Origin of the sequence: Nitrospirillum guaranorum, assembly GCF_034653275.1 — a bacterium.
In the GTDB taxonomy this organism is placed as follows: Bacteria; Pseudomonadota; Alphaproteobacteria; order Azospirillales; family Azospirillaceae; genus Nitrospirillum.
The window spans coordinates 403565-864937 of sequence record NZ_JAYEES010000001.1 but is presented as its reverse complement, the minus strand read 5'-3'; the positions used below and the strand labels follow the sequence as shown (position 1 = coordinate 864937).

General features: G+C 67.0%; 386 protein-coding genes and 6 pseudogenes (1 of these 392 running past the window's edge). 220 read left to right on the top strand and 172 right to left on the bottom strand.

What is annotated here, in order from left to right; all coding sequences use genetic code 11:
* The first annotated feature begins 114 nt into the window (after window positions 1–114).
* The 3 genes from UAJ10_RS03470 to spt all read left to right on the top strand — a co-directional run bounded on the left by UAJ10_RS03470 (window position 115) and on the right by spt (window position 3032).
* Window positions 115–1242, top strand: coding sequence for an inositol-3-phosphate synthase (locus tag UAJ10_RS03470; protein WP_322913976.1), 1128 nt, complete (start codon window positions 115–117; stop codon window positions 1240–1242).
* Window positions 1243–1388: 146 nt separating this feature from the next.
* Complete coding sequence (locus tag UAJ10_RS03465; RefSeq protein ID WP_322913975.1) at window positions 1389–1640, top strand: acyl carrier protein; 252 nt, start codon at window positions 1389–1391, stop codon at window positions 1638–1640.
* 3 nt (window positions 1641–1643) lie between these two features.
* Window positions 1644–3032 carry a serine palmitoyltransferase gene (gene spt, locus UAJ10_RS03460; protein WP_416235337.1) on the top strand — a complete coding sequence of 463 codons (1389 nt, stop codon included), beginning with the start codon at window positions 1644–1646 and terminating at the stop codon, window positions 3030–3032.
* Between the two features lie 181 nt (window positions 3033–3213).
* On the opposite strand, the gene leuD is transcribed toward spt, so the two are convergent.
* Window positions 3214–3834, bottom strand: coding sequence for a 3-isopropylmalate dehydratase small subunit (leuD, locus tag UAJ10_RS03455; RefSeq protein ID WP_322913974.1), 621 nt, complete (start codon window positions 3832–3834; stop codon window positions 3214–3216).
* Window positions 3835–3839: 5 nt separating this feature from the next.
* A complete protein-coding gene (locus tag UAJ10_RS03450) occupies window positions 3840–5243 on the bottom strand; it encodes a 3-isopropylmalate dehydratase large subunit (RefSeq protein WP_322913973.1) in 1404 nt (467 codons plus the stop codon).
* Window positions 5244–5381: 138 nt separating this feature from the next.
* On the opposite strand from UAJ10_RS03450, the gene UAJ10_RS03445 reads away from it, so the two are divergent.
* A complete protein-coding gene (locus UAJ10_RS03445; protein ID WP_322913972.1) occupies window positions 5382–6176 on the top strand; it encodes a GntR family transcriptional regulator in 795 nt (264 codons plus the stop codon).
* Window positions 6177–6215: 39 nt separating this feature from the next.
* On the opposite strand, the gene UAJ10_RS03440 is transcribed toward UAJ10_RS03445, so the two are convergent.
* Complete coding sequence (locus UAJ10_RS03440) at window positions 6216–7406, bottom strand: CaiB/BaiF CoA transferase family protein (protein ID WP_322913971.1); 1191 nt, start codon at window positions 7404–7406, stop codon at window positions 6216–6218.
* A 104-nt stretch (window positions 7407–7510) separates the two neighbouring features.
* Between UAJ10_RS03440 and UAJ10_RS03435 the strand changes: the two genes are divergently transcribed.
* The 4 genes from UAJ10_RS03435 to UAJ10_RS03420 are packed head-to-tail and all read left to right on the top strand — an operon-like array spanning window position 7511 to window position 11008.
* Window positions 7511–8449: a hydroxymethylglutaryl-CoA lyase gene (locus UAJ10_RS03435; protein ID WP_322913970.1), complete on the top strand. Its 939-nt coding sequence runs from the start codon at window positions 7511–7513 to the stop codon at window positions 8447–8449.
* A 13-nt stretch (window positions 8450–8462) separates the two neighbouring features.
* Window positions 8463–9146 carry an isochorismatase family protein gene (locus UAJ10_RS03430; protein ID WP_322913969.1) on the top strand — a complete coding sequence of 228 codons (684 nt, stop codon included), beginning with the start codon at window positions 8463–8465 and terminating at the stop codon, window positions 9144–9146.
* Window positions 9146–10084: a polysaccharide deacetylase family protein gene (locus UAJ10_RS03425; protein WP_322913968.1), complete on the top strand. Its 939-nt coding sequence runs from the start codon at window positions 9146–9148 to the stop codon at window positions 10082–10084. The genes UAJ10_RS03430 and UAJ10_RS03425 overlap by 1 nt, the downstream gene beginning before the upstream one ends.
* Before the next feature lie 6 nt (window positions 10085–10090).
* Window positions 10091–11008, top strand: a complete 918-nt coding sequence (locus tag UAJ10_RS03420; RefSeq protein WP_322913967.1) for a polysaccharide deacetylase family protein — start codon at window positions 10091–10093, stop codon at window positions 11006–11008.
* Window positions 11009–11143: 135 nt separating this feature from the next.
* Here UAJ10_RS03420 and UAJ10_RS03415 read toward each other — a convergent pair whose 3' ends face one another.
* The 6 genes from UAJ10_RS03415 to UAJ10_RS03390 all read right to left on the bottom strand — a co-directional run bounded on the left by UAJ10_RS03415 (window position 11144) and on the right by UAJ10_RS03390 (window position 17905).
* Window positions 11144–13384 carry a TonB-dependent receptor gene (locus tag UAJ10_RS03415; RefSeq protein ID WP_322913966.1) on the bottom strand — a complete coding sequence of 747 codons (2241 nt, stop codon included), beginning with the start codon at window positions 13382–13384 and terminating at the stop codon, window positions 11144–11146.
* Window positions 13385–13469: 85 nt separating this feature from the next.
* Window positions 13470–14294, bottom strand: coding sequence for a cupin domain-containing protein (locus UAJ10_RS03410; RefSeq protein WP_322913965.1), 825 nt, complete (start codon window positions 14292–14294; stop codon window positions 13470–13472).
* 25 nt (window positions 14295–14319) lie between these two features.
* A complete protein-coding gene (locus tag UAJ10_RS03405; RefSeq protein WP_322913964.1) occupies window positions 14320–14625 on the bottom strand; it encodes a hypothetical protein in 306 nt (101 codons plus the stop codon).
* Entirely contained in the window at window positions 14622–15671 is a 1050-nt protein-coding gene (locus UAJ10_RS03400; RefSeq protein WP_322913963.1) for a class I SAM-dependent methyltransferase, read from the bottom strand. The genes UAJ10_RS03405 and UAJ10_RS03400 overlap by 4 nt, the downstream gene beginning before the upstream one ends.
* A 46-nt stretch (window positions 15672–15717) precedes the next feature.
* Window positions 15718–16605, bottom strand: coding sequence for a hypothetical protein (locus tag UAJ10_RS03395; protein WP_322913962.1), 888 nt, complete (start codon window positions 16603–16605; stop codon window positions 15718–15720).
* A complete protein-coding gene (locus UAJ10_RS03390; protein WP_322913961.1) occupies window positions 16598–17905 on the bottom strand; it encodes an MFS transporter in 1308 nt (435 codons plus the stop codon). The genes UAJ10_RS03395 and UAJ10_RS03390 overlap by 8 nt, the downstream gene beginning before the upstream one ends.
* A gap of 197 nt (window positions 17906–18102) precedes the next feature.
* On the opposite strand from UAJ10_RS03390, the gene UAJ10_RS03385 reads away from it, so the two are divergent.
* The 3 genes from UAJ10_RS03385 to trxB all read left to right on the top strand — a co-directional run bounded on the left by UAJ10_RS03385 (window position 18103) and on the right by trxB (window position 21816).
* Window positions 18103–19044, top strand: a complete 942-nt coding sequence (locus tag UAJ10_RS03385) for a LysR substrate-binding domain-containing protein (RefSeq protein WP_322913960.1) — start codon at window positions 18103–18105, stop codon at window positions 19042–19044.
* A 373-nt stretch (window positions 19045–19417) separates the two neighbouring features.
* Window positions 19418–20758 carry a thioredoxin family protein gene (locus UAJ10_RS03380; RefSeq protein WP_322913959.1) on the top strand — a complete coding sequence of 447 codons (1341 nt, stop codon included), beginning with the start codon at window positions 19418–19420 and terminating at the stop codon, window positions 20756–20758.
* Between the two features lie 98 nt (window positions 20759–20856).
* A complete protein-coding gene (gene trxB, locus UAJ10_RS03375; RefSeq protein ID WP_322913958.1) occupies window positions 20857–21816 on the top strand; it encodes a thioredoxin-disulfide reductase in 960 nt (319 codons plus the stop codon).
* A gap of 223 nt (window positions 21817–22039) precedes the next feature.
* Here the strand turns inward: trxB and UAJ10_RS03370 are convergent, their stop codons facing one another.
* The 10 genes and pseudogenes from UAJ10_RS03370 to UAJ10_RS03330 form a co-directional block, all read right to left on the bottom strand.
* Window positions 22040–22852, bottom strand: a complete 813-nt coding sequence (locus UAJ10_RS03370) for a hypothetical protein (RefSeq protein WP_322913957.1) — start codon at window positions 22850–22852, stop codon at window positions 22040–22042.
* 35 nt (window positions 22853–22887) lie between these two features.
* Window positions 22888–23211, bottom strand: coding sequence for a thioredoxin (trxA, locus tag UAJ10_RS03365; protein ID WP_322913956.1), 324 nt, complete (start codon window positions 23209–23211; stop codon window positions 22888–22890).
* A gap of 15 nt (window positions 23212–23226) precedes the next feature.
* Window positions 23227–23931, bottom strand: a complete 705-nt coding sequence (locus UAJ10_RS03360) for a metallopeptidase TldD-related protein (protein ID WP_322913955.1) — start codon at window positions 23929–23931, stop codon at window positions 23227–23229.
* Complete coding sequence (locus tag UAJ10_RS03355; protein WP_322913954.1) at window positions 23931–24677, bottom strand: TldD/PmbA family protein; 747 nt, start codon at window positions 24675–24677, stop codon at window positions 23931–23933. Before UAJ10_RS03355 ends, UAJ10_RS03360 begins: the two co-directional genes overlap by 1 nt.
* A complete protein-coding gene (locus tag UAJ10_RS29825; protein ID WP_416235345.1) occupies window positions 24674–25522 on the bottom strand; it encodes a TldD/PmbA family protein in 849 nt (282 codons plus the stop codon). Before UAJ10_RS29825 ends, UAJ10_RS03355 begins: the two co-directional genes overlap by 4 nt.
* 237 nt (window positions 25523–25759) lie before the next feature.
* A pseudogene (locus UAJ10_RS29820) lies at window positions 25760–26032 on the bottom strand (PmbA/TldA family metallopeptidase); the annotation flags it as partial.
* Window positions 26029–27801, bottom strand: coding sequence for an ABC transporter ATP-binding protein/permease (locus tag UAJ10_RS03345; protein WP_322913952.1), 1773 nt, complete (start codon window positions 27799–27801; stop codon window positions 26029–26031). The gene UAJ10_RS03345 and the pseudogene UAJ10_RS29820, both read right to left, overlap by 4 nt.
* Window positions 27802–27827: 26 nt before the next feature.
* Window positions 27828–30098 carry a TonB-dependent siderophore receptor gene (locus tag UAJ10_RS03340; RefSeq protein WP_322913951.1) on the bottom strand — a complete coding sequence of 757 codons (2271 nt, stop codon included), beginning with the start codon at window positions 30096–30098 and terminating at the stop codon, window positions 27828–27830.
* A gap of 260 nt (window positions 30099–30358) precedes the next feature.
* Complete coding sequence (locus tag UAJ10_RS03335; RefSeq protein ID WP_322913950.1) at window positions 30359–31282, bottom strand: LysR family transcriptional regulator; 924 nt, start codon at window positions 31280–31282, stop codon at window positions 30359–30361.
* 566 nt (window positions 31283–31848) lie between these two features.
* Window positions 31849–32841, bottom strand: coding sequence for a LacI family DNA-binding transcriptional regulator (locus tag UAJ10_RS03330; protein ID WP_322913949.1), 993 nt, complete (start codon window positions 32839–32841; stop codon window positions 31849–31851).
* Between the two features lie 163 nt (window positions 32842–33004).
* On the opposite strand from UAJ10_RS03330, the gene ptsP reads away from it, so the two are divergent.
* The 4 genes from ptsP (at window position 33005) to UAJ10_RS03310 (ending at window position 39687) form a co-directional block, all read left to right on the top strand.
* Window positions 33005–35536, top strand: a complete 2532-nt coding sequence (ptsP, locus tag UAJ10_RS03325) for a phosphoenolpyruvate--protein phosphotransferase (protein ID WP_322913948.1) — start codon at window positions 33005–33007, stop codon at window positions 35534–35536.
* Window positions 35533–36513, top strand: a complete 981-nt coding sequence (gene pfkB, locus UAJ10_RS03320; RefSeq protein ID WP_322913947.1) for a 1-phosphofructokinase — start codon at window positions 35533–35535, stop codon at window positions 36511–36513. The genes ptsP and pfkB overlap by 4 nt, the downstream gene beginning before the upstream one ends.
* Before the next feature lie 44 nt (window positions 36514–36557).
* A complete protein-coding gene (locus UAJ10_RS03315) occupies window positions 36558–38291 on the top strand; it encodes a fructose-specific PTS transporter subunit EIIC (RefSeq protein ID WP_322913946.1) in 1734 nt (577 codons plus the stop codon).
* Window positions 38292–38442: 151 nt separating this feature from the next.
* Window positions 38443–39687 carry a carbohydrate porin gene (locus tag UAJ10_RS03310; protein WP_322913945.1) on the top strand — a complete coding sequence of 415 codons (1245 nt, stop codon included), beginning with the start codon at window positions 38443–38445 and terminating at the stop codon, window positions 39685–39687.
* A 123-nt stretch (window positions 39688–39810) separates the two neighbouring features.
* On the opposite strand, the gene UAJ10_RS03305 is transcribed toward UAJ10_RS03310, so the two are convergent.
* The 3 genes from UAJ10_RS03305 to UAJ10_RS03295 all read right to left on the bottom strand — a co-directional run bounded on the left by UAJ10_RS03305 (window position 39811) and on the right by UAJ10_RS03295 (window position 43824).
* Entirely contained in the window at window positions 39811–41259 is a 1449-nt protein-coding gene (locus tag UAJ10_RS03305; protein WP_322913944.1) for a carbohydrate porin, read from the bottom strand.
* An 84-nt stretch (window positions 41260–41343) separates the two neighbouring features.
* The gene (locus tag UAJ10_RS03300) at window positions 41344–42741 is read right to left on the bottom strand and encodes an MFS transporter (protein ID WP_322913943.1); all 1398 of its coding nucleotides are present in this window, start codon (window positions 42739–42741) and stop codon (window positions 41344–41346) included.
* Between the two features lie 120 nt (window positions 42742–42861).
* Window positions 42862–43824, bottom strand: a complete 963-nt coding sequence (locus tag UAJ10_RS03295; RefSeq protein ID WP_322913942.1) for a dihydrodipicolinate synthase family protein — start codon at window positions 43822–43824, stop codon at window positions 42862–42864.
* A 175-nt stretch (window positions 43825–43999) separates the two neighbouring features.
* On the opposite strand from UAJ10_RS03295, the gene UAJ10_RS03290 reads away from it, so the two are divergent.
* Complete coding sequence (locus tag UAJ10_RS03290; RefSeq protein ID WP_322913941.1) at window positions 44000–45040, top strand: LacI family DNA-binding transcriptional regulator; 1041 nt, start codon at window positions 44000–44002, stop codon at window positions 45038–45040.
* Window positions 45041–45117: 77 nt separating this feature from the next.
* Here the strand turns inward: UAJ10_RS03290 and UAJ10_RS29815 are convergent.
* Window positions 45118–45357: pseudogene (locus UAJ10_RS29815) on the bottom strand (transposase); the annotation flags it as partial.
* Between the two features lie 506 nt (window positions 45358–45863).
* Here UAJ10_RS29815 and UAJ10_RS03280 point away from each other — a divergent pair.
* Genes UAJ10_RS03280 through UAJ10_RS03260 form a run of 5 tightly spaced genes read left to right on the top strand, consistent with a single transcriptional unit; the run spans window position 45864 to window position 50569 of the window.
* A complete protein-coding gene (locus UAJ10_RS03280) occupies window positions 45864–46754 on the top strand; it encodes a TauD/TfdA dioxygenase family protein (protein WP_322913940.1) in 891 nt (296 codons plus the stop codon).
* Window positions 46741–47679 carry an ABC transporter substrate-binding protein gene (locus UAJ10_RS03275; RefSeq protein ID WP_322913939.1) on the top strand — a complete coding sequence of 313 codons (939 nt, stop codon included), beginning with the start codon at window positions 46741–46743 and terminating at the stop codon, window positions 47677–47679. Before UAJ10_RS03280 ends, UAJ10_RS03275 begins: the two co-directional genes overlap by 14 nt.
* 29 nt (window positions 47680–47708) lie before the next feature.
* Entirely contained in the window at window positions 47709–48593 is an 885-nt protein-coding gene (locus tag UAJ10_RS03270) for an NADPH-dependent oxidoreductase (RefSeq protein WP_322913938.1), read from the top strand.
* The gene (locus UAJ10_RS03265) at window positions 48590–50215 is read left to right on the top strand and encodes an FAD-binding protein (protein ID WP_322913937.1); all 1626 of its coding nucleotides are present in this window, start codon (window positions 48590–48592) and stop codon (window positions 50213–50215) included. The genes UAJ10_RS03270 and UAJ10_RS03265 overlap by 4 nt, the downstream gene beginning before the upstream one ends.
* 15 nt (window positions 50216–50230) lie before the next feature.
* On the top strand, window positions 50231–50569 hold the full coding sequence (locus UAJ10_RS03260; protein WP_322913936.1) for a ferredoxin family protein: 339 nt from the start codon (window positions 50231–50233) through the stop codon (window positions 50567–50569).
* A gap of 130 nt (window positions 50570–50699) precedes the next feature.
* Here UAJ10_RS03260 and UAJ10_RS03255 read toward each other — a convergent pair whose 3' ends face one another.
* Window positions 50700–53144, bottom strand: a complete 2445-nt coding sequence (locus UAJ10_RS03255; protein ID WP_322913935.1) for a TonB-dependent receptor plug domain-containing protein — start codon at window positions 53142–53144, stop codon at window positions 50700–50702.
* A 352-nt stretch (window positions 53145–53496) separates the two neighbouring features.
* On the opposite strand from UAJ10_RS03255, the gene UAJ10_RS03250 reads away from it, so the two are divergent.
* The 6 genes from UAJ10_RS03250 to UAJ10_RS03225 all read left to right on the top strand — a co-directional run bounded on the left by UAJ10_RS03250 (window position 53497) and on the right by UAJ10_RS03225 (window position 61999).
* Complete coding sequence (locus UAJ10_RS03250) at window positions 53497–55098, top strand: flavin monoamine oxidase family protein (protein WP_322913934.1); 1602 nt, start codon at window positions 53497–53499, stop codon at window positions 55096–55098.
* Window positions 55099–55122: 24 nt separating this feature from the next.
* Window positions 55123–55647, top strand: a complete 525-nt coding sequence (locus tag UAJ10_RS03245) for a RidA family protein (protein ID WP_322913933.1) — start codon at window positions 55123–55125, stop codon at window positions 55645–55647.
* Window positions 55648–56232: 585 nt separating this feature from the next.
* Window positions 56233–58239, top strand: coding sequence for a PAS domain-containing sensor histidine kinase (locus tag UAJ10_RS03240; RefSeq protein WP_322914493.1), 2007 nt, complete (start codon window positions 56233–56235; stop codon window positions 58237–58239).
* A 292-nt stretch (window positions 58240–58531) separates the two neighbouring features.
* Complete coding sequence (locus tag UAJ10_RS03235; RefSeq protein ID WP_322913932.1) at window positions 58532–59362, top strand: alpha/beta fold hydrolase; 831 nt, start codon at window positions 58532–58534, stop codon at window positions 59360–59362.
* A 30-nt stretch (window positions 59363–59392) separates the two neighbouring features.
* Window positions 59393–60115 (top strand): hypothetical protein, encoded by a 723-nt coding sequence (locus tag UAJ10_RS03230; protein ID WP_322913931.1) that lies wholly within the window; start codon window positions 59393–59395, stop codon window positions 60113–60115.
* Window positions 60116–60328: 213 nt separating this feature from the next.
* Entirely contained in the window at window positions 60329–61999 is a 1671-nt protein-coding gene (locus tag UAJ10_RS03225) for an ATP-binding protein (protein WP_322913930.1), read from the top strand.
* A 64-nt stretch (window positions 62000–62063) separates the two neighbouring features.
* Here UAJ10_RS03225 and UAJ10_RS03220 read toward each other — a convergent pair whose 3' ends face one another.
* On the bottom strand, window positions 62064–62693 hold the full coding sequence (locus tag UAJ10_RS03220; protein WP_322913929.1) for a response regulator transcription factor: 630 nt from the start codon (window positions 62691–62693) through the stop codon (window positions 62064–62066).
* Between the two features lie 614 nt (window positions 62694–63307).
* On the opposite strand from UAJ10_RS03220, the gene UAJ10_RS03215 reads away from it, so the two are divergent.
* Genes UAJ10_RS03215 through UAJ10_RS03205 form a run of 3 tightly spaced genes read left to right on the top strand, consistent with a single transcriptional unit; the run spans window position 63308 to window position 66479 of the window.
* A complete protein-coding gene (locus UAJ10_RS03215; RefSeq protein ID WP_322913928.1) occupies window positions 63308–64327 on the top strand; it encodes a zinc-binding alcohol dehydrogenase family protein in 1020 nt (339 codons plus the stop codon).
* 12 nt (window positions 64328–64339) lie between these two features.
* On the top strand, window positions 64340–64651 hold the full coding sequence (locus UAJ10_RS03210) for a putative quinol monooxygenase (RefSeq protein WP_322913927.1): 312 nt from the start codon (window positions 64340–64342) through the stop codon (window positions 64649–64651).
* Window positions 64652–64691: 40 nt separating this feature from the next.
* Window positions 64692–66479: a PAS domain-containing sensor histidine kinase gene (locus UAJ10_RS03205; protein ID WP_322913926.1), complete on the top strand. Its 1788-nt coding sequence runs from the start codon at window positions 64692–64694 to the stop codon at window positions 66477–66479.
* Window positions 66480–66489: 10 nt separating this feature from the next.
* On the opposite strand, the gene UAJ10_RS03200 is transcribed toward UAJ10_RS03205, so the two are convergent.
* A complete protein-coding gene (locus UAJ10_RS03200) occupies window positions 66490–66861 on the bottom strand; it encodes a response regulator transcription factor (protein WP_322913925.1) in 372 nt (123 codons plus the stop codon).
* A gap of 171 nt (window positions 66862–67032) precedes the next feature.
* Window positions 67033–67683 carry an AraC family transcriptional regulator gene (locus UAJ10_RS03195; protein WP_322913924.1) on the bottom strand — a complete coding sequence of 217 codons (651 nt, stop codon included), beginning with the start codon at window positions 67681–67683 and terminating at the stop codon, window positions 67033–67035.
* Window positions 67684–67949: 266 nt separating this feature from the next.
* Here UAJ10_RS03195 and UAJ10_RS03190 point away from each other — a divergent pair, with 266 nt between their 5' ends.
* Entirely contained in the window at window positions 67950–69227 is a 1278-nt protein-coding gene (locus UAJ10_RS03190) for a sensor histidine kinase (RefSeq protein ID WP_322913923.1), read from the top strand.
* 24 nt (window positions 69228–69251) lie between these two features.
* On the opposite strand, the gene UAJ10_RS03185 is transcribed toward UAJ10_RS03190, so the two are convergent.
* The gene (locus tag UAJ10_RS03185; RefSeq protein ID WP_322913922.1) at window positions 69252–69890 is read right to left on the bottom strand and encodes a response regulator transcription factor; all 639 of its coding nucleotides are present in this window, start codon (window positions 69888–69890) and stop codon (window positions 69252–69254) included.
* Window positions 69891–70170: 280 nt separating this feature from the next.
* Here UAJ10_RS03185 and UAJ10_RS03180 point away from each other — a divergent pair, with 280 nt between their 5' ends.
* The 5 genes from UAJ10_RS03180 (at window position 70171) to mgtA (ending at window position 74770) form a co-directional block, all read left to right on the top strand.
* The gene (locus UAJ10_RS03180; protein ID WP_322913921.1) at window positions 70171–71127 is read left to right on the top strand and encodes a GlxA family transcriptional regulator; all 957 of its coding nucleotides are present in this window, start codon (window positions 70171–70173) and stop codon (window positions 71125–71127) included.
* 266 nt (window positions 71128–71393) lie between these two features.
* Entirely contained in the window at window positions 71394–71687 is a 294-nt protein-coding gene (locus tag UAJ10_RS03175; RefSeq protein ID WP_322913920.1) for a hypothetical protein, read from the top strand.
* Window positions 71684–71959: a BON domain-containing protein gene (locus UAJ10_RS03170; RefSeq protein ID WP_322913919.1), complete on the top strand. Its 276-nt coding sequence runs from the start codon at window positions 71684–71686 to the stop codon at window positions 71957–71959. Before UAJ10_RS03175 ends, UAJ10_RS03170 begins: the two co-directional genes overlap by 4 nt.
* The gene (locus UAJ10_RS29810) at window positions 71916–72032 is read left to right on the top strand and encodes a BON domain-containing protein (protein ID WP_416235336.1); all 117 of its coding nucleotides are present in this window, start codon (window positions 71916–71918) and stop codon (window positions 72030–72032) included. The genes UAJ10_RS03170 and UAJ10_RS29810 overlap by 44 nt, the downstream gene beginning before the upstream one ends.
* Window positions 72033–72202: 170 nt before the next feature.
* Window positions 72203–74770 carry a magnesium-translocating P-type ATPase gene (mgtA, locus tag UAJ10_RS03165; RefSeq protein ID WP_322913918.1) on the top strand — a complete coding sequence of 856 codons (2568 nt, stop codon included), beginning with the start codon at window positions 72203–72205 and terminating at the stop codon, window positions 74768–74770.
* Between the two features lie 25 nt (window positions 74771–74795).
* Here the strand turns inward: mgtA and UAJ10_RS03160 are convergent, their stop codons facing one another.
* Both UAJ10_RS03160 and UAJ10_RS03155 read right to left on the bottom strand, forming a co-directional pair.
* Entirely contained in the window at window positions 74796–75821 is a 1026-nt protein-coding gene (locus tag UAJ10_RS03160) for an adenosine deaminase (protein WP_322913917.1), read from the bottom strand.
* Between the two features lie 44 nt (window positions 75822–75865).
* On the bottom strand, window positions 75866–78118 hold the full coding sequence (locus UAJ10_RS03155; protein ID WP_322913916.1) for a TonB-dependent receptor: 2253 nt from the start codon (window positions 78116–78118) through the stop codon (window positions 75866–75868).
* Between the two features lie 340 nt (window positions 78119–78458).
* Here UAJ10_RS03155 and UAJ10_RS03150 point away from each other — a divergent pair, with 340 nt between their 5' ends.
* The 11 genes from UAJ10_RS03150 to UAJ10_RS03100 all read left to right on the top strand — a co-directional run bounded on the left by UAJ10_RS03150 (window position 78459) and on the right by UAJ10_RS03100 (window position 92061).
* A complete protein-coding gene (locus UAJ10_RS03150; protein ID WP_322913915.1) occupies window positions 78459–79466 on the top strand; it encodes a LacI family DNA-binding transcriptional regulator in 1008 nt (335 codons plus the stop codon).
* A gap of 194 nt (window positions 79467–79660) precedes the next feature.
* Window positions 79661–82174 (top strand): TonB-dependent receptor domain-containing protein, encoded by a 2514-nt coding sequence (locus UAJ10_RS03145; RefSeq protein ID WP_322913914.1) that lies wholly within the window; start codon window positions 79661–79663, stop codon window positions 82172–82174.
* Window positions 82175–82243: 69 nt separating this feature from the next.
* Complete coding sequence (locus UAJ10_RS03140) at window positions 82244–83329, top strand: alkaline phosphatase D family protein (protein WP_322913913.1); 1086 nt, start codon at window positions 82244–82246, stop codon at window positions 83327–83329.
* A 34-nt stretch (window positions 83330–83363) separates the two neighbouring features.
* The gene (locus UAJ10_RS03135; RefSeq protein WP_322913912.1) at window positions 83364–84275 is read left to right on the top strand and encodes a nucleoside hydrolase; all 912 of its coding nucleotides are present in this window, start codon (window positions 83364–83366) and stop codon (window positions 84273–84275) included.
* Window positions 84272–85342: a BMP family ABC transporter substrate-binding protein gene (locus UAJ10_RS03130; protein ID WP_322913911.1), complete on the top strand. Its 1071-nt coding sequence runs from the start codon at window positions 84272–84274 to the stop codon at window positions 85340–85342. The genes UAJ10_RS03135 and UAJ10_RS03130 overlap by 4 nt, the downstream gene beginning before the upstream one ends.
* The gene (locus UAJ10_RS03125) at window positions 85339–86907 is read left to right on the top strand and encodes an ABC transporter ATP-binding protein (RefSeq protein WP_322913910.1); all 1569 of its coding nucleotides are present in this window, start codon (window positions 85339–85341) and stop codon (window positions 86905–86907) included. The genes UAJ10_RS03130 and UAJ10_RS03125 overlap by 4 nt, the downstream gene beginning before the upstream one ends.
* Window positions 86891–87979 carry an ABC transporter permease gene (locus tag UAJ10_RS03120; protein ID WP_322913909.1) on the top strand — a complete coding sequence of 363 codons (1089 nt, stop codon included), beginning with the start codon at window positions 86891–86893 and terminating at the stop codon, window positions 87977–87979. Before UAJ10_RS03125 ends, UAJ10_RS03120 begins: the two co-directional genes overlap by 17 nt.
* The gene (locus UAJ10_RS03115; RefSeq protein ID WP_322913908.1) at window positions 87976–88977 is read left to right on the top strand and encodes an ABC transporter permease; all 1002 of its coding nucleotides are present in this window, start codon (window positions 87976–87978) and stop codon (window positions 88975–88977) included. The genes UAJ10_RS03120 and UAJ10_RS03115 overlap by 4 nt, the downstream gene beginning before the upstream one ends.
* Before the next feature lie 14 nt (window positions 88978–88991).
* Window positions 88992–90053 carry an ADP-ribosylglycohydrolase family protein gene (locus UAJ10_RS03110; RefSeq protein WP_322913907.1) on the top strand — a complete coding sequence of 354 codons (1062 nt, stop codon included), beginning with the start codon at window positions 88992–88994 and terminating at the stop codon, window positions 90051–90053.
* Window positions 90050–91096 carry an SIS domain-containing protein gene (locus UAJ10_RS03105; RefSeq protein WP_322913906.1) on the top strand — a complete coding sequence of 349 codons (1047 nt, stop codon included), beginning with the start codon at window positions 90050–90052 and terminating at the stop codon, window positions 91094–91096. The genes UAJ10_RS03110 and UAJ10_RS03105 overlap by 4 nt, the downstream gene beginning before the upstream one ends.
* On the top strand, window positions 91093–92061 hold the full coding sequence (locus tag UAJ10_RS03100; RefSeq protein ID WP_322913905.1) for a carbohydrate kinase family protein: 969 nt from the start codon (window positions 91093–91095) through the stop codon (window positions 92059–92061). The genes UAJ10_RS03105 and UAJ10_RS03100 overlap by 4 nt, the downstream gene beginning before the upstream one ends.
* Window positions 92062–92108: 47 nt before the next feature.
* Here UAJ10_RS03100 and UAJ10_RS03095 read toward each other — a convergent pair whose 3' ends face one another.
* Window positions 92109–92732 carry a TetR/AcrR family transcriptional regulator gene (locus tag UAJ10_RS03095; RefSeq protein WP_322913904.1) on the bottom strand — a complete coding sequence of 208 codons (624 nt, stop codon included), beginning with the start codon at window positions 92730–92732 and terminating at the stop codon, window positions 92109–92111.
* Window positions 92733–92827: 95 nt separating this feature from the next.
* Here UAJ10_RS03095 and UAJ10_RS03090 point away from each other — a divergent pair, with 95 nt between their 5' ends.
* Entirely contained in the window at window positions 92828–93568 is a 741-nt protein-coding gene (locus UAJ10_RS03090; RefSeq protein WP_322913903.1) for an SDR family NAD(P)-dependent oxidoreductase, read from the top strand.
* Entirely contained in the window at window positions 93565–94854 is a 1290-nt protein-coding gene (locus tag UAJ10_RS03085; RefSeq protein ID WP_322913902.1) for an MFS transporter, read from the top strand. Before UAJ10_RS03090 ends, UAJ10_RS03085 begins: the two co-directional genes overlap by 4 nt.
* 104 nt (window positions 94855–94958) lie before the next feature.
* Here the strand turns inward: UAJ10_RS03085 and UAJ10_RS03080 are convergent, their stop codons facing one another.
* The 4 genes from UAJ10_RS03080 to UAJ10_RS03065 all read right to left on the bottom strand — a co-directional run bounded on the left by UAJ10_RS03080 (window position 94959) and on the right by UAJ10_RS03065 (window position 99527).
* On the bottom strand, window positions 94959–96485 hold the full coding sequence (locus UAJ10_RS03080; protein WP_322913901.1) for a GMC family oxidoreductase: 1527 nt from the start codon (window positions 96483–96485) through the stop codon (window positions 94959–94961).
* Window positions 96486–96534: 49 nt separating this feature from the next.
* Window positions 96535–97470, bottom strand: coding sequence for an alpha/beta hydrolase (locus tag UAJ10_RS03075; protein WP_322913900.1), 936 nt, complete (start codon window positions 97468–97470; stop codon window positions 96535–96537).
* A gap of 65 nt (window positions 97471–97535) precedes the next feature.
* A complete protein-coding gene (locus UAJ10_RS03070) occupies window positions 97536–98414 on the bottom strand; it encodes a pirin family protein (RefSeq protein WP_322913899.1) in 879 nt (292 codons plus the stop codon).
* Between the two features lie 201 nt (window positions 98415–98615).
* On the bottom strand, window positions 98616–99527 hold the full coding sequence (locus tag UAJ10_RS03065) for a LysR substrate-binding domain-containing protein (protein WP_322913898.1): 912 nt from the start codon (window positions 99525–99527) through the stop codon (window positions 98616–98618).
* Window positions 99528–99681: 154 nt separating this feature from the next.
* Here UAJ10_RS03065 and UAJ10_RS03060 point away from each other — a divergent pair, with 154 nt between their 5' ends.
* Window positions 99682–100299, top strand: coding sequence for an isochorismatase family protein (locus UAJ10_RS03060; protein ID WP_322913897.1), 618 nt, complete (start codon window positions 99682–99684; stop codon window positions 100297–100299).
* Between the two features lie 88 nt (window positions 100300–100387).
* Here UAJ10_RS03060 and UAJ10_RS03055 read toward each other — a convergent pair whose 3' ends face one another.
* Window positions 100388–102121, bottom strand: coding sequence for a chemotaxis protein (locus UAJ10_RS03055; RefSeq protein ID WP_322913896.1), 1734 nt, complete (start codon window positions 102119–102121; stop codon window positions 100388–100390).
* Window positions 102122–102621: 500 nt separating this feature from the next.
* Here UAJ10_RS03055 and UAJ10_RS03050 point away from each other — a divergent pair, with 500 nt between their 5' ends.
* From UAJ10_RS03050 to UAJ10_RS03010, 9 genes are read left to right on the top strand one after another with little or no spacing between them, the layout of a single operon-like run.
* Entirely contained in the window at window positions 102622–102987 is a 366-nt protein-coding gene (locus UAJ10_RS03050) for an STAS domain-containing protein (protein WP_322913895.1), read from the top strand.
* On the top strand, window positions 102987–103355 hold the full coding sequence (locus UAJ10_RS03045; RefSeq protein ID WP_322913894.1) for a response regulator: 369 nt from the start codon (window positions 102987–102989) through the stop codon (window positions 103353–103355). The genes UAJ10_RS03050 and UAJ10_RS03045 overlap by 1 nt, the downstream gene beginning before the upstream one ends.
* Entirely contained in the window at window positions 103352–105490 is a 2139-nt protein-coding gene (locus UAJ10_RS03040) for a chemotaxis protein CheA (protein ID WP_322913893.1), read from the top strand. The genes UAJ10_RS03045 and UAJ10_RS03040 overlap by 4 nt, the downstream gene beginning before the upstream one ends.
* 15 nt (window positions 105491–105505) lie before the next feature.
* Window positions 105506–106006: a chemotaxis protein CheW gene (locus UAJ10_RS03035; protein ID WP_322913892.1), complete on the top strand. Its 501-nt coding sequence runs from the start codon at window positions 105506–105508 to the stop codon at window positions 106004–106006.
* Window positions 106007–106020: 14 nt separating this feature from the next.
* Window positions 106021–107754, top strand: coding sequence for a methyl-accepting chemotaxis protein (locus UAJ10_RS03030; RefSeq protein WP_322913891.1), 1734 nt, complete (start codon window positions 106021–106023; stop codon window positions 107752–107754).
* Window positions 107755–107769: 15 nt separating this feature from the next.
* Entirely contained in the window at window positions 107770–108312 is a 543-nt protein-coding gene (locus UAJ10_RS03025; protein WP_322913890.1) for a chemotaxis protein CheW, read from the top strand.
* A gap of 29 nt (window positions 108313–108341) precedes the next feature.
* Window positions 108342–110297 carry a HAMP domain-containing methyl-accepting chemotaxis protein gene (locus UAJ10_RS03020; protein ID WP_322913889.1) on the top strand — a complete coding sequence of 652 codons (1956 nt, stop codon included), beginning with the start codon at window positions 108342–108344 and terminating at the stop codon, window positions 110295–110297.
* Complete coding sequence (locus UAJ10_RS03015; protein WP_322913888.1) at window positions 110298–111182, top strand: CheR family methyltransferase; 885 nt, start codon at window positions 110298–110300, stop codon at window positions 111180–111182. It begins immediately after the preceding gene.
* Between the two features lie 6 nt (window positions 111183–111188).
* The gene (locus UAJ10_RS03010; protein ID WP_322913887.1) at window positions 111189–112274 is read left to right on the top strand and encodes a protein-glutamate methylesterase/protein-glutamine glutaminase; all 1086 of its coding nucleotides are present in this window, start codon (window positions 111189–111191) and stop codon (window positions 112272–112274) included.
* A gap of 42 nt (window positions 112275–112316) precedes the next feature.
* Here UAJ10_RS03010 and UAJ10_RS03005 read toward each other — a convergent pair whose 3' ends face one another.
* From UAJ10_RS03005 to UAJ10_RS02975, 7 genes are read right to left on the bottom strand one after another with little or no spacing between them, the layout of a single operon-like run.
* Window positions 112317–113420: an amidohydrolase family protein gene (locus UAJ10_RS03005; RefSeq protein ID WP_322913886.1), complete on the bottom strand. Its 1104-nt coding sequence runs from the start codon at window positions 113418–113420 to the stop codon at window positions 112317–112319.
* 11 nt (window positions 113421–113431) lie between these two features.
* A complete protein-coding gene (locus tag UAJ10_RS03000; protein ID WP_322913885.1) occupies window positions 113432–114769 on the bottom strand; it encodes an outer membrane beta-barrel protein in 1338 nt (445 codons plus the stop codon).
* 10 nt (window positions 114770–114779) lie between these two features.
* Window positions 114780–116453: a TonB-dependent receptor plug domain-containing protein gene (locus UAJ10_RS02995; RefSeq protein ID WP_322913884.1), complete on the bottom strand. Its 1674-nt coding sequence runs from the start codon at window positions 116451–116453 to the stop codon at window positions 114780–114782.
* 41 nt (window positions 116454–116494) lie between these two features.
* Entirely contained in the window at window positions 116495–117457 is a 963-nt protein-coding gene (locus UAJ10_RS02990) for a BadF/BadG/BcrA/BcrD ATPase family protein (protein ID WP_322913883.1), read from the bottom strand.
* A complete protein-coding gene (locus UAJ10_RS02985; RefSeq protein WP_322913882.1) occupies window positions 117457–118614 on the bottom strand; it encodes an SIS domain-containing protein in 1158 nt (385 codons plus the stop codon). The genes UAJ10_RS02990 and UAJ10_RS02985 overlap by 1 nt, the downstream gene beginning before the upstream one ends.
* Window positions 118614–119900, bottom strand: a complete 1287-nt coding sequence (locus UAJ10_RS02980) for a D-tagatose-bisphosphate aldolase, class II, non-catalytic subunit (protein ID WP_322913881.1) — start codon at window positions 119898–119900, stop codon at window positions 118614–118616. The genes UAJ10_RS02985 and UAJ10_RS02980 overlap by 1 nt, the downstream gene beginning before the upstream one ends.
* Window positions 119897–120790, bottom strand: coding sequence for a DMT family transporter (locus UAJ10_RS02975; RefSeq protein WP_322914492.1), 894 nt, complete (start codon window positions 120788–120790; stop codon window positions 119897–119899). The genes UAJ10_RS02980 and UAJ10_RS02975 overlap by 4 nt, the downstream gene beginning before the upstream one ends.
* 200 nt (window positions 120791–120990) lie before the next feature.
* Here UAJ10_RS02975 and agaR point away from each other — a divergent pair, with 200 nt between their 5' ends.
* Window positions 120991–121782, top strand: coding sequence for a transcriptional repressor AgaR (gene agaR / locus UAJ10_RS02970; protein WP_322913880.1), 792 nt, complete (start codon window positions 120991–120993; stop codon window positions 121780–121782).
* Between the two features lie 111 nt (window positions 121783–121893).
* Window positions 121894–123972: a glycoside hydrolase family 36 protein gene (locus UAJ10_RS02965; protein ID WP_322913879.1), complete on the top strand. Its 2079-nt coding sequence runs from the start codon at window positions 121894–121896 to the stop codon at window positions 123970–123972.
* An 89-nt stretch (window positions 123973–124061) separates the two neighbouring features.
* On the opposite strand, the gene UAJ10_RS02960 is transcribed toward UAJ10_RS02965, so the two are convergent.
* Entirely contained in the window at window positions 124062–124931 is an 870-nt protein-coding gene (locus UAJ10_RS02960; RefSeq protein ID WP_322913878.1) for an SDR family oxidoreductase, read from the bottom strand.
* Between the two features lie 266 nt (window positions 124932–125197).
* Between UAJ10_RS02960 and UAJ10_RS02955 the strand changes: the two genes are divergently transcribed.
* The 16 genes from UAJ10_RS02955 (at window position 125198) to UAJ10_RS02880 (ending at window position 141832) form a co-directional block, all read left to right on the top strand.
* The gene (locus UAJ10_RS02955) at window positions 125198–125389 is read left to right on the top strand and encodes a hypothetical protein (RefSeq protein ID WP_322913877.1); all 192 of its coding nucleotides are present in this window, start codon (window positions 125198–125200) and stop codon (window positions 125387–125389) included.
* A 131-nt stretch (window positions 125390–125520) separates the two neighbouring features.
* Window positions 125521–126258, top strand: a complete 738-nt coding sequence (locus UAJ10_RS02950; protein WP_322913876.1) for a response regulator transcription factor — start codon at window positions 125521–125523, stop codon at window positions 126256–126258.
* Window positions 126259–126278: 20 nt separating this feature from the next.
* Window positions 126279–127406, top strand: coding sequence for a hypothetical protein (locus UAJ10_RS02945; protein WP_322913875.1), 1128 nt, complete (start codon window positions 126279–126281; stop codon window positions 127404–127406).
* Window positions 127406–127867 (top strand): hypothetical protein, encoded by a 462-nt coding sequence (locus UAJ10_RS02940; RefSeq protein WP_322913874.1) that lies wholly within the window; start codon window positions 127406–127408, stop codon window positions 127865–127867. The genes UAJ10_RS02945 and UAJ10_RS02940 overlap by 1 nt, the downstream gene beginning before the upstream one ends.
* Window positions 127864–129672, top strand: coding sequence for a sensor histidine kinase (locus UAJ10_RS02935; RefSeq protein WP_322913873.1), 1809 nt, complete (start codon window positions 127864–127866; stop codon window positions 129670–129672). Before UAJ10_RS02940 ends, UAJ10_RS02935 begins: the two co-directional genes overlap by 4 nt.
* A 117-nt stretch (window positions 129673–129789) precedes the next feature.
* On the top strand, window positions 129790–130446 hold the full coding sequence (locus UAJ10_RS02930; RefSeq protein ID WP_322913872.1) for a thermostable hemolysin: 657 nt from the start codon (window positions 129790–129792) through the stop codon (window positions 130444–130446).
* Window positions 130439–131947 (top strand): AMP-binding protein, encoded by a 1509-nt coding sequence (locus UAJ10_RS02925; protein ID WP_322913871.1) that lies wholly within the window; start codon window positions 130439–130441, stop codon window positions 131945–131947. The genes UAJ10_RS02930 and UAJ10_RS02925 overlap by 8 nt, the downstream gene beginning before the upstream one ends.
* Before the next feature lie 12 nt (window positions 131948–131959).
* On the top strand, window positions 131960–132658 hold the full coding sequence (locus tag UAJ10_RS02920) for a TenA family transcriptional regulator (RefSeq protein ID WP_322913870.1): 699 nt from the start codon (window positions 131960–131962) through the stop codon (window positions 132656–132658).
* Window positions 132648–133529 (top strand): SDR family NAD(P)-dependent oxidoreductase, encoded by an 882-nt coding sequence (locus UAJ10_RS02915; RefSeq protein WP_322913869.1) that lies wholly within the window; start codon window positions 132648–132650, stop codon window positions 133527–133529. The genes UAJ10_RS02920 and UAJ10_RS02915 overlap by 11 nt, the downstream gene beginning before the upstream one ends.
* A gap of 15 nt (window positions 133530–133544) precedes the next feature.
* Entirely contained in the window at window positions 133545–134282 is a 738-nt protein-coding gene (locus UAJ10_RS02910) for a tetratricopeptide repeat protein (RefSeq protein WP_322913868.1), read from the top strand.
* The gene (locus UAJ10_RS02905) at window positions 134282–134980 is read left to right on the top strand and encodes a class I SAM-dependent methyltransferase (protein ID WP_322913867.1); all 699 of its coding nucleotides are present in this window, start codon (window positions 134282–134284) and stop codon (window positions 134978–134980) included. Before UAJ10_RS02910 ends, UAJ10_RS02905 begins: the two co-directional genes overlap by 1 nt.
* Before the next feature lie 279 nt (window positions 134981–135259).
* Window positions 135260–136417 carry a porin gene (locus tag UAJ10_RS02900; RefSeq protein WP_322913866.1) on the top strand — a complete coding sequence of 386 codons (1158 nt, stop codon included), beginning with the start codon at window positions 135260–135262 and terminating at the stop codon, window positions 136415–136417.
* A gap of 277 nt (window positions 136418–136694) precedes the next feature.
* Window positions 136695–140150: a hybrid sensor histidine kinase/response regulator gene (locus UAJ10_RS02895; protein WP_322913865.1), complete on the top strand. Its 3456-nt coding sequence runs from the start codon at window positions 136695–136697 to the stop codon at window positions 140148–140150.
* Entirely contained in the window at window positions 140143–141093 is a 951-nt protein-coding gene (locus UAJ10_RS02890; protein ID WP_322913864.1) for a response regulator transcription factor, read from the top strand. The genes UAJ10_RS02895 and UAJ10_RS02890 overlap by 8 nt, the downstream gene beginning before the upstream one ends.
* Before the next feature lie 71 nt (window positions 141094–141164).
* On the top strand, window positions 141165–141416 hold the full coding sequence (locus UAJ10_RS02885) for a FitA-like ribbon-helix-helix domain-containing protein (RefSeq protein WP_322913863.1): 252 nt from the start codon (window positions 141165–141167) through the stop codon (window positions 141414–141416).
* The gene (locus tag UAJ10_RS02880) at window positions 141413–141832 is read left to right on the top strand and encodes a type II toxin-antitoxin system VapC family toxin (protein ID WP_322913862.1); all 420 of its coding nucleotides are present in this window, start codon (window positions 141413–141415) and stop codon (window positions 141830–141832) included. Before UAJ10_RS02885 ends, UAJ10_RS02880 begins: the two co-directional genes overlap by 4 nt.
* 7 nt (window positions 141833–141839) lie before the next feature.
* On the opposite strand, the gene urtE is transcribed toward UAJ10_RS02880, so the two are convergent.
* From urtE to UAJ10_RS02850, 6 genes are all read right to left on the bottom strand, one after another.
* Window positions 141840–142568, bottom strand: coding sequence for an urea ABC transporter ATP-binding subunit UrtE (gene urtE, locus UAJ10_RS02875; protein ID WP_322913861.1), 729 nt, complete (start codon window positions 142566–142568; stop codon window positions 141840–141842).
* Entirely contained in the window at window positions 142561–143370 is an 810-nt protein-coding gene (urtD, locus tag UAJ10_RS02870; RefSeq protein WP_322913860.1) for an urea ABC transporter ATP-binding protein UrtD, read from the bottom strand. Before urtD ends, urtE begins: the two co-directional genes overlap by 8 nt.
* Window positions 143367–144509 carry an urea ABC transporter permease subunit UrtC gene (urtC, locus tag UAJ10_RS02865; RefSeq protein ID WP_322913859.1) on the bottom strand — a complete coding sequence of 381 codons (1143 nt, stop codon included), beginning with the start codon at window positions 144507–144509 and terminating at the stop codon, window positions 143367–143369. Before urtC ends, urtD begins: the two co-directional genes overlap by 4 nt.
* A gap of 7 nt (window positions 144510–144516) precedes the next feature.
* Complete coding sequence (gene urtB, locus UAJ10_RS02860) at window positions 144517–145425, bottom strand: urea ABC transporter permease subunit UrtB (RefSeq protein ID WP_322913858.1); 909 nt, start codon at window positions 145423–145425, stop codon at window positions 144517–144519.
* A gap of 173 nt (window positions 145426–145598) precedes the next feature.
* Complete coding sequence (urtA, locus tag UAJ10_RS02855) at window positions 145599–146804, bottom strand: urea ABC transporter substrate-binding protein (RefSeq protein WP_322913857.1); 1206 nt, start codon at window positions 146802–146804, stop codon at window positions 145599–145601.
* A gap of 163 nt (window positions 146805–146967) precedes the next feature.
* Window positions 146968–147456 carry a MarR family winged helix-turn-helix transcriptional regulator gene (locus tag UAJ10_RS02850; RefSeq protein WP_322913856.1) on the bottom strand — a complete coding sequence of 163 codons (489 nt, stop codon included), beginning with the start codon at window positions 147454–147456 and terminating at the stop codon, window positions 146968–146970.
* Between the two features lie 120 nt (window positions 147457–147576).
* On the opposite strand from UAJ10_RS02850, the gene UAJ10_RS02845 reads away from it, so the two are divergent.
* The 6 genes from UAJ10_RS02845 (at window position 147577) to UAJ10_RS02820 (ending at window position 155392) form a co-directional block, all read left to right on the top strand.
* Entirely contained in the window at window positions 147577–148404 is an 828-nt protein-coding gene (locus UAJ10_RS02845; RefSeq protein ID WP_322913855.1) for a hypothetical protein, read from the top strand.
* Window positions 148401–149069 (top strand): S41 family peptidase, encoded by a 669-nt coding sequence (locus UAJ10_RS02840; RefSeq protein WP_322913854.1) that lies wholly within the window; start codon window positions 148401–148403, stop codon window positions 149067–149069. Before UAJ10_RS02845 ends, UAJ10_RS02840 begins: the two co-directional genes overlap by 4 nt.
* 168 nt (window positions 149070–149237) lie before the next feature.
* A complete protein-coding gene (locus UAJ10_RS02835) occupies window positions 149238–149591 on the top strand; it encodes a hypothetical protein (RefSeq protein WP_322913853.1) in 354 nt (117 codons plus the stop codon).
* A gap of 112 nt (window positions 149592–149703) precedes the next feature.
* Window positions 149704–150978: a TolC family protein gene (locus tag UAJ10_RS02830; protein ID WP_322913852.1), complete on the top strand. Its 1275-nt coding sequence runs from the start codon at window positions 149704–149706 to the stop codon at window positions 150976–150978.
* Window positions 150975–152279, top strand: coding sequence for an efflux RND transporter periplasmic adaptor subunit (locus UAJ10_RS02825; RefSeq protein WP_322913851.1), 1305 nt, complete (start codon window positions 150975–150977; stop codon window positions 152277–152279). The genes UAJ10_RS02830 and UAJ10_RS02825 overlap by 4 nt, the downstream gene beginning before the upstream one ends.
* Window positions 152276–155392: an efflux RND transporter permease subunit gene (locus tag UAJ10_RS02820; RefSeq protein ID WP_322913850.1), complete on the top strand. Its 3117-nt coding sequence runs from the start codon at window positions 152276–152278 to the stop codon at window positions 155390–155392. The genes UAJ10_RS02825 and UAJ10_RS02820 overlap by 4 nt, the downstream gene beginning before the upstream one ends.
* A 74-nt stretch (window positions 155393–155466) precedes the next feature.
* Here UAJ10_RS02820 and UAJ10_RS02815 read toward each other — a convergent pair whose 3' ends face one another.
* The 7 genes from UAJ10_RS02815 to UAJ10_RS02785 form a co-directional block, all read right to left on the bottom strand.
* Window positions 155467–156858 carry an MFS transporter gene (locus UAJ10_RS02815; protein ID WP_322913849.1) on the bottom strand — a complete coding sequence of 464 codons (1392 nt, stop codon included), beginning with the start codon at window positions 156856–156858 and terminating at the stop codon, window positions 155467–155469.
* A gap of 45 nt (window positions 156859–156903) precedes the next feature.
* Complete coding sequence (locus UAJ10_RS02810; protein ID WP_322913848.1) at window positions 156904–158448, bottom strand: bifunctional 3-(3-hydroxy-phenyl)propionate/3-hydroxycinnamic acid hydroxylase; 1545 nt, start codon at window positions 158446–158448, stop codon at window positions 156904–156906.
* Entirely contained in the window at window positions 158435–159313 is an 879-nt protein-coding gene (locus tag UAJ10_RS02805) for a fumarylacetoacetate hydrolase family protein (RefSeq protein ID WP_322913847.1), read from the bottom strand. Before UAJ10_RS02805 ends, UAJ10_RS02810 begins: the two co-directional genes overlap by 14 nt.
* A gap of 32 nt (window positions 159314–159345) precedes the next feature.
* Window positions 159346–160263 carry a VOC family protein gene (locus UAJ10_RS02800; protein WP_322913846.1) on the bottom strand — a complete coding sequence of 306 codons (918 nt, stop codon included), beginning with the start codon at window positions 160261–160263 and terminating at the stop codon, window positions 159346–159348.
* Between the two features lie 32 nt (window positions 160264–160295).
* Window positions 160296–160718 (bottom strand): GlcG/HbpS family heme-binding protein, encoded by a 423-nt coding sequence (locus tag UAJ10_RS02795; RefSeq protein WP_322913845.1) that lies wholly within the window; start codon window positions 160716–160718, stop codon window positions 160296–160298.
* A gap of 19 nt (window positions 160719–160737) precedes the next feature.
* Window positions 160738–162711 (bottom strand): glycoside hydrolase family 3 protein, encoded by a 1974-nt coding sequence (locus tag UAJ10_RS02790; RefSeq protein ID WP_322913844.1) that lies wholly within the window; start codon window positions 162709–162711, stop codon window positions 160738–160740.
* Window positions 162712–162814: 103 nt separating this feature from the next.
* Complete coding sequence (locus UAJ10_RS02785; RefSeq protein ID WP_322913843.1) at window positions 162815–165160, bottom strand: TonB-dependent receptor; 2346 nt, start codon at window positions 165158–165160, stop codon at window positions 162815–162817.
* Between the two features lie 232 nt (window positions 165161–165392).
* On the opposite strand from UAJ10_RS02785, the gene UAJ10_RS02780 reads away from it, so the two are divergent.
* Entirely contained in the window at window positions 165393–166310 is a 918-nt protein-coding gene (locus UAJ10_RS02780; protein WP_322913842.1) for a LysR family transcriptional regulator, read from the top strand.
* Window positions 166311–166345: 35 nt separating this feature from the next.
* Here the strand turns inward: UAJ10_RS02780 and UAJ10_RS02775 are convergent, their stop codons facing one another.
* The 3 genes from UAJ10_RS02775 to madL are packed head-to-tail and all read right to left on the bottom strand — an operon-like array spanning window position 166346 to window position 168247.
* Window positions 166346–167038: a GntR family transcriptional regulator gene (locus tag UAJ10_RS02775; RefSeq protein ID WP_322913841.1), complete on the bottom strand. Its 693-nt coding sequence runs from the start codon at window positions 167036–167038 to the stop codon at window positions 166346–166348.
* A gap of 6 nt (window positions 167039–167044) precedes the next feature.
* On the bottom strand, window positions 167045–167809 hold the full coding sequence (madM, locus tag UAJ10_RS02770; RefSeq protein WP_322913840.1) for a malonate transporter subunit MadM: 765 nt from the start codon (window positions 167807–167809) through the stop codon (window positions 167045–167047).
* Window positions 167810–167821: 12 nt separating this feature from the next.
* Entirely contained in the window at window positions 167822–168247 is a 426-nt protein-coding gene (gene madL, locus UAJ10_RS02765) for a malonate transporter subunit MadL (protein WP_322913839.1), read from the bottom strand.
* A 170-nt stretch (window positions 168248–168417) separates the two neighbouring features.
* Here madL and mdcA point away from each other — a divergent pair, with 170 nt between their 5' ends.
* The 9 genes from mdcA (at window position 168418) to UAJ10_RS02720 (ending at window position 176633) form a co-directional block, all read left to right on the top strand.
* Window positions 168418–170064, top strand: coding sequence for a malonate decarboxylase subunit alpha (gene mdcA, locus UAJ10_RS02760; RefSeq protein ID WP_322913838.1), 1647 nt, complete (start codon window positions 168418–168420; stop codon window positions 170062–170064).
* Between the two features lie 11 nt (window positions 170065–170075).
* The gene (gene mdcC, locus UAJ10_RS02755) at window positions 170076–170390 is read left to right on the top strand and encodes a malonate decarboxylase acyl carrier protein (protein WP_322913837.1); all 315 of its coding nucleotides are present in this window, start codon (window positions 170076–170078) and stop codon (window positions 170388–170390) included.
* Window positions 170387–171298, top strand: a complete 912-nt coding sequence (locus tag UAJ10_RS02750; protein WP_322913836.1) for a biotin-independent malonate decarboxylase subunit beta — start codon at window positions 170387–170389, stop codon at window positions 171296–171298. Before mdcC ends, UAJ10_RS02750 begins: the two co-directional genes overlap by 4 nt.
* Window positions 171285–172007 carry a biotin-independent malonate decarboxylase subunit gamma gene (locus tag UAJ10_RS02745; RefSeq protein WP_322913835.1) on the top strand — a complete coding sequence of 241 codons (723 nt, stop codon included), beginning with the start codon at window positions 171285–171287 and terminating at the stop codon, window positions 172005–172007. The genes UAJ10_RS02750 and UAJ10_RS02745 overlap by 14 nt, the downstream gene beginning before the upstream one ends.
* Window positions 172000–172626, top strand: coding sequence for a malonate decarboxylase holo-[acyl-carrier-protein] synthase (mdcG, locus tag UAJ10_RS02740; RefSeq protein WP_322913834.1), 627 nt, complete (start codon window positions 172000–172002; stop codon window positions 172624–172626). Before UAJ10_RS02745 ends, mdcG begins: the two co-directional genes overlap by 8 nt.
* The gene (gene mdcB, locus UAJ10_RS02735) at window positions 172623–173492 is read left to right on the top strand and encodes a triphosphoribosyl-dephospho-CoA synthase MdcB (protein WP_322913833.1); all 870 of its coding nucleotides are present in this window, start codon (window positions 172623–172625) and stop codon (window positions 173490–173492) included. Before mdcG ends, mdcB begins: the two co-directional genes overlap by 4 nt.
* A complete protein-coding gene (locus UAJ10_RS02730) occupies window positions 173489–174439 on the top strand; it encodes an acyltransferase domain-containing protein (protein ID WP_322913832.1) in 951 nt (316 codons plus the stop codon). The genes mdcB and UAJ10_RS02730 overlap by 4 nt, the downstream gene beginning before the upstream one ends.
* Before the next feature lie 69 nt (window positions 174440–174508).
* Window positions 174509–175105, top strand: a complete 597-nt coding sequence (locus UAJ10_RS02725; RefSeq protein WP_322913831.1) for a nitroreductase family protein — start codon at window positions 174509–174511, stop codon at window positions 175103–175105.
* A 262-nt stretch (window positions 175106–175367) separates the two neighbouring features.
* On the top strand, window positions 175368–176633 hold the full coding sequence (locus UAJ10_RS02720) for an MFS transporter (RefSeq protein WP_322913830.1): 1266 nt from the start codon (window positions 175368–175370) through the stop codon (window positions 176631–176633).
* A 68-nt stretch (window positions 176634–176701) separates the two neighbouring features.
* On the opposite strand, the gene wrbA is transcribed toward UAJ10_RS02720, so the two are convergent.
* Window positions 176702–177304 carry an NAD(P)H:quinone oxidoreductase gene (gene wrbA / locus UAJ10_RS02715; RefSeq protein ID WP_322913829.1) on the bottom strand — a complete coding sequence of 201 codons (603 nt, stop codon included), beginning with the start codon at window positions 177302–177304 and terminating at the stop codon, window positions 176702–176704.
* 215 nt (window positions 177305–177519) lie between these two features.
* Between wrbA and UAJ10_RS02710 the strand changes: the two genes are divergently transcribed.
* The gene (locus tag UAJ10_RS02710) at window positions 177520–178377 is read left to right on the top strand and encodes a TauD/TfdA dioxygenase family protein (protein WP_322913828.1); all 858 of its coding nucleotides are present in this window, start codon (window positions 177520–177522) and stop codon (window positions 178375–178377) included.
* A gap of 171 nt (window positions 178378–178548) precedes the next feature.
* Window positions 178549–179427 (top strand): oxidoreductase, encoded by an 879-nt coding sequence (locus UAJ10_RS02705; RefSeq protein WP_322913827.1) that lies wholly within the window; start codon window positions 178549–178551, stop codon window positions 179425–179427.
* 74 nt (window positions 179428–179501) lie between these two features.
* Here UAJ10_RS02705 and UAJ10_RS02700 read toward each other — a convergent pair whose 3' ends face one another.
* The 8 genes from UAJ10_RS02700 to UAJ10_RS02665 all read right to left on the bottom strand — a co-directional run bounded on the left by UAJ10_RS02700 (window position 179502) and on the right by UAJ10_RS02665 (window position 188926).
* Window positions 179502–180230 (bottom strand): cysteine hydrolase family protein, encoded by a 729-nt coding sequence (locus UAJ10_RS02700; RefSeq protein WP_322913826.1) that lies wholly within the window; start codon window positions 180228–180230, stop codon window positions 179502–179504.
* Window positions 180230–181060 (bottom strand): TauD/TfdA dioxygenase family protein, encoded by an 831-nt coding sequence (locus tag UAJ10_RS02695; RefSeq protein WP_322913825.1) that lies wholly within the window; start codon window positions 181058–181060, stop codon window positions 180230–180232. Before UAJ10_RS02695 ends, UAJ10_RS02700 begins: the two co-directional genes overlap by 1 nt.
* A gap of 4 nt (window positions 181061–181064) precedes the next feature.
* A complete protein-coding gene (locus UAJ10_RS02690; protein ID WP_322913824.1) occupies window positions 181065–182189 on the bottom strand; it encodes an LLM class flavin-dependent oxidoreductase in 1125 nt (374 codons plus the stop codon).
* Between the two features lie 18 nt (window positions 182190–182207).
* Window positions 182208–184511 (bottom strand): TonB-dependent receptor, encoded by a 2304-nt coding sequence (locus UAJ10_RS02685; RefSeq protein WP_322913823.1) that lies wholly within the window; start codon window positions 184509–184511, stop codon window positions 182208–182210.
* 252 nt (window positions 184512–184763) lie between these two features.
* Complete coding sequence (locus tag UAJ10_RS02680; RefSeq protein ID WP_322914491.1) at window positions 184764–185348, bottom strand: MFS transporter; 585 nt, start codon at window positions 185346–185348, stop codon at window positions 184764–184766.
* 8 nt (window positions 185349–185356) lie between these two features.
* A complete protein-coding gene (locus UAJ10_RS02675) occupies window positions 185357–186043 on the bottom strand; it encodes an MFS transporter (protein WP_322913822.1) in 687 nt (228 codons plus the stop codon).
* A 187-nt stretch (window positions 186044–186230) separates the two neighbouring features.
* Window positions 186231–187628 carry an amidohydrolase family protein gene (locus UAJ10_RS02670; protein WP_322913821.1) on the bottom strand — a complete coding sequence of 466 codons (1398 nt, stop codon included), beginning with the start codon at window positions 187626–187628 and terminating at the stop codon, window positions 186231–186233.
* Window positions 187625–188926, bottom strand: a complete 1302-nt coding sequence (locus UAJ10_RS02665) for a zinc-binding metallopeptidase family protein (protein ID WP_322913820.1) — start codon at window positions 188924–188926, stop codon at window positions 187625–187627. Before UAJ10_RS02665 ends, UAJ10_RS02670 begins: the two co-directional genes overlap by 4 nt.
* A gap of 276 nt (window positions 188927–189202) precedes the next feature.
* Between UAJ10_RS02665 and UAJ10_RS02660 the strand changes: the two genes are divergently transcribed.
* The 4 genes from UAJ10_RS02660 to UAJ10_RS02645 all read left to right on the top strand — a co-directional run bounded on the left by UAJ10_RS02660 (window position 189203) and on the right by UAJ10_RS02645 (window position 193492).
* Entirely contained in the window at window positions 189203–190282 is a 1080-nt protein-coding gene (locus tag UAJ10_RS02660) for an acetamidase/formamidase family protein (RefSeq protein WP_322913819.1), read from the top strand.
* 103 nt (window positions 190283–190385) lie between these two features.
* Complete coding sequence (locus tag UAJ10_RS02655) at window positions 190386–191573, top strand: aromatic ring-hydroxylating oxygenase subunit alpha (protein WP_322913818.1); 1188 nt, start codon at window positions 190386–190388, stop codon at window positions 191571–191573.
* Between the two features lie 148 nt (window positions 191574–191721).
* On the top strand, window positions 191722–192513 hold the full coding sequence (ygiD, locus tag UAJ10_RS02650; protein WP_322913817.1) for a 4,5-DOPA-extradiol-dioxygenase: 792 nt from the start codon (window positions 191722–191724) through the stop codon (window positions 192511–192513).
* 10 nt (window positions 192514–192523) lie between these two features.
* Window positions 192524–193492 carry a PDR/VanB family oxidoreductase gene (locus UAJ10_RS02645; RefSeq protein WP_322913816.1) on the top strand — a complete coding sequence of 323 codons (969 nt, stop codon included), beginning with the start codon at window positions 192524–192526 and terminating at the stop codon, window positions 193490–193492.
* Between the two features lie 98 nt (window positions 193493–193590).
* On the opposite strand, the gene UAJ10_RS02640 is transcribed toward UAJ10_RS02645, so the two are convergent.
* On the bottom strand, window positions 193591–194616 hold the full coding sequence (locus UAJ10_RS02640) for an AraC family transcriptional regulator (RefSeq protein ID WP_322913815.1): 1026 nt from the start codon (window positions 194614–194616) through the stop codon (window positions 193591–193593).
* Window positions 194617–194741: 125 nt separating this feature from the next.
* Window positions 194742–195698, bottom strand: a complete 957-nt coding sequence (locus UAJ10_RS02635; protein WP_322913814.1) for a helix-turn-helix domain-containing protein — start codon at window positions 195696–195698, stop codon at window positions 194742–194744.
* Window positions 195699–195969: 271 nt separating this feature from the next.
* Here UAJ10_RS02635 and UAJ10_RS02630 point away from each other — a divergent pair, with 271 nt between their 5' ends.
* From UAJ10_RS02630 to UAJ10_RS02610, 5 genes are all read left to right on the top strand, one after another.
* On the top strand, window positions 195970–197175 hold the full coding sequence (locus UAJ10_RS02630; RefSeq protein ID WP_322913813.1) for a 4-hydroxybenzoate 3-monooxygenase: 1206 nt from the start codon (window positions 195970–195972) through the stop codon (window positions 197173–197175).
* Window positions 197176–197262: 87 nt separating this feature from the next.
* Window positions 197263–197766, top strand: a complete 504-nt coding sequence (locus tag UAJ10_RS02625; RefSeq protein ID WP_322913812.1) for a MarR family winged helix-turn-helix transcriptional regulator — start codon at window positions 197263–197265, stop codon at window positions 197764–197766.
* A gap of 31 nt (window positions 197767–197797) precedes the next feature.
* Window positions 197798–198514 (top strand): DUF899 family protein, encoded by a 717-nt coding sequence (locus UAJ10_RS02620; protein ID WP_322913811.1) that lies wholly within the window; start codon window positions 197798–197800, stop codon window positions 198512–198514.
* 268 nt (window positions 198515–198782) lie between these two features.
* On the top strand, window positions 198783–199541 hold the full coding sequence (locus tag UAJ10_RS02615) for a pentapeptide repeat-containing protein (RefSeq protein ID WP_322913810.1): 759 nt from the start codon (window positions 198783–198785) through the stop codon (window positions 199539–199541).
* A gap of 16 nt (window positions 199542–199557) precedes the next feature.
* Window positions 199558–199965: a GFA family protein gene (locus UAJ10_RS02610; RefSeq protein WP_322913809.1), complete on the top strand. Its 408-nt coding sequence runs from the start codon at window positions 199558–199560 to the stop codon at window positions 199963–199965.
* A gap of 58 nt (window positions 199966–200023) precedes the next feature.
* Here the strand turns inward: UAJ10_RS02610 and pcaG are convergent, their stop codons facing one another.
* Entirely contained in the window at window positions 200024–200626 is a 603-nt protein-coding gene (gene pcaG / locus UAJ10_RS02605) for a protocatechuate 3,4-dioxygenase subunit alpha (protein WP_322913808.1), read from the bottom strand.
* A gap of 3 nt (window positions 200627–200629) precedes the next feature.
* A complete protein-coding gene (pcaH, locus tag UAJ10_RS02600; protein WP_322913807.1) occupies window positions 200630–201376 on the bottom strand; it encodes a protocatechuate 3,4-dioxygenase subunit beta in 747 nt (248 codons plus the stop codon).
* Window positions 201377–201532: 156 nt separating this feature from the next.
* Between pcaH and UAJ10_RS02595 the strand changes: the two genes are divergently transcribed.
* Window positions 201533–202465 carry a LysR family transcriptional regulator gene (locus tag UAJ10_RS02595; protein ID WP_322913806.1) on the top strand — a complete coding sequence of 311 codons (933 nt, stop codon included), beginning with the start codon at window positions 201533–201535 and terminating at the stop codon, window positions 202463–202465.
* Here the strand turns inward: UAJ10_RS02595 and pcaC are convergent.
* The 3 genes from pcaC to UAJ10_RS02580 all read right to left on the bottom strand — a co-directional run bounded on the left by pcaC (window position 202462) and on the right by UAJ10_RS02580 (window position 205070).
* The gene (gene pcaC / locus UAJ10_RS02590; protein ID WP_322913805.1) at window positions 202462–202851 is read right to left on the bottom strand and encodes a 4-carboxymuconolactone decarboxylase; all 390 of its coding nucleotides are present in this window, start codon (window positions 202849–202851) and stop codon (window positions 202462–202464) included. The two genes, UAJ10_RS02595 and pcaC, sit on opposite strands and share 4 nt — an antisense overlap.
* A 12-nt stretch (window positions 202852–202863) precedes the next feature.
* Window positions 202864–203643 carry a 3-oxoadipate enol-lactonase gene (gene pcaD, locus UAJ10_RS02585; RefSeq protein ID WP_322913804.1) on the bottom strand — a complete coding sequence of 260 codons (780 nt, stop codon included), beginning with the start codon at window positions 203641–203643 and terminating at the stop codon, window positions 202864–202866.
* 80 nt (window positions 203644–203723) lie between these two features.
* Window positions 203724–205070, bottom strand: a complete 1347-nt coding sequence (locus tag UAJ10_RS02580) for a 3-carboxy-cis,cis-muconate cycloisomerase (RefSeq protein WP_322913803.1) — start codon at window positions 205068–205070, stop codon at window positions 203724–203726.
* Between the two features lie 453 nt (window positions 205071–205523).
* Between UAJ10_RS02580 and UAJ10_RS02575 the strand changes: the two genes are divergently transcribed.
* A complete protein-coding gene (locus UAJ10_RS02575) occupies window positions 205524–206402 on the top strand; it encodes a rhamnan synthesis F family protein (RefSeq protein ID WP_322913802.1) in 879 nt (292 codons plus the stop codon).
* 137 nt (window positions 206403–206539) lie between these two features.
* Window positions 206540–207601 (top strand): rhamnan synthesis F family protein, encoded by a 1062-nt coding sequence (locus tag UAJ10_RS02570; RefSeq protein ID WP_322913801.1) that lies wholly within the window; start codon window positions 206540–206542, stop codon window positions 207599–207601.
* A gap of 65 nt (window positions 207602–207666) precedes the next feature.
* Here UAJ10_RS02570 and UAJ10_RS02565 read toward each other — a convergent pair whose 3' ends face one another.
* The 4 genes from UAJ10_RS02565 to UAJ10_RS02550 all read right to left on the bottom strand — a co-directional run bounded on the left by UAJ10_RS02565 (window position 207667) and on the right by UAJ10_RS02550 (window position 214346).
* The gene (locus UAJ10_RS02565; protein WP_322913800.1) at window positions 207667–209334 is read right to left on the bottom strand and encodes a tetratricopeptide repeat protein; all 1668 of its coding nucleotides are present in this window, start codon (window positions 209332–209334) and stop codon (window positions 207667–207669) included.
* A gap of 52 nt (window positions 209335–209386) precedes the next feature.
* Window positions 209387–210754, bottom strand: a complete 1368-nt coding sequence (locus UAJ10_RS02560; protein WP_322913799.1) for an HlyD family type I secretion periplasmic adaptor subunit — start codon at window positions 210752–210754, stop codon at window positions 209387–209389.
* The gene (locus UAJ10_RS02555; RefSeq protein ID WP_322913798.1) at window positions 210714–212918 is read right to left on the bottom strand and encodes a peptidase domain-containing ABC transporter; all 2205 of its coding nucleotides are present in this window, start codon (window positions 212916–212918) and stop codon (window positions 210714–210716) included. Before UAJ10_RS02555 ends, UAJ10_RS02560 begins: the two co-directional genes overlap by 41 nt.
* A 189-nt stretch (window positions 212919–213107) precedes the next feature.
* On the bottom strand, window positions 213108–214346 hold the full coding sequence (locus tag UAJ10_RS02550) for a glycosyltransferase (protein ID WP_322913797.1): 1239 nt from the start codon (window positions 214344–214346) through the stop codon (window positions 213108–213110).
* Window positions 214347–214732: 386 nt separating this feature from the next.
* Between UAJ10_RS02550 and UAJ10_RS02545 the strand changes: the two genes are divergently transcribed.
* Window positions 214733–218494 carry a class I SAM-dependent methyltransferase gene (locus UAJ10_RS02545; protein ID WP_322913796.1) on the top strand — a complete coding sequence of 1254 codons (3762 nt, stop codon included), beginning with the start codon at window positions 214733–214735 and terminating at the stop codon, window positions 218492–218494.
* Window positions 218495–218687: 193 nt separating this feature from the next.
* On the opposite strand, the gene UAJ10_RS02540 is transcribed toward UAJ10_RS02545, so the two are convergent.
* Window positions 218688–219734 carry a zinc-binding alcohol dehydrogenase family protein gene (locus UAJ10_RS02540; RefSeq protein WP_322913795.1) on the bottom strand — a complete coding sequence of 349 codons (1047 nt, stop codon included), beginning with the start codon at window positions 219732–219734 and terminating at the stop codon, window positions 218688–218690.
* 142 nt (window positions 219735–219876) lie between these two features.
* Between UAJ10_RS02540 and UAJ10_RS02535 the strand changes: the two genes are divergently transcribed.
* Window positions 219877–220740, top strand: coding sequence for a LysR family transcriptional regulator (locus UAJ10_RS02535; RefSeq protein ID WP_322913794.1), 864 nt, complete (start codon window positions 219877–219879; stop codon window positions 220738–220740).
* Between the two features lie 3 nt (window positions 220741–220743).
* On the opposite strand, the gene UAJ10_RS02530 is transcribed toward UAJ10_RS02535, so the two are convergent.
* Window positions 220744–221265, bottom strand: a complete 522-nt coding sequence (locus UAJ10_RS02530) for a MarR family winged helix-turn-helix transcriptional regulator (protein ID WP_416235335.1) — start codon at window positions 221263–221265, stop codon at window positions 220744–220746.
* A gap of 238 nt (window positions 221266–221503) precedes the next feature.
* Between UAJ10_RS02530 and UAJ10_RS02525 the strand changes: the two genes are divergently transcribed.
* Window positions 221504–221926, top strand: a complete 423-nt coding sequence (locus UAJ10_RS02525; protein WP_463667859.1) for an organic hydroperoxide resistance protein — start codon at window positions 221504–221506, stop codon at window positions 221924–221926.
* A 102-nt stretch (window positions 221927–222028) separates the two neighbouring features.
* Here the strand turns inward: UAJ10_RS02525 and UAJ10_RS02520 are convergent, their stop codons facing one another.
* Complete coding sequence (locus tag UAJ10_RS02520; protein ID WP_322913792.1) at window positions 222029–223069, bottom strand: Gfo/Idh/MocA family oxidoreductase; 1041 nt, start codon at window positions 223067–223069, stop codon at window positions 222029–222031.
* Window positions 223070–223390: 321 nt separating this feature from the next.
* Here UAJ10_RS02520 and UAJ10_RS02515 point away from each other — a divergent pair, with 321 nt between their 5' ends.
* From UAJ10_RS02515 to UAJ10_RS02505, 3 genes are all read left to right on the top strand, one after another.
* On the top strand, window positions 223391–223747 hold the full coding sequence (locus UAJ10_RS02515; RefSeq protein ID WP_322913791.1) for a DUF4870 family protein: 357 nt from the start codon (window positions 223391–223393) through the stop codon (window positions 223745–223747).
* Between the two features lie 315 nt (window positions 223748–224062).
* Window positions 224063–226126, top strand: a complete 2064-nt coding sequence (locus tag UAJ10_RS02510) for a hybrid sensor histidine kinase/response regulator (RefSeq protein WP_322913790.1) — start codon at window positions 224063–224065, stop codon at window positions 226124–226126.
* Window positions 226116–227180, top strand: coding sequence for an HD domain-containing phosphohydrolase (locus UAJ10_RS02505; RefSeq protein ID WP_322913789.1), 1065 nt, complete (start codon window positions 226116–226118; stop codon window positions 227178–227180). Before UAJ10_RS02510 ends, UAJ10_RS02505 begins: the two co-directional genes overlap by 11 nt.
* Window positions 227181–227253: 73 nt before the next feature.
* Here the strand turns inward: UAJ10_RS02505 and UAJ10_RS02500 are convergent, their stop codons facing one another.
* Both UAJ10_RS02500 and UAJ10_RS02495 read right to left on the bottom strand, forming a co-directional pair.
* Window positions 227254–228807: a hypothetical protein gene (locus UAJ10_RS02500; protein WP_322913788.1), complete on the bottom strand. Its 1554-nt coding sequence runs from the start codon at window positions 228805–228807 to the stop codon at window positions 227254–227256.
* Window positions 228808–229058: 251 nt separating this feature from the next.
* The gene (locus tag UAJ10_RS02495) at window positions 229059–230684 is read right to left on the bottom strand and encodes a fumarate hydratase (protein WP_322913787.1); all 1626 of its coding nucleotides are present in this window, start codon (window positions 230682–230684) and stop codon (window positions 229059–229061) included.
* Window positions 230685–230959: 275 nt separating this feature from the next.
* On the opposite strand from UAJ10_RS02495, the gene UAJ10_RS02490 reads away from it, so the two are divergent.
* From UAJ10_RS02490 to UAJ10_RS02480, 3 genes are all read left to right on the top strand, one after another.
* Complete coding sequence (locus UAJ10_RS02490) at window positions 230960–232675, top strand: thiamine pyrophosphate-dependent enzyme (protein WP_322913786.1); 1716 nt, start codon at window positions 230960–230962, stop codon at window positions 232673–232675.
* Window positions 232676–232957: 282 nt separating this feature from the next.
* On the top strand, window positions 232958–237310 hold the full coding sequence (locus tag UAJ10_RS02485; RefSeq protein ID WP_322913785.1) for a beta strand repeat-containing protein: 4353 nt from the start codon (window positions 232958–232960) through the stop codon (window positions 237308–237310).
* 132 nt (window positions 237311–237442) lie between these two features.
* Window positions 237443–238447, top strand: coding sequence for a hypothetical protein (locus UAJ10_RS02480; protein ID WP_322913784.1), 1005 nt, complete (start codon window positions 237443–237445; stop codon window positions 238445–238447).
* A 110-nt stretch (window positions 238448–238557) separates the two neighbouring features.
* On the opposite strand, the gene UAJ10_RS02475 is transcribed toward UAJ10_RS02480, so the two are convergent.
* Window positions 238558–239283: a hemerythrin domain-containing protein gene (locus UAJ10_RS02475; RefSeq protein ID WP_322913783.1), complete on the bottom strand. Its 726-nt coding sequence runs from the start codon at window positions 239281–239283 to the stop codon at window positions 238558–238560.
* Between the two features lie 221 nt (window positions 239284–239504).
* Here UAJ10_RS02475 and UAJ10_RS02470 point away from each other — a divergent pair, with 221 nt between their 5' ends.
* Entirely contained in the window at window positions 239505–241346 is a 1842-nt protein-coding gene (locus UAJ10_RS02470; protein WP_322913782.1) for a M13 family metallopeptidase, read from the top strand.
* Window positions 241343–241576 carry a M13-type metalloendopeptidase gene (locus UAJ10_RS02465; protein ID WP_322913781.1) on the top strand — a complete coding sequence of 78 codons (234 nt, stop codon included), beginning with the start codon at window positions 241343–241345 and terminating at the stop codon, window positions 241574–241576. Before UAJ10_RS02470 ends, UAJ10_RS02465 begins: the two co-directional genes overlap by 4 nt.
* Window positions 241577–241611: 35 nt before the next feature.
* On the opposite strand, the gene arsC is transcribed toward UAJ10_RS02465, so the two are convergent.
* From arsC to arsH, 3 genes are read right to left on the bottom strand one after another with little or no spacing between them, the layout of a single operon-like run.
* A complete protein-coding gene (gene arsC, locus UAJ10_RS29995; RefSeq protein ID WP_463667856.1) occupies window positions 241612–242442 on the bottom strand; it encodes an arsenate reductase (glutaredoxin) in 831 nt (276 codons plus the stop codon).
* The gene (locus UAJ10_RS02450; RefSeq protein WP_322913780.1) at window positions 242439–242786 is read right to left on the bottom strand and encodes an ArsR/SmtB family transcription factor; all 348 of its coding nucleotides are present in this window, start codon (window positions 242784–242786) and stop codon (window positions 242439–242441) included. The genes arsC and UAJ10_RS02450 overlap by 4 nt, the downstream gene beginning before the upstream one ends.
* 4 nt (window positions 242787–242790) lie before the next feature.
* The gene (gene arsH / locus UAJ10_RS02445) at window positions 242791–243540 is read right to left on the bottom strand and encodes an arsenical resistance protein ArsH (protein WP_322913779.1); all 750 of its coding nucleotides are present in this window, start codon (window positions 243538–243540) and stop codon (window positions 242791–242793) included.
* Between the two features lie 272 nt (window positions 243541–243812).
* Here arsH and UAJ10_RS02440 point away from each other — a divergent pair, with 272 nt between their 5' ends.
* The 10 genes from UAJ10_RS02440 (at window position 243813) to UAJ10_RS02395 (ending at window position 254035) form a co-directional block, all read left to right on the top strand.
* A complete protein-coding gene (locus UAJ10_RS02440; RefSeq protein WP_322913778.1) occupies window positions 243813–246026 on the top strand; it encodes a TonB-dependent receptor in 2214 nt (737 codons plus the stop codon).
* 34 nt (window positions 246027–246060) lie between these two features.
* Complete coding sequence (locus UAJ10_RS02435) at window positions 246061–246741, top strand: Fe2+-dependent dioxygenase (protein ID WP_322913777.1); 681 nt, start codon at window positions 246061–246063, stop codon at window positions 246739–246741.
* A gap of 4 nt (window positions 246742–246745) precedes the next feature.
* On the top strand, window positions 246746–247984 hold the full coding sequence (locus tag UAJ10_RS02430) for a PepSY-associated TM helix domain-containing protein (protein WP_322913776.1): 1239 nt from the start codon (window positions 246746–246748) through the stop codon (window positions 247982–247984).
* Window positions 247985–248052: 68 nt separating this feature from the next.
* Window positions 248053–248898, top strand: a complete 846-nt coding sequence (gene exbB, locus UAJ10_RS02425) for a tonB-system energizer ExbB (RefSeq protein ID WP_322913775.1) — start codon at window positions 248053–248055, stop codon at window positions 248896–248898.
* A gap of 3 nt (window positions 248899–248901) precedes the next feature.
* Window positions 248902–249327, top strand: a complete 426-nt coding sequence (gene exbD, locus UAJ10_RS02420) for a TonB system transport protein ExbD (RefSeq protein WP_322913774.1) — start codon at window positions 248902–248904, stop codon at window positions 249325–249327.
* 19 nt (window positions 249328–249346) lie between these two features.
* Window positions 249347–250057: an energy transducer TonB gene (locus UAJ10_RS02415; RefSeq protein ID WP_322913773.1), complete on the top strand. Its 711-nt coding sequence runs from the start codon at window positions 249347–249349 to the stop codon at window positions 250055–250057.
* Between the two features lie 130 nt (window positions 250058–250187).
* Complete coding sequence (locus UAJ10_RS02410) at window positions 250188–250964, top strand: FCD domain-containing protein (RefSeq protein ID WP_322913772.1); 777 nt, start codon at window positions 250188–250190, stop codon at window positions 250962–250964.
* Between the two features lie 157 nt (window positions 250965–251121).
* Window positions 251122–252513, top strand: a complete 1392-nt coding sequence (locus UAJ10_RS02405) for a hypothetical protein (protein ID WP_322913771.1) — start codon at window positions 251122–251124, stop codon at window positions 252511–252513.
* Window positions 252514–252609: 96 nt separating this feature from the next.
* A complete protein-coding gene (locus tag UAJ10_RS02400; RefSeq protein ID WP_322913770.1) occupies window positions 252610–253380 on the top strand; it encodes a hypothetical protein in 771 nt (256 codons plus the stop codon).
* Window positions 253381–253456: 76 nt separating this feature from the next.
* Window positions 253457–254035, top strand: a complete 579-nt coding sequence (locus UAJ10_RS02395) for a histidine phosphatase family protein (protein ID WP_322913769.1) — start codon at window positions 253457–253459, stop codon at window positions 254033–254035.
* A gap of 85 nt (window positions 254036–254120) precedes the next feature.
* On the opposite strand, the gene UAJ10_RS02390 is transcribed toward UAJ10_RS02395, so the two are convergent.
* The gene (locus UAJ10_RS02390; protein WP_322913768.1) at window positions 254121–255770 is read right to left on the bottom strand and encodes a lactate permease LctP family transporter; all 1650 of its coding nucleotides are present in this window, start codon (window positions 255768–255770) and stop codon (window positions 254121–254123) included.
* A 571-nt stretch (window positions 255771–256341) separates the two neighbouring features.
* On the opposite strand from UAJ10_RS02390, the gene UAJ10_RS02385 reads away from it, so the two are divergent.
* The 7 genes from UAJ10_RS02385 to UAJ10_RS02355 all read left to right on the top strand — a co-directional run bounded on the left by UAJ10_RS02385 (window position 256342) and on the right by UAJ10_RS02355 (window position 267341).
* The gene (locus UAJ10_RS02385; RefSeq protein WP_322914488.1) at window positions 256342–257106 is read left to right on the top strand and encodes a (Fe-S)-binding protein; all 765 of its coding nucleotides are present in this window, start codon (window positions 256342–256344) and stop codon (window positions 257104–257106) included.
* A complete protein-coding gene (locus tag UAJ10_RS02380; RefSeq protein WP_322913767.1) occupies window positions 257096–258577 on the top strand; it encodes a LutB/LldF family L-lactate oxidation iron-sulfur protein in 1482 nt (493 codons plus the stop codon). The genes UAJ10_RS02385 and UAJ10_RS02380 overlap by 11 nt, the downstream gene beginning before the upstream one ends.
* Window positions 258574–259224 (top strand): LutC/YkgG family protein, encoded by a 651-nt coding sequence (locus UAJ10_RS02375; protein WP_322913766.1) that lies wholly within the window; start codon window positions 258574–258576, stop codon window positions 259222–259224. Before UAJ10_RS02380 ends, UAJ10_RS02375 begins: the two co-directional genes overlap by 4 nt.
* 6 nt (window positions 259225–259230) lie before the next feature.
* Window positions 259231–262071, top strand: a complete 2841-nt coding sequence (locus tag UAJ10_RS02370; protein ID WP_322913765.1) for an FAD-binding and (Fe-S)-binding domain-containing protein — start codon at window positions 259231–259233, stop codon at window positions 262069–262071.
* Between the two features lie 161 nt (window positions 262072–262232).
* On the top strand, window positions 262233–264440 hold the full coding sequence (locus UAJ10_RS02365) for a malate synthase G (protein ID WP_322913764.1): 2208 nt from the start codon (window positions 262233–262235) through the stop codon (window positions 264438–264440).
* Window positions 264441–264707: 267 nt separating this feature from the next.
* Complete coding sequence (locus UAJ10_RS02360; RefSeq protein ID WP_322913763.1) at window positions 264708–266402, top strand: AIPR family protein; 1695 nt, start codon at window positions 264708–264710, stop codon at window positions 266400–266402.
* 297 nt (window positions 266403–266699) lie between these two features.
* Window positions 266700–267341 carry a GNAT family N-acetyltransferase gene (locus tag UAJ10_RS02355; RefSeq protein ID WP_322913762.1) on the top strand — a complete coding sequence of 214 codons (642 nt, stop codon included), beginning with the start codon at window positions 266700–266702 and terminating at the stop codon, window positions 267339–267341.
* A gap of 3 nt (window positions 267342–267344) precedes the next feature.
* Here UAJ10_RS02355 and UAJ10_RS02350 read toward each other — a convergent pair whose 3' ends face one another.
* On the bottom strand, window positions 267345–267653 hold the full coding sequence (locus UAJ10_RS02350) for a hypothetical protein (protein ID WP_322913761.1): 309 nt from the start codon (window positions 267651–267653) through the stop codon (window positions 267345–267347).
* A 416-nt stretch (window positions 267654–268069) separates the two neighbouring features.
* Between UAJ10_RS02350 and UAJ10_RS02345 the strand changes: the two genes are divergently transcribed.
* From UAJ10_RS02345 to UAJ10_RS02325, 5 genes are read left to right on the top strand one after another with little or no spacing between them, the layout of a single operon-like run.
* Window positions 268070–270280 (top strand): TonB-dependent receptor, encoded by a 2211-nt coding sequence (locus UAJ10_RS02345; RefSeq protein ID WP_322913760.1) that lies wholly within the window; start codon window positions 268070–268072, stop codon window positions 270278–270280.
* Window positions 270281–270309: 29 nt separating this feature from the next.
* Entirely contained in the window at window positions 270310–271707 is a 1398-nt protein-coding gene (locus UAJ10_RS02340) for a tetratricopeptide repeat protein (RefSeq protein ID WP_322913759.1), read from the top strand.
* A gap of 4 nt (window positions 271708–271711) precedes the next feature.
* Window positions 271712–274279: an ABC transporter substrate-binding protein gene (locus UAJ10_RS02335; protein WP_322913758.1), complete on the top strand. Its 2568-nt coding sequence runs from the start codon at window positions 271712–271714 to the stop codon at window positions 274277–274279.
* Complete coding sequence (locus tag UAJ10_RS02330) at window positions 274276–275124, top strand: ABC transporter permease (RefSeq protein ID WP_322913757.1); 849 nt, start codon at window positions 274276–274278, stop codon at window positions 275122–275124. The genes UAJ10_RS02335 and UAJ10_RS02330 overlap by 4 nt, the downstream gene beginning before the upstream one ends.
* A gap of 3 nt (window positions 275125–275127) precedes the next feature.
* On the top strand, window positions 275128–276729 hold the full coding sequence (locus tag UAJ10_RS02325; protein WP_322913756.1) for an ABC transporter ATP-binding protein: 1602 nt from the start codon (window positions 275128–275130) through the stop codon (window positions 276727–276729).
* 25 nt (window positions 276730–276754) lie between these two features.
* On the opposite strand, the pseudogene UAJ10_RS02320 reads toward UAJ10_RS02325, so the two are convergent.
* Window positions 276755–277768, bottom strand: a pseudogene (locus UAJ10_RS02320) (P1 family peptidase); the annotation flags it as partial.
* A 112-nt stretch (window positions 277769–277880) separates the two neighbouring features.
* Here UAJ10_RS02320 and UAJ10_RS02315 point away from each other — a divergent pair.
* Window positions 277881–278747 carry an alpha/beta fold hydrolase gene (locus tag UAJ10_RS02315; protein WP_322913755.1) on the top strand — a complete coding sequence of 289 codons (867 nt, stop codon included), beginning with the start codon at window positions 277881–277883 and terminating at the stop codon, window positions 278745–278747.
* A 63-nt stretch (window positions 278748–278810) separates the two neighbouring features.
* Here UAJ10_RS02315 and UAJ10_RS02310 read toward each other — a convergent pair whose 3' ends face one another.
* From UAJ10_RS02310 to UAJ10_RS02285, 6 genes and pseudogenes are all read right to left on the bottom strand, one after another.
* Window positions 278811–279287, bottom strand: a complete 477-nt coding sequence (locus UAJ10_RS02310) for a YybH family protein (protein ID WP_322913754.1) — start codon at window positions 279285–279287, stop codon at window positions 278811–278813.
* A 69-nt stretch (window positions 279288–279356) separates the two neighbouring features.
* Complete coding sequence (locus tag UAJ10_RS02305) at window positions 279357–280130, bottom strand: winged helix-turn-helix domain-containing protein (protein WP_322913753.1); 774 nt, start codon at window positions 280128–280130, stop codon at window positions 279357–279359.
* A gap of 39 nt (window positions 280131–280169) precedes the next feature.
* The gene (locus UAJ10_RS02300; protein ID WP_322914487.1) at window positions 280170–281819 is read right to left on the bottom strand and encodes an FtsX-like permease family protein; all 1650 of its coding nucleotides are present in this window, start codon (window positions 281817–281819) and stop codon (window positions 280170–280172) included.
* Window positions 281702–282583, bottom strand: a complete 882-nt coding sequence (locus UAJ10_RS02295; RefSeq protein ID WP_322913752.1) for an ABC transporter permease — start codon at window positions 282581–282583, stop codon at window positions 281702–281704. The genes UAJ10_RS02300 and UAJ10_RS02295 overlap by 118 nt, the downstream gene beginning before the upstream one ends.
* Before the next feature lie 13 nt (window positions 282584–282596).
* On the bottom strand, window positions 282597–284996 hold the full coding sequence (locus UAJ10_RS02290) for an ABC transporter permease (protein ID WP_322913751.1): 2400 nt from the start codon (window positions 284994–284996) through the stop codon (window positions 282597–282599).
* A gap of 545 nt (window positions 284997–285541) precedes the next feature.
* Window positions 285542–286190: pseudogene (locus UAJ10_RS02285) on the bottom strand (transposase family protein); the annotation flags it as partial.
* Between UAJ10_RS02285 and UAJ10_RS02280 the strand changes: the two are divergent.
* The 5 genes and pseudogenes from UAJ10_RS02280 to UAJ10_RS02260 form a co-directional block, all read left to right on the top strand.
* Window positions 286188–286472: pseudogene (locus UAJ10_RS02280) on the top strand (transposase); the annotation flags it as partial. The pseudogenes UAJ10_RS02285 and UAJ10_RS02280 overlap by 3 nt on opposite strands.
* A 1619-nt stretch (window positions 286473–288091) precedes the next feature.
* Window positions 288092–288688 carry a hypothetical protein gene (locus UAJ10_RS02275; RefSeq protein WP_322913750.1) on the top strand — a complete coding sequence of 199 codons (597 nt, stop codon included), beginning with the start codon at window positions 288092–288094 and terminating at the stop codon, window positions 288686–288688.
* Between the two features lie 151 nt (window positions 288689–288839).
* Window positions 288840–289817, top strand: coding sequence for a hypothetical protein (locus UAJ10_RS02270; protein WP_322913749.1), 978 nt, complete (start codon window positions 288840–288842; stop codon window positions 289815–289817).
* Window positions 289818–289836: 19 nt separating this feature from the next.
* Window positions 289837–291081 (top strand): HlyD family efflux transporter periplasmic adaptor subunit, encoded by a 1245-nt coding sequence (locus UAJ10_RS02265; RefSeq protein WP_322913748.1) that lies wholly within the window; start codon window positions 289837–289839, stop codon window positions 291079–291081.
* A 10-nt stretch (window positions 291082–291091) separates the two neighbouring features.
* The gene (locus tag UAJ10_RS02260) at window positions 291092–293233 is read left to right on the top strand and encodes a peptidase domain-containing ABC transporter (protein ID WP_322913747.1); all 2142 of its coding nucleotides are present in this window, start codon (window positions 291092–291094) and stop codon (window positions 293231–293233) included.
* Window positions 293234–293333: 100 nt separating this feature from the next.
* Here the strand turns inward: UAJ10_RS02260 and UAJ10_RS02255 are convergent, their stop codons facing one another.
* A complete protein-coding gene (locus tag UAJ10_RS02255; protein ID WP_322913746.1) occupies window positions 293334–293489 on the bottom strand; it encodes a hypothetical protein in 156 nt (51 codons plus the stop codon).
* 283 nt (window positions 293490–293772) lie between these two features.
* Here UAJ10_RS02255 and UAJ10_RS02250 point away from each other — a divergent pair, with 283 nt between their 5' ends.
* Window positions 293773–293997 (top strand): hypothetical protein, encoded by a 225-nt coding sequence (locus tag UAJ10_RS02250; protein WP_322913745.1) that lies wholly within the window; start codon window positions 293773–293775, stop codon window positions 293995–293997.
* 174 nt (window positions 293998–294171) lie between these two features.
* Here UAJ10_RS02250 and UAJ10_RS02245 read toward each other — a convergent pair whose 3' ends face one another.
* Both UAJ10_RS02245 and UAJ10_RS02240 read right to left on the bottom strand, forming a co-directional pair.
* Complete coding sequence (locus UAJ10_RS02245; RefSeq protein ID WP_322913744.1) at window positions 294172–294615, bottom strand: Ros/MucR family transcriptional regulator; 444 nt, start codon at window positions 294613–294615, stop codon at window positions 294172–294174.
* 589 nt (window positions 294616–295204) lie between these two features.
* A pseudogene (locus UAJ10_RS02240) lies at window positions 295205–295477 on the bottom strand (transposase); the annotation flags it as partial.
* A gap of 451 nt (window positions 295478–295928) precedes the next feature.
* Here UAJ10_RS02240 and UAJ10_RS02235 point away from each other — a divergent pair.
* The gene (locus UAJ10_RS02235) at window positions 295929–296444 is read left to right on the top strand and encodes a hypothetical protein (RefSeq protein WP_322913743.1); all 516 of its coding nucleotides are present in this window, start codon (window positions 295929–295931) and stop codon (window positions 296442–296444) included.
* A 44-nt stretch (window positions 296445–296488) separates the two neighbouring features.
* Window positions 296489–297139 carry a hypothetical protein gene (locus UAJ10_RS02230; protein WP_322913742.1) on the top strand — a complete coding sequence of 217 codons (651 nt, stop codon included), beginning with the start codon at window positions 296489–296491 and terminating at the stop codon, window positions 297137–297139.
* 441 nt (window positions 297140–297580) lie between these two features.
* Here UAJ10_RS02230 and UAJ10_RS02225 read toward each other — a convergent pair whose 3' ends face one another.
* The 7 genes from UAJ10_RS02225 to UAJ10_RS02195 all read right to left on the bottom strand — a co-directional run bounded on the left by UAJ10_RS02225 (window position 297581) and on the right by UAJ10_RS02195 (window position 304055).
* Window positions 297581–297892: a hypothetical protein gene (locus UAJ10_RS02225; RefSeq protein ID WP_322913741.1), complete on the bottom strand. Its 312-nt coding sequence runs from the start codon at window positions 297890–297892 to the stop codon at window positions 297581–297583.
* Window positions 297893–298257: 365 nt separating this feature from the next.
* On the bottom strand, window positions 298258–298512 hold the full coding sequence (locus UAJ10_RS02220; protein WP_322913740.1) for a hypothetical protein: 255 nt from the start codon (window positions 298510–298512) through the stop codon (window positions 298258–298260).
* A 75-nt stretch (window positions 298513–298587) separates the two neighbouring features.
* The gene (locus UAJ10_RS02215; RefSeq protein WP_322913739.1) at window positions 298588–299052 is read right to left on the bottom strand and encodes a Ros/MucR family transcriptional regulator; all 465 of its coding nucleotides are present in this window, start codon (window positions 299050–299052) and stop codon (window positions 298588–298590) included.
* 329 nt (window positions 299053–299381) lie between these two features.
* Entirely contained in the window at window positions 299382–300269 is an 888-nt protein-coding gene (locus tag UAJ10_RS02210) for an SIR2 family protein (RefSeq protein WP_322913738.1), read from the bottom strand.
* Window positions 300266–300937 (bottom strand): hypothetical protein, encoded by a 672-nt coding sequence (locus tag UAJ10_RS02205; protein ID WP_322913737.1) that lies wholly within the window; start codon window positions 300935–300937, stop codon window positions 300266–300268. Before UAJ10_RS02205 ends, UAJ10_RS02210 begins: the two co-directional genes overlap by 4 nt.
* Window positions 300937–302886, bottom strand: coding sequence for a hypothetical protein (locus UAJ10_RS02200; protein ID WP_322913736.1), 1950 nt, complete (start codon window positions 302884–302886; stop codon window positions 300937–300939). Before UAJ10_RS02200 ends, UAJ10_RS02205 begins: the two co-directional genes overlap by 1 nt.
* A 380-nt stretch (window positions 302887–303266) precedes the next feature.
* Entirely contained in the window at window positions 303267–304055 is a 789-nt protein-coding gene (locus UAJ10_RS02195) for a S1/P1 nuclease (protein WP_322913735.1), read from the bottom strand.
* Between the two features lie 181 nt (window positions 304056–304236).
* Here UAJ10_RS02195 and UAJ10_RS02190 point away from each other — a divergent pair, with 181 nt between their 5' ends.
* From UAJ10_RS02190 to UAJ10_RS02155, 8 genes are all read left to right on the top strand, one after another.
* Window positions 304237–304686 carry a hypothetical protein gene (locus UAJ10_RS02190; RefSeq protein ID WP_322913734.1) on the top strand — a complete coding sequence of 150 codons (450 nt, stop codon included), beginning with the start codon at window positions 304237–304239 and terminating at the stop codon, window positions 304684–304686.
* 31 nt (window positions 304687–304717) lie between these two features.
* Window positions 304718–304921, top strand: a complete 204-nt coding sequence (locus tag UAJ10_RS02185; protein ID WP_322913733.1) for a hypothetical protein — start codon at window positions 304718–304720, stop codon at window positions 304919–304921.
* Window positions 304912–305691: a hypothetical protein gene (locus UAJ10_RS02180; protein WP_322913732.1), complete on the top strand. Its 780-nt coding sequence runs from the start codon at window positions 304912–304914 to the stop codon at window positions 305689–305691. Before UAJ10_RS02185 ends, UAJ10_RS02180 begins: the two co-directional genes overlap by 10 nt.
* 59 nt (window positions 305692–305750) lie before the next feature.
* Window positions 305751–307568, top strand: a complete 1818-nt coding sequence (locus tag UAJ10_RS02175; RefSeq protein ID WP_322913731.1) for an amidohydrolase family protein — start codon at window positions 305751–305753, stop codon at window positions 307566–307568.
* Between the two features lie 80 nt (window positions 307569–307648).
* The gene (locus tag UAJ10_RS02170; RefSeq protein ID WP_322913730.1) at window positions 307649–307945 is read left to right on the top strand and encodes a hypothetical protein; all 297 of its coding nucleotides are present in this window, start codon (window positions 307649–307651) and stop codon (window positions 307943–307945) included.
* 29 nt (window positions 307946–307974) lie between these two features.
* Window positions 307975–308574, top strand: a complete 600-nt coding sequence (locus UAJ10_RS02165; protein ID WP_322913729.1) for a hypothetical protein — start codon at window positions 307975–307977, stop codon at window positions 308572–308574.
* Between the two features lie 46 nt (window positions 308575–308620).
* Entirely contained in the window at window positions 308621–308968 is a 348-nt protein-coding gene (locus UAJ10_RS02160) for a hypothetical protein (protein ID WP_322913728.1), read from the top strand.
* A gap of 204 nt (window positions 308969–309172) precedes the next feature.
* Window positions 309173–310897: a pentapeptide repeat-containing protein gene (locus UAJ10_RS02155; protein ID WP_322913727.1), complete on the top strand. Its 1725-nt coding sequence runs from the start codon at window positions 309173–309175 to the stop codon at window positions 310895–310897.
* A gap of 421 nt (window positions 310898–311318) precedes the next feature.
* On the opposite strand, the gene UAJ10_RS02150 is transcribed toward UAJ10_RS02155, so the two are convergent.
* Window positions 311319–311654 carry a helix-turn-helix domain-containing protein gene (locus UAJ10_RS02150; RefSeq protein WP_322913726.1) on the bottom strand — a complete coding sequence of 112 codons (336 nt, stop codon included), beginning with the start codon at window positions 311652–311654 and terminating at the stop codon, window positions 311319–311321.
* Between the two features lie 113 nt (window positions 311655–311767).
* Here UAJ10_RS02150 and UAJ10_RS02145 point away from each other — a divergent pair, with 113 nt between their 5' ends.
* The 7 genes from UAJ10_RS02145 to UAJ10_RS02115 all read left to right on the top strand — a co-directional run bounded on the left by UAJ10_RS02145 (window position 311768) and on the right by UAJ10_RS02115 (window position 321657).
* Window positions 311768–312145, top strand: coding sequence for a hypothetical protein (locus UAJ10_RS02145; RefSeq protein WP_322913725.1), 378 nt, complete (start codon window positions 311768–311770; stop codon window positions 312143–312145).
* A gap of 85 nt (window positions 312146–312230) precedes the next feature.
* On the top strand, window positions 312231–312656 hold the full coding sequence (locus tag UAJ10_RS02140) for a hypothetical protein (protein WP_322913724.1): 426 nt from the start codon (window positions 312231–312233) through the stop codon (window positions 312654–312656).
* A gap of 726 nt (window positions 312657–313382) precedes the next feature.
* A complete protein-coding gene (locus UAJ10_RS02135) occupies window positions 313383–315521 on the top strand; it encodes an AAA family ATPase (protein ID WP_322913723.1) in 2139 nt (712 codons plus the stop codon).
* Window positions 315522–315810: 289 nt separating this feature from the next.
* Window positions 315811–316605 carry a TnsA endonuclease N-terminal domain-containing protein gene (locus tag UAJ10_RS02130; RefSeq protein ID WP_322913722.1) on the top strand — a complete coding sequence of 265 codons (795 nt, stop codon included), beginning with the start codon at window positions 315811–315813 and terminating at the stop codon, window positions 316603–316605.
* Between the two features lie 35 nt (window positions 316606–316640).
* Window positions 316641–318824 (top strand): Mu transposase C-terminal domain-containing protein, encoded by a 2184-nt coding sequence (locus tag UAJ10_RS02125; RefSeq protein WP_322913721.1) that lies wholly within the window; start codon window positions 316641–316643, stop codon window positions 318822–318824.
* Window positions 318821–319840: an ATP-binding protein gene (locus UAJ10_RS02120; protein ID WP_322913720.1), complete on the top strand. Its 1020-nt coding sequence runs from the start codon at window positions 318821–318823 to the stop codon at window positions 319838–319840. Before UAJ10_RS02125 ends, UAJ10_RS02120 begins: the two co-directional genes overlap by 4 nt.
* The gene (locus UAJ10_RS02115; RefSeq protein ID WP_322913719.1) at window positions 319837–321657 is read left to right on the top strand and encodes a TniQ family protein; all 1821 of its coding nucleotides are present in this window, start codon (window positions 319837–319839) and stop codon (window positions 321655–321657) included. Before UAJ10_RS02120 ends, UAJ10_RS02115 begins: the two co-directional genes overlap by 4 nt.
* A 178-nt stretch (window positions 321658–321835) precedes the next feature.
* Here the strand turns inward: UAJ10_RS02115 and UAJ10_RS02110 are convergent, their stop codons facing one another.
* The 4 genes from UAJ10_RS02110 to UAJ10_RS02095 all read right to left on the bottom strand — a co-directional run bounded on the left by UAJ10_RS02110 (window position 321836) and on the right by UAJ10_RS02095 (window position 325061).
* Window positions 321836–322984 carry an acyltransferase family protein gene (locus UAJ10_RS02110; RefSeq protein ID WP_322913718.1) on the bottom strand — a complete coding sequence of 383 codons (1149 nt, stop codon included), beginning with the start codon at window positions 322982–322984 and terminating at the stop codon, window positions 321836–321838.
* A 66-nt stretch (window positions 322985–323050) separates the two neighbouring features.
* Window positions 323051–324139 (bottom strand): LacI family DNA-binding transcriptional regulator, encoded by a 1089-nt coding sequence (locus UAJ10_RS02105; protein ID WP_322913717.1) that lies wholly within the window; start codon window positions 324137–324139, stop codon window positions 323051–323053.
* Between the two features lie 121 nt (window positions 324140–324260).
* The gene (locus UAJ10_RS02100; RefSeq protein ID WP_322913716.1) at window positions 324261–324734 is read right to left on the bottom strand and encodes a DUF1203 domain-containing protein; all 474 of its coding nucleotides are present in this window, start codon (window positions 324732–324734) and stop codon (window positions 324261–324263) included.
* A 90-nt stretch (window positions 324735–324824) separates the two neighbouring features.
* Complete coding sequence (locus UAJ10_RS02095; protein ID WP_322913715.1) at window positions 324825–325061, bottom strand: hypothetical protein; 237 nt, start codon at window positions 325059–325061, stop codon at window positions 324825–324827.
* A gap of 182 nt (window positions 325062–325243) precedes the next feature.
* Here UAJ10_RS02095 and UAJ10_RS02090 point away from each other — a divergent pair, with 182 nt between their 5' ends.
* From UAJ10_RS02090 to UAJ10_RS02075, 4 genes are all read left to right on the top strand, one after another.
* Complete coding sequence (locus tag UAJ10_RS02090; RefSeq protein ID WP_322913714.1) at window positions 325244–326182, top strand: LysR substrate-binding domain-containing protein; 939 nt, start codon at window positions 325244–325246, stop codon at window positions 326180–326182.
* A 98-nt stretch (window positions 326183–326280) separates the two neighbouring features.
* The gene (locus UAJ10_RS02085; RefSeq protein WP_322913713.1) at window positions 326281–327111 is read left to right on the top strand and encodes a class I SAM-dependent methyltransferase; all 831 of its coding nucleotides are present in this window, start codon (window positions 326281–326283) and stop codon (window positions 327109–327111) included.
* Between the two features lie 354 nt (window positions 327112–327465).
* Entirely contained in the window at window positions 327466–330492 is a 3027-nt protein-coding gene (locus UAJ10_RS02080; RefSeq protein WP_322913712.1) for a TonB-dependent receptor domain-containing protein, read from the top strand.
* 124 nt (window positions 330493–330616) lie between these two features.
* Window positions 330617–331126 (top strand): hypothetical protein, encoded by a 510-nt coding sequence (locus UAJ10_RS02075; protein WP_322913711.1) that lies wholly within the window; start codon window positions 330617–330619, stop codon window positions 331124–331126.
* Window positions 331127–331190: 64 nt separating this feature from the next.
* Here UAJ10_RS02075 and UAJ10_RS02070 read toward each other — a convergent pair whose 3' ends face one another.
* Window positions 331191–332780 (bottom strand): S10 family peptidase, encoded by a 1590-nt coding sequence (locus UAJ10_RS02070; protein ID WP_322913710.1) that lies wholly within the window; start codon window positions 332778–332780, stop codon window positions 331191–331193.
* Between the two features lie 349 nt (window positions 332781–333129).
* Between UAJ10_RS02070 and UAJ10_RS02065 the strand changes: the two genes are divergently transcribed.
* Together UAJ10_RS02065 and UAJ10_RS02060 are read left to right on the top strand one after the other, a co-directional pair.
* A complete protein-coding gene (locus UAJ10_RS02065) occupies window positions 333130–334005 on the top strand; it encodes a MipA/OmpV family protein (RefSeq protein ID WP_322913709.1) in 876 nt (291 codons plus the stop codon).
* Window positions 334006–334140: 135 nt separating this feature from the next.
* On the top strand, window positions 334141–336486 hold the full coding sequence (locus UAJ10_RS02060; protein ID WP_322913708.1) for a S8 family serine peptidase: 2346 nt from the start codon (window positions 334141–334143) through the stop codon (window positions 336484–336486).
* Between the two features lie 129 nt (window positions 336487–336615).
* Here the strand turns inward: UAJ10_RS02060 and UAJ10_RS02055 are convergent, their stop codons facing one another.
* Both UAJ10_RS02055 and UAJ10_RS02050 read right to left on the bottom strand, forming a co-directional pair.
* Window positions 336616–336954: a P-II family nitrogen regulator gene (locus UAJ10_RS02055; RefSeq protein ID WP_004271938.1), complete on the bottom strand. Its 339-nt coding sequence runs from the start codon at window positions 336952–336954 to the stop codon at window positions 336616–336618.
* A gap of 154 nt (window positions 336955–337108) precedes the next feature.
* The gene (locus tag UAJ10_RS02050) at window positions 337109–338488 is read right to left on the bottom strand and encodes an ammonium transporter (RefSeq protein ID WP_416235344.1); all 1380 of its coding nucleotides are present in this window, start codon (window positions 338486–338488) and stop codon (window positions 337109–337111) included.
* Window positions 338489–339196: 708 nt separating this feature from the next.
* On the opposite strand from UAJ10_RS02050, the gene UAJ10_RS02045 reads away from it, so the two are divergent.
* Both UAJ10_RS02045 and UAJ10_RS02040 read left to right on the top strand, forming a co-directional pair.
* Window positions 339197–340549 carry a porin gene (locus tag UAJ10_RS02045; protein ID WP_322913706.1) on the top strand — a complete coding sequence of 451 codons (1353 nt, stop codon included), beginning with the start codon at window positions 339197–339199 and terminating at the stop codon, window positions 340547–340549.
* Window positions 340550–340859: 310 nt separating this feature from the next.
* Entirely contained in the window at window positions 340860–342089 is a 1230-nt protein-coding gene (locus tag UAJ10_RS02040; RefSeq protein ID WP_322913704.1) for a PAS domain-containing sensor histidine kinase, read from the top strand.
* 10 nt (window positions 342090–342099) lie between these two features.
* Here the strand turns inward: UAJ10_RS02040 and UAJ10_RS02035 are convergent, their stop codons facing one another.
* The 3 genes from UAJ10_RS02035 to UAJ10_RS02025 form a co-directional block, all read right to left on the bottom strand.
* Window positions 342100–344985 (bottom strand): response regulator, encoded by a 2886-nt coding sequence (locus UAJ10_RS02035; protein ID WP_322913702.1) that lies wholly within the window; start codon window positions 344983–344985, stop codon window positions 342100–342102.
* Window positions 344969–345361, bottom strand: coding sequence for a response regulator transcription factor (locus UAJ10_RS02030; protein WP_322913701.1), 393 nt, complete (start codon window positions 345359–345361; stop codon window positions 344969–344971). Before UAJ10_RS02030 ends, UAJ10_RS02035 begins: the two co-directional genes overlap by 17 nt.
* Window positions 345362–345576: 215 nt before the next feature.
* Entirely contained in the window at window positions 345577–346305 is a 729-nt protein-coding gene (locus UAJ10_RS02025) for a response regulator transcription factor (RefSeq protein WP_322913699.1), read from the bottom strand.
* A 281-nt stretch (window positions 346306–346586) separates the two neighbouring features.
* Here UAJ10_RS02025 and UAJ10_RS02020 point away from each other — a divergent pair, with 281 nt between their 5' ends.
* Together UAJ10_RS02020 and UAJ10_RS02015 are read left to right on the top strand one after the other, a co-directional pair.
* Window positions 346587–348914: a S9 family peptidase gene (locus UAJ10_RS02020; RefSeq protein ID WP_322913697.1), complete on the top strand. Its 2328-nt coding sequence runs from the start codon at window positions 346587–346589 to the stop codon at window positions 348912–348914.
* A gap of 70 nt (window positions 348915–348984) precedes the next feature.
* Complete coding sequence (locus UAJ10_RS02015) at window positions 348985–349215, top strand: hypothetical protein (RefSeq protein ID WP_322913695.1); 231 nt, start codon at window positions 348985–348987, stop codon at window positions 349213–349215.
* A 104-nt stretch (window positions 349216–349319) separates the two neighbouring features.
* Here UAJ10_RS02015 and UAJ10_RS02010 read toward each other — a convergent pair whose 3' ends face one another.
* From UAJ10_RS02010 to UAJ10_RS29800, 9 genes are all read right to left on the bottom strand, one after another.
* The gene (locus tag UAJ10_RS02010) at window positions 349320–349520 is read right to left on the bottom strand and encodes a (2Fe-2S)-binding protein (protein ID WP_322913694.1); all 201 of its coding nucleotides are present in this window, start codon (window positions 349518–349520) and stop codon (window positions 349320–349322) included.
* A gap of 188 nt (window positions 349521–349708) precedes the next feature.
* Window positions 349709–351664, bottom strand: coding sequence for a DEAD/DEAH box helicase (locus UAJ10_RS02005; RefSeq protein ID WP_322913692.1), 1956 nt, complete (start codon window positions 351662–351664; stop codon window positions 349709–349711).
* A 125-nt stretch (window positions 351665–351789) separates the two neighbouring features.
* Window positions 351790–352641 carry a HamA C-terminal domain-containing protein gene (locus UAJ10_RS02000; protein ID WP_322913691.1) on the bottom strand — a complete coding sequence of 284 codons (852 nt, stop codon included), beginning with the start codon at window positions 352639–352641 and terminating at the stop codon, window positions 351790–351792.
* Between the two features lie 150 nt (window positions 352642–352791).
* The gene (locus tag UAJ10_RS01995; protein WP_322913690.1) at window positions 352792–353736 is read right to left on the bottom strand and encodes a hypothetical protein; all 945 of its coding nucleotides are present in this window, start codon (window positions 353734–353736) and stop codon (window positions 352792–352794) included.
* Between the two features lie 66 nt (window positions 353737–353802).
* Entirely contained in the window at window positions 353803–355323 is a 1521-nt protein-coding gene (locus tag UAJ10_RS01990; protein ID WP_322913688.1) for a carbohydrate porin, read from the bottom strand.
* A 10-nt stretch (window positions 355324–355333) separates the two neighbouring features.
* The gene (locus UAJ10_RS01985; protein ID WP_322913686.1) at window positions 355334–355897 is read right to left on the bottom strand and encodes a hypothetical protein; all 564 of its coding nucleotides are present in this window, start codon (window positions 355895–355897) and stop codon (window positions 355334–355336) included.
* Between the two features lie 201 nt (window positions 355898–356098).
* Window positions 356099–356575: a bacterioferritin gene (gene bfr / locus UAJ10_RS01980; protein WP_004271553.1), complete on the bottom strand. Its 477-nt coding sequence runs from the start codon at window positions 356573–356575 to the stop codon at window positions 356099–356101.
* Window positions 356576–356619: 44 nt separating this feature from the next.
* Window positions 356620–357201, bottom strand: a complete 582-nt coding sequence (locus UAJ10_RS29805; protein ID WP_416235334.1) for a KUP/HAK/KT family potassium transporter — start codon at window positions 357199–357201, stop codon at window positions 356620–356622.
* 2 nt (window positions 357202–357203) lie between these two features.
* Complete coding sequence (locus UAJ10_RS29800; protein WP_416235333.1) at window positions 357204–358514, bottom strand: potassium transporter Kup; 1311 nt, start codon at window positions 358512–358514, stop codon at window positions 357204–357206.
* A gap of 300 nt (window positions 358515–358814) precedes the next feature.
* On the opposite strand from UAJ10_RS29800, the gene UAJ10_RS01970 reads away from it, so the two are divergent.
* Together UAJ10_RS01970 and UAJ10_RS01965 are read left to right on the top strand one after the other, a co-directional pair.
* Window positions 358815–359756 (top strand): ion channel, encoded by a 942-nt coding sequence (locus UAJ10_RS01970; RefSeq protein WP_322913684.1) that lies wholly within the window; start codon window positions 358815–358817, stop codon window positions 359754–359756.
* Between the two features lie 106 nt (window positions 359757–359862).
* Complete coding sequence (locus UAJ10_RS01965) at window positions 359863–361056, top strand: GGDEF domain-containing protein (RefSeq protein ID WP_322913682.1); 1194 nt, start codon at window positions 359863–359865, stop codon at window positions 361054–361056.
* 76 nt (window positions 361057–361132) lie between these two features.
* Here UAJ10_RS01965 and UAJ10_RS01960 read toward each other — a convergent pair whose 3' ends face one another.
* The gene (locus UAJ10_RS01960) at window positions 361133–362806 is read right to left on the bottom strand and encodes an alkaline phosphatase family protein (RefSeq protein WP_322913680.1); all 1674 of its coding nucleotides are present in this window, start codon (window positions 362804–362806) and stop codon (window positions 361133–361135) included.
* Between the two features lie 220 nt (window positions 362807–363026).
* Between UAJ10_RS01960 and UAJ10_RS01955 the strand changes: the two genes are divergently transcribed.
* Entirely contained in the window at window positions 363027–363911 is an 885-nt protein-coding gene (locus UAJ10_RS01955) for an ABC transporter ATP-binding protein (RefSeq protein ID WP_322913679.1), read from the top strand.
* Entirely contained in the window at window positions 363874–365343 is a 1470-nt protein-coding gene (locus UAJ10_RS01950; protein WP_322913677.1) for a hypothetical protein, read from the top strand. Before UAJ10_RS01955 ends, UAJ10_RS01950 begins: the two co-directional genes overlap by 38 nt.
* Before the next feature lie 217 nt (window positions 365344–365560).
* On the opposite strand, the gene UAJ10_RS01945 is transcribed toward UAJ10_RS01950, so the two are convergent.
* Window positions 365561–366904 (bottom strand): MFS transporter, encoded by a 1344-nt coding sequence (locus UAJ10_RS01945; protein ID WP_322913675.1) that lies wholly within the window; start codon window positions 366902–366904, stop codon window positions 365561–365563.
* A gap of 410 nt (window positions 366905–367314) precedes the next feature.
* On the opposite strand from UAJ10_RS01945, the gene UAJ10_RS01940 reads away from it, so the two are divergent.
* Entirely contained in the window at window positions 367315–367482 is a 168-nt protein-coding gene (locus tag UAJ10_RS01940; protein ID WP_081486311.1) for a YdcH family protein, read from the top strand.
* 210 nt (window positions 367483–367692) lie between these two features.
* On the opposite strand, the gene UAJ10_RS01935 is transcribed toward UAJ10_RS01940, so the two are convergent.
* Genes UAJ10_RS01935 through UAJ10_RS01925 form a run of 3 tightly spaced genes read right to left on the bottom strand, consistent with a single transcriptional unit; the run spans window position 367693 to window position 371571 of the window.
* Window positions 367693–369234, bottom strand: coding sequence for a malonate--CoA ligase (locus tag UAJ10_RS01935; RefSeq protein WP_322914486.1), 1542 nt, complete (start codon window positions 369232–369234; stop codon window positions 367693–367695).
* 48 nt (window positions 369235–369282) lie between these two features.
* Window positions 369283–370800, bottom strand: coding sequence for a malonyl-CoA decarboxylase (locus UAJ10_RS01930; RefSeq protein ID WP_322913673.1), 1518 nt, complete (start codon window positions 370798–370800; stop codon window positions 369283–369285).
* Window positions 370801–370851: 51 nt separating this feature from the next.
* Window positions 370852–371571 carry a GntR family transcriptional regulator gene (locus tag UAJ10_RS01925; protein ID WP_322913672.1) on the bottom strand — a complete coding sequence of 240 codons (720 nt, stop codon included), beginning with the start codon at window positions 371569–371571 and terminating at the stop codon, window positions 370852–370854.
* A gap of 385 nt (window positions 371572–371956) precedes the next feature.
* Between UAJ10_RS01925 and dctP the strand changes: the two genes are divergently transcribed.
* The 3 genes from dctP to UAJ10_RS01910 are packed head-to-tail and all read left to right on the top strand — an operon-like array spanning window position 371957 to window position 374989.
* Window positions 371957–373063 carry a TRAP transporter substrate-binding protein DctP gene (dctP, locus tag UAJ10_RS01920; protein WP_322913670.1) on the top strand — a complete coding sequence of 369 codons (1107 nt, stop codon included), beginning with the start codon at window positions 371957–371959 and terminating at the stop codon, window positions 373061–373063.
* Window positions 373060–373656 carry a TRAP transporter small permease gene (locus tag UAJ10_RS01915; RefSeq protein ID WP_322913668.1) on the top strand — a complete coding sequence of 199 codons (597 nt, stop codon included), beginning with the start codon at window positions 373060–373062 and terminating at the stop codon, window positions 373654–373656. Before dctP ends, UAJ10_RS01915 begins: the two co-directional genes overlap by 4 nt.
* Window positions 373643–374989, top strand: a complete 1347-nt coding sequence (locus tag UAJ10_RS01910) for a TRAP transporter large permease (protein WP_322913667.1) — start codon at window positions 373643–373645, stop codon at window positions 374987–374989. Before UAJ10_RS01915 ends, UAJ10_RS01910 begins: the two co-directional genes overlap by 14 nt.
* A gap of 137 nt (window positions 374990–375126) precedes the next feature.
* On the opposite strand, the gene UAJ10_RS01905 is transcribed toward UAJ10_RS01910, so the two are convergent.
* Together UAJ10_RS01905 and UAJ10_RS01900 are read right to left on the bottom strand one after the other, a co-directional pair.
* Window positions 375127–376623, bottom strand: coding sequence for a methyl-accepting chemotaxis protein (locus tag UAJ10_RS01905; RefSeq protein WP_322913666.1), 1497 nt, complete (start codon window positions 376621–376623; stop codon window positions 375127–375129).
* Between the two features lie 117 nt (window positions 376624–376740).
* Window positions 376741–377088: a ribbon-helix-helix domain-containing protein gene (locus tag UAJ10_RS01900; protein WP_050898184.1), complete on the bottom strand. Its 348-nt coding sequence runs from the start codon at window positions 377086–377088 to the stop codon at window positions 376741–376743.
* Between the two features lie 196 nt (window positions 377089–377284).
* Here UAJ10_RS01900 and UAJ10_RS01895 point away from each other — a divergent pair, with 196 nt between their 5' ends.
* Complete coding sequence (locus tag UAJ10_RS01895; RefSeq protein ID WP_322913665.1) at window positions 377285–378073, top strand: helix-turn-helix transcriptional regulator; 789 nt, start codon at window positions 377285–377287, stop codon at window positions 378071–378073.
* A gap of 84 nt (window positions 378074–378157) precedes the next feature.
* On the opposite strand, the gene rfbA is transcribed toward UAJ10_RS01895, so the two are convergent.
* Genes rfbA through rfbB form a run of 3 tightly spaced genes read right to left on the bottom strand, consistent with a single transcriptional unit; the run spans window position 378158 to window position 381075 of the window.
* Complete coding sequence (gene rfbA, locus UAJ10_RS01890) at window positions 378158–379042, bottom strand: glucose-1-phosphate thymidylyltransferase RfbA (protein ID WP_322913663.1); 885 nt, start codon at window positions 379040–379042, stop codon at window positions 378158–378160.
* Window positions 379043–379100: 58 nt separating this feature from the next.
* Entirely contained in the window at window positions 379101–379994 is an 894-nt protein-coding gene (rfbD, locus tag UAJ10_RS01885) for a dTDP-4-dehydrorhamnose reductase (protein ID WP_322913662.1), read from the bottom strand.
* Window positions 379995–380004: 10 nt separating this feature from the next.
* A complete protein-coding gene (gene rfbB, locus UAJ10_RS01880) occupies window positions 380005–381075 on the bottom strand; it encodes a dTDP-glucose 4,6-dehydratase (RefSeq protein WP_322913660.1) in 1071 nt (356 codons plus the stop codon).
* Window positions 381076–381482: 407 nt separating this feature from the next.
* On the opposite strand from rfbB, the gene UAJ10_RS01875 reads away from it, so the two are divergent.
* Window positions 381483–381713 carry a hypothetical protein gene (locus UAJ10_RS01875; protein ID WP_145612381.1) on the top strand — a complete coding sequence of 77 codons (231 nt, stop codon included), beginning with the start codon at window positions 381483–381485 and terminating at the stop codon, window positions 381711–381713.
* A 95-nt stretch (window positions 381714–381808) separates the two neighbouring features.
* Here UAJ10_RS01875 and UAJ10_RS01870 read toward each other — a convergent pair whose 3' ends face one another.
* Entirely contained in the window at window positions 381809–382966 is a 1158-nt protein-coding gene (locus tag UAJ10_RS01870; protein ID WP_322913659.1) for a YyaL domain-containing protein, read from the bottom strand.
* Between the two features lie 347 nt (window positions 382967–383313).
* Between UAJ10_RS01870 and UAJ10_RS01865 the strand changes: the two genes are divergently transcribed.
* Complete coding sequence (locus UAJ10_RS01865) at window positions 383314–383619, top strand: hypothetical protein (protein WP_145612383.1); 306 nt, start codon at window positions 383314–383316, stop codon at window positions 383617–383619.
* Between the two features lie 106 nt (window positions 383620–383725).
* Here UAJ10_RS01865 and UAJ10_RS01860 read toward each other — a convergent pair whose 3' ends face one another.
* The 3 genes from UAJ10_RS01860 to UAJ10_RS01850 form a co-directional block, all read right to left on the bottom strand.
* Window positions 383726–385033 carry an MFS transporter gene (locus UAJ10_RS01860; RefSeq protein ID WP_322913657.1) on the bottom strand — a complete coding sequence of 436 codons (1308 nt, stop codon included), beginning with the start codon at window positions 385031–385033 and terminating at the stop codon, window positions 383726–383728.
* Window positions 385034–385047: 14 nt separating this feature from the next.
* Window positions 385048–386484 (bottom strand): M20/M25/M40 family metallo-hydrolase, encoded by a 1437-nt coding sequence (locus UAJ10_RS01855; RefSeq protein ID WP_322913655.1) that lies wholly within the window; start codon window positions 386482–386484, stop codon window positions 385048–385050.
* Window positions 386485–386617: 133 nt separating this feature from the next.
* Window positions 386618–387973: an amidase gene (locus tag UAJ10_RS01850; protein WP_322913653.1), complete on the bottom strand. Its 1356-nt coding sequence runs from the start codon at window positions 387971–387973 to the stop codon at window positions 386618–386620.
* 225 nt (window positions 387974–388198) lie between these two features.
* Here UAJ10_RS01850 and UAJ10_RS01845 point away from each other — a divergent pair, with 225 nt between their 5' ends.
* The 10 genes from UAJ10_RS01845 (at window position 388199) to UAJ10_RS01800 (ending at window position 398900) form a co-directional block, all read left to right on the top strand.
* On the top strand, window positions 388199–388471 hold the full coding sequence (locus UAJ10_RS01845) for a BufA1 family periplasmic bufferin-type metallophore (RefSeq protein WP_322913652.1): 273 nt from the start codon (window positions 388199–388201) through the stop codon (window positions 388469–388471).
* 33 nt (window positions 388472–388504) lie between these two features.
* The gene (gene bufB, locus UAJ10_RS01840; RefSeq protein WP_322913651.1) at window positions 388505–389353 is read left to right on the top strand and encodes an MNIO family bufferin maturase; all 849 of its coding nucleotides are present in this window, start codon (window positions 388505–388507) and stop codon (window positions 389351–389353) included.
* Window positions 389337–390074, top strand: coding sequence for a DNA-binding domain-containing protein (locus UAJ10_RS01835; RefSeq protein WP_322913649.1), 738 nt, complete (start codon window positions 389337–389339; stop codon window positions 390072–390074). Before bufB (UAJ10_RS01840) ends, UAJ10_RS01835 begins: the two co-directional genes overlap by 17 nt.
* Window positions 390071–390568, top strand: coding sequence for a DoxX family protein (locus UAJ10_RS01830; RefSeq protein ID WP_322913647.1), 498 nt, complete (start codon window positions 390071–390073; stop codon window positions 390566–390568). The genes UAJ10_RS01835 and UAJ10_RS01830 overlap by 4 nt, the downstream gene beginning before the upstream one ends.
* A 74-nt stretch (window positions 390569–390642) precedes the next feature.
* Window positions 390643–391167: a hypothetical protein gene (locus UAJ10_RS01825; RefSeq protein WP_322913646.1), complete on the top strand. Its 525-nt coding sequence runs from the start codon at window positions 390643–390645 to the stop codon at window positions 391165–391167.
* Complete coding sequence (locus UAJ10_RS01820) at window positions 391125–391691, top strand: hypothetical protein (RefSeq protein WP_322913645.1); 567 nt, start codon at window positions 391125–391127, stop codon at window positions 391689–391691. The genes UAJ10_RS01825 and UAJ10_RS01820 overlap by 43 nt, the downstream gene beginning before the upstream one ends.
* A gap of 109 nt (window positions 391692–391800) precedes the next feature.
* Window positions 391801–392697 (top strand): LysR family transcriptional regulator, encoded by an 897-nt coding sequence (locus UAJ10_RS01815; protein ID WP_322913643.1) that lies wholly within the window; start codon window positions 391801–391803, stop codon window positions 392695–392697.
* Window positions 392698–392786: 89 nt separating this feature from the next.
* Window positions 392787–395579, top strand: coding sequence for a DUF5695 domain-containing protein (locus UAJ10_RS01810; protein ID WP_322913641.1), 2793 nt, complete (start codon window positions 392787–392789; stop codon window positions 395577–395579).
* Between the two features lie 81 nt (window positions 395580–395660).
* Window positions 395661–395969 (top strand): hypothetical protein, encoded by a 309-nt coding sequence (locus UAJ10_RS01805; RefSeq protein WP_322913639.1) that lies wholly within the window; start codon window positions 395661–395663, stop codon window positions 395967–395969.
* A 117-nt stretch (window positions 395970–396086) separates the two neighbouring features.
* A complete protein-coding gene (locus tag UAJ10_RS01800) occupies window positions 396087–398900 on the top strand; it encodes a rhomboid family intramembrane serine protease (RefSeq protein WP_322913637.1) in 2814 nt (937 codons plus the stop codon).
* A 16-nt stretch (window positions 398901–398916) separates the two neighbouring features.
* On the opposite strand, the gene UAJ10_RS01795 is transcribed toward UAJ10_RS01800, so the two are convergent.
* Together UAJ10_RS01795 and UAJ10_RS01790 are read right to left on the bottom strand one after the other, a co-directional pair.
* Entirely contained in the window at window positions 398917–399264 is a 348-nt protein-coding gene (locus UAJ10_RS01795; RefSeq protein ID WP_322913635.1) for an ArsR/SmtB family transcription factor, read from the bottom strand.
* A 59-nt stretch (window positions 399265–399323) separates the two neighbouring features.
* The gene (locus tag UAJ10_RS01790; protein ID WP_322913633.1) at window positions 399324–400502 is read right to left on the bottom strand and encodes an NADH:flavin oxidoreductase; all 1179 of its coding nucleotides are present in this window, start codon (window positions 400500–400502) and stop codon (window positions 399324–399326) included.
* A 277-nt stretch (window positions 400503–400779) separates the two neighbouring features.
* Here UAJ10_RS01790 and UAJ10_RS01785 point away from each other — a divergent pair, with 277 nt between their 5' ends.
* Window positions 400780–401454 carry a class I SAM-dependent methyltransferase gene (locus UAJ10_RS01785; RefSeq protein WP_322913632.1) on the top strand — a complete coding sequence of 225 codons (675 nt, stop codon included), beginning with the start codon at window positions 400780–400782 and terminating at the stop codon, window positions 401452–401454.
* 97 nt (window positions 401455–401551) lie between these two features.
* On the top strand, window positions 401552–402733 hold the full coding sequence (nhaA, locus tag UAJ10_RS01780) for a Na+/H+ antiporter NhaA (protein ID WP_322913630.1): 1182 nt from the start codon (window positions 401552–401554) through the stop codon (window positions 402731–402733).
* Here the strand turns inward: nhaA and UAJ10_RS01775 are convergent.
* Genes UAJ10_RS01775 through UAJ10_RS01765 form a run of 3 tightly spaced genes read right to left on the bottom strand, consistent with a single transcriptional unit; the run spans window position 402730 to window position 404724 of the window.
* Complete coding sequence (locus UAJ10_RS01775) at window positions 402730–403479, bottom strand: DNA-binding domain-containing protein (protein ID WP_322913628.1); 750 nt, start codon at window positions 403477–403479, stop codon at window positions 402730–402732. The two genes, nhaA and UAJ10_RS01775, sit on opposite strands and share 4 nt — an antisense overlap.
* Complete coding sequence (gene bufB / locus UAJ10_RS01770; RefSeq protein ID WP_322913627.1) at window positions 403472–404374, bottom strand: MNIO family bufferin maturase; 903 nt, start codon at window positions 404372–404374, stop codon at window positions 403472–403474. Before bufB (UAJ10_RS01770) ends, UAJ10_RS01775 begins: the two co-directional genes overlap by 8 nt.
* A gap of 32 nt (window positions 404375–404406) precedes the next feature.
* Window positions 404407–404724 (bottom strand): BufA1 family periplasmic bufferin-type metallophore, encoded by a 318-nt coding sequence (locus UAJ10_RS01765; RefSeq protein WP_322913625.1) that lies wholly within the window; start codon window positions 404722–404724, stop codon window positions 404407–404409.
* A 304-nt stretch (window positions 404725–405028) separates the two neighbouring features.
* On the opposite strand from UAJ10_RS01765, the gene UAJ10_RS01760 reads away from it, so the two are divergent.
* The 5 genes from UAJ10_RS01760 (at window position 405029) to UAJ10_RS01740 (ending at window position 408748) form a co-directional block, all read left to right on the top strand.
* Window positions 405029–405640, top strand: coding sequence for a YceI family protein (locus UAJ10_RS01760; protein WP_322913623.1), 612 nt, complete (start codon window positions 405029–405031; stop codon window positions 405638–405640).
* 46 nt (window positions 405641–405686) lie between these two features.
* Window positions 405687–406259, top strand: coding sequence for a cytochrome b (locus UAJ10_RS01755; protein WP_322913621.1), 573 nt, complete (start codon window positions 405687–405689; stop codon window positions 406257–406259).
* Window positions 406260–406295: 36 nt separating this feature from the next.
* Complete coding sequence (locus UAJ10_RS01750) at window positions 406296–406859, top strand: YceI family protein (protein WP_322913620.1); 564 nt, start codon at window positions 406296–406298, stop codon at window positions 406857–406859.
* 164 nt (window positions 406860–407023) lie between these two features.
* Window positions 407024–407608, top strand: a complete 585-nt coding sequence (locus UAJ10_RS01745; protein WP_322913619.1) for a YceI family protein — start codon at window positions 407024–407026, stop codon at window positions 407606–407608.
* Between the two features lie 153 nt (window positions 407609–407761).
* Entirely contained in the window at window positions 407762–408748 is a 987-nt protein-coding gene (locus tag UAJ10_RS01740) for a CBS domain-containing protein (protein WP_322913618.1), read from the top strand.
* 83 nt (window positions 408749–408831) lie between these two features.
* Here UAJ10_RS01740 and ilvD read toward each other — a convergent pair whose 3' ends face one another.
* Window positions 408832–410676 (bottom strand): dihydroxy-acid dehydratase, encoded by a 1845-nt coding sequence (ilvD, locus tag UAJ10_RS01735; protein WP_322913616.1) that lies wholly within the window; start codon window positions 410674–410676, stop codon window positions 408832–408834.
* A 256-nt stretch (window positions 410677–410932) separates the two neighbouring features.
* Between ilvD and UAJ10_RS01730 the strand changes: the two genes are divergently transcribed.
* Window positions 410933–411262, top strand: a complete 330-nt coding sequence (locus tag UAJ10_RS01730) for a hypothetical protein (protein WP_322913614.1) — start codon at window positions 410933–410935, stop codon at window positions 411260–411262.
* A gap of 36 nt (window positions 411263–411298) precedes the next feature.
* A complete protein-coding gene (locus UAJ10_RS01725; protein ID WP_322913613.1) occupies window positions 411299–412750 on the top strand; it encodes a methyl-accepting chemotaxis protein in 1452 nt (483 codons plus the stop codon).
* A 92-nt stretch (window positions 412751–412842) separates the two neighbouring features.
* Here the strand turns inward: UAJ10_RS01725 and UAJ10_RS01720 are convergent, their stop codons facing one another.
* Window positions 412843–414513: an MDR family MFS transporter gene (locus tag UAJ10_RS01720; RefSeq protein WP_322913611.1), complete on the bottom strand. Its 1671-nt coding sequence runs from the start codon at window positions 414511–414513 to the stop codon at window positions 412843–412845.
* A 32-nt stretch (window positions 414514–414545) separates the two neighbouring features.
* The gene (locus tag UAJ10_RS01715) at window positions 414546–415664 is read right to left on the bottom strand and encodes an HlyD family secretion protein (protein WP_322913610.1); all 1119 of its coding nucleotides are present in this window, start codon (window positions 415662–415664) and stop codon (window positions 414546–414548) included.
* Between the two features lie 298 nt (window positions 415665–415962).
* Between UAJ10_RS01715 and UAJ10_RS01710 the strand changes: the two genes are divergently transcribed.
* Window positions 415963–416565, top strand: coding sequence for a TetR/AcrR family transcriptional regulator (locus tag UAJ10_RS01710; RefSeq protein ID WP_322913608.1), 603 nt, complete (start codon window positions 415963–415965; stop codon window positions 416563–416565).
* 60 nt (window positions 416566–416625) lie between these two features.
* Here the strand turns inward: UAJ10_RS01710 and UAJ10_RS01705 are convergent, their stop codons facing one another.
* Window positions 416626–417423, bottom strand: a complete 798-nt coding sequence (locus UAJ10_RS01705; RefSeq protein WP_322913607.1) for a hypothetical protein — start codon at window positions 417421–417423, stop codon at window positions 416626–416628.
* A gap of 488 nt (window positions 417424–417911) precedes the next feature.
* On the opposite strand from UAJ10_RS01705, the gene hpnA reads away from it, so the two are divergent.
* From hpnA to UAJ10_RS01670, 7 genes are all read left to right on the top strand, one after another.
* On the top strand, window positions 417912–418913 hold the full coding sequence (gene hpnA, locus UAJ10_RS01700) for a hopanoid-associated sugar epimerase (protein ID WP_322913605.1): 1002 nt from the start codon (window positions 417912–417914) through the stop codon (window positions 418911–418913).
* On the top strand, window positions 418910–420205 hold the full coding sequence (locus UAJ10_RS01695) for a glycosyltransferase (RefSeq protein ID WP_322913604.1): 1296 nt from the start codon (window positions 418910–418912) through the stop codon (window positions 420203–420205). Before hpnA ends, UAJ10_RS01695 begins: the two co-directional genes overlap by 4 nt.
* Entirely contained in the window at window positions 420202–421080 is an 879-nt protein-coding gene (hpnC, locus tag UAJ10_RS01690; RefSeq protein ID WP_322913602.1) for a squalene synthase HpnC, read from the top strand. The genes UAJ10_RS01695 and hpnC overlap by 4 nt, the downstream gene beginning before the upstream one ends.
* A complete protein-coding gene (gene hpnD, locus UAJ10_RS01685; protein ID WP_322913600.1) occupies window positions 421077–421958 on the top strand; it encodes a presqualene diphosphate synthase HpnD in 882 nt (293 codons plus the stop codon). Before hpnC ends, hpnD begins: the two co-directional genes overlap by 4 nt.
* Complete coding sequence (hpnE, locus tag UAJ10_RS01680; protein ID WP_322913598.1) at window positions 421958–423247, top strand: hydroxysqualene dehydroxylase HpnE; 1290 nt, start codon at window positions 421958–421960, stop codon at window positions 423245–423247. Before hpnD ends, hpnE begins: the two co-directional genes overlap by 1 nt.
* A gap of 127 nt (window positions 423248–423374) precedes the next feature.
* Window positions 423375–425366 carry a squalene--hopene cyclase gene (gene shc, locus UAJ10_RS01675; protein WP_322913597.1) on the top strand — a complete coding sequence of 664 codons (1992 nt, stop codon included), beginning with the start codon at window positions 423375–423377 and terminating at the stop codon, window positions 425364–425366.
* A gap of 264 nt (window positions 425367–425630) precedes the next feature.
* Entirely contained in the window at window positions 425631–426335 is a 705-nt protein-coding gene (locus UAJ10_RS01670) for a phosphorylase family protein (protein WP_322913596.1), read from the top strand.
* Here UAJ10_RS01670 and hpnH read toward each other — a convergent pair.
* Window positions 426270–427406, bottom strand: coding sequence for an adenosyl-hopene transferase HpnH (gene hpnH / locus UAJ10_RS01665; protein WP_040850176.1), 1137 nt, complete (start codon window positions 427404–427406; stop codon window positions 426270–426272). The two genes, UAJ10_RS01670 and hpnH, sit on opposite strands and share 66 nt — an antisense overlap.
* Before the next feature lie 104 nt (window positions 427407–427510).
* Window positions 427511–428431 carry a 4-hydroxy-3-methylbut-2-enyl diphosphate reductase gene (gene ispH, locus UAJ10_RS01660; protein WP_322913594.1) on the bottom strand — a complete coding sequence of 307 codons (921 nt, stop codon included), beginning with the start codon at window positions 428429–428431 and terminating at the stop codon, window positions 427511–427513.
* A 709-nt stretch (window positions 428432–429140) separates the two neighbouring features.
* On the opposite strand from ispH, the gene UAJ10_RS01655 reads away from it, so the two are divergent.
* The 4 genes from UAJ10_RS01655 to UAJ10_RS01640 all read left to right on the top strand — a co-directional run bounded on the left by UAJ10_RS01655 (window position 429141) and on the right by UAJ10_RS01640 (window position 434501).
* Window positions 429141–429554 carry a copper resistance CopC family protein gene (locus UAJ10_RS01655; protein WP_322913592.1) on the top strand — a complete coding sequence of 138 codons (414 nt, stop codon included), beginning with the start codon at window positions 429141–429143 and terminating at the stop codon, window positions 429552–429554.
* Between the two features lie 16 nt (window positions 429555–429570).
* Window positions 429571–431229, top strand: coding sequence for a CopD family protein (locus UAJ10_RS01650; RefSeq protein ID WP_322913591.1), 1659 nt, complete (start codon window positions 429571–429573; stop codon window positions 431227–431229).
* Between the two features lie 83 nt (window positions 431230–431312).
* Entirely contained in the window at window positions 431313–433931 is a 2619-nt protein-coding gene (locus UAJ10_RS01645) for an MMPL family transporter (RefSeq protein WP_322913590.1), read from the top strand.
* Between the two features lie 96 nt (window positions 433932–434027).
* Window positions 434028–434501, top strand: a complete 474-nt coding sequence (locus UAJ10_RS01640; RefSeq protein ID WP_322913589.1) for a VOC family protein — start codon at window positions 434028–434030, stop codon at window positions 434499–434501.
* A gap of 12 nt (window positions 434502–434513) precedes the next feature.
* Here the strand turns inward: UAJ10_RS01640 and UAJ10_RS01635 are convergent, their stop codons facing one another.
* From UAJ10_RS01635 to hpnI, 8 genes are all read right to left on the bottom strand, one after another.
* Entirely contained in the window at window positions 434514–435779 is a 1266-nt protein-coding gene (locus UAJ10_RS01635) for an acyltransferase family protein (RefSeq protein WP_322913588.1), read from the bottom strand.
* A gap of 163 nt (window positions 435780–435942) precedes the next feature.
* Complete coding sequence (locus tag UAJ10_RS01630) at window positions 435943–437532, bottom strand: inorganic phosphate transporter (RefSeq protein WP_322913587.1); 1590 nt, start codon at window positions 437530–437532, stop codon at window positions 435943–435945.
* Between the two features lie 192 nt (window positions 437533–437724).
* A complete protein-coding gene (locus UAJ10_RS01625) occupies window positions 437725–438369 on the bottom strand; it encodes an HAD family hydrolase (RefSeq protein ID WP_322913585.1) in 645 nt (214 codons plus the stop codon).
* 31 nt (window positions 438370–438400) lie between these two features.
* Entirely contained in the window at window positions 438401–440008 is a 1608-nt protein-coding gene (locus UAJ10_RS01620; protein WP_322913583.1) for an inorganic phosphate transporter, read from the bottom strand.
* A 90-nt stretch (window positions 440009–440098) separates the two neighbouring features.
* Window positions 440099–441058 (bottom strand): lysylphosphatidylglycerol synthase domain-containing protein, encoded by a 960-nt coding sequence (locus UAJ10_RS01615; protein WP_322913582.1) that lies wholly within the window; start codon window positions 441056–441058, stop codon window positions 440099–440101.
* 11 nt (window positions 441059–441069) lie between these two features.
* The gene (gene hpnK, locus UAJ10_RS01610; protein WP_322913581.1) at window positions 441070–441966 is read right to left on the bottom strand and encodes a hopanoid biosynthesis-associated protein HpnK; all 897 of its coding nucleotides are present in this window, start codon (window positions 441964–441966) and stop codon (window positions 441070–441072) included.
* Between the two features lie 96 nt (window positions 441967–442062).
* On the bottom strand, window positions 442063–443487 hold the full coding sequence (gene hpnJ / locus UAJ10_RS01605) for a hopanoid biosynthesis associated radical SAM protein HpnJ (RefSeq protein WP_416235332.1): 1425 nt from the start codon (window positions 443485–443487) through the stop codon (window positions 442063–442065).
* The gene (gene hpnI, locus UAJ10_RS01600) at window positions 443487–444692 is read right to left on the bottom strand and encodes a bacteriohopanetetrol glucosamine biosynthesis glycosyltransferase HpnI (protein WP_322913579.1); all 1206 of its coding nucleotides are present in this window, start codon (window positions 444690–444692) and stop codon (window positions 443487–443489) included. The genes hpnJ and hpnI overlap by 1 nt, the downstream gene beginning before the upstream one ends.
* A 390-nt stretch (window positions 444693–445082) precedes the next feature.
* On the opposite strand from hpnI, the gene UAJ10_RS01595 reads away from it, so the two are divergent.
* On the top strand, window positions 445083–445838 hold the full coding sequence (locus UAJ10_RS01595) for an MlaA family lipoprotein (protein WP_322913578.1): 756 nt from the start codon (window positions 445083–445085) through the stop codon (window positions 445836–445838).
* 103 nt (window positions 445839–445941) lie between these two features.
* Here the strand turns inward: UAJ10_RS01595 and UAJ10_RS01590 are convergent, their stop codons facing one another.
* The 4 genes from UAJ10_RS01590 to UAJ10_RS01575 all read right to left on the bottom strand — a co-directional run bounded on the left by UAJ10_RS01590 (window position 445942) and on the right by UAJ10_RS01575 (window position 449957).
* Entirely contained in the window at window positions 445942–446601 is a 660-nt protein-coding gene (locus UAJ10_RS01590; protein ID WP_322913576.1) for an ABC transporter substrate-binding protein, read from the bottom strand.
* Window positions 446598–448508: a 1-deoxy-D-xylulose-5-phosphate synthase gene (gene dxs / locus UAJ10_RS01585; RefSeq protein ID WP_322913574.1), complete on the bottom strand. Its 1911-nt coding sequence runs from the start codon at window positions 448506–448508 to the stop codon at window positions 446598–446600. Before dxs ends, UAJ10_RS01590 begins: the two co-directional genes overlap by 4 nt.
* A 78-nt stretch (window positions 448509–448586) precedes the next feature.
* Window positions 448587–449453 (bottom strand): polyprenyl synthetase family protein, encoded by an 867-nt coding sequence (locus UAJ10_RS01580; protein WP_145748313.1) that lies wholly within the window; start codon window positions 449451–449453, stop codon window positions 448587–448589.
* A gap of 231 nt (window positions 449454–449684) precedes the next feature.
* Window positions 449685–449957 carry a hypothetical protein gene (locus UAJ10_RS01575; RefSeq protein WP_145616631.1) on the bottom strand — a complete coding sequence of 91 codons (273 nt, stop codon included), beginning with the start codon at window positions 449955–449957 and terminating at the stop codon, window positions 449685–449687.
* A gap of 362 nt (window positions 449958–450319) precedes the next feature.
* Between UAJ10_RS01575 and UAJ10_RS01570 the strand changes: the two genes are divergently transcribed.
* Window positions 450320–451045, top strand: a complete 726-nt coding sequence (locus UAJ10_RS01570) for a response regulator transcription factor (protein ID WP_322913572.1) — start codon at window positions 450320–450322, stop codon at window positions 451043–451045.
* A gap of 14 nt (window positions 451046–451059) precedes the next feature.
* A complete protein-coding gene (locus UAJ10_RS01565; protein WP_322913571.1) occupies window positions 451060–453201 on the top strand; it encodes a sensor histidine kinase in 2142 nt (713 codons plus the stop codon).
* A gap of 30 nt (window positions 453202–453231) precedes the next feature.
* Here UAJ10_RS01565 and UAJ10_RS01560 read toward each other — a convergent pair whose 3' ends face one another.
* The 3 genes from UAJ10_RS01560 to UAJ10_RS01550 form a co-directional block, all read right to left on the bottom strand.
* Window positions 453232–453558 (bottom strand): EthD family reductase, encoded by a 327-nt coding sequence (locus tag UAJ10_RS01560; RefSeq protein WP_040847536.1) that lies wholly within the window; start codon window positions 453556–453558, stop codon window positions 453232–453234.
* 140 nt (window positions 453559–453698) lie between these two features.
* Window positions 453699–455819, bottom strand: a complete 2121-nt coding sequence (locus UAJ10_RS01555; protein ID WP_322913569.1) for a putative bifunctional diguanylate cyclase/phosphodiesterase — start codon at window positions 455817–455819, stop codon at window positions 453699–453701.
* 146 nt (window positions 455820–455965) lie between these two features.
* Complete coding sequence (locus tag UAJ10_RS01550) at window positions 455966–457666, bottom strand: GGDEF domain-containing protein (protein WP_322913567.1); 1701 nt, start codon at window positions 457664–457666, stop codon at window positions 455966–455968.
* A 454-nt stretch (window positions 457667–458120) separates the two neighbouring features.
* Here UAJ10_RS01550 and UAJ10_RS01545 point away from each other — a divergent pair, with 454 nt between their 5' ends.
* Window positions 458121–458903 carry a 3-hydroxybutyrate dehydrogenase gene (locus UAJ10_RS01545; RefSeq protein WP_322913565.1) on the top strand — a complete coding sequence of 261 codons (783 nt, stop codon included), beginning with the start codon at window positions 458121–458123 and terminating at the stop codon, window positions 458901–458903.
* A gap of 178 nt (window positions 458904–459081) precedes the next feature.
* Here UAJ10_RS01545 and UAJ10_RS01540 read toward each other — a convergent pair whose 3' ends face one another.
* The 4 genes in view from UAJ10_RS01540 to fdhD are tightly spaced (at most 40 nt apart) and all read right to left on the bottom strand, a layout consistent with a single transcriptional unit that may run on beyond the window.
* On the bottom strand, window positions 459082–459642 hold the full coding sequence (locus tag UAJ10_RS01540) for an MFS transporter small subunit (protein ID WP_322914485.1): 561 nt from the start codon (window positions 459640–459642) through the stop codon (window positions 459082–459084).
* Window positions 459564–460796, bottom strand: a complete 1233-nt coding sequence (locus tag UAJ10_RS01535; RefSeq protein ID WP_322913563.1) for an OFA family MFS transporter — start codon at window positions 460794–460796, stop codon at window positions 459564–459566. Before UAJ10_RS01535 ends, UAJ10_RS01540 begins: the two co-directional genes overlap by 79 nt.
* 40 nt (window positions 460797–460836) lie before the next feature.
* Window positions 460837–461052 carry a formate dehydrogenase subunit delta gene (locus UAJ10_RS01530; protein ID WP_322913561.1) on the bottom strand — a complete coding sequence of 72 codons (216 nt, stop codon included), beginning with the start codon at window positions 461050–461052 and terminating at the stop codon, window positions 460837–460839.
* Window positions 461042–461373, bottom strand: partial view of a formate dehydrogenase accessory sulfurtransferase FdhD gene (gene fdhD / locus UAJ10_RS01525; RefSeq protein WP_322913559.1) — the end only. Its footprint extends 544 nt past the window's final position; the window shows 332 of its 876 coding nt (coding positions 545–876); the start codon falls outside the window, past its right edge; the stop codon is at window positions 461042–461044. Before fdhD ends, UAJ10_RS01530 begins: the two co-directional genes overlap by 11 nt.

The following is a 461373-nucleotide window of genomic DNA, read 5'->3' as shown; positions in this document are numbered from 1 at the left end:
GGTGTGTCGGCCATCATTTCCGTCACAAAAGTGTGAGGGTGCTCACATCCTTTTGGCGCGCCTTGCCCGAGTTTCGACTACTATTTTGCAGATTTCCAACTCACAGGTTACGTCATGCAGAGGGCCAAAATCCGTATTGCCATCGCGGGCATCGGAAACTGTGCGAGCGCGCTGATCCAGGGCATCCATTACTACACCCCTGAGCGCTGCCGCGACGGCGTGGTCGGCCTGATGCATCGTGAGATCGGCGGCTTCCTGCCCTGCGACATCGCGGTCGTCGCCGCGTTCGACGTGGACGCGCGCAAGGTGGGCACCGACGTCCATCGCGCCATCTTCGCCAAGCCCAACTGCACCAAGGTTTTCCAGGCGGACATTCCCGACAGCGGCGTGACCGTCAAGATGGGCCAGGTGCTGGACGGCATCTCCGACCACATGGCGGACTATTCGGAAGACCGCACCTTCGTGCGCGCCGACGCGGCCGAGCTGAGCAAGGACGAGATCGTCGCCGAGCTGAAGCGCACCGGCGCCGAGGTCCTGCTGAACTACATGCCCGTGGGCTCCGAGCAGGCCGCCCGCTTCTACGCCGAATGCGCGCTGGAGGCCGGCGTCGCCTTCATCAACAACATGCCGGTGTTCATCGCCAGCGACAAAGCCTTCGCCGACCGCTTCAAGGCCCGCAACCTGCCCATCATCGGCGACGACATCAAATCCCAGCTGGGCGCCACCATCACCCACCGCGTGCTGACCGACCTGTTCGCCAAGCGCGGCGTGAAGCTGCGCCGCACCTACCAGCTCAACACCGGCGGCAACACCGACTTCCTCAACATGAAGAACCAGCACCGCCTGGTCTCCAAGAAGAAGTCGAAGACCGAGGCCGTGCAGGCCGTCGCCCACACGCGCATCGAGGACGACAACATCCACGTCGGACCCAGCGACTACGTGCCCTGGCAGAACGACAACAAGCTGTGCTTCATCCGCATGGAGGGCCACCTGTTCGGCGACGTCCCCATGGATATCGAGCTGCGCCTGTCCGTCGAGGACTCGCCCAATTCCGCCGGCGTCGTCATCGACATGATCCGCTGCTGCAAGCTGGCCCTGGACAACGGCATCGGCGGCATCCTGGAAGGGCCCAGCGCCTATTTCTGCAAGCACCCCCCGGTCCAGTACACCGACGACGACGCCTACCAGATGACCGAGACCTTCATCCGCAGCACCACCCTGAAGCTCGCCGTCGCCAAATGAAGTGCCTCATCGTCGCTGCCGGGTGAGCAGCCTGGCGGCGGCGAACGGTGTCTCCCCCCGCCCCCGTGCCGCGACCATTGATCCTGATCACGGGCCGCCGTCGCCCATGCGATAGAGTCCCCCCTTAACGTTTCCGATGCCAAGATATGCAGAACTCAGAAGAGCAGATTCGGTCGCTTGTATTCGACGCCCTCCGCGCCTCGCTGGAGCGGCCCGTCGAATTATCGGATGATACGAACATCACCGAAGGCCTCGGTCTGGATTCGGTTGCGGTCATGGATTTCGTGATGGAGATCGAGGACGCGCTCGACATCTCCATCCCGCTGGACCGGATCGCCGAGGTGAAGACCATCGGTGATCTTATCGCTACGGCACGTGATCTTAAGGGCAACCGCTGACCCATGGCCCTCTTCGACAAGTACGCGCCGCTGATGGGGCAGTTCGAGAGCCTGGAATCCACCGGCTACAACCCCTTCAACGTCAGCTTCGACCGGGTGCTCTCACCCACGGAGGGGATGATCGCCGGACGGCGCATCCTGCTGCTGGGCACCAACAACTACCTGGGGCTGACCTACGACCCCGCCGTGATCGACGCCGCCGTCGCCGCGACCCACAGCCTGGGCGCCGGCACCACAGGCTCGCGCGTCGCCAACGGCAGCTACGGCGGCCACCGGCAGCTGGAACGCCACCTGGCCGACTTCTACGGCCGGCGCCACTGCATGGTGTTCTCCACCGGCTACCAGGCCAACCTGGGCATCCTCTCCGCCCTGGCCGGCAAGGACGACCACCTGATCCTGGACGCCGACAGCCACGCCAGCATCTATGACGGCTCCCGCCTGGGCCACGCCCAGGTCACCCGCTTCCGCCACAACGACCCCGACGACCTGGACAACCGCCTGCGCCGCCTGGCCGACACCCCCGGCGACAAGGTCATCGTCGTCGAGGGCATCTATTCCATGCTGGGCGACACCGCCCCCCTGCGCGAGTTCGTCGAGGTCAAGCGCAAGTGGGGCGCCTACCTGGTGGTGGACGAGGCCCATTCCCTGGGCGTCCTGGGACGCACCGGGCGCGGCCTGGCCGAGGCGGCCGGTGTCGAGGATGAGGTCGATTTCGTCGTCGGCACCTTCTCCAAAAGCCTGGGCGGCATCGGCGGCTTCTGCGTCAGCGACATGGACGGCTTCGACATCCTGCGCGTCGCCAGCCGCCCCTACATGTTTACCGCCTCCCTGCCCCCGGCCGTCGTGGCCGCGGTGACGGAGGCCCTGAACCAGCTGCGCCACCGACCGGCGCTGCGCCAGCAGCTGATGGACAACGCCCGCCGCTTCCACGCCGGCCTCGGCGACCTGGGCTTCCATGTCGGGCCCGAGGCCAGCCCCGTCGTCTCCGCCATCATGCCCGATCCCAAAACCGCCTTCGCCTTCTGGACACGCCTGCTGGAGGCCGGCCTCTACACCAACGTCAGCCTGCCACCCGCCACGCCCAAGGGCCTCGCCCTGCTCCGCTCCAGCGTCAGCGCCACCCACAGCCGCAGCCAGATCGACCACGCCCTCTCCCTGTTCGCAGAAACTGGACGCCAACTGGGCCTCATACCGGCAGAGCCGGCCATCCCCACCTGGGTCAAACACCCCACGGCGAACCTCGCCGGTGCCGAGCCGCAGGATGCCCTCGCCATCGGTTTTCGCAGCCAGCTGCTGGCGCGGCTGGCGGCCCCCAGCAAGGCGATGGCGAAGTATTATTCCGCCTTCCGTCGCCAGTCCCCTGGCCGCGCCCGCATCGTGGGCGATAAATAGGGCGTGCCCGAAACGCCGGTCGGCACGGCGCCATCTGATTTTATCGAAATCAGCGGGATCACCTGATCGCGCCGATGACGCCCACCTGCCCGTCATCGCGAGCCGGCGGCGCTGATCCAGATGACGTTTGACGATTGCGGACGCACCCGCGATCCGCTGGGTTGGGCGCCGAACGAGTCCCTTAGAGATAAACCCAAGGGCGGCAATCCTTGTCCATCTGGCGCTTCCCCTGGATTTCCGCCTGGCGCAGCAGCGTCAGGTCGATGGCGTCCAGGCCGTGCAACAACATTTCCCGCGCTTCGGGCTCGATGGTGAAGGAATGGGTACCGCCGTCCGGCGCCGTCACCATCTGGTGCTCCAGGTCCACCGTCACCAATTGGGCCGGCGGCATCTCGGCCACCGCCACCGCGATCCAGGCGACCGCATCCTGCGGCAGTTCCACCGGCACGATGCCGTTGCGCACGCAGTTGCCGCGGAAGATCGGATTGAAGGACGGGGCCAGGATGGCGCGGAAGCCATATTCCGCCAGCGCCCAGACGGCGTGTTCCCGGCTGGATCCGCAGCCGAAATTCTCCCCGCCCAGCAAGATGGCGGCCCCCCGATAGCGGGGATCGTTCAGCACGAAGTCCGGGTTGGGATCCCGGCCACCCACCGTGCGGTACCGCCATCCGGCGAACAGGCCGTCGGCCAGCCCCTTTTTGGAAACGGATGTCATTTCCCGGGACGGGATGATGGCGTCGGTGTCGATGTTGGCGCGAACCAAGGGCAGGGCCACGGCGGTCAGCACGGTGAATGGTTGCATGGGGATCAAGCCTCCAGCAGGCGGGGGTCGGCCAGGCGGCCGGCGATGGCGGACGCCGCCACCGTCTCGGGTGAGGCCAGGTGGGAGCGGGTTTGCGGCCCTTGCCTGCTTTCGAAATTGCGGTTGGTGGAGGTGACCACGCGCTGGCGATGGCCGAAGCTCTCGCCACCGGCGAAGAAGCACATGGAACATCCGGCCTCACGCCATTCGAAGCCGGAAGCCAGGAAGACGCGGTCCAGCCCCTCGGCCTCGGCCTGCGCCTTCACTTGGCTGGATCCCGGGACACAGATGGCCCGCACCCCCGCCGCGACCTTGCGGCCGCGCAGCACGGCGGCCGCCCGCCGCAAATCCTCCATCCGGCTGTTGGTGCACGATCCAATGAAGGCGGCGTCGATGGGTAGGCCGGCCAGCGGCGTTCCCGGCGTCAGCGCCATGTAGGCCAGGGCGCGTTCATAGGTTTCACGGGTGTCGTGTCCGGCCACATCCTGGAAATCCGGCACCCGGTCGCCCAAGGGCACCGCATGCTGCGGGCTGGTTCCCCAGGTGACCATGGGCGCCACGGCGCCGGCGTCGACATCGATGCCGCGGTCGAACACCGCCCCGTCATCGCTGTACAGCTGGCGCCAGGCCGCCACCGCCCGGTCCCATATGGTGCCCTTGGGGGCGTAGGGGCGATCCTGGAGATAGTCGAAGACAACATCGTCCGGCGCGATGATGGCGGTGAAGGCGGCGAATTCCGTGGCCAGGTTGCACAGGGTCAGCCGGCCTTCGACGCTCAACGCCCGCACCGCCTCCCCCGCGTATTCCACGACATGGCCCTTGGCGCCGCCGGCACCATGGCGGGCCAGGATGTGCAGCGCCAGATCCTTGGGCGTGACACCGGCGCCCAGGCGGCCGTTGACCGTCACCCGCATGGTGCGCGGCCGGCGCACCCGCAGGGTGCCCGTTGCCAGCGCGTGCTCCGCCTCCGTCGAGCCGATGCCCCAGGCCAGCGCGCCCAATGCCCCCTGGCTGCAGGTGTGGCTGTCCGGGCAGACCAGGGTCACCCCAGGCAGGACGATGCCCTGTTCGGGCGAGATGACATGGACGATGCCCTGGCGCGGGTCGCCCAGGTCGAACAGGGTGATGCCCGCCCCGTGCGCGGCCGCCCGGGTGGCGGTGATGAAGGCGGTGCCGGTCGGCATGATGGTGCGGTCGCCCCGGCCCGGCAGCGTGTCCACCACATGGTCCATGGTGGCGAACACCTGGGAGGGCGCCATGACCGGCCGCCCCGCCGCCGCCAAGCTTTCCAACGCGACACCGCCAGTGCGCTCGTGCAACAGCACGCGGTCGATCAGCAGCAGTCCGGTACCGCCCCCCAGGTCGGCTACCTGATGTTCCGCCCAGATTTTCTCAAAGATTGTCCGCATGCCGCCGGTATCCCGCCTGTCAGCGCCCGTTTAATTGTTATAATTCTATAACAAATTGATCAGGGGCGCCAGACGGTAAAAAGCCGCTATAAACCAGACGGCGGCGCAAATGGGTAAATAGGCGGAGGAACGGCGGCTGTGGCCGAAACCGGAGAGAACGAGACCAGGGGCGTGGTGGGGCGGCGGGGGGCGGTTCCGCTGTACCATCAGTTGTTCCTCACCCTGCGGGACGAGATCACCAGCGGCCAGCGCGCCTATGGCAGCGCCGTGCCCACGGAACAGGAACTGGCCCATCTGCATGGCGTGTCCCGTATCACCGCCCGCCGCTGCCTGGAGGAACTGGCGAACAGCGGCCTGGTGGAACGGCGGCGGCGCACCGGCACGCGGGTCATCTTCCAGACGCCAGTCCGCCCGCTGGAAGCCAACATTGACCAGGCGGTGGATTCACTGGTGGCCTTCGGCAAGAATACCCAGGTTCGCGTGGTGGACATTGGCGAGGAACCGGCCGCCGCGTCCATCGCCCAACGCTTCGGCGTGCCGGTGGGCACCGCGTTGGTCCGGGCCGTGCGCGTCCGTTCGATGGATGCGCTGCCCCTGGGCGAGGTGGTCAGCTATGTACCGGCCCGCCTGGGCCCGCTGATCACCCGTGAGAACCTGACCACCACGCCCATGCTGGCCCTGCTGCGGGGGGCGGGCGTCAGCATCGGCCACGCCCGCCAGACCATCAGCGCCATATCGGCCGACGCCGCCTTGACCGCCACCCTGGAGGTGGAGGCGCGGGCGCCTCTGTTGCGTATCGAGCGGTTGGTCCGCGACGCCGCCGGGATGCCCATCCTGTTGACCGTAGCCCACTACCGGGCGGACCGCTACCATATCACCCTGGACCTGGGGGCGGGGGACGCCGGCAGCCTGGGCGCCAGCGTCCGGCCTTGAATGCCTTCCCGGGGCGCCGTCCCCGGGGCGCCGTCGTGGTCAGCCCACCAGCCCCCGCGCGCGCCAGTCGCGCACCTCTTCCGGGGTGTAGCCCAGGTGGGCCAGGATGTCGTCCGCATCCTCGCCCACGTCGGGGATGTCATGGTGTAGCCCAGGGCGGCGCCCATCGAATTCCAGCGGCAGGGCCGGCAGCCTGGTGGCGGTGCCGCCGGGGATGGTGAGGTCCAACAGGCCGCCCCCGGCATTCAGGTGCGCGTCATCGAACAACTCGTCCGGCCGGGTGATGGGGGCGAAGGGCAGGCCCACGCCTTCCAGCGCTTCCACAAGGGTCGCCCTGTCCTGGCCCGCGAACAAGGCCCGCACCCGGGGCAGGATGACGTCACGCGCCAGCACCCGGTCGTTGTTGCGCGTGTAGGCCGGGTTGTCGCCCAGGTCCTCCAGCCCGAAGGCGGCGCAGAAGGCCTGCCACTGCGCGTCGCTGACCACGCCGACGAACAGTTGTTCCCCTTCTCGCTTGGTTTCAAACACGTCGTAGACGGCCCAGGCGGACAGGCGCACCGGCATGGGCTGCGCCGCCTTCCCCGTCACCGCCTGCTGCGCCATGTGCTGGCCCACCAGGAAGGCCGTGGTCTCGTACAGGGAGCATTTGACGGCCCCGCCCCGCCCGGTCTGCTGCCGCCGCAGCAGGGCGGCCAGGATTCCGATTACGCCGAACATGCCGCCGGTGATGTCCACCACCGACGATCCCGCGCGCAACGGCCGGCCCGGCGGCCCCGTCATGTAGGCCAGCCCGCCCATCATCTGCGTCACCTCATCCAGGGCGGTGCGGTGCTCATAAGGACCGGCGAGGAAACCCTTGGCGGAGCAATAGACCAGACCCGGGTTGCTCTGCGCCAGGGCGTCCGGCCCCAGGCCCAGCCGCTCCAGCGTGCCGGGGCGGAAGTTTTCCACCAGCACGTCGGCACCGTCCACCAGGCGCCGGGCGATGGTCAGGCCCTCGGAACTCTTCAAATCCAGACAAATGCTGCGCTTGTTGCGGTTGAACATCGGGAAATAGCCGGCGCCGGAGCCCAACAGCCGGCGCGTCTGGTCCCCGCCCATGGGTTCAACCTTGATCACCGTGGCGCCCAGGTCGCCCAGGATCACCCCCACCGACGGCCCCATGACCATATGCGTGAACTCAACCACCGTGACGCCGGCCAACGGCAGCGCGTCCCTGTCCATATCCATTCTTGTCTCCCGCCACATCGGCTTCGGGCTCGACAGGCCCGCTTTAATTGTTATAGAGTTATAACAATAAAACAAGCAGGCTGATGAAGCCGGGAGCTAAGAGCATGGCAGCTGGGAACGTCCTGATCAGCGAGGTGGGGCCGCGCGACGGCCTGCAAAGCATCACCGCCATCATGCCGTTGGCGGCCAAGAAGGCCTGGATCACGGCGGAGGCCGCGGCCGGCGTGCGGGAGATCGAGGTGGGCAGCTTCGTGCCGGCCAAGCTGTTGCCGCAGTTGGCCGACACGGCCGACGTGGTGGCACACGCCAAGACCATCCCCGGCCTGGTGGTGGCGGTGCTGGTGCCCAACGCGCGCGGGGCGGAGGCCGCCATCCAGGCCGGCGCCGACAAGCTGACCCTGCCCCTGTCGGTGTCGGAGACGCACAGCCTGCGCAACCTGCGCCGCACCCACGCCCAGGTGATCGAGGAGGCGAAGGCCATCGCCGCCATGATCGCCGCCCTGCCCCCGGACCGGCGTCCGCATTTCGAGGGCAGCCTGTCCACCGCCTTCGGCTGCACCCTGGAAGGCCCCATCCCCGACAGTCAGATCGCACGACTGGCGGAGGAACTGATGGCCGCCGGCTGTGATGAGGTCGGGCTGTCGGACACCACCGGCTATGCCGATCCGGCCGGCGTGCGCCGCCTGATCAAGCTGGTGCGCGACACCGTCGGCGCGGGCGCCCTGACCGGCATCCACCTGCACAACACGCGCGGCCTGGGCCTGGCCAACGCCCTGGCGGCGCTGGACGCCGGGCTGACCACGCTGGACAGCTCGCTGGGCGGCCTGGGCGGCTGTCCGTTCGCGCCCGGCGCCTCCGGCAACATCGTCACCGAGGACCTGGCTTTCATGCTGGAAGCCATGGGCGTGCGCACGGGCATCGACCTGGACGCCCTGTTCGCCGTGCGGACCATCCTGGCGGAGGCGTTGCCAGGCGAGCCGCTGTACGGCTTCGTTACCGCCGCCGGCCTGCCGCTGGGGTTCACACCCACCGTTCATCACTAAGGGGAGACGTCGCATGACCATCGTCGGCACGCGCATGATCCGGGACGACCGGACGGCCCGCCAGATTTTCGAGGACGTGATGGCCAATCCGGCCCGGGCCAAGTTCGGCTTCGGCGAGAAACTGGCCATCGTCAACGTGGATTTTCAGAACGCCTACACCCGCATCGATGAGTTCAAGACGGCTTATGAGACCGATCCCCGGCAGATCGAGCATGTGAACCGCATCTCCGCCCTGGCGCGGGCCAAGGGCATGCCGGTCATCTGGACCCATGTGGCCTATGCCGAGGATGCCGGCGACGCCGGCGTCTGGGGCACCCGGACCAACACGCCGGACAGCCTGCAGAACATCAAGCACGGCAGCCGACGGCACGCTTTCGACGACCGTTGCGAAATCGATACGACCGTCGACGCAGTCTACACCAAGCGCATGCCGTCGGCCTTCTTCGAAACGCCGCTGGCCAGCTATCTGGTGTGGCACAAGGTGGACACGGTCATCGTCACCGGCGGCTCCACCTCCGGCTGCGTGCGGGCGACGGCCGTGGATTCCCTCAGCCGCGGCTATCGCACCATCGTTCCCATCGAGACCTGCGCCGACAAGCACGAGAGCTATCATTTCGCCAACCTGACGGACCTGCAGCTGAAATACGCCGATGTGGAACCGGTGCAGACCGTGATTGACTGGCTGGAGGCGCGGTGATGGACAAGACGTCGCTTAATGATCCGGGGCTTAATGATCCGGGGCTATACGACTTCCGCCCCTACCGCGACCGCCACCCCATCCGCTGGCCGGGGGACAAGCCCGTCGCCGTCTGGATCTCGCCCAACCTGGAATTCTACGAGATCGACCCGCCGGCCAATCCCTTCCGCAAGAGCTGGACCAAGCCCCACCCCGACGTGGTCGGCTACAGCCACCGTGACTACGCCAACCGCGTCGGCCACTGGCGCATGGCGGAGGTCATGGAGCGCCACGGCTTCAAGGGCACGGTGTCGCTGTCGGTGGCGCTGTGCCAGCACCACCCCGAGGTGGTGGAGAATGCCAGCGCCCTGGGCTGGGAATTCTTCAGCCACGGCATCTACAACACCCGTTACACCTACGGCATGGATGAGGCCCAGGAACGGGCGATCATGGAAGACAGCATCCGCACGGTGCGGGAGGCCACGGGCCAGCGCATCCGGGGCTGGCTGGCCCCCGCCCTGACCCACACCACCCGCACCATGGACCTGCTGGCGGAGATGGGCTTCACCTACACCTGCGACCTGTACCACGACGACCAGCCGGGGCCGGTGCACGTGGCGCGGGGGCGCCTGGTTTCCATGCCCTACAGCCTGGAGGTCAACGACCACTATGGCTTCGCCGTCTACAACATGAGCCCCCGGGAATACGCCGACACCCTGATCCGCCAGTACGAGCGCCTGGCGCGCGAGGGCGAGGCGTCGGGCACGGTGATGTGCATCCCCCTGCACAGCTATCTGATCGGTCAGCCGCACCGCATCGGTCCGTTCGAAGAGGTGCTGCGCCACATCGCCGCCGACGGCCGCGCCTGGATCACCCGGGCCGGCGACATCGCCCAGCATTTCCTGGCCCATGATTACGACGCGGTGGCGGCCGAAACCGCCCGCCCGGCAGCGGAGTGAGCGCCCATGTCCCTGGACTCTTCCTATCTTGAGTATCCCCGCCGCCACCGGGGGATGGACCATGACCTCTACCCCTGGTCCAACCTGTTCGACCGCCCAGCCGTCAGCTGGCCGGGGGGCAAGGGTGTCGCCGTCTGCGTCGTGGTCAGCCTGGAATGGTTCCCCCTGACGCCGGCGGACAAACCCTTCCGGGCGCCGGGGCATATGCAGACCCCCTTCCCCGATTATCGCCACTACACCTCCCGCGACTACGGCACCCGGATCGGCTTTTACCGGCTGCTGGACGCCTTCGCCGCGGTGGGGACCAAGGTCTCGGTCGCCGTCAACGCCGCCATCGCCCAGCGCTATCCCGCCATCATCCGGGACATCCTGGCCGCCGGGCATGAGATCATCGCCCATTCCACCGATATGAACGGCACCATCGCCGCCGGCCTGGAGGAGGAGGCGGAGCGCGCCCTGGTCGGCACGTCGCTGGACGTGCTGGAACAGGCGACCGGCACGCGGCCGGCGGGCTGGCTGTCCATCGCCCGCTCGCAGTCCTGGAACACCCCCCGCCTGCTGGCCGAGGCCGGCGTGCGCTACATGTGCGACTGGGTGAACGACGACCTGCCCTACGCCATGCAAACCCCGGCCGGCGACATCATGAACCTGCCGCTGAGCCACGAGCTGTCCGACCGGCAGATCGTGAACGTGCTGCAGCAGTCGGCCGACAGCTACGTGCGGCAGATCCAGGATGCCTACGCCTGGCTGGACCAGGAATCCCGCACCCACGGCGGGCGCCTGCTGCCGCTGCAGGTGACACCCTACATCCTGGGCCTGCCCTACCGCATCGACGCCTTCGATGGCCTGCTGCGCTGGCTGAAGGACCAGGACAACGCCTGGTTCGCCACCGGGTCGGAGGTGGTCGGCGCCGTGGCGCGCTGACCCCTTCCCGCCCATGACAAAACCCCGCGCGGGACGCCATCCCGCGCGGGGTTTTCCTTTGGTCGCCAATGGCACGCCCAAAAAAGAAGCGGCCCCACCGAAGCGGGGCCGCGCAAAGCGTCAAGGTCCAGGTGATCAGAACTTGTAATGCGCCCGCACGTCCCAGGTCATGGGCGGGTTCAGGTAGATGGAGGTCGCCGACAGGAAGGAGACCTTGTAGGTCCGGTCCGTGCAGTTCTTGCAGCCGACCGACAGGGTGAGGTTCGGCACCTTCGCCGGCTCGTAGGCCAGGTTCAGGTTCCACAGCACCTGCGGATCGGTCCAGGCGCCGTCCGTGCTGTCGCTGTTGCCGGCGTTGCCGATGGCGTAGCCGTTGTTGTAGTCGAAGCCGACGGTGGGCCGGAAGATGCCGGCCTCGGTGTCGATCTGGTAGGTCGCCGTCACCAGGCCGGTGAAGTCCGGCGCACGCACCGGACGGGCGATGCGGCCCTTGAAATCGACGAAGCCCCGGTTGCAGTTGTTGGAGATGCCGGAGCTGTTGTTGGACGCCAGCGCCGCCTGGCAGGCCGCCATCTGCGCCTGGACATCGCTGGAGATGTCGATGTAGCGGGCGTGCTGCACACCGATGGAGCCGCTGAAGGTCAGGCCCCGGATCGGCACCCACTCCGCCTCCAGCTCACCGCCATAGTTGCGCAGGCCGGCCGGGTTGGTGGTGGTGAAGATGCGCTGGCCGTTGACGGTGTAGGCGGCGGAGATCTGCACGTCCTCCGCCTCGCTGTAGAAGGCGGTGGCGTTCAGGCGCAGCGTGTGGTCCAGGAAGTCGCCGCGCATGCCCACCTCCTCCGACCACACCTTTTCCGGCTTGAAGGCCAGGAACAGGTTGTTGGCCAGGGCGCGGCCGTTCCAGCCGCCGGACTTCTCGCCCCGCGTGGCCGAGGCGTAGACCATGAGGCTGGGATCGATCTGGTAGGACAGGGCGAACCGCGGCGTCACGAACTCGTTTTCCAGGTTGGTCGGGATACCCGCTGCCTCGATCAGGGCGGTGCTAAACAGCGGCCCCTTGCCCCCGGCGTTGGTCGCGACCTTCAGCTGCTTCTCCTCCTTCGACAGGCGGACACCGACGGTGGCGGTCAGCGCGTCGGTCAGCTTGTAGTCGCCCTGGGCGTAGGTGGCGTAGGAGTCCAGGGTGTTCTTGATGGTGCGGTCACCGCTGACCGTGAAGGTGGACGCGGTGCCAACGCCCGTGCCCAGATCCGTCCAGTTGTTCTCATGCAGGTAATAGAAGCCGACGGTATAGTTCAGGCGATTGTCCAGCGCCTGGCCGTTGGCCTTGAACTCCTGCGACCACTGTTGATGCAGGCTGTAGTTCAGGATGGGGGACACGCCGGTGGCGATGGGATTGGGCGCCGCCGGGTTGGAGTCGATGAAATAGCGCTGGGTGGTCTGGCGAAAACCGGTGATGGAGTTCAGCGTCAGGTCGTCCAGTTCCCAGGCGGCGTTGGAACTCAACGACCAGCTCTTGGTGGAGTTGCCGACCTCGTTGTTGGCCTTGGTGCCGGTGAAGTATTTGGCCAGCGCGCCCTGGGTGATGCCGATGGTCGCGATGCGGTCGCCCGTCGCCGGATCGACGCGATTGATCAGGTTGGCCTCGTTCTCATCGACATAATCTCCCGTCAGGTCGATGGTCACCCGGTCCGTCGGCAGCAGGCGGACGGCGCCCCGCACGCCGTAGGAGTCCGTGCCGTTCAGCTTGTCGCCAGTGTTGACCTGCCGGACATAGCCGTCGCTGCGGTCACGGTACATGCTGACCTTGGTCAGCACCTTGTCCGACAGGGGCGCGTCCATGCTGGCCCGGATGTCGGTCTCACCGAAGCGGCCGGCGCCGGCCTCCAGGTAGCCGCCGGCGGTGGCCGAGGGCTTCTTCATGATGACGTTGATGGCGCCGCCGGTGGTGTTGCGGCCGAACAGCGTGCCTTGGGGACCGCGCAGAACCTCGATGCGCTCCACATCGAACAGGCCGAAGTTGTTGGCGTTCTGGCGCGAGATGTAGACGTCGTCGACATAGGTGCCCACCGGCACGTCCTGGGTGGCGATGGATTCCGTGTTGCCGATGCCGCGGATGTAATAGGTGTTGGAACTGCCCAGGCCGACGTTGTTGTTGCCGATCAGGTTGGGAATGTGCTGGATCAGGTCGATGGTGTCGCGGATCTGCCGGTCCTGCAGATCCGCCGCCCCCAGCGACGACACGGCCAGCGGCACGTCCTGAAGGTTCTGCTGACGGCGCTGGGCCGTCACGATGATCTCTTCAAGCTGGCTGGCGTCGTTCGCCTGCTGGGCCAAGGCCGGCATCGCCGCCAAGGTACTCAGCAAGGCCAAAACTGAAATTCCCCGAATTTTGCCCGTCATCGTGAATGCTCCCGTTCTTTTGATTGAGGGTGAGGGGCGTTTTTTCGCCTTGGCCTCACCAGGCCGTTGGGTTGGCCGGCATTTCGCCGCGATAGGCCTCCATGTCCGGAGGCAACACCGGGTCGTAGGCCGGCCACCAGTGGAAGGGCCGTTCCGCCTGGACATAGTTCGTCGTCAGCGGACCGCCCTTGGTGCGGAAGAAGTAAAGGTTGCCTGTCAGGGTGCCGTAGGGGCCGTGCGGCGCCTCCGGCGGCCGCCAGAAATAGGCGCCGGGCCGCATGACGCCCCGGTTGCCGTGCACCTCGCCGCTCAGCAGGTACATCTCCTCAACGGTGGGGTGGACCTCCGACCGCTCGGCCCAGCGCACCGGCAGCGTGCCCAGCAACCAGGAGACATCGCCCGTGACCGGATCCTTGTAGAGCATCTTGCGCCCCGCCCCCGGCGGGAACTCGGGATGAAAGTTGCCGGTGTAAGGCACATGGTAGCCGTCCAGGTGCACCACCAGGCGGGCGGGGTCGTAGCCGGTGACCGGCGCCGCCTGGTCGGGCGCCGCCGACAGGAAGGTCAGGACCACGGCGCCACCGGGGCTGGCCAGGGCGCCACGCTCATACCCCGCCGGCAGGTGGGCATAGGCGAGGTGGCCGTACTCCTGGCCGGCCATCATCAGCGTGCCGTCCAGGACCAGGAATTCCTCATCCACCACCAGCTGGGCGGCGGGCGCGGTGAAGCCGGCGGGATAGCGGACCAGCATGCTGACCGCGCCGGTGGCATCGTCATGGCTCAGGATCTTGGCCTCGACGCCGTCGCGCAGGCCCCACAGGGAATGGGGCTGCCAGGGAATGTATTGGGCTTGAATGAATTCGATCCAGGAACGCGCCAAGATACAGGCTCCTAACTTCAATAAATCAACGGGGGGCCGGGACTTCGCCCCGCAGCGGTGCTTTCGGGTCGTCGCTTTCGTTCAGGACCCGCATCAGTTTGCGCATCGCCCCCTCAAGCTCGGCCCGCGACCGGGTCAGCACGGCGGCATCCTCGGCCAGGGAGTCCACCTGCCCCGGAGCGATGACACCCACCCGGGCCAGCGCCGTTTCCAGGGCCACGCGCCGCGTGCGCTCGATGTGCAGTTGCGACGCCAGTTCGAACACCAGGCCGGTCAAGCGCTCCACATCGGGCGCCATGGGCGGCAAGGGGGGGTAGCTGCGATCGGTCATTGCGGCTTCTCCGCTTCCAGGACGGCCCAGGGAAAATGCCATTCGGCGCGGCTGGGCCAGGACAGGTCCGGCAGGCGGCCACTCCCGCGCTCATCGAAGGCCACCCAGCGGGCGTTCACCAGCCCGGCGGCGGCGGCCATGGCCGGCAGGTCGGCGGCGATCATGGGCGGCAGGAAGGGCTCGTTGTTGCGGGCGCCGTGCTCCACCATCGCCAGGTCGCGCAGGCCGTCGCCGGTGCGCTGGAAGTCCAGGAAACGCAGCACGCCGCCGGGGGCCAGCAGGCGCGCGGCCTCGGTGAAGATGGCGGGCAGCACGTCGTCCGGCACCTCATGCACGAACATGGTGGAGGTGACGAGGTCGGCGCTGCCAGTTTCCAGGCCCGTGGCGACGGCATCGGCCTGACGGAAACGGACGGCCAGCTTGCGTTCGCTGGCCCGCCGCGCCGCCAGTTCCACGCAGGGCCGCCCCAATTCCACGCCGATGACCTCGGCCTCCGGATAGGCCTGCTTCAGGGACCAGGTGGATTTGCCGAAGCCGCAGCCCAAATCGATCATGCGGCGGTAGGGACGCTTCGGCAGCGCCGTTTCCACGAACAGGCGGTGGAAAGCGTAGTCGTCGTTCTCACCCAGCATCACCAGCCGGGCCCCCATTTCGTAAATCCGGCCGGCCAGGTCGTGCGACCACACCCCGCCCGGCTGCAAATGGATGTCCCAGTCGGTGTACCAGTCCGGCAGCACCAGGTTGGGGTCCACCTCCACCGTCGCCGGCCCGTCGGGCGCCGGCTTCAACGCCCCTTCTCGGACCACCGCGTCCGACACCGCCCGCCACAGCATCTTCTGCGACCCGCGTTCCAGCCATGAGAACCACGGGTAGGTCGGCAGTCCGTGCACCAGCGGCGCCAGGCTTTCGGGATCGTTCACCAGCGCCGGGGACGGTGCCGCCGCGTCAAAGTCGGCCCGCAGGCGGGGATAGACCGTTCCGGCCCAATGCCGCCGCAGGCTCAGCACAAAATCCAGAGCAGCCCGGTCCTCAATGGCCAAAGCCATGATACTGCCTCCACATTTATTGGTTATTTGCTTGTGGCCGGGCCGGTCACGGCGGACCGACCAATTCTATCCATTCGCCGGCGGCACCCCGGAAACAGGTGCTGGCGCCGCCACCGGGCAACAACGCCACGTGGGTCGGCCGATCACCGAAGGCGCGCGCGTCGTCGATACTGAAACTGACCATCGCCATGCCGGGCGGCAGTTCCCCCGCCGCCGTCGCCCGCGGGCGGGTGACGGTGGGATACGCGTCCAGCTCGACCAGGGTGCCCGAGGGCAGTTTGACCAGGCCGTGGGCATGCTCCATCTCAGGCGGCAGGCCGTTGGCCCAGGAAATCACCTGCACCCGCGTCGATACCGGTGGGTCGATGGTATTGGCGAACCCGGCGTAGGTGGCGAACATCGCCGCCAGATCCGGGCCGCCGGCCACGACGATGAAGACGCGGCCGACGAAGGCGGCGGCCCGCGCCAGGTCCAAGCCGCTGCCCGGCCCCACCTGGGTCAGGTACAGGCATTCCCCCGCCGGCCCCAGGACCTGCATGGCCCGGATCATGGGGAAGCGCTGCAAGCTTTTGGGAGGCCCGATGATCTGGAAAGGCGATCCCTCCAGCTGGACGGCCAGCGCGTCCACATCCTGAACCACGATCTCCGTGGCGTTCCATCCGTGGGTGGTCAGCGCCCGCCAACCGGCCGCCGTCGGGCTTTCCACGAAGCGCAGCCAGACTGGCGTGCCGCAGGCCGGGGCCAGCGTCAGGTACCGCCGCCCCGCCATGGCCGGCGCCCCCCAGGCCGCCGCCGCGTCCGCCGGCAAGGCCCCCTCGGCCACCGGCTGGTAGCCCAGGAAGGTGCCGTATACCGCCCGGATCACCGCCAGGTCGGGCACCACATGGGTGACGGCCCGGATGGTGCCCAGCAGGGGAGCCGCACCGTCAGTCATGATCTCCCCCTTTCGCGATCATCTTCTCCACCGCCACCACACCGGCGCGGTAGGCGGGCATGCCCAGGGTCAGGACGGTCAGGGCCGTCATGCCGATCACCAGGGCCTCGATGCTCATGGCCCAGCCCAGCCGCGACGGATCGCCGAACAGATCCGTCATCCATCCCACCGGAGGCGGGCCGATCAGCTGGCCGGAAACGCTGATCACCAGGTAATAGACGGCGGTGGCCTGGGATTTGATCTGCCCGGGGGCGATCAGGGTCAGGGACGCCGGGCCGGCGGCGGCGGCCATGGCCTGGCCGACGAAGGCGAAGAACAGGGCGCCGATGGCCAACGGCGCCGACGGCATCAGGGGATACGCCGCGAAGCCCGGCACCGCGATCAACAGCCCCACCAGCAGGGCCCGCAATGTCGCGTCCTTGCGGCCCAGGCGGATCCAGCGGTTGGTCAACCAGATGCCCAGCCCCGTGCCCAGCGGACCGCCGGTCAGGAACAGGATGCCGGTGGCGATGCCCATGTCCCGCACGTTCCAGCCGAAACTGCGCTGGAACAGGCTGGCGTTCCAGAAGGTCAGCGACCCCATGGTGACGCAGGCGGCCGAGCCGACGAACAGCACCCCGAAAGTGCGCCACCGCTTCAGGATGAAGCGCAGCGCCTGGGAGATGGACGCCTGCCCGCCTTGCAGGCCGCTGTCCGCATCCACGACCCGGTCCTGGCGCGCAGGCTCGGCGAAGGTGAACATCAGCAGAGCCAGCGTCAGGCCGGGCAGGCCGACGATCAGGAAACTGAGCTGCCAGGGGTGCAGCTGGCCCAGCAGGGGCACGGCCATCACCGGCAGGCCAGCGATGGCGTGGACCAGGGGACCGCCCAGCAGGAAGGCGACGCCCGCCCCCAGGAAGGTGCCCGACATGAAGACGCTGAGCGCCCGGGCCCGCCGCTGGCGGGGGAACCGGTCGCTGACCAGCGATACGGCGCAGGGGGCGATCGCGGCCTCCCCCAGCCCCACGCCCAGGCGGGCGGCGAACAGGGCCGGGAATCCCCGGGCGAGGCTGGCGGCGGCCGTCATGCAGCACCAGATGGTGATGCCGGCGGCCAGGATGCCGCGCCGGCTGAACCGGTCCGCCATCCAGCCCATGGGCAAACCCATGAGCACATAGAAAACCCCAAACGCCGGCCCCAGCAACAAGCCGACCTGAAAATCGGTCAACCCCAGGTCGGCCTTGATCGGGGTGATCAGCAAGCTGGGCAGGAAGCGGTCGATGTAGGAGACAACCTGCGCCAATGTGAGCAGGATTACCATGTACCAACCCGATCGGAGCACGGCCCCCAACTTGCCAATGCGGGACCCAACTGCCTTTCCCGTTATGAAAGCACTGTTCATTCCCCGTGCTCCCCATTCGTTAGTCCTAAGGTTAAGGAAATGTCCCATGATGACAAACGATATGATCTGACCCTATATGTGAATAGTTTTCACAATATAATGCCTAGGATCGGCCCATGCAGACGCTGCCGTCCATCCAGACCCTGCGGGCGCTGGATTCCGCCGCCACCCACGGCAGCTATTCCGCCGCGGCGGATGAGCTGGGGCTGACGCACGGCGCCATCAGCCACCGCATCCGTGAGTTGGAGGAACGGCTGGGCATCCCGTTGTTCCGGCGCATCGGCCGTGGCATGGCGCCGACCCGCGAAGCCGTCACCATCATCGCCCATGTGCGTCAGGCCCTGGCCATCCTGGAACGCGCCTTTCCGGATCGTCGCCACCTGGACGGCGGCCGGCTGGTCGTCAGCATCCATCCGGCCCTGGCCACCCGTTGGCTGCTGCCCCGGCTGCGCGGCTTCACCCAGATCATGCCGCAGGCGTCGGTAGAGATCCGCTCCACCGCCGATCTGGAGGAGTTTCTGGTGCCGGGCATCGATCTGGCCATCCGCTATGGCGCAGGCGACTGGCCCAATTCCGTCAGCCAGCGCCTGGGGGGCGAAGTGCTGTTCCCGGTCTGCTCCCCCGAGTATCGCGACCGCCTGGGCCTGGAGACGCCGGAGGACCTGGCGCGCTGCACCATCCTGCGCCACGGCTGGCAAAGCTGGTCCGCCTGGCTGCGTGCGGCCGGCTTGCGCCTGCAAGAACCCACAGCGGGGCTGACCTTGTCCGACAGTTCCATGCTGATCGAGGTGGCCAGCAGCGGCCAGGGCGTGGCGCTGGCCGGCAGCCTGATGGTGCAGGAGGAAATCAGCCGGGGCCGCCTGGTGCGCCTGTTCGACATCCAGGCCGAGGACATCTACGGCTATTACCTGGTATGGCAGGCCGGCACGGCCCTAAGCGCCAGCGCCCTCGCCTTCCGGTCCTGGGTCACCGACTGCTTCAACGATACCCAGGCGGAGATCGCGGCCCCCGCCATGGCCGGCGCCATCCACCAACCGATGCCGGCCCAAAGGCCATAACGGAACCTTAGGCGTGTGGTGACCCACTCCCCGACTTTCCTCCGGTGATGAGTGGAGTCTCACCAATTGACGCCCCTTATAGGCAATGACGGCAATCAGGTCAGGGGCATGCCCCCGACCTGATTGCGGCGCCGTCCGCAAAGCCATCTGGATGGGCGCCGCCCCCAGACTGGAGTTCCGCCAATGCGCCAAGTTTTAAGTCATTATAAAAGCCAACAGTTTAATTGTGTGCCTTATCTGGAAAAATATTCACTTATATGGACATTAAAATAACTTATGCCCACCAGAATTTATTGCTATCTTTCAAAATACACTTGTCGCATTTCTGATTCTTCGATAAATCTTACCCACCTCCCATCTTGAATTTTCCTCCATGGACGTACCCACGCCGGAAGACATTTCCCGGCTTGATTTTCGACGAACCAAATCCGGACCCACGGAGGGTATTTTGGCCCTTGCGCAAATCGACGAGCACGGCCTCCAACAGGCCGTGCTTGCCAACAAGAAGCCGTTACTGGTTGATTTTTGGGCGGACTGGTGCGCGCCCTGCCACGCGTTCACGCCAACGCTTGAACGCCTGGCGCAGGCCTACGATAAATCAATCACGGTCGCGCAACTGGACGTCGATGCCAACAAATCCCTGAAGGATCGCCTGTCGGTCCGTGCCATTCCGGCGCTGGTGCTATTCAAGGACGGCGCGGAAGTCGCACGCCTGGTGGGTGTCCAACCTTATGGCAAGCTGGTCGCCTGGCTGGATGCCCATGGCGTGGCACCGCCCGATGGTCACGCTCGGCCGGTTCGGGCGGAGACGGAATGGAGCGCCTTCCACGGCGACGCCGAGTTGAGGCGCTTTTTCTCCGATCGTGTGCTGGCCCACGCCAAGGCTGGTGAAATCACCGCCGCCCGCATGTCCTACTGGGGACCCAAGGGGGGCACGATCTACCCGGCCTTCATGCGACAGGTGAGGCCATCCGTTTTTGAGCACGCCACGGGCCTGCCGATTTCCCTGGGCCTGGCCATGGAATTCGCCGGGGTCGCCACCGCCGAACAGGTGGGGCGGGTATTCGATGCCCTCCCACCCGGTGCCGACTTGGCCGATGTCGCCCCGCGCCTGATGCTGGCGTGGCTGGGTGATCCGGACAACCTGACCCCGGCCTATCTCGACGATGCCCGTCTCGACACGATCCGCATGGATTGGGCGCGGCATCTGCGGGCGGCGTTGGCGGGGGAAACGGTGGCGCCCGCCGCATGGGCTGAACTACGACAGCGGGCGACGGAACTTCGCAAGGAGATGTCATGGGACCGCCCCGTGCCCCGGCATGTTTCAGAGATGCTGGCTGGCCTCTCCCCACCGCCGCAACCGGACGACGGAGGTGAATGGGCGAGAGCCCTCCTGCTTCTGGGCAAATACACGGTGTCGACCCGACTTGAGTTCGAGGCGGGCTACACCCACTACCATTTTTCCCTGGAAGAGGTCCGGCATCAGTTCTGTGTGAAGGTTGCCAATGGGCGGCCCCCAAGCCCCGAGGTCAACGCCGAAATTCACCGTCAATGGGAAACCCAACATGCGGATCTGGAGAAGATGATCCTGGAAATGCATGAGTTTATGCGAGACCGCCAGCCTGCGGAAGTCGACCGCCTGACCCGGATGCTTGTCGCGGCCATCGAAAGCTCTCTTTCCTTTGCCAACGCGGAAAGAAACACCCAAGCCTAGCGCTGGACAGCCACATCGCCTCCGTAGCCGCGAGCCCAAGAACGACGCGCTTCTCAAGCGCTGCGCGCCTAGCGGCCTAACTCGAGAAAGAACGACGGATGTCTTCGCACCACACCAGCCGGATGCTGATCCTGGGTTCGGGCCCTGCCGGCCTGTCGGCCGCCATCTATGGCGCCCGCGCGGGATTGTCTCCGATCATCATCGAAGGCATGCAGCCTGGCGGCCAGTTGACCATCACGACGGACGTTGAAAACTATCCCGGGTTTCGCTCCGCCATCCAGGGGCCGTGGCTGATGGAACAGATGCGGGCACAGGCGGCGCATGCGGGCGCCCGGTTGATGGCCGGCCACATCGAGCGCGTCGATCTTTCGCGGAGACCTTTCCGCCTTTTTGGCGATGACGGCGAAATCTACGAAGGCGATACGCTGGTTATCGCCACGGGCGCCCAGGCCCGCTGGCTGGGCATACCCAGCGAAAGCGCCCTGCAAGGCCGTGGGGTTTCCGCATGCGCCACGTGCGACGGCTTCTTCTATCGAGGGAAGAAAGTCGTTGTGATCGGGGGCGGCAACACCGCGGTGGAGGAAGCGCTCTATCTTACCAACCACAGCCCGGATGTGACCCTTATCCACCGCCGGGACAGCCTGCGGGCGGAGAAAATCCTGCAGGAGCGCCTGTTCGCCCACCCGCGCGTCAAGGTTCTTTGGAACACCGCCGTCGATCGCTTCGTCGCCGACAGCACCTCCAACACCCTGATCGGTATCGACACCGTGGACACCCTCACGGGCATGCGCGGCCATCTCGCGACCGATGGCGCCTTCGTCGCCATTGGCCACACCCCGGCCACGACGCTGTTTCAGGACATGCTGCCCCTGGATGAGGGCTACCTCGTGGTCGAGAAGGGAACGACCCGCACGGCCGTCCCCGGGGTTTTCGCTGCGGGGGATGTCACGGACAAAATCTACCGGCAGGCCATCACAGCCGCCGGCATGGGATGCATGGCCGCGCTGGATGCCGAACGGTTCCTGGCGATGGCCGAGTTCAGCCGCACCGCTTCCTGAACGGGGCCCTGCCCCCCGCCCCCGGCGCGCAAGCACGGGGGCGGCCTCCATGGTCTTGCCCGCAGCGGGGGCCACCTGGACTGTGGCGTTCGATCGGATGCCACCATGCCTTGCGCGGATACGCCTTGACCTCCCGCGGCGGGGCGACAGGAAAAACCGGCTGAGGATCCAATCCTGCCAGCCGGTTCCCGTGACACGCGATGCCCTGGCGCTATCTGCCGTCCTATCGGACCTGGTCCGTGGCGGCGCCGCCCGCGAATAGCATCGTCAGATATTTGATAGCCGTCCCCCAACGCACGGGAATGTCCGTGTTCACCCGGGCCAGACGGGCCTCGAACCGGCGCGCCAAGGCCGGCTCACGCGCCTGGAAAAGGACGGGGTATGCCGGCGTTTCCCCCGCCGTGCGCGCCGGGGCCTGTTCCTGCCAAATCTCGCTGAGTACCTTGTCCTTGCGGGCCTCATCCGCGTCCGACCATTCCGGATCCGGCACCAGCTCGCTCAGGAGTCCCCAATTCCTGAACATCTGAACCAGCAGGCTGGGCGAGTCACGCAACGGCCAGGCCGCCGCTTCCCAAACACCATACTGCAATTTACGCCGATCGCCCGGCTGGGGATGCTCCTCTGACAGGGTGACCAGCTCCTTGCGGATGCCGGCCCAGTCGGCGCGCGGAACCGCCTCGCCGGCCAGAAGCCTTTGGTGGAGTTTCGACAGACGGCCCGTGATGTCCGATGGATCGATGTCGTCCCGCGGCGGAACCAGCATCATCAGCAGGAAGCCATACAGCGCCGGGGTCAGATCCGCCCCAGGCTCGATGGCCTCCACCAAATTCCGCCAGTCCCCGATGTCGTTCTCGCTGGCCGCGAAGATCGGCATGACGTCCAGCAACAGCACCAAGGACGGGGGCAGGCCGTAGGACTCCGAAAACTTCTCAACCTCGATGGACATCAGAGCGGTAAGGGGCTTGGCATTCCGCCGGCCGGTGACATGCCCCTCACGGATCAGCCCGTCGATTGTGTCGACCAGCGTCTGCTTCAAATCCGGACGACCGTGGAAGGCGGGAGTGTTCACCGTCATAACTTCTGCTCGATGATGGCGGTCAGCTGCGTGCGGGAGAGGGTGCCGACCCGGCGATGGACCTCTTCCCCGCCCTTGAACAGGATCAGCACGGGGATGGTCTGCACACCGAAGCGGGCGGCCACGTCCGGCTCCGCCTCGATATCCACCTTGTAGACATCCATCTCGCCATCGAAATCGCTGGCGACCTCGTCAAGTACCGGTGCGAGGGCGCGGCAGGGCCCACACCACGGCGCCCAGAAATCCACCAGAACAGGGGTCGTCGCCCCCAATACCTTCGAGTCAAATTCCACAGAATTGACGCTTGCCGCTTTCTTCATTTCGATTCCTCCAGACTATAAACTGCCACTTACGACCATTTCATCGATCCGCAGGGTCGGCTGCCCCACGCTGACGCTTACCGTTTGGCCGGCTTTGCCACAGGTGGCGATGCCCTCATCCAGGGCCCAGTCATGGCCGACGGCACGGATATGGCGCAGCGCCTCATGCCCAACGCCCACCAGCGTCACCCCCTTCACCGGGGCGGTGATCTTGCCATCCTCGATGAGGTAGGCCTCGACGGCCGTGAAGTTGAAACGCCCGCTGGTGATGTCCACCTGGCCGCCGCCCATCCGGGGGGCGTAGATGCCGCGCGTCACCGAGGCGACGATGTCGTTCGGATCCTCCTGGCCAGCCAGCAGGAAGGTGTTCGTCATCCGCGGCATGGGCAGATGAGCGTGGGACTGGCGCCGCGCGTTCCCCGTCGGCGTCATGTTCATGAGGCTGGCGTTCAGGCGATCCTGCATCAGCCCCGTCAATCTTCCATTCTCGATCAGGGCGGTGCTCTGCCCGGGTGTGCCTTCGTCATCGATGCCCACGCTGCCCAGGCGGCCGGGCAACGACCCGTCATCCAGGACCGTCACCGTCTCGGGCGCGATACGCTCCCCCATGCGGCCGGCGAAGGCGGACAGGCCCTTGCGGTGATGATCGCCCTCGAGGCCGTGGCCGACCGCCTCATGGAACAGCACACCGGCGTAACCCGGGCCCAACACGACGGGCATCACCCCCCGGGCGCAGGCCGGGCATCCAGGTTGACGGTCGCGATGCGCACCGCCTGGGACACGATCGACGCCACCGCCTCGTCCGTCAGGCCCTCCAGCCCGTACCGCCCACCGACGCCGGCACTTCCTTGGGCACGCGTCCCGGCGCGCTCCAGCACCACATGGATGAACAGCCGGGTCACGGGACGCGCGTCGGCAACCAGCCGCCCGTCGGTATTGGCGATCAGCACCACGCGATGCGACGATGACAGGGAGGCGTTGACCTGGCGGACGGCGGGATGCGCCGCCCGGGCGATCATATCCACCTTCTCCAGCAGTTGGACCCAGGGCAACAGGTCGGCGGACGCCAAGGGGTCCTTCCGGGTGTACAGACCATGGTCCGCCAGCTGCGGGACAAGCGATACCGAGGGGGCCGACGCCAACCCGCCCCCCAGACGGGTCAGCGCCCGGACCGTCTGGTGGGCGGATCTGATGGCTTCCGGCCGCAGGTCACTGGTATGCGCGAAGGAAACCCGGTCGCCACAGACGGCGCGGGAGCCGAGCCCCTGGCCGATGGAAAAGCTGCCCGCCGAAACCTTGCCGTTATCCAGCCGCCACTCCCGCGACTTGGTGCTTTCGAAAAACATGTCGGCGAAGTCGGCACCCGCCGCCAACTGCTCCAGCGCGCGCGACAGTTCGACCTCATCCAACTGATTGGAATGGAGGATCAGACGCCGCGCCCAATCCATGTGTGGCGGATTGTTCATGCCCGTCCTCCGATATGCATGGCGTCAACCAAAATGGACCCGGTGCGAAAGGCGCCGAACCGTTCGACGTCGTCGCCGACATGGGTGATTCCCCGCAGCATCGCGCGCATGTCCCCGGTCAAGGTGATGCCGGCGACGGGAAAGCGCTGGATGCCATTCTCGATCCAGTATCCCTCGACCGCGCGGCTCCAATGGCCCGCTGCCGGGTCTGTCCGTCCGCCGGTGATGGCGGTGACCAGCAAGCCCGTGCCGAGACGCCGCTGCATCGCCTCGGCATCGCCTCCGGGATGGCGGCTGGAAAGGGTCAGGTTATAGGGGCCGTTGGCGTTGCCCGTCGTGCGCATGCCCAGGCGCCGGGCATTCAAGCTGTTCAGGAAATAACCGTTGACCACACCGGCCTCGAGAACCAGCCGGCGGCTGCCGGCGACGCCTTCCGCGTCGTAGGCGCCGCTGGCCAGCCCCCAAGGCTCGAACGGATCTTCGATCAGGTCGAGGTGGTCCGCTGCGACCAATTCCCCAAGCGCACCGGCCAGGAAGCTGGCGCGCCTGTACTGGGCGGGCCCCATCAGCGCGCCGACCACATCCTCCATCACCGCTTGCGCGGTACGCGGATTGAACAGGACCGGCCCAGTCACGGATGGCACCGGCCGCGCTCCTAACTGCCCGGCGGCCCCCCGCAGGGCGTGCTCGGCCAACCATGCCGCCCCTCGGAGGTCATCTTGCCGGCGGGCCATGGACTGGGCGTAGTCCCGCGCCATGGCGCCATCCCGCATCGCCGTCACGGAGCACCAGCGCGCCCGGCTGGAACCAAGGTTCGCGCGACAGAAGCCGGATGAGGTGAGCATCACCGACAAGGTCTCAGAACAACTGAGCCCCACTTCCGATGTCCGCACTTCCGTCCCAGCCGGCCTTTCAACGGCTTGCAACGCGCGCGCTATGTCCAAGGCCTCGTCGGCCATCGCCGCCGCGTCGTCGCTAACCGGCTCGAACACCGGGGGGTGGGGAACGTCGTGGGCGAGATCCGCGGCATCCGCCAGGCCATTATCAGCGTCTGGCTGCGCCCATTGCATGATGCTGACCGCCTCTTGGACCAGGCGCTCGATGGCCCCGGCATCCAAGGTGGTCGCCGAGGCGGACCCGACCCTGCCTTCCTTGAAAACCGTCAGGGTGAGGGAGCGATGGCCGCTCCGCAGGGCCGTCTCCAACCGCCCGTCCCGCAAGCCGAGCTGAAGCCCACCGCCGGAGGACGCATGGGCGCTCGCTTCCTTGGCGCCTGAGCGCAGAGCCAGCTCCACCGCCTGCTGGCTGGCGGCGCGCAGGCCCGCTTCGCCGTCGCTGATGTAGGCGCTTATCATATGACTTCCTCTTCCGGGGCCAGCGTGGACTGCGTCGCCCCGTCCGCCGCCAACCTCAAGCAATGGGAGTGGAACGGCTTCAGGCGCTCATCATGGACGACGCTGATCAAGGTGATGGACGGCAGCCGCTCAAGCAGGATGGTGTAGAAGTGCAGCGCGTTCGCCATGTCCAAGGCGCTGGTGGCCTCATCGAGGACGAGACGATCCGGCCGGTACAGCAGGATGCGGACCAAGGCCAAGCGCTGCTGTTCCCCGGGGGAGAGTTGATCCGCCCAGGAACGGGATTCATGCAGACGCTGGGAATGCTTTTCCAATCCGACGAGTTGGAGCAACGAGACGATATGATCGTCCTCGTACCGCTCCGGCGATCCGGGAAAGCAGATCGCGTGCTTCAGGGTTCCGATCGGCAGATAGAGGCGCTGCGGCACGAACATCGTCAGGCCCTGGGATGGTACCCGGACCACGCCGACACCATCCGGCCACAGGCCGGCGACGGCCCTCATGGTCGAGCTTTTACCGATCCCCGAGGGTCCCATCACAACCCAGCGCTGACCCGGCAAGATCGTCCAATCCCCGATGGTCAAGGATGCGTTGTGGTAGAAATCCAGCCGAAGATCCTGGGCGGAGAGGGTGCCACCATCATCCCTTATAACTTCAATACCGGCGCCTCTTTTCAGCTCCAGCGCCTGATCGAAGGCCCAGATACGATTGACGTTGGCGATTTGCTGAGCAAATGACTGGAAGGCTTGTTGGAAGAACGAGAGGGACGAGGTCATGTGGCTGAAAGCATCCTTGGCGGCCATCACCCCGCCAAATGTCAACGCCCCGGCGAAATACTTGGGAATGGCCAAAAACAACGGCAGCACTTGGCCAATGTTGCCAAAGGCATGCTGGGTCGCGTTGATGCCCATCTGCGCCAGGATCAGCCGATGATAATTCTTCTTAATATGATCGAACGCTTCCCGCAGGGACTTCTGTTCAGTCGACGCGGCATTTAGGAAGGCGATTTGCTCCGCATTACGACGAATGTAGATCAAACCGAACCTGAAATCGGCCTCCAGTTGCTGCTGACGCATGGTGCGGGAAATCAGGGGCCGGCCAACCCAGATGACAGCCCCGGTGGACAGCGCCGTGTACAGCAGGGAATACCAGAGCATATCCCCGGGGATGGAGATGTGGTGGCCCGCGATGAAAAGCCGGATCGGGGCCGCTGTATTCCAAAGCACGTAGCCGAAGCTTATACTGGATGTAACGCAGCCAAAAAAGCCGATTACTATAGTCAACACGCTCGCAGTAAAGTCCTTTATATCTTCCGCTATTCGTTGATCTGGATTGTCAATCAATCCAGCCCTTTCCAAGGAGTAAAACCCGTTGCCCGCCAGCCACCGCGACACGTATTCCGTCGTCAGGAATGTTCGCCATCTCATGGCGAACATGCCGTTGACGTACAAGGTGAGGACGATGGCCAGCGCCCAACAGCCATTGATTAGAAAGAACTTGAGCACCAACGGGAAAAACAAATCCGCCTGTTTATTTTGAACAACATCATAAAAACTATGCTGCCAATCATTCGACATGACGGCGGTATAGATAACAATGGACTGGCTCGCCAAAAGGAAAGCGACGCCGAGCCAGGCAAACAGCCAGTCTGAGGATAGCCAGTACGACGTCAACAGCTTGAAGAAATGACGTAGCCGCACCCCTGCGCCGACGGTTGGGAGCCCGGCCTGTGGCCGGGCTCCCTGCACTGTATCGTTCGACATGCTCATTCAGGCGACACTCGATCTCAGCGAATTTAGAAGAATTTGTAGGACAAGGTGGCGCGCCAGGTGCGCGGCTCCAGGATGGGGATGTAGCTGTCGGCAACGGAGACGCCATAGTTGCGGCGATCAAAGAGGTTCTTGACCCCCACATTGAGCTGCCAGGACTTGTAGGCGCCAATGACATTGACATCGAATTGATTAGTGCTCGGAACCTGCTCTGTCCCTTTTGTGTTCACATAAGAACTGGAGTTTCCGTAAAGACCACCCGATGCGGTCACCGTCATGTCCTCATCAATATGGTAGGCATATGAGGTGTACAGGCTGTACTTCACGCGCGGCTGACCGGCCACATAGGCGCCCAACTTGGCGTTCAGCTGATCAAACTTGCTGTAGGTGAAGGTGGAAACGACCGTCCAGCCGGGCAGGATCGTGCCGCGCAAATCGAGGTCGACGCCTTTGCTTTCCTGGCCAGGGGCGGCGAGATAAAAGCCGGGGTGGGCCGGGTCGGCAATCACCACGTTGCTCTGCTGGAGGCGGAACACCGACGCCACAAACTCCAGCCTCTGTTCCATCATGGACAGTTTCACGCCGCCTTCAAGATTCTTGGTATCCATGTCAGGCAGGCGGTTCTTTTGATAATCCAAAGAAAAGTTTGGATTGAAGCCAAGCGCGTAGTTACCGAACAACGACAAATTGTCGGTGATCTCATACACCGCGCCGTAACTGGGCACCGCCGACGAGGCAGACGTTTGGCTGGTCGATGGGCGTGGCCCATAAATATGGCTGGTAGTGTCGTACCAATTTTGGCGCACCCCGCCGATGAAGTGTACCGGCCCCCAGGTCATGATGTCCTGAAAGTAAAACGCCTTTTCGTTATACTCCAGGGTGTAGGACATCTCGTTGATGGACGGGAGCGGTTTGACAACACCGGTTGTCAGGCTGAAGGGGAACATGCTGCCCTTCGACGAGTCCAGCGCATCGTCGTGCGTCTGAACATAGCTATAGCCGATGTTGATATTGTGGTTGATGACGGATGTGTCGAACTTCAGCCTGGCATAGTTGTCCAGGGACCACGTCGTGTTGCGCTGCTCTTGAGGGTTATTGGATACGAGCAGGTTCGTGGGCGACAGCACGACAAAAGGCGCGTAGAACCCAAAACTCAGGTCCTGTTCCTGATATTGCCCGCGACTGACGAGAGTCAGCCAATCGGTGGCTTTATGCTCAACCGAATAGCCGACTTCCTTGTCATCCGCCTTGAAACCGGCGTCGGCGGGGCCGATGGGCTGTGTCCTCACCGGGACGATCTGCCCCTTGTACATATAGGTATAGGGATTGACGCCTGTGGACTGGTCGTAGATCTGGGCGTTCAGGATCGCGTCGGTCTTCTCATCCTTGTACCGCAGGCTGGGGGCGATGAGGTAATTCTGGTCCCCCCGGTAATTCTGCCAATTGTGGTCGGCATCGGCACCGGACAGGATGAGACGACCACTGATCCTATCGTCGTCGCTCAGCGCGTCGGAGGCGTCGATCGTGCCCCTCCGCCCCTGAAAGCTGCCATATTCCAGCGAGGCGTTCAGCAAGGGATCCGCCGTCGGCTTCTTGGTCACCAGGTTGATGGTGCCGCCAAGGCTGGAGGAACCGTTCAACAGGGTGTCCGGACCCTTCAGCACCTCGATGCGCTCCAACCCCGCCACAGGCTGCGACGCCCCCGCGATGGAACTGCTTCCCACGGAGGAGGCAAGTCCGTTCGTCAGGCCGGTGGACGCGAAGCCACGGACGCTATAGGTGTTGCCGCCCTGGACGGTGGCCAGGTTGGGGATGACACCGCCGGCGTCCCGAAGCGCATCCTCCACGCTTAGCGCCTGCTGGTCCTCCATCAGCTTGCTGGAAATGACCGTCGTGTTGCGCGCCTGCTCACGCAGGGAGGCGCCGCTGCGGCTGGAGGTTGACGCGTCACGGACCAGCAGGCTGGTCTCCGCCTCATCGCGGTGCGCCATGACCACGATATAGCTGATGATGGTGGGAACGCCCTTTACATCGATAAGCACCAGCCGCGTCCCCGCGATGGCGGCCTCGATGGCGCTGTCGGCGTTCTTTCCACCGGTCACGGCGACCGATGTCAGGCCGCGCACCGCGTCCGGGTCGTAGTCGACCTTCTGGCCCGACTGCCGGCCGATTTCGTCCAGCGCCCGCTCCATCGGCATGGACGGCACGTTGATCTGCATATCCCCCGCAATTGCCGGCGCCGCCGCGACGAAGGTCGCAACGGCCGAGACACCGGCCAACCAGTCCCAGCCCTTCATTCCCCTGCTCCTGTTCTGCCAGCCGCCATCGTTGCCGGAACCGCGAAGGATTCCTGACTACCGTGTTATGCATGCTGAATATTATTTTCCTTATGTCACCAACCCATTAAGGAATGGTGCACATTTGCCCGTTCTTAATTTCCAGATTGCGCGCCGATCACACCAAATTATGAAATGATCGAGCATCGCTTCATCTGAAGCTGTGCTTTAGATTGGAAAAATACGGGCCGCCTGGCAAATCGGTTTTGCCAATTCCTATATCAGCCCAGTTTATGGAGGGGGAAGCTTACCGCCTCGTCATGTATGAGGGACGTCAGCCATCGCATGAACGGCTCCGCCTCGCGGTGGGCATGCCATTGCATGCTGATGGAGATATATTCCGCCTTGAAGGGGGTGGTCACCACCTTCAGGGGCAGCATGGAGGCGAATTGCTGCGCGAATCTTCCAATGGTCGTCACGATCAGGTCGGTCCCAATGACCGCGATGGGAAGCATGGCATATCGGGCCGTCCTGACAGAGACATGACGGCGGTCCAGATAGTCGAATGCCTCGCTGCCGGGCGGTGATGGGATTTCCATCTCACTCAGCAGCGCCGCATGCTTGCCATTCAAATACGCTTCCAGGCCTATTTCGTGACCAGTGAACGAACTTTCACTCCAGACCATGCAAGACAGGGATTCATAGAACAGATGAATCTTGGGTAACTGGCTCGATTCCAAGTGCTGGGGAACGATCACCAGATCCACGTTCCTCTCCAACAACACGTCCGCTTGCACATAGTCGAAGGGCACGAAATGGATGTCCACGCCCGGCGCCTCTTGCTGGATGCGTCGAATGACATTCGGCAAGAAAGTGATTTCCACCATGTCCGGCGCGGCTATGCGCACCGTTCTCTGGTCCGCCCTTGGATCGAAGCTCAGCGTCGTGCCGAACACGTTCTCAGCCTCGCGCAGCAAATGCCGCACCCGGGGGCGAAGCGCTTGGGCCAGCGCCGTCACCTGCCTCTGGCCATTGTTGTATACGACCAGCTCGTCACCAAAATGATCGCGCAGCTTTTTAAGGGCGAGGCTCATCGCCGGTTGGCTGACGTGCAGACGGGCGGCCGCCTCCGTTATGGAGGCCGTGTTCAAAATGGCATCGAGGGCATAGAACTGGTTGAGGTTGCTTCTTTTCAGTGAATCCATTTCCTCAGCCTAAATATATTCCATGCCATTATTGGAACTGTCCTGAGATCCGGCCCGCGCTCCGCGAAGGACCTTCCCGGGGTGAAACAGGAGACGCTTACCAAGCTGGCCGCATGGAAACCCGCCCCCCTACCCCAACCGCTTCCAGGGGACGGGTGACACTTTGACGGCAGGGCGCGATCGTGGTGGTCGCCGTCGGCAAACGACGCATTACCGGCCATGTATTGACAACAACTTCGTGGCACCGCCCTCCCCTCTTCAGGTTCATCGACATTCCCTGTCCGCGTGTCGCCAAAGGTCCTGGGTCACCCGTGCCGAGACTTGCATAACAACGACCATATGGCGAGGGCGTTAACGCTTCATTTGCCGCCCAGATCCCCGGGCGGTTCTTACTGACCCGCAGGGGCGCCTCTTGTCATCTATCGATGCCGGCCCGGCATTGCCCCGGTGAGCTTCCCCCAAATAAATGGACACCGGGTTATGCGGCCTTTTTCTCGGCCTGATCCGGGGTGATGTATCCGAGGGTGGGGCGGACGCGTTGGCGATTATGAGGCCGGCGCCCTTCATCACGCGCGCGGCAGGGCAGCCGTCGAGCCCCGGGCGACGCAACGGCCGGACAGCACCACTTTGCGCGTTGGGGCATCCGGCGTCTTCAGGCGCTGGAACAACAGGGCCATGGCCTCACGGCCTATGGTTTCGACCGGCTGCTCGATGACCGTCAGGCCCGGTTCAACCAGTTCCGTCCAGGGTTCGTTGTCGAAACCCGCCACAGCGATGTCCTGGGGGATGCGCAGCCCCAGGGTGCGGGCCGCCTTCACCACGCCGGTGAGGAACAGCCCATTGCTGACCAGCAGGGCCTGGGGCCGGTCGGGTTGGCGCAGCCAGGCGGCGGCGGCGTTTTCGGCAGCCTCCACCGACGGCGGCGCGAAGCGCGCCTCCCCCGTCAAGCCCCGGACGGTCATGGCCGCCAGGTAACCGTCCCGCCGTTCGACGCCGGTGGTGCTGGTGGCGCCGAACAGGCCGCCGATGCGGTTGTATCCCCGTGACACCAGATGATCGACCAGGGTGGCGCTGGCCTCGCGATTGTCCAACAACACGGTGTCAAACTGCCCACCTGGCCCCGCGCGGTCGATCAGCACTATGGGGAAATCCAGGGCATCGGCCTGCAACCGATCGACGGTGGCGCGGGTCGGGGCGAAAATCAGCCCCGTCACCCGTTCTTCCTGCATCAGGGTCAGGTAGAGCGCCTCGCGCGCCGGGTCCTCATCGGTGTTGCACAGGATGACCCGCATGCCGGCGCGGTAGGCCGCGTCCTCCACCGCCCGGCCGACGGCGGTGAAGAAGGGGTTGCGGATGTCGGCGACGATCAAGCCGATGGTCTGGGTGCGTTGCGAGCGCAGCCGCCGCGCCGACAGGTTGGGTTTGTAACCGGTGGCGCGCACCGCCGCCTGCACCTGTTCCCGCACCTCGGCGCTGACCGGCCCCTCCCCCAAGGCACGGGACACGGTGGAAACCGAGACACCGGCAACCCGGGCGACGTCCTTGATGTTGACCGTCATGTTCGCAATCGTTTCCAGTTATTTTGCCCCAGTCTAAAGCCTTCCAACGCGCGTTCAAAGGGAATATGGCGCATAGGCTTACAGACGCCCTGGGGATTCCCTTTGACAATTTTTGTGGAAACGTTACCACTAAGCACAAGAATGAAATCGGGAGGTTCCGAGAATGCCCTTCGCCGTTGAGAGCGACCTGCTGCCCCGCGAGTTGATCCGCCTCGGCGCGCGTCCGGCTGGAAAGCGTGACGCCATTGGCGAGGCGGCACAGATGCTGGTCGCCGCGGGTTGCGTCGATCCCGCCTACGAGCAAAGCATGGTCCGCCGGGAAGAGGTGGCCAACACCTTCCTGGGCCAGGGCGTCGCCATTCCCCACGGCCTGGGGGAGGATCGCCACCTGGTCCGCCGCAACGGCCTGGCCATCCTGCAGGTCCCTGACGGCGTGGAGTGGAATGCCGGCCAGCGCGCGCGCCTCGTGGTCGCCATTGCCGCCCAGTCCGACGCGCACATCACCATCCTGCGCCGCCTGACCCGCTTGATCCAGGACGGCGACCGGTTGGACCGTCTGTTGGTGACCACCGACGCTGGCGAGATCGCGGCCGCCCTGGGCCACGAAACGCCCCCGGCCGGGCGCGCGGACGAAGGCGGGGCCGGCGCGCCGGTGGGCGACCTGGGGCCCGGTTTCGACTGGACGGTGGATTATCCCAGCGGCCAGCACGCCCGGCCGGCCGCCCACTGGGTGGACACCGCCCGCCGCTTCGCCGCCCAGGTCCGTGTCCGCCACGGCGACCAGCCGGCGGACGCCAAGAACCTGATCGCCCTGCTGCAACTGGGCCTGCGTGCCGGTGACACGGTGGTGGTGTCCGCCGCCGGCACTGATGCCGCAGGGGCGCTGGGGGCCATGCGCCAGGCCATGTCCGGCCTGAGCGCCCAGGAAAAGATGGACGCGGCCCTGGCGGCCAGCCGCGCCCGCCAGACGCCCCGCACCGGCTGGACGCCCCCGGCGCCGCTGACCGCCATCGGCGGCGTGCCGGCGGCGCCAGGATTGGCCATCGGCCCCCTGCATGTGCTGAAGGCGGCGGACCCGATGGTGCCGGACAATCCCGTCGCCCTGGCGGAGGGGGGCAGCCTGCTGCAGGAGGCGTTGAGCCGCACGCGTCAACAACTCAAGGCGCTGGCCGACGACACCGCCCGCCGGCTGGGCGCGGCCGATGCCGGCATCTTCAAGGCCCAGGCGGAGTTGTTGAACGATACCGACCTGATCACCCTGGCCTGCCAGTTGATGGTGGACGGTCATGGCGTGGCCTGGGCCTGGAACCAGACGGTGGATCGCATGGCCGGCCGGTTGGCCGCGCTGGGCAATCCCGTCCTGGCCGCCCGTGCCGCCGATCTGCGCGACGTGGGTCGCCGGGTCCTGGGGCATATAGACCCTTCCTTGCGCGCCAACTCGCTGCTCGATCTGCCCGACACACCCTGCGTTCTGGTGGCGCCGGACCTGTCCCCGTCGGACACGGCCGGCCTGGACCCGGCCCGCGTGGTGGGCCTGGCCACGGCCTCGGGCGGCCCCACCTCACACACCGCCATCCTGGCCCGCACGCTGGGTCTGCCGGCCGTGGTGGGGGGCGGCGGCGCCCTGCTGGAACTGGCGGACGGCACCAGCGCCATCCTGGATGGCCAGTCGGGACAATTGTACTTGGAACCGAGCGACGCCGACCTGGAATCCGCCCGGCAATGGCTGGCGGTCAAGGCGGAGGCCCGCGCCCGTGAAGCGGAGGCCCGCGCCCTGTCCGCGCGCACCCGCGACGGCCACACCGTGTCCATCGGGGCGAACATCAACCTGCCCGACCAGGCGGCCTTCGCCCTGTCGCAGGGGGCGGAGGGTGTCGGCCTGATGCGTACCGAGTTCCTGTTCCTGGAAAGGGGGGAAACCCCCAGCGAGGACGAACAGTTCGAGATTTACCGCGCCATGGCCGAGGCCCTGGGCAACCGGCCGCTGATCGTCCGCGCCCTGGATATCGGCGGCGACAAGCAGGTGGCCCATCTGAACCTGCCGCATGAGGAAAACCCCTTTCTGGGCGTGCGCGGGGCCCGGCTGCTGCTGCGCCGGCCCGACCTGCTGGAGCCGCAGTTGCGCGCCCTGTACCGCGCGGCGCGCGCGGGCGCCAGCCTGTCCATCATGTTCCCCATGATCACCACGGCGGCCGAGATCATCGCGCTGCGCGCGGTCAGCGAGCGCATCCAGGCCGAGGTCGAGGCGCCGGCGGTGCCGCTGGGCATCATGATCGAGGTGCCCGCCGCGGCCCTTCAGGCCGAGAGCCTGGCCCGCCATGCCGACTTCTTTTCCGTCGGCACCAACGATCTGACCCAGTACACCCTGGCCATCGATCGCCAGAACCCGCGGTTGGCCGCCGAGGCGGACAGCCTGCACCCCGCCGTGCTGCGTCTGATTCAAGCCACCGTGGCGGGGGCGGCCAAGCAGGATCGCTGGGTTGGCGTCTGCGGCGGCATCGCCGGCGACCCCTTCGGCGCCGCCTTGCTGACCGGCCTGGGCGTGCAGGAACTGTCGATGACCCCGCGTGAGGTGTCGGCGGTGAAAGCGCGCCTGCGCGACAGCGAGTTGACGGCGCTACGCGCGCTGGCGGCCCGGGCCTTGGCTTGCGAGGCCGCTGAGGACGTGCGGGCGCTGGAAGGAGGCATGGCATGAGCATTGATCTTCATACCGTCACCCTGAACCCGGCCATCGACGAGACCGTCACCCTGGACGGCTTGCGGCCAGGCCATGTGCACCGGGCCGTCGCCGTGCGCCACAATGCCGGCGGCAAGGGCGTGAACGTGGCCTCCTGCCTGGCCGACTGGGGCCTGCATGTCGCCGCCACCGGCGTGCTGGGCATCGACAACACCGCCCCGTTCGAGGCGCTGTTCGCCGCCAAGGGCATCCTTGACCGCTTCTTGCGCGTGCCCGGCGAAACCCGCACCAACATCAAGCTGCTGGATCGCCACGACGGCGGCACCACGGACATCAACCTGCCGGGCCTGGTGGCGGTCCCGGAAACGGTGGGGCGGATCCAAACCTATCTGGAGGAATCCGTCGGCCCCGGCACCCTGGTGGTGCTGGCCGGCAGCCTGCCCGATGGATTGCCCCCCGACACCTATGCCCACATGGTGGCCGGCCTGGCCCGTACCGGCGCCCGCGTGGTGCTGGACAGCAGCGGGGAGCCGTTGGCACGGGCCCTGGCCGCCGACGTCCTGCCCCACTGCGTTAAGCCCAACCGACATGAGCTGGAGGGCTGGGCCGGCCGGCCGTTGGCGCCCCCCGACGTGCTGGCGGCGGCGCGGCACCTGCGAGAGCATGGCATCCCCCTGGTGGTGGTGTCGTTGGGCGCCGGCGGCGCCCTGTTCGTGGATGCCGGCACCGCCCTGCACGCCCAGGCCCCCGAGGTGCGGGGCAGCAGCACCGTGGGCGCCGGTGACGCCATGGTGGCCGGGCTGGCGGCCGGCCTGCATGCCGGCCTGGGGCTGGAGGGCCTTGCCCGCCTGGCGACCGGGTTCGCCGTGGCCAAGTTGGGACGCCCCGGCCCCCACCTTCCGGGGGCGGAGATCGTCCGGGCCCTGGCCGGCCAGGTCACGCTGACGCCCGCTGATGATTGGGCCTCAACCACCGCGGCGCATGCGCCGCATTGAAGAATGAAAGGCGGGCGGGCGAACACCCGCCCCCGGGAGGAACCATGTCCGCATTGTTGGCTGTGATCGACGCCGGCGAAATGACCATCCACGCCCTGCTGGCGGCGGAGGCCCTGCGCAAGGCCGCCACCAGCGGGGGCCACACCATCGCCGTGGAGGTGCAAACCGGGCAGGGCGTCCTGGGCGCGTTGGAACCGGCGCGGATCCGGGAGGCGCACGCCGTTCTCCTGGTGGGAACGGGCATCCTGGACGCTGACCGCTTCGGGGCGCTGCCCCACCACGGCACCAGCATCGAGGCCGTCCTGGCCGATCCCGCCGCGGCCTTGGCCCCGCTGGTCCTGGCTGAACCGGAAAAAGCCGAGGGTCCACGACACATTGTGGCCATCACCTCCTGCCCGACGGGCATCGCCCACACCTTCATGGCGGCGGAGGGCCTGCAGCAGGGTGCCAAGACGCTGGGGCATGTCATCCGCGTCGAGACACAAGGATCGGTCGGGGCCCGGGACGGCCTGACGGACGGCGAGATCGCCGCCGCCGATATCGTCATCATCGCCGCGGACCGCCAAGTGGACCTGGGCCGCTTCGCCGGCAAGCGCGTGTTCCAGTCGGCGACAAAACCCGCGATCACCGATGGCGCCGGCCTTATCCAGCGGGCCCTGGCGGAAGCGATCCCCCTGGCCGGGCCGCAAGGCGGCGCGCTGGACGAGGGACAAGCCACCGGCGGTTCGCCGCAAGCCGTCGCCGGGGCGAAGGCCGGGCGCGGCGGGCGCACAGGCCCGTATAAGCATCTCATGACCGGTGTTTCCTTCATGCTGCCCTTCGTCGTGGCCGGGGGGCTGTTGATCGCGCTGGCCTTCGCGCTGGGCGGCATCTACGCCTATGACGACGCCCACAAGGGCACGCTGGCCTACGCCCTGTTCCAGGTTGGGGCCAAGGGGGCGTTCGTGCTGATCGTGCCCGTGCTGGCGGGCTACATCGCCCATTCCATCGCCGACCGGCCGGGCATCGCGCCCGGCATGATCGGCGGCATGGTGGCGGCCAACCTTCAGGCGGGCTTTCTGGGAGGCCTCCTGGCTGGGTTCATCGCCGGCTACGGCACCGCCTTCCTGAACCGCCATATCCGCCTGCCCCGGACGCTGGAAGGCCTGAAGCCGGTACTGATCCTGCCCTTGCTGGGCACCTTGCTGACGGGCCTGCTGATGATCTACGTCGTGGGCGGGCCGGCGGCCAGCGCGCTGGCCGCCATGACCACCTGGCTGAAGGGCATGCAGGGCAGCAGCGCCATCCTGCTGGGCGTCCTGATCGGCGGCATGATGGCCTTCGACATGGGCGGCCCCATCAACAAGGCTGCCTACGCCTTTTCCACGGGCCTGATCGCCAGCCAAGTCTACACCCCGATGGCGGCGGCGATGGTCGCCGGCATGACCCCGCCCTTGGGTCTCGCCTTGGCCGCCCAAGTGTTCGCCAACCGCTTCACGGCGGAGGAGCGGGAGACGCGCGGCGCCGCGGCGGTGTTGGGCCTGGCCTTCGTGACCGAGGGGGCCATCCCCTTCGCCGCCCGCGATCCGCTGCGGGTCATCCCGGCCCTGGTGGCGGGGTCCGCCGTGGCCGGCGCCGTTTCCATGGCCATCGGCGCGGAACTGCGGGTGCCCCACGGTGGCGTGTTCGTGCTGCCCATCCCCAACGCCGTCAGTCATGTCGGCGGCTATATCGCGGCGCTGGCCATCGGGGCCGGGGTGACGGCCGTCGCCCTGCGCATCCTGAAGCGCCCGGTCTGAAAGCCGAAGCCGCCCAACCAACAGGGCCGCCTCAAGGCCGTAACCCGAAGTTCCCAGGGAGGGATGATTCATGCGTGAAATCGCACGTTCGGTGCCAAACCCAGTGTTGCGCCCCGTTGTGGAAACGTTTCCAGTAGCCGCTATGGTTATAATGCTGTCCGGGGCCGCCCTGGCCGCCGAACCAGGCAGGGGCGAGACCATCGATTGGCTGGCCAGCTACACAGGCGAGGCGGCAGCCAATCCCAGCGGCGGCATGCGGCAGGGGGCGGACTATGCCGGCCAAATTCTGCTGGGCGCGGATGTGAACCTGAACAACGCCATGGACTGGAGCGGGGCCACCCTGCATGCCGCCGCGGTGAACCGCCACGGCAGCAACCTGGCGGCCCAGTATCTGGGCAGCACCACCTCGCTGCAGGAGATTTATGGCGCGCAGAACACGCGCCTGGCCCGCTTCACGGTGGAACAGTCCCTGCTGGACGGCCGCCTGGTGGTGGAAGGTGGGCGCACGGTGGCCAACATCAGCTTCCTCGGGTCATCGCTCTGCGCCAATTTCCAGATCAACTCCGCCTGCGGCAATCCCACCTTCGTCTTCAAAACCAGCAGCTTCACCTGGTGGCCGGTATCCAGCTGGGGCGCCCACGCCACCGCCTGGCTGACACCGACGGTCTATCTGCATGTCGGTGCCTACGAAGTGAACCCCAGCCACCAGTCCAGCACCGAGCATGGCTTCGATTGGGGCACGTCCACCGCCACGGGCGCCATCGCGCCGATGGCGCTGGGGTATCAGACGACGTTTGACAACGACCGCCTGCCCCGCAAATACGAAGTCGGCGGCTGGTACGATGGCGCCGATTATACCGACCCGCTCCGCGACGCGAGCGGGCGCGCCGCCGTGGTCAGCGGCCAGCCCAACGCCACCCTGAACGGCCGGTCGGGCGTGTTCTTCCGTTTCGAACAAATGGTGCTGCGCCCCGACGACACGTCGCAGCGGGGCTTGACCCTGTTCGGCGTGGCGATGACGGGCGTGAGTGGCCGGCTGATCGAAGACCATTTCCTGGAATTGGGCTTGGTCCAGCGCGGCACCTTCGCGGGACGCGACGACGATACCATCGGCTTCGTCGTGAACCAGCAGAAGTACAGCCACGACGCCCTGGAGGCTTTGAGCCTGGCCCGCGCGGCGGCAGGCGGCCACGGCACGCCGGCGGACGACCAGATCATGATGGAGTTGAGCTACGGCGTGCAACTGGACCGCGCCGTTCGCATCCAGCCCAACCTGCAATATGTCATCCATCCGGACCAGTTCGGCGACCCCGCGCGCCTGCATGACGCCCCGGACGCTTTCGTCATCGGCTTGCGGTTCGACCTGGACCTCGCCGCACTCCTGCGGGGACGCTAGCGCCCCGATACAGCCGTGCGTCATGGATGCGGGCGAAATGGGTAACGCCCGACATTCCCTCAGGGGACTGTGAAAGGGCGCCGAAATGAGCCCCTGGGCAAAGGCGAGTAAGGTTCTGAAGCCTTACCGCCACACGGGGAAGCCCAACACGGCGCCCAATTCGATCGATAACCGCACGCCAAATGCCAGGATGTCGTCGGACTGATGGGCCGCGCCGGGCTTTAGGATGTTATCGGGGTTCACGACATATTGGATGTTGGGGCTGACTTTGATGCCGCGCGCGACCTTGTAGCCGTAGTTGATTTCGAAGATGCTTTCGGCATTGTGCACGGGATCGGTGCCCCCGGCGGCGGCACGCGAGGCCCGCAGGAAATCAACCTCTCGCGGGCCCAACTGAATATAGCTGCCGACGACGCCGAAGGTATCGTCCGGCCGGCTCTCGAACGGCCCCGTCAACACGAAACCCAGTAGGGTCTGCTTCTTGAACTGAGTGAAGTCCGCGGTCGATCCAATCATGCCACCGAACAGCGTCAAGTTGCGCTGCCTATCCCCGCTGAAGCGGGCCACGACCATGTCCCCCATGGCGTACCATCCGGTTTGGCCCTCATCATGGATCAGCGCCGCCCCTTTGTAGGCGATGCGCGACACGCCGCGGCTGTTAAGGAAGGGGTCCGAAACGGGGGAGGTGTTGCGGAAGCCGCCCAACCGCAGGTGATAGGCATAGTCCTCCAGGGGTGAGGCGGACTGGAAGCCCATCTCACCCGCCGTTTGCACCCCTGTCGCCCCCTTGGTCGACCAGTCGAACCCATTGGTGGGGATGAGGGAGGTGTTGGCCTCGAACGCGCCCGCCTGGACATAGAAGGTCTTGGATAGATTGGCCTTCACCCGCCCACCCCAGGTGCCGTAGGGGAAGAACGACAGGGTCTTGTTTTGAATCGGCAGGACGGCGGGGTTGAAGCAGACGGAATTATTCTGGAAATTGCAGTAAATGGTAGAGGCGTTAAAGAAGGTCAGCGCCGAGACGCGCCCGCCGGTGACGTTGATCTTGCCGTCAAACAAGTCCTGATCCAGGGACAGGGCGGATAGGCGCATGTTGTGGTAAGTCTTGAAGCGCGTCTGAAAACTGACGGCATTCAGAGTGTGCTCGGCGGCCAGGGATGTGCCGATCGATTCATTGACCGACATATGGAATGTCGCCCCCGTCCAACCAACCATTTTATCAAGATCGAGGTCTGTACCGAAGGGGGTGGCCAGGGAATTGGCGCTACCCCGTCCCTGGCCACCGGTGGTGTTGGCCGCGAACTCGTCCACGAGCAAAGCGCGCAGATAGATGCCACGGTCGGCCAGCGCTTGGCCCACGTCCCTGAAGGGGCCGTCCGGCGGCGGGGGCGTGAACCCGCTTCCCGGAGGCGGAAGGATATGAAGTTGCGGAATGACCCGGGCGCGGTCGGTTTGCGCGGTCGGGGCCGTTTGTTCTTCAGCGGTGGCCGCCGGCTTCTCTTGTATGGTTTCAGCTAGACTGGAGGTCGTGCCCAAGACGATGCACCCTGCCAGCGCCGCCAGCATTTTCATGGATAAAGCCTCCCCGTTCGGACTTCGTCTCGCGCGAAGTTCCGTTGAAATTGTTGGAACGCGTCGGATGCCGTCGCCGGAGGTTCAGGGCGACAGGGTTTCCAGGGACTTGCCGGTTGTTTCCGGCGCACGCAGCCAGACGACCAGGCCGGTGATGGCTGACATGGCGGCGAAGACCAGAAAGACGGGCGCCACCGAGCCTTGCGCGACGATCATGCCGATCACCCAAGGCCCCGCCATGGACCCGGCGCGCAGCCAGGCGCTGCCCAGGCCAGCCCCCAAGGAGCGCAGCCGCGTCGGATAGAGCTCACCGGAATAGAGGTAGAGGGAATAGGTGACGGTCTGGATGGCTGCAAAGGCGGGCGTGGCGAGCAACACCACGGCGAGCGCGCTGCTTGCACCTTCCAGGTAGAGGGCCGCCAGCGGGAAAACGGCGAAGGCCAAGGCGCCGATGTACCAGCGGCGGCGGCCCACCCGGTCGATGACCAGGGCGCAGATGAAAGAGGCCACCAAGGCGGCGCCGGTGGTGATGAAGCCATAACCGATGGCCTGCCCGACCGGCATATTGAAGACCGTCTTGTATAGGGTCGGCAACCACGTGACCAAACCGTTGTTGATCATGTAGGCGCCAAACCACATGACCCACAGCAGCAGGGTGCGCGGGCCATAAAGCGGGCCGAACAGCTCCTTCACCGAGCCCTGGGCTTTTGGAGCGGCCACCGTCGCGGAAATGACAGGTTCCGGCAGAACCTTGCCATCGCGGATGGCGCTGGCCTCAAGGCGGGCCACGATGGCCTCCGCCCGCGCCATCCGCCCCTTGCTGATCAGCCAGCGCGGACTTTCCGACAGGAAGAAGCGCAGCGGGATGACCAGGGCGACCGGCACCATCCCCACGATGAACATGGCCTTCCAGCCAGCCTCGGGAACCAGCACCAGGCCGATCGCGCCGGCGGACGTGAGGCCCACCAGGAACAGCAGTTCGTACAGCAGGAAGAAACGTCCCCGCTTCTTGGCGCCCGACAACTCGTTGACATAGGCGCTGGCCACCGGAACTTCGCCACCAGTCCCGATGCCTTGCAGGAAGCGGAACAGCATGAGGGAATGCGCGTCCCAGGCGAAGACGCAGGCGCAGCTCATGGCGGCGAAGATGGCGATGGCCATGGCCAGGACGGGCAACCGGCCCAGGCGCTCCGCCAGCCAGCCGAAGATGACCGCACCGATCAACTGGCCGAAATATCCGGATGAGATGATGGCGGCGGTGGTCGCCGGCGTCAGCGCCCATTCCTTGGACAGGATGGGCATGGCATAGGCGATGGCGATGGTCGTGTAGCCGTCGAAGAAGGTCGCCATGCCGACGCACCCGCGCGCCCACATGACCGGCTTGGTTACCGGCAAGCGCTCCAGCCTGGCGATGAGGGCGGCACCTCCGGTCGTGGACGTGGTGCTCGGTCGCTCCGCGCCGTCCCGCGAAATCATATTCATTCGACCCTCCCAGTGGACGCACGCCTTCCCGCCCCGGCGCACCGGTGCGCGGCATGTCTTATTGTCTTTATACGGGTGGTCAAGGCACCCCAGGAACCCCGGGGCGCCTTGCGACGGGGACTAGATGATGGAGGCGGCCTTCAGCGCCGCCTTGATCTCAGCCTCCGCCTCCGGGGACAGATCCCGTAGAGGGGAACGGATGGTCGCGTTTTCAAGGATGCCGCGGGCGACCAGCGCGATCTTCAGAGCCACCGTGCCCTCCATATGCGATCCGCGATGGTAGATGGCCTTGGTGACCGGCAGCAGCTGGTCATGGATCTTCCGGGCCTTCGGGTAATCCTTGGCCTTGCCGGCGGCGATGAAGTCCACCAGCAGCTCGGGCGCCACGTTACCGTATCCGACCAGCGCCCCGTCCACGTCGAACATGGTGTGCAGCAGATATTCGTCGTGGCAGGTCAGGATCTGCAGGTCCGGGAACTCGTTGCGCAGCACGGGGATTTCCGTGTCCCAGCGGCGCATGTTGCGCACGCCGTTCTTGGTGGCCACCACGCCGGGCTGGGCCGCGATCTCCAACTGGGTTTTCAGATTGTAGCTGGCCTTGGTGACATCGGGGTACTGGAACAGGATGCACTGCAGGCCCGACTCTTCATGAATGGCCTTGTAACGGTCCTGCGGCGCCCCGTCCTGGAAGCCGAAACGCAGCCAGCCATGCGACGGGTAGACCAGGGCGCCGATGGCACCCGCATCGGCGGCGCGGCGCGCTTCCTTGGCGGCCACTTCCGTGCCCTCGCCGGTGATGCCGGCGATGATGGGAACCTGGCCGCCCACCGCCTCCACCAGCGTTTCAATGAGTTTCACCTGTTCATCCTGGGTCAGGAAGGTGCCTTCGCCGGCATGCCCCAGGCAAACCAGGCTTTTCACCCCCTTGATCGAGACCAGCCATTTTGCCAGCGCGGCGTTGGCTTCGTAGTCCACCTTGCCGTCCTTGGTGAAGGCCGTCACCGGGGCGGGACTCAGGCCGCGCAAATCCATGACGGGGGTGCGAAAGGCAGACTTCTCCTGCCGGGAGATGGGCGCGTTCATGGGTTTCCTCACAGTTATCGGTTTCAGGCGACGTTCCGTCATCTAATGAGGGATCGTTCGCGGGAACGTTCCCACGATCGATCCAAAGCACACTGGAGTCAAGCCCGATGTTGAGGCATACAAAAGGGAGGTGGGCACGCGCGGCGTCCGTGGCGTGGATGGCGGGGAGATTGCGTTGGCGGAAAAGGAAGATATGGCTGGTCGCCCAGGGCGGGTGACGTTGCACGACGTGGCGGCGGCGGCGGGCGTGTCCAAGTCCACGGTGTCGCGTATTCTGGATGAACGGTTGCCCCAGTCGGACAGCGAAACAGCCAGGCGGGTCCGGCAAGTGGCGGCCGGGCTCGGCTATATCCGCGATGTCTCAGCCGCCAGCCTGCGGCGCGGAAATACGATGACCATCGGTGTGATCGTGCCGCGCCTGACGGACACGGCCATGGCGATGCTTTATGAAGCGCTGACCAAGGCGTGCGTCCGTTCCGGGCGGTTCGCCATCGTCGCCACGACGGACGACAGGCCCAAGGCCGACAGGATGGCGGCGGAGACCTTGCTGCGCCGGGGGGTTGACGGCCTGGTCTTGTCCACAGCCCGTCAGGATGACGACTTTCCCAGCGATCTGACACGACGCGGCGTGCCTCATGTCCTGGCTTTGCGCACGGACGGCCTCAGCCTGTCCTCGGTTGGCGATGACATGCTGGGTGGCTACCTCGCGACCCGGCATCTACTGGATCTAGGGCATCGCCACATCGGCCTGATTGCCGGCCCCTCCTACGCGTCAAGCGCACGTGGCCGCGTCCAGGGATATAGGCAGGCGCTTGAGGAGGCGGGCGTGGCGCAGGATCCCGCCTATATCGTCGAGTCAACGTTCGGCATTGAATCCGGCGCGGAAGCGGCCATGGCCTTGATGCGCTTGGACCCCAAGCCCACCGCCGTTTTCGCGGTCAACGACAACACCGCCATTGGCGCCCTGTCGGCGCTCACCAGGCTGGGGTACACGGTTCCGGGCGATGTCTCCCTCGTGGGCTACAACGACATTCCCATCGTTGGACACCTGCCCACGCCGTTGACCACGTTGCGGGTGCCTTTCGACCAGATCGCATCGGTCGCGCTTGAATTGCTTACGCAAGAGCCGACCGAGGTGAACGACAGGATCAGGGTTTCCGCACCAACGCTGATCCCCCGACGATCCACGGCGCCACTTTCACTGAAGCGGAATTGATCCCCCAGGTGATTTAGCGTGTCGCCTTTCAGCCCGCGGCGCGTGAGCTTGCGCAGGAAATCGGTCCAGAAGGCTTCCGCTTCCGAGGGGCCAATGCCCATGCCCATGCCCAGCACCTCGCGCCGGCCGTCGCTGTTGACGGCCATGGCGATGGTGACGGCGACCGAGACGGTGCGCTTGTCCTGGCCGACCTTCAGGTAGGTGGCGTCAATCCAGAGATAGGGCCAGTCGCCCCTCGGTCTGCCGGTCGAGGAAGGCCTTCGTCCGGTCGTCGATGCGGCGCACAGCCGGCTGACCTGGCTCTTGGACACCCCCATGGCCTGACAAGGTCGTCCACCGACCGGGTGGGGATGTCCTGGATGTAGGCTTCCTGGGACGACGGCGGTCAGCGCCTTTTCCGCCATACGCCGGGGTTCCTGGAGGCCGGGCGTCGGTCATCGTGGTCACTCTCGGTTGGGCTTGTGTTGTGGTGACCAGACCTTACCGAAGGCCCACGATGACCGCCCGCCGGGTCAGCCCTTCCGGCTGGCTATGCCGTCATCCAGGACCGACCCGGCGGACGCGCTCCTTCACCAATCGGCGGGACATGACCCGAAGAGGGGCCCAGAGCAAGAGGAGTTCGGATTGCGTCTTCAATCCGCTGCCGGCTCACACTTTGGGTGTTGGCGCCGAAATATTAGTATTTCGAAAATAAAAGTCTGCCTCCACCATTTCTAAAATTTCTTCCCTGTCCCTGGGCCGTACACTCCATTTCAGAAGCGTGATTTTCAATATGGGTCACACCGGTGGCGGGTGCTTCGCCACCGCAAGCCGGAGGCATGCCATGAGCGCGGTTTCGTTAAGACAAGCGGGCCACAGTGACGCCGCCCCCCTGGGCATCCGGCGGCTGCAGCCGACGATCGGGGCGGAGATCAGTGGCGTGGATTTGCGCCAGCCCTTGGATGAGGCGACACGGGACGCCATCAAGGCCGCCGTGCTGCGCCACAAGGTGGTGTTCTTCCGCGACCAGGACATCACCCGCGACCAGCATGTGGCCTTCGCCCGGCAGTTCGGGCCGATTTACACCCACCCCACGACGGTTGGCGTGGACAATCACCCGCAGATCCATGGGATCACGGCTGCGGATTTCGCCAAATACGAACAGGCGCGGAAAGAGACGGCGGCCCAGGCCGGCAAGCCGGACATCGCGCATGAGGACAAATACCATACCGACACCAGCTGGCGCCTGGTCCCGGCCTGGGGGGCCGTGCTGCGCGGCGTCACCATCCCCGAGGTGGGCGGCGACACCATCTGGGTCGATGCGGAGGCCGCCTACAACGGCCTGCATGAGGACGTGAAGCGCCGCCTGGAAGGCCTGCACGTCACCCACGATTTCCGCGAGGCGCTGAACCGGGTGGGCAAGGACTATCCCATCGTCGCCCACCCCGTGGCCCGCCGCCATCCCGAGACCGGCGCCACCATCCTGTGGGTCAATTTCTCCCAGAAGCCGCAGATCCTGGGGCTGGAACTGTCGGAGAGCCGGGAGCTGCTGGCCCTGATCCTGAACCAGTACAAGCGCCCGGAATATCAGGTGCGCTTCTCCTGGCGGCCCCATTCCCTCGCCTTCTGGGACAATCGTGCCGCGGTGCACTATGCCGTGCGCAACTATGGCGATTTCCCCCGGGTGGTCGAGCGGGTGCTGATCGCCGACCAGGCCGATTATGCGGCGCTTTAAGGCGGTCGCGCTCGCCCTGGTGCTGACGGTCCTGGCTGGGCATGGCGGGGCCGCCGAACTGGCCCCCCTGCGCGTGGGCGACCAGCGCGGGGCCGTCCAGGTCCTGCTGAAAGCGGCGGGGGAGTTGGAGCATGTCCCCTATCGCATCGACTGGGCCCTGTTCCCGGTGGGCGCGCCGCTGGTGGAGGCGCTGAACGCCGACGCCATCGACTTCGGCTATGTCGGTGATGCCACCACCACCTTCGCCCTGGCCGCCGGCGCGCGCCTGAAGACCATCAACGTCTGGGACTTCGGCCAGGGGGGTGCGGCCATCGTCGTACCGGACAAGGCGCCCATTCACACCGTCGCCGATCTGCGCGGCCGCCGGGTGGGGCTGGTGCGCGGCTCCCCCGGCCACCTGCTGGTGGTCGCCGCCTTGAAGCAAGCGGGCGTGCCGCTGGCCGACGTCACCCTGGTCTACCTGTCGGCGGCCGACGCCAAGGCGGCCTTGGGCGGCGGGTCCATCGACGCCTGGGCCATCTGGGACCCCTACGTCGCCGCCGCCCAACTGCAGGACCACATGCGCATCCTGGTGGGCAGCCAGGGGACCGTGCGCGAGGTGGAGTGCGGTGTGGCCAGCGACGGCGCCATCGCCGCCAAACGCGCCCAGCTAATCGACTTCATCGCCCGCGTCCGCCGCGCCTATCAATGGGTGCGGGCCCACCGCCAGGAACAGGCGGAAGCCTATGCCAGGGACACCGGCACGCCCCTGGACGTGGCCGTCCTGACCTTCTCCCGCCAGCAGGTGACGGTGCTGCCGGCTGTGACGGACGAGGCCATCGCCGTGCACCAGGCCGTGGCGGACCTTTATTTCGAGGCCGGCGTCATCCCCACGCGCGTGGACGTGGCCCCGACCTACGACCGCAGCTTCGTGCTGCAACCCTGATCCCTTTCCCTATCCCAGGAGACCAGCCCATGACGCTTGCCGCCATCGCCCCGGCCTTCGCCTGCGGCGCGCCCCAGCGCCCCCATCCCGCCGCCGACCTGCTGGCCCGCCGCTATGGCGCCGACACCCCGCTGGATGCCGAGGCGCTGGGCCCCGACCAGTGGAACGAGGTGCTGACCGGGCTGCTGTCGCACAGGTCGGTGCGGGCCTACCGCGACGCGCCCCTGCCGGAGGGCACGCTGGAAACGCTGGTGGCGGCGGCGCAGTCGGCGGCCACCTCCTCCAATCTGCAAGCCTGGAGCGTGGTGGCCGTCACCGATCCCGCCCGCAAGGCGCGCCTCGCCGCCTGGGCGCAGAACCAGGCCCATATCGCGCAGGCCCCGCTGTTTCTGGTTTGGCTGGCCGACCTGTCGCGCCTGGACGGCCTAGCCAAGGCCACCGTGGGCGACGCCGCCGGGCTGGACTATCTGGAAACCCTGATCGTCGCCATCACCGATGCGACGATGGCGGCGCAAAACGCCGTGGTCGCGGCGGAATCGCTGGGCCTGGGCACCGTCTACATCGGCGCCATCCGCAACGAGACGGAGGCGGTGGCGGCGGAGCTGGATCTGCCGCCCAAGGTGCTGCCGCTGTTCGGGCTATGCGTCGGCTATGCCGATCCGGCCCGCCCGGCGGCGGTGAAGCCACGGCTGCCGCAAAGCGTGGTGCTGCATCATGAACGCTATGACGCGACCAGGGCGGAGGCCGCCGTCCCGGCCTATGACGCCCAGATCCGAGATTTCTACACCCGGCAGGGCATCGACGCCCCGGCCTGGAGCCAAACCGTGTCGGCGCGGGTGCGCGGCCCCGCCGCCCTGTCGGGCCGCCACCGCCTGCGCCAGATCCTGGTCGACCTGGGGTTTCCCCTGCGATGAGCGGCGCCGCGATGTCCCTGACGCTGGAAACCGACGTGCTGATCATCGGCGGCGGCCTGGCCGGGTGCTGGGCCGCCATCGCGGCGGCCGAGGCGGGGGCGGAGGTCGTCCTGGCCGACAAGGGCTATTGCGGCACCAGCGGCGTCACCGCCACCGCCGGCCCCAACCATTGGTGGGTCCCGCCCGATCCGGAACGGCGGGCGCAGGCGGTGCGGGAGCGCAACGCCCGCGCCCTGGGCCTGGCCGACCCGCGCTGGATGGCGCGCATCATCGACACCACCTGGCGCACCCTGCCCACCCTGGCCGATTACTACGACCATTCCCTCACGGCCGGCGGGGTACCCCATTACCAATCACTGCGCGGGCCGGAATATCTGCGCGCCCTGCGCCGCTATGCCGAAGCGCGGGGCGTGCGCATCCTGGACCACAGCCCCGCCCTGGAACTGCTGCTGCACGCTGACGGCGCGGTCGCCGGCGCGCGGGGCCTTCAACGGCAAGAAGGCCCGCCGGCAGGCCGGGACTGGACCGTGCGCGCGGCCGGGGTGGTGGTGGCCACCGGCGGCTGCGCCTTCCTGTCCAAGCTGCTGGGCAGCCGCAACAACACCGGCGACGGCCATCTGATGGCCGCGGAGGCCGGCGCGCGGCTGTCGGGCATGGAGTTCTCGACCTACCACACGGTGGCGGAGCGGCATTCCACCCAAACCCGGTCCGCCTCCTACGCCTTCGCCGATTATTTCGACGCGGATGGGCGGGAGATCGACACCGGCGGCGATCCGGACGTGACCGTGCCGCTGGCGCGCGCCCTGCTGGCCGGGCCGGTCTACGCCACGCTGGCCCGCATGCCGGCGGACCTGCAGGCCATCCTGCCCCAGATCCAGCCCGCCATCCTGCTGCCCTTCCATCGCCAGGGCATCGACCCCTTCACCCAGCGTTTCCCCATCACCCTGCATGGCGAGGGCACGGTGCGCGGCACCGGCGGCCTGCGGCTGGCGGATGAGGACTGCCAGACGGACGTCCCGGGTCTTTACGCCGCCGGGGACGTGGCCACGCGGGAACTGATCGCCGGCGCCATTTCCGGGGGCGGCGCCCAGAACTCCGCCTGGGCCGTTTCCTCCGGCACCTGGGCCGGCCAGGCGGCCGCCCGGCTGGCGCATGGCCGGGGACGCCGGATAGGGGAAGCGGTGGATGCCGCCGGAGGCGCGGGCCTGCGCCCCACCCAAGGCCCCGGCACCGCCAAACCCGATGCGAGCGACCTGACGCGGCAGCTGTATGACCGCGTCCGGGCGGAAATGCTGCCCTATGACAAGATCCTGTTCCGCCGCGCGCCCGTGCTGACGAGCTCGCTGGAGACCCTGGACGACTTGTGGCGCGTGGCGCGCGACCAGTTGGCCCCTGGGGCGTATGCCACGGCCCGCGTGCGGGCGCGGGAGGCGGCGGCCTTGGTGGCTTGCGCCCGCTGGGCCACCGCCGGCGCCCTGGCCCGCAGCGAAAGCCGTGGCCTGCACCGGCGGGAGGACGCGACGGCATTGGATCCCGCCCAGGCGCACCGGCTGTTGAGCGGCGGCCTGGACAGCGTCTGGGTGGCGCCGGAGAGCGTCGCGGTTTCCACTCAAGTCGCCTGATCGGATGAGGCTGTCATGATCGAACTGGTCTTCACCGACCGCTGTACCGGCTGTAACACCTGCGTCCGGATCTGCCCCACCAATGTGTTGGAAGCGGGGAACGGCGGCACACCCGTCATCGCCCGGCAGGAGGATTGCCAGACCTGCTTCCTGTGCGAACTGTATTGCGAGGCCGACGCCCTGTATGTCGCGCCCAATTGCGACGTGCCGGTGACCGTCGATGCCGACACCATCGCCGCCAGCGGCCTGCTGGGGCAATTCCGCCGCGATTCCGGGTGGCACGAATGGGCCGGCCAGTCCCCCAATCTGCATTGGCGCATGGGCGAGCTGTTCGCCCGCGCGCGATCGCGCTGACACCGTCGCATATCGTGACGGAGTGAAAAATGGGCGGCGGCCCCGATGGAACCGCCGCCCGAGGAACCCGGGATGAACCGGGCGGGAGGATGGCCCGCCGATACGACAGGCGGGCCAGCCGAACCTGCGATCAGAAGTCCGCCGACAGCTTCACGTAGTAATAGCCGCCGTTGAAGCCATAGGGCGTGTTCTGCGCATAGGTGTCGACGTTGATGCCGAACCAGCGCGTGGCCGGATTGGTCTTGGCCGGATAGCGGTCGAACAGGTTCTGCGCCCCCAGGTCGACGCGGAAACCCTGTGTGACGCGATACCCGATGTTGAGGTCGGTGAGGAAAGCCGGGCTGACGGCGCGGGCCACATAGTCGCCCACGCTGCTGTAATCATGCGCCACGTAATAGCTGTGGCCCCAGCGCGTCTCCCGCAGGGTGACGTCCCACGGCCCCAGGGTCCAGTTGGCGGCCAGCGAAATCTTGCTGCGCGGATCGTAGGACGTCAGCGACGTGATGGCGGTGGCGTCCAGGATGGTCACGCCGGCCAGGGCCTTGGGCGCCGGCTGCTGCTTCAGGATGCTGGTGACGTTGTAGTTGCCGGCCAGCGTCCATTTGATGGCGCCCAGGCTGGCCAAATCGGTGGTGTAATCCAGGTTGAGGTCGGCCCCCTGGGTGCGGGTGTCGACGCCGTTGAGATAGAAGGTGACGGAGGTGTTGCCCGCCGATATGCCCGCCGGCAGGCTGGCCCCGTTGGCCAGGATGGCCGCCTGGGCCAGGGAGCCCGACAGGGCCCCGGAGTTGATGATGCGGTTCTGGATCTCGATCTGATAGAAATCCAGGGTGGCGTGCAGGCCCGGCACCGGCTCCAGCACCAGCCCGGCGCTGTATTCGGTGGAGGTTTCGGGCTTCAGCGCCTGCACCCCCAGCAGCTTGGCGCCCGGGGAATTCACCGGCAGCTGCAGCGACGCCGAGGTGGGGCTGACGTTCAGGGCGGAGAAGTATTGCTGCGCCAGGGTGGGCGCCCGGAAGCCGTTGCCCACAGCACCACGCACCGCCAGCCAGGGCGTGATGTCGTACCGGCTGATCACCCGGCCGCTTTCGCTGTCGCCGAAGTCGTCGTAGTGCTCGACACGGCCCGCCAACTCGAATTGCCAGTCGCGCAGCAGTTGCGTCGACAGGTCGATGTAGCCGGCCGCGCTGTTGCGATCCGCCGTGTGGGCGTCCGTGGGCGTGAAGCCGGCATAGGAGGCGGAGCCACCGGCGGCGTAGGAGGCGTATTCGCCGGCGTCGACCTCATACACCTCATGCCGGTGCTCCAGGCCCCAGGCGACGTTCACCGGCTTGGCGAACAGGCCGACATCGAACTCCCGCACCAGGTCCAGGTTGGTGGTCTGCTGGGTGGACACCAGCTTGCCGGCGTTGAAGCTGGTCTGCTTGGCATAGGCGGCGTTGTAGAACCCGCTGCCGGCATTGGCCAGGTTGGGGTTGCCGGAATTGATGACACCAATGGCCAGCCAGTCGTGACCATAGGTGCTGCTGAGGTCCCAGTGCCAACCGACCAAGTTGTCGCCCCGGGCGCCCAGGGTGAAGCCGACGTCGTATTCGTCGGCCGTCTCCTCCGGGAAGAAGCCGTTGGGCCAGAGGGCGGGAATGCGGGAGCCGGGACGCCAGTTCTCATAAGATTCGGCCGACCGGTGGCTGGCCGTGCCGAAGCTGTAGAAGGTGACGCTGGGGGTCAGCGGCGCCTCGGCGTTGTAACCCACGTTGACCGTGTCGCTGAGCGGGTCGCCATAGATGCGCCCCTTGACCACGGTGCCCGTGGGCGCACGGGGATCGTCCCCGGTGCGGTTGGTGAAGTCGTGATGGCGATAGTCGGCCGTGACGTTCAGAAAGCCGCCGTCGCCCAGGTCGAAGCCATGGAAGACGGAGCCCTGGGCCGTGGCGCCGTCACCCCGGCCGGTGATGCCGCCCAGGGTGGAGACGTGCGTGCCGCTGTCCGCCTTCTTCAGGATGATGTTGATGACGCCGGCGATGGCGTCGGACCCGTATTGCGCGGCGGCGCCATCGCGCAACACCTCGATATGGTCGATGGAATCCAGCGGAATGAAATCCAGGTCGGCGGGGTTGGAACCGCCGTTGGGCCCGCCATCAGCGTAGATGTTGGCGGAGTTGTGCCGCCGCTTGCCGTTCACCAGCACCAGGGTCTGCCCCGGGCTCAAGCCGCGCAAGCGCGCGGAGCGCACCAGGTTGCCGACGTCGCCGCCGAACTGGTCGGCGGTGAAGGACGGCAGGGTGCCGCGCAGGGCATCCAGCAGGTTGGTCTGGCCGGTGGCCTGCAGCGTCTCGCCGCCCAGCACCTCGATGGAGGTCAAGCTGTCCTGCACCCTCTTGCCGGCCTCGCGGGTGCCGGTGACGATGATCTCGCTGAGGTCTTCAGCGGCGGCCGGCGCCGGAGTGGCGTCGCCAGCGGCGGACCAGCCGGTGGCGGGGAACGCGGCCGCCAGGGCGACAAGGCCGGCGCCCGTCAGGAGGCGGGCCGGAAGACGGACCAGAGGACGTAATGGACGCAAAATGGATGACGGCATGAGGTGGCCCCTTCGGATTTTCTTGATTGGATTTTGGAATGGCCGGCCGCTGCCATGACGCGTCGCGGCAACCATAACCCAGGGTTGCCGCGCCCGCGCCCACCGCACAAATTGCATCGCTCAATGTGTTCGTTAAGCGCCCGTCAAATTATGAGCGACGATGCCGATATGCGCAGACCATCTGCATTTGAACTCCCCTTACCGGGGCGCAGACATGGGAAATGGCGGTGGTATTTTTAAAATATTGAAGTATCGAATAAACTGATGAGCTTATTGATTTTAACTCAATATCGCCCCCGTCCCGCCATCGGCACTGTCACCGCCAGCAAAAGGATGCGTGGAGGACTGACAGATGGCCATAACCCGTCGGCGGCTGCTGGCGCGCGCGGCGCAGTGGGGCGGCTATGCCGCCGCCTATGGCACCATGACGGCCTTGGGGCTGACCCCGGTGCCCGCGGCCTACGCCGGGCCGCCGGCCCTGCCCGCCACCACAGGGACGGGACGCCGCGTCGTGGTGCTGGGCGCTGGCATCGCCGGGCTGGTGGCGGCTTATGAGCTGGAACGGGCCGGCTTCGCGGTCGTGGTGCTGGAGGCCCGTAATCGCGTCGGGGGCCGGACCTGGTCCATCCGCGACGGTGACCGCATCACCCTGGCGGGGGAGGCCGACCAGACCGCGCGGCTGTCACCGGGGCTCTACTTCAATGCCGGCCCTGCCCGTATTCCCAGCCATCACCAGGGCCTGCTGGGCTATGCCCGCGCCCTCAAGGTGCCGCTGGAGGTGGAGGTCAACAGCAGCCGCAGCGCCCTGATCCAGACCACGACCGCCAACGGGGGAAAACCCATCCAACAGCGCCAGGCGGTGAACGATGTGCGCGGCGGGTTGTCGGAGCTGCTGGCCAAGGCCACCCGGCGGGGCGCCCTGGACCAGGACCTGACGGCCGAGGATAAGGAGCGCCTGCTGGCCTTCCTGAAATCCTACGGCGACCTGTCACCGGAGGGGCGCTACGACGGGTCCGACCGCTCAGGGTATGTCCAGCCGCCAGGGGCGGCGGACCAGGTGGGCCAGCGGCGGGCCCCCCTGCCCCTGCGCGACCTGCTGGGGGAGGATACGGTCGCCCCCGCCATCCTGTTCGAGGAAAACGTCCTGATGCAGGCGACCATGTTCCAGCCGGTGGGCGGCATGGACCGCATCCCGGTGGCCCTGGCGAAGGCGCTGAAGGCCCCGCCCCGGCTGAACGCTGTGGTGGACCGCGTCCGCTCCGGCCCCGACGGCGTCACCATCCGTTACCGCGATGGGCGAACGGGGGAGCAGCATGAGCTGGCGGCCGATTATGCCGTGGTCACCATCCCCCTGCCCGTCCTGGCCGGCATCGACAGTGACTTTCCCGCCCCGGTGACGGCGGCGATCCGCGGCGCCGTCTATGACGCCGCCAACAAGGTGGCGTTCGAGGCGCCGCGCTTTTGGGAGCGGGAGCAGATTTACGGCGGCATCTCCTACACCGGCGGGGAAACCTCCCTGGTGTGGTATCCCAGCGGCGGGTACCACCAGGATCGCGGCCTGCTGGTGGCCACCTACAACGCCGGGGCGACGGCCGCCGCCTTCCAGAAGCGGCCGCTGGCGGAGCAGGTCGCCCTCGCCCGCGCCTCGGTCGATCGGCTGCATCCGGGCCATGGCGCCGACCTGGCCCAGCCGCTGGTGGTGAACTGGAGCAAGGTGCCGTTCAACCTGGGACCTTGGCTGCATTGGGACCAGGACGGCAACGATCCCGCCGCCTACACCCTGTTGAACCAGCCCGCCGGCCGTGTCTATTTCAGCGGCGCCCATCTCAGCCAGTTGCCCAGCTGGCAGGAGGGTGGTGTCCTGGCGGCCCAGCGCACGGTGGTGGAACTGGCCCGCCGGGTCGCCGCCGACGCCCTGGCCGGCCGGGCCCCCAAGGCCGCCCAGCACGGCTGACACCTCATGAGGAGATCGAACAAGATGCGCCCGTCCGTCCTGCTGTCCGCCCTGGCCCTGCTGGCCGCCGTTCCCGCCGCCGTCGCTGACGCCCGGGCCGAAACCGGCATCGTCCGCACCCAGGGGTCCAACGCCGACAGCCCCATCGCCGCCGCCGTCACCGTGCCCGCCGGGGCGGAGACGGTCTATCTCAGCGGCGCCCTTCCCGCCGTGATCGACCCCAACGCGCCCAAGGGCAGCGTCCAGGCCTATGGCGACACGCAAGCGCAGACGCTGAGCGTCCTGTCGAAGCTGAAGGCCACGCTGGAGGGCTTGGGCTATGGCCTGGGCGACGTCGTCCAGGCCCACGTCTTCCTGGCCGGCGACCCGAACAAGGGCGGGGATATCGACTTCGCCGGCCTGCAAGCGGCCTGGACGCAGTATTTCGGCACGGCGGCCCAACCCAACAAGCCGGCGCGCAGCACCGTGAAGGTCGCCGCCCTGGTACTGCCCGGCGCCCTGGTGGAGATCGAGCTGACCGCCGCCAAGGTCGCCGGCGGCAAACACTGAGGCCAACCACGGATGCGGGATCGGCGCGGGCTTACCTTAAGGGCAATCCAGTGGCGCCCACCGACCCTCGAAGCTCCCGCTAACCAGCCTCAACCTCGCCCCTGAGCGACGACGGGATTTCCCCTCGTCCCGTCCGTGATCCTGGCCGCTTCCGTCGCGATAGATGGCCTATACGCAGCCCGCCCGATCATCGATTAGTCTATTAATTATTTGGAATTAAACATAAAAATCGTCTTCTCGGAAAAATCACCGTCAGGGCATACCTGCGATAATCTCGGCTGGCCCCCTGCCGCTTGGCGCGCCGCGACGCCGCGACGCCGCACGTCATCCTCATTTCCGCGTTCAGCAGCAACGATTTGCATAGCCTGGCCCAGCGCGCCGGAGCGATTTGCCTATTGGCGAAGCCATTCAATCCAAGCCACCTTATCGAGCGGGTCGCGGCAGCGATCCGGGACGTTCCCCCGGTGGGGCCTCCCATGGGCTGACGCCCACCCAGATTTAACGGTTCCGGGGGCATCCCGCGCCGCTAAGGATGAATGATTGCTCCCGTCTGATCCGCCTTCATTGCCCCCCCACTTGCTGACCATGCTCCAAGGGCTCAACGATGCGGTCGTCCTGTTTGACCGCGCTGGCCACGTGGTCACGCTCAATGCGTCGGCGGAGCGGTTATACCGGATCACCGCCTCGGAAGCCGTGGGTGGGCCGGTCCAAAAACTCCTGCCGCCACCGGACGATCCGACACAGCGCGCCATGGCGGCCGACCTGGATGCCAAGGGCACATGGCAGGGGCAGCTGACCAGACGCGACGCAGACGGTGGCGCCATCGTGGTGGAGGTCCGCGTCAGCCGCCTGGACGGCGACGGCACTCTGTATATGGACGCGGCGCGCGACATCACCGCCAATCTCGCGACCGAGGATGCGCTAAGGCTCGCCCAGGTGCGCAACGTCAACCTTTTCGAGGCCATGGCCGTCTCATTCTGGGACATGGACTTCAAGGCGACGGCGGAAGCGCTGCGCCAGAAGATGGCGGAGGGGGTGACCGACCTGCCGGCCTATTTCGCGGCCAATCCCGATTATGTCCGCTGGCTGCAGCGGCAGGTGAAAGTCATCGCCATCAACCAGCGCACCGCCGACCTGTTCGGTGGCGGACGCGCCGATATCTTCGCCGACATCACGCCGTATTGGCCGGACGCCAGCTGCGTCCACTTCACCACCGGCTTGCTCAAAGGCATGCGACGGGAGGCCAGCTATATCGAGGAAGTGCGCCTGCGCCGCATCGACGGATCGGAATTCGATTGCCTGTTCACCGCGACCTTCCCGCCGGAGACCGTGCCATCCGGCCGGGTGATCGTCGGCGTCATCGACATCGATGACCAGAAAAAAGCGCTGGCCGAATTGTCGAGAAGCGAGAACCGCTACCGCACGCTTTTCGAGACCACGGGCGTGGCGTTCTTCCGCTTTGACACCAGCGCCATGAACGCCACCTTCACCGCCCTGCGGGAACAAGGGGTGACGGATCTCGGGAGCCATGTCGCGCAGCATCCCGACTTCCTGGAGCGAGCCAAGGAGCAAATCCTGTGCGTGGATGCGAACGCCAGCGCGGTACGTCTGTTGCGCGCCGCATCCAAGGACGAATTGCTGGGAAGCCTGCGTTGGGTCAGCGCCCCGGATCATGAGCGGGGTCTGCTGGAAACATTGAAAGCCAGCTTCCGTGACCACGCCACCTATCAGAGCGAACATCTGATCGGCCGCTTGGACGGCACGCTGGTGCCGTGCCTGTGGTTCACCGTCGCGCCGCCGGAACTGCGCGGCCAGAACACCGCCTTCGTCGGCCTGATCGACATCTCCGAGCAGGAAGCCGCCCGGGCCGCGGTCCAGGCCATGCAAGTCGAACTGGCCCATGCCGCCCGCGTCGCGATATTGGGCGAGTTGACGGCGTCGCTGGCGCATGAAGTGGCCCAGCCGCTGAGCGCCATCGCCTCGCGTAGCGAAGCGGTGAAGCGCTGGCTTTCCCGCGATACCGTGGATGTGCCCACCGTCCGGACCCTGGTAGGCAAGATCCTGGACAGCGTCGACCGAGCGACAGAAATCGTCAGCCGCATCCGGGCCATGGCGATCAGGGCCCCGTTCCATACCGAACGGGTCGATTTGGCGAAGCTGGTGCGCGATACCGTCGCCTTCCTGTCACACGAGTTGGAAAACGCCCGGGTGGCGATCCGCATCAACGCCGGGCAGGAGGTGCACGCCGTGGAAGGGGACAGGGTGCAACTCCAGCAACTGGTGTTCAACATCATCTTGAACGCCCACCAGGCGTTGGAGACCCACAACGGTGCCGACCGCCGCATCACCATCACCCTCCGGCCCGACGGCGGCAACGTCGTCACGACGATCGATGACAATGGCCCCGGCATCCCCCCGGGTGACCTGCAGCACGTGTTTGAGAGTTTCCGCACCACCAAAAGCAACGGAATGGGGATCGGCCTGTCCGTCTGTCGCTCCATCGTGGAGCGTCATGGCGGTCAGTTGATGGCCAGCAACTTGCCCGATGGCGGCGCGCGCTTCCTATTCCGGCTGCCCACAGCCGCGACTTAGCGGGGCCGCCGGTTCGACCGGCCTCTTCCCCAGCCCTTCGCCGGCCACGGGCGGCCCTTCCTCACAAGAATTCACAACGTCTCCCGCGACGGCGGCCGGTGGCTGGCGCTACCACGGTCGGTGCCGGGCGACGGTGACGGGTCCGCGGCACACCGCCGGACGATGCCGCACCGCCCCATAAGCCGCCGGCCGGGCAGCGCCACGCGGCTTGGCGGCGCGAACACCAACATGCCTGGTCCGGCGCTTTTGGCAAACGGGCATAGGGTTCGTGAGCATCTTCGGAGGAAGGAACATGTCAATCACCCTCGAAACCGCGCCGACGCTGCACGTCGAGGCAGCCGGCATCCGCTTCGCCTACCGGCGGCTCGGCCCCAAGACGGGCATTCCGCTCGTTCTGCTTCAACACTTCACCGGCACGATGGACGCCTGGGATCCGCTCGTGGTCAACGCCTTGGCCACGGACCGGCCTGTCATCGTCTTCAACAACGCGGGCGTCGGCACGTCGACCGGCACGGTCCCGGACACGGTGGAACAGATGGCCATCGACGCGGAAACCTTCATCGCCGCGCTTGGCCTGGCCGAGGCCGACCTCCTGGGCTTCTCCCTCGGCGGCTTCCTGGCCCAGGTGTTGGCGCCACGAACCAAGGTCAAAATCCGCAAGATCATCATCGCCGGCTCCGCGGCCAAGGGTGGCGAGGAGCATCTGCTGCAGGTGGTCGAGGACGCCTTCGCCAAGGGCGCGCGGGACGTCAGGCTTCCCCTGTTCTTCACGCCGTCCCAGTCCAGCCAGGACGCCGGCGGCGCGTTCATCGACCGCGCCGCCGCCCGTACCGTGGAGCGTGATCCGGATAGCGGCGAGGCCGTCAGCAATCCCCAGGCGAAAGCCATCATCGGCTGGTGCGCCGAAACCGATCCCGGCCACGCGTCGTTGCAAGCCATCCGCCAGCCCGCCCTGATCGTCCACGGCAGTGACGACACCATGTTCCCGTCGATCAACGCGTACGAGATGTTCAAGAACACGCCCGACGCGACCCTGATCATTTACCCGGATTCCGGCCACGGCGCGCTCTTCCAGTATCCGGAAACATTCGTAAGTCACGTGAAGACGTTCCTGGACGCCTGATTAGACCGCCAATACCAAAGGATATGGACCATGAATACTCTTGCCCAGAAGATCATTGACGCTCACGGCGGCCTGGAGACATGGCAGCGCTTTTCCAGCCTGACCGCGCATCTGAAGCAGGGCGGCGCCCTGTGGGCCCTCAAGGGTCACGCCGGCACGCTGGATGAGACCAACGTGACCGTCGGCCTGGGTGACGAATGGGCGTCGCACCACCCCTTCGGCACGGACGGAAAGGTTTCGCGGTTCCAGCCGGGCAAGATTGAGATCCAGGACGGCACCGGTCAGCCAATCGACACGCTCGCCGACCCGCGCGCCTCGTTCGCCGGCCACACCCTGGAGACACCGTGGACCGAGCCCCAGTTGGCCTATTTCGCCGGCATCGCGATGTGGACCTACCTCAACATGCCCTTCCTGTTGGCCAAGCCCGGCGTGGTGTGCGAACAGCTGGAGGACTGGAGCGAGAACGGGGAAACCTGGCAGCGGCTGAGGGTCACCTTCCCCCAGGACATCGCCACCCACAGCACGGTGCAGACCCTGTACGTCGATCAGGACGGCCTGCTGAAACGCCACGATTATGACGTCGAGATCGCCGGCGGCACCTCAGGCGCCCACTACGTCTCCGGCTACATCGATGTCCAGGGCCTGAAGTTCCCCACGGAACGCCGCATTTTCCCGCGGCTGCCGGACGGCACGTCGCTGAGCGAGCCGCTGGTCGTCTCGATCGACCTGTCGAACTTCGCGCTCCACATCTGACGACGCGGCTCTGTTCATTTTTCACCGGGCGAGGTGGCGTGCCGCGCCACGCCGCCAGCCCGACGACTTGGTTGCGTAGAATGTCCGGAAACGGTGGATAAATGTCCCGGGCCTCGATTGTGCGGGGCGAGACGGTCGGTATCATTGCCGAGGTTTTCGCCCGCCCATCCCACGGGCCGGCGTTGTTGGAATAGTTGTGAAGGGATGGTGGCCGTGAGGGCATTCCCGACCACGGACCCGCGCGCGAACGGGCCCGCCGCGCTGATGTTCGGCCCTTTCACCCTGGTTCCCGCGGAACGACGGCTTGAGGCCGGCGGCAAACCCCTGCGACTGGGCAGCCGCACGATGGACCTTCTGCTCTGTTTCGCGGCCCGTGCCGGCGAGGTGGTCAGCCGCCGAGACCTGACAGCCCATGTCTGGGCTGGAACGCATGTCGAGGACAGCAACCTTCGTTTCCAGATCGGACAGCTCAGGCGGGCCCTGGCGGAGCATTCACCCGGGCGGGAATACATCGCCAACGTTGCCGGGCGCGGCTACTGTTTCACAGCCACCGTCCAGCGTCAGGATCGAGCCCGCGAAGCCCATCCGAACGACAGCCATCCCAACCACAGGCTCCCCCGGCCCTCGGCGCCCCTTATCGGCCGTGACCATGACATCGACGCGATCACGGCACGGATCAACACCACCAGGCTGCTGACCGTGGTCGGCCCCGGGGGCGTCGGCAAGACGGCGACCGCGATGGCCACCGCCCACCGGTGGGCGGCGGAGACGGCCTGCATGACCGTCTTCGTCGATCTTTCGCCACTCACGACCTCAGGCGGGGTCGCGCATGCGGTGGCGTCCGCGCTCGACATCACCGCGACGACCACGGATCCGGCGCCACAGGTGACCGAGGCCCTGTCCGGGCGGGACATGCTGCTGATCCTGGACAATTGCGAACACGTGGCGGAGGACGCGGCGCACCTTGTCGAGCGGCTAATTTCCGCGAGCCCAGACCTGCGTGTGCTTGCGACAAGCCGTGAACCGCTACGCGGGATGGAGGAGGCCATCTACTGGCTGGCGCCGCTCGACGGTCCCATGGTTGGCGACGGCCGCGACGCGACAGCGATGCGCGCGCTGCCGGCCGTGGATTTGTTCATCAGCCGGGCGAGGCGGCAACTGCAGGACTTCGATCCCGACGACCACGCCACCAGGATCGTGGCCGATCTCTGCCGCCGTTTGGATGGCCTGCCCCTGGCCATCGAGCTGGTGGCCGGACGGGTCGGATCGCTAGGCCTGGCCGGACTGTCCACGCTGTTGGCCAGCGCGCCCTTGACGATGGAGGGAGCGCGGCGCGCGGCACCCGGCAGGCAACGCACCCTGCGGGCCAGCCTGGATTGGAGCTATGCTTTGCTGCCGCCGGCCGAGGCCGCCATGTTCCGCGCCCTATCCATCTTCAGCGGTCCCTTCACGTTGGATGCCGCGCTTTGGGTCATGGATGACGGATCCATGCCCTGGACGGACCTCATGGTCTTGCTGAGTTCGCTGGTGGAAAGATCAATGGTGGCCGTCAACATTGACGCGCACCGGACACGCTATCGATTTCTTGAAACGACGCGGTTCTACGCGCGCGAGAAATTGCTGGGGTCCGGTCAAATGCCGGCGGTCGCGCGCCGACACGCCATGCTGCAGGTCGAGACGCCGGAGCGAACGCTGGCCATGGCCGCGACCGCGCTGAAACGGGACGACCTATCGGCGCCGGACGGCCCTTTGGGTGCTCCGCCCGCCTTCCCCCCTTCCGGCAGGGGGTGGTCGGGGGGCGGAGGGAAGCCCCCCGGTGACCGAACCGGCCGCTCCGTTCCCTGGCGAAAGACGGATTCCATGGGGCGCCCGTTCCGCGCCTGATCACCGCCCATTTCTCCCGGTAACGCCCCAACCGCAGGACACCGCGCCTATCGGGCGAGTTGGATCAGCGCAGATCTAAGCGGCGCACCTTCTGGACCAGATCGGTGATGCTTTTGGCCTTTAATTTCCGAAAGGCGCTGCTGCGGTGTATCTTCACCGTAATTTCGGCTATGCCGAGCTCGTGCGCGATCTGCTTGTTCAGCAGGCCGCGGTCGACGGCCCTCAGAACCTCGACCTCGCGGGGGGTGAGCTGCGACGCCAGCAGCCGCAACTCATCCATATCCCGTTCTTCCACACGGCGCTTCGCATCGGCGCGCAGGGCGGCCGACACGGCATCCAGTAACTCCTGCTCACGGAAGGGCTTAGGCAGGAAGTCCACCGCCCCGGACTTCATGGCCTGCACCGACATGGGAACATCCGCGTGGCCCGAGATGAAAATGATGGGCAGGCGGGTTCCGGCGGCGTTCAGACGGGCCTGGAACTCCAGACCGCTCTCACCCGGCAGCCGGACATCCAGGATCAAGCAGCTCGGCCGGTCCGGCAGGATGTCGGCCAGGAAAGCCTGGGTGGATGCGTAGTTCTTGACGGGAAGGCCCACCGAGCAAAACAGGTCCGTGACGCCACCGCGCACGTCCTCGTCATCGTCGACGATATAAACGATGGGGCTATTCTCAGCGGGCTCGGATTGGGTCATGGGTCGACGGCGTCGCGTGAAAACCTGAAACGAAATGGAGCGATCTGGTTCCGAAGGATACACAGCCACTGGTAACGCCGACAGGCCTATCTGCGAAAGCCACCTCATACCGTGGTATGATGCAATCTAGGCGAGTATTTTTCAATCAGCCGATATTGTCCATTAAAATCACGTGGATTCTTGCGCCATTTCTCAGCCATCCATGATAATTGGCAAATCACCTGGCCACCTTGCTTCACATTGGTCGGTCCCTGGCGCGGATGACTTGCCGTGGGGCATCACCGAACGAACCGGACATCGCCGGCCGACACGACACGGGCGTCGTGGAGACTTCGCCCCCATCGCCAGGCCATAGCCCCCACAACCCGTCGAAATAGGCGCCGGTCGGCGCCGTAAGAAGCCGTGTTTCCATTGGATCGCGGTGCGTCTTGCCCGCCGAGCGGCGCTGCGATCCGACAGCCAGCACCTGCCCCTAATACCGCGGTATGAGGGGATACAGCCGGCCGGACAATGGCACTCTGGCGATCGCGCATGGCATGCGTGGAAAACGGTTCCCTCAGCGAGGCACCCCTAAGCCAGGCCTGTCACCCACCCCACCAAGAGGATGCGACCCCATGAAAGCCGTCGGCTATTACGTTCCCGGAACCGTCGATCGTGACGATGCCCTGGTCGACCTGGTCCTGCCGGCCCCGACGCCAGGCCCCCGCGACCTGCTGGTGCGTGTGAAGGCGGTGTCCGTCAATCCGGTGGACACCAAGGTCCGGATGGGGGGCATGGGTCGGCCGCCGGCCGGCCAGGCCCGCGTCCTGGGTTGGGACGCGGCTGGTATTGTCGAAGCCGTGGGCGCCGAGACGACCATGTTCAAGGTCGGCGACGAGGTCTACTACGCCGGCGATCTCAGCCGCGCCGGCACGAACGCGGAACTGCACGCGGTGGATGAACGCGTTGTGGCCCTCAAGCCCCGGACGCTGTCCTGGGCCCAGGCCGCCGCCCTGCCGCTGACCGCCATCACGGCTTGGGAGCTGTTGTTCGACCGCTTGCGCGTGCCATACGGCAAGAAGCAAGGCCTTGGCACCCTTCTGGTCATCAATGGCGCCGGCGGTGTCGGTTCCATCCTCATACAACTGGCGCGCCGCCTGACCAGTCTGACTGTCGTCGCCACGGCCTCGCGTCCAGAGACGGTCGCCTGGGTTCAGGACATGGGGGCGCACCACGTCATCGACCACCACAAGGCGCTGGATGAGGAACTGATCCGCATCGGCATACCAGAGGTGGAATACGTCGCCGGCCTGACCGCGACGGAAAGGCACCTGCCCCTTCTTCCCAAGATCATGGCGCCCCAGGGTCACCTGGCCCTCATCGACGACCCGAATTCCTTCGACATCGTGCCGTTGAAGCGCAAGTCGATCACGGTCGCCTGGGAACTGATGTTCACCCGATCGCTGTACCGGACCCATGACATGATCGAGCAGCACAAGCTGCTGCAAGAGGTGGCGCATCTTCTCGACGCGGGCGTGCTGAAGACAACCCTGACCAAGGAGATCACGCCGATCGACGCCCGCACACTGAAGGCGGCCCATGCCGCCGTGGAAAGCGGTGCCGCCATCGGCAAAACCGTGCTCAGCGGCTTTTGAGGAGAATGAAAGATGTCCCCCACCTTTCCGCCTGAACAAATCCAGCTGGTCGCCCACCTCACCGCCAAACCCGGCAGGGAACAAGCCCTGGTCGACGCCATCACCGCCATCGTGCCGGCCGTGCGGCGCGAGCCTGGTTGCATCGCCTATTTGGCCCATTCAAGCCGTGAGGACCCAGGGACGGTGGTGATGTACGAGGTCTGGGCGGACCAGACCGCCCTGGACGCCCATGTCAAAGGGGCCAACCTCGCCAGCCTGGCGGCCCGGTTCGACGATCTGCTGAGCGTGCCGCTGCGGGTGGAACCGCTGCGGCGCATCGCCTGATGGATCGTCCCGTTCGCGTCGCTGGCCGAGGGCACGGCGGATGGACATTGGAGACGCCGATGACACCGACATACCACGCGGCGGTGTTCGGGTGCTGACGGTCCTGGTTCCCGTGACCATCACCGTCAGCGTGGCCCTGCTCATAAGCCAATGGCGATTGCGGGTCGCCACCCGTGCGTTGGCGGCCGGCCGGCAGGAGCTCGAGCATCTTCTCCTATCGGTTCCCAAGATCATCTGGCGCGCTGGCCCCGACGGCGTCCCCGACTTGGTGAACAAGCGGTTCGCCACGCTCACAGGGGTGGACCTCGTCGCCCCCGGCGCCGTCGAATTCCAGCACCTCGTCCATCCGGACGACATCAACGCCGTGGGGCGGTCATGGGCCAAGGCCAAGGCGTCACGGAGGCCCTTTCAGATCACCTTCCGCTTGAGGCATGCCGATGGCGGCTATCGCTGGATGTCCGCCACGGGACGCCCGGCGTTTTCGACTTCGGGCGACCTTCTGCGGTGGTATGGCGGCATCAGCGACATCGATGCCGAGGTCGGTGCCCTAGCCACCGTCCAGAGGCTGAACGCCACGCTGGAACAGCGGGTGGAGGAACGCACCCACGACCTGACCCTGAGCGAGGCGCGGTATCGGCGCCTGTTCGAGGTCAGCAACGTCAGCTTTTGCGAGCAGGACATCGGCGACGCCAAGATCTGGCTGGATGAACTGAAACGCGACGGCGTGACGGACTTTCGCGCCTATGTGACCGCCCACCCGGAATTCCTGGACCGCTGCGTCACCGCCATCAAGACAGTGGAGGTGAACGAGGCCTTGGCCCGGCTTCTCGGTTATCAGAACTGCGGGGAACTGGCCGCCAAGCCCCCGCGGGAAAACGCGGAAACGGCGGTGAAGGTGCTGACCGACCAGTTGGAGGCCGCGTTCCACGGTTGGACCAATATCGAAGGCACAACCGTCCTGATTGGCAAGGACGACCGCCGCATCCCCGTCCTGTACACGGTGAGGCTGGTGTCGGATACCCGCCAGGTCTCCAGCCACATCGACCTGACGGAGCGGGAGCGCATCGAGGCGCTGCGCACGGCGGCGCAGGCGGAACTCGCGCGATCCAATCGCATCGCCACGGTGGGGGCGCTGTCCACATCCCTGGCGCACGAGCTCAACCAACCCATCGCCGCCATCATGACCGACGCCGGCACCGGCGTGCGCTGGTTGGAAGCCGATCCTCCCAATACCGACGGCCTGCGGCGGGTGCTGCGGCGGCTGGAGGTCAACGGGAAACGTCTGGCTGACATCGTGCAGCGGACCCGTGACCAGTTGGTCAAGGGGACGCGCACCGCCTCCGCCTTCGATCTTGGGCAGTTGATCGCGGAAACGAAGGACCTGCTGGAACGCGACCTGACCATGCGACAGTCAGCGATGACGGTGGCGTGCCCCCACGACCTGCCCCAGGTGATTGGTGACCGGGTGGAGGTGCGTCAGGTCCTGGTGAACCTGCTGATGAACGGGTTGGACGCCATGGCCGCCGTACCGGCCAGCCAGCGCCAGTTGTCGGTTGCCGTCGGGCATGGCGTGAACGGCATGATCCGGGTGGCGGTCGCCGACACGGGGCCCGGCATCGCCGAGGAAGATATGGCCAAGTTGTTCCAGCCGTTTTTCACCACCAAGCCGGGCGGCATGGGTATTGGGCTGCAGATATGCCGCACGGCCGTCGAAGCCATGGGCGGCACGTTGAAGGCCGGCAACAACCTGGGCGGTGGGGCCGTGTTCACCTTCACGGTGCCGGCCGTCGACATCCCCCACCCAGTTCCATCCGTCGCGATCGCGTAAAGGCGCGATATCAGCGCCAGGAGGCCAGCGCCCGTTCGACGCTGGTCATCAGCGCCTCGGAATTACAGGGTTTCTCAAAGAAATCGTGAACTCCTAGCTTGCGGGCCTTGGCGCGCACCTGCTCACTGGGGAAAGCGGTCAGGAGGATGACAGGGCAGTCGTTCCGGCGTTGGCGCAGCAGGGGCTGGATTTCCAGACCGGAGAGGCCCGGCATTTGGATGTCGGAAATCACGCAGGCCACTTGCCCTAAATCCGAGGCCAGGAATTCCTCCGCCGTCGCGAACGGGGCCGTGGCATAACCGAAGGACTGCAGTAAATCCTCCAGGCTGGCCCGCACCAGCGCATCGTCATCAATCACAGCCACGGTTTTCTCAGACGTCATTAAGGTCGCCCTTGCAAATCCTGGTCCCGGCCCAGCCACAAAGGCCACCAATCCCCTACCGCCATTGTCCCATTCGGCGGCCTGACCCGCACCAATCAAACGACATCGGCCCCTGGCGGCCATAACGCCGGCCAGCCCCAGAAGACCAAGGCGTTTCCTCCCCCATTTCCGCTAAGCGGCTTTCATCGTGATGCTTTCCTCGGGAAGGCCGTTCAGCGGCGGCCGCACGTCTTCCTCCCGCTTCCAAGTCCGCCGCCAACGCAAGGGCGTCTCGCCCACCATTTTACGAAAGAGGCGTGAGAAATGGGACTGGTCACTGAATCCGCATGCGCACGCGATGGCGCTTAAGGTGTCATTCGTGGTCAACATGAGGACTTGCGCCCGCCGAATGCGCCGCTTCGTGATGAAGTCACGGGGGGCATCCCCCATCGTCACCTTGAAGGCCCGCGCGAAATACGAGGTGCTGAGACGGCATACGCGCGATAGTTCCTTGATCATGATCGTCGTCGCCAGACTCTTTTCTATGTATTCGACAACTTGACGGATCTGCTTTGGCGTCAATCCCCCCTTCAGGGGCGGATCCTTCACGTCCAACGCCACCGGCATCAATTCAACATCGTCACTTGCATTTCTATTGATGCCGAGGACCATGGCCATTTCCTCGAGATATTCCCTGACCGCGGACAAATCGGAATTAAGCGCTTCCCTGGCATTGATCGCCAAGGAGGCAAGTCTCGCCACTCGATGACCTTCAATCCCCCGAAAAGAAATATCAGATTCTCGCACGCATGTTAAATCGACATCTTGCGAAGACTGCAGCATCGTCAACTCCCGTCGCAGAAGGCGGGAGCATCGTGTAATCCCCGGCAGTTTTATGGAATAGTACCCATGCTCATGCCAACCCATACCAGGTAGGTCACACCCTATACCGTGGTTTAGGGGTGGAAGACGCCATCCCCTCCCCAGGTTTAACACCCAACCGTGGACGGAACCGATAAATTGGCCGCACCACCGCCTGGCTTGCGGCCATTCTGGCCGCGACTGGAAGGGGCCTGGCATGTCATTCCTGGTTTCCGGTCGCCCACACGATGATGGAAGAGTTCTTCGTCTTTCTTTCGGTTGGCATACTGCTCTGCCTGCTCGCCGGATTGGTGCTCGGCTATCACCGGCACAATTTGGCCCTCAAGACGCTGTACTTCGATGCGGCACCGATCCCCATGCTGATCGAGGATTGGTCGCGGGTGCGTCCCGCCCTGGCAGCCTTGAAGGCGCAGGGCGTCGCCGACATCGGGGCGCATCTGGCCGCCCACCCGGAACTGGTCCTGGAATATCGGAAAAGCCATCGCTTCGTCGATGCGAACGACGCCGCGCTGCGGCTGTTCGGCGCACAGGACAGGCCCCAGTTCCTGGGCATCGCGTCCCAATTGCTGCCGGCCGACCTGGACAGCAACGCCCGCGTCTACCAGATTCTGCTCGAGGGGAAGCTGACCGCCCAAGGGGAACGCATGCTGCGGACCTTGGACGGAAGAAGCGTTCCCATCATCTGGCGCGCAACCGTGCCCCCGTCCGGCAACGCCAGCCGCATCCTGTTCTATGCCTTCGACGTCAGTGAGCAGAAACGGGCCCAGGAAGTCTTGTTGAGCGCACGGGGTGACCTGGCGCACGCGGCGCGTATTTCCACCGTGGGGGAACTGAGCGCGTCGATCGCGCATGATGTGGCCCAGCCCTTGGCGGCGATGGCCGCCTCCGCCACCGCCGCCCAGCAATGGTTGCTGCGGGAAACGCCCAGCGTGGACCGGGCCCTGAACGCCCTGCACCAGATCCGACTGAACGCCCAGCGCGCCAACGACGTGGTCGGCCGCATAAAAGCCTTTCTGCGCAAGGAACCGAAGCGCAACGCCGTCAGCGCCGAAGCGCTGGTCCGGGATGCGCTGGAGTTGATCGGGAGCGAGGCTTACCGCTTCGACGTGACGATACGGTCCCATATAGAACCGGACCTGCCCACGGTCCGGGTGGATGAGGTGGAGATCAAGCAAGTCATCATCAACTTGGCCCTCAATGCCATGCAGGCCATGGCACTGGCCAATACCCAGGACCGCATCCTTACCGTCACACTTTCCAACAAGCTGCGGGAGGGCGGCATCGAGGTCCAGGTCCGCGACAACGGCCCGGGCATCAGCCCGGAGATCGTCAGCCGGATATTCGAGCCCTTCTTCTCCACGAAAGAGGATGGCATGGGGCTCGGCCTGGTCATTTGCAAATCCATCATTGAGAGCCACGGTGGCGACCTTGGCGTCGTGAGCGTGGTCAGCCTGGGCACGGCGTTCCACTTCACCCTGCCCTATGACCAAGCCATGTTCCGCTAGCCGGCCATGGAACGTGGCAGCTATTCAATTCAGCTCAAGCATCTTCACCTTCTGAATGAAGTCGGACGACGTCGTCGCGCCCAATTTGCGAAAGGCGCTGCTCCGGTGCATCTTCACCGTGATCTCGGCGATCCCCAGTTCATAGGCGATCTGCTTGTTCAGCAGCCCGCGATTGACGGCCCTGAGGATTTCGACCTCGCGGGGCGTAAGATCGCTGGCCAGGTGCCGCAGCTCCCGCTGGCGCTGTTCGCGCAGCCAACGGTCCCGATCGCCGCGCAAGGCTTCCCACACCGCATCCAGCAAATCCTGGTCGCGGAAGGGTTTGGATAGGAAGTTGACCGCCCCCTGCCGCATCGCCCGCACCGACATCGGCACGTCGGCATGGGCGGTGATGAAAATGATGGGCAGATGCTGGTTTTCAGACCTCAGGCGAGCCTGAAGTTCCAAGCCGCTTTCCTCGGGCATGCGCACGTCCAGCACCAGGCAACTGGGCCGTTCGGGCATGCCGGACGATAGGAAGGCGCCGGCGGAACCATAGGTGGCGATCTCAAGGCCGACCGACAGGAACAGATCGGCCAGCGCGCTGCGCAAATGCTCATCATCATCGATCACGATGACCAGCGGCTTGAGATGCAAAGGGTCGTCTGGCACCGGACGTGACATTGATCAATACCTCCAACTTCCCAACCGAGAACGCCGGTGACCCGCGACGGCCGCGATGGAGGCCAGGCGTTAACCAAATGGTCGGTAGGATCCCCAAGATGCCTTAGAGAACAAAGGGATCGCCGTCATACCGTGGTATAGGGGCCTTAAAATGGAGGTAGGATTCAAGGCCCGGTCCGCAGAGGCCACCTTATGCCCAGGACCGCCCCTGGCGGCCCCCTGACAATCGTACGCGCATGCCCGCCCCGACTGGCGGGCGTCGCCGCGAAGGAGAAGGTCCATGCACGGGATCGGCCTCGTTCTCGCACCCGGCTTTCAAATGATGAATCTGGCGGTCGCCGCCGCCTTCGAACAAGCGAACGCGGTGGCCCCCAAGCCCATGTACGCCTTATCCTTCCTGTCGGAGGGTGGGGGCGAGATCCCCAGTTCCATGGGGTTGGGGGTCCGGACGGCCGCCATCGGCGAACACGCCTTCGACACCACCTTTTTCATTGGGGCCCAGTCCCCGTCGGCCGCCGCCGCGCCTGCGTGCTCTCGCGGCATGAGAACCTTCCTGCAGCGTGCCGTCCAGGGCTCCAGACGGCTGGCGGCCCCCTGCACTGGCGCCTTCCTCCTGGCGGACGCGGGCGTGCTGGATGGCCGGCGGGCCACCACGCATTGGGCCCGGGTCGCGGACCTGCAGCGTCATTATCCCAAGATCAAGGTGCAAGCGGACCGCATCTTCGTCTCCGACCAGAACATCTGGACCTCAGCGGGCATGAGCGCCTCCCTGGATCTGGCCTTGGCGCTGATCGACGAGGATCTGGGCCCGGAGATGTCGCACGCGGTGGCGCGGCAGTTGGTCATGTACCATCGGCGGCCAGGCAACCAACCCCAGCTGTCCACCCTGCTGGCCCTGCCGTCCACGACCGATCGCGTGAAGCGGGTCCTGTCGTATGCCCGGGAGAACTTGCAGCGGGAGCTGTCGGTGGACGAGCTGGCCGGCATCGCCCGGCTGAGCCCACGCCAGTTCAGCCGTCTGTTCCGCCGGGAAACCGGCCATTCCCCCGCCAAGGCCGTGGAGGGCCTGCGGCTGGAAGCGGCCCGCGCCTTGCTTGATAGTGGCCACCAATCGCTCGACCAAATCGCCTTTGAGACGGGCTTCTCAGATCGGGAAAGAATGCGCCGCGCCTTCCAGCGTGGTTTCGGCCATCCCCCTCAGGCCGCGCGGCGCGCCATGAGGTTGGCCAGCGCCTGATATTGCTCAGCCCTGATTGATGTTGAATATCAATTTTATTTTAATCCCCATATGTATTTTGTTTTCTGGGTCTACCCTTGCATATCCTTTGGGGGTATCGAATATAAATGAATCAATCAATGCCCTTCCCTTGCGCCAGGTCAAGGCGGCCGGGCGACACTTGCGCCAAGATGGCTCGCGATAGGGACCGCCGCCCGTGACGGGCCTGATCGATCGATGCCATTGACATCCGTGTTGCCTGCCCCTCGCACCCATCGGAGGAGAGCATGCCGGAACCATCCCGTCAGCCGACCGCCCCCACCGGCCTTGCCGAGGAAATTATAAAGGATGGCGCGTTTGAACGCGTGATCCGCTTCCATCCCACCGGCATCCCCGTCCCCGCGGATCGGCCACGGGCGCTGCTCATCGCGCCGTTGTCGGGGGTGAATCCCCGCCTGCTGTACGACATGGTGGCGGATTTGACGCCGTCGACGGACCTGCACCTTCTAGAATGGCGCGACGCCGCCGACATGCCCCTGGAATGCGGCGGCTTCAGCCTCGCGCGCAGGAGACAAAGATGAGCGACGACAAGACCTTGCAACTGGATGTGATGGCTGAGCTGGCATGGGATCCGCATCTGGACGCCAGTCATATCGGGGTGACAGCGGAAGGCGTCGTGGTGACCCTGACCGGTCACGTCCGCACCTGGGCGGAAAAGCGGGCCGCCGTCGCCAATGAAATCGAGGTCCGCCTTCCGCCGCAACGCCAACCTGGCGGCGGACCATCTCAGCATCATCGCGGACGGCCCGGTGGTGGCCCCGAGGGGCCGCGTCCGCGGTTGGCAGGAACATGACATCGCGGAACGCGCGGCCTGGGCCCCCCCCGGTGTCACCGAGGTCAACAACCTGATCCAGGTCGAACCGTAAGCGGCCCTGCCGGGGATCGCGTCACCGGCGATGGAGGAGCGGCATGAAAGGCAAGCAGTTGCGGGAATGGGCGCTGGGTGGCGGGACGCGGGACATCCTGACCCGGACGCCGGTTCCAGCGCTGCTGGCCCACTGAGCCCGCGCCCCATTTCCAGGGTGGATACAGAGAGATGACCATGATGGCACACGGGCGCCACCGGGAGCCCATGCAGAACACATCCCCACCCGCCACCTGGACCCTGCCGCTGGCCGACCTGTTGGCGGCGCTGCCGGCCGATGCCGCCGGCCTCACCAGCGCGGAGGCGCAGCGGCGACAGCGGCAGTGGGGCCCCAACCAGGTGTTGGGCCACCGCCGGCGACCCGCCTGGCTGGACTTCCTGGCCCGTTTCGCCAATCCGCTGGTCCTGATCCTGCTGTTCGCCAGCGCGCTGTCGGCCGCCACCGGCAACACGTCCAGTTTCGTCATCGTCGCCGTGGTCGTCCTGCTGAGCGTCGTGCTGGACTTCATCCAGGAGCGGCAGGCCGAAGCGGCGGTGGAGGCCCTGCGCCGCACCGTCGCCGTGCGGGTCCAGGTGTGGCGCGACGGCGATGAGACGACCGTGCCGCTGGAACAACTGGTGCCGGGGGACGTGGTGCGGCTGGCGGCCGGTGACCTGGTCCCCGCCGACTGCCGCGTGTTGGAGGCGCGCGACCTGTTCGTGAACCAGGCCATCCTGACAGGCGAACCCTATCCGGTGGAGAAGCGGGCGGAAGCGGGCCCCTTGCCCGCTGGCACGCCTGGGGAGGCGACCGCCTGCCTGTTCATGGGCACCTCAGTCCTGGCCGGCAGCGCCAGGGCCGTCGTCTGCCTAACAGGCGGCGCCACCCTGTTCGGACAGATGAGCCGGGGCCTGCAATCCATGGCACCGCCGACGGCCTTCGAAACCGGGGTCCGCCGCTTCGGCTTCCTCATCCTGCGGCTGACCTTTTTCCTGGTCCTGTTCGTGCTGTCGGTCAACACCCTGTTCCACCGCCCCTGGCTGGACTCCCTGATGTTCGCGCTGGCCCTGGCGGTGGGGCTGACGCCCGAGTTGCTGCCCATGATCGTCACCGTGACCCTGGCGCGTGGCGCCTTGCGCCTGGCCGAGCGCCGGGTGATCGTGAAGCGGCTCGCCTCCATGCATAACGTCGGCGCCATGGACGTGCTGTGCACCGACAAGACGGGAACGCTGACCCAGGCCGCCATCCACCTGGTGCGGACATTGGATTGCGACGGCAAGGACGCCCCCCACCTTTTCGAGCTGGCCTACATCAACAGCCGATTTGAGACCGGGTTGCACAGCCCCATGGACGACGCCATCCTGGCCCGCGGCCAGATCGACATGGCCAGCTGGCGGAAGTGCGACGAGGTGCCCTTCGATTTCGAGCGCCGGCGCGTGTCGGTCCTGGCGGACCATGGCGGGACCAAGCTGCTGGTGGTCAAAGGCGCGCCGGAGGACATGCTGCGGCTGTCCGGCCAGTGGCGGGGGCCGGGGGGAATGCTTCATTCCTTGGATGAGGATGCCCGGGCACGGCTGGATGCCCAGTTCCAGTCGCTGGGCCGCGAGGGCCACCGCGTCTTGGCCGTGGCCACGAAGGCCCTGCCACCGGATCGCGAGCATATCGACCGTGCCGACGAATGCGACCTGGTTTTCGAAGGCCATCTTGCCTTCCTGGATCCCCCCAAGGCCAGCGCCACGGCCGCGGTCACCGCGCTGGCCCAGGCCGGCGTGGACATCAAGATACTGACCGGCGACACCGAGGCGGTCAGCCGGCATCTCTGCGCGCAGCTGACCCTGCCCATCACCGGGCTGCTGACGGGCGATGAGCTGCAGGCCATGACCAGCGAGGCGTTGCACGCCCGGCTCAAGGAGGTGAACGTCTTCTGCCGGGTGACGCCGCAGCAGAAGGAGCGGGTGTTGATGGCCTGCCGCCGGGCGGGCCACGTCGTGGGTTTCATGGGCGATGGGGTCAACGATGCCGCCGCCCTGCACGCCGCCGACGTCGGCATTTCCGTGGACAGCGCCGCCGACGTGGCCAAGGAGGCCGCCAGCCTCATCCTGCTGGACCAGGATCTGTCGGTGGTGCACGAGGCCGTGCTGGAGGGGCGGCGCACGGTCCTGAACGTGACCAAGTACGTCCTGATGGGCAGCAGTTCCAATTTCGGCAACATGTTCAGCATGGCCGGCGCGGCCTTGTTCCTGCCTTTCCTGCCCATGCTGCCGGTGCAGGTCCTGCTGAACAACCTGCTCTATGACGCGTCGGAGGCGGGCATCCCCTTTGACCGGGTGGAGGAAGAGGCGCTGGCGCGGCCGGTGCGTTGGAACCTGCCCTTGATCCTGCGTTTCATGCTGGTGCTGGGCCCGGTCAGCTCGCTGTTCGACTTCTTGACCTTCTACGTGCTGCTGCACCTGCTGCACGCGCCGGAAGCCCTGTTCCAGACCGGCTGGTTCATTGAAAGCCTGGCGACACAGGTGCTGGTGATCTTCGTCATCCGCACGCCCCGTGCACCCTGGCGCGGCCGGCCCCACCCCTTGTTGGCCGGGCTGGCCGTGTCCACGGCGGCGTTGGCCGCCCTGCTGCCGCTGACCCCGCTGGGAGGGCTGTTCGGACTGGTCCCTCCGCCGCCGGTCTTCTACCTGTTCCTGGTCGGCGCGGTCGCGGTCTACCTCACTTTGACCGAGGGCGTTAAGCGCCTGTTCTTCAAAAAGTTTTCCTGAGCCAGGTAATGTGTCGACGTCGCTTTCAATGTGGAAGTGCTTCATCGAGCCGGGCCAGGTGCGGCGCCTGGGCCGCAGCGTCCAGGAAAGAGCCGGTGATGCTGTTGCGGGCCAGCCGCACCAGATACGCCCGGTCAAGTTCCAGCGCGGCCGCGACGCGAACGTAGTTGTCCAGCAGGTAGCCGCCGAAATAGGCCGGATCGTCGGCGTTGACCGTGGCCGTCAGCCCCAGGTCCACCATGCGCCGCAGGGGATGCGCCTCCAGGCTGGGCACGACGCAAAGCTTGAGGTTGGACAGCGGGCACACCGTCAGCGTCGTGCCCTGGTCCACCAGCCGCCGGGTCAGGGCCGCATCCTCCAGCGCGCGGTTGCCATGGTCCAGGCGGTCCACGCCCAGGATGTCCAGCGCCTGCCAGATATAGTCGGGCGGCCCCTCCTCACCCGCATGGGCCACCAGCTTCAGCCCCCGCTCGCGCGACGCCTGGAACACCCGGGCGAACTTCGACGGGGGGTTGCCGACCTCGGATGAATCCAGGCCGACGCCGGCGATGCGGTCCAGATAGGGTTCCGCCGCCTTCAGGGTGGCGAAGGCCGATTCCTCATCCAGGTGGCGCAGGTAGCAAAGGATAAGCTTGGAGGTGACGCCCAGCTCCCTCTCCGCCGCCGCCATGCCGGCCAGCAGGCCATCGGCCGCCACCTGGAAGGGGATGCCCCGGTCGGTATGGGTCTGGGGATCGAAGAAGATCTCGGCGTGCACCCCGCCGTCGGCCGCCAGCCGGCGGAAATAGGCCAGCGCCAGGTCATGGAAATCCTCCTCCGTGCGCAGGACCTGGGCACCCTGGTAATAGATGTCCAAGAAGTCCTGAAGGTTCGTGAAGGCGTAGGCCGCCCGCACCTCCTCCACCGTGCGGAAGGGCAGCGCCACCCGGTTGCGGCGGGCGAAATCGAACATCTGCTCCGGTTCCAGGCTGCCTTCGATGTGCAGGTGCAACTCGGCCTTGGGTAAGGACCGGATGAAGTCGGCCAAGGGCGGGGCAAGGGTATCGGTCATGGTCGCTCCTGGTCCCCGGGGGCTGCCCCGGGGACCGCTGGTCTTCAGAAATGGGTGGACAATTCCACGCCATAGGTGCGCGGGTTGGTGAACACGCCGGCATAGCCGTTGACGTTCACGGCGCTGGTCAGGACGGACGCGTCGGTGATATTGCGCACCCAGGCGGCGATCTGGGTGCGGCCGAAGCGATAGCCCGCCCGGGCCCCGCCCTCCCAATACCCCTGCCCCCGGAATTGGGGCTGGACGAAGCTGGTCAGCTGGAAATTCTCGTCGCCGCGATAGGTCCAGTCCGTGCCCAGGAACAGTTCTCGCCCGCCACCCAGCGGATAGGTGTAGTCGGCCGTCAGCGAGGCGGTCCACTGCGGGGCGAAGGGAAAGGGCTGGCCGGCGATGTCCAGGGGATGGCCGGGATTACGAGGGTCGTCCAACTCCGTGGGCCCCTGGATCTCGGTCTTCACGAAGCCGAGATTGGCGCCGAGCAGCAGGCCATCCGTCACCTGCAGCTTGCTCTCCAGCTCAAAGCCGGTGCCGATACCGCCCTTGGCGTTGATCAGGCGGATGATCTCCTGCCCCGCCGCCAGGGTGCTGTACGCCACCAGCTGCTGGTTGCGGTAGACGTAGTGGAAGACCGATAGGTCGGTGCGCAGCCGCCGGCCGAAAAAGTCGCCCTTCACCCCCGCCTCGTACGACGTCACCGTCTCGGGATCGGCCTTCTGCAGCGGATCGAAGATGGCCTGTCCCGTGATCACGCCGGCGTGGTAGCCCTCCGCGATACGCGCATAGAGGTTGACCTGGTCATCCAGGCGATAGGCCACGCTGCCGTCGTAGGTGAACTTGCCCCAGCGGCCGTCGGTGCTGGAAAACCGGGGCAGGAACCAGGGGCCGGGTCCCCGGCCCGCCACTTTGTAGAACGGATCGGTGGCGAAGTTCGGGAAGGCGGCGAGGTCGGTGGGCTTGGGCGTGAAGGAGGAGGAGTCCTGCCAGAAGTCCACCGCGTCGACGGTGTAGCGCAGGCCGGCCGTCAAGGTCAGGCGCTCGGTGAGGGCATAGTTGGCCTGGCCAAAGGCCGCACCACTGTGGCTGCGCTGCCGCGCCCGCTGATAGGCGCCGAAGCCGGGCATGCCATCCGCCGTCTGGAAGGTATTGTTGGCGGTGGTGTTCCAGTAGTCCAAGTCCTCGGAGAAATAATAGAGGCCGCCCTGCCAACCAAAGGGCCCGCCGGGGTTGGAGGCGAGACGCAGTTCCTGCGTCACCTGCGTCAGCCCGTCGACATCGGACGTGTTGATGAGCGCCGGCCGGGGGGAGCCATCAACGTCGCCGACGCTGAACATGCTGCCAGTCAGCCAGGCGGTGATGGAGGTCAGGGTGACGTCGTCGAATTCATAGGCGGCGTTCAGGGTGACGCCACGCGTCGTCACCTTCTGCCGGTTGTTGTTATCGCTCTCCTCCGCGATGTCATACTTGTCGAAGGGCAGGACGCCGACGGTCGCATCGCTGCCGGCGCCATGAAACAGCGTGGAGGTGCCATCCAGCGAGCGGCCGAAAGCCTGGACCAGGGCGGTGAAGCGCTCGCCGGGCTTCCACTGCACCTGCACCCGCGCCGCCAAGTCGTCATAGCCATCCAGCTTGTTCCCCGTCACCTCGTTGCGCACCCAAGGGTCGCGGTGCTGGTACAGAACGGACGCCCGGGCGGTGAGGCCGTCGCCAAGGCTGCCGCCCACCGCCGATTCCGCAGTGTAGCTGCTGAAGTTGCCATAGGTGATGTCGGCGTATCCCTCGGTCGCGTCCGTAGGCTTGCGGGACACCAGATGGACGGCGCCCGCCGTGGTGTTCTTGCCCCACAGCGTGCCTTGGGGGCCGCGCAGCACCTCGACCCGTTCCAGGTCGAAAGCGGGCATGCCCTTCAGCACCGGGTTCTCCAGCACGACGTCGTCATAGTACAGCGCCACCGGCTGCGAGGCGTTCAGGGTGAAGTCCTCGTTGCCCAGGCCCCGGATGTAGAAGCGTGGGTAGACGCGGCCAAAGGTGGACTCGGCGTTCACGTTGGCCACGCGCCCGGACAGCACGCGGATGTCGTCCCCCGAAACCGCCAGACCGCGCATGTCGTCGCCATTCATGACACTGACGGACAGCGGCACCTGCTGCAGATCCTCCGTCCGCTTTTGCGCCGTGACCACGATCTCCTCTAAGGCGGGCGGGCCGTCCGCCGTTTCCGCCGCCCGGGCAACCGCCGTCCCTTCCCCGGCCGTCAGCGCCACCAGCGCCGCCGCCGTCGTCACCCCCATGAGTCTCATCATCGTAGCTCCCATCGTTCATACCCCGTCCACTGCCGCCCCGCCGTTGCGATGGCGGGGCAGTCCATTTTGATTAAACGTTTCATTTTTTAGGCGCAAAAAGGCTTGCTCGGCAGCTTAGTGCCACCGCGCTATTTCCCTGTATTTCCTATGCTTGCCTGGCATTTTTCGGCCGTCAAGGTGAGATTACGTTATTTTAAACGATTCATTCCGCAACTGTGCTTGACGGGTCACCATCAGCCCCGTCAACTCAAGTTCGACCATGGCCCTTCCCATTTCCGGCGGGATGCGGCTGAAATGCGGTCACAAACGTTTAACCAAGGCCCTTAAGCTAGAGACCCCGATGACCAAGGATGAAAGCGGCGGCAAACGGCCCACCCTGAAGGACGTGGCGCTGGCGGCGGGGGTGTCGGTGGCCACGGCGTCATACGCGCTGAACGACGTCGGTTCCGTGGGCGGGGACACGCGCCGCCACGTGCTGGAGGTCGCGGCGCGCCTGGGCTATCGCCCCAACCTCAGCGCCAAGGCCATGCGCACGGGCAAGACCAGCGCCATCGGCCTGATCCTGCCCGACCTGACCAACCCCTTCTTTCCAGCCCTGGCGCAGAACGTCGTCCACGCGGCGCGGGAAAGCGCCTACAGCGTCTTCGTCACCGACACGCAAGGATCGCACGAGGCGGAGCGCGCCGCCGCGCAGGCCCTGATCCAGCGCGGGGTGGACGGCCTGATCTGGTTCCCCATCAATGATGAGGACACGCTGGCCGACCTTACCGGCGGTCTGCCCGTGCTGGTGCTGGACCGCGACAACCCCCGCCACGACCTGATCCAGATCGACGTCGATTCCGGCGGGCGCATGGCGGCGGAACGGCTGATCCGGGCGGGGCATCGCCGTATAGGTGTCATTTCCGGGCCGACCGACGTGCGCAGCTCCCGCCAGCGATCGGAAAGCAGCGTCGAGGTGCTGCGCCGTCACGACGCCCTGGCCTGGCACCTGCACAACGCCTATTCCTTTGACTTGGAGCCGGCGGTGGCCGCCGCGGTGGCGGATGGCTCGGCCACCGCGCTGTGCGTGGGCGCCGACCTGATCGCACTCGGCGCCATCAACACCCTGCGCCAGCGGGGCCTGCGCGTGCCGGAGGATGTGTCCATCATCGGATTCGACAATATCCCCTACGGCGCGCTGGCCTTCCCCGGCCTGTCCACCATCAACATCCCGGTGGAGGAGATGGGGATCGAGGCGGTGAACACCCTGCTGCGCCGCATCGCCAAGCCCGCCGAATCCCGGCGGCGCCTGGTGTTCGACGTGACCTACGTCGAGCGTGGCACCGTGGCACCCCCGCCCGCCCCCTGACACCAGCCCTCCGGCGACGGATGTGAGAGGACGCCCCTTTTCGTGACATTTGAGTGAAACGTATAAGTTGACATTGCGGAGCCAACGCCCTTTAAATATGAAACGTTTCATCACGGACCCACACTAGATCCTGATACCTCGGCGAACGCCGCAGGGGTCAAGCGCGGGCCGAAACCAAGAAGGGGTATTGGGGCATGAAGCGGATGATGGGGCGCCGGATGGCGGAGCGGGGGAACGGATTGACGGGGGCGGCCTTGGCCGGCGCCTCGCTGTGGATATTGGCCGGGATGGTCCCGGGAACGGCCAAGGCGGCGGAGGCGACGGGAACCGATGACGCCCAATTGGATGAGATCGTCATCACCGCCCACAAGCTGGGCATCGGCGAGACGCGGGCCAACAGCGTCGTGGACGCGGAAGCCATCAAGGAACTGCCGCCCGGCCTGGATCCCCTGAAGATGATCAACCGGGTGCCCGGCGTGCTGGTGGGATCCAGCGACGCCATGACCGGCAGCTTTTCCATGCGCCTCAGCATGCGCGGCCTGAACAAGGAGCAGATCGGCGTTTCCGTCGACGGCATCCCCAACGGCTCCACCCTGTCCAACGGCGGCACCATGCCGTCGCGCCTGATCGACGGCGGCAATCTGGAGCGCATCTCCGTCTCCCAATCGGCGGGTGAGATCGGCACGCCGTCGAACCAGGCCCTGGGCGGCTACATCGATTTCCAGAGCCGGGACCCCGCCGCCACCGCCGGCGGCGCGGCGGAACTGTCGGGCGGCGACGTCGGCTACCGCCGCGCCTTCGCCCGCCTGGACACGGGCGAGATCGCGCGCGGTCTGACGGCCTATGTCAGCTATTCGCATGAACAGCTGAACACCTGGCCGGGCGCCCAGTCGGGCGAGAGCAAGCGCGATCATGTCGATTTCAAAATGGTGAAGGAGTTCGACAACGGCGCCAAGGTGAAGGCCAGCTTCAGCTACAACGACCTGTCGGACAACGATTACGACGCCGTGGCCCTGCGCGCCGTCAGCGCCCCCTTCTACAAGGCCAATTTCGAGACCAATCCCAATACCGACGGCCTGACCGACGCCTGGACCGGCGACCCCAACATCGACCAGAACAACCGCAAGACACGCGGCATCGACAGCCGTGAATACTTCAGCCACATCGACGTTTCCACGCCCCTGACGGACACCATCTCCTTCTCCGTCAAGCCCTATTACCACCATGAGGAGGGGGCAGGCTGGTTCTACGTGCCTTATGTGCAGCTGCCGGCCAACGGCCAGCTGTACAGCGCGGTGGCGCCGGGCGGCAAGGCCACCGGCACGGTGCAGGAATGCTACGGCAACCAGTACGCCCACACCGCCAGCGGCGCCCTGATCCCGGTGGCGGCCGTCACCTACCCCACCGGCACCAGCGCCGCGGCCTTGAAGGCCGCCGGCTGCCCGGCCGCCGCCAAGTACCAGATGAACCCCACCAGCCAGTGGGGCGCCCGCGAAGCCTCGCGCCGCAAGGGCGGCTATGAGATGGACCGCGAGGGCGGCCTGAGCGAGCTGAAGGGCACCATCGGCGACAAACAGGAACTGCGCGCCGGCATCTGGGTCGAGCATATCGACCGCGCCAAGACCCGCAATTGGTACAAGGTCACCGACCCCAAGCTCAGCGACGATTACAGCGACAGCGGCCTGTATTCCATCACGCAGGATCGCCACTACGCCTCCGACACGCACATGTACTATGCCCAGTACAAGCTGCGCTTCCTGGACAGCAAGGCGGAGGTGTCGGCCGGCCTGACCTACCAGGATTTCGATGAGACCTACCGGTCGCCCGTGGAATTCGCCGGCACCCGCGAACTGAGCGTTCATTCCGACGTGCTGCCCAAGGTGGGCCTGCTGTACCACCTGACCGACAGCCTGGAACTGTTCGCCAGCGGCTCGCAAAACTTCAGCGCCCTGCCCGACAGCGTGTTCGAGGGCACGGCCGCCATCGACAGCAAGAAGGGCATCCAGCCCGAGACTTCCACCAACTACGACGTGGGTGCCCGCTGGGCCCTGGGCAATTTCGGCTTCTCCGTCCAGGGCTATTGGATCGATTACGACAATCGCATCTCCATCCAGAACGGCAACCCGGATGGCGACATCTTCAGCCGCGACGCCACCACCACCTTCCTGAACCAGGGCGGCATCACCTCACGTGGCGTGGAACTGACCGCCACCGCCCAGTTCGGCGCCGTCGACCTCTACGGCAACTACGCCTTCAACGACGCCTTCTACAAGGTGGCGACCCCGGCCGAGGGCATCAACAAGGGTGACCCGGTGCTGGGCCAGCCGCGCCACAGCCTGTATGGCGAGGTGGGCTGGCGTCCCATCGACCCGCTGCGCCTGATGGTCAACGCCCGCTACGTCGGCCACCAGGCCGGAACCTACGGCGCGGTGCAGAACACGGTGGTGGCCGGCGGCCCGGCCTATTACCCCCGGGAATACATGCCGGCCTACACCCTGGTGGGCCTGTCGGCCACCTACCGCCTGGACGACGGCTGGGTGGGCCCGCTGCACGACACCGAGATCGCGGTGAACGTCGACAACCTGTTCGACCAGCATTACCTGGCCGGCATCGGCATGGAACTGACCACCAGCAATCCGCTCACCTCCGGCCGCTATTTCCTGGGCAGTCCGCGCACCTTCGTCGTGACCCTGCGCACCAAGTATTGAGCCTGACGAAAATTGAGCCTGACCGGGCCCCGCCGTCGCCGGCGGGGCCCTCCACCCCAGGGGTGCCCGATGTTCAACCGCCGTTCCCTGCTGGCCGCCACGGGCGCCACGCTGCTGACCCGCCTGGGGCGGGCGGCCCCGGTGCCGCGTGTGGCCGGGGAGCGCCTGACGCGCATCGCCTTCGGCTGCTGCGACCATCCGGAAATGGCGCAGGACATCTGGCCGGCCATCGCCGCGACCGATCCCGACCTGTTCCTGTTCCTGGGCGACACCGTCTACGCCGACGACACCGTGACGGCCAAGGTGGGGATCATCCCGGCGTTGGCCGAGATGTACCAGCGGCTGGACGCCTCTCCCGAATTCCGGGCCTTCCGCGCCCGGGTGCCGATCCAGGCCACCTGGGACGACCATGATTACGGCGTCCATGACGGCGGCGCCGATTTCCCCGCGAAGGACGCCGCCCGCGCCCTGTTCCTGGATTTCTTCCAGGCGCCTGCGAACGACCCGAGGCGGACGCGCCCCGACGGCGTCTACCACGCGCTGGAGCTGGGCCCGCCGGAGCGGTGTGTGCAAATACTGTTGCTGGACCTGCGCTACAACCGCAGCCCCTTGCTGCGCCATGACGAACCGGAACGCACGGCCAAGAGCGGCTTCGGCCCCTATCTGCCCAACCTGGATCCGGCGGCCACCATGCTGGGCGCCGCGCAGTGGCGCTGGCTGGAGGCGCAATTGCGGCGACCGGCCCGCGTCCGCCTGATCGGGTCCAGCGTACCCTATGCCGCCGGGCACCGGGGCTATGAGGCCTGGACCAACTTCCCCCTGGAACGACAGCGCCTGGCCGACCTGATCGCCCGCACCGGCGCCGGCGGCGTCCTGTTCCTGAGCGGCGAAGTCCATTACGGCGAGATCAGCGTCCTGATGCGGGGCACGCCCTATCCCCTCTATGACGTCACCAGCAGCGGCCTGACCCACTATTGGCCCGTGCCCGGTCCCAACCTGAACCGCCTGCCCATCGGCACCGTGGCCCAGCGCAACTTCGGCATGATCCACATCCTGTGGGAGGGGCCGGAGCCCCAGGTGGTGATGGAAGTGCGGACGGCCGATGGCGGCCTCGGCATCCAGTACACGGTGGCCCTGGACAGCCTGCACACCTGAAACACGCTTTTGCTATTTCCCGAGAAAGACGTTCATGACTGCGGTTCTGATTGACTGTGATCCCGGCATCGACGACGCCCTAGCCCTGGCCTTGGCGGTAGCCTCCCCCGAACTGGACGTGCGCGCGGTGACCTGCGTCGCCGGCAACCGGCCGGTGGCCGTGACCGCCACCAACGCCCGGCGCCTGCTGGACCTGTTCGGCCGGCCGGACATTCCCGTCCACGCCGGTGCCGCCCGGCCCCTGTTGTATCCCCGGGCCCGGACCAATCTGGTGCATGGCGAGGACGGGCTGGGCGGGGTGAGCCTGGGCGGGGATGCGCGGCCGGTGGCGGCCCCGGGATTGGCTGCCCATGCCGCCGACGCCCTGGCCCATCTGTTGCTGTCACCGCTGGGGGCGGATCTCACGGTCGTCGCCATCGGGCCGCTGACCAACCTGGCCCTGGCGGAGATACGGCACCCTGGCCTGCTGGCACGGGCCCGCTCCATCCACATCATGGGCGGGGCGGACCATTGCCCCGGCAACGTCACCCCGGCGGCGGAGTTCAATTTCTGGGCGGACCCGGCGGCCGCCCATGTGGTCATGACCGCGGGCGCCAGGCTGGAGGTCTTCCCGCTGGACGTGACCGGCCAGGCGGCCATGACGCCCGCCTGGCTGGCTGCCCTGGCGGCCCAACCGACGCGATCCGCCCAGGCCCTGGCCGCCATGCTGGCGGTGTACGGCGAACAGGATCCCCTGCTGCACGACGCTTGCCCCGTGGCGGCCCTGCTGCGGCCCCAGCTGTTCAGCGGACGAACCGGCCGGTTGGAGGTGGACTGGCGGCCGGGCCCCGACGAGGGGCGCTGCCGCCTGCACCAGGATGGCGAGGTCAACGCCGCGCTGTACACCGGCCTGGACACGGATGGCCTGCTGTCCCTGATGGCCGAGCGCCTGGCCCGGCTGCCATGAGGGGACCGGCGCGCGCCCTGGTACTGATGGTGATGGCGGCGCTGGCGCCAGCCGGTGCGCGTGCGGCCGACGGCAGGCCGCCGCGCGTGGCCTTCTTCGTCAACGGGGCGCTGGGCGACAAGTCCTTCTTCGATTCTGCGGCCCGGGGCCTGCGCCAGGCGGAGGCCGACCTGCACCTGGCCACCCGCACCATCGAGGGCGGCTATGACCCAACCCGGTGGGAAAGCGGCCTGGTGGATCTGGCCGACAGCGGCGACTTCCCCATCATCGTCACCGGCACCTACACCATGGGGCCGCTGGTGCAGAAGGTGGCCCCCGACTATCCGGACGTCACCTTCATCCTGTTCGACGGCGTGGTCGATTACGCCCACTGCGCCTGCGGCAACGTCTATTCCATGCGCTTCCGCCAGAACGAGGGCGGCTACCTGGCCGGCGTGCTGGCGGCCGGCCTGGTGCGGGCCGGGGCGATACACGAAGCCGCGCCAAGCGGGGGCCCGGGGGTCGTGGGACTGGTGGGTGCCATGCCCATCCCCGTCATCAACGATTTCGCCGCCGGCTACGGGGCCGGGGCGCAGGATGCGGCACCCGGCATCACCGTCCTGCGCCAGTTCGCCAATTCCTTCTCCGACCCCGCGACGGGCAAGGAGATCGCCAAGGCCCAGTATGGCCAGGGGGCCGGCGTCATCTTCCAGGTGGCAGGGGCCACCGGCCAGGGCGTCATCGAGGCGGCCGAGGAAACCGGCCGCTACGTCATCGGCGTGGATTCCGACCAGGCGGCGCTCTACCGCGCCTCCAGCCCGCGCCGCGCGGCCCGCATCCTGACCTCCGCCATGAAGAACGTGGACGCCGCCATCCTGCGCGCCCTGCGGCTGTGGCAACAAGGCCGCCTGCCGCAGGGCCGGACGGAATCCCTGGGCCTGAAGGAAGGGGCCATCAGCCTGGCGGACAACCCGGAGGCTGCCCTGACCGTGCCGCCCGCCGTGCGCGCCGCGGTGGCCGCCGCGCGCCAGGGCATCATCGACGGCACCCTGACCGTGCCCACCGCCTTCGCAGGGGAGCGGCCATGACCCCCGCCATCGCCCCACCCTTGGCCATCGCCTTGGAGGATGTGGAGAAGCGCTACCCCAACGGCACCTTGGCCAACAGCGGCGTCAGCTTCACCGTGGCGGCCGGCGAGATCCACGCTCTGGTGGGTGAGAACGGCGCCGGCAAGTCCACGGTGATGAAGATGCTGTACGGGCTGGAGCGGCCGACGGCCGGCATCCTGCGGCTCCATGGCCGGCGGGTGGACTTCCACCACCCCGGCGACGCCATCGCCGCCGGGGTCGGCCTGGTCGCGCAGCACCTGAACCTGGTCCCGTCGCTGACGGTGGCGGAAAACGTGGTGCTGGGGCATGAGCCGCGCCGGCCCGGCGGCCGGCTGGACCGGACGGCGGCGGCGGTCCGCGTCCGGGAGCTGGTGGAGCAGTCCGGGCTGGCGGTCGATCCGGCGGCGACGGTGGCCAGCCTGCCCGTGGGGGTACGCCAGCGGGTGGAAATCCTGAAGGTGCTGCACCGGGGCGCCCGCATCCTGTTGCTGGATGAACCCACCGCCGTCCTGACCCCGCCGGAGACGGCAACCCTGTTCGCCACCCTGCGCCAGCTGGCCGACGCTGGCCGCACCATCCTGGTCATCACCCACAAGCTGGATGAGGTGAGGGCCCTGGCCGACGGCGTGACCGTCCTGTGCCAAGGCCGGGTCACCGGCAGCGCCCGTATGGCGGCGTTGGACGAGGGCGCACTGTCCCGCCTGATGGTGGGCGGGGACGTGCCGGCCCCACCCGTCCGCCGGGCAACCCGCACCCATGCGCCGCCGCGTGTCGTCGCCCGTGACCTGGGTTATGTCGACGATGACGGGGCCGTCCGGCTGCGCGACGTCGGCCTCGACGTGGCGCCCGGTGAGATCCTGGGCATCGCCGGGGTGGAGGGCAACGGCCAGGACGTGCTGGCGCGCCTGCTGTCCGGCGCTGCCGTCCCCAGCGCTGGCGAGGCCCGGCTGGATGGCCGGGTCTTCACTGGCCTCTCCCCCCGCGCCGTCCGCGCCCAGGGTGTTGCGGTGGTGACGGAGGATCGGCTGCACGACGGCGCCGCCCCGACCCTCAGTATCGTCGACAACCTGCTGGCCACCCGCTACACCCGCCCGCCCCTGTCACGCCGGGGGCTGATTGATCGCGGGGCCGCGCGGCGCTGGGCGCAGGCGGTGATCGACGGGTTCGGCGTCCGCGCGGCCGGGCCGCACCAGCCCATGGGCGCGCTGTCCGGCGGCAACATGCAGAAGCTGATCCTGGCGCGCGAGATCGCCGACGCCCCCGCCTTCCTAATCGCCAGCCAGCCGACCCGGGGCGTGGACATCGCGGCCGCCTCCGCCCTGCACGCCCGCCTAGCCGCCCTGCGCGACCAGGGCGCCGCCATCCTATTGATTTCGGCTGACCTGGATGAACTGCTGGCCCTGTCGGATCGCATCGCCGTGCTGTACCGGGGGCGGATTGTCGCCCGGTTCGCGGCCGGAGCGGTCGATGCCCGGACCCTGGGCCTGCACATGACGGGGCTGGGCCCCACGGTGGATGGGGGCGACCATGATGCCGTCGCGTGAAGGGGCCCGCATCGCCCTGGCGGTGGCTGCGGCCCTGGCCCTGGGCTTCGCCGTCATGGCCTGTGTCAGCGACCAGCCCTGGGCCGCTTTCCGCGCGCTGCTGACCGGCCCCCTGCCCTCGATCGACCACACCGCCGACGGCCGCGTGGTGGTGCATCGGCTGGTGCGCTTCGGCGCCTGGCTGCAGGACGCCACCACCCTGACCCTGGTGGGGCTGGCCATCGCCATCCCCTTCCGCGCGCGGCAGTTCTCGCTAGGCGCGGACGGCCAGCTGTTCATGGGCGCGCTGGCGGCGGCGGCCGTCAGCCTGGCCCTGGGGGACGTGCCGGCCGCCCTGCCGCTCGCCTTCCTGGCGGCGGCGGCGGCGGCGGCGACATGGGGCCTGCTGCCCGGGCTGCTGAAGACCCGGTTCGAGGCCAACGAGATCGTGACCACCCTGATGCTGAACGTGGTGGCGGTGCAGATTTACCGCCTGGTGGTGGGCCGGGTGCTGAACGACCCCACGGCCGGCTTCATCACCACGCCCCCGCTGCCCGATGCCGCGACCCTGGCGCCGCTGATCGCCCGCACCACCGTGACGGCCATGGTGCTGGTGGCGCCGGTGGCGGTGGCGGCGGCCCTGTTCCTGCTGCGCCGGACCACCCTGGGGTATGAGATCGACCTGGCCGGCGCCAACCCCTGGTTCGCGGCCCGCGCCGGGGTGCCGGTGGCCCGGGCCACGATGGTGGCGTTCGCGCTGGGTGGCGCGTTCGCCGGATTGGCGGGTTTCCACGTGTCGAATGCCCTGCTGAAGCGCCTACCCGTCGACCTCACCCCCGGCATCGGGCTGGAGGGCATCGTGGTGGCGCTGCTGGCGCGGGGGCGCGTGGGCGCCCTGCCCCTGGCGGCCCTGGGCTACGCCTACCTGCGCGTCGGTGCCCAGGCCATGGAGCGCGCCACCGATGTCCCGCGCGAGGTGGTTCTGGTCATCCAGGCGCTGATCATCCTGTTCGTGGTGTCTGATCGCCTGGCGCCCCTGGCCCTGGGGTTGCTGCGCCGGGTCCGCGCCAGCATGGGGAGGAGGACGGCATGAGCCTGGACCTTGTCGCGGCCGGCACCGTCGCCGCCATGATGGCGGCCGCCACCCTGCGCGCCGCCGCCCCCATCATCTTCGCCAGCCTGGGCGGCCTGATCTCCGAACTGGCCGGCTGCATCAACGTGGCGCTGGAGGGGGTGATGCTGGTGGCCGCCTTCGCCGGCGTCATCACCTCCGCCTATTCCGCCCTGTGGTTCCCGGACGCCCCCCTGTGGCTGCACCCCTGGCTGGGCTGTGCCGCCGGCCTGCTGGCCGGCACGGCGCTGGCGGGCCTGCTGGCCGTGTTCCATCTGGAGCTGGGAGCCGACCTGATCGTCGCCGGCATCGGACTGAACATCCTGGCCCAGGGATTGACGGTGTTGCTGATGGCCCACCTGACGGGCGACAAAGGCTCCACCGCCAGCCTGACCAGCTTCGCCCTGCCCAGCCTGCGCTGGGCTGGACTAGGCGACGTGCCGGTGCTGGGCGTTCTGTTGAACGGCGACGGGGACGCCGGCCACAATGTGCTGGTCTATGGTGCCATGGCCGCCACCGGCTGGGTTGCGTGGGCGCTGCGCCACACCGTCCTCGGCCTGCGCCTGCGGGCGGCGGGAGAAAACGCGGAGGCGGCGCTGGCCGCCGGCTTGCCGGTCAAGCGGCTGCGCTATGCCGGCTTGCTGCTGAGCGGCCTGCTGGCCAGCGGCGGCGGGGTCTTCCTCGGCATGGGCTACCTGACGCTGTTCCAGGCCGACATGGCGGCGGGGCGGGGATACCTGGCCCTGGCCGCCGTGTTCCTGGGCGGCCGCCGGCCCCTGGGCACGGTGGCGGCGGCGCTGGTGTTCGGCGGCGCCACCGTCATGGCCGCCCGCCTGGGCCTGCTGGCCGTGCCGTCCGAGGTGGTCTTCATGATCCCGCCCCTGGTCACCATCGCAGCCCTGGTCCTGGTCAAGCAGCACCAACGCCTTGCCGCCCGGCGCCGTGCCGCGGCCGGCCGGGCCGCCCTTATTTCCCCCTAACGGACATGACATCTATGAACACACACACCCTGCATGACCGGATCGCCGGATCGCTGCTGCTGGCCGGCATGGGCGACGCGCTGGGCGCCCCCACCGAACAATGGTCCATGGCCGAGATCCTGGCCGTCCACGGCGGGCTGGTTTCCCGCTTCGTGACGCCCACGGCCGACACCTTCGCCGGGGCCAATGCCGGCAAGAGGGCGGAGGTGACGGACGACGCCAGCCAGATGTACTACCTGGCCCGCGCCCTGGTGCGCGGCGGGGGCAGCCTGGACGCGGCCGGCTGGGTCGCCTGCCTGCTGGACTGGGCCGACACCTCGCCCAAGGCCGGCTTCATGGGCCCCAGCACGGTGGGCATCGTGGCGGCCCTGCGCGCCGGCACCGACCCGGCCCTGGTGGGGGTGATCGGTCAGTCGCGGCGCAAGATGACGACCATCGGCACCACCAACGGCGCCGCCATGCGCGTGGCGCCCGCCGGCCTGGTCCATCCCGGCGACCTGGACGCGGCCTGTGCCCAGGCGCTGGTGACCTGCCTGCCCTCGCACGACACCGATGTCGCCATCGCGGCGGCCTGCGCCGTCGCCGCCGGCACGGCCCGGGCGCTGGTGACGGACGACATCGCCGATGTCATCGCCGCCTGTGCCGAGGGGGGACGCCAGGGTGCCGCCCTGGCCGCCCGGCATGCCCGCGTGGGGCCTGGCCCCCGCTTCCAGGCGCGCCTGGACCTGGCGTTGGCGATCGCCGCGCGGGCGACGGACGACCTGGCCTTCCTCGACGCGTTGGACGCGCAGGTCGGCGCCTCGGTCCTGGCGGCGGAATCGGTGCCGGCGGCCATCGCCATCCTGGCCTACGCCAAGGGCGACCCGCTGCGCACCATCGCCCTGTCGGCCACCATCGGCAACGACACCGATTCCATCGCCACCATGGCGGGGGCGCTGGCCGGCGCCCTGTGCGGCGCCTCCGCGCTGCCGGCCGCCCTCACCGCCGAGTTCAGGACGGTGAACGCGGTGGACTATGGCCTGGATGCCCTGGCGGCCGGCCTGGCGGCCATCGCCCAGCGGCGGCTGGCGGCATGACGGAGGCCGACACCCTGATGCCCCTGCCCGCCACGGCGCGGGAGCGGGCGGACACCCCCGCCGCCGTGGCCCGGGCGCTGACCCGCCTGGCCGGGCCGGTGCGGGACCTGGCGGCGGCGCTGACCGTCCGGGGGATCAACCGCCTGTTGGTGGCGGGGTCCGGCGACAGCCTGTCGGTCGGGATGATGGCCACGACGGCTTTCGCCGCCTATGCCGGCATCCCCTGCCAGGCGGTCCAGGCCTTCGAACTGGCGCGATACGGCCACCCAGACCTGGGGCCTGGCACCGCCGTGGCGGTGATCAGTTCCAGCGGGCGGCCGTCGCCCGCCCATGACGCCCTGGCCCGCACCCAGGAGGAGGGCGCCCTGGTCATCGGCATCTGCGATCGGGAGGGCACGCCCTTCCTGGCCCCGCCGGTGTGGGGCCTGTGCCCCGGCGCCCACAAGGACGGCATGCCCACCCAATCGACCGCCGCCACGCTGGCCGTCCTGATCCTGCTGGCGCTGGAATGGGGCGAGGTGTTGCGTCGGCCGATGGCGGGCTCCCGCCGGGAGGTCGGTGCCCTGCCGGCCACCCTGGAAAGCGTCCTGCGATCCGACACCGCAATCCACGCCCTGGGCGCCACGCTAGCCACCCGGCGGCATCTGCACATCGTCGGCGCCGGCCCGAACACCGGCACCGCCCGCTGCATCGCCGACCTGCTGACGGCGGCGGCGGGCCTGGCTGCCCTGCCCCATGCGGTGGAGGAGTTCGACCACGCCCTGCGCCTGCAGGCCCTGACCCCCGCCGATCTGGTGCTGGTCCTGGCGCCCCCCGGCGCGCGCGCGGCGGACCGCCTGGCCGACACCGCCACCGCCGCCCGCGAGCGCGGTGCGGCGGTGGCGGTACTGGGCGGACCGGACTTCCCCGTGCCCGAAATGGATGAGCCCATGACGCCCTTGCCGCTGCTGATGCAGGGCCAGGCCCTGGCGCTGGCCGCCGGCGACGCCGCCGCCGTGGCCGGCCGCTTCCGGACCGTCGCCAGCACGGGGGCCGCCCCATGATCCCGCCCGGCGCCCGCCGCTTCGGCCTGTTGGCCTATGGCGACCCCAATATCGATCTGGTCTTCGCCGTCGACCGCGCGCCGGCGGCGGATGAGAAGGTTTTGGGCCGACACCTGGGCCGCCATGCCGGCGGAACGGCGGCCAACGTGGCCTGCGCCGCCGCCCGCCTGGGCCTGTCCACGGCGGCGTACGGCAGGGTCGGCCGCGATGACGGCGACGGCGACTTCCTGCTGGCGGAATTCCAACGCTCCGGCGTCGCCCCGCAGTGGGTGCAACGGGTGGCGGGGCCCTGTGCCACCGCCCTGATCCTGGTGCAGGGGGATGGGGAGAAGGCCTTGGTCTACGCCCCGCTGCCCGGCTGGCCGCTGGATACGGCCACCCTGGCCCCGGCACTGGAACAGTCCCGCGTGGTCTACGCCATGCCGTATGACCTGGCGGAGTTCGGGGTCGTGAGCCGCCTGGCCCGCGCCGCCGGCACCCTGGTCGCCATCGACGTGGAGGCGGCGGTGGCCCCGGGCCCGGAACGGCTGGCGGCGCTGCTGCCCTTGAGCGACATCGTGTTCTTCAACGAAGGCGGGTTCCGCGCCGCGACCGGCCTGCCCCCGACGCCGGAGCACGCGCGGGCGCTGCTGAACCAGGGGCCGGGGCTGGTGGTGGTGACCCTGGGCGCCCGGGGGGCCATCGCCGTGCGGGGTGACGAAAGCGTGATCCAGCCCGCTTTCGCGGCGCGCCTGGTGGACGCGACCGGAGCTGGCGACTGCTTCAACGCCGCCGTGCTGGCCCGCCTGCTCCACGGCGACAGCCTGGCCGACGCCCTGCGCTTCGCCGCCGCCGCCGCCAGCCTGGCCATCACCGCCGTCGGCGCCCGCGCGGGCTTTCCCGATCTTGACGCGGTGGCCCTGCGCATCGCGGCCGAGATGGCGAACGACACCGGACATCCCCATGGCGACGCCGTCACCTCATGAGGATGGGACCGGCGCCTCGCACCTGACCGCCCGGGGACGGACACGGGTCACTGACCGCCTTGCGATACCATCGTCAACGGTCCCCACGCCTTCAGCGCGGAGCGCGCCACTTCCTCGAGCGTCGCCCGGTCCGCGCCGTCGCGGGCCTGGATCGACATCCCCTGCTGCACGGTGACGTAAAAGCGCGCCAGCCTGTCCACGTCCGTCCCGGGGGGCAGTTCGCCCGTCTCGATGCCCTTGGCCAGCCGGGCCGCGAGGTCGGCGGTGTTTTTCCGGCGCTTGGCGACGAGTTCGGATCGCAGGGCCTCGTTGCCGTCGGTCGAATGCAGCGCCGAGAGCACGACCAGGCAGCCGCTGGGCTTACCGGCTCGGGTGAACTTGTTCGCGGTCTCCATCAGGAAGCCCTCGACGGCGCCGTAGGCGGTGTCGGCCTTCGAGATCGCCCCCCAGATGTCGGATCCATCGGTCGCGACGTAGAGGGCGACCGCCTGGCGGAAAAGTTCCTCCTTTGAACCGAAGGCCGCGTAGAGGCTGGGCGCGCCGATCCCCATCCCCGATGTGAGATCGACCATCGAGGTGCCCTCGAAGCCTTTCTCCCAGAAGATTTCCATAGCGCGGACAAGGGCTTGGTTCCTGTCGAACTCCCGGGGGCGACCACGGCCGGCCATCATGATCCTCATTTTTGAAGTGATCGATATATATTTCGCTTGACTACAAATTCAAGCCTCCTATTTATGTAACGATCATTTCATAAATGGAGTCGACCATGCCCTCCCTTCAAGGAAAACGTGCCTTCATCACCGGTGCCAGCCGCGGCATCGGCGCGGCCATCGCCCGCCGCTTCGCCGCCGACGGCGCGGATGTCGCGATCGGTTATGAGCGCTCGGCGGAGGCCGCCACCGCCATCGTCAAGGAGATCGAGGCCGCCGGCCGCCGCGCGTTCGCCGTGCAGATGGACGCGGCGAACCCGCAGTCGATCAAGCAGGCGGTGGACGAGGCCGCGTCCAAGCTGGGCGGCATCGACATTCTCGTGAACAACGCCGGCATCATCCGCTACGGCGTGGTGGGCGAGATACCGCTGGAGGACATCGACGCGACGCTGGCGGTGAACGTGCGCGCGGTGATCCTGGCCACCCAGGCGGCGCTGCCCCACATGTCGACAGGCGGCCGCATCATCTCGACCGGCAGCAGCCTGGCCGACCGCGTCCCCGACGCCGGCAAGGCGCTCTATTCCGCCAGCAAGGCCGCGCTGATCGCCTGGACCAAGGGCATCGCCCGCGATCTCGGTCCGCGCGGGATCACGGCCAACCTGGTCCATCCGGGTTCCACCAATACCGACATGAACCCCGCCGATGGCCCGCATGCGGAGGCCCAGCGGCAGCGGATGGCCATCAAGGAGTACGCCCGGCCTGAAGATGTCGCCGCCCTCTATGCCTTCCTCGCCAGTGACGAGGCACGCTCGGTGAACGGCACCGGCTTCGCCGTGGATGGCGGTTCCAACGCATGACCCCGACCGGCGACCGCCCCGAACGGGTGCTGACCAGGGCCCTCTGGCTGATGGCTCCCACGACGACGACCGTCGTCGCCGCCGAGTTCGTCGTCGTCGGCCTCCTTCCGCTGATCGCGCGGGATCTGCGGATCCCGCTCGCTCGGGCGGGCGGGCTGACCGGATGGTTTGCCTTTTCGGCGGCGGTCGCCGGGCCGTTCGTGACCCTGCTCACCAGCCGGCTGTCGCCGCGCGTCATCCTGACGGCGACGCTTCTGCTCTATGCGGCCGGCAACGCACTGGCCGGTCTCACATCCGACATCAACGTGATGCTGCTGGCGCGGGTGGTGCAGGGTGCCACCCTGCCCGCCTTCATCAGCGTCGGCGCATCCGTGGTGACGCGATTGGCGCCGCCGGCGGAACGTGGCAAGGGCCTGGCACGGGCCAACATCGGCTTCGTGCTCGGCGTGCTGCTGGCGCTGCCGGCGGGTGTCGCGCTGGCCCAGGCCGGCGACTGGCGGCTGCCCTTCATCGTGCTGGCGCTCGCGGCGCTGCCTCTGGCAGGACTGGTCGGCCTGCTGTTCCCGACCATCGACGCGTCCAAGCCCACCGGCATCGGCGGGCAGCTCGATCTACTGCGCCAGCCCGTCTTCCTCAGGCACCTGGGCCTGTCGGTGCTGCTCTTCGCCGCGATGTTCTCCGCCTACACCTATCTGGGGGTCTGGGTGGAGCGGGCGCTGGGCCTGTCGGCCTGGGGTGTCGCGCTCACCCTGTTCCTGTTCGGGGCCGCCGGCCTGCTGGGCAACGGCATCGCCGGGCGCTACGCCGATCACGCGCCGCTCGGGGCGACGATCATCGCGATCCTGGTCCTGCTCGTCTCGGTCAATATGGCGGCACAGGCCGGCGGGGCCGTCCTGCTGGCGGCGGCCCCGCTGGTGCTGTGGAGCATCAGCCACACCGCCTCGGTGACACTGGCCCAGGTGCGCGTCACGCTGGCGGGGCAGGCCGCGCCGTCCTTCGCCATGACGCTGAATATATCGGCCGCCAACCTCGGCATCGCGATCGGCACGGCCGGCGGGGGCTGGGTGATCGACGGACACGGCATCGGCGCGATCGGCGCCGCCCCCATCGGCTTCGCCATCCTCGCCCTGCCGCTCGTCATCACCATAGGCAAGACGCCGACCGGAGGACCAGCCGGCGCTTCGTTGCGAGGGTCAGGACACGGTCCGCCTGAACCCCCGGGAAGGTTCGGAGGGCTCCCGAAGGATGGCGAGCCTGGCCGCGAGGATATGGAACGCCACCATTGAACCGATAATGATGGGTTCCAGCGTGATCGCCGGCGGGGCCATGGTCATGAGCAATTGCATGCCCCACTGCAGCCACCGGCTTCTGAGCCCAAGTTCCGCGAGCATCACAGCACCAGCTTCCGGCTGATGGCCTCGGCCATCATGATCGTCGTCACGTTGGTGGGGGCCGAGACGATGTCGGGCATGATGGAGGCATCGACCACGTGCAGCCCCTCGACCCCGCGCACCGCGCCCTGGCTGTCGACCACCGCCGCCGGATCGCCCGCGGCGCCCATCGGCACGCTCGACGTGGGATGCGAATAGCCGTCGATCTGGGCGATGATGGCCCGTTCCAGCGCGAAATCGTCTTCGACGTCATCCCCGGGCGCCATCTCAAAGGCGATGGTGTCGCTGAATGGCGCGGTGCGGCCGATCCTGCGCGACAGGCGCACCGCCTCCTTCATCCGGCGCAGATCGCTGGGGTCGTCGAAGAAGTTGAAGCGGATCAACGGCATGGCGCGCGGGTCGCGGCTGGCCAGCCGGATCGACCCGTTGGACCTGGGGAGCGTCACCGCGCAGGCCAGCACGATCGCGCCACCGGTGGGGCTCAGCGCCGGATCGAAGATGTGCGTGCCGGAGATATGCAGGTCCAGCTCATCCTCGCCAGCCTCGCTGGAACGGGTCCAGATGATGGCGCCGGCGACGGGCGTCATGCCGTTCACCTCCGGCTTCAGCGCGTAGACGTTGTAGTAGAAGGGATGTTCCTTGAGCCGCTCACCCACCGGCGCGTCGAGCAGGACGGGAATGCCGAGGTCCTTCAGGTGCGCCGCCGGACCGATGCCGGACCGCATAAGGATCGCCGGGCTGCCGTAGGTGCCGGCCGACAGGATGACCCGCCGCGCCCGTATCTCCTCCCCATCGACCAGGCGGACGCCGGTGGTGCTGCGGCCCTCGAACAGCACGACATCGATCTCGGCCCGCCCGCGGATCGTCAGGTTCGGGCGTGCCCGCACCGCGTCGGTCAGATAAGCCATGCCGGTGTTGATGCGGCGCCCGTCCACCACGTTCAGCGGATAGGGCGAGACGCCGTTCTGGTCGGCGCCGTTGAAATCGCTGATCCGCTTGAGGCCCACCGCTTCCGCCGCCTGGACGAAGGCGCGCATCGAGGGGGTGATCTCCTCCATGGTCCTCTGCCGGATGGGAAACGGACCGACGCGGCCATGATAGGCGTCGTCGCCCGTCGGCGTGTTCTCAAGGTCCCGGAAGACGGGGAACACGTCCTCCCAGGTCCAGCCCTCGATGCCCATGGCGGTCCAGCGGGCGAAGTCGGAGGGGCGGCCGCGCATGGCGACGGCGGCGTTCACCCCCGAGCTGCCGCCCAGCACCTTGCCACGGATGGCGTTGACGTCGTGGCCGAGCGTCGCCCCGTCCCGGGTGTGGTAGCCCCAGCCGTGCGCCGCGTCGCCGCCGACACGGTTGGCGTTGGCGATGACGTCCGGGTAGGCCGACGGCGCATAGGCCTCGCCCGCCTCCAGCAACAGCACGCGCCGCGCGCTGTCCTCGCTCAGGCGCCGCGCCAGCACCGCGCCCGCCGATCCGCCGCCGACGATGACCACGTCGAAAATGGTCTCAGAGTGAGGCTGGATAGCCATAGGTCGTCTCCATATTCGTAAGGTTGCGTGCGCCAAGGGCGCGGCCTGGTCAGGCGAAGGCCCGTGTCAGAAAGCGCGCCGCATGGTCGAGGGCGCGGCGGCTGCTTTCCAGGTGGGTGACGTCGAGCTGGAAGACGTGGTGCAGGCCTTCCCACACCTGCAACTCGACCGGCACGCCAACGGCGGCGGCCTTGGCCGCCAATTGGCGGGAGTCGTCCAGCAGGCGCTCGTCCGTGCCGACCTGGATCAGGAGCGGCGGCAGCCCATCGAGCCGGCCATGCAGGGGGGAGGCGAGCGGATCGGTGGGCGGTAAGGTCCCCACATATTTGTCCGCGCAGGCGCGCAGATAATCATGGCCGATGAGCGCGTCGGTGACGGCCGGGTCCGTCATCGACCGGCCGGTGAAGGCGAGGTCCGCCCAGGGCGAGAAGACGACGCCGGCGACGGGGCCGGGAAGGGTCGACTGCGCGGCCAGCCGGGCCATCGTGACCAGCGACAGGCCGCCGCCCGCTGAATCGCCCACGATGGCGATGCGGGAAAAGCCCCGCGCCACCAGATGCGCATAGGCGGCGAGTGCCGCGTCCGGTGCGGCCGGCAGCGTCGCCTCGGGCGCAAGCGGATAGTCGATCGCCAGCGCGGGGATGCCGGTGCGGCTCACGACCTGGCTCACGAAACCCCGGTAGGCCCGCGCCGTGCCCTGGACGTAGCCGCCGCCGTGGATGAACAGGATGGCCTGCCCCGCCGTCGCGGCCGCCGGCCGCACCCACCACCCATGGACGCCGGCCTCCGCGACCTCCTCGGTCGTCACGCCGTCCGCCAGGGGGCTCGCGGCGATGAAGCGGTCGTAGATGTCCCGGGGGGCGCCCGTCGCCGTGCCCCAGAAGCGGGCGAAATGGGCCAGCAGCGCCGCCTCGCGCTCGCGTTCGGCCGGCGAAATCCAGGGAACGAAGGTCTCGGTCGAGGTCATCGCATCGGTGTTGGTCATCTTCAGCTCCATCTTGCTTGGGGCCGGCACGCGGGGACCCGGCCCGGTTTCATCTGTCGCGGGGATCAGGAAGGGATGCGGCCGAACTTGCCTTGGGCGTAGCTGACCAAGGTCCTACGGACGTCGTCGGCCGTGGACATCACCAGCGGCCCATGCTTGACGAACCTTTCGCGGATCGGCTTGCCGGCCAGCAGCACGAAATGGGCGGGCGCCGACGCCTCGAACGCGAGATCCGCCGCCGGTCCCGCCTCGATGGCGGTGGCGGTTCCGGCGTCCAGGGTCCGCACCTCGTCGCCGCAGCGCACCGACACCCTGCCGGAAACCGCATACGCCCAGGCCTGCCGCTCCTCGGGCAGCGGGTGAACGAAGTGGCCCGGCCCGGCGAGGAAGCCGTCGAGCAAGGTCATCTCCTCGGGCGTCCCGGTCTCGCCTTTGACAGCCCCGGTGGCCCCCAGAACCACGCGGACGCGGTGCCCCTCGCCCTCGATCACCGGCACCGTCGCGCCGTCGACCTGTAGGGAGCGCGCCGGGCACTTCTTCAGCCGTTCGGGCAGGTTCACGAAGATCTGCAGCGCATGGATGCGGGCGCCGGGGGCGGGCTTCTCCTCATGCGCCGCACCACTCGCCGCCGTGAGCCAGTAAAGGTCGCCCGCCTTCAATTCGAGGGCGTGGCCAAGCGTGTCGCGGTTGAGAAACGCCCCCTCCGTATCCTCGAACATCGCGGTGACGGCGGAAATGCCGGCATGCAGATGCGGATCGAAGGTCGGCGCCGTCATCACGAAATGGTCGACCATCAGCAGCGGGTCCATCGCCCCGCCGAACATCTCTTCCGAGAAGTGCTTGGCCGAAAACCCGTCGCCGATGTCGTGCTGCACGCCCGTCACCGCCTCGCTGAGCCGGCGGGAGACGGCCCCCACCCTCTCGATCTTTCCGATGTTGCCCATCACGGCCACTCCCAGAAGTTTCGTCTGATGGGCCCGTTTTACGGTCGGCGGCGGCCGGCCGAGAAGCTGGTCATTTCCAGACACAACGTCCAACCAAATGGACGATGGCCGCATCGGTACCGCGCCCGGTTCCGAACGTGGGGGTGAGGCGACGGTAATGGGAGCGGGATGCGGGGAGGCGATGCGGGCGGGAAGACCGGCCTACATCAGGACCATCTTGGGGAACTCGGCGGAGAGATGGTCCAGGAACACGCGGACCGACGGCAGGAGGCCCTGCCGGTACGGTATCAGCGCCGTGAGCGTGGAATCACCGGCGACCCAGTCGGGCAACACACGCCGCAGCGCCCCGGAATGGACGGCGGCGCGGCAGATGTAGCCGGGAAGCGCCACCACGCCCAGGCCCTTGATGGCCGCCTTCTGCAGCCCGACCATGTCGTCGCTGAGCAATCGCGGCGTGAGCGGCACCACGATCTCATCCCGCTTCTGGTGCGCATGCCGCAGGCGCCAGACCGGTTGGACGCCCGCCCGCATCATGAAGAGGGAGGGATGCTCCCGCAGGTCCTGCGGCGACGTTGGCGCGCCATGCGCGCTCACATAATCGGCGCCCGCGAACAGGAACCAGGGCGCGGGCGCGAGGGTGCGCTGGACCAGGTTGGAATCCGGCAGCGGATCGGAGTGCGCGCGCACCGCGACGTCGAAATTCTCCCCCACGATGTCGACCGCGCGGTCGGCCGCATGGGCGATGATGTTGACCTTGGGATACTGCGCGAGAAAGTCGGCGATGACGTCCGACAGGGCGAATTGCATCGTCGCCGACCCGGCGGTGCACCGTACGGTGCCGGTGGGTTCGGCCAGCCGCCCGCGGATCGTCGTTTCCGCCAATTCCGCCTCGCGCAGCATCGCGACGGCGTGCCGGTAGAAATCGGCGCCGGCGTCGGTCATCCCGAACTGGCGCGATGTGCGATTGAGCAGGCGGACGCCAAGCTCCGCCTCAAGCTGCTGGATGCGATGGCTGAGCGTCGACTTCGGCATGCGCAACGTGCGTCCGGCGGCGGTGAAACCGCCCCGGTCGACCACCTGGACGAAGAAGAAGAAGTCGTTCAGGTCCAGCATCTCGGGCCCCCGCTTCGTCCAAATGGTTGGACGCTAAGTTGGGGTTTTGATGACTTCTGGGCTTTTTGTCCAGCCTTTAGCCTTCCTCCATCACGACGGGATCGTGAGCCCGACCAATTTCGCCCGACCAACTTCGAACGCTGAGGAGGACGCCATGACCATCCGCACTTACGAGCCGCTGACCAAGGACAACGCCGCCCTGATCCTGGTCGACCACCAGGTGAACCTGATGACCGGAGTGCGCGACTATGAAACCGGTGAGCTGAAGCACAACGTCGTCGCGCTGGCGCGCGCCGCGAAGGCGCTGGGCCTGCCCATCGTCGCCACCAGCACCGCCCGGGACAGCTTGTGGGGGCCCACCTTCCCCGAACTGGTCGCGGCGTTGGACGGCATCGAGATCATCGATCGTTCCACGGTCAACGCCTATGACGATCCCCGTGTCGCGGCCGCCATCGAGGCGACGGGCCGCAAGAAGCTGATCTTCGCGGGCATTTCGCTGGAGGTGTGCGCGGGCTTCCCCGCCATGACCGCCGTCGCCCGGGGTTACGACGCCTATGTCGCGGTCGACGCATCGGGCACGTTCAGCCGCACGAAGCACGACGTGAACCTGTTCCGCCTGCAACAGGCCGGTGTCATCCTGTCCGACTATGCGACCTTCATGGTCGAAATCCTGAAGGACAACGCCGCGCCGGAATCGGGGCCGGTCTATGACGCGCTGGACATGCCGTGGGCGAAGCTCGTCGGCCAGATCGTCGCCACCTACGCCAAGTAGGAACCGCACCGCCCGGCCGCAGCCTTCCAAAGCTCGGTCGAGCGCCCAAGGGCCGCGCATTCCCGGCGCGGCCCGCCATCTTGCGCCGTCAGAAGAAGATGTCCTCAAGTTCGTCGGCCGGGACGGACGGCGCGGGCGTCGTCGTGGGCGTCGGCGCGGGCGCCTGGGTCTTGCCGGGTGCGAACCGGTCCAGCACCTGGCGCTCACGGGCCATGGTGTAGCTGCGGGCCATCAGGGCGATCAGCGGCTCGGCCCGTTCCGGAACCTCGTCCAGGGGTGGATCCGGCGCGAGGAGCGCCAGGTCGGTCGCGGCCTGCCGCAGCACCTGGCCCATTTCCCCATGCGTGGCGGCCCGGTCCACCGTTTCCCGCAGCAGGTCCGCCACCGTCTCGCCATCCCGTTCCAGGGTTTGCAGGGCGGCGGCCAGGTTCTGGCCTGCGGTTCCCAGCCGCGCGATGGACCGGCTCATGATGTCGGCCATGGCCGCCGTATCCGCGGCGCTGGTGTCGCGTGCCTGTCCTGACAGGCTGGCGGCGATGGCGGCGACCTGGTCCAGGTCGCCCATGACGCCGTTCGCCTCCACGGCGATCTCGTTGGCGTACAGGCGCAATTCCTGCGCGATGATCGACAGCGGCCGGCCAACGGTGCCCAGGCGGCCACAGCGCAGGCTGGTGTTCAGGCCCATGATGCGGATGTCCGCCTCCAGCGCCCGCATGGTGCCGATCTGGCTGGCCAGCCGCGCGGTCGCTTCCGACACCGAGGCCGCCACCGCGTCAGCCTGGCGCCGCGCCGCGCCATAGCCCTGCAACAGGGCGTCGACCTCCGCGACCTCCCCTTCCAGTTCCCCCACGAAGCTGCCCTGCTGGCTGCCGGAGGCGCCGAAGGCGTCACGCCCCAGGTCCAGGATGTCCCGGGCATCGCGCGCCAAGTCGCGCAGCGACGTCAGGATCCGCCCCACCTCCTGCGCCAGTTCGTCCGCCGTGTCGTCCAACTGCGCCGCCTGCAGGCGGCAGCAGAACAGGGCAGCGGCGGCCCCGTCATCGGGGGCGGCGTCTTCCGGCCGGAGGGGACCGGGCAGGTTCGCCATTTCCGATACCAGGCCCAGGGCGTAATCGACATGTTCCATGCGCTGGCGCGTGATGTCGCCCACCTGCAGCGCCATGACCGCCAGGCCGATGCGTTTGGCGATGTCCTGGGAACGCTGGCCGACGGTGGCGGCGATGGCGCCCGCCCGCTCGCCACGGTCGATCACCGTGCCGATGCTGTGGGCCAGCCGCTGGGGAATGGTGCGGATGGCGGTGGCCTGCCGCGCATCCAAGGCGGATTGGTCGGCGGCGGCCGCCTGCAGGTGCCGCCCCACACCTGCCAGTTCGGCGGCGAACAGGTCCAGGCTGGCCTGGGCCAACCCCAGCGTGCGCCGGATCTCGGTCGCGAAGTTCATGAACTCGGCGCTGGTGTCGCCGATGACCGCCGCCGCGATCTTGGCGTTGGTGGCCAGCATGCCGACGCCCTTGATCGATTTGTCCATACGCGTCAGCCTGCCGGTGATGGCGGTGACCAGCGCCGTCAGCGTGCGGAAGGACCCCGCCTCGCCGCCCTGGGTCAGGGCCGAGACGAAGCGCGCCACCTGCGACAGATCCTGGGTGGCCAGGCGCAGGCCGTCCCCCTTCATCTCGTCGGACAGCGTGTCGAAGGTGCGGGTCAACGCCGTCAGGATGTCAGCCGAGGTTTCCAGGCGGCTGCCGATATCCAGGAAACGCGTGTCGGTCGATATGGATGCGGCCCTGATCGCCTTGGCCACGGTATCCAGATCCCTGCCCATGCATGTCCCCAATCAATTTTTCAGCGTGTTGATGGCCACTTTTCATCAAACAGGTAAATTGGTGGTTAACCCTGGAGCAGCCATTCACCCTTGTGGCGATACGGCATTATAATAAACCCGTGAACGTTGGGCTCGACCGCCCCACCTCACATCCCACCAGAGGCGTCAACCTGAACGCCAATGTGACGGAATGTGACTTCTGGGCAATGACTGTAATGGATTCTGGCTCGCATATTAATTCCATGTTTACATTGAATTTTATTCAAAATTCTTTTCCGTTAGATTGATATGGATCAGTCAATATGCCATCCAGCATTTACACTTTGTCAACCAACGGCCCATAAGGTGCGTCAAGCCATCAGGTTTTGATTGGCTTTTTCGTTAGGTAAATTCTTTTAACGGCAAATCCTTCTCAATATTCGGTGAATTCGCGGCCGGTAAATACCAGCCGCAAAAGGCGAACGCATGTTCTTTTCAAAGCCAACTCAAGCGGGGTGTCCATGATGCCGAATGCCTCGAATGACGATGTCGGGACAGTCGTTTTTGAGGGCGCCCGCACACTGCGCAACGCCGAAGAGACACATGCGCTGCTGATGAGTGCGATGAAGGCTCATGCCGTTCTGGAAATAGACTGCGGCGCGCTGGACGAGGTGGATCTCAGCTTTGTCCAACTGCTGCTCGCCGCCCGGAAAAGCGCCGGGAGCGCCCAGCGGATACTGAGGCTGGCGCAGCCGGCTTCCGGGGCGCTGCGCGACACGCTGCAACGGGGCGGCTTTCTCATGACCGCTGAACTGGCGGCCGGCGTCCCCGCCCCCGCCGACCAAACCACCGACAGCGATTTCTGGCTGCACACGGAGGCACGATGATGGCCAAGACCGTCCTGAGCGTTGATGATTCCTCCAGCGTGCGCCAGATGGTGAAGCTGACCCTGACCGGCGCCGGATACACCGTCGTGCAGGCCAGCGACGGCGCCGAAGGGCTGGCCAAGGCCAAGGACACGGCGGTCGACCTGGTTGTCACCGACCTGAACATGCCGGTGATGAACGGGCTGGACCTCATCCGCGCGCTGCGCCAGCTGCCCGCCTATCGCGGCGTGCCGATCTTGTTCCTGACCACGGAATCCGATGCCGACATGAAGCAGGCGGCCAAGGCCGCGGGCGCCACCGGCTGGATCACCAAGCCTTTCCAGCAGGAACAGCTGGTCGCCGTCGTGCGCAAGGTCCTGGGCGCATGAGCACGCTGGACCCGGCCGCCATCTTCCGCCAGGAAGCGCAGGAACTGTTGGAGCAGTTGGAGCAGGCGCTGCTCGACCTTGAGCATGCGCCGGACGACGACGACCTGATCAACAGCGCCTTCCGCGCCCTTCATACCGTGAAGGGATCGGGGGCGATGTTCGGCTTCGACGCGGTGGCAGCCTTCACCCACCATGTGGAGACGGCGTTCGACCTGGTGCGCAAGGGCAAGGTGGCGCCCAGCCGCGCGCTGATCGCCGTGGGGCTGGCGGCCAAGGATCACATGCGGTTGCTGATCGAGACGCCCGACCTGGCGGAGGCCGCGGACGGCGACGCCATCCTGCAGTCGCTGAAACAGATCGTGGGCGGCCCATCGGCCGTCACGGCGGCGGCCGAAGCCGCGCCGGACGGGGCACCGGAAGCCGCGTCCCCGGAAGGCGCATCCACCTGGCGGATCCGCTTCCGGCTGGGCCGCGACGCCATGGCGATGGGGACCAATCCCCTGCTGCTGTTGGACGAGTTGCGCGGGCTGGGCGTGGCCACGGTGGTGGCGCGGACCGAGGGCGTGCCGGCGCTGGAGGAGATGGCGGCGACGGAGTGCCACCTGGCCTGGGATGTGGTGCTGACCACCAGCCAGCCGCGCACGGCGATCGAGGAAGTCTTCATGTTCGTGATCGACGACATGGAGTTGTCGATCGACGCCATCGGCATGGCCGGCGAAAGCCGCCGCATCGGTGAAATCCTGGTGGACCGGGGGGATGTGGCGCAGCAGGCGGTGGATGCCGCCGTGGCCGCGCAGATGCCCCTGGGCACGCTGCTGGTCAAATCGGGCGAAGTCTCCCCCGACACCCTGGCGGCGGCGCTGGCCGAGCAACAGCATGTGCGCACCGGCCTGGGCGCCAGCGCGGCCCCCTCGGTTTCGCCGGCAAGCGGCCAAGGCGGGACCAAGGGTGTCGCCAAGGGAGCGGACAGCATCCGGGTGCCGGCCGAGCGGCTGGACGAGCTGATGGACCGGGTCGGCGAACTGGTGATCGTGCAGTCCCGCCTGTCGCAGGTCGCGGCGTCCAGCAACGACGCCGAAGTGAAGGCGATCGCCGAGGAGATCGAGCGCCTGGCGCACGAGCTGAGGGACACGACCATGGGGGTGCGCACGGTGCCCATCGGGTCCCTGTTCGGTCGTTTCCGCCGCTTGGTCCATGACCTGGCCAACGAGCTGGGCAAGCGCATCGAACTGGTAACGGTGGGCGAGGAAACCGAACTCGACAAGACCGTCATCGAGCGCCTCAACGACCCGCTGATCCACCTGATCCGCAACGCCATCGATCATGGCCTGGAAGCGCCGGAGGGGCGCGCGGCGGCGGGCAAGCCGGCGGCGGGGCGCATCACCCTGACCGCCTGCCATGCCGGGGCGGAGGTCATGGTGTCCATCAGCGACGACGGCCGTGGCCTGGACCGCGCGCGCATCCAGTCCCGCGCCGAGGATCAGGGGCTGGTCCCGCCCGGCGCCAAGCTGTCCGACGCCGAACTGTTCCAGCTGATCTTCGAGCCCGGCTTCTCGACCGCGAAAGAGGTGACCAGCCTGTCCGGCCGCGGCGTGGGCATGGATGTGGTGAAGCGCGCCATCGAGGGCTTGCGCGGCAAGATCGATATCGCCAGCACGCCCGGCGAGGGCACCCGCCTGACCCTGCGGCTGCCGCTGACGCTGGCCATCATCGACGGCCTGCTGGTGCGCGTCGGCACCGGACGGTACGCCCTGCCCCTGTCGGCGGTGGAGGAATGCGTGGAACTGTCGGCGGAGGAGGACGCGCGCTCACGCGGGCGCAGCTTCCTGAACATCCGGGGCGACCTGGTGCCCTTCCTGCGCCTGCGTGAGCTGTTCCAGGTGGCGGAGCCGCCGGACCGCTACCAGAAGGCGGTGATCGTCTCCTTCGGCGGGCGGCGCGTCGGCTTGGTGGTGGACCAGGTGATCGGCAATCACCAGACGGTGATCAAGTCGCTGTCCAAGCTGCACGCCGATGTCGAGACCTTCGCCGGCGCCACCATCCTGGGCGACGGCGCCGTGGCCCTGATCCTGGACATCGCCAACCTGGTCAAGCTGGGCATGGCCTACGAGAACCGCTTCAAAGCCGCCAGCTGACGGCAAGGGGACATCATGACAGCGTGGAAAAGCGGTGCGCCGCTGGAAGTCCTGACCCTGGGCCTGCAAGGCGAGGTCTTCGCCCTGGAGGCGGCGCAGGTGCGCGAGATCCTCGACCTCATTCCCGTCACCGGCGTGCCCAACAGCCAGCCCTTCGTCGGCGGGCTGATCAATGTGCGCGGCAAGGTGGTGCCGCTGGCGGACCTGCGCCTGAAGTTCGGGATGGAGTTGCAGCCGCCGACCATCGACACCCGCATCGTCGTCACCGAGGTGATGATCGACGGGGGCCCCGTGATCGTCGGCATCCGCGCCGACAAGGTTTACGAAATCACCCAGGTGGCGGCCTCCGCCCTGGAGGAGACGCCGCGCATCGGCATGCGCTGGCGGCCGGAATACATCCGCTGCATCGCCAAGCGCGGCGCCGAATTCATCGTCGTCCTGGACCTGGAACGCATCTTTTCCCGCGGTGACGCGCGGGACGACGCGGCCGGCCAAACCCAACGCTCCGCAGCCTGACGGGAGAACCTCATATGCGTGTTACCATCAAGCTGAAGCTGGCGTTGACCTTCGCCTTCATCATCATGCTCAGCACCGCCACGGCGGGACTGGGCATCAGCAGCCTGGCCACCATCAACACCACCATGCGCGACATGGTCGCCGGCCCCGTGCAGAAGCTGCAATGGGCGGAAGAGGTGCTGGTCAACCTGGTCCAGATGGTGCGGGCCGAGAAGAACATGCTGCTCTCGACCAGTCCCGAGCAGATCGAGAAGTACGACCAGGAGATCACGCGCTACCGCCAGGACTTCGCCGACCTGGTCGGCAAGGTCCAGGCCATCATCAGCGCCGAGGGCAAACCGAAATGGCAGGCGCTGCAGGGGACCTGGCAGCAGTTCCTGGCCGCCGACGACAAGATGCGGGAACTGGTCAAGCGCGGCGAGCAAGCCAAGGCCGTGGAGATATCGGTGGGCCCGGCACGCCAGCTGGTGGGTGAGGCGCAGCGGCAGCTGGCCGACATCATCGAACTCTACCGCACGCAGATGGCGCGCGCCGACGCCGACGCCGTCGCCCAATACGAAAGCGCGCGCTTGCTTCTGGTCGTCGCCGTGCTGGCGTCTCTGCTGGTCGCCCTGGCGGCCGGGACCTGGATCGCACTGGGCATCAGCCGCGGCCTGAACCGGGCCGGCGCCTTGGCCCAGGCGGTGGCGGACGGTGACCTGACCCGCACGGTCGAGGTGACGTCGCGCGACGAGGTGGGCGACCTGATGCGCCATATCAACAGCATGGTGGAGAAGCTGCGGGGCGTCGTCGGCGAGGCGACGTCGGCGTCGGAGAACGTGTCATCGGGCAGCCAGGAACTGTCGGCGACGGCGGAGGAGTTGTCGCAAGGGGCGACTGAGCAGGCGTCCGCGGCGGAAGAGGCGTCGGCGTCGATGGAGCAGATGGCGGCGAACATCAAGCAGAACGCGGACAACGCCAGCCAGACGGAGAAGATCGCGCGCCAGTCCGCGGCGGACGCGCAGACGAGCGGCGAGGCGGTGACGCGGGCGGTGCAGGCCATGCGGACCATCGCGGAGAAGATCACCATCGTGCAGGAGATCGCGCGCCAGACGGACCTGCTGGCCCTGAACGCGGCCGTGGAGGCGGCGCGGGCGGGCGAGCACGGCCGGGGCTTCGCCGTGGTGGCGTCGGAGGTGCGCAAGCTGGCGGAGCGCAGCCAGACGGCGGCGGCGGAAATCAGTACCATGTCGTCGCAGACGGTGCAGGCGGCGCAGGAGGCGGGCGAGATGCTGACGCGCCTGGTGCCGGACATCAAGAAGACGGCGGAGCTGGTGGCGGAGATCAGCGCCGCCTGCCGGGAGCAGGACATCGGCGGGGAGCAGATCAACCAGGCGATCCAGCAGCTGGACAAGGTGACGCAGCAGAACGCCAGCGCGTCGGAGCAGATGTCGGCAACGTCGGAGGAGCTGGCGGCGCAGTCGGAACAGCTGCAGGCCAGCATCGCCTATTTCCGGGTGGACGGGGCGTCGCCCGCGCCAGCCGCCCGCCGGCCGTCGCGGCCGGTGGCCAGCGCCGCCAAGCCGGCGCCGTCGCCGCCACGACCTGCGAGCCTGCGGGCCGCGAACGGGCACGGGCATGGACACAATGGCCGCGTGGTCCCGGCGTCGGTGCGCGTCGGGACCGGCCGCAAGGCCGCCGCCGGCTTCGCCCTGGATCTCACCAACGGCGCCGGCGATGCCCGCGACGCTGAGTTCGAGAAGTACTGAGGTCGCCTGGCCATCATGAACAGCCTGACCCAAACCTCGCGGGAAGCGCAGTTCGTCACGCTCGGCATCGAGCGCGAGATCTACGCCGTCCCTGTTGAAGCGGTGGTGGAAATCCTGGACATGCGGCCGGTGTTCCGCATCCCGGAAACGCCGTCCTACCTTGTCGGCCTGATCGACGTCCGGGGCCGGGGGGTGCCGGTGATCGACCTGCGGCTGAAGCTGGGCCTGGCATCCAGCGTCCCCTCGGAACACACCCGCATCCTGGTCCTGCATGTCCCGATCAACGGGCGGGAGATCGCCCTGGGCCTGATCGCGGACCGGGTGTTCGAGGTCCTGCCACTGGACCTGCGCCAGCTGGAGGCGCCGCCGGACATCGGCGTGTCGTGGCGGTCCGACTACATCCGGGGCGTGGGCCGGCGCGGTGACGGCTTCGTCATCGTTTTCGACCTGGCGACGCTGTTCACCGCCGATGAGGCGTCGGTCATCGGCCGCAAGGCCCCGCCCGACCTGGTGGCCGGCGCCCCCACCCAACCGCTGCCGGCAGCCGGCGCCCTTTAAGACAATTCGACGATCAAGGATTTCTCGCGATGCGCATGACCATCAAGCTGAAACTGGGGCTGACCTTCGCGGTCATCGTCGCGTTGTCGACCACCAGCGCCGTCCTGGGCATACAGAAACTGGCCGCCCTGGATGAAAGCCTGCACCATATGGCCCAGGGGCCGATGCAGCAGATCAAGGTGGCCCAGGATCTCTATACGGACCTCATGACCGTGACACGGTCGGAGAAGAGCCTGCTGCTGGCGGACAGCAAGGAGCTGGTGAGCCAGTACGAGGCGCGCATCGCCAAGGAACAACAGGCCCTGGAGGCCGACCGCGCCAAGCTGGACTCCCTCACCAGCGGTGAAAGCAACAAGAAGGTGGCGGCCTTCACCGCCGTTTGGAAACAGTTCCTGCCCATCCAGAACCGGATCATCGCCTTGGCGAAAAGCGAGCAGCGGGAGGAGGCCGTGCGCCTGTCCCGTGTCGAGGGACGGCAGGTGCTGGACAGCGCCGACGCGGCGCTGGACGAGGTGGTGGCCCTGGCCCAGGCGAACATGACGCAGACGGAAGCCGCCGCCAGTGCCCAGTATGACGCCGCGCGGACGGTGCTGACCGCCACGGTCGCCATCTCGCTGCTGATCGCGCTGGCCGCCGCGACCTGGATCCTGGTCAGCATCAGCCGTGGGCTGCAGGGCGCCATCCGCCTGGCCAACGGCGTCGCGCGGGGCGACCTGGACCAGTCGCTGGCCGTCAGGTCCGATGACGAGATCCGGGACATGGTGAACGCCTTGAACACCATGATGGACAATTTGCGGGCGACGGCGGGCATCGCCGACACGGTGGCCAACGGCGACCTGACGGTGGAGGCCAAACCCCTGTCCGACAAGGATACGCTGGGCATCGCGCTGAAGCGCATGATCGCCAACTTGCGGGCCACGGCGCAGGTGGCCGACACGGTCGCCGACGGCGACCTGACGGTGGAGGCCAAACCCCTGTCCGACAAGGATGTCCTGGGGCTGGCGCTGCAGCGCATGGTGGAAAAGCTGCGGGATGTCGTGGGCGAAGCGACGTCGGCGTCGGACAACGTGTCATCGGGCAGCCAGGAACTGTCGGCGACGGCGGAGGAGTTGTCGCAAGGGGCGACTGAGCAGGCGTCCGCGGCGGAAGAGGCGTCGGCGTCGATGGAGCAGATGGCGGCGAACATCAAGCAGAACGCGGACAACGCCAGCCAGACGGAGAAGATCGCGCGCCAGTCCGCGGCGGACGCACAGACGAGCGGCGAGGCGGTGACGCGGGCGGTGCAAGCCATGCGGACCATCGCGGAGAAGATCACCATCGTGCAGGAGATCGCGCGCCAGACGGACCTGCTGGCCCTGAACGCGGCCGTGGAGGCGGCGCGGGCGGGCGAGCACGGCCGGGGCTTCGCCGTGGTGGCGTCGGAGGTGCGCAAGCTGGCGGAGCGCAGCCAGACGGCGGCGGCGGAGATCAGCACCATGTCGTCGCAGACGGTGCAAGCGGCGCAGGAGGCGGGCGAGATGCTGACGCGCCTGGTGCCGGACATCAAGAAGACGGCGGAGCTGGTGGCGGAGATCAGCGCCGCCTGCCGGGAGCAGGACATCGGCGGGGAGCAGATCAACCAGGCGATCCAGCAGCTGGACAAGGTGACGCAACAGAACGCCAGCGCGTCGGAACAGATGTCGGCAACGTCGGAGGAACTGGCGGCGCAGTCGGAACAGCTGCAGGCCAGCATCGCCTATTTCCGGGTGGACGGGGCGTCGCCGGCACCGGCCGCCCGCCGCCCGTCGCGGCCGGTGGCCAGCGCCGCCAAGCCGGCGCCGTCTCCGGCACGGCCTGCAAGTCAGCGGGCCGTGAACGGGCACAACGGCCGCGTGGCCCCGGCTGCCGCGCGCGTCGGGACCGGCCGCAAGGCCGCCGCCGGCTTCGCCCTGGATCTCACCAACGGCGCCGGCGATGCCCGCGACGCCGAGTTCGAGAAGTACTGAGTGTTGGCGGATCACGAGGAGGCGGCCTCCAGGGCGGCAGCGGTGGCTGCCGCCGACCGCCTGGGCGCGCGCGACTTTCGTCGGCTGGCCGCCTTCATCCAGGACTACAGCGGCATCAAGATGCCCGAAAGCAAGCGGACCATGGTCGAGGGCCGCCTGCGCAAGCGGGTGGTGGCGACGGGGGCGGCCGACCTGGCGGACTATTGCGCGCGCCTTTTCGACGGTGGCGGCTTGGCGGATGAGGCCATCCACCTGATCGATGTCGTCACCACCAACAAGACGGAGTTCTTCCGCGAGCAGGAGCATTTCCGCATCCTGGAAGAGGTGGCGCTGCCGGAGCTGCTGGCCCGACGCCACGCCGGGCCGTACACCAGCCTGAAAGTTTGGAGCACCGCCAGCTCGATCGGGGCCGAACCCTACACCCTGGCCATGGTCCTGGCCGACGCCAGCCAGCGTCACGGCGGCTTCCGCGTCGACATCGTGGCTACCGACATCTCGACCCGCGTGCTGGAGACGGCGGCCACCGCCATCTATCCGGAGGAGATGATCGCCCCCGTGCCGCCGGAGATGCGCCAGCGCTACCTGCTGCGGTCCAAGAACCGGGCCCAGCGCCTGGTGCGCATCGTGCCCGAACTGCGCCGCATGGTCCGGTTCGGCCGCCTGAACCTGATGGACGCGACCTACCCCGTCGATCGCGACCTGGACGTGATCTTCTGCCGCAACATTCTGATCTATTTTGACAAGCCGACGCAGCAGGCGGTGCTGGCCCGCCTGTGCGACCACCTGCGCCCCGGCGGCTACCTGTTCCTGGGGCATTCGGAGTCCCTGGCCGGATCCGGCCTGCCGATGCGGCCGCTGGGCGCCAGCGTCTTCCGGCGGGAGTGATCCGCCATGACCCGCAAGATCCGCGTGCTGGTCATCGACGATTCCGCATCGGTTCGCCAGGTCATGACCGACATCCTGCAATCCGATCCCGAGATCGACGTCATGGCGACGGCGTCCGACCCCTTCGTCGCCGCGCGGCGCATCCAGCAGGAGGTGCCCGACGTCATCACCCTGGACGTGGAGATGCCGCGCATGGACGGCATCACCTTCCTGCGGCGGCTGATGTCGCAGCGGCCGGTGCCGGTGGTCATCTGCTCCTCCCTGGCCGAGGCCGGATCGGAAACGGCCAACCAGGCCTGGGACGCCGGCGCCGTCGACATCATCCTGAAGCCCCGCGTGGGCACGGCCGAATTCCTGCAGGACGCGAAGATCCGCATCTGCGACGTCGTGAAGGCGGCGGCGAGGGCCCGGCTGAAGCATGTGCCCGCCGCCCCGCGCGTGGCGCGCGAGCCGGAACGCAAGCTGACGGCCGACGTCGTCCTGCCACCCCCACTGGCCCGCCACCACGCCATGGCCCGAACCACGGAGACCGTGGTCTGCATCGGCGCGTCGACCGGGGGCACGGAATCCCTGCGGGTGGTGCTGGAAAGGCTGCCGGCGGCCAGCCCCGGCATCGTGGTGGTGCAGCACATGCCGGAAAAGTTCACCGAGGCCTTCGCCCGGCGCCTGAACGGCCTCTGTGAGATGGAGGTCAAGGAGGCGGAGGACGGGGACACGGTGATGCGCGGGCGGGTGCTGATCGCGCCCGGGAACCGCCACATGCTGCTGCAGCGCAGTGGCGCCCGCTATTACGTTTCGGTCAAGGATGGCCCCCTGGTGTCGCGCCACCGGCCGTCCGTCGACGTGCTGTTTCGGTCGGCGGCCACCCATGTCGGCCCCAACGCGGTCGGAATCCTCATGACCGGCATGGGCGACGACGGCGCGCGCGGGCTGCTGGAAATGAAGGGGGCCGGCGCCCAGACCATCGCCCAGGACGAGGCCACCTCCGTCGTCTTCGGCATGCCCCGGGAGGCCATCGCCCTGGGCGCCGCCGACAAGATCCTTCCCCTCGATCACTTGGCCCTGGAGATCATCCGGGCGGGCAACCGATGATCTCCATCCCATAACCGGCCGGCAACCGGGGTGCGCGACGACCTATGGCCGCAGGTGGAACTCGCGACGCGCGTTGGACCAGTAGATCTTGTCGATCACCGTCTTCGGCAGGCCCAGGCCCTTGACCTCGGCGTTCAGCGCGTCGATCCGCTGGCTGCCGGTGGTGGCCAGGTATCGCCAGTCCGAACGCCAGAAATGATCGGCCTCCGTCGCGATCCCGCCCTCTTCACGGGGCGGATTCTGGGCGCGCTCCTGCGGTGAGGGCGGGTTGTCGGTCAGGTCGGTGCCATACAGCAGCCGGTCCTGGTAACGGATGAAGAAGGCCCGCACCTTGGCGTGGTCGCGCACCGACTGGTACTGCACATTGCTCAGGCGGGCGGCCAGATCGACCACCGCGTTGGGATGGGCGTCGAGGAACCGGCCCAGCAGGTCGACATCCCATTCCAGGCTGCCCATGTGCGCGCCATCCACCGCCAGGTCCGGGTGGCGTTCGATCATCCGGTCGCGCGCCGCCAGGATGGTCTCCAGGCTCGGCTGCTCGGGGTGCAGGTACATGTGGTATTCGGGGTGCTCCCGGAAATAGCTGCGGTCGTTCTCCGTCGTCATCTGGTCCAGCGGCAGCCAGCAATTCTTCGGCTCGCCCTGATGCGCGATCAGCGGAATGTGCTTTTCCGCCAGATGGTTCATCACAGGGTCGAAACCGGGATCGTCCAGCATGATCAGCCGGCCCTGGGCGTTCCTTTCCACCATGCCGATGTTCTTCCAAACCTTGACCGCCAGCGCGCCCTGGGCGAATTCCGCGTCAAGATGGCGGATGGTGCCGGCGGCCCAGTCGTTCCCGACATATCCCTTCATGGAAAAGGTGGTCGCGAAATGGAAGCGCCCCGGGGCCGCCGCCTTCAGCGCGTGCGCGACCTTCGCCTGGTCGGCCAGCGGCGGGAAATCGGGATAATCTACATTGATCGACAGCAGCTCGAACCCGTCCTTGCGGGCGATGTCGAGGAACTCGGGCCCCTGCCGATTGGCGTGGACATGGGCGTCGAATTTCGGCACCGAGGCGAAGTCCGCCTCGGTGTACAGCGCTTCGTCGGCGTTCGCCGCGAACGCGATCAGCGTCGCGGCGAACGCCAGTGCAAGCTTGGCCATGGCGTCGCCCCTCAGAATTGATAGGCCGCGCCGGCCACGAAGGTGCGGCCGTAGGCGGAATATCCGGCACCCACGCCGCTGGCGCTCTGCCCCACCGACTGGCCGGGCGCCCAGGGCAACAGCGGATTGCCGTTGAGGTAGGTGCGCGCCACCGCGTTGGTCAGGTTCTTGGCCTCCACATAAACGTCGAAGCCATGCAGGAACTTGTAGTGGACGCTGGCGGTGACCCAGTCGAAGGAGTCGGCCTTGGCCGGCCAGCCGGGCACCTCGGTGCACATCGAGCAGGCGTAGGTGTAGCCGGACGCGTGGTCCCAGGTGATGTCGCCGGACAGTCCATCCTTGTCGTAGATCAGGCTCAGCGACGAGGTTATGGGCGGCACCGGGTCGATCGCGCCCAGCGATTTGCCGTTCTGGTCGTAGCCCTGGCTGCTGGTGGCGGTGAACTGGGCATGGATGCCCACGCCCAGGTCGGTCATGTGCTGCCAGGTCAGCTCGATGCCGGCGAAGGTGCTCTTGGCGCCGTTGGAGGGGGCGGTGACCGTCCACAGGAAGGGGGTGCCGGGCACGGTGCCCGGCGGACCGCCGATATACTGCATGGTGCCCAGGTCGACGTTCGTCGACACCCCTTCATAGATGTCGTCGCGGATCCGCTTGCCGAACAGGGCGACGGTGAAGGCGGCGTGCGGCATGTAGTACCACTCGGCTGACAAGTCCGCTTGCCAGGCCTTGATCGGGCGCAGGCCGGCCGTGCCGCCGTAGAACAGCTGGGGCTCGCCGTTGATGGCGTTGTTGGACGAGGTCGGCGCCAGCTGGTTGAGGTTCGGACGCGACAGGGTCTGGGCCACCGCCGCGCGCAGCTGTAGTTCCTCGGGCATCGCCCAGTAGGCGAAATTGGCGGACGGCAGCGGGATGATGTAGGAGCCGTGCGAGTTCGAGGCCTGGCCGGTCGCGTATTGCACGTTCCAGGTCTGGGTGGCGCCGACGGCGGTCGGGGTCCACAGCGACACCGGTACGGCCGCCGCGGTGCTGGCGTCGGTTTCCGTGCGCACCACGCGCACGCCAATATTGCCCGACCACCGCGCGCCCGACATCTCCGCCTCGACATAGAAGCTGTCGGTGCGTTCCTTGACGCTGTAGGAGTTGTAGGGGTTTTCCTGCGGCAGGGTCTGCGAGAAGTCGAACGCCGTGTAGGGCGCTTCGCAGACGGTCGGGTAGTTCTGGCAATAGAACGGGTTGGGCTTGCCGTTCAGGCTCCTGAGGAAGTTCAGCAGCGCCGCCGAGTTGAGGCGCGGCAGGGTGGTCGGGAAGGAACCGCCGGCGCCCTGCATGAAATTGGGCGGGCTGACCATGGTGACCACGTCATAGCCCTGCGAGGCGAAGGAATAGGGGTTGCATTGGATGGGGCAGCCGGCGGTGTTGTACAGCGTGCCATACTGGCCCGAGCCATTGTCCCAGTCGTTGCTGATGTCCAGGCGTGTCTTCTCGCGCCGCGTCTCCCCCGCCGAAGGTGAGGCGGTCGATGAAGAAGGCGTTGACGTCGTAGGTGCCGTCGAGATTGATGCCCCGCACCTGGTCCTTCACGGTATAGCCGTTGAGACCGACATAGTGGGTCGACCAGTATTTGTTGTCGTTGAGGAAGCCGGAGTTCATCAGCGCCGTGTAGGAGCAATATCCGGCATTGGTCGAACTGGCCGTTCCCGACGGGCAGGCGCCGAGGCCCAGCTGGCTGGGCGGGATGGCGACATTGAGGCTGGGCAGTCCGCGCACGCTATCGGACATGTTCAGGATGTCCTCGGCGTAGGGCGTGGCGGACACCAGGCCGGCGGTCATGAAGGTGTCCTTGCCGCCCTCGGGCCGATCGGCGGCCGAGCGGTAGGCATCCAGCGCCAGGGTCAGCCGCGACGTGGCCTGCCACTTGGCATTCAGGCCGACCAGCGAGGTGTCGACCTTGCGGGCCATGGTGTTGTTGACCATTTCCGGCTGGAAGTCATTGACCGACACGCCACTGATGATGCCGTTCTGGTAGGTGGCGTTATTCCAGGTCGGATTGCCGTTCTGGTCGCTGCCGTAGGGGAAGTAATAGCTCTCGTTGTAGCCCACCTGCGGGTCCTGCAGGCGGGTCCACAGCCCGTCCACGGCGATCTTCAGCGTGTCGGTCGGGCGCCATTCGATGCTGCCCGACACCGCGTCCCGCTTCTTCTCGTCATAGATGGAGCCGAAGGTGATGCAGCAGGGCGTCGCCGCCAGGGGGCGCGGATTGCCGCTGCCGTCGAACGGATAGGTGTTCGGGCCGTAGATGTTCTGCTGGTAGGCGTTCAGCGAGTCCGTGCGGATATTGTTGTCCGAATGCACGGCGCCGATCAGGATTCCCCAGGTGCCGGTTGAATCGGTATCGGACAGGAAGGCCGTGTACTTCTGGCCGTGCAGGGTCGACATGTCGTTGTAGTCGCCCTCAGCATGGACGCCGCCATGCAGGCCGGGATTATCGAAGGGGCTGGCGGTGCGCAAATTCACCGTGCCGCCGATGCTGCCCTCCAGCGCCGACGCCTGCGGCGATTTCAGCACGTCGGCGGCGGTGATGACTTCGGACGGCAGCACGTCGAAGGCCAGGTCGCGGCCGTCATCGTCGGTGGCCAGGATGCGGTTGTTCCACGTGACGATATTATATTGCGCCCCCAGGCCCCGCACGCTGACCTTCTGGCCTTCGCCGCCGGTGGTGCGCGAAATGGTGATGCCTGGCAGATGGGCCAGTGAATCGGCGACGTCAGCGTCCGGGAAGCGCCCCAGCTCGGTGGAATTGATGGAATCAAGGACGACGGACGCGTTCTTCTTTACCTCCAGCGACTTTTCCAGGTCGGCGCGGATGCCGGTGACCACGATCTCCTCCAACTCGCCCGTGGCGGAGGGACCATTGGCGGCACCGGAACCCGCCGATTGCGCCCAGGCCCCACCCCCGCATCCCATCGCCAGGATCATCGGCAGGATCCAGGCGCTTTGCGGCGTTCTGTGGGTCGTCTTAAGACCTCTCCTCATTCTTTCCACCTCCTGTTCGGTCGCGGCATTCGAGGCCGCTTTCATTTTGATGCGAGCGTCATCACCTGCTCGCGGCTGAAACGGATGCCGCCGGCGCGGGCGGCATAGAGCGCGGCACCGACCACGGGGGTCAGCAGCGGCGCTTGCAGGCGATAGCGATGGCCACCGGCCTCCAGCGCCGCGGCGAAGGGGTCGAGCACCAGGGCGCCGGCGCGGAACACGCCGCCGACATACGACAGGGCCAGTTCCTCGCCCTCCAGCACGCCCAGGCCCGCGCGGACGGCGTCGGCCAGGCGGGCCAGTTCGGCCCCGGCGCGAATGAAGATCGCCTTGGCGGCCTCGTCACCGGCCTGCGCGGCGGCGGCCACGGTCTGCGACACCTGGGCGACGGCGCTGCGCGCGGCACCGCCCGGCGTGTTGACCAGGCCGCACAGGTCGATGTCGCGGGCCAGTTGGAAGCGGGCACGGACCAGATCGAGCAGCGGGCCGGCCGGCATGCGTCCATCGCTCATCTTCGAGAACAGGCCCAGCCCCTCGCGCCCAATCCAATGGGCCGAGCCCTCGTCACCGAAGACCTCGCCCCAGCCGCCGGCGCGGGCGCCACGGCCCTGGTATTCGCCGTAGGCGATGGAGCCGGTACCGGCGGTGACGACGATGCCGTCCTCGCACGCCAGGGCGCCCGCCCAGCCCCCGACCATGTCGTTGCCGCAGCTGTATCGGTCGCCAGCCAGGGCGGTGCCCGCCGCCTCCGCCAGGAGGGGGTCGGTGGCCGGGTCCTCACCCACGGTGGGCAGGCCGAAGAAGGCCTGGCGGATGGCGGCGGGCGGCAGGCCGGCCTGCGCCAGCACCGCGCGCACGCCATCGGCCAGCACGGCGCGCACCCCCTTAATCCCCACCTCGGGATGGTAGGAGGAAGCGCCCTCATGGCGGGCCAGCACGGCGCCCTCAGGGCTGAGCAGCAGGAAGGCGGTCTTGGTGCCGCCACCATCGACGCCGAGAAACATCAGGCCCCCTCCGGCTCGGGATAGATGGTCACGCCCTGCACCACCCGGTTGACCGCACCGGTGCGGCTGGGGTTGTCGGGCGTGCGGCCCAGGGCCAGCGAGCGGCCGAGGGCGAAGGCCTGGGCCCAGGCCAGGTAGGGAAAGCTCAGCTCCGCATCTGACGCGGCTTCCAAACCAGGGACCAGGTCGGCACCCAGGCCGTCCAGGCCATGCCCCTGCCCCGCCAGCACCAGCAGCCGGCCGGCGATGCCGTCGCCGGCGATCTCGCGCGCCACGTCCAATTCATACCGGCGCGCCTGCGGATCGTTGGACAGGAACAGCACCACCAGCGTCTCGCCGTCGACGAAGGTCTTCGGTCCGTGGCGGAAGCCCAGCGGCGTCTGGGCCATGGCGACGATCTCGCCATCGGTCAGTTCCAGCAGCTTCAACGCCGCCTCGTCGGCGATGCCCGCCAGGCCGCGGCTGCCCAGATAGACCACCCGCTTGAACCCGCCACCCGCGGCGGCGGCCAGCGAGCCGCCGTGTTCGGCGGAAACCAGGTTCGCCGCCGCGCCGATGCGGGCGACGTCGACGGGCTGGTCCGGCAACAGGAGACGCCGTGCCGCCAGCGCCATTGAGGTGAAGCTCGACGTCATGGCGAAGCCCCGGTCGTGGGTCGCCTCGGGCAGCAATACGACCAGGCTGCCCGGCCTGCCGTTATGGCGCCGATAGAGGGCGCCGTCGCCATTGCAGGTGATGATCAGATGGCGGCACTGGGCCACGTAGGTCTCGGCGATTTCGGTGGCCGCGACGCTTTCCGGGCTATTGCCCGAGCGGGCGAAAGAGACCAGCAGGGTCGGCACGTCGCGCTGCAAGAGCTGGGCGCCGCCGACCACCAGGTCGGTGGTGGCGATGGCCTCGACCCGGCGGTTGAGCCCGGCCAGGAGGTCCGGCACCAGCGAGCGGCCGATATAGTCAGAGCTGCCGGCACCGGTCAGCACCACGCGCAGGTCGGGGCGCGCCATCAAAGGTGCCAGGAACGCCTCGGCGCGCGGGCGCAGCGCCTGCGCAAGCTGTTCGGTGGCGGCCCACATGGCGGGTTGCTGGCGTATCTCGCGCGCCGTCCACCCGCCGCCGCGCGCCTCCAACTCGTCGGCGGCCAATCCGGTGAAAGTCATTAATGGGTGCTCCGTTGATCGCAGGCGCGGGAGTACGGGGTCAGCGTCTCCCGGATGTGGTGGATAACCAGGTCCTCGCCCTTCAGGGCCAGCGCGCCGGCGCGGATCGCCTCATAGGCGGCGGGCATGTACTGGCTAACCAGGGCCAAGGGGGGCGGGTCGGCGTCGAAGGCGGCGCACAGCCGGCGGACCGCGCGGGCGACCCTGCCGGTCGGCCAATAGTAGCGGATGCGGTCGGACAGGCTGTATTGCAGCTGCAGATCCAGCTCGGCGCCCCGCCCCTCGTAATAGGGCTTCCAATAGGTCGGGTCGTCATGCATGGCGGCCAGCACGGTGTCGCGCAGGCTGGCGGCCCGGTCGTCGCCCTGCCATTCCTGGCCGATGCGGTCGAGGGCCCACAGCGCCTCCCTGAGGGCGAAGGTGACGCCGGGACCGACCTTGAGGATGGCGAAATGATCGCGTACCAGGGCGGCCAGGGCGGTGGCGCTCTGGTAGTCGGTGGAATGGGCCTCGAACACCAGATGCGGCTGGCCTTCGATCGAGGCGCTCAGCTTTTCCGCCTTGGCCGGCACGTAATCGACCACATGGTGGTTGTCGAACTCCACACCCGGCTGGACCACCAGCCCGACCACCCGGTCCCACGCCGCCTCCAGCCCGTGCCGAACGAAGGCCTGGCGATGCGCCTCGAGGGTGGCGCGCACGGCGTCCGGGTCGGTCACCGCCAGTTCATCCAGCGCCTCCTGCGCGCCGCCGGGGACCGGCACTTCCGAGCCGATGATGTAGACTGGCGGTTCGCCGCCGACGGCTTTCCAGGCCGCCTCGGTGTGGCCGCACAAGGTGGCGGTGCGCTCGGCGATCACCGCGTCGGAAAGGCCGCGCGGATCGCCGCCGCAGGACATCGAACAATCCAGATGGATCTTGCGGAAGCCGGCCGTCACATAATCCGCCACCATCACGGCGGCCCGCTTCATCGCCTCACCCGCGTCCATCGTCCGCCAGGCGTTGGGGCCGAGATGGTCGCCGCCCAGCAGCACACGGTCGCGCGGCAGGCCGGCCTCGTCCGCCAGGCCCAGGACCAGGTCGCGGAAGCCGTCGGGGCGAAGGCCGGTATATCCCCCTTCCTGGTTCACCTGGTTGGAGGTCGCCTCGATCAGCGCCTGGCCGCCCGCCTCGCGGGCGTGGCGCAGGGCCGCCTTGATCGCCAGCGGATGGGCGCAACAGACGGAATAGATGCCGACCGGTTCGCCGGCGCGGTGCCGTTCGATCAGATCGAGTATCGCTTTCATGCCTGGTCCTCGGGTTCAATGGTAAGGAGGGCCGCCGCGGCGAAGGCCAGCCCGATGCCGGCCAACTTGGGGACGGCGGGCACCAGCCCCAGCGCCGCCAGCGAAATCAGCGCGGTGATCAGCGGGGCGCCGGCATTGGCCAGGGGCGAAACGACGATCGCCCTGCCGTGGCGGAAGGCGTAGACCAGGGTCAGCGCCCCGATCGAATTGAGGATCTGGGTGGCGGCGGCCAGGCCCGGGCCCGACCAGCCGTAATTGATCGGCTGCGAGAAGTCGGTCATGGCCAGTGCTGCGGGGGCCAGCAACAGCCCGGTCAGCGCCATGTAGGCGAAGATGGCCTCGGCGCTCATCACCGGCGCCGCGTATTTCATGAAGAAGCCCTGCACGCCCCAGGCGACCAGCACCAGCAGCGCCAGGACGAACCAGGCCAGGCCCTGCCCGCCCCCGGCGCCGCCGGGTGAGAAATCGAACAACGGCAGCGCCACCAGGGCGCACAGGATGCCCAGGCCGCCGACCCAGGTCACCCGCTCCCGCAGGAGCGTCGCCGACAGGACGATGGTGACCAGCGGCGACAAGGCGATGACCGGAAAGATCAGATAGGTCGGGCCGATCCGCACCGCGTGGAACAGGATCATCTGGCCGCCGGCGCCCAGCAACCCGACCGCCGCGCCATACATCATGGAACGGCGATCCCAGGGCCAACTCCAGCCCACCCGCCATAGGGCGTACAGCGCCGGTGGGATCATGGTGAACGCCCACACCACATAGATCAGCGTCTCGGGAAAGCCGTTTTCCGCCGGCGCGCCGGCGAAGGCGCCCCATACCCCCCACAAACCGGTGGTCAGCAGCGCGAAGAGCAGCCAGGGACGGCGATAGGCGGGGACGGCCATACTGGACACGCGGCACTCCCTTGATGTCTGTTCTGATAAGTTTCGTTTTCTTGTCACTTCGCGACCTTACTGAAAGAAGATAGAAAACGCAACATACTGAATCGCGTATTCCGGAACGAAGTCAGGGCGGACGGTTTTTCCAATTGACGCGCCTGGGCAAGTGCCGCACTCGTAGGCGATCAAGGCCAGGAAAACGAAAGATGAGCATCAAGCGCGATACCAGCGAGCGGCGCAGCCAGATCAGCGCCATGGTGCGCCAGCACGGCAGCGTCCAGGTGGCGGACCTGGCCAAAAGGTTCCGCGTTTCGATGCAGACCATCCGCAAGGATTTGCACTTCCTGACGGAGCACGGCGTCACGGCGCGCTCTTATGGTGGCGCCATCGCCTCCGACGTGGTCGCCTCGGCGACGACGGCCGCCATCGAATCCCCGGTCGCGGCCAAGCTGGAGCTGCAGCACGCGGAGAAGGAGCGCATCGGCCGCTTCGCCGCCGGGCTGATCAACCCCGGTGAGTCCATCGTGCTGGATTCCGGCACAACCACCCTGCAAATCGCCCGTTTCCTGCCGGATATCGAAGATTTGACCGTCGTCACCAACGACCTCAACATCGTGACCGAGCTGGCCGGCAAGAGCCATATCCGCGTGGTGCTGATTGGCGGGGAGCTGCGGCGCAAGAACATGGCCTTCTACAGCGCTCAGACGGTGGCGGCGCTGGGCGAGTTGGCGGTCGACAAGCTGTTCCTGGGCGTGGACGGCATCGACATCGACCGCGGCGTCACGACCCATCACGAGGCCGAAGCCATCCTCAACCGCAAGATGGCGGACGTGGCGCGCCAGACCATCGCCGTCACCGACAGTTCGAAATTCGGCCGGGTCTGCCTGCATCGCATCATCGGGGTGGGCGAGATCGACATGCTGATCACCGATGAGGGGGCGCCTGATACCATCGCCACCGCCTGCCGGTCGCTGGGCGTGGATCTGCGTCGGGTGTAGGGACGAACGCGATCCGGTAAGTTTCGTTTTATTGCGATCTTCATATTGAATTTCGATTTCGTTCGCCTTAGCCTTTCAAGCGAACGAAATCGATAATCGCCTGGACTCGCCATGAAGCTGCCCTCCTCGCGTCGCGCGTTTCTCAAGATGACGACCAGCCTGGCGCTGGCCGCACCCATGGCCACGCCGATGCAGGCGCTGGCGGCGTCGGGGGACGCGGCGGTGTTCGCGGATGACCGGCTGCGCCTGGAGTTCGACGGCCAGATGCGGTCGCGCATCGCCCTGGTGACGGAGGGCAAGCCGCTGTGGCTGACGGGTTTCGATGCCAGCGAGACCCTATCCCTGGTCGGCGGCCATGACGCCCTGTTGTTCGAGCGGCGCGAAACAACCGCGCAGGCCATCGACGACGGCCACGGCCCCGGCCGCCAGTTGCGCCTGACTGGCCTGTCCGGGCAGGGCATCGAGAAGACCCTGATCCTGCGCCAGTACGCGCGCTATCCCGGCGTGGCGCTCATGCAGGTCTCTTACCGCAACACGACCGCGAAGGCCGTGGCGGCGACCGGCTGGCGCAACGGCGCGCATCGCCTGCTGCCACCGGGCGGCCCGGCCCCCGCCTTCTGGTCCTATTCCGGCGGCACCTATGCCGACCGGCGCGACTGGCTGCAACCGGTGAAGGTCGGCTTCGCCCAGGACAATTATCTGGGCATGTCGTCCTCGGATTACGGCGGCGGCCCGCCCATCGCCGACCTGTGGCGGCGTGAGGGCGGGCTGGCCGTCGGCCATCTGGCGCCGGTGCCGCAACTGGTGTCGCTGCCGGTCAGCGAGGACAAGGGCGGCGCGCGCCTGGCCCTGGCCGCCGAGCGCGACATCGTGCTGGCGCCGGGTGGGACCTTCGAGACGCTGGAGACCCTTCTGGCCGTACATCCGGGCGACTACTTCGCGGCGCTCGACGCCTACCGCCGCATCGCCGCCGACCGGGGCGTGCGGCCGCCGCAACCCTCCGCCGCCTCTTTCGAACCCATCTGGTGCGCTTGGGGCTATGAGCGGTCCTGCACGCCGGAGCTGATCGAGGCCACCGTGCCCAAAGCCAAGGAATTGGGGCTGGACTGGGCGGTGATCGACGACGGCTGGCAGAAGGCGATCGGCGATTGGGTGGTCGACCCCGCCAAATATCCCGGGCGTGAGGCCGATTTCCTGAAACTGGTGGGCGGCATCCGCCAGGGCGGCTTGAAGCCGCGCCTGTGGTACGCGCCGCTGGCGGCGGCACCGGGCAGCGACCTGCTGCACGACCACACCGACATGCTGCTGCTGTCCAAGGAGGGCGCCCCCCAGCTGGTCACCTGGTGGAACAGCTTCTACCTGTGCCCCGCCTATGAGCCGACCCGCGCCCACACGGTGGCGCTGGTGAGGAAGTTCCTGGGCGACTGGGGGTTCAAGGGGCTGAAGATCGATGGGCAGCACCTGAACGGCGTGGCCCCCTGCCACAACCCGGCGCATAACCATGCCCGGCCCGAGGAGTCGGTCGAGGCGCTGCCCGGCTTCTTCCGCGCCATCTACGAAGCGGCGATGGCCATCGACAAGGACACCGTCGTCGAACTCTGCCCCTGCGGCACCGCCTACAGCGTCTACGACTTTCCCTACGTCAACCAGGTACCGGCCTCGGACCCCGAATCCTCGTGGCAGGTGCGGCTGAAGGGCAAGACGCTGAAGGCGTTGATGGGCCCGTCGGCTCCCTTCGCCGGCGATCATGTCGAACTGTCCGACGGTGGCGACGACTTCGCCTCCACCGTCGGGATCGGCGGGATCGTCTCGACCAAATTCACCTGGCCGGTCGATCCCAAGCCCAAGGACTCCTTCCTGCTGACGCCGGAGCGCGAAGCCCACTGGAAGAAATGGATCGGGCTTTACCGCGACAAGCGCCTGGCCGAGGGCCTCTATCGCGGCGACGTCTACGACATCGGCTTCGACAAGCCGGAAGGCCACCTGGTGGAAAGCGGCGGACGCTACTACTACGCCTTTTACGCACCCCACTGGAGCGGCCCCCTGACCCTGCGCGGGCTGCCGGCCGGGGGCCGCTTCCGGGTGCGCGACTATGTCGATGAGCGCGACCTGGGCATGGTGCCGTCGGCCCATCCGGTACTGACGGTCAGCTTCGAGAAATCGCTGCTGCTGGAGGTGTCGCCGGCGTGAGCGTGGGTCATTCACTCTCCGCCGGTGCGTCGCTTTCAAAGCGCGCCCCGGGGCCGCAGCCCGGGGCGCGCCTTTGAGGAAGGTTCGCTTCAGGCCGAGGGCGCGATGCCGGCGGCGAAGTCGCGATAGGAGTGCAGCGGGCGGCCCAGGATGCGGGTCAGCCGCTCGACATCGCCGGCCTCGGGGATCATGCCGTCGCTGACATAGCGCTCGGCCATCAGGCGCATTTCGTAGGCCATCCACTTGGGCATGAAGCCGGCCATGGTGCGCTCGAAACCGCTGGGGTCGTCCCCGCCATAGGCGACTGGACGCCCCAGGATGTCCGACCAGATCGCCGCCAGGTCGGCCCCCGTCAGCGTATCGGGGCCCACCAGGTTGATGGTTTCGACCGGCAAGTCGGCCGGCCCCTGCCGGCGGCGGATCAGCTCTATGGCCGCGACCTCGGCGATGTCGCGGGCGTCGACCATGGCGACGCCCTTGCCGCCGATGGGCATGGGATAGACGCCATGATGGACGATGACGTCCTTGATCATCAGTTCGTTGTCGATGAAGTAGCTGGGCCGCAGGATCGTGGCGCTGAAGCCCATCTGTTCGATCATGCGCTCGGCGCCCAGCTTCACCGCGAAGTGCGGCACGTTCACGAAGCGGTCGGCGTGGATCACCGACAGGTAGACGAGCCGCCGCACGCCCGCCTCGCGGGCGATGTTGAGGGTTATGATCGCCTGCGTGAACTCATCGCCGGTGACGGCGTTCAGCAGGAACAGCGTGTCCACGCCGGTGAAGGCGGCGCGCAGACTGTCGATGTCCAGCAGATCGCCCCGCGCCACGTCCACGCCGGCCGGGAAACCGGCCTTGGACGGGTCACGGGTCAGCACACGAACGGGGGCGCCGCGCTTGACGAGCTGGTCGACGACGTGGCGGCCGACGCGGCCGGTGGCGCCAGTAACAAGGATGGTCATGAGGATCACTCCAGGTTGGGGTCAGAAGACACCCTGTAAGTTACTGATCCAAATTCCACCCGATAGACGCCAATTTTGGACATCCCGTCTCACTGACGGAACACTAAGACAGCCATCGCGCGCTGTACGTCCTGAGCGCACCCCATCAGCCGCAATTCCGCAGGACTCCACAAAACTCCACAATCGCCCTCCAGGCCGCGGGGTATATTGACGGCGAAAGCGACGACGCAACCGAACCGACCGACACTTCCCGTGGAGTTACGATCATGAGCATTTCTTCCATTGGCGGGTACGCCAGTTCCGCCGCCCTGTATCGACCGGCCGCCCCCGCCGCGACGGCCGACACCACCGCCAGCCAGGCCGCCCCGCAGCAACCCGTTACCCTGGACCGGGATGGCGATGGCGACGTGGACACGGGGTCCGTCGACAAGGACCGGGGCAACAACATCAAGGCTTGATCGCGTTCGCGTCGCGGGCGGCGGGGCGCCCCGTCCAGGGTGTCCTGCCGCCCCCGCCGCGCCCAACCCAAATCGCCCTTCCCCCGAGGGCCGGCTGTCGACTTGGCTCCCCTGTTCGCCAATAATCAGGCATGGATCGAATACTGCTCGTTGACGATGATGTCGCGCTGGCGGACATGCTGCGCGAGTATCTGGAACAGGACGGGTTCGCCGTCGACGTGGCCCATGACGGCGCCGCGTGCTTCGACCATGCGCCGGAGGAGTCGGACCTGATCGTGCTGGACGTCATGTTGCCCAAGCTGTCGGGTTTCGACGTCCTGAAACGCCTTCGCCAACGATCCGACGTACCCGTCATCATGCTGACGGCCCGCGACGACGACATCGACCGCATCGTCGGGTTCGAAATCGGTGCGGATGACTACGTGCCGAAGCCCGTCAATCCCCGTGAACTGGTGAGCCGAATTCGCGCCGTCCTGCGCCGTGTCAACGGCGGGGGCATCAACGGCAGGGGCGTCAACGGCGGGGCCGGCAAGGCGCCGGCGGACCTGCAGGTGGGACGGGTCCGGCTCAACCCGACCGCCCGCATCGCTTGGAATGGGGAATGCCGGCTGGACCTGACCTCGGCGGAATTCAGCCTTCTGGAACACCTGTTGCGCGGCGCGGGCCGTATCATTTCCCGGGATGAGCTTTCGGCCGCGGCGTTCGGCCGGCATCACGCGGCCGGCGCCGACCGCAACGTCGACACGCTGGTGAGCAAGGTCCGGCGTAAACTCGATGCCACCGCCGATGATGGTGAACAGCCCATCAAGACCATCCGCAATGTCGGCTATCTTTACGCCCTGCCCCCATCGTGCCCGCCCCCGTCGTGATTGGGCGGGGATCGGGTCCGATGGGCCATACCTTCCAGCACCTGCCCCGTTTCGCGCAGGCCGCCTGCCTGTCCGGCACCATCCTGGCCGCCGCGCTGGCGGCTGGCGCGGCCCGGGCGCAGGAAGCCGAACCGGCGGACAGCTATGTGCTGGGCCAAGGGCTCAACGTCGGCTCCGTCAATCTGGCGGGCTATTCCAGCCTGGTAACCAGCCTGCCCGACCAGGGCCGCAAGACCCTGAGCCTTGAGGATCTCAGCCTCTACGCCAGCGCGCATGTCGGCATGTTCGTCAATCCCTTCATGGAAGCCGAGCTGACGGGGCTCAACCTCCTGCCTTGGGCGAAGGGGGGTGACGGCGGTGACGGCGGAAAGGGTGGCGGCTACCTGGTGCTGGAGCGTCTCTACGACGATGTCCAATTGCCGGACGGCTTCACCATACGGTTCGGCAAGATGCTGGCGCCGGTCGGGGACTGGAACCAGATCCACGCGGCCCCCCTGGTCCTGTCCACCATCCGGCCGGCGGCGACCTACCGCGGCTTCAGCCAGTACGCCACCGGCCTGTCGGTGCTGTACAATGACCCCAAGGCCCGTTGGCCGGACGTCCAGGTTTACTGGCAACCCATGGATGAGTTCTCCGCGCGGCCGGACAGCATCGTCGATGATCATTACCGCCTGGTGGAAGGCCTGCACGTCAGCTTTCCCCTGGGCCTGCTGGACAAGGTGGGGTTTTCGGTCCAGCGCACCATCGACCGGCTGGGGGTGGAACAGCATCTGGGCGGGGTGGATTTCCGGTACACGATGGGCCCGGTGACCTTGCAAGGGGAAGGGGTGGTGTCCTCACTGTCCCAGCCGGCTGGCGTGCAGGCGCCGCGCAGCCTGGAGTGGAGCGCGTATGTGGCGCCGTCCTACGCGCTCGATGACCGTTGGTCCGTCTACGGCTGGTACGAGATTTATGATGGGCGCGGCACCGCGTCCGCCACCGCCGGGCAGGCCGTTCCGGTGAGCGACCGGACGGCCCAGGACGTCCTGGCCGGCTTCGCCTTCCGGCCGCAGCCGGCCATGGTCTTCAGGTTGGAATACCTGCTGAACGTCGGTGGGCCGCCGGTCAACCCCACCGGCCTGTTCGCCTCCTGGTCCGTGCTGTTCTGATGCGGCGGCGGCGGCCCCTGCTGGCGGTGCTGATCGGGCTGTTCCTGTCGGACATGGCGCGGGGAGAGGACATCCTGGTGGTAGCCAACCCGTCGGTGACCCTGGGCCATTCGCTGAGCACCGGCGACGTCGCCGCGATCTACCTGCTGCGCCTGACCCTGTGGCCCGATGGGAACGCGATCATCCCCGTGAACCGCGAGATCTCCAGTGACCTCCGCGCCCGCTTCACGGCCGGTGTCCTGCACCAGGACAACGCCAGCCTGATCGTTTATTGGAACGAGATGCACTTCAAGGGCAAGGCGCCGCCGGTGGTCCAGGAATCCGAACAGGCGCTGCTCACCTTCATCCGCCGGGTCCCGGGCTCGGTCGGGTACGTCAGCGGCGGCGGCGGGGTGCCGGATGGCGTCGTGATCCTGGCCAGGTTGCCCGTCGCGGCCGGTTCTGGCGGGGGCGGCCCATGAAGGCCGTGATCGGCAGTTCCATCGGACGCAAGATCGTCGGCGCGCTGCTGGCGATATACCTGCTGACCTACGGGCTGACGGCGGCGGTGGTGTACACGGGCGTGCACCGGTCGCTGCTGGAGTCCGCCGAAGGCGGGCTGGCCCAGGTGGCCGACCTGAAATACCAGCGTCTATGCAACAGGATGGACGAACTGGCGACGGACCTGACCGCCTGGGCCCAGCTGGAGGTAATGAACGACCTGGTGTCCGGCGACGTCGACCGGCGCATCGGAACGACGCTGGAGGCGCTGCAGCGCCTGTACGGGCTGGCCGGCGGAATCTACGCCTTCGATGCCGGCGGCACCCTGATCGCCGACGCCGATGGCGACGACGGCGCCCCGCCGCGCGGCACCCGTCTTCCGGCCGCCTGGACCGTGACGGCCCACGGCGTCACCTTCTTCGACAAGCACCGCAACCCGCTGGGTGGCGGGGATGTCGTCGCCCTGGCCATTCCCATCTTCGGCAGCTTCGCCCCGGATTATCGCGTGGGCACCCTGGTCATCGCCCTGCCATGGACCATGGTCGAGACGCTGTTGAGCGGGGTGGAGCCCCGCACGGTGCTGGTGCGCCGCCCTCCCCATCCCGCGGTCCTGTCCAGCGCGGCCGATCCCGACATGGACAGGGAAAGCCACATCACCGGCCGTTCCGTGCAGCGGGATGGCCTGCTGCGGTCCTGGCAGGTGGTGGTTTCGCAGCCGATGTCGGCCGTGACGCGCCCCTTGCGCCGGGTCGCGCTGGAACTGGCCCTGCTGGGCATCCTGCTCGCGGTGCCCATCTTCGCCTTCGTGCGCTGGATGGGCCGGCGGCTGACGGCGCCCATCATGGAGCTGACCCGGGCGGTGCGGGTCATCGCCGACACGGACCAGCTGGACATCCAGGTGCCGGTCACCAGCCAGGATGAACTCGGCTTCCTGGCGCGCTCGTTCAACCGCATGACGGCCAGCCTGCGCAACGCCCGGGCGGAGCGTGACCGCAGCATGCGCGACCTGGAACACCTGAACCTGACCTTGGAAGGCAAGGTGGCGGACCGCACAGCCGAGCTGGAGGCCGCCGTGACCGCCCAGCGGCGGCTGATCAGCGACATTTCCCATGAGATCAAGTCGCCCCTGGCGCGGCTCAGCATGGCCCTGGGCCTGGCCCGGCGCCAAGTGGAGCCGCAGGCCCCCCGCCACTTCGACCGGATGGAGCGGGAGATCGCGGCCGTCGCCGCCCTGGCCTCGGAACTGCTGACCCTGGCCCGGCTGGAGGGGGCGGCGGCGGGATTGCATCGGGCGCCGGTGGATCTGCCGGAGCTGCTGCGCGCCATCATCGCCGATGCCGCCTATGAACGGCCCGACCGGCAGGGCGACCTGGCCCTGGCCGTGGCGCCGGAGTTGCCGGACGGCGGCGTCCTTCCCGGCAATGCGGACCTGCTGCGCCGCGCCATCGAGAATGTCATCCGCAACGCGCTGTTCTATACCACGGCCGGCGTGCCGGTGACCGTGACCCTGGCGGCACCGGCGGGGAACACCCCGGCCGGGCTGAGCCTGACGGTGGCCGACAGAGGCCCCGGGGTATCCGATGACGCCATCGGGCAGCTGTTCGATCCGTTCTACCGCGCGGATCCGGCGCGGGCCCGTGACACCGGCGGCACCGGCATAGGCCTGACCATCTGCAAACGCGTGGTGGAGCTGCATGGCGGAACGGTGAGGGCGACACACAACCGTCCCACCGGGCTGGTCGTTGAAATCACCCTGCCCTTCTCGCGGAACACGCCGCAGAACTGAACAGAGCCGGTGGGCAAGTCCACACAACTCCACGACGCGTGGCCCTAGCATGGGACCCATCGCTTCACCGCCCTGACGGCGGCCGAGGCGCGGTTCCACCAGCGAAGGCGCGTCCCCATGAATGCGAACCCCCGTCCCTACCCGGTCCCGGCGGAAGACGCCTGCAGGTCCGTATCGGCCCAGGCGAGGCTTCCCGACATCGTGGCCCTGTCCGCCAGCCATCCATCGAGGGCAGCCGTGGAGCAGCTGGTCCGCGAGACTTATGCGCAGGCTTATGGCGCCCGCATCGGCCGCTTTCCCCGCCTGATGGTGGCGACGTTCGATGAGCGCGGGAACCCCGCCTGTGCCGCCGGCGTGCGCACCACCAGCGATGGTTTCTTTTCCGAAGCCTATCTTGACCAGCCCATAGAGCGCGTTCTGGGCCAGAGGAGCGGACGCCACGTGCACCGCGCGCGGGTGTTCGAGATCACCACCCTGGTCAGCCGCCGCGCCGACCTGTCCGCCGGCTTTTTCCACAGCCTGGCCTGCCGGGGGGCCCTTGACGGATACGACTGGTGCTTTTTCACCGCCACGTCGCGCCTGCGGCGGTTGTTGGCGCGCCTTTATCCGCCCCTGCTGGTCCTGACCCAGGCGGACCCCGCCCGCCAGGCCGATGCCGCCGCCTGGGGGCGCTACTATGAAAGCGCCCCGGCCGTGTGCGCGGCGGATGATTGGCCGTTCCTGAGCCCCGTGCTGACGCGGGCGACAGGCGTGGAGGCGGCGGCGCATGCATGAGATCCTGCGTTCCATCCGCCGGCACGCCGCCGTCACGCCCCACCGGCCGGCGCTCACCGACGGCGCCTCGGCCCTGGATTATGCGACGCTGGCGGCCCGCGTCGCGGGTACGGCGCAGGCGCTGACGGCGCTGGCGCGTTCCGGCGCGCGCCCGGTGATCGGCATCCTGGGGGGCAACCGGGTCGATTGGGTTGTGGCCCAGCTGGCCATTTGGCAGGCGGGCTACACCGCCGTCCCCCTGCCGCCCTTCTTCTCACCCGCCCAGTGGCGGCACATCGCCGCCGACGCCGGCATAACCCATATCATCCATACCCCCGACATCGATCCGGGCCTGGCGGACCCCTTGGGCCTGCCCATGCGGCCCGTCCCGGCCATGATCGCGGCCACGGCGGCCTTGGACCCCGCCGGCACGGCGCGGCAGGTCATTTACACATCGGGCAGCACGGGCACGCCCAAGGGTGTGCTGCTGGAAGGACGCCAGCTGTCGTGGAGCACCCTGGCGCTGGCCCAGGCCATCGACGCGCGACCCGACGATCACTACGTCAGCCTTCTGCCCATGGCGCTGTTGCTGGAAACCCTCTGCGCCATCACCATGCCGCTGACCGCCGGCGCGCGGGTGACCCTGATGCCCGGGCTGACGGCCGGCATCGGCGGCCCGGCCCCCCTGCGGCTGGCCAACGCCATCACCGCCGCCGCCCCGACCTGCCTGATGCTGGTGCCCCAGTTGCTGGCCGCCTGGGTGACGGAGTTGGAGCAAACGGGCGGCACGGTTCCGCCAGACCTGCGCCTGATGGCCGTGGGCGGGGCGGCCGTTCCGCCCGCCTTGGCCGAGAGGGCCTGGGCCCTGGGCATTCCCGTGCATGAAGGCTATGGCCTGTCCGAGTGCTGCTCGGTCGTGGCCTTGAACCGGCCGGGCCAACGGCGGCCGGGCACGGTGGGCCGGCCCCTGCCCGGCCTGAACGTGACCCTGGACGAGGGGGAGATCGTTGTCACCGGCCCGTCGGTCATGTCGGGCTATCTGGGGATGGCGCCCGCGAATGAGCCCGCAGGCCCGGCGACCTGGCGCACCGGCGACCTGGGCGCCTTCGATGATGACGGCCACCTGACGGTCCATGGACGGCGGGATGCCCTGATCGTGACGCCCGGGGGGCGCAACATCAGCCCAGAATGGGTGGAAGCGCATTTCCTGAACGACCCCCGGCTGTCGCATTGCCTGCTCAGCGATGGCGGAATGGACGGGCTGGCGGTGTTGCTGGTTCCGGCGCCGGCCGCGGAGGCCTGGTTCCAGACGGCCGGGGACGACGCCATCGCCGCCATGGCATCGACCGCCGCCGCCGGCCTGCCCGCCTATGCCCGGCCCCGCCGGCACCACGTCGCAGCGCTGCGCGACGTGGCGGCGCGCGGCCTGCTGACCGCCAACGGCCGGCTGCGCCGCCGGGAAACCGCGGCCGCCTACCACCCACAGCTTCATCCGCCGGCCCTTTCGACCACAGACCCTTGACGGAGGCCCCCCGTGCCTGACACCTCACCGACCCCTTATCAGCGCCTGCTTGCGGAGACCGCCCACGCCCGTGGCGCCTTCCTGTCCATCCCCGTCTTGAGCATGGCGATGGACGGGGCCGTGCCGCTGCCGCTCTACCGCGATTTCCTGGCGCAGGCCTACCATCACGTGCGTCATACCTGCCGGCTGCTGGCCCTGGCGGCGGCCCGGACGGAAGACGAGGATTACCGGGCGGCGCTGTTCGACTACATCATCGAGGAACAGGGGCACGAGCAGTGGATCCTGGACGACATCGACGCGGTGGGCGGCGATGCCGCGCAGGTGGCCGCGTCCCCGCCGGGCCAGGCCTGCCGGGCCATGCTGGCCTATGTCTACGACACCATAGAGCGGGTCAGCCCCTACGCCCTGCTGGGCATGGTCCATGTGCTGGAGGGCATGTCGACGCTGCTGGCCTCCCGCGCGGCCGACGCCCTGCGGCGCGCCTACCGGACCGACGGCGCCTCCGGCTTCCGTTACCTGACATCCCACGGGGCGCTGGATCAGGAGCATGTGGCCTTCTTCCAGCAGCTGGTCGATGGTTTGCGCACGCCGGAGGCGCTGGCGGTCATCGCCGACACGGCCAACATGGTCTATCGCCTGTATGGCGACATCTTCCGCGACCTGAGCCGGGGCATGGACGGCACGCAAGGGGGGGCCTGCCATGCCGCGTGACCCCGCCGCCAGCGGCATGACCGCGCTGATCACCGGCGCCGGCTCGGGCATAGGCCAAGCGCTGGCGGTCGAGGCGTCGCGGCGGGGGCTCGGGGTCGTTCTGGTCGGGCGGCGGCGTCCGCCGCTGGACGCCACCAGGGCACTGTTGCGCCCCGGCACCCGGTGCCTGGTCCTGCCCGCCGACGTGACCCTAGCCCAGGATCGCGAGGCCCTGATGGACGCCGTGCGGGACCATGCCGGCGGTCTGGACTTTCTGGTGAACAACGCCGGCCTGGTCTGGGCGGGAGCCGTGTCGGCCATGGACGACCAGACGCTGACCGCGCTGTTGTCCACCAACCTGATGGCGCCGCTGGCCCTCACCCGGGACTTCCTTCCGCTGCTGTCCGCCGCCGGCGGGCGGGTGGTCAACATCGGCTCCCTCCTGGGGGACATCCCCTATCCCCTTTTCGCCGGCTACTGCGCGTCGAAGTATGGCTTGCGCGGCCTGTCCGACGCCTTGCGGCGGGAATTGCGATGCCAGGGCGTGGGCGTGACCTATGCCGCGCCGCGGGGCGCCCGCACGCCGGCGACAGAGGCCCTTGAACCCCTCCTGGCCCTGCTGGACATGCCGACGGACCCGCCGGCGGACATCGCGAAACGGATATGGGCCGCCGCGCTGGCCGGTGCCGACACCGCCTATCCCGCCGGCCCGGAACGTTTCTTCGTCCTGCTGCAGCGCCTATTCCCCCGCCTGGTCGATGCCGCGGTGCGGCGCCAATTGCGGCGCGGCCCCCTGGGCGCGCTGATGCCGCCGGCGCCAACGCCGCAGCCCGGCCGTCGCGCCAGCCCCCGTGTCGCCAGCCCCCGTGTCGATCACCTTCCCCTGCTTTGAAAGGAACCGCCGCCCATGGATACACCCTTCACGCCCCGGGCGCGCCGACTGGCCCTCGCCATGACGGTCGCCTTCCTTCCCCTGTCGGTGCCGGCGGCCGGGCGCGCGTCGCCGATGGAGGGCGAGGCCATCGCCCACACGGTCGCGACCGATGCCACACCGTCCGCGATGCTGGCCGCCCTGGCCGCCGTGGAACGGGACTGGTCCCACATCTCGTTCGAGGTGACGGATCACGACGCCCGCGTGCAAGCCATGGCGGCGCTGGCCGACCAAGCCAGCCAGTTGGCGTCGCAATACCCCGGCCATGCCGAACCCCTGATCTGGCAAGCCCTGGCCCTTGGCAGTCTGGCCGGTTTGAAAGGGGGCATGGGCGCGCTTTCCCTGGCCCGCGAGGCGCGCACGCTGCTGGAGACAGCCGGGCGCCTGGACTATCGCGCGGTGGGGGGTGCGGTGCCCACCAGCCTCGGCTCCCTCTATTACAAGGTGCCTGGCTTCCCCCTGAGCTTCGGCGACGATGACAAGGCCCGCCGTTACCTGGAGGAAGGGCTGGCGATCAATCCCGATGGCCTGGACGCCAACTACTTCTATGGCGACTTCCTGTTCGAACAGGGGGAGTACCGCAAAGCGGCGGAGGTGCTGGCCCACGGCCTGGACGTGCCGCCCACCCCCGACCGACCCGTCTGGGACACGGGGCGGCGCGTCGAAATCCGCGCGCTACTGAAGCGCGCGCAACAGAAACTGGCGGCCGGGTGATGGACGCCTTCAACCAACTGGTGCGGCCGCCGATCCGCTTCCGCGCGGTCTGGCACGCCTTGGGCAACCAACTGCGCCATCCCACCGGCATCCTGGGACATGTGCTGGGCCTGGCCATGACCCGGCTGAACGCCCGTCCCAACCGGGTGGCGGTGGAGGCCTTGGCGCCCCGCCCCGGCGACACGGTCCTGGAGCTCGGTTGCGGTCCGGGCCATGGGCTGGCCCTGGCCGTGAAAGCGGTGGCGCCAGCCGGCGCCGTCCATGGCGTCGACCAGTCGGCGGTGATGCTGGGCCAGGCGGCCAAGCTGAACCGGCAGTCCCGGCAGCAAGGACGGCTGCACCTTCATCTCGGCCGCTTCGACACATTGCCGCTCCCGGCCGGCGCGGTGGACGGGATACTGGCGGTCAACGTGGCCTATTTTTGGCAGAACGCCGCCGATGTCCTGCGGGAAGCGCGTCGCGTGCTGCGCCCGGGCGGACGGCTGGTGGTCTACGTGACCGACGCGGCCACCATGCAGCGCTGGCCGTTCGCCGGGACGGGCACCCACCGCCTGTTCACACCCCTGGACCTGCGGGCCATGCTACTGGCGGGCGGCTTCCCCGGTGACAAGATCTCCCTCCGATCCGTCCGGCTGGGATACGGGATGACCGGCCTCATCGCCATTGCCGAAACCCAGCCCTCTCGCCCGCCGCGATAGATCGGCGCTGAATTATCGGCGTTTATTAATGTGAAATCGAAAATAGAAAACAGCGCACCCTGGCAAAGGCCAATTCATCAAATGAAAATCAAGCTTGCGAAGCTACCAGCTCTCGCACAGTGATCATTTATTTATCCCCTCGCCAGCAAACAAAACATACGCAGTTTGACGTATTAGGATTTCGCCCCGCCACCCCCATCCTGCCCCGGAAGCCGACACCGGGGCATGAGTTCCCGGCACCGATAACGGCAACGGGACATACGGACGGGGGAGTACATCATGTCGGGCATCATCAACACGACGCAACGCCGCCTGCGCCTGGCGCTTCTGGCTACGGCCTTCATCCTGCCCGCCCTGGCGGCGCGGGCGGGCGAGACCATTTCCGCCGGCGGGGATAAGTCCATCACAGTGGGACTGGGCGTGCGCGCCAGCTTCACCAGCGTGGAGGATGGGGCGCCGGACGGCACCTCGCGTTCCGCCGATTTCAACCTGGACAGCGTGCGCCTCTACATCAGCGGCCAGCTGACGCCCATGATCAAGGCCACCTTCAACACCGAGCGCGACAGCGCCGGCCGGGTGGAGGTGTTGGACGGCTACGCCCAGTTCGAGCCGGCGGACGGCATCAACCTGTGGGTCGGCCGCATGTTGCCGCCCAGCGACCGCGCCAATCTGGACGGTCCCTATTACCTGAACACCTGGGCCTATCCCGGCACCGTGTCGCAATACCCGGCCAAGTTCGCCGGCCGCGATGACGGCGCCACCGTCTGGGGCAAGCTGCTGGACAAGAAGCTGGTCTATTCCGTCGGCGCGTTCGAGGGGCACAACCGTGTGACAGGCGCCAGCAACCAGTCCGACAACCTGCTGTACGCCGGCCGCGTCGCCTATAACTTCCTGGATCCGGAGCCCGACCCCGCCTACTACACCAGCAGCACCTACTACGGCTCCGTCGATGTGCTGACGCTGGCCTTCGCCGCCCAGTACCAGCAGGACGGCGTGGGCACGCTGGCCCGCCGGGGCGACTATGCCGCCTGGAACGTGGACGGCCTGTTTGAGAAGAAGCTGGACGGCATCGGCGTGGTGACGCTGGAGGGCGCCTATTACCAGTACGATACCGGCGGCGTGGCCGACGTGCCCAGCAGCTTCGGCGGCGCCGGCCCCACCGACAATGTCGGCGGCCTGACCCAGGGCAAGGCCTATCTGGTGGGCGGCGCCTTCCTGTTTCCGGCCAAGGTGGGCTGGGGCCAGTTCCAGCCGACGGTGCGCTACCAGCATTTCGACGCGGACCTGACCGGCATCTCCACCAGCCAGACGGACCTGGGCGTCAACTACGTCATCGACGGCCACAACGCCCGCATCAGCGCCGAATATGTCATCACCAGCACCACCGGCAAATCCGACGGCAACGCCGTGGTGCTGGGCGTGCAGCTGCAATTTTAAGGAATTCAGGCCCCCATACGTCAAACGCCCCATGGGGCCGCCCCGTCACCGCCCCTATGCTGCCGGCGGCGGCCAGCCGACCCTGTGCCCCGAACCAAGCCTGCCCGGGGCGGCACCCCTTCCTGAGGGGGCTTCCCTATGGCCCCGCGACCGGTAAAGTCGATCGCGGGGCCGCCACTCTTGGCCCGCCGCTCTGGGGCCGCTTGGAAAGAAAGCACGGGGACCAATGGGGGAAGTCAGGGCCGCCAGGGCGCCAGCAGGCGAAAAGGCGGGGGGCATGAGCGCGCGGCAGCGGATCGTCAGGGAACGGCGCCAATACAACCAGCTGGCCGCCAGCCAGACGCTGGAGGACTACGCCCTGCGCTTCACCGCCACGCGGGCGCGGCGCTGGTCGTCGTTCCGCGTGGCCAACACCGCCTTCGGCGCCATCAGCTTCCTGGCGTGCGAGGCCATCGGCGGCAGCGCCACCCTGACCTACGGCTACGCCAACGCCAGCGCCGCCATCCTGGCCGTGGCCATCCTGATGTTCCTGGTGGGCCTGCCCATCACCTATTACGCCGCCCGCCATGGCGTGGACATCGACCTGCTGACGCGCGGCGCCGGCTTCGGCTACCTGGGGTCCACCCTCACCTCCCTGATCTACGCCAGCTTCACCTTCCTGCTGTTCTCCATCGAGGCCAGCATCATGTCGGCGGCGCTGCAGATGGCGCTGGGTATCCCGCTGTGGCTGGCCCATATCATCAGTTCCCTGGTCGTCATCCCCATCGCTGTCTACGGCATCCGCCTGATCAGCCGCATGCAGCTGCTGACACAGCCCCTCTGGCTGCTGCTGCAACTTGCGCCCCTGGCCTATCTGGCGCTGAACCACGGCGCGGATCTGGCCGCGTGGCGGGAGTTCCCCGGCGCGCTGGGCCATGCCGACGGCCATATCGACCCGCTGCTGTTCAGCATGGCGGCCAGCATGCTCCTGTCCCTGCTGCCCCAGATCGGGGAGCAGGCGGACTATCTGCGCTTCCTGCCCACCCTGCGCAAGACCGGGCGCTGGGCCTGGTGGACGGCGTTGATCACCACCGGGCCGGGTTGGGTCGCCATGGGCGGGCTGAAGCTGCTGGCCGGGTCCTTCCTGGCGGTGGTGGCCCTGCGCCACGGCCTGTCGGCCGAACAGGCCACCCAGCCGACGGAGGTGTTCTACATCGCCTTCCAGGAGATGCTGTCGTCACCCACCGCCGCCCTGGTGCTGACCGGCGTCTTCGTCGTCGTCTGCCAGATCAAGATCAACGTCACCAACGCCTATGCCGGCTCCATCGCCTGGTCCAACTTCTTCTCCCGCCTGACGCACAGCCATCCCGGCCGCGTCGTCTGGCTGGTGTTCAACGTCATCCTGGCCCTGATGCTGATGGAGCTGGGCATCTTCCGCGTGATCGGCGGCATCCTGGGCCTGTACGCCAACTTCGCCGCCGGCTGGATCGGGGCGCTGACCGCCGACCTGGTGGTCAACAAGCCCCTGGGCCTGAGCCCGCCGGGCATCGAGTTCAAGCGCGCCCACCTCTACGACATCAACCCGGTGGGCGTGGGCGCCATGGCCCTGTCGGTCGTGGCCTCCACCCTCGCCTCGCTGGGCGCCTTCGGGCCGCTGCTGGGTCCCTTGCCCCAGGCCATGGCGCCGTTCATCGGCCTGGGCGTGGCCTTCGTCACCGCCCCCCTGATCGCAAAGGCCACCCGGGGCCGCTATTACCTGGCGCGGCCCGACACCGACCTGCCGGCTGACGCGGCGGAGGCCCGCTGCGTCATCTGCGAGAACGTGTTCGAGCGGCGGGACATGGCCCATTGCCCCGCCTATGCCGGGCCCATCTGTTCCCTGTGCTGCACGCTGGACAGCCGCTGCCACGACCTGTGCAAGAAAGAGAGCCGCATCACCGACCAGTTGGCCCGCCTGATGGACGCTGTGCTGCCGAGCCGCATGGCGGGCGGTGCCCGCACCCGGACGGCCCGTTTCCTGGGCGTCATGGCCGTCTTCACGCTGGTGAACGGCGGCCTGCTGTCCTTCATCGGCATGCAGTATGGCGCCGCCGTGCCGGAAGCGCGCGGCGTGGTCGCCACCACCCTGTGGATCGTCTTCTTCGCCCTGCTGATCGTCTCCGGCGTGGCCGCCTGGCTGCTGGTGCTGGCCCTGGAAAGCCGGCGGGTGGCGGAGGAGGAGACGGCGCGCCAGACCGGCATGCTGATGGAGGAGATCGAGGCGCATGAGCGCACCGACGCCGCCCTGCAGAAGGCCAAGGAGGTGGCGGAGGCCGCCAACGTGGCCAAGAGCCGCTACATCATCGGCATCAGCCATGAGATCCGCACGCCGCTGAACGCCATCTTCGGCTACGCCCAGTTGCTGGAACGCGACGCCAGCATCCGCAACCCGGACGGCGTGCGTGTCATCCGCCGCAGTGCGGAGCACCTGTCCAACCTGGTGGACGGGCTGCTGGACATCAGCAAGATCGAGAGCGGCCTGCTGCGCCTGACCCGCGACAAGGTGCGGCTGGTGGAATTCCTGGACCAGATCGTCGACATGTTCCGTTTGCAGGCCGCCGCCAAGGGCATCCAGTTCCATTACGACCGCCCAGCCTACCTGCCCGCCTTCGTCCATACCGACCAGAAGCGCCTGCGCCAGATCCTGATCAACCTGCTGTCCAACGCCCTGAAGTACACGGCGCGGGGCCATGCCACCCTGCGCGTGCGCTATCGCAGCCAGGTGGCGGAGTTCGAGGTGTCGGACACCGGCTTCGGCATCCTGCCCGAGGACAGGGAGCGCATCTTCGAACCGTTCGAGCGGGGGCGAATGGCCAACGCCCGCGCCGTGCCCGGCACCGGCCTGGGCCTGACCATCACCCGCCTGCTGACCCGCATCATGGGCGGGGAAATCGCCGTCGCCAGCACGCCCGGCCAGGGCAGCACCTTCACCGTGCGCCTGCTGCTGTCGGAGGCGCAATCCGGCCCGGACGACCCGCCGGCGGCCCGGACCATCCACGGCTATGCCGGCCCGCGCCTGCGCGTGCTGGTGGCCGACGACGACCCCGACCATCTGGCCCTGATCCAGAACCTGCTGCGGCCGCTGGACTTCCTGCTGTTCGCCGCCCGCGACGGGCGGGAATGCGTGGATCTCGCGCGGGAGTGCCGGCCGGACCTGGCCCTACTGGACATCTCCATGCCCCACATGACGGGGTGGGAGGCGGCGGCGGCCCTGCGCGACCTGGACCTGCCGCGCCTGAAGATCATGATGGTGTCGGCCAACGCCCACGACTACACCCCCGGCCGCGCCGCCGCCGGGGATGAGGATGGCGGCAGCGCCGCGCACGACGCCTTCATCGTCAAGCCGGTGGACATGGACGCGCTGTTGCAGCGCATCGGCGCGCTGCTGGGCCTGGAATGGCTGTACGCCCCGGCCGCCCCCGCGCCGGTACCGGCCGCGGCGTCGGACGCCGCGCCGGCCAGGGCGCAGCCCCATCTGGAGGCGCTGTGGCAGCTGGGCCGCATCGGCCATGTGCGCGGCATCGAGGCCAAGCTGCGCGAGCTGGAGGGCGAGGGGCCGGAGGTCGCCGCCTTCGCCGCCCAGCTGTGCACCCTGGTGCGCGCCTTCGATCTGAAGCGCTATATGGCGGTGCTGGAGGCGGCACGGACACAGGCGGGAGGGGACAATGACGATACTGGCGATGGACAGGGCCGGGTGGAGCACGCCGATGACTGATGCCGTCCAGGCCGCCCCCGGCCGCCGCGACACCGTGCTGGTGGTGGACGACACGCCGGAAACCCTGGGCTTCCTGACCGACGCCCTGGACCAGGCGGGCCTGACCGTGCTGGTGGCGACGGACGGCGAAAGCGCCCTGGCGCTGCTGGAGCAGGTGACGCCGGACCTGGTGCTGATGGACGCCGTCATGCCCGGGCTGGACGGGTTCGAGACCTGCCGCCGGCTGAAGCGCGACCAGGCCCTGGCCCACCTGCCCGTCATCTTCATGACCGGCCTCAGCGAGACGGAGCATGTGGTGCAGGGCCTGCAGGCCGGCGGCGTCGACTACGTCACCAAGCCCATCGTGGTGGATGAGCTGCTGGCCCGCATCCGCGTGCACCTGGCCAACGCCCGCGTGGCCTATGGCGCCCAGGTCGCCCTGGACACCACCGGCCGCTATCTGCTGGCGACCGACGCGCGCGGGCTCTTGCGCTGGTGCACCCCCCAGGCCCAGCGCCTGCTGGCGGCCTTCTTCCCCGATGATGGGGCCAGCGGGAACGCCCCCGACCGCCTGCCCCCGACAGTGGCGGAGCGCCTGGCCCAGCTGCGCCGCGACGGCACACCAAACCAATCCATCCTGATCGACAGCCCCGATGCGCAGGACAGCCGTCGGCTGGAGGTCGCCTATCTCAGCCAGACGGAACCGGACGAGTTCCTGTTCCGCATCAGCGAATCCGGCGCCGGCCGCGCGGAACGCGCCCTGCAGCAGGCCCTGGGCCTGACGGCGCGGGAGGCCGAGGTGCTGGTGTGGATCGCCCACGGCAAATCCAACCGCGACATCAGCGACATCCTGGGCATCAGCCCCCGCACGGTGAACAAGCACCTGGAGCAGATCTTCGTGAAGCTGGGGGTGGAGAACCGGGCGTCGGCCGCCGCCGTGGCGGTGCGGGTGATGGCGGGGTAGAGGTCGCCACCGTTGCCGTGCTGATCATTACCGCCTAAACTTCCCGTGGCACATGATTATTGGAGAATGCCGTGGCCAGCCTCACCATCCGAAATATGGAAGAACCGCTGGAAACCCGCCTGCGTGCCCAGGCGGCGGACCATGGCCGCTCCATGGAGGAGGAGGCGCGGTACATCCTCCAGGCCGTTCTGGTTCGTGACCTGCCGCCGGCACCGGCGGATTTGGCGGGTTCGATCCGCCGCCGCTTCGCCCCATTCGGTGGCGTGGAGCTGGCTTTGTCCCCCCGTGAGCCATTACGTAATCCGCCTAGCTTCACGGAATGATTATTCTTGATACCAACGTGCTGTCGGAGCTGATGCGCCCCGCACCATCAGATGCCGTCTTGCGTTGGCTTATGGGACAGGCCTCGTCCTTATTGTTCACCACCACCATCACCCAAGCTGAAATCCTGTCGGGCATCGCGCTGCTTCCGAAGGGACGTCGACGGGCAGGTCTGGAGAATGCCGCGCTACAGATGTTTGTGGCCGACTTCGCCGGCAGAATACTGCCCTTCGACACTCAGGCCGCAATATCATTCGCGGGCATTACCACAGCGAGACGTCAGGCTGGACGCCCCATCTCCGCCCTGGACGCTCAGATCGCGGCAATCGCCCATTCACTCGCCGCTGCGGTGGCTACCCGCAACATCGATGATTTCTCGGGCTGCGGCGTGCCGCTGATCAATCCATGGACTGCTTAACCCGGCCTCAAATATTCACCAGATGCGCCACCTCGGCCGCCGTCTCCTCCCGCGTGCTGCCGGCGCGGATGATGCGGCCGCGCTGCATGACTCGGTAGCTGTCGGCGAAGGACCAGGCGAAGTCCAGGTATTGCTCCACGATCAGGACGGTGACGCCCAGGTCGGTGCGGATGCGGCGCAAGGCGTCCTCGATCTGGTGCACGACGGAGGGCTGGATGCCTTCCGTCGGCTCGTCCAGCAGCAGCAGGCTGGGCTGGCCCGCCAGCGCGCGGCCGATGGCCAGTTGCTGCTGCTCGCCGCCGCTGAGCACGCCGCCCTTGCGGTTCAGGATCTGCGCCAGCTTGGGGAACAGGTCGAAGATGTGGTCGGGGATGCCCGCCTTGATGGCGCCGGCGCCGCCGGCCCGGCCGGCCAGGGCGGACAGGCCGGTCTCCAGGTTCTCGCGCACCGTCAGGTGGGGGAAGATGTGGCGGCCCTGGGGAACGTAGCCGATGCCGGCGCGGGCGCGCTGGTGGGGCCCCAGGGCGCTGACGTCGCGGCCCTGGAAGGTCATGCGGCCGGCGGTCAGGCGCTGGGCGCCGATGATGGTCTTCAGCAGGGTGGTCTTGCCCACGCCGTTGCGGCCGATCAGCGCCACGGCGCCGCCGGCGGGCACCGCCAGGTCGATGTCCCACAACACCTGGCTCTGGCCATAGGATGTCGCCGCCCCGGTGAGCGTCAGCAACGGTTCAGCCATGATGGGTGTCCTCCTTGGCGCGGCCCAGATAGACGGCGGCGACGTCCGCGTCGGCGCGGATGGCGGCCACGCTGCCTTCCTTCAGGAACTGGCCCTGGTGCATGACGGTGACGCGGGCGTCCAGTTGCTCCAGGAAACTCATGTCATGGTCGATGACCAGCACGGTGTGCTGCCCGACCAGGCGGCGGATCAGGGCCGCCGTCTGGCTGGTTTCCGCCGGGCCCATGCCGGCCGTGGGTTCATCAAGCAGCAGCAGGTCGGCGCGCGTCGCCACCACCATGCCGATCTCCAGCCATTGCTTCTCGCCATGCGCCAATTGGCCGGCGGGGGCGGCGGCGCGGTCGGCTAGGCCGATGGTTTCCAGGATCTCGGCCACGCGGGCCTTCTCCTCCGCCGCCACGCCGTGGCGGAAGGTCGACCACCAGCGCCGGTCGCGCTGGGCGGCGATCATCAGGTTGTCCACCACCGACAGGCCGGGCAGCACGCCCGGCGTCTGGAACTTGCGGCAGATGCCCCGGCGCACGATCTCATGCTCCGGCAGGTGGGTGATGTCCTGGTCCTTGAAGATCACCCGGCCGCTGGTGGCCCGCACCCGGCCGATGATTGTGTCGCACAGGGTGGACTTGCCCGCCCCGTTGGGGCCGATCAGCACCCGCAGGGTGCCCCGGTCCAGGGTGAGGCTGAAGCCGTTCAGGGCCTTGAACCCGTCGAAGTCCACTGTCACCCCATCCACCGCCAACAGCAAGGGGCTGGCGGGCGCGGTGGTGCCGATGTGGTGGGCCGTGGCCGCCGTCGCGTTCATTTCGATCCTCCGACGACAAGGGATTTCAGGCGCTTTCCCCAGGGTGTGGCGGTGGTGTCGGCCACCAGGCCGGCCAGCCCGCCGGGCAACAGGGTGACCACCAGCACGAACACCAGGCCCAGGGCGTAGAGCCACAGGTCGGGGAAGGCGCTGCTGACGCCGTCCTTGGCCAGGTTGACGGCCAGGGTGCCGGCGACGGCGCCGGCCAAGCTATTGCGCCCGCCCACCGCCACCCAGATGACCATCTCGATGGAGGGCACCACGCCCACCAGGGCCGGCGACACCACGCCGGCGTGCAGGGTGAACAGCGCGCCGGCCAGGCCGGCCAGCACGGCGCCGATGGTGAAGGCCACCACCTTGAACGGCGTGGGGTCGTAGCCCAGGAAGCGGATGCGGTTCTCGCCATCGCGGATGGCGCGCAGCAGCGTGCCGTAGCGCGACGCCATCAGGGCGCGCAGGGCCACGAACACCCCCACCACCAGGGCCAGGGTCAGCCAGTACAGGCCATGGTTCGCCGCTGGCGTCCCCAGCTCCACCCCCATCACCGTCTGGAAATCCGTCAGACCGTTGAAGCCGCCGGTGGAGGGCTGCTGGCTGATCAGCAGGGTGGCGAAGGCCAGCGCCAGCGCCTGGGTGATCAGGGCGAAATAGACGCCGCCCACCCGCCGCCGGAACACCGCCCAGGAGAACAGCGCCGCCAGCGCGCCCGGCACCAGCACCACGCCCAGGAGGGCCACCAGGGGGCTCTTGAACGGCACCCACCACCAGGGCAGGGCGTCCAGGCCGCTCCACACCATGAAGTCGGGCAGGTCGCCGTCGCCCAGCGCCGCCAGCTTCATGTGCATGGCGATGGCATAGCCGCCCAGGCCGAAGAACACGCCCTGGCCCAGGCTCAGCACCCCGCCCTGGCCCCACACCAGCACCAGGCCCATGGCCAGCAGCGCCATGGCCAGGAAGCGGGCCAGCAGGTTCAGCTCATAGGCGGAGACCAGCCAGGGGGCCAACGCGGCCAGGGCCACCAGCGCCAGCCATAAGGCCATTGGCCGGCCGATGGCGGCACGCGCCATGCCCCCCGTCACTGGGCCCCCCGACAGCGGTGTTTCTTTGCGCATGCCCATGTCCATGCCGTCCTCCTTCATGTGCGCCTCACGCGTCCAGCGCGCGGGACCGCACGGCCACCACCCCCTGGGGACGGAACTGGATGAACCCGATGACGAACAGCAGCAGCAGCACCTGCGCCAGGCTGACGTCGACCAGGATCTGCACCAGGGCCGAGAACAGCCCCACGATCAGCGAGGCGATGGCCGTGCCCCTCAGGCTGCCCAGGCCGCCCAGCACCACCACCAGGAAGGCCGGCACGACGTAGCTTTGCCCGACATTGGGGGTGACGGGGCCCAGCAGGGCCAGCACCACGCCCGCCAGGCCGGCGATGCCAGTGCCCAGGCAGAACACCGACAGATCCACCGCCCGCACGTTGATGCCCGCCGCCGCCGCCATGCCCCGGTCCTGGTTCACCGCGCGCACCAGCAAGCCGATGCGCGTGCTGGCCAACAGCAGGCTGAGCGCGCCCATGACGGCGAAGGCCACCGCCAGGATGAACAGGCGGGTGGCCGGGATGGTCAGGCCCTCGAACAGGCCGGAAGGGACCGTGTAGGCGTGGTTCAGCCATTCCGGCGCCCGCACGTCCACGCCGATGGCGCCGAAGATGTTGCGGGCGGCCTGCTGCAGGATCAGGCTGACGCCCCAGGTGGCCAGCAGCGTGTCCAGCGGCCGGGCCGACAGCCGCTTGATCAGCGCCGTCTCCAGCACCGCGCCCACGGCGGCGGCGCCTAAGAAGGCGACGGGCATGGCGGCCAGGATACCCAGCGGCCCCGGCACCACCTGCAAGGTCAGGTAGGCGAGATAGCCGCCCAACATCAGCATCTCGCCGTGCGCCATGTTGATGACGCGCATGAGGCCGAAACTCAGCGCCAGACCCAGGGCCGCCAGCACGTACAGCGAGGCGACGCTGAACCCGTTGAAGATCTGCCCAGCGACCAGGGGCCATTGACCCATAACCGTTCCCCTTACTGTATGCCCAACGACCTGAGGCTAAGCCTCAGGTCTAGGACGCGACCGCGTCCGCCGGAGCGAGTACCGGAGGGCGGAGCGAGGAAGCCAAGCCGCCGGATGGCGGCGCCCGGCGATTGAGGGGACTGTTGATTGTTACCGATCAACAGTCACAAGCATCAAGAGGCCGGGCACTTCTTGCCGGGGAAGACCAGCGGGTCGTAGGGATCGGGGTCGATGGTGCCCTTGGACTGCCAGATGATCTTGAACTGGCCGGTGGGGTCCAGCTGGCCGATATAGCCGGTTTGCACCAGGCTCTGGTTGGCGGCGAACTTCACCTTGCCCATGGCGGTGTCGAGATAGTCCAGCGCCACCGCCGCCGCCCGCACCTTCTCCGGATCGAAGCTGCCGGCCTTTTCCACCGCCGCCTTCCAGGCGTAGACGTCGACATAGCCATGGACCATGGGGTCGGTGACGGCCGCACCCGCGCCGAACTTCGCCTGGTAGGCCGACACGAACTTCTTGTTGGCGGCGCCGTCCAGGCTCTGGAAGTAGTTCCAGGCGGCGTAGCTGCCTTCCACCAGGCTGGGGCCCATGGCCACGGCCTCTTGCTCGCCGATGCTGAAGGACATGACGGGCAGCTTGGCCGAGGGCAGGCCGGCGGCGGCCATCTGCTTGAAGAAGCTGACGTTGCTGTCGCCGTTCAGGGTGCTGAAGATGATGTCGGGCTTGGCCGCCTGCACCTTGGCGATGACGGCGCTGAAATCGGTGCCGCCCAGGGGCACGTATTCCTCACCCGCCACCTTCAGCTTATCGGCGTCGATGTGCTTCTTCAGGATCAGGTTCGCGGTGCGGGGGAAGACATAGTCCGACCCGATGAGGAAATAGCTTTTGTAGCCCTTCTCCACCGCCCATTGCAGGGCCGGCAGGATCTGCTGGTTGGGCTGGGCGCCGGAATACATGATGTTGGGCGAACATTCGTTGCCCTCGAACTGCACCGGGTACCACAGCAGGCTCTTCAGCTTCTGGAACACCGGCAGCATGGCCTTGCGGCTGGCGGAGGTCCACCCGCCGAACACGGTGACCACACCGCCGTCCTGGACCAGCTTGGTCGCCTTCTGGGCGAAGATGGCGGGGTCGGACGCACCGTCCTCCACCACCGGCTCGATCTTCTTGCCCAGCACGCCACCGGCGGCGTTGATCTCCTCGATGGCCAGGATCTCGGCGTTCTTCACCGTGACCTCGCTAATGGCCATGGTGCCGGTCAGCGACTGCAGCACGCCCACCTTCACCGTGTCGGCCGCCCAGGCCGTCGCCGGCGCCGACAGGCTGGTCGCCGCCAGCAGCAGGGCCGCGAGACCGGCCGGCTTGTACATCCCCCTCATCACCATCCCCTTCCCGTTCGCTTTGGTCTTTCGCCGCCATGGACGCGGCGACCACGGGGCAAAGGCTAGGGCCGGGAGAGGGAGCCGGGTATGGGGCGTTTAACGTAGCGCCTGGGGCGAAGACGACACCGGGGGTAAGCCGGATGGTTCGGACGCGGCGCCCTCAGCGCCCCTCATCCATCACCCGCCGCAACCGCTCGTATAAGGACGATCGCGCCAGCGCCGCGTCCAAGCGGTCCAGCATGGTGATGACGCCCGCCGCTTCCGCATCCAGTTCCATGGCCACCACGTCCATGGCGGCCCACACCGGTTCCAGCCGGGCATAGAGCGCCCGACCTTGCGCCGACAGGTCGATGCGGCGGCTACGCGCATCCCGGGGGTCGTCCTGGGTTTCGATCAGCCCTGCGGCCTCCATCGACCGCCGCGTCTGGCTGACCGACGGCTGGCTGATACCCAGGGCACGGGCAAGCTCGCTGACGGAAGCCGCCCCATTCTCCATCAACTGTTCCATCACGCCCCACCAGCGCTGCTCGAACGCCACGCCGAATTCGACATAGATGCGCCGCGCATCCTCATCGATGCGTTCGGTCAGCCGCCGCAGCCGCCCCCCCAAGGCGAGCGGCCCGCGCCGGCGCATGTGATCCGTGGTCATGATGATTGCCTCCTTGCATATACATAGGCGCCTAACTATTATCTGCATAGGCGCCTAACAAATATCGGCGCGCGGGCCAAAAGGCCAGAACGGGAAAGCCGGAACGGGAGAGGGCAAGGAATGATGAAGCGGGCCTGCACGCGCACCATCGGCTGTTTCATTCTCGGCATGGCCCTGGCCTGGACCCTGGCGCCGGCGGGGGCCGGAACCCCGCCGGAGCGGACCTACACCGCGACGGAAGTTCGCGCCGACCTGGATACGCTGTACCAGCGCCTGCAAGCGGACGTCTTCGACCTTTACGCCTTCACGTCCAAGGCGGACATGGACCGCCTGCATCAGCGGCTGAAAGCCGATATCACGACGCCGTCGACACGCGCCCAGGCCGAAACGCGCCTGGAATTGCTGGCCGCCGCCGCCCATCAGGGCCACACCCGGGTGGAGGGCGTTTACGCCGCCTGGACCACCTATCGGAAGGCGGGCGGCCTGGCCTTCCCCCTGGCCGTCCGTATCAAAGAGGGCCGGGTGTACGTCGCCCGCAACCTCAGCGAGGGCGCGCGCCCGGCCGTTGGCGACGAAATCCTGGCCATCGACGGCGTGCCGGTCGCCACCTTGCTGGCCCGTCTGCGCCGCCACATCTCCGCCGAAACGCCGGCATTGGCGGACAGCATCCTGGAATACGACTTCCCGCTGTATCTGTGGGTCACGGCCGGCGCCCGGCCCGCGTACAAGGTGACGGTGAAGCCGCCAGGCGCAGCGGCGTCAGACACCATCACGCTGGCCGCGCGGACCAACGCGGACATGGCCTCGACCGGCCAGTCCCGCCCCCCACCCTGGATCTGGCGCAGCCATTGCGCGACGCCCGGGTATTGGACAACGGCGTCGGCTATCTGCGGCCCGGCCCCTTTTACAATGAGGCGGCGAAAACGGGCGCGGAGGAGTGGGACGTGACCGGCTTCCGCACCTTCATCGATGGCGCCTTCCGCAGCTTCAACGCCCAGGGCATCACCCGCCTGATCATCGATTTGCGCGGCAACCCAGGCGGCGACAGCCTGTTCAGCGACGTCATGGTCTCTTGGTTCGCCACGCGGCCCTACCAGTTCTTCTCCTCTTTCCAGATACGGGTCAGCGCCGACGCCGTGGCCGCCAACCGGAACCGCATCGCGCAGGATCCCGTGGCGGCCGGCGCCATCTCGCAACGCTACGCCGACCTGTACGCCACGGCCGCCCCTGGCGATATCATCGCCCTAACCATGCCTGACAGCCAACCCAACAAGGGGGAGCGCTTCACCGGCAAGGTGTACGCCCTGATCAATCGCCAGACCTACTCCAACGCCGTGGCGGTGGCGGCGACCCTCCAAGATTACGGCTTCGGCACGATCCTGGGCGAACCGACGGCCGACATGGCGACGGCCTTTGGCGCCATGGAGCAGTTCACCCTGCCCGCCACCGGCATCACGGTCGGCTTCCCCAAGGCCCACATCGTACGGCCCAATGGCGATAACCGGGCCCGGGGGGTGACGCCCGATATCGCCATCCCCTTCCCCATCGTGGAGACACCAGACGACACGGTGCTGCAGCAGGCCGCCAGGATCGCCGCGGCGGACACGCCGTAGAACGGACCGCGGAACGACGGAATCGCCTTGATGCGTGAATTTGTTTAGACAGATTCAGCTGTCGCATTGCAATCCCAGCCGGTGTGGCCTACCTCTAACGGCATGTCGCGCCGCCCACTTCCCCCTTCGCGGAAGACGCCCGCCTTCCCCGCCCACCGGCTGGGCAGGATGGCGGCATGCCTGCGCGGCCTGGTCCTGGCCTTCCTGGTGCTGTCCTTCCTGGGCGCCGCCACGGTTCAGGCCATGCCCGTGGACCTGCCCTCCGCCGTGACGGCCACGGCCATGCCCGGTGACTGCCCCATGGTGCATTCCGCCGGCACGCCGGCCAAGGGCGGGCCCTGCCACGGCCTGAACGCGGCCTGTCTCAAGCAGATGGGCTGCCTGGGCATCTCGCTGCTGCCGGAGCGAACCGACCAGCCCCCGGCGCCGGTCGTTTTTGGCGACGCCTTCTTCTGGCAGCCGTCGACCGCCATGGCCGGCCTGTCCATCACACCGGAACCCTTCCCTCCCATCGCCGCGTGAGCGGGGCACCTTGAGGGTGCCCTTGCCGCCTCGGGTCAGCGACGCCCGGGGCCTGTTCACGCCGCCGGCATCGCCCTGCCGGCCCCGATACCCTTTCGGGAAGGGAAACCTCATGACCCGATACCTCCATGCCCGCACGGCCACCGCCGTGGCGGCGCTGGCCCTCATGCTCGCGTCCGGCACGCGGGCGGATACCACCATCCCCACCCCTGACGCCCCGACGCTGGGCGCCGACCTGGACGGCCTGCTGGACGCCGCCCGGCACCTGAACCCAAGCCTGCAGGCCGCCGCGCTGGAAACCGCGGCGGCCGATGCCGAGGCTTCCGCCGCCGGCGCGCTGGACGACCCGACCTTCCGCGTCAATTCCGATGAAGTGGACCGCACCAGCGGCCCCCGCATCAACAAGACCTACATCACGGTCGAGCAGGAATTCCCCCTGTGGGGCAAGCGCGACCTGCGCCGCAGCGCCGCCCTGGCGGCGGTGGACGCGGCCCGGGGCCGGGAACGGGCCGTCGGCCTGGAATTGGCGGAGCGTATCAAGGGCACCTACGCCCTCTACGCCGCCGCGTCGGCCGCCTTGGCCGTCAACGGTGACGTCCTGCGCCTGGATCGGCAGATCGCGAAGAACGCGGCCGATCGCTATGGCCAGGGCCTGGGCAGCCAGGTCGACGCCCTGACGGCCGCCGCCGACGTGGCCCGCACGGAGGTGGAGAACGCCCGCCTGACCGCCGACCGCAGCGCCGCCGCCGCGCGGCTGAACGCCCTGCTGGCGCGTCCGGCGGATACGGCCCTGGCCGTTCCCACCGGCGGCCGTCCCCTGCCGGCCTCCACCCCGCCCCTGACGGCGCTGGCCGACCGGGCCCTGGCCGACAATCCCCGCCTGGCAGCCGGCCTGGCCGAAGTGCGCGGCGCCGAGGATGAACGCCGCCTGGCCGCCAAGGCCTGGTACCCCGACCTGACCCTGGCGGTGGGCGCCATCCAGCGCGACAACGGCCCCACCGGTTACACCGCCACCGTCGGCTTCAAGATTCCCCTGCAGGCGGAGCCGAAGCGGGCGAAGGAACGCCAGGCGGTGGCCAAGGCGAACGCCACCCGGCAGAGCCTGGCCGCCACGGCGGCGGACATCGAGGGCGACCTGGCCGAGGCCCTGGCGGCGCTGAACGCCGCCCGCCAGCAGGCCGGCGTATACCGGGCGCAGTTGCTGCCCGACCTGGGCGGCGCCCATGAAGCCGCGCTGGCCGCCTATGGCCGGGGGCAAGGCAGCCTGACCGCCGTGCTGGAGGCGGAGCACCGCCTGCACCAGGCCCGCCTGGACCTGCTGCGGATCGAGGTCGAGGGCCAAAAAGCCCTGGCCGCCCTGGAACGCCTGGTGGGAGGTCCGCTATGACCCGCGCCCGTTTCCTGATCGGCCTGGCCATCGCCCTCGCGGCCACGCCGGCGGCCCAGGCCCAGACTTCGCCCCAGACCCCCACCGACAAGGGAAAGGTCCTATACTACCGCAACCCCATGGGCTTGCCCGACACCTCGCCCGTGCCCAAGAAGGACGGCATGGGCATGGACTACCTGCCGGTCTACGCCGACGGGGCCGAGCCGGCGGGCACGGTGCGGGTCGCCCCCGGCAAACTGCAGACCCTGGGCGTCAGGACCGCCCAGGTGGAGGAGGTGCCGGCCCTGGCGGGAACCGTGCAGGCCACCGGCACCATCGCCCTGGATGAACGACGCCAGGTCGTGGTGACCACCCGGGCGGAGGGCTGGGTGGAGACCTTGGCCGTGGCCGCCACCGGCGACACCGTGCGCCGGGGGCAGGTGATGGCCCAGCTTTACGCCCCGGACCTGCTGACGGCGGAGAAGGAATACCTGCTGGCCCGGTCGCTGGCCTCGGACGGCCACGGGGACAGCCATGCGAACGGGGGCCATGGCAGCCCGGCCGACCTGGTGTCCGCCGCGGTGTCGCGTCTGAAGGCGCTGGACATCCCGGCGGAGGAGATCGCGCGGCTGCAGCGCAGCGGCGAGGCCGCCAGCCGGATACCCGTCCGGGCACCGGCGGATGGCGTGGTCATCGACAAGCCGGTGGTGGCGGGCATGCGCGCGGGGCCGGGCGAGCCGCTGTACCGCATCGCCGATCTGTCCAGCGTCTGGCTGGTGGCGGAAGTGGCGGAGCGCGAGGTCGGCCTGGTCCGCCCCGGCCAGGCCGCCCACGCCACCTTGGCGGCTTATCCCAGCCGCCGGTTCGACGGGGTGGTGGACTTCATCTACCCGACCCTGTCTCGGGAAACGCGGACGGCCCGGGTGCGCATCGTCCTGCCCAACCGCGACCGCGCCCTGCTGGCCGATATGTACGCCAGCGTGACCATCGACACCCCGCGCGCCGGCGGCGATGGCGGGCCCCCGCTGGTGATCCCGGACTCCGCCGTCCTGGACGGCGGCGCCCGGCAGACGGTGCTGCTGGATCTGGGGGACGGCCGTTTCCAGCCGCGCGCCGTCCATCTGGGCGCCCGGGGCGATGGCAAGGTCGAGGTGCGCGACGGCCTGCGGAAGGGTGACCGCGTGGTGGTCGGCGCCAATTTCCTGATCGACGCGGAAAGCAACCTGAAGGCGGCCCTGGAGGCCTTCACGGCCGGCCCAACCTCCACATTCAACAGGGGCACACCCGACAGGGGCACGTCCAACGGGGGGGCCAGGCCATGATCGCCCGCCTCATCGACTGGTCGGCCGCCAACAAGGTGCTGGTGCTGGCGGCCACCCTGTTCATCGCCGCGCTGGGCGCCTGGTCCTTACGGCACACGCCGCTGGACGCCCTGCCCGACCTGTCCGACACCCAGGTCATCGTCTACACCGATTATCCCGGCCAGGCGCCGCAGGTGGTGGAGGACCAGGTGACCTATCCCCTGTCCACCGCCCTGCTGGCGGTGCCCCGGTCCAAGGTGGTGCGCGGTTTTTCCAACTTCGGCGTCTCCTTCGTCTATGTGGTGTTCGAGGAGGGGACGGATCTCTATTGGGCCCGTTCCCGCGTGCTGGAATATCTGAACGTGGCGCAAAAGCGGCTGCCGTCCGGCGCCACGCCCTCGCTGGGGCCGGACGCCACCGGTGTGGGCTGGGTCTACCAATACGTGGTGCAGGGTGCCGGCCGCACGCTGGCCGAATTGCGCAGCCTCCAGGATTGGCTGGTCCGCTACCAGCTGGCCAAGGCCGACGGCGTGGCCGAGGTGGCCGCCCTGGGCGGGTTCGAGCGCCAGTACCAGGTGGTGGTCGATCCCCGCAAACTTCAGGCCTACGGCATCCCCCTGTCGACGGTGTCGGACGCCGTCCGCGCCTCCAACCGCGATGTCGGTGGCCGCACGCTGGAAATGGCGGAAACCGAGTACATGGTGCGCGGCCGGGGCTATCTCCGCGACGCCGGCGACCTGGAGCGGGTGGTGCTGAAGGCGGACACCGCAGGGGCCGCCCCCGTGTTGCTGCGCGACGTGGCCCGGGTTGAACTGGGACCGGATGAGCGGCGGGGCATCGGCGAGCTGGACGGCCAAGGCGAGGCCGTGGGCGGCATCGTCATCAAGCGCGACGGCGCCGACGCCCTGACCACCATCGCCAGCGTCAAGCGGCGGCTGGCCGAATTGCTGCCGGCGCTGCCCGAGGGGGTGACCCTCAAGGCGGTGTACGACCGCTCCGACCTCATCGACCGGGCCATCGAGACGCTGAAACATACCTTGCTGGAGGAAAGCCTGATCGTGGCGGCGGTGTGCGTCGTCTTCCTGTTCCATGTGCGCAGCGCCCTGGTGGCCATCATCACCCTGCCCATCGGCATCCTGGCGGCCTTCGCGGTCATGCGGCCGCTGGGCATCGGCGCCAACATCATGAGCCTGGGCGGCATCGCCATCGCCCTGGGCGCCATGGTGGACGCCGCCATCGTCATGATCGAGAACGCGCACAAGCATGTGGAGCGGCTGGCGCCGGGCGAGCCCCGGGCCCCCGCCCTGCTGGCGGCGGCGCGGGAGGTGGGACCGTCGCTGTTCTTCAGCCTGCTGGTCATCGTCGCGTCCTTCCTGCCGGTGTTCGCGCTGGAGGCGCAGGAGGGACGGCTGTTCAAGCCCCTGGCCTACACCAAGACCTTCGCCATGGCCGGTGGCGCCCTGCTGTCCGTCACCCTGGTGCCGGTGCTGATGCTGTTCTTCGTGCGCGGGCGCATCGTGCCGGAGGCGCGCAACCCGCTGAACCGCGCCCTGATCGCGGCCTATCGTCCCCTGATCACCCTGGTGCTGCGCTGGCCCAAGGTGGCGGTGGTGGCGGCCGTCCTGGCCCTGGCGGCCACGGCCTGGCCGGTGTCGCGCCTGGGATCGGAATTCATGCCGGACCTGAACGAGGGCACGCTGTTGTTCATGCCGGTCACGCTGCCCGGCATTTCCGTCACCAAGGCGGCGGAGCTGCTGCAGGCGCAGGATCGCATCCTGAAGTCGTTCCCCGAGGTCGCGTCGGTCTATGGCAAGGCCGGACGCGCGGCCACGGCGACGGACCCGGCACCGCTGGAGATGAGCGAGACGGTGGTGACCCTGAAGCCCCAGGCCGACTGGCGGCCCGGCCTGACCCTGGACGGCCTGGTGCGGGAGATGAACCAGGCCCTGCGGCTGCCCGGCGTCAGCAACGCCTGGACCATGCCCATCAAGGCGCGCATCGACATGCTGTCCACCGGCATCCGCACGCCGGTCGGCATCAAGGTGTTCGGTCCCGACCTGGCCACCCTGGAGAGGCTGGCGACGGCGGTGGAAACGGCGGTGCGCGCCGTGCCCGGCACCACCAGCGCCTATGCCGAGCGCCTGGGCGGCGGCCACTACCTGGAGATCACGCCCGACCGCGACCGCATCGCCCGCTATGGCCTGGGCATCGACGCCGTGCAGCAGGTGGTGGCCACGGCCCTGGGCGGGGAGACGGTGACCACGACGGTGGAGGGGCGGGAGCGCTATGGCGTCATCGTCCGCTATCCCCGCGACCTGCGGGACAGCCCGCAGGCCATCGCCAGCCAGGTGCTGGTGCCCCTGCCCAACGGCGCCATGGTGCCGCTGGGTGACTTGGCCGGCGTGGCCCTCACCCAAGGCCCGCCGTCCATCCGCACCGAGAACGCGCAGCTGGTCGGCTATGTCTATGTCGACATGCATGGCCGCGACGTGGGCGGCTATGTGGCGGAGGCGGCGCGGGCCGTGGCGGCCAAGGTCAGCCTGCCGCCCGGCTACCGGCTGGAATGGAGCGGGCAGTTCGAATACCTGCAGCGGGCCAAGGCCAAGCTGGCCCTGGTCGTCCCGGCCACGCTGGGCGTCATCTTCCTGCTGCTGTACCTGAACTTCGGTCGGCTGACGGAAACGCTGATCGTCATGCTGTCGGTGCCCTTCGCCCTGGTGGGCGGCGCCTGGTTGCTGTGGGCCCTGGGCTACAACATCAGCGTCGCGGTGGCCGTGGGCTTCATCGCGCTGGCCGGCGTGGCGGCGGAGACCGGGGTGGTGATGCTGATCTACCTGGACCACGCCTGGTCGGCCACCCTGGCCCGGCGGACGCGGGAGGGCGCCCCGGCATCAGCCACCGACCTGCGCACCGCCATCCTGGAGGGCGCGGTGGAGCGGGTGCGGCCCAAGATGATGACGGTGGTGGCCATCATGGCCGGCCTGCTGCCCATCCTGTGGAGCAGCGGCACGGGGTCCGAGGTCATGCGCCGCATCGCCGTGCCCATGGTGGGCGGCATGGTCTCCTCAACCGTCCTGACCCTGCTGGTGATCCCGGCGTTGTATGCCCTGGTGAAACGGCGCCCGGTCGGGTGAGGGCGCGGGTGGGGGTGCGGCCGTCACGGCCGCGCCCCGCTTCCTAGGGCTTTCGGTCCCATCACCGGGAGCCATCACCGGGAGGACGACGCGCACACCGCCGGCGCGGCGGTATCATCGTGCCCCGTTACCGCACCGGGGCCCTCCCAGCCGGCGGCCGCCCCCTCCGGTCCGCCCAGCAGGCTGATCAGCCCCGCCAGCAGCGCCGCAGCCGCCAGGACCAGGAACACGTACAGGGGGTCGGCGCTCAGGGTGCCGATGACACCGATGACGGAAGGTCCCAGGATGCCGCCCACGCGGTTCAGGCCCACCGCCACCCCCAGGCCCGTGCCGCGCACCTCGGTATGGTAGGTCATGGCCTGATAGTTGTTGAGCACGGCCTGGGCGCCGAAGATGCAGAACCCGGCCGCCGCCACCAGCGCCACCGTCGCCGGGCCGTCGCTGACCACACCCAGCCCCACCATGGCCAAGACGGCCATCAGATACCCACCGGCCATGGTCTTCACCCGGCTGCGCCAATGGTCGGCCAGCCAGCCGGCGGCCATTCCGCCGAAGATGGAGGCGACCATGATGAGGGTGCCATAGGCGAAGGCCGAGGACACGGCCGCCCCCCGCGCCACCACGATGGTCGGCAGCCAACCCGTCAGGCCGTGCACGCAAAACAGGCTGAGGAAACCCACCGCCCAATGGACCAGGGTGTTGCGGCGGTACATCGGCGACAGCAGCACCCCGACCGACGCCCTGGGCGCGCGCCGGGGCTGAACCAGCGCCGCCGTGGTGTAAAGGGCCGCCCGGTCGGGCCGCAGGGCCGCGAGCAGCCGCCGCACCTGGACGGAATCCCCCGTCAAGACCAGGTACCGCATGGATTCCGGCAGCCACCGGGTGGCGGCGAGGGCCACGATGCCCGACAACGCGCCGGTGTAATAGAGCGCCTGCCACCCATGGTCGGCGGTCAGGAACACGCCGGCCAGGCCAGCGCAAATCCCCCCCAGCGACAGCCCCAATTGAAACACCCAGGTGACATAGGTGTTCGCACAGCGGGCCGGCGTCCATTCATTCAAGTAGGTCAGCACCAGGGGAGTCACCATACCCAGGGCCAGGCCCAGCACCAGCCGGCAGAGGGCGAAAGCCACCGGCCCCCGCACCACCAGCGCCAGCACCAGGTTGGCGACCATCAGCAGCCACAGGGCCGCCACCAGGACACGCCGCCGGCCGTAACGGTCGGCCAGCAGGCCCTGAAGGACGGAACCGATGGCCAGGCCGAAAATGCCGGCGGACAGCATGATGCCGATCAGGGAGGGCGACGGCTGCCAGCTGCGGCGAACCAAGGGGATGACATAGGCGGCGTTGAACAAATCATAGCCGTCGAAGAACATGATGAGGCCCATCAGCAGGGCGAAGCGGCGATGGAAGGCCCCCACCGGGGCCGTCGCCAATTCGTCCGCCGCGTTAACCGCCGCCGCCATCCCCTACCTCCCTGTCGTTCTTCTTCGATTTCATGGGCCCGGTGATCAGGCCATCTGCCGGTCCAAGGCCACCCAATGGGCGGCCCAGTCGTCCGGCCGCGTTCCTACCCCGTAGACGTAATTGTCGGGCCTGACCAGGGCGGCGGTGCAGGCATGGGTCTTGAACCAGGCCGTCAACACGCCGTCAGCCTCCTTCAGACCCGCAACGCCGCCTACGCGCACCAGCGCCAGCCCTGGCAGCGCGGCCACCGCGCCCGGCCCGGCCCAATCATCCGCGATGACCAGCCGCCAGCCGGTGCCGGTCAGGGAATCCAGGCGCCGGCGGCCGCCATCCGCGTCCAGGATCCAGGGCTGGGGGAACAGGGTGCCGTTGGCGGGATGGGGCGTGATCGCCAACAGCCCTTCCTCCAGCCGGGGCAGCACGTTCTGCCGCGGCTCATCCCGCACGGGGCCGCCGGCCTCGGCCAGCAGGCGGATGTCACGCATCCGGGCCAGGTCGCGGTCCCGCTCGCAGATGACGGCGCCGATGGCCTTGATGCGGCCCGTGAGGTCCCGCACATGACGCGACCGTTCCACACCATAGCTGTCCAGCAACCCCTCGCCGCCATGCCCGTCCAGGACGGCGGCCAGCTTCCAGGCCAGGTTGGCCACGTCGCGGATCCCCTGGCACATGCCCTGGCCCAGGAAGGGCGGCTGCTGATGGGCGGCGTCGCCGGCCAGGAAGACCCGCCCGCGCCGCCATTCATGGGCCACCAGGGCATGGAAGCGATAGCTGGCCTGGCGCCACAGCGTGGCGTCCTCCGGCGTCAGCCAGCGCGACAGCAGGCGCCAGGCCCCCGCCTCGGTCGCGGCCTCACGCGGGTCCTCGCCCTCGTTGAGAGAGATTTCCCAGCGGCGGTGGTTCCCGGGCCCGATGACGTAGGTCGCCGGACGGTCAGGGTCGCAGTACTGGACGCTGACGGCCGGCAGCTTGGCCCGGCCGCGCTCATTCACCCGCGCGTCGACCACCAGCCACGGCTCGTCGAACGCCAAGTCATCCAGCGCGATCCCCAGCAAGGTGCGCACCAGGCTGGACGCGCCGTCGCACCCGATGGCGTAGCGGGCGCGCACCTCTTTAGCCCCGCCCGCCCCGTCCCGCAGCGCCAGGGTGACGCCGCCGGCATCCTGCTCCAGGCCCTCCAGCGTCACGCCCAGGTCCACCGTCACCGAGGGCAGCGCCCGCGCCCGGTCGCGCAGGATGGCCTCGACCGGCGGCTGGGTGAAGACCAGGGACGGCGTGTAGCCCAAGGGAAAGGGCGGCGCCACGGTGGTGAAGCGTTTGATCAGCTGGCCATCCACGCCGTAGTACTCCGACGGTGTGAAGGGCTCCACCCAGGGTTCCACCGCCTCGGCCACGCCCAGCTGCTGGAACACGCGCATGATCTCATGGTCCAGCGCGATGGCCCGGGGCTTGTCATAAACCTCATGGCCGCGGTCGCAGACATAGGTCCGCAACCCCGCCTGCCCCAGCAGACCGGCGGCCACGGCGCCGGACGGGCCGAAGCCGACGATGGCGACGTCGTACACCCCCGCCATGTCAGCCGACTTCATCCTGGCCGACCTCATCACGGATCACGTTGGCCAGCAGGCCCACGCCTTCGATCTCCACTTCCACCCGGTCGCCGGCGCGCATCCATACCGGCGGCGTGCGGGCGAAGCCCACGCCGGCGGGCGTCCCCATAACGATGACGTCGCCCGGCTCCAGCGTCAGGCATTCGGTCAGGAGGGCGATGGTCTCGGCCACGCCCCAGATCATGCTGTTGGTGTTGGCGCTTTGCATCACCTGGCCGTTCAGGCGGCATTGGATGGCCAGGCCGGCCCCGCCGGGGGGCAGGGCGTCGGCCGTCACCAGTTCGGGCCCGAAGGCGCCGGTGCCGTCGAAATTCTTGCCGATGGTCCATTGCGGCGTGCGCTTCTGGTAATCGCGCACCGAGATGTCGTTGAAGCAGCTGTAGCCGAAGACATGCCCCAGCGCCCGGTCCTGCGCGATATGGCGGCCGGCCTTGCCGATGACCACGGCCAGTTCCGCCTCGTAGTCCAGCTTTTCCGAGACGCGGGGGCGCAGGGCCGGCGCGCCCGCGCCGATCAGCGAGGTGGCGGTGCGCATGAAGAACCAGGGATAGTCCGGCTTCTCCCGCCCGCCCTCCTTGGCATGGTCGTAGTAGTTCAGGCCCAGGCAGATGATCTTGCCAGGGCGCGGCACCACCGGCGCCAGGGTCAGCGAGGCGCGGTCCAGGCGGGGCGCGGCGGAGGCCAGGGCGGCGGCGCCGGCCGCGACCAGATCCACGCCGGCCATCAGGGCGGCAGCCATGTCGGCCGGCACCCCCGGTTGCGCCTGGTTCAGGTCGATGACGGTATCGCCGTCGACGACGCCCAGGCGGGGCCCGGCGGAAGAGAGGTAGGTGACGAATTTCACGGGTAAGCCACTCCTGGAAAAAGGTGGGGGAATCAGCCGGCGGGGGCGAAGAACACGGCGCGCTGCGCCTGCTTCAGGGCCGGGGATGGCGGTTGGGAGATGCCCCACTGGTCCACACGGCCGGGCGGCCAGGTCCAGTTCTCCGGCGCGCCGGTGGGATAGCTGTCGTCCACCTGCTGCACCTCAGCCGTGTATTCGATGACCACGCCGAAGGGGCCGATGAAATAGTTGAAGCCGTTGTTGCCGGGTCCGTGCCGGCCAGGGCCCCATTCGATGGCGTAGCCGGCGTCGCGCATGCGACCGCCGCCGCGCATGACGGAGTCCAGGTCCGGCATCAGGAAGGCGATGTGGTTCAGGCTGTCGGTGTCGGCATCGCCCAGGGCCACGCTGTGATGGTCCGGCCCGCAACGCAGGAAGGCCATGATGCGGGTGCGGTCCGACAGCTTGAAGCCCAGCGCCCGCTCGAAGAACAACTGGGTGCGGGCCACGTCCCGGCTGTTCAGCACCACGTGCGTCAGGCGGACGGGCCGGTCCGCCACCTCGCCCGCCGGGCCATGTTCCTGGTCGCCGTGGACGAAGCGCAGGATGCGACCATCAGGATCGGCCACGGTCAGCCCGGTCCCGCCCCCCGGCTCCGTGACCGGGCCCACCGGCGCCAGGATGCGACCGCCCGCCTCGACCACCGTCCGCGCCAGGGCATCCAGCGCCGCGCGCCCGCGCGCCCGGAAGGTGACGTCGCGGATCTGGGTCACCGGCCCGGCGTGCAGGGACAACAGATGGTGGTCGGCGCCCGTGCCGCGCAGGTAGACCGCGTCATCAGCTCGGGCGGCCACGTCGAGGTGCCATACCCGGGTATAGAAATCCTCGGCCACGGCCACGTCGGGCACCGTCAGGGCGACACTGCGCAGGGCGGCGACGTGCGGCGAGGCGATGTAGGGGGAGGCGGTCATGGGGGTCCTCATCAGGGTCCGGGATGGAGGGCTCACCCGTGCGCCAGGCCGGCGCCGGCCACGCCGTGGATGCAGATGGCCTCATCCTCGTCGCCGGTGCCGCCGCTGGCGCCCACGGCGCCCAGGACGGTGCCGGCCGCATCCTTGATGACCACGGCCCCAGTCTGCGGGATGAAGCGCCCCTGGCCGGTGGCGGCCAGGGCGGCGAAAAAGGTGGGGTTGTCCTGGGCCCGCTGGTGCAGGGCGCGGGAACTGGCGCCCATCGCCGCCGCCGCCCAAGCCTTGCCCAGGGCGATGTCGGTGCGGAACATGCTGGCGCCGTCCTCCCGCTGCAGGGCCTTAAGGTGGCCGCCTTCATCCACCACGACCACGGCCATGGGACGGTGGCCCTGGGCGCGGGCGTGGGCCAGGGCGCGGCCGAGGATGTCGTTGGCTTGGGCAAGGGTCAGGGTCATGGGGGTATGCCTCCAGGGGTCAGCGGGCCGATCCGGTGCCGATGGGATAGAGCGGGTCCGGACTGTCGTGGGGGATGTCGGATGCTTGCGCCGCCACCGCCGCCATGCTGCGCGGCAACTCCACCGGCAGACGCCCCTGGGGGGCGGCCTTGCCCGTCACCACGTCCAGCAGGGCGGCATCGCTGACGCCGAAATCGACGTAGAGACGGGCCGCCTTGTCGCGGACGTCGGTCAGGATGGCGGGGCGGTCCAGGTAGACGCTGACCACCGCCGGAACCTTGGCGGCCACCGCCGCTTTCAGCGCCTCGTAATCCGCGTCGCCGTCATGGAAGCCCAGGTCGCCCTCATGCTGGATCTGGCCGAAGGTGTAGGTGGGGTGCAGGGTCTGGAAGGGCGCGGACAGGCGCAGCAGCGCCACGTCGGCCTGCCGCAGATCGTCCACCACCGTGAGGCCCGCCGCCCTGGCGGCCTCGGGGGACACGCCGCGCAGGTAGACCCTACGCCCCGCCAGGGGCAGGGGGCCCCCGCCCGCTTCCAGCAGCACCATGGCGCGGGCCTGGGCCGCCAAGCCCTCGGCCTTGAAGGCCGGGGCGCCGACGACCTTGGCGGCGGCCTCCGCATCCACATAAGGGTTCTCGAACAGGCCCTGCTGGAACTTCAGGGCCAGGACACGGCGTACCGACTGGTCCAACCGCGACGGCGTCACCAGGCCCTGCCTCACGGCCGCCAGCAGTGGGGCGGGGTCGTCCACCCCGCCGAACTGGTCCAGCCCGGCCAGCAGGCCCTTGGCGACGCGCGCCGGGGTGGACAGATCCTCCACGCCCCAGGCGGTGGAGAAGCCGTCGAAGGTGGGCCGGGTCCCCGCCGGAAAGCCGTCGCGGCAGGCCTGGTCGCAATCGTTGACGATGGCCCAGTCGGACAGGACGATGCCCTGGAAACCGTAGGTGTCGCGCAACAAGTCGGTCAGCAGCCAGCGACTGAAGCCGGCGCCCACCTGTTCCGCCGGCCGGCCCTCCACCACCATGTCCTTCAAGATGGAATATGTCGGCATGACGCCGGCCACATGGGCGGCGAAGGCGCCCGTGAAGGGCAGGACGTGCAGATCGAACTGCGCCGGCCGCACCACGGAATAGCGGCCGTAGCTGTTGTGGCTGTCGAAGCCATCCTGGGCGGCGCCATAGCCCACCCAGTGCTTCACGATCGCCGAGACGCCGGTGATGCCGGGGCCATCGTCCCCATCCTGGAAGCCCTGGACATAGGCCTGGACCAGGCGGCGATCCAAGTCCGGATCCTCGCCGAAGGTGCCGTTGATGCGCGGCCAGCGCGGCTCCGTCGCCACGTCGGCCATGGGCGACAGGGTCTGGTGTATGCCCACCGCCCGGTATTCCTGGCGCGCGATGTCGCCGAAGCGGCGGACCAGGGCCACGTCACCGATGGCGCCCAGGCCCAGGGCCTCCGGCCATTGCGAAAACCCGGCGGACGCCATGCTGGCGCCGGCGGTCATCTGGAAATGATGGCGGGGGTCGCTGCTGAGGGTCAGCGGTATGCCCAGGCGCCCGCCCTCGGCGATCTCCTGCAAGTGGTTGTTCTGTTCCGCCAGGGCCTGCGGCTTGGCGATCTGCCGGGTCGTCATCGTGGTGACCGCCCGGTCGCGGATGAGGTGCGCGGCGGCGGTGAAGTCATAAGGCCCGCGCATGGTGGCGAAGGTGAAGCCGCCCTCCGGCGGTGCCGTGCCGTGCAGCAGGGTGCCGGCCTTCTCCTCCACCGTCATGCGGCCCAGCAGGTCCGCCACGCGCGCGGCGACCGGCAGGCGCCAATCCTCATAAGGGTCCAGCACGCCGTTGCCGTTCAGGTCGCGGAAGGACAGTCCGTCCACCGTCAGCAGCGGCTTCACCCGGCCGCCCAGCACCGGCTGCTGCTGGCCGCCGGCGGCCGAACCGGCCAGCAGCAGGGGCAGGGTCAGGATGGCGCTCAGGTGGATGGTGGATCGCATGGCCCCCAGGCCCCTCTGTCACGTCGGGAAAAGGGGGCGTGCCGCCCGAAATGGAGATGGGCGGCACGCCCAGGGGAAACGGGGTGAAGTCCCCGGAGGAAGATCAGAACCCGGCCTTGACCCGGACGCCCATGTAGCGTTCCCAATCCCGCGACAGGCCGGCGATGATCACGTGGCCGCTCCAGAACTGGCTGTCGACCAGGCTGCGGTAGTTGTGCTTGTCGAAAACGTTGTTGACGAAGAACTCCGCCGACCAGTCGCTGTCGCGGCCGTGGATGCCGGTGCTCAGGTTCAGGACGCCGAAGCCGCCCTGCACCGTCAGCGGGTTGCCCAGCGGGTCGTATTGCACCCGGCTCTGGTATTTGTAGAAGGCGCCGAGGTCGGCATCGAACGGCAGGCTGGGCAGCGGCACGGTGTAATTGGCCGACAGGTTGAACTTCCACTTGGGCGAATAGGGCAACTGGGACCCGGCCAGGTTCTTCTGCACGCTGCTGCCGCCGCTGCCGACGATACAACCCTGGGCCACGGTTTGGCCCTTGTAGCAAGGGGCGTTGGGCAGGTCGTCGATGGTGGCGTTGATGTAGGCGACGTTGGCGCCCAGCCGCAGATCCTTGACCGGCACCGCCGTGACGTTCAATTCCACGCCCTCGGTCTTCACCTTGCCGGCCGCCAGCGTCTTGAACACGGGCGCGGCCGTGGGGTCGTTGGGCGGCAGGTAGATGGTCTGGACGGGGAAGTTGTCGTAGTCGGCGTGGAACAGGTCCACGTCCACCATCAGGCGGCGGTTGAACCATTCGCTCTTGGCGCCGATTTCCACATTGTTGACCACCTCGCTGGCCAGGGGCACCAGCTTGGCCCCGGTCTGGGCGGTGGCGTTGTCCTCGGTGTCATAAGACTTGCCGGATTCCGCGTGGGCGTACGTCACGTAGGACATGACGTTTTCCACGAAACGGTGCTGCAGGCTGGCCTCCCCCGACAGGAAGGAATAGGAGGTGTCGCCGACGTTATCGAGGCTGACCTTGGTGTAGGTGGGGCGGAACAGCCAGTTGTAGTCCAGCTTGTCCGACTGGTAGCGCAGGCCGCCTGTCAGCGAGGTGTCGGGCAGGAATTGCCAGGTGGCGCGCGCGTAACCGGCCGTGCTTTGCGTGCCCGACGTGCGGTACCAGTCGGTGGGCGCGATGGCGCGGCGATAGTCGTACTTCACCTCCAAGTCGCTGTAGATGAAGCCCACCAGGTACTTCACCGGCCCAGTGTCGTCGGAGCTGAAGCGCACCTCCTGCACCGTGTTGTCACTGGTGCCCCGCTGGTGGAAGTAGCGGTCGGCCGGCGCCACCGGCACGTTGATGGCGACGAAATCGCCCGTGACGTTCTGGTCGCTGCTGGCGAACGAGGTGAGGGAGCTGAGGGTGCCGAAGTCGAAGTCATAATCCAGGCGCAGGGTGCCGCCGCTGTCGCGCGCCGCCGCCGTGGAATAGCGCGAGGAGGCGTAGGCGTTGTTGTCCGGCCCGATGGTGACGCCCGGTTCCAGCTGGCCGATGGTCAGCTGCGCGGCGGCGGGCGTGGTGTCGAACCGGGACAGAACCTTGGACGAGGGATCGGCATAGACGATGGCGCCGGACGAGGAGGCGCCCGTGGTGGACTGGCCACCGACGAAGTCCGCCTGGGTCAGCTGATTGAAATAGCTGGCGTTGACCGTCAGCTTGTCCGTCGCCTGCCACTTCACCTTCACCCGGGCGCCCCGGGTGTCCTGGCCGTTCAGCTTCTTGCCCAGGGTGACGTTGTGGACGTTGCCGTCCCACTTGTCTTCGAAGGCGGACAAGCTGAAGGCCAGGTTGTCCGCCAGCGGGCCGGACAGGAAGGCGCTGACCTTGGTCTGGCTGTCGTCCGTCTGCTCGGCGCTGACCGCGCCGGTCCAGCGGGTCATGGACGGGCTGCGGGTGACGATGTTCACCAGGCCCGCCGCCGCGTTGCGGCCCGAGAGGGTGGATTGCGGCCCGGGCAACACCTCGATGCGCTCCACATCGCTCAACTCGTTGGCCAGCGAGGCCCAGGTCGGCTGCGGCACGTCGTCGAGCACGATGCCCACCTGGGCGGGCAGGTTCTGGGAAATCGGCAGGGTGGAGATGCCGCGCATGGCCAGCGAGCGCTGGCCCGGCAGGTTGCCGGTGACGCCACCCTGCAGCGAGGGGGCGATGGCCGACAGGTCGGACAGCTGGTTCACCCCCGCCTGGCTCAGCGCCTCCGGCGTCACCACGTTGACAGTCTTGGGAATGTCCTGAACGTTTTCCGAACGCTTCTGCGCCGTGACGATGATTTCCTGCAGCCCCAGCTCGTCGTCGGCCGTGCCGCCGGCCGCCTGGCCCGCCGCCCACGCCGTGCCCGACAGCATCAGCGCGCCCGCCGCCGCGGATGCCAAAAGCGCCACACCATGCCCATGATGGCCACGCATCTCTCGATCCTCCCTGAATTTCTTTTTGGCCGCCTCAGCCGGGAAGTCCCGGACGGGGGCGGTTGATGCCAGCCGCCGGCTGGCCGGTACCCCTTCGGGGGTAGCCCGGACGCCGGTCGCGGCTGGATGTGCGCATTACAATCGGCTGCTGAATTGTTGTCTAATAATAAGATTGGCGTATCTTATAACCTGAAGTTTGAACACATCCCCAACCGCCTGGCTCTTTCCCCTCATGAAGATCGATCCCCGCCGCCTGATGGAATTCCTGGCCGTGGCCCGCCACGGTTCGTTCAACAGCGCCGCCGCCGCCTCGCGCGTGTCGCAGCCGGCGCTGTCCAAGAACATCGCGTTGCTGGAACGCGAGACGGGCGTGCGACTGCTGGACCGGGACCGCACCGGCGCCCGCCTGAATTCCTTCGGCGAAAGCCTGGTGCATTACGCCCAGGCGCTGGAAACGCTGCTCGAGCGGGCGGGGGAGGAACTGTCGCTGAAGCGGCAGGGGATCGAGGGGCCTCTGGCCATCGGCGTGACGCCCGTGGCCGCCGCCGCCCTGGTGCCCCGCGCGTTGGAGGTGATGACCCGGCAAACGCCGCGCGTCATGGTCTCGGTGGTGGAGGGGCTGGACGATGAATTATCCCTGCACCTGCGGCAGGGACAACTGGACCTGATCGTCGGCCCCCTGGGCGTGGGCCCCCACTATGAGGATTTGATCGAGGAGCCGCTGTTCATGGACAGGGCGGAACTGATCATGAGGCCGGACCACCCGCTGGCGCCGGCCGCCACCCTCAACCTGCGCGACCTGCAGTCAGCGTCCTGGGTGCTGCCCAGCGCCGGCAGCGTGTTCCGCCGTCAGCTGGAAACCCTGTTCGTCACCGCCGGCACCCGCTGGCCCACCGGCGGCATCACCACCAATTCCATCCTGGCCATCAAGTCCATCGTCATGACCACGGACAGCGTCGCCCTGATGTCGCCCCAGCTGACGGCCGTGGAACGGGCGGCCGGCCGGCTGCGGAGCATTCCCCTGGCCGACGCCCAGGCGGTGCGGCCCGTCGGCCTGATCCTGAACGCCAAGGCGCCCCGCAGCCCGCTGGCGGCGCGCTTCATCGCGATCATGCGCGACATCATCCTCCAGGACCCGCATTCGGGCTGAGGCCGGCGCGCGCGGACAGTGCCGCACCCCCGGGCCTATTCGGATGCGGAGTGTTCGGCGATATAGCGTTCCAGCGCCGTGGCCGCGTTCAGCATGTGGGCGCGCATGCGGCGGGCGGCCGTCTCCCCATCTCCCTCGGCGATGGCGGCCATGACGCTGTCGTGTTCCTGGCGGGAATGGGCCATGCGGTCGCCGTGGCGCAGCTGGGTGCGGCGGAAGGCGTTCAGCCGCTTGCGCACCGCCATCGCCTGTTCCGCCATGAAACTGTTGTGGGTGGCCCGGTAGAGGGTTTCGTGGAATTCCCGGTTGAAGGCGTCGTAGGCGTCGACGTCGCCCCGCTGCACCATCTCCAGGGAATCCCCGTGCAGCCGCATCAGGCGGCTGCGTTCCAGCGGGGTCATGCGATGCGTGGCGAGGCGCACGCACATGGCTTCGATCTCCGCCGTGGCCTCGAACATGTCCATGATGCGCTCAGGCGTCAGGCGCGTCACGACCACGCCCCGCCGGGGCCGCATCTCCACCAGGCCGCTGACGGCCAGTTGGCGCAACGCCTCGCGCACCGGGGTGCGTGAGGCGCCAAACCGGTCCGCGAGGTCCTGCTCGTCCAATTGCATCCCGGCGGGCAAGTCGCCCCGGGCGATCTCGTCCGTCAGCGCGTCACGGATCCGGTCCGAGAGCAGCGCCCGTTCCTCGGACAGCCCTTCCGTCAGGTCGACGACCGCGCTCATGATGTCTCAGCCCCCCACGATGCCCCGGACGATAAGATAAAGGATCGACGGGGCGACAAGGCAACCTAGACCTGTATGGAAGGTGGCCGTCAAGGCGCCGTAGGGCACCAGCCGCCGATCCGTCGCCGCCAACCCGCCGGAAACGCCGCTGACCGTTCCCATCAGGCCGCCGAAGACCATGGCGCTACGCGGATTGTCCAGGCCGATGGCCTTGGCCACGATCGGCGTGCCGACCATGACCAGCACCGCCTTGAAGACGCCGGTGGCGATGGACAGGGCCATGACCGCCGAGCTGGCCCCCAGGGCGGCGCCCGTCACCGGGCCGACGATGTAGGTGACGGCGCCGGCGCCGATGGTGGTGATGGACACCGCGTCGGTGTACCCGAAGGCGACCGCGATGAGGGAGCCGACGATGAAAGGCAGGATGGTGCCCAGCGCCAGGGCCAGCGCGCCGACCGCGCCCGCCTTGCGCGCCTGGACCACGTCCACCTCGAACGCCGTGGCCACGATCGCGAAGTCGCGCAGCATGGCGCCGCCCATCAGGCCGATGCCGGCGAAGACCGGGATGTCCACGACGCCCTTGTCCCCACCCGTCCACAGGCCGGCGGTGAAGGCGGCCGCAAGCCCGATGACGATGGCGATGGCCGAGCCGTGGACCCGGCCGAACAGCAGGCGCTTCGAAATCGCGTTCGACAGCCACATCACCAGGCCGACGACGGCGAACGCGGTCAACAGGGCGTTGGCGGACAACGCGTGCTTCAGGATTTCCATGACCGTCCTCCGTCAGACCGTGGGCTCGCCGGCGGACGGCGTGCGCGCCCTGGCCTTGGCTTCGATCTCATCCATGGTCTCACCCTTCTTGCCGACGCGGCTGATCAGGGCGACGGTGGCGAAGCAGACCAGCACGGCGGCCACGCCGGCGATGAGCACCAGCGGCCCGCTGCGCGCGGCCACCAGCACGTTCTGCTGGGCCGCCATGGCCACCACGATGGGAATGTAGAGGGCGCCCCAGAACTCGACCCCGAACTTGACGCCGGCGGTCATCAACCCCCGGCGGGTGAGCCACAGGCGCGCGGCGATCAGCAGCAACATGGCGATGCCCACACCGCCGACATTCGCCTTGACGCCCAGGGCCGACCCCAGCAGGTCGCCCAGGAAGCCGCCCAGAAGGGTGCAGATGGCCAGCAGCGCCACACCGGAGATGGTCATGGGCGACCTCCCCCACACACCGGTCGATCAAAACGCAAAGCCGCCATCGTATCCCTCCGTGCATGCAGACTCTCCCGGTCCGCAGTTTTAAAAATACACAATATTGAATTTTCCGCAATTGAGGATACATTAAACTCGATAAATCCACCTTGCGCATACGAAGGTCGATCATGCGGGATTGGAACACCAAGGGCCGGGGCAGACAGGCGCGGCTGGAAGCGGGCCAGCGCCTGGCCACGGGCAAGATCGTCGCCGCCCAGGACCTCGTCACCTTCCTGGAGGCGATCCTGCGCCCCGGCGACCGGGTCTGCCTGGAGGGGGACAACCAAAAGCAGGCGGACATGCTGGCCAAGGCGCTGGCCAAGGTGGACCCGGCCAAGGTCAACGGCCTGCACATGGTGCAGTCGGGCGTGGTCCTGCCGGAGCATCTGGACATCTTCGAAACCGGGATCGCCCGGCGCCTGGACTTCTCATATTCCGGCCCGCAGTCGGCGCGGATCGCGCGGATGATGTTCGGCGGCCAGATCGAACTGGGCGCCGTCCACACCTACCTGGAACTGTTCGCCCGCTATTTCATCGACCTGACGCCGCAGGTGGCCCTGATCGCGGCGGTCAGCGCCGACAAGGCCGGAAACCTCTATACCGGCCCCAACACGGAAGACACGCCCACCGTCGTGGAGGCCACCAGCTTCGGCAAGGGCCTGGTCATCGCCCAGGTGGGTGAGATCGTAGACCAGGTTCCGCGCGTCGACATTCCGGCCGACCAGGTCCATTTCGTGGTCGACGCCGGCCGACCCTTTTATGTCGAGCCCCTGTTCACCCGCGACCCGGCGGCCATCACCGAAACCCAGATCCTGACGGCCATGCTGGCCATCAAGGGACTGTACGCCCCCTACGGCGTACGCCGGCTGAACCACGGCATCGGCTTCAACACCGCCGCCATCGAACTGCTGCTGCCCACCTATGGCGAGCGGCTGGGCCTCAAGGGCAAGGTCTGCACCCATTGGGCGCTGAACCCCCACCCCACCCTGATCCCCGCCATTGAAAGCGGGTGGGTGGAGCAGATCCATTGCTTCGGTTCCGAAGTGGGCATGGAAGACTACATGCGCGCCCGGCCGGACATCTTCTTCACCGGCCCCGACGGGTCGCTGCGGTCCAACCGGGCCTTCTGCCAGACCGCCGGCCTTTACGCCTGCGACATGTTCATCGGCTCCACCCTGCAGATCGACCTGGCGGGCAACAGCTCCACCGTCACCGGCAGCCGGGTCGCCGGGTTCGGCGGGGCGCCCAACATGGGGTCGGACGCCCGCGGCCGCCGCCATCCCAGCGCCCCCTGGCTGCGCGCCGGCCAGGAGGCGGACCCGGACGGCCCCCCGCCCCTGCGCCGGGGGCGCAAGCTGGTGGTCCAGATCGGCGAGACCTTCGGCGACGGCAACGCGCCCATGTTCGTGGAGCGCCTGGGCGCCCTGGACCTGGCCGACAAGCTGGACCTCGACCTGGCGCCGGTCATGGTCTACGGCGACGACGTCACCCACATCGTCACCGAGGAAGGCATCGCCAACCTGCTGCTGTGCCGTGACAAGGACGAACGGGAACAGGCCATACGGGGCGTCGCCGGCTATACCGAAGTCGGCCGCGCCCGTGACCGCGCCATGGTGGAGCGGTTGCGCGAGCGCAAGGTCGTCCAGCGCCCCGAGGACCTGGGTATCGATCCGCTGGACGCCGACCGCGCCCTGCTGGTGGCCCATTCCATCAAGGACCTGATGATCGCCTCGGGCGGGCTCTACCGGCCGCCCAGCCGCTTTCGCAATTGGTGAGGCCCGCCCCCATGGAAAACCTGCGCTATGAACTCAGCACCACCAAGACCGCCGGCGGCACCCGCGCCGTCGGCCTGGTGGGCGTCGTCGCCTCCGGCAATCTGGAAGTGCTGCTGGAACGGGGGGAGGCGCCCGACCGGTGCGTCATCGACATCGCCACCCCGGCCCATGGCTTCGCCGCCCTCTGGCAGGCGGTGACGGCGGACTTCGCCGCCCGCACGGCGGCGGGCGGCCTGCGCATCACGGTCAATGATGGCGGGGCGCGGCCGGACACGGCGGCGCTGCGCCTGGCCCAAGGGGTGCGCCTGATGGAGAAACCGGAATGACGAGTCCCTCCCCCACCCGCCACAGCTGGTATGAGGAATTGGCCCGGGGCCGCTTGGCCCACCTGCTGGACCCCGGCGGCTTCACCGAATTCCTGGGGCCCGAGCGGCGGGAGTTCAGCCCGCACCTGGGGCTGTTCAACCTGCCGCATCAGTTGGACGACGGCATCATCGTCGGCAGCGGCAGGCTGGACGGCCGGCCCGTCCTGGCGGCCGCGCAGGAGGGCCGCTTCATGGGCGGCGCCATCGGCGAGGTGCACGGCGCCAAGTTGACCGGCCTGCTGCGTGCCGCCCGCCAGTTGAAGCGCGACGTGCTCATCCTGTTCGACACCGGCGGCGTGCGCCTGCAGGAGGCCAACGCCGGCGAACTGGCCATTTCGGAAATCATCCGCGCGACCCTGGAGGCGCGGGCCGAGGGCGTACGGGTCGTGGGGTTGCTGGGCGGCCGCGCCGGCTGCTACGGCGGCGGCGGCCTGATCGCCGGCTGCTGCTCCGCCCTGGTCATTTCCGAGCAGGGACGGCTGTCCGTCTCAGGCCCGGAGGTCATCGAGACCAACAAGGGCGTGGAGGAATTCGATTCCCGTGACCGGGCGCTGGTCTGGCGCACCATGGGGGGCAAGCATCGCTATCTGATCGGCGGGGTCGACCTGTTCGTCGATGACGACGTCGCGGCCTTCCGCGCCGGCGCGGTGGCGGCCCTGGAACGGCCCGCCGTCCTCGACCAGGCGGTGCTGGTGGCCGAGCAGGCGCGGCTGGAACGCCGGCTGGCGCGCTTCGGCGACGCCGCCGACGGCGCCGAGGTCTGGGCCCGGCTGGGCGTTCCCCATCCCGCCGCGGTGCCGGACCTGGACACCGCCGCCTTCCTGACCATCGCCACCAGCAAACGGGAGGGCGCCGATGCGGCCCGCTGACATCCTTTCCTCGCTTTTCCCGGCCGGCCACCAGGTGACGGAGGCGGGCGGCCTACTCAGCGGCAGCGGGCGGCTTGATCCGCAGACCCCGGTGGACGTCGTCGGCATCAGCGGCAAGACCTATCCCGGCGTCGATGAGGCCCTGGCGCTGGCCGGCCGCATCCTGGCCATCGCCGAGCGGCCGGACCCGTCGCCCCTGCTGTTCCTGGTCGATTCCGGCAGCCAGCGGATGAGCCGCCGCGATGAGCTGATGGGCCTCAGCGAAACGCTGGCCCACCTGGCCAAGGCGTTGTGGCGGGCGGAACAGGCGGGCCACCGCACGATCGGGCTGCTGTATGGCGGCAGCGCCGCCGGCGCCTTCATCGCCACGGCCCTCGCCTGCGGATCGCTGGTGGCCCTGCCCGGCGCCTGGCCCGAGGTCATGGATCTGCCGTCCATGGCGCGCGTGACCAAGCTGTCGCTCGAGGTGTTGAAAGAGAAGGCCGCCGGCACCCCCGTCTTCGCGCCGGGCCTGGACAACCTGTTCGCCACCGGCGCCATCGCGGAGATATGGGACCCGGCCCGGCCGCTGTGCGACCAGCTGCAGGCCCTGCTGGCCGCCCCCCGGGACCACGACGGGCGGGCGGGGTGGGGCCTGGAACGGGGCGGTCGGGTGAAGGCCGCCGCGATCGCGCGGGACGTGCACCGACTGGCGCTGGCCCATGGTTGACCCCGCCGCCCTGCGCCGCCACGACCTGGTCCACCTGTCCTCCGAGGCGTGGCGCGGCCAGGTGGCCGGCCTGGTGGAGGAGGTTGCCGATTGGGCGGATTTGGGCCGTCCGGCCATCTTCCGGCAGCGTGTCTGCGCCGACCCCGATGGCGCCGTCCCGCTGGGCCTGCCACTGCCACCGGGCATGGGGCGCAAGCGGCTGACCCTGTCCTGTCCCCCCGGCGCCGTGGCCCGGGTGGCGCCGCCGCCCCTGCTGCGCGACGCCCGGTCTTCGGCACCCGCCGCCTGGCGGCCGGCGATCAAGGCCTTGCTCGGCGAAGATCCGTCCTGGCGCTGTTTCGGCAGCCTGGCGTGGCAGCACCTGACCGGCCTGCCCTATCTGACCGATGCGTCCGACCTGGACCTGCTGATCGCGTGCGCCAGCGGCGCGGACGCGGCCCGGATCACGGCGGTGCTGGGCGGCATCGCGGCCTGGGCCCCCATGCGCCTGGACGCGGAACTGGTCTCCGGGGATGGCGCCGCCGTGCAATGGCGGGAGTGGCTGTCGGACGCTCCGCACCTGCTGGTCAAGACCCGATCTGGGCCAGCCTTGGTCGCACGGGAGGTGCTGTTCCCATGACGATGCAGCAGACAGCACCGGCCCGGCCGGCCTCCCCCATCCTGCACCCTGAACACCGCACCAGCCCGGACTGGATCGGCGGGCAGGCGGCGCGGGCCCTGATCCTGGAAGTGGAGACCTGGCCCAAACCCGGCCTGGTCAGCCATATCGACACCGGCGCGCACCGGGACATGGACGCGGCCTTGCTGCGCCTTAGCGCCCGCACGCTGGAGCCCTACTTCGTCGCCCTGGCGGAGGCGGGGGCCGCCGACGCCGGCATGGACCGCCTGCGCCTGATCGGACTGCAGGCGGAGGCGGCGATGCGCCAGGCAACCGGTAACGTGAACACCCATCGCGGGGCGATTTTCGGCCTGGGCCTGCTGGCGGCGGCGGCGGGGTTGGCCGGGGCCTGTGCCTGGCGTCAACCCTTGGGCGCCCTGGTCGCCGCGCGCTGGGGCCGCGAAATCACCGCCACACCGCAGGAAACCGCCAGCCACGGCGGCATCGTGGCGCGCCGCTATCGCACCGGCGGCGCCAGGGAGGAGGCGGCCGCCGGCATGCCGTCCGTCTACGATGTCGCGCGCCCGGCCCTGCGCCAGGGCCGCCGCCTGGCGGCCGGTGATGAGGAGGCCGCGCGCGTCCACGCCTGCATGGCGCTGATCGCCGCCGTGGAGGACAGCAACCTGCTGTATCGCGGCGGTGTCGATGGGCTGGCCTTCGCGCGGGCGGCGGCCCTGCGCTTCCTGCGAGACGGCGGCGTCGGATGCCGGCACTGGCGCTGGGCGGCCAAGGCCATCCATGACGACTTCGTCGCCCGCAATCTCAGCCCCGGCGGCTGCGCCGATCTGCTGGCCATGGCGCTGTTCACCGAGGCGCTGGAATCGTGAGCCTCGCCCTGCTCTGCTCCGGCCAAGGCCGGCAGGATCGCGGCACCTTCGCCTTGCTGGCGGATGAGCCGGCGGCGCGTCCCATCCTGGACGCCGCCACCGGTCCGCTGGGCGCGCATCCCGCCGACTTCTGCCGGACGGCACCGGAAGAGGCGCTGCACGCCAACCGGGAGGGGCAACTGCTGTGTGTCACCCGCGCCCTGGCCGCCGCGGCCGCCCTGTTTCCGGACGGGGCGCCCCCGGACACCATCGTCGCGGGGTACAGCGTCGGCGAAATGGCGGCCTGGGGCATCGCCGGCGTGTGGACACCCGCCGACACCCTGGAGTTGGTGGAGCAGCGGGCGAAGGCCATGGACCTGGCCGGCGGGCCGGACGACCAGCTTGCCCATGTGCGGGGATTGGCGCGTGAAACGGTGGAGCGGCTGGCCCGGCGATTCGACTGCGCCATCGCCATCGTCAACCCCGGCCGGCTGTTCATCGTCGGCGGGACGCGGGCGGCGACGGAGGCCTTTTGCGCCGCCGCCTTGGACGCGGGTGCCGCGCGCGCCGGCCCGATGAGCGTGCGCGTCGCCTCGCACACGCCGCGCCTGGCCGGCGCGGTGGCGCCCTTCGCCGCGGCCCTGGCGGCGGCGCCCACTAAGGCCCCCACCCTGCGCCTGATGACTGCCAGCGGCGCCACGCTGGTGGCGCGGCCGGGCCAGGCGCTGGCCGGATTGGCCGCGCAATTGGCGGAAACCATAGACTGGGCGGCCGTGCTGGAGGCCCTGGCCGAACGCGGCGTCACCACGGTCCTGGAACTGGGGCCCGGCCGCGCCCTGGCGGACATGGCGGCGGCGGCCCTGCCCACCGCCGAGGTGCGCGCCGTAGACGATTTTCACAGCCTGACCGGCGCGCGCGCGTGGCTGAAGGATCGCCTGGATCCATGTACGGCCAGCGCCGGGCAATGATAAATCTCCATGATTCAGCGACCGCGCCGGGCTCTTGCGCTCGGCCATTGAATGGAGGCTTTCCCGGACATGACGACGGACGTACCTGAGCGCATCGCCGACCACCCCATCGACCCCGACATCCTGGCGCGCTGGTCGCCTCGCGCCTTCGACGGATCCCCGCTGGACGACGCGACGCTGGCCACCCTGTTCGAGGCGGCGCGCTGGGCGCCGTCCGCCTTCAACGCCCAGCCCTGGCGCTTCGTCTACGCCCACCGCGACACCCCGGAATGGGAGGCGCTGCTGTCCGCCCTGGTGCCGCGCAACGCCGCCTGGGTGCAGCACGCCTCCGTCCTGCTGTTCGTCCTGTCCGATACCCTGTTCCTGGCGCCCGGCCAGACCGAACCGGTACCGGCCACCACCAACAGCTTCGATGCCGGTGCCGCCTGGGCCCTTTTGGCCCTGCAGGGGCAGAAGCTGGGACTGCACACCCACGCCATGGCCGGCTTCGACCGGGCGCGGGCCACCGAGGTGACCGGGGCCGGCGACCGCTTCCGCGTCGAGGCGGCGGTGGCCATCGGCCGCAAGGGTGATCCAACCACCCTGCCGGAACCGCTGCGGGCCCGTGAGTTCCCCAGCCCCCGCCGCCCCCAGTCTGAAACCGTCCATCGGGGCCGGCTGTCCTGACCCGCCGCGAGGAAGCGGCCGTCGCCACCGCCGGCCGCTTCCCACCCCGCCTCATTCCCCTCAAGCAAATGCCCGGGCGCCCCTGATCAAGATCGGCGGGCGGCGTTTGATATGCTGCACCGCAACGCATAGGCCCTGCCACCCAAGCCGAGCCAATGAAGATGCGACGGGCAGTTGGGTCCCGCCGGGACCTTGGGCAATGGGTCCTATCGGACCCTGGACGGTGCCGATGTCGGCACCCTTCATAGAGGGGAATAGCGCCATGACCGTCCTCGGCCCCGTGGCGGCGCCTGTTCCGGCCGCGCGCATGACGCCGGCCCAGGCCCGCGTCCTGTTCGCCGCCACCATGGGCAATTTCATGAGCGCCACGCCGGTGCTGTACACCGTGTTCGGCATGGTGCTGATCCCCATTTCCCAGGAATTCGGCTGGCCCCGCGCGCAGGTCTCGGGTGTGCTGGGCTTGGCCGCGCTGTGCGCGGCGGCGATGGCCTTCGCCACCGGGCCGCTGATCGACCGCTACGGCCCGCGCCGCCTGATCCTGATGGGCAGCCTGTCGTTCGCGGTGGCGCTGGGCCTGTTCTCCTTGGCGCCAGCCCGGGTGCTGCCGTTCTACGGCCTGTTCCTACTGGCCGACATCGCCGCCGCCTTCGCCTCGCCCATGACCTACAGCAAGGCGGTGTCGGGCTGGTTTGACCGGGGGCGCGGGGCGGCGCTGGGCTTCGCCGGCGGCGTGGGCAATGGCCTGGGCGCCACGGTCATCCCCATCATCGGCGGCCTGCTGTTGTCGCGTTTCGACTGGCGGGTGACCTATCAGGGCATGGCGCTGATGGTGGGGGCCATTGGCTTCCCCATTCTGCTGCGGTATTTGCGCGATCCGCCGCCCGGCGGCGTGCGGGACGCGGGGCCCGTGCCGGCGGAAAAAGTGACGGCCCCGGCCAAGGACCTGAGCCTGCGCCAGGCGGTCCGCACCCGCGCCTTCTGGATCACGGCCCTGGCCATCGGCCTGTGCGCGGCCTGCATGACGGCGATGTTCACCAACGTCGTGCCGGTACTGACGGAGCGGGGCTTCGCCCTGGCCGACGGGGTGGCGGTGGTGACCGTCTTCGCCCTGGTGTGCGCCGTGGCGCAATGGCTGATGGGCCTGGTGCTGGACCGCATCGCCACGCCCCTGATCCTGGTGCCTTTCTACCTGATGGGCCTGGGCGGCCTGCTGCTGCTGCAATACGGGCCCAGCATGCCGTGGCTGGTGGCGGCCGGGGTCATGATGGGATTGGGCCTGGGCGCGGAGTACAGCGCCCTGCCCTTCCTGGTGTCGCGCTATTTCGGCTTCCGCAGCTATGGCGCCATCGCCGGCGTGCTGTACGGCGGCATCAATGTCGGCATGGGGCTGATCCCTTTCGCCATGAACGGCATCTTCGACGCCTATCGGTCCTACGACCCGGCGCTGCACCTCATCCAGGGCTTGATGCTGGCCGCCACCGCCGCCTTCCTCTTCCTGCCAGCGCATGACAAGCCGCTGGCGGACTGAGCCGGCCCAGCCATATCCATGAAAAAAGGCGGGAAGCGATCCCGCCTTTTTCCGTTCCGGCGCGCGCCTCAGCCGAACAGCTTGGCCGCCAGCTTGGCGACATGGGCGCCCTGGAAGCTGGCGATGCCCAACTCGGCTTCGGACGGCTGGCGGGAGCCGTCGCTGGCCGACAGCGTGGTGGCGCCGTAGGGCGTGCCGCCCTGCACCGCGCCCAGTTCACCCAGGCGGGGCTCGGCATAGGGCACGCCCACCACCACCATGCCGTGGTGCAGCAGGCTGGTGTGGAAGGACAGCAGGGTGCTTTCCTGGCCGCCGTGCTGGGTGGCGGTGGAGGCGAAGACGCTGCCGATCTTGCCGATCAGCTTGCCCTGGGCCCACAGGCCGCCCGTCTGGTCCAGGAAGTTGCGCATTTGGGCCGCCATCATGCCGAAGCGGGTGGGCGTGCCGAAAATGATGGCGTCATAGTCCGCCAGCTCTTCCGGGGCGGCGATCGGCGCCTCCTGGTCCAGCTTGGCATAGGCCTTTTCCGCCACGTCGCGCGGCATCAGTTCCGGCACGCGCTTCACCACCACCTCGGTGCCGGCCACGGACTTGGCGCCGTCGGCCACGGCGTAGGCCATCTTCTCGATGTGGCCCCAGGTGGAATAGTAAAGGACAAGGATCTTCGCCATCGTCAGTCTCCAGGCGGGTTATAGGTGGCCGGCATATGCCACGGGGCCCATGGCCCGCCAAGGCATGGGCCGCCTGAGGCAAGTCCCCGGGCAGTTCTGGACAAGACGGGCCGGATGGCCTTCCCTACCCTCACACTCGCGACGGACCTGGTGTCGTGGATGCTGGGACATCCCCATCGGACGGTCCGCGAGACAGGAGTAGTGAGGAGAGGTTAGTGGAAACCCTCGAAGCCCTGCGCACGCGCCCCCTGAAGCCCGGTTTCGGCGCGGAAATTCTGGATGTGGATCTGAAGACGGCATCGCCTGAGGAAGTGGGCCAGGTGGTGGAGGCCTTCCACCGCCACGGCGCCATCCTGCTGCGCGGCCAGGATTTGGACCCCGCCGGCCTGAAGGCCTTCCTGGGCCGCTTCGGCCCGCTGGAGGGCCACACCCAGAAGCAGTTCACCCTGCCCGAACACCCCGAGGTCTACATCCTGTCCAACAAGGTGGTGGACGGTAAGCCCATCGGCGCCCACAACGACGGCGTGGGCTGGCACACCGACTATTCGTACAAGGCCGAGCCGGTGATGTGCACCATGCTGTACGCGGTGGAAGTGCCGGCCGAGGGGTCGGACACCCTGCTGGCCGACCTGTGCGCCGCCTACGACGCCCTGCCCGAGGAACGGCGGGCCCAGCTGGACGGGCTGCGGTTGCATCACAGCTACGAATACTTCATGACCAGCCGGCAGTACCTGCGGGTGGACCAGTTGAGCCCGGAACTGAAGGCGGAGAACCCGGACGTCATCCACCCCCTGATCCGCACCCACCCCGCCGACGGGCGCAAGGCCCTGTGGGTCAGCACCGGCACGGTGAAGGAGGTGGTGGGCATGCCTAACCCGCAGGGGCTGGAACTGCTGGACGAGCTGGTGGAATTCGTGACCCAGGACCGTTTCGTCCACGCCCACAATTGGCAGGTGGGCGACATCCTCATCTGGGATAACCGCTGCACCCTGCACACCGGCACCCTGTACGACGACAAGAAGTACACCCGCCTGATGCACCGCATGTGGGTGAAGGGCGACCGGCCTTTCTAAATTGCCTTAATCGCCGGGCGGCCACGTCCTTGGCCGTGGCTATCCTCGTTCCGCCCTGCGGTGCTCACTCCGGGGCCGGCGGTCGCCGGCCTGCGGTTCAGGATGGTTCGATCTCCTAAGACTGGCCGTGGGCATGATTCCACGGCCACTTTTTTACCGATGGGGCGTTTGATGACGACGACAAGACCGCGCACTTGGCTGATCACCGGCGTCAGTTCGGGCTTCGGCCGGGCACTGGCCCAAGCGGCGCTGGACCGGGGCGAGCGGGTTTGGGGCACCGTGCGGAGCGAGGCCGATGCCGACGCCTTCCGCGCCCTGGCGCCGGACTTGGCCCGCGCGCCCATCCTGGACGTGACGGACGAGACGGCGGCGCACCGCGTGGCCGCGGCGGTGGAGGCCGACAGCGGCTGTCTGGGTGGGGGCGGCATTGATATCCTGGTCAACAACGCCGGCTATGGCCTGGTGGGCGGCGTGGAGGAAACCAGCCTGGCCGACGCCCGCGCCCAGTTCGAGGTCAACGTCTTCGGCGCGCTGGCCATGATGCAGGCCGTGCTGCCCTTCATGCGCGGCCGCCGGTCCGGGCACATCGTCAACATCACCTCCGTCTCCGGCTTGGTGGGCTGGCCCAGCCTGGGCCTCTATTCCGGCAGCAAGTTCGCGCTGGAGGGCATCACCGAAACCCTGGCGCAGGAGGTGGCGCCCCTGGGCATCAAGGTGACGATGGTGGAGCCTGGCGGCTTCCGCACCGACTTCGCCGGCCGCTCGCGCAAGCGCAGCGAGGCGGACACCGACCGCCCCGACCTGGCCGCCGACTACGACGCCACCGTGGGGGAGTGCAAGCGCATCCTGGCCAGCCACGCCGGACAGGAGCGCGGCGATCCCGCCCGCGCGGCGCTCGCCATCCTGAAGGCCCTGGACGCGGAAACGCCACCCCTGCGCCTGCTGCTGGGTGAGGATGCCGTGGGTTATGCGACGATGAAGCTGACCCGCCAGCTGGCCGACATCGAGGCCTGGCGCGCCGTGTCGGTGGACACTGATTTCGTGGCGTGACACCAACGATGGCGCCCCGCCGCGTTCGCATCGGAACGCGGCGGGGCGCCAGCACCCTATTCAGGGGGATTGAGTCACGCGTCGACGCGCGCCCTGTCCCAGGCCGCCGCCACGTCCCCGCTTTCCACCAGCAGGGCGCAGTTCTTCGACAGGGCGTGCAGGGCGCCCCAGTGCAAGGCCGGCTCATAGGCGGCGCAGGCGTCGGCCACGATGAAGACGTGGAAGTCGCGATGGAAGGCGTCGCGCACGGTGCAGTCGACACAGCATTCGGTGGTGAAGCCGCAGACGACCAGGGTGTCGATGCCCTGGGCCCTCAGCCGCGCCTCGAAATCCGTGCCGGCGAAAGCGGAGAACAGCACCTTCTCCACCTCCATCTCGCCCGGCCGCGGCGCCACGCCGTGATAATCGGCGCCAGGGGTGCCGGCGCGGCAGATGCCCACCGCCTCAGCCGGCCAGCCCCGCCGCTCATAAAGGGCTTTCAGGGCCACGCCATCCGTTTCCGGCCGGGTGATGACGCGGATGAAGACGGGCGGCACGCCGGCGGCGCGGGCGGCGGCCAGCAGCGGGCGGATGCGGTCCAGCGTCGGCTCGACAACGCCCAGATCCAGGCCTGCCTGGCCGATGGCGCCCTCGGGCGCGATGAAGTCCACTTGCGGATCGATGATCAGCAGGGCCGTGCGATCCGGCCGAATCATGGGCGGCAGCGCCGCCGCCGGCACCGGCGGGTCCAGCGTCAGGGTGACGGTCACGGGCCCGGTTGGGACGCCCTCAGTCGGGACGCCCTCTTTCAAGATGGTGGGCATCAGTAGGGCCTGTCCCCGGCGACGGTGACGCGGAAGCCGGAGCGGACGTTGGGGAAATAATCCCAGACGGCCAGATGCTGCACGGCGCGGTTGTCCCAGAAGGCCACCGAATGGGGTTCCCAGCGGAAGCGGATCTGGAAGTTCGGGTTCTTCACATGGTCGAACAGCAGGCCCAGCACGGCCCGGCTCTCCTCCTCCGGCACGCCCTCGATGCGGGTGGTGTAGGAGGAGTTCACGAACAGGCACTTGCGCCCCGTCACCGGGTGGGTGCGCACCACCGGGTGGCTGTTGCAGGGGTAGCGCTTGTCGTAATCCTTGAACAGCGCGTGATAGACGGGGTTGGCGTCATGCACCGCCGTCAGGCCGTCCAGATAGGCCTTCATGCGGTCCGACAGCGCGTCGTAGGCGGCATACATGCTGGAGAAGCAGGTATCGCCCCCCACCGGCGGCAGCGTGTGGATGTAGAGGATGCTGCCCAGCGGCGGCTCCGCGTCGCAACTGAGGTCGGAGTGCCAGTTCTCCCCCGCCACGTACTTGGAATTGGCGTCGGCGTGGATGGCCACGATCTCCGGATGGCCGTCGATGCCGGCCACGGCGGAATGGATGGCGAGGCGACCGAAGTGCCGGCCGAAGGCCTTGTGCGCCTCGTGCGTCAGGGCCTGCTGGTCGCGGAAAAAGATGACCTGGTAACGGGCGAAGGCGTCCTTCACCTCCGCCACCTGCAGGTCCGTCAGCGGCTGCGACAGGTCGATGCCCAGCAGTTCGGCCCCCAGCGCCACGGCGCTGGGTTTCACACGGAAGCTCTGATACTCGCGGATGCCGTTGTCCATGGCGTCACACCTTGCCTGTCGAAACGCCGCTGGGGAAAGCCTCACGGATGGCCGGCAGCACCTCTTGGGCGAAGCGCGGCACACCGGTGATGTAGTCGGGGAAGATCAGCATCATGCCATCCAGGTCGCAGCCGCCCAGCATGTCGATCAGCTTGGCGGCGATCGTCCCGGGCGCGCCCACCAGGTGGCTGGACATGAAGCCGGACTTGGCCTTGGTGGTGAAGTCGTTCTGGCGGCCGATCTCCACGTCCAGGAAGCCGTAGGCCTTCATCATGCCGCGCCAGGCGCCCTCGTCGAAGCCCTCGACGTACCGGGCGGCCAGCGCCTCGGCCTCCGCGTCCGTGTCGCCCAGCACCAGGGTCATCATGGAATAGGTCTTGATGGCGCGGCCGGCCTCTTTCGCCATGGCCTTGGCCATGCCGCTGTTCTTGGCCAGCTCTTCCTTGCTGGAACCGGACAGGAAGATGGCATCCATCTCATTGATGGTGAAGGCCATGCCCCGCTTGCTGGATCCGGCGCAGACCAGGAAGGGCCGCGAGAACGGCTTGGGATCGGACTGGCAGTCGGTCAGGGTCACGTACTTGCCCTGGTAATCGACCGTGTCCTCGGTCCACAGCCGCTTGATGGCGTGCACCCATTCCTCGGCGAAGGTGTAGCGCTCGTCATGGTCCAGCTCGTCCCGCCAGGCGCCCATCTGCTCGAACTCGCCCTTGTACGAGCCGTTGACGACGTTCAGGCCGGCGCGGCCCTGGCTGATGTGGTCCAGGGTCATGATCATCTTGGCGGTCACGGCCGGATTCTGCAGCAGGGTGTGGACGGTGGCCCACACCTTGACCTCCTTCGTCACCTCCGCCAGGCCCGCCATCATCATCTGGCTTTCCATGGCATAGCGCCAATGCTCGGTCGCGCCGCCGTAGCCGCGCCACTTGGCCATGGCCATGATGAAGTCATAGCCGGCGCCGTCGGCCAGCTGGGCCACCTGGCGGTTATAGGCGTAGGAGCCGTCGATGCGCGGGGCGGAGGAGGACAGGATCCAGCCGCCGTTGGCGATGGGCAGGAAGATGCCCAGGTCCTTGCCCCCCGCGTCGGAGGGCAAGGGCGCGCGCTTCAGTTCGGTCGTCTGCGTCATGATGGAACCAGGCCTCCCTTAGAACGAGTAATTGACGCTGAACAGCATCTGGCGCGGCGGAATGTACTGGTTGCTGACCACGCCGCTGCCGTAGGGGTCGGTGTAGCGCCCGGAGACGCCGGCCCGGTCCAGCAGGTTGGTGACGGTGAAGGTGGCCCGCCACGGGCCGCTTTCCGGCACGTATTCGAAGAACAGGTTCACCTGGCTGTACGACGGCACGTGATCGGTCCCGGCCTCGTTGAACACCCGCGCCTGGTAGTCGCTGCGGAACAGCAGCTCGGCCCGCGACACCAGGGTACCGTATGCGCCCAGGGTTTGCTGCCAGCTGGCGTTGACCCCGCCGGCGGCACCCGGCATGTCGGGCGGGGTGTTGCCCTTGACGTTGATGGACTGGGCAGCCCTGATGGCGAACCACTGCGCGCTGTAGGGATAGGTGATGCCGGCGGCCACGGCCTTGGCGGCGGCGGCGTCGGCCAGGCGACGGTCCAACGCCAGATAGCTGTCGGGGATCTCGCCGTCCATCAGGGTCAGGTTGGCGCCCAGTTCCAGGCGGTTGTCCAGCAGGCGGTACTTGGCCTCGACCTCCGCACCCCACATGTTCACCTGGGGGATGTTGCCGATGCCACCGCTGTAGGGCACCGGATCCTCCTCGATGTACTGCATGTTGTTGTACTTGGAGTAGAAGGCGGACAGGTTGACGTTCAGGTGGTTGGCCAGGAAGCGGTTCTTGGACCCCAGTTCGAAGCTGTCCACCGTCTCCTTGTCATAACTGCCGGACACGACCATGGCGCTGGTGGTGCCGGTGTTGACGCCGCCGGGCTTATAGCCGCGCGACCAGCTGGCGTAGACCATGTTGTCCGGCGTCAGGTCGAAATCGGTCTCGGCCTTGCCGGTCAGGGCGTAGACGTTGGTGGAGCGGGGCGACGGCTTGCCGTAATAGTCGGAGCCCCAGCCGTCATACTGGTCGACATTGTAGCGCACGCCGCCGGTGAGGCGCAGCCGGTCGGTCAGGTGATAGGTCGCCTGCACGAAGGGCGCCACGCTGTCGCGGTCCACCGACGACAGGTTCTCATAGCTGAGGTTGGCCGGCAGGGCGGCGGGCGAGGTGTTGGTGGGCAGCACCGGCGTCGGGTCGCTGCCGTTGGTGCCCTTGTATTCCACCACGTACTGGCTGCTGTGGGAGTGCATGTAGAAGACGCCGGCGATCCAATCCAGGTCGGTCCCGGGGTTGGAGCTGAGCGTCACCTCCTCCATGACCGCGCGGCTCTTGGTGTTCCAGGCCGCCACGGTGTCATAGCCGCCGAACAGCGCCACGGTGCTGCGGTCGCTGTCGAACGACTGCTTGGCATCCATGTACTGATAGCTGCTGATGGACTTCAGGTTGGCGAACGGCAGGGAGTAGTTGACCGTCAGCGTGTCGACATCCATGGCCAGCTTGAACTTGGCCGGATAGTCCTGGGACACCTGGCGCGGGTCGCTGTTGGGGTCGTCCAGCGCCTTGAGCGCGGACCCATGGTGGTCGTCGTCAAAATGCTGGCCCGTCAGGGTGATGGTCAGGTTGTCGGTCGGCTGCCACAGGCCCGACAGCTTGTAGTTCACGTTGTTGGCGTCATCCAGGTCATAGCCGCCGGGCACGCCCGTGGCGGTGGAATAGCCGTCGTGGCTGGTCTTCTGCACCACGGCGCGGATGGCGGCCGTGTCGCCCACCGGCACGTTCAGCGCGGCCTTGCCCATGGCGTAGCTGTAGTTGCCGAAGGTGGCGGTGGCGTCGCCGGACAGCTTGCCCAGCTCCGGCTGTTTGCTGATGACGTTGATGGCGCCGCCGGTGGAGCTTTGCCCGAACACGGTGCCCTGCGGCCCGCGTAGCACCTCGACATGATCGACGTCCAGGAAGCCCAGGTTTAGCGCGATGTTGTTGGGAATGTAGACGTTGTCGATGTGGAAGGAGACGCCCGGCTGCGTGAAGAAGTTCTCCGGCGTCTGCGAACCCACGCCGCGGATGGAGACGATGACCTCGGACCCGCCGCTGGGGGTGATCTGCAAGCCCGGGACATAGCCGTTCAGGCCCAGCGGCCCGGTGACGTTGCCCTTTTCCAGCGTGTCGGCGGAAACGGCGGTGACGGACAGCGCGGCCTTCTGCAGGTCGACCTGGCGCTTTTCCGCCGTGACGATGATGGGTTCCAGCGCGTCCAACTCACCATCGGCGGCGCCGGCCGGGGCGTCCGCCGGGGCCGGCGGGGTTTGGGCATAGGCGGAGGCGGCCGTCATCATCGCGGCCGCCAGCACCCCCTGCCAATAGCGCAGCTTCACATCTCTCAACATGCCCGACCCCCATTCTTTGGTAGATGACGATGTGCATCGTCTTGAGGACAAGCATGCGGGCATCCCGCGAAGTATTCTTGTTATAGGACGCCCGGGAATTTGCCTGAATTCACCATTCCCCATACCCACCATGCACCCCTGCCACAGTCCATTATTTTATCTTTATCGCCAGACGCGTGGGCGCCACCCGCAGCCTTTGCCACGGGCGGCGCCCATATCGCCGGATTTAATGTTGTTATTCTTTGAACGTGTTCAGCTCGCGGGCACTTGGGCGACCGCGCCCTGGGTCCCGTCATCCGGCACGGCCGGGCGCCGGGCGAAAGGGCCGGCGCCGGCCAGCACCGGCCGCCCCAGCAGCGTCAAGGGCACGATGGCCGCCACCATCAGTACGGCGTACAGGTAGAAGATGGGGGCGAAGGTGCCGAGCTGGTCGGCGATGGCGCCGGCCGCCACCGGCCCCGCCGCCGCCACGGTGGTGATGGTCCACACCATGCCCAGCACCTGGGACCCGATGTCCTTGCCGAAATATTCCAGCAGCAGGACGCTGGCGGCCAGGTAGGCCACGCCCCAGCCGACGCCGAAGGCCAGGGCGAAGGCGCCGATGCCAACCAGGGTGCCGGCGTGGGCGAACAGGGCGATGCCCACAACCTGCAGCGCCAGGCCCAGGACCAGCAGCCGCCGGGTGGACATGATCTCGCACAGGGGCCCGGCGACGCCCTTCGCCACCGTCATGACCAGGGCCATGGCGGCCAGCGCGAAGGCCGCCGTGTCGGGCGCCACGCCCAGAATGCCCAGATGGTTCAGCGCCACGCTGTTGATGGTGGTGACACAGGCCATGGTCATGGTCATGGAGGCGGCCACGGCCAGGAACTGCGGCGTGGCGATGGCGCTGCGGTAGGTCCAGCCGATCCCCGTGGCCTCGGCCGCACTGACGGGCGCGCCCTCGGCACCGGCGGGCGCCTCGGCCTCGATGGCGCGGTCGCGCAGGCAGAGCAGGTTGACCAGGGTGACGGCCACGGCGACGCCGGCCATCTCCATCCAATAGACGCGCCAGTCCGCGCTGAACGCGACGATGGCGCGGGCCAGGGGGGGCCCACCACGCCGCCGAAGGCGCCGATCATGAGGTAGAGGCCGATCATGCGGGCCGAGCGGCGCGGGAACCAGCAGGCGATGGCGTAGATGGCCGGCACGTTGCCGGTCAGCGAATAGCCCAGGCCCAGCAACAGCATGGCCGCGTAGAAGGCCACCAGGCCATGGGTATACGAGGCCAGCATGTACGCCGCCACCAGCACCAGCCCCCCCAGGGCCATGGTGTAGCGGGGGCCGATGCGCTTCATCAGCGTGGTGGGGAAGACGCTGGACAGGCCGCAGGCGATGCCCAGCAGGGAGAAGCTGAAACCGGCCGCTTTGAAGGACCAGTGCAACTCGCCGACCATGGTGTAGAGCACCACGCCCAGCGAGGCGAACGTCGCGGCGTTGAGGAAAAAGAAGCTCAACGACACCGCCGCCAAGACCAACCACTCTCGCCGCATCAGGAAACTCCCGGGCTTATGGGTGTAAGTCATCACCGAAACGCTATCAGCCGATGCGGTCGCCGCGCTTGCCAACAGGCGAACAAATTCATGCCGAAAACGTCCGCCCACTGTGATGATAGGCACAGTTAACGGTTCTATCGCCTAAAAAAACAGCGATATTAAAAATGCTCAATAATTAACCAACTCAGCGTACCGGCCATGCCGGGCGCGGGGTCAGGCCGGCGCGGGCCAGCAGCGCGGCCTGGGAGGCGCGCGCCTCTCGCCGGAGGGCGTCCTCATCCACGCTCACGCAGCGGCCGTCCCGCACGACGACACGGCCGTCGACCACCACGTCGCGGACGGAGCGGCCGTCCGTGCCCCACACCAGGTGCAGGGCGGGATCGCCCGCCACCAGGAAGGGGGCGGAATGGGGATCATGCACCACCAGGTCGGCCCGCTTGCCCACCTCCAGCGAGCCGATGCGGTCGGCCATGCCTATGGCCCGCGCCCCATCGATGGTGGCCAGCGCGAAGGCCGTATCGGCCCCGAAACGATGGGCGTCCAGGCTCATGTCCCGCGCCAGGCCGGCGGCCAGGGCGGCAGCCCGGTGGATGTCCGGCAGGTCGCCGGCGTTGGGCGCGTCGCAGCCCAGCGCCACCCGCCCGCCGCGCAACACCATTTCCGCATGGCGTCCGGCCCGGCTGACTCCCTGGGCCAGGCGCAGATAGGCCCAGGGGCAGTAGGCCACCGCCGTGTCGCTGGCCAGCAGGGCGTCCATCTCGGCATCGTCCAGCCAGACGGCATGCGACAGCAGCAGGTGCGGGCCCAGCACGCCCAGGTCGGCCAAGTGCAGCAGCGGCCGCCGCCCTGACCGGCGCAGATAGGCCGCCACATCGGCCTCGGTGGGGGAGATGTGCATGGTCATGCCCACGCCCCGCCGCCGCGCGAGGTCGGCGGCCTCGCCCAGCAGGGCATCGCTGGCGAGGTCATGCCCCACCAGGGTCACCCACCCCTCCACCAAGCCGCCTTTCGGCAGGCCGTCCAGCACGGCCGCCTGGCGGGCCAGCACCTCCCGCGTGGGTGCCGCGTGGGGGGCGTCGGCCACGTCCCAGCCCCAGCAGCCCACCGCCGCCCGGATCCCGACATGGGCCAGGCCGGCGGCCACGCGGAAGGGATGGGCCACGGTGCCGGCCTCCACCACCGTGGTGGTGCCGTATTTCAGGGATTCCACAGCGGTCAGCGTGGCCGACAGCTCATCATCATCGGCGGTGTGCGCGCCGTGGATGGGCACCGCCCAGCCGAAGATGGACTCATCCGACGACTGCCGGTCGGGGATCAGGCTGCGCACCAGCGGGTCCCCCGTCAGATGCTGGTGCGCGTTGACCAGGCCCGGCGTGATGAGGCCGCCCCCGGCCTCCAGCACCGGCGCCGCCGGCCAACGGGCCTGCAGCGCCTCGGCCTTGTCCACGGCGATGATCCCGCCACCCGCGATGGCCACCCCGCCCTGGCGCCAGACCGTGCGGTTGGCATCCATGGTGACGACGTCGCCGCCCAGCACCAGCAGATCGGGCGCCGTCGACGCGGGGACGGTGGCCCCTGTCACGGCGCCCGGCCGCACAACGCCAGCGCCGCCATGGCGTACAGGCGCGTGCAATCCACCAGGTCGTCGATGCTGGGCCGCCAGCGGCGCGGTCCCATGGTCACGGACGGGATGCGGTTCATGTTGAAGACGTTGTGGTCGCGCCACATGCTGGAATAGACGGAATCGCTGATGGGCTGCGCCCCCCCGCGCACCCGGCCATGGGCATGGTCCAAAGCCATTTGCAGCGGTCGCACCGCGTCCGGGTCGGCGGTGAAGCCATGGCGCACGGTGTAGGGTTGGATTTTGACGTCACCGAAGCCCGCCTCGCGGAAGGCGCGCTTCAGGTCGCGGTCCACGGCGGCGATGGTCTGCACCGGGGTCAGCGCCACCTGGACATAGACGTTGCACACCTCGCTCGCCGCCCCCATGGCCTGCGGCGTGCCGCCCCGGATGGCGCCGATCTGCACCTTGGGCACGGCGGTGCCGCCGGGCCCCTCGAACCGGTGCTTCACCTCATACTCCCGCGCCCAGCGCTGGATGATCTCGATGGCCGGCGCCACCTTGACCAGGGGGCTGGGATGGTCGGCCAGCGCCTCGGGATGGGTCAGCAGCGGCGTGAACACCCCCTGGCCATAAATCGTGACGCGGAAATCGGCATAGCCGCAGGCCGTCCAGTTGACGCCGAAGTCCGTGCCCTCGGCCGAGATGACGTAGTCCGGCGCCACCCCGCCGTGGGACATCAGGTAGCAGGCGCCCAGTTCCTTGCCCAGATAATCGACGCCGCCCCTCTCCTCCGCCGGTTCCGGCCCGATCTCACCCGGGCAGGCCGTCAGGTATATGAGGCCGCTGAGATCGATGCCGGCCTTCTTCAGGGCCTTGGCCGCCATCAGGAAGCAGGCCATGGGGCCGCGGTCGTTGCCCACGGCGTGGCCGAAAAAGGTCTCCCCCTCCAGCCAGGCGCCCAGCCACTGGGGATCCGCCACCGTTTCCGGGCGATAGGTGTACTGGTCCGTCTCATCATAAAACGGGCTTTCGGTGTCCAGGTGGCTGGTGAACAGCAGGTTGGGGCCGTCGCCCTTGCCGCCATAGGTGCCAATGACGTTGAAGCGATGCTCCAGCAGCCCGGCCTTGCGGGGGGCGAAGCCGTTTTCCGCCATCCAGCCGTGGACGAACTCGCCGGCCTGCCGCTCCTGGCGCATGGGCGAGGGGATGCCGCACAGGTCCAGCACCAGTTTCACCAGCTCATCCCGGTCGATGGCCTTGGTGATGGCGGCGGCCTCTTCATCGGAAACCGCCAACGCGGCGTCATGCATCGTCATACCCTATCCCCTGCCCCATGCGTTGCTTGGATGCGTTGCTTGGCCCCGCCGTTGCGCGCGGGTGCTGTCGAGGGGGATCATAGGCGGCCCCGTTCCCCCCGCTCTTGCCGATTAACGCATGAAAGCTTGCCCGGGCGGAACCATGGGACGGCGGCGGCGTGCTGGCGAAAGCGGCCATGCGCGTGCAGGCAAGATCGCCGCATCGGGCGGCCCTAAGGTTTTCCCCATGAGGGCGTCCCCAGCGGGGCCGCCCGGACGCTTGAACCAGGGGGACCCATGACCGTTCAATTGGATCGCGCCGCTGCGGCGGAACGGCACAAGATCCGGCCGACGCTGCACCTGCTGCCGGCCACGCCGCGCACCGTGCACTGGGGCTATTTCACCCCCGACCAGGCGCCGGCCCTGACGGTCAAGAGCGGCGACATCATCCAGGCGGAGGCCATCACCCACCATGCCGGCGACGCCCCGGACCTGATGATGGATGAGGCGGTGGCCCGCATCTTCAAGGAAATCCCCGAGGCCGACCGCAACCCGGGCGTCCACATCATGACCGGCCCCATCCATGTCGAGGGCGCCAAGCCCGGCGACATGCTGGAGGTCCACTACCTGAAGATGACGCCGCGCACCCGCTACGGTTCCAACCTGGCGGCCAACTGGGGCCACCTGTTCAAGGAGATGGGGGAGAAGGAGCGGGTGACTATCTATGAGATCGACGCCATGAGCCAGCAGGCCCACGCCCTCTACGCCTACGATTTTCCCGGCCGCTACGATGTGCCGGGCAAGATCACCAACTGCCCGGAATGCGACCGGCAGAAGGCCCTGCCCGGCGTGCGGGTGCCGGTACGCCCCCATCTGGGCACGGCCGGCGTGGCGCCGGACGTGGCCGGCCGGGTCAGCACCATCCCGCCGGGCCTGCACGGCGGCAACATCGACAACTGGCGCATCGGCGCCGGCGCCACGATGTATTATCCCGTCCAGGTCGACGGCGCGCTGTTCTCCATCGGCGACCCGCACGTCTCGCAAGGTGACGGCGAACTGAGCGGCACCGCCATCGAGGCCTCGCTGAACGTCCTGTTCCAGGTCTTCCTGCGCAAGGATTTCCGCTTCCCGTCCCCGCTGTTGGAAACGCCGGACTGCTGGATCGTCCACGGCTTCGATCCCGACCTGAACGTGGCCATGCGCAACGCCTCGGTCGACATGCTGAAGCTGCTGACCGAGCAGCAGAACCTCAGCCGCGACGACGCCTATTCGCTGATGAGCATCGCGGCCGACTTCGGCGTCACCCAGGTGGTGGACGGAACCCAGGGCATCCATGTGCGCATTCCCCGCGGCGTGTTCCCGCCGCGCGGGGACTGAGGCCGCGACAATCACACAAACGAGGGGCCGCGGGCGCGGCGCCCGGGCGGCGGAGCCCGGGGCGCCCCAAAGGCCCGAGGGGCATGGCGTGGGGGTTCAAACGATGAAGCACTCTTTCCTGAATGACGCCTTTTTCAAAGGCCTGGACAGTTCGGCCCTGGGCGTGGAGGCGGCGGAGACCTTGCCGCCGTTGTGCTACACCGACCGCGAATTCTATGAGTTCGAGAAAGAGGCGCTGTTCAATCACGAATGGCTGTGCGTGGGCCGAGAATCCTGGGTGAAGGAGGCCGGCGACTACTTCACCACCAGCATCATCGACGAACCCATCGTGGTGGCGCGCGGCCGCGACGGCGTGATCCGCGCCATGTCCAGCGTCTGCCAGCACCGGGCCATGCTGGTGGCGGAGGGCCAGGGCAACACCCGGGCCTTCCTCTGCCCCTACCACCACTGGTCCTATGGGCTGGACGGCCAGCTGATCGGCGCGCCAGCCATGGAAAAGACCTGTAACTTCGACAAGAAGGACATCAAGCTTCCCCAGTTCAAGGTCGAAGTCTGGCACGGCTTCATCTTCATCAACTTCGACCTGGACGCCCCCGCCTTGGCCCCCCGGCTGACGGCGCTGGAGGGGGTGATGGCCCCCTATTCCATGGCGACGCTGAACGGCCCGGCCCCCGATCGCAACATCAAGTTCCCATGGAACTGGAAGGTGATGTTCGAGAACAACAACGACGGCTATCACGCCAACCGCCTGCACGGCGGCGCCCTGCATGACTTCGTGCCCTCGCGCCTGGCGGCCTTCCCCGACGACCTGCCGGCCGACACGGCGGGCTATTACCGCACCAACGGCACCCTGCACGCCGACGCCAGCTTCAACCCCACGCAGAAGGCCATCCTGCCGGTCTTCCCCGCGCTGGGGGAAGCGGAGCGCAACCGCATGCTGTTCGTCAACGTGCCGCCCACATTATCCCTGGTCATCACCAGCGACATGATCATCTATCTGATCCTGCGGGCGGATGGGGCGGAGACGCACCTGATGGACCAGGGCTATCTGGTGGCGCCGGGCGCGCTGGAGGACCCGCTGTTCGACGACAAGCTGGCGATGAACAAGCATTCCACCGCCGCCATCATCGCCCAGGATCTGCATGTGGACGAGATGGTGCAGGTGGGCCTGCGCTCCCGCCACGCCATCCGCGGCCGCTATTCCTGGCAGGAACAGGCGCAGCGGGAATTCAACGGCTGGCTGGTGCGCCGCTACCAGGAGACCTGGGCCCGCACCAAGCCCGCCGCCTGAACCTTACAAGCGCGGCGCGAGGCGCGCCCCCGTGCCGCCAGGCCGCGACCGCGGCCGCCGGAGATTTCGGGGAAGCGTCAGCGGACCGGAAATCGAGGACAAGGCAAGCCGGCGGACGCCGGCTCCCGCCGCCTGAGGGACTAAAAAGATGACCACCAACCGCCTGCCCACCATCTTCTTCGGCCATGGCAGCCCCATGAACGCCCTGGAGGACAACGTCTGCACCCGGGAATGGGTGCGTCTCGGCACCCGGCTGGGACGGCCCAAAGCCATCCTGGTCATCTCCGCCCACTGGTACACCCGGGGCACGGCGGTGACGGCCATGGAGCGGCCGCCCACCATCCATGATTTCGGCGCCTTTCCCCAGGCCCTGTTCGATGTCCGCTATCCGGCGCCGGGCAGCCCGGCCCTGGCCCAGCGCGTGGCGGAGGTGCTGGCCCCCCTGGCGGTGATCCAGGACCAGAAGTGGGGCCTGGACCACGGCACCTGGTCGGTGCTGGTGAAGGCCTTCCCCAAGGCCGACATCCCGGTGGTGCAGCTGAGCATGGACGGGACCCAGCCGGCCGCCCACCATTTCGAGGTGGGTCGGAAACTGGCGGCCCTGCGCGACGAGGGCGTGTTGATCGTCGGCACCGGCAACGTGGTGCACAACCTGGGGCGCATGAACTGGGACCCCAGCACCCCGCCCTATCCCTGGGCGGCCCGCTTCAACGACCTGGTGAAGCGGTGCATCGCCAGCGACACGCCCCAGCCCATGATCGACTTCCAGAAGGCGGGGCCGGACGCGGCCGCCAGCATCCCGTCGCCCGACCATTTCCTGCCCTTCCTCTACGTGCTGGGCACCCGCCAGCCGGGCGATGCCGTGACCCTGGTCAACGACCGGGTGGAACACGGCTCGCTCAGCATGCTGAGCGTCGCCTTCGGCGACCTGGCCGCCTGAGGGGGGCACGATGACCGGCGCCGATGACTGGTTCCCCGTGCGCGTCACCGCCAAGGTGCGGGACGGCGGCGACGTCTTCCTGTTCGACCTGGCCGACCCGGCGGGCGGCCCCCTGCCCGCCTTCCAGCCTGGCGCGCACATCGACGTGGCGGTGGATGGCACCGGCCTGACGCGCCAGTACTCCCTATACAGCGCGCCGGCCGACACCCACCGCTATGGCATCGCCGTGCAGCGGGAGGCCGACGGCCGTGGCGGATCGCGCACCCTGTGCGACGCGATCGCGGCGGGCGACACCGTGCGCATCCGCCGACCCCGCGCCCTGTTCACCCTGGCGGCGGGGGCGACCGCGCACGTCATGATCGCCGGTGGCATCGGCATCACGCCCCTGCTGTCCATGGCGTCCCACCTGGCGGGGGATGGCGGCGTCACGCTGCATTACGTGGTGCGCCGGCGCGACCGGGCCGCCTTGCTGGATGCCACCCGCCAGGCGGTGGGGCCGGAGAACCTGCACCTGCACGTGACGGCGGAAACGGGACGGCCCGACCTGGCCCGGCTGATCGGCCCGCCGGCACCCGGCCGCCATCTCTACCTCTGCGGCCCCGCAACGCTGCTGGATGCGGCGACCGCCACCGCCCAGGGGCTGGGCTGGCCGGAAAGCCATGTCCATTTGGAGCGTTTCGCCGCCGATGCCGGGGCGAATGCCGGGGCCAACCGCCCTTTCCTGCTGCGCCTGCGCTCCACCGGTGCCGTTATCCCCGTCATGGCGGACCAGACGGCGGCCGAGGCCCTGGCCGGCGCCAATGTGGAACTGCCCATTTCCTGCGCCGAAGGGGTGTGCGGCGCCTGCATCACTGGCGTGCTGGACGGCACGCCGGAACATCGCGACTGCGTCCTGACGGAGGCGGAGCATAAGGCCAACCGCCTGTTCACCCCCTGCTGTTCCCGCGCGGTCAGCGAAATGCTGGTGGTGGACCTTTAAGGGCGCCCAAGCCAGCCCCAATCGCCGACCATTTGAAATCGCCGCGATGCCAAACGGCGCCCCATAGCAGGGCGCCGTTTGATCGTACGGGAAGCGCCTTACTCCGCGAACTGATGGACGGCGGCACCCTCCGCGCCCACGCCGGGCGGCACCTGGAAATCGCCGTTGTCGTTGTCGGCCATGCCCGCCGACTGGCGATAGGCGCGCGGAGTTGTGCCGTAGCGGTCGCGGAAGGCGCGGCTGAAATGCGCCGCCTCGTTGAACCCCCAGCGGAAGCAGATCTGGGAGATGCCCAGATGGGCGAAGGTGGGGTTGATCAGGTCATGCCGGCAGCGTTCCAGCCGGCGGTTGCGGACATAGCCGCTGAAGGTCTGGTCGACCTCCTTGAACAGCTTTTGCAGATAGCGGGCGGAGCCGCCATATTCGTTGGCCACGTCCTCCAGCGTCAGGTCGGGATCGCTGAGCCGGGTTTCGATGATCTGGCAGATGCGCTGCAGCGCCATGGAGCGGATGCCAGCCGACCCGCGCGCCGTCTGCACCTGCGGATTGTCGGCCAGGGCCGTCATCAGGAACTCCGACAGCGCCATGTCGATGGGCCGCAGCGGACCTTCGGTCAAGGTGCCGAATGTTTCTGCCAAAGCCTTGAGCATTCCCGAAAGCACGTGCCCAATTCCTGACCGCCCCGGCAAATGCAGAACACCAAAAGATAGCGGCGTGATCAATCGAGGGTTGACAGCCGACTTGGGAATTAGAGCGTAAAGGACCTGGAATTTGGTGCTGAAGGACAACGAGGCGGGGATTCCCGTCTGGCCGTAGATGATATCCTGGGGCGCCAGCTCCAGTTTACCACCCGGATGAGTCAAGGTGGCGCTTCCCTCGATCAAGACAATCAGCCAGACGGCGTCCACCTTCTTCATCAGGCGGCCGGATATTTCCTGCGGCGATGAAGTGATGCGGGCGAATTCGATGCCGAGAGGCGACTTAAGGCAAAACAATTTGGCGAAGAAGTCTTCATCTTCCGGTAAATGGTCCAATGGAAGCTTCAGTTTCTCCAGCGCGTCGCGCCATACGTCGCGACGCTGCTCGACGGGGAACTGATCGGTGATCAAGTGCCATGCGGTCATCGGAACCCTCGCGCCCCCGTGTTGTCAGGCGACAGGCCGCCCCTGATAGGCGGCCGCGACTACCCGATTAAGCGCAACATCCGTACCGTTAAGAATCAAAATCATTTAGCCGGCATGCTGCCGGTTCACGTATCGGCGACCGGGGACGCCAACGGGTCCGGCGGTTCCAGCGAGGCGGTGTCGGCCACCGGCCATTCCGCCATCAGCCGCCGTCGCCAGACGCGCGGCGCCTCACCGCTCTGCTTGTTGAAAAAGCGGGAAAAGTACGCCGGATCCTCGAAGCCCAGTTCATAGGCCACGGCGGCGATGGTCTGGCCGCTGTAGAGGATCAGGCGCTTGGCCTCGGTCATCAGCCGGTCCTGGATCAGGCCGATGGCCGGCCGCCCCGTGACCGCCAGGCAGGCCGCGCGCAGGGTCGAGGAGGAGGTGCGCAGTTCCGTCAGGTAGGCGTCCAGCGGCCGGTGGCTGCGGTAGTGCCGCTCCACCAGGGCGCGGAAGGCCGCCACCAGCGCCACCTGGCCGGAACGCCCACCCGCCGCCGCGCTCATCACCTCAGCCGGGCGCGCCACCCGCAGCATGGCGGCCAGCAGCAGCAGCATGTGTCCCTCCGCCGCCGCGCGACGGCCGGCGCCATCGCCGCGCAGCTCACACAAGACGCCGTCGGCGGCGGCCAGCACGGCGGCGAAGGCCGGCACCTGCCCCGCCATATCCAGGCAGGCGGGTTCCCGCGTCAGAACGGCGAAGGCGGGGTCGCGCTGGGCCAGGCCGCGCAGGATGCGGTCGGACAGGGTGACGACCCAGCCTATGGTGCCGCGGGCGAAGGCGAAGCCGTGCACCACACCGGCCGGCACCAGGATCAGGGTGGGTCCGTCGAAGGTCCAGGTGCGCTGGTCCGCCTGCACCCGGCCCCCGCCCTCGCGGATGGCCAGGAACTGGACCAGGTCGCCATGCTGGTGCGGGCGGATGCGCCAATCCACCAGGCTGCTGCGATCCTCGATCAGCTCCACATGCAGGAAGCGGTCCTCGGCCGTGGCCGGCGCCTCCCCATACAGCGAGAAGACGGGAATGTCGGGGCGGCTCATCCTCGCGCCCCCACGCAATGGGCACCGGTGGAAAAATGCCAAGGACGGATCGATATGGCCAATAACATGTATCGATGAATTCGATGGTCCGATTGTGCCGACCGGTGAGGTGGGCAGACGGTTATCTTGGGCGATTGTTGCGAAAAAATCCAATTTTTGTGAACCGGCGTCCATTCCGGGAAGGCCTTGCCGCCCCCTATTGTTCCGGGGTCGGCCGGCCTGATCCAGGCGGCCCAGGATAAAAATCGCTAGGCTCGGGAGGGCCCACCCCATGGTCGCAACACCCCGGATCCGCGCCCAGATCCGCACCCAGGTCGGCATCATCGGCGCCGGTCCCGCCGGCCTGTTCCTGTCGGAACTGCTGCACCGCCACGGCATCGCCAGCGTCATCCTGGAATCCCGCACCCGGGAAGAGATCGAGGGCACCATCCGCGCCGGCGTGCTGGAGAACTGGACCGTCGACCTGATGAACCAGCTGGGCGTGGGGGAGCGCATGATGCGCGAGGGCCATTTCCACACCGGCATCACCCTGCGCTTCAAAGGGCAGAGCCACCACCTGGACATGGTGGAGCTGACCGGCGGCAAGAAGGTGACGGTCTATCCCCAGCATGAGGTGATCAAGGACCTGGTGGCCCACCGTCTGGCCCAGGGTGCGGAAATCCATTTCGGCGTGAAGGACGTGGCGCTGCACGACGTCGCCACCGACCGCCCGTTCATCACCTACGCCCAGGCCGACGGTACGCCCGCCGTGCTGGCCTGCGACTTCATCGCCGGCTGCGACGGCTTCCACGGTCCCAGCCGCCAGGCCATCTCGGCCTCGGCGCGCAAGGAGTTCCAAAAGATCTACCCCTATGGCTGGCTGGGCATCCTGACCGAGGCGCCGCCATCCCATCATGAGTTGATCTACGCCCGCCATGACCGGGGCTTCGCCCTGCTGAGCATGCGGTCGCCGGAGATCCAGCGCCTGTACATCCAGTGCGATCCCAAGGACGACATCGCCCTGTGGCCCGACGCGCGCATCTGGTCGGAACTGCACCAGCGGCTGGAGACGGTGGACGGCTGGACCCTGACCGAGGGGCCCATCATCCAGAAGGGCATCATCGCCATGCGCAGCTTCGTCTGCGAGACCATGCGCCACGGCCGGCTGTTCCTGGCGGGCGACGCCGCCCACATCGTGCCGCCGACCGGCGCCAAGGGCCTGAACCTGGCCGTGGCCGACGTGCTGGTGCTGTCCCGCGCGCTGGAGAAATTCTACGCCAAGGGCGACAGCGCCGGCCTGGACACCTACGCCGCCACCTGCCTGGCCCGCATCTGGAAGGGCGAACGCTTCTCCTGGTACATGACCACGATGCTGCACACCGATGCGGCCGCCAGCCCCTTCGAGCATCGCATCCGCGAAGCCGACCTGGATTACGTCGTCAGCTCCCGCGCCGCCGCCACCGCCCTGGCGGAGAACTATGTGGGGCTGCCCATCTGACACGCGACGGCATGTCCCCCGGTGCGGCGGCCATCCGGCCGTCGCATTGTTCTTGACTCGTAAGGTTGATATCAACCTAAATAAGTCATGCCCAAGACGCTCGACATCGCCGCCACGGCTCTCGGCATGCCCATGCCCGACGCCACCGTACCCTATGCCGCCACGCTGTATGTGCGTGACCATTGCCTGTGCCTGCATCTGCAGCGCGCCGCCCGGCGGGTCGCGCGGCGGTTTGACGACGCCCTGCGCCCGGTCGGCCTGACCAACGGCCAGTTCTCGCTGCTGATGTCGCTCAACCGGCCGACGCCAGCCCGCCTGGGCCCGGTGGCCGAGTTGCTGGCGGTGGACCGCACCACCCTGACGGCGGCGCTGAAGCCGCTGGAGCGGGACGGCCTGCTGACTGTCACCGTGGATCCGGGGGACAGGCGCGGCCGCGTGCTGACTCTGACCCCCGCCGGACGTGACCGGCTGGCGGCGGCCCTGCCCGTCTGGCGCGCGACCCATGCTGAGATCGAGAACTGGTTGGGCGCCGGCGATACCAGTCAACCGGGCCCCGACCGCCTGCGGGCGGACTTGGCCGCCCTTTCCTGAACGGCGAAACCCGACGGAGGAGTTCTTGACCATGGATGCCCAAACCCTGAGGCCCGCCGATCAGCTGGCCCGCGACAACCCCCTGCGCTTCCCCAACGAAAGCGCCGAATACCGCGCCGCCCGCACCAATCTGCTGGCGGAGGAGATCGAGTTGCGCCGCCATCTGGAGCGAGTGGCGGCCCAGCGCCGCGCTCTGCCCCCCGGCGGCCAAGTCACCGGCGATTACCGCTTCGTGGGCGAGGATGGCGCGACCACCGACTTCGCCGGCCTGTTCGGCGACAAAGACACGCTGGTGCTCTACAGCTATATGTTCGGCCCCCAGCGCCAGCGCCCCTGCCCCATGTGCACCAACCTGCTGGGCGGATGGGAGGGCAATGCCGCCGACATCGGCCAACAGGTGTCGTTGGCCGTCATCGCCCGCTCCCCCATCGACAAGCTGCTGGCCTGGAAGCGGGAGCGCGGCTGGCGCCATCTGCGGCTCTACACCGACGCCGACGACACCTATTCCCGCGATTATTTCGGCGTCCTGCCGGACGGGTCGGAAATCCCGGCGCTGAACGTCTTCACCCGGCGTGACGGCACCATCCGCCATTTCTGGTCGGGGGAGATGACGGGCGCCACCGCGGATCCTGGCCAGGATCCGCGCGGCGCACCCGATCCGGCACCCTTGTGGATGGTACTGGACTGCACCCCCGGCGGCCGGCCGCCGTACTGGTATCCCAAGCTGGATTACACGCCCCAAGGTTAATTCGGCTGATACCGGAAGGACGGGTGCATTGGCGGGCGCGCGGCGGGTTCTATTTCAACAGCGTCCCGCCCTCAGCCGATGGCCACCCCATGACCCGTCCCCTCCGCCACGCCGCGACCGGCCTGTTGCTGGCCCTGGTGTTGACCCAATGCGCCCTGACGGCGGTGGTGCGGAACGAGCCGCCGCACCCTGCGCAGAAGGCACGATGACGCCAGGCCCGGCCACGTTATCCTCGGCCCCTTCCCGTGTTTGATTAGGCTGGCCCGGCATGGACATCGACCCCCTGGAAGACCTGCTGGCCGCCGGCCTGGTCCGCGACGCCCGTTTCACCGCCATGGACTGGCGTGACCTGGATGCCGCCGGCTGCCGGTTCGAGGATTGTGTTTTCGAGGACGTGCGCTTCACCGCCGTCGACTTCAGCGACGCCCGCTTTCGCGCCTGCCACTTCATCCGCTGCCGCCTGTCGCATGCCAAGCTGCGCGACGCGGTGCTGGAGGAATGCCGCTTCGTCGACCCGGAGGACAAGACCGCCGGTTGCACCCTGGCCTTCAACGACCTGCGGGCCGCCCGCCTCAGCCGCTGCGATCTGTCGTTCGCCACGCTGGACCGCTGCACCTTGTTCGACGTGGAGGCGGAGGGCTGCACCTTCTTCGGCGCGCGCTTCCATCTGGTGGAGTTCCACCACGCGCTCAGCCGGGCGCAGACCGTGCACCGTGCCACCTTCCGCGACTGCACCTTTGAGCTGGCCGACCTGTCGCGGCTGTCGCTGCGCGACGCCGTGGTCACCGGCTGCCGGCTGCGGGAAACCGACCTGCACGCCGCCGACCTGACGGGCGCGGACCTGCGCGACAGCGACCTGTTCCAGGCCACCCTCACCGATGCCAAACTGGATGGCGCCGACCTGCGCGGGGCGGAAGTCAGCGGCCTGGATATCCGGCAGTTGGCCGGCTACGGCGGCCTGAAGATCGCGGCCGACCAGCAGCACCTGTTGCTGGCCGCCGCCGGCATCGAGGTGTGCGAACGCTGAGTCAGGGAGACGGGACATGGAACGACATACCGGCGAACGACATACCGGCGGCTGCCTGTGCGGCGGCGTGCGGATCGTGGCGACGGGGCGGCCCTACCGGGTCGGCCTGTGCCATTGCCTGGATTGCCGCAAGCAGCATGGGGCGCTGTTCCACGCCACCGCCATCTTCCCGCAGGAGGCGGTGACCATCACCGGGGAGACCGGCGACTATGCCGGGCGGTTCTTCTGCCCCCGCTGCGGCTCCTCCGTCTTCTCGCGGACAGGCGACGAGGTCGAGGTGAACCTGGGGTCCCTGGACGCGCCGGACCAGTTCAAGCCGACGTATGAGAACTGGACCATCCGGCGCGAATCTTGGCTGCCGCCCTTTCCGCTGAACCACCATTACGAACGCGACCGGGACGCCACCAGCCGTTACGAGGACTAGGGACGGGAAAGGCCCGGTCGGGCGGACCGGGCCTTTCCAACGCTTCGAAGGGAAACGGTCAGCAGTCGAAAAACACCGTTTCCTTGTCGCCCTGCAAATGGACGTCGAAGCGGAAGGTGGGCACGTCCAATCCCCCTTGGCCCCCGGCCTGCCGCGTGGCGATCAGGGTCTGGCGGCGATTCACCAGCTCGATCGACAACAACGCCGGGTCGGCGGCGTTGGCCTCCGGACGATCATCGAAATAGATGCGGGTGTGCAGGTGGATGTTGATGCCGCGCGCGAACAGCAGCAGGGAGCAATGCGGCGCCTGCGGCCGGCCGTCGACCCAGGGCGTGGCGCCGGGACGGATGGTTTCGAACCCCCACAGGCCCGTCTGCGGGTCGGCGCCCACGCGGCCCCAGCCGCGGAAGCCGGGCGCGTTGTAGACGCCATTGGCGTCGGCCTGCCACAGCTCCAGCATCACGTCGCGCAAGGGGTGGCCGGAGCCGTCCCACACCACGCCCTCGATGCGGATCCGCTCCCCCGGCACACCGCCGCCCGCCAGGACGTGCAGCTTTTCCTGGGTGCGCAGGTTCAGGCCGGCGAAGTGCGGCAGGCAGCCGATATGGACGTAGGGGCCGCCGGTCTGCGAGGGGGTTTCCTTCAGATACTGGACAGGCATGGCTCAGTTCCCCTCCGGCCGGTTCTCAAAGAAGGTGGAGCGGCGGCCGCGCAGCACGATGTCGAAGCGATAGACCAGGCTGTCGAAGGGCACCATCTCGTTCATGTCCAGCTTGGCCACCAGCATGTCCACCGCCGCCTTGTCGCGGATGGTGCCGATGATGGGGCACAGCGGGATCAGCGGGTCGCCCTCGAAATACATCTGGGTCACCAGGCGCTGGGCGAAGGCGTTGCCGAACAGCGAGAAATGGATATGCGAGGGGCGCCAGTCGCTGTTGTGGTTCATCCAGGGATAGGGCCCCGGCTTGATGGTGCGGAAGAAATAGCGCCCGTCGTCGTCGGTGACGCAGCGGCCGCAGCCGCCGAAATTGGGGTCCAGCGGCGCCAGGTAGCGATCGTTGCCGTGGCGGTAGCGGCCGCCGGCGTTGGCCTGCCAGACCTCGACCAGGCTGCCCTTCACCGGCCGCCCCATCTCATCCACCACGCGGCCATGGACGATGATGCGTTCGCCGATGGCCTCACCACCGGTGGTGATGTAGTTGCGGATCAGGTCGTTGTCCAAAGGGTCCAGGTCGCCGTGGCCGAACACGGGGCCGGTGCGCTCGCCAATGGACTGGCGCAGGGAGACCAGCGCCTTGCCGGGGGAGCGCAGGACGGACGTCTTGTACGGCGGCGTGAAGGCCGGCGGATGCCAGGCGCGGTCGCGCCGGGTGAACTCTCCCCAGGGGAACTCTCTGGTATCGCTATTCATCTCAGGTCCCGTCCTCCCGGGATTGGTTCTTGAGAGGCGGGCCACGATGCGGCGCCCACATCTTTCACTCCCACCCTAGACCAATCGATAGTTCTGAAAATCCCATACATGGGCATATAATCCATCGATATGGTTCATGGATAAACCGAGGTCGGCGTGGGCAGCTTCGATCATCTGGGTGTGGACGGCCATCTGCTGCGCCTGTTCGTGACGGTGTATGAGGAGGGGTCGGTCTCCGCCGCCGCACGGCGATTGGACATGGCGCAGTCGGCCGTCAGCCACGCGCTGAACCGCCTGCGCCGCCTGGTGGGCGATCCCTTGTTCGTGAAGTCCGGACGGCGCATCGTCGCCACCCAGCATGCGGAACGCCTGGTGCCCCAGGCGCGGCTGCTCATGGATGGGCTGAAGGCCCTGACGGCGGGTGACGGCTTCGACTCGGCGCAGGCCCGCCTGTCCTGGACGGTGGCGGCCAACGATTTCCAACGCGACCTGCTGCTGCCCCGCTTTTACGCCCGGGTGGCGGCGCAGCTGGCGGACTTCCGCCTGCACGTCATCCCTTCCGGCCGCCCCACCAACGAGATGCTGCGGGAGGCGCGCTGCGACCTGCTGATCTCCCCCGCCCCACCGGAAGGGCTGGACATCATCCAGAAGCGGTTGTTCGACGACCGCTATGTCTGTGTTTTCGATGGGGCGCGGCGGGCCGCCCCCGCCAGCGCCGCCGCCTTCCTGGCCGGGCGCCACGTCACGGTGGTCCACCCCTCGGCCGACCCGCTGAACTTCGACAAGGCGCTGGAGGGGCTGGGCATCCACCGCGACGTCGTGGTGTCGGTCGCCAATTTCTCTGGCCTGGCGCCCTTCCTGCGCGGCACCGACCTGATCGCCTGCATTCCCGGGCGGCTGCACAGGGTGGAACTGGCGGACTTCGATGCCGGCCCCCTGCCCCCCGACCTGCTGGCCATGGCCCCGCCGGGCACCGACGCCCTGCGCATGTACATGGCCTGGCACCTGCGGGGCCAGCACGACCCCGCCCAGGCCTGGCTACGCGGGCAACTGGAGGCGGTGGCGCGTGAGATGGAGGACGGGGCCTAGGCCCCCGCCCCGTCCAGCGCGGCGAACACCTCTGCCGCTTGGTGGAAGGCGGTGTTGGCGGCCGGCACGCCGCAATAGATGGCGCTTTGCAGGATCACTTCCTTGATCAGGTCGCGGGATACGCCGTGCTGCACGGCGGCGCGAACGTGCATCTTGAACTCCTCCCCCCGGTTCAGGGCGATCATCATCGCCAACGTAAGCAGGCGACGGGTGGGATGGTCGATGGCGGGCCGCGTCCAGATCTCCCCCCAGGCGTAGCGGGTGATCAGGTCCTGAAACTCGGTGTTGAACTCGGTGCGGCCGGCCAGCGCCCGATCGACATGGGCCTCCCCCAGCACGGACTTGCGGGTCGCGAGGCCCAGGTCGAAACGCTCTTGCTCATCCATGGGGTCTGCTCCTCAGGCCAGGAAATCAATCACGGCGGCGGTGAAGGCGTGCGCCTGTTCGACATTCGATAGGTGCGCGGCCTCCAGCATCATGAGCGTGCTGCCCTTGATGTTGGCGTGCAGTTCCCGCGCCTTCTCCGGCGGGGTGGCCGGGTCCTGGGTGCCACCGATGACCAGGGTGGGCACGGCGATGACGGGCAGTTGCGGCCGCTGGTCCATGTCGCGGATGGCGGCGCAGCAGCCCACGTACCCCTGCGGCTTGGTGGCCAGCAGCAGCCGTCGCACCCGGTCCACGGCATCGGGCTGGGCGGCCACGAAGCCGGGGGTGAACCAACGCTGGATCACCGCCTCGGTGACGGCCGCCATGCCTTGGGCCGCCACCAGGTCCATGCGCCCCTGCCAGCTTTCCGCCGGGCCCATGTAGGCGGCGGTGTTGGCCAGCACCAGGCGGTCCAGCCGCTGGCCGGCGTTGATGCCCAGCCACTGGCCCACCATGCCGCCCTTGGACAGGCCGCAGAACCGGACACGGTAGATGTCCAACTCGTCCAGCAGGCCCAGCACGTCCTGGCCCAGCCGCTCCATGGTGTAGGGACCGGCCGGCGCGTCGCTGGAGCCATGGCCCCGGCTGTCATAGCGGATGACGCGATAGTGTTGGGCCAGGGCCGCCATCTGCGGTTCCCACATCGCCATGGCGGTGCCCAGCGAGTTGGACAACACCAGGGGCGGCGCGTCGGCGGGACCGTCGACGCGATAGCTCAGGTGGCAGCCATCATCCAGGGTAATCAACGGCATGGTGCGTCTTCCTCATGCATCGCGAGAAGGGTTGGGGGCGACCGTGCCGGCCGATTGAGGGGACGTTTGATCGGTCATGATCAAACGTCACGTGAACGAGCCGCCAGGGCCCGGGCGACGAATCGCGGCGCCATGCCCAGATAGCTGGCGGGGTCCAGCGCCGCCGCCAGTTGGTCCGGTGACAGGTGGGCGGTGACCTCCGGCAGCGTGGCCAGCACTTGGCCCAGGCTGTGGCCTTCGGCCACCGCTTGACGGCTGGCCTTTTCCACCAGGCTGTGCGCCGGTCCCCGGCCCAGCGCCCGCCCCAGCGCCATGACCACCGATTCCGACATCAGCAGGCCCCGGGTGATGTCGAGGTTGGCGCGCATGCGGCCGGCATCCACCTCCAGCCCGGCCATGGCGTCGGCCATGACCCGCAGGCTGCCGCCCACCAGGCGGAAGATTTCCGGCAAGGTCTCCCACTCCGCGTGCCAGCCGCCCAGGCCGCGCTCCTGCTCCTGCGGCAGGGCGGCAAACAGGGTGGCGACCAGGGGCGGCACGCGGGTGGCGGCCGACAGCGCGACGGCGCAGGCCACGGGATTGCGCTTGTGCGGCATGGCGGACGATCCGCCCTTGCCAGCCTCCGCCGGCTCGAACGCCTCGCCCACCTCGGTCTGCATCAGCAGCGACAGATCGCGGGCCATCTTGCCCAGCACGCCGGCCACCAGGCCCAGCGCCGCCCCCAGCGCCGCCAGCCGGTCGCGGTGGCCGTGCCAGGGCAGATCGGGCAAGGCCAGGTCCAAATCAACGGCCAGGGCCGCCGCGACATCCAGCCCCCGGTCCCCCAAGGCGGCCAGCGTGCCGGCGGCCCCACCGAACTGCAGCACCAGGCAGTCCCGCCCCGCCGTGGCCAAGGCCCGGCGGGCGCGACCGACAGCGGCCATCCAACCGGCGGCCTTCAGCCCGAAGGTGGTGGGCAGGGCTTGCTGCATCCAGGTGCGCGCGGCCAGGGGCGTCTCGGCATGGGTTGCCGCCAGGCGGGCCAGATGCCCCTCCAGCGCGTCCAGGTCCTTGTCCACCAGTGGCAGGGCCTGGCGGATTTGCAGGACCAGGCCGGTGTCCATGATGTCCTGGCTGGTGGCGCCCCAATGAACGAAGCGGCTGGCGTCGGGATCAGCCGCCGCCACCCGCGCCGTCAGCGCCTTGACCAGGGGAATGGCGGTGTTGCCGGCCTTGGCCGCGGCATGGGCCAAGGCATCCAGGTCGAAACGCTCTGCCCGGCAGTGCGCGGCGATGGCAACGTCGGCGCCCGGGGGAATGATGCCCAGCCGCGCCTCCGCCCGCGCCAAGGCCACCTCAAAATCCAGCATGCCCTGCACGGTGGCGGTATCGGTGAACATCGCGTCCACCGCCCCGCCCCGGAACAGCGGGTCCAGCAATCCAGGCATCTCTCACTCCTCCCGCCATTCTTGAAGGGCGGTCGCCACGATAGCACCGGATCGGCGGGAATGAGCCATGCCACGCGCCAGGAACAGCCGTGCATTTGCGAACAAATGTTCGGCAGATGAACATCGGTGACTCCCCCATGGCGGCCCCCCCGGTTCTCGACATTGTTTGACCACATCGTCTCGGGCATAAAGGGGCGGGCGCTCGCCTTGCTGATCAGGCCCCTGGCGGCCGGCGCACGCCAGCCGACGAAGCGAGGCGGATGTGTGGTTAGCCAAAGGCGAGCCGGATGTGTGGTTAGGATGTGTTTGAGTGCGTGACCTGTTTCGCCGTATCGTCCGCCAAGTCGCCTATCGTAGCCGCCTGCTGATCACCCGCACGGCCGATTACGCCGAGTTGCTGTTTTTCCCCCACCTCCCGCGGTGGGCCGCATCGAGAAAAGCTGGACCGGCCAGGTGGCGTTGGACGGCGCGGCCCGGGTGGCCGTCTTCATGCACTTCGCGCGGACCGACACCATCGCCCCCTACGTCCGCTACCATGTCCGCAAGCTGCGGGAGGCGGGCTTCGCCGTGGTCTTCGCCAGCAACACGCCCTGCCTGAGCGACCAGACGGTGGCGCCCCTGCTGCCGGACGTGGCGTTGGCCTTTTCCCGCCAGAACATCGGTTGGGACTTCGCCGCCTATCGCGAGGCCATCTCCCTGGTGCCGGCGTTGGAAGAGCGCGAGATGCTGCTGATCACCAACGACAGCGTCTTCGGCCCCCTTTATGACCTGGATCCCCTGATCGACCGGGCCACACCGGCCGAGGCCGACATCTGGGGCAGCACCGACAGCTGGGAACGTCATTACCACCTGCAAAGCTTTTTCCTGCTGTTCCACCAGCGGGCGTTGCGCTCCGAGGCGTTCCGGCGCTTCTGGGACGGTGTCCGCTGCTTCCGGCGCAAGCATTGGATCATCGAAAAGTATGAGATCGGGCTGACGCGGATGCTGCAGGACGGGGGGCTGCGCTGCAAGGCGCTGTTCCCCTACAACACCGTCACCGAAACATTCATGCGGTCCCATACGCCGCGAACCGCGCCGCCGAAAGCGGACATAACGTCGCCGGCCGGGTACGCGCAAATGCTCGCCAGCCGCATCAAGGCGTCCGTTCCCATCAACCAGACTCATTTTTTCTGGTACGAGCTGACCGTGGGCCTGGGTTTTCCTTTCATTAAACGTGAATTGCTGCAAAAGAATCCCGCCAACATTCCCAATGTTGGAGATTGGGAGCGCGTTGTATCTAGGGTCTCAACTTATGACCCTGCCCTTATCCACGAACACCTTTCCACAAATTAACGTAAAGGCGGCATGCCTTCCCTCATCGTCGCCGATGTCTCATGTGCGGTATCGACATCGAAGGCTGTGGGTTTGCTTTTCAGAAAGCCGGTAAGTGTCTTATAGTGCACCTACTAGGAAAGGGAATTGACAGCTTCATGTCTGACGCAATCTTAAAAAAGCTCAAAAAGGGATTACAACTCCCCATGAGGCTGGTTGACTATGTGGATTTGGCCCGCTGCTCCGTTGAGGATGTCCTGCCTCGCCGCCCTACGGTTAAAGCCAGCCTTCCCGGTCAGATTCCCCTGGAAGGCGCGCGCAAGATCGCCGTCTTCAATCATTATGACCCGCGCGGTATCGTCCACGACTATGTCGTTTATTTCATCGCCAAACTGGCGGAAGCTGGCTATGCGATCATCTTCGCCAGCAATTGTCCCAAGCTTTCCGCTGCGGAAACCGAGAAAGTGCTGCCCCACGTCGCGTGGGTGCTGAAGCGCCGTAACATCGGCTGGGATTTCGGCGCTTTCAAGGACGGCATCGCGCTGATCAATGACCTAGGCGCCCTGGACCATCTGCTGATCACCAATGACAGCATTTACGGCCCGCTGCAGGACATCAACGAGGTGGTTGAGCGGACCGACCCCGCCATCGCCGACGTCTGGGGCCTGACCGACAGTTGGGATCGCCATTTCCACCTGCAAAGCTATTTTGTGGTCTTCCACCAGGCTGTATTGCGGAGCCCCAGTTTCGCAAAGTTCTGGCGCAGAGTACGCTATTACCGGAGTAAACGCTGGGTCATCCGTGATTATGAGATCGGCCTGACCCGCTTCTTCTTACGCGCGGGCTTTCGCTGCCATGCTCTGCATTCCTATCGTGACGTCGTGGCGGAACTCTCGGGCCCCCTCAATGAACTCATGAAGGCGAAGAAGACGGAAGCGGGGAGCAACGCGGGCCATTTCCATGACCTGGTGCTTCCCTATCTGCGCCATACACAAGCGGCCATCAGCCATGGCATGCCCCTGAACCAGACCCACTATTTCTGGGATCATCTGGTGGCGCGCAAGGCCTACCCGTTCATCAAGCGGGATCTACTGCAGCGCAATCCCGTGGGTATCCCCTATGTTCATCGATGGGAAGAGGTCATCCGCCTCTCTTCCAGTTACGACACCAATCTCATCCTGCACCATCTGCAGATGTCGATGCGCAACCGGGTGCACTGAACGGAACCCGATTCACCCACCGTCCGGCGAGCGGGCGAAGTACTCAGGGCAGATCAAGTCGCCTATCAGCGAACCTCACCCTGGAAAGCCCGGGCCTCCAGGGCCTCGACCACCTGCGGCGCGCGGGGATCGCCCGCCTTGGCCGCGCGCCGCGCCCACTCCAGCGCCGTTTCCACGCCCGCCGCACCGTCATGGGCGGCGATCAACTCGGCCAGGGTGCTCATGGCTTCACCGCTGCCGGCGGCCGTGGCCTTTTCCAGCCAGGCCCGGGCCTCCGCCACGGCGGCGGCCCCCTGTGCCCCATGCGCCTGGGCCAGCAGCATGCGCGCCAGATTGACCTGCCCCGGCACATGCCCCTGCTCCGCCGCCCGCCGCGTCCACACCAGGGCGGCGGCATCGTCCTGCGGCAAGCCGGCCCCGGTCGCATAGGCACGCCCCACCCTGAACTGGGCCGACGCGCTGCCCTTCTCCGCAGCCTGGCCGTACAGGACCATGGCCTGGGCCTCGTTCTTCTCCAGGCCATAGCCGTGATAATGCAGGACACCCAGGTTATAGAGGGCGTCGGCGTGGCCGGCTTCGGCCGCCATTCGAAAATAGTGGACGGACTTGGTATAGTCCTGGGGAACGCCCTCGCCCCCCAGGTGACAGATGCCCATGCGGAACTGGGCCGGAACGAAACCGCTGTCGGCCGCCTTGGTGAACCAGCGCACCGCCTCGAACACGTCCTTGGGCAGTCCCCGCCCGCCGGCGTATGCCAGCCCAAGCGCCATCTGCGCCCCGGCATGGTTGCGGTCGGCCGCCGCCTGATACCACTGCGCCGCCTCGATATCGCTGGGGACCCGGGCCAGCCGGCCGGCGTGAAGATCCCCCAGCAGCGCCATGGCCTCGACATCGCCCTTGAGGGCGGCGCGACGGAGCCAAGTCTCCGCCGCCGCGCCATCCTGGGGGACGTTCTGGCCACGCATGTACATGACGCCCAACGACCGCTGGGCTCCAGCCACCTGCAGATCCGCCGCCCGCTTCAGGGCGGCCACGCCTCGGTCCAAATCCTGGGGCGTGCCTTCGCCCAGCATATAGGCCATGGCCAGGTAATAGATCGCGGTGGGATTGCCGACGGCCGCCGCCTCTTCATATAGTCGCACGGCCCCGGCCGCATCCGGCTCCCCCAGGTCACCGCTGGCGAGGATCATGGCCAAGCCCACCTTGGCCGCGTGGTTGCCGGCGTCCGCGGCGCGGCGATACCACTCGGCGGCTCGCACAGGATCGCCCTCCGACCCGCTGCGTCGCGACAGCAGCCAGCCCAGCAGCACCTGGGCCTCGATATGGCCCTGGATCGCCGCCTTCTCCGACCATAGGCGCGCCAGCGGGATATCCACCGGCAGATGGAAGGAGCCGCTGGTGTCGCCCTCCGCCGGCGGGCGACCAAGGCCGTTGGCGTAAAGGGCGCCCAGGCGCGCCTGGGAATTGGCGTCGCCCTTCTCCGCCGCGGCCGTGATCCAGCGGACCGCCGCCGCCGGGTCGGGTAGGACACCACGCCCCTGCATCAGCGCATCCGCCAGCCCGCGCATCCCCTCGATCGAACCCGCCCGGGCCGCCGCCGCGAACGCCCGCGCCGCGGCGACATCATCGCCGCGGGCGGCCAGGCGATAGGCCATGGCCAGGGACCAATCGGCGGACGACCGCCCGATCCGCCACGTGGCGGCCCGATCTATCAGCGTCGAAAAGCCGACCATGACCCGCCGCGCGCCGCAGTGATCCCCCGGGTGCCGTTCAAGTGGATGCCGATCAAGGCTCGCGCATCCCCTCGGACGCCTGACGCAGCACCGTTTCCATCAGGTACATCAGGATGGTGCGGCGCCCGACCATGATGTCGGCGCTGAGCGGCATGCCGGGGACCAGGTGCACGCCTTCCTTGCCGACGTTGTGCAGCTTGACCTCGGTGATCTCGATCCGGCCCCGGAAAAAACGCCGCGAGGTCGGCTGGCCGTTATCCTGGCGGGTGAAGCTGTCGTCGCTGACGCTGCGCAGGATGCCCTTGGCCGTCCCATGCTCGACGAAGCGGTAGGCGTCCAGCTTGATCTCGACCTTGTCGCCCAGCTTGACATGGCCCTGGTCGGCACCATCCAGGTCGACCTCCGCCTCCAGCGGCGCGTTGGCCGGCACCAGGGTCACCAGCATGTCGCCGGTCTTGGCGACGGAACCCACGGAAATGTCACCCACGGACAGGATGGAACCGTCCTCGATGGCGCGCATCTCCACCAGGTCGTTGCGGCGTTCCGCCTTGGACAGGTCATCCCTGGCCTTCTGCAGGTCCGTCCGCTTGCTGGACAGATCCTGGGCCAGATCCGCCTGCCACTGATGCAGGAAGGACTCCCGCTCCGACCGCAGGGCCTCCAGGTCATGCGAGGCCGACCGGGCCTGCTGTTCGGCGCTGGCCAGGTTGCGCATCATCTCGGTGCGGCTGTCCTGGGCCAGCAGGGTGTTCAGGCGGCTGCCGTATTCCTTCTTTTCCAGCTTGGCGCGCATGTCCTCGATCTCCGAGGTCACCGCCACCCGGGACTTGAAGTACTCCATGTCCCGCTGGCTGCGCACCATGGTGGACTGGGCTGACTCGATCTTCTGGTCGTAGTTCGCCAGTTTGGCCTTGTATTCCGCCTGGCGCGACCGCCAGACCGACAGCTGCAAGGCCGCCTGCGTCGTCGGCTCCGCCCCGGGGTCATAGATCGTCTTGGCCTGCTCCGCCTCCAGGCGGGCGACCTCGGCCGTCAGCGACGCGACCTGGTCGCGCAGCTGCGAGGCGTCGGCGGACGCGAAGGTCGGGTCCAGCGTCACCAGCAGGTCGCCCTTCTTCACCTCCTGCCCCGGCCGCACCATGATGGACCGGACGACGGAGGTGTCCAGCGGCTGCACCACGATGCTGGGCGTGCGCGACACCACCTTGCCGGGGGCCGTCACCACCTCGTCCAGCTTCACCACGGAAACCAGGATCAGGGCGACGGCCACCATGGCCGACAGGGTGTACAGCGTGCTGCGCACCGGCTTGGGATAGGGGGCCCCCACGACCGCGGCGATCTCGGACTGGAAGTCGTTGATCGCCTGGGCGACGACGGCGTCACTCCCGCGGGGCGTCGGGACCAGAGAGCGCGCGCTCATTGGGAACTCCGGAAGATTGATGGCGATTCTGCTGGAACCAGAGGTGACGATAGATATCGCACCGCTGGAGCAATTCCTCATGGGTGCCGACGTCGTAGACCCGCCCGCGCTCCATCACCACGATCATATCGCAATCCACCAGCGAGGTCAGGCGATGGGAGATGATCACCATCGTCCGGCCTTCGGAAATGCGCTGCAGGTTGCTGTTGATGATGGCTTCGCTGTCCGGGTCCAGGGCGCTGGTCGCCTCGTCCAGGATCAGGATGGGCGGGTCGACCAACAGGGCGCGGGCGATGGCGATGCGCTGGCGCTGCCCGCCGGAGATGTTGGTCGACCCCTCGGCCAGGAAGGTATCGTAACCGCGCGGCAGGCGCTCGATGAACTCCTCGGCGCCGGCCATGCGGGCGGCCTCGATGATCTCCTCGAACGAGGCGTCGGCCCGGGCGGCGCCGATGTTCTCGCGCACGCTGCCACTGAACAGGAAGTTGTCCTGCAGCACGACGCCCAAGTTGGACCGCAGGTGGCTGATGTCCATCTGCCGCAGATCGACGCCGTCGATCTTGATCAGGCCATCGTAATCCTGGTGCAGGCCCTGCAGCAGGCGGGTCACGGTGGTCTTGCCCGAGCCGCTACGCCCCATCACGCCGACGACGCTGCCCCGCGGGATGTCGACGGTGACCCGGTCCAGCGCCTTGTTCTGAGCGCCGGGGTAGCGGAAGCTGACATCCTCGAAGCTGATGTGCCCATGGAACCGGGGGCGCAGGCCATGGTCCGACCGCAGCTCTTCCGGCGGGATGTTGACGATGGAGGCGACCTGGCCGATGGCGCCGCGCACTTCCTGCAACTGCTGCAGCATGGAGGCGATCTGGACCAGCGGCTGGGTGGCGCGACTGGCCAGCATGGTGAACGCCACCAGCGACCCGGCGAGCGCCGCCTGGTCGGACGACAGCGCCATGTAGCAACCCAGCAGCAGGGTGCCGGAATAGGTCAGTTTTTCCAGCGGCTGCAGGATGGTCTGGGGCTGGTTGGCGACCAGCGCCAGGTTGCGGTGGGCCTTCACCGCCTGGGCGCCCCGCATGTCCCACCCGCGCCGCTTGCTGCCTTCCAGCGCCAGCGACTTGATCGTCCGCATGCCGTGGATGCTTTCAATCAGGAAGGAGTTCTTGCGGGTCTCCGCCTCCACCACCTTGGCGTGGTACCGGCCGATCATCGGCATGTACAGCAGAACGACCAGGAACATGACGCAGGCGATGCCCAGCACCCACAGGCTGAGGATCGCGTTCATGAAGAACATGGCCGGGATGATGATGACCAGGGTCATCGTGTCGAGCGCGGTGCCGAACAGCTGACCGGTCAGGAAATTGCGCACGCGCCAGATTTCGTTCAGACGGTGGTTGATGAGGCCCGTGGATAGGCTTTCGAACACCTCGATGGGCAAGCCCAGCAGGCGGTCGTAGACGAAAGCGGTCAGACGGCCGTCGATGCGGGCGGTGCCCTCCGCCACCAGGTAGCGGCGCAGCCAGCCGAAGGCGGTGTCGAAAACGACCACGAACCCCACGCCGACGGCCAGAACCACCAGGGTGGACATGCGCTGGTGCACCAGGACGCGGTCGACCACGACCATGTAGACCAGCGGCGGCACCAGGGCGAAAATGCTCATGATCAAGGCGGCCAGGCCCACGTCGCGGAAGATGCGGCGTTCGCGCATCACCTCGCCCATCAGCCAGCCCAGCCCGAACAGGCCCCGCTCCTCCGCCTCGGTGTTCTTCGGCTTCATCAGGACGACGTCGCCGGCCCAGATCTCATCCAGCGCGATCTCGTCCAGGGGGCGGATCTGGTTGGCCTGGCCCGGCTCGCGGACATAGATGATGGGCGGGGAAACGCTGGGCGACACGCCGGTCAGCACCAGGGCGGTCCCGTCCTTCAGGCACAGGATGGCGGGAACCGCCCGGCCCAGGCGCATCAGCTGGCGCCAGTTCATGCGGACGGCGCGGGCCTCGAAGCCCTTCTCGTCGGCGGCATGCACCAGGACGGCGCGCTTGACCTCGCCTTCCCCCTCGGCATAGGTCCGGACCAGCTGCTCCCGCGAGAGATGGACGCCGTGGTGCTGCGCCACAAGCAGCAATGCGGTGAGCATCGTGTGGTCCACGATGGCCCCGTTCATGGTCGATGAATCTGCGCTCACGTCATCCGCCGTACAGAACCCCATTATGCCGGCCTATTCCCCTTTCGGGCAGGGGCCGACCCCCTTTGCGCGCGACCTTAGCGCACTCATAAAAGAAACGGCAAATTCTACATATGCCTGCCCCGGATTTTCTGCCCGGTTAATGCGTCATTTAAATGAAACGATGAATTAAGCCCCTGCCGGCAGAGGGCATCCGAACCGCGCCAGGGCCTGGCGCCAGGCGGGGACAGCCCGGGTGCGGGCGTCGAATCGCGCCCTCACCGTCTTCCTCGCGTTTTGCCGCAGGGGCGCCAACGCGGCGCCGCGATCCAGCGCCTCCACCACCCGGCTGGCCAACATGCCCGTATCGAAGAACGGGAACAGCAAGCCGTTCACCCCATCCCGCACCACCTCCGCCACCGGCGGCGTGTCGGAGGCGACCAGCAAAGCGCCGCAGGCCATGGCCTCCAGCATCGACCAGGACAACACGAAGGGATAGGTGAGATAGACGTGCGCGCTGGACAAGCGCATCAGGTCCAAAAATCGGCCGTGATCCACCGGCCCCAGGAAATGCACCCGGCTCGAATCCAGCGCCGGTCCCACTTCCGCCAGCAGGCGCTCGCGCCAAGTCCCGCCACCGGCGGGCGGCGGGCCGTAGCTGACGCCATCCCCCCCGGCCACCACCACCCGAGCCCCGGGCCGCCGTCTCAGGATTTCCGGCAGCGCGCGCATGAAGACGTGGAAGCCCCGATAGGGTTCCAGATCCCGCGCCACGTAGGTCACAACCTCGTCCCCTGGCGTGAGGATCATGCCGTCGGACAGGGTGAAGGCCGGCGCCGGCCCGGGACAGGCGAGGTCGGTGTCTATCCCCTCATGCATGACCTGCAGGCGGTCGCGAAAGGCGGGCGGATGAAGCGAGCGCTGCCATTCGGTCGGGCAGATGCCCAAATCCACAGCCTCCAGCCCCAGCAGGTTGACGACGTTCAGCGTGCGCACCCGGGCGAGGTCGTCCAGGGTGACGGGGAACAGTGGGTCGAAACCCACGTCCGCCCCCCAGCTGTGATAGTAAAACTCAAAGTAACCAACCAGCGGAACGTCTGGCCACAAGTCTTTCATGTAAAGCGTATCGCCGAAGCCGCAATGGCCGATGATCAAATCGGGACGATATCCTTGCTGCGCCATGCCCACGGCGTCCCGCAGCGCGCACTGGCCGCGAATGATATGATCGGCGGCGCTCAATAGATAAGGATGGGTGCCCGCGGCCACGGTGGGCATGTCGCGGTAGAGCTGCGGGGTAAGCCCCGGCAGCTCCCACTCCTCCCGCTGGCCCAATCCGCGCACCTCGATCCGTGGATCGGCCAGCAACGACAAGGCCAGGGGCCGGAACTGGCCGGGAAAATCCTTATGCAGCAGCAAAACCCGAAACATGCCTATGCGCGTCCCCATCATCCCGGGCCAACAGCCCCCCCGGGCCCGTCGCGCATTCTCATGGATGGCCGCCGGCCTTGTCCACGCCCATCGGGGCCACGCCCATGAGGGGCGCCCAACGGGTTCACGCCCATGAGTGGCCACAGCCCGGCACCGCAGACGGGCGCTGGACAAATCCGCCGGCCCTCGGGCACAACCGGGTAGATAGCCCCCGCCGTGCCATAGGGCGGAGGAACGCATTTCAGGACGGAAGCATTTCGCATGGACATCCGCTGGCCCTCCGCCGACGCCCCGACCATCGCGGCCCCCTGCCCGGTCTGTGGCGAGACCGGCCCCCATGCGCCGACCCTGACCGTTCCCTGGGGGGACCGCACGATCCGGACTGGGTGCTGCTGTGCTGCCGGCGATGCACCGTCCGCTTCTCCACCGACCGGACGGTGGGGGACTATAGCCATGACACCGGCATCTTCATCGCTGCCACGGACCTGTACCTGGAGATGGGTGCCGGCCTGGACGTGATGCTGGAACCCATGGGCTGGCTGAAGCCGGGGGAAGGCCGCCTGCTGGACATCGGCGCCAACATCGGCTTCATCAGCGACTATGTCGAGGTGGCGCTGGGTTGGAAAGCCAAGGGCTACGACCCCTCCCGCGCGTCGGAGCTGGGACGCCAGTGGCTGGGCCTGGACATCGTCCCTGACTATTTCACCGAGGACACCCCCCTGCCCGTCACCTATGACGTGGTGGCCGCCTTCGAGTTGCTGGAGCACGTGCCGAACCCGGTGCCCTTGCTGAAAACGCTCAGCCGCGGCCTGAACGACACGGGCATCCTGGTCCTGACGACACCGGACGGCGGGGTGCTGAAGCCGGAAACGCCGACATCGATGATGTGGCCCATCATCAGCCCCGGCTCGCACATGACCCTGTTCACCGCAACGTCGATGGAAACGGCGCTGCAGGCCGCCGGCTTCACCCATGTCAGCGTGAAGCCCGTCGCCGGCATCCTGCGCATCCACGCCTCCCGCATGCCGCTGCCGGAAAACGTGGCTGACGGTGCCGATCGCGAACTGCTGCGCGAATACCTGCGCCGGCGCCTGACACCCGAGCGCATGCCGAAGTATGACCGGCTGGAGAACGGCTTCCGTTATCGCCTGTTCAAGGAGTTGGTGAATTTCGGCTTCCCCGACGAGGCGCAGGCGGTGTTTGAGCAGATTGTGCGCCAGGTTCGCGCCCGCTTCGGCATCGACCTGGATGACCCGGAAAGCCTGGTGGTCCCGCCCAACCCCGTGAATCTCGAGAAATTCACCGCGCGTGAGCCCAGCAACCTGATGGCCACGCTGCACTTCAAATCCATCCTGGTGAATAACCGGGACAACGACGCGGCCCAGTCGGCCTGCTACGCCGCCGCCGCCGCCCTGGCCGGCGTGACGTTGCGCCGGGTGCTGCAACGCTTGAGCATGGATAACGGTGAAGCGGGTACCGCCATTCCCGCCGCCCTGCGCCTGGCCCTGCAGAACCTGGCGGTCCAGGGGGCGGACATCCGCCCGCTGCTGACCCTGATCGAGGCAACGGACGACACCACCGGCTTCATGCTGAGCCAAACCGACCGCGAGAGCCTGCGGCCCGACATGAAGGCCATCCTGGGCACGCTGGGCATGCCCGAGGCCGAAACCTTGGATGAAAAAGGGACGACGGTACCGGGTGACGATTGCATCACGCGCCTGATCATGCTGGCACGTCCCGGCATGTGCGACAGCACCCGGAAGGCCACCGTCGCCGCCCTGAAAGCCGCCCCAACCGCCGCCACGGTGGAGGCCCTGCTGAAGCAGGCGGTGAACGACCCGGTTCTGCGCGATTGGCCGGCCACGCGCGCCCTTTGTGCCCGGGTGGCCGTGGCCCGCTTGATCGCCCTGCGGCTGGAGGCATGCTTCGGCCAGGACCTGGCCCCGCTGAACAGCCTGCCGGTCCCCACCTCCTCCGGTGCCTCCCTTCCCTATACGGGGGAGGACCCCAGCGACCTGATGCTGGCACTACAATCCAAGGCCATCCAGGCCAACGTCACGGATAATAGCGCCGAACAGTCCGCCTGCTATGCCGCCGCCGCCGTCCTGGCCGGCGTGACCGCGCGCGAGGCGCGGCACCGCCTAGGCGTGGATGAGGGTGAAGCGGGGAGCATCATACCTGCCGCGTTGCGCCTGGCCCTTCAAAACCTGGCGGTCGACGGCGCCGACATCCGCCCCTTGCTGACCCTCATCGAAACCGCAGACGACGCCACCGGCTTCAGGTTGGACCAGACGGACCGTGAAAGCCTCCGTCCAACCATGCAAGCCACCTTGGGCACCCTGGGCATGCGGGAAGCCGAAACCCTGGACAAAAAGGGGGCGGTTGCGCCGGGTGACGATTGTGTCACGCGCCTGATCACCTTGGCCCGCCCCAGTGTGCGCCACGCCGCGCAAGAGGCCGCGATCGCTCGCCTGCAAGTCGCCCCCACCGCCGCCGAGGTGGAAAGCCTGCTGAACCAGGCGCTGGAGGATCCGGCCCTGCGCGACTGGCCAGCCACACGCGCCCTGTGCGCCCGGGTGGCTGTCACGCGCCTGATGGCTCTGCAACTGGATGCGCGCTTCGGTCCGGACTTGGCGCCGCTGGAAAGTCTGCCGGTTCCCAGCGCCTCTGGCGCCCCTTTGCCCTATACGGCAGAGGACCCCAGCGACTTGATGCTGGCACTGCAAGCCCGGGCCATCCAGGCCAATATCGCCGGGAACGACGCCGAGCAATCCGCCTGCTACGCCGCCGCCGCCGTCCTGGCGGGGGTGACGGCGCGCGAGGCGCGGCATCGCCTTGACGTGGATGAGGGCCAAGCCGGAACCATAATCCCCGCCGCCTTGCGCCTGGCTCTGCAAAACTTGGCGGTCGACGGCGCAGACATCCGCCCTTTGCTAACCCTCATCGAAACTGCGGACACCACCGACGGCTTCATGCTGAGCCAGGCGGAGCGTGACAGCCTGCGGTCCGACATGAAGACGGTCCTGGCCAATCTGCGGCTACCCCAGGCTGGAGCCCTGGATGAGCGGGGCGCACCAGCCCCCGGTGACGACTGCCTGACGCGCCTGATCACCCTGGCCCGACCCAGCGTACGCCACGCCGCCCAGGAAGCGATGGTGGCGGCGGCACAGGCCGCCGAGACCGCCCATGAGGTGGAGACACTGCTGGGCAGAGCCCTGGACGACCCGGCCCTGCGCGACTGGCCGGCCATCCGGGCCCTATGCGCCCGCGTGGCGGTGACTCGCCTGATGACGCTGCAACTGGACCAGCGCTTCGGCCCGGACATCGCGCCGCTGGCGACCCTGCCCGTCCCGGCTGGCGGGGAAACGTCCCGCCCCTACACGGCGCGCGATCCCAGCGACCTGATGCTTGCGCTGCAAGCCCGAGCCATCCAAGCCAACAACATCGATAATGACGCCGCCCAATCGGCCTGCTACGCCGCCGCCGCCGTCCTGGCGGGCGTGACGGCCCGCCAGGCACGACACCGGCGGGGCCTGCCGGAGGGAGAGGTTGGAAGCGTCATTCCTGCGGCCTTGCGCCTGGCCCTGCAAAACCTGGCCGTCCTGGGCGCGGACATCCGCCCCGTGCTGACCCTGGCGGAGACCGCGGACGACAGCGACGGCTTCATGCTGAGCCAGGCGGAGCGCGCCTGCCTGCGCTCCGACATGAAGGTCCTCTTGTCCGGCTTGCACCTGCCAACAGTGGCAACCATGGACGAGAAGGGCGTGACGCGACCGGGCGACGACTGCCTGAGCCGCCTGATCACCTTGACCCGCCCCAGCGTGCACCCCGTGGCACGGGAACGCGCCATCGCCGCCCTGAACAGCGCGCGGACTGCGGACCAGGTTCAGTCCCTGCTGGAGCAGGCCGTGAAAGATTCTGCGCTATGTGATTGGCCGGCCACGTTGACCGTCTGCGCCAAGGTGGCCGTGATCCGCCTGGTGGGGCTACGGGCGCACTCGGCCGCGAAGGAGATTTTCGAACGCTGGGGTGATCCATCCTGGCATCAGGACCCCCCCATCGCCGCCGCCCTGGTGCTGCTCGCGGAGTCCCGCTATCCGCTGATCGTCCGGCTGGCTCGAAGGGCTTGGCGCAAGCTGGCCGCCTGACGTCAAAGGGGCGGCCACAGGTCCGCGGGGCGGCCAACAAGCCAGCGCCGGCCGGCCAGCATGAACCCGTCGAGAATGCGGCGGGCGATGCTCCGCCGTGGGGGGACCCGGTGCATGGCCGGCCTCCTGCTGGATAAGGATTGGTCATGGGAAGTCCGGCTGGCCCGGGCCCGCCCCAGGCCAGCCTTCCGCTTTAAAAGCCGGACAACACCAGCTTGCCCCGGGCCGTGCCGCTTTCGAGCACGGCATGGGCGCGGCGCAGGTTGGCGGCGTTGATGGGGCCCAGATCCTGGGTCATCGTCGTGCGCAACACGCCCGCGTCCACCAGGCGCGAGACCTCGCCCAGCAGCTCATGCTGGGCGATCATATCCGGCGTCTGGAACATGGAGCGCGTGTACATGAACTCCCAATGCAGGGAGATGCTCTTGCGCTTCAGCAGGGTGATGTCCACCGGCTGGGCCGGATCATCGATGAGGGCCAACTTGCCCTGCGGCGCCATCAGGGCGGCGATGGCGGGGAAATGCTGCTCCGTCGCTGTCAGGCTCATGACGTGGGTGGCGCCGCCGGGTGCGATGGCCCGCACCTGGGGTTCCAACGGCTGGCGGTGGTCGATGACGTGATGGGCGCCCATGGCCAGGCTCCAGTCCCGCGTTTCGGGCCGCGAGGCGGTGGCGATGACCGTCAGGCCCGTCAGCCGGCGGGCCAGCTGGGTGGCGATGGAGCCGACGCCGCCGGCACCGCCCACGATCAGCAGCACGCCGGCGGTACCACCGTTGTCAGTCCCGTCCCCTCCGCCAACGGCCGGCAGCCGAGCCACCCCCATGCGGTCGAACAGCATTTCCCAGGCGGTGATGCTGGTCAGCGGCAGGGCCGCGGCCTCCGCCGCCGTCAGGCTGGCGGGCTTGGGACCCACCAGGCGCTCATCCACCAGATGGAATTCAGCATTGGTGCCGGGGCGCTCCAGCGCGCCGGCATAGAACACGGCGTCACCGGCCTTGAACAGCGTCACTTCCGGACCGGTCGCGACCACCGTGCCCACGGCGTCCCAACCCAGGATGCGCGCCGCGCCCCCGACCGGGGCAGCGTTGCGGCGGACCTTGGTGTCCACGGGGTTGACCGAGATGGCCTCAACCCGCACCAGCAGGTCCCGGCCGGTGGCCACGGGGGTGGGAAGCTCCAGATCCACCAGGCTGTCGGCCTGGTCGATGGCTTGGTTCTGGTAATAACCGACGGCTTTCATGATGAACGACCTCGTTGGTTTGGGCCGCCGTCAGCGGCGGCGTGCATTCCTCCAAGGTTGCCTATTCCCTTCTGATCATCAATTGACAGGACCAAAGACACACTATTCATTTATGAATGGACGTCGATGAGGGAAGAAGCCGATGGACTGGGACGATCTGCGGTATTTCCTGGCCATCGCCCGGCAGGGCACCCTGTCGGGCGCCGCCCGCCAATTGGGCGTCAGCCAGCCCACGGTGGGGCGGCGGCTGGAGGCGTTGGAGACCCGGCTGGGCACCCGCCTGTTTCAGCGCACACCGGCGGGCTACGTCCCGACCGAAGCGGGCACCGGCTTGGTGGCCGGGGCGGAGCGCATGGAGACGGAGGCGCTGGCGGCGGAGCGGGCCGCCACCGGCCTGGATGTGGGACTGGAGGGCGCGGTGCGCGCCACGTCCCCGGAATGGGTGGGGCAGTGGCTGCTGGGCCCGCAGTTGGCCCGGTTCCACGACGTCCACCCCGGCATCACGGTGGAACTGGTGACCGACGCCCGGCTGTACAGCCTGACCCGGCGGGAGGCGGACGTGGCCTTCCGTTTCCACCGCTTCGACCAGAACGAGATCGCGCAACGCCGGGTGGCCACCGTGGGCTTCGGCCTCTACGCGGCGCCGGCGTACCTGGCCCGGCACGGCGCGCCCGATTTCACCCGGGGGGCCGCCGGCCACAGCCTGATCCTGATGAACGAGAGCTTCGGCGGCTTGGCCGACCTGCCCTGGCTGCTGGCCCTGGCGCCTGATGCCCGGCATGCCCTGCGGACCAACAGCCGCGACCTGCAGGCCGTGGCCTGCGCCGGGGGCGCGGGCCTGGCCGCCCTGCCCCATGTCATGGCCCAGGCGCGCGGATTGGTGGCGGTGGACACGCCGACCCCGGCCCCGCCGCGCGAAATCTGGGCCGGCGTGCACCGTGACGCCCAACGCACACCGCGCATCCGCGCGTTTCTCGACCACATGGCGCAGGCTTTGGCCCGCTAGGCGTCAGCCGTCCTGGTCCGCCGGGCCGAGATTAGCCGCCAGGCCGGCGCGCAGCCCGTCCACCTGGGCCTTCAGCGCCTTCAGCCCATCCAGGTTGAGACCGGTGGCGCACAGGATCGCCTGCTGCACCGTGCCCAGGTGATCCTGCAATGCGCGTCCGGCCTGGGTCAGGGTGACGCGCACCAAGCGTTCGTTCTGCGGGTCGCGCTGACGGCTGACCAGGCCCGCCGCCTCCAGCCGCTTCAGCAAGGGCGTCAAGGTGCCGGAATCCAGGTCCAACTGCTCCCCGATGGCCTTCACCGTCAGCCCGTCCCCGGACCACAGCACCAGCATCACCAGGTACTGCGGATAGGTGAGCCCCAGCCGGTCCAGCAGCGGCTTATAGGTGCGGTTGAACAGGTGCGCGGCGGAATAGATGCTGAAGCACAGCTGGTTGCTCAGCAAGGTGGCCTTGTCGGCGGCCCGCTTGCCGGGGCCTGCCATCTCCATACCTTGATGCGTGGTGTCCTGGTGGTCCTGGGCCATGATGACGCCCTCACTTCTCCGGCGGCGCCCAGGGAAGCGGACGCGCGATCTACGGCAGGCTAGCACCCAACAACGAATTGCGCGCAATCGATTTGCGCATAGCGACTATGTCGACTAACAAATTGTGCGCAATTCGTTATCGCGCAATTATCACCTCACCGGCGCCGATGACCCAGCCGAACCTCGGTGGGACCGGCCCCAAAAGTTGACCCAACCAGTTGAAACCACGGAGATGATCATGCCCATCCTCTACACCACTTCCGCCACCGCCACCGGTGGCCGTGAGGGCCAGGCCAAGTCCGTCGACGGCATCCTGGACGTCAAGCTGACCACGCCCAAGGAGTTGGGCGGCGCCGGCGGCAACGGCACCAACCCCGAGCAGCTGTTCGCCGCCGGTTACTCCGCCTGCTTCCTGGGCGCCCTGAAGTTCGTGGCCGGCAAGGCCAAGGTGAAGGTGCCGGAGAACGCCACCGTCAGCGCCCAGGTGGGCATTGGCCCGCGTGAGGATGGCACCGGCTTCGGCCTGGACGTCGCCCTGACCATCACCCTGCCGGGCGTCGACGCCGAAACCGCCAACAGCTTGGTGCAGCAGGCGCACATCGTGTGCCCCTACTCCCACGCCACTCGCGGCAACCTGGACGTTCGCCTGAACGTCGCCTAAGGGGTTTTCCAGGCGCCGGCCCCCTCCCGGTGCCTGAAAGGAAAGGCCGGCATCGCCTGATCGCGATGCCGGCCTTTCCCATTTCATCAACGCCTTGCGCGCCTATTCGTACGCGATGTCGCAGGACAGGCCAGGCTGGCGCGCCGCCTCGATGGCGCGATGGACCAGGGCCAGGGCCTCGAACGCCGGCTCCGGCCCGAAGGCCAGGGGCGCCCGGCCGGCCAGGGCGTCGGCCACGTTGCGGTAGAAGTCCTGGTAGCGGCCCGCCTCCAGCGCCACCTCCTCCCGCACCACCGCGCCGGCGCGCTCGGTATGCAGCAGGGCGGGCGTGGTCACCACGGCCCAGCCGGCATCGCCGGGCTTCACGCCGGCGGCCATTTGCGCCTCTTGCACGTCACCCTTGGGAATGACCAGGGAACCCTTGTCGCCATGGGCCGCCAGCACCGGCCCCGGCTCGCGCACATAGGTGCTGGATCGCAGGATGACCCGGTGATCGGCATAGCGGAAACGGACATCGAAATAGTCCGTCGCCCCCTCCGCCCGGCGCAGTGAGCGCATTTCTGCCGCCACCGACAGGGGACGGCCGAACTGGCGCAGCATGCCGTCCACCAGGTGGATGCCCAGGTCGAACCAAGTGCCGGCGCCCGGCTGCTCATCCTCCTTCCAGGCCTTGTGCGTCACGTGGGCGCGGTACCGGTCGTAGTGCCATTCCACCTCCACCAGGCGGCCCAGGTCGCCGGCGGCCAGATGACGGCCCAGGGTCAGGTATTCGGCGTCCAGGCGCTTGTTATGGAATACGGCCAGCAGGCGGCCCGCCGCCTTGGCCTGGGCCATCAGGTGGCGCCCCTCTTCCAGGGTGATGGTCATGGGCTTTTCCAGCACCACGTGCTTCCCCGCCGCCAACGCCGCCTGGGCCATGGGGAAATGCAGGGCGTTGGGCGTGTTGACCACCACCAGCCCGATGGCCGGATCATCCAGGATGGCCTGGAAGTCCGCCACGACGCGGGCGCCGGCCGGCTCCGCCCCATCGGCGCCGGAGCGCCGTAGGATGGCGCGCAGCGACAGGGCCGGTTCCGCCAGGATGAGGGGGGCATGGAACACACGGCCGGACAGGCCATAGGCGCACAGGGCGGTGCCAATCATCGTCTACGCTGCTCCTTCAAGGTGGGATCACCACATTAACCGGCGATTTACAGTATCCGGCAGCTCAAAATCAAACAAAATTGCCCATTAATGAATTAATGTTGCAACCTAACCCATAATTTCCAAACTAAATTCTCAAATTCGGTGGCGCGCGATCATATTTGCCCTATATGACTTTCCAAGAAGTGCGCCGCACGTATCGATACTGGAATGACGGCGACCATTCCGCCCCTTTCATCAAATGCCTATTCTGAAGCCATATTTCCGAATTCCTGTTCCGAAATCCTAATTTTGTATTCACCCAATTCAAAAGGACGCGTGATGAGCCTTGCCGGGACCCCCGCCACCGCGCCTGCCGAAGGCGACAAAGCCCGGCTGTGGTCCATCCTTGTTCATCTGCTCTATCTGGTCGGGGCGTTCCCACTGGGCCTGGTCATGGCCTATGTCAAGCGGCCGGACTTCGCTGGCACCATTTACGAAGGCCACATGACCTTCGCCATCCGCACCTTCTGGATTTGCGTGCTGTTCGCCCTCTGCGCCCTGGCGCTACGGGTGGTGGGCATGGAATTCATCACCCTGTTCATCGGCAGCATCTGGGCCGTCGTGCGGGTGGTCGTGGCCCTGACCCGCGCCATCGACGCCAAGCCTATCCTGAACCCCCAAGGCTGGGTGATATAAGCGACGGCCGGGCATCAGCACGGCCGTGGCGACGCATGCGAATGGATGACGCATGCGAACGGGTGGAGCACGGGCGGCATCGGGCCATGGCCCCTCATGACCGCCAACGGCGGTAACGCTTTATATACCGTTCCCGGGCAATAACGCATTCAAGGCATGGTGCCCCACCGGCACGATGGTATAGTCCTTTAATGTTTTCCAGCCGAACCATCGGCCACGACCCGATGGTTTCGCCAAGAAGCACGACGCGCCGGAGGGGTGGGTTTCGGCGCCTACAGTCCGCGTTTGCCACGCGGAACACTTGGGGGCATGTCTATGCGGGTGGTTTTCCCGGGTTTATGCTTCAGCACCGATGATCAAGGTGTCGCCTTCAGCCACAACCCGTGGCTGGTGCTGCTGTCTTACCTGACCGCCGTCTTCGCCTCCTTCGTCGCCCTGAACATGGCGGAACGCATGACCGGCTCCACGGGCCGGTCGCGCCTGGCCTGGCAGTTGGGCGCCGCCTGCGCGCTGGGTGGCGGCATCTGGGCCATGCATTTCATCGGCATGCTGGCCTTCCAGGTGGCCCTGCCCGTGGCGTGGGAACCCACGCTGACCCTGGCGTCGCTGCTGACGGCCATCGTTTTCGTCGCCCTGGGCCTGGAGGCGGTGCGCCATGGCCGCAACAGCGTCATCCGCTTCGCCCTGGCCGGCACGGTCGTGGGCCTGGGCATCGCCGTGATGCATTACACCGGCATGGCCGCGATGGAGGTGCCGGGCCGGATCGCCTACCGCCCCGGCCTGTTCGCCCTGTCCGTCCTGATCGCCATGGCGGCCGCCACGGTGGCCCTGATGCTGTCCGTCAGCCTGAAGCACGGCTGGCACCGCGCACTGGCCGCCCTGATCATGGGCGTCGCCATCTGCGGCATGCACTACACCGGCATGACGGCCACGGTGCTGACCCTGGACCCGCTGGCCCCCGCCCCGGCGGATGTGGATCGCGGGCCGCTGGCCATCATCGTCGCCGGTGCCACCTATGGCCTGCTGATGCTGGCGCTGGTGACCGCGCTCGCCGACCGCCGCCTGAACGCCGCCGCGGAGCGCGAGGCCCAGCGCCTGAAGGCGGCCAACCGCGCCCTGGAGGCGGAGGTGGAGGAGCGCCGGCGGGCGGAGGAGGAACTGCTGCGCGTGCGCGAGGGGCTGGAGGAGGCGGTGGCGGAGCGTACCCGCGACCTGGCCGCCGCCCGCAGCCGGGCCGAGGCCGCCAACCAGGCCAAGTCCGAATTCCTGGCGAGCATGAGCCATGAACTGCGCACGCCGTTGAACGCCGTCCTCGGCTTCGCCCAGCTGATGGAATACAACAAGGCGCGCGAGCCGATGACGCCCAAGCAGGAGCGCGGCGTCCAGCAGATCGTCAAGAATGGCAACCACCTGCTGCGCCTGATCGACGAGGTGCTGGACCTGGCCCGCATCGAGGCCGGGCAGCTGACGCTGTCGCTGGAACCGGTCGATCCCCGCCTGGTGGTGGAGGATGTGCTGAACGCCCTGCAGCCGGTGGCGGAAAAGGCGCGGGTGACCATCGCCGCCGTCTTGCCCGAGGTGGCGCCGCCCGTCCTGGCCGACCGCACCCGCCTGATCCAGGTGGTCAGCAACCTGCTATCCAACGCGGTTAAGTACAACCGCCCCGGCGGCACCGTGCGCGTCACCCTGGGCGCCGCGCCGGCGCCGGGTCGCCTGTCGCTGTCCGTGCAGGACACGGGCGAAGGCATCGCGCCCGACAAGCTGGGCGACCTGTTCCAGCCCTTCAACCGCCTGGGCCAGGAATACAGCGACATTCCGGGCACGGGCATCGGCCTGACCATCACCCGCCGGCTGCTGTCCGCCATGGACGGCACGATCGAGGTGGCCAGCGTGCTGGGCGAGGGCAGCACCTTCACCGTCAGCCTTCCGGTGGCCCTGAACATGGCGCCCGAACCGCGCGCGCCGGGGGCCGAAAACAACCCGCTGGCCCAGACCCGGCCCCGCACCATGCTGTATGTCGAGGACAACCCGTCCAACATCCAGCTGATGCGCGACCTGATGGAGACCGTGCCAGACACCAAGTTGCTGATCGCCGCCGACCCGGTGACGGGCCTGGACCTGGCCATGGGCCACCAGCCCGACGTCATCGTGCTGGACATCAACCTACCGGGCATGAGCGGTTTCGACGTCCTGGCCCGGCTGCAGGACCGGGAGGAGACCCGCGGCATTCCCGTCCTGGCGTTGAGCGCCAACGCCTTGCCCCGCGAAATAGAGAAGGGCCTGCGCGCCGGATTCCGCCGGTACCTGACCAAGCCCTTGAACGTGCAAGAGTTCATGGAGGCCTTGGCCGACGCTATGGAGCCGGTCGATGCCGTTTGACGCCACCGACCTGGTCAAAAACGCCCGTATCCTGGTGGTGGATGACCTGGCCGCCAACGTCGAATTGATGGAAGGCGTGCTGGCCGCGGCCGGCTACGCCAACGTCACCGGCACCTGCGACCCGCGCGAAGGCCTGGCGCTGTACGGTTCCCTGGCGCCGGACCTGATCCTGCTGGACTTCCGTATGCCCGGCATGGATGGCCCCGCCTTCATCCGCGCCGCCCATGCGCTGAGCCCGGGCCAGCGCCCGCCCATCCTGGTGGTGACGGCGCAAGGCGATGAGCAGACCCGCCGCGCGGCGCTGGAGGCTGGCGCCCGTGACTTCATTTCCAAGCCCTTCGCCTTGTGGGAGATGTTGGCCCGCGTGCAGAACCTGCTGGAACTGCAGATGCTGCTGCGTGACAAGGAAACCCAGGCCAGCCGCCTTGAGGCGGCCGTGGCCCAGCGCACCCGCGACCTGGAGCACACCCACCTGGAAGTGGTGCGGCGCCTGTGCGCCGTGGGGGAGTTCCGGGATGATGAGACCGGCCGCCACGTCAACCGCATCGGCGCCCTGTCCGGCCGCATCGCCCGCCTGGCCGGCTGGTTGGAGCCGGACGCCGAGCTGCTGGCCAGCGCCGCCCCGCTGCACGACATCGGCAAGGTCGCCATTCCCGACGCCATCCTGCTGAAGCCCGGGAGGCTGACCGACCCGGAATGGCAGGTGATGAAGACCCACGCCGACGCCGGCGCCAGCATCCTGAGCGGCAGCCGGATTCCCGTCCTGGATCTGGCGGCCGAGATCGCCATCACCCATCATGAAAAGTGGGACGGCAGCGGTTATCCCCAAGGCCTGGCGGGCGAGGCCATCCCGCTGTCCGGCCGCATCGTCGCCGTGGCCGACGTGTTCGACGCCCTGCTGTCCCGCCGTCCCTATAAAGAGCCGTGGACGGCGGACCAAGTCTCGGACCACCTGCGCGCCCAGTCCGGCCGCCACTTCGACCCGGCGCTGGTCGACCTGGTCCTGGCCCATTTGAATGAATTGCTGGACTTGCGGGTTGAGGTCGGGGTGTGACGCCCCGCCTGTGACGCCCTACTGGCGCGCCATGGTCCGCGCCGTGTGCCGGCGAGCGCCGACAACGGACCGCTCAACGGTCCAGCGGCACGGCTTGGTCGAGAACGTCGGAGCGTGACAGGCGGGTGGCATGGCCCGGGAAATCCACCCACGGGCCGATCAGGTCACCCGTCATGAAGGTGCAGCCCGCCTCTTCCGCCACCCGCTCCATATCCGGCGTGTCGATGCCGTCAACCAGGATGTGCAGCCCGCGACGGCGAGCCTCCGCCCCCGCGAGATAGAGATCCTGGATCAGCCGGCCGCGCGGGACGGTGCCGCCAAGGGAGACGGTCACCCCCTTCAGGCCCGCGGCGGCGAAGGTGGCCTGGGCCTGGGGTGACAAATCCGCGCAAACCGTCACGCCCCGGCCCAGGGGCCGCAGGACGCTGACCAGCTCGGTCAGCCGGCCCACCGGCACGCCGTCCGGCACCCCCATCAGCTGATAGGTGATGAAGGGGCGCAGATGGGCCGGGATATGACTGGCCAGGTCCAGATAGGCGCGGCGGCGGCTGGTTCCCGCCAGCGTCTCGAAATGCACCGGCAGGGCCAGGTAATAGCGGAAGCGGTTGTCGTACAGCTCCAGATAGGCGTCCACCGCCTGGCGCAGGGTCTCGCGGTCCAGGTCCAGGATTTCCTGCAATCCGTTGGCGGTGCCGGCAGGGGTGACGCCGCCGGCCGGCGGCGTCAGCGTGTCATAGCCATAAACATGCTGGCGCCCCCCCACCCGCTGGCGGCGGGGACTGGCGATATAGAGGCTGAGCGCCTGGCCCCGCACGTCCCACACGGGGCGGTACACCACCTCCAGCGGGCCCAGCACCGGCCGCAAATGGGCCCAGGGGTCATCGTCGCCGCCCTTGGCTGCGACGGCGGCAGCGGCCACGGCCTGCCCCCGCCCGATTTCGGCCAGTGCGGCGGCGGCCTGAGCTTGTGATAAGGGGGCCTGTGAAGTTGGCTGAGGCGCCGGAGGGTGGCGCGGGGACGGCGACGGTTCCGGCGTTTCTTCCATCGCGCCGGCCGGCGCCAGCGGCGCCGTGGGTTGGGCGTGCGCGGCCATCCTGGCCAGCAGGTCGGCCAGCCGCTCGGGCTTCAGCACGAGATCGCCCGAGGCCTCGCGCGCGGCCGTGCGCACGACGATGCTGGCGAGGTCGGGCTCGCCCAACAGCAGTCGCTGCAACTCCTGCATCACCTTGGCGCACACAAGGCCGGCCTGGACGGGGGTCAGCCGGGCGAAAACGACCACGTAGGTTTCGGTGCCATAGCCGTAAAAGACGTCATCCGCCGCCAGGTTCTGGCGCAACAGCTTCTCGATCATGCCGTGCACCCGGGTCTGCACCCCGTTCCAGCGCGGCCCCAGCTTTTCCTTCAGGCTTTCTAGGCCGACGAACTGGACGCAGCCGGCGGCGGCGGCCTTGCGCGGCCCCAGCACGGCCTTGAGACGCTGGCGGAAGACGGCTTCTTCAGGGCCCGGATCGCCGGCGTCCAGATCAAGGGCGGCATCGGGATTGGGAGCCGTCACACGCCCCGTGCCGGCGGTGGGCGCCGGCCCTTCTGAAAACCAGGCGATGATGCGGCTCAACAACCCCGGCATGGCAACTGCCTCCATGCTGTACCGATCCAGTTTCCCCAGTTTAGGGGCCGCGTGGTTAAGAAAAGGCTAAGGCCGCCTGATAGGCGTACGCATAATGGTGGGAAAGAGCGGATTTGCAATCTTTGGTCAGCCCGTGCCGCCACCCGCACTCACAGGCGGGTTTGCACGGCGCAAGGAAAAAGGCCGATCCCGACGGGACCGGCCTTCCTCACGTCACGCGCATAGGCTTCGCGCCCAAACGCCCTTCCGGATCAGGTGAATTCCTGGAAGAAGTCGTTGCCCTTGTCATCGATGACGACGAAGGCGGGGAAGTCCTCCACCTCGATGCGCCAGATGGCCTCCATGCCCAGATCCTCGAAGGCGATGCATTCCACCTTCTTGATGCAATCCTGGGCCAGGCGGGCGGCGGCGCCGCCGATGCTACCCAAGTAGAAGCCGCCGTGCTTCTTGCAGGCCTCGCGCACCGCCGGGCTGCGGTTGCCCTTAGCCAGCATGACGAAGGAGCCGCCCGCCGCCTGGAACTGGTCGACGAAGCTGTCCATGCGGCCGGCCGTGGTGGGACCGAAGGAGCCGGAAGCGTAGCCCGTCGGCGTCTTGGCCGGGCCGGCGTAGTAGATGGGATGGTTCTTGAAGTAATCCGGCAGCGGCTGTCCCGCCTCGAGCCCGGCGCGCAGGCGGGCGTGGGCGCTGTCGCGGGCCACGATTAGCGGACCGGTCAGCGACACGCGGGTGCGGATGGGGTAACGCGACAGCGTCTCGCGGATTTCCGACATGGGGCGGTTCAGGTCGATCTTCACCACCTCGCCCGCCAGCTGGCTGGCGTCGATTTCCGGCAGGAAGCGGGCAGGATCGTGCTCCAACTCCTCCAGGAAGATGCCGTCGCGGGTGATCTTGGCCAGCGCCTGGCGGTCGGCGGAGCAGGAGACGCCGATGCCGATGGGCAGGGAGGCGCCGTGGCGCGGCAGGCGGATGACCCGCACGTCATGGCAGAAGTACTTGCCGCCGAACTGCGCGCCGATGCCCATGGTCTGGCTCAGCTTGTGGACGGCAGCCTCCATCTCCAGGTCGCGGAAGGCGTGGCCGCTTTCCGAGCCCTGGGTGGGCAGGCCGTCGTAGTAGCGGGCCGAGGCCAGCTTCACCGTCTTCAGGTTCATCTCGGCGCTGGTGCCGCCGATGACGATGGCCAGATGGTAGGGCGGGCAGGCCGAGGTGCCCAGCGACTTGATCTTCTCTTCCAGGAAGGGCAGCAACCGGTCGGGCGCCAGCACCGAGGGCGTGGCCTGGAACAGGAAGGTCTTGTTGGCCGAGCCGCCGCCCTTGGCCATGAACAGGAACTTATAGGCGTCGTCGCCCTCGGCGTAGATGTCCACCTGCGCCGGCAGGTTGGTGCGGGTGTTCTTTTCCTCGTACATGGACAGCGGCGCCACCTGGCTGTAGCGCAGGTTGCGCTTGGCGTAGGCGTCCAGCACGCCGCCGCCCAGCGCGGTCTCGTCCCCGCCCTTGGTCCAGACGCGGCGGCCCTTCTTGCCCATGATGATCGCGGTGCCGGTGTCCTGGCACATGGGCAGGATGCCCGAAGCGGCGATGGAGGCGTTCTTCAGTAGGTCCAGCGCCACGAAGCGGTCGTTGGGCGAGGCCTCGGCATCATCCAGGATGGCGCGCAGCTGGGCCAGGTGGCCGGGGCGCAGCAGGTGGTTGATGTCGATGAAGGCCTGTTCGGCCAGCAGGCGCAGGCCCTCGGGCTCGACCTTCAGGATCTCTTCCCCGTCGAAGGTCGTGGTCGACACGTAGTCGCTGGTCAGCTTGCGGTAGCTGGTGGCGTCCTTGGCCACGGGGAACAGCGTGAACTCCCGGCTTTCACCGCCGACGTCTGGCATTGGGGCTCTCCCGATAATCCGGCCCGGCCGGTGCGTTCCGGCGGGCCCTGGTCACGGGCGGCTCCCGTGGCCGGCGGGGACCTTACGCCACCCATCCGCCCCTGTCATCTGCGCCGCGCGCAACACCTCCCCCTTCTTATGTTGACACCCCAACCAATCCGGCCACGGGCCAGCCAGCCGCCTGCGCGGCTTCGCCGCACACCGGAACCTTCCCGTCCCCTTCGGGGGTTATTGCCCCGTCCCGCCAGGTGGAAGGGCCAGCAGGAGGAAGAGGCATGAGCCGCAGCGTCGCCGACATCATCGTGGAAACCTTGTTCGACGCCGGCGCCCGGCGTTGCTATGGCGTGCCGGGTGACACCCTGAACCACGTCACCGACGCCATCCGCCGCAGCGAGATGCGCTGGATCCATGTGCGGCATGAGGAGGCGGGCGCCATGGCGGCCGGGGCCGATGCCCTGCTGACGGGCGAACTGGCCCTGTGCGCCGGATCGTGCGGGCCGGGCGGCCTGCACTTCATCAACGGCCTGTATGAAAGCCACCGCAACCGCGCCCCCGTGGTGCTGATCGCCAGCCAGATCACGCGGGATGAGCTGGGCTTCGACTTCCCGCAAGAGGTCGACTTCAAGGCCGTGTACAAGCCGGCCAGCGTCTTTTGCGAAGAAATCCGCACGCCCACCCAGGCGCGGCGCATGACGGCCATGGCGGCGCAGGCGGCACTGACCAAGCGCGGCGTGGCCGTGCTGATCGTGCCCGTCGACGTCTCCAGCGCCGACGCGCCGGAGGAGCCCGCCTTCACCGCCCATCGCACGCGGCCGGTGGTGCGGCCGAGCGATGCCGAGTTGGACCGCATGGCCGAACTGCTGAATGCCGGCGGCAAGATCGCCATCTATGGCGGTGCCGGATGCGAGGATGCCCACGACCAGGTCGTTGCGCTAGCGGAACGGTTGCAGGCGCCGGTGGCGCGCACCTCCCGCGCCAAGGATTTCCTGGAACCGGCCAACCCCTATGACGTGGGCATGACCGGCATCTTCGGCACGGCCGGCGGCTACCAAGCGCTGATGGACTGCGACACCCTGCTGCTGCTGGGCTGCGACTTCGCCTGGCGGCAGTATTATCCGCAGAAGGCCACCATCATCCAGGTGGACATCGACGGCGCCCACCTGGGCCGCCGTCATCCGGTGGACCTGGGCGTGGTGGGCGATGTGGCGCCGACGCTGGAGGCCCTGCTGCCGCGCCTCACGCCGCGCGAGGATCGCACCTTCCTGAACGCGGCGCTGGACCACGCCGCCAAGGCCAATGCCAAGCTGGAGAAGCGCGCCGTGGCCGGCGGGGGCGACACCATCCACCCGCAATACCTGACGGAGACGGTGGCCCGCCACGCCGCCGCCGACGCCGTCTACACCGCCGACGGCGGGTCGCCCATGGTGTGGTGTCTGCGCCACGTGCCTGCCACGGGCCAAAACCGCACCGTCGTCAGCCTCAGCCACGGCACCATGGCCAACGCCATGCCCCAGGCCCTGGGCGCCCAGGCCGCCTTCCCCGGCCGCCAGGTCATCTCCCTGTCGGGCGACGGCGGCCTGGCCATGCTGATGGGCGACCTGCTGACCACGGTGCAGGAGACCCTGCCCATCAAGGTGGTGGTCTACAACAACGGCTCGCTGGGTTTCGTGGAGTTGGAACAGAAGGTGGAAGGCCTGCTGGATACCTACACCGACCTGAAAAACCCCGATTTCGCCCGGGTGGCGGAGGCCATCGGCCTATGGGGGCGCCGCGTGGAACGGCCGCAGGACCTGGAGGCCGCCGTGCGCGACTGGCTGTCCACCCCGGGCCCCGCCCTGCTGGATGTGAAGGTCGACCGCTATGAACTGGTGATGCCGCCCAAGGTGGAAATGGCCCAGGTGGTGGGCACCGCCCTCTATTCCGCCAAAGGCATCCTGGCCGGGCGGGGAAGCGAGGTGGTCGAGCTGCTGGAGGGGGCGGTGCGCCCTTGACGCAAGGTCGCAGCCAAAGGTTGATTGCCACCGGTTGGTCACAGGCCGGCCGGTGGCGCAGCACCTACTATCGCAGGCAGGGAGCCACGCCGTAAACAAGGCCACCGCCACCAGCCGCGCGCACCCGCGCCTTCTTAGAAAAGCGACCCGATTTCCGACCACGCTGGTTACCCCAGCGCGGTCGTCGCATGCGCGCCTGTCCGGCCCCACGCCCTTCGGCGTCCTCCCCCCGCGTCAGCCCGCCGGCGGCACCAGGCGGGAGGGAACCCCGAGGGATTCACCATGAGGGACCTGCGTCTCCAGCCCACGCCTAAACGCCCGGCCCGCCTGCGTCTGTTGCTGTTGGCCTCCGCCGCCCTCTGGCCGGCGGGATGGCCGGCGGCGGGCCAGGCCCAGACGGCCCCCGCCCCGTTGGCCCCCACCACCTTGCCAACCGGCGGCAGCGTGGCGGTGGGCAGCGCCAGCATCAGCCAGTCCGGCACGGCCATGACGGTCAACCAGACCAGCCAGCGCGCCGTCATCACCTGGCAGGACTTCAGCATCGGTGGCAATGCCGGCGTCACCTTCAAGCAGCCGGGCCCGGCCTCGGCGGCGCTGAACCGCGTGCTGAGCGGCATCCCCTCGGAAATCCTGGGCAAGCTGACGGCCAACGGGCAGATCTTCATCGTCAATCCCGCCGGCATCACCTTCGGCCAGGGCGCCAGCGTCAACGTCGGCGGCCTGGTCGCGTCCACCCTGGACATCGCCAACCAGGACTTCATGGCCGGCACCTATACCTTCCAGCGCAACGGCAGCACCGCCACGGTCGCCAACCAGGGCGCCCTGACGGCGGCCAGCGGCGGCTATGTCGGCCTGCTGGCGCCAGAGGTGATCAACGACGGCGTCATCACCGCCAAGCTGGGCAGCGTGGTGCTGGCCGCCGGCGAGACGGTGACCCTGACCTTCGATCCAAAGGGCGATAAGGGGGGCGTCAGCGTGGCGGTGGATCCGGCCGCCATCCGCACGCTGATCGTGAACCATCAGATGATCGCCGCCCCCGATGGCCAGGTCGTGCTGGCCGCGAAGTCGGCGGACGCCCTGCTGGGCGGCGTCATCAACAACACCGGCGTGATTGAGGCCAGCGCGCTGACCAGCCACGGCGGCGTGGTGACGCTGGAGGCCTCGACCGGGATCGACAGCGGCGGCACCATCGCCGCCGATGGCGCGGGCGCGGGTGACGGCGGCACCATCCGCCTGAAGTCGGATGGCGTGACCACCGTCGCCGGCACGCTGAGCGCCAAGGCGGGCGCGGCCGGCGGCGATGGCGGCACCGTCGAGACCTCAGGCGCCACCCTGTCCATCGCCGACATCCATGTCGATACCACCGCGCCGCACGGCCACACCGGCACCTGGCTGCTGGACCCGGCCGATCTGATCGTGGGCCCCAGCGGCCCCGGCGCCGTCAGCAGCGGCACGGTGGAAACGGCCCTGGCCACCACCAACGTCACCCTGCAAACCGGGTCCACCGGCAGTGGAAACGGCGACATCCTGGTGGCGGGCGCCATCGCCTGGACCGGGCCCAACAGCCTGACCCTGAACGCCTACCGGGACATCACCGTCAGCGCCGACATCAGCCACGGCGGCGCCACCGCCGCCAGCCTGGCCCTGAACCCCGCCCAGGGGGGCAGTGGCGGCCTGGACGTGAACCAGGGCGCCAAGGTCACGCTGGCCGGCCCGGGCGACGGCCTGTCCATCCAGGGCCAGGCCTACACCCTGGTCAACAATCCTGCGCAGTTGCAGGCCATGGCGGGCGATCTGGGCGGCCACTACGCCCTGAACGCCGACCTGGACATGGCGGGCTTCGCCTACACCGCCGTGGGTGACGGCGCCACGCCCTTCTCCGGCGCCTTCCAGGGCCTGGGCCATGGCATCGCCAACCTGACCGTGGGTGGCGGCGGCTTCAGCTATGTCGGCCTGTTCGGCGGCAATTCCGGCACGCTGAACGACGTGTCGCTGACGGCGGTCAACGCCAGCGGCGGCCAGAACGTGGGCGGCGTAGCCGGCTGGAACGCCGGCACCATCACCAACAGCCAGGTCACGGGCACCATCGCCCTGACCAACCTATGGTCGGAACGGGTGGGGGGACTTGCCGGCACCAACGCCGGCACCATCGCCTCAAGCCACGCCGCCGTGGCGGTCAGCGCCGGCGACCACACCACCCGCATCGGCGGCCTGGTGGGCCAGAACGACGGCCTGATCAGCGCCAGCTATGCCCTGGGCAGCGTCACGGCCGGCAGCAAGACGGGCGGCGACATCGACCTGCCGGACGATGGCACCATCCTCAACATCACCCCGCCGCCCCAGCCCGGCAACGGCATCGGCGGCCTGGCCGGCGGCAACAGCGGCACCATCATCGACAGCTACACCCTGAACCGGGTGACCACCGGCACCCTGTCCGCCAATGTCGGCGGGCTGGTGGGCGACAACCAGGGCCGGATCTTCAGCAGCTTCTCGCTGGGCACGGTGGCGGCCGGTGCCAATGCCAGCCAGGTGGGCGGCCTGGTGGGGCAGAACGGCTTCGTCCGCCTGTTCGACCCGCATTGGCCCCCGCCCCTCTCCCTGGCCGGAACCATCATCGACAGCTATTCGGCGGCCACCGTCACGGTGGCGGATACACCCTACAGCGCCGGTTGGGGCGGCTTGGTGGGGCTGAACGAACTCGGCGCCATCACCAATTCCTACGCCGCGGGCGGCATGCTGGGCAACGGCGTGGCCGGCCTTGTGGGGGTGAACGGCGCCGTGATCAGCGGCAGCCATGCCAGCGACGCCGTCACCAACGCCGCCGGCCTGGTCAACACCAACGGCAACTACGGCACCATCGCCGGCAGCTACGCCACGGGGAACGTCACCGGCACCGCCAACCTGGGCGGCCTGGTGGCCTACAATTTCGGCACCATCAGCGGCAGCCACGCCACCGGCAGCGTCATCGCCCGCTTCACCGGCACCATCGCCGGGCCGCAGACCGTGGGCGGTTTGGTGGCCTACAACATGGGCGTGATCACGGACAGCTACGCCACCGGCGGCGTGGAGGGCGTCAGCGCGACCGGCGGCCTGGCCGGCGTGAACAAGGGCGTCATCACCACCAGCCACGCCAACGGCGCCGTCACCGCCCGCGACGACAGCGGCCTGGTGGCCGGCACCGACATCGGCGGACTGGTCGGCCTCAACAGCGGCGGGACGATCGGGCAGAGCTATGCCACCGGCCGGGTGACGGCGGGCAACCGGGGCCAGGCCCTGGGCGGCCTGGCGGGCGGCAACACCGGCACCATCACCGATGCCTATGCCACCGGCGCCGTGCAGGCGGGGAACAGCGTCAGCGGCGTCGGCGGGCTGGTGGGTCAGAACGGCGGCCTGATCAACCACAGCTTCGCCCTGGGCGCCGTGACGGTGGGCAACGGTGTCACCGGGGTCGGCGGACTGGCCGGAACCAACGCCGGCACCATCACCAGCAGCTACGCCACCGGCCTGATCAACACCGGCACCCTGGCCCAAGGGGTGGGCGGCCTGGTTGGCGGCAACAGCGGCCTGTTGGGCGGCGACCAGGCCGGCGCCACCATCAGCGTGGCCGGCGGCGCCGGCACCGGTGGCCTGATGGTCGGCGGCCTGGCGGGCGTCAACAGCGGCACCATCACCGACAGTTCCGCCACCGGCGCCATCGTCGCCCAGACATCGGGTACCGTCGGCGGGCTGGTCGGGTTGAACAGCGGCGAGATCCAGCGTGCCTGGGCCAGCGGCGACGTCAACACCAACTACCGCGCCGGCGGCCTGGCGGGCGTCAACAGCGGCACGATCCTGGACAGCCACGCCAGCGGCACCATCAGCGACACGGTGGCCGGCGTCACCACCTTCCCCGGCTATGCCGGCGTCTATGTCGGCGGGCTGGTGGGGCAGAACCTGGGCCTGGTCAGCAACAGCTACGCCACCGGCGCCATCAGGGACAGCGGCTACGGCAGCTATGGCATGGGCGGGCTGGTGGGATCCAACAGCGGCACCGTCACCAACAGCTACGCCCTGGGCATCGTGGCGGGCAGCGCCCGGGGCGACGCCGTGGGCGGCCTGGTGGGTGAAAACCTGGGGATGGTCGACACCAGCCATGCGGGCGGCACCGTCTCCTCCGGCGGGCGGGATGGCGGCGTCGGCGGGCTGGTGGGCATAAATGACGGCACCATCACGAACAGCTATGCCACCGGCGACGTCTTCAACGCGCCGGAAAGCGGCGCCATCGGTGGCCTGGTGGGCACCAACAACGGCCTGATCAGCCACAGCTACGCCACCGGCGACGTCAACGCCCAGACCGACAACGCCGTCGGCGGCCTGGTGGGCACCAACAACGGCACGGTCACCGACAGCCGCAGCAGCGGCACCATCTCGGGCCTGAGCATCGTCGGCGGCCTCATCGGCAACAACAGCGGCACGGTGGTGAACAGCGGCAGTGTCAGCGACATCCTGACCAGCGACCCGCCCTACTATGCCGGCCTGCTGATCGGCTACCAACACACCAGCGGCACCATCGTCAACAGCGCCGGCGCCGGCACCATCACCACCGGCACCGTCGTCGGTGGTTCCACCGCCCAGATCGGGGGCACCGGGTTCTGACCCCGGCGGGCCGGCATCCCAGGGCAAGGGGCGTCGGCCCGCCCATTTTCGCGAAAGTGAACCATTGCTGCCATCCAGCGTTGCGCTTAGCCTCATGAGCAAGCAACGGGTGTGGCGCATCGGGAGGCGGCTGTGAGGCATGACCAGACGGACAAGCGGCGCAACGTGATCACCTTCGCCGCCGCCCTGGCGCTTGGGCTGGCGGCGCCCCCCTCCCTGGCCTTGGCCCAATCCAGCGGCGCCGCATCCCCGGCCAGCGCACCCATGGCGGATGCGCCCAGTGGCGGTGTTCCCCAAAGCGGTGCTCCAGAAAGCGATGTAAAGGAAAACGATGCGGACACCGCCGAGACTGTCGTCGTCACCGGTATGCGCCTGAAGACGGAGAAGTTGCAGGAGATCATCGGCGATTTCGTGCGAGACCATGGCAAGCGCGCGCCGTACAGCGACCAGATCGCCCGTTGGGACAAGGCGGTATGTCCCCAGGTGCAGAACGCCCCGGCCGATATCGCCACCTTCGTCACCACGCGCATCCGCGCCATCGCGCAAGCCGTCGGGGCACCGACGTCCCGCGGCTCCTGCAAAACCAACGTGAACATCTTTTTCACCGACCAGCCACAGGTGCTCATGGACGTGGTGGCGGATAAATACCCCCGGCTGCTGGGCTATCATTTCGTGCACCAGGCCAAGGCCCTGTCCCAAGTCACCAAGCCTATCCAGGCCTGGTACGTCACCTCCACCAGCAACGGCATCCTCACGGCCATCGACGATCCCTATGAGATGAGCGTGGGGGGCGGGCTGGGCAGCCGGCTTTCCACCGGCGGCTTGCGCCCGGTGCTGACCCACGTCCTGTTGGTGGTGAACACCGACCGGATCCTGGGCCAAAAGCTGGGCGCGGTGGCGGACTATCTCGGCGCCCTGGCCTTGGCGCAGCCCAAGGCGGTGGACCAGTGCGGCGACCTGCCCAGCATCCTGGACCTGTTCGCGGGCAACTGCGCGGACAACCAGAAGCCCAAGACCCTGAGCGTGGCGGACAAGGCCTATCTGGAAGGCCTCTATGCCATGGATCCCTGGGAGATCGGCACGCTGCAACGCAGCGGCATCACCATGCATATGTGGCAGAGCTTCGGTGCGCCTTAGGGCGATCGCTTCAGATGCGCTCATCTGAAGCGTGAGGAGCACGACGGACCGGAAGCTTAGAGTTTTCCTGACGCTTCGTCGAAGTCAGAAAATCCAGAAGGTGGCCCCCGTCAGCCGGGTGGCGGTGGCGCGGTGAATTGGGCGATGTCGGCCAATCCCAAGGCCTGTTCGATGTCTGCGATCTGGTGGACCGCGTCGTCAAACCCGTCCTTGCCGAATTGCCGGTGCTCGATCTCCTCGAACTTGTCCCCCATCTCCTCCAGCTCGTGCCCGGACAGGGCCTGCTTCCATGCCGTGAAAACCACCGTGTCCTCATGGGCGGCATGGGCCCGGTACATGCGGACCAGGGTCTCCATGGCGCGCGCCATCGGTTCCCGGTCGGCGGTCCCGATCGCACCCCGGCCGGTCACGCCCAGGATGTAGTCGGTGATCTCCCGCCCGCGCTGGTGCTGCGCCGTCAGCACGTCGGGATAGGCCGCCACCGGGCCCTGGAGCTTGCGGATCGCCGGGAAGATGTGGGCCTCCTCCAACAGGCGCTCGTGGTAATCCTCGCCGAACGTGCGGAACAAGGTCGCCGCCCGCTTCAGGGCCCCCGCGTCGACAGTCACGGAGCTGGTCGCCCCGCCGTTCGCGCGCAGCCGCGCGGCGGCCTCCGTGTAGGCGAACAGGGCCCGGCGCAGCACGCCATGCTCGCGCATCAAATCCTCCACCGCGCCGACGTCCTTCTCGCCGCCGGCCCCCTTCCCGCATCCCGCCAAGGCCAAGCCCGCGGCCGCGATGACGCCGGCGGAGCCGGCGTGGAGGAAGGACCGGCGCCCCTGATCCATGATGTCCATCGCTTTCCTTCCCTTCCTTCGCCCTGCAGCCGGGTGGCGCGGTTGCCACGGACAGCCTGCCGGCGGAAACGCCCCAGTGGGAACGCGGTTCCCGTCCACGTCAATGAACCAGAATTCCATTTGACGGCGGCGATCCCGTAGGCGCCTACTGACCTCACTGCCCGGCCACTGGCGGGGCACATCCGACATACCGCCAGGCCTTCGACCCGATGATGGCGTCCATGAACAGCGCAGACCCGGCAAAAGGGACCAGCCGGCGAGGCGTCCTCGCCTCCGCCGCCGCGGCACTTTGCTTCTCTCTCCTGCCGAAGCGGAGCCCCGCCGCGGCGACCCCGCCGGCGATCGGCACCTGGGGATTCGACATCGCGGGCATGGACCCGAGGGTCAGGCCGGGCGATGACTTCTTTCGCCACGGTGGCGGTTCGTGGCTGGCGAACACCCCGATTCCACCGGATCGCGCCGCCTGGGGGCCCTTCTTCGCCCTGCGCGCCAAGGCCGAAGCCGATGTGCGCGTGATCCTCGACGACCTGACCCGCCGGCCGCAAAAGCCGGGCGCCACGGAGCAAAAGATCGCCGACTTCTATACCGCCTACCTCGATACGGCCGCGATCGAGGGGGCCGGCCTCAGCCCCATCCAGGAGAACCTCGCCGCGTTCGCCCAAGCAGGGTCCCATGAGGAGGTCGCCCGGCTGATGGCGCGTGTCGACCTGGGCGCGGGTGGCCCGTTCTCCATCGACATCTGGGCCGACGACAAAGACCCCGACCGCTATACCGTCAACGTCAGCCAGGCCGGGCTGGGCATGCCGGACCGCGACTACTACCTGAAGGCCGAGGCATCCTTCATCGACGGGCGGAACAAGTACCGGACCTACATCGAAGGGATGCTGTCACTGGCCGGCCATCCCCAACCGGGCGCGGCGGCGGCCGGCATCCTGTCGCTGGAGACCGCGATCGCCGCCCTGCACTGGCCGGCGGAGAAACGGGGCGACCGCACCCTCACCTACAATCCAAGGACGCGGGCCGCCTTGATGACGCTGGCGCCCGATTTCCCTTGGGCGGACGTCTTCGCGACGCTGGATATTCCAGAGGATCACGACCTGTTCGGCGCGAAGGAGCCCGACGCGATCCAGCGACTGGCGACGCTGTTCCGCGCGACGCCCCTGCAGACATGGCGGAGCTACCTGGCCTTCCATCACCTGAACGCGGTGGCGGACCTGCTGCCGCTGGCCTTCGACGACCTGGCGTTCGACTTCAACGGCCGCACCCTGTCCGGCCAGCCCCGGAAGCGGGAACGCTGGAAACGCGCGACCGGGGCGGTCAACGCCGCCCTGGGGGAGGCGGTGGGCGCGCTCTACGTGCGCCGTCATTTCAGCGCCGACGCCAAGGCGCAGGTGGTCGCCCTGGTGGAGATGTTGCGCGCGGCCTACCGGATGCGTATCGCCCAAGCAGCCTGGATGGCGCCGGCGACCCGGCAGGCCGCGCTGCGCAAACTGGACAAGCTTCGGGTGAAGATCGGCTATCCCGACACCTGGCGCGACTACACGACCCTGGAGGTCCGGCCCGGCGACCCGGTTGGCAACCGTGCCCGCGCCCGGCTGTGGGAATGGCGCCGCAAGGCCGGTCGCCTGGGCAAGCCCACCGACAAGGACGAATGGGGCATGACGCCCCAGACGGTCAACGCCTACTACAACGCCTTCTTCAACGAGATCGTGTTTCCGGCGGCGATCCTGCAGCCGCCCTATTTCGACCCGGCCGCGGACCCCGCGGTCAATTATGGCGGCATCGGCGGGGTGATCGGCCACGAGATGGGTCACGCCTTCGACGACCAGGGCGCGAAATCGGACGAGAACGGCGTGTTGCACGCCTGGTGGACGGACGAGGATGTCGCCCGCTTCAGGGCGCGGGTGGATGCCCTGGCGGCGCAGTATTCGCGGTACGAGCCCCTGCCCGGCCTGCGCATCAACGGCGCCATGACCCTCGCCGAGAACATCGGCGACAACAGCGGGCTGAGCATGGCGCTCGATGCCTATCGGATGTCGCGGGGGACGGGCCGGCGCCCGTGATCGGCGGATTCACAGGGGAACAGCGCTTTTTCCTGTCCTGGTCGCAGACATATCGGGAAAAGGTCCGCGAGGCCCAGCTGCGGCGGGACGTGATGACCGACCCGCACAGCCCGGCCGAATTCCGCGTCAACGGCGTCGTGCGCAATCTCGACGCCTGGTACGACGCGTTCGCCGTGAAACCGGGTGACAAGCTCTATCTCGCGCCGGAGGAGCGGGTGCGGGTCTGGTGACCCCGTGGCCTGGAAACCGGGCCGTGGGGCGATCCTTAGACGCTGATGGTCCGCGACAGCAGGATGGCGCTGGACGGACACAGGCCCTGGGCCTGGGACGTTGCCAGGACGGCTGCCGGCGCCTGGTCGCGGAGGACAGCCTTGAAGCCGACCTTCTCGAAGAAGCCGCCGGCCGAGGTGGTCAGTAGCCAGGCCCGCTGGTGGCCCTCCTCCCACGCGCGGCGCAGCAATAGGGATAGCAGGTTGAGGCCGATGCCGCGATCCCGCGCCGCCGGCGGCACGGTGACGGAGCGGAGCAGCACGTCGGCGCCCAGCGGCACGTAGCCGCCGTAACCCATGGGTGTGCCGCCCAGGGTCCGGTAGGCGAAGAAGCGCCCCCCGCCCTCGGCCAGATCCGCGACCGGCAGGTCGGCGGCGGTCAGCGCCGCGACCAGGCCGGGATCGGATGCCACGATGGGCCGGTCCCTCAGGAAGGGCGCGCCCTCCTCCTTATCAAGGTCGACCAGGGGCGCGTCGGGCAGCAGATCCAGGACGACGTCGGACGGACGGCAGAGCTTTACGCCTCGGGGCGTCACCACGATGGGCCGGTTGATCAGGATGGGATGGGCCACCATGAGGTCCAGCAGGTCCGCGTCGGTCCAGCCCGGGTTGTCCAGGCCCAGCTCCGCATAGGGCGTGCCCTTGCGGCGCAGCACGTGGCGCACCGGCAGGCCCATGCGCCGAATGAGGTCGGCCAGCACCGCGCGGCCGGGGGGTGCCGTCAGGTACTCCACCACCTCGGGCTCCGCACCGACACGCCGCAGCAAGGCCAGCACGTTGCGCGACGTGCCGCAGGACGGGTTGTGGTAGATCGTCGTGCCGCTCACGCCATCGTCTCCACACAGCAGTCGATCGGGTCGGCGATGTTCGTGCCGCACAGTTCGGGCAGACCCTGGCAGCAATCCTTCATGAGGAAGGCCAACAGGCGGCGGGTGCCCTCGTAATCGGTGGCATAGAAGATCTGTCGCTGCACCCGCCAGGAGCGAAGCAAGCCCGCCCGCTCAAGAAGGCCCAGGTGGTGCGACAGGGTGGATGCCGGCACACCGACCCGGGCGGCGACGTCGCCGGCCGGCAGTCCGCCGGGGCCCGCCTGGACCAGCAGGCGGAAGACGCTCAAGCGGGTCTCTTGCGCCAGGGCGGCGAAGGCGTCGATGGCGGCTTTCGGTTCCACCCGGTCACGCCCCCCCGGATGCCGGCGCGGGCGCCTCATGGCTCATGGCGACGGCGCCCAAGTCCGGCTTCGGTTCTCTGGCCGCGGCCTCTTTCCGCTCGCTGTAGCGGTCGACCATATAGTCCGAACGATCGCGCACCAGCAGCGTGAACTTCACCAGTTCCTCCATCACGTCCACGACGCGGTCGTAGTAGGAGGACGGCTTCATGCGGCCGTCGTCGTCAAACTCCTGATAGGCCTTGGCCACCGACGACTGGTTGGGAATGGTGACCATGCGCATCCAGCGGCCCAGCACCCGCATGGCGTTCACCGCGTTGAACGACTGGCTGCCGCCGGACACCTGCATCACCGCCAGGGTACGGCCCTGGGTGGGCCGGACGCTGCCCGTCTCCAGGGGCAGCCAGTCGATCTGGCTCTTGAACACGCCGGTCAGGGTGCCGTGGCGCTCCGGCGAGCACCACACCTGGCCCTCGGACCAGATGGAAAGCTCACGCAGTTCCGCGACCTTGGGGTGGGTGGGCGGCACGCTGTCGGGCAATGGCAGGCCGGTGGGGTCGAAGATGCGGGTCTCGCACCCGAACCGCTGCAGCAGGCGGGCGGCCTCCTGCGTCAGGAAACGGCTGTAGGACCGCTCCCGCAGTGAACCGTAGAGCAGCAGGATCCGTGGCGGATGGGTGGAAATCCGCTTGGGCGTAAGCTTGTCCAGGTCGGGGAGGTCGAACCGGGCAAGGTCGATGTTCGGCAGGTCAGTCATGTCGATACGATAATTCCACAAATATCGAATTGTCAACAGCGCCGGATCGGTTGCGTCAAACACCCACCCCTTCCCATTTTGCCGCGTCGCAACACTGCCATGCGGGCCCCTTCGATGGATTTTGATAATCAGTCTCATCAGCCCGTTGACAGGCGGCAAATCGGCAAATAAGAGTCGATCGCAATCTTAACAAGGGGTATAACCGCGGAGCTCGATAGCCGGGATCCGCGCGGGGAGCCAACCACATAGCGTGGCATAAGGTGGGGACCGTCATGTCGAGCAACCGCAACATCATCATCGCCAGCCGGGCCAAGGCGCCGCGCACGCTGGCGCGCACCGCCCTGGGGCTGGCCAGCGTCGGCCTGGCCGGCGGGGCCCTTCTTTCCCTGGGCGCGCAGGCCCAGACGGCGACGGCGCCCGCCACCCAGGGGACCACGGGCCAGCTGCCCACCCTGTCGGTGCAGGACCAGGATGCCGCGCCGGCGCAGGACTACCGCACGGAACGGTCGTCCAACGTGAAGCTGACGGAAAAGCTGCTGGACACCCCGCAGTCCGTCACCGTCATCTCCGGCCAGGAGATGAAGGACCAGGGCGTCACCACCCTGCGCGACGCCCTGCGCAACGTGGCCGGCATCAGCCTGGCGGCCGGTGAGGGCGGCGCCCAGGGCGACAGCCTGACCCTGCGCGGCTTCAGCGCCCGGTCCGACATCTTCCTGGACGGCCTGCGCGATTTCGGCAGCTATTACCGCGACAGCTTCAATTATCAGTCGGCCGAGGTGCTGAAGGGCCCGGATAGCGCCATGTTCGGCCGCGGGTCCACCGGCGGCACCATCAACCAGGTGAGCAAGACGCCGACGCTGGAGGCCATCACCGCCGGCACCGCCGGCCTGGGCACCGATGGCATGAAGCGCCTGACCGCCGACGTGGACCGCGCCATCGACGCCACCACCGCCGTCCGCCTGAACGCCATGGGCACCAGCAGCTTCGTCGAGGGCCGCGACGGCGCCAAGAATGAGCGCTACGGCTTCGCCCCCAGCGTCGCCTTCGGCATCGGCACGCCCACCCGCGTCACCATCAGCTATCTGCACCAGTCGGAGGACGACCGGCCGGACTACGGCATCCCCTTCCTGCTGGGCAAGCCGGCGCCGGTGGACTACCGCACCTATTACGGTTTCCACAGCGATTACCTGAAGACCGACGCCAATGTCGTGACCGCCGACGTGCAGCACGACCTGACGTCCGGCGTCACCCTGGAAAACCAGTTCCGCTACGGCAATTATTACCGCAACGTGCGCATCACCGAGCCGCAGCTGGTGAACGCCAATGTGACGCCGGCCACGGTCGGCCCGCTGTCCGGCGTGGCCATCAAGCGCAACGCCATCACCGTGCGCAGCGTGGAAACCACCCTGGACGACCAGGCCACGGCCTCAGCCCGGTTCAACACTGGCTTCCTGGAACACCATCTGGTGGCGGGCGTGGAACTGTCGCGCGAAACCTCGGACCCGACGCGCACCGCGTGGAGCGGGGTGCCCAACACCACCCTGCTGAACCCCAACGAGTACCAGGCCTTCGCCGGCGTGGGCGCCATCTCGTCCCGCGTCAGCACCACGGTGGACACGGTGGCGGTGTTCGCCGTCGACACCATCAAGTTCAACGAGCAGTGGTCGCTGGTCGGCGGCTTCCGCTACGACCACCTGGACACGGACTACACGCAGACCGTGGCCCCGGCGGCCGCCGCCTTCTCCCGCACCGACAGCCTGCCGTCCGGCCGTGCCTCGCTGGTGTTCAAGCCCACGCCGGAAAGCAGCCTCTACGCCAGCTTCGGCACCTCGTTCAACCCGTCGGCCGAGCAGCTGTCGCTGTCCGCCGCCACGGCCAACCTGGACCCGGAAAGCAACAAGACCTATGAGGTCGGCGGCAAGATCGACCTGCTGCACGACGCGCTGAGCGTGCGCACCGCCCTGTTCCAGACGGAAAAGGACAACGCCCGCGTCACCGACCCTAACAACTCCGCCCTGAACGTCCTGGGCGGCGACCAGAAGGTGCGGGGCGTGGAGCTGGAGGTGACGGGCCGCATCACCGAGGACTGGCAGGTCAGCACCAGCTACGCCTACATGGACGGCCGGGTCATCAAGTCGACCACCTTCAGCCAGGTGGGCCGCGCCCTGCCGAACGTGCCGCACCACACCTTCAACCTGTGGACCACCTACCAGGTGACGCACCAGCTGCAGATCGGCGGCGGCGCCAACGCCGTGTCGCAGCGCATCGGCAGCTCCAGCCCGGTGGCGGCCACCAACCTGATCAACACCGTGCCCGGCTATGTCACCTTCAACGCCATGGCCAAGTACGACATCACGGAAAAGATCAGCATCCAGGCCAACATCATCAACCTGACCGACCGCGACTACGTCGACCAGATCCACCCGGCCCACCTGGTCCCGGGCGAGGGCCGCACGGTCCAGTTCACCGCCAACTTCGCCTTCTGAGCCTTTCAACCCCAGACCATCCAAGGCCGCGCCCATGCTTCTTCACATTCCCGGCGTCTTGACGCGAGAGCAGGTCGCCTGGTGCCGCCAGCAGATGGAAACCGCCGATTGGGTGGATGGCCGCGTGACGGCCGGCCACCAGTCGGCCATGGCCAAGAACAACGCCCAGATCCCGGCCGACCATCCGGCGGCCCGGGCCATGGGCGACATGATCCTGGCGGCGCTGGAGAAGAACGCCCTGTTCCTGTCGGCGGCCCTGCCGCTGAAGGTCTTCCCGCCGCTGTTCAACCGCTACGCTGGCGGCCAGTCGTTCGGCATCCACGTCGACAACGCCATCCGCCAGATCCCCGGCACGCCGCACCGCGTGCGCACCGACCTGTCCGCCACCCTGTTCCTGGCCGACCCCGACGAGTACGACGGCGGCGAGCTGCTGGTGGAGGACACCTACGGCGAGCATGAGGTGAAGCTGCCGGCCGGGGACATGGTGCTGTACCCGTCCACCAGCCTGCACCGCGTGGCCCCGGTGACCCGAGGGGCCCGCATCGCCTCGTTCTTCTGGATGCAGAGCATGGTGCGCGACGATGGCGAACGCACCCTGCTGTTCGACCTGGACACAACCATCCAGGACCTGAACCGCGAGGCCGCCGGCCAGCCCGCCGTCGTGCGGCTGACCGGCATCTATCACAACCTGCTGCGCCGCTGGGCGGAGGCCTGACGCCATGATGAAGACGCTGCGCTTCCTGCACCTGTGGGTGGGCCTGATCCTGGGCCTGCCCCTGTTGGCGCTGGGCCTGTCGGGCACCGTGCTGGTGATCGAGCCCGAGCTGCGCGCGCTGTTCACCCCGTCCTTGCCGGCCCCGCCCGCCGACGCGGCGGCGCATGGCGTGGCCGAGGTGGTGGCCGCCGCCGCCGCGGTGGCCCCGCCGGGCGCCCGGCCCGCCAGCTACGCCGCGCCGTCCGCGCCGGGCGGCACGGCCACCGTGCGCTTCCAGGCCCCCCGCCGCATGCCGCAGGGTGGGGAACACGCCCATGGCCAGGGCCAAGGCGGCCAGATCGGCGCCGGCGGCCCCCGCCCGCAAGGCGGCGCACAGGGTGGCGGCATGCCGGGCACCAGCGTGCACATCGACCCTGTCACCCTGACGGTGGTCAGCACGCCCGGCCTGGACGCCACCATCGGCTGGATCCACCGCCTGCACGGCAACCTGCTGATCCAGGATCGCAGCGGCCGTGACCTAGTGGGGTACCTGGGGATCATCATGACGGCGCTGGGCGTCACCGGCCTCGTGCTGTGGTGGCCCCGGCCCGGGCAGTGGCGCCAGTCCTTCATCGTGCGCAAGGCGGCCAAGGGCGCCCGTTTCCACCGCGAGCTGCATGGCGCCGCCGGCATCTGGGGCCTGGTCGTCTTCCTGGTGGTCAGCTTCACCGGCGTCGCCATCGCCTTCCCCCAGACCATCGCCGCCGGCATCGGCGCGGTGCTGCCCATGGCGGCGCAGACCCAGGGCTTCGCCGTGCCCAAGGTGGCGCCGCGCGACGGCGTGGACCCGGCCGGCGTGGATGAGGCCGTGGCCATCGCCCTGGCGGCGTCGCCCCGCCCCGGCCTGGCGCTGCGCGGCGCCAGCCTGCCGCAGGGCCCCGACCAGGCCATCCGCGTGGTGCTGGCGCCCCCGGGCGGTGACGCCCCCAGCGCCGTCACCCTGATGGTCGACCCCTGGGCCCGCCAGGTGGTGGAGGTGCGCGACCCCAGCACCCAGGCCGCCGGCAACAAGGTCACCGGCTGGATGCGCCCCCTGCACGAGGGCGAGGGGCTGGGCCCCATTTACCGCGCCCTGGTGGCGCTGAGCGGCCTGCTGCCCACCCTGTTCGCCGTCACCGGCACCTGCATGTGGTGGATCAAGCGCCGAAACCGTAAGGCCGGCGCCGCCCGCGCCGCCGCCATCCTGCAATCCGCCGCGGAATGACCACCGCCAACCGTTTCACGACGCGTCAGGCCAAGGACGCACCGATGTCAAAGAGGGGCACGACCATCATGGCTACCATATTGCTGAAGCACGCCGGGCTGAAGCGCGCGGCCGCCGGCCTGACGGCGGCGCTGGGCTGGGGCGCGGCTGGCGGCGCCTGGGCGCAAGAGGGGACGGCGCGCGCGGCCGCCGCCACCGTGCCGCACGACCTGTCGGCCATGGGCATGTTCCTGAACGCCGACGGCGTGGTGAAGGCCGTCATCCTGGGCCTGCTGGCCGCGTCCGTCGTCACCTGGACCATCCTGCTGGCCAAGGGGCTGGAGCTGCGCGCCGCGCGCGGCCGCCTGCAGGGCTCGCTGGACAAGCTGGACGACGCCCCCAGCCTGGACGTGGCGGCCAGCCAGCTGACGAACGAGGCCGACGCCCTGGCCCTGGCCTTCGCCCGCGCCGCGGGCGCCGAACGCGCCCAGTCCGACGGCCTGCCGGCCGAGGGCGTGAAGGAGCGCGTGATCCTGCGGCTGGAACGGCTGGAGGCCAAGGCCCGCCGCGCCATCGTGCGCGGCACCGGCATCCTGGCCACCATCGGCGCCACCGCCCCCTTCGTCGGCCTGTTCGGCACGGTGTGGGGCATCATGAACAGCTTCATCGGCATCTCGAAGACCCAGACCACCAGCCTGGCCGTGGTGGCCCCTGGCATCGCCGAGGCGCTGCTGGCCACGGCCACCGGCCTGGTGGCGGCCATCCCGGCGGTGGTGGTCTACAACGTCTTCGCCCGCAAGGTGGACGGCTATCGCGTGCTGCTGGCCGACGTGTCGGCCGGCGTGCTGCGCCTGGTCAGCCGCGACCTGGACCGGGAGCAGGCGGGCGCGCAGGGGGTGGGCGCCTCCCGGGTCCGCAGCCGCGCGGCGGAGTGAGCCATGGCCGCCCGTCTTTCCCACGGCGGCGATGAGCTGGCCGAAACACACGAAATCAACGTCACGCCCTTCATCGACGTGATGCTGGTGCTGCTGATCATCTTCATGGTGGCGGCCCCCCTGGCCACCGTGGACGTGCCGGTGGACCTGCCCTCCTCCAACGCGCCGCCCCGGCCGCACCCGGAAAAGCCGGTGACCCTGACCATCCGCGCCGACCTGACCCTGGCGGTCGACGGCGCCGACGTGGCGCGCGACGGCCTGGCCGCCGCCCTGGACCAGGCCGCTGGCGGCGACAAGGAGCAGCGCATCACCCTCAGCGCCGACCGCGTCGTCTCCTACGGCGACCTGACGGCGGTGATGAACAGCCTGCGCACGGCGGGATACCTGAAGGTCTCGCTGGTGGGCCTGGACGGCGGCGGGGCCCCGTGACGCCATGGCGATGGCATCGATGAACAAAGATGGCGGCGGCCTGCCCACGGGCGACAGGCGGGGTCGCCTGGTGTGGGGCGGCAGCCTGGCCCTGGTGCTGGCCGCCCACGCCCTGGCCCTGCCCTGGCTGATGGCGCGGTCCACCCTGGAGCCGCCGCCCCCGGCGCCGCCGCTGCAGATCGATCTGCCGCCGCCCCCGGCACCGCCCCCACCCGCACCGCCCAAGCCGGAGCCGCCGAAGCCGGAGCCGCCCAAACCCACGCCCAAGCCCCCGCCGCCCAAGCCGGTGGCGGTGAAGCCCATCCCCCTGCCCCCGCCCCCGCCGGTGCCGCCGCAGGCCGCCCCGATTGCGACGCCGCAACCCGAGCCGCCGCCGCCCAGCACGGCGGTGCAGACGGCCACCCCGGCGCCGGAGGCCCTGCCCGCCCCGCCGGCACCGGCCAGCAAGGGGCCGGACACCTATGAGGGCCGGCTGATGGCGCACCTTTACCGCTATCTGCGCTATCCGTCGCAGGCGCGGCAGCGCCATCAGGTGGGCACGGCCCAGGTGCGCTTCACCCTGGACCGAGCGGGCCATGTGCTGGGCGTGACGCTGGAGCGCAGCTCCGGCTTCCCCCTGTTGGATGAGGAGGCGGTGGCCACGGTGCGGCGGGCGGACCCCTTGCCCTCCGCCCCGGACGACAAGCCCCTGGACTGGTCGGTGCCGGTGGACTTCAGCCTGCTGCGCTGAGGCCCCCGGCCCGTCATTTCCGTTGCACCCCAAGGTGCTGCTGGTCAATTATTTTGACCGCGCCACCGCGCCGCCGCCGAAGGCAGGGCGGCCGGAGATGGTGGGGCAGAGGAAACGCTGACGGGACCCCATGAAGGACAGCATCCGGCCGGCCAAGCTGGCCGACACCATCGCCGAGCATCTGGAACAGCTGATCGTGGAAGGCAGCCTGCGCCCCGGCGAGAAGCTGGTGCCGGAGCGGGAACTGGCCGTGCGCTTCAACGTTTCCCGCCCCTCGCTGCGCGAGGCGCTGGAGAAGCTGGAGCAGCGGGGCCTGCTGCGCAGCGGCCGGGGCGGCGCCACCTTCGTCGCCCCCCTGCTGGGCCCCACCTTCACCGAGCCGCTGCACGCCGTGCTGGCGGCGCGGCCGGAAACCACCCTGGACTATCTGGAATTCCGGACGGAGGTGGAGGGGGCCGCCGCCTACTACGCCGCCCTGCGCGCCACCGATGTGGACCGCGCCCAGATCCAGGCCCGGTTCGAGGCCATGGAGGCCGCGCACACACAGGATGTGGCGAAGGAAGAGGCGGACGCCGACGCCGACTTCCACCTGGCGGTCTATGAGGCCACGCACAACGTCGTCATCCTGCACATCATGCGGGCCTTGGCCGAGATGCTGCGCCAGGACGTGTTCTTCAACCGCGCCAAGCTGTACCAGCGCACCGGCGTGCGCCAACTGCTGCTGGGCCAGCACCGCGCCCTCTATGAGGCCATCATGAAAGGCGACCCGGCGGCGGCGCGCGTGGCGGCCGAGGCGCACATCAACTTCATCCGCGACGCCCTGGTCGAAATCTCCCGCGCCGACGCCCGGCTGGAGGCCTCGCTGCGCCGCATCGCCGGCGGGGATATCGTGGCCGCCGACAAATAGATGGCGAGATCGGCCCTTGATTGGCGGCGGCGCCCACTTTTTGACGGCCGGCGCCATGGCCTTTTCGCGACCCGCCGCCAACCCATTGAAAAATAGAGATTAACCAATCTGGCACGCCGTTTGAGTAAGCCCCCGCGTCAGAACAAGGGGAAAACTCATGACATACAAGCGGCTCGTGATCGCCGTCATCGTGGTGGCCGCCGCCGTGGCGGCGCTGTGGTTCAGGGCGGAATGGCTGGTGGGCACAGCCCTGCGCGCGCGGTTCAGCCCTAGCGTCACCCTGGCCCCGAAACCCTCGCCCACCAGCATCGCCGACGCGCGCGGCCAGGATTTGGACGACCTGCTGGTGCTGTTGGACCTGGACCGCAGCTTCACGGCGGAGGGGTGCGCCGCCTTCACGCGTGGGGTGGCCGACCTGCGCGCCCGCGCGGGCGAGCTGGACGCCCCCACCTTCGTGATGGAGATGGCGCGGCTGGTGGCGCTGGCCGGCAACGGCCACACCGCCGTGCAGCTGTTCCCCAAGTACGCGGAATACGGCGTGGCGCCGGTGCGCCTGGCCTGGTTCGACGACGGCCTGTACGTCATCGGCGCCGCCGACGCCCAGGCCAGCCTGCTGGGCCGCCGGGTGGTGGCCATCGACGGCCACCCCGCCGACGACATCCCCGCCGCCGTGCGCCCCTACCTGACCGGCAATGACGAGCATGCGCGGGCGCAGGGCGTCAACCTGCTGGTCAGCCCCGCCCTGCTGCGCGCCGTCTGGCCGGAGACGGACGGCCGCCACCTGGCGCTGACCCTGACGGATGAGGCGGGGCAGACGATGCAGGCGTCGCTGGAGGCGGGCCCCATGGCCGGCGCCGACAGCCTGCGCTGGCTGCCGCAGGCCGCCGCCTTCACCCACCTCTACGGCGGCAGGACGGCCAGCGTGGAGACGCGGCCCTTGGACCACCAGGGCCTGTACCTGCGCCTGAACGCCGTGATGGACGATGACAAGGGCCCCCTGGCCCGGCAGCTGGACGCCATCGCCGCCGGCGCGCCGCCGGGCGGCTGGCGCTGGATGGTCATCGACCTACGCTACAACGGCGGCGGCGACTATACCAAGATTGTGGACTTCACCCGCCGCCTGCCCACTCTGCTGGCCCCGGACGGGAACCTGTGGCTGCTGACCGGCAACGCCACCTTCTCCGCCGGTATCGTCACCCTGGCCCGCGCCAAGTACTACGGCGGCGCCCGCGTCCACATCATCGGCCAGCGCGTGGGCGACCGCGACACTTTCTGGGGCGAGACGGGCGCGCCCCTGGTGCTGCGCAACACCAACACCACCGTGGGCTACGCCACCGGCATGCACGATTGGGTGCACGGCTGCCACGACGTCACCAAGTGTTTCTGGCTGAACTACGCCTTCGGCGTCGCCGCCGGCGACCTCAGCCCCGAGCAGGAAGTGGGCTGGCGCTTCCCCGACTTCGCCGCCGGCCGCGACACGGTGATGGACGAAGTGCGCGACCTGCAGGCGGCGAAACGCGGGGGTGGAGACAGGGCGGCGGTGCCGTGAGGAAAGCATCACTATCCGTTTGCCAAACCAGCAACCACCTCTTTACTCTCTGAGCCACAACCGGAAGACGTCACACCTCCATCCCTCAGGATTCCCATGGGCATCGGCTACGAGGTCTCTCCCCTGCATCGGATCGCCTATTTGGACACGTCCGCCATGGAGCGCCAACAGATGGCGGCGCCCAAGCCCAAGAATGATGCCGGTCAGCAATATATCATTGATTTGCTGACGGGATTTCCGGGTGCCGGCACCGGTGGCAAGCCCAAGGTCGTCATTGGCGCGCCGGTGTTCCGCTATCCAGTGGCCGATGCCGTCATTCCCTGGCGCGACCGGCTGGCGGCCAAGTACCGAGGCCAGTTAGGTGAGACATTGGCCTGGGATGAGGGCAGCGACTTCGAGGATGGGGACGATGTCGCCACCAGCGCCGATGTCATGCTGCGCTACGTGACCGCGCTGGCCGACGAAGGCGGCCCGGCCGCGCTGGCGCGTTTGGTTAGCGCGGAGCGGCCGGCACAGGCGGACCTGGAACGGGCGCTAACGCAGGCGGAACAGCGGGGCTATGCCGGGCATTACCCGCAACTGCTGCTGGTCGAGCAATATTGGCTGCCCTTTCACCGCGACATGATCATCGAGGAACCGGACTGGGAGGGACACCCAGGCCGCTTCGGCTCCGTCAGTAATCTGCTGCGCGAGGTGACGGAGGTGCGCACCCTGATCCGCCGGGCAGATCCCAAGGTCGTGCGCTGGACGGCGGACGACGACGCGCCGGAGCATGTGCTGGACGCCGCCTGGCAGGCCAGCGAGACCGTGTATCGCCTGGCCAAACTGGCTGTGGCACGTCATCTGCCGTTGTGGTGCACCACCTGAGGCATGCCGCCACCTTCGGCATTGTCATCGCGCGGGTTTACTCGCGTAATGAGCAAAACCAACCGGAGGGGCCCTCATGAGCAAGCTGACGCTGTACTTCATCCGCCATGCCGAAAAGCCCGAGGGCAGTTGGCCGGGGCCCGGCCTGACCCTGGACGGGACTAAGGACAAGGAGTCCCTGGTCATCCGCGGCTGGCAGCGGGCGGGGGCCTGGGCGGCGCTGTTCGGGGCGGGGCTGGAGGACGGCACCTATGCCAAGCCGGCGGCGGTCTATGCCGCGACACCGGGCACCACGGTGAACAAGGGCCCCAGCAAGCGGCCGTTCGAGACGGCCTCGCCGCTCGCGGCGCGGCTGGGGCTGGAGGTGCCCAACACCACCTATGGCAAGGGGCAGGAGGCGGAGCTGGTCAAGGAGCTGCTGACCCTGTCGGGCGTGGTGCTGGTGTGCTGGGAGCACCAGGCCATCGTGGAGAGCATCATCCCCCTGCTGCCCGTCCGCCGGGGCAAGCCGCCCACCGCCTGGCCGGAGGACCGCTTCGACGTCGTGCTGCGCTTCAAGCGCAAGGACGGCGGCAAGGGGGACAAGGACGGCGGCTTCGCCTTCAAGGCGCTGTACCCCCGCCTGCTGGCCGGCGACAGCGACACGCCCTTGTGAGCGGAAGAAAATGCCCCGGCGATCGCCCGCCGGGGCCAGGAGGGTATGGGGCAAAAAGGGAATAGGGACTGAACGGGATACCGACTTACTGCGGGATCATGCCGGTGAAGACATAGGCCTGCAGCAGGGTGATGACGCCGACGATGCAGACGAAGAAGAGGCTATGCTTCAGCGTGAAGCGCAGCAGGTTGGACTCGCTGCCCACCAGGCCCACGGCGGCGCAGGCCACCGCGATGCTCTGCGGGGAGATCATCTTGCCGGTGACGCCGCCGCTGCTGTTGGCGGCCACCAGCAGAAGGTCGGAGACGCCCAGCTGTTGCCCCGTCGTGGCCTGCAACGCGCCGAACAGGGCGTTGCTTGATGTGTCCGACCCGGTGAGGAACACGCCCAGCCAGCCCAGGATGGGGGAGAAGAAGGGGAAGCCCTTGCCCGCCTCCGCCAAGGTCAGCGCCAGGGTGGAGGATAGGCCGGAATAGTTGGCGATGTAGGCGAAGGCCAGCACGGCGCCGATGGTGTACATGGGCCATTTCAGCTCCACCAGCGTCTCCCCGAACGTGGCCAGCGCCTTGCCCGGGCCATAGCGCAGCACCACCATGCTGAGGATGGCGGAGATGAGGATGGCGGTGCCGGTCGCGGCCAGCAGGTCCAGCTTGTACTGCGCGGCGTAGGGGGTGGCGGCCTTGACGATGGGGGCCACCTTGGTCACGGCGTTGTGCAGGCTGGGCACGTCGAAGAGGAACACCGTGTCCACCAGGGCGCCGCCCTTCGCGAACAGGGCCTTGAAGGGCTTCAGGCTCCAGATCGTCACGATGACGGTGAGGATGAGGAAGGGCGACCACGCCTTCAGCACCTGGCCGCCGGTGTAGGCCCGGGCCTCCCGCTCCGCCGCCAGCGGCTGGTCCTTGAAGCGGAAGATGCTCTTGGGCTTCCAGAACTTCAGGAACACCGTCAGGCACAGCAGGCTGATGAGGGCGGAGATGATGTCCGGCAGTTCGGCCCCGATGTAGTTGGAGGTGAAGTACTGGCTGACGGCGAAGCTGACCCCCGTCACCAGGATGGCGGGCCACGTCTCCTTCACGCCCTTGGCCCCGTCCATGATGAAGACCAGCCAGAAGGGCACGAACACCGACAGGGCCGGCAGCTGCCGCCCGGTCATGGCCGCCACCTTGTAGACGTCCAGCCCCGAGACCTGGGCGCCGACGATGACGGGCGTGCCCATGGCGCCGAAGGCCACGGGGGCGGTGTTGGCGATAAGGCACAGGCCGGCGGCGTAGAGCGGGTTGAAGCCCAGGCCGGCCAGGATGGCGGCGGTGATGGCCACCGGCGCGCCGAAGCCGGCCGCGCCCTCCAGGAAGGCGCCGAAGGCGAAGCCCACCATCAGCATCTGCAGGCGCTGATCCTCGGTGATGGAGATGACGCTGGCGCGGATGATGTCGAACTGCCCCGTCTTCACCGTGATCTTGTAGAGGAAGACGGCGGCCACGATGATCCAGGCGATGGGCCACAGGCCGTAGAAGAAGCCGTAGACCACGGCGGCGATGGCCGAGGACGCCGGCATGCCATAGGCCGCGATGGCGATGATCAGAGCGATCAGCACGGTCAACGTGCCGGCGACGTAGCCCTTCAGCCGCAGCACGGCCAGCGCCACGAAAAAGAAAACGATGGGCAGCACCGCGACCAGCGCGGACACCACCATGTTCCCAAACGGGTCATAGACCTGGACCCAAGGCTGCATGGCCTTCCCCCCTATTTTGTTGTCATGTCGAAACCAGGCGGAACGCGTAAGGCGGCGCGGGGTCGGGGATGCCGCCGGTGCCCGCCGGCGTTTGTCGTTCCTCCCCACGCGCCGGTATCGGTCAGGCGCGCTGATTCAGGCGTCCCGGGTGGGCGTCCCGGGGGGCGTCCCAGGCAGGTGCCCCGGGTATCGCCCGGGTTGGTGTCTCCTTGGTCAAATTACTGTACCATGGACATAATGATGGATAACCCGCGCGCCGGGCGGGCGCAAACGGAAAAGAGGCCCCTAATCCAAGGTCTTGGTTAACCCGGTTACGTTTCGGCCGATCCGCCTAGGGGACAAGGCCGGCCGAGGCCTTGGGGATTAAGCCGCTGAATAATTTGGTCTTCCGCCACACCGCGAAGGATGGGCCCGAGATGGCCCACTCTTGGTAAAATGATTTGACCAAGATTGCCCGTTGGTAAAATATGCCGCCGACAATTTCCCCAGCGCACAGGCCGGAACGCCGCCCGCGCCCCGGGGGCAGCATCCTGGGAGGGACGGGCTTTTGACCACCACGAACCTGGCCGCAATGCATACCGGCGCCGCCACCCCGGCGGCCCGGCCGGACACGGTCTATTTCTTCGGCACCTGCCTGGTGGACATGCTGTACCCGGAGGCGGGGCTGGCCGGCATGGACCTGCTGCGCCACGCCGGCGTGCGCGTGGTGTTCCCGGAGGGGCAGAGCTGCTGCGGCCAGCCGGCGCGCAATTCCGGCTACTTTGAAGAGGCGCGCGAGGTGGCGCGGGCGCAGTTGGACGCCTTCCCCGGCGACATCCCCATCGTGGTGCCCTCAGGCTCCTGCGCCGGCATGATGAAGACCCACTACCCCCACCTGTTCGAGGGCGACCCCGACCAGCCGCGCGCCATCGCCTTCGCCGCCCGCGTGCATGAACTGACCGCCTTCCTGGTCAACGTGCTGGGCGTCAAACTGGAGGACAAGGGGGAGCCGGTGACCGTGACCTGGCACCCGTCCTGCCATTCGATGCGCGAGATGGGCGTGGTGGAGGAACCCAAGGCTCTGCTGCGCCAACTGGCCAACGTCACCCTGGTGGAAAACAAGCGGGAGCGGGAGTGCTGCGGCTTCGGCGGCACCTTCGCCGTGCGCCAGACGGCGGTGTCCACCGCCATGGTGTCGGACAAGCTGGCCAGCGTGCGGGAGACGGGCGCCGGCACCCTGCTGTCGGGCGACTGCGGCTGCCTGATGAACATCGGCGGCCATGCGGAGAAGGTGGGCGACGGCACCCGCTGCCGCCACATCGCCGAATTCCTGATGGAGCGGTGCCATGCTCAGTGAGAAGGGGGCGCCTGATGGAGAGAACCACGGCCCCCGCTTCGCGGAACGCGCGCCCGACGCGCTGAACAACCCGCAGCTGCGCCGCAACTTCCGCCGGGCCATGGACGGCCTGATGGCCAAGCGCGCCGCCCAGTTCCCCGACCCTGCCTATTGGGCGGAACTGCGGGAGCGGGGGGCCGCCGTGAAGGCCCGCGCCCTGGCCAAGCTGCCGGAACTGCTGGAACGCCTTGAGGCCAAGCTGACCGCCAACGGCGTCCAGGTGCATTGGGCCGAGACGACGGAGGAGGCCAACGCCATCGTCCTGGGCATCCTGCAACGGGCCGGCGCCCGCACCGTCATCAAGGGCAAGTCCATGGTGTCGGAGGAGATGCACCTGAACGCCCACCTGGAGCGGCACGGTATCGAGGCGGTGGAATCCGACCTGGGCGAATACATCATCCAGTTGGCGGGGGAGACGCCGTCCCACATCGTCATGCCTTGCATCCACAAGAACAAGGATGAGATTTCGGACCTGTTCGCCGAGAAGATCCCCGGCCTGGAACGCACCGGCGACGTGGATGAGCTGACCGCCGCCGCCCGCCGCGTCTTGCGCGAACGCTTCGCCAATGCCGACGCCGGCATCTCCGGCGTCAATTTCGCGGTGGCGGAGACGGGCACCCTGGTGCTGATCGAGAATGAGGGCAACGGCCGCCTGTCCACCACCCTGCCGCCCCTGCACATCGCTGTTACCGGCATCGAGAAGGTGGTGGAGTTCCTGGACGACATCCCGCCCCTGCTGGCCCTGCTGCCGCGGTCGGCCACCGGGCAGCCCATCACCACCTATGTCAACATGATCAGCGGCCCCCGAAAGGTGGGCGAGAAGGACGGCCCCACGGCGGTGCACCTGGTGCTGCTGGACGCGGGGCGCAGCCGCGTCTACCAGGATGTGGAGCTGGCGGACACGCTGCGCTGCATCCGCTGCGCCGCCTGCATGAACCATTGCCCCGTCTACACCCGCGTGGGCGGCCACACCTACAACGCCATCTACCCCGGCCCCATCGGCAAGATCCTGACGCCGCAGTTGCAGGGCCTGGACGCCGCCGGCGACCAGCCGCACGCCTCCACCCTGTGCAACGCCTGCGCGGAGGTCTGCCCGGTCAAGATCCCCATCCCCGACCTGCTGGTGCGCCTGCGCCGCGAGGCGGTGCGGCCGACCGAGACGCCGGCCACGCACCTGCCCGTGGTCAAGGATGGCGGGGCGGAGCGGTCGTGGAATGAGGCCCTGGTTTGGGCCGGCTGGCGCCTGGTCTACACCCGGCCGCTGCTGTACCGCATGGTCACCCGCGCCCTGGCCTGGGGCGGCAACTGGGTGCCGGCCGGCGCCCCGCTGATGCGCGACTGGACCAAGGCGCGGGCCAAGCCCCGCTTCAAGCCCCGCACCCTGCATGATCTGGCGCGCGAGCGTGGATACCTGAACGAGGTGCCGAAGTGAGCGCGCGCGCCAACATCCTGGGCCACCTGAAGGCCGCCCCCGCCCGTCCTGGCCCCGACCTGCCGCCCTGGACGCCGCCCACCTACGCCGACAAGCTGGCCCGCTTCCGCCAGATGGCGGAGGCCAACCACGCCGAGATCCACGACGTGACGGCCGAGACCTGGCCGGAACGGCTGGCCACCCTGCTGAACAACCGGGGTGTGGGCCGCCTGATGGTCGCCCCCGGCACGCCGCGCGGCGACACCCTGCTGCGCGCGGCGGCCCAGGGCGTGGCCCTGCCCACCCTGGTGCCCTATGACCGCGCGGTGGAAGACCTCAAGGACACGCTGGTGCACCAGGTGGACGCCGGCCTGACCGGCACGCGCGGCGCCATCGCCGAGACGGGCACCCTGATCCTGTGGCCCACGGCGGAGGAGCCGCGCCTGCTGTCGTTGCTGCCACCCCTGCACATCGCCGTGCTGGAGGAGGACACGCTGCACGACACGCTGGCGGCGGTGGTGCGGGACCAGCGCTGGGCGGCGGGCATGCCCACCAATGCCCTGTTGATTTCCGGCCCGTCCAAGACATCCGATATCGAGCAGACGCTGGCCTATGGCGTCCATGGGCCCAAGGAACTGATCATCCTGCTGATCAAGAAGGGGGAGTGAGCGGCCATGCCGGACACCACGCTGAACGCCGCGCCCCTCCGCGATTACGACGCCCTGCGCGCCGAGCTGGCCGGCGTGGTGCCCCCCGACCGCCTGATCACCGACCCGCTGCGCCGCCTGGCCTATGGCACGGACGCCAGCTTCTACCGCCTGATCCCGAAGCTGGTGGCGCGGGTGGACAATGAGGCGGAGGTGAGCCAGGTGCTGGCCGCCTGCCGCCGGCACAACACGCCCGTCACCTTCCGCGCCGCCGGCACCTCCCTCTCCGGCCAGGCCATCACCGACAGCCTGCTGATGGTGCTGGGCGACGGCTGGCACCGCTCCGTCATCAATGACGACGGCAGCGTCATCAAGGTGCAGCCCGGCATCATCGGGGCGGAGGTCAACCGCCGCCTGGCGCCCTATGGCCGCAAGATCGGGCCGGACCCGGCCTCCATCGAGAGCTGCAAGATCGGCGGCATCGCCGCCAACAATTCCTCGGGCATGTGCTGCGGCACGCACGAGAACACCTACAAGACCATGCTGTCGCTGCGCTTCATGCTGGCCGACGGCACCCTGGTCGACACCGGCGACGCCGCCAGCGTGGCCGCCTTCCGCGTCAGCCATGCCGACCTGCTGGCCCAGCTGGACGCCATGGGCCGGCGGGTGCGGGATGACGAGGCGCTGGCCAACCGCATCCGGCGCAAGTTCGCCATCAAGAACACCACCGGCTACAGCCTGAACGCCCTGGTGGATTACCACGACCCGGTGGACATCCTGGCCCACCTGCTGATCGGGTCGGAAGGCACGCTGGGCTTCATCGCGGAGGTGACCTACCGCACCGTGCCGGAACTGGCGGACAAGGCCAGCGCCCTGCTGCTGTTCCCCGACATCGTGGAGGCCGGGCGCGCCGCCTGCCTGCTGAACGGCGGGCCGGTGGCGGCGGTGGAGCTGATGGACCGTGCCAGCCTGCGCAGCGCCAAGGGGCAGCCCGGACTGCCGCCCGAGATCGACAGCATGGGGGAGGACGTGGCCTCCCTGCTGGTGGAAACGCGCGCCGTGAGCCCGGAGGCCTTGCGCCAGAACATCGCCGTCATCGGCGACCTGCTGGCCGGGGTCACCCTGCTGCGGCCCCCGGCCTTCACCACCGACGCGGCCGAGTACACCAAGCTGTGGAAGATCCGCAAAGGGTTGATCCCCACCATCGGCGCCATGCGCCAGACCGGCACCAGCGTCATCATCGAGGACGTGGCCTTCCGCATTGAGGACCTGGCCGACGCCTGCCACGACATGCGGGCGCTGTTCGACAAGCACGGCTATCCCGACGCCATCCTCATGGGCCACGCCCTGGCCGGCAACCTGCACTTCGTCTTCGCCCAGGATTTCAGCACCGAGGCGGAGATCGAGCGCCACGCCCGCTTTATGGACGAGATGGTCCACATCGTGGTGGAGAAGTACGATGGCTCGCTGAAGGCGGAGCACGGCACCGGCCGCAACATGGCCCCCTTCGTCGAGCTGGAATGGGGCCAGGCGGCCACGGCGCTGATGTGGGAGATCAAGCGTCTGCTGGACCCGGCCAACCTGCTGAACCCCGGCGTGCTGCTGAACACCAACCCGCGCCTGCACCTGGAGAACCTGAAGCCCCTGCCCCCGGCGCACACTCTGGTCGACACCTGCATGGAGTGCGGCTTCTGCGAGAAGATGTGCCCCTCGCACGGCATGACGCTCAGCCCCCGCCAGCGCATCACCGGCCTGCGCGAGATCGCGCGCCTGACCGCCCTGGGTGATCCGGCGACGGAACTGAAGGATCTCTACGACTACCACGCCATCGACACCTGTGCCGCCTGCGGCCTGTGCGCCACCGCCTGCCCCGTGGGCATCGAGACCGGGCAGCTGACCAAGGCCCTGCGCGGCCGGCGCCACGGGCCGAGGGCGCGCACCGTGGCCGGCCTGTTGGCCCGCCACTACGGCACCGTGCTGGCCGCCACGCGCGGCGCCCTGAGTCTGGCAGCCTTCGCCGCCCAGGCCATCGGCCCGAGGAAGGTGGCCAGTCTGGCCGCCTACGCCCGCACCCTGTCCGGCGACCGCCTGCCCCACGCCGGCCCCAACCTGCCGGAGGGGGCCAGCATGGCCTGGCTGAAGGACCTGCCCCCGGCCAGCGCCACCGGGGAACCGGTGGTCTACCTGGCCGCCTGCGCCGGCCGCACCTTCGGCCCGGCGGTGGAGGATGGGGAGGCCGATCCCCTGCCCGCCGTCACCCTGCGCGTGCTGGAGCGGGCGGGCTTCCGCGCCATCGTGCCCGACAACCTGCCCAACCTGTGCTGCGGCCTGGCCTTCGAGTCCGAGGGCATGAAAGAGGCGGCGGATGCCAAGGCGGCGGAGATGGAGGCGGCGCTGAAGGCCGCCAGCGACAATGGCCGCATCCCCATCGTCATGGACGCCAGCGCCTGCACCCAGCGCCTGAAGACCTGGTTGGCCGGCCGCCTGCCGGTGAAGGATCTGGTGGAGTTCCTGGCGCAGGACGCCCTGCCCCGCCTGACGCCCACGCCGCAGGCGGAGCCGGTGCTGCTGCACCTGAACTGTGCCGCCCGCAAGATGGGCATCGACCCGCAGGCGGCCACGGTGGCCCGGGCCTGCGCCACCACCGTGGTGGTGCCCGACCGGGTGGGCTGCTGCGGTTTCGCCGGTGACAAGGGGTTCGTCGAGCCGGAGCTGAACGATCACGCCCTGCGTTTCCTGGCGCCCCAGGTGCCGGCGGGGTGCGAGGCGGGGTATTCCAGCAACCGCACCTGTGAGATCGGCCTGGCCGACCATGCCGGCGTGCCCTATCGCCATCTGGTCTACCTGGTCGACAGGGCCACGCGCTGACGGGCTCCCAATGGAACTAGGCACGCCCGAGACCTTCCGCACCGTTGACGGCGCCGCCGCCGGCCCCTACCCATATCGGGCGTCGAAAAACAGTGCGTCATAAACCCGCGATGGCCGGCCAAGGCCACGCATGAGCGATGAGAATCTAGGGGAGAAGGACAATGACGGCACGGGTTACGGCCGGGCATCTTCAGGTGGCGCAGGAACTGTTCGACTTTGTCGAGAACGAGGTCCTGCCCGGCACCGGATTGTCGGTGGAGGCCTTCTGGCAGGGCGTGGACACGCTGGCGCATGAGCTGACGCCGCTGAACCGCGACCTGCTGGCCAAGCGCGACGCCCTGCAACAGCAGATCGACGACTGGCACCGGGGCCAGAAGGGCCGGCCCTTCGACGGCGCCGCCTACCGCGCCTTCCTCTCCGCCATCGGCTACATCCAGCCGGAGGGGCCGGACTTCAGCGTCAGCACCGCCAATGTGGATGCGGAGATCGCCACCATCGCCGGCCCGCAGCTGGTGGTGCCGGTGATGAACGCCCGCTATGCCCTGAACGCCGCCAACGCCCGCTGGGGCAGCCTGTACGACGCGCTCTACGGCACCGACGCCCTGCCCGAGGATGACGGGGCGGAGCGGGGCCGCGGCTACAACCCCATCCGCGGCGCCAAGGTCATCGCCTTCGGCCGCACCTTCCTGGACCAGTCCTTCCCCCTGGCCGACGGCTCGCACCGCGACGCCACCGGCTACGCCATCGTGGACGGCGCCCTGGCGGTGACGCTGGACGGGGGCGCCCAGGGCGAACGGACCACCGGCCTGGCCGACCCCAGCCGCCTGGGCGGCTGGCAGGGCGACGCCGCCGCCCCCACGGTGATCCTGCTGTGCCGCCACGGCCTGCATGCCGAGATCCACATCGACGCCACCCACCGCATCGGGCGCGAGGACAAGGCCCACGTGGCCGACATCGTGCTTGAGTCCGCCATCACCGCCATCATGGATTGCGAGGATTCGGTGGCCGCCGTGGATGCCGCCGACAAGGTGCTGGCCTACCGCAACTGGCTGGGCCTGATGAACGGCACCCTGACCGCCCAGTTCGAGAAGGGCGGCCAGACGGTGGACCGCCACCTGAACCCGGACCGCGTCTACACCGCCCCCGGCGGCAAGACCCTGACCCTGCCGGGCCGCAGCCTGATGCTGGTGCGCAACGTCGGCCACCTGATGACCTCGGACGCCGTGCTACTGGCCGACGGGAGCAACATCCCCGAGGGCATCCTGGACGCCGTCATGACCGGCACCATCGCCCTGCACGACCTGCGGCGCGAGGGCGTGGGCGACACCCCGGCCGTGCGCAACAGCCGCGCCGGCAGCGTCTACATCGTGAAGCCCAAGATGCATGGGCCGGAGGAGGTGGCGTTCGCCAACCGCCTGTTCGGCGCGGTGGAACAGCTGCTGGGCCTGGCGCCCAACACCCTGAAGATGGGCATCATGGATGAGGAGCGGCGCACCACCGTCAACCTCAAGGAATGCATCCGCGCCGCCCAGCACCGGGTGGTGTTCATCAACACCGGCTTCCTGGACCGCACCGGCGACGAGATCCACACCTCGATGGAGGCCGGCCCCATGGTGCGCAAGAACGACATCAAGGGCACCGCCTGGATCAAGGCCTATGAGGACTGGAACGTCGACACCGGCCTGGCCTGCGGCCTGAAGGGCCGGGCGCAGATCGGCAAGGGCATGTGGGCCATGCCGGACCGCATGGCGGACATGCTGGCCACCAAGATCGCCCACCCCCAGGCCGGCGCCAACACCGCCTGGGTCCCGTCCCCCACCGCCGCCACGCTGCACGCCCTGCACTACCACACCGTGGACGTGGCCGCCCGCCAGGCCGTGCTGGCCGGCCACCGCCGCGCCAAGCTGGAGGACATCCTGACGCCGCCGCTGGCAAACGGCGCCAATTGGTCGGAGGATGAAATCCAGCAGGAACTGGACAACAACGCCCAGGGCATCCTGGGCTATGTCGTCCGCTGGGTGGACCAGGGCGTGGGCTGTTCCAAGGTGCCGGACATCAACAACATCGGCCTGATGGAAGACCGCGCCACCCTGCGCATCAGCAGCCAGCACATCGCCAACTGGCTGCACCACGGCATCTGCACCAAGGAGCAGGTGCGGGCAACCCTGGAGCGCATGGCCGCCGTGGTCGACCAGCAGAACGCCGGCGACCCCGCCTACACCCCCATGGCCCCCCACTACGCCCAGAGCATCGCCTTCCAGGCCGCCTGCGATCTGGTGTTCGACGGCGTGCGCCAACCGAATGGATACACCGAGCCGGTGCTCCACCGCCGCCGGGCGGAGGCGAAGGCGCGGCAGGCGGGGGCGTAAGCGCGAGGGTTGGGTTTAGATTGAGGGTTGAGAAGGGGCGGGGCCGTGAGGTTCCGCCCCTTTTTATATCAAGGCACTAGTTTTGCTGGAACGCTAGCTTCCATATCTTAAGCGCCCACAGCGGTTGGATGAAACAACCACAGCATTAAAAATATATTTTTACAACTTCAACGCGTTGTGGTGTTATCCTTTTAAGGTAGCCAATTAATAAATTAGACTCCTTTAATGGCAAAATAACAGAGTTATTGAAGCTCCGGAGGGAACGGCATGCACAGAATTGTCAAGGCACACTTGGACAGTTATGTCCGGGACAACGGGCTTGAAGCTGAAGATGAATCTTCTCAGTTTGAGAAATTTGTCACGCATGCTGTGGTATCCTCTCGTTTCTCAGGTTCATATGAGATCGATGATCTCGTTACGGGTGAGGCGGATGATGGGATTGATGGCATAGCGGTAGTCATAGACGAAGAGATTATTATCTCCGCAGAGGACGCAAATTCAATTTTTGCAACACAAAAAAGAAACCATGATGTAGATATAATTTTTACACAAGCAAAACGCACGGAAGGGTTTGACCTTGGCGATTTTCTGAAATTCAAAGAAGCAATACTTAGATTTATTACTCAAAATCCATATACTAGCCAGGATGCCGTGCTTCAAGATACCAGATCTATTTTTGAAGTCGTTCTGCGCGAGGTTCCAAAGATCCGGAACGGAAAACCCTCGCTAACAGCTAGATTTGTAACCACCGGAATCTACCAGAAGCCGGCAGCACTGGAAACTGCATTGAGGGATTTTTCAGACCAACTTGCAGAACTTGGCCTTTTTGCAGAAGCAGATATTAAATTTGTCGGTCGAGATGAACTAACGACCCTTTGGGTTGGCACGTATTCTGGAATTGATGCAAGTCTTGAATTGTATAGTAATGCCCCTCTTCCAAAAATTGCCGGTATAGATGAAGCATATTTAGCCGTCGTAAAAGCAAGTGATTTCGTGGAAAATCTTTTGCTTTCCAGCGACGGCAATCTCAGAACTCAAGTATTTGAGGAAAACGTCAGATCGTTTCTTGGTCTCGAAAATCCCGTTAATGCATCTATTTGCGCGACTATTCGCGCCGGAGAGGGAGCTAGTCGCTTTCCTGTTTTGAATAACGGCATCACTATCGCCAGCCCCGATGTTCGACTACAAGGAAATACTTTACATTTAAAGAATTTTCAGATCGTTAATGGGTGCCAGACTTCAAACGTCCTGTTTGAAAGTCGACATCATCTAGGCGGCATTATGGTAAACGTCAAAGTAGTAGAGACAAATAACGAAGATGTCTTCTCGGAGCTTGTTCGAGCCACTAATAGCCAAACAAAAGTTGAGGACAATCAGTTCTTTTCTTTGAGGCCGGTGACAAAAAGAATCGAACAATATTTCAATTCTTTTAGCTCAGAAGGAAAAATTTATTTTGAGCGCCGAGACAGGCAATACGTCGGCCAAGGCATTCCAGCGCTCCGCATTTTCTCTTTGCAGAATGCCGCAAAATGCGTTGCCGCGATGTTCCTTAACAGACCGGAGTTATCTCTACGTTATCCGAAAACAATGTATGATGAACTTGGTGATATTCTATTTGCAGAAAATACGAAAGAGGTTGTTTTTTATGCGGCCTGCCTTGCTTATTATCGCCTATCTCTGTTAATATCCAATAGTACAATTCCTCAAAATATGAAGCGCTTCAAATGGCATATGCTGGCGCTTGTTCGAGCATCTATTTCTGGAAAGGACGCAATTAATATTTCCTCGCGAGCTGCGGAGAAATCATCAGAGGAAATAATTAGGATTATGGCTCAGCACGGGCCTGCGGCAACTGACCTATTCTCAAAAATAGTTGATATTTGCCGAGCACTCGGAGAAGTATCGCCCGACAGGTTGAAGCGGCAGTTGATTTTACAAGAGATGCTTGGCCAAATCCCATGATAGATTGTAATTCTATGCCATTCCCGTAAAGTCAACATCCGAAACGGCACCTTAGTTCGACTATAAGAGGACCGTCAAATATTAGGAAACACCGCAAGGTTAGGTCGATGTTTGTGCGAGATGAGGCAAGTTATTTCCCAGCCTTGGATCAAACCTGCCCGCTCACTCACGGCTCATATCTAACGTTCAACGCTGTGGTACAGCCCCCCCAAACCTTGTCCCCCAGACAATCCCGCCCTTGCCCCGCCCGCCCGGCGCTCGTATCGAACCAGGAGCCCCTGTCCACGGAGAGCCCCCATGGCCGAGATCGACACCAGCCCCATGACCGTCAGCCCCGTCACCCTGACGGGGGCCGTGGTGCGGCTGGAGCCGTTGAGCCAGGACCATCTGCCGGGGCTGATCGCGGTGGGGTTGGACCCGGTGCTGTGGCGCTGGGTGCCGACGCAGGTGACGACGCCCGATGAAATGCGGGCCTATGTCCACACGGCGCTGGAGGAGCGGGACCGGCATGTCAGCCTGCCCTTCGCCATCGTGCACAAGGCCAGCGGCCAGGTCATCGGCAGCACGCGCTATGGCAATATCGACCGCGCCAACCGGCGGGTGGAGATCGGGTGGACCTGGGTGGCGCGGTCGCACCAGCGCACCGGCGCCAACACCGATGCCAAGCGCCTGCTGCTGACCCACGCCTTCGAGGTCTTGGGCGTCCACCGGGTGGAGTTGAAGACCGACGCGCTGAACCAGCAGTCCCGCGCCGCCATCGCCCGCATCGGCGCCACGCAGGAAGGCATCTTCCGGTCCCACGTCGTGGTGCCGGCCCGCGTGGGGCCGGAGGGCGAGGCCCTGCCCGCCCGGCTGCGCGACAGCGTCTATTTCTCCGTCATCGCCGCCGAATGGCCGCAGGTGAAGGAACGGCTGGCCGCCCTGGCGCGGCGGGACTGACCGTCAACCGCCGCCGCGTAGCTTCCTCAACTGGTCAGGCGCGACCCAGATCATGAAGGAGGCAATGAAGATCATCAGCGCGTAGAGAGTGGAGGACGACATCAGGTCCACCTGCCTCGCCTCTTCCATGCTCAGGCAGACAGGCGTCTTCTTAATCTCAACGATCCGGTATTGGTCGCCATGAAGCTGGCAAAGGCCGGGGTCTTTGCGATCGATGGTGCCGAGCTGATGGTTGGAAAGCGGGATCAGCACGATAACAGCCAATACAGAGACCTGCGCGACGGCCTTCGCCACCCTGACAATCACCCGCATCACGACCGAGCCCCCTTCGTCCGAGGAACAAGCGCCGCGATCTTCATGTCGCCCGCCCCCACGCATCATAAATGCCGCCACCCTTCCCGCAAAGCCGCCACCGCCCTATCGCGCCTGCGAACGCCGCCGGTCTGCAACCGATGCCAGGCTTGCGCGCCCGGCCCGTCCGGCCTTAAGGCTGTGACGGGGCGCATTGCCGTGAGCAGGTGCGGCATGACAGATATGCACCGACTATCCCCGTAATCATCGCCCGCCGGTAATTTACGCAATTGACCGGAGCGTTATTCCCCGTGCTAACTGTCGTTAGTGTGCTATTAATATTTTGCACAGCCATTGAACAGTACAATCCGGCGGCCGGCATCATCCGGTGAACAAGCCCAGCCAAGGGCCACGCCGGGGACCGATGGGGGCTGAGGATGAAGGGATCACGCATTAAAGCCTTGAAGGGCTGTGTGGCGGCCGGTGTCCTACTGTTGAGCGGCGGCGCCGTGGCGCAGGAGCAGGACGGCGGCGGCATTCCGGACATCATCGTCACCGCCCAGCGGCGCGAGCAGTCGGTGCAGGACGTGGGCCTGTCCGTCTCCGTCCTGTCGGCGGGCGACCTGGCCGCCCACCATGTCACCTCGGTCAACGATCTGCAGAACGTGACCCCGGGGCTGGAGGTCACCAACGCCTTCGGCGGCGGGCAGCCGCAGTTCCGCATCCGGGGCGTGGGCTTCAACGACTATGCCTCGAACAACACGCCCACCGTGGGCGTCTATGTCGATGAGGTCGCCTACCCCCTGCCCATCATGACCCAGGGCCTGGTCTATGACGTGGACCGGGTGGAGGTGCTGCGCGGGCCGCAGGGCGTGCTGTACGGCCGCAACACCACCGGCGGCGCCATCAACATCCTGACCGCCAACCCCACCGACACGGCCAGCGCCGGCATCACCGCCGACTATGGCAGCTATGACGCCGCCAAGGTGGAGGCCTATGTCTCCGGCCCCGTCAGCGACACGGTGAAGGTGCGCCTGTCGGCCATGACGCAGCAGGGCGGCGCCTGGCAGACCAACCGCGTGACGGGCCAAGACCTGGGCAACGCCAACCGCACCGCCGTGCGCGCCAAGATCGCCTGGACGGCCACGCCGGACACGGACGTGAAGCTGAACCTGCATTACGGCCGCGACCTGTCGGACGGCACCGGCGGCTATGACTTCAACCCCACCGTCCAGCCGGGCGTGGGCACCCTGCCGGCCGACACCGACCCGTCCAAGACGGGCTGGGGCCTGTCGCCCGCCTTCGCCAAGGTCATCGGCGCCGACCCGAACGCCAAGCCCTTCCGCGACAACACCAGCGGCGGCGCCGACCTGACGGTGCTGCACCACTTCGAGGACGTGACGCTGACCAGCATCACGGCGTGGGAGGCGCTGAACCGCAAGGAGTTCGACGACTGGGACGCCACCGCCTACCGCGACGCGGATGAGTATTTCAACAGCCGCGCCCAGGACGTGTCGCAAGAGGTGCGTCTGGCCTCCAGCGGGCCGGGGCGGTTGCAATGGGTGGGCGGGCTTTATTACTCGCACGAGACATTGCGCGAGGCCTTCCTGTCGGACTTCACCGACATCTACGGCTTCATCGCCAACACCCGCTATGCCCAGACGGCGGAGTCCATCAGCGGCTTCGGCCAGGTCGACTATGCCGCCACCGACCGGCTGAAGCTGATCCTGGGCCTGCGGGAGGAGCATGAGGACCGCACGCTGCGCACCTTCCGCACCATCACCATCCCCGACACCGGCATCGGCGTGGCGGCCGACAGCGTGCCCACCGGCTTCACCCAGACCACGGGCAAGGCGGGGGTGGAGTTCAAACTGGACGACGCGGCGCTGCTGTACGCCAACGTCAGCCGGGGGGTGAAGTCCGGCGGCTTCACCGCCTACAACACCCTGGCGCTGGGCGGCCTGGCCCCCTTCCGGCCGGAGGTGCTGTGGGCCTATGAGGCGGGGGTGAAGTCCGACCTGTTCGGCCACACCCTGCGCCTGAACGCCTCGGCCTATTACTACGACTATCATAACCAGCAGGTGCAGTCGGTCATCATCGACCCGGTGTTCGCCGCCATCGGCAAGATCGTGAACGCCCCCCGGTCGGAGATTTACGGCGGCGAGCTGGAGGCCGAATGGGCGCCCCGCGCCGGCCTGCTGATCACCCAGGCGCTGGGCCTGTCGCATGGCGAGTTCACGGAATTCAACGCCGTGGACACCAGCGCCTCACTGGCCACCTGCTATCCCTGCCGGCCCATCACCACCAACCAGGCGGGGGAGGATCTGGGCTTCCCCCGCGTCACCTACAACGGCGGCGTCAGCTATGACTGGGCCCTGCCCGGCCACACGCTGAAGACGGAGGCCGACTACAGCTATCGCGGCAGCGAACGCTCGCTGCTGGGCAGCCGCTACAACGTCGCGGGCTATTGGCTGGTCAACGCCGCCGTGACCCTGACGCCGGACCAGGGGCCGTGGACGGCCACGGTCTATGGCCAGAACATCCTCGACAAGCGCTACGACCTGCTGCGCAACTTCTTCACCAACGCCGATATCGCCATCCCCGGCCGGCCGGCGACCTGGGGCATCCGCCTGGGGTACCAGTACTAAGCGCCCGCAACAGCCAGGCCGAGAGCGTCATGGACGAAGACTTCCTGGGCAACCCCATCACCACGGACGGCGACCACAGCGCCGGGCTGATCGACGATTTCGTCGGCGGCCTGCTGGCCTATGAGACGCGGGCCGTGAACCTGCTGGCGGTGGCGGACGCGGCGGTGGACCTGCCCCTGGTGCAAACCTACGCCGGCATGCTGTGGATGTTCCTGGAATCCACCGACGGCCCCGGCCGCGCCGCCCCCTATGTCGGCCGCGCCCTGGCCGCCGCCCGCCACGGCACGCGGCGGGAGCGGCTGAACGCCGCGATGCTGGAGGCCTGGTGGCGGGACGACATCCCCGCCGCCCTGGCCCTGGGCGACCAGATCGCGGAGGAGTTTCCCCGCGACCTGGTGGCGGTGAAGGTCCACCAGTACCTGAACTTCAACCGGGGCCAGTCGCCGGACATGGTGCGCATCGCGCTCAAGGTGCTGCCCCGCGCCGGCGACGTCGCCTATCTGCATGGCATGCTGGCCTTCGGCTATGAGCAGTGCCACCTGCTGGACGAGGCGGAGGCGGCGGCCCGCCGCGCCATCACCCTGAAGCGCAAGGAGCCCTGGGCCCATCACGCCCTGGCCCATGTCATGCTGACGCGGGGCGAGATCGACCAGGGGGCCGCCTTCCTGCGCGGCGTGCACGACAGCTGGACCGACCTCAACTCCTTCATGTCCACGCACCTGTGGTGGCACTACGCCCTGTTCCTGCTGAGCCAGGGGCGGGCGGCGGAGGCGCTGGCCACCTACGACGCCCGGGTCTGGGGCGTGGACAAGGGCTATTCCCAGGACCAGGCGGGGGCGGTGCAGCTGCTGAGCCGGCTGGAACTGGCGGGCGTGGACGTGGGCGACCGCTGGACCGACCTGGCCGGTCATCTGGCCGCCCGCGCCACCGACACGGCCCAGCCCTTCCTGGCGCTGCTGTACCTGATGGGCCTGACGCGCGCGGGCCGGGCGGAGGCCGACACCCTGCTGGACGCCATCCGGGCGCAGGCGGGCCGCGCGCCGGACCACAGCCGGGAGACATGGGATGATGTCGCCGTGCCGGCGGCCGAGGGGCTGGTGGCCTATCACCGGGGCGACTGGCGCGCGGCGGTGCGCCGCCTGGGCCCCGTGCTGCCCCGCCTGATGGAGATCGGCGGCAGCCACGCCCAGCGCGACCTGTTCGAGCAGGTGGTGCTGGATGCCTATCTCAAGGACCGGCGCTGGGCGCCGGCGCAACAGATGCTGGAGCTGCGCCGGGCCTTTGACCCCGGCGGCGTGCCCCTGAACCGCGCCCTAGCCCAGGTCTATGACGCGCTGGGCCTGCCCAGCCTGGCGCGCCAGGCGGCGGCGCGCGCCCAGGCCACGGCGGAGGCGCACCGCCATGACCCCAGCCTCTTGGTGCGCTAGACCAATGGCTTGGACGACCTTCCTCACACGCCTGGTTAAATCGGCAGTTGTACTGGCGGCCCTGGCCGTGGCGCCCCTGGCCGCCGCGCGCGACAGCCTGACCCTGGGCCTGCAGCTGGAGCCGCCGGGCCTGGACCCGACGGCGGAGGCCTCGGCCGCCATCCCCGCCGTGGTCTTCCCCACGGTGTTCGAGGGGCTGGTGCACCTGGGCGTCGGCGGCACGGTACAGCCCCTGCTGGCCACCGACTGGACGGTGGCGCCGGACGGCCTGACCTACACCTTCCACCTGCGGGCGGGCGTGCGCTTCCAGGACGGAACTGGTTTCGATGCTGAAACGGTCAAGTTCTCGCTTGAGCGCGCCATCGCGCCGGGCAGCACCAACCCGCAGAAGGTGGCGCTGTCGCACATCGACCATGTCGACGTCATCGACCCGCTGACGGCGGCCATCCGCCTGAAGGCGCCCTATGGCAGCCTGATGCAGGTGCTGGGCTGGCCGGCGGCCGTCATGGTGTCCCCCGCCAGCGCCGCCGGCAACGTCACCCACCCGGTGGGCACCGGCCCCTACACCGTGGCCGACTGGCAACGGGGCAACGCCGTCACCCTGGCGCGCAACCCGGCCTATTGGGGGGCGGCCCCCCACCTGGCCAGCGTCACCTACCGCTTCATCGCCGACCCGGCGGCGGCCACGGCGGCACTGAAGGCCGGCGACATCCAGGGCTTCCCCGCCTTCCCGGCGCCGGAGGCCATCGCCGCGCTGAAGGCCGACCCCCGCTACACCGTCGACGTCGCCCCGTCGGAGGGGGAAACGCTGCTGGCCCTGAACAACCGGCGCCCGCCCTTCGACAATGTGCTGGTGCGCCGGGCCCTGTCGCACGCCATCGACCGCCAGGCCATCATCCAGGGCGCCATGTTCGGCTATGGCGACCCCATCGGCAGCCACTATCCGCCGCAGAACGCCGGCTATGTCGACCTGACCGGCCTCTACCCCCACGACCTGGCCAAGGCCAAGGCCCTGCTGGCGCAGGCCGGCTATCCGCACGGCTTCACCGCCACCCTGCGCGTACTGCCCCTGCCCTATGCCAAGCGCGCCGCGGAGATCATCGCCGCCCAGCTGGGCGAGGCCGGGGTGCATGTGGTGCTGCAGGACGTGGAATGGGCCACTTGGATTTCCCAGGTCTATGGCGGCCATGACTTCGACATGACCATCGTCGCCCATGTCGAGCCCATGGATTACGACATCTACGGCCGTGACGATTACTATTTCGGCTATCGCAACCCGGCCTACAAGGCGCTGCTGGCCCAGTTGGACGCCACGGTGGACCCGGCGCGGCGCCTGGCCCTGCTGGGCGACATCCAGCGCACCCTGGCCGACGACGCCGTCAACGTCTTCCTGTTCGAATACCCCTATTTCGGGGTGTGGGACGCACGCCTGCGCGACATCTGGCTGCCCACGCCGGTGCAGCTGGTGGACCTGGCCACGGCGCGCTTCGACGAGGCGGGCGGAAGCAGCGGCACCGGTGGCGGCCTGTCCGGCGCCGGGGGGCTGGCCTGGCTGCTGGGCTTGGTCGTGCTGGGCGCCGTGGCCCCGGCCGCCGCCAAGGCGGGCCCGCGCTATGTCGCCGGCCGGCTGGCCGTGCTGCTGCTGACCCTGCTGGCCGCCAGCCTGGCCATCTTCCTGGTGTTGCAGGTCATCCCCGGCGATCCCGCCCGGGTGATGATGGGCCTGAGCGCCGACCCGGCCGCCCTGGCCGTGCTGCGCCACCAGATGGGCCTGGACGTGCCGGCGCCGCAGCGCTACCTGGCCTGGCTGGCCGGCCTGCTGCGGGGCGATTTCGGCCTCAGCTACACCTACCGCGTCGATGTCGGCCGGCTGATGGCGGAACGGCTGGCCGTGACCCTGCCCCTGACGCTGTACGCCGTGCTGCTGTCCACCCTGCTGGCCTTCACCCTGGGCACCCTGGCGGCGCTGGGCGCCGTGCGCGGGCGGCGGGGCGGCGTGGTGGATGCCGTGCTGAACGGCGTGGCGCAGCTGCTGATCGCCGTGCCCAACTTCTGGGCCGGCACCGTGCTGGCCCTGGTCTTCGCCGCCGGCCTGCACTGGTTCGCCGCCGGCGGCTTCCCCGGCTGGGGCGGTGGCCTGCTGCCGGCATGCAAGGCCCTGACCCTGCCGGCCATCGCCCTGGCGGCCCCACAGGCCGGCATCCTGGCGCGGGTGTTGCGCGGCGAGCTGGTGGAGCAGATGGGGCAGGACTATATCCGCACCGCCCGCGCCAAGGGCCTGAGCCTGGCCCAGGCCCTGCTGCGCCACGCCCTGCCCAACGCCCTGGTACCGGCGCTGACCATCCTGGGCATGCAGTTCTCCTTCCTGCTGGCCGGGGGCATCATCATCGAGAACGTGTTCTTCCTGCCCGGACTGGGCCGCCTGGTGTTCCAGGCCGTGGCCCAGCGCGACCTGATCGTGGTGCAGGGCGTCACCGTCGGCCTGGTGTTCGCCGTGGTGGTGGTCACCTTCCTGGTCGATCTGGCCAACGCCGCGGTGGATCCGCGCCTGACACGGGGACGGCGTCCATGACCGTCATGATCACGCTGGAGGCGGCGTCCGACGGCGGTCGCCATTCCAGGGCCCTGGCCGCCGGCCTGGCGCTGACCGGCCTAGTGGTGGTGGCGGCGCTGCTGTCGCTGGTCTGGACGCCCTACGACCCGACGGCCATCAATGTCGCCGGGCGGCTGGCGGCACCGTCCGACGCCCATTGGTTCGGCACCGACGCCTATGGCCGCGACGTCTTTTCCCACGTGCTGGCGGGCGCGCGCAGCGCCCTGGGCGTGGCCCTGACCGCCGTGGGCGTGGGCGCGGGATTCGGCATGCCCCTGGGCCTGCTGGCGGCGGGCCGGCGCGGCTGGGTGGAGGAGGTGGCGATGCGCGGCAGCGACGTGGTCTTCGCCTTCCCCGCCCTGATCACCGCCGTGTTGATCGCGGCCCTGTGCGGCCCGGGGGCGGTGGACGCCATCGCCGCCATCGGCCTATTCAACATCCCCGTCTTCGCCAAGGTGGCGCGGGGGGCGGCCCTGGGCGTCTGGGCGCGGGACTACACCTTGGCCGCCCGCCTGGCCGGGAAGGGCGGCGGCCGCATCTCAGCGGAGCACGTGCTGCCCAACATCGCCGGCCTGCTGCTGGTCCAGGCCACCATCCAGCTGTCGCTGGGCATCATCGCCGACGCCGGCCTGTCCTTCGTCGGCCTGGGCACCCAGGCGCCGCAGCCCAGCTGGGGCCGCATGCTCGCGGACAGCCAGACCCTGGCAGGCCAGGCGCCCTGGCTGGTGCTGTTCCCCGGCCTGGCCGTGGTGGCCGCCGTGCTGGGCTTCAACCTGCTGGGCGAGGGCCTGCGCGGCCGCCTGAACCCCAAGCGGGAGGGGTGAGCCATGGCGCTGCTGGACATCCGCGACGTCAGCCTGGCCATCGACGGCCGCACCATCCTGGATGCCGTGTCGCTGACGGTGGACCCGGGGCGGATCGTGGCCCTGGTGGGAGCGTCGGGCTCCGGCAAGTCCATGACCGCCCTGTCGGTGCTGGGCCTGACACCCGCCGGCGCCCGCACCCGGGGCAGCATCCGCCTGGACGGGCGGGAGCTGACCACCCTGACCGAGCGGCAGATGAACGCCGTGCGCGGCCGCGACGTGGGCCTGGTGTTCCAGGAACCGATGACGGCGCTGAACCCCGTACTGTCCATCGGCACCCAGGTGGCGGAGACGGTACGGGTGCACGGCATGGCCAGCCGGGCCGAGGCGGCGCGCATCGCCGACACCATGCTGACTCGTGTGGGCCTGCCCGCCGATCGCTTCCCCCGCGGCCGGCGCCCGCATGAACTGTCCGGCGGCCAGCGCCAGCGGGTGGCCATCGCGGCGGCCATCGCGCTGAAGCCCAAGTTGCTGATCGCGGATGAACCCACCACCGCCCTGGACGTGACCACCCAGGCCCGCATCCTGGACCTGCTGGTGGATCTGGTGCGGCAGGACGGCCTGGGCCTGCTGCTGATCAGCCACGACCTGGCCCTGGTGTCGCGCGTGGCCGACCGCGTGGTGGTGCTGCATGAGGGCGCGGTGGTGGAGGCGGGCCCCCCCGCGACCGTCTTCACAGCACCAGCGCATCCCTACACCCGCCGCCTGCTGGCGGCCACGCAGCCGGCGCGGCAGCGGCCGGACGTCCCGCCGCCACCCGCGCAGCCGCCCCTTTTGGTCGCCGAGGGCATCGTGCGCGACTACCCCCTGCCCCGTGCCGGCTGGTGGTCCAAGCCGGCGCACCTGCGCGCCGTGGACCAGGTCAGCCTGGCCGTGCACCGGGGCGAAAGCGTGGGCATCGTGGGCGAGTCCGGGTCGGGCAAGTCCACGCTGTTGCGCACCCTGCTGGCGGCGGACGCGCCGCAGGCGGGCGCTGTACGCCTGCTGGACCAGCCCTGGTTGGCGGCCGGTGAAGCCGCCCGCCGCCGCCTGCGCCGCCACGTCCAGATGGTGTACCAGGACCCGGTGGGCAGCTTCGACCCCCGCTGGCGGGTGGAGCGGGTGGTGGCCGAGCCCCTGGCCCTGCTGGACGCGCCGCTTACGCCCGCGCTGCGGCGGGCGCGGGTGGAGGAACTGCTGACCCAGGTGGGCTTGGCGCCGGCGGATGCCGACCGTTACCCACACGAATTCTCCGGCGGTCAGCGCCAGCGCATCGCCATCGCCCGCGCCCTGGCGGTACAGCCCGACCTGATCGCCCTGGATGAGGCGACATCGGCCCTGGACGTGCTGACTCGCGCCCAGATCCTGGACCTGCTGGCCGACCTGTCGCGGCACCTAGGCCTGGCCTATCTGGTGGTGTCGCACGACCTGGCGGTGGTGCGGGCCCTGACCGACCGGCTGCTGGTCATGCGCGACGGCCGCATCGTCGAGGAAGGGCCGACCCTGCAGGTGCTGAGCCAACCCCGGCATCCCTATACCGCCAGCCTGCTGGCGGCCACGCCCACCCTGGCCGCTCACGTCGCCTGATGGCCGTCCTCCCCCCTTGACCGTCCCCCGCATGATACACCGCGCGGGCGATGGCGCGGGCCAGGCAGTCGGCGGCGGCGGAGCCGATGCGCGCCACCTGGGCCCAGCGGCTGCCGACGTCCGCCGACAGGGCCGGTCCCCGCGCCACGGCGAACACGGTGTCGCCGTCGAAGGGCGTGTGGGCCGGGCGCGCCGCGCGGGCGATGCCGTCCTGCGCCATCATCGCCACCCGCTTGCATTCCGCCGTGCTGAGGTCGGCGGAGGCGGCCACCACGGCGATGGTGGTGTTGGCGCCCGCCGTGGGCTGGCGGTGCACGCCCAGCCGCGACAGGTCCGGCACCGGATCGCTGGCGTCCATGGGGCCCTGGGGCGTCCGGCCGCCGAACTCGCCATCGATCTCGAAGGGCCAGGCCCAATAGGTGCGGCCATCGGGCATGAAGACCGAGCCCAGGGGGTTGGCCGCCACCAGGGCGCCCACCACCAGGCCGTCGCCCAGGTCGATGGAGGCGGTACCGACGCCGCCGGGGACCAGCCCGGCCATGGCGCCACGCCCGGCGCCCAGGGCGCCCTGGGGCACGTCCAGGCCGGCGGCCTCCACCGCGCGCATCCCCAGGTCACGGTAGGGCGGCGCCAGGCCCCAGTCCTTGTCGCCGCCATTGGCCAGGTCATAGAGCACGGCGGCCGGCACCAGGGGCACGGCGGGCGTGCCGGGCCGCAGGGTCAGGCCCATCCCGCGCCGCGACAGCACGGCCGCCACCCCATCCGCCGCCGCCAGCCCGAAAACGGACCCGCCGGCCAGGACCACGGCATGGGCGCGGCCCACCAGATTCTCCGCCGCCAGCATCTCGGTCTCGCGCGTGCCGGGGCCGCCACCGCGCACGTCCACGCCACCGGCCCAGCCGGCGGCCCCCTTGGCCCCGCCGCACAGCAGTATGGTGACGCCGCTGCGCACCCGCTCATCCGTGGCGTGGCCCACCGTCAGGCCGGGGACGTCGGTGATGGCGTTGCGCAATCCGGGACGCGGTCCGGTGGCGGGCATGATACGGTTTTCCAACGGCTTGATTCATGGTTCGGAGACGGCCGATCCACGATCCCGGCCGCGACAGCGCGGATAGTCGCCCTTCGTCCTTGTACCTTCAACGGGAAACACCATGCCGGATACCGCTGAATCCCTGCCGCTTGCCACCTCCCGCCTGGTGGTCACGCCCGACACGGTGATGGTGCGCGACGGCCGTCCGCCCCTGAGCCTGCTGGTGCATGAGGGCGGCGCCCGGGCCGACACCACCGTCTTCCTCTGCCATGGCAGCGGCGGCAACAAGAACCAGTGGCGCCACCAATGGGCCGCCCTGATGGAGGTGGGCGTGCGCATCGTCGCCTGGGATTTCGTCGGCCATGGGCAAAGCCCGCAGCCACGCGACTGGGCGGCCTATGAGGGCAGCCACCTGGTGGCCGACTACCGCCAGATCCTGGAGACCCATGGAAAAGGCCGCCTCATCCTGGCTGGCCATTCCTATGGCTGCCGCCTGACCTTGAGCCTGCTACAGGACTTGGCGGCGGAGGGCCAGTTGGATCGCGTGGCGGCGGCCCTGTTGCTGGGCCCGCCCAGCCCGGCCGCCCAGCTGGGCGCCAACCCGCTAGGCTGGCTGCCGCCCTTCGTCCTGGAATGGATCCGCCCCCTCATCTCCGCCAAGTTCCGCTCGCTGGCCTGGCACCCGGACACCGACGCCGCCCTGATCGCGTTCGAGGAGCAGGCGACCAAGGGCAACAGCCTGTTCATGATGAAGGCGCTGATGAGCCAGGCGGCCCACCCCGACCCGGCGGCGTTGTCATCCCTGACCCTGCCCATCACCGTGGTGGCGGGGGCCAACGACGGCCTGACACCCCCGGCCGGCGCCCGCGACCTGGCCCGCCGCCTGCCCAACGCCACCTATGTCGAGCTGGAGCGCTGCGGTCACCAGATCATGCTGGAGAAGCCGGCGGAGACCAATGCCCTGCTGCTGGGCCTGGTGAATGGCTAAGCTAATCTTCTGTTTCGTCATGCAATTCACGCTCCAGATGGGCCCATCTGCAGCGATCGCACTCTACGGCGCCTTCGGGGTGGAGGAGTAGGTGATGGCGGCGATGCGCCAGCCATCCGCGTCCTTCACCAGCTGCCACATTTCCATCCCCCGGTTGGTCTCCACCCCATCGATGAGGAAGTGGAAGTCGAAGGTGACCGAGGCCACGGTGCCGTCGCTGACGATGCGGATGTTGTCATGGCGGGGGTCCAGCGCCGATTTGGTCGTGGAGACGAAAGTGGCGAAGTCGCGATGGCTGCCCACCCGCACCTTGGGCTTGGCCCCCGCGACGAACGCATAGGCCTGGTCCGTCAGGACGTTCAGCCAGGCGCCCCCGTCCGGCAGGAACAGCGACGCCAGGCGAGCCCCGTCATGACCGACCACGGCGGCGTGAAAGGCGTCCATCACCTGGCGGATGCCGGCCTCGTCCGACGCTTCGGCGCGGGCCGCCGGGGCCAGGCACAGGCTGAGGATGAAAGCGGGAAGGATAGGGGCGCGCATGGGGGCCTCCTGTCGTTGGGAATGCCCCTGCCTGGCACGGCGTCCGGCGCCTCACCGACTAAAGAAACGCTAAAGCCGGCTAAAAAACCGCATCATCCACCCGCGCGGCCCTGGCCGCAGCCGGGCGTCCAAGCCATCCAGCCGCGCCGCCGTGACCTTGGCCAGATCGCCCGCCGGGCCGCCGGCGAAGGCGGCCCACACGACCGTGCCGGTGGCGATGTCCGTCGCCGTCAGCGACAGCTCAGGCGCGCCGTTCCACAGGATCAGGCGCGGTGTCAGCGCCAGGCCGTCCGGGACCGTGGTCCCCGGCGCCGTCACGGCCACCCCCTCCATGCGGGACAGGCGGTTGGTGACCACCTCCCCCAAGGCGCGGGACAGCGGGTCGTAGTCCGTGGCGCCGGTATCATTGCTGACGGGCGCCACGACCACGGTACGCCAGGACACGGGGCCGGGTGCCGCCATGAAAAGGGCCAAGCCGGCCAACGCCGCTGCCGCCGCGCCAACCGCGATCACGCCCCGTTGGAACCGGGGTGCCGGCGCCACCCCGGCATTCAGCCGATAGCCTTGCCGCGCGACGGTGACCAGGTGCGCCGGTTCGCCCGCGTCCTCGCCCAAGGCGCGGCGCAGGTCGCCAATAACCACGGCCACGCTGTTGGCGCTGACGGCCCTGCCCTGCCAGACCTCGGCCAGCAGGGCGTCGCGGCCGACCACCTCACCGCGTCGCGCGCACAGCGCCGCCAGCGTCCGCGCGGCGCGGTCCTCCAGCCGGCGTTCCGTCCCATCGGCATGGCGCAGCGCCACCCCGTCAAAGGTCCAATCGCCGATGCGGTGCGTGATGCTCATGTCGCCCGTCCCTACCTCATCGGCGCAGGATAGCACGCCTCACTCGTACCGCAGCGCCGCCACCGGCGGGGCGCTGGCGACGCGGATGACGTGGACCGCCACCGTGGCCAGCGCCACGGCCAAGGCGACAGCGCCGGCGGCCAGGAAGGTCAAGGGCGCCTGGTCCACCCGCACGGTGAATTGCAGCAGCCACTGGTGTAATGCCCACCAGGCGATGGGCCAAGCCACCAGGTTGGCCAGCAGGACGGGTCGGGTGAATTGCCAAGCCATCAGGCCCATGATGTCCGGCAGCTTGGCGCCCACCACCCGGCGGACGCCAATCTCCTTGGTGCGCCGGGCCGCCGTCAGGGCGGTCAGGCCGAACAGGCCCATATTGGCCAGCACCACGGCCAAACCGCCAAAGGCGGCGAAGACGCGGGCCTGGCGGCGCTCCGACTGGTACAGGCTTTCGATCCGCTCATCCGCGAAGGCGCGGCGCAGGGAGTCGGCGTCGGGGTACAACTTGTCGACCACGGCGTTCACCGCCGCCATCGTGGCCCGCTGGTCGCCCGCGGCCAGACGCACGGTCAGGTGCTGGCCGCTGGCCTTGATCAGGAACATCAGCGGCAGGTCGGCCCGGCGGGCGGATTGGAACCGCATGTCCGCCACCACGCCGGCGACCTCGGTGGGGTCTTCGCTGTTGATGGACAGGCGCTCGCCCACCGCATCCTCCGGCTTGGCGTACCCCATGCGCCGCGCCGCCGTTTCCGTCAGGATGAGATAGCGCGGCTTGTCCTCGTCCACCTCGGCCGGCCTCCAACCGGGGGGCAGGCCCTTGCCGGCCACCAGGCGCGCGCCGTAGGTGGCGAAGAAATCCTGGTCTGCCGTGAAGCTGGCGATGCCCCGCGCCTGGCGCAGGGTGCTGCGGGTATTCTCCGGCAGGTCGAAGCTGGACAGGCTTTCCGATTGGTCGGCGGGCACCAGGCTGGACAGGCTGGCGGCACGCACGCCGGGCACGCGCGCGACCTCCGCCTTCAGGGTGGCGGCCCGGGCCAGGTCGGCGGGCAGGTTGCTGACCAGGTACAGGTTGTCCGGCTGATAGCCCAGGCCGGCCGCCTGCACGTGGGCCACTTGGCGCTGCACCGTGAAGGTCGCCACCATCAGGGCGATGGACACCGCGAACTGCGCCACCACCAGCACGGCCCGCACCTGGCCGGCGCCCGGCGCCTGGGCGCGGCCTTTCAGCACCTCCCCCGGTCGGTAGCCTGACAGCACCAGGGCGGGGTAGAAGCCGCCGAGCACACCCACCAGGACGGGCGTGGCCAGCAGCAGGGGCAGCAGCCAGCCCCGGGTCGGGGGCGCCAACGAGACATCGCGGCCCACCAGTCCCTGGAACGCCGGCCGGGCCAGTTCCATGAGCGCCAGGGCGGCCACCGTGCCGATGGCGGCCAGCAGCACCGCCTCGCCGGTGAACAGGGCGACCAGCTGCCGGCGGCGGGCGCCCACCAGCTTGCGGATGCCCACCTCGCGGGCCCGGGTGATGGCCTGGGCCGTGGCCATGTTGGTGTAGTTGGCGATGGCGATGCCCAGGATCAGCAAGGCGACGCCGCCCAGGACCTGCAAGGTGCCGACGTCGCCCCCGGCGAGGGCGCCCAGCGCCTTGACCCGCAGATAGATGTCGGGCACGGGGTCCAGCCGCAGGCTGACCATGTTGTCCATGCCGCCGCCCGCCTTGTCGGGATTGGGCGGGTTGTGCCGGTTGACGAACGCCGGCAGCGCCGCGCCCACGGCCGCCGCCGACGCCCCCGGCGCCAAGCGGACGTAGGTGGTGACACCCGAGATGTCGGACCAGGCCCGCGGTTTTGCATGCGCCCAGGACTTCTCCCCCGCGCGGCCTCGGCGGCGATGGCGGTGAAGACCAGATGGCTTTGCCCCAGCGGCGCCAGGATGCCGGTGACGGTGAGGGCCGGCCCGTGCCGCACCTCGATCGTACGGCCCATGGGGTCGGCGTCGCCGAACAGCGTGCGGGCCAGGTCCCGGGTCACCACCACGCCGTCGGGCCGGGCCAGCGCCTGGGCGGGATCGCCCCGTTCCAATGGGTAATCCAGCAGGCGCAGGAAATCCGGATCCGCCCACAGCACCCGCTGTTCAAAGTAGCGGGTGGCGGTCCCCAGCATCACCCGATCCTGCTCGATACGGGTGATGGCCTCGACCTCCGGCACCTCCTGCTTCAGAGACCCGGCCACGTCATCCGGGGCGAAGGTCAGCTTGATGGACTGGCCGCCCACGTTCAGCTGGCTGCCCACGCGGTAGAGGCGGTCGGCGTGAGTGAAGCCCCGGTCCACCGTCCCCTCTTCCGCCACATAGAGGCTGACCAGCAGGAAGGCGGCGATTCCCACGGCCAGACCCAGCAGGTTCAGCAGAGTGGACAACGCCTGCCGGCGCAGGATGCGGGAAAAGGCGAACATCGGCATCGGACTTTCCCCCTCATTCGTACCGCAGGGCGCTGGCGGGCGGCGCCTGGGTCACGCGGATGACGTGGACGGCCACGGTGGCCAGCGCCACGGCCAGGGCGGCGGCCCCGGCGGCCAGGTAGGTGCCCGGCCCCTGGTCCACCCGCACGGTGAACTGCCCCAGCCAGCGATGCAGCCCCCACCAGGCCACGGGCCAGGCCACCAGGTTGGCCAGCAGCACCGGCCGCGCGAACTGCCACACCATCAGCCAGGCGATGTCGCGCGCCCGGGCGCCCACCACGCGGCGGATGCCGATCTCCTTGGTACGGCGCGCCGCCGCCAGCGCCGTCAGGCCGAACAGGCCCAGGTTGGCCAGCACGATGGCCAGCGCGCTGAAGATGGCGAAGACCTTGGCCTGGCGCTCCTCCGTCCGGTACTGGGCCTCCAGCCTATCGTCGGCGAAGCCGCGCGGCGCGCGGCGCGCCTCGGGATACAGCTGGTCCACCAGGGCGTTGATGGCGGCCAGGGCCGGGCGGGGATCGCCGGCGGCCAGACGGATGGTCAGGAAGCCGCCGGTGGCGCCGATGGAGAACATCAGCGCCTCATCCGCGTCGCGGGCGGTGCGGAAACGGATATTGCCCAGCACGCCCGCGACCTCGACCGGGTGATCCTCCTCATCGGTGTAGCGGTCGCCCACGGCGTCCGTGGGATGGGCGTACCCCAGCCGCCGGGCCGCCGCCTCGGTCAGCCAGACATAGCGCCGCCCGCCGTCCGCCGCCGGGCGCCAGCCGGGCGGCTGGGCCACGCCCGCCTTGAGATCCAGGCCATAGGTCGTGATGAAGTCGGGGTCCGCCGAGAACTCCGGCATGAAGGCCTTGCCCGGCGTGGCGCCATGGGCATCGCCGGGCACCGTGAGCTGGGTCATGAACTGGCTGATGTCGGCGGGGACCAGGCTGCTGAAAGCCGAGCCCCGGATACCGGGCACCCTCGCCAGCTCTGTCTTCATGGTGGCCGCGCGCTGGACGTCGTGGGGCAACTGGCTGACGATGTACAGGTTTTCCGGCATGAAGCCCAAGGCGGCGGTGCGGGCGTGCGCCACCTGGCGCAGCACCGTCACCGTGGCGATGATCAGGGCTATGGAGATGGCGAACTGCGCCACCACCAGCATGGCGCGCAGGCGGCCGGCGGCTGGCGCCGCGCCGCCCTTCAGCACCTCCGCCGGGCGGTAGCCGGACAGCACCAAGGCGGGATAGAGCCCGCCCAGCAGCCCCACCACCAGCGGCGTGGCCAGGATCAGGGCCAGGAAGCCGCCGTCGCGCGGCAGGGAAAAGCTCAGCGGCCGGCCCACCAGCGCCTGGAAGGGGGGCAGCAGCACCTCCACCACCGCCAGGGCCGCCAGGGTACCGGCAATGGCCAGCGCCACGGACTCCCCCGTGAACAGGGCCACCAGCTGCCAGCGCCGGGCGCCGGCCAGCTTGCGGATGCCGACCTCGCGCGCCCGGTGGATGGCCTGGGCCGTGGCCAGGTTGGTGTAGTTGGCGATGGCCACGCCCAGGATCAGCAGGGCGGCGGCCGACAGGATGCCCAGGGTGCCGACGTCACCGCCGGGCTTGGCCTGGTTGAAGGTCTTGATGCGCAGATGGATGGCCGGCACCGGGTCCAGCCGCAGGGTCAGGAAGCCGTCGCGTACATCCTCCGGCAGTTGGCTCAGCACGGCGCGGCGCTTCACGAAATCCGCGAAGCGCGCCGTCACCGCGGCGGCCGACGCACCGGGCGCCAGGCGGGCGTAGACGGCGGTCTCGCCGATATGGCTCCACTGCTCCCCCGCCATATGGGCCCAGTTCTTGAGGCCCCGACCGGCATCGGCGACGATGCCGCTGAACTTCAGGTGGGTTTCCGCCAGCGGCGCCAGCACGCCGGTGACGGTCAGCAACTGGCCCTCCGGCGCCTGGACGGTACGGCCCATGGGGTCGGCGTCGCCGAACAGGGTACGGGCCAGTTCCCGCGTCACCACGAAGCCATCGGGCCGCGCCAACGCCGTGGCGGCATCGCCCCGCGCCAGGGGATAGTCCAGCACCCGCAACAGGTTGGGGTCGGCCCACAGCAGCGGCACGTCGAAGACCCGGTCGCCCTCGCGCACCTCCACTTCTTCCTCCGACGTGCGTGTCACCGCCTCCACTTCCGGGAAGTCCTGGGCCAGCGGTTCCACCAGCAGCGGCGTGGTTGCCCCCAGCTGCAAGGTGTTGCCCCCGACCGACAGGGTGCTGGCCACGCGATACAACCGGTCCGCCCCGGTGAACCCCCGGTCCACCGTCAGTTCCCCGGCCACATACAGACTGACCATCAGGAAGCCGGCGATGCCCGCCGTCAACCCGAACAGGTTCAGCAGGGTGACCAGCGCGTGGCGGCGCAAGAAGGACGGCAAGGCGATCATTCAGCGGTTTCCCCCGGCTGCGGAATGAAGCCTATGCCGTAAGCAAAAGACGGGCCGTCGATTAAAGAGCTGTTTTCATTGAAATTGACCCCTGATCGCCCTGTCCGCTATCGGACAGTGTCCGGGCGCGGACAGTCGGCGAAGCGCTTGGTCATTCCCACCGTGTGAATCGCAGCATCTCTTATGCGATTCGAAGCATATCCTATGGCATTTCGTAGCAACGGATCGACGCAAACGCGTGCCCCCTGGAACGGAAGCGATTTGGGATTTTGGATAGTTCTTTGATACTAAAGGATTATTTAGGTCGCAGCATCGGGCTGAGGCCCGAAGGTAGGCCCATCTGAGCAGTCGACAGGGCATCGGGTCCTGGAAACGTAGTGACCCATGAACTTCAAATCGGTGAATTCAGGTTCGATTCCCACCGCCCCCCCTCGTCCAAGATGGATTGTTGTGAAGCGGCCCAAAGGTTGCGCGGAGCGGCGCATAATTCGGCGCGAATCGGCGCATAGCCCTATAGTTGTCCGTGAAGAATGGCCCTGATTGGCTTACGTGCTGATCAGGGCCATTTCGTTTCGGATTTGGAGTGCACTGAGCAAGGCACGCCAAAGGGCTTTGAGCCACCTGACGAGGAGGTGGAAGTTGAATCCGGCGGCGGCGAGGATGGCGTTGATGCGGTCCCCGCTGCGCCCCTTGAGGTAGTTGCGCCCCATGCGGTGCTCGGCCTTGAGGTGGCCGATGATGGGCTCGATGGCGGCGCGGCGCTTCATCTTGCTGCTCCGCGCTGCCCTTCGGGTCTCGTTTGATGGAGGCGGTAGTCCTGCGGACCTGGCCTGTGATCCAGACCTTGAACTTGTTGGGATGGTCATGGCCGCGATAGCCCCTGTCGACGTGGACGCGGTCCGGCTCGCGTCCAGTGTTGGCTTTGATGTCGGCGACGGCCTTGGCCAGGGTGTGCCCGCCGAAGGGGTTGGTGTGCAGGGCCTGGGCGTGGAGGACGAAGAGGCCGCCCTTGGGTTTGGTGATGGGGACGGCGACGCTGACCTTGCAGCCGAACTCGTAGGGGGCGCGGACCTTGCCCTTGCCGATGCATTCGACCTCGGGGGCGTGGAGGGAGTAGACTTTCTGCCCGCGCTGGCGCTGGGTCTGCATGCTGACCTTGATGACCAGGTCGCGTAAGGGGCCGTAGCCGCGTTCCCGTGGCTGCGGCATGTCTTCGCCGATGGCGGCTATGCCGGCGACAAGTTGGAGACCGCCCTGGCCACCATGGGTGAATGGACCCTGGAGATCATCAAGCGATCCGATACCGCCCAAGGCTTCGTCATCCTGCCCAAGCGATGGGTGGTGGAGCGGACTTTCGCCTGGCTGGGCCGCAATCGGCACCTCACCAGGGACTTCGAACGCGGAACCGACACCGCAACCGCTTGGATCTTCGCCGCCAGCATCAAGCTCCTCGCCAGGAGATTGGCAAGGACATAAAACTACCTATCCGATTCCGGGCCGGACTCTTAGGCGGCGTCGATAGCGGGGGCGGTCGCTAGTTCTGTTGCCTCTACCAGGGAAAAGTGCTTATGCCGTCCCGTCCAAGAGCGTGCCCATTTGCGCTGTATCGTCACGTGACCCCTAAAGATCCCGCGCGCCCGCGCCACGCTGACGCCCCGTTCTTCGATAAGCCCTACCGCCTTGATCTTGAGTTCACGATTGTACTATTTGCGCTCTAAGTCATGCCCTGCTGTTGGATCGATACATTATGTCAGTATTATCCAATACAGCAGTAGTCAAGCGCCCACACAAGAGACGTGGCATTAAGTTCTAAATGGGCATGAAGGTTATCTGCGAGCGTGTTGGCGCGAACTTTGTATGTAAAATATAAATATTATCAAAGTTCCATTATTGAAAATATGGACATAATAGGCTTGCACTATGTAGTAATAAACATATTAAATCATATTATGATGTTTATTACCAATATTATGACGAATGATATTTTATATCATTCATTCACTTCCATATAATTGGTAATTATAATTGCTTTTTTTCAAAAACGATAACATACATAATCTAACAAAAGTGATAAATTTTACTTCATAATTTTAAGTTTATATTTAATGTGAATAATACATTTTCCGCGTCCGTAACAACATTTGCTGCGATATATATACTACAACATCCAATAAACATCCTGCTTATTATGCGCATAATACGATGTTACAAACTAAATACCATCGTATTCATGTTATAGTTCGAACAAATTTCGATACTTAATCCATATTCCATTAGTATATATCGCTAACTCTACCGCGACAAAGAGACGCATACCTCAAAGTCCGCACTGATTTAGCTCATTGCCTCGTCATTACGGTCCATTCCCCTCGCCCAAGCCGCCCTTAAACGTGGATTTTATGACTTTGTTAACAATTTTTACGATTCTTAATGCTTGTCATCCGCCTTTCCGGGGGCATAATCGCAATACTGCAACGCACATCGGAGAATGCTCATGATGAACATTGATCGTCGGGCCGCGTCTAGCGACGAAGCCAAGATGCTGCCATTTGCTATGCTCGGGATGGCTGCGCCCGAGCCTCTTACGGAAGCCGAGCTCGAGCGCGTGGCTGGCGGCTCGTATACCGTCAAGTTGCCCGTCAACGTCGTGTGCGATTCGAGCGGGAGATGCACTTCGGCAGGTGACTGCGACTAGCATTTACCTCGCTCTCCAACTGACGCCGACGCGTTTACAGGCGTTCGGCGCCCGACGTGAATGAATGACAGAAGGAGATTTCTCAATGGAATCAGATTCTAGCCTGCCTTTCGCCATGCAAGGGTTCACTTCCGACGTGCAGGAGCTTTCCCCGGAGGAGCTGGAGCGCGTTGCCGGCGGCACGGTCAGTTGGTCCTGTAACCAAAGTCAAACCAAATGCATGGCGGTTGACTGCGATTAAACCACTGACAGATTTCGGCCGCCGACCATCTCGATGGTCGGCGGCTATCTGGTCGGCTCAGCGTGAGCAATGCCGATATCCACCTTTATCTCCGCTGCTATCCCCCTCCCGCGTGGCTGATCGATTTGCTGGTCGTCGCCACACCCCTGAGAAGATAGAATGGCCGCATCGCCCCTCGCCTTTTTGCTGATTGCCGCAATAGCTAGCGCTACGGGACAAGACGGGCCAAAAGGCACCGAGTCCGGACAGTGCGCGGTTGATACCGAGCAAATGATGCAGCTGACACCAACCGCATTCGATCAAGACATGAACGGCGGATGGCGAACGCTAGCATCCCGATCAGGCTGCGAGAAGGCCGCCGCCAATTTAATAGAGTCCTATATTCGGCACAATTGGCACCGATTAGATCAAGAGAACCTGCACGTAATGTATTGGCATGAAGGCCAAATGGAAGCCATAGCAGGTGATAATCATCTAGCAATTCCTTTATTAATGGCTGGAGTTACGCCAGATAAGAGGCGACTCGATATGGGATTCTATGAATACTCCTTGGGAACTGTTGCTTTTCTGAATAGAGATCTTCCTGGACTGAAAGCGGCACGGCAACGGCTTGCGGCTTTGCCAGAACCGCCTTGGTTCAAGGCAGAGTTCAAGGGCGCCATGGCCTGGCCAGCTAACTTGAACGTGCTAGACGGCCTAATCAGGTGTTTTGACTTCCCTTACGCAGTAGCTTATGGAGATAGCTGCCCAAAATGAAAATTGATGTCGCCGCAGAAGTAAAATATGACTTGTTCTTCACAATATTGAAAATATTGTCTTATACGTCGACTTAGACGACCCAGAGACTTAGTCCAATATCGTTTATATTTCTGAACGGAGATTCATTAATCATGCTGGATATTATGCCATGATTTGGTTGGTCGGCAACTCTGATGATCCGAAGCATGATATTCACATCTTCGCATTAAAGGAGGCATGTGCACGCGCAGGGATCCCAGTTTCTTTTGTTGGGCCTGGTTGTGACCTGCAGCGCATGATGCAGTCCATTGATAGCGACGATTTGATTGTCTGGCGGTACAAGATGACACCGCCGACCTTCCCCCAAAGTATGGATCTGGTCGCCCATCGGTTCGCAGCGCTTGAGTGGCGAGAGGCTTTATTTGGGGCCTGTGCCAGTACCGGAGCGCGCGTGTTGAATGGCTATGACGTTATCACCGTCGCTGGCTGCAAACCGTTGCAACTTCGAGTCGCGGCAGCGTGCGGCTTTACCGTACCGCGGCATGCAATACTCCACGATAAGGATCAAATTACACAGTTCGTCAGCAACCTCGACCCAGCACGCACGATAAGGAAGCCCATTGCCGGTTATGACATTCCCGATCCGGCTGACCTTCAACAGATTGTATTGCTTTCTCCGACGCTTGTGAACGCTGCCGAGATCAAGGCTATTGCCCCTGAGCAGTTTTCGGCGTGTCCGACGATGTTCCAGGAGTATGTCGAGAAGCAATACGAGCTTCGCGTCGTAGCCGTTGGCGGAAGTATTATTGCCTACAAAATAGAGTCACAACTCAATGATAGCACTAAAATTGATTGGAGAATGGGAATTCTAAGAGATATGTATAGCATTACAGATATTAATGATGATTTAAAATCAAATATTTTTTCTTATCTTGAAAGATTTGGTCTGTTTAGTGGCGTGTTTGACCTAGTAGTTAAGCCAGATAATAGTACCGTATTCCTTGAATGTAATCCTAACGGCCAGTGGATGTGGCTTGATTACCTGAAACCAATGCATATTGCCGACACGTTCATTGCTGAAATTATTAACTTTTCCAAAAAAAAATGGAAAGATCATGGATTTCATTACAAAAAATTTGACTATTAGATGATTAATGGAGCGGGCGATGAATACTTCCCCGAATCCTTTATTTCGAAAAGAATTCCTCGAACATAGAGCACGCCGCCTAGATGGTGATATACATCTATTTGTACCAATTAGCTGGCATCTTGTTGGTCTTTCACTGATAATATCGGTCATTATTTCGGTCATATTCTTGACTTTTGGATCCTATTCCCGGTTCGAAACGGTAGAAGGCCAGATTGTTCTAGGTACGGGTGTAGCAACAATTTTGCCGCCCCGTTCCGGCATCGTTGCAGTGTTGCATGTCCGAGAGGGACAGCACGTGGTAGCCGGGGCGCCACTCGTCGAGGTGCACACGGAGGAGACGATGATCGGAGGCGCCAGTGGGCCAAGTCGGATGTTAGATGCGCTTGTGTCTCAAGACGAGACACTCTCGGAACAGAAGGCCGCTGTCCTTGCTGCCGCGACAGCCGAACGGAACCGGTTGCAGCAACAAGCAGCAGGTTTTTCGCAGGAAATCTTAAGAATTGACGAACAGATCAGCACGCAGCGGCGTTTGGTTGAGGTTGCTGAAAAGGAAGTAGGATCGGTAGCAGATATTGCCGCCCGTGGCTTTATAAGCCAGCGCGACCTGCGCTCGCGGGAAGAAGCGCTGCTTGTCCGTCAGCAGCAACTCCTACAGTTGAAACAAGCGCGGGATGCGAAATCGTCACAGATTGCAGAAATAAAGCGCAGCATCGACCAAGCCCAAGCATTAGCGAATGCACAGATTTCCAGCATAGCGTCGAACCAAGCCGAGATTGCTCGGCACCGTACAGACGTCGAATCTAGCCGCGGCTATACCATCAGGTCACCAATCAGTGGCACCGTTACCGCCATTACGGCACATGCTGGACAAGTTGCGAGTTCGCAAAGTGAAATGATGACGATAGTACCCGCCGATGGTCAGTTTCGTGCGGAATTATATATTCCATCTAATGCGATAGGGTTTTTGAAAATTGGCCAGGAGGTGAATCTGGCTATCGATGCATTTCCATATCAGCGCTTTGGTACAGTTAAAGGAAAGGTCAACGAGATATCCACGGTCGCGATTTCGCACGTCCGCGCTGACGGCCGCCCAGTGCCAATCTACTTACTTACCGCCAATCTATCCCAACCTTGGGTGATGGCCTACGGACGTGAGCAGCCTCTCTTACCCGGGATGGCTTTGACAGCTCGGATACTCACCGCGCGTCAATCCCTTTTCAGGTGGCTATTCGAGCCCATATACGCCGTCGGCGCAAGATAGAAGAAATTTGATGGAACGTGATCTCCACATAGGTCTTTGGTCCAGGCGGCGCATCCGCCTCGTACGTCAGACCGAATTCTCCGAATGCGGTCTCGCCTGTTTAGCTATGATAGCTACCTATCACGGATCTGACACGGACTTAAGCGCTCTTCGCCGGCGCTTCCCGTTGTCGACAAGAGGCGTGACACTTAAATCGTTGGTTCTGATTTCTGACCAGATGGGCTTCTCAAGCCGCGCCGTGAAGTTGCCTCTCGAATCGGTCCCCCGTCTAACTTTTCCGGCTATCCTGCATTGGAACTTAAACCACTTCGTCGTTGCCGAACGAGTAGAACGCGGCCGAGTCCTGATCCATGACCCCGCCGGGGCTTCCAGATGGTATGGCTTAACAGATATATCGCCCTACTTTACAGGCGTTGCGCTTGAGCTGCATCCAGCTAATAGCTTCAGAACGCAGGTCAAACAGGAGCGTCTTGCCCTGACGCGACTTTGGAAAAATGTGTATGGTCTGAAAACTTCCATAGCCCAAACATTATCTTTAAGCATAGTTATTCAACTATTTGCAATTTCTTTGCCTTATTACATGCAAATTGCAGTCGATCAGGTCTTACCAGCACTAGATTGGAACCTTATGGCCGTAATTGCACTTGGTTTTGGCCTTCTTACAATTGTCAACAGTGCAACGACGGTACTTCGATCATATGTACTACTAATTGCTGGGGCGGCTCTCAGCTTCGGAATTGCAAATAATATAGCGAGGAAGCTATTTCGACTGCCAATTTCGTGGTTTGAAAGACGGCATGTCGGTGATGTTCTTTCAAGGTTTCAGTCGATTCATCCGATACAAGAAGCACTGACCCAAAGCGCCGGATCGGCTGTAGTCGATGGTGCGCTGACTTCCCTAACGCTCATCATAATGTTTTTCTACAGTTCGACGCTCGCGCTTATTGCTGCAATCGCTTTCGCCCTGTATCTCGCCGTAAGACTTTTAACATTCCCGATGCAATTGGAAGCTAATACCAGCGAGGTATCCGCAAGAGCGAAAGAGCAGTCCGTGATGATCGAATCCTTGCGAGGCATCACTACACTGCGGCTCTTTAACAGGGAAGTTGCGCGCCATGCGCTATGGCAGATCAAGCTAACCGACGCGGTTAACGCTGGTATTGTATCTGCGCGCATTAACCTATGGCAGGGAGGTGCAAATACACTGATCTTTGGGTTGGAAACAGTTGTGTCTATCTGGGTCGGAATTTCACTAGTTATGGCTGGCGGCTTCAGCGTCGGCATGATGTTTGCCTTTCTAGCGTACAAAGCACAGTTCATAAAGAATGCAACTTCTTTAGGAGACCAGGTAATTTCTTTCAAAATGTTGGGCCTGCATCTCGATCGACTGTCTGATATCGCTCTCTCAGACGAAGACCCCAGTTTCGATCTAGATACCCCAACGGTGCGAAGGGAATTGAATGGACATATTGAATTGAATGACGTCACCTTCCGTTATTCGACAACAGAACCACCGGTCCTTAATGGAGTAGATTTAGTTATTGAACCAGGTTCACATGTTGTTATCACTGGACCGTCGGGGGGTGGAAAATCAACTCTGGTTAAAGTTCTTCTTGGCCTCATTGAACCTGATAGTGGACAAATACGAATAGATGGGCTTTTACTAAAAGATTTTGGTCATAGGAATTATAGAGAACAAATTGGCGCCGTTTTACAGGATGATAATTTGTTCGCCGGTTCGATAGCCGACAACATTGCTCTTTTCGATGACGACCCAGACTTCGCCCGCGTAAAAGCCGCAGCGGCTACTGCCTCAATTGACGAAGATATTATGCGCATGCCTATGGGATATGAGACTCTTGTCGGAGACATGGGCTCGAGCCTCTCTGGCGGACAGAAGCAACGTGTCCTCCTCGCGCGTGCGTTATACCGCCGACCTAAACTGCTTATAATGGATGAGGGGACAGCGCATCTTGACGCAAGCGCGGAGGCCGAAATCAATGCTGCGATCAAGGGTATGGGAATAACACGGATCGTAATTGCTCATCGAAAAGAAACAATCGCAGCAGCGGATCGGATCTGTTATTTTATAAATGGCGCCATATCTTCGGGAATTGATCTTCTTCATCTTGATGCCATTACCAAGAATTGACTTTGTATCGTATTTCGAAAATTCACTCAAATTTTTGCATCTGGGATTCTGCCTCCACTCCGTCCCGGAGGCCGCCATGTCCACCTCTGCTGTCCCCACCTCACTGCTCATCATCGCCGCCGAACCCGACCAGATTGCCCTCCTGGTCGCCGACCTGGCCCACCCCTACGGTACCCGCGTGCGCGTCACCTCCCGCTTCACCGAGTTCGAGCGATCCTGCCGCCCCCGGCATCCACTGCGCAGCCGTCGAGATCATCGGCCGGGCCCCCTGGCTGCCGTCCCTCTCCGACGCTGCGGCTTGATTCCCCTATGCTTCCGTCCAGCCCATCCCCATTAACCATAGGCCGGGCTTGACTTGGAACAAATAGAGAACATTGATTGAGGTATGACCGACCATGCCGCCGCCATCACCACCTTGCGCGCCCAGCTATCCGCCCTCGACCGGACCCGTCCGGTGGGCGGCCGGCCGCCCGTCGCCACGGGCGTGCCGGCCCTGGACCTTGCCCTGCCGGCTGGCGGTCTGGTCTGCGGCGGCATTCATGAGATCCTTGCCGGCCGGCACTGCGGGGCACGGGTTCGTCGCTGCGCTCCTGGGCCGGCTGCTGCAGATCTATCCCCGCATGGAGGAGGACGCCCTCTGGGTCATGGAGGAGGCCCTCCGCTGCCGCTGCCTGGGCGCGGCGGTGGGGGACGCCTGCTGCCCACCCCGACCCAGTACCGCCGTCTCCAGCTCGCGGCCGAGGCGGGCGACACCCTGGGCCTGATGCTCCTGCCGCCAACCGCCCGGCCTCCGCCGTCCGTGGCCATGACGCGCTGGCGCATCGCCGCCGCGCCGGACCGCCTCTGTCTCGACGGACGGGCTGAACCGTCGACCTCTTGCGCTGCCGTGGCGGCGGCGCCGGCATCAGCCCGCTCCCCTGTATCGTGCTAGGCCGAGGTCACGCTGCAGAGCGCCCACGCTTCTTCGCCGGCTTCACCTCCTCCGCCTCCCCGCGCCCACGGGTACCCAAGCCAATGGCCTTGGCCAACCCCGACCGCTGCTCCGCGTAGTTCGGGGCGACCATGGGATAGTCCACCGGCAGGCCCCACTTCTCGCGGTACTCCTCCGGCGACAGGCCGTAGGCGGTGCGCAGATGGCGCTTCAGCATCTTCAGCTTCTTGCCGTCTTCCAGGCACACGATGTAGTCGGGGGTCACGGATTTCCGAACCGGCACGGCCGGCACAAGCTTAGCCTCAGGAACAGGCTCTGGCGCCGGACTATCGATCCGGACCAAGCTCCCATAGACCGAATGAATCAGTCCAGGCAATTCACCCGGCGAGATGTGATTTTTTGCGACATATGCGGCAACGATATCGCTCGACAGCTTTAGAAAGTCATTCATGATGAGACTCAATATTGGAATTCTCTTAATGGTACATTTCTTGTGAACGGCGTCCAGGAGGAATAGTGGGAAAATTGTCGCCGACCCTGGATTGGGTGGAAGAAAGCGACGGAACTTGGGTCCGCCGGGACGGAATGACAGCGCAGCGCGTGACGCCGAACGCGAGATTTTCCTGGGCCGTCCAGCGGCCTGACGGTTCCTGGTTGTCCACCTCGCCGGTTACCGGCGGTTGCAGCCCCAAGGTCAGGTACTTCGTGAACGCGGACGCGGCCATGACGGCGGCGGACAGGACCCGCTGAATCGCCCGGGGGCCAATCGGTCACCTGGATGAGCCGCAGGCCAACCGCCAAAGTGGTCCACACCACCATTGTCGCCGTCGCGCTCCTGGCAGCCGTGGGTGTCGTGCTGCGGATCGAAGGCCTGCGCCCCGCCCTGACTAACACATGACCGTGCCCCCCCTGACTGATGGCGGCGCGACGGGATCCGCGCTCCGCGCGTGTTAATCGGCGCGTGAATTGGACGCCGATCTGCACTACATCTGATTGATTTTATTGAGGTTTTCTGGATCACCGGATCGCGCTGGTTTATATCGTGGTTCCAGGAAGCCGGGGAAGTAGCTGCCCCGGCACAGCTTGGGAATGCGCAGTTCCACCGTGCCGGCCCGGGTGTGCCAGTCGCGATCGCGGTAGCCGCTGCGCTGAACCTGCCGGTTCGCCGACCGCTCGCCAGGTTCGGCGCCGGTCAGGCCGTGGACCTCCAGTTCCATCAGCCGCTGGGCAGCAAAGCCGATCATCTCTCTGAGCACATTGGCATCAGCGCCCTTCTCAAGCATCGAACGCAACGCCATCATCGGGTCGGTCATCGTGGTCACCTTCGGTTGGAGGGTGTGTGTGGTGACCAAACTCTACCGAAGACCCGCGATGACCGCCCACCGGGTCAGGCCTTCCAGCCGGCTACGCCGGCCTCCAGGCCTGACCCGGTGGATGCGCTCCTACCCCACGACCAGAGACACAATCTGCCAACCATTGAGCGCCCATACGTGGGGAATCAACACCGAACCGTGCCCTGATGTGACGGGACCACGCTGGCATCGAAATCAGCTCACCGTTGTCGATTGGCCGCTTCAATCGATTTCCATTTCCTTCTCCTTTTGACTCGCCAATACCGACCGGGGCTATCGCGCAACAAACCGACAACCCCGGAGGTAGAGGCATGCAACCACGCGGAGGTTGCATGTAGGCCAGTATAACGCTACAACATCATCATCACTTGGTGTCTTATACCGTCTCGAATCAAGATGATGGAGAAGCGATATGAACAGCGGCCTCTTCCTGTCGTTCAGCGACCTGGCGACATTCACCACGGCCACACAGGCCGAAATCGCAGCCTACCTCAAAGGGCGACTACCCGAAGCCGCCTTCGAACGCGGCGAGGGCGACAACGAATCCGACGGCGATGGGATACCCGCCCGGAAGCGTCCCGAATGGAAGCCGACGGACCTATCGATCAACGAGGCGCGACAGTTCATAAACCGGCTGGACGAAAAGGTCCGGATCGCCCTGAACGTGATGGTCGAGGCCAGCCCGGATGGCTTCCTGGTCAACGACGTCTGTGCCAAGCTCGGCATCGCCATCGAGGACCAGCACGCCGCGCTCAAGAGTGTCTGGGGAGCGATGACGCGCCGCGCCAGAAAGGTGTCGGGCGACCGGGAGGCGTACCTGTTCGAGTGGACGGAGCGGAAGGAGAACGACTGGATCGGCAAGATATCGCCGACCACCCACGGATCGCTTCGCACCGTCCTTGGCATCGCCGCGCAACTCAACCGTTGATGCACTTCCCGGGGCACCGGCTTGGGCCCCGGGATACCCAGCAGGTGGACGAGGAGGCTGGTGATCGCGAACGGCGCGGTGGTGACGCTGTAACGGCCGCACATCAAGGCCCCGTTAACGATGCCCTCGGCATTAACAGTAGCAATTATGATACAGTTGTAACGATCTATTCGGAGCTGGTTCGTGATTTGCCGCTTGATCGGCGCCCCATACTGCCGCTGGGAAACAAAATGAAAAACAGACGGATAACGCCAAAAACATGGGCAATCGCCGCAGCAACTTGCACCGTCGCGGTAGCCGCCTGCTCATCGCTTCCCCTTTCCCGGACGCCGTCCCTCCAAATGGTTTCGGAGGACAATTGGACGGCGAACGATCCGGTCCGCCCCCTCAAGTTCAAGGTGGTCGAACAGGGTCAACGCGCCGAATGGCTGAAATCAGCCAGGAGGGCCACGGTGTTACCTGTGATCATCAGGAATGACCCTGGCAACCAACGGGTCTGCTTTTGCGTCACCTCGGTGGATGGCGTCGCAGTCCATTCGCTCGATCATTGCCCCAACCGGACGCCGCGGCAGCCGACACCAATCTCAATGCAGGTGGGGGAGCGCCTAAACGTGACCGTTTGGCGCCCGGCTCCCGACTTCACCTACAAAATGCAGGCCGATGAGACCTGCGCCAGGCTGCCGCTGGCAAACTGACGGCCCTCGATAGACGGTCGGCGGCAGAACCGGCGGCCGGCCGCAACCCTGAGGCATCAAGACAACCCTTTAAAAGTCCCCTACGTTCCGCGATACTGATTTCGTGCTCAGCGGGTGTGGTTACCCTCCGGGCATCGCTTTACGCGCACACACGGGTTCCCGCTCTGTCGGGCAGCCCGCTGAAACAAAATCCTATCCCATGTATGGGTTCACACCCGCGCGTCCGGGGAGAATAGGCGGGACGCGGCCCCGTGTGCGCGTAACCAACTGCCCGGCGCCAGCCGGGCAAAACACGGGATCTTGCCAATGCCGAACATAAATTGTTAATCGGCGCGTAGCTTGGACGCCCATCGGCACGGTATCCATTTGATTCTATTAAAGTCAGCGGGGTCATTGGGGCGCGCCGATTTACAGGTGTAGACCCGATTCTACTGACCTCTTTCAATCAGTACGCTTTTTCCCTATGACGATTGCTCCCCTCGTAAGGCTGTAAGAGTAGTCTCCAAGATAAGAATTGTTCTTAGTAATAGATGGCTCAGATGTTCCAACCTGAATTGGGAGAACTGTATGTATGTCATACCCATCCTCATCAAATCCAGATATTATTTCACAAAGACTATCTGCCATAGATTGAAAGTCTGGAAGGTAAGGAGCAGCAGCATCAACGTTTTTTGCGCCAAAAAATCCATGCTTAGTAACAACCCCTTGCCCAAGACCAGAGAAAAACCAGCGAGATTTGAATTTTTTATCCATGATCATCCCATTTTATTGATGATTTTTTGATTCCATAGAATAAGTAAATAATACCATCCTCGGCAAATTAAAAAAGAAGGTAACATGAAAACTTTCTCGGTAGCGTCTTAGAGCCTGGCCCATAATTCGCCCTTCGTCCTCGTCTGGGTGCCCTTGGAGCCGCTTCCGGGGTCAGAAGCTCGCGCGACGCGGTATTTTGCTACCGTTCAGAGCGGTGCCTCCGATTTATGGGCCAGGCTCTTAAGGGGGCGTCTCTTTTTCACCCTACTCCGGACGCGACGTATTCCAGGTTTGAGGTTGATGAGTTGGCGGTTCCCGCATCCTTCGGTATCGGTGAGTTAATCGGCGCGCAGAGCGGACGCCGATCAACACAGTACCCATTTGATTTTATTGAAGTCTGTAGGGCGGTTGATTCCAAATGCTGTCTGGCCGGCGGCCCCCCCCGTCTTGGCGATGTATTCCAGGACGAGCCCACCCGCGGCTTGCAAGGCCACCGTCGCCGCTGTGGTATCCCAGGAGCCCTGCCCGCCTTTCCTGGGAGAGAAGTCGAGCGAAGACTCGGCGGGGACCCAGGTCGTCTTGATCCGGGTCACCACCAACGGAAGCTCGCCGATACGCATGCCCACCCTCCACCGCTTAGTCTAGGCCGGGTTTGCCCGCGAACTCACCCTATTCTGAACCGACTGCCAACGGCGTCACGCCGCAGTGGCGCGCTTCCCTTTCCGTGTCGGCTTTTCCTCGGCCACTGGCACCTGGTCCCGCTTGCCCAATCCGAAGGCCTTGGCCAACCCCGACCTCTGCTCCGCGTAGTTCGGCGCCACCATCGGGTAATCCACCGGCAGCCCCCACCTCTCCCTATATTCCTCGGGCGACAAGCCGTAGGCGGTTCGCAGGTGGCGCTTCAGCATCTTCAGCTTTTTGCCGTCCTCCAGGCACACGATGTAGTCGGGTGTCACCGATTTGCGGATCGGAACCGCCGGGACCAGCTTCTCCGGTTCGGCCGCGGCCGGCGCCTCCTGACCCAACGTGGACAGGCTGGCGTAGGTGGCCTTGATCAGCCCGGGCACCTCGCCCGGCGCCAGGTGGTTGCCGGCATTGGAAAGATAGGCGGCTACCAACTGGGCGGTCTGCTGCAGGACTTCGAAATCGGCGTCGGCCACTGACTGTGCTCCCGAGAATTGAAAGGCAGGCGATGCGGGCCCGCGTGGAAGCAGGATACGGCGCGCCTTTTGCGGGAACAAGTTGCATGGTTTCGGCTTCGCCGGCCACCACCAAGAAGCACTTTTCCACCCTACCGACGTACCCCGCTCTCACACCGGCCGCGCGAATACCCACTCTAAATTTACAATGAGGTCAACTGTAGCCGCCACGCTCGACGTCCAATCCCACGCCGATCATCAACAAACCCAACGAGCCGGACAGCTCGGCAACTCGACTGTACCTCTTCTGGAACCTGAAGGCGGCTGGACTGAGGCATCTGTCCGTCATTCTAATAATGTTTAGATGCTGCACTTTGGCATATTTCGAATAGAAAATTCGGCAAATCTTCATCAAACGAAGTTACCCTAAAGGTGGATATGTCACGCGCTTCCATTATACTTCTCATTGGTTCATCGTCATCCATACTGAATCTAACTCCCATATAGAGCGTATGGGCCATTTTTGTTGCATGCCGCTCTTTCACCGCATCAAGGAGCGAATCTATATTGTCGTCATTTCCAGATAATCCAATAAATATTATTGTATTTGTGCGAATGATATTCTGTAATATCTGTCGCCAAGGACCATCAGCTTGAGAAATTATTTTATTAAAAGAAGTTTGATCGAGAACCAATCTAGAGTTATTTGGAATTTCTCCAGACATCGGAAGAAATCCATGCGGATGGTAAATTTTCACGTCACGGTTACTTGACCAATGAACCTCCTCAAATATCTCCGATATAGTAAATCCATGATATTTCAAATAAAGGCCAAGAAGGTTATCAAAGTTAAAGTTAACAACTTGCGCTACACCACCACGCCTTGACGACATTACAAGGGCACCGATTGCAGCCAAGGTTTTGTTTGCTCTAATCTTTTCAAAGTCAGAAGATGCCGTTTGGTACAAAGCGGCACGAACCGCCTCTCTAAACCCTGTTTCATCCTGTTGAAAATGTTTGAGGCGAATAAATTCAACCGTTCTCTTGACGTCCAGTTCGGGCTTATCCAACTGAGTTAATGTTAAAAGTCGATCAACAAGTGTATTCCAGTCCGGCAAACCGCAGAACTTGGATATTCCAGCTCCAAGAAAGAGGGCCAGCCGCCCTTGAGCGAGCTGCTGAGCTAAGTAGTTAATCAACTTAGACCTATCTTGCCAATCGGCAGCTAAATTCATCATTTCAGAACCTCATTCCAATCTGTTTCAATTAAATTATTATTCTTAAGATAATTAAGGGTTGACTCTACTTCCTTCGCCCTTCTTTCATTCTCCCAGAAAAAAGATATTGCACCATCGGAACCAAGACGTACTATTTCTTTCCTATCTCGCAACCGACCCAAGCCGCAACGATAAGCCGTCATTCTATCCATTATTTCGCGAAAAAGCTCCGCATTTCCAACATCATCCCCAAACATAGACAGCGATTGGAGATCTGCTCCATAAGCAGGGGTTCGACAATAAACAGAAGTTAACAAATAGCGATCAGGGCTCTTAACGATGAGATGTACAAGGTCATTAATTTTTAGATGCGCCGGGCGCAAATTTGGAGACAACGTTGTGTTTATTTCTTTTTCAATTAGCACATCGACAATCTTCTTCCCTGTACTCAAAAGGAGAACTCGCGGGCCACTTCTTCTACACATAATCTTATAAAGATAAGGCGGAGACAATATCCCATGATCTTCATTATCTAGGGGAATATTACTTTTAAATTCCATAAAATCCCAGCCATACGCCCTTTCATTGCTCATGATTCTCAGATTACTTGATTGAGAAAGATCTTCTATCTTTATATTACCAGGGCTACCAGGCCAAAACAGGAGATAGCCATTCACTAGCTGGGCCATTATTCCACCCCCGCCGATGTAGCTCTATTAAACGCCAGCATATTTAACATCCAAGCTGACGCGGAAGATCCCGGATCCATAGAAGTGGTAAACGCTTCGAGATAACGGAGAGGATTCTGAAAAGGAACTAGATCAAGAACCCCAATATTGTGCGTATAACCTTGACGCTCTCTCTCATTGCCACTAACAAATTGCTCCGAAGCCAGGCGAGTCGCTATTCTCTCTGAAAATAAAAATCCCCTCACTATTTGAACAAATACTTTTCTTCTTTTTATCTTTTCGCAAAGCCGATCCCAGTCATTTTTTAGTAAACTAACGGCATCCGATATATAAGCTAGCCCATGTTGCAACGACTGTAGATTCTCCAACGCCATCAAAACGTCATCGCGGGCAGAATTCTCCATCTCAGCACCACGTCGAAGATGATTTGATAAAACGGCACACAAAGTGCGTATTATATACTCCTCAACTCGATCACCTATATTAGGAAGCGTGCTCCACGACGTCCAAATCCCCTTAACATAACGGTTAGGATCTCTTCTGTAGAAATACAGAAAGTCAAAAACGTGGACCATTATTTCTTCTATTTCCGGTCGCCAATAATGATCAGCTTCCAAAAGACGATTTCTATCATATCTTTTATCGCCCTGATCTTTCATTCTTTCCAAGTTAATGGCCACAATACCATGCAGCATGTATCTCTTAACGGCCCGTAACCAGTCATCAGCTGGTTTATCTCTTTCAGAAAGAAGGGCTATAGACTCGCTAACACTAGATTCGTTATCTCTATCTGGGCAAAGAATTGTTAAAGTCGCATGTATTATACGGTGAGATAGCTCGTGTGTCAGTGTGTATAGACTATAACGCAAAGAATTACATGCTGGAACGGCCGCCAATGGAGCACTTAAAGTCAAATGATGACTTTTAAAACCGTCTCTTCCGCTGAAATACGTAATAATTGGTAATGAAGGTTCTGCAGATTCCCCACACTCTGCAATTACGTCGCCCAAATGATCTCGGTGGAATATATCAGACGACGCACCCCCTCTTTCGAGGTCTACTACATTATTTTTAATGTTTCTCAGTAAATCTAGGAGTCTAGGGATGTTAACTCCACCGATGTGTTCTGCGGCAAAGTCAACAAGTTTCTGAAGGGCAATATTGGCAACGGCCGTTCCAAGTAGCGAATGAATCCAAAAATGAGACTCTGTCGCAAATATTGGTGACGAGCCAGAATAAGCCTGCGACGAAAATCTTGACAGACCGGCGTTGACATTTGCCATAACAGCAGATGCCAATACAGGATTCGAGTCTATTTCATCAGAAACTAATTCACTTAGTGCCGCATGAATGGAAATGAACATTTCCACCATTGATGGTGTTACTCGCTCGGCCCGAGCTAAAGTAGAAGCCATCAGGGCCACATACTCACTAGCGACAATCGGGAGAATCTTTACGTATCGGCCACCAGAAAATTCGGCCATTTTATTACGCCAATCTAAACTTTTTTGTGGATTACAGAAATAACTCTGATCAATTACCTTGTTATTATTAATTGTCCATCGCTCATAATTCAGGCCCTGCCCTTCCGCCCAACTGGTTATGATAGATGAAATGTCTTTGGGTGTGACAACAATCAAATTATAGGCGCCCAAGCTGACCCAAAGCTTGACAGGGCTATTCCCATCTGCGCGCAACTGCGGAAGGTCACTGTAGAAGCGAGCAGGCTGAACTGGCCCTATGAAAAGTAGGCAGACATCGTCATCTAATGGATCTACTCTGAGATTTGCAGTATTATAAACATCTACTCCCCAGATAGGGGATAAACGAGTTCCAGCCTGCCATCCCCGTATAGCCTGCGGCAGAGATGGCATCATCTTTATAGTATTTTTCTGGGTAGAAAAATCAAAATCCAAAACGAGATATATCTCGTCCGATGAAAGGCGCATATGGGTCTACTTTCGTACGTAACGGCTCTCTCCCGTATGACTATCCTCCTCAAGGGCAATGTCAACATATACGTGTGGAGAGTCCGTCGCCACAGCTGGCGCCATAGCCCCGCCCCTTGCTTGAGGGCCTCGAAATTGAGCAGCCTCGTGATCAAGAGCCCCCGCACGCAGCTCGCCGTGGGAGTGCATTGATTTCACTGAGCGTTTAAAATATGTTAAAGAAAGCACCGCATTTTACCTTCTTGTGGAATTCCGAGGGCGGAGAAGCTTAGACTGATTTCCATTTTTTTTCAATCGGAAAGTTCGAGTTACCGGGCACATCTGTGCGCGGCATGCGTTTAACCTCATTGAACGGCATCATCCTCACAAGCCGTTCCCAGTCAACTGAGTTCCTCATCCAACAGCGCCACCAGCCTCGTCTCTATCGCCACCGGCGGGCTGACCGGGCCCGGCTTCACTGGCCCACCCAGGCTGGGATGCACCACCTCCACCGCGAGCTTGTGGCTCTCGTTGGCCCAGTCCGCCGGCGCGCCCACCTTGAACCCGGCCGCCTCCGCCTTGGCGCGCTGGAGCAGCAGCGCCCGATGGGCGGCGATGTCTCCCCACGCCCCCTTGATGATGCCGGTGTCCCACACGCTGTGGAGGTTGGTCTGGCGGCCGTTCAGGACCACCTGCACCTCGTTGCCGCCGCGGTCCTGGTTCTCGCAGGCGTGCAGCGGCTGTGCGACGTCCCCGACGAAATGGATGACGAACCGCAGGGCATCCTTCTTGATGGCGCCGAGCACCTGCGGGTCGACAACCTGCTTGTTGAACTCGCCGATCTTCTCCACCGCGCAGTCGCCCGTCGGGCAGTCGGCCGCCTTGCTGTAGGCCGTCTCGGCCATCTGGATGGAGACGTAGTGCCAGGGCCCGCTCCCGGGATATGGCTGGTCCGGTTGCGGCTTGCGGATGTCGTCCGCCCAGGTGGAGGAGTTGACGAAGGCGTCCTCGCTGGCGTCGCCGAGGATGGCACCCACTTGCTGCTTGGCCTTGTCGGTCAGTAGCTCGTAGGCGATGTAGGCCACCGTCTTGTGGCCGTCCATCCCCCAGGCCAGCGCCTGGATGGGGAGGCTGAAGGCCAACACCGCCATGCCGGCCGTCATGGCCAAGCCCCGCATCGCACGCCGCATTTCCACCCTCCCCCATGCCCCATGTGTATGCGGCCGCTCGGCCCCGAGCCCGGCACCAGGCCGGGAGACGCGGGCTCCCACCAGGCCGCCAAAGGAAAATCCTTCCCAACCTATCCCATTAGATTGCGCCTCGCATACATCTTTGGTTGATACGGATTGTCATCCGTGGATAATTCAACCTGTGATCTATGAGGGCGCCCCGGCCGGTGTCGTGGCGGCCGGCAACCGTGCGGGGGCGACGGTGGTGGACATCAGATCGATCGACGGGACTATCCTCCATGTGGCCGCGGACGCGATATCCATCGTGACCGGTCCCTATGACGGTGATCCCCCTTCCCGATCCTATGTCACCGGTCCCCGCTCCACCGACATCGCCACGGACGAAGACGTCGATGCCCTCCTGGCACGCGTCCATCCCGCCCGAGCCCTCCTGCAGTTCACCCGCCTTGACGGCCGGCCCATCTGGCTGAAGGGGGCCGTTATCAGCATTGTCACCACGCGGAGCCCCGACGCCGACACGGGCGCTGTCCCCGCAGGGGCGCTCGTCCATGTCGGAAGCAGGGACCAGGACGTTCAGGAAAGCGTCAACGACGTGCTCACCGCCCTGGCGAACCAGGGCATCAATTTCTAGGACCGCCTTCCGCCGCGCCCGGCCGGGCGCGGTGACCGAACCTCTGCCTGTGGAGGACGACATGCTTCCAAGTGGCGTGTTGGCGTGGGTGCTGGTGGCCTGGTTCTCCGTACTAACCGTGATCGTCCTGCACCGCCTGCTGACGAGCCGCATCCTGTTGGGCGGCCTGTTGAGTGACGGCATGCAATTCCAGCTTTTGACTTCGTCTTTGAACAGGAGCGCGAAATGCGGCTGACAATTGCTAATCTGTCCACCACGCTTCCGGGCACCGCGGTACAGAACGCGGTAGTCAGCATATCCCAACAGGTGAAGGACGACTTTCTCCAATTCTGGCCGCAGCAGGATGGCTCAACTGTCGAGATCGTCTTGAAGGACCTGGATGTGCGCAATCAGGAGGCCAGCCTGATCCTTCCTGAGGCCGTGATCTATCTCGGTGACCACTACGCCGATCCGCTTACCGGGATCGAGAGTGTCTACTTCGGGTATCACACGTTAAACCACGAAAGTGTTCCCTACGGGTTCGTCTACCTCGATATCTGCCACATGCGGGGCGAGGCATGGACAGTAGTGCTATCGCATGAGGTGCTTGAAGTTATTGCCGACCCTTCACTTGACCAGCAACGTCCAGGCCCGGCACCGATGGGAGCCATTTCTTCCAGTGGGCGGGTTCTATACGACGTCGAGGTGTGCGATCCCGTGCAGGGGGACGCCTATCCCATCAATGGCGTCGCTGTCTCGAACTTCATCACCCCCGCCTATTTCAATCCGGGGGCTGCTCCCACTGGTACCAACTTTCGAGGCACCCAGCTTGAACCCTTCGGAGTTCGTCCAGGGGGGTACTTCCAGTACAAGGACGACGAAGGCCGGAAGCAGGTTGACGGAGCGCGGATTGCCGACGGGGTGAAAGCCGCCCAGACAACGCTCCTCAAATACCGCCGTTGTGGCCGTCGTTCATCCGGGGATCCCCGTCCATCCTCGCCAGCGCCAGCCTCGGTGGCCCCATGACTAGTCCTATCACGATGGATCGCCGTTCCCTTTTTATGGGAACCGCAGGGGCGACCTTGATGGCCTCCTTGTCCGGATGCCACCTGGTTCCAGACAACCATGGTGTAGTAGTCGACGGGCTGCTGGTTGATACCCATTGCCATGTCTTCAACGCCACGGACCTGCCCGTCTACCAATTCGTGCACCAAGTCTATCTCGAAAACCCCTCCATCGTCCCCCCAATCGTCGGCGATCTGCTGAAGCCCTTCCTTTTCATGATCGCGGCGATGATGACCGACGACGCGCCCACCGGTGCGGTGGAAATGCGCCAGTTAAACGACGGCCCGGACACGACACCCGGCGACAACCGCGCCACAGCCGCATTGGCGCGCGGACTGCGGGCGCTCCATGCCGAGGACGGCAATATCGATACCCGTTTGCGCGCCACGCTCGCTCAGAATACGCCGGCGCCCGAAAAGCAGAACGAGGGGCCCTGCCGGAACCCGAATCTTCCCCGCATAGCTGGCGCGGCCGTGCCGCCGGTCGCCCGGTCATGGCCAAGCCCGGCTGTTCCGACTGAAGCTGAACGCCGGCAACTTTACGACAGGATTGCCGCAAAAGTTGACCAAGCTCGCCCGGCACGCAGAGGAGCCCTGGCTTTCAGAGATGAAGGGGATCCGCAACAACTCGCCGAGGAACTGGTTAGACAGTTGCGCGTCAGCGGACAGCCTCGCTCGCCAAACGCCCGAGGCGCTTTGCTGGCAGATCCCTTCTCCGGGCTGCTAAACATCATTGAATGGGCAGACCTTTATACCCTGCCTCGGCTAGCTCTCGTGCAGCGCCTAGTTGGGGTCTTGGGGAGCAATAATGTCCAGCCGCGGCTTGTGATGCCGTCGCTGGTCGATTACGGCCTGTGGCTTGACCGGTTCGATCAACCCGAAACCCCGTTCGCCGATCAGGTCCGGGTCATGGGGGCCTTGGCCAGCACATCAAAACTTCCAGCCAAGACGCTGCTGCATGGCTTCGTCGGATATAATCCTTGGCGCGCGATAAGGGATGAAGCCAACCACCGGGATCCCCTTGCCCTCGTCAAGGAGGCGTTAACGTCCCACGGCTTCATCGGCGTTAAACTGTATCCACCGATGGGCTTTCGCGGATCGGACAACGCCCATATCCCGGATGTTCCTTGCGACGCATTGAGGGAATTTCCTGATTTCCCAGATCGATTGGATGGCGTCCTGGAGCGGCTCTATGCTTACTGCGAGCGGGAAGGCGTCCCCATCATGCTGCACAGCGCTTCTTCCCAGCTTGCTTACGAGCAATTCGATGACTGCCCTAATCCTGCTCATTGGTCGGCAGTGTTGGCCCGCCATCCGGCATTGCGCGTCAGTTTCGGCCATTTCGGGGGATTCTGGGAGAACAAGCGCGACACAACACCCTGGGCACAGACCATTGTCGATTTGATGGCTTGCCACGAAGGCGTCTATGCCGATGTAGCTGATTTCTCCTTCGTTGCAAACGGCGGTGGCGACGACATCGCTTCGCGCGGACGATTCGAAGCCTTCCTGAAGAGCCAGGCGAATCTCCAACGCCTCGATCTCCTACGAACTCGGATCATGTTTGGCACGGATTGGTCCATGCTTGGCAAGACCGCCAACGCAGACCGCTTTGCCCACGACATGATCGACTTCATGGGAAAGACGTTGGGCGGGGCACCAGGATTTGCCGCGACCAACGCACTGCGCTTTGCCGGGCTGGATGATGTGAACACGAATACGGCCCAACGCCTATTGGCCTTCCATGGGGGCCCTGGGACCCCTCATGGGAAATTGCTTCTATCGATGATCTCAACGGTTAGGGAAGGCCTTCCCAAAGTGAGCAGAGAGGCACCTGCCTGATGCACCATGGGACAGCCCCGTTTTCAAAATGATTTCTTAGCGTCATTTCGGCTTTGAGACTTTCGCCCGTGGAGGACGACATGCTTCCAAGTAGCGTGTTGGCGTGGGTGCTGGTGGCCTGGTTCTTCGCACTGACCGTGATCGTCCTCTACCGTCTCCTGACGGGGCGCATCCCGGTGGACGGCCTGCTGAGCGACGGCAGCGAACGCTTCTCACCTGCCCGCCTACAACTCCTCATCATGACCATAGGCGGCCTTGTCGCCTACGTGACATCGGCACTATCGACCAAGAACCTGCCCACGATCCCGGACAGCCTCGTCGGCCTGTTCGCCGCCAGCCACGCCGTCTATGTCGGCGGGAAGGCCACCGGCAGATAAGCCAAACCCAGCATATCTGAGGGGAAAAAATGCAGACCACCGTAGCTTTCGCCGCCAGTTGGGTCATCGTCGTCTTCATTGCCATCATGGCCCTCATCGTCCTCTGGAAGATCTGGAAGGGGCACATCGATTTCACTGGCCTGTTGAATGAACCCGGAACCCCAATCGACCTCGGCAACGGAAACGCGGTCGCTGCAGTCGCCCTGGCCGCAGGAGGTGGTGGGGGCGCTCCTGCCCCCATCGCGGCCCCTGCTCCTGCCCCTGCCGTTGCTCCTGCCCCGGCGGCTGCTCCTGCTCTCGCCGCTGTTGCCGGAGAACAACAACAAGCGCTCCCAAACGGCGATGCCCCACCGGTCCAGGCGCCTCAGCCAGCCCAGCCGGCACCCACAGCGCCCGCCCCGATCACCGTCGTGGTCACACCGCCACCGTCGACGCCCGGCAAGGCGAGCCTGTCCCGCCTCCAGTTCCTCCTCTTCACCTTCGTCATTGCCGGGCTCTACCTGACCCTGAGCCTGGAGGCCGATAAGTTCGTCGACATCCCGCCACAGGTTCTGGGTCTCCTCGGCATTTCAGGGGGCAGCTACGTGCTGGCCAAGGGCATCCAGGCCAACGCCGACAGCAAATCCTGACCTTTGCTCCACCCGGTCCACGGTTGCCTTTCGAGGAGGGATTCCGATGAAGAGGTTCTCGTCCCAGTTCGTGGCGGTCCTTGTTCTGCTGCAGGCAGCGTCTGGCCTCGCGGCCTCCGCCGACCCGCCGAACTGCGCCGCCCTGGGGATCGTCCCCAAGGACTCGGTGCCGCAGGCCAGCATACAGCTCCTCCCACCTACAGGTTGCCGAACGCTGATGAAGAACGGCTACCCGGTGCCAGACCCCAGGTACACGCCTGGAGCCATCAATTCCTCCGTCACCATCGGCGTCCTGCGGGACCCCCGCATTCAGGACGGCTTGCATCCGCGACGGATCGACGACGGAGGCGGACAAGGCCAGGACCTACGGCTGGTGCGGCATCCCGCATCCTGAGAACAACAGGGCGCCCTGCAGGAGTGCGAGCTGGACCAACTGGTATCCTTGGAGCTGGCCGGGGTCGATGACCCTGGAGTATGCGCGGAAGGGGATCGCGGAGAATTGGACGCAGCATTTTGAATAATAAGGAGTTAAACATAATACAAGATAGGGACAATATTCTTATACCTCACGCTCTATTTGCTAAATAAGGAGGATTATATGAGATCAATTAAGCGTAACGTCGCCCAAAATAGATTCGAAATACCAGGATATATTACGAATTTAATTTCATCTATAAACGACGGTTCCAAGACGGCACAGGCAGGTGCCTCCGCTATGATTGCTCTTGGTGTATATATATTGGCCATGTCAATATCAAATACCGATGAAAACATATTAGCGGGAAATGCCACTAGCATTTCCCAAATAGGCGTGCAAATATCCCCGACAATTGCATTATCATTTGCACCATTAATATTTACTTTCGTCCATTCATTTACGCTAATTAGATATTCCATGCTATCTTGCAACATTGTAAAATTTCTATCGACAACAGAAGTAAGTAATTTAAGCAGAGATGAGAAAGAATTTCTATTTCATTTGCTTCCAAATGTAGAGTTTGTTATAGCGACAACCTCCAGAAGATCGCGTTTATTGCATAGCAATATTTATCCAGTAGTATCAATTTTCATACTATTTATATTTCCTATTATCGTTCTAACTGGCGTGCAACTGGCTGGTTTACGTTTCCAAAACGATTTTCTGAATAATTTCCATAAAATTTCTGCTTTTACCGATGCCCTGATGATGGCCTGGTTCACACTGCGTCACGTGCAGATCTCTACCAGGATGAGTATTAACGTCAATAAAATGATAATAATAGCATCTATGTGTATATCCACCTGCCTGAGTAGCATAATAGCTTTAGAGTTGTTTTGGCTCGTGCCGTTAAATGACGGCGGCAGCTTCCTGCCAAAAACCAGCTATGAATTTTTAAAGCACCCTGAGGACACAACACGAGCACATCAACAGGATGAAAATGTAAGTATTACTAGAAGCGCAATCGTCAATCAAGCCAAAAACAATCCATCAGATAATAATTTTTGGAATTTTATCGATTCACCGACAGATAACTATCTTTGCCCATCTTTCAACTTTGGTTGCAGATCCTTAAATCTTCCTCACAAAATATTTACTACCAACTCATGGCTTTCCGACGCAACAACCCAGGTATTAACCTTCTCAAACAAGTATCGGTCCACCACACCAGACGGTGAAGTCGAACACGATAGACTGCGCCTCGCCCTTAAAGCTATTAATGGCCTTGCCCATTTCGGTGGAAACCTAATTGGTGCCGACCTACAGTCGGCAATTCTAATCAACGCAAATCTTAAATCAAAGAACTTAAGCTCTTCCACGTTGTCGAGCGCAATATTAATTGGCGCCGACCTTTCCAAATCACAGATCGCATGCGCACGAGCTGATCTATTAGACATTTCAGATGCTGATATAAACGGCACCATATTCTACCATTCAAATCTAAGTTTTGCTCGATTGTATTGGGTTCTGGCTGAGAGTGCCTACTTCGATAAATCAGATATGAAGGGGGCGTATTTGAACGGGGGAAATTTTACAAAATCTAGCTTCAAAGGCACCAACTTATTTGGAGCCTCCATGGCGGACTCAGACTTCGAAGAAGCGGACTTCAGAGGTGCGGACATGAGGAAAATATATGTAAACAAAAATTCCAGATTCGAGAATGCAATTTATGATGCAGAAACAAAATTTGATGACGATTTTTATCCTGATTTGGCGAGAATGTTAAAATGCAATGGCAGCGAGAGCGATTATAGAAATTGCAAAGAATTTCCAGTTTTGCCGAGTGCAAAATACTTATCTAAATATAGCAGAAAAAAATGCGTCACTGATGGAATATTTGATTAACATTACTGTTCATGGGGTTGCATTTTCGATCAAACAATCGGCGACTATAGGCGCCCAACTCATCACTTACCCCAATCCTGGACCCAAAGGGAGGCTCTACAACCCGCTCCCGCTCATTACTGTACTGACGTCGTGAAGATATAAGATTCAGAACCTGATTTGTGACAGGTTGACGCATGACGCATCTTGCATCTTCAAACGCCTACTTCTCCTTCCGCCTCTCCCGCTCCGGCTTCTGGCCGACCACCATTCCCTCCAGCAGCTCATACGGCTGCAGGCCGAGCCCGTAGGCAAGGTCGACGATCATAGCCAGGCTGGGGTTCCACTGATCGCCTTCCAGATTCGACAGGTAGTCGACGTCGAGGTCGGCATGAAATGAAAGGCAAGCTCCTCCTGCGACAGGCCGGCCACCTCCACCCACTCACACCCCGCCCCGCTTCCTCTCCGGAAGCTCCGGCCCATCCCCGTCGTCCCCGCCGCCATCAGTGCCGCCCCGGTCGATCTCCAGCCCGTGCAGGATTTCCCAGGCCTCGACGCCTAACCCGCGGGCGAGATCCACGATCATCGCCAGACTGGGGTTCCACTTGCCGCGCTCCAGGTCGCTGAGATATGGCACGGCCATACCTGCCCGCCCGGCAAGCTCCTCCTGCGTCAGGCCTTTCACCTTCCGCTGCTGCCGCAACAGCTTACCGAACTGGATCCTGATGTCTTCCGCCATCCGCGAAAAACACGCGGTTGCAAAAGCCAATACCATCATATATATCTTAAGTCGGCTAGCAGGCCGACCCACGGCGCCCATCCCCGGGTCGCCCCGGCCATGAGGGCCACCTCGCCTTCCAACCTCCTTCCCGCCCTCCATCAGGTCCCCCCATGCCCCGCCTCCTCTCATCCGGCCGGCTCTCCGGCCGCGCCATCCTCTTCGCCACCTCGCTCTGCCTCTTCCTGGCCGGCTGCGGGGACCGGAACCCGCTCATCGGCAAGTGGAAGCTGGATTTGCCCGCAGGCGCCTCGGAATTCGAGAAGGCTGCCGCGTCGTCTCTGGGCGAGCAGATCGAGTTCAAGTCCGGATCGATGATCTTGAACGGCGGCGCACCGCTGATGGTGAGCTTCGAACACCGCGACGACCATTGGTTCGCCAAGGTGGAGGGGCAGGGCGAGATCGGCGCGATCGCGATCAGGGTCGATGGTGACCGCATCTTCATCGAGGGCACACCGAATGGCGGGATCCCGTTTACCCGCGTGAAATGATCCCAGCATCACCGAGGCCAGGCACCGGCCCCTCGCGCGGCCGGTGCCTGTCGGATTCTATCCATCGTATTTGACAGGCCCAAGGATGAAGCCAAACGAAGAGATCAGCGGCCGGTTGCATCGCCTCGGCAACTCCGTACTCGATGACAACAGCCGACTGTATTCGATGGTCGAGCTGGCGGCCGTAGGCAATTCCGCGCCGATTATCATGACGAACCTCCACGTCCCCGCGGCTCTCGACGTCTACCTGCGCGAGTGCCTGGGCGAGGAAGCCACGATATGGGTGACGAAGACCGGCAATGGCCATTCCCTCATCGGCGTCCGACTTCCGTCCGGGAAGATCTACTACACGGTGCCGGGCACGTCTGGCTTGGTCGCCGCGGTCATTATTTGCGCGGTGGGGTGTCTGTTTTTCTTCATTGGACTGGTGCTGCTGCCCTCGATCTTCGCGGTGGCGGCTGCCAACCGCATCGGGGCGGAACTCGCATCGCGAGGAGGGGTGCAAATCTAGAATTAACCGCTATGCGTGTGCCGCAACCCGCCATTGCCATATTTTGGATCTGGACGGCTGCCAAATTACGTGTCAGCGTAAGTCAACTTATGCAACACGAAGCGAGGAAAGGAGCGGTTAAATGTCTTACGAAACCTCCTTCCTGCAGAAATCGCATAAGTCGGATCGGTCGAGCATTCACGGCTCCCGCATCCAGGTATCGTCGATTTACCATCGGCTTGTTAAAAAAGCCGCGACGATGCCCACGCGCTGAGGCGCAAAAACCTCCCCATGCTTGAAAATACGCCTGCTTGACTTGAGCAGGGTCATTACAGCTCAGTTGATTGGCCCCAACCCCAACCAGCATTTTTCGAGCTTCGGCGCGCAACTGCGCGACCGCTGATCCTGGCGGATTCCCCGCCGCGATCAACTTGACCGGCGAGGCTTCCGCTCCGCCAGGAAGGAGAGATCGTGCGTCCCGAACACAATTCCAAGCTGGTTTTGGCCTGGCTTCCCCCTGGCAGCGCTTCTGAAATCCAGGCCTGGGCCTGCTCGTTGATGCGCGAGGCACAGGCTTTCCGCAGCCGGCCGTCGCCCTGGGCGGCAATCGACAGCTGGCGTTTATCCCATCGCCGCTGCCCCTCCCAGCCGCCGGTGAACGACCGGTAGGGCTTCGTAGCGCCAGCCTCCCTCTCCTCCCCAAAACCTCACGAACCGGCGGCACCCGTCCCGCTGGAAGGAGCCCCCATGCCCCGCATCCCCGCCACCCCGGCGACCCAGAAGCTGCGCAAGCCGGTCCAGGCTTCCAATCTCCGAGAGGCGCCACCCCATACCTCCCCCGGCACCGGGAGTGGCCTCGATGGGCTCGACCGCCTGGCCGAACGTTTCCGGCGCGACGACCATCTTGAACTCCCGGCGCCAGCCACGCTGTACCGACATGCGCCCGGCCTGGAGCGCGCGGCCATCGCAGCGTGCATCCGGGATGCGGTCGGCGCCACGCCGGGCCTTGCCGAGGCCCTCGATGGCGGCCGGCTTGCGCTTGCAATCGCCATCACCGTCCCGGACCGGAGCTGGGTGAGGCCCGCAGTGACGGTCGCGGCATCCGTCCTGCAGGGGATCAGTGTCGGCCGCCCAGTCTCCCAAGGCCTGGATCCCGACGACCTGGATCCTCCGGACGCCCTCCCGAACTGGGTAGCGCTGCACCGCAACGGGATCTCCCCGAGGCAGGATTTGGGGCCGATGGACGAAGCCGCGGCGGACAGCCTCGGAAGCGGCACCGGGGTTGTTTACATCGCCGCAGCCGGGGAAGACTTACCGCAGGCCTTCGCCGAGGCGGCCGACTTCAAGCTCTCCCTGCCGCCGCTCACGTGGCGCAGGCTGGCCGTGGCGATCGAGGAATGCGGCGGCCGACGCCCCGGACGGTCGCTCCCCGACGCCTTGTGCGGGGTCCTCAACGCCTTGGACCTGCGGCTGGCAGCCCGTGCGTCCACGGTGGTCGACACCTGGGTCGAACGGCTGGAGCGCGTGGCGCTGGCCCGCATCCCCCGGGTTATGCCCGAGCCGGCCTACCTGCCGGGCATGCCTGAGTTCGTGAAGTGGGCCGAGGCCCTGCGCCGGGACCTCCGGGATTACCGTGAAGGCCGCATCGCCTGGCATGAGGTCGCTGGCCAGGGGCTTGTTCTGGCGGGGCCGTCAGGCACCGGCAAGACCCTGCAACTGATGACCCTGGCCGCGAAGTGCAAGGTCCCATTGGTCACCGCTTCCCATGGCCAGTGGCAGTCCGCAGGCCATCAGGGCGACATGCTGGCGGCCATGGCCCAGAGCTTCGAGGACGCGGCGACACAGGCGCCCTGCATCCTCTTTGTCGACGAACTCGACGCTTTCCCGGCGCGCCGCTCCGGGGGCAATCCCCGCCACGAAAGCTACAACCACCAGATCATGAACTTCTTCCTGGAACTTCTCGACGGCGCTCACGGCCGCCCCGGGACCATCGTCGTCGGCGCCTGCAATTTTCCCGCTCTCCTGGACCCGGCGCTCGTCCGCCCGGGGCGGATGGAGCGGATAATAAGAATTGGCTACCCGGACCAGGCGGCGCTGGCTGAGATCTTGCGCTACCACCTGGGTGCGGAGACCCTCGCCGGCGTCGACCTTTCCAGCATTGCCGCCATGGCGGCCGGCGGTTCCGGCGCGGACTGCGAGTACGCGGTCCGCGGCGCCCGGAGCCGGGCCCGCGCCGAGGGACGCGAGATGGTGCTCGCAGACCTGGAGGCGGAATTCCGACCGGTGGAAACTGCCGTCCAGTTCCTCGACCCCGCCCTTCGCCGGCTCTGCGCCGTCCACGAAGCCGGCCATTCGGTCGCGGCCACGCTCCTGCGCCCTGGTTTCCTGGTGTCGGCCTCGATCGCCCCCACGCCCACGCGTAACGGCCTCGCGGGCACGTACTACGCCATGGCCGGGAACGAGGTCCTGGGCCAGGCCGACATGATGGCGTTGATCCGGATTCTGCTTGCCGGTCGTGCGGCGGAGGAAATCGTCCTGGGGACGCCCACCAGCGGCGCCGGGGGCGATGAGGACAGCGACCTTGCCAAGGCGACGCTGCTGGTGGCGCGCATGCTCACCTGCCACGGCCTCGGCGGACAACTGGCCTGGACCGGCCAGGTGACGGCGGAGAACCTGCCGCAGACCCTCGGGCTGAACCCGGCGCTCGCCAAACGGGTGGAGCACATCCTGGGCGTTCAATACGCCAGCGTCAAAGAGCTTATCGACCACCACCGCGCGGCCGTCGAAGCGGTCGCCAGCCACCTGATCGCCAAGGAGGCGATCAGCGCCGCCGAAGTGGTTGCCCTGCTGAGGATCAGTTCCAACGAGGAAAGGACCATCCAATGACGACCATCACGACATTCCGAATTACCGGAGGGCCTTCGCCCTGCCCCGCCATCCCGGCCGTACTCAGTGAGTCTGGCGCGGCCCCGGCCGCCCGCATAGCCCTCCGTCCCATAATAATACGCTGAGCCTCCGGAGCCACGCTCCGCCCAGGCTCACCGCCGAGGCCGCCCCGCCCCCGACTGCCGCGAACAGCCGCGCATCGTGGAGGCCAGGGCCGCCCCCGCCCCAGTACCCCAGGACATCACCCCCGGCGGCGTCAGCGAAGGCGGCTTCCGGGACGGAGGCTGACATGACGAAGGAACGCGCCATCGCGCGCCATCTTCACGCCCGCCGACAAGGCAGGGTCGGGCCGGCAATCTTGCCGGCCACCACCACCACCTTCCTAGAACCGGACACGGACCATACGTCCGATAGCGGCATCTGGTCACCGCCAGCAGCCACGACGGCAAGCCGCCAGCCACCAGCCCGATCACGCGCCTCGTTCCGCGGTGAACTGTTCTACGACCGCGCCAACCGCACCATGGTCTTCGAAAGCCGGCTAGAAATGGACCTGGCCTGCATCCTGATGACCGATCATCGGGTGGTGGGGATCGAGGACCAGCCGCCCGAGGTCGAATACGTCGACCCGAACGGCCTCCGTAGAGGGCACACCTTCGACTTCCGGGTCACTCTGTTTGACGGTGCCAGGATCGCCATTGCCGTCAAGCCATCCTCCAAGATCGAGCGGAGCCGGATCAGGGAAATCCTGTCCCTGATCCGGCTGCAGGTACCGGACTTCGCAGATCGATTTACCGTTCTGGCAGAGGACAAGATCACCAAGTCCAGGGCGGACGCCGCACGGACCATCATCTGGGCGCGGCGACAGCGTAGCCAGGCCGACATCGACGTGGTCGCCAAGGTCGTCTCGACGCTACGCGGCAGACTCCCAATCGCGGATCTTGTCCGAATGGCCGGCATTGGCCCGCGAGGCTACGTCGCCACGGCATGCCTCATCGACGAGGGCTGCCTGAGACTGGCAGGCAGGGGTCCGATCCAACCTGAAGCCATGGTGGAGCCTACGCAACCTCCGCTTCGCCGTCACTGAAACCGCTCAGGCACACCGAGACCAGGAGAACCATCATGCGCAGCCGTCACCTGCTTTCCCTTGTCGCCACCGCGGCGGCCCCCTTTCGCCTGACCGAATTCGACAAGGTCACGATCAACGGTGTCGAATACAGGCCGGAACATATGGGCGAATTCGGACACACGCTCCGACGCCTCGACCACGACGACGTGTTCGAAAGCTTTTCCCATGAGGAAATCCACACCCTCCACAGGCAATCCAGGCTCAAGGTCGACCGCGGCTGGTTCACCCGCACGTCGGCCCGCCTGCGGACCAGCCAGAAGGTCGAAAGCCTGCCGGACCTGCCCCAGGAGGTGCTGCGCACAGTCCTTTGGCGCCAAGCCTTCTGCGACCGCTTCCTGGCCATGGTACAGGAAAGGAAGGCGACGCGATCGGACGCGTCGATGGCCGCTGCCATCGCAGCCATCAACCGCAATGTCGCAGCCGACCTGCTCCGCCGGCAGGGAGGCAGCGGCCGATGCGGCACCGTCCTCGAAATCCCCGTGCCGCCGCGTCCCAGCACGCTCCGCCTTTGGCTGAAGGCTTACCGCGACACCGGCTTCGATCCCCTGGCGCTGATCCCTGGAAAGGGCGGCAACATCCGTCCGCGCAAGGACGCCGAGTCCTGGGAATTCGCCGCGCGCCATGCGGAGGAGTACGCGAGTTCTGAAAGACGGACCAAGTCAGCACTGTTCGCGCAATACAACGCGGCACTGGCCATCGAGAACGAACGGCGGCTGACGGAAGGGCGGCTTCCGTACCAATCCGTCAGTCATCGTACCTTCGACAAGATGGTGGACGCGATCGATCCCTTCCACGTCGCCGTCGGCCGCGAAGGCTGGGAAAAGGCCCGCCGCATGTTCGGCGCCGTAAACGGCGGCAAGTTCGTGACCCGGCCACTGGAGCGGATCGAGATGGATGAGATGCAGTTCGACCTGCACGTGCTTCTCATCAAGGCCGGCGTCTGGTCCAGCCTCTCCAAGGAACAGCAGAAGGCGGTCGGGAAGCTGCGGCCCTGGCTTTCCCTTGCCATCGACTGCGCCACGCGATGCATCCTCGCGATGCGCCTGACTATGGATGCCCCGTCGCCATCCAGCGCCATCGCCACCCTGGAGATGGTCGTATCGGACAAGTCCCACCTGAGCGCCGCCGCCGGTGCCAAGACGCGCTGGGACATGGCCGGGACCTTCGACGAGGTCGTCATGGATTCCGGATCGGCCTTCATCGCCGACCTGACCAAGGGCGTTATCGCCGCGCTCAAGGCCAGGGCCGTCTACCCGCCGGCCGGTCTGCCGGAGATGAGGGGAACGGTGGAAAGGATCTTCGGAACCCTCCAGCGACAATTCACCCGGAATTTCACCGGCCAGACATTCGAGAACGTCGTCGCCAAAGGCGACTACGATTCAGAAGAGAACGCCAGCATCGACATCGAGGAACTGAACCGGACCCTAATCCTGTGGGTGCTCGACTGCTACCACAACACCCCTCACGCCGGCCTGGCGGGTGAGACGCCGCGCAACGCGTGGCTGCGCCTTACCAAGCAGTACGGCGCAGCCCCGCCGCCGAACGCCACCCAGCGCAGGAACATCTTCGGGATCGTGTGCGAGCGGCGCATCCAGGCCGGCGGCGTATGCGTCCTGGGGATCCACTACCAGTCGCGGGAACTGCAACAGCTTCGCCGGACCTTCAGGAATCAGGCCGTCAGGGTCCGGGTGGACCGCTTCGACCTCGGTGCGATTTCCGTCCAGGCCCCGGACGGCCAATGGCTTTCGGTGAAGCCCGCGGTGGGAGGACTGGATCTCGCCGGTGTCACCTGGCGGGAATGGCGCGCCGCCACGGAGGAACTGCGCCGTCGCCATGCGGACATGGCCAAGGCCTCCGCCTCCGCCGTCAACGCCGCCATCCTGGCCATCCGGGACTCCAGCACGGCGGCGGCTGAACGGGCCGAACTGGGCAAGGTGATCCTCCGTGGTGAGGATTTCGACGCCTTCGACCGCAAGCTCGGGAAGCCCTTCGAGTTCGTCACGGGCGGGCAAGGCATCGAGGAGTCCGACGGTGAGGACGACGACATCTTCGGATGGACGGACGGGGGCGCCGCCTTGCCGGCGGGACCTCCTATGGACCGGACACCGCTGCCGGAGCCGGCCGCTGATGTCGACGACGATGCGTGCGAGGACTGGGTCACGGAGGCGGACGAATGACGATCGACCGTGAGATTCGCTGCGAACTGATGGAGCGGCTTCACGCGCCATTCTTCAGGACCGGCCGGGACAAGCATCTCGAAAAGGAAATGCTGCATTTGGTGGACTGGATGTTCGTATCCGCCAAGCTGCCCCGCCCGGAAGGAAGATTGCTGGTGGTCGCCGGCCCGTCCGGGGCTGGGAAGACCCTATCCATCAATCAGTGCCTCAGGAGGGTTCCATCCGTGAAGGAGCAGGGGCTGTTGTCGGTGCTGACGCCGTCCCCCTGTACCCTGAAGGCCCTGGGGTGGGCCTTCCTCGACGCCATGGACTATGAACTGGAAACCGAACGCGCTGACCACCTCATCTGGAAGATGGTCAGGACTCACCTGAGGAGGCATGCCATCAAGTTCGTTTGGCTCGACGAAGCCCACCACGCGATGGGTCGGGGCACAGACAAGGACCTGACGAAGATCTGCGACACGATCAAGTCCCTGCTTCAAACGGACGGCTGGCCTATCAGCCTGATCATTTCAGGGTTGCCGACTGTATCCTCCTTCGCCGGACATGACCGGCAGGTTGAACGCCGGAGCCGGACGGTCCGCTTCGACAGCCTGTCGTTCCGCCAGAACACGGACCGTCTCCGCAAATTGGTCAAGGATGTCGTATCCGACCACGGATGCATGGCGATGGACGGGATCCTCCAGGACAACGATTTCCTGGAACGCCTTTGCTCGGCGGCGGAGGGAGCGTTCGGGGAGATCATCAAGCTCTGTCGGGCGGCGGTACTTGCCGCCTTCGACCGTGGCGGACCTAGGGCAACGGTGGGCATCGAGGATTTCGCCGACGCCTATACCCATGAACGGGGCTGCCGGTTGAACGGGAACATCTTCCTGCTCAACGGTTGGCAGGAGGTGCAGCCCGCCAATTCCCGCCTCGACGACCTGCAGGAGCCTTCGGATAGGACACGCACACGTCCGGAGGGCGGCCAAGGCCGACACGGGGGGCAACAGGCCAGACGGAGAGCGCGGTCATGACCTTGGGCCTGATCGTACCGTATGGCGAGCATGAGACCGCCACCAGTTTCGCCAGCAGGTTGGCCATGTGGAACGGATGTCCGGACGTCCGCCGGTTCTGCGGCGATTTCTCGATGGCTTTCCGGGACGTGGTGGAGGGCCACGAGGAAACGCTCCGCCGGCTGGCGGAGATGGGCGGCGCCGACCCCGGTCTTCTGGGGCGCCATTCGTTCCGGTCCCGGGGGGAATACCTGGACATCGGCGGAGAGGTCGTCGTCCGGTCCTCGGTCAAGTGGACCCATGTACGCGCGTGCCCCCGCTGCCTCGCCGCAGATGCGGCGAGGTGGCCGCTGGAGGGGGCCGGCCCCTATCAGCGAGCCGAATGGGCGATCCGCTGGATCCGCACCTGTCCCGTCCATAACGTGGCACTTATGAGGATCGCGCGCGGCGACCGCTTCGAGGCGCTGGACTTCTCCAACGCTATCGCCGGGATCGACGTCGAGGCCTTAGCCGGCCAAGCTGCGCAGCGCCGGCCGTCAAGGCTTGAGGCCTATCTGCAGGATCGTCTCGCGGGCAAGGGCGGCAAGAGGGAATCATGGCTCGATGATTTCCCGCTGCACGTCGTAGGACGCCTCTGTGAGGCCGTCGGTGCCGTCCTGGCGGAGGGGTGCTTGACGGACCCGCTGATCGCATCCGACAATTTTCTACATCGTGCCGGTGACGCGGGCTTCAACCTGCTGGAAAGCGGAGAGAATGGCTTGTTCCAGTTTCTGGAACAGGCGATCGAGCCCTTTTGGAAGGGCCGGAACGAGGCAAGGGCAACGGCCTTGTTCAAGCACCTGCATCGGTTGCTGACCGACGGCGACGAGCCGTCCTACGGGCGGCTGCGAACCATGGTCCGGGAGTGGCTCCTGGACAGGCTGCCTGCCGACCCGGGAATGATGGTGCTGGGCGAGAAGCTGGAGACGCGACGCCTGTGGTCCATTCACGCGGCTCGGAAGGCGACAGGTGTGCACCGTAAACGTCTCCGCTCCTTGCTGCACAGCATGGATATCATCACTGAGAGTCAGAGAAACTCCAGCGATGACCGCATCGTTTTCAAGGCCGATAAGAAGAGCGAGCGGGCGTTGCACATCACGCAAAATTCCATGGGCATAGAGACAGCAAGATTGTATATCAGTACATCTAAAAAGAATATGAAGTCGATCGTGGATGGTGGCTTGATTAAGCCATACAAGAAGATCGAAAATGGCTCCAATTCTGAATATCTTTTCCTCAAAGAAGATTTGGAAAATTTCATGAAATCCATCATTGATCAATGCCAAAACGATCTTGCTGACGGCAAGCAGCGCTATGACGTCGCCAAGACATCTGTCGTTGCGAGAAGTTCGGAACTTGAGCTGTTTTCCATGAATATCAATAAGCAATTGACGGAATCATCAATGGGCAATGGCCGAAATGGCCTCTCGGATATTATGTTCGACATCGAAGAAGTTTCATTGGTAGTAAATAACAAGAGAAAGAAGCCGTCGCTATCGTCGCTTGATATTTGCAAGGAAACTGGGTTTGGATATGGAATCGTAAGGAAATTGATAAAAGACGGCCATCTTCCGGTCTTCAAAGAAAGAAATGGGCTTACAAACGTAGAGCGTTTGGTCACATCAAGAGAGGATTTTGAGGAATTTATAAAGAAATACGTATCACATCGTGAATTAATGAAGAAACTTGGCGCATCAAGTCGGGAACTAAACTCAATCTCAAGATCAAAGAATATATCGGCGGCATTTCGCATTGGGCGTTACAGATTTTATCTTCGTTGTGACATAGCCAATTTTTGACACTATCTCGGGAGAAGGCCGGATCATCGTGATGATGGTCCGGCTTTTTTACGTCTCCCCAATGCTGCGAATTTCGCCGACAATGAAGAGTCGCCTCATAAAATATCGTTTTATTTCAGTTAGTTATGTTAGAGGTCGCGCAAAGAGTTGCTGCCAATCACACACCGGCTTGGGGGCCTCAATAGCGCCGCAGCCAGCGGCGGACAGGCATGTCCCAGAGGGTGGAGGACGCCCAGGCGACCAGCAGTTCGAAGGGGATCAGGGCCAAGGCCACGGCGGTGATCACGGACGGCGCCGCGCCGCCGTGGGCGACGAAGTTGGCCCAGACGTACAGGAATGGAAAGTGGGTGATGTAGAGCGGGTAGGACAGGCGGCCCGCCACCGCGCACAGGCGGCCCAAGCCCCGGCCGGGGTTGGAATGGGCGCCGGTCATGACCAGGGCTGGGAACAGCAGGAGGACGCACGCGGCCTCATAGACGCCATTGAGCTTCACGCCGCCCACCTCCGGCAGGCTGGGGGCGGCGAAGGCCAGGATGAGCAGCAGCGACAAGGGCAGATAGCCGACCCGCGAGCGGGGCAGGCGATCGTGCACGCGGTAAAGCCACAGGCCGGTCAGGAAGGGGAAGCAGAGGCGTACCGGCGCCATGCCCAAATTGTCCCAGCCATAGCCCCGGTCCAGCGTGCCGATGGTCACGGCGCAGGCGGCCAGCACCAGACCGGCCAGCACCGCCAGGATGCCCAGGGCACGGGTCGGCAGGCGACGCAACACCAGGGCGTAGGCGATGTTGGCGATGTATTCCTGGAACAGCGTCCAGGAGGCGCCGTTCAGGGTGTGGGTGTCCAGCCAGCGATTGGGCAGGGGCCAAGTGGGCAGTAACAGCAGCCCCATGCCCAGCGCCACCAGCAGCGCCCCCACCGACGCGTTCTGCGTGTCCCCGGCGAACGGATCCAGAATATAGGCGCCGAAGCCGAACAAAGTGCCCAGGATCACCAGCGGATGCAGGCGGAACAGCCGCGCCTTCAGGAAACCCGCCACGCCCATGCGCCCCCAGCGGTCGTCATAGGCGTAGCCGATGACGAAGCCGGACAGGGCGAAGAAGAAATCCACCGCCAGATAGGCGTGTGGCAGCATCAGGCGCCCCTGCGCGAAATCGACCGTGATGCCCTGGATGTGATACAGCACCACCAGCATCGCCGCCGTGCCGCGCAGGCCGTCCAGCACCTCGAAATGCTGTTTGCCGGTGGCGGTCGTGGCGACGGCATCGCCCGCCCCGGCGGCGTCCGTTGGCGCCCCATCGGCCTGAAAATCGCGCGCGGTCACTCCCATCTCGGCCCCCACATGATGTTCATGGGGCGGAGGATGGTGGGTTTAACGATAAACCAGAAGCGGAATTTACACCGGCCGCACGGAGCCGCGTTCCACCAGCGTGAAGTCCAGCACGACGTCGCGCGGCGCCTTGGCCGGGGCGGTTCCGGCCGCCATAGCCACTGCCGTCCCCGCTGCCATCCCCGCTGCCGGCTGCTTGCCCAAGGCCTCGATCAGCAGGTCGATGGCGCGGTTGGCCATGTCCTTGATGGGCTGGCGCACCGTGGTCAGCGCCGGCCAGACCCGGGTGGCCACCAGCGTGTCGTCGAAGCCGGTGACGGCCAGGTCGCGGGGCGGCACGAGCCCCCGCCGGTGCGCGGCCCACAGGGCGGCGGCGGCCATGTCGTCGTTGGCCGCCATGATGGCGTCCGGCCGGGGATCGAGATCCAGGAGGGTATCGGCGGCGATAAGGCCCGTTTCGAAACTGAAACGACCCTCTGCGCACAAGGCCGACTGGAAGGGGATGTCATGGCCCGCCAGGGCCGCCTTGTACCCTTCCAGCCGGGCGACGCTGTCGGAATGGCCGGCGGGGCCGGTGAGGATGGCGATGCGACGATAGCCGCGGGCGATCAGCAGTTCGGTCACCGCCCGGCCCGCCGCGTGGTTGTCGATGCGCACCGTCGCCATGTCGGGCAGGGTGCCGGCCGTGGCGATGGCCGCCGACGGCACCGCCAGGGCGCGGAAGGCCGGCGCGCCGGTCAGCAGTTCGGCGAAGGGCGGGATGAGCAGCAGCGCGTCGGCGCCCGAGCGCACCAGCGACTGGGCCACGGCCACCGCCGTGTCCGGGGTGGCGTCAGCGGCGCGGCGCACCATCAGTTGCAGGCCCTTCTCCGCCGCCGCGGCCGACACCTCGCCATGCGCCAGGCTGAGGAACATGCTTTCGATGTCGAGGTAGATCAGCCCGATGCGCGCCGGGGCCGCCCCCACCAGATGGCGGGCCGCCTGGCTGGGCACATAGCCCATTTCCTCGATGATGGCGCCGACCCGGGCGCGGGTGGATTCCCCCACCTTGCCGGTGCGGTTGACGACGTTGGACACGGTCATGGCGGACACGCCTGCGCGCTGGGCCACGTCCTGGATGGTCACCCTGTCCCGCTGCTGCCGCGACCGCCGCATCCGTCCGCTGATCCGTCATCCTGGCCGCCGGCATGGCGACGGCGCCCCACCGGGCTGGCGGGGCGCTGATATTCCCCTGCCCGGGGATGGCGACGCAAGCGCCTTACCCGGGAAAGCGGCATCACGCCCTGTCGATCCGTGCGGCATAGCAGCCGTATTTGGCGTAATGGGCGTGGATGTAGGCCACGTCCGGCCGGTCCATCAGACGGCGGATGACGGGAATGGCCTCCGCCCCGTCCACCAGGTCGGCGGTCACGATCATATGACCCGCGTCAAAGCAGCGGAGGGACAGGATGCGCCGCCGCAAGGCCGGCGGCAGGACGTCCACCGTGCGGCATGCCACATCCACGCCCTCGCGCACATAGATGGCGTGGGCGGAGCGATAGGGGGTGAAGGCCGGCTGGTGCTGATGGTTCACCAGCACCACACGCTCCCCCGGCCGGGCATCATCCAGGCTGACGCGGCAGGGGAAGGCCCCGGGGGCATCCACCGCCTGGCGGCGCGCGCCAGCGGCCAGCAGGCCGACCTCATCCAGGGCGAACAGAGGGGCGAAGGGCGCCGGGTCCAGGCCGGTGACGGTGAAGGACAGGGTCATGATGATGGCAACCGATTGTGAGGTGTCGATGCGCCCACCCTGCCCCGCGCCGCCACCGCCGCCATCCCGTTTCCTGCGGCCGAATGAGACTCAGTCGCCATAGGCGTCCGGGCCGAAAGAGGGTGGCCCGGGCTTCGCCACCTGTGTCGGCGACATCTCATCCACATCCGGCACCACCCGCACCAGGGTGCAGGGATGGCCCTGGCTGTCGAGCGCCACCGACAAGGCCGGGCGCAGCATCAGCAAGAGGATGAAGGCGAGCAGGAGCAGCCCCAGCAACGCGCGCGACAGCGCGCCGCCGGCGCCACCGGAAAGGCGGCCGGTCATGATGGAATCCTTTATGGTTTCGAGGGGCCGCCCGCGATGCGGAGCCCCGGACGGTGGAGCGTCGGTTCGTGCGATCGCTCCGTCACAGGCGAAGTATCGGTCGCCGAACCCTTGGCAACAATGTGTATTGCGCGCAGTGTGCCTTCGCCGATGACGAAGGATGATCCGCGGAGGGGGCTTCCATGCAATTCGACCTGACCGATCTGGCCCTGTTCCGCGACGTGGTGGAGGCGGGCAGCATCACCTGGGGCGCCGAACGGGCGCACCTGGCCCTTGCGGCGGCCAGCACCCGCATCCGCAACATGGAGGTGTCGCTGGGCGCCACCCTGCTGGACCGGGGACGGCACGGGGTGACACCCACCCCCGCCGGCCGCGCCCTGCTGGCCCATGCCCGCGCCATCCTGGAGCAGACGGAACGCCTGCGCGAGGATTTGAGCGTCTATGCCGGCGGGGCGGCCGGCAACGTCCGCATCCTGTCGAACACCAACGCGCTGACGGAATTCCTGCCCGAGTTGCTGAGCAGCTTCCTGAACGCCCACCCCCTGGTGTCGGTGGATGTGGAGGAACGGTTGAGCGATGAGATCGTGGCCGCCATCGCCGACGGCACCGGCGACATCGGCATCGTCGCCGGCACGGTGGAGACGGGCGACCTGGAAACCTACCCTTTCCGCCAGGACCGGTTCGTCCTGGTGGCCGCGCCCGCCCATCCGCTGGGCGGGCGCGAGACCGTGACCTTCGCCGAGGTGATGGACCACGACCTGGTGGGACTGGACCGGGCGGCGGCGCTGCAGCGCTTCCTGTCCGACCGCGCGGCCCGCGCCGGCCGGCGCCTGCGCCTGCGCGTGCAACTGCGCAGCTTCGACGGCATCTGCCGCCTGGTGGAGGGCAACGTCGGCATCGGCATCGTGCCGGAAACCACGGCGCGGCGCGCCGCCCAGACCATGGACATCCGCTGCATCGCCCTGGCCGACAGCTGGGCGGTGCGCGACCTGAAGGTCTGCACGCGCGGCCGCGCCCGCCTGCCCCGCTTCGCCAAGTTGCTGGCCGATCACCTGTTGAACACCCCGTCCGGGGGGCCGCTTCACGATGTGGGGATGGAACCACCGGTGGCTGCCCCATAGCACCGATGGGCTCTCTTCCCGTACACTTTCACGCTCATGACGACGGGCCGGCATAACGGCCCCCCAGAATGGCCCACAAGCCCCCGAGGAACACCCCCATGCGTCTGCGGCCCTTGCTTCAGCTGGCCGTCCTGGCCGGCGCCACCGCCTTCAGCCTGCCCACCCTGGGCGCCGAAGAGGCCAAGCCCGATCCCGTGCTGGCGCAGATCGTGGCCTCGCCCGCCCGCTCGCCCCAATTCCAGGCGCGCGACGCCGCCCGCCACCCCCTGCAGGAACTGGCCTTCTTTGGTCTGGCGCCGGACCAGACGGTGGTCGAGATCTCGCCCAGCGGCGGCTATTGGACGGAGATCCTTGCGCCCTACCTGCATGACCGGGGCACCTACTACGCCGCCGCCAACCCCCGGGGCACGGACAGCGCCTACGCCAACCGCGAGAACGCCGCCTTCGACGCCAAACTTGCCGCCGACCCGGCGCGCTACGGCAAGGTCAAGGTGACGGAATTCGGCCGGGGCCGGTTCGACATCGCGCCCGCCGGCAGCGCCGACCTGATCGTCACCTTCCGCAACCTGCACAATTGGATGGGCGGCGGCTACGCGGACGAGGCCATGGCGGCCTTTTATCGGGCGCTGAAGCCCGGCGGCATCCTGGGCATCGAGGATCATCGCGGCAGCGACGCCCAGGCCCAGGACCCGAAAGCAACCAGTGGTTACGTAAGGCAGGATTACGCCATCGCGCTGGCCAAGAAAGCCGGTTTCGAGCTGGTGGGCAGTTCCGAGATCAACGCCAATCCCAAGGACAGCAAGGATTGGCCGGAAGGCGTATGGACCCTGCCGCCAACCCTAGCGCTTAAGGATAAGGATCGGGATCGTTATCTGGCGGTGGGCGAGGCCGATAATTTCGTGCTGAAATTCCGGAAACCACTGCAATAAGCTGATTAGCTTATACAATATTCAGATAACAAACGAGTCTCGCGCCGCCGCCCCTGGTTGCGGCGCGTTTTCGTTTCGGTGAGACCGTGGGTGCGGCGATAGGTCACGGAATAGGCCTTAGGTAATAACATTTCCATTTTTGATACCTTTGCGTTTCTGCTGTTATCAAAAATGTGACAAAATTCGCACACCTATCGGTTGATACAGACTGTTACAAAATCCGCCGTTTACTCGATCGCACTTCTGCAAAAGAAATTGGTCGCAATCCTGCCCCACTTAACCGGGCGCCGGGCTGGCTGGACGCCGTTGGGGGGCCGGCCAACGATCAAGATAGAAGAGAGATTGAGGAGAGGCATGAGGGAGATTTCCGTCGCCGCCCGCCGTAAGGTGTGGCGCCATGGCATCGCTGCGGGCGCCCTGATGGCGCTGGCCGCGACCACCGCCCAGGCCCAGCAGAAGCAGCAGGCCGCCGCCGATGATTCCCTTGAGGAAATCGTCGTCACCGGTTCGCGCATCGCGCGCCCCAACCTGACCCAGCCCACCCCCGTCCAGGTCATCAATTCCGAGGCCATCCAGGCCACCGGCCTGACCTCGACCGTCGACGTGCTGAGCCAGCTGCCGCAGACCCAGAACGACATGGGTCCGTCGACCAACGCCCGCTTCATCAACGGCGCTGGCGTGAACTTCGCCAACCTGCGCGGCCTGGGTGAATACCGCACCCTGACCCTGGTGGACGGCAAGCGCCACGTCGGTTCGCTGTCGGGCCGCAACGGCTCGGGCGGCACCTCGCTGGTCGACCTGAACAGCATCCCGCCGGCGCTGGTCGAGCGCATCGAAGTGGTGACGGGCGGTACCTCCGCCGTGTACGGCGCCGACGCCGTGGCCGGTGTGGTCAACGTCATCACCAAGAAGAACTACGAAGGCGCCGAAGCCACCATCCAGTACAACTGGTCGGATGGGGATGGCTATCAGTCGACCGACGTCAGCGCCATCGTCGGCCACAACTTCGACGGCGGCCGCGGCAACATCACCCTGGCGGTCGACTACAACCACGACCTGGGCCTGTACGGCCGCGACCGGCCGGAAGCGCTGTACAACTACTCCCTGGTGGCCAACCCGGCCAGCAAGCTTCCCAACGACGGCATCCCCGACCGCATCACCATCTCTCCGACCCTGTCGTCGGTGTTCGCGGCCAGCGGCGCTCCGGTGATCCGTACCTTCATCCCGGGTTACGGCCAATATGCCCTGACCTTCAAGACCGATGGCTCGGGTTTGATTCCCTTCAACCGCGGCAACATCATCAACAAGCCGACGAGCAACACCAGCGCCGGTGACACGGTGTCCATCGGCGGTGATGGAGCCAACACCTCCAAGTACCTGACCCTGCGCACGCCCAACATCCGCGAAGTGGCCGATACCCTGGTCAACTATCGCCTGGCGCAGGACCTGGGCCCCATCGACACGCTGAACTTCTTCGCCGACCTGAAGTATTCCGACAGCCGTGGCACCAGCCGGTCCACGCCCATGACCAACGGCACGGGCACACCCGCCACCGGCACCAACGGTCAGTTGGGTTCCGGCGCGCTGACCATTCAGCGGGACAACGCCTATCTGCCTTCGGATCTGAAGGCCATCCTGGCGGCGAACCCGTCAATTCCCAACCTCACCATCACCCGTCTGAACGAAGACTGGTATGGCCCGCGCGAATACGCCTACGAATACGAGGTGATGCGCGGCGTGTTCGGCCTGAACGGTGACCTCACCAACGGCTGGCACTACGAGGCCTATTACGATTACGGCCGCAACCGCACCAGCTTCGTGAACACCGACAAGGTCGTCAGCCTGTTCAACCAGCAGCTGGACGCCGTGAACGTGGGCGGCAAGATCGTTTGCCGCGACGCCACCGCCCAGGCCAACGGTTGCGTCCCCATCAACCCGTTCGTCGTCGGCCCGCTGACCGCCGCGCAGAAGGCCTACGCCTACACCTACACCAAGGAAATGGCGACGCTGCAGCAGCACGACGCCGCCTTCAACCTGAACGGCGACCTGTTCAAGTTCCCGGCGCTGTTCACCGGCACCATGGCCCCGGTCAGCTTCGCCGCCGGCGTCGAGTACCGGAAGGAAGAGTCGGTGGACAAGACCGACTTCCTGCAGAACCAGCCCACCGGTACCATCTACGGCAACCAGAACGGTTCCGTCTCCGGCAGCTACGACACCACGGAAGTGTACGGTGAGTTGAGCGTCCCCGTCCTGCGCGACCTGCCGTTCGCCAAGGCCGTGGACCTGGACCTGGCCTATCGTTACTCCGACTACTCGCTGGCCGGTCCCGCCAGCACCTGGAACGTCCAGGCCGGCTGGGCCGTCAACGACGACGTGAAGCTGCGCGGCGGCATCGCCCGCGCGGTGCGCGCGCCCAACATCGACGACCTGTTCACCCCGGCCGGCGACAACTTCCTGGGCGTCAGCGATCCTTGCTCGATTGAGAACATCCACGCCAGTGCGACCCGCTTTGCGAACTGCTCGGCCGTGGTTCCCGCTAACTATAAGTCCAGCGACTTCGGCAACCCGTCCACCCGCACGGGCGGCAACATCAACCTGAAGCCGGAAATCGGCCGCACCCTGACGGCCGGCGCCGTGTTCACGCCGACCTTCATCCCGGGCCTGAACGTCACCGCCGACTACTGGTTGGTGAAGATCACCCAGGGCCAGGCGGCGCTGACCTCCAACTCCATCCTGACCAACTGCTATGATCTGAGCGCCGCCGCGCAGTGCGGCCTGATCACCCGCCGTGCGGACGGTTCCATCGCCACCATCTATGGCAACACCGTCAACATCGGTAAGGAAGTGGTGCGCGGTCTGGACTTCCAGGTCGACTACGCCTTCGAACTGGACAAGGTTGGCCTGGAGAACATGGGCGGCCTGAACCTGGGCTTCACCGGTTCCTGGGTTCCGGAAAGCATCATCATCCAGGACCCGGCCCACGCCGAGAACAAGCTGTACCGCGCCGGCACCGTCGGTTATCCGCACCTGAAGGGCCGCTTCACCGGCACCTGGGATTGGAACAACCTGTCGGTCACCTGGTCCAGCCGCTTCATCGGCGAGTCCGAGACCTTCCCGAACTCCACTGCTGAAATCGCTGATTTCAACAAGATCCCGACCTACTGGTACCACGACGTCTCCGCCCGCTACCGCTGGAAGAACATCACGGTGTTCGGCGGTATCAACAACCTGGCGGACAAGATGCCCCCGGCCGTGCCCTTCCTGTACCAGGGCTCGTACCAGGGCGGTTCGTACGCCACGTTCCCGGTCACCACGGGTGGCGGCGGTTCGTACGACATCGTCGGCCGTACCTTCTTCGTCGGTACGACGGTGAAGTTCTGATGAGTGCGGGGGCCGGGCGGCGACGCCGGGCCCCCATCCTCGAAAGTCGGGGCCGCGATCGGGAAACCGGTCCGGCCCCTTTCGCGTTCAGCCCCCCTTGGTGGCGGGGTATGGGAGAAAATGGATGAGGCACGCCCGCATTGCCGCCCCCCTCGCGGCGGCCCTCTTGGCCCTGGCCGCACCGGCCCAGGCGGCGACCGCCCCCGGCGCCGCCGGCGAGGTGGTGGCCTGCAAGAAGATCGCCGACCGGGACCAGCGCCTGGCCTGCTTCGACAAGAGCAGCGATGGCTTGGAGGCGGAGATGAAGAAGGCGGCGGAGCCCACGTTCGGCAGCCCGCCCAGCGCCAAGGCCGACCAGACCGAGGCCACCTTCGGCAAGCACGAGCCGCCCCCGCCGCCCGTCGCGGTGGAACTGGACAACATCCAGTCCCGCATCGTCTCCATGCGCCCCGACCCCGCCGGCCGGCCCATCTTCACCCTGGAAAACGGCCAGGTCTGGCGCTCGCAGGAAAACGCCCGCATCCACCTGAAGGGCGGCGAGGTCGCCACCGTGTCCCGTTCCATGCTGGGCATGGGCTATCAGCTGCAGGTGGGCGACATGTCCTACAGCCTGAGCGTGGTGCGCGACCGCTAAAAAGGCGGCGGCTTGAAAGAGGGGCGGGGACGCATTCCCCGCCCACACCTTTTCCGACCGCGCGTCAGTTCTGCGCCGGGCTGCCGGCGACGATGAACTTGCGGATGTCCTGGGTCAGCTTCTCGATGGCCTGGGGCTGCACGTACATCATATGGCCGCCGGGGTAGTAGTTGAACGACACCCGGTTGGTGGGCGCGCCGGCATCGTTGAAGCTGTTCTCGGTATGGAAGAACGGCGTCGCCAGGTCGTAATAGCCCATGGCGACGAAGGCCCGCATGCCCTTGTTCTGGCGCATGGCGTCGCCGACAAAGGGGCCGACGTCGGTGCCGCGATAGGGCTCGCTGCCGCCGCCGTCCACCTGGGCGTAGTTCCAGCGGCGGTAGAGGGAGCCCAGCACCTTGTACTCACGCCCGCCCATGTCCAGGCCCAGGTCGTTGCGGAAATAGGTGTTCACCACGGCGCTGAACGCCCCGCTCATGCCGTTCAGCGAGGGGTCGTTGTCCGGCCGCTCACCGGAACTGTCGTAATCCTCCCCCAGGTAGCGGCCGTCGATGCGGCCGATGCTCTTGCCCTGGTCGCGCAGCAGTTCCTTCATAAAGCGGTGGTCCTGGATCTTCAGGTGCGACTGCTCGATGAAGGCTGGGGACAGGCCGGTGAAATGGGCCAGCTTGGCCACCACCGCCTTGTGCTGCTCCGGCGACAGCCGGTTGCCCAGGATGAGGGCGGAGGCGTACTCGGTTGCCGCGAACTGGCGGGCGTCGGCCAGGAACTTGTCGAAGCCCATGGAAGTGTCGGCCACCTTCTTGTGATACCAGGCCGTGGCGGCATAGCTGGGCAGGAAGGACCAATAGGGCACCAGGTTGCCCCGCGCGAAGGTCAGCGAGGTATAGTCCATGGCCGGCGAAATCAGGATGATGCCGTTCAGGGACACGGTGGAGGTGGTGCCGCTCAATTCCGGCAGCATGGCGCCGGTACGGATGCCGCCATAGCTTTCGCCGCCCAAGAACTTGGGACTGTTCCAGCGCTTGTTGTCGCCCAGCCAGACGCGCACGAACTGGGCGATGGATTTCGCATCCTCGCGCACGCCCAAGAAGTCCTTCTCCTCCCCCTTGCCGAGGGCGTGGCTGTAGCCGGTGGCGACCGGGTCGATGAACACCAGGTCGGTCACGTCCAGGATGGAATAGGCGTTGTCCACCAACGGGAAGGGTGGCGGGCCGGGGTTCTCGGCATCGGCCGGGATCTGCACGCGCTTAGGGCCAAAGACGCCCATGTGCAGCCACAGGCTGGCGGAGCCGGGACCGCCGTTGTAGAGGAAGGTCACCGGCCGCGTCGCGGGATTGGCGCCCTTCTTGGTGTAGGCGACCGCGAAGATGCTGGCGACGGGCTCGCCCTTCTCATCACGCAGATAGGTTTCGCCGGCTGAAACGGTGTAGTCGATCCGCTTGCCGTTGAAGGTGCCCGAACGATCGACGGTGACACGCTTGGGCGCGTCCGGCTTGGCGGCATCGGGGCCGGCCTTCGGGGCGCCATCCTTGTGATCCTGTTTGTCCTCCTTTTTCTCCTGCGCGACGCCCATCACGGCCGGAGCCATGACCGCCGGCAGCGTCACGGCCAACACGGCCGCCACCAGCAGCCCCCAACGCCTGTTCTTCAATGGAACCCCCATTCTTCTTCAACGCCCCATGCTTAGCCGCCCCTGTCGAAACGGCCTATCAGGCACAGCGTAACAAAAGCATCCGCAATAGGACGCCCGGATAAAAGTTTTAAGCGGGGGCATAACTGTCGCCCTTCCGCCCGCATCCAGCCGGTCGAAGCGGATGGCCCGATTGCTGAGGTGGGGTCGCCGTCTGGCTGAATCGAAAAAACCGCATCAACCAGGCACGGTGCCATCCATGACCCATCCCCATGGCGCGGGAACCTTTGAAATCCTTGGGTGTTCTGACATCACCCGATTTTCTTCGGCCCCAGAAGCCAATCCTCTCCACAGGAGGCAAAAACAAATCATGGACGTTTCCGGCCCATCATCCTCCCCGCAGACCATCGGCCGCCCCGCGCTGCTCAGCCTGGTGCTCGGCTTGGCGCTCTGCCTGTTCTGCCTGATGCCCGGCAAGGCCCAGGCGCAGACACCCTCCCCCCTCAGCGAATGGCAATATTCGGCCGGCGTGCTGCTGCGGTCGAAGTTTGAAAACCCGCTGCCGACCTGGGATGTCAGCTTTGGGGCCGCGACGTCGTTCCAGCCGCGCTACGTCGGCTCATCCGAATACCATGTGCAGCCGGGCATTAACCTGGACGTGCGCTACAAGGACATCGCCTTCTTCTCCATGGGTGAGGGCTTGGGCGTGAACCTGCTGCGCGGGGAGAACTTCCGCGCCGGCGTCGCCCTGGGCTTCGACGTCGGGCGCGACCAGGACGACAGCTCGCAACTGCGCGGGCTGGGCGACATCTCCCCCGCGCCGGAGGCCAAGGTGTTCGCCGAATACACCATCTTCCCCGTGGTGCTGCGCACCGCCGTGCGGCGGGGGTTCGGCGGCAACAACGGCTGGGTGGGCGACATCAGCGCCTACCTGCCCGTCGCCGGGTCCGAACAATTCTTCGTTTTCGTGGGCCCGACTGCCACCTACGCCGACTCGTCCTACATGCGGCGCTACTTCGGCATCAACCCGTCACAGTCGATCCGCAGCGGCTACCGCCAGTACACGCCCGGCAGCGGCTTCAGCAGCGCCGGCTTCGGCACCAGCGCCGTGTGGTTCTGGACCGAGAACTGGTTCATGACGGCCGACGGGGCATACCAGAAGCTGTTGGGGGATGCCGCCGACAGCCCCATCACCCGCGCAAGCTCGCAATTCACCCTGAACCTGAGCATCGCCTACCGGTTCTGATCCCCGGTACCCTCCCTTGCCCCACTGTCCCGTTGGCGGCGACCTCCGCCTACCTTAAGATGGTGTCGCAACGGGAAATACAGCCATGGCGGACAGCGGCGGGGCCGCGCGCCGTGGCCTTGGGGGAACCGCACCATGTCACGCGTGATCAAGGTTTTCGATGCGTCGGCGCAGGACCTGGCTGCCCTGCCCGGCGTCCGGCTGCTGCAAAGCTATCCCGCCTTTCGCATCGTGGAGGTGGACGGCGATGACGCCGCCGCGGCCGTGCTGGCCACCGGCCTCACGGAAGACATCAGCGCCCTGTACACGCTGACCATGGCCAACACGGGTGCCGCCCCCATCGACACCGCCATCCCGCGCGTGGCCGCCGACGGCAGCCATGAGGCGCATCCGGCCTATGATGACGAGGCCCCCCTGCCGCCGGGCGCCCACCACTACATCGTCCAGTTCGTCGGCCCCATCCAGGATGGATGGCTGGCCGCCGTGACGGCGACGGGGGCGGAGGTGGTGGAACCCTATCAGCACTTCGCCATCATCGTCCGCGCCACCGCCGACGAGGCCGGGGTGCTGAGCCAGCTGGACACGGTTCGATGGGTGGGCCATCTGCCTTATTCCGCCCGCCTGATCCATGAGGTCGACGCGCTGGCGGCCCCGCCGGTGCCGGGCGCGCAGCACGGCCACGCCCTGCCAGACGCCTACACGGTGGAGTTTTTCGACGCCGCCCAGGCCCGGCACCACCAGGCCGATGTCGCCGCCTGCGGCTTCACCATCGTTGATGAGGCCCCGGGCAGCGCCTTGCTGGTGGTGGAAACGACCGCGCCCGGCGAGGGCGCCCTGCGCGACAAGCTGCTGGCCCTGGCCCGGGTGCATGGGGTGAAGCGCATCGGCCGCCATGTGCTGCCCATGCCGTCCACCGACCAGGCCACCCGCATCATCGGCTCGGCCGGCGTGCTGACCGACGCCACGGGCGTCCGCGCCCCGCTCCTGGGCCTGACCGGTGCCGGCGAGGTGGTGGCGATGTGCGACACCGGCCTGGATTCCGGCGATCCCGCCACCATCCACCCGGACTTCGCCGGCCGTGTCCTGGCGTTGGAAAGCTATCCCATCAGCCCCAGCTACGCCTCGCGCATCAACAACCCGGGCGCCGACGACGGCCCCGCCGACGTCAACCACGGTCACGGCACCCATACCGCCGGGGCCCTGCTGGGGGATGGCACCGCCAGCGCCGAGCTGCCCAACCTGGCCGGGCCGGTGCGCGGCCTGGCTTATAAGGCGCAGGTGATCATGCAGGCGGTGGAACAGTTCCTGGACTGGAAGCCGGTCGACGGGCAAACCCCGCCGCCGCCTTATTCCCTGGCCGGCCTGCCCAGCGACCTGAAGGTGTTGTACAGCGCGGCCTACGGCAAGGGCGCCCGCATCCATTCCAATTCCTGGGGCGGCGGCACCAAGCAGGCCTATAATTCCTACTGCACGGACATCGACACCTTCGTCTGGAACAATCCGGACTTCTGCATCGTCTTTTCCGCCGGCAATGACGGCGCCGACAATGATGGCGACGGCCGGATCGATCCCGGCAGCGTGACACCGCCCGGCACGGCCAAGAACTGCGTCACCGTGGGCGCCTGCGCCAACAACCGGCAGGACATCGCCCTCACCAACGGCGCCAAATGGGGCGCCAAGGCCGCGCCCGTCGATGCCCTGGTGGCGGGCGGCCCCGACCAGATGGCCCCCTTCAGCAGCCGGGGGCCCACCCAGGATGGGCGGATAAAGCCGGACGTGGTGGCGCCGGGCACCTTCATCCTGTCGACCCGGTCGCAGCGGCTGGCCAGCTACAACGGCCAGACGCCCTATTACACCCCCGCCACGCCCTTCTACATGTATGAGAGCGGCACCAGCACGGCGGCGCCCCTGGTTGCCGGGGCCATCGCCCTCATCCGTGAATACCTGCGCGCCCAGGTGGGCCTGCCATCGCCCTCCGCCGCCCTGTTGAAGGCGGCGCTCATCGCCGGCGCGGTGCCCTTGCGCGGAACGGATGGTAGCGGAACGGATGGTCCGGTGCCGGACATCAACCAGGGCTTTGGCCGCGTCCACCTGGACACCATCCTGGCGCCGGCGGCCCCCCTGCGCGCCACCTTCCTGGACGGCGGCAGCGTCGCCACCGGCGACCTTTACCAATACAGCCTGCAGGTGGTGGCGGACGGCAGTCCCTTGCGGGTGGTGATGGCCTACAGCGACTATCCCGGCGCCAGCCTGGTGAACAACCTGAACCTGGTGCTGCGCGGGCCCGATGGTTCCACCGTCACCGGCAATGCCGGACCCGGCGGCCAGGCCCCCAGTGGCCAGACGATGGACAGCGCCAACAACGTCGAGGCCATCGCCGTGCCGGCGGCGGCGGCCGGCACCTGGACCGTGCAGGTGGTGGGCGCCAACGTGCCCCAGGGGCCGCAGCCCTTCGCCCTGGCCTTGCTGGCCGCCAACTGAATGAAAAAGGGCGGCGCCCCCAAGGCCGCCGCCCTTCTTTCGACGTGTCCGGACAACACCGTTCCCAACACCAGCCCGGGGTCTGATCGCCGGGCTGGCCGGTGCCGTTGCGTCCCGTGACCGGCGGCCTTACAGCGCGTCGGTGTCGGTCTCGCCCGTGCGGATACGCACGGCTTGCGCCAGTTCCAGCACGAAGATCTTGCCGTCGCCGATCTTGCCGGTGTTGGCGGCGGCCTGGATGGCCTCCACCGCCTTGTCGGCCAGATCGTCGGGCACGGCCACTTCGATCTTCATCTTGGGCAGGAAGCTGACGGCGTACTCGGCGCCCCGGTAGATCTCGGTCTGGCCCTTTTGCCGGCCATAGCCCTTGACCTCGGTGACGGTCAGGCCCTGCACCCCCAGGCCGGTCAGGGCGTCGCGCACCTCATCCAGCTTGAAGGGTTTGATCACCGCGATAATGAACTTCATCAGACCACTCCCTGATTGGATATTCGTGATCGCCGGGGGCGGGGCCGGCCGGGTCAGTCTAACATCGCCGGCCGACGTCCGTTCCCACGGATCCGCTTGGACTTCAGTCCCTTAGGGATAGCTTGGCCATCCCTCTAGGATACGCAACCAAGGCTTAGTGGATGGACTCGCCGTGCAGGGCGATGTCCAGGCCGTCACGCTCGATCTCTTCATCGACGCGCAGGCCGATCACCAGGTCGATCACCTTCAGCAGCACGAAGGTGATGACGCCGCACCACACGATGGTGAAGGCCACACCTTCGAGCTGGAGGATGACCTGGGCGGCATTGCCCTCGATCAGGCCCAGCTTCGTGTCCGGCGCGTCCTTCAGCGTGGCGGCGAAGGCGCCCTCGCTGTTGGCCACGGCCATCTTGGCGAACACGCCGGTCAGGATGGCGCCGACGATGCCGCCGATGCCGTGCACGCCGAAGGCATCCAGGCTGTCGTCGTAGCCCAGGGCCTTCTTCAGCGAGGTGGCGGAGAAGAAGCAGATGATGCCGACGGCGATGCCGATGGCGAAGGCGCCGACGGTGTCGACGAAACCGGCGGCCGGGGTGATGGCCACCAGGCCGGCCACGGCGCCCGAGATGATGCCCAGGACCGAGGGCTTGCCCTTGACCGCCCATTCCACGAACACCCAGGCCAGCGCCGCCGCGGCGGTGGCCACCTGGGTCACGGTCATGGCCATGCCGGCGCGCGGACCGGCCGTCAGGGCCGAGCCGGCGTTGAAGCCGAACCAGCCCACCCACAGCAGCGAGGCGCCGATGAGGCTAAGCACCAGGTTATGCGGGCTGAAGTCGGCGTTGGGGTAACCCTTGCGCTTGCCGATGACCAGGCAGGCCACCAGGCCGGCGATGCCGGCGTTGATGTGCACGACCGTGCCGCCAGCGAAGTCCAGCACGCCCAGCTTGGCCAGGTAGCCGTTGGGATGCCACACCGTGTGGGCGATGGGGGCGTAGACGACCAGCGACCACAGCGTGATGAAGATCAGCATGGCCGAGAACTTCATGCGATCGGCGAAGGCGCCGGTGATGAGCGCCGGCGTGATGATCGCGAAGGTCATCTGGTACATCATGAACACCGGCTCCGGGATCGTCGGGGCCAGGGCGTGGGTGCCGGTCGGGTCCATACCCGCCAGCAGCACACGGCTGAAGCCGCCGATGAATTCCTTGGCGTCGGCGGCGTCACTGGCCGCGGAGAAGGCCAGGCTGTATTCGACCAGCGCCCACAGCACGGTCACCAGGCAGGTGATGGCGAAGCTCTGCATCACCATGGCCAGCACGTTGAACTTCCGGACCATACCGCCGTAGAACAGCGCCAGGCCGGGAATGGTCATCATCAGCACCAGGGCGGTGGACGTCAGCATCCACGCCGTGTCTCCCCCACTGATGGTGGGCGCGGCGGGCGCCGCAGCGGCGGCCGCGGCCGCGGCGGGTGCCGCGGCGTCCTGAGCGAAGGCCAGCGCCGGCGCCATGCCGGACAGCGCCATCACCATCAATCCAAGTAAGCGGTTCCCAAGCAAACGGTTCATCTGGCTCCCCATTCCCGTTCGTTTAAGCCGGTTCCGGCACCCCTAGGTCTGCCCCCAGGAACCGATCCGGCCATCAGCCAACCGTCCACCCCTTTCAAAGTTCGTGCCGCAGTGCGAACAAGGGCCCCGGATGGCGGGAACGCTGGCCCCCGTACCCCCGCCCGCCACCCCCATTTGTTGCCGAAAGGTTAAAAAATCCGCACGCTTTTCGGGCGTATCGCCCGGCGCCCTCGGCCAATGCCTATATTTAAGGCATTTCTCACTTTGTCACAGCTTGTGGTTTCAGCTTATTTTTGAAGCTGTTTCAAGCGGCTGGGCCCAATGGTTGCGGTAGGCGGAGCCCGGCGAAACGTACAATTTCGTTCCACGCCTAAAAATCATGCACATTTTTTCAAATTCTGCCGCAGCGACACAACTTATGGAAACCAGTTTCACTGGATAAACGGTTTCTTACAACTTCTTAGCGTAAAAACCGTCTCCACCGGCCAGGGCTTGGCAAATCAACCTTTTGTGGCTGTGTCCCGTTGACTGCGGCCAAGCGCCTCAGGTGTCCGTGGGCAGGACACCGCCTTATTTTCAGGCAGTGGGGCGCGGTTGGCATCGATCTTGCTGCGGCGCAATAGCAGTCATCGCCTACATAAAACAATCAACAAGCCTCACGGAGAATAAACAATGGCCTCAGTTCGGGAGATTGAAGTCGACTGTCCGCTTGCCACCCGCGCGCCGGCCCCGCGTGGACGCACCACCAAGACCGTCCTGCTGGCGGCAACCGCCGCCGCGGCCATCAGCCTGATGGTGGGCCTGTCCGCCATCGCCACGCCCGCGCTGGCGCAAGAGGCGGCCCCCGCCGCCGACGCCGCGGCCGCCCCCACCGAACCGCCGGGAATCAAATGGTCCGCCTATGTCGAGGCCGGCGCCACCTTCAATAGCGACGGCCCCACCGGCGGTACCAACTATGGCCACCTGTTCACGGACAAGACCAACCAGCTGGTCCTGAACCAGCTGTCGGGCACCGTTTCCAAGGATCTGGACCCCAAGGCCGAAGGTTTCGACTGGGGCTTCAAGGTGCAAGGCTTCTACGGCACCGACGCGCGCTACACCCATTTCCTGGGCATTCTGGACACCGGCATCAAGGAGCGCACCCAGTTCGACCTGGTGGAGGCCAACGTCCTGCTGCACTTCCCCAGCCCCGGCGCCGGTGGCCTGGACCTGAAGGTGGGCGCCTTCTCCACACCGCTGGGCGCGGAGGTGATCGCCGCCCCATCCAACCTGCTGTACAGCCACAGCTACATCTTCAACTTCGGCCTGCCGCTGAAGCACACCGGCGCCCTGGCCACCCTGCACCTGACGCCGGATATCGACCTGTACGGCGGCGTCGACAGCGGCGTGAACACGACGCTGAGCGATGGCGACAACAACGGCGCCGCCGCCGGCATCTTCGGCATCGGCCTGAACAACCTGGTGGACGGCAAGCTGACCGTGCTGGCCCTGACCCACGTGGGTCCGGAAAACCCCAGCCTTAAGGCGCCGCTGGGCTATGCCGATGCCAACAACGAGAACCGCTGGATCAGCGACATCACCGCCACCTTCAAGGCGACGGACGAGCTGACGCTGATCACCGAGCTGAACTACATCAAGGACGACCTGTTCAACGTCGACGGCGGCGGCATCGCCCAATACGTCAGCTACACCCTGTCGCCGGAGCTGACGGCCACCCTGCGCGCCGAATGGTGGCGGGACGGCCACGGCTTCTTCGTGGCGGCCTTCCCCGGCAATCGTGACTTCGTCTTCCTGGAAAAGGGCGAGCCGCTGGAGAAGGGCGCCATCGGTCCGGGCGTGGGCACCAGCTATGGCGAGCTGACCCTGGGCCTCACCTGGAAGCCGGCGGACCTGGGCCTGTTGGACGGCCTGACCCTGCGGCCTGAGGTGCGCTACGACAAGGCCAACCACGCCGCCTACGACAACCTGACCAAGGACGACCAGTTCACGTTCGGTGTTGATTTGATCCTGCCTTTCGGCGGTTGATCCGCTAGTATGGGCTGGGGCGGGCGGTTCCCTGGGGCCGCCCACCCCTCATGATTAAAAACGAATGGGGTCCGACGCTGGCAAAAGCCGGCGTCCGTATTGTTTTCGTATTTTTGATCTGGCCGCTTGTGGACGTGGGTACGCCCGTGCGCTCTTGCCCCCTCGTGCAGTCCCGCGGGGATGCCCAAGGACGCCGGATGGGACCATCACGTCCTTGAATGTCCGTATTGGACCCTCAAGGGGGTCGCGCGCGGAGGCGTGTTTGCTGACAGGTTTGCCGGTTTCCTTGGCTATCGAGCCCCCACCCGCCATGACGGTTCCCACCCCGGCCGCGTCGGACACGCCCGTGCTCCCCGAGCCTTCCGTCCAGGTGCTCGCCACGGTTCAGGGGGCCGCGCCCGCGGAGGCCGACGCCGCCCATCCCGAGGACCGCTATCGCCGCCTGTTCGAGCAGGCCCCCTGGGGGCTGTTCCAGACCACGGTCGACGGCCGCTACCTGGATGCCAACCCGGCGCTGGCCCGGCTGTACGGCTATGACAGCCGCGAGGACATGCTGGGCGCCCTGACCGACATCGGCGTGCAGCTCTATGTCGACGCCGGCCGGCGCGAGGCCTTCGTGGCCGAGATGCGGGCGCGCGGCGTGGTCCAGGGCTTCGAGTCCCGCATCCGCCGCCGTGACGGCACCATCATCTGGATTTCCGAGACCTGCCGCGAGGTGCGCGACGCCAACGGCCAACCCCTCTATTACGAGGGCACGGTCGAGGAGATCACCACCCGCAAGGAGGCGGAGCAGGCCCTGCGCGCCGCCAATGAGAAGGCCCAGCGCGCCAACGAGGCCAAGGAGCGTTTCCTGGGCCTGGTGACGCACGAGCTGCGCACCCCGCTGCACGCCATCCTCGGCTTTGGCGACCTGATCGGCCAGTTGCACCAGGACGAGGTGGCGGAGCGAGACGACTATCTGCGCGAGATCACCAGCGCCGGCAACCGCCTGCTGCGCACCATCAACCGCCTGCTGGACTATACCCGCCTGGCATCAGGCTCCACCGCCAGCGAGCTGCAGCTGATCGAGCTGGAGCCCTTCGTCGCCCGCCTCGTCCGTCAGTTCGGCGGCGGACGGGACAAGCGCGTGCGCGTCCGGCATGACGCGGAAACGACGGCACCCTGCGTTCTGGAGATCGACGGCAATCTGCTGAATCGCGCCCTGACCGAACTGCTGACCAACGCGCTGACCTACTCCCCGCCCGAACAGGCGGTGGTCGTGGAAATCGGCCAGCGGCGGGAGGGTGTCACCCTGCGCGTCATCGACCAGGGGCGCGGCATGTCAGCGGAGGAGTTGCAGGCCGCCGCCGTGCCCTTCGGCAGCGTCATCCTGCAGGCGCGCGCCCGCCAGCAGGGCTTGGGATTGGGCCTGCCCATCGCGCAGAGCATCGCCGGCATGCTGGGCGGCCACCTGGACCTGGCCAGCTCCCTGCTGAACGGCACCGTCGCCACGCTGTTCCTGCCGACGCCGGCGGGGCGACAGGCGCCCAACGGGACTTGACCTGGCACGCCTAACCCGACACCCCGGGCCGGGCGGCGCACAGCGCCTCCACCTTCGCGGCCAGGCGTTCCACCACCACCGGCTTCAGGAAGAAGGCGTCGGCGCCGCCGGCCAGCGCCGCCCTCTCGTCCGACCGCTCGCTATAGCCGGTGTAGAGCACGCAAGGCAGATCGGGCCGACGGGTTTTCAGCAGGGCGATGAGGGCCATGCCGGTCATGCCGGGCATGGTCTGGTCGCTGACCACGGCGTCGAAGGCCAGCGGGTTCTCCTCGAACACCTCCAGCGCCTCGGCCGGGGTTTCGCAGATGGCGACCTCGTGCCCCCGGCGCGACAGGCCTTCCAGCAGCATGTCGCCCATCTCCGCCGCGTCGTCCACCACCAGGATGCGCAGGCGGCGGTGCGGCACCGCCTTCACGGCCGCGGGCGCCAGCATGGGGGCCGTCGTGGCGCCGGGCCCACCCACCGGCAGCAGGACGCGCAGCAGCGCCCCTTCGCCCTCCGCCGACATCACCGTCATGCCGCCGCCATGGGCGCGGACGATGCCGTAGACCACCGGCATGCCCAGGCCCGTGCCCCGGCCCTTGCCCTTGGTGGTGAAGAAGGGTTCGAACAGGCGGGTCATGACCTCCACGGTCATGCCGTGGCCCTCGTCCTCCACCTCCAGCACCACGTGCGGACGGCTCTTGTCGAAGGGCAGGGCCTCATGCTCGGTCCAATGCCCCCCTTGGCGCCCCTCCCTCACCCGCGCGTCCTCCGGCGCGGGGCCGGGGAACAGGCGGATACGGATGCGCCCGCCCTCGCCCCGGCGGGCGTCGTGGGCGTTGATCACCAAGTTCATCAGCACCTGGACCAGCTGGGTGGGATTGGCGCGCACATTGGGCACCGAGCCCGCGATCTGGAAGCTCATCTCCGTCGTTGCCGGCACGGCGGAGCGCAGGATTCCCCGCGCATCCTCCAGCACCGCCACGGGGGACACGGCCTGCAACTCCCCCTTGTCCGAGCGGGCGAAGGTCAGGATCTGCCCCACCAGTTCCTTGGCGCGCTTGCCCACGGCGTTGATGCGGGCGACGTAGCTGTGGGCCTTGTCCTGCGGATCCAGGTCGTCCAGCAGGAACTCGACATAGCCCAGCATGGCGCCCAGCAGGTTGTTGAAGTCGTGGGCCACCCCGCCGGCCAGCCGGCCGATGGCCTCCATCTTGTCCTGCTGCAGGACCTGCCGCTGCAATTCCTCACGCTCGCGCGCCACCCGGCGGGCGGCGGAGACGTCGCGCAGCACCATGACGATGTCGCCGTTGGGCCGCAGGCTCAACGTCGTCTCATACGCCTCCATGGTGCGGCCCCAGATGCTCTCCCACGTCTCGCTCACCCTGTGGGCGTAGCCGGTGGACATGAGATCGACGCGGTTGCGCTGGTGCCCCTCTTCCGACCGGGCCGCCGTCTCCGGCGTCAGCAGGTCGCGCCAGCATCGGCCCACCACCGCCGCCTCGTCCGGCGCGCCCAGCAGGGATATGGCCGCCGGGTTGGCATACAGCACTGTGTAGTCCCGGTCGAACAGCACGATGGCGTCCTTGGCGGCGCCCACGCCGGCCAGCATGCGCTCCAGCGCCGTCGTCCGCTCCTCCACCTGGGCGCGCAGGCGGTCACGTTCCACCATCGTGCCGCGGAAGCGGTCCAGCGCCCGGGCGATGCCGCCGATCTGGTCGTTGCGCCCGGTGTCGGGCACCGTTACGGCCTCGCCCTTGTCCAGCAGGTCTATGGTCCGCGCCATGCGGGTCAGTGGCACGCCGATGATGGCGCGCACGGCCGCCACCAGCACCAGGCTGATCAGCAGTCCCGCCGCCAGGGCCGCCAGCATGATGGCGGTGCCGATGCCGGCGAAGGGCGCGCTGAGGCCCTGCACCGGCACGTCCAGCAGCAGCAGGCGCCGGCTGTCGCCCTCGAAGAACACCATGGGCACGGCATAGCGGCGGATGCGCAGGCCGTTCTTGTCCAGCCGCTCCACCTCATAGGGCTGGACCTTCAGCACCCGGGCCAGTTCATCCGCGCTCAGCTGGAACTGCGCGCCCTCGCCCACCGTGGCCTTGGTGGCCAGCAGGGCGTGGTCGGGGTGGTAGGTCCAGTTGCCCTCGCGGTTGATCATGTAGATGTTGCCGCCCAGGGGACGGCGGCTGTCCAATTCCTGCGCCCGCGCCTCCAGCGCCAGATCGGTGCCGGCCACGCCGATCAGGCGCCCGTCCACGATCACGGGTATGGTGTAGGAGATCATCCAGACCGGCCGGCCCAGCACGGTGTAGAGGTAGGGCGGGATGGCCTGGCGCACCCGGGACTGGGCCGGGCGGCTGTAATATTCGTCGTGATAGAAGTCGGACCGGATCTCGCTGGCCTTCACGCCACCCTGGCCATCGGCCACGTAATAGGTGGCGAAGCGTCCGCTTTCCGGCAGTCCCAGGGTGGGGTCGCCGCCCTTGAACGTCTGGTCCGGGCCCATGAAGTCCGGCTCCGCCAGGAACCAGAAGCCCACCATGTTGGGGTGGGCCACCGCCGTGCGCTCGATATACTTGGCCACCAGCCGCCGGTCGCTGGTGCCGGTGGCGACCATGCTTTCCACCTGGCGGGCCAAGCCTTCGACGAAGGCGATCTTTTCCCGGGTGATGGCGGCGATCTCGCCCGCCTGCTTGTCGGCCAGGTCCTGGCCGTAATCCACCGCGAACCGTTCCACCACCGCGCGGCTGGTGCGGACCGCCACGAAGGCGGTGCCGGCCGCCGCCAGCAGGACCAACGGCACCAGGATCATCAGCAGGCGGGTGGTGATGCTGCCCTGCGCCAGCGGCCCCTGGGCGAGAGGCACCCGTGCAAGAGAATGCGGCGTGGAATGGGCGTCAGGCGGCGGGCTCACACGCCTCCTTCCCCGGCTGGGCCAGGAAATCGGCCAGCATCATGCCAAGGCCGCCATTGCTCTTTTCGGAAACGGCGGCCCCGTAGATCAGCTGCGCCGCGCGCAGGCAGGGCGCGGTGATGGCCTCCGGCCCGTCGCTGAGGATCAGCAGGGGCATGTGCGGGTGATGCGACCGGATCGCCCGGGCCAATTCCAATCCATCCATCTGCGGCATCAGCAGATCCGAAATGACGGCACGCACCGGTTGGGAGGCCAGCACGGACAGACCCTCGCGGGCCGAGGCGGCCATGATGGGGGCGTATCCCAGGCGCCGAACCGCCTCGCACAGATAGTCGCGGAAATACGGGTTGTCGTCGACGATCAGGATGGCGCTCATTGGGATAGGCTTTCGGGCGATGAACAGGAATGGGTGGTCCAGGTTGCGGATCGCATATGATCGCAACCGTTCCCCATCCGCACCTGTCGCGAAGGCTATCGGTCGGGGGAATAGGGATAGCGGGGGATAGCGCGCCGCTATCCCACAACCTTGCATGGTCGCCATGCCCCGCGCCCGGCGCCAACCGCCCCTGCGTCTCCTTCATTCCCAAGGCCTTAGGCCCCGCCCAGCAGGCCAAGGTCGCGCGCCCGCGTCACCGCCTCGACCCGGTTCTTGGCGCCCAGCTTGCGCAGGATGCGGCGGGTGTGCAGCTTGATCGTCACCTCCTGCAGGTCCAGCACGCGGCCGATCTCCTTGTTGGTGGCACCGCCGGCCAGGTGCTCCAGCACCTGGCACTCCCGCTCCGTCAGCAGGCCGCCGCTGTCGGGTGCCGCGCCGGCACCGCCCGGGGGGGCCGCCAGGGGGCCCGGCAAAGCGCCGGCCATGCGCAGGGCCACGTCCGCCGGCACCACGCTGCCGCCCACCGCCACCACCTTCAGCATCTGCACCAGGGCCACGCTGGACAGCGTCTTGGGCAGGAAGGCGCAGGCGCCCCGGCTCAGCGCCTCGCGCGCGATGACGGCGTCATCGTGCCCCGTGACCACGGCCACCGGCGCGTCGATGCCGGCGGCGTCCAGGCGGTCCATCCCGGCGCCGCCCTCGCCCCCCGGCAGTTGCCAATCCATGACCACCAGGTCGAAGTCCGGCGTCCCCGGCTGCCGCGCCAGGGCGTCCAGTTCCTCCAGCGAGCCGACGGCGGTCAGGCTGGCCTGCGGCCAATCCCGCATCAGGTACAGTTCCAGCGCGTCGCGATACATGGGGTGGTCGTCGGCGACCAGCACCCGCATCGGTCTATTCGCGGCACGTTCCACGGCATCCCCCTCCGCCCCCAACCATTCCCCCATTATGGGCCCCCAATGCGGGGCCCAACGCTGGCGTCCGTTGCGCGGCGCCGTTCTTGGGGGTCATCATCCGCCCCCGCCCCGCCCAAAACAACAATTTCAAAACAACGCTTTGGCACAGGGTGCCGGCCGCCGCCGGCAGGCGTCCCGTTTACATTTGTCCGCCGCATCAGATACGGTGCCCGGCAGCTTGGGTCTAAACCAGCGGCGCCGGCCTCAACGGCGCGCCGCCTCGGGAGGTCGATATGGGAACGGTGGGGCGCGCCGGCCGCGGCGGCGCGGCGATGGGGGCTTGGCGTCATATCCTGGCGGGAACGGTTCTGGCGGGCGTGGTGATGACGACGCCGGTCCTGGCGGCCGACACGCCGGCGGGGCCGGGACCTGGGTCGGGGTCGGGGCCCGCCCTGACGGTGGAGCGCATGCTGGGCAGCCCGGCGCTGAACGGCCCCCGGGCGCGGGGCGTGAAGTTCTCCCCCGACGGCACCCTGGTCACCTACCTCAAGGCCAAGGCCGACGACGCCAACAAAACCGACCTGTGGGCCTACGACATCAAGGCCGGCACCGACCGCCTGCTGGTCGACAGCAACCAGTTCAGCGCCAAGGAAAGCGAGGAGGAGCGCGGCCGCCGCGAGCGCCAGCGCATCCGCGACACCGGCATCGTCGACTATGGCTGGGATGAGGAGGGGCGCACCCTGCTGTTCCCCATGGCCGGTGACGTCTTCGTCATGCCCCTGCGCGGGGCCCCGCGCCGCGTCACCGACAGCGCCACCACCAAGGACGCGGCCATCGACGCCCGCTTCGCCCCCGGCGGCGCGCTGGTGACCTATGTGCGCGGCAACAACCTCTATGTCTACGACCTGGCCAAGGGCCAGGAGCGCGCCCTGACCCACGACGGCGCCGGCACCCTGTCCTACGGCACGGCGGAGTTCGTGGCGCAGGAGGAGCTGAAGCGCAACACCGGCTATTGGTGGTCGCCCGGCGCCCGCTACATCGCCTATACCCGCGTGGACGAATCCAACGTGCCGCTGGTCAGCCGCTACGATTATGGCGCCGAGGGCGTGACGGTGGTGCCGCAGCGCTATCCCTTCGCCGGCGGCCCCAACGCCAAGGTGACGCTGCAGATCATGGACGCCGCCAGCGGCAAGGTGGCCGGCGTCGACCTGGGCGACCCGGCCAATTACTACCTGGCCCGCGTGGACTGGCGCCGCGACGGCTCGGAGGCGCTGGTCCAGCGCCTGAGCCGGGACCAGAAGCGGCTGGACCTGCTGGCCGTCAACCCCGCCACCGGCGCCGTGCGCACCCTGCTGACGGAAGAGAGCAAGACCTTCCTGAACCTGCATGAGGACCTGCGGGCGCTGGCCAACGGCAAGCTCCTGTGGGCGTCCGAACGCACCGGCTTCAAGCACCTGTACCTGTGTGACCATGAGGCCGCCCACTGCCGCGCCCTGACCAAGGGCGACTGGATGGTGGACGCCGTGGCCGGGGTGGACGAGGCCGCCGGCCGCGTCTTCTTCACCGGCTTCCGCGAGGGGCCGCTGGACCATCACGTCTATTCCGTGGGCCTGGCCAAGGGCGATGTGAGGGCCCTGACCACCGAGGACGGCTGGCACGGCGCCGTCATGGCGGCCAAGGGCGGCAGCTGGCTGCACAGCTATTCCGGCCCGCACCAGCCGCCGCAGCTGTCGGTGGAGGACGCCAAGGGCAACCGCGTGACCTGGCTGATCGAGAACAAGCTGGATGAGACCCACCCCTTCGCCCCCTACCTGGCCGGGGAGATCCAGCCGGAATACGGCGTGCTGAAGGCCGACGACGGCAGCGACCTGCACTACATGATGCTGGTGCCACCGGGGGCGCGTGAGGCCGCGAAAACCAGCGGCAGGAAGTATCCCGCCATCGTCAACGCCTATGGCGGCCCGGCGGCCGCCCTGGTGACCCACGCCTGGGGCGACGCCCAGACGGGCTTCACCCAGGTGCTGGCGCGCAACGGCTACGTCGTCATGGTGCTGGACAACCGGGGCACGCCGCACCGGGGCCAGGCCTTCCTGTCGGCCACATACCACCATTTCGGCTCGGTGGAGGTGGCGGACCAGGTGAAGGGCGCCAATTACCTGAAGTCCCTGCCCTTCGTGGACGGGCAGCACCTGGGCTTCTTCGGCCACAGCCACGGCGGCTTCATGACCATCATCATGCTGACCCGCGCGCCGGGCGTCTTCGCCGCCGGCGCCGCCGGCGCCCCGGTGACCGACTGGCGCCTGTACGACACCGCCTACACCGAGCGCTACCTGGGCATGCCTCAGGACGGCACGGCGTATGAGGACTCCAGCGTCTTCAAGGATTTGAAGAACATCAAGGGCCGGCTGATGGTCATCCACGGCATGGCCGACGACAACGTCTTCTTCGACAACACCACCAAGCTGCTGCGCGCCCTGCAACAGCAGGAGACGCAGTTCGACCTGATGACCTATCCGGGCCAGCGCCACGGCTTCTACGACACCTACGCCAACATCCACCGCTACAACACCATGCTGGATTTCTTCGACCGCACCCTGCGGCCGGCCGGTAGCCCCGGCGCCCAGACGGCGGGCGGCGCCCCGCAGGCCGGGACGCCGTAAGAGGCGGGCGCCAAGGCCGGGGGCGCGTTCCCCGGCCCGGCTTTCCAAGCGGCGGAGGAGCGCGGCGAGGATGAGAAAAGGTTGGTTCGGCCCCCGCGACGGCTGGTGGGGCACGGGCTTCGGCCCCACGGGCTGGAAGGGCTGGCTGTTCATGGGGGCCTACGCCGCGGGCGTGCTGGCGCTGGTCACCCTGTCCAAGGTGCTGAACATCCCGCCCCTGCTGTGGGCCTGCCCCGTCTGGATCATCGCCGGCTCCGCCCTCATGCACCGCCTGCGGGATGCGGCGGGCCCCGCCGCCTGACGGCCCATCTCCGCCAGCGGCCGCCAACTCCGGAAATGACAAAGCCACCGATCCGGCCGGGTCGGTGGCTTTTCTCTTGAAGACCGAAGAGGGGGCGGACGCGCCTACTCCGCCGCGCGCAGAACCGGCTCGGAGGTGTTGGCCGCCTGGCCTTCCTGGATCATCTCGCGCATGGTGTCGAAGCACTTGCCGCAGCGGGGCGAGCACCCCTGGGCCTTGAACACCGCCCCCACGCTCTGCGCCCCGGCCCCGATATGGGTGCGGACGGCGCGGCAGTTGATGGCGTTACAGACGCAGACATACATGGCGCAGGCACCCACCCAAAGGCTGATCTGGGGCTTAAGATAGTGAGAGGCGTTCGCAGAGGCAAGGATGATTCTGCGAGGCATTCGCGTATGGGTGGGGTGCGTTTTAGCAAACCGAAGCTGCTGCTAGTGAGGCAAAGGCGGCCTGGCAATTGTAGAAATAATATGCCCCGCGCTGATAGTTAAATTCAAGACAGTTCTAGAGCTGCACGTATCCATTCGCGCTCAAAAGAGCTTATCTTGGAAGAATCTCCAATTACCGCAGACGTTAGCTTATCTAGCAAAATTTTTTTACTGTCTCCTGCACTATAGAATTTTTCAGATATCTGAATTGGTATTCCTTCTTCATCCAAATTTTTTACAACCTCTGGGCGAAACCATCTACTAACCTGCCTTATGAAGTGACCATAATCAACTGAACAACCTTCCGCTTTTAGAAAAAGCTCAATGATGGAAAAAAATTGCGGTATTCCGTATTCACACTTCCTTAGGAAAGTAAAAACTCCATCATAAAACCTCATGTCGCTAATGAAGTTCTTATCATGATCTACAAAAAACTGCTTCATCGTAGCCGACATTTTCAGGTTGTATATGTAATATGCCAGCTGGTCTTCCGAAGATACTCCAAATTTATTTGGTGGTGATACATGACAAATTAAAGAACACAAGCTGCGTACGTTGCGATAAGAAGGATTCCCGGACCAAAATAAATCAATATCATTTCTAACTGCCCTCCTCACCAAATTCTTCAGACGCTGCGCCTTATCTAAGCCGACTAATGACGCAATGCGCAACCCATCTCTATCGAGTCCTAATTTATTATTTAGGGTAGAAATGCGCTCATCCAGCGCCGGATTAGTGTCAGATTCATCCAAATGAACGATATAATCATCTGGTTGATTGCCGGCATCGAATAAGGTTGGCGCAATTTCCATTGCCCTCTGGCTCGGCGGTTCATTAAACAAAAAAACCCGACCCACGTGATGCCGACCTAAACGACCAGCTCTTCCTCTAATATTTGAGAATGTAAAAAAATCATATCTTCTTCTATTTATTTCCTTATCATATATAAATACACTCTTTGCTGCCGTATTAACTCCCTCAATTAGAGTTGATGTGCAAAATAGCACAGGAAGTTGAAGAGTATTAAACATTCTTATCATCTGAGATGCGATCGCTCTAGGTATCCTTCCGTGGTGAATAGCAAAGCCAAATCGAACCATATTGACCACGGGCCATTTAACACCGATGTTTTCGGCAAGCCATTTAGCAAATTCAGGACTTTCATCCGAAACTGCCATTGAGTCTGCCGCCCTTGAGGCAAGTTCATTTGCCTTATCCGGCGAAGAGACAAACACCAGAGCTGGCCAGTTGGCCTCCTCACCAATCTCTTCGAACAATTTCTCTTCCTTATTTACCTCTCGCCTAAGATCAAAAGTATCAATTGCAACAGTAGAAAATCTTGTCTTGATAAATTCGAATTTCCATTGAATACCGGGAGATAGCAAGACGTCATCGACATTCGGACCCAGAAAGAAAAATTGTTTTGATTTATTCAAAAGTTTATACACAGCAGCATTTAAGACCATATTTCTGTCGTCACGACGACTAGCATCGAGCTTATAAAATTCATCTACTACAGTGAGATCGATATCGTCTAAATCTGAACGACCTATCAGTCTTTCTTGAGTCCCAAGAAATATAACATTTTCGTTTTCCACTACGTCAATTTGATGCATGATAATTTGGAATTTATTCGAAAAGCGTCGAGACAATCGCCGCCGAAACTCATCGAGGAGTGCTATTGTGGGCAGCACAATAGCAAGCTTTTTGTATCTTCCGGATGCGATCAATGCGTCAATCAGAAGACTTTTACCAAAACTCGTAGGCGCGCTAAGAACAACGTTTCTCTTAGAAAATATGGCATTGAGAACAGATATTTGTTCCCTATGTAGGGTTACTCCGCCCAACTCTGGCAATGATACCGATTCTGCAAGAATTATATCTACAGAATCACCCTGTTCCTTATTTATATAATTCCACAACCCACTCGCCCTGGCCAAAGAACTTAAAGCAACTTCAAATGTTGCTAGTTCTTTCTTTTTGTATATCAATTCAGACAAACGCGGCACAATCTCCAGCACATCCGGATCATCTCGTTCATTTGATTGTATATATAGTGCCACGGTCCTCATTATCGAGAACACTCGCCTCTTTAAATCTTCGCCTGACAAGCTAGAAATATACGACCAATCATATGTTGGCATGCTCATGGAGAAAGCGCCTTCAATCTTCTGTCAAAAGCTGCCGCCAGTTTGAGCTTTGAGCCCAAAGGAACATATATAAGAAATATCTTTATGTTTTTATGCAATCCCGCTTTTTCAATTATTTTGCAAAGACCATCTAGTTCCGTTTTTATTTTTTCTATATACTCAGAACAAATTGACTCAGATTCTTTAATGGCATCACTATCACACACGATACATACCGGAAATACAGAATTATTAAATAGATCATCGATCGAATTCTGATATGAGAATACATTTCTTATTTCATCATATTTTGGCAAACTCTTCGACACCTGTGGCCCAAGTATGAGCTTCTGTCCCTTCAGGAAATCAACTTTTATGTGAGACCTTACAGAAGAAATAGCAGCCTGTATCGCACTTTTGCCGTCTCGGTAAAATTTTGCCTCGCCCAACCACAGTTGAAATCGATTATCTATATATCTCACATGCGCCATATCAAATGATTTCACAACGTCATTCGTGGATGACAGGTAAAATACCCTGGGGGCAAAAGGAATTGTCCCAAAATATTCTCGGCATATAGCATGGAGAACTATCTCGCCAATCTCACCTCTCTCTTCATAGTTTTTACTTGTATAAACTCTGGCGGCAGCCTCCTTCAAACGAACATACATATTTCCATGATTAACAATTAACTCATCTTCCTTCAGAGCATAGTCTGCAATCCAATCTAACAGATGATCTGCAAGAGCGTCACACCGCCAAGCCTTGCATTCAAAGCCTGCGCAGTAAGATGCGGAACTAAAATCTGAGGTCCCCCCAAGCGTTAATTGCGCCAGGAGTCTCCGAGGCTTGATATCATAAGGCTTCACGATACCAGTTCTGATCCAGAGATTGCTTTCATATAAACCAATAATATTATCGATTGAAGCCTAGGCCGCAAGAGCTATCGATATAGCGTCCCTTTCAATGTCTCTACTGAAGCAATCGAAAGCCCCTCCCTAGCCCGCTCCGCCTCCGTCTTAATCACTGCCCCCGCACAAGGGAATGGGCCTCGGCGGCGGTGGAGGATGGTCGCGGCGGTATTGGGCGATCAGCGGCGCCAGCGCCCCTTGCGGCCAATAGACGGGGGAACCGATGGCCCGCAGGCAGGCGGCGTTCCAGTAGGCGCCCGCGTCCCCGTGGGCGACGGCGGCGATGTCGGCGGCCTCGGGATAAAGGTACAGCGTGGTGGGCGCGTCCTTCACCGACGCCACGATGGCGGCGGCGTCGGTGGGCGACCAGCTGGTGCAGCCGTTGCTGCGCCCGCCGGTGTAGTCCACCAGCGTGCCCTGGAGGACATAGCCGTCGGCGTCGGCATGGGGGTTATGCGGGTCGCGGCGGCGGCAGAGGCCCTTCAGGGTCAGGGCGGCATGGCCGCCGATGGCGCGCGGGCGGGCGTTGGCGGTATCACCCTCCCCCTCGAACTGCACGAAGGACCGCACCAGGGGCATGTCGCCGCCGCCAGCCGCGCGGTAGTAGCCCTTGAAGCTGTCCTTGATCTCGGCCGTGACATAGGCGCCGCCGGCGGTCAGTTCGGAATCCTGGGCGTTGCCGAAGTTCCGGGCGCACTCCCGCCCATTGGCGAAGTCGGCCAGGCCGTCCAGGTGGCGGCCGGCGCCGTGCCCGGCGGGAATGGCCTGGAAGGTCCGCGCGGCCTCGCAAATCACATAGAACCGGCGGCCGGGCCCGCCATCCTCGGCGGTGTTGGGCCGCGTGGCGTCCATGGCGAAATAGCAGGGGTTGCGCACCGCGCCCTCCGCCACCTTACGCCGATAGAGCGCCTGCGCCCGGGCCAGGACCAGCGGCGCGATCTGGCCCTCTCCCTCACCGACATGGGCGGCCAGCCAGGCCGGAACGTCCGGCGCCTGCTCGGCGCGCGTCGGCGTCGCCAGGATCATGGCGCCGATCAGGAGTGCCAATCCCATCCGCATCAGGCCCACCACGCCCTGCCTCCACCCATTGTCCGGGTGGCGAGTATAGCGGCATCGCCCCTATAGGCGCACGCTGGTGCGCAGGCCCAGCACCAGGCCGTCGCCCACCGGCGTGGTGCGGCCGGGCACCAGGACGTTGCCGCCGGGGTGCACGACATACTGCACATTGGGTTGCAGCGTGGCCCAGCCGGCCACCACGGCCTGGTAGCTGAACTCCACCAGCAGCTCATGGTCCCGCACCGGATAATAGGGCCGGCCGTAGTGGCGGTAGTCCTGGTCCAGGCCGGCGGCGGCGGAGCCGATCTGGGCATAGGCCACGGCCAGGCCGGCGGTGTCGTCGGGCCGCGCGGGCAGCAGGCCCTTCCAGGTCAGGCCGCTATCGGCGTAGAAGGCGATGAGGTTGCGGTCGGCGGGCGCGCCCGCCAGGCGCAGGAAGGCGGCCAGGCCGCCGTCCGGCTTGTCGCCCGCGTGCCACAGCGGCACGTCGGCCACGCCATAGACGCCCCAGTCGTTCCACCGGATGGCCGGCACGCCGCCGGAGCTGGGGTCGGCCAGGGTTTGGCCGCCGACGGCGTGGTGCTCATCGCTGAAGGGACCGCCGTGGAACCAGGCGCCCAGCTTGAACACCGGCGCCTGGCCGCCGCCGCCCCACGGGCCGCCCTCCTCCACCGCCGGCTGGTACTGCGCCTCCACGATGGTGAAGACGTCGCCGGAGAAGCTGAAGGTGGTGCCGCTGGGGTCTTGGGCCTGGGCCTCGCCGATCGCGCTGCCCGCCGGGTTGCCGGAGAAGACGGCGCCCAGGAGGGTCAGTTCCGGCGTGGCGGAGACCTGGACGCGGGCGCCGGGGGTGGCCAGGGGATAGGCGGGGCCGCCGCCGGGCAGGTCCGCGCCGGTGATGGCCTGCCAGCCGAAGGTGCCGTTGACGAACAGGGCCGCCCCCCGGCTGGTCACGAACTCATCATCCGCCGCCAGCTGGCCCACGCGCACGGAGACCTGGCCATCCCAAAGGGCCTGCTGCGCCCACAGGGTGAACAGGCGGGGCCCGGGCAGCGCCTCGATATTGCTGACGGTGGCGATGTTCTGCAGGCAGCAGCGGCTGAGCCCGTGGCCGTGGATGCCGTAGGCGGTGGCGTGGAACAGCAGGCCGTGCCAGTCGAAGGCGGTCTGGGCGTCCAGCTCCACCGTCGCCTCGAACCGGCCATCGCCCACCGTGTCGCGCTTCACGCCGCCCTGTGTCAGGCCGAACACCTCCCCCACATAGACCAGGTTCAGGGACAGGCCGTTGTCGGCCAGCCGGCCGCGCAGGCCGCCCCAGTTGCCCGTCAGGCCGTCGCGATCCCAGAAACCAGGCGGGGCATCCGGCCCGGACGCGTCGGCGGGGCCATCGGCGCCCGGCTGCGCCCCCGCTGGCTGGGTGGAAGCCGGCTGGGTGGAGGTCGGCTGAGGCGCCGGCGCCTGGAGGGAGCCGGGCTGGTCCGCCGCCTGCTGAGCCAGGGCGGGCACGGAGAAGGCGGGTACAACGGCCAGCGCCAGGGCCAGCGCCCGCGTGGTCCGGAACAGGGCGTGGCCGTCCTTCCGCATCCCCGTCCCCCTACTGCGCCGCGGCATCGAGGATGCGCCGCGTCATGTCGCCGATGAACGTCTGCAGGTCGGCGTCCCGCCGCCCGCCCTGCACCTCCACCTGGCCGAAGACCTGGGCCTGGTAGCGGCCGCCGCGATAGAGCCGCAGTTCCACCGACATCAGGCGGTGCGTGCCGAACAGCCGGCCGCCGGCGGACCGGGGCGGCCCCACGCTGCGCGACGCGCCGGCCGCATAGGGGTTGAGGCGGAAGGTCCATTCCACCCGGTCGGACGCCGCCCCGTCCGGCCCATCCGGCATGGACGCGGCGGCGACGAACGATTGCCCGCCGCCGGGCGTGTTCTTGCCGGCGGTGTTCATGACGATGGCCAGGAAGGGCGCCACCTCGCGCGGCAGGAAGCCCGGCAGGTCGCCCACGGCCGTCACCGCCAGCACGCCCCCCTCGGCCCGGGCGGGGGCCAGGGCGGCGGTCAGGGCGGTGAATACCAGGCCGGCCAGCGCCATCGCCGCCATGCCCAGCACCACGCCCCGGCGGGACGGCGGCGGCACGGGAACGGACGGCGGGCGGCGCGGCATCACGGCATCTCGAAAAGCACCTTGGATGACGACTGAGATAGCAGACGCCGGCACCCGCCGCCGCCGCAACCCATCGTTGTCACAAAACAACAACGAAGCGGCCCATTCGAACGGGCCCATAAGAAAAGGCCGGGCGCGTGACGCGTCCGGCCTTCCCCCACATTCCGTGCGCCCGCATTCCGTGCGCGACGAAGCGGCGTCTTACGACTCCGACCCCATCTGCTCCTGCTGGTAGTTCTGCAGGCCGACGCGCTGGATCAGATCCTGCTGCGTCTCCAGCCAGTCGATATGCTCCTCGGTGTCCTCCAGGATTTCCCGCAGGATCTCCTTGCTCTGGAAGTCGCGCACCGACTCGGCGTAGGTCATGGCGTCCTGCAGGCAGGTGCGGTTGTGCCGCTCGATGGACAGGTCGCCCTCGAACATCTCCGGCACATCCTCGCCGATCTTCAGCTTCAGCAGGTCCTGCAGGTTTGGCAGACCTTCCAGGAACAGGATGCGCTCGATCAGCTTGTCGGCGTGCTTCATCTCGCCGATGGATTCCTCATAGACCTTCTTGGCCAGGCGCATCAGGCCCCAGTTCTTCAGCATGCGGGCATGCAGGAAGTACTGGTTGATGGCGGTCAGCTCGTTGGTGAGGATCTTGTTCAGGTGAACGATGACCTGCGGATCGCCCTTCATACTATTATCTCCTTAGGCGCGCGGCGGAGGGTACACGCGACCGATTAAACTTCGACTTGGGTTCCCAATTCCACCACGCGATTGGGCGGAATGTCGAAAAATGTCGTTGCGGACAAGGCCGTGGCCGACAGGGCGATGAAGACCTGCTCCTGCCAGCGGGTGAGGTCGGAGCGGGAGGACGGCACCAGGGTCTCGCGCCCCAGGAAGAACGAGGTCTCCGCCAAATCGATGGCCAGGCCCAGCGGGCGGCACTCGGCCAGGGCGCGCGGCACGTTGGGCTGCTCCATGAAGCCGAAGTGGGCGGTGACGGAGAAGAAGCCCTTGCCCAGCTTTTCCATCGACACGCGGCGTTCCCGCGTCACCCACGGCACCTCTTCCGTCAGCACCCGCATCAGCACCACGCGCTCGTGCAGCACCTTGTTGTGCTTCAGGTTGTGCAGCAGGGCGTGGGGCACCTTGTCGACGCTGCCGGTCATGAACACGGCGGTGCCGGAGACGCGCACCGGCGTGCGGTCCGCCCGTTCCAGGAACAGCGACATGGGCAGGGCGTCGCGGTAGATGCGGTCGTACAGCACCTTGCGCCCCAGCCGCCAGGTGGAGACCAGCACGAACACCGCCAGGCCCACCGTCAGCGGCAGCCAGCCGCCCTGGGGATCTTCAGGCAGTTGGCGGTGAGGAAGCTGAAGTCGATGAACAGGAAGAAGCCGAAGACGACGGCGGCGCGCGGCCGGCTCCACCCCCACACGTCGCGGGCGGTGAACAGCGCCATGATGGTGGTGATGGCCATGCTGCCCGTCACCGCGAGGCCATAGGCGTCGGTCAGCTTAGCGGAACTGCCGAACATGATGACCAGCGCCACCACGGCCACCAGCAGGGCCCAGTTGATGCGCGGCACATAGACCTGGCCGATCTCGCTTTCCGAGGTGTGGCGGATTTCCATGCGGGGCATATAGCCCAGCTGCACCGCCTGCCGGGTCAGGGAGAACACGCCGGAGATGACAGCCTGGCTGGCGATGATGGTGGCCGCCGTGGACAACACCACCAGGGGCAGCAGCAGGTATTCCGGCACCAGCAGGAAGAACGGGTTGTCGATGGCCTCGGGCTTGCTGAGCAGCAGGGCGCCCTGGCCGAAATAGTTCAGCACCAGCGCCGGGAAGACCACGGCCACCCAGGCATGGCGGATGGGCCGGCGGCCGAAATGGCCCATGTCGGCGTAGAGCGCCTCGCCGCCGGTGAAGGACAGGACGGCGGCGCCCAGGATGTAGAACACCGACCAGCCGTGATTGAAAGCCAGATCCAGGGCGTAGCGCGGATCCAGCGCCCTCAGGACGTGGGGGACCTGCAGGATGTGGACGATGCCCATGGCGCCCAGGCAGGCGAACCAGAAGCACATCACCGGCCCGAACAGCCGGCCGACCGTGTTGGTGCCGCCGCTCTGGATCAGGAACAGCCCCACCAGGATGACCACGGTGATGGGCACCACCCAGTGCTGCACGTCGGGCGCGGAAATCTCCAGCCCCTCCACCGCCGACAGGACGGACACGGCCGGGGTGATCATGCCGTCGCCGTAGAACAGCGCCAGGCCCAGCATGGCCAGCACGGTCATCAGCCGCCGTTGCGAGCGCGACCGGTCCTTGCCGCTGAGCGCCAGGGTGGAGAGGGACAGGATGCCGCCCTCGCCCTTGTTGTCGGCGCGCAGGATGAGGACGACGTACTTCAGCGTCACCACCAGCACCAGCGACCACACCACCATCGACAGGAAGCCGAAGATGTTGGCCTCGTTCAGCGGCATGCCCGTGATGGCCGGGTCGAACGCCGTGTGCATGGTGTAGAGGGGGCTGGTGCCGATGTCGCCGTAGACGACACCCAAAGCCCCGAGGGTCAGGGCCCAGTGGCGGCGACCGGCGTCGTGCTGGTCGCTAGAGTGGCTGGATTGCATCGGGGGGGATCGGCGTGGACTGCGTTAGGATGACGTGTTCTGGGACCGGTCGGGGCACATGGCTAAAAGAGATGGGTATCCGATAGCAACGAAACGACAGTTGAAACACGACATCGGGGGCAAAGCGGCCGGATCGACCACGCCACCACCCTGGGACGGATTACGACCGCAGTCAACAATGACATCGCAGGTGCAGCATCGGGCGGGCCCGTCCACCGCTTGAAAAAACGACATTTCGCCCGGCATCGGCTATGGTGGCCTGGTCCCGCCAACACCCGCTGAACAAACGGTTTTTCGCCCGTGCCGCCCCATCGCCGACTGGCCCGCCTGCACCAACGCCGCATCACCGTCGACGGCCGTCCCTTCGCCACCTTGAAGGGGGTGCCGGCCCTGCGCTGGCAGGACCCCTACCACTTCCTGCTCAGCATCTCCTGGGGCGGATTCTTCGGCCTGGCGCTGGCCATCTACCTCGTCGCCAACCTGGTTTTCGCCGGCCTGTACCTGGTGGAGCCGGGGGGCGTCACCAACGCCCGCATCGGGTCCTTCGCCGACGCCTTCTTCTTCAGCGTGCAGACGCTGGGCACCATGGGCTATGGCGTCATGGCGCCCAACACCGTCTACGCCAACAGCGTTGCGGCGGCCGAATCCTTCACCGGCATGCTGGGCGTGGCCCAGATCACCGGCCTGATCTTCGCCCGCTTCTCCCGTCCCAAGGCGCTGATCCTGTTCAGCCGCAACATCCTGTTCACCCAGCATGACGGGCACCCGGTGCTGATGCTGCGGGCGGGCAACACGCGCGGCAACCAGATCCTGGAGGCCGAGGCCAGCGTCTCGTTCAGCACCATGCGCATCACGGAGGAGGGCACCATGATGCGCGGGTTCGAGGAGCTGAAGCTGGTGCGGGCCAAGTCGCCGCTGTTCGCCCTGTCCTGGACCATCGTCCACCGCATCGACGAGGCCAGCCCGCTGTTCGGCCAGACGGAATGGACCCTGCGGCAAAGCCAGGCGACCTTCATCGTCCTGCTGAGCGGCACGGACGAAAACTATTCGCAGAAGGTCTACGGCCGCAAAACCTACGAGGCCGGCGACGTCCTGTGGGGCCAGCGCTTCGTCGACATCATCAAGGTGCACGAAGATGGCCACCGCCTGCTGGACTTCAACCGCTTCCACGACACCGAGCCGCAGCGGCTGCCCAAGCCGCGGGCGGACGTGGGGCCACCTCAACCCGACGCGGACGCGTAAACCAGCCGTTAACGACTGGCCGATATACATAGACCGGAAGGCGTAAAAGCCGGAGCGATATCCCGTCGCGCCGGGCCGCCGCAACCCTCCCCCGCTGGAGTATCCGGTGCCCCGGCAGCCGATCGTGACCCTGGCCCATTTCCTCACCAGCGGCGACGACATGCGCCCGCTGCTGACGCCGGCCGGGCACAGCCATGCCGTGGGCCGGGAGCGCCATGGCCTGATCATCGGCCGGGTGCGCATGCTGGCCCTGTTGCTGGCGGCCCTGACCGTGGCCTGGGTGGGGGTGGACGCGGTGAGCTTCCGCTGGCCCGCCTGGGGCGCCCTGGCCGCCGACCGGCTGGTCAGCGCCGGCTGCTTCCTGACCCTGGCCTGCCATCCCCGCTGGCGCCGCGGTCGCCTGGGCATCGCCCCGGCGCTGGGCCTGCTGGTGGGCATCAGCCTGGCCTTCTACCTGACCGCTCAAATCATACTGGGCCTGTTGGGCGCCAGCGCCCCGGGCTTTTTAGGCGACGGCGCCGCCAACACCGCCTACAACGACCTGCCCTACATCACGGCCGCCGGCTTGGCCCTCTTCCCCTTGACGGCGCTGGAAACCGGCCTGGCCGGCCTGGCCATCCTGGGCGCCACCGCCCTGTCCATGACGGTCTGGCCTGAGATTCTGGAGGGCGAGTCCCTGGCCAACGCCCTGTGGCATGTGCTGGTCACCACCGGCATCGCCGGGATCGCCGGCATTTGCCAGCTGCGATTGCTGATCACCCTGACGGACCAGGCCAGCCGCGACGGCCTGACCCAGGCCCTGACCCGGCAGGCGGGGGCCGAGCTGCTGGCCGTGCGCTTCGCCAAGGCCGAGCGCTTGGCCCAGCCGCTTACCCTGGCCTTCTTCGACCTGGACCAGTTCAAGGACGTCAACGACCGCTATGGCCATGAGGCCGGCGACACCGTGCTGCGCGAGGCGGCCCGCCGCATCCGTGCCAGTGTGCGCGACAGCGACACGCTGGTGCGCTGGGGCGGGGAAGAGTTCCTGCTGATCCTGCCGTCGACCACGCTGACCGACGCCCTGCCCATCATCGACCGCCTGGCCGGCCTGGGCCTGGGCCTGCGCCCCAACGGCAACCCGCAGACGGCCAGCATCGGCCTGGCGGAGCGGCTGTCCGACGGCAGCCGCGACTGGAACGACCTGGTGGCCATGTCGGACGTGCGCATGTACGCCGCCAAGCGCGCCGGCCGCAACCGCTACACCGCCATGGCCGGCTGCCTGATCCCCTTCATCCGCCCCGACCTGGCCGACGCGGCTTGATCAGGGCCGCCCGCAGGCGCCGGGCGCGGTCGCGTCTCACCGCGGCATGGTTTTCCATGCTGCGGTTCCTGGCATTCTACTGGGCGGTGGCCGGGCAGGTGTCGCCGGGCCCGCCGTCCAGATCGAGGCAGCGGCCGTCGACCTCGCCGGGAGCCAGCTTGAAGCCCACCTGGGCCGCCAGCGTCGGCATGATGTCGACTGTCTCGACGGACAGCGGCTGCTCGAAGCCGGTGATGCCCTTGCGCCAGAACAGGATGGGCACGCGCCGGTCATAGTCCCAGGGGCTGCCGTGGGTGGCGATGTAGGTGGCCGGCTTGGACGGGATGGCGGTGATGCGCGGCTTCAGGAACACCACCAGGTCACCCGACCGGCTGGGGTCGAACGAGGCCCGCGCCCGGTCCAGCAGGGACCACGCGTCGGGGGCGCCGGTCGGCGCCGGCGCGGCCGCCACCTCCGCCGCGGTGTAGACGGCGGCCACCTGCGGGTCGGCGCGGTACAGGGCCAGCGCCTCGTTCAGCACCTTGGTCCGCCAGCTGCCGGCGACCGTCGGGCCCACCCAGACGTCACCGTTGCCGCCGCCGAACAGCAGTTCCGCGCCGTCCACGCCCAGGGGCGCCACCTTCTTGCCCAGGTTCTCGGACACCAGGCCGTCGTCCACACGGGCCGCCATCGGCATGCCGCGCAGGCGCTCACGCTCGGGGATGTCGTTGCCGCCGTGGTCGGCCGACAGGGCCAGGACATAGTCCACCCCGGTGGCGTCCAGCGCGGCGATCAGCTTGCCCAGCGTACGGTCCAGGTTGGCCACCTGGATGCACATCTCGGACCCTTCGGTGCCGTAGCTGTGGCCGATGTAGTCGGTGGCCGAGGCGCCGACGGTCAGGACGTCGACGGACTTGCCATGGCCCAGCTTCATGTCCTTCACCAGGCGGACGGCCAGGTCGACGATGGCGGCGTCGAAGGCGGGGGATGCCCGCCACTGCGCCTCCGCCTTGGGACCCGGCTGGCGGGCGAAGCGGCCGTCACCGACCGTCAGGACGTCGTCCCTTCTCTCCACCGCCATCGGCATGTCGATGGCCTTGCACCAGTCAGGCTCGGCGTATTCCTTGGCGGGCTTGGCGATCTCGGCCAGGGCGGCCTCGTTCACGGCGGCCACGGCGGCCGGCGCGGTGCGCCCCTCGTAGGAGATGAAGCCCTGGCCGTCCTTCCAGAACCACAGCTCGTCCACGGCGTGGCCGCCCATCATGATGGCGGCGCGGTCCTTGCCGGCGACGGAGACGGTGCGCACGTCCGGGTCGGCCGCCTTCATGCGCTCACCCAGCGTCGGCACCTTCAGATGCACGTCGGAGGGAACATAGGCCTTGTAGCTGCCCTTGCTCTCATCCTCGGCGCAGTAGATCTTGCCAGGCCGGGGGCCCTTGAAGCTGTACCAGTCGTTGGCGATGATGCCGGTGCGGGCTGGGTGGTCGCCGGTCATCAGGGTGGAATGGCCGGGGCAGGTTTCCGTCGCCGCATGGCTTTGGTAGCCGTTGGGGAACACCACGCCCTCGGTCAGCCGGCGCAGGCCGCCGGTGAAATGGCTGCGGTACTGCTGGAACAGATCGGTGGAGAACTGGTCGACCGAGACCAACACCATCAGCTTGGGGGCTGGCGCCGGGGCATCCGCCGCGACGGCGGGCCCGGCCAACAGGGTGGCCACGGCGCAAACCGGCGCCATCAGGGGCGCCACCATCCTGGAATACCAACGCGTCATCACGTCCCCCTCACTCACCCCATGCGATCGGCGCCCTGAGGCGCCCGGCCCCGATGCGACCTGGCGCCGCAGGGCCCGCACCCTTGTTTTCCATCGGCGGCCGGATCGCAACAGATGTCTGGCGTTGTCGTTGAAATGTCATGTGTTTCGCCCCGGCTTGTCGCCACGGGCCGCGTGACTTAAGGTGGAAACGCTGGGATGGCGTCATCTTGGGGGATGCATGACGGCGTTGGAAGTGCGGGGGCTGGCCAAGGCGTTCAGCCGGCCGGCGGTGCGGGGCCTGGACCTGACCATCGCGCCCGGCGAGTTCTACGGCCTGCTGGGGCCCAACGGCGCGGGCAAGACCACCACGCTGCGCATGATCGTGGGCCTGCTGCGGCCGGACGCCGGCAGCGTCCGCGTTTTCGGCGTCGACGCCCTGGCCGACCCCATCGCCGCGAAGCGCCAGGTGGCCTGGCTGCCGGATGAACCGCTGATCTACGACAAGCTGACGCCGCTGGAGTTCCTGGAGTTCGTGGCCGGCCTGTGGGGCGTGCCCGCGGCCGACGCCAGTGCGCGGGCGGAGGAGCTGCTGCACCGCCTGGACCTTTGGGACCACAGGGCGGAACGGTGCGAGGGCTTCTCGCGCGGCATGAAGCAAAAGGCGGCCCTGGCCGGCGCCCTGATTCACGACCCGCGCCTGCTGATCCTGGACGAGCCGCTGACCGGCCTGGACGCCGCCATCGCCCGCGAGGTGAAGGACATCCTGGTGGAACGGGTGCGCGCCGGCGCCACCATCATCCTGACCACCCACATCCTGGACGTGGCGGAGCGGCTGGTCGGCCGCATCGGCATCATCCAGGACGGCCGGCTGCTGGCCGAGGGTACCCTGGCGGAGCTGCGCGGCCGCGTGGGGCGCGACGACAGCACCCTGGAAGAGGTGTTCCTCGACCTGGTGGCCGCGCCCGCCGTCCCCCGTCCGCCGAAGGGGCAACGGCCACGCGAGAGACGGCATGACCGCCGGCATTCCGCCCCCCACGGCCTTGGGCCCGGCTACCTTGGGGCCTGCCGCACCGCGCCCGCGTGCCTTGGCCCCTGGTACCTTGGTCTGGCTGCTGCGGCATGAGCTGCGCCTGGCCGCACGGTCCATCAGACTGTCGTCCCCCGGCGTCTGGATCACCCTGTTGGCCATGGTGATCCTGTTCCACGTCCTGGGTGCCTTCCTGGCCCTGGGCGCCAGCCGGGGGGCCGCCGACATGCAGCCGGCGATCGGCGCCATGGTGGCCGCGCTGGCCTGCTGCTTCATGATGGGCACGGCCATCTACCGCGCCATGGACACCATCTACGCCCGGGGCGATTACGACCTGCTGCTGTCGTCGCCCTTGTCGCCCGCCGTCATCCTGCCGGCCCGCGCCCTGGCGGTGACGGCCGCGACCCTGCTGTTTCCCGCCGCCCTGATCCTGCCCATCGCCAACATGGGCGCCATCTTCGGCCACCCCAACTGGCTGGCCGCCTACTTGGCCCTGCCCGCGCTGGCCCTGGCCGTGACGGGCGTCGCCCTGCTGGTGGCGCTGTTGCTGGTGCGCTGGGTGGGCGTGCGGCGCGCCCGCGTGGTGGGCCAGGGCATCGCGGCCTTCACCGGCATGCTCATGGGCCTGGCGGGGCAGATCCCCCGCCTGCTGGGCCCGCATGTCGACTGGATGGCGCGCACAGACGGGCTGAGGCATGGGCCGCTGGCGGCCTTCATCCTGTTGCCCGGCCACGCCCTGCTGGGCGATCCCCTGTCCCTGGCCGCCCTGGTCATCGCCTGCGTCACCCTCTTCGCCGGCGTCACTGCGCGCTGGGGCGCCACCTTCATCGCCACGGCCACGGCGGCGGCCGGCGCCACCACCGCCGCGGCCAAGGCCCCCGCCAAGGCCCACCGCTTCCAGGACCGACTGGGCCCGCTGCTGCGCCGCAAGGAATGGCGCCTGATGCGCCGCCACCCGCAACTGCCCCTGCTGTTGTTCCAACAGATGAGCGGCGCCATCATCCTGGTCATTTCCATGCAGGACCAGTGGCGGACCGACCCGCTGACCCTGGCCGCGCTGGTCGTGCCCATGGCCGCGCTGACGGCCGGCACCCTGGCCAAGCTGGCCCTGGCCGACGGTGCCGCCGACCTGATCAACGCCGCCCCGGTCACGCCCAAGCGCCTGCGCCAAGCCAAGGTGGAGGCGGCCGGCCTGCCGCCCCTGGCGGCGGTGGCCCTGGTGGCCGCGCTGGCCGGCGGCGTCAGCCTGTGGGGCACGCTAACCATCCTCAGCTGCGGCATCGCCGCCACCTTCTGCGCCGTGGTGGCCAGCCTATGGGTTCAGCCGGTCAGCGGAACCGAGGTGGACCAGGTGCTGAAACCACGCAAGGGCGCCACCGGCAAGGTGGTGGGCCGCACCCTGCTGGAAATGATGATGAGCTACGGCTGGATGGGCGCCACCGTGCTGATGCTGCACCACAATCCCTTCGCCATGCTGGTGGCGGGCGGGCTGCTGGGCCTGGTCGCCATCCTGCGGGCGCCTTTGTAGGTATTCCCGCAAGCGCCGGGCGCGGCCCTCCGGCCCCTCGGCTATCCTCGCTGCGCCCTGCGGTGCTCGCTCCGGCGGCCGCGGTCGCGGCCTAGGTATCTTTGACAAGTTGCTTCAGGCGCCAGCGGGGCATCCGCCCCTTGGCTATCCTCGCTGCGCCCTGCGGTGCTCGCTCCGACGGCCGCGGTCGCGGCCTACTGTGTTTATCGGACAGCGTTCACTCCGCCGCCGCCAGCGTGGCACTGTTGCGGCGGCGGTTGATGAACAGCACCATGATGGCGGTCAGCACGCAGGCCAGGCCGGCGACCTGGAAGGCGGGGAAGTAGCTGCCCCACTCGGTGCGGATGATGCCGGTGCCGTAGGCCGCCAGGGCCGCGCCCATCTGGTGGCCCGCCCCCACCCAACCGAAGACCACTGGGGCGTCGCGGCGGCCGAACCGGTCCGTGACCAAGCGCACGGTGGGCGGCACGGTGGCGATCCAATCCAGGCCATAGAAGGCGGCGAAGACCGACAGGCCGTACAGGCTGAAGCCCGACAGGGGCAGGTAGAACAGGGACAGCCCGCGCAGGCCATAATACCAGAACAGCAGCTTGCGGCTGTCCACCCGGTCGGACAGCCAGCCGGACCCGGTGGTGCCCACCAGGTCGAACAGGCCCATCAAGGCCAGCAGACTGGCGGCCGCCACCTCGGGGATGCCCTGGTCGAAACAGGCGGAGATGAGGTGCGTGCCGATCAGGCCGTTGGTCGACAGGCCGCACACGAAGAAGCTGCCGAACAGCAGCCAGAAATCCACCGACCTGGACGCCCGGCCCAGGGTGGTGAAGGCGATGACAATGGGGTTGCCGCTGGCCCCCTGCGCACCAAATGGAGGCAGTTCATCCTCCAGGGTGCCGCCCAGGGGCGCCAGGCCCACGGCGCGGGGGCTGTCGGGCAGCAACAGGGCCACCAGCGGCACCAGCGCCAGGGCGGCGGCGCCCACAGTCAGGCCCACCGCCTGCCAGCCGAAATGGGTGGCCAGGGCCGCCATGCCCGGCAGGAACACCAGCTGCCCCGTGGCCGAACTGGCGGTCAGCAGGCCCATCACCAGGCCACGCTGCTTGATAAACCAGCGGTTCACCACGGTGGCCGCCAGGGTCATGGAGGTGAGGCCCGTGCCCAGCCCCACCAACAGGCCCCAGGACAGCATCATCTGCCACGGCCGGGTCATCAGGGTGCTGGTGATGGTCGTCACGGCCAGCAGGCCCAGGCCTGTCAGGATGGTGCGCCGGACGCCGACAGCCTGCATCAGGGCGGCCGCGAACGGCCCCATGAAGCCGTAAAGGAAGATGTTCAGCGACACCGCCGCCGCGATGGTGGCGCGATCCCAGCCCAGCGCCTGTTCCAGGGGCACGAACAGCACGCCCGGAGCCGCCCGCACCCCTGCCCCCACCAGCAGCGTGGTGAAGGCCAGGGCGGCCGCCACCCAGCCGTAATGGATGCGACCATCCACCTGCCGGGCCAGGTGCCGGGCCAGCGGGGGCGCGGATCCATAGGAATTCTTGGGGGCGGTCACATCGGTCATGGCGGCGCTTATCCGATCGGGGTACAGGGCGGCTCCTATAATACGGGCAATTACCCATATTTCAAGAAGCCTTGAAACCCAGCGCCTTCCGGGTGTCATATGGCTGTCATGGCGCTGTCATAGGCGGCTGGACCAAGGCTTAGCGCGCCCCTGCCCTTCGTCTAGCACTATCCTATTTTGTTGAAGACTTCGGCCTATGAGGGGCGTAAGCTTTTGAAACGCGGCATGACCGCATCAAGGCGCCGATTGTCGCCCGATGACCGATGCGTCAATAAAAGAAAATATACGCTGGCGCCAGTCTTGTTGCGCCGGCAGTCAACGGGATGGAACTACTGCCAGAACCGGACCATCGTCTAAGGCATTCAAGGCGATCACGCCTTTATCCCTTGAACAGATAGCTGGAGGGAATTATGGCCACTGACAATTTCGTCGAAAGCCTGCGCCAGAAGCATGCCAGTTTGGAAGACCGTATCCATAGCGAGCTGGCACGCCCCTATCATGACAGCGCCCTCGTGCAGCGCATGAAATTTGAAAAGCTCAGGCTGAAAGAGAAGATCGACGAACACACGCGGCACTGATCCGCCGCGGGCCACTGGCCATGTGGGGCCGCCGCCATCCGAACCGGGTGCCGGGGTCCTGAAAGTGAAAGACCGGGTGGGGGCGTCCCATCCGGTCTTTTTTTATGCCGATTTTTACGCCCGACGGACGTGGGCTATAATCGGCTATAGCTGAGTCAGTCCACGAGCAGCTTCACGCTCCAAGGCGATTCCGCCTTTACGCGATCTGCTCTATTTCCGGTAGAGCCCCTGGTATTCCTGGCGCAGCAAATTCTTCTGCACCTTGCCCATGGTGTTGCGCGGCAAATCGTCCACGAACAGCACGCGCTTGGGCTGCTTGAACTTGGCCAGGCGGCCGTCCAGGGCGGCCAGCACGGCGGCCTCGTCCACCACCGCCCCCTTCTGGCGCACCACCACGGCCGTCACCCCTTCACCGAAATCCGGATGCGGCACGCCGATGACGGCGCTTTCCACCACGCCGGGCAGGCCGTCGATCTCTGTCTCGATCTCCTTGGGATAGACGTTGTAGCCGCCGGAGATAACCAGGTCCTTGCCCCGGCCGACGATGTGGACATAGCCCCGGGCGTCGATCTTGCCCAGGTCGCCGGTGATGAAGAAGCCATCGGGCCGGAACTCGGCCGCCGTCTTCTCCGGCATCTGCCAATAGCCCTTGAAAACGTTGGGGCCGCGCACCTCGATCATGCCGATCTCGCCCTGGGGAATGGCGGCCCCCGTCTCCGGATCCACCACGCGCAGGGCCACGCCCGGCAGGGGGAAGCCCACGGTGCCGGCCACCCGGTCGCCGTCATAAGGGTTGGAGGTGTTCATGTTGGTCTCGGTCATGCCGTACCGTTCCAGGATGGCCAGGCCGGTGCGGGCCCGCCAGCTGTCATGGGTCTCGGCCAACAGGGGGGCGGAGCCGGAGATGAACAGCCGCATATGGGCCGTCGCGTCCTTGGTCAGGGCGGCATGCTGCAGCAGGCGGACATAGAAGGTGGGCACGCCCATCATGGTGGTGGCGCGTGGCAGCTGGCGCATGACCTCGTCGGCATCGAAGCGGCCCAAGAAGATCATAGCGCCGCCGGCCAGCAGCAGGGTGTTGGTGGCCACGAACAGGCCATGGGTGTGGAAGATGGGCAAGGCGTGCAGCAGCACGTCCCGGCTGGTGAATTGCCAATAGTCCACCAGGGTCAGGGCGTTGGAGGCCAGGTTGTCATGGCTGAGCATGGCGCCCTTGGACCGGCCGGTGGTGCCGGAGGTGTAGAGGATGGCGGCCAGGTCGTCGGCGCCACGGTCGATGTCCGCGAAGGTGTCCGACTGTTCCAGCGCCGCCGCCAGCAGGCTGCCGGCATCGGCCGCGCCCTGGCCCCCCAGCGTTTCCACCGCGGCCACGCCCTTGGCCTGGGCCAATTCCGTCATGGGGCCCGCCTTGGCGGGATCGCACACCACCAGGTGGGGCGTGGCGTCACCGATGAAATAGTCCAGTTCCGCCAGGGTGTAGCCGGTGTTCAGCGGCAGGTAGATGGCGCCCGCCCGCACGCAGGCGAGATAGAGCATGATGGCCTCGGCGCTCTTTTCCACCTGCACCGCCACGCGGTCGCCCGGCTTCACCCCCCGGGCCACCAGCAGGTTGGCCATGCGCGCCGACAACGCCGTCATGTCGCCATAGGTCAGGGTCCGCTCGGGCTGGCCCTTGGCGTCCGGAAGGATGATGAACGGCGTCTCCGGCGCCGGCATGCGGCTCAGGATCAGGGAAAAGAGATGGTTGGCCATGGTGGTCTTCACTCCGGCGTCTTCTTGGGGCGTTGTTATTATTGGGGCTTAAACGACAGGCGGCTGGGCGGCATCGGCGGCGCGGCGGGCACGCTTGCCCGCCCCGTCCTTGTCAGGATTGGGGTCAGGCTTGGGGTCAAGCCTGGGCGGCTTGGGTTCGTCCGTGCCGGTCTCGGTCTTCAGGTGGCGGCGGACGGCCGCCGCGGCCACCACCTCGCCCTTGTCGGCGTAGCGCTCGTGGTTGGTTTCGATGTCGTCCAGCTTATAGAGGTAATTGACCATCAGGCCATGGGATTGGGCCAGGCCCTTGGGCGACAAATCGCCCAGGAAGTTCAGGCGTTCCAGCCGGGCGCCATTGCCCAGGTGGAACCGGGCGACCGGATCCACCGGCTTGTTGCCACGGGACTTGGCCTTCAGGAAATAGTGCGCCGCCGCCTGCAGCAGAACGGGGGACACGGTGGCGGCGGTGCCCGGATCGCGTTGCCAATCCGGCCGGTCCAGCGCCGCCAGGATGGCCTTGTCCGCCGGCGCCAGCACGGCCGACGCCCCGTCCCCGCGTTCCCGCGCCAGCCATTTGGCGAAGGCCGGCACGGGCGACAGCGTGACGAAGGTACGCAGGTTGGGCAATTCCCCCCGCAAGTCCTCCACCACCTGCTTGATCAGGAAGTTGCCGAAGGAAACGCCGCGCAGCCCCTCCTGGCAGTTGGAGATGGAATAGAACACGGCGGTGGTCGCGTCTTCCTCCGCCATGGGCGCGCGGCCTTCCGCCAGCAGGGCGTCGATGCTGGCCGGGATGTCCGGCGCCAGCGCGACCTCCACGAAGATCAGCGGGTCGTCCGGCAGCTGGGGATGGAAGAAGGCGAAGCAGCGGCGGTCGGCCGGCGCCAGGCGGCGGCGCAGATCGTCCCAGTCGCGGATGGTGTGCACCGCCTCATACCGGATGATCTTTTCCAGGATGTTGGCCGGCGTCGTCCAGTCGATGTGGCGCAGCACCAGGAAGCCGCGGTTGAACCAGCTGGCCAGCAGGTGGCTGAAATCGGCGTCCACCGCCTCTAGCGCCTGCTTTTCCACGCCCTGCGCGTCGGCCATCACCCGGAACAGGGCCTCGCGCATGCGCACCACCGCCTCGGTCCCGCCGGGGGCCAGGTTCAGGCGGCGGAACAGCTCCTGCCGCCGCGCCTCGGCCGCGTTGTGCAGGGCCAGCGCGGTACCGGCGCCCGGCGCCGCGCGATAGGCGTCAATCGCTTTGTCCAGCTTGATTGGATCGGGACCGAAACGATAGGCCAGATCCAGCAGGAAGGCGCGCTGGCCTGTGGTGTCCAACCGCGCCCACTGGTCCAGGATCTGCCCCGCCAGCGCCACGCCCGAGGCCTCACCCCGGCCGGACAGCAGGGTGTCGCACAGGGTGGGCAGGTCACGCCTGGGCTGACCCTTGGCGGACAGCGGCATGAGCTTGGCCGCGTCCTCCAGCAATTCCTCCACCATGGGGCCGTGACGGCGCATCAGGGCGCGGCCGCGATCGGCGATGGTCGTCAACATGGACCGGAAGAAGGTGCTGCTGCTCATGGGCTGGACCTCGCGCGGTTGCGAACCACGGATCGAGATAGCGGCGAACCGTCACCGCACAATGGTAGGCCGGCCGAGCGTACCCGCCAAGGCCGGTTGGGGATTTGACACGGCCTGCGGCGTCGACATGTTGGAGACGAAGTCGGACAATCCGTCGCCCTGGATGCCGATGTGGCGGCGCATCAGGCTCTCCGCCCGGTCGGGGTCGCCCTCCAACAGGGCGCGCACCACATCGTCATGCTCCTGCACCGACTTCGCGACCCGCCCCAGCTGGTGCAACTGGTTGCGGCGATACGGCGACAGGCGGTTGCGCACCCGCCGCGTCTCCTCCTCCAGCTGGCGGTTGTGGCTGCCGGCGTAGATCACTTCGTGAAAGCGGGTGTTCATGGCGTAGTAGACGTCGGGATCGCCGGCCGCCGCCAGGCGCTGGCATTCGGCGTGGACGGCCATCAAATCCGCCCGTTCCGCCGGCGTCATGCGGCGGGCGGCCAGGCGGGCGCACAGCCCTTCCAGCACGGCCATGATCTCGAACAGCTCCAGCACCTGGCGCACGTCCAGGCCCACCACCACCGCGCCTTGGCGCGGGCGTATTTCCACGAAGCCCTGGGCCGCCAGCATCTTCAACGCCTCCCGCACCGGGGTGCGCGACGTGCCGAAACGCTGGGCCAACACCTGTTCGTCCAGCCGCACGCCCGGCAGGGCGCGACCGGCGCAGATGTCGTCTTCCAGCGCGCGGGCCATCTGCTCGGAACGGGTTTCGGGAAGGGCCATGGGTCACCTCATCCGGGCCGGGGCAGGCGTTAAGGGTGGCCAACGGCCCCATTCCCTCGCCTGATCTTACGCATACACCAGTCGTCTTCATGCATGCAAGACGGACAATCTTGCGTTTCAGAGATTGACGCCCCAGAACCGCTCTGACATGCTTCCATGACCCAAGCATCTGCAAATAAAGACATATTTCGCGATTGCAGCATTTACTGAGCAATTGCGGAAGCCGGGAGGATCAGCGCCGGAGTTGGCGCCCAAGTGCTTGAGGGGACCGTCGTACCCGGCCCCGCCAGTACCCGTTTCCTTGTCAGAACCGACGCTTCAGGCCCAACCCCAACGCCGGACCAGAAGAAGACCGGCGCCTGCCCACGGTGAGGAACACGCCCCCATGTCGACCGTCCAGACTTCGACCGACCAGATTTCGACCGATCAGAGGTCCAACATCGCCCTGTCGCGCCGCGCCCTGCTGGGGGGCATGGCGGGCGGCCCCGTCGCCCTGACCCTGGGCGGCACGGTGCTGAGCGCCGGCGGCTTGCTCCCCACCCTGGCCCAGGCCCAAACCACCCTGAAAATTTCCCACCAGTTCCCGGGCGGCACGCTGACGGAGGGCGACTTCCGCGACCGGCTGTGCCGCAAGTTCGCGGCGCAGGTGGAGGCGGAGACCAACGGCGCCCTGAAGTTCGAGATTTATCCCGCCTCCTCCCTCATGAAGACCGTGGCGCAATTGCAGGCCCTGCGGAAGGGTGCCTTGGACTTCACCCTTTATCCCATGCCCTACGGCGGCGGTGAGATCCCGGAGATGAACCTGGGCCTGATGCCCTGCCTGGTGACCACGTATGAGCAGGGCCTGGCCTGGAAGAAGAAGCCCATCGGCGAGGCGCTGACCAAGGCGCTCGAGGCCAAGGGCGTGAAAATCCTGACCTGGGTGTGGCAGGCGGGTGGCGTCGCCGCCCGCGGCACCCCCGTGCTGCATCCCGCCGACGTGAAGGGCATCAAGATCCGGGGCGGGTCGCGCGAGATGGACATGATGTTCAAGGCGGCCGGCGCCGCCGTCTCCTCCATCCCGTCCAACGAGATTTATGCCGGCATGCAGACGGGCGCCCTGGACGCCGCCGTCACCAGTTCCACCAGCCTCATCTCCTTCAAGCTGGAGGAACAGAGCAAGAGCCTGACCGCCGCCCGACAGAAGAGCTTCTGGTACATGCTGGAACCGCTGATGATGTCCAAGGTGGTGTTCGACGGCCTGCCCGCCGCCCAGCAAAAGGCCCTGCTGTCGGTGGGTGAGTCGCTGGAGCCCTTCGGCCTGGAGGAAGCCAAGAAGGACGACCAGCGCGTGGCCGAGATTTACGCCAAGGCGGGCGTCAAGGTCGTCGACATGGACGAGAAGGTCATGGATGAGTGGCGCGCCATCGCCCGCGATACCGCCTGGAAGGACTTCGCCGACCGTTCCGCCGAGGCCGCGGCCCTACTTAAGCTGGCCGAGGACGTGGCATGAGGGCTGCGGGACTGGACACCAATACGCCCGAAGGGGGACCCGGCGCGGCCCGCCTGCCCAGGGGAGCGCCCGCCCCCCTGCGCTGGGCGGGCAAGCTCCTGTCATGGACCAACCGCGCCATCGCCACCGTGGCGGCGGTGGCGGTGGTGGCCGCCGGCATCGTCATGACGGAGGAGGCCATGGTGCGCTATTTCCTGCACCAGGCGGCCGACTGGCAGGATGAGACGGCCATCTTCCTGCTGGTGGGCGCCACCTTCCTGTCCGCCGCCTATGTCCAATCCCGCCGGGGCCACGTCGCCATCGAGGCGGTGGGCGGCCTGCTGCCCAAGGGGGTGGAGCGCGCGCGCCGCTGGGTGGCGGACCTGATCTCCTTCCTGTTCTGCGGCTTCTTCGCCTGGAAGTCCTGGGTGCTGTGCCATGAGGCCTGGGTGGAGGGGTACGCCACCTTCTCCTCCTGGGCGCCGCCCTTGTGGATCCCCTACCTCGCCATGTCGGTGGGCATGACCCTGCTGACCCTGCAGATCGCGGTGCAGGTGCTGGCTCCCCAACCGGTGGACGACCCTATGGAAGGACGCGCCCATGGGCACGGTTGAGATCGGCCTGCTCTATGGCGGCGCCACCCTGGTGGCATTGTTCGCCGGCCTCCCCATCGCCTTCGCGCTGGGCACGGTCGCCGTCGTCTTCATGTATTTCTTCATGCCGGCGGCCTCGCTGGATACCGTCACCCAGAATGTGTACGAGGAAATGGCCAGCATCACCATGCTGACCATTCCCCTGTTCATCCTGAAGGGTGCCGCCATCGGCCGGTCGCGGGCCGGTTCCGACCTTTATTCCGCCCTGCATGTGTGGATGGGCCGGGTGCCGGGCGGCCTGGGTGTGGCCAACGTCTTCGCCTGCGCCCTGTTCGCCGCCATGGCCGGCAGTAGCCCCGCCACCTGTTCCGCCATCGGCAGCGCCGGCATTCCCGAGATGCGCCGTCGCGGCTATTCGCCCGGCTTCGCCGCCGGCATCATCGCCGCCGGCGGCACCCTGGGCATCCTGTTGCCGCCCTCCATCACCCTGATTCTGTACGCCGTGGCGGCGGAACAGTCGCTGGGCCGCCTGTTCCTGGCCGGCATCGGGCCGGGGGTGCTGATGGTCGTGCTGTTCGCGATCTATGCCGTGGCGCGCTATCGCCAGGAGAAGGCGGCAGCCACGGTCGCCTATGCCCAGGGCGGCGCCTGGTCGGAGATCCTGCGCACCGACACGTTCACGGCGCGCGAACGCTTTGCCGCCATTCCGCGCGTGCTGCCCTTCGTCACCCTGTTGATCGGCGTCATGTTCGCGCTGTACGGCGGCATCGCCACCCCCTCGGAGACGGCCGGCCTGGGCGCCGTGCTGGCCCTGCTGATGGTGGCCGGCATCTACCGCGTCTGGCGACCGGCCCAGGTTGGACCCATCCTGATGTCCACCCTGCGTGAGTCCACCATGCTGATGATGATCATCGGCATGTCGCTGCTGTATTCCTACGTGATGAGCTACCTGCACATCAGCCAGGGCGCGGCGGAGTGGATCGTGGGCATGCACCTGTCGAAGTGGGTGCTGCTGGCGGCCATCCTGGTGCTGGTGGTGGTGCTGGGCTTTTTCCTGCCGCCGGTCAGCATCATCCTGATGACGGCCCCCATCATCTTGCCGCCGCTGAAGGCCGCCGGGTTCGACCTGATCTGGTTCGGCATCATCATGTCCATCGTCATGGAGATGGGGCTGATCCACCCGCCGGTGGGCCTGAACATCTTCGTCATCAAGAACATCGCGCCGGACATCCCCCTGCGCGCCGTGGTGATGGGGGTGCTGCCCTTCGTGGGCCTGATGCTGGTGTCCATCCTGGCGCTGTGCGTCGTGCCGGGCTTGGCCACCTGGCTGCCGGCAGCCGTCTACGCCGGCTGAAGGTAAAATTGAAAAGGAAAAAGGCGGTTCCCTGCCGGGACCGCCCCCTCCGCTTTTTTCAGGCTCACCCGCCCATCAGCGGCACGTCCCCGTCGTGCCATGGGTCGCGGCCACCATAGACCGTTGGCCGAGCCGCTTCAGGCCGCGTCGGTGCGAATTTCCCTCACCACGCCGTCCACGACGGTCTGCAGCTTTTCCACCCGGCCCGACAGGAGCTTGGACAGGTCGGCGATACCGTCGGCGGAACCGTTGGTGTCGGTCCAGGCCGACAACGTCTCCTCACACCCCCGCGCGGCGGCGCCGGCGCTCTGCACCGCCTCGGCGGCGCTGCGGGCGATCTCCTTCGTGGCGGCGTCCTGTTCCTCCACCGCCGCCGCGATGGCGGAGGTGGCGGCGTCCACGTCGAAGATGACGGTGGCGATGGATTCGATGGCCTCCGCCGCCTCGTGCGTGCTGTCGCGGATGGCGGCCACCTTCTGCGCCACCTCCGACGTCGCCAGGCCCGTCTGGCCGGCCAGGTTCTTCACCTCCGACGCCACGACGGCGAAGCCCTTGCCCGCCACGCCGGCGCGTGCCGCCTCGATGGTGGCGTTCAGCGCCAGCAGGTTGGTGCGTTCCGCGATCTCGCTGATGGTGGCCAGCACGCTGCCGATGCTGGAGGCCGCTTCCGACAAGCCATTGATGATGGCCTGGGCGGAGCGCGCCCGCTCCGCCGCCTCGCGGGTCACGCCGGAGGAGCGGGTGACCTGGCTGCTGATCTCGGCGATGGCCTCGGACAGCTGCGAGGCCGCGTCCGCCACCTGTGAGGCGCTGTCCAGCGCATCCCCGCCCGAGGCGGCGATGGCGCCGGCGTTGTCCGACCCGCGCCGCACCAGGGCGCGCAGATCGTCGGCACAGCCGCGCGCGTCGGTGGCCGCCCCCGCCACCTCGCCGGCCAGGCCGCCGACATCGCTTTCCAGGCGCCGGGCCAGGGCCAGCATCAGGCGGTTACGCTCATCCCGCGACTGGGCGGCCATGGCCTCGCGCGCGGATGTGGCTTGGGCCAGTTCCTCATGCGCCTGGCGGGCGTCGGCCAGGGCCTCGTCCGACCGCTGGAAGGACCGGGCCATGGTCTGGGCCAGCCAAGCCAGCAGGGCGCCTTCGAACACCACCAGCCAAACGTACATCAGGATGCGCAGGTATTCCCCGCCGCGGACGCCCGCCGACTCCGGAACGGCCAGCCCGCCGACGATGAAGAACATCGCCACCGCCGCCGCGGACGCCGCCAGCGTGCGCCCGTCACAAAAACCGGCGGAGACGGCGACCAGGATATAGACATAGACCTGCATGCCCGTCTGCCACGGGTTGCCGGCGAAGGCCCAGATGGACAGGGCGCCCGCCAGGGGCAGGCAGGCGGCCAGCACCAGGCGGCCGGCTGGGGGCGGCAGAGCCACCCAGGCGACCGCCGCCACCACGACCACCAGCAGGGTCGCCGCCGGCTGGCGCCAGTCGAACCCGCCCAGAACCACCAGCTGGGCGGCCAGAAGAACGAAAATCTGCGCCACCAGCAGCGTCAGCACCAGCAGCGTGGTGGTGCGACGGACACGGTCCAAGGGCGACAGATTTGCAGCAGAGGCAAGCGATGCGGCAGGCATGGGGCCAATCTCCCAGAAAAGGTTTTCCCAGATAACCGTTCCCGGTACGCCCTGCCTTGACTTGGATCACTAATGTGCAATGAAGCGGGGGGCCGCATCGGGCCCAAATGGCGGCGATCAGAAGAACGCCTGGCTCAGGTTCTGCTGCGGCGCCTGCACGGGGGTCGCCAGGGTTTCCACCGACGCCAGCCACTGGAAATAGCTGACCACGACCACGCGCACGGCGCTGGACAGGCTGGTTTCGTCATCGCGCGAACGGTCGATCACGTCCAGCAGCTCGGCGATCTGGCAGCCTTCCTGGCGGGCCAGCAGATCCAGGCCGGTCCAGAACTGCGGCTCCAGCCGCATGGAGGTGCGGCGGCTGCCCACGCGCACGCTGCGCGGTACCAGGGATCGCGGCGCCGTCGCCTGGTGCACAGCGGCCAGAACCGGGAACGGAAGGCGATGGCTGGTCAATACGGTCATGTCCGTGCTCCGAGACAAGGATCCGGAAGCGCTACCGGAGCGCGTTATCCGGGGGTGTGATGGCGGTCCTTATCAAAGCGGGGGAAATGTAGTTACATAACTGTAGACTCATACAGGGTTAGGCGCCTTTGACGCGAAAGAGGTGCCCCGACCCGTCAATCGCGCGCCCATTCCCGGGCCCCTTGGACGCTTTCCCATGATCCTGGACGAAGCCCTGAACCGGTTGGGCCAACCGGACAACCCCGAAGATTTATTCAATACTTTCAGCCAGTTGGCCCGCGACCTCGGCTATGCCGCCGTCAGTTACATCGATAGCCGCCCGGGCCCGGCGCCCGGCGAACCGGACCTCTTCGTGCGCACCACGGTGCGGGAGGATTTTCTCCACACCTATCTGTCCGAAGGATATATGAGCCATGACCCGCTGATGGTGATGGCGAAGCGGCAGGCCGCCCCCCTGACCTGGGCCGACGTGCCGGAGTTCCATGCCAGCCTGCAGGCCCCGTCCAAGCTGGACCTACCGGCGCGCGGCCGCGCCAAGCAGGACGCCCAGCGCGCCATCGCCGTCATGACCTCGGCCGCCGACCATGGCTACACCCAGGGCTATGTCATCCCCACCCACACGGTCGACCCCCAGGGCCGCTTGGCCTCGGCCGTGGTCAGCCTGTTCTGGACGCAAAAGCCGGAAGGGCTGATCAGCCCGGACTCCGCGCCGGCCTGGCTGCGCCTCAGCGCCCTTTATTTCCATGAACGGGTGGTCAGCATGCGCCTGACACCCGTCACCCCGCCGCCGACCCTGACCCAGCGCGAACAAGAGGCCCTGGTTTGGGCCAGCCGGGGCAAGACGGTCGAGGAGACGGGTGAGATCATCGGCGTCTCCGGCCGCACCGTGACCTTCCACCTGCAGAACGCGCTGGAGAAGCTGGGCTGCTACTCCAAAATCCACGCCGTGGCCAAGGCCATCCAGATGGGGCTGATCCATCCATAGGTGGCCTCAAAGGACCGCTTTCTTGGCCCGAAAAGTAAAAGGCGCCAGCGCGCTCGCCGGCGCCTTCCATTTTACAAGGGTCTGTCAGAACTGCGACGTGCGGCGGCGGATGACAAGGCGCTGCAGGTACTGGCCATAGGGGCTGTTCTTGTAGGCCCGGGCCTGGGACAGCACGGCCTCTTCATCCACGAAGCCCAGTTCCAGGGCAATTTCCTCCGGGCAGCCGATCTTCAGGCCCTGGCGATGCTCGATGGTGCGCACGAATTCCGCCGCTTCCAGCAGCGAATCATGGGTGCCGGTGTCCAGCCAGGCGGTGCCGCGGCCCAGGCGTTCCACCAGCAGGTTGCCTTGCTGCAGGTAGACGTTGTTGACGTCGGTGATCTCCAACTCGCCACGGGGCGAGGGTTTGATCTCCCGGGCGATGTCCACCACGCGATTGTCGTAGAAGTACAGGCCGGTCACCGCCCAGTTGGACCTGGGCTCCTTGGGCTTTTCCACGATGCTGATGGCGCGGCCCTGCTCATCGAACTCCACCACGCCGTAGCGGTGCGGGTCCTCAACCCAATAAGCGAAAACCGTGGCGCCCTCTTTCACGGAGGCGGCCTTCTGCGCCTGGGCGCTGAGGCCCTGGCCGTAGAAGATGTTGTCGCCCAGCACCAGGGCGCAGGGGTCGTTGCCGATGAAGTCCTTGCCGATGATGAAAGCCTCGGCCAGGCCGTTGGGCGCCGCCTGCTCGGCATAGGACAGGTTGATGCCCCACGGCGCGCCGTCGCCCAGCAAATCCTGGAACAGCGGCAGGTGGTGCGGCGTGCTGATCAGCAGGATGTCGCGGATGCCGGCCAGCATCAGGACGGACAGCGGATAGTAGACCATCGGCTTGTCATAGATGGGCAGCAACTGCTTGCTGACGCTTTTGGTCAGGGGGTGCAACCGGGTGCCGGAACCGCCCGCGAGGATGATGCCCTTCATTTGAATAAGCCTTGTATCTTATAAGGTTAAAGGAAAATCTCAAGTTGCGGCGCAAGGATCAGGCCGGCAGCAGCGCATCCAGGCTGCGGGCCAGACTGTCGGGCCAGGCCGGCGCCCGCCAGCCGAAGACCTGTTCCAGCAGCGCGCAGTCCAACACCGAATTGGCCGGCCGCTTGGCCGGGGTGGGGTAGTCCGCCGTGCCGATGGCGACCAGGCGCGGCACCTTGGCGCCCCGCGCCTGGGCCTGGGCGAAAATCTCCGCCGCGAAGCCGTGCCAGGTGGTGGCGCCGGTGCCGCACAGATGATAGGTGCCGAAACCGTCGCGCTGGCCGTTCAGGATGCGGCTGCCCACCGCCACCAAGGCGTCGGCGATATCCGCCGCCGCCGTGGGGCAGCCGTGCTGGTCCGCCACCACGCGCAGTTCTTCCCGCTCCGCGCCCAGGCGCAGCATGGTCTTCAGGAAATTGGCGCGGTCGGGGCCGTAGACCCAGGCCGTACGCAGGATGACGTGGGCCGGCAAGGCCTCCCGCACCGCCTGCTCGCCCGCCTCTTTCGAAGCGCCATAGACGCTGACGGGGCCGACGGGGTCGGTTTCCACGTACGGCCCCACCTTGGTGCCGTCGAAAACGTAATCGGTGGACAGGTGCAGCAGGGGGATGTCGCGCGCGGCGCAGGCGCGGGCCAACGCCGCCGGGCCGTCACGGTTGGCGGCATAGGCCGCGTCGATCTCGCTCTCGGCCTTGTCCACAGCGGTGTAGGCGGCGCAGTTCACCACCAGGTCGGCGGCCGACACCGCCGCCAGGATGGCGTCGGGGTCGGCGATGTCCAACGTGTCGCGGACGGGTGCCGCGACACGCCAACTGGCCGGCACCGCACGCTGGAAGGCCAAGCCCACCTGACCAGCCCCGCCCAGCAGCAATACGCGAACGGTCCCCACGCTCTCCCCCGTCATGACCGGTTCCTCAACCGACGGCGGCGGCGGTGGGAGCGGCCACGCCCAGGCGCTGGCCGGAATACTTGGCCTCGCGGATGGGTTCCCACCACCAGCGATTCGCCAGATACCAATCGACCGTGCGGCGGATGCCTTCCTCGAACGTCACCGACGGCTCCCACCCCAGCTCGCGCCTGATCTTGGAGGCGTCGATGGCATAGCGCTGATCGTGGCCCGGACGGTCGGTCACGAAGGTGATCAGCTCGCGGCGCTTGGTGCTGCTGGGCAGGCGCTCGTCCAGCAGGTCGCAGATGGTTTCCACCACGTACAGGTTGCGCTGCTCGGCGTTGCCGCCGACGTTGTAGCGCTCACCGGGCACGCCCTTGCGCACGATCAGCACCAGGGCGCGGGCATGGTCTTCCACGAACAGCCAGTCGCGGACGTTGTCGCCCTTGCCATAGACCGGCAGCTTCTTGCCCTCCATCCCGTTGAGGATCATCAGCGGGATGAGTTTTTCCGGGAAGTGGAAGGGGCCGTAATTGTTGGAGCAGTTGCTGAGCAGCGTCGGCAGGCCGTAGGTGTGGTACCAGGCGTTGACCAGATGGTCCGACGCCGCCTTGCTGGCGGAATAGGGCGAGTTGGGCGAATAGGCCGTGTCCTCACGGAACAGCCCTTCCTCACCCAGCGAGCCATAGACCTCGTCGGTGGAGATGTGGTGGAAGCGGAAGGCGGCCTTGCGCTCTTCCGGCAGGGCCTGCCAGTACTCGCGCGCCGTCTCCAGCATCACGTGGGTGCCGTTGATGTTGGTACGGATGAAGATGCCCGACCCTTCGATCGAGCGATCGACATGGCTTTCCGCCGCCAGGTGCATCACGGCATCCGGCTGGTGGCGCTTGAAGATGTCGCGCATGGCCTCGACATCGGCGACGTCGGCCTTTTCCAGGACGGCGCGGCCGCCCGCCAGAACCTCGCCAATGGCTTCCAGGCTGGCCGCGTAGGTCAGCTTGTCCACGCACACCAAGTCGTCCTGCCCTTCGGACGCCAACAGGCGGCACACCGCGGACCCAATAAAACCGGCCGCGCCCGTCACCATTATCTTCACGCGCCAAACTCCTTGAAGACCCTCATCCTGCCATCCCCGGGGGGCAGGTCTGAACAATGCGCCCGAAAATACAACTCCACCGAGGCCAAAAGCAAACCCGGCGATGGACGTCCCTGTCCTTCCGACGGGACGGGCCGCAAAGCGCCCGCGACGGCCTGCCAAAAGTAGGGTCGCCCGGCCGCAGGTCGTACACCCCTTCGCCATCAACCTAGGGCAACGCGAGTAAAAAGAGCTCGCGAGCCTATCCTATAGGTCTGCGTCATAAATCACGAACGGTGGCGACCGGATATTGATGTACGACCAAAGCAGCCGTGACGAACGCGCCAGAAACGATAATGTTGATGACATAAAGCGCCCATCAATACAGGGCATCATATGACCAAGCGGACCTGAGAACGGAGAGAGAGATGGCTGGCAAGAGCGGACTATTGATCACCGGCGCCGTTATCGTGGTTCTGGGCGTGCTGGCCCTGGCCGTGCCCATGTTCACCACCAAGGACACCAAGGAACTGGCCAAGATCGGCGACCTGAAGGTCACCGCGAAGGAAGAGAACACCCACGTCGTCCCCCCCTTCGTCGGTCCCGCCGCCCTGATCCTGGGCGTGGTGCTGATGGGGGCCGCCCTGGTCCGCCGTTAAGGGGTACGTCGCTGAGGGGTGCGTCGCCAAGGGCCGCTGTTCACGTCAAGGCGGTCCGCCAGAGCTGGCCGCGATTCAGTCTGAACCCGGCCGGTCTAATGCCTACCCACACGCCGCCCCGTGAAGGGATTCCAGCCTGTCTCCGCCAGGGCGGCCCAGGCCGTGGCCCCCAGGTGGGGCTGGTGGTAATAGCGGAAGTCATCGGTGGTTGAGCTTGGCCCCACGGCCAGGCCTGTGCTGACCGTGCCGGCGGCGGTGGCGTAGAGCAGCCCGTCCGGCCCCCGGGCCGCCTGCACGGTGGCCAGGGCCGCCGCCGCCTTGTCCGGCTGCCCCAGCATCTTATAGGTAAGGGCCGCCTGCGCTGTGCCCTCGATCCAGACGCCGTCGCGGTCATCATTGAAGTCGAAGCCGCCGGCGGTGGCGTGGCGCGCCTCCACCCAAGCCAACGACCGTCGCCAGTCGGCCAGTGCGTCCCCAATGCCCAGATGCGCCCACAATTGGATGTCCAGCGCCGCGCCGGCCGCCCAGCCGCGACCGTCCGGCTTGGTGCCGATGCGGAAGCGCCCCTCCGTCCCGTCCCAGGCCGCCGCCACGAAGCCGCGCGCCAGGGCGGCGTGGCGGCTCCAGGTGGCGTCGCCCGTCAGGCGCGCCAGCCAGGTGAAGGCCGCGGCCGCGTCGATATTATGCTCCGTCGCCTTGTAATTCAGGCGCCGTTGGACGGGATCGAAGCCATCCAGCCCGCCGATGAATCCACCCGGCTGGGCCGGGTCAGCCATCAAGTCCGCCACCCAGCGCATCAGGCCGGCGGCGCGGTCGCGATAGATTGGCTCGCCCGACGCCTCGTGCAGCGTCAGCAGGGCCAGCGCCGCCCAAATCACGTTCCCCGTGGCGCTGCCATCCTGATAACCGTCCTCCGCCCACTGGCCAGCCCGGTCATCCCACCAGCCGGGCGGCAGGGGCGGGCTGGCGGCGGCACCGGCGCGGTAGGCGTTGCGCACCCGCCCGTCCTTGAAGGTCCGGTCTGTGGTGGCCGCCCGCGCCAGGGCGTCGCCCACAAGGCGGGCGTCGTCCACGTGGCCGCACGCCACCAAGGCGATCGTGGCCAGGGCGTTGTCGTAGGTGAACGCGCTGTGCGCCAAGGCGGGATGGGTGTCGCCGGGGTAGCTGACCACGAAACGCGGGCCCGATCCGGGCGCGGCGCCCCGCACGGCATGCTGCAACGCAACACAGGTCTGCGCAGTCGCCTGCCCCAAGGGGCTTGCCAGACAAAAACAGATCGTCGTCAGGATAACTTTCCTAAAATGCATGGTAATTTTCCCAAAACAAACGGCAAATCTATTCTCATAATTTGTCGGAATGATGGTGGCGGGGCAGTAGGCGGCGCAAATATACACCCCAACGGTTCCTCTACCCCGCGTGCAACGCAGCCCAACGATGCATGCGGGACTTGTTTTCATCTTGGTAAGGTTTTGCTAATAAACCGCCCGTAAACAATTGGCCGCCGTCGCAGGTGCAGCATAAGGCTTTGGGTCCAACACCCCCTTGTGCTGCGCGGCAAAGAATGGCGGACCACCGGGGCAGCAGAGAAGAGAGATCAGCGATGAACACGAAGTTCCTGGGCATTTTGGCCACCGTTTCCCTTTTTGTCGCCGGCCCCGCGCTGGCCGAGTGCAGCACGCACGCCAACCCGCCGTCCATCCCCGATGGCGCCGGCGCCACCACCGAGCAGATGACCAGCGCCAGCGCCTCGGTGAAGGGCTACATGGCGGACATGCAGGACTTCCTGAAGTGCCTGGAGAATGACAAGGCCGCCGGCTCCGCCAAGTACAACGCCGCCGTCGACCAGATGCAGAGCATCGCCAACGAGTTCAACAAGCAGCTGCGCGCCTTCAAGGCCAAGGGCTGATTGGTCGCGCGCTCAGCGCTCGATTTCAAAAAAGGAAGGATGGGCCCGCTACCCATCCTTCCTTTTTTATTGGCCTTTTCCTGAAGGCCTCGTGGCCGGCCCACCATCAGGTGGCGGTGGACCAGTCCAGCTTGTCCGCCCGCCGCAGGGTGGGGAACAGCACGCACCACAAGGCCACCACGGCCACCGTGCCGATGCCGCCCACCACCACCGCCAATTCCGTCCCCAGCCACGACGCCGTCAGGCCGGACTCGAATTCACCCAGCTGGTTGGACGCGCCGATGAACAGGCCGCTGACGGCGCTGACCCGGCCGCGCATCTCATCAGGCGTGCCCAGCTGCACCAGGGTCTGGCGCACGAAGACGCTGACCATGTCGACCGCCCCCATGATCAGCAGGCTGAGCAAGGCGACGGCCGGGGAATGGGTCAGGCCGAAGACGATGGTGGCCAGGCCGAACACGCCCACGCAGGCCAGCATGATGGGCCCCACCCGGCGCCTCAGCGGCCAGGCGGCCAAGGTCAGGCCCACCAGGATGGCGCCCGCCCCGGGCGCTCCGCGCATGACGCCCAACAGCATGGGCCCCGTCAGGCCCAAAAGACCGGCGTCGGCGGAGAACTGGTCGCGCGCCAGGGCCGGCAGCAGGGCGGTGGCGCCACCCAGCAGGACGGCGAACAGGTCCAGCGAGATGGCGCCCAGCACGATGGACTGCTGGCGGATATAGCGGATGCCGCCCAGGATGCCATCCCAGCTGACCGGGGCGCGGGTCACGGCGCGCGAGGGGGCGGATATGCCGATCACGATCAGGCCGGCCAGCACCAGGAAGCCGGCGCCCACGCCGAACACCCAATCATGCAGGCCGGCGTAGAGCACGCCGCCCAACGCCGGCCCCAACACGCCCGCCACCTGCATGGCGGATGAGCTGATTGCCACCGCGTTGGGGAAGTCGGCTTTGGGCACCAGGTTGGGCAGCAGGGCGGAGGAGGCCGGCGCCTCGAACGCGCGGGCGGCGCCGAACAGCATGACGCAGGCATAGACCAGCCACACCGGCAGGTCGGGCGATGCCAGCACCACCCCCGTCATAGCCATGGCCAGGGCCTCGATGCCCACGCAGGTGGTGATGATCAGGCGGCGGTCCAGCCGGTCGGCGGCATGGCCGGTGACCAGCACCAGGCCGACGGAAGGCAGGAACTGCGCCAGGCCGATCAGGCCCAGGTTCATGGTGCTGCCGGTGCGGTCGTAGATGGCCCAGCCGGCGGCCACCGCCTGGACCTGCAGGGCGCCCATGGACAGGATGCGCGCCAGCCAATAGCGCAGGAAGGCCGGGTGGCGCAGCGCCCCGCCCCAGCCCTTGCGGGCCGGCCCGTCATGGGGCGCGGGGTCGGGGGCGGCGGCGTTGGAAGGGGTGCTGCTCATCACATCTCTGCTGCTTACGGGCCGGCGGGGTCGGGCACGGCGACGAAGGATCCGGCGGGGCCGGGATAGACCACCGGGCTGGCATAGCCGTCCTTGGAAACGGCGGCGACGCCGAAGAACCAGTCGTCGATGACGACATTGGGCAGGGTCACGGTGGCGGCGTCCCCGGCCCAGCGGTCATGCTGCCAGGTGGGCGCCAGGGTGTCGCGCCACCAGGCCCGGTAGCCCACAGCGCCCGGAACCTTGCTCCAGCTCAGCGTGGTGTCATGCTTCAGGGCGCCTTCGACCTTCACGTCACCGGGTGGGGCCGGGGCCCAGGCCAGGCTGGCCATGGTCAGGGCGTTCAGGCGGGTCACCTGGGCCAGATAGGGGAAGTCGACACCGTCGATGGTGTCGCCATAGCGCACGCCGCCCTCGGTGCGCAGGTCCTGATGCTGGCGGGTGTAGTTCTCATGCGCCTCGGTCACCCGCACGGCGGGGAAGCCGGCCTCCAGGAACGGCACCTGGTCGCCGCCGCGGCCGAAGCGGTCGGTGCGATAGACCATGCGCACGCTGAAATTATCCAGGTAGCGGGTGGATATGCCATCCATGTAGCGCGCCAGGTTGCGCGAGGGGCTGTCGACCTCGCCCCCGGAATAGCGGCGCTGGTTGGCTTGCTTCAGGGTCTCCACCGCCTTGGTGCCTTCGGAGAAAACGCGGACATGGGTGTTGTCCACCACGCCATCCTCGCCCTGGGTGTTGCCGACGATGTCGTTGTTGAGGTCGGCCTCCACCTGCCAGCCTTGCTCCTTGGCGTAGTCGGCCAGCACCTTGCCGCCCAGCAGGCCCTGTTCCTCGCCCGACAGGGCGGCGAACACCAGGGTGGCGCGGAACTTGTGCCGGGACAGTACCCGCGCCGCCTCGATGGCCGCCGCCACGCCAGAGGCGTCGTCATTGGCGCCTGGCGCGTCGGCCGTGGCATTCATGACATCCGTCACGCGGCTGTCCAGGTGGCCGGCGATGACGATGACCCGCTGCGGTTCCTCCGTGCCCTTCAGCACGGCCACCACGTCCATGACCTCCGTCGGGGTGGGCACGCGCTTGCCCGACACGGCCTGCGCCGGCGTCACCACGGTCAGGCAGCCGCCACAGTCCTTGGAGATGGCCTCGAACCGACTTTTGACCCAGGCGCGGGCGGCGCCGATGCCCCGGTCGGGCGAGCCCGTGTCGGACAGGGTGTGTCGGGTGCCGAAGGACACCAGCTTTTCGATGGTGGCATGCAGCTGCGCCGGGTCCACCTGGGCCGCGATCTCCCGCAGCACCGGATGATCGTCAACGGGCCCGACGGCGGACGTCTCCACCACCGGGGCCTCGGGTCTGGCGGGCTTGGCCCAAGCCCCGGCACTATGCAGCGCCACCCCGGCCAGCAGCAGGACGGACAGCGAACGCACGGACCGAGGGCGTTGGGGCATGGGGCTTCCCTATGATTTGGTGACTGAACTGCCGGATTCTTGTGGCGCCACGATGCGTTAGCGCCGCCACGCAGGCAAGCGCCACGGCGCGGGGCGCGGGGCCACAGTGGACAGCCCAGCCATGCCGCGCATGTCACACCAGGTCAAGGGTCCCCGCCAAATGCGCAGCCGCCGCCCGGGCGATGGCCAGCAGGCGGGCGTCGGCGCCGCGCGGGGCAAACAGTTGCAGGCCCACGGGGCAACCGGCATCGTCCGTGCCCACCGGCAGGGTGATGGCCGCCATGTCCCCCAGGTTGGCGACGCAGCAGTTGCGCAAGGCCATCAGGTTGGCACGGCCATAGGCGGGCGGCTCCGCCAGATCGGCCAGCAGTGGCGGGGTGATGGCCACCGTGGGCAGGGCCACCACGTCGACATCGTGGAACAGGGCCTGCACGCCGTTGGCGAAGCGGTCGAGGAAGGCGACACGCGCGTCATAGTCCAGCACGTCGGCCGACGCGCGGATGCGGGGGCCGACATAGGCGTCCAGGCTGGGCAGCCAGGCCGGCAGTTCCTGGCTGAGGAAGTCATAAATCTCCGCCCCCGCCAGGCCGCCCCTGCGGAACAGGGCCAGGGCCTCGTCCAGTTCCGGGATGGTCACGCTGTCGACCGGTCGGAACAGGCCGGTTAGTCGCTCCAGCGCGGTGTCCACCGCCGCGACCACGCCGGGGCTGCAGTCCTGCCACAGCGCGTCGGGTGCCCGACCGATGCGGATGGCGCCGGGGTCCATGAGCGGATCGATGGCGGTGCCGGTCAGCAGGCGATAGCCTTGGGCCATGTCCTCCGCCGTCAGCGCCAGGATGCCCACGGTGTCCAGGCGCGGCGACAGCGGCACGATGCCGTCGGTCGCCAAATGCCCGCGCGCGCTTTTATAGCCGTAGAGGCCATTCCAGGCGGCCGGGATGCGCACCGACCCCGCCGTGTCAGTGCCCAGCGCCAACAGGGCGGATCCTTCATGCAGGCTGAGCGGCGCGCCGGTGCTGGACCCACCGGGCACGCGGTGGTGATCACGGTCCCAGGGGTTGCGCGGGGTGCCCCAATGGCCATTGGCGCCCAGGCCGCCGAAGGCGAATTCCACCATGCGGGTCTTGCCGGTGACGACCGCGCCCTGGGCCAGCAAGCGGCTGACCACCCCGCCCGGCTGGTTCCACATCGGCGGCAGGCGACGGGGGGAGCCGGCGAATACCGGCCAGGTGCCGCCACACACCGTTCCGGTACCGTAATTATCCTTAAGTGACAAGGGAATGCCGTCGAAATCGCCAAGGGGGTGGCCCGCCCGGCGGCGGGCGTCGGCGGCATCCGCCTGGGCACGCAGCAGGCCGGCGCTGAAGGCGACATAGGGATTGTCGCGGGCGTCGGGCCGTTCCGCCCGGGCGGCGATGCAGGCCTCGGCCAGGTCACGGGCGGTCAGGGTGCCGTCCTTCAGGGCGGCGAGGGCGGTGGTGAGATCCATGGTACGGCGCCTTCGGATGGGGCGTTTTTCGGGCCGGCGGAACCCTGGCACGGGGACCACCCAGCCCGCAACCTGGCAAGAGGGCAACCCGGCAAGAGGTGCGACAACCGGACGCCATATCCGGCCGCTATCGAATTCATATCCCCCCTGCATTTCACAGGACCGGGGGTGTGGGGTTAGCGTCAGCCCATCGCAACCACCCACCAAACCTGAGGGGATTTCAAAATGCAGACCACCGTCACCACCCGCCGCCTGGGCCTGGGCCTGATCGTCGCCACCGCCGTCGCCGGCGCCACCCTGGCCGCCGCCCCGGCCAAGGCCGCCGACATGGAGAAGTGCTACGGCGTCGTGAAGGCCGGCCACAACGATTGCAAGACCGACAGCAACTCCTGCGCCGGCCATGCCACCAAGGATCGCGACCCCGGCGCCTTCATCGCCGTGCCGGCCGGCACCTGCGCCAAGATCTCCGGCGGCAGCACCGAACCCGCCAAGAAGTAAGCCTTAACACCAGAAGCCAGGGAGGGAGCCGTCATGGGCATCACCGGTATCGGCCTGAAGGCCCGCCATACGGCCGAGCTGTTGGCCCGCCGCCCCTCCCTGCGCTTTTTGGAAGTGCACGCCGAGAACTACATGGGGGCCGGCGGCCCGGCGCACCGCTGGCTGGCCGCGCTGCGCGAGGCGTATCCGGTGTCCATCCACGGCGTCGGTTTGTCCCTGGGCGGGGCGGAGCCGCTGGACACCGATCACCTGGCCGATCTGGCGGCCCTGGTGGATCGCTATCAGCCGGAATGGGTGTCGGAGCATCTGGCCTGGTGCCGCATCGACGGCACCTACCTCAACGACCTGCTGCCCATTCCCTATACCGACGCCAGCCTGGCCCTGGTGGCCGATCACATCGACCAGACGCAGACGGCCCTGCGCCGCCGCATCCTGGTCGAGAACCCGTCGAGCTACATGGCCTTCCCGGAAAGCGATTGGGAAGAGGCCGCCTTCCTGGCGGAACTGGCCCGCCGTACCGGCTGCGGCATCCTGCTGGACGTGAACAACATCCATGTCAGCGCCCACAATGTCGGGCTGGACGCGGGGGCCTACCTGGCCGCCCTGCCCGCCGGCGCCGTAGGCGAAATCCACGTGGCGGGGCATGAGCCCGTCGAGCATGAGGGCCGCGCCGTGCTGCTGGACACCCACGGCGTCCCCGTCACGGCCGCCGTGTGGGACCTGTACCGCCAGGCGCTGACCCGCTTCGGCCCCGTCCCCACCCTGGTGGAGCGGGACGCCAACATCCCACCCCTGGCCGAATTGCTGGCCGAGGCCGCCACCGCGGACGGTATCGCCGGGGCCCTTCTGGATAAGGAAGCGGCCCATGCCCACGCTGCTTGAGCGCCAGCGCGACATGCGCGACTGGGTGCTGGCCGCGGCCGGCGCCCCGCCCCTGCCCAACGCCGCCCTGCACCGTGACAACACCCTGGGCGGCCTGGCGGCGGTCCTGGCCGCCGCTTTCCCCGTCACCCAGCGCCTGGTGGGCGAGGCCTGTTTCGCGGGCCTGGCCCAGGCCTATATCCGCCACGAACCGCCGCACGAGGCGCCGTTGCTGCGGTACGGCACAGGCTTCCCCGCGTGGCTGAGCGGGCAGGCGGTGGCGCGGCAGCTGCCCTACCTGGCCGATGTCGCCCGGTTGGAGGCGGCATGGACCCATGCCTACCACGCGGCGGAGGCGGCCCCCCTGGACGCGGGCGCCCTGGCCACCCTGGGCGACGCGGTGGAGGACGCCGTCTGGCGCCTGCACCCCAGCCATCGCTTCATCACCAGCCCTTGGCCGGTGGACCGCATCTGGCGGGCCAACCAGCCGGACGTCACCGACGCGGCGGTGGACCTGGACACCGACGGCGACACCCACCTGCTGGTGGTGCGCCCGGCGGCCGAGGTGCTGCTGGTCCGCCTGGGCCCCGGCGCCTTCGCCCTGCTGATGGCCCTGGGCGCCGGTTTGCCCCTGGGCAGCGCCTGGGACAACGCGCTGGCCCTGGACGCGGGCTTCAATCTGGAACACGAATTAACCGGCCTGCTGGCGGCGCAGGTCTTCACCGGAGTGGAATTGCCATGACCCTGCCCCTGACGCCCACCACCGCGCCCGGCAAGCCCGCGCCCATCGCCCTGGCGCTGGCCATCATCCACCGGCTGGAACGGTTCCCCCGGGGGCTGGACGCCCTGCTGTGGCGCCTGGCGGCGGCCACCGTCTTCTGGCGGTCCGGCCAGACCAAGGTGACGGGCTTCCACATCAACGACACCACGTTCGACCTGTTCCGGGACGAGTACAAGGTGCCCCTGGTCCCGCCGGAGGTGGCGGCCGTGCTGGCCAGCATCACGGAAAACCTCTGCGCCGTGCTGCTGGTCGTCGGCCTGGCGTCGCGCCTGTCGGCCGGCGCGCTGTTCGGCATGACCATGGTGATCGAGATTTTCGTCTATCCGGAAAGCTGGCCCGACCATCTGCTGTGGTCGGCGGTGCTGGTGCCCATCATCCTGCGCGGCCCCGGCGCCCTGTCGTTGGACCATCTGATCCGCCGGCGGCTGGACCCGGCGGCGGGTCACAACTTGTAAGATCATAACGGTTGGAACAAACGCGCCGCACGGACATTCTCAGGCCGGTCCCATCCCGCCTGAGGAGCGACACCATGAGCATCCAGTACGGCACCCGCACCATCACTTTCCAGCCCACCATCAACATGGCGGACGACCTGCCCGGCCTGTTCTCCACCACCCTGTTCTTTCCCAACGAAGCAAGCCACGGCGTGAACATCGACACGGGCTCGGTCGGCATCGTCGTGCCCATCGCCACGCTGCAGGATGGCGACGGCAACTTTCAGCCCTGGGCCCAGCCCACGGGGGAGACGCTGACCTTCACGTACGAGCCCAGCGGCAACACCCGCACCGGGCCGGTGGTGACGGTCACGGGCTTGCAGGTGGGCGACGGCACCCCCCAGGGCACCGCCGTCCTGGGCCCGGTGCGCGTCATGGCCTGCACCAATGACGCCACGGTCTACATGCTGGGCGTGGGCATCGGGCTGGAGGCCAAGGCCACGCTGACCTCATCCACGTCAGATTCAGGGGGAACGCGGCCACGGCGCTGGACAACCCCTTCCTGCACCTGCGCGACATGCTGGAGCCCACCCCCGCGGTGCTGCCGGCCTATGCCCTGACGGCGGCCTTGCAGGACGACGGCCGGCACGGCCTGGTGACCCTGGGGCAGACGGAGGAAAGCCTGCAGGGGTACCGCTTCCTGCCGCTGACGGCCGACGCCAACAGCCCCAGCGGCCTGCAACTGCCTTGGGTGCAACTGACGGTGACGCCGCCGGGCGCCCCGCCCATCCAGACCCAGGCGCAGATGCTGATGGATGCCGGCATCACCAACATGTTCATCGGGGTCATACCCGCGCCCCAGCCGCCCATCCCCTGGCTGAACACCGCCGTCACCATCCAGGCGGAGGATGAGGCGGGCGCCACCGTCCTGAACTACAGCTTCACCAACACCCAGCCGGCCGATGGCCCAGGCCCCAACGTCAATTGCGACCCCAACCAGCCGGCCTCGCCCAGCCGCATCCTGAACGGCGGCCCCAGCCCGCAGGGCGGCAGCTTCCTCAACACCGGCGTCCACCTGCTGGCCGCCTATGATTATGTGGTCGACGCCGTCAACACCCGGCTGGGCCTGCGCCCGCGCCCGTGAGCCCCCGTGCGGCGACGTTTCCCCGCGACAGGCGGCGTCCGGCATGGTTCAACAGGGCCGGACGCCGCCGTTTCTAGGGAAATGCCGATCTCATGGAAATGACCCCCCCATGGAAATGAACCAGGTGCGCTACTTCGTAGCGCTGTGCGAAACCCTGAACTTCACCAAGGCGGCGGATGCCTGCGGCGTGGCCCAGCCCTCGCTGACCAAGGCCATCCAGAAGCTGGAGGAGGAGCTGGGCGGGCCGCTGTTCGTGCGCGAACGCACCCTGACCCATCTGTCCGACCTGGGCCGCCTGATGCGCCCACACCTGGAAGCGGTGTTCCATGCCAGCGAGTCCGCCAAGCTGGAGGCGCGCAGTTTCGGCAAGCTGGAACGCGGCCGCGTGCGCCTGGGCGTCATGTGCACCATCGGTCCCACTCGCCTGGTGGGCTTCCTCAAGCGCTTCCGCGCCGCTTTGCCCTCGGTGGAGGTCACCTTGCGCGACGCGCCGGGGCGCGAGGTGCTGGCCCTGCTGATGGAGGGGGAGCTGGACTGCGCCCTGCTGGGCCTGCCCGACTTGCCGGAACGATTGGAGGTGCGGCCCCTGTACCGGGAGCGCTACACCGTCGCCTTCGCCCCCGGCCACCGGTTCGAGGCCATGGACGTGGTGCCCCTGGCGGAACTGGACCAGGAGGACTACCTGAACCGGGTGAACTGCGAATACCCGCAGCACTTCGACGCCCTGGGCATCCCCGACCCCGCCGATGTCCGCGTCTGTTACGAGAGCGAGCGGGAGGACTGGATCCAGGCCATGATCCTGGCCGGCCTGGGCTGCGCCGTGATGCCGGAATTCCTGCCCATGCTGCCCGGCATCGCCACCCGCCCCCTGATCGAGCCGGAGCTGTCGCGCACCGTCAGCCTAGCCAGCGTCGCTGGCCGCCGCCATTCCCCCGCCCTGCGCGAATTCATGGCCCTGGCCCGCCGGTATGATTGGGGTGGCACGGCTGAGACGGCCGCCGCTTAAGCCCTTTCCGCATCGCGCCGTTCTGTATATTGTATCCAATATTGGTCCCAACAAGAGGGCCATGGGGACAGGCGGAAGGGTCTTGCGCGATGAAGCAGTTGATGAAGCCGGCCGTGGAAACATCCGCCCACGGCCCGCGCCGCCGTGACGTCATGCTGGGCGCCGGGGGCGTGGCGGCCGGGGCGATGCTGGCGGGCCCCGCCACGGCGATGGCCGGCACGGCCAAGCCGGCCAAGCACGCCTTCGCCCTGGCCTTCGACGATTCCGGTCTGACCAGCCTGCGCGCGGCCGGCGACACCTTCGACACCGACTATCTGGAGCCTGGGCAGGCGCTGGGCCACGCCGTCCTGGCCTGGCGCCGCGACGCCACCGGCCCCTGGCGCACGGTGGATACGGCCAGCCTCACGCCCGCCCGCCTGGCCCCGCCCAACGCCCAAGCCCGCGTGGCCGACTATGAGGTCAGCGACGGGGCCGGACCGGCGCTGGACCTGACCGTGCGGCTGGGGATGGAGGACGGGCAACTCGCCTGGCAGGTCACGCTGACCAACCGCGCCGACACGGCGCTGGAGATCGGCGACCTGGCCCTGCCCCTGCCCTTCCATACCGAGTTCAAGGCCAAGCAGCCGGCCACCTCCTCGGTGCTGAAGCACAGCTTCGTCTCCGGCCATGGCTCCTTCCTGTTCTGGATGCGGTCCAACAGCGTCGGCCCCTATCTGGTGATGACGCCGGAGCGGGACACGCATTTCGAATATTGGCAGCCGCGTACCGGCGCCCGGCAGGATTCCGACAGCCCCGTGCGGTCCTACCGCGCCTATCAGGTCTTCATCCACGCCGCCGCCACCGGGGAGGCCATGCGGGCGGAGGGCGGCCGCTGGCGCCAGCCGCTGACCAGCCTGACCCTCAAACCGGGCGAAACCCGCCGCTTCGGCGTCCGCTTCACCTGGGCCGACAGCTATGCCGGCGTGCGCGACACCCTGGTGGCCCAGGGCGGCATCGATGTGGAGGTGGCACAGGGCATGACCCTGCCCACCGACCTGCCCGGCCGCATCGCCCTGCGCACCCAGGACAGCATCGACGCCATCGCGGCGGAATATCCCGACCAGACCACCGTCCTGGACCTGGGCACCCGCAACGGCCGCCGCATCTTTGAACTGCGCTTCCGCCGCCTGGGCGAGAACCTGATCACCATCCGCCACGGACAAGGCCGCGCCACCCATCTGGAGTTCTTCGCCACCGAGCCGGTGGAAACCCTGGTCAAGAAGCGCGCGGCCTTCATCGCCGCCCACCAGCACCGCGATCCGGCCAAGTGGTACAATGGCCTGCTGGCGGAATGGAACATGGAGACCCGGACCCTGCTGGGTCCCGACAACTACGACCGCATCACCGGCTGGCGCATCTATGAGGTGACCTGCGACGACCCGGGGTTGGCCAAGCCGGCCTATCTCGCCAGCAAGAACGCCGAGCACCCTGTGCAGGCGGAGGTGATCGCCCTGGACGATTACGTGCGGCACTTCGTCTGGGGCGGCCTGCAGCGCACGACGGAGGAGGAGGACAGCTACGCCCTCTACGGCATTCCCGACTGGAAGAAGAACCGGGACAGCGCCGACCCCGGCCCCAAGGGGCGCCAGCATTACTGGCGGCCCTACGACTACCCGCACATCATCGCGCTATACCTGGGCCTCTACCGTGTGGCCACCCGCTATCCCGCCATCACCACGCGGCTGGATGCCGCCATATATCTGGAGCGGGCCTACGGCACCACCCGCGCCCTATTCACCATCCCCATGAAGATCGAGCAGTGGAGCGCCTATGAGACCGGCTTCTACAACGAGGTGGTCATCCCCGAGCTGATCGACGCCCTGGACGCGGCCGGAGAGACCGCCAAAGCGGCGGAACTGCGCGGCCATTGGGTGCGCAAGGTCGACTTCTTCGTGAACGGCAGGCCCGACCTGTTCGGGTCGGAATATCCCTTCGATTCCACCGGCTTCGAATCCACCCAGGCCCTGGCCCGCTACGCCCTGGACCATGCCGGGCAGCCGGGCTTCCCCGTCACCAGCCGGGCGGCCGCCCAACGCTTCGCCGACGCCCAGATCGCCGCCAACCTGTTCTGCCGCGGCACCATCGAGCCCGCCTACTATTATCTGGGCAGCGACTACCGCGCCGCCGGCGGCGACGCCTTCACCCTGACCTACATGGCGCAGATGGGCGGCTGGGCCCTGTTGGACCACGCCCTGAACGATGCCGATGACGGACGGCCCGGCATGCGCCTGGCCGCCACTTCCTTCCTCAGCGCCTGGGCCCTGGTCAACAGCGGCACGGCGGAAAGCGACTACGGCTACTGGTATCCCGGCCAGGCCAACGACGGCGCCTCCGGCGGCGGGTTCGAACCGTCATCCCACGGCACCACCTGGCTGGGCCAGCCCCACCACCGGGGCAGTTGGTACTATTCCAGCGAAAGCGACCTGGGCTTCTGCGGCGCCCTGCGCATGGCCGCCACCCTGGTCAGCGACGACCCCGTGTTCGGCCGCTTCTGCTTCGGCGGCACGCTGGAGGAGGAGGACGGCTGGCTGAGGATCACCCCGCGCGACGGCGTCCGCCGCCGCCTGCACGCCCGCCTGACCCGCCAGCGCCTGGACCTGGAGGTGCAGGGCGCCCGCTTCGCGCCGGCCGACAGCATCGCCTGGCATCCCACAGAGGCCCGCCTGCGCCTGACCCTGGACGGCGAAGCCCAGCGCCAACCGCCCACCCTACGCCTGCGCGGCTTGCCCAAGGGTCGCTATCGGGTGACGGGGGGCGGCGTGCTGACCGTGACCGGGGAAGCGCCATGGGTGACGGTGGCGCTGCCGGCGGAGGTGCGGGAGGTGGCGGTGGCGCGGGTGTGAATTCCGGCCCCTTCCCCAACAGGGGGTTCAATGCCATAGAGAGTGGGAACCTGCTCAACCACCGTTCGGCCCCGCCCCCCAATGACCCATCTCGACAAAGTCAGTAAAGTCGCCTTGTGGGTGCTGGGTTTCCTGCTGATCGTGGGCGGGTGCATGGCCATCTTCCCCGCCCTGTTCCTGACGGTGGTGGCGGCCAATGACGGCGCGCAGGGCGGGGCGGCACCGGGCATGGTGTGGCTGCTGATGCCGCTGGTGGTCGCCGGCGTGCCGGTGCTGATCCTGCTGTCGGCCCGCAAGTTCCCAGCCCACGTCAAGCACCACGCCCTCGCCATGCTGCTGGCCTGGGCGGGGGCGCTGTACCTGTTCGACCGGTTCTGGCTGCACCGCTGAGGCGGTGGCCCCCACGATTGGCCTTGCCTTCGCTGGGCGTGAAAAAATAAATTGTTCTGCAATTAAAGGCCCATAGATCGGTGACGCAGGAAGTGCGTTGCCGGATCGGTGGCGGGGATGGGGGATAACGTGGGGTCCACGCCAATGGCGCCGGGCGCGCATGATGGCCTGATTGATTTTTCTCAATATTCAGACGCGCAGTTGCGCGATTTGCAGCAAATTGTCACCCCCGGCGCGTCTTCCCAGAATTATGCGAACCTCATGGCGGAAATCGCGCGACGCGCGGCGATTGGCGAACACGCTTTGGCCGTCGCTGCTGTCAACCAGCGCGCTTCGTGTTGGTCTGTGCGCTTAAGCCGCCATAACGGCCTGCTGGGATGGTTAGAGTCTGTCCGTGACCACCAACCCCTGTATGGCGCAGGATTGGTGGAAATTGATGACATGGGCATCACCTTCCATGGCTGGCGGCGCACCTGGCTTGGCGTACCATTGAGGGCAACCCATGCCATTCCGCGCGCCTCCGTCCGCAACGTCGGCGTCGATGATACGCTTGTGCAATTCGACCAGCGTGGCCTTTCAGGTTGGCTGGCGGTTATTGGCGTGGGTAAGGGGCGGGTGTCCTTTCGGGCCGACTCAGTGACGGACGCCCAGGCCATCGCCCGTGCTCTGCCCGCCACCCGTACGGATGATTTCGACGACAACTGGGCGGCAGTCCGTCAGTTCGACCGGTCAATGGCGGCTGCCGGAGGGGCCTGGATCACGACCGCGCTGGTTCTGGTCAATATCGTTATATTTTCGATAATGGCCTGGGCAGGCGAACGCTTCACCGCATTCGACATTCAGTCCTTGCTCAGTTGGGGCGGCAACTTCGGCGTTCTCACCATCAATGGACAATGGTGGCGTCTATTGACCGCCATGTTCCTACACCTGGATCCCGCCCACCTGCTCGTCAACATTTGGGCACTATGGAGCGTAGGGCGGCTTACCGAACGCTTGTACGGCCGCTGGGTATTTCTGGCCCTGTATTTGGTTATGGGTCTGATGGGGGGTTTGGCCAGCGTCGTTTGGGACCCAGCACGGGTGAGCGCTGGCGCATCAGGCGCCATTTTCGGACTGTTCGGTTTGTTGCTGGCTTATCTTTCACTGCGTCGTACCCAGGTGCCCCGGGCCGTTTTCCGCGCTCATTGGCTGAGCACGGGTGTGTTCGTCGTCTTCAGCCTAACCAACGGCATGCTGCAGACCGGCATCGACAATGCCGCTCACGTGGGCGGACTGGTCGCCGGATTAGTGCTGGGTCGCGTTCTGGCCCAGCCACTCGTGGATACAGGCAGCCAGCGTCCGCGCCCGCTGGCGGTGGGTCTTGCCACAGTCCTACTCGCCATCGCCTCCATCGCCGGCATCCTGCGGGCCCGCAACGAAGGTGTGCAACTGAGCCCTTGGGAGCAATACTGGCAGTCGCATCAGGATCTGGCACGGGACAGCGGCGCGGCGGAGCGCCGTTGGGCCCAGCTGGGCGCACAGGTTAGCGGCGGCTCGATAAGCGTGGCTGGCGCATCGGCGGCCTTTGAAACGGAAATGATTCCCGCTTGGCAAAAAATATACGATCGGCTGCGCCGAGAGAAACCTCTCCTGCCCGCAAGCCAAGCTCGCGCAGGGGCCGAGGCCTTGGCCTATGCCGAAAACCGCTTCAGTTGGGCCAAGGAACTGGTCGCTTCACTGAAGAGGAATGACAATTCCGAATCTGACAAATTGCTGACGTTCAGTAAGAAAAACGATCGTCTTGTCGCATATATGCAATGGCAAAACCTACGCGCAGCCTCAACCCACCGCCCCACTGCACTTTCCAACAGCACCTTTGTAACCTATGCCCGCGCACTGCTGCGGCACGGTGGCACCGATTGCGTTCATGGGCCAGCCGTTTTCGGCCGCAACCCCACCGCTAGCGACGCCCAGGGCGACGGCCCGGCCTTGAGACAAGCCGCCGGATGCGCCGCGCAACAAGCCCTGCGCAAGGGTGACTACGCGGCCCTGGAGGCCGCGTTCGCCGAAGGACTGCGAACCATTGGCGAGATGCCCGATGGTGGATCGCGCCTGCAGGGAACCGTTGGCGGTCTGAACGACCTGTTCGATTATGAAGGCCTGAGCGTCGATGATCAATTCGCCCGCATCGCCAGTTGGCGCCGCGCCTACCCACAGTCCGTCTACCCTGACTTGATGGAAGTGCAGGTTCTTTACACCTGGGCCTGGTGGGCACGGGGACACGGAGGAGCCGATACAGTCAGCGGCCAAGCGCAGGCCATTTACAACTTCCGCCTCGCCATGGCGGCTGCGGCATTGAATGAAATCAGGGAGCGGGCAAATAGCACGCCGCTTTGGTACTTGATGTCTATGGCAATCGGTATTAGCGAGGGCTCGGGGTTGAAGGAATTGCGGGCGACCTTCGATGAAGGGCACACAAAGTTCCCTCGTTATTATGCCCTACATAGACAAATGCTGCGCGCTCTTATGCCCCGCTGGTACGGGTCGGCTGACGACCTGACTAAGTTTTTCTCCGATATAGTCAACAAGGCACCAGAAGCCGAGCGCGAGGAAATATTCGCGCGCCTCGCCTGGGACTATTCAGTTATGGAAAGCGACGATTACGACATCACGGTGGAAAACCATTTTGGCTGGCCTTCTCTGATGACCGGATACCAGAGCCTGATAAAGCGTTACCCCGCGAGCGATTTCTGGATTAACGTCTACGCCAACATGGCCTGCCGCGTCGGCAGTGATTTGGAATACATAAAGCTGCGGCCTGACCTCAGTACGCGCGTGTCGTCGATTGTGTGGTCGGACAAGATTTCGGTCGCCACCTGCGACAAGAAATTCGAGCGGCCCATGAAGCGCTACAGGCAGGATCATCCCGACTGGCACGGCCCGGCCCTATGAGCCACGCGCCGCGACCTCAGTCGCCGCCGCCCTCGTAATCGCCCCGCTTCACCAGCATCTGGCAGAGCTGCTTGCCGAAGGTGCTCATGAACTCGTTGATCAGCGCCTCGTCGCGCCGATAGAAGGTCCATTGCCCCACGCGGTGGGAGGTCAGCAGGCCGGCGCGCTGCAGCATGGCCAGGTAGGTCGAGACGGTGGACTGCGACAGGTCCGTCTTTTCCAGGATACGGGTGACGCACACGCCCTTTTCGACGGGGTAGCCCTCGGGCTGGGCGCCGAAGTGGGTGGCCGGGTCCTTCAGCCACAACAGGATGTCGCGCCGGACCGGGTTGGCCAGGGCCTTCAGGATCGCTTCCACATCCATCGCGTCGACATCCACACCCTATGAAACCGGGGAGGGTTCGTCCCTCCCCGGTCCGAAAATCAGACCACCAGCCGGTCCAGCGCGGCGCGGTCGAAGGGGATCACCTCGTCCACGCGGCCGTCGCGGACCTTGATGGCCCAATCGGGATCGCTGAGCAAGACCCGGCCCACGCCCAGCAGGTCGAAATCACCCCGCGCCAGGGCCTGGGCCGCCTGGTCCACGTCGGTCGGCTTCACCTCGAAGGCGTCGCGGTTGGCGAACATGCCGACCTTGAAGGCGCCGTCCAGGCCCACGCTGCCCACGGCGATGACGGGCTTGCCCGTCAGACGCTTGGTCCAGGCGGCCAGCGTGTCGGGCGATCCGTCAAAAGCGGGTTCCCAATACCGCCGGGTGCTGACGTGGAAGACGTCCACGCCGGCCTCGGCCAGGGGGGTCAGGATGCGGCCCAGTTCTTCCGGCGTCTGGGCGATGCGGGCGTTGTAGTCGACGCCCTTCCACTGTGAGAAGCGGAAGACGATGGGGAAGTCTGGGCTGACGGCGGCGCGCACCGCCCGCACGATCTCCACCGCGAAGCGCGTGCGGTTCTCCAGACTGCCGCCATAGGCGTCGGTGCGCTGGTTGGTCTGTTCCCAGAAGAAGTCGTCGATGATGTAGCCGTGGGCGCCATGCAGTTCCGCCCCGTCAAAGCCCAGACGCTCCGCGTCCGCGGCGGCCTGGGCGAAGGCGGCGACCACGGCGTCGATGTCGGCCTGGGTCATGGCCCGCACCACTTCGACCCCGTCGGCCACGATGGCGGAGGGGCCGTAGCCCGGGACGCTGGGGTCCGGCTCCACCCCCGGGCGGCGGGCGATGCCCACGTGCCACAGCTGGGGAATGATGCGCCCGCCCTCGGCATGCACGGCGTCCACCACCCGCTTCCAGCCGGCCAGCGCCTCGGCCCCGTGGAAGGCCGGCACCTGGGGATAGCCGTTGGCGGCCGGGTGGTTGATGGTGGTGCCCTCGGTGATCAGCAGGCCCACGCCGCCCCGCACCCGGCGGCGGTAATAGGCCACGACCTCATCCGTGGGCACGCGGCCCGGTGACTTGTTCCGGGTCATGGGCGCCATCACCAGACGGTTGGCCAGGGTGTGCCGACCAAAGGCGAAGGGCTGGAACAAGGGCGCCACCGCCGCGTTGACGGAAGAGGCAGCCGGAGTCGCACCGGAATCGGCGGTCGGAGCGGGGGTAGCAGTGTCCATGAGGGAGCCTTGCCTGGTTGGGAAGGAAGAGACGCTTCGGTATATCGCGTTTTCTCGATATATCAAGTCCCTGGTTTGGCGGCATTTTTACGCAGATGAAATGTTGCGCCGCAAACCAACCAATCATTAACGATTGATCGCCTATGGTATGCGCTGGGAAATGCGCTACGCTTTGATGACAGGCTTTGAAGAGGCCAGCAAAACAGCAGACGCAGATTGGGTTTATGCGCGCCAGCCGGCGCCGTGACAGCAGGAGGACAGCAGGATGGCGGCACCCGTGTCAGCCCGAGCAAGCCTATTGGAAACCGGGCGTAATGATGCGCTGCAGCGGAGCCTGATCCCCTGTTTCGATGCCTTCTACGGCGCGGCGCTGACCCTGATCGACGACTGGGGCGCCCCCACCCGGCCCCGCGTGCTGGACCTGGGCGCCAATGGCGGCCTGTTCGCCTCGCTGGTGCGCGTCCGGCTGCCCCATGCCCACCTGCACCTGGTGGAAGAAACCCCCCAGGCGATGGAGCAGAGCCGCCGCCGTTTCGCCGGCGACGCCCGCGTCAGCTTCGCCCTGGCGGAGTTGGAGGAGGCCGACCTGACCGGCCCCTGGGACCTGGTCATCTCGTCCCTCACCATCCACCATCTGGACCATAACGCCAAGCGCGACCTGTACGGCCGCGTCAACCAGGCGCTGGCCCCCGGCGGCCTGTTCGTCAGCGCCGAGCAGGTGCTGGGCCCCACCGCCGAGGTGGAAAGCCAGTATGACCGGCTGTGGCAGTCCGAGGCCAGCGACCTGGGCGTGCCGGCGGTGGAGCTGTCGCGTGCCCGCGACCGCCTGCGCCAGGACCATTGCGCCACCCTGGGCGAACAGCTGATGTGGATGGCGGAGGCCGGCCTGCGCGACGTGGACTGCGCCTTCAAATCCTGGCGCTTCGCCGTGATGAGCGCGCGCCACCACTGATCTTTAACGCCCGGTGCTGCGGCTTTGGGTGGCAATCGGCGGCCCCGTCCGTAAAGTGGGACGGGTACCCGCCCGTTGAGCCGTAGGCTTGCCGCCCATGATCCAGTCCCTGGTCCGCCGCATCCATTACCGTGTGGAGCGCTTCCTCGCCCTGGATAACTGGGGCGAGATCCTGCTGCTGGCCCTGTCGCTGGCGGGGCTGGCCGTGGCCAACTCCGCTCTGGCGCCCACCTATTTCCATGCGTTGCACGCTCCACTGGGCGTCGGGCCCGCCACCCTGTCGGTGGAGCAGTGGGTCAACGACCTGCTGATGGCGCTGTTCTTCCTGCTGGTGGGGCTGGAGATCAAGCGCGAGATGGTGGGCGGGGACCTGTCCAGCCCGTCGCAGATCGCCTTGCCCGGCATCGCGGCCCTGGGCGGCGTGCTGTTCCCGGTGCTGATCTACATCGCGCTGAACTGGGGCCATGCCGATGCGCTGGCCGGCTGGGCCACGCCGGCGGCCACCGACATCGCCTTCGCCCTGGCGGCGCTGTCGGCCTTCGGGCGCGGCCTGCCCCGCTCCGCCTTCCTGTTCCTGTCGTCGCTGGCGATTTTCGATGATCTGGCGGCCATCCTGATCATCGCCCTGTTCTACAGTGGCGGCCTGTCCTGGCCCGACATGGGCCTGGCCGCCCTGGCGCTAGCGGTGCTGGTGGGCATGAACCGCCTGGGCGTGCGCCGGCTGGCGCCGTACCTGGTGGTGGGCCTGGCCCTGTGGGTGGCGGTGCTGCGCTCCGGCATCCACGCCACCATGGCCGGCGTGCTGCTGGCCCTGACCATCCCCCTGGGCAGCGAGGAGGAGGAGGCCACCGGCCGGTCGCCGCTGCACCGGCTGGAGTCGGCGTTGCATCCCCTCGTCTATTTCGGCGTGCTGCCCCTGTTCGGCTTCGCCAACGCCGGCGTCAGCTTCCAGGGCCTGGACTGGTCCAGCCTGCTGGACCCCGTGCCGCTGGGCATCGCGCTGGGCTTGTTCCTGGGCAAGCAGCTGGGCGTCTTCGCCTTCACGCTGGGCGCCGTGCGCCTGGGCCTGGCCCAGCTGCCGGCGCAGGTGGGCTGGGGCAGCCTCTACGGCATCGCCATGCTGTGCGGCATCGGCTTCACCATGAGCCTGTTCATCGCCGGCCTGGCCTTCCCCGACGCCGGCCTGGCGGGAGAGGCCAAGCTGGGCGTGTTCAGCGGGTCGCTGATCTCGGCCCTGGGCGGCGGGCTGTGGCTGGCGCTGGCCCGGCGCAAGGCCTAAAGGCTGGCGCCGGCCAGCGCGCCCTGGGCCAGCAGCATGTGCAGCATGGCCTGCAAATCCAGCTCCGGCTCCACCAGCAGGCCGGCCTCGGCCGCTTGCGTCAGCATGTCGCCGTTCAGCAGCGACTGGATGGCGGCGGCGGCCCCGGGGGGCAGGGACACGCAGACGATGCCGTCGGGCGGGCGCAGCACCAGCACCTCGCCATCCGCCGCCTCCGGTGCCGGCGGCACCCAGGCCTCATCCTCCTGCGCCTGGCGCCACAGGGGCAGCACATCATGCCCCAGCCACACCACCCGGGCGGCCGGATGGGCGATGAAGCGCAGCCGGGCATAGTCGCCGGGGGGAAAGGCCGCCAATCGCTCCACCGTCAGGGCGGGGGCGTCAGGGGCGAAGTAGGCCTCCATCACCGCCCATTCCAGGCGCGCCATGTCTGCCGCGCCGGCGTCCAGCGGCGCCAGCGCCGCGGGGAAGCCGCCGCCGTAGGCTGCCAATTGCGGCCGCGTGGGCGGGTGGGCGCGCACGAAATCCAGGGCCGCCGCGCGGAAGGCCGGCAGGCCCATCAGCCGCAAGGTGACGGGGAAGGCGGCGGCCAGCGCCTCCGCCAGCGATTGCTGGACGTTGGCGCGATAGATCTTCAGCCGCGCCCCGGCCACCGCGCCGGGGGCGAGGTCAATGCCGGCCCCGCCTTCACCGCCGCCGGCGGCCAGCACCGCGCGCTGCATCTGCCGCTGGAACGCCTCAAGCATGGGCCACCTCGTCCAGCAAGGACTGGGCACGGGCCGCCTCCCCCAGCAGCACCTCCAGCGGCGGCACGTCCATGTCCCATTCCACCAGCACCGGCAGCGGCCCGGTGCGGGCCAGCACGCCGGCCAGCAAATCCCAGACGGTGTCCGACACCCGGCTGCCGTGGTCGTCGATCAGCACCACGCCGCCGGCCCCCGCGTCCGGGCCGACCCAGGGGGCGAAGGCCTCGCGCCGGTGGCCCGCGACATGGATTTCGCCCACCGCCTCCAGCGGGAAATCCGCCAGGTAGGCGGCGGCGTCGAAACCCAGGTTATGGGCGCAAACCACCACGTTGTTGATGTCCAGCAGCAGGCCGCAGCCGGTGCGGGCCACTAGGTCCGCCAGGAACCGCGGCTCGGGAATGGCCTCCACCCCCGGCGGCAGGGTCAGCGGCATGTAGAGGGAGGGGTTTTCCACCAGCAGGCGGCGGCCCAGCGCGTCCTGGGCATGGGCGATGTTGACCGCCACCACGTCCCGCGTCTCCGCCGTCAGCGGCAGAGGCAGCAAATCGTTGAGGTAGGCGCCGCCGGTCCCCGTCCATGCCAGGTGGTCGGAGATCTGGTCGGGCCGCAACCGGTCATACAGCTGGCGCAGATTGGCCAGGTGGCTGGCATCCAGCCCGGTGGCGCTGCCCAGGGACAGCCCCACCCCGTGGCAGGACAGGGCGTAGTCGCGGCGGATGGTTTCCAATGCCGCCAAGCGCGGCCCGCCCGCGACCAGGTAGGTCTCGCTGTGCACCTCCACCCAGGCCACGTCCGGCCGCCCGTCGCCCAGGAAGGCCGGGACGTGGGGATGGCGCAGGCCGATGCCGGCGCGGCGCGGCAGCGCGACGGCGGGGGGCGGCGCGACGGTGTCCATGGGCGCCCTTCTGTCCACGGGGGCCCGGCCGGTCAGTCTTGCGCCGGCTTCTGCGCGGCCGCCTTGGGCGGCTTGCCCACGCCCTTGAACGGCTTCAGCTTGCCGCCCAGCGTCTTGCACTCGCCCTTGGCCACGTCCAGGTATTCCTGGCCATCGTAGTCCACCTTGGACATGGCGCCGCAATCATGGGTGCCGGCGGCCGATGAGCACGAATTCTCCCCCGCCTTGGCGATGCCGTAGCACTTTTCCCGGCCCGGGGGCGCGGGGGCGTCGTGCGCGGCGGCGCTGAGCGCCGTCAGGGCGCCGGCCAGTGCCAGGGCTGCGGTCAGGGCGGTGGTTCGGTCGGTCATCAGGCCATCCTTCGGCAAAGACGGGCGCCATCGCGCGCGCCCAGGGGCCGCCCCACCGGGCGGGCCCGCAGACCCTACGCCCTTTGACGCCGCGACAAAACCCCTGGCTTGCGTGTGAAATCGACGCGGCGGGGGCATGATTGGTGCGACGAATGGAACAATGAATTCCAGGTGACCTTGATTGTGGGCAGGGGCGGCGCGACTTAGATTAGGCCCGTACCGCCGCTCACCACCCGTCCCGCGGGTGGCGGCCGGCGCCCCCTCCCTTCCGGCCGTCCGGCCAGCTTTGCCAAGGAACATTCCAATGAAGCGCATCCCCGCCCTGATGCTGGCCGCCGCCCTGCTGGCCGCCGCCCCCGCCACCGCCCTGGCCCAGGCGACCACCGACCTGAGCAAGGTCGAGGGTGGCCATTTCACCCTGGACAAGAGCCACGCCAAGGTGGTGTTCGCCATCACCCACTTCGGCTTCTCCACCTATTACGGCGCCTTCCCGGATCTGGAGGGCACGCTGGACTTCGACCCCAAGGCCCCGGCCAAGAGCAAGCTGGACGTGACCATCAACGTGAAGGGCCTGGCCACCACCAACCCGAAGCTGGATGAGCACCTGAACAGCCCGGACTTCTTCGACACCGCCAAGTTCCCGACCGCCACCTTCAAGGCCACCAAGATCGAGGTGACCGGCGCCACCACCGGCAAGATCACCGGCGACCTGACCCTGCATGGCGTGACCAAGCCGGTGACCCTGAACGCCAGCTTCCACGGTGGCGGCAGCAACCCGATGACCAAGGCCTACGTCGTCGGCTTCGATGCCAAGGCCGAGGTGAAGCGGTCCGAGTTCGGCATCGACAAGTACGTGCCCTACGTCAGCGACGAGGTTGAGCTGCTGATCAGCGGCGAGTTCGACCGCGCCCAGTAATAGCGTTAGTATCATCGCGTTATCGGATTGAAGGGGGAGCCGGACCATGACCATCGCGGCGCGTTACAACAGCGTGGCCATCCTGGTCCATTGGCTGACCGTCATCGCCATCCTGGGCCTGTTGGTCATGGGCTGGACGATGACGTCGCTGCCGCCCGGCTCCCCCGACCAGTTCAAGCTGTTCCAGTTGCACAAGTCGGTGGGCATCACCGTGCTGGCCCTGACCCTGTTCCGGGCGGCCTGGCGCCTGGCCCACCGGCCCCCGCCCCTGCCGGCCCATATGCCGGCGTGGGAGAAGTGGGCCGCCCATCTGGGCCATGCCGGCCTGTACGCCCTGCTGCTGGGCATGCCGCTGACCGGCTGGGCGGTCGTCTCCACCTCGAAATTCAACATCCCGACCGTGCTGTACGGCCTCATCCCCTTCCCCCACATGCCCGTCCTGGCCGACCTGGAGAACAAGGCGCCGATCAACGACGTGGTGTCCGAGGCGCACGAGCTGGCCGCCTGGATCCTGGTGGCGCTGGTGGTGGTCCACGCCCTGGCGGCGGTGCGCCACCACTTCCTGGTCAAGGATGACGTGTTGCTGCGCATGGTTCCCCGCTTCGGCCGCCGGGCCTAAGTCCCCGGCCGCCCCCACAGACTGAGGATGCCTATCATGAAGTTCCTCGCCCCCATCGTCAGCGCCGCCCTGGGCGCGCTGCTGCTGGCCGGCCCTGCCGCCGCCGCCGGCTGGACCGTGGACACCGCCCACAGCAAGCTGGGCTTCACCGGCAGCCAGAGCGGCGCGGCCTTCAGCGGCCAGTTCACCCGCTGGGATGCCGTCATCGATTTCGACCCGGCCAACCCGGCCACCGGCCACGCCACGGTCACCATCGACATGGCCAGCGCCAAGACCGGCGACGTGCAGAAGGACCAGTCCCTGCCCGAGGCCGACTGGTTCAGCACCAAGGCCTTCCCCAAGGCCGTGTTCGAGGCGACCAGCTTCAAGGCCAAGGGCGGCAACCAGTATGACGCGGTGGGCACCCTGACCATCCGTGGCATCAAGAAGGACGTGACCCTGCCCTTCACCCTGGACGTGGCCGGCGGCAAGGCCCACGCCGTGGGCAAGCTGGACCTGGTGCGCACCGATTACGGCGTGGGGCAGGGCGCCTGGGGCGACGGCAAGATGGTGGCCCTGGCCGTCAGCGTCACCGTGGACCTGAACGCCACGGCCAAGTAGGCCGTAACGCAGTAAACGCTAAGACAAGGAAGCCCCGGGCGCTACAGCGTCCGGGGTTTTTTCTTACAGTGTATGCTACGCAAGGTCGCATACGGCGCCGCCAGACCGTCGATTATTATCGGCAACCACCCCCGCCGCATTGGCCTGTCCTGGAGGTTTTGCCCGTGACCCCGCGCCCATCTTTTCTGTTACCCGCCCTGGCCGTCCTGTTGCTGTCGTCCCTGTTGCTGGCCGCCCCGGCGGGCGCCGCGTCCTGGGCCGTGGACAAGGCCCAGAGCCAACTGGGCTTCATCGGCAAGCAGAGCGACAAGGAATTCACCGGCCGCTTCGGCACCTGGGATGCCGCCATCGACTTCGACCCCGCCGACCCCGCAGCTGGCCATGCCAAGGTGACCATCGCCATGGGCAGCGCCGTCATCGGCGATGCGGAAAAGGACGAGGCCCTGCCGGGCGAAGACTGGTTCAACATCCACGCCTTCCCCGACGCGGTGTTCGAGGCCACGACCTTCCGCGCCAAGGGCGGCAACCAGTACGACGCGGTGGGCACCCTGACCATCCGCGGCATCAAGAAGGACGTGACCCTGCCCTTCACCCTGGACATCACCGACGGCAAGGCCCACGCCGTGGGCCGGCTGGATCTGGTGCGCACCGACTATGACGTCGGCGGCCACGGGCTGTTCAGCAAGGGCCGGACGGTGGACCTGAACGTGGCGGTGATGGTCGATCTCCTGGCCACGGCCCAGCCCTGACCATCGGTCCTTACCAACGGCCCCTTACGAAAGGGTAACCCCCCGCGACGCATTGGGGGAAGGCCGCCGCCGCCATGATGCAGCGCAAAGACTGCACCATTTCATTGGGTTATCTTTTCCCGGACGGACCCATTGAGAAGAGAGCCCGGCCCCATGCGCGCCCATGACGTGATGACCGAGGATGTGCTGACCCTGGCGCCCGACACGCCGGTCAGCCGCATCGCCGCCCTGTTGCTGGACCGGGGTGTCAGCGCCGCGCCGGTGGTGGACGGCCACGGCGGCGTCATCGGCATGGTCAGCGAGGGCGACCTGATCGCCCGGGAAGAGGCCGGCGCCGACCATGAGGCGCGGCGCGACTGGTGGCTGGCCCTGGTGGCGGAAGGCGAGCAGCTGCCCGCCTATTGGGCCGACGCGCAAAAGCGGGAGCGTACCGCCCGCGACGTCATGGCGGCGCCGGTCATCACCGTCGACATCAACACCGACACGGCCGACATCGCCCGGCTGCTGGTGACCCACGGCATCAAGCGCGTGCCCGTGGTGCTGGACGGGTCGCTGGTGGGCATCGTGTCACGCGCCGACCTGCTGAAGGTGCTGGCGGCCGAGCCCGCCGAGAAGACGGAGCCGGCGCACCGTTCCGGCCTGTTCCAGCGGTGGGAAAGGAAGGCGTCCACGCCGGCGCCCGTGCGCGAGCCGGCGCATGAACCCCTGTTCCGCGCCGCCGACTTCCGCCACCTGGTGGGTAATTTCCACGACGAGAACGCCCGCCACCTGGCCGAGCAGCGCAAGGAGGCGCTGGCCCGCCGGCAGGAGAAGGTGCAGGAACTGATCGACCACCACGTGGCCGACCATGGCTGGCACAAGCTGCTGGAGGGCGCGCACGACGCGGCCGCGCGGGGTGAGAAGGAATTCCTGCTGCTGCGCTTCCCCGCGGAATTGTGCAGCGACGGCGCCCGCGCCATCAACGCCCCGGAACCGGACTGGCCCCGCACCCTGCGCGGCGAGGCGGCCGAGATCTACCAGCGATGGCACCACGAGCTGCAGCCGGCGGGCTTCAGCCTGACCGCCCGCGTTCTGGACTTCCCCAACGGCTTCCCCGGCGACGTCGGCCTGTTCCTGGTGTGGGGCGACGCGGAGGGGTAAAGCCCCATCAAGCGTCGCGGGAACGGCGTGGCGGCATGAGGTGGAACCTCACGCCGCCGGCCACCCCGATCAAATCCCCCCGATCAAATCCCCGACGTGTCCCGCACGGCCCCGCGCGAGGCGGAGGTGGCGAAGTAGGCGTAGGCCTTGAGCGCGCCGGAAACCTGGCGGTCGCGGGTTGCGGGCTTCCAGGCCTTGGCGCCCTTGGCCTTCATGGCGTCGCGGCGGCGTTCCAACTCACCGTCCTCAACCTCCAGCCGGATGCTGCGGTTGGGGATGTCGATGACGATGCGATCACCCTCTTCCACCAGGCCGATGGTGCCGCCCTCCGCCGCCTCGGGCGAGATGTGGCCAATGGACAGGCCGGAGCTGCCACCGGAGAAGCGGCCGTCCGTCACCAGGGCGCAGACCTTGCCCAGGCCCTTGGACTTCAGGTAGCTGGTCGGGTACAGCATCTCCTGCATGCCGGGGCCGCCGCGCGGGCCCTCATAGCGGATCAGCACCACGTCGCCCGCCTGCACGCGGTTGCCCAGGATGGCGGAGACGGCGTCGTCCTGGCTTTCGAAGACGCGGGCCTTGCCGCTGAAGGTCAGGGCCGCCGGATCCACGCCCGCCGTCTTCACGATGCAGCCGTCAACCGCCAGGTTGCCGTACAGCACGGCCAAGCCGCCGTCCTGGCTGAAGGCGTTTTCCTTGCTGCGGATGACGCCGTTCACGCGGTCCCGGTCCAGGCTGGTGTAGCGTGACGCCTGGCTGAAGGCCTGGGTGGTGCGCACGCCGCCGGGGGCGGCGGCGTAGAACTCGCTGATGTCGGCGTCGTTGGCGCGGGTGATGTCCCAGCGGTCCACGGCGGCGCCGATGGTGGGGGCGTGCACGGTGGGCACGTCGCGGTGCAGCAGGCCGGCGCGGTCCAGTTCGCCCAGGATGCCCATGATGCCGCCGGCGCGGTGCACGTCCTCGATATGCACGGTGGCGGAGGACGGCGCCACCTTGCACAGGTGGGGCACGCGGCGCGACATGCGGTCGATGTCGGCCATGGTGAAGTCCACCCCGCCTTCATAGGCGGCCGCCAGCAGGTGCAGCACCGTGTTGGTGGACCCGCCCATGGCGATGTCCAGGGCGATGGCGTTCTCGAACCCCTCGAACGTGGCGATGGAGCGCGGCAGGACGCTGGCGTCGTCCTGTTCGTACCAGCGCTTGGCGATCTCCACCGCCGTGCGGCCGGCCTGCAGGAACAACGCCTTGCGGTCGGCGTGGGTGGCCAGGACGGTGCCGTTGCCGGGCAGGCCCAGGCCCAGCGCCTCCACCAGGCAGTTCATGGAATTGGCGGTGAACATGCCGGAGCAGGAGCCGCAGGTGGGGCAGGCGTTCTGTTCCAGCGCCTGGACCTCGGCATCGCTGACGCTGTCGTCGGCCGCCGCCACCATGGCGTCGATCAGGTCGACGGAGCGGATCTCGCCATGCACGGGGGCCTTGCCGGCCTCCATCGGGCCGCCTGAGACGAACACGGTGGGGATGTTGAGGCGCAGGGCGGCCATCAGCATGCCGGGCGTGATCTTGTCGCAGTTGGAGATGCAGACCAGGGCGTCGGCGCAATGCGCGTTGACCATGTATTCCACGGCGTCGGCGATGACCTCGCGCGAGGGCAGGCTGTACAGCATGCCGGCGTGGCCCATGGCGATGCCGTCATCCACCGCGATGGTGTTGAACTCCTTGGCCACGCCGCCGGCTGCCACCACCTCGCCCGCCACCAGCTGGCCCAGATCCTTCAGATGCACGTGGCCGGGCACGAACTGGGTGAAGGAATTGGCGATGGCCACGATGGGCTTGCCGAAATCGGCATCCGTCATACCGGTGGCGCGCCACAGGCCGCGGGCGCCGGCCATGTTGCGGCCATGGGTGGTGGTACGGGAGCGAAGCTGGGGCACGGAACCAGATCCTGAAAGATTGTTACCTGACTAGGGCCAATTTCTAAAACTATCTGGCCCAGGAGGCAACCTTTCCGGCACGCCACGTCGCGATCATCCGGCATGCCGCCCGCGCGGGTCCGGACCCGCGCCACCCTTAGGTCCATCGGGATAGGTCGTCCGCCCTAGACGGCGCATTAACTCATTGCACAGGTTTGGGCGCCATCGTGACCCCATTGCCTAAGGGCAAGGCACGCAGGTTCCAGGCATGGCGGGCATGGGGAAGGTCACGGGCAAGGGGCTGGCTTGGGCGGCGGTCGCAATCGTCGCATCGCTGCTGCCGGCATTGGCTGGAACTGTCTTCCTGCCCCGCCCCGCCGGTTTCGCGCTGGCGCTGTTCCCACCCTGGACGGCCCAGGCCGACCAGCTGGGCGCGCTGGCCCGGGCGGACGTCCTGCTGGTCGACGGCAGGCCGGGACGGTGGGTGGTCAAGGTTGGGGACGGCCCCTTTCCCGGTCCCGTCCTGGACGGGGGCGTGCTGGTGCCGCTCAACGGTTTCCAGGCGTGCGGTATCACCGCCAAGGCGGCCGCGCCCTTACGCGGCTGACAGGTTTCGCGAGGTCGAGGCGACAAGATGATCAAGATGTCCTTTATCCGGGCCATGGCCCTTCGGGTATTCGTTGTGTTCCTGTGGGTCTGCGCGCCGGTGGCGGCGCTGACCGGCGGCCTGTCCGGCAACGGCTGGATGGGACCGGGGCTGGCCGCCACGACCCTGGCCGCCGTGCTGACCGGCGGCCTGATGCTGCGCCTGCCGCGCCAGACGCTGGAGTACATGACGGCCCTGCTGGCGGTGGCGCAAACCTCCGTCCTGGTCATGGCGGCCTCGGGCGCGTGGCAGCTGGACTATCATATGGTCTATTTCGCGGTTCTGGCCATGCTGACGGCCTTCTGTGACTGGCGCATCATCATCCTGGCCGCCGGCGCCACCGCCGTGCACCACCTGACCCTGAGTTTCCTGGTGCCGGCCTGGGTGTTCCCCGACAGCCAGGGCGACGTGCGCCGCGTGCTGTTCCATGCCGCCGTCGTCGTCATGGAGACCGGCATCCTGGTGTGGCTGGCCTGGAGCCTGGAACGCCTGTTCGCCGCGATGGACACGGCCCTGGCCAAGGCCGAGGCCGCCGCCGCCGAAACCGAGGCCCTGCGCCAGCAGCAGGAGCGGCAGGCCCAGCAGGCCCGCCAGCAGCGCGTCGCGTTGCGCCTGGCCTTGGCAGACCAGTTCGCCAGCGAGATCGCCGGCCAGACGGACCGCCTGGTCGGGGCCATGACCAACCTGTCCGACAACGCCGGCGCGTTGGACCAGCTGGCCGACAGTGCCCGCAGTTCGGCCACCGGCGCCACCGCGGAGGCGGAGGACGCCATGAGCCACGCCGGCACCGTGGCCGCGGCGGTGGAGGAGATGGCCGCGACCATCGCGGAGATCGTGCGTTCCGTGGAGGACGCCGCCAGCCGCGCCCGCTCCGCCGCCACACAGGTGGAGGCGGTGGACCGCCAGGTCACGACCCTGAGCGAGGTCGCCACCCGCATCGGCAGCGTGGTGCAGATGATCAGTGACATCGCCGGGCAGACCAACCTGCTGGCGCTGAACGCCACGATCGAGGCGGCGCGGGCGGGGGAGGCGGGCAAGGGCTTCGCCGTCGTGGCCAGCGAGGTGAAAAGCCTGGCCAACCAGACGGCCAAAGCCACGGAGGACATCACCCAGCAAATCCAGGAAATCCAGGCCGCCGCCCAGGGCACGGCCAGCGCGGTGGCGGAGATCGCCCAGTCGGTGGCCGCCCTGGACGCCAGCTCCGGTGAGGTCGCCAACGTCATCGGCCAGCAGAGCGCGGCGGTGGACGAAATCTCGCGCAGCATCCAGCTGGTGTCGGACCGCACCCGCCGCCTGGGGGAAGCGGTGGGCGGCATGAGCGACCTGGCGACCCAGGTGGCCAGCCAGGTGACCGCCACCCGCAGCACCGCCGTCCACGCCGACGGCACGGCCAGCGCCATGCGCAGCGGCATCCAGGGCTTCCTGGCCCGCCTGCGTGAAAGCGCCTGACGGATCGCCTGTCCACCCCGGGGACGCCCTTTCCCCGGGGGTACCGCGACTGGACATCGAACCAAGTTGGCGGGGCGCCCTCACCGCCGTCCTTAGTGCGCCCCGCCCGCGTCCGCCCCGGACGCGGCCTTCTTCAGGAACAGGATGGCGACGGCCGACAGGGCCATGGCGCTGCCCAGGAAGAAAAAGGCGTCGCTGTAGGCCATCAGCCAGGCCTGGGTGCGGACCCCGGCGTCCACCTCCGCCACCGCCTGGCGCCAGGCGGTGAGGGCGTCGGGCACGCCGTGCTCCATGAACGTCCGCTGCAGCATGGCCAGGTGCTGCCGGGTGCTTTCGCCGAACAGGCTGACCTGCCCCGTCATGACGTTGGAATGGAACTGTTCGCGCTTGGTCAGCCAGGTCTGGGTCAGGGCGATGCCGACGGCGCCGCCCAGGTTGCGCATCATGTTGAACAGGCCGGAGGCGGAGCCCGCGTTCTCCTTCTCGATGCCGCCGGTGGCCAGCACCGACAGGGGCGTCATGACCAGGGCCTGGCCGAAGGCGCGGACGATGTTGGGCCAGAACAGCTGGTCCGACGCGCTGCCCAGCCACAGATGGATGTTCATGAAGTTGCTGCCGGCGAAGACCGCCGCCCCCACCAGGGCCAGCCAACGGGCGTCGAAGCGCTTCATCAGCAGGGGCACCAGCGGGATCAGCACCAGCTGCGGCAGGCCCACCCAGGCCATGACCGAGCCGATCTGCAACGCGTTGTACCCCTGGATTTGGCCCAGATAACGCGGCAACAGGTAGGAGGAGGCGTAGAGCACCACACCCAGCAGCACGTTGGCGACGATGCCCAGGCCGAAATTACGCCGCGCCAGCAGCCGCAGGTTCAGCAACGGCTTGGCCACCGTCAGCTCGATGACCAGGAAGGCAACCAGGGCCACGGCGGCGATGATGGCCAGCCGCACGATGTAGGCCGATCCGAACCAGTCGTCCTTGTTGCCCTCCTCCAGTACCGTCTGCAGGCAGGCCAGGCCCACCGCCATGGTGGCGATGCCCCACCAGTCGCCCTGGCGCAGCAGGTTCAGGCGCACCGGCGCCCGCTCCAGCGAGGCCCACAGCGCCGCGACCATGAACACGCCCGGCACCAGGTTGATGTAGAAGATGTATTTCCAGCCGTAGGTCTCGGTCAGGTAACCGCCGATGGTGGGGCCGATAGCGGGCGCGAAGGTGGCGGTCAGGGCGAAAAGGGCCAGGCCCAGCGGGTGCCGCGACTTGGGCAGCAGGGTGATGATCAGCGTGAAGGCCATGGGGATCAGCACGCCGCCGCAGAAACCCTGGATGGCGCGCAGCACGATCATCTGCTGCAGGTTCTGCGCGAAGGCGCAGGCCACGGAAAAGACCAGGAACAGCACCGTGTTGGTGATCAGGTAGCGGCGCACGCTGAACACCTGGCTCATGAAGCCGGACAGCGGGATGACGATGATCTCGCCGATCAGGTAGGCGGTGGCGACCCAGCCGCCATCGTCCACGCCGGCGCCGATACCGCCCTGGATGTCGGCCAGCGAGGCGTTGACGATCTGGATGTTCAACACCGCCATGAAGGCGCCCAGCACCGAGCCCAGCACGGCCAGCCAGGTCTTGAACGGCACATGGTCGGCGGCGGGGATGGAGGACGCGGCCCGGCCCCTGTCGTGAGGGGCCGGGCCGCTGGCCGGCGGCAGGGTGCGGGGGAGGTTGCCGCCGGCGGTCAGGATGGCGCTGCTGTCGAGGGGAGCCATGGCTTGGAGCCTTCAGCGATCCGGTGCGGCCCTCAGCGGGCCATGGGGTAGAGGCCGGAGGTGGACGTCGCCAGCTGCGGCGCCTGGGCCGCGTGGGCGGACCGCACTCGGGTGTCGATCACCGGCTCGGCCGACATGCCGGGGCGCAGCAGGCCCGCCAGGGGCTGGCCTTCATCCAGCACGATCTTGATGGGGATGCGCTGCACGATCTTGGTGAAGTTGCCGGTGGCGTTGTCCGGCGGCAGCAGGGCGAAGCTGGTGCCGCTGGCGGGCGACAGGCTGTCCACCCTGCCCTTCAGGGTGGTGCCGGGGAAGCTGTCCACCGTCACCTGCACCGGCTGGCCGGGGCGCACCTCGGTCAGCTGGGTCTCCTTGAAATTGGCCAGGACGTAGACCTGGGACAGGGGCACCACGGCCATCAGCTGCGTGCCGGCCTGGACCAGCTGGCCCACGCGCAGGGTGCGGGCACCCACCGTGCCGTCGATGGGGGCGGCGATGGTGGTGTAGGACAGGTTCAGCTCCGCCTGGCGGGCGACGGCCTGGGCGCGGTCCAGCACGGTCGCGGCCTTGGCTTCGGCCGTGGCCAGCACGTCCACCTGCTTCTGCGCCGCCACCAGGGCCGCCTGGTCGCGCTGCAGGCCGGCGGCTTTGTCCGTCACCGCCGCCTCGGTCTGCTGGGCGCGCTGCACCGTGCCGAATCCGGTCTTCATCAGGTCGCGATAGCGGTCGCGGTCCTGGCGGGCGAAGGTCAGGTTGGCCTGGTCGGCGGCCAACGCCGCCTGGGCCTGGGCCACCACCGCCTGCTGTTGCGTGCGCTGGGCCTGGATGTTGCGGATGTCGGCCTCGGCCGTGGCCACGTCGGCCTTGGCCTGGTCCAGCGCCGTGCGGAAATCGCGGTCGTCGATGCGGGCCAGCACCTGGCCGGCCTTCACCGGCTGGTTGTCCTCCACCAGCACCTCCGCGATATAGCCCGACACCTTGGGCGCCACCGTCGTGTAATCGGCCTGGACGTAGGCGTCGTCGGTCGATTCGAGGAAGCGCCCCGTCTTCCAATAGTAATTCCCGCCGGCGGCAGCCCCACCCAAAAGCGCTATGGCCGCGACGGCGCCGGCCAATACTTTAACGGAAGACTTCTTTACAACCCCGCTCACCGCTACTCTCCTTGCATCCGATGCCCGCAGGGACGACCGGGGGCGTTCCGGCCCAAGGAAGGAGGGGCCGGGAATGGAACCGGAGGTCGGCGGGAAGGACCATTTCGCTATGGTCCGTTTCGTAACGGTAAGGTAGTGTGAAACCGGTGTGAGGAGCACTGCGACAAACGAAACGCTGTGTAGCGTTTCATATCCGCGACCGTGCGACGCGCATCACAGACCGGCCCCGGCCAATCAGGGGGCGGCTTAATAACCGGGGCTTCATTTTGAGCGAGGAGAGAGGGTGACGGATAAAGCCATGCGGGGGCCCGGACGGCCCCGGTCAGACCAGGCCCGGGACGCCATCCTGGACGCCGCCTTCCAGCTGCTGGAGGAAAACGGCCTGGAACGCTTCACCATCGAGGGAGTGGCCGCCCGTTCGGGCACGGCGAAGACAACCATATACCGCTGGTGGCCGGGCAAGGGGGCCCTGGCCATGGAAGCGCTGTTGGCGCATGCGGAACTGACGGTGCCGATTCCCCACACGGCGTCGGCCGTGTCCGACCTGCGCACGGTGCTGGACGGCATCGCCCGCAGCTTCGCCGGCGCGACCGGCCGGGTGGTGGCCAGCATCGTGCTGGCGGGGCAGAACGATCCGCCCACGCTGAAGGTCTATCATGACAAGGTGGTGGAGCCGCGGCGCCAGCGCCTGCGCGACATCATCGAGCGGGGCAAGCGCAATGGCGAGTTCCGACCCGACCTGCACGTGGAAACCCTGGTGGAGGCGATGTACGGCGCCCTCTATACCCGCCTGCTGATTCGCTTCAGCCCATTGGACGAGCCGGGCTGGATGGATCGCCACATCAACCAGCTGCTGGAAGGCGCCCTGCCCCGGCCGCTGTGCGGCCAAGGGGCGAAATAAGGAAAGGGCCCGGGAGTCGGGGACTCCCGGGCCCTTCCTCTTTTGGAGCCGACTCTGGCGTCAGGCCGCCAGCGCCGCGGGGTTGACCTTGGCCTGGGCTGCGCGGACCGGGCGGTGTCCCCGCTCCTTCGCCTGGTCGCGCAGGGCCACCAGGGCGCGGGCCCAGTCACCCAGCTCATCCCCCCGGGCGGCGGCGGCCATGACCGCGCGCAGGTCGTCATTGCCGGCCCCGGCCCAGCGGGCCAAGGGGCGGCGCAGCAGCGCCAGCAGGAACAGGACGGTCATCATCATGGCCGCGGCCGTGCCCAGCACGCCGCCCCAGGCCGCCAGGCGGCTGGTGCGCGCTTGCAGGCGGCCGGCGTCGGCCGCCAAGCCGTCCAGGACCTGGTCCTGGGCGTCGATGAAGGTTTGGGCCAAGCCGGCGGCCTGGGCGTCCAAGGGGCCCACGGTGGTGCGGAGGCGGGCCAGGGCGCCGGCTTCGTCACCGCCGCGCACGGCCGTTACCATGGCCGTCATTTCCGTCAGGGCCTGGGCCTGCGGCGCCAGGAAGGCCGCATCGGCGGCCCGGTCGCGCAAGCCGGCGACCAGCACCCCCATTTCCGTCAGTCGCGCGGACGCGCGGCTGACGAAGGTGCCGCGATCAGCCGCCGGTTCCAGCAGGGTGTTCAGCGCGTCGCGCTGCACGGCGCGGCTGATGGCCCGCACGTCGGCGGCCTGCACCAGCACGGTCCGCGCCTGGTCCAGCGACTGGGCGACCCGCGCCGCCCGATCCTGGCCCACCTGGCCAGCGGCCACCAGCACGCCGCCCAGGGCGGCGACACCGATGACAGGCAACAACAACTGGACCTTCACGCGCATCTCTCAAATCCCCCGGATCGTTTCAAGGTCCCGCAGGCGCGACGCCTCGGGACAACCCACCTCGCTTGCTGGAAATCCGACCGATGGCATCATCTCGATTCCACCAGCCCCTCCTAGAACCATAAACACAACGCATCATGATGGGCGGGTCAATCAGTATTGGCCGCACATAACCGAATGGTCAGATGATCTTGTAGATGAAGTGGGATGGCGAGTACGGACGATCGCCCGTGTGCGATGCAACATTTACAGGAAACCCCGCATCATCAGCGTGCCCGGCAGTAGTTAACATACCGTTAAATACTTTCCCACCCAGCGGCGATCGACCGCCCCGGCGGCGACGGCGCACCTGTGGCATCGGCGCCGCAGCAGGCCAGCCATCCGCCGGGCGCCGGTGCCCAACCCTTTCCCCTCCGCACCAGGGAAGTGATATGGTCCGCGCCGATCGATGGGTGCCGACCAAAGCGTTGATGGGGACCGTAAGGCCGATGGCCGATAAGCAGCGACTGTTCATCACCGGGGCGACGGGGTTCGTCGGCGCGGCCGTGGCCCGTGTGGCCCTGGCGCGTGGCCATGACGTCACCGTGCTGAAGCGTCCCGCGACGCCGCCGACCAACCTGGCCGGCCTGGACGTGCGCGTGGTGGAGGGCGATCTGAACGACCCGGACAGCCTGGCGCGCGGCATGGACGGGGCGGACGCCCTGCTGCATGTGGCGGCCGACTACCGCCTGTGGGCGCCCAACCCGGAAGAGATCGTCCAGAACAACCTGCGCGGCACCCGCGCCATCATGGAACTGGCGCTGCGCCACCGCCTGGCCCGCGTCGTCTACACCAGCAGCGTGGCCGTGCTGGCCCCCCGCACCGACGGCGTGGCGGTCGACGAACGCGCGGTGATGGCGCCGGACGCCGCCATCGGCGCCTACAAGCGCAGCAAGATCCTGGCGGAGCAGGCGGTGCTGGAGATGGTGGCCAAGGATGGCCTGCCGGCCGTCATCGTCAACCCGTCGACCCCCATCGGCCCCCGCGACCTGCGGCCCACCCCCACCGGCCGCATCATCGTCGAGGCCGCCACCGGCAAGATGCCCGCCTTCGTCGACACCGGCCTGAACCTGGTGCATGTGGACGACGTGGCCGAGGGTCACCTGCTGGCCTTCGAGAAAGGCCGGGTGGGCGAACGCTACATCCTGGGCGGCCAGGACGTCTCCTTGCAGCAAATGCTGGCCGACATCGCCCGGCTGGTGGGCCGCAAGCCGCCCACCGTGGCGGTGCCGCGCGGCCTGATCCTGCCCATCGCCGTGGTTGCGGAGGCGGTGGCCAAGGTTACCGGGCGCGAGCCCTTCGTGACCGTGGACGGCTTGCGCATGTCCAAGTACCGCATGTTCTTCTCCTCGGCCAAGGCCGAGGCCGAGCTGGGCTATACCGCCCGCCCCTATGGCCAGGCCCTGGCCGACGCCCTCACCTGGTTCAAGACCGCGGGGTACCTTGCATGAGCCTGATCTTCCTCATTGGCCTCATCAGCCTGGCGGTCTGGGTGGTCCTGGTCTTCGCCCGGGGCCTGTTCTGGCTGGGGCTGGAACGGGACGACATGGCGGTGGTGCCGGCCAACAGGCCGGGGGATCTGCCCAGCGCCCCGGCCCCTGGAAGCATGACTGGCAGCCATGGTGGGCTTGAGGGCGGCTGGCCTTCCGTCACCGCCATCATCCCGGCCCGCAACGAGGCCGACGGCATCGCCCAGGTGATCGCATCCCTGGGCGCGCAGGACTATCCGGGCGCCCTGAACATCGTGCTGGTCGACGACGGCAGCGACGACGGCACGGCCGACCTGGCCCGCCACGCCGCCGAGTCCTCGGGTTCCACCGCCGCGCTGACGGTGCTGACGGGGGCTGAGCTGGTACCGGGCTGGACGGGCAAGCTGTGGGCCGTGCGCCAGGGCATCGCCCATGTGCAGGCGGGCGATTTCCCGCCCGACTACCTGTGGCTGACCGACGCCGACATCGCCTACGCCCCCGACACGCTGACCCGCCTGGTCACCCGCGCCCAGACGGAGAGGCGCGTGCTGGTCAGCCTGATGGCCAAGCTGCGCTGCCAGAGCTGGGCGGAAAGGACCTTCATCCCCGCCTTCATCTATTTCTTCCAGATGCTGTACCCCTTCGGCCGGGTGAACGACAGCGGCTCCACCGTGGCGGCGGCGGCCGGCGGCTGCATGCTGGTGGACCGCCAGGCCCTGGCGCGCGCCGGCGGCATCGACAGCATCCGCGACGCCCTGATCGACGATTGCGCCCTGGGCCGCCGCCTGAAGACCCAGGGGTCGATCTGGCTGGGCCTCAGCGACCGGGCCGTCAGCCTGCGCGCCTATGACAAGGTGGACGACATCCGCCGCATGGTCATCCGCAGCGCCTACGCGCAGCTGAACTATTCCCCGGCGCTGCTGGCGGGCACCGTGCTGGGCATGCTGCTGACCTATGTGGCGCCCGTGCTGCTGGCCCTGTTCAACCGGGAGGCGGCGGGCATCTTCGGCGCGCTCGCCGTTGGCCTCATGCTGGCCAGCTTCGCCCCCATCCAGGTGTTCTATCGCCTGTCGCCTATGCGGGCCGTCACCTTGCCGCTGATCGGCATCGTCTATACCGTGTGGACCGTGGACAGCGCGGTCCAGCATTGGATGGGCCGCGGCGGCATGTGGAAGGGGCGCGCCCAGGCCCAACATGTGCACCCTGTCCAGGCCATCCAAGGCCAAGCGGTGACGGGTCAGCAGACGGGCCAGGACGGAACCCCTACCCCATGACGGCAGCCAACCACCGCACCGGCAAAGGCCACACGGACGAGAACTTCCCCGTCGCCTCGCTGATCATCCGCCGGGACGCCCGGGCGCCGGTGATGGCCTATTACGCCTTCGCCCGCGTGGCCGACGACGTGTCGGACAGCCCCGTGCTGGCGCCGGACATGAAGCTGAAGCTGCTGGACGCCATGGGCGCCAGCCTGCGCGGCGAGCGGGAGAATGAGCCGGAGGCCGTGGCCCTGCGCGAAACCTTGCGCGAACGCGGCCTGACCGACCAACACGCCCACGACCTGCTGACCGCCTTCCGCCGCGACGTCACCCAGCTGCGCTACACCGACTGGGACGACCTGATGGACTATTGCCGGTATTCCGCCATGCCGGTGGGCCGCTACGTCCTGGACGTGCATGGGGAGAGCCGGGACACATGGCCCGCGTCGGACGCCCTGTGCGCCGCGCTGCAGGTCATCAACCATCTGCAGGACTGCGGCAAGGACAAGCGGGCGCTGGACCGCGTCTACATCCCCCTGCCCCTGCTGATCGCGGGTGATTTGACGCCCGACGTGCTGCTGGAACCGGCGGCGCCGCCGGCCTTGCTGGACATCATCCACCACCTGGCCAAGCGCACCGACGCCCTGCTTGACCAGGCGGAGCCGCTGGCCGCCCAGGTGAAGGATCTGCGGCTGGCCATCGAGGTCGCCATCATCCAGCGGCTGGCCCGCCGCCTGGTGCGCCTGCTGCTGATCCGCGACCCGCTGTCCGACCGGGTGCACCTGTCCAAGATGGAAACGCTGTGCACCGCCGCCGGCGCCGCCCTGTCCACCCTGTGGCAGCGCCTGACCGGCGGCGGCACCCGTGCCGTGCCGGCGGGGAAAAAGCCATGAGCCTGGCCGCCGAGATGACCGAGACCAATCCCACTATCCCGGGTCAGAACGAGACGGCGGCCAAGTCGGCCAGCGGCAGCTCGTTCTACACCGCCATGCGCGTCCTGCCCCCGGCGGAGCGCGACGCCATGTTCCACATCTATGCCTTCTGCCGGGCGGTGGACGACATCGCCGATGGCGACGACCCGACCGTCGCCGCCACCAAGGCGGCGCGGCGCGAGGCGCTGGACGTGTGGCGGCGTGACATCGCCGCCGTGTGCGAGGGCAAGGGCCCGGCCAGCCTGGCCGGCCTGCAGGCCGCCACCCTGCGCTTCGGCCTGCGCCATGATGATTTCATCGCCGTCATCGACGGCATGCAGATGGACCTGGACGCCGACATCCAGGCGCCGGACATGGCGACCCTGGACCTGTACTGCGACCGCGTGGCCAGCGCCGTGGGCCGCCTGTCCGTCCGCGTCTTCGGCATGCCGGAGGACAGCGGCATCGCCCTGTCGCACCATCTGGGTCGCGCCCTGCAACTGACCAACGTGCTGCGCGACGTGGACGAGGATGCGGCGATCAACCGGCTGTACCTGCCGGCCGAAATGCTGCGCAAGCACGGCATCACCGCCACCGATCCCAACACGGTGGTAGCCGACCCGCGCATCGACGGCGTGGCGCGCGACCTGGCGGTGCGCGCCGCCGATCATTTCCGCGAGGCCGACCGCCTGCTGGCGACCGCCCCCCGTCGCGCCGCCCGGGCCCCGCGCCTGATGCGCGACGTCTACAAGGTGTATCTGGACCGCCTGCTGGTGCGCGGCTGGGCCGGGCCCCGCCCCAAGGTCCGCATCGCCAAGCCGCACCTGCTGTGGATCGTGCTGAAGGCCTTCCTGTTCTGATGACCACCCTTGTTCACCCGCCCGGGGCCTCTTCCCCTGGGCCGACCGTGCATGTCGTCGGCGCCGGTCTCGCCGGCTTGGCCGCCGCCGTGCGTCTCACCCAGGCCGGGCGGCGCGTGCGCCTGTACGAGGCCGCGGCCCAGGCCGGCGGCCGTTGCCGTTCGTATGACGAGCCCAACCTGGGCATCCGCATCGACAACGGCAGCCATCTGATGGTCAGCGGCAATCATGCCGCCATGGCCTATTTGCGCGCGACGCACGGCCCCGGCCGGGAACCGGCGCTGGAGAAGGTGGAATACCGGTTCTGGGACGGTGCCACCGGCCGGCGCTGGCAGGTGCGGCCCAACGACGGCAAGCTGCCCTGGTGGGCCCTGGTGCCCTCGCGCCGCGTGCCCGGCACCAAGGCCAGCGACTATCTGGCGGGGTGGAAGCTGATGCGCGCCGACCCCCTGGCCCCCATCGGTGAAGTGCTGGCCTGTTCCGGCCCCGCCTGGGACACCTTCTTCCGCCCGGTCCTGCTGGCGGCGCTGAATACCGAGCCGGAGCAATCGGCCGCCGGTCTGGCCGGCGCCATCATCCGCGAGACCTTGGCCCAAGGGGGCGTCGCCTACCAGCCGCTGCTGGCCAGCCGCAGCCTGTCGCCCGTCTTCGTCGACCCGGCGTTGGAATGGCTGGCGGCGCAGGGGATGGAAATCGTGTGGCGCCGCCGCCTGCGCGCCCTGACCCGGGTGGACCAGCAGGTCACGACGCTTGATTTCGGTACCGAAACGATAGAGTTGAAGCCTGAGGACCGGGTGGTGCTGGCAGTGCCGGCCTGGGTGGCGGCCGATCTGCTGCCCGGCCTGACGACGCCGACGGAACACCGCTCCATCCTGAACGTTCATTTCCGCCTGGACCGGCCGGCGGGCATGCCCCGGATGACAGGCATGATCAACACCGTGGGCGAATGGGCCTTCGCCTATGACGACCACGTGTCGGTGACCGTCAGCGGCGCCGACCGCCTGATGGAGTCGGACCGGGAAGAGACCGCACGGGCCATTTGGGGTGAGATCGCGGCGCTGGCCAACCTCGATCCCGCCACGCCCCTGCCCCCGTGGCAGGTGGTGAAGGAGAAGCGGGCCACCTTTGCCGCACTGCCAGAACAGGCAAAGCGTCGCCCGAATGCAACGGCCGCCGGAAAAAACCTTGCGCTGGCAGGGGATTGGACCGCTACCGGATTGCCATCCACCATCGAAGGCGCCATACGTTCAGGATTCACTGCTGCGGATGCGATCCTGACCGCACGGTGAGTCGCCTGAGCATTTCAGGCATGAGCCTGGGATGTGCGCTAGCGCACAGCCCAGCTTGGCGTTTGTTGAATCATCCCGCTTTAGGTTAAGTCGCGTTCGTAGAGGTCGCTTGGTCATGGATGTTCGTATGGAAGCCGATTTCGTCGGCACCGGCGCCGCGTCGGCCCGCGTCAACGAAGGGGTGCTGCAGCAGTCGATCGACCGCGCGGCCCGCGTCCTGATGGACCGCCAGGCGGCCGACGGCCACTGGGTGTTCGACCTGGAGGCGGACGCCACCATCCCGGCCGAATACATCCTGCTGAAGCACCACCTGGGTGAGGAGCCGGATCCGGAGATCGCGCGCCGCATCGGCAACTACCTGCGCCGCATCCAGGGCGACCACGGCGGCTGGCCGCTGTTCCACAACGGCGCCTTCAACATCAGCGCCAGCGTGAAGGCGTATTTCGCGCTGAAGGCCATCGGCGACGACATCGACGCGCCGCACATGGCCCGCGCCCGCCAGGCCATCCGCGACAACGGCGGGGCGGCCGCCAGCAACGTCTTCACCCGCATCATGCTGGCGCAGTTCGGCGCCGTGCCGTGGACCGCCGTGCCGGTGATGCCGGTGGAAATCATGCTGCTGCCCAAGTGGTTTCCTTTCCACCTGACCAAGATCAGCTATTGGGCGCGCACCGTCATCGTGCCGCTGCTGATCCTGATGGCGCTGAAGTCGAAGGCCAAGAATCCGCGCAACCTGCGCATCGACGAGCTGTTCCTGGTCCCCGCCGATCAGGTCAAGTCCTGGCCCAAGGCACCGCACGTCAAGAAGCCCTGGGGCGAGATCTTCGGTGTCGTCGACCGCGTGTTGCGCGTGGTCCAGCCCTACTTCCCCAAGAAGAGCCGGGACAAGGCCATCGAGAAGGCGGTGGCCTTCGTGCGGGAGCGCCTGAACGGCGAGGATGGCCTGGGCGCCATCTACCCCGCCATGGCCAACACCGTCATGATGTTCGACCTTCTGGGTTGGTCGCCCAAGCACCCCGAGGTCGCGACCGCCCGCTATGCCATCGAGAAGCTGTTGGTCATCGACGAGGCGCGGGACGAGGCCTTCTGCCAGCCCTGCGTCAGCCCCGTCTGGGACACCAGCCTGCTGTGCCACGCCCTGCTGGAAGTGGGCACGGACGAAGCGCTGGCCCGCACCGGCCAGGCCCTGGAATGGCTGAAGGGTGAACAGGTGCTGGACGTGAAGGGCGACTGGGCCGACCAGCGGCCGGATGTCCGCCCCGGCGGCTGGGCCTTCCAGTACGGCAACGACCATTACCCCGATCTGGACGACACCGCCGTGGTGGTGATGGCGTTCAACCGCGCCCAGCCGCAACTGGCCGCCGCCGGCCTGCCCTCGGACTACGACATGACGGTGGCGCGCGGCGCGGAATGGGTGGAAGGCCTGCAAAGCCGCAACGGCGGCTGGGGGGCGTTCGACGCCGACAACACCCACTACTACCTGAACTATATTCCCTTCTCCGACCATGGCGCCCTGTTGGACCCGCCGACCTCCGACGTCACCGGCCGCTGCCTGGGCATGATGGCCCAGCTGGGCGCCGACAAGGACGGCAAGGCCATGCGGGACGGCGTCGACTACCTGCTGAAGGAGCAGGAGAAGGACGGCAGCTGGTTCGGCCGCTGGGGCGTCAATTACATCTACGGCACCTGGTCGGCCCTGAACGGCCTGAACGCCGCCGGCCTGTCCCCCGACCACCCCGCCATGAAGCGGGCCGTGGACTGGCTGGTGCAAATCCAGAACCCGGATGGCGGCTGGGGCGAGGATTGCGAGAGCTACGCCCTGGACTACAGCGGCTATCAGCCCTTCCCCTCCACCGCCTCGCAGACCGCGTGGGCCCTGCTGGGCCTGATGGCCGCCGGCGCCGTGGAGCATCCGGCCGTGGCGCGCGGCATCGACTGGCTGACCAGCCACCAGGGCGCGGACGGCCTGTGGAAGGAAGAGTATTACAGCGGTGGCGGCTTCCCCCGCATCTTCTACCTGCGCTATCACGGCTATTCGAAGTATTTCCCCCTGTGGGCGATGGCGCGCTACCGCAACCTGTCCAACAGCAACAGCAAGCTGGTCAGCGTCGGCCTGTAAGGCGGGCGGCATGAGGTTTTGACTCATGCCGTAGGCCGCGACTGCGGCCGCCGCAGCGAGCACCGCCCAGTTAACGAGAAAGGGGCACGGAGCGAGGAAGCCAAGGCCACGGATGTGGCCGCCCGGCGTTTGAGGATGGCGTAACCAAGAGATCGGCTGTAAAAGGCCCTTTTTAAAACTGTAAATCGCCGCGACTGCGGGTAATAAAGACGCCTGGAAGGTCAGCCTTCCAGGCGTTTTGTTTTTTGCGTTCGGGAAATGGTCATGGTCCAGGCTCAGCGGCGCGTCATGGCGCGCCCCATCATCGTCGTCACCGGCCTGAAGCGGGAGGCGGCCATCGCCCAGGGGCGCGGCTGGCTGCCGCTGGTGAGTGCCGGCGATCTTGAGCGGACGGAGCGGGAGCTGACGGCCCATGCCCCCGGCGCCTGCGGCTTCCTCAGCTTCGGCCTGGCCGGCGGCCTGCAGCCCGGGCTGGAGCCCGGCACCCTGGTCATCGCCAACCGCATCGTTACCGACGGCGGCGATTTCTTGCCCGATCCTGACTGGACGGCCGGACTGGCCGACGCGCTGCCCCGGGCCATGGTGGCGCCGGTGGCGGGTCAGGAGCGCATCATCAACACGGTGGTGGGCAAGCAGGCCCTGTTCGCGGCCACGGGGGCGGCGGTGGTCGACACCGAATCCCAGATCGCGGCCCGGGTGGGCGCGCGCTTCGGCGTGCCGGTGGCGGTGTTGCGTGCCGTGTGCGATCCGGCCCACATGACCCTGCCGCCGGCGGCGACGGCCCCCCTGAAACGCAACGGGACGCCGGACCCGTTGCGGATCCTGGCGTCCCTGTGGCGTCAGCCGGGCCAGATCCCGCAACTGCTGCGGCTGGCCCGGGATTCCGAGGCGGCGTTTAAGGCCTTACTCGGCGGCTTTGCTGGCGTCGCGCGCGCGGATGTCAGCCAGCGCCTTCTCGACATGGCGTGAGAAGACGAACTCGGCCGGGCGCTGGTTGGCCAAGCTGATCTCCGGCGCCATGTCGCCGCTGGTCTTCACGCCGCGCAGGCCGACCCAGGCGGCCTTCAGCGGGTTGGCCAGTGTGTCGGTGACGGCGGTCGCCTCATACCCGCAATGAACCATGCAGTCGGCGCACTTCTCGTAGTTGCCGGTGCCGTACTTGTCCCATTCCGTCTCCTCCATCAGCTCCTTGAAGGTCTTGGCATAGCCTTCGCCGAGGAGGTAGCAGGGACGCTGCCAGCCGAAATAGGTGCGGCAGGGGTTGCCCCACGGGGTGCAGTGGTATTCCTGGTTCCCGGCCAGGAAGTCCAGGAACATGGTCGACTGGTTGAACCGCCAGTTCTTGCCACCGTTGCCGCGCTTGAAGACCTCGCGGAACAGGTTCTTGGTGGCGGTGCGGTTCAGGAAGTGCTGCTGGTCGGGCGCGCGCTCATAGGCATAGCCCGGCGAGACGGTGATGCCCTCCACCCCCATCTCCATGACGCTGTCGAAGAAGCGCGCCACGCGCTCGGGATCGGCGTCGTTGAAGAAGGTGCAGTTGATGCTGACGCGGAAGCCGCGATCCTTCGCCGCCTTGATGGCCGCGACGGCCCGGTCGTAGGTGCCCTTCTGGCAGACCGACTTGTCGTGCGCCTCGCGGTCACCGTCCAGGTGCACGGACCAGGTGAAGTAGGGGCTGGGCTTGAACAGGTCCAGCTTCTTTTCCATCAGCAGCGCGTTGGTGCAGAGGATGGCGTACTTCTTCTTCGCGATGATGCCTTCGACCATCTGGTCGATTTCTTTGTGCAGCAGCGGCTCGCCGCCGGCGATCACCACCACGGGCGCGCCGCACTCGTCCACCGCCGACAGGCAATCCTCCAGCGGCAGGCGCTGGTTCAGGATTTCGTCTGGATAGTCGATCTTGCCGCAGCCGGCACAGGCCAGGTTGCACCGGAACAGCGGTTCCAGCATGAGGACCAAGGGATAGCGCTTCACGCCCGTCAGCCGCTTCTTGAGAAGATACGAGCCGATACGGACGACCTGATGCAGCGGAATACCCATGCCTTCAATCTCCTTGAACCCCAGCGCCATTAACCGCGGCGGCGCGGGTTGAAACATTTTGTCTACCGAATTGGCGGGCAAAAGACCACCAACCGGCGTGCGCGTCAGGCCAGCGTTTCCGGCAGGCGGAATTGAACGTCTTCCACGATGCCCGGCAATGTCGACAATTCGATGGGACCCAGGCGCCGCAGCGCCGCGATCACACCGTCCACCAGTACTTCCGGCGCCGAGGCTCCGGCTGTGACGCCCACCACACCGCATCCCGCCAGCCAGGCGGGGTCGATGGCGCGCTCGTCAGGGACAAGGTAACTGGGCACGCCCAGTTCCTCACCAATTTCCCGCAGGCGGTTGGAATTGGAACTGTTTGCCGACCCAACTACCAGGATAAGATCCGCCACCTTGGCCAGTTCCCGCACCGCGGCCTGCCGATTCTGGGTGGCGTAGCAGATATCCTTGGTCTCAGGACCCAGAATATCCACGAATCGGTGCTTCAGCGCCGCGATCACCGAGCGCGTGTCATCCACGCTGAGCGTCGTCTGCGTCACATAGGCGACCGGCGTCTCCGCCGCCAGGGGCAGGGCCTCCACGTCGTCGACACTGGACACCAGATATGTACGGCCCGGTATCTGGCCAAGGGTGCCTTCCACCTCGGCGTGGCCGGCATGGCCGATGAGGATGAGGGTCCGGCCCTGAGCCACGTAGCGCTTGCCCTCCGCATGCACCTTGGACACCAGCGGGCAGGTGGCGTCGATGACGCGCAACTCGCGCGTCTCCGCCTCCGCCTCCACGGCGCGTGACACGCCGTGCGCGCTGAATATGGTCAGGGCGCCGGCCGGCACCTCCGACAAATCCTCGACGAACCGGGCGCCCTTGGCCCGCAACCCTTCGACCACGTGCTGGTTATGGACGATCTCATGCCGCACATAAACGGGTGCGCCGTGGCGTTCCAGCGCCCGCTCGACGATGTCGATGGCGCGGATCACTCCGGCGCAGAAGCCCCGCGGCTGGGCGAGAACTACCTGCATTGCGGAAACCCCTGGAAGGACACCCCAAGTCCATCGTCCGCAACGGACCCGCCGGGGCACCCCACTTGAACATGTTAGCGATACCAACTGTCCCCCGTCGGACAGGGTCCGCCAGGTCCATATTGGCTACGGATGGTAAAACCGACCCCCCGCCTCGACCGAACACCGGCGATAGATACCCGTGCCAATCGAATCCGCCACCGCCCTATGGTCAGGCCAGACTTGCACAAAATTTAAGGCGTGCCAATGCGCCACGATTGCTTGAGCGATCTGCGCTTCATGTGTGGCATCGCGGCAACGGGGGACCTAGACCTTAGGTAACGGCATCTTTAGTGGACAGAAAACGCAAACATCTTCCGGCCCGAAGGCTATACCCGGCGACCGCCCCGTTTTCGCGGTGATGGCGGGCGGGCCGACGACGCATATGCAACAAAACGTCACGCGCGGCGCAACCACCACGGCCCCAAATGCGACCCAGATGCGCTATGCATGACGCTTGATCTCCGTCGTCGCAGCCGGAACGATGACGGAAAGAATTGACATAGCCCCTGTCGCGCCCGACACCGGCCCCGTAGAACGTCGCCTGACGCATGCGGACCGGCCCCGGCAGCGGCCCGTCCGCCCCGGCCCGGTGGCACCGCCCCCCTTTCGACCGCGGGCGGCCGCCGGGCGCGCCTGTTTTCGTGGTTCCCAGAGGAGAACACCCCCCGTGTCGACCGTACGGCCCCCCGTTTCCCGCCCCGCCCGCCGTCCCTTCCTGGTCCTGGGCCTGGTGGCCCTGGCGGGCGCCGCGCTGGCGCCCCTGCTGGTCCCGGCGGCCGCCCAGGCCCACGCCATCGTCATCGACAGCAATCCCAAGGTAAACGACACCCTGGGCGTGGGCGGCAACGTCCTGAAGGTGCATTTCAACAGCCGAATCGACCGCGCCCGGTCCAAGTTGACCGTCATCGCCGCCGACAAGACCGAGGTGCCGGTGACCATGTCCACGAGCCCGGACGACGAGACGCTGGCGGGCCAGGTTACCCTGCCCTTCGCCGGCAGCTACAAGCTGCGTTGGCAGGTGCTGGCCGTGGACGGGCACACCACCCGCGGCGACATCCCCTTCACCGTGACCCAGCCGTAATCGGGGCCTGCCGCACGTGGATACCCTTGTCGATATTTTCGGTTACCTGACCGTCGTCCTGAACGGCATCAACCTGGTGGCCATGATCATGGCCTTCGGCAGTGTGCTGTTCCTGACCTGCCTGGCCCTGCCGCTGGCCGCCCAGCTGAAGCTGTCCGCCGACGCGGTGGCCGACGCCGGCGCGCGCTACGCCCGCTGGGGCGGCATCGCCACCGCCATCGCCACCCTGTCGTCGCTGACGCTGAACGCCCTGGTGCTGTCCGGCACGCTGGAGATGCCCGTGCTGCAGGTGGCGGGCGCCTTCTTCATCGAGGCGGGCATCGTCCAGGTCCTGGCGGCCGCCGCCATCGTGGTGGTGGCGCGCGGTCACATGACGCGCCCGCGCGTCGCCGTGCTGACGGCCCTGGCCCTGCTGATGCTCGTCGCCTCGTTGGCCACCAGCCACGCCGCCGCCCGCCCGGGTGAGCGCGTATGGATGCTGCTGGCCACCTTCTCGCACATCCTGGGCGCCGGCCTGTGGCTGGGCGGCCTGCCGGCCTTCCTGTCGTCGCTGGGCCAGGCCCAGTCGCGCGACGAGGGGGCGGCCATCGGCCAGCGCTACAGCCTGATGTCCATCACCGGCGTCATCCTGATCGTGCTGGGCGCCATCGGCATCAGCATCGGCTTCATCGGCGGCCTGCAGGGCTTCTACGGCACGGCCTATGGCGCCATGGCGGCGACCAAGGGCGTCATGCTGGGCATCCTGCTGCTGCTGGGCCTGGGCAACTTCCGCACCATCCGCCGCTTCGCCGCCGGCCAGGGCGAAAGCCTGACCCGGGTGCGCCGCTTCGTGGAAATCGAAATCGCCTTCGCCATCGCCATCCTGCTGGCGGCCGGTTCCATCACCTCGCAGCCGCCGGCCAGCGACCTGACGGACGACCGCGCGACCTGGGCCGAGGTGGTGGAGCGGATGACCCCGGTCATCCCGCCCCGCCTGGAAAGCCCCAGCCACGACAGCCTGGCCATCCCGGCCCTGCAGGAGAAGCTGGACAAGGAATGGCGGGACCAGCAGGCCAGCAACCGGCCGCAGGCCTTCGTGCCCGGCGCCGGCGAACTGCCACCCCGCAACGCAGACGATATCGCCTGGTCGGAATACAACCACCACTGGGCGGGCCTGGTGGTGCTGCTGGTGGGCCTGTTCGCGCTGTTGGAACGGGCGGGCGTGCGCTGGGCCAGGCACTGGCCCCTGTTGTTCCTGATCCTGGCCGGCTTCCTGTTCCTGCGGTCGGATCCGGAAACCTGGCCCATGGGCAATGTCGGTTTCTGGGACAGCTTCCGCGATCCCGAGGTGGTGCAGCACCGCACCTTCGTCGTGCTGATCATCGCCTTCACCGTTTTTGAATGGGGCGTGCGCACCGGGCGGTGGAAGAACCAGGCCTTGGCCCTGGTCTTCCCCGTGCTGACCACCGTGGGCGGCGACCTGCTGCTGACCCACAACCACGCCATCAGCAACATCAAGGAACAGCTGCTGATCGAACTCAGCCACCTGTTCCTGGCCGTGCTGGGTGTGGCGGCGGGTGCGGCCCGCTGGATGCAGATCCGGGGCAGCGGCCGCGACGCCCGCTGGGCGGGCTGGATCTGGCCCACCTGCTTCGTCCTGGTCGGCCTGTTGTTGCTGGCCTACCGCGAGGCCTGATATCAAGGGCTTGGCGTTGATGATCTGGGAACGGGCGCCGGGAGACCGGCGCCCGTTTTCACATAGGGAGCGAGGAAGCGAACATGGCGCGCGCCGGAGGAACGATGGGTCTGAACGACCGTGTGGCCCAATTGGTGGCCGCCTGTTGCCGCCGCTGGCAGCTGACCCTGCTGGCTGGCCTGGTCCTGGGGGCGGCCGCGTGCTTCCATGTCGCCACCCACTTCGCCATCGACACCGATGCCGTGAAGCTGCTGTCGCCGCAGTTGACCTGGCGCCAGCGCGAAATCGCCTTCGACAAGCTGTATCCGCAGAAGGTGCAGCAGACCGCCATCGTCGTGGACGGGGTGACGCCGGAACTGGCGGAACGCGCCACCCGCATGCTGGCCGACGCCCTGCGCAAGCGCACCGACGTGGTGCGCAACGTCTTCCGCCCCGATGGCGGCCCCTATTTCGACCGCGAGGGCCTGATGCTGCTGCCCACGGCGGAGGTGCAGTCCACCATGCAGTCGCTGATCCAGGCGCAGCCGCTGCTGGGACCGCTGGCCGCCGATCCGTCGGCGCGCGGCCTGCTGGACACCCTGGGCACCTACCTGCAGGGCGTCAGCTATGGCCAGGCCAAGCTGGAGGACCTTCAGCGCCCCTTTGACGCCCTGTCCGGCACGCTGGAAGCGGCGACGCGCGGGAGTATGGTGCCCTTGAACTGGCGCGGGCTGGTGTCCGGCCAGCCACCCAACCCCATGGAACTGCGCCGATTCATCCTGGTGCAGCCGGTGCTGGACTTCAACGACCTGCAACCCGGCGCCATGGCATCCGATGCCATCCGCGCCACCGCCAAGCAACTGGGTCTGACGCCCGAGAACGGCATCCGCGTCCGCCTGACGGGCGAAGTGCCCATGGCGGACGAGGAGTTCGGCACCCTGGGCGAAGGGGCGGCCTTCAACGGCAGCCTGACGGGCATCGCCGTGCTGGTGCTGCTGTGGTTGGCGGTGAAGTCCTTCCGCATCGTGGGCGCCATCCTGGTGACCGTGATCATCGGCCTGGCCGTGTCCGCCGCCTTCGGCCTGATCGCCACCGGCCCGTTCAACCTGCTGTCCATCGCCTTCATCGTGCTGTTCGTGGGCCTGGGCGTGGATTTCGGCATCCAGTTCTCCGTCCGCTATCGCGCCGACCGGCTGGCCCATGACGACCTGGCCGAAGCCTTGACCGCCGCGGGCGGCGGCGTGGGCCGGGGCCTGACCATCGCGGCGGCGGCCACCGCCGCCGGCTTCCTGGCCTTCCTGCCCACCGATTACCGCGGCGTGTCGCAGCTGGGCATCATCGCCGGCGTGGGCATGGGTGTCGCCTTCCTGCTGTCCGTCACCTTCCTGCCGGCCCTGCTGATGCTGCTGCGCCCCAAGGGCGAGCAGGTGGAGGTGGGGTACAAGGCGTTGGCGCCCCTGGACCGCCTGGTGCTGACCCGCCGCCGCTGGGTGCTGGGCGCCGGCGCCGTGCTAGCCGTGGCCTGCGCCGCCCTGCTGCCGCGCCTGTCCTTCGACTTCAACCCGCTGAACCTGCGCAGCCCCAAGACGGAGGCGGTGTCGGTGGTGCTGGAGCTGATGAAGGACCCGCTGTTCACGCCCAACACCATCGACGTGCTGGCCAATTCGGAGGATGAGGCCCGCGCCCTGGCCGAGAAGCTGTCCACGCTGCCGGAGGTGGCCCAGGCCATCACCCTCAGCGACTACATCCCCACCGACCAGGACGCCAAGATGGCGGCCATCTCCGACGCGGCGTCGCTGATCGGCCCGAGCCTGGCGCCCACCGACGTGCGCCCCGCGCCCAGCATCGAGGACGTGCGCCAGTCCATGACCGGCATCGTCGCCGCCCTGGACAAGCTGAACCCCGACGACGCCAGCCCGGCCGGCGCCTCCGCCCTGCGGTTCAAGAAGGCGCTGGAGGGGGCCCTGGCGGCGCCGGCCGAGAAGGTGGTGCCCCTGTTCCAGAAGGCGGTGGAGCCGGGCCTGCAAACCATGCTGGCCCAGGTGAACGACAGCCTGCAGGCCACGCCGGTGACCTTCAAGGACCTGCCGGAGGATCTGAAGCGCGACTGGGTGGCGGCGGACGGGCACGCCCGCGTTTCCGTCTTCCCCAAGGGCGACAGCAACGACAATCGGGTGCTGAAGCGCTTCGTGAAGGCGGTGCGCACCATCGCCCCCGACGCCACCGGCACGCCCATCAGCATCCAGGAAAGCAGCGCCACCATCATCCACGCCTTCCTGCAGGCGGGCATCCTGGCGGTGATCCTGGTGACCATCCTGCTGGCCGTCACCCTGCGCAACGTGGGCGACGTGCTGAAGACCCTGGCGCCGCTGGCGCTGGCGTCGCTGCTGACCCTGGCCGCGGCCATCCTGGCGGGCAAGCCCATCAACTTCGCCAACATCATCGCCCTGCCCCTGCTGTTCGGCATCGGCACGGCCTTTAATATCTATTACGTCATGGCCTGGCGGCAGGGGCAGACCAACCCGCTGACCTCCAGCCTCACCCGCGCCACCATCCTGTCCGCCCTGACCACCGGCACCGCCTTCGGCAGCCTGTGGACCAGCCACCACCCCGGCACCGCCAGCATGGGTGAGTTGCTGGTGTTCTCGCTGGCCAGCATCCTGGCCACGGCACTGTTGTTCCTGCCGGCCCTGCTGGGCCCACCCAAGACGCCTGCGGAATAATTTCGGGCGGCGGTGTCGGGCATCACCCAGCCTGGCCGTCCTTGGAGGAGAGGCGCATAGTCGGTTCGCGCCTTTCACCAGAAAAAGGACGAGGACATGCCCAACATCACCCCCTTCCTGTGGTTCGACACCCAGGCGGAAGACGCCGCCCGCTTCTACGTCGGCATCTTCCCCAATTCACGCATCACCACCATCAGCCATTACGGCGAGGCAGGCCCCCGCCCCGCCGGCCTGGTCATGACCGTGGCGTTCGAACTGGACGGGAAGCCCTTCATCGCCCTGAACGGCGGCCCCCACTGGAAGATCAACGAGGCCATCTCTTTCGTCATCGACTGCGCTGATCAGGCGGAGGTCGACCGCTATTGGGAGGTGCTGACCGCGGATGGCGGCAAGCCCCACGCCTGCGGCTGGCTGACCGACAAGTTCGGCGTCACCTGGCAGGTCGTGCCCTCCGGCTTCATCGACCTGGTCACCAGCCCCGATCCCATCATCGCCCGCCGGGCGATGACCGCCATGCAGCAGATGATCAAGCTGGACATCGACGCCCTGCGCCGGGCCGTGAACGGCTGACAGGGTCTGGGGTTAGGGCGCCTGGTTCGCCGGGCGCCGCTTCCCTCCCAACACCAGGCGATCCAACCCATCCTGCAGCCTGACCGCGAGGCGGCCGGACCACCGCACCGCCGTCTCTTCAAGCAACGGAACCAGTGCCCAAGCCACCGACAAGGCCAGTGTATAGAACGCCGCCACCGTGAGGATGGCCGCAGGCGCCAAGGCCAGGCCGATATGTCGTAACACGGTAAACAGGCCGGCCCCCGCCGACATCAGCAGCGGGATGTGAAACAGGTAAAGGGGAAAGGAGATCCGGCCCAGGAACCGGGGCAAAGGACGGCTGAGCGCCGCGCGCAACATCGGCCAGCAGAGGACGGGGATCAGCGTCAGGATGGCACCAACCCCGTGCCAGAACGGCTCCCCCTGGGTGCCGAGCCAGGCCAGGCTAGCGCCCTGCCACGGCGCGGGCGGCGCCACCGGTGAAGAGGCGACGAGGGCATCGAACCACGGCCCACGCGCGGCGCTGTATGGCACCGTCCCGAAGAAGACGCCCAAGACCAGCAGTAACCCCATGATCAGGCCTGGGCGCCGTAGGCTGGCCGACCGAGCGGGAAGATCCGCCAAGCTCACAGCGGCCCCGATGGCAAACAACCCGAGATAAAAGCTATGCCCGGCGACGCCCAGAACCAACAAGAGTATCGCCAGGGCGCCATCCGATATGGACCCGCTGCGGCGTAGGGGCCGGGTAACGCCGAATATCAGGATCAGTAGCAGGGACCCAATGAATTCGATGCCCATAGTCCATAAGCTGGAATCGTAGGCGGGAGACGCCGGAAGACCTATGAGGCTGCCATAAAGACCGTCGCGAAGCGCCACCGCGACGTCCGGCGCCTGCGTCATCTGCCAGGCCAACCACGCGGAACGCGTCTCAACCGATGCGGCGGCATTGGCCATCAATCCACACGTCAACAACGCCCAGGAGAACAGGATGACAGCCAGGATGGGAAGGGTTAGCCGGAGATATCGCTTCAACACCAGCGGAATCATGCCCAGGCGGGTGGTGGCGAAAGACCCCGCCAGCACGAAGCCGCTGAGCAGGAAAAAAACGCAGACAGCGTAATTCCCGGCCATGGGGAGCAGGAACGGCAAACCCGATAACCGAATATCCCAGGAGCCGTGGCTGTTCGATGGGTCGCCGGTATGCAGGGCGAAATCGAAGGCGATGATGCTGTGGGATATGACCACGATCAGAGCGGCAATGCCCCGCAGGCCATCCAGATAGTCCTTGCGCTCTTGCATCCAACTCGCCGCCCATTCCTGCAACTGTGCCACCAGATGCCATAGGAAATGCCGCCGGGCAATATCCGCGCAACAATGTATCGTTCCACGAAAACGAAGGGGCGGCCCAACGGACCGCCCCGCGCCTGGTGGACTGACGATTTTCTTACAACAGCCGATTTTCTCAGAAAAGGTGGCGGAACAGCCAGAACAGGCTGCCGGCCAGGACGATGGAGGCCGGCAGGGTCAGCACCCAGGCCATGGCCATGTTGCGCACCGTGGACCATTGCAGCCCCGAACCGTTGGCCGCCATGGTGCCGGCCACGCCGGACGACAGGACGTGGGTGGTGCTGACCGGCAGGCCGAAGGCGTCGGCGGCGCCGATGGTGGCCATGGCCACCAACTCGGCGGAGGCGCCCTGGCCGTAGGTCAGGTGTTCCTTGCCGATCTTCTCGCCCACCGTCACCACGATGCGCTTCCAGCCCACCATGGTGCCCAGGCCGAGCGCGATGGCCACGCCCACCTTGACCCAGGTGGGGATGAAGCGGGTGGCGTGGTCGTAGCGGCCCAGCAGTTCCTTCAGCACCGGCTGGTCGGCGGCGTCGATGGCCGGCGCGCCCGACTTCTGGATGATGCGCAGGGCCTCGGCCGACAGGTAGATGTCGTTGCGGACGTTGCGCACCTTTTCCTGCGGCACCTGGTCCACCGAGCCATAGGCGCGGATCTGGTCGGCGACACTGGCGGTCAGGTCATGGATGCCGCCCATGGTGCTGTCGGTCACCTGGCGGCTGCGGACGAAGTCCTCGACCGCGGCACGGGGATTGGCCGGGGTTTCCTTGACATAGTGGCTGAGGACGTCGCTGGCGCGATCGAAGGTGGCGATGTAGGCCGGGGTGTCGTGGATGGTGACGGCGCGGTTCAGGGCGTAGGCGGTGGGCACCGTGCCGATCAGGATCAGCATGATCAGGCCCATGCCCTTCTGCCCGTCGTTGGAGCCGTGGGCGAAGCTGACACCGGAGCAGGTGAGCACCAGCAGGCCGCGGATCCAGGACGGCGGGGCCTTCTTGCCCTCCGGCGCGGTGAACAGCTTCTTGTCCTTGATCAGCGTGCGCATGATGACCAGCAGCGCGGCGGAGCACAGGAAGCCGACCAGCGGCGACAGGATCAGCGACCAGCCGATCTTTGTGGCCTGGCCCCAATCGACGCCGCTGGTGGCGGTGCCGGAGGTGGCCATCAGCTGGTTCATCAGGCCGACGCCGATGATGGAGCCGATCAGGGTGTGGGAGCTGGAGGACGGCAGGCCCAAGTACCAGGTGCCCAGGTTCCAGATGATGGCCGCGATCAACAGCGAGAACACCATGGCGAAGCCGGCGTCGCTGCCCACCTGCAGGATCAGCTCGACCGGCAGCAGCGAGACGATGCCGAAAGCCACGGCGCCGGTGGAGAACAGCACACCGGCGAAGTTGCACAGGCCCGACCACACCACCGCGACGTTGGCCGGCAGGGAGTGGGTGTAGATCACCGTGGCCACGGCGTTGGCCGTGTCATGGAAGCCGTTGACGAATTCGAAGCCCAGCGCGATCAGCAGCGCGACGCCCAGAAGGACGAAGGGCAGGACGGAGCGGGTGTCGACCCCGCTGAGATCGCTGACCAGGTTGACCGCCATGTAGCCCAGGCCCACGGCCATCAGGGCCAGGAACAACAGGGTCCCATAACGCGCGGCCGGGCCGCCGGAGGTTGCGACGGGGGAATTCACGGCTTCCGTATGCGCCATGGCGCCAGTCCTTCTTGAAAAAGCAGGTCCGGCACCCTACGGCGCGAGTCATGACAACTTTATGTCGCAGGCCCCACCATTTGGTTAATAAATGGCCGATTCACCTTAACCATAAAGGGGTGGCTTTGGCGACAGAATGACCAAAAAATACGCCGTATCAAAGCCTTGCGCCCCAACGCGCATATAAATCCTTTAATCGTTCTGCGCGCTTAAAAGGGACCGAAGGTCGCGCAGATCGCGAATGTGAAAGCGCGCCCTGCCATCCCAGATGACGCCGGGACGCAGACTCTGGACCGTAGGCATGCCCAGGCTGTTGCCGGCGGCGATTTCCGACTCCGGATTGTCGCCCACCACCAGGGCGTGGGCCGCCGGCAGGCCGGACTGGTCCAGCAGCATCCGGAACAGCGCGGCCTTGCCCGGGTGTCCCGCCTCATCGATGGCGTCGATATGCACGCCCTGGAAATAGCGCGCCAGGCCCAGCGCCCGCACCTTGCTTTCCTGCAAGCGGCGAAAGCCGGAGGTGACAAGGTAAAGCGGCAGGCCCAGCCCGGCCAATAAGGGCAGGTCGCCATAGTCGGCCATGGCGCCCGTCACCTCCAACCCCGCCGTCGCCATCCAGGCGGCCTGGTGCATGGCGGGGCTGAAGCCGTGCGCCCGGCTGACCCAATCCAGGGGATGGCGCCAGATGTCGGCAAAGGCGGCGTCCAGCGCATCCGGGCCCAGGGTTCCCGCATTGGCCGCCGTGATGACGTCGAACACCGGCCGCATGAGGGCCACGCCGACGCCATCGGCCGGGGCCAGGCAGTTGTCCAGGTCGAAGATGATGGTCCGGATCATATGGGCAACGCTCCCTTGCCGGCACGCCGGGTCAGAACAAGTGCCGGAACAGCCAGAACAGGCCGCCGGCCAGCGCGATGGAGGCCGGCAGGGTCAGCACCCAGGCCATGGCCATGTTGCGCACCGTGGACCACTGCAGCCCCGACCCGTTGGCCGCCATGGTGCCGGCCACGCCGGACGACAGCACGTGGGTGGTGCTGACCGGCAAGCCGAAGACGTCGGCGGCGCCGATGGTCCCCATGGCCACCAGCTGGGCGGACGCGCCCTGGCCGTAGGTCAGATGCTCCTTGCCGATCTTCTCACCGACGGTCACCACGGTGCGTTTCCAGCCCACCATGGTGCCCAGGCCCAGGGCGATGGCCACACCCACCTTCACCCAGGTGGGGATGTAGCGGGTGGCGTGGTCGTAGCGGCCCAGCAACTCCTTCATCACCGCGCGGTCGTCGTCGTCAAGCAGGGGGAAGCCCTGCTTCTGCAAGCGACGCAACGCCTCGGCCGACAGGTACATGTCGTTGCGCATCTGGCCCTGCGCCACGCTGGACAGGGCGCCGGAGAAACGCAGCTGGTCGGCGATGCTGGCGGTCAGTTCGTGCAGCCCGCCCAGGGTCGCGCTGGTCAAGGTGCCGCTGCGGACGTAATCCTCCACCACCGCGCGGGGGTCGGCCGGCATGCGCTGGGCGTGGCGGCCCAGCACGTCGCCGGCCCGGTCGAAGGTGGCAATGTAGGCGGGCGTGTCGGCGGCGGTGATGCCCCGGTTCAGGCCATAGGCGGCCGGCATGGTGCCGATGAGGATCAGCATGATCAGGCCCATGCCTTTCTGCCCGTCGTTGGAGCCATGGGCGAAGCTGACGCCAGAGCACGTGAGGACCAGCAGGCCGCGTATCCACGCGGGCGGCGGCTTCCGGCCCTTGGGCGCCTGGAACAGCGCCTTGTCCTTGATCAGGCCCCGCATCAGCATCAGCAGCGCCGCCGCGCAGACGAAGCCGACGAGGGGGGAGATCAGCAGCGTCTGGATGATCTTCAGGGCCTGACCCCAGTCCACGCCGCTGGCCGTGGCGCCAGGGGCGGCCATCAGCTGGTTCATCAGGCCGACACCGATGATGGACCCGATCAGGGTGTGGGAGCTGGAGGACGGCAGGCCCAGGGCCCAGGTGCCCAGGTTCCACAGCACGGCCGAAATCAACAGGGCGAAGACCATGGCGAAGCCGGCCTCGCTGCCGACCCGCAGGATCAACTCCACCGGCAGCAGGGACACGATGCCATAGGCCACGGCCCCGGTGGACAGCAGCACGCCAGCGAAGTTGCACAGGCCCGACAGCACCACCGCAGCATGCGCCGGCAGGGAATGGGTGTAGATCACCGTGGCCACGGCGTTGGCCGTGTCATGGAAGCCATTGACGAATTCGAAACCCAGCGCGATCAGAAGCGCCACGCCCAGCAGCACGAAGGGCAGGGCAGACGCCGTGCCCATCCCACGCAGATCGCCCGCCACGTTGATCGCCACATAGCCCGAACCCAAGGCCAGGACCGCCAGCAGCGCCACCGTCCCCAATCGCGCCGCCAACCCACCGGATACGGCGGGCAGAGGCGTCAGGGGGGATTCATCCAACGACGGCTGAAGGACCTCAAGGTGCGCCATGGGTTCAGGCTCCGGTGCGTTAGCCGTTGGCAGCGCGCGACGGCGCCGGAAGATGACGTGCGCCGGGGCGCGGGGCCTTGATCATGATCATCACGCCGCCTTGACTTTGCGAATGGTGGTCCAGGCCACCAGGCCAGGCAGGAAGACCACCAGGTCGCGCAGGCGGCGGGCGGCCGCCAGGGCCAGCGCGGCGGGCGCGTCCAGGCCGAGCGCACCGCCCAGCAGCAAGAAGGCGCCTTCCTGCACCCCCAGGGCGCCGGGCACGACGAAGGCGGCGCTGCTGACGGCCTGGATCAGGCCCTCGATCACCAGCGCCTCGACCAGGCCCATGGGATGGCCCAGCGCCCACAGCGCCAGCCAGATCTCACCGGCGCCCAGGGCCCAGCCCAGCAGCTGCCACAGGAAACAGCCCGTGATGGCGCCGGTGCGGCGGTACATGGCTTTGGAGGCGCGGTCGATGCGGGCGCTGTGCGCCACGATGCCGGCCAGGCGGCCGGACGCCGCCCTGTCCAGCAGGCCGGTGACCTTGGCGAACAGGCCGGCGCGCTGCACCAGGATGAACAGCGCCACCAGCGGCACCATGGCCAGCAGGCCCAGGGTCACCTGGCCGGCGATGCCCACGGGACCCTTGAGCGCCACCAGCAGTCCCACCGCCAGCAGGGAGAAGCCCAGCTGGCTGAGGATGGAAATGGCCATGTCCACCACCAGGCTGGCGGCGGCGGGTGCCACGCGCACCCCGTCCAGGCGCAGGATGCGGAAGGACACGATCTCCCCCCCGATGCGCGCCACAGGCAGCAGGCCGTTGACCGACTCGCGGATCCAGACGTTGCGGGCCATGGCGCCCAGCGAGGGGCGCGTGGCCCCGGGCAGCAGCACCTGCCAGGCCCGGGCATTGGCCACCATGGGCACGGCATGGAACAGGCCCGCCGCCACCAGGCCCACGCCCGCCGTCTTCAGCAGCGCCCACAGAGCGCCGGTGTCCTCGCGGGTGACCAGCACCACGGCCAGGACCAGCCCCAGCAGGGCGAACAGGCGGGCTGCCTTTTCCATCGGGTGCAGGCCTATTCCAGGGTGATGGGCAGATCGCGGAAACCGCCGCGGGGAAAGGCGGCGGCCAAGGCGTTGACCTCGGGATCCAGCAGGGCGGCCAGCTCGTCGCGGTAGCGGTAGCCGGGCGCGCCGCCCGGCACATCATCGCTGACGGCGGGGTGCAGGTAGATTTCCGTGACGCCGGCCGGCAGGCGGGCCAAGGCGCCGCGCAGCTTGTCGGCCGTGACGGCACCGGTCCACGCCAGGCCCAGCACCTGGTCGGGGGCGGCCAGGCCGGCGCGGCGCACCTTGGCGCGCAGCAGCTTGGCCCAGGGGCCGGTGACGTGGTGCAGGCCCAGGTCGGCCCGGGGCGTCACCGCCCGGATGAGGTCGGCGGGCTCCACCGGCACCCGCATGGCGCGGGCCCCGTGACGGCGCGCCGCGTCCAGCAGAACGCGCCCCACGGTGGGGTGCAGGTGATAGTGCTTATGGGCGTTGACATGGTCCAGCGGCAGCCCGGTGGCGCGGAAGGCCTGGAACTGCGCCTCCACCTCGGCCGCGACCTGGGCCGCGACCTTGGGCCGGAAGAAGATGGACGCCCCGACCTTGGCCAGGTCGTTGCGGAATAGCCCGTCTGGCCCCACCAGGTCGGGAATCCGCTCGGGCGGCAGGAAGGGCTTGCCGTCCACCAGTACGACGTGCAGGCCCACAGCCAGGCTGGGCTGGGCATGGGCCAGCGCCACCGCCGCGTTGGCGGCGGCCCCGGCCACCATCAGGCTGGCGGCGGTCAGGATGCCATTGAGGTGGGCGTCGATGACGGCGGCGTTGACGGCGGCCGACAGGCCGAAGTCATCCGCCGTAACGATCAGGCGCCGCCCCGATCCCCCATGGCTGGGGGTCGCGGCGGCGCCCGGTGTGGATACGGACATGGGAAAGTGTGTCCTGAACCCGAGATAGTGGGCGCCGCATCGATCCCGATGATGGACGGCGGGATCGATGCCGGCGCCGGTGCTTGAGAACCGGTATTAGGCGGCGTTGCGGCGTTCGCGCAGGAACTGCCAGAACTCCACGCCCTCGCGCAGGCGGCGCTTCATCATGTCCCGGTCACGGACCATCTCGCCGACGATGGAGGCGATCTTGCCGCTGCGGAAGTAGAACTTCTTATAGAAGGTCTCAACCGAGCCGAAGATCTCGGAGTGGCTCAGGTGGTCGTAATGCAGCGGGGCGATCTGCACGCCGTGCTCATCCACCAGCTCGGCGTTCGCGTCGTCCAGCCAGCCGTTCTCGATGGCCTGCTGGTACAGGAAGGTGCCGGGGTACGGGGCGGCCAGCGAAACCTGGATGGTGTGCGGGTTGATCTTGGCCGCCCACTTGATGGTTTCCTGGATGGTTTCCTTCGTCTCGCCGGGCAGGCCCAGGATGAAGGTGCCGTGGATCTGGATCCCCAGCTCATGGCAGTCCTTGGTGAACTTCTCAGCCACCTCGACGCGCATGCCCTTCTTGATGTTGTGCAGGATCTGCTGGTTGCCGGACTCGTAGCCGACCAGCAGCAGGCGCAGGCCGTTGTCGCGCAGCACCTTCAGCGTCTCACGCGGCACGTTGGCCTTGGCGTTGCACGACCAGGTGATGCCCAGCTTGCCCAGCTCCTTGGCGATGGCCTCGGCGCGGGGCAGGTTGTCGGTGAAGGTGTCGTCGTCGAAGAAGAATTCCTTCACCTGCGGGAAGTTCTTCTGCGCCCACGCCATCTCCTCCACCACATGGCCGACGCTGCGGGTGCGGTAGCGGTGGCCGCCGACGGTCTGGGGCCACAGGCAGAAGGTGCAGCGCGACTTGCAGCCACGGCCGGTGTAGATGCTGAGATAAGGCGCCTTCAGGTAACCAATGAAGTACTTCTCGATTTCCAGGTCGCGCTTATAGACCGGGGTCACCCACGGCAGGCTGTCCATGTTCTCGAGGATCTCGCGGTCCTCGTTATGGACGATCACGCCCTCGGAATTGCGGAAGGACAGGCCCTTGATGTCCGACCACTTCTTGCCGTCGGCCACGTCCTTGATGGTGAAGTCGAATTCGTTGCGGGCGACGAAGTCGACGATGGGGGCCTGGGCCAGGCTCTTATCGGCCTCGACCGCCACCTTGGCGCCGATCAGGCCGGCCTTCAGGTTGGGGTTGACGGCCTTCAGCGCCTCGATCGTCGCCACGTCCGACTTGAACGACGGGGTGGAGGTGTGCAGCACCACCATGTCGAAGTCTTTGATCTGCGCCGTGATGTCGGACAACTTGGTCTTGTGCGGCGGGGCGTCGATCAGCTTGCTGTTCTCGATCAGCGCCGCCGGCTGGGCCAGCCACGTCGGATACCAGAAAGACTTGATCTCGCGGCGCGCCTGGTAGCGCGAGCCGGCGCCGCCATCAAAACCGTCGAAGGAAGGCGCCTGAAGAAATAGCGTCCGCATCATGACCCACCATTTTCGCCGACCGGCACCATTGTGCCGTCGGATTTGACCGAAAAGCGCTGTCCGCGCCAACTCACACGTCGAATGCCAAAGCTGGCAACGAACACCAAAAATGACAAGACGTCTCTGATCAATCCAGGCCATCGCGGCCGGGACCGTGTGATCCGTGCATCAATCGTCACCTGAAGCACGAGACGGGCGGCGACCGCAAGCCCCAGCAGCAGCAGGGACCACGCATGCCAGCCCGCGAAAATTGCGCCGAGGAGCGCCAGGGGCACCGGATGGGTGACGATGGAACCGGCGTAGCCCCCGGGGTCCAGGCCCCGGATGGTGCGGGCCCAGCGCAGTTCATGGTCCAGCACGGCGCCAAGGCTGGACTCGGGCGCCAAGTGCGCCACCACGAAAGGTGGCACGGCCACAGCCAGCCCCAGCGCGCGCACCGCCATGCCCATGGCATGGTCGTCCGCCAGGATGTCGCGGAAGGCGGCAAAGCCGCCGATGCGCCCCAGCGTCTCATCGGTCAGGGCGATGGTGGAGCCGAAGCAGGGCTTGGCCAGCCCCAGGCGCAGGCCCACCAGCACGTTGGGCAGGAAATGATGATCCACCGCCCGGGCCGCTTGGTCCTGCCAGAAGGACCCAGCCTCCACCGGATCGCCCCGGTAGAGACAGGTGACCAGGCCCACGCCCGGGCGCGACAGGGCGCCCACCACCCGCGCCAGGTAATCGGGACCCACGGCGATGTCGCTGTCGGCCAGCACCAGCACCTCGTGCCGGGCAACCGCCATCAGGTTGATGACGTTGGAAATCTTGGCGTTGGCACCATGGCGGGTGGTATCGACCACCAGATCCAGGCGCACCGGGCCGCCCGCCGCCTCAAGCTCGGCGATCAGGTCTTTCACGATGGCGATGGCGGGATCGTCAGGGGCCTGGACACCGCACACCACCTGCACTGGCCCCGCGTATTCCTGGGTGGTCAGCGCCCGCAGGCGGGCCGCCAGCCCCGGCTCGGCCCCGTGCAGGGGCTTCAGCACCGTCACCGCCGGCGCACCGGCACCCGGTTCCGCCCCTCCCGGCGCGAAGAAGCGCTGGGCGCTGTCCGCCGCCACCAGGGTGTAGAGCGTGCCCACCGCGGACATCGCCCCGAACCCCCAGCCCAGGGCGTCGGTCAACAGGGTGCCCAGGGTGTCGGTGGACGGAAACGGCATGCCGTGCGGAACTCTCAAATAGAAGCGGCCCGGCGGCCCGGTCCGATGATGTCTCTGTGCCTCAGGTCTTAACGTAAGCGCGGCGCACACGCCAGCGAACGTCGCCGCGATGCGAATCACCGCTGCATTGCGATACACCGAACGCAAATGCGCATCCTGTGACGGCGGACATAGCCCCACCCGTCACACGCGTTATTGCCTTTGCCGGTCATCCGTCGACCGGCATATTGCGCTGCACGCTCCGATATTACACTTCGGGAGTGCATTTCCAATCATGGTGGGCGACACCATCCTTTGTTATCCAAAGTGTCGCACCCCTGGCGTCGTCGCCCCCAACCGGGCAGGCGGCGCGGTCTCCGGTTCCGCATCCCGCAGGAAAGTATGGCCAGCATGATCAGACAGTCCCGCGCGGCCCTGGCCGCCTGCCTCCTGATGGGCTTCATGCTCGCCGGCTGCGCCGCGCCGCCCAACGGCGGCCGTGACGAGCTGGGCGTGGTGGAACCCTGGGATCCGCTGGAGAACGTGAACCGGGTCACCTTCGACGCCAACATGTGGCTGAACGACAACGCCGTCGGCCCGGCGTCGCGGGCCTACCGCGACGTGGTGCCGGAGTATGTGCAGCTGCGCCTGCGCCACGGAATCGAGAACCTGGGCGAGCCGCTGATTTTCGGCAACGACCTGGCCCAGGCGCGTGTGAAGGCGGCCTTCACCACCTTCTGGCGCTTCGTCTTCAACAGCACCATCGGCCTGGCGGGCATGTACGACGTGGCGACGGACATGGGCCTTAAGCGCCAAACGGGCGACTTCGGCCAGACACTCTATGCCTGGGGCGTGCGGCAGAGTCCTTATTTCGTGTTGCCCCTGTTCGGGCCCTCCACGGTGCGTGACGGCGTGGGCCTGGGCGTGGAGATGTGGGCCGACCCCACCGGCCGCGTGTTCGACCACGCCGACGGCGGCGACGCCAACTACGCCATCGGCGTGGTGGGTGGTCTGGACAAGGCCCGCAACCTGGATACCCTGGACGAGCTGCGCAAGGGCACCATCGACTTCTACGCCCTGTTGCGCAGCGTGTGGCTGCAGAACCGCCAGGCCGCGCTGGATGAGGCCATTGGCGTGACCACCAACAACATGCCGGCGATTCCCTAAGTTTATTGGCCCTCAACGGCCGGCCGGCCGATCGCGCAAGAAAAGGCCCGGCCTTTCCTCACGGGAAAGGCCGGGCCTTATTTCAAGCGGCGGCGCGAGAGGGTCAGGCGCCGGCCAACAGCTTTTCCGCCTGCTGCTGCAGGCCCTGGATCAGGGCGTCGGCGCCGCCCTGCTGGACGGCGGCGGAAAACTCCGAGCGCCGCGTGGCCAGCTGGCTGATGGTGCCATTGAGATAGACGTCCACGATGCGGACTTGGTCGCCCTGGCCGCGCATCAGGTAATTCAGCGGCACCGGCGGCTGGCCGCTGGGGGTCAGCTTGGTCTCGACGATTTTGTCGGCCCCGCGCGCCTTGGGCGTGGGGTCGACGTCGAAGACCTCACCGTTGAAGCCGTCGAACTGGTTGGCGTATGTGGCCACCGTCACCTTGGTGAAGGCGTCGATGGCGCCTTTCTGCTGGTCCGGCGTGAACTTCTCCCACGCCGGGCCCACGGCCAGGCGGGTCATGGTCGCCAGGTCGAAGGTCGCCTTGATCACCGGGTCCAGCTTTTCCGCGCGGCCCTTCACGCCCAGCTGCTTCGCCTGCTTCATACCGCTCAGCAGGGTGTCGTAGAAGCCCTTGACCTTGGCCACCGCCGGATCGGCGGCTTCCGCCGTAGCTGCGGCCTGCTGGGCCAGGGCCGGCAGCGACGTGCCGGTCATGGCCAGGGCCACGAACGCCGCGGCGATGGCTTTACCCTTGAACGCGGTGACCTTGGTCGTCATGCGGTCCTCACCTGAGCGTTGGCCCCCAGCGCCTTGAGCACGGTGTCGACGATGCCGTTGGCGTTGAGGCCGGCCTCGTCATACTGCTTGGCCGGGTTGTCGTGTTCCTGATAGCGGTCGGGCAGCACCATGGGACGGAACTTCAGGCCGCTGTCGAACAGCCCCTCCTCCGCCAGGAACTGCATGACCTGCGCGCCGAAGCCGCCCACCGAGCCTTCCTCAATGGTGATCAGCACCTCGTGCTCAACCGCCAGCCGGCGCACCAGTTCCTTGTCGATCGGCTTGGCGAAGCGCGCGTCCGCCACCGTCGTCGACAGGCCCCGCGCCGCCAGGTCCTCCGCCGCCTTGCACGCCTCGCCCAGGCGGGTGCCCAGGCTGAGGATGGCCACCGTGTTGCCCTCACGCACGATACGGCCCTTGCCGATGGGCAGCACCGCGCCCTTCTCCGGCATCTCCACGCCCACGCCCTCGCCGCGCGGATAGCGCAGCGCGATGGGGCCGGCGTCATAGGCCACGCTGGTCGCCACCATGTGCACCAGCTCCGCCTCGTCCGCCGCCGCCATCACCACCATGTTGGGCAGGCAGCACAGGTAGGCCAGGTCGAACGCGCCCGCGTGCGTGGCGCCGTCCGCCCCCACCAGGCCCGCCCGGTCCATGGCGAAGCGCACCGGCAGATTCTGGATCGACACGTCGTGCACCAGCTGATCGTAGCCGCGCTGCAGGAAGGTCGAGTAGATGGCCACGAAGGGCTTGTACCCCTCCGTCGCCATGCCCGCCGCGAACGTCACCGCGTGCTGCTCGGCGATGCCCACGTCGAAGGTGCGCGTGGGGAAGGCCTGCCCGAACAGGTCCAGTCCCGTACCCGACGGCATCGCCGCCGTGATCGCCACGACCTTGTCGTCGGCCTTGGCCTCCTTCATCAGGGCGTCGGCGAAGACCCGCGTGTAGGTCGGCGCGTTCGCCTTGGCCTTGGCCTGGGCGCCCGTCACCACGTCGAAGCGGCCCACCGCGTGCAGCTTGTCGGCCGAGGCCTCCGCCGGGGCGTAGCCCTTGCCCTTCTGCGTCACCGCGTGGATCAGCACCGGACGGCCGTTCGGCTCATCCCGGATGTTCTCCAGGATGGGCACCAGCTGGTCCAGGTCGTGCCCGTCGATGGGGCCGACGTAGTAGAAGCCCAGCTCCTCGAACAGCGTCCCGCCCATGACCATGCCGCGGGCGTATTCCTCAACCCGACGCGCCGCGTTCTGCAGCGGCCGGGGCAGGTGTTCCGCCACCTGCCGGCCGATGTCCCGCAGGTGCCGGTACTGGCTGCTGCTGACCAGCTTGGCCAGGTAGCCCGACACCGCACCCACAGGCGGGGCGATCGACATGTCGTTGTCGTTCAGGATCACCACCAGGCGCGAGCCCAGGGCGCCCGCGTTGTTCATGGCCTCGTACGCCATGCCGGCGGAGATCGACCCGTCGCCGATCACGGCGATGACGTGGTTGTTACCCCCCGCCAGATCACGCGCCACCGCCATGCCCAGGCCCGCCGAGATGGAGGTGGAGCTGTGCGCGGCGCCAAACGGGTCGTATTCGCTCTCCGACCGGCGGGTGAAGCCCGACAGGCCCCCGCCCGCGCGCAGGGTGCGGATGCGGTCGCGCCGCCCCGTCAGGATCTTGTGCGGGTAGGCCTGGTGACCCACGTCCCAGATGATGCGGTCCGCCGGCGTGTCGAACACGTAGTGCAGCGCCACCGTCAGTTCCACCACGCCCAGGCCCGCACCCAGGTGCCCGCCCGTCACCGACACCGCGTCGATGGTCTCGGACCGCAGCTCGTCCGCCACCTGACGCAGCTGCTCAGGACGCAGCGCGCGCAGGCGCTCAGGCGTCGGACACTGGTCCAACAACGGGGTCTTCGTCGCCATTCATCGGCTCCCAAATAATTCTAACCGACCTCTTGCGGGCCGGTGACAGACAAACACTTTTGCACAGATCGTGATAAATCACGACTCTCGGTCGATAAGCATAAAGGGCAGGCCGCGCAACGAATCCGCCGCCGAACCGAAACCATCCAGACGGGCCGCCGCTTGCTCAGCCAGTTCCACCACCTTGGCACGGGCGGCATCCAGGCCCAGCAAGGAAATCAGGGTCGCCTTGCCCTGCGCCTCATCCTTGCCGACGGTCTTGCCGGCCTTGCCGGCGTCGCCGGTGGCGTCAATAAGATCGTCGGAGATCTGGAAGACAAGGCCGAAATCCGCGGCGTAGTCACGCAGCAGGGCGCGTTCCGCCTCGCTGGCGCCACCCAGGATGGGGCCGGCCTCGCAGCAGAATTCGAACAGCGCGCCCGTCTTCAGCTTTTGCAGGGTCAGGATTTCGTCGTAACCGAAGTCGGAATTCGGCGCTTCCATATCCATCATCTGGCCGCCGATCATGCCCAGCGTGCCGCCGGCCTGGGCCAGCTTGGCGATCAGGGCGCAGCGGACGCCCGCGTCGGCGTGGGCCGCCGGCTGGGACAGCACCTCGAACGCCAGGGTCAGCAGCGCGTCACCGGCCAGCAGGGCCGTCGCCTCGTCGAACTGGACATGGGTGGTGGGCTTGCCGCGGCGCAGGGTGTCGTCATCCATGCAGGGCAGGTCGTCATGCACCAGACTGTAGGTGTGCACCATCTCCACCGCCGCGGCGGCCTGCAGCCAGTTGTCCTCGGACACGCCGAACAGGGCGGACGACGACTTCACCAGGAAGGGGCGCAAACGCTTGCCGCCGGCGAACACGGCGTAGCGGGCGGCTTCCTGCACCCGGCCGATGTAGCGGGCGGGGGTGGGCAGCAGCGCCTCCATGCGCTGTTCGGTCTGGCGCGATGCGAGGCCCATGGCCTCCAGCAATTCACGACCCGAGGGGTAACGGCCCGAGGAAGAGGGTGCGGCGGAAGAAACTAGGCCGGTCACTTGAAGAAACCTCGAAGATGATGACGCGTCGTATAAGCTGGGCACACTCCGCCAGCCATCTGCCAGTGTCAATTACTGGCGACCGCAGGGCGCCGTTGCGTCGCACGTAACAAGAGGTTCGCCAGGAATGAACACGCCGGCGATGGTTCCGGGAAATTATTCGACCAGACTGGGCTTGGCGGTGTCGGCCGACACAGACGAAACCGATGGAGACTCGGCGGCCTCATCATACGGCAGGTCATCCGGCACGGTCCGGGCCGGCCAGCGCTCAGGCCAGGGACCGGTCAGCAGGGCGGCCACGCTGTCCGCCTCCAGCATGCCGCCCCGACGGATCCACAGGTCGCGCTCAGGACCCGAGGGCACACTGGCGGCAACGCGATAGCATTGCTCGGCGGCGCGCAGCAGCGTCCATTGCTTCGCCTGACCCATCGATGACACCCCGATGATCCAGCCTTGGCACCGGCGCGGCCGACGGACTGGTTCTTTTGGCGCCCGCCCGTCCGAGCTGGCGACCTTTTTCGTGAAGAGATGAAGGTAAACAACCGGGCCGTCTGCGGCAACGCCCTTCATGCCACCGGGGGCTGAAATCCGCCCGCGATAGCGCACATACCCGCCAGAAATCGAGGCGGCACGCATCGTATTGCTATAAAATTAATGAAAAATTAGAATGCGCCTCAGAATAGTTCCAGCGGCGGGGCCGATCTGGGGGCGCGGCCCAAAAAATTTGTAACCGAACCATCGCTAAAACCTTTTAATAGAAAAGATTTTCTATGGCAGACCTGGATGCGAGCGTGGGAGTCGTCGCCCCGCGCGTGGTTTTGGTGGAAGACGATGTGGACCTTCGGGAATTACTGGCCCACTGCCTGAGTAGCCAAGGCTTGGCGGTCACGACGGCGGGGTCGGGCCTGGAGTTGTACCAGCAGATCGCCAAGGAGCCGGCGGACATCGTCATCCTGGACATCGGCCTGCCCGACCAGGATGGCTATGCCATCGCCAGCTTCCTTCGCGCCAACACCAACATGGGCCTGATCATCCTGACGGCCCGGTCGCGGGTGGACGATAGGCTGAAAGGCTTCACCAGCGGCGCCGACCTGTACTTCGTGAAGCCGGTGGATTGCCGGGAGCTGGCCATCGCCGCCACCAACCTGGCGCGCCGCCTGGCAGCCGGGCCGGACGTCAACGATCTTCCCACCCTGCAGGCCCCCTCCTCCAGCGAACCCTGGGTGCTGGACAACGCGCGCTGGTCCATCCTGTCGCCGCGTGGCCTTCCCGTGCGCCTGACGGCCAAGGAATTCGACCTGGTGGTGGCCCTGACCCAGGACCCGGGCCGGGCGGTGGACCGCACCGCCCTGCTGGAAATGCTGGACTACGCCAACACGGTGCAAGGCAGCCGGGGACTGGATGCCCTGGTCAGCCGCCTGCGCCGGAAAATCGAGGCCGCGGTGGGTGAGGCCTTCCCCATCCAGACCGTCCATGCCAAGGGTTACCTGTTCTCCGCCCCCATCAAGCAGCTGTAGTCGCCCACCGCGCCATGACCGTCACCGCCCAGCCCCCCGTAGCGCCCGCCTGGCGGCGCCCCAGCGGATGGCCAAGGGGCGGCCGGCCATGGGGCGTCTGCTTATGGCTGTGCATCGTCGCCGTGGCGCTGCTGTGCGCCCGGCCCGCACAAGCGGCAACGGGCCCCGACGGCTGGACGGCGGCGCCACTGCGCCTGGGGGCCGAAACGCGGACGCTGCCCATCGCCGGCCACCTTGAATTCCTGGTCGACCCCGATGGGTCGCTGACACTGGCCGACGTGACGGCCGGCGAGGCCAGCCGCCGCTTCCAGCCCCTGGCCGGCAACCTCAACCGCGGCTTCACCCTGACCGACACCTGGGTCAGGATGCGCGTCGCGCGGGCCCCGGAGAGCAACGACACCTGGTACCTGGAGCTGCTGCCCAGCTTCCTCGACACGGTGGAAACCGACGTCGCCTACACGGCGGCGGACGCGCCACCGCCGCCGGCCGAGGCCTATGTGAGGACGGTGCAGGGCGACAGCGAGCCCACAGCCAACCGCATGCTGCGCTTTCGCAGCTTCACCCAGCCGCTGGTGTTCGATGGCGCCAGCCAGGCCTGGATCTACGTCCATGTCCACACCACCAGCGCCACCATCCTCAGCGGCCAGATCTATCGCCTGATCCCGCTGATGAACCATGTCAGCGTGCAGTCCATCTGGTTGGGCTTCGTGCTGGGCATGGCGGTGGCTGTGCTGATCTCCAACCTGATCCATAGTTATTGGCTGCAGGAACGGGTTTACTTCTACTATGCCCTTTACCTGATCAGCCTGATCGGCCTGGCCTTCGGATCTTTCGGCGCGCTGGCGCAAATCCTGCCCGGGCCCGCGCCCAAGCTGGCCAACCTCATCACCGGCACCAGCGTGTGCGGCGGCATCCTGGCCGGCGCCCTGCTGACGGAGGAGTTCCTGAACCTGCGGCGCACCCTGCCGCTGATCAGCCTGTTGAACCGTATCCCCATCATCCTGGGCGCCCTGGGCATCGTCGCCACCTTCGCCGGCTATTACACGATGGCCGGCGCCACACTGGCCACGGTGACATCGGCCTATATGTTCATCTATATCGGCAGCGCCATCCGGCTGGCGCGGCGAGGCCACCCCGGCGCCCTGATGTACAGCCTGGCCTTCGGCTCCGCCTGCATGGCCGCGCTGATGGGCTTCATGCGCACCCTGGGCGTGATCCCCGAGATCAGCCTGACCGAGGCGGCGTCGCAGGCGGCGTCGCTGGTGCACATGATCCTGATGAACATCGCCATCGCGTCACGCGTGCGCCGGTCGGAAAGGGAACGGAAGGAGGCGCAGGCCGCCGCCCTGTCGGCCTCCGTCCATGCCGAGCAGCGGGCCTTGGACATGGTGGCGCTGCGCACCCGGGAGCTGTCGGCCGCCAAGGAAAGCCTGGAGGAGGCCCTGGCCGCCGAGCGCCAGGCGGTGCGCGAGCAGATCCAGTTCATCGACATGGTATCGCACGAATACCGCACGCCGGTGTCCATCATCCGCACCGGCATCGACATCCTGCACATCAAGGGCTCCGCCGCCTTGGCGGAAGGCGCCAAGGGCCATGACCTGCTGAAGCGCATGGGCCGGGCCGTGGACCGCCTGGTGGAGATCATCGAGGTGGGCCTGCGTCGCGAGACCGACCGGTCGCCCGGCCTGCACCTGGAAACCCACTCGCTGATCCTGGAAGAGGTGGTGGCCGACGCCGTCCGGTCCCTGCGCGCCTCCCACCCCGAGCAGGCGGTGCGGGTGGAGGGCGAGGTGCCGAACGAGATTCAGGGCGACCCGGCCCTGCTCAAGACATCCATCCTCAACCTGCTGGAAAATGCCGCCAAGTACGGCCCACCCGGCCAGCCCATCCGGGTGGAACTGGCCCAGACGGCCACGCGCAGCACCGTGCGGGTGATCGACGCCGGCGCCGGCGTGCCCCCCGCCGACCGGGAGCGCATCTTCGGCAAGTTCGTGCGCCTTTCCTCGGCCGAGCGCATCCCCGGCATCGGCGTGGGCCTTTACCTGGTGCGGCGCATCGCGGAGCTGCACGACGGGCGGGCCTACTACGACCACACCCGCCTGGACGGCTGCTGCCTGGTGGTGGAACTGGCGAACGCCCCGCTGCCCCGGGGATAGGGCCCCAGGATAGGGCGGGGGGACTGCGGATCAGCCGCGGCCGGCGCCCACCACCACCTCACTCACCTGGATGGTGGGCGACAGGGTGGTGTAGTTGGCGATGTCGGCCACGATCTCCTCGGCTACGGGCCCGAAGGCGGCCCAGAAGCTATCGGCGGACTCGGCGAAGATGTGGCACATGGCGACATAGGCCGGCGCTTCGCTGGGCGGGGCACCGGTCAGGCCCTTGTCCACCGTGTAGAACAGGCAGGCGGCCCCCAGCTTTTCCTGGACCAGCGGCATGTGGCGGTCCCTGTAGTAATCGTGGTCGAAGCGGGCGCCGGGTTCGTTGGCGTACAACACGCTGACTTTGATCATGGCGTCGTCCTGGCTCTGGTTCAGGCTATGGGGTTCAGGCTATGGGATGCGCCAAGGTACGCCGGCGGCGGAAGCCGGCGTATTGTCCTATGGTTGTATGGCCGCTTCACTTTTCTTCGGCGCGGGCCTTGGGGCCGGGATCAGCCCTTCAGGAAGTCGCGCTCAAGCAGATCCACCGGCATGGGTCGGGCGAACAGGAAGCCCTGGACCTCGGCGCAGCCCTGCTGGGCCAGCCAGTGCCACTGCTCCTCCGTCTCCACGCCCTCGGCCACGGTCTTGAGGCCGAAGCTGCGCGAGAGATCCAGCACCGCCGTGGCGATGGCGGTTTCGGCGGGGATGTCGTTCACGAAGGAGCGGTCCAGCTTCAGCGCCGTCACCGGCAGGCGGCGCAGATAGGCCAGCGACGAATAACCGGTGCCGAAATCGTCGACGCTGATGCCCACGCCCAGGTCCCGCAGCCGGGCCAGCAGCGCCTCGCTGTGGTCCAGGTCGCGCATCATGCTGGTCTCGGTGATCTCGATGTTCAGCAGCTCGGGCGGCAGGTAGGACTTGGCCAGGCAGTCAGCCACCAGGTCGACCAGTCCCGCCTCTTGCAACTGGCGGGCGGAGACGTTGACGGAAACGGGCACGGCGTGCCCCGCCGCCAGCCAACGCGCCGCCTGTTCGCAGGCCGTGCGCAGCACCCAGGCGCCGATGGGCACGATCAACCCGGTTTCTTCCGCAAGCGGAATGAAATCGCCGGGCATGACCAGCCGGTCCGGTTTCTGCCAGCGCAGCAGCGCTTCCACCCCGCTGAGCTTGCGGGTCAGCGTCTCCAGCTTGGGCTGGTAGTAGAGGACGAACTGGTTTTCCTCGATGGCGCGGCGCAACGCCGTCTCGTTGTGCAGGCGGGCCACCGCGCGGTCCATCATCTCCCGCGCGAAGAAGCGGTAGCGCCCGCCGCCGGCCGCCTTGGCCGTGCACATGGCGACGTCGGCGCCGCGCAGCAGCGGCTCGGGGTCGCGCCCGTCGCCGGGGAACAGCGCCATGCCCACGCTGGCGGTCAGCGTCACGGAATGGCCGTCGATGGCATAAGGGGCGGCCAAGGTGTCCAGGATGCGTTCCGCCAGGCGGGCCGCCATCTCCGGCTGGGCGATGTCCTCGGCCACCACGGCGAATTCGTCGGCGCCCAGTCGCGCCACGCTGTCGCCGGCGCGCAGCACGCTGGTCAGGCGAGCCCCCACCTCGCGCAGCACGCGGTCGCCCACGTCCAGGCCATAGCTTTCGTTGACGGTCTTGAACCGGTCCAGATCCAGGTGGAAGACGGCGACGTGGTAGCCCGCACGCTCCGCCTTGGGCAGGGAACGGCCCAGCTCCTCCGTCAGCAGCACGCGGTTCGGCAGGCCGGTCAGCAAATCGCGCGTCGCCATGCGGCGCTGCGCCTCCTGACTGGAGGCCAGGCGGGCCAGCAGTTCATTGGTGCGGGCGGCGATGTAACCCAGCTCATCCCGCTCATGCCCCGCGGGCAGCGGCAGGGCCGTTTCCATGGGACGGTCGGGATCGATGCGCGAAATGGACCGGCCCAGGCCGAACAGCGGCCGGGTCACGTAGCGGTGCAGCACCGCCACCAAGGCCAAGCCCAGCAGCAGGTTGCGCAGCACGCCGCTGACCAGGCCGGTGCCCGCCAGGATTAGCAGGTCGCGGGCCAGGACCACCGGGTCCAGGTCCAGGCGCAATTCGCCGATGACCTCGCCATTGGGACTGTTGGGCTGGCGCAAGGGGCGGCGGATGGTGGACAGGTCGCCGAACACCAGGCGCGACAGCGGCCCCGTCAGCCAGCCGTCCTGCGCCGGCTTGCGCCGCACACCGGCCAGCCGCTCATTGTCCTTCAGCAGGATTTCCACACCGGACACGGCGTGGAGCTTCAGGTTGTCCATGATGACCTGGTTGGCCAGCTGGGCATCCAGGTTCCACGCGGCGATGGCGGCGCTGCCCTCGACCTGGGCGGCGATGTCATCAATGATGGTGAGGACCTTTTCACGCTCACGGCTGGCGGCCCAGCCGATCTCCACCGCGGAAAAGGCGAAGCCGATCAGCAGGGCGGCCAGGGCGCCGCGCACGCCTTCCTTGAACGACAGGGAGGACCAGAACGACCAATGGAACCGGGAACCGGCCACGCGGGGATCGTCGTCGCCCCCGCCGTGGCCCGGCGCGCCACCGGAAGCAGCGGCAGCCCGCGAATCGTCATGGGCGCCGGCGCCGTCCGTCGGAGCGCCGCCCATGCCCGCCGCAGCGGCGCCAGGGCCGGCCGGATCACCCGCCGAGTGGTGGAAAGAGTACCTGACCAATGAGAGTAGCGCCCCAAATGTCTTATGTTCCGGCCGGCGCCCCAAGACACCCGGGGCCGGCCGGCTGACGGCCGCATCCGTCATCCTGCCACCAGGAACAGGTTGTCGGGCGCCGCCTTCGCCGCAGTTTTATGGACGGCGATCAGTTCCACAAGTGTTTCCAGGCCCGGACGGGCCGCGCCGGCCATAAGCTGCACCATGACGGCGCTGACGCGCAGCAAGGGATAGCGCCGCACCCGCCCCTCACGGTCCTTGGCCTCGAACCACCCGCGCTCCCGCGTTTCCACATCATAAAGGCTCTCGGCGTCGGAGCGGAAGCGGCCCAGGAAGGCCACCAGCCGCTCGCGCATCCGGTCGGCGGTCAGGCCGCTGCACGACAGGAAGAAATCATCCCCGCCGATGTGGCCGGCGAACCCGCCGAGGGCGGAGGCCTGGACCTTCAACTGCTCACTGAACATCAGGATGGCGCGATCACCCTGGCGGAAACCGAAGTAGTCGTTGAACGGCTTGAAGTTGTCGAAGTCCAGGTAGACCAGCACATGGTCCCGCTCGCCATCCGCCACCAGCGCCTCCACCTGGGCGGTGATGGCGTTGTTGCCGGGCAGGCGGGTCAGCGGGTTCTGGTCCACCGCCGTGGCCAGGCGGTGTTCGTGCAGCAGGCGCACCAGCGACTGGCTGCTGAGGAAGCCGACATACTCGCCGCCCTCGACGATGATGACGCCGTCGCTGTCCGCCGCCTCGGCGAACAGCTCGATCACGCGTTCCAGGGGCGTCCCGATGTCGCAGACCGGGCAGGGGATGACGAAATCCTTCAGCGTGTTGCCGAAGGCGCGGTTGCGCAGGATTTCCGTGCCGTAGCGCGAGTAGACGAAGGGCTTGAGGTGGCGTTCGCGAATCAGGCCGCGCGGCACGCCCGCCCGGTCCACCACCGGCACCACCGGCGGGGCGGCCAAATTGCCGAAATATTCCAGCAGCTTGGCCTTGGGCGCCTCCAGCGGCAGGGGCGCGATGCGCTCAATCAACTCGAACAGGCGTTGGCGGGCGTCGGACGGGCGTCGGCGGTCGCTGCGGGTCAGGGACTCGGCGATCTCACTGGCCTCGGCCAGCAGGCCCACGCCCGGACGGCCCAACAGGAAGCCCTGGGCATGGTCGCAGCCCAGATCCCGGCAAACATAGAACTCGCGCGAGGTTTCCACACCCACGGCGATGGTGGCCAGGCCCAGGGCGTGGGCGCTGCCGATCAATTGGCCCAGCAAGGCGCGCTTGGCCTGGTCGCCGTCCACGCCGCTGACGAAGGCGCGATCGATCTTCACATAGCTGGGTGGGCTGGCCAGCAGGCGCTGGAAATCCGCCACGCCCACGCCGAAGCGGTCGAAGGCGATGTCGACGCGGCCCCGCCGGTCGCCACCGTCACGGCCGGCACGGGTGGGAACGGGCCCCGTGCCCGTCGTCTCATAGACAAGGTGCACCTGTTCCCCCTGCGCCGGGGGCGGCACCAGGCCCTGGGCCAGGGGATGGATGTTCAGGAACAGGCGCACCTCGGCCGTGCCACCGGCCGCCAGGAACGCGGCCACGGCGGCCGCCTGGATGTGCGCCTCGAGCGCCGGCAGCGCGCCCTCGTCCGCTGCCGCCTGGAACAAGGCGGCCAGGCTGGTGAAGCCCGCGGCCTCCCACCCGCGCAATAGGGCCTCATGCCCATGCACGCGCGCCGTGCGCATCTGCACGATGGGTTGGAAGACGGGATGCAGGTGCGCCACAACGTCGCGCCAGCGGGCCGGCAAGGCGACGGGCCCCTCCCCCGCCGGCGGGACGGCAGGCGGCGGCGCTGAGGATCCGGCGGCCGGACGCCCCTGGGTTCCCTGCCGGGGGATGCCGGTCTCTCGCTCTTCAGGCATCAAGATCAAGGAGGGATCGGACCTTCAGGCCGCAATAAAGAGTGTGTTCTTCAGTAATATCCGTAGACGGTGACAGTTATGTGATGACCCGGCAACCGTTGATGCGCGGGCGCCGCATGCCAGGACGCCGGTGCACCAGAACCGAATGCCGTCATTTGTAGATTTCGGCGGCAATCGGCCTATGACAACGGCTTAGGCCGTGGGCGGGGCTTTCGGCGGCGCACACATGGCCTTATATCAGGGGCGGCACACCAGGCACATGGGGCGGTCGCCACGGTCGGCCGCGCGATGTCAACGGAATCGAGATTCACACGAACATCCTCAACTTACAGGGGTAGTCATGCTGAAGGGTAAATCCGCCGTCGTCACCGGTTCCACCAGTGGGATCGGCCTGGGCATCGCCCGCGTCCTGGCCTCCAAGGGCGTCAACATCATGCTGAACGGCTTCGGCGACGCGGCGGAGATCGAGAAGATCCGCGGCGGTCTGGAAAGCGAGTTCGGCGTGCGGGCCGCCTACAACGCCGCCGACATCTCCAAGCCGTCCTCGATCAAGGAGATGATCGACACCACGGTGGAAACCTTCGGATCCATCGACGTGCTGGTCAGCAACGCCGGCATCCAGTACACGGCGGCCATCGAGGATTTCCCCGAGGACAAGTGGAACGCCATCATCGCCATCAACCTGTCCGGCGTGTTCTGGGGCATGCACTACGCCCTGCCCTACATGAAGAAGCAGGGCTGGGGCCGGCTGATCAACATCGCCTCCGCCCACGGGCTGGTCGCCAGCCCGCACAAGGCGGCCTATGTCGCGGCCAAGCACGGCGTCGTCGGCCTGACCAAGGTGGCGGCCCTGGAAACGGCCGAGATCGACATCACCGCCAACGCCATCTGCCCCGGCTGGGTGCTGACGCCGCTGGTGGAAAAGCAGATCAAGGACATGGCGGCCAAGGACGGCATCAGCGAGAAAGATGCCGAATTGAAGCTGCTGTCGGAAAAGCAGCCGTCCAAGAAGTTCACCACGCCGGAAGAGCTGGGCGAACTGGCCGCCTTCCTCTGCACCGACGCCGCGGCCCAGATGACCGGCGTCCCGCTGCCCATGGATGGCGGCTGGACGGCGCAGTAAGCAGCCTTCCTCCGTGTTCAGAAGCCCGCGACGGCGAGCGCTGGAGATCACCAGACGTGTAGGACCGGTATCGGAGAATGCACGGCCCGGATGGGTCCGCGTGCCGGTTGAGGGAAACACAGCAATTCGGGGCGCGTCCATCGCTGGACGCGCCCCTTGTCATTGAGACCAACCGCGCTCAGTTGAACAGCGTGGCCGCCTTCTGCACGATGATCCAAACGCCCCACAGAATGGGCAGGCCCACAGCCAGCCAGGCCAGCATCGCCGGACCGCTCAGTCCGCCCCGGCCTATACCGAAGGACCCGGTGGCGCCAGAGGCGCTGGCCGCCTTGGCCTGCAGGGCCGCGACCTCTGTATCGCTCATGAACCATTTGGGCGACAACGGCTTGACCGCCAGGTTGCACAGCAAGCCCACGGCCAGGAATACCGCCAGCACATAGAAGGTGATGTCGTAGACCCGGTCCTCCGGCACGCCCAGCGCCAGGTTGGCTTCACGGACATAGCCGATCAGCACCGGCCCGATGACCCCCGCAACCGACCACGCCGTCAAAAGCCGGCCGTGGATGGCGCCCACGAACTGCGTCCCGAAAATGTCCGCCAAATAAGCGGGCACGGTCGCGAAGCCACCGCCGTACATGGTCAGGATGATGCAGGTGGCGATCACGAAAGGCGCGACACCGTTGCCATGGGCCAAGGTGGGCGCCACGGCGTAGAGGGCGATACCCAAAGCGAAAAATATGAAATAAGTGGGCTTGCGGCCGATCCGATCGGAAAGCGAAGCCCAGAAAAGCGTCCCCCGATATTGAACAGCGACAGCAGGCTGGCAAAGACGGCGCCGATAGTCTTCACCGCCGTCTGCTGCGCGGGGTCCAGCTGCTTGAAGCTCAGTTCCGGATGGCCGATCAACCGCCCTCCGAAAATGTCCTGCAGCATGGGTGCCGCCACGGCCAGCACACCGATGCCGGCACTGACGTTCAGGCATAACACCGCCCAGATCAGCCAGAACTGCTTGGTCTTATGGGCATCGCGCAGATGAACGTTGCCGTGGGTAACCAGGGCCTTCTGCGCGGTGGCGGGCGGCGTCCAGCCTTCCGGCCGCCAACCGGCCGGCGGAACGCGATAACCGAAAGCACCCGCCAGCATGACCAGGAAATACAGGGCGGCCATGACCAGGAAGGTCTGCCAGACACCCACGTCGTTTGGGCCCTTGAAATGATTCATCAGCATGTTGGCCAAGGGTGAGCCGATCATGGCGCCGCCGCCGAAGCCCATGATGGCCATACCGGTGGCCATGCCCCGCCGGTCGGGGAACCATTTGATGAGGGTGGAGACGGGCGAAATATAGCCCAGGCCCAGGCCGACACCGCCGATCACGCCACTGAGCCACACCAGCCAGAGTTGATGGACGATGATGCCGACCGCCGCCACGGCCATGCCACCACACCAGCAACAGGCGGCGGCGACACCCGCCTTGCGCGGGCCGACCCGTTCCAGCCAACCGCCCCACAGCGCCGCTGAGGAGCCGAGAAAGATGATGCAGATGGTGAACAGCATCTGCACATCGGCGCGACGCCAGTCACACGTCGTGGTGACCAGGTCCGCCCAGAGGCCAAGGTCCCCACAGACCACAGGCTGGGTGATGCCCAGCGCCTGGGTCAAAGGCACCCAAAACACGCTGAACCCATAAACCATGCCGATGCACAGGTGGATAGCGAGCGCCGCCGGCGGCACCAGCCACCGGTTGAAACCCGCCTTCGCGACGATCCTTTCCCGATCGAGGATCGAGCCGGACGAGCTTCCGCCCGTGCGGCCCGAAGTTGCCACACTCATTGACGTCTCCCGCTTTATTTTATGGACAACCAAAAACAGATGGCGTCCTTTCAGGAGCGCCACCGATCCCCCCGGTGTACTGTTTTTATTCTACACATATAGTCTAATTTACTTTGGGCAAACTTTCCACCGCCTTCAGCACCTCCGGATCCAATCCGCCGCCGCCCTGGGCCACATGGGCCTGGATCGCCTTGCGCATCCGGGGTTCCCAGAACTTGGCGATGTGGTTGGCGATGCCGGCCGCCGCCTTGTCGCCCGGCTGGGTGGTGAAGAATTTGCCGATTTGATTGGCCATGTAGACCAGCTTGTCAGGCGACATGCCGTGTATTCCCTTGCTTCATGTCAGCCCCGTCGCCCGGCACGATCCGGCCGGCATGGGTGAAAACCTCGAACCCGTCGCGCCGGGCCACCGCCACCAGGGTGATGCCCGCGGCCTCGGCCGTGCGGATGGCCAGGGCGGAGGGGGCGGAGACCGCCACCAGCACCGGCACGCCCATGGCCGCCGCCTTCTGCACCAGCTCTACCGACACCCGGCTGCTCATCACCACCAGGCCGGACGCGGCGTCGACGCCGCCCCGGATCAGGGCGCCGGCCAGCTTGTCCAGCGCGTTGTGCCGGCCCACGTCCTCGCGCACCGCCA

Excerpts from the sequence above, each read along its gene's own strand:
- UAJ10_RS02355 (WP_322913762.1), top strand. The coding sequence starts at position 266,700 with ATGGCCGAGATCGACACCAGCCCCATGACCGTCAGCCCCGTCACCCTG.
- UAJ10_RS29800 (WP_416235333.1), bottom strand. The coding sequence starts at position 358,514 with ATGCAATCCAGCCACTCTAGCGACCAGCACGACGCCGGTCGCCGCCAC.
- UAJ10_RS02625 (WP_322913812.1), top strand. The coding sequence starts at position 197,263 with ATGCCCAAGACGCTCGACATCGCCGCCACGGCTCTCGGCATGCCCATG.
- UAJ10_RS03235 (WP_322913932.1), top strand. The coding sequence starts at position 58,532 with ATGTCAATCACCCTCGAAACCGCGCCGACGCTGCACGTCGAGGCAGCC.
- UAJ10_RS02555 (WP_322913798.1), bottom strand. The coding sequence starts at position 212,918 with ATGAACGGGGCCATCGTGGACCACACGATGCTCACCGCATTGCTGCTT.
- UAJ10_RS03440 (WP_322913971.1), bottom strand. The coding sequence starts at position 7,406 with ATGGATATGGACAGGGACGCGCTGCCGTTGGCCGGCGTCACGGTGGTT.
- UAJ10_RS03435 (WP_322913970.1), top strand. The coding sequence starts at position 7,511 with ATGGCAGCTGGGAACGTCCTGATCAGCGAGGTGGGGCCGCGCGACGGC.
- UAJ10_RS01940 (WP_081486311.1), top strand. The coding sequence starts at position 367,315 with ATGGCCACTGACAATTTCGTCGAAAGCCTGCGCCAGAAGCATGCCAGT.
- UAJ10_RS01635 (WP_322913588.1), bottom strand. The coding sequence starts at position 435,779 with ATGCAAGAGCGCAAGGACTATCTGGATGGCCTGCGGGGCATTGCCGCT.
- UAJ10_RS01545 (WP_322913565.1), top strand. The coding sequence starts at position 458,121 with ATGCTGAAGGGTAAATCCGCCGTCGTCACCGGTTCCACCAGTGGGATC.
- UAJ10_RS02810 (WP_322913848.1), bottom strand. The coding sequence starts at position 158,448 with ATGAAGTCGGCTGACATGGCGGGGGTGTACGACGTCGCCATCGTCGGC.
- UAJ10_RS02065 (WP_322913709.1), top strand. The coding sequence starts at position 333,130 with ATGGACGTTTCCGGCCCATCATCCTCCCCGCAGACCATCGGCCGCCCC.
- UAJ10_RS02235 (WP_322913743.1), top strand. The coding sequence starts at position 295,929 with ATGAACAGCGGCCTCTTCCTGTCGTTCAGCGACCTGGCGACATTCACC.
- UAJ10_RS01555 (WP_322913569.1), bottom strand. The coding sequence starts at position 455,819 with ATGGGCGGCGCTCCGACGGACGGCGCCGGCGCCCATGACGATTCGCGG.
- pcaC (WP_322913805.1), bottom strand. The coding sequence starts at position 202,851 with ATGGATGAGCAAGAGCGTTTCGACCTGGGCCTCGCGACCCGCAAGTCC.
- UAJ10_RS02505 (WP_322913789.1), top strand. The coding sequence starts at position 226,116 with ATGCCGTTTGACGCCACCGACCTGGTCAAAAACGCCCGTATCCTGGTG.
- UAJ10_RS02955 (WP_322913877.1), top strand. The coding sequence starts at position 125,198 with ATGAGCATTTCTTCCATTGGCGGGTACGCCAGTTCCGCCGCCCTGTAT.
- UAJ10_RS02960 (WP_322913878.1), bottom strand. The coding sequence starts at position 124,931 with ATGACCATCCTTGTTACTGGCGCCACCGGCCGCGTCGGCCGCCACGTC.
- UAJ10_RS01810 (WP_322913641.1), top strand. The coding sequence starts at position 392,787 with ATGAAGCAGTTGATGAAGCCGGCCGTGGAAACATCCGCCCACGGCCCG.
- UAJ10_RS03330 (WP_322913949.1), bottom strand. The coding sequence starts at position 32,841 with ATGACGGTCAACATCAAGGACGTCGCCCGGGTTGCCGGTGTCTCGGTT.
- UAJ10_RS03215 (WP_322913928.1), top strand. The coding sequence starts at position 63,308 with ATGAAAGCCGTCGGCTATTACGTTCCCGGAACCGTCGATCGTGACGAT.
- UAJ10_RS03405 (WP_322913964.1), bottom strand. The coding sequence starts at position 14,625 with ATGACCGATCGCAGCTACCCCCCCTTGCCGCCCATGGCGCCCGATGTG.
- UAJ10_RS02995 (WP_322913884.1), bottom strand. The coding sequence starts at position 116,453 with ATGAGGAGAGGTCTTAAGACGACCCACAGAACGCCGCAAAGCGCCTGG.
- UAJ10_RS02325 (WP_322913756.1), top strand. The coding sequence starts at position 275,128 with ATGGCGCTGCTGGACATCCGCGACGTCAGCCTGGCCATCGACGGCCGC.
- UAJ10_RS02525 (WP_463667859.1), top strand. The coding sequence starts at position 221,504 with ATGCCCATCCTCTACACCACTTCCGCCACCGCCACCGGTGGCCGTGAG.
- UAJ10_RS02015 (WP_322913695.1), top strand. The coding sequence starts at position 348,985 with ATGAGAAAAGGTTGGTTCGGCCCCCGCGACGGCTGGTGGGGCACGGGC.
- UAJ10_RS03000 (WP_322913885.1), bottom strand. The coding sequence starts at position 114,769 with ATGGTCAGCCCGCCCAATTTCATGCAGGGCGCCGGCGGTTCCTTCCCG.
- UAJ10_RS03170 (WP_322913919.1), top strand. The coding sequence starts at position 71,684 with ATGAGCGACGACAAGACCTTGCAACTGGATGTGATGGCTGAGCTGGCA.
- UAJ10_RS02560 (WP_322913799.1), bottom strand. The coding sequence starts at position 210,754 with ATGAGCGCGCGCTCTCTGGTCCCGACGCCCCGCGGGAGTGACGCCGTC.
- UAJ10_RS02775 (WP_322913841.1), bottom strand. The coding sequence starts at position 167,038 with ATGAGCGCGGTCGTCGACCTGACGGAAGGGCTGTCCGAGGAACGGGCG.
- UAJ10_RS02930 (WP_322913872.1), top strand. The coding sequence starts at position 129,790 with ATGAATGCGAACCCCCGTCCCTACCCGGTCCCGGCGGAAGACGCCTGC.
- UAJ10_RS02720 (WP_322913830.1), top strand. The coding sequence starts at position 175,368 with ATGACCGTCCTCGGCCCCGTGGCGGCGCCTGTTCCGGCCGCGCGCATG.
- UAJ10_RS02845 (WP_322913855.1), top strand. The coding sequence starts at position 147,577 with ATGATGAAGCGGGCCTGCACGCGCACCATCGGCTGTTTCATTCTCGGC.
- UAJ10_RS02635 (WP_322913814.1), bottom strand. The coding sequence starts at position 195,698 with ATGAGCCGCCCCGACATTCCCGTCTTCTCGCTGTATGGGGAGGCGCCG.
- UAJ10_RS01590 (WP_322913576.1), bottom strand. The coding sequence starts at position 446,601 with ATGACGACCAAGGTCACCGCGTTCAAGGGTAAAGCCATCGCCGCGGCG.
- UAJ10_RS01630 (WP_322913587.1), bottom strand. The coding sequence starts at position 437,532 with ATGGCGCATACGGAAGCCGTGAATTCCCCCGTCGCAACCTCCGGCGGC.
- UAJ10_RS02490 (WP_322913786.1), top strand. The coding sequence starts at position 230,960 with ATGAGCCGCAGCGTCGCCGACATCATCGTGGAAACCTTGTTCGACGCC.
- hpnK (WP_322913581.1), bottom strand. The coding sequence starts at position 441,966 with ATGTCCGTATCCACACCGGGCGCCGCCGCGACCCCCAGCCATGGGGGA.
- bfr (WP_004271553.1), bottom strand. The coding sequence starts at position 356,575 with ATGAAGGGCGATCCGCAGGTCATCGTTCACCTGAACAAGATCCTCACC.
- UAJ10_RS02270 (WP_322913749.1), top strand. The coding sequence starts at position 288,840 with ATGATTTGGTTGGTCGGCAACTCTGATGATCCGAAGCATGATATTCAC.
- UAJ10_RS01790 (WP_322913633.1), bottom strand. The coding sequence starts at position 400,502 with ATGGACACTGCTACCCCCGCTCCGACCGCCGATTCCGGTGCGACTCCG.
- UAJ10_RS02060 (WP_322913708.1), top strand. The coding sequence starts at position 334,141 with ATGTCACGCGTGATCAAGGTTTTCGATGCGTCGGCGCAGGACCTGGCT.
- UAJ10_RS01800 (WP_322913637.1), top strand. The coding sequence starts at position 396,087 with ATGGGGGATAACGTGGGGTCCACGCCAATGGCGCCGGGCGCGCATGAT.
- UAJ10_RS03100 (WP_322913905.1), top strand. The coding sequence starts at position 91,093 with ATGATCCCGCCCGGCGCCCGCCGCTTCGGCCTGTTGGCCTATGGCGAC.
- UAJ10_RS02395 (WP_322913769.1), top strand. The coding sequence starts at position 253,457 with ATGAGCAAGCTGACGCTGTACTTCATCCGCCATGCCGAAAAGCCCGAG.
- wrbA (WP_322913829.1), bottom strand. The coding sequence starts at position 177,304 with ATGGCGAAGATCCTTGTCCTTTACTATTCCACCTGGGGCCACATCGAG.
- UAJ10_RS02910 (WP_322913868.1), top strand. The coding sequence starts at position 133,545 with ATGGATACACCCTTCACGCCCCGGGCGCGCCGACTGGCCCTCGCCATG.
- UAJ10_RS01805 (WP_322913639.1), top strand. The coding sequence starts at position 395,661 with ATGACCCATCTCGACAAAGTCAGTAAAGTCGCCTTGTGGGTGCTGGGT.
- UAJ10_RS02915 (WP_322913869.1), top strand. The coding sequence starts at position 132,648 with ATGCCGCGTGACCCCGCCGCCAGCGGCATGACCGCGCTGATCACCGGC.
- hpnI (WP_322913579.1), bottom strand. The coding sequence starts at position 444,692 with ATGCCGTTTCCGTCCACCGACACCCTGGGCACCCTGTTGACCGACGCC.
- UAJ10_RS01670 (WP_322913596.1), top strand. The coding sequence starts at position 425,631 with ATGGTCCAGGCTCAGCGGCGCGTCATGGCGCGCCCCATCATCGTCGTC.
- ygiD (WP_322913817.1), top strand. The coding sequence starts at position 191,722 with ATGACCACCAACCGCCTGCCCACCATCTTCTTCGGCCATGGCAGCCCC.
- UAJ10_RS02315 (WP_322913755.1), top strand. The coding sequence starts at position 277,881 with ATGCCGGATACCGCTGAATCCCTGCCGCTTGCCACCTCCCGCCTGGTG.
- UAJ10_RS02940 (WP_322913874.1), top strand. The coding sequence starts at position 127,406 with ATGCGGCGGCGGCGGCCCCTGCTGGCGGTGCTGATCGGGCTGTTCCTG.
- UAJ10_RS03160 (WP_322913917.1), bottom strand. The coding sequence starts at position 75,821 with ATGACCGATACCCTTGCCCCGCCCTTGGCCGACTTCATCCGGTCCTTA.
- rfbA (WP_322913663.1), bottom strand. The coding sequence starts at position 379,042 with ATGAAGGGCATCATCCTCGCGGGCGGTTCCGGCACCCGGTTGCACCCC.
- UAJ10_RS01695 (WP_322913604.1), top strand. The coding sequence starts at position 418,910 with ATGAGCCTGATCTTCCTCATTGGCCTCATCAGCCTGGCGGTCTGGGTG.
- UAJ10_RS02540 (WP_322913795.1), bottom strand. The coding sequence starts at position 219,734 with ATGAAAGCCGTCGGTTATTACCAGAACCAAGCCATCGACCAGGCCGAC.
- UAJ10_RS03180 (WP_322913921.1), top strand. The coding sequence starts at position 70,171 with ATGCACGGGATCGGCCTCGTTCTCGCACCCGGCTTTCAAATGATGAAT.
- ptsP (WP_322913948.1), top strand. The coding sequence starts at position 33,005 with ATGCCCTTCGCCGTTGAGAGCGACCTGCTGCCCCGCGAGTTGATCCGC.
- UAJ10_RS03220 (WP_322913929.1), bottom strand. The coding sequence starts at position 62,693 with ATGACCCAATCCGAGCCCGCTGAGAATAGCCCCATCGTTTATATCGTC.
- mgtA (WP_322913918.1), top strand. The coding sequence starts at position 72,203 with ATGACCATGATGGCACACGGGCGCCACCGGGAGCCCATGCAGAACACA.
- UAJ10_RS01925 (WP_322913672.1), bottom strand. The coding sequence starts at position 371,571 with ATGGCCCTTCCCGAAACCCGTTCCGAGCAGATGGCCCGCGCGCTGGAA.
- UAJ10_RS02020 (WP_322913697.1), top strand. The coding sequence starts at position 346,587 with ATGGGGGCTTGGCGTCATATCCTGGCGGGAACGGTTCTGGCGGGCGTG.
- UAJ10_RS01625 (WP_322913585.1), bottom strand. The coding sequence starts at position 438,369 with ATGATCCGGACCATCATCTTCGACCTGGACAACTGCCTGGCCCCGGCC.
- UAJ10_RS03005 (WP_322913886.1), bottom strand. The coding sequence starts at position 113,420 with ATGGCCAAGCTTGCACTGGCGTTCGCCGCGACGCTGATCGCGTTCGCG.
- UAJ10_RS02975 (WP_322914492.1), bottom strand. The coding sequence starts at position 120,790 with ATGGCCGTCCCCGCCTATCGCCGTCCCTGGCTGCTCTTCGCGCTGCTG.
- rfbD (WP_322913662.1), bottom strand. The coding sequence starts at position 379,994 with ATGACGGGGGAGAGCGTGGGGACCGTTCGCGTATTGCTGCTGGGCGGG.
- UAJ10_RS02165 (WP_322913729.1), top strand. The coding sequence starts at position 307,975 with ATGCAGACCACCGTAGCTTTCGCCGCCAGTTGGGTCATCGTCGTCTTC.
- UAJ10_RS01835 (WP_322913649.1), top strand. The coding sequence starts at position 389,337 with ATGCCCACGCTGCTTGAGCGCCAGCGCGACATGCGCGACTGGGTGCTG.
- mdcA (WP_322913838.1), top strand. The coding sequence starts at position 168,418 with ATGCGGGATTGGAACACCAAGGGCCGGGGCAGACAGGCGCGGCTGGAA.
- UAJ10_RS02195 (WP_322913735.1), bottom strand. The coding sequence starts at position 304,055 with ATGCGGCGTGCGATGCGGGGCTTGGCCATGACGGCCGGCATGGCGGTG.
- UAJ10_RS02300 (WP_322914487.1), bottom strand. The coding sequence starts at position 281,819 with ATGGTCAGCCTGCGGCTGGACCCCGTGCCCGACATCTATCTGCGGGTC.
- UAJ10_RS02225 (WP_322913741.1), bottom strand. The coding sequence starts at position 297,892 with ATGGATAAAAAATTCAAATCTCGCTGGTTTTTCTCTGGTCTTGGGCAA.
- UAJ10_RS03305 (WP_322913944.1), bottom strand. The coding sequence starts at position 41,259 with ATGAAAATGCTGGCGGCGCTGGCAGGGTGCATCGTCTTGGGCACGACC.
- UAJ10_RS03395 (WP_322913962.1), bottom strand. The coding sequence starts at position 16,605 with ATGACTGACGGTGCGGCTCCCCTGCTGGGCACCATCCGGGCCGTCACC.
- UAJ10_RS02470 (WP_322913782.1), top strand. The coding sequence starts at position 239,505 with ATGAACAGCGCAGACCCGGCAAAAGGGACCAGCCGGCGAGGCGTCCTC.
- UAJ10_RS02890 (WP_322913864.1), top strand. The coding sequence starts at position 140,143 with ATGACTGATGCCGTCCAGGCCGCCCCCGGCCGCCGCGACACCGTGCTG.
- UAJ10_RS03260 (WP_322913936.1), top strand. The coding sequence starts at position 50,231 with ATGATCGAACTGGTCTTCACCGACCGCTGTACCGGCTGTAACACCTGC.
- UAJ10_RS03250 (WP_322913934.1), top strand. The coding sequence starts at position 53,497 with ATGGCCATAACCCGTCGGCGGCTGCTGGCGCGCGCGGCGCAGTGGGGC.
- UAJ10_RS01875 (WP_145612381.1), top strand. The coding sequence starts at position 381,483 with ATGGCTGGCAAGAGCGGACTATTGATCACCGGCGCCGTTATCGTGGTT.
- UAJ10_RS02825 (WP_322913851.1), top strand. The coding sequence starts at position 150,975 with ATGACCCGCGCCCGTTTCCTGATCGGCCTGGCCATCGCCCTCGCGGCC.
- UAJ10_RS03060 (WP_322913897.1), top strand. The coding sequence starts at position 99,682 with ATGACCATCCGCACTTACGAGCCGCTGACCAAGGACAACGCCGCCCTG.
- UAJ10_RS01615 (WP_322913582.1), bottom strand. The coding sequence starts at position 441,058 with ATGGAAAAGGCAGCCCGCCTGTTCGCCCTGCTGGGGCTGGTCCTGGCC.
- bufB (WP_322913651.1), top strand. The coding sequence starts at position 388,505 with ATGGGCATCACCGGTATCGGCCTGAAGGCCCGCCATACGGCCGAGCTG.
- shc (WP_322913597.1), top strand. The coding sequence starts at position 423,375 with ATGGAAGCCGATTTCGTCGGCACCGGCGCCGCGTCGGCCCGCGTCAAC.
- UAJ10_RS03385 (WP_322913960.1), top strand. The coding sequence starts at position 18,103 with ATGCAGACGCTGCCGTCCATCCAGACCCTGCGGGCGCTGGATTCCGCC.
- mdcB (WP_322913833.1), top strand. The coding sequence starts at position 172,623 with ATGACGATGCAGCAGACAGCACCGGCCCGGCCGGCCTCCCCCATCCTG.
- UAJ10_RS02495 (WP_322913787.1), bottom strand. The coding sequence starts at position 230,684 with ATGCCAGACGTCGGCGGTGAAAGCCGGGAGTTCACGCTGTTCCCCGTG.
- ispH (WP_322913594.1), bottom strand. The coding sequence starts at position 428,431 with ATGCAGGTAGTTCTCGCCCAGCCGCGGGGCTTCTGCGCCGGAGTGATC.
- UAJ10_RS03095 (WP_322913904.1), bottom strand. The coding sequence starts at position 92,732 with ATGATGGCCGGCCGTGGTCGCCCCCGGGAGTTCGACAGGAACCAAGCC.
- UAJ10_RS02725 (WP_322913831.1), top strand. The coding sequence starts at position 174,509 with ATGACGACGGACGTACCTGAGCGCATCGCCGACCACCCCATCGACCCC.
- UAJ10_RS03080 (WP_322913901.1), bottom strand. The coding sequence starts at position 96,485 with ATGGCTATCCAGCCTCACTCTGAGACCATTTTCGACGTGGTCATCGTC.
- UAJ10_RS03135 (WP_322913912.1), top strand. The coding sequence starts at position 83,364 with ATGACTGCGGTTCTGATTGACTGTGATCCCGGCATCGACGACGCCCTA.
- UAJ10_RS02220 (WP_322913740.1), bottom strand. The coding sequence starts at position 298,512 with ATGCGTATCGGCGAGCTTCCGTTGGTGGTGACCCGGATCAAGACGACC.
- UAJ10_RS01775 (WP_322913628.1), bottom strand. The coding sequence starts at position 403,479 with ATGCTTGAGGCGTTCCAGCGGCAGATGCAGCGCGCGGTGCTGGCCGCC.
- UAJ10_RS01895 (WP_322913665.1), top strand. The coding sequence starts at position 377,285 with ATGATCCTGGACGAAGCCCTGAACCGGTTGGGCCAACCGGACAACCCC.
- UAJ10_RS01825 (WP_322913646.1), top strand. The coding sequence starts at position 390,643 with ATGAGCATCCAGTACGGCACCCGCACCATCACTTTCCAGCCCACCATC.
- UAJ10_RS03255 (WP_322913935.1), bottom strand. The coding sequence starts at position 53,144 with ATGCCGTCATCCATTTTGCGTCCATTACGTCCTCTGGTCCGTCTTCCG.
- urtA (WP_322913857.1), bottom strand. The coding sequence starts at position 146,804 with ATGAGGGGGATGTACAAGCCGGCCGGTCTCGCGGCCCTGCTGCTGGCG.
- UAJ10_RS03175 (WP_322913920.1), top strand. The coding sequence starts at position 71,394 with ATGCCGGAACCATCCCGTCAGCCGACCGCCCCCACCGGCCTTGCCGAG.
- UAJ10_RS02305 (WP_322913753.1), bottom strand. The coding sequence starts at position 280,130 with ATGAGCATCACGCACCGCATCGGCGATTGGACCTTTGACGGGGTGGCG.
- UAJ10_RS03190 (WP_322913923.1), top strand. The coding sequence starts at position 67,950 with ATGATGGAAGAGTTCTTCGTCTTTCTTTCGGTTGGCATACTGCTCTGC.
- UAJ10_RS03210 (WP_322913927.1), top strand. The coding sequence starts at position 64,340 with ATGTCCCCCACCTTTCCGCCTGAACAAATCCAGCTGGTCGCCCACCTC.
- UAJ10_RS02565 (WP_322913800.1), bottom strand. The coding sequence starts at position 209,334 with ATGGTCGGCTTTTCGACGCTGATAGATCGGGCCGCCACGTGGCGGATC.
- UAJ10_RS03090 (WP_322913903.1), top strand. The coding sequence starts at position 92,828 with ATGCCCTCCCTTCAAGGAAAACGTGCCTTCATCACCGGTGCCAGCCGC.
- UAJ10_RS03310 (WP_322913945.1), top strand. The coding sequence starts at position 38,443 with ATGCTGTCCGGGGCCGCCCTGGCCGCCGAACCAGGCAGGGGCGAGACC.
- UAJ10_RS01720 (WP_322913611.1), bottom strand. The coding sequence starts at position 414,513 with ATGGCTCCCCTCGACAGCAGCGCCATCCTGACCGCCGGCGGCAACCTC.
- UAJ10_RS02255 (WP_322913746.1), bottom strand. The coding sequence starts at position 293,489 with ATGATCTCGACGGCTGCGCAGTGGATGCCGGGGGCGGCAGGATCGCTC.
- UAJ10_RS02785 (WP_322913843.1), bottom strand. The coding sequence starts at position 165,160 with ATGCGTGGCCATCATGGGCATGGTGTGGCGCTTTTGGCATCCGCGGCG.
- UAJ10_RS02265 (WP_322913748.1), top strand. The coding sequence starts at position 289,837 with ATGAATACTTCCCCGAATCCTTTATTTCGAAAAGAATTCCTCGAACAT.
- UAJ10_RS03345 (WP_322913952.1), bottom strand. The coding sequence starts at position 27,801 with ATGAGCATGTCGAACGATACAGTGCAGGGAGCCCGGCCACAGGCCGGG.
- UAJ10_RS03065 (WP_322913898.1), bottom strand. The coding sequence starts at position 99,527 with ATGCTGGACCTGAACGACTTCTTCTTCTTCGTCCAGGTGGTCGACCGG.
- UAJ10_RS02135 (WP_322913723.1), top strand. The coding sequence starts at position 313,383 with ATGCCCCGCATCCCCGCCACCCCGGCGACCCAGAAGCTGCGCAAGCCG.
- UAJ10_RS02095 (WP_322913715.1), bottom strand. The coding sequence starts at position 325,061 with ATGACCGGCCGCCTTTCCGGTGGCGCCGGCGGCGCGCTGTCGCGCGCG.
- UAJ10_RS01855 (WP_322913655.1), bottom strand. The coding sequence starts at position 386,484 with ATGCCCCAACGCCCTCGGTCCGTGCGTTCGCTGTCCGTCCTGCTGCTG.
- UAJ10_RS02965 (WP_322913879.1), top strand. The coding sequence starts at position 121,894 with ATGAAGCTGCCCTCCTCGCGTCGCGCGTTTCTCAAGATGACGACCAGC.
- UAJ10_RS03040 (WP_322913893.1), top strand. The coding sequence starts at position 103,352 with ATGAGCACGCTGGACCCGGCCGCCATCTTCCGCCAGGAAGCGCAGGAA.
- UAJ10_RS03155 (WP_322913916.1), bottom strand. The coding sequence starts at position 78,118 with ATGATGAGACTCATGGGGGTGACGACGGCGGCGGCGCTGGTGGCGCTG.
- trxB (WP_322913958.1), top strand. The coding sequence starts at position 20,857 with ATGTCTTCGCACCACACCAGCCGGATGCTGATCCTGGGTTCGGGCCCT.
- UAJ10_RS01530 (WP_322913561.1), bottom strand. The coding sequence starts at position 461,052 with ATGTCGCCTGACAAGCTGGTCTACATGGCCAATCAAATCGGCAAATTC.
- UAJ10_RS02750 (WP_322913836.1), top strand. The coding sequence starts at position 170,387 with ATGACGAGTCCCTCCCCCACCCGCCACAGCTGGTATGAGGAATTGGCC.
- UAJ10_RS02800 (WP_322913846.1), bottom strand. The coding sequence starts at position 160,263 with ATGACCGCCTCCCCCTACATCGCCTCGCCGCACGTCGCCGCCCTGCGC.
- UAJ10_RS02475 (WP_322913783.1), bottom strand. The coding sequence starts at position 239,283 with ATGGACATCATGGATCAGGGGCGCCGGTCCTTCCTCCACGCCGGCTCC.
- UAJ10_RS02245 (WP_322913744.1), bottom strand. The coding sequence starts at position 294,615 with ATGAATGACTTTCTAAAGCTGTCGAGCGATATCGTTGCCGCATATGTC.
- UAJ10_RS03195 (WP_322913924.1), bottom strand. The coding sequence starts at position 67,683 with ATGCTGCAGTCTTCGCAAGATGTCGATTTAACATGCGTGCGAGAATCT.
- UAJ10_RS03425 (WP_322913968.1), top strand. The coding sequence starts at position 9,146 with ATGGACAAGACGTCGCTTAATGATCCGGGGCTTAATGATCCGGGGCTA.
- UAJ10_RS02090 (WP_322913714.1), top strand. The coding sequence starts at position 325,244 with ATGCAATTCGACCTGACCGATCTGGCCCTGTTCCGCGACGTGGTGGAG.
- UAJ10_RS03360 (WP_322913955.1), bottom strand. The coding sequence starts at position 23,931 with ATGCCCGTCGTGTTGGGCCCGGGTTACGCCGGTGTGCTGTTCCATGAG.
- UAJ10_RS03115 (WP_322913908.1), top strand. The coding sequence starts at position 87,976 with ATGAGCCTGGACCTTGTCGCGGCCGGCACCGTCGCCGCCATGATGGCG.
- UAJ10_RS02680 (WP_322914491.1), bottom strand. The coding sequence starts at position 185,348 with ATGGCCTGTGTCACCACCATCAACAGCGTGGCGCTGAACCATCTGGGC.
- UAJ10_RS02365 (WP_322913764.1), top strand. The coding sequence starts at position 262,233 with ATGACGGCACGGGTTACGGCCGGGCATCTTCAGGTGGCGCAGGAACTG.
- urtB (WP_322913858.1), bottom strand. The coding sequence starts at position 145,425 with ATGGGTCAATGGCCCCTGGTCGCTGGGCAGATCTTCAACGGGTTCAGC.
- hpnJ (WP_416235332.1), bottom strand. The coding sequence starts at position 443,487 with ATGCGGACGCTATTTCTTCAGGCGCCTTCCTTCGACGGTTTTGATGGC.
- UAJ10_RS02675 (WP_322913822.1), bottom strand. The coding sequence starts at position 186,043 with ATGCGGCGAGAGTGGTTGGTCTTGGCGGCGGTGTCGTTGAGCTTCTTT.
- UAJ10_RS02170 (WP_322913730.1), top strand. The coding sequence starts at position 307,649 with ATGCTTCCAAGTAGCGTGTTGGCGTGGGTGCTGGTGGCCTGGTTCTTC.
- UAJ10_RS02640 (WP_322913815.1), bottom strand. The coding sequence starts at position 194,616 with ATGACCGCATGGCACTTGATCACCGATCAGTTCCCCGTCGAGCAGCGT.
- UAJ10_RS02045 (WP_322913706.1), top strand. The coding sequence starts at position 339,197 with ATGGCCTCAGTTCGGGAGATTGAAGTCGACTGTCCGCTTGCCACCCGC.
- UAJ10_RS01830 (WP_322913647.1), top strand. The coding sequence starts at position 390,071 with ATGACCCTGCCCCTGACGCCCACCACCGCGCCCGGCAAGCCCGCGCCC.
- UAJ10_RS02550 (WP_322913797.1), bottom strand. The coding sequence starts at position 214,346 with ATGTTTCGGGTTTTGCTGCTGCATAAGGATTTTCCCGGCCAGTTCCGG.
- UAJ10_RS29825 (WP_416235345.1), bottom strand. The coding sequence starts at position 25,522 with ATGCTCACCTCATCCGGCTTCTGTCGCGCGAACCTTGGTTCCAGCCGG.
- UAJ10_RS02210 (WP_322913738.1), bottom strand. The coding sequence starts at position 300,269 with ATGATGAATTTAGCTGCCGATTGGCAAGATAGGTCTAAGTTGATTAAC.
- UAJ10_RS02440 (WP_322913778.1), top strand. The coding sequence starts at position 243,813 with ATGTCGAGCAACCGCAACATCATCATCGCCAGCCGGGCCAAGGCGCCG.
- pcaH (WP_322913807.1), bottom strand. The coding sequence starts at position 201,376 with ATGAATAGCGATACCAGAGAGTTCCCCTGGGGAGAGTTCACCCGGCGC.
- urtD (WP_322913860.1), bottom strand. The coding sequence starts at position 143,370 with ATGAACGCGACGGCGGCCACGGCCCACCACATCGGCACCACCGCGCCC.
- UAJ10_RS02010 (WP_322913694.1), bottom strand. The coding sequence starts at position 349,520 with ATGTATGTCTGCGTCTGTAACGCCATCAACTGCCGCGCCGTCCGCACC.
- UAJ10_RS03070 (WP_322913899.1), bottom strand. The coding sequence starts at position 98,414 with ATGGGCAACATCGGAAAGATCGAGAGGGTGGGGGCCGTCTCCCGCCGG.
- UAJ10_RS02485 (WP_322913785.1), top strand. The coding sequence starts at position 232,958 with ATGAGGGACCTGCGTCTCCAGCCCACGCCTAAACGCCCGGCCCGCCTG.
- UAJ10_RS02145 (WP_322913725.1), top strand. The coding sequence starts at position 311,768 with ATGCCCCGCCTCCTCTCATCCGGCCGGCTCTCCGGCCGCGCCATCCTC.
- UAJ10_RS02250 (WP_322913745.1), top strand. The coding sequence starts at position 293,773 with ATGAGATCCTTGCCGGCCGGCACTGCGGGGCACGGGTTCGTCGCTGCG.
- UAJ10_RS02155 (WP_322913727.1), top strand. The coding sequence starts at position 309,173 with ATGAGATCAATTAAGCGTAACGTCGCCCAAAATAGATTCGAAATACCA.
- UAJ10_RS02025 (WP_322913699.1), bottom strand. The coding sequence starts at position 346,305 with ATGGGGGAATGGTTGGGGGCGGAGGGGGATGCCGTGGAACGTGCCGCG.
- UAJ10_RS01560 (WP_040847536.1), bottom strand. The coding sequence starts at position 453,558 with ATGATCAAAGTCAGCGTGTTGTACGCCAACGAACCCGGCGCCCGCTTC.
- UAJ10_RS01705 (WP_322913607.1), bottom strand. The coding sequence starts at position 417,423 with ATGCGCGTGAAGGTCCAGTTGTTGTTGCCTGTCATCGGTGTCGCCGCC.
- UAJ10_RS02400 (WP_322913770.1), top strand. The coding sequence starts at position 252,610 with ATGGGCATCGGCTACGAGGTCTCTCCCCTGCATCGGATCGCCTATTTG.
- UAJ10_RS02380 (WP_322913767.1), top strand. The coding sequence starts at position 257,096 with ATGCTCAGTGAGAAGGGGGCGCCTGATGGAGAGAACCACGGCCCCCGC.
- madM (WP_322913840.1), bottom strand. The coding sequence starts at position 167,809 with ATGGAAATCCTGAAGCACGCGTTGTCCGCCAACGCCCTGTTGACCGCG.
- UAJ10_RS01900 (WP_050898184.1), bottom strand. The coding sequence starts at position 377,088 with ATGACCGTATTGACCAGCCATCGCCTTCCGTTCCCGGTTCTGGCCGCT.
- UAJ10_RS02415 (WP_322913773.1), top strand. The coding sequence starts at position 249,347 with ATGAACAAAGATGGCGGCGGCCTGCCCACGGGCGACAGGCGGGGTCGC.
- arsH (WP_322913779.1), bottom strand. The coding sequence starts at position 243,540 with ATGACTGACCTGCCGAACATCGACCTTGCCCGGTTCGACCTCCCCGAC.
- UAJ10_RS02275 (WP_322913750.1), top strand. The coding sequence starts at position 288,092 with ATGGCCGCATCGCCCCTCGCCTTTTTGCTGATTGCCGCAATAGCTAGC.
- UAJ10_RS02040 (WP_322913704.1), top strand. The coding sequence starts at position 340,860 with ATGACGGTTCCCACCCCGGCCGCGTCGGACACGCCCGTGCTCCCCGAG.
- madL (WP_322913839.1), bottom strand. The coding sequence starts at position 168,247 with ATGACCATCTCCGGTGTGGCGCTGCTGGCCATCTGCACCCTTCTGGGC.
- UAJ10_RS01820 (WP_322913645.1), top strand. The coding sequence starts at position 391,125 with ATGCTGGAGCCCACCCCCGCGGTGCTGCCGGCCTATGCCCTGACGGCG.
- UAJ10_RS03045 (WP_322913894.1), top strand. The coding sequence starts at position 102,987 with ATGGCCAAGACCGTCCTGAGCGTTGATGATTCCTCCAGCGTGCGCCAG.
- UAJ10_RS02405 (WP_322913771.1), top strand. The coding sequence starts at position 251,122 with ATGACATACAAGCGGCTCGTGATCGCCGTCATCGTGGTGGCCGCCGCC.
- UAJ10_RS02645 (WP_322913816.1), top strand. The coding sequence starts at position 192,524 with ATGACCGGCGCCGATGACTGGTTCCCCGTGCGCGTCACCGCCAAGGTG.
- UAJ10_RS02990 (WP_322913883.1), bottom strand. The coding sequence starts at position 117,457 with ATGTTTCTCGGCGTCGATGGTGGCGGCACCAAGACCGCCTTCCTGCTG.
- UAJ10_RS02535 (WP_322913794.1), top strand. The coding sequence starts at position 219,877 with ATGGACTGGGACGATCTGCGGTATTTCCTGGCCATCGCCCGGCAGGGC.
- UAJ10_RS02980 (WP_322913881.1), bottom strand. The coding sequence starts at position 119,900 with ATGAAAGCGATACTCGATCTGATCGAACGGCACCGCGCCGGCGAACCG.
- UAJ10_RS01760 (WP_322913623.1), top strand. The coding sequence starts at position 405,029 with ATGAAGCGCATCCCCGCCCTGATGCTGGCCGCCGCCCTGCTGGCCGCC.
- UAJ10_RS03050 (WP_322913895.1), top strand. The coding sequence starts at position 102,622 with ATGATGCCGAATGCCTCGAATGACGATGTCGGGACAGTCGTTTTTGAG.
- UAJ10_RS02830 (WP_322913852.1), top strand. The coding sequence starts at position 149,704 with ATGACCCGATACCTCCATGCCCGCACGGCCACCGCCGTGGCGGCGCTG.
- UAJ10_RS02520 (WP_322913792.1), bottom strand. The coding sequence starts at position 223,069 with ATGATTGGCACCGCCCTGTGCGCCTATGGCCTGTCCGGCCGTGTGTTC.
- UAJ10_RS01955 (WP_322913679.1), top strand. The coding sequence starts at position 363,027 with ATGACGGCGTTGGAAGTGCGGGGGCTGGCCAAGGCGTTCAGCCGGCCG.
- UAJ10_RS02935 (WP_322913873.1), top strand. The coding sequence starts at position 127,864 with ATGAAGGCCGTGATCGGCAGTTCCATCGGACGCAAGATCGTCGGCGCG.
- UAJ10_RS02370 (WP_322913765.1), top strand. The coding sequence starts at position 259,231 with ATGCCGGACACCACGCTGAACGCCGCGCCCCTCCGCGATTACGACGCC.
- urtE (WP_322913861.1), bottom strand. The coding sequence starts at position 142,568 with ATGGCTGAACCGTTGCTGACGCTCACCGGGGCGGCGACATCCTATGGC.
- mdcC (WP_322913837.1), top strand. The coding sequence starts at position 170,076 with ATGGAAAACCTGCGCTATGAACTCAGCACCACCAAGACCGCCGGCGGC.
- UAJ10_RS02345 (WP_322913760.1), top strand. The coding sequence starts at position 268,070 with ATGAAGGGATCACGCATTAAAGCCTTGAAGGGCTGTGTGGCGGCCGGT.
- UAJ10_RS03280 (WP_322913940.1), top strand. The coding sequence starts at position 45,864 with ATGAGCGCGGTTTCGTTAAGACAAGCGGGCCACAGTGACGCCGCCCCC.
- UAJ10_RS03355 (WP_322913954.1), bottom strand. The coding sequence starts at position 24,677 with ATGAACAATCCGCCACACATGGATTGGGCGCGGCGTCTGATCCTCCAT.
- UAJ10_RS02660 (WP_322913819.1), top strand. The coding sequence starts at position 189,203 with ATGACCGTTCAATTGGATCGCGCCGCTGCGGCGGAACGGCACAAGATC.
- UAJ10_RS02295 (WP_322913752.1), bottom strand. The coding sequence starts at position 282,583 with ATGCCGATGTTCGCCTTTTCCCGCATCCTGCGCCGGCAGGCGTTGTCC.
- UAJ10_RS02180 (WP_322913732.1), top strand. The coding sequence starts at position 304,912 with ATGCGGCTGACAATTGCTAATCTGTCCACCACGCTTCCGGGCACCGCG.
- hpnC (WP_322913602.1), top strand. The coding sequence starts at position 420,202 with ATGACGGCAGCCAACCACCGCACCGGCAAAGGCCACACGGACGAGAAC.
- UAJ10_RS01845 (WP_322913652.1), top strand. The coding sequence starts at position 388,199 with ATGCAGACCACCGTCACCACCCGCCGCCTGGGCCTGGGCCTGATCGTC.
- UAJ10_RS02695 (WP_322913825.1), bottom strand. The coding sequence starts at position 181,060 with ATGGACAACGGCATCCGCGAGTATCAGAGCTTCCGTGTGAAACCCAGC.
- pfkB (WP_322913947.1), top strand. The coding sequence starts at position 35,533 with ATGAGCATTGATCTTCATACCGTCACCCTGAACCCGGCCATCGACGAG.
- UAJ10_RS01990 (WP_322913688.1), bottom strand. The coding sequence starts at position 355,323 with ATGCGGAAGGACGGCCACGCCCTGTTCCGGACCACGCGGGCGCTGGCC.
- UAJ10_RS02795 (WP_322913845.1), bottom strand. The coding sequence starts at position 160,718 with ATGACCCTGACCCTTGCCCAAGCCAACGACATCCTCGGCCGCGCCCTG.
- UAJ10_RS03270 (WP_322913938.1), top strand. The coding sequence starts at position 47,709 with ATGACGCTTGCCGCCATCGCCCCGGCCTTCGCCTGCGGCGCGCCCCAG.
- hpnE (WP_322913598.1), top strand. The coding sequence starts at position 421,958 with ATGACCACCCTTGTTCACCCGCCCGGGGCCTCTTCCCCTGGGCCGACC.
- UAJ10_RS03245 (WP_322913933.1), top strand. The coding sequence starts at position 55,123 with ATGCGCCCGTCCGTCCTGCTGTCCGCCCTGGCCCTGCTGGCCGCCGTT.
- UAJ10_RS02685 (WP_322913823.1), bottom strand. The coding sequence starts at position 184,511 with ATGTTGAGAGATGTGAAGCTGCGCTATTGGCAGGGGGTGCTGGCGGCC.
- UAJ10_RS01915 (WP_322913668.1), top strand. The coding sequence starts at position 373,060 with ATGAGGGCTGCGGGACTGGACACCAATACGCCCGAAGGGGGACCCGGC.
- UAJ10_RS02430 (WP_322913776.1), top strand. The coding sequence starts at position 246,746 with ATGATGAAGACGCTGCGCTTCCTGCACCTGTGGGTGGGCCTGATCCTG.
- nhaA (WP_322913630.1), top strand. The coding sequence starts at position 401,552 with ATGATCCAGTCCCTGGTCCGCCGCATCCATTACCGTGTGGAGCGCTTC.
- UAJ10_RS02160 (WP_322913728.1), top strand. The coding sequence starts at position 308,621 with ATGAAGAGGTTCTCGTCCCAGTTCGTGGCGGTCCTTGTTCTGCTGCAG.
- UAJ10_RS02075 (WP_322913711.1), top strand. The coding sequence starts at position 330,617 with ATGAGGCACGCCCGCATTGCCGCCCCCCTCGCGGCGGCCCTCTTGGCC.
- UAJ10_RS03295 (WP_322913942.1), bottom strand. The coding sequence starts at position 43,824 with ATGAACGCGCCCATCTCCCGGCAGGAGAAGTCTGCCTTTCGCACCCCC.
- UAJ10_RS01910 (WP_322913667.1), top strand. The coding sequence starts at position 373,643 with ATGGGCACGGTTGAGATCGGCCTGCTCTATGGCGGCGCCACCCTGGTG.
- UAJ10_RS02410 (WP_322913772.1), top strand. The coding sequence starts at position 250,188 with ATGAAGGACAGCATCCGGCCGGCCAAGCTGGCCGACACCATCGCCGAG.
- UAJ10_RS02350 (WP_322913761.1), bottom strand. The coding sequence starts at position 267,653 with ATGCGGGTGATTGTCAGGGTGGCGAAGGCCGTCGCGCAGGTCTCTGTA.
- UAJ10_RS03125 (WP_322913910.1), top strand. The coding sequence starts at position 85,339 with ATGACCCCCGCCATCGCCCCACCCTTGGCCATCGCCTTGGAGGATGTG.
- UAJ10_RS01815 (WP_322913643.1), top strand. The coding sequence starts at position 391,801 with ATGGAAATGAACCAGGTGCGCTACTTCGTAGCGCTGTGCGAAACCCTG.
- UAJ10_RS03150 (WP_322913915.1), top strand. The coding sequence starts at position 78,459 with ATGACCAAGGATGAAAGCGGCGGCAAACGGCCCACCCTGAAGGACGTG.
- UAJ10_RS01960 (WP_322913680.1), bottom strand. The coding sequence starts at position 362,806 with ATGACGCGTTGGTATTCCAGGATGGTGGCGCCCCTGATGGCGCCGGTT.
- UAJ10_RS03400 (WP_322913963.1), bottom strand. The coding sequence starts at position 15,671 with ATGGCTTTGGCCATTGAGGACCGGGCTGCTCTGGATTTTGTGCTGAGC.
- UAJ10_RS03390 (WP_322913961.1), bottom strand. The coding sequence starts at position 17,905 with ATGGTAATCCTGCTCACATTGGCGCAGGTTGTCTCCTACATCGACCGC.
- leuD (WP_322913974.1), bottom strand. The coding sequence starts at position 3,834 with ATGCAACCATTCACCGTGCTGACCGCCGTGGCCCTGCCCTTGGTTCGC.
- UAJ10_RS02085 (WP_322913713.1), top strand. The coding sequence starts at position 326,281 with ATGCGTCTGCGGCCCTTGCTTCAGCTGGCCGTCCTGGCCGGCGCCACC.
- UAJ10_RS02385 (WP_322914488.1), top strand. The coding sequence starts at position 256,342 with ATGCATACCGGCGCCGCCACCCCGGCGGCCCGGCCGGACACGGTCTAT.
- UAJ10_RS02655 (WP_322913818.1), top strand. The coding sequence starts at position 190,386 with ATGAAGCACTCTTTCCTGAATGACGCCTTTTTCAAAGGCCTGGACAGT.
- UAJ10_RS02310 (WP_322913754.1), bottom strand. The coding sequence starts at position 279,287 with ATGCGCGCCCCTATCCTTCCCGCTTTCATCCTCAGCCTGTGCCTGGCC.
- UAJ10_RS02120 (WP_322913720.1), top strand. The coding sequence starts at position 318,821 with ATGACGATCGACCGTGAGATTCGCTGCGAACTGATGGAGCGGCTTCAC.
- UAJ10_RS03265 (WP_322913937.1), top strand. The coding sequence starts at position 48,590 with ATGAGCGGCGCCGCGATGTCCCTGACGCTGGAAACCGACGTGCTGATC.
- UAJ10_RS03020 (WP_322913889.1), top strand. The coding sequence starts at position 108,342 with ATGCGCATGACCATCAAGCTGAAACTGGGGCTGACCTTCGCGGTCATC.
- UAJ10_RS02945 (WP_322913875.1), top strand. The coding sequence starts at position 126,279 with ATGGGCCATACCTTCCAGCACCTGCCCCGTTTCGCGCAGGCCGCCTGC.
- UAJ10_RS01730 (WP_322913614.1), top strand. The coding sequence starts at position 410,933 with ATGGGGAAGGTCACGGGCAAGGGGCTGGCTTGGGCGGCGGTCGCAATC.
- dxs (WP_322913574.1), bottom strand. The coding sequence starts at position 448,508 with ATGGCGACGAAGACCCCGTTGTTGGACCAGTGTCCGACGCCTGAGCGC.
- UAJ10_RS01945 (WP_322913675.1), bottom strand. The coding sequence starts at position 366,904 with ATGACCGATGTGACCGCCCCCAAGAATTCCTATGGATCCGCGCCCCCG.
- UAJ10_RS01740 (WP_322913618.1), top strand. The coding sequence starts at position 407,762 with ATGCGCGCCCATGACGTGATGACCGAGGATGTGCTGACCCTGGCGCCC.
- UAJ10_RS02125 (WP_322913721.1), top strand. The coding sequence starts at position 316,641 with ATGCGCAGCCGTCACCTGCTTTCCCTTGTCGCCACCGCGGCGGCCCCC.
- UAJ10_RS01930 (WP_322913673.1), bottom strand. The coding sequence starts at position 370,800 with ATGAGCAGCAGCACCTTCTTCCGGTCCATGTTGACGACCATCGCCGAT.
- UAJ10_RS01850 (WP_322913653.1), bottom strand. The coding sequence starts at position 387,973 with ATGGATCTCACCACCGCCCTCGCCGCCCTGAAGGACGGCACCCTGACC.
- UAJ10_RS02620 (WP_322913811.1), top strand. The coding sequence starts at position 197,798 with ATGGATGCCCAAACCCTGAGGCCCGCCGATCAGCTGGCCCGCGACAAC.
- UAJ10_RS02580 (WP_322913803.1), bottom strand. The coding sequence starts at position 205,070 with ATGCCTGGATTGCTGGACCCGCTGTTCCGGGGCGGGGCGGTGGACGCG.
- exbD (WP_322913774.1), top strand. The coding sequence starts at position 248,902 with ATGGCCGCCCGTCTTTCCCACGGCGGCGATGAGCTGGCCGAAACACAC.
- UAJ10_RS03340 (WP_322913951.1), bottom strand. The coding sequence starts at position 30,098 with ATGAAGGGCTGGGACTGGTTGGCCGGTGTCTCGGCCGTTGCGACCTTC.
- mdcG (WP_322913834.1), top strand. The coding sequence starts at position 172,000 with ATGGTTGACCCCGCCGCCCTGCGCCGCCACGACCTGGTCCACCTGTCC.
- UAJ10_RS03465 (WP_322913975.1), top strand. The coding sequence starts at position 1,389 with ATGCAGAACTCAGAAGAGCAGATTCGGTCGCTTGTATTCGACGCCCTC.
- UAJ10_RS03240 (WP_322914493.1), top strand. The coding sequence starts at position 56,233 with ATGCTCCAAGGGCTCAACGATGCGGTCGTCCTGTTTGACCGCGCTGGC.
- UAJ10_RS02175 (WP_322913731.1), top strand. The coding sequence starts at position 305,751 with ATGGCCTCCTTGTCCGGATGCCACCTGGTTCCAGACAACCATGGTGTA.
- UAJ10_RS02360 (WP_322913763.1), top strand. The coding sequence starts at position 264,708 with ATGCACAGAATTGTCAAGGCACACTTGGACAGTTATGTCCGGGACAAC.
- UAJ10_RS02330 (WP_322913757.1), top strand. The coding sequence starts at position 274,276 with ATGACCGTCATGATCACGCTGGAGGCGGCGTCCGACGGCGGTCGCCAT.
- UAJ10_RS02900 (WP_322913866.1), top strand. The coding sequence starts at position 135,260 with ATGTCGGGCATCATCAACACGACGCAACGCCGCCTGCGCCTGGCGCTT.
- hpnD (WP_322913600.1), top strand. The coding sequence starts at position 421,077 with ATGAGCCTGGCCGCCGAGATGACCGAGACCAATCCCACTATCCCGGGT.
- UAJ10_RS01580 (WP_145748313.1), bottom strand. The coding sequence starts at position 449,453 with ATGGGCCTCGCATCGCGCCAGACCGAACAGCGCATGGAGGCGCTGCTG.
- UAJ10_RS01755 (WP_322913621.1), top strand. The coding sequence starts at position 405,687 with ATGACCATCGCGGCGCGTTACAACAGCGTGGCCATCCTGGTCCATTGG.
- UAJ10_RS02515 (WP_322913791.1), top strand. The coding sequence starts at position 223,391 with ATGAGCCTTGCCGGGACCCCCGCCACCGCGCCTGCCGAAGGCGACAAA.
- UAJ10_RS02780 (WP_322913842.1), top strand. The coding sequence starts at position 165,393 with ATGAAGATCGATCCCCGCCGCCTGATGGAATTCCTGGCCGTGGCCCGC.
- pcaD (WP_322913804.1), bottom strand. The coding sequence starts at position 203,643 with ATGCCGTTGATTACCCTGGATGATGGCTGCCACCTGAGCTATCGCGTC.
- UAJ10_RS03185 (WP_322913922.1), bottom strand. The coding sequence starts at position 69,890 with ATGTCACGTCCGGTGCCAGACGACCCTTTGCATCTCAAGCCGCTGGTC.
- UAJ10_RS03055 (WP_322913896.1), bottom strand. The coding sequence starts at position 102,121 with ATGGGCAGGGATCTGGATACCGTGGCCAAGGCGATCAGGGCCGCATCC.
- spt (WP_416235337.1), top strand. The coding sequence starts at position 1,644 with ATGGCCCTCTTCGACAAGTACGCGCCGCTGATGGGGCAGTTCGAGAGC.
- UAJ10_RS01995 (WP_322913690.1), bottom strand. The coding sequence starts at position 353,736 with ATGGGATTGGCACTCCTGATCGGCGCCATGATCCTGGCGACGCCGACG.
- UAJ10_RS02530 (WP_416235335.1), bottom strand. The coding sequence starts at position 221,265 with ATGGCCCAGGACCACCAGGACACCACGCATCAAGGTATGGAGATGGCA.
- UAJ10_RS02435 (WP_322913777.1), top strand. The coding sequence starts at position 246,061 with ATGCTTCTTCACATTCCCGGCGTCTTGACGCGAGAGCAGGTCGCCTGG.
- UAJ10_RS02950 (WP_322913876.1), top strand. The coding sequence starts at position 125,521 with ATGGATCGAATACTGCTCGTTGACGATGATGTCGCGCTGGCGGACATG.
- UAJ10_RS02925 (WP_322913871.1), top strand. The coding sequence starts at position 130,439 with ATGCATGAGATCCTGCGTTCCATCCGCCGGCACGCCGCCGTCACGCCC.
- UAJ10_RS02140 (WP_322913724.1), top strand. The coding sequence starts at position 312,231 with ATGAAGCCAAACGAAGAGATCAGCGGCCGGTTGCATCGCCTCGGCAAC.
- UAJ10_RS03025 (WP_322913890.1), top strand. The coding sequence starts at position 107,770 with ATGAACAGCCTGACCCAAACCTCGCGGGAAGCGCAGTTCGTCACGCTC.
- UAJ10_RS01765 (WP_322913625.1), bottom strand. The coding sequence starts at position 404,724 with ATGACCGACCGAACCACCGCCCTGACCGCAGCCCTGGCACTGGCCGGC.
- UAJ10_RS03335 (WP_322913950.1), bottom strand. The coding sequence starts at position 31,282 with ATGGATTCACTGAAAAGAAGCAACCTCAACCAGTTCTATGCCCTCGAT.
- UAJ10_RS03275 (WP_322913939.1), top strand. The coding sequence starts at position 46,741 with ATGCGGCGCTTTAAGGCGGTCGCGCTCGCCCTGGTGCTGACGGTCCTG.
- bufB (WP_322913627.1), bottom strand. The coding sequence starts at position 404,374 with ATGGACACCGTCGCGCCGCCCCCCGCCGTCGCGCTGCCGCGCCGCGCC.
- UAJ10_RS03145 (WP_322913914.1), top strand. The coding sequence starts at position 79,661 with ATGAAGCGGATGATGGGGCGCCGGATGGCGGAGCGGGGGAACGGATTG.
- UAJ10_RS02115 (WP_322913719.1), top strand. The coding sequence starts at position 319,837 with ATGACCTTGGGCCTGATCGTACCGTATGGCGAGCATGAGACCGCCACC.
- UAJ10_RS03110 (WP_322913907.1), top strand. The coding sequence starts at position 88,992 with ATGAACACACACACCCTGCATGACCGGATCGCCGGATCGCTGCTGCTG.
- UAJ10_RS02055 (WP_004271938.1), bottom strand. The coding sequence starts at position 336,954 with ATGAAGTTCATTATCGCGGTGATCAAACCCTTCAAGCTGGATGAGGTG.
- UAJ10_RS02340 (WP_322913759.1), top strand. The coding sequence starts at position 270,310 with ATGGACGAAGACTTCCTGGGCAACCCCATCACCACGGACGGCGACCAC.
- UAJ10_RS03085 (WP_322913902.1), top strand. The coding sequence starts at position 93,565 with ATGACCCCGACCGGCGACCGCCCCGAACGGGTGCTGACCAGGGCCCTC.
- UAJ10_RS03075 (WP_322913900.1), bottom strand. The coding sequence starts at position 97,470 with ATGACCAACACCGATGCGATGACCTCGACCGAGACCTTCGTTCCCTGG.
- UAJ10_RS02030 (WP_322913701.1), bottom strand. The coding sequence starts at position 345,361 with ATGAGCGCCATCCTGATCGTCGACGACAACCCGTATTTCCGCGACTAT.
- UAJ10_RS02835 (WP_322913853.1), top strand. The coding sequence starts at position 149,238 with ATGGCGGCATGCCTGCGCGGCCTGGTCCTGGCCTTCCTGGTGCTGTCC.
- UAJ10_RS01645 (WP_322913590.1), top strand. The coding sequence starts at position 431,313 with ATGGCGCGCGCCGGAGGAACGATGGGTCTGAACGACCGTGTGGCCCAA.
- UAJ10_RS03205 (WP_322913926.1), top strand. The coding sequence starts at position 64,692 with ATGGACATTGGAGACGCCGATGACACCGACATACCACGCGGCGGTGTT.
- UAJ10_RS01905 (WP_322913666.1), bottom strand. The coding sequence starts at position 376,623 with ATGCCTGCCGCATCGCTTGCCTCTGCTGCAAATCTGTCGCCCTTGGAC.
- agaR (WP_322913880.1), top strand. The coding sequence starts at position 120,991 with ATGAGCATCAAGCGCGATACCAGCGAGCGGCGCAGCCAGATCAGCGCC.
- UAJ10_RS02665 (WP_322913820.1), bottom strand. The coding sequence starts at position 188,926 with ATGACGATGCATGACGCCGCGTTGGCGGTTTCCGATGAAGAGGCCGCC.
- UAJ10_RS01575 (WP_145616631.1), bottom strand. The coding sequence starts at position 449,957 with ATGGGTCAGGCGAAGCAATGGACGCTGCTGCGCGCCGCCGAGCAATGC.
- UAJ10_RS02105 (WP_322913717.1), bottom strand. The coding sequence starts at position 324,139 with ATGCGGCGGTCGCGGCAGCAGCGGGACAGGGTGACCATCCAGGACGTG.
- UAJ10_RS02815 (WP_322913849.1), bottom strand. The coding sequence starts at position 156,858 with ATGGCGGCGGCGGTTAACGCGGCGGACGAATTGGCGACGGCCCCGGTG.
- UAJ10_RS02610 (WP_322913809.1), top strand. The coding sequence starts at position 199,558 with ATGGAACGACATACCGGCGAACGACATACCGGCGGCTGCCTGTGCGGC.
- UAJ10_RS03450 (WP_322913973.1), bottom strand. The coding sequence starts at position 5,243 with ATGCGGACAATCTTTGAGAAAATCTGGGCGGAACATCAGGTAGCCGAC.
- UAJ10_RS02745 (WP_322913835.1), top strand. The coding sequence starts at position 171,285 with ATGCGGCCCGCTGACATCCTTTCCTCGCTTTTCCCGGCCGGCCACCAG.
- UAJ10_RS02200 (WP_322913736.1), bottom strand. The coding sequence starts at position 302,886 with ATGCGCCTTTCATCGGACGAGATATATCTCGTTTTGGATTTTGATTTT.
- UAJ10_RS02905 (WP_322913867.1), top strand. The coding sequence starts at position 134,282 with ATGGACGCCTTCAACCAACTGGTGCGGCCGCCGATCCGCTTCCGCGCG.
- UAJ10_RS02335 (WP_322913758.1), top strand. The coding sequence starts at position 271,712 with ATGGCTTGGACGACCTTCCTCACACGCCTGGTTAAATCGGCAGTTGTA.
- exbB (WP_322913775.1), top strand. The coding sequence starts at position 248,053 with ATGGCTACCATATTGCTGAAGCACGCCGGGCTGAAGCGCGCGGCCGCC.
- UAJ10_RS03470 (WP_322913976.1), top strand. The coding sequence starts at position 115 with ATGCAGAGGGCCAAAATCCGTATTGCCATCGCGGGCATCGGAAACTGT.
- UAJ10_RS02290 (WP_322913751.1), bottom strand. The coding sequence starts at position 284,996 with ATGATCGCCTTGCCGTCCTTCTTGCGCCGCCACGCGCTGGTCACCCTG.
- UAJ10_RS03140 (WP_322913913.1), top strand. The coding sequence starts at position 82,244 with ATGTTCAACCGCCGTTCCCTGCTGGCCGCCACGGGCGCCACGCTGCTG.
- UAJ10_RS03200 (WP_322913925.1), bottom strand. The coding sequence starts at position 66,861 with ATGACGTCTGAGAAAACCGTGGCTGTGATTGATGACGATGCGCTGGTG.
- UAJ10_RS03315 (WP_322913946.1), top strand. The coding sequence starts at position 36,558 with ATGTCCGCATTGTTGGCTGTGATCGACGCCGGCGAAATGACCATCCAC.
- UAJ10_RS03420 (WP_322913967.1), top strand. The coding sequence starts at position 10,091 with ATGTCCCTGGACTCTTCCTATCTTGAGTATCCCCGCCGCCACCGGGGG.
- UAJ10_RS02130 (WP_322913722.1), top strand. The coding sequence starts at position 315,811 with ATGACGAAGGAACGCGCCATCGCGCGCCATCTTCACGCCCGCCGACAA.
- hpnA (WP_322913605.1), top strand. The coding sequence starts at position 417,912 with ATGGCCGATAAGCAGCGACTGTTCATCACCGGGGCGACGGGGTTCGTC.
- UAJ10_RS02570 (WP_322913801.1), top strand. The coding sequence starts at position 206,540 with ATGTCTGACGCAATCTTAAAAAAGCTCAAAAAGGGATTACAACTCCCC.
- pcaG (WP_322913808.1), bottom strand. The coding sequence starts at position 200,626 with ATGCCTGTCCAGTATCTGAAGGAAACCCCCTCGCAGACCGGCGGCCCC.
- UAJ10_RS01710 (WP_322913608.1), top strand. The coding sequence starts at position 415,963 with ATGCGGGGGCCCGGACGGCCCCGGTCAGACCAGGCCCGGGACGCCATC.
- UAJ10_RS02705 (WP_322913827.1), top strand. The coding sequence starts at position 178,549 with ATGACGACGACAAGACCGCGCACTTGGCTGATCACCGGCGTCAGTTCG.
- UAJ10_RS03035 (WP_322913892.1), top strand. The coding sequence starts at position 105,506 with ATGACAGCGTGGAAAAGCGGTGCGCCGCTGGAAGTCCTGACCCTGGGC.
- UAJ10_RS02050 (WP_416235344.1), bottom strand. The coding sequence starts at position 338,488 with ATGGTGATGGCGCTGTCCGGCATGGCGCCGGCGCTGGCCTTCGCTCAG.
- hpnH (WP_040850176.1), bottom strand. The coding sequence starts at position 427,406 with ATGGGTATTCCGCTGCATCAGGTCGTCCGTATCGGCTCGTATCTTCTC.
- UAJ10_RS02790 (WP_322913844.1), bottom strand. The coding sequence starts at position 162,711 with ATGCGATCCACCATCCACCTGAGCGCCATCCTGACCCTGCCCCTGCTG.
- UAJ10_RS02110 (WP_322913718.1), bottom strand. The coding sequence starts at position 322,984 with ATGGGAGTGACCGCGCGCGATTTTCAGGCCGATGGGGCGCCAACGGAC.
- UAJ10_RS02895 (WP_322913865.1), top strand. The coding sequence starts at position 136,695 with ATGAGCGCGCGGCAGCGGATCGTCAGGGAACGGCGCCAATACAACCAG.
- UAJ10_RS02260 (WP_322913747.1), top strand. The coding sequence starts at position 291,092 with ATGGAACGTGATCTCCACATAGGTCTTTGGTCCAGGCGGCGCATCCGC.
- UAJ10_RS01935 (WP_322914486.1), bottom strand. The coding sequence starts at position 369,234 with ATGGCCAACCATCTCTTTTCCCTGATCCTGAGCCGCATGCCGGCGCCG.
- UAJ10_RS02985 (WP_322913882.1), bottom strand. The coding sequence starts at position 118,614 with ATGACTTTCACCGGATTGGCCGCCGACGAGTTGGAGGCGCGCGGCGGC.
- UAJ10_RS01620 (WP_322913583.1), bottom strand. The coding sequence starts at position 440,008 with ATGGCGCACCTTGAGGTCCTTCAGCCGTCGTTGGATGAATCCCCCCTG.
- UAJ10_RS03120 (WP_322913909.1), top strand. The coding sequence starts at position 86,891 with ATGATGCCGTCGCGTGAAGGGGCCCGCATCGCCCTGGCGGTGGCTGCG.
- UAJ10_RS02205 (WP_322913737.1), bottom strand. The coding sequence starts at position 300,937 with ATGGCCCAGCTAGTGAATGGCTATCTCCTGTTTTGGCCTGGTAGCCCT.
- UAJ10_RS01795 (WP_322913635.1), bottom strand. The coding sequence starts at position 399,264 with ATGGATGTGGAAGCGATCCTGAAGGCCCTGGCCAACCCGGTCCGGCGC.
- UAJ10_RS02510 (WP_322913790.1), top strand. The coding sequence starts at position 224,063 with ATGCGGGTGGTTTTCCCGGGTTTATGCTTCAGCACCGATGATCAAGGT.
- UAJ10_RS02390 (WP_322913768.1), bottom strand. The coding sequence starts at position 255,770 with ATGCAGCCTTGGGTCCAGGTCTATGACCCGTTTGGGAACATGGTGGTG.
- dctP (WP_322913670.1), top strand. The coding sequence starts at position 371,957 with ATGTCGACCGTCCAGACTTCGACCGACCAGATTTCGACCGATCAGAGG.
- UAJ10_RS02880 (WP_322913862.1), top strand. The coding sequence starts at position 141,413 with ATGATTATTCTTGATACCAACGTGCTGTCGGAGCTGATGCGCCCCGCA.
- UAJ10_RS02500 (WP_322913788.1), bottom strand. The coding sequence starts at position 228,807 with ATGCCGGGGTTGTTGAGCCGCATCATCGCCTGGTTTTCAGAAGGGCCG.
- UAJ10_RS03010 (WP_322913887.1), top strand. The coding sequence starts at position 111,189 with ATGACCCGCAAGATCCGCGTGCTGGTCATCGACGATTCCGCATCGGTT.
- UAJ10_RS01595 (WP_322913578.1), top strand. The coding sequence starts at position 445,083 with ATGATCAGACAGTCCCGCGCGGCCCTGGCCGCCTGCCTCCTGATGGGC.
- UAJ10_RS02690 (WP_322913824.1), bottom strand. The coding sequence starts at position 182,189 with ATGACGCAGACGACCGAACTGAAGCGCGCGCCCTTGCCCTCCGACGCG.
- UAJ10_RS01865 (WP_145612383.1), top strand. The coding sequence starts at position 383,314 with ATGAACACGAAGTTCCTGGGCATTTTGGCCACCGTTTCCCTTTTTGTC.
- UAJ10_RS03030 (WP_322913891.1), top strand. The coding sequence starts at position 106,021 with ATGCGTGTTACCATCAAGCTGAAGCTGGCGTTGACCTTCGCCTTCATC.
- trxA (WP_322913956.1), bottom strand. The coding sequence starts at position 23,211 with ATGAAGAAAGCGGCAAGCGTCAATTCTGTGGAATTTGACTCGAAGGTA.
- UAJ10_RS01750 (WP_322913620.1), top strand. The coding sequence starts at position 406,296 with ATGAAGTTCCTCGCCCCCATCGTCAGCGCCGCCCTGGGCGCGCTGCTG.
- UAJ10_RS01565 (WP_322913571.1), top strand. The coding sequence starts at position 451,060 with ATGACCGTCACCGCCCAGCCCCCCGTAGCGCCCGCCTGGCGGCGCCCC.
- UAJ10_RS02615 (WP_322913810.1), top strand. The coding sequence starts at position 198,783 with ATGGACATCGACCCCCTGGAAGACCTGCTGGCCGCCGGCCTGGTCCGC.
- UAJ10_RS02150 (WP_322913726.1), bottom strand. The coding sequence starts at position 311,654 with ATGATGGTATTGGCTTTTGCAACCGCGTGTTTTTCGCGGATGGCGGAA.
- UAJ10_RS02820 (WP_322913850.1), top strand. The coding sequence starts at position 152,276 with ATGATCGCCCGCCTCATCGACTGGTCGGCCGCCAACAAGGTGCTGGTG.
- UAJ10_RS03380 (WP_322913959.1), top strand. The coding sequence starts at position 19,418 with ATGGACGTACCCACGCCGGAAGACATTTCCCGGCTTGATTTTCGACGA.
- UAJ10_RS03105 (WP_322913906.1), top strand. The coding sequence starts at position 90,050 with ATGACGGAGGCCGACACCCTGATGCCCCTGCCCGCCACGGCGCGGGAG.
- UAJ10_RS02080 (WP_322913712.1), top strand. The coding sequence starts at position 327,466 with ATGAGGGAGATTTCCGTCGCCGCCCGCCGTAAGGTGTGGCGCCATGGC.
- UAJ10_RS01985 (WP_322913686.1), bottom strand. The coding sequence starts at position 355,897 with ATGCCGCGCCGCCCGCCGTCCGTTCCCGTGCCGCCGCCGTCCCGCCGG.
- UAJ10_RS02100 (WP_322913716.1), bottom strand. The coding sequence starts at position 324,734 with ATGACCCTGTCCTTCACCGTCACCGGCCTGGACCCGGCGCCCTTCGCC.
- UAJ10_RS02850 (WP_322913856.1), bottom strand. The coding sequence starts at position 147,456 with ATGACCACGGATCACATGCGCCGGCGCGGGCCGCTCGCCTTGGGGGGG.
- UAJ10_RS01640 (WP_322913589.1), top strand. The coding sequence starts at position 434,028 with ATGCCCAACATCACCCCCTTCCTGTGGTTCGACACCCAGGCGGAAGAC.
- urtC (WP_322913859.1), bottom strand. The coding sequence starts at position 144,509 with ATGAAGGAGGACGGCATGGACATGGGCATGCGCAAAGAAACACCGCTG.
- UAJ10_RS01860 (WP_322913657.1), bottom strand. The coding sequence starts at position 385,033 with ATGAGCAGCACCCCTTCCAACGCCGCCGCCCCCGACCCCGCGCCCCAT.
- UAJ10_RS02700 (WP_322913826.1), bottom strand. The coding sequence starts at position 180,230 with ATGCCCACCATCTTGAAAGAGGGCGTCCCGACTGAGGGCGTCCCAACC.
- UAJ10_RS02630 (WP_322913813.1), top strand. The coding sequence starts at position 195,970 with ATGGTCGCAACACCCCGGATCCGCGCCCAGATCCGCACCCAGGTCGGC.
- UAJ10_RS03230 (WP_322913931.1), top strand. The coding sequence starts at position 59,393 with ATGAATACTCTTGCCCAGAAGATCATTGACGCTCACGGCGGCCTGGAG.
- UAJ10_RS01725 (WP_322913613.1), top strand. The coding sequence starts at position 411,299 with ATGTCCTTTATCCGGGCCATGGCCCTTCGGGTATTCGTTGTGTTCCTG.
- UAJ10_RS03300 (WP_322913943.1), bottom strand. The coding sequence starts at position 42,741 with ATGAATATGATTTCGCGGGACGGCGCGGAGCGACCGAGCACCACGTCC.
- UAJ10_RS03130 (WP_322913911.1), top strand. The coding sequence starts at position 84,272 with ATGAGGGGACCGGCGCGCGCCCTGGTACTGATGGTGATGGCGGCGCTG.
- UAJ10_RS03430 (WP_322913969.1), top strand. The coding sequence starts at position 8,463 with ATGACCATCGTCGGCACGCGCATGATCCGGGACGACCGGACGGCCCGC.